The sequence below is a fragment of the Flavobacterium procerum genome, assembly GCF_042431625.1.
GTDB classification, from domain to species: Bacteria; Bacteroidota; Bacteroidia; order Flavobacteriales; family Flavobacteriaceae; genus Flavobacterium; species Flavobacterium procerum.
Genome location: NZ_JBHLYW010000010.1, coordinates 374655 through 762042 on the forward strand (window position 1 = coordinate 374655; position 387388 = coordinate 762042).

At 33.9% G+C, this 387388-nt stretch carries 351 protein-coding genes and 8 tRNA genes (1 of these 359 running past the window's edge); 191 read left to right on the forward strand and 168 right to left on the reverse strand.

The genetic code is table 11. The features are described from left to right. From ACFFLS_RS15985 to ACFFLS_RS16000, 4 genes are all read left to right on the forward strand, one after another. A protein-coding gene (locus ACFFLS_RS15985) for a GNAT family N-acetyltransferase (protein WP_379684496.1) crosses the window boundary here: on the forward strand, nt 1–345 show its 3' portion. The gene continues 57 nt to the left of window position 1, outside the view; the window shows 345 of its 402 coding nt (coding positions 58–402); its start codon lies beyond the left edge, outside the window; it ends in the stop codon at nt 343–345. After that, a complete protein-coding gene (locus ACFFLS_RS15990) occupies nt 342–692 on the forward strand; it encodes a DUF4260 domain-containing protein (protein ID WP_379684495.1) in 351 nt (116 codons plus the stop codon). Before ACFFLS_RS15985 ends, ACFFLS_RS15990 begins: the two co-directional genes overlap by 4 nt. A 7-nt stretch (nt 693–699) precedes the next feature. Then, a complete protein-coding gene (locus ACFFLS_RS15995) occupies nt 700–1071 on the forward strand; it encodes an MmcQ/YjbR family DNA-binding protein (protein WP_379684494.1) in 372 nt (123 codons plus the stop codon). A 69-nt stretch (nt 1072–1140) separates the two neighbouring features. Then, a complete protein-coding gene (locus ACFFLS_RS16000; protein WP_379684493.1) occupies nt 1141–1860 on the forward strand; it encodes a PH domain-containing protein in 720 nt (239 codons plus the stop codon). 143 nt (nt 1861–2003) lie between these two features. Here ACFFLS_RS16000 and ACFFLS_RS16005 read toward each other — a convergent pair whose 3' ends face one another. After that, nucleotides 2004–3104, reverse strand: coding sequence for a DUF4407 domain-containing protein (locus tag ACFFLS_RS16005; RefSeq protein ID WP_379684492.1), 1101 nt, complete (start codon nt 3102–3104; stop codon nt 2004–2006). A 236-nt stretch (nt 3105–3340) separates the two neighbouring features. Here ACFFLS_RS16005 and ACFFLS_RS16010 point away from each other — a divergent pair, with 236 nt between their 5' ends. Together ACFFLS_RS16010 and ACFFLS_RS16015 are read left to right on the forward strand one after the other, a co-directional pair. Further along, entirely contained in the window at nt 3341–6151 is a 2811-nt protein-coding gene (locus ACFFLS_RS16010) for a TonB-dependent receptor (RefSeq protein WP_379684491.1), read from the forward strand. A gap of 73 nt (nt 6152–6224) precedes the next feature. Beyond that, nucleotides 6225–7283 carry a phytase gene (locus ACFFLS_RS16015; RefSeq protein ID WP_379684490.1) on the forward strand — a complete coding sequence of 353 codons (1059 nt, stop codon included), beginning with the start codon at nt 6225–6227 and terminating at the stop codon, nt 7281–7283. Nucleotides 7284–7407: 124 nt separating this feature from the next. Here ACFFLS_RS16015 and pckA read toward each other — a convergent pair whose 3' ends face one another. Beyond that, nucleotides 7408–9012, reverse strand: a complete 1605-nt coding sequence (gene pckA / locus ACFFLS_RS16020; protein WP_379684489.1) for a phosphoenolpyruvate carboxykinase (ATP) — start codon at nt 9010–9012, stop codon at nt 7408–7410. 302 nt (nt 9013–9314) lie between these two features. After that, a complete protein-coding gene (locus ACFFLS_RS16025; RefSeq protein WP_379684488.1) occupies nt 9315–9701 on the reverse strand; it encodes a DUF423 domain-containing protein in 387 nt (128 codons plus the stop codon). A 185-nt stretch (nt 9702–9886) separates the two neighbouring features. Between ACFFLS_RS16025 and ACFFLS_RS16030 the strand changes: the two genes are divergently transcribed. Further along, complete coding sequence (locus ACFFLS_RS16030; RefSeq protein ID WP_379684487.1) at nt 9887–11251, forward strand: saccharopine dehydrogenase family protein; 1365 nt, start codon at nt 9887–9889, stop codon at nt 11249–11251. A 139-nt stretch (nt 11252–11390) separates the two neighbouring features. Here the strand turns inward: ACFFLS_RS16030 and ACFFLS_RS16035 are convergent, their stop codons facing one another. The 4 genes from ACFFLS_RS16035 to ACFFLS_RS16050 all read right to left on the reverse strand — a co-directional run bounded on the left by ACFFLS_RS16035 (nt 11391) and on the right by ACFFLS_RS16050 (nt 15095). Continuing rightward, nucleotides 11391–12611, reverse strand: coding sequence for a M56 family metallopeptidase (locus tag ACFFLS_RS16035; RefSeq protein ID WP_379684486.1), 1221 nt, complete (start codon nt 12609–12611; stop codon nt 11391–11393). Continuing rightward, nucleotides 12608–12979 carry a BlaI/MecI/CopY family transcriptional regulator gene (locus ACFFLS_RS16040; RefSeq protein WP_379684485.1) on the reverse strand — a complete coding sequence of 124 codons (372 nt, stop codon included), beginning with the start codon at nt 12977–12979 and terminating at the stop codon, nt 12608–12610. The genes ACFFLS_RS16035 and ACFFLS_RS16040 overlap by 4 nt, the downstream gene beginning before the upstream one ends. Nucleotides 12980–12991: 12 nt before the next feature. Further along, nucleotides 12992–13378 (reverse strand): hypothetical protein, encoded by a 387-nt coding sequence (locus ACFFLS_RS16045; RefSeq protein ID WP_379689561.1) that lies wholly within the window; start codon nt 13376–13378, stop codon nt 12992–12994. 328 nt (nt 13379–13706) lie between these two features. Further along, complete coding sequence (locus ACFFLS_RS16050) at nt 13707–15095, reverse strand: dipeptidase (RefSeq protein ID WP_379684483.1); 1389 nt, start codon at nt 15093–15095, stop codon at nt 13707–13709. A gap of 109 nt (nt 15096–15204) precedes the next feature. Here ACFFLS_RS16050 and ACFFLS_RS16055 point away from each other — a divergent pair. After that, nucleotides 15205–15286: transfer RNA gene (locus ACFFLS_RS16055), tRNA-Leu, on the forward strand. Nucleotides 15287–15642: 356 nt separating this feature from the next. On the opposite strand, the gene ACFFLS_RS16060 is transcribed toward ACFFLS_RS16055, so the two are convergent. Beyond that, nucleotides 15643–16872 (reverse strand): hypothetical protein, encoded by a 1230-nt coding sequence (locus ACFFLS_RS16060; RefSeq protein WP_379684482.1) that lies wholly within the window; start codon nt 16870–16872, stop codon nt 15643–15645. A gap of 212 nt (nt 16873–17084) precedes the next feature. Here ACFFLS_RS16060 and ACFFLS_RS16065 point away from each other — a divergent pair, with 212 nt between their 5' ends. Further along, the gene (locus ACFFLS_RS16065; protein WP_379684481.1) at nt 17085–17741 is read left to right on the forward strand and encodes a 3-keto-disaccharide hydrolase; all 657 of its coding nucleotides are present in this window, start codon (nt 17085–17087) and stop codon (nt 17739–17741) included. Between the two features lie 46 nt (nt 17742–17787). Continuing rightward, nucleotides 17788–18543 carry a hypothetical protein gene (locus ACFFLS_RS16070; RefSeq protein WP_379684480.1) on the forward strand — a complete coding sequence of 252 codons (756 nt, stop codon included), beginning with the start codon at nt 17788–17790 and terminating at the stop codon, nt 18541–18543. Nucleotides 18544–18565: 22 nt separating this feature from the next. On the opposite strand, the gene ACFFLS_RS16075 is transcribed toward ACFFLS_RS16070, so the two are convergent. The 5 genes from ACFFLS_RS16075 to ACFFLS_RS16095 all read right to left on the reverse strand — a co-directional run bounded on the left by ACFFLS_RS16075 (nt 18566) and on the right by ACFFLS_RS16095 (nt 22704). Then, a complete protein-coding gene (locus tag ACFFLS_RS16075; RefSeq protein ID WP_135221417.1) occupies nt 18566–18892 on the reverse strand; it encodes an MGMT family protein in 327 nt (108 codons plus the stop codon). A 131-nt stretch (nt 18893–19023) separates the two neighbouring features. Next, nucleotides 19024–19662, reverse strand: a complete 639-nt coding sequence (locus ACFFLS_RS16080) for a LysE family transporter (protein WP_379684479.1) — start codon at nt 19660–19662, stop codon at nt 19024–19026. A gap of 42 nt (nt 19663–19704) precedes the next feature. After that, entirely contained in the window at nt 19705–20382 is a 678-nt protein-coding gene (gene trmB / locus ACFFLS_RS16085; protein ID WP_091490651.1) for a tRNA (guanosine(46)-N7)-methyltransferase TrmB, read from the reverse strand. Nucleotides 20383–20570: 188 nt separating this feature from the next. After that, entirely contained in the window at nt 20571–21953 is a 1383-nt protein-coding gene (locus tag ACFFLS_RS16090; RefSeq protein WP_379684478.1) for an ammonium transporter, read from the reverse strand. 262 nt (nt 21954–22215) lie between these two features. Beyond that, nucleotides 22216–22704, reverse strand: coding sequence for a nuclear transport factor 2 family protein (locus ACFFLS_RS16095; protein WP_379684477.1), 489 nt, complete (start codon nt 22702–22704; stop codon nt 22216–22218). 268 nt (nt 22705–22972) lie between these two features. Here ACFFLS_RS16095 and ACFFLS_RS16100 point away from each other — a divergent pair, with 268 nt between their 5' ends. Beyond that, nucleotides 22973–23635, forward strand: a complete 663-nt coding sequence (locus tag ACFFLS_RS16100) for a hypothetical protein (protein WP_379684476.1) — start codon at nt 22973–22975, stop codon at nt 23633–23635. A 231-nt stretch (nt 23636–23866) separates the two neighbouring features. On the opposite strand, the gene ACFFLS_RS16105 is transcribed toward ACFFLS_RS16100, so the two are convergent. The 7 genes from ACFFLS_RS16105 to ACFFLS_RS16135 form a co-directional block, all read right to left on the reverse strand. Further along, entirely contained in the window at nt 23867–24181 is a 315-nt protein-coding gene (locus ACFFLS_RS16105; protein ID WP_379684475.1) for an HPF/RaiA family ribosome-associated protein, read from the reverse strand. 103 nt (nt 24182–24284) lie between these two features. Further along, a complete protein-coding gene (locus ACFFLS_RS16110; RefSeq protein WP_379684474.1) occupies nt 24285–24731 on the reverse strand; it encodes a very short patch repair endonuclease in 447 nt (148 codons plus the stop codon). A 616-nt stretch (nt 24732–25347) separates the two neighbouring features. Continuing rightward, entirely contained in the window at nt 25348–25566 is a 219-nt protein-coding gene (locus ACFFLS_RS16115) for a hypothetical protein (RefSeq protein ID WP_379684473.1), read from the reverse strand. Next, the gene (locus ACFFLS_RS16120; RefSeq protein ID WP_379684472.1) at nt 25563–26327 is read right to left on the reverse strand and encodes an HNH endonuclease; all 765 of its coding nucleotides are present in this window, start codon (nt 26325–26327) and stop codon (nt 25563–25565) included. The genes ACFFLS_RS16115 and ACFFLS_RS16120 overlap by 4 nt, the downstream gene beginning before the upstream one ends. A gap of 98 nt (nt 26328–26425) precedes the next feature. Next, the gene (locus ACFFLS_RS16125) at nt 26426–27739 is read right to left on the reverse strand and encodes a phospholipase D-like domain-containing protein (protein ID WP_379684471.1); all 1314 of its coding nucleotides are present in this window, start codon (nt 27737–27739) and stop codon (nt 26426–26428) included. Then, a complete protein-coding gene (locus ACFFLS_RS16130) occupies nt 27736–28974 on the reverse strand; it encodes a DNA cytosine methyltransferase (protein WP_379684470.1) in 1239 nt (412 codons plus the stop codon). Before ACFFLS_RS16130 ends, ACFFLS_RS16125 begins: the two co-directional genes overlap by 4 nt. 132 nt (nt 28975–29106) lie before the next feature. Further along, nucleotides 29107–31572 carry an AsmA-like C-terminal region-containing protein gene (locus ACFFLS_RS16135; protein ID WP_379684469.1) on the reverse strand — a complete coding sequence of 822 codons (2466 nt, stop codon included), beginning with the start codon at nt 31570–31572 and terminating at the stop codon, nt 29107–29109. A gap of 241 nt (nt 31573–31813) precedes the next feature. Between ACFFLS_RS16135 and trxA the strand changes: the two genes are divergently transcribed. Further along, complete coding sequence (trxA, locus tag ACFFLS_RS16140; RefSeq protein ID WP_068844792.1) at nt 31814–32131, forward strand: thioredoxin; 318 nt, start codon at nt 31814–31816, stop codon at nt 32129–32131. Between the two features lie 129 nt (nt 32132–32260). Here trxA and ACFFLS_RS16145 read toward each other — a convergent pair whose 3' ends face one another. Next, nucleotides 32261–34342 carry an ATP-binding protein gene (locus ACFFLS_RS16145; protein ID WP_379684468.1) on the reverse strand — a complete coding sequence of 694 codons (2082 nt, stop codon included), beginning with the start codon at nt 34340–34342 and terminating at the stop codon, nt 32261–32263. Further along, nucleotides 34343–35047, reverse strand: coding sequence for a LytR/AlgR family response regulator transcription factor (locus ACFFLS_RS16150; protein ID WP_379684467.1), 705 nt, complete (start codon nt 35045–35047; stop codon nt 34343–34345). 195 nt (nt 35048–35242) lie between these two features. Between ACFFLS_RS16150 and ACFFLS_RS16155 the strand changes: the two genes are divergently transcribed. The 11 genes from ACFFLS_RS16155 to ACFFLS_RS16205 all read left to right on the forward strand — a co-directional run bounded on the left by ACFFLS_RS16155 (nt 35243) and on the right by ACFFLS_RS16205 (nt 48042). Continuing rightward, nucleotides 35243–35788: a hypothetical protein gene (locus tag ACFFLS_RS16155; RefSeq protein WP_379684466.1), complete on the forward strand. Its 546-nt coding sequence runs from the start codon at nt 35243–35245 to the stop codon at nt 35786–35788. A gap of 35 nt (nt 35789–35823) precedes the next feature. Beyond that, entirely contained in the window at nt 35824–36408 is a 585-nt protein-coding gene (locus ACFFLS_RS16160; RefSeq protein ID WP_379684465.1) for a hypothetical protein, read from the forward strand. 431 nt (nt 36409–36839) lie between these two features. Further along, on the forward strand, nt 36840–39395 hold the full coding sequence (locus ACFFLS_RS16165; RefSeq protein ID WP_379684464.1) for a M1 family aminopeptidase: 2556 nt from the start codon (nt 36840–36842) through the stop codon (nt 39393–39395). A gap of 5 nt (nt 39396–39400) precedes the next feature. Continuing rightward, on the forward strand, nt 39401–40327 hold the full coding sequence (locus tag ACFFLS_RS16170; RefSeq protein ID WP_379684463.1) for a DUF58 domain-containing protein: 927 nt from the start codon (nt 39401–39403) through the stop codon (nt 40325–40327). A gap of 86 nt (nt 40328–40413) precedes the next feature. Continuing rightward, a tRNA-Asp gene (locus ACFFLS_RS16175) sits at nt 40414–40487 on the forward strand. An 893-nt stretch (nt 40488–41380) separates the two neighbouring features. Continuing rightward, nucleotides 41381–41454 (forward strand) — tRNA-Asp (locus ACFFLS_RS16180). A gap of 264 nt (nt 41455–41718) precedes the next feature. Next, nucleotides 41719–42543 (forward strand): helix-turn-helix domain-containing protein, encoded by an 825-nt coding sequence (locus tag ACFFLS_RS16185; protein ID WP_379684462.1) that lies wholly within the window; start codon nt 41719–41721, stop codon nt 42541–42543. A 440-nt stretch (nt 42544–42983) separates the two neighbouring features. Beyond that, nucleotides 42984–44342 (forward strand): TolC family protein, encoded by a 1359-nt coding sequence (locus ACFFLS_RS16190; RefSeq protein WP_379684461.1) that lies wholly within the window; start codon nt 42984–42986, stop codon nt 44340–44342. 66 nt (nt 44343–44408) lie between these two features. After that, nucleotides 44409–45461 carry an HlyD family secretion protein gene (locus ACFFLS_RS16195; protein WP_379684460.1) on the forward strand — a complete coding sequence of 351 codons (1053 nt, stop codon included), beginning with the start codon at nt 44409–44411 and terminating at the stop codon, nt 45459–45461. A gap of 1 nt (nt 45462) precedes the next feature. Continuing rightward, on the forward strand, nt 45463–47046 hold the full coding sequence (locus ACFFLS_RS16200) for an MFS transporter (RefSeq protein WP_379684459.1): 1584 nt from the start codon (nt 45463–45465) through the stop codon (nt 47044–47046). Between the two features lie 330 nt (nt 47047–47376). Next, nucleotides 47377–48042, forward strand: a complete 666-nt coding sequence (locus ACFFLS_RS16205; protein ID WP_379684458.1) for an HAD family hydrolase — start codon at nt 47377–47379, stop codon at nt 48040–48042. Between the two features lie 68 nt (nt 48043–48110). On the opposite strand, the gene ACFFLS_RS16210 is transcribed toward ACFFLS_RS16205, so the two are convergent. Both ACFFLS_RS16210 and ACFFLS_RS16215 read right to left on the reverse strand, forming a co-directional pair. Then, nucleotides 48111–49436: a sensor histidine kinase gene (locus ACFFLS_RS16210; protein WP_379684457.1), complete on the reverse strand. Its 1326-nt coding sequence runs from the start codon at nt 49434–49436 to the stop codon at nt 48111–48113. A 128-nt stretch (nt 49437–49564) separates the two neighbouring features. Then, the gene (locus ACFFLS_RS16215) at nt 49565–50917 is read right to left on the reverse strand and encodes a sigma-54-dependent transcriptional regulator (protein ID WP_379684456.1); all 1353 of its coding nucleotides are present in this window, start codon (nt 50915–50917) and stop codon (nt 49565–49567) included. A 160-nt stretch (nt 50918–51077) separates the two neighbouring features. On the opposite strand from ACFFLS_RS16215, the gene ACFFLS_RS16220 reads away from it, so the two are divergent. From ACFFLS_RS16220 to ACFFLS_RS16230, 3 genes are all read left to right on the forward strand, one after another. Further along, a complete protein-coding gene (locus tag ACFFLS_RS16220; protein WP_379684455.1) occupies nt 51078–52322 on the forward strand; it encodes an efflux RND transporter periplasmic adaptor subunit in 1245 nt (414 codons plus the stop codon). A 151-nt stretch (nt 52323–52473) separates the two neighbouring features. Beyond that, on the forward strand, nt 52474–53181 hold the full coding sequence (locus ACFFLS_RS16225) for an ABC transporter ATP-binding protein (protein ID WP_379684454.1): 708 nt from the start codon (nt 52474–52476) through the stop codon (nt 53179–53181). A gap of 127 nt (nt 53182–53308) precedes the next feature. Further along, nucleotides 53309–55741 carry an ABC transporter permease gene (locus ACFFLS_RS16230; RefSeq protein ID WP_379684453.1) on the forward strand — a complete coding sequence of 811 codons (2433 nt, stop codon included), beginning with the start codon at nt 53309–53311 and terminating at the stop codon, nt 55739–55741. A 65-nt stretch (nt 55742–55806) separates the two neighbouring features. Here ACFFLS_RS16230 and ACFFLS_RS16235 read toward each other — a convergent pair whose 3' ends face one another. Continuing rightward, the gene (locus tag ACFFLS_RS16235; protein ID WP_379684452.1) at nt 55807–57402 is read right to left on the reverse strand and encodes a L,D-transpeptidase family protein; all 1596 of its coding nucleotides are present in this window, start codon (nt 57400–57402) and stop codon (nt 55807–55809) included. A 378-nt stretch (nt 57403–57780) separates the two neighbouring features. Between ACFFLS_RS16235 and ACFFLS_RS16240 the strand changes: the two genes are divergently transcribed. From ACFFLS_RS16240 to ACFFLS_RS16255, 4 genes are all read left to right on the forward strand, one after another. Continuing rightward, nucleotides 57781–58908 (forward strand): Mrp/NBP35 family ATP-binding protein, encoded by a 1128-nt coding sequence (locus tag ACFFLS_RS16240; protein ID WP_379684451.1) that lies wholly within the window; start codon nt 57781–57783, stop codon nt 58906–58908. 82 nt (nt 58909–58990) lie between these two features. Beyond that, nucleotides 58991–59230, forward strand: coding sequence for a NifU family protein (locus ACFFLS_RS16245; protein WP_379684450.1), 240 nt, complete (start codon nt 58991–58993; stop codon nt 59228–59230). A gap of 210 nt (nt 59231–59440) precedes the next feature. Beyond that, nucleotides 59441–59917, forward strand: a complete 477-nt coding sequence (locus ACFFLS_RS16250) for a hypothetical protein (RefSeq protein ID WP_379684449.1) — start codon at nt 59441–59443, stop codon at nt 59915–59917. A 57-nt stretch (nt 59918–59974) separates the two neighbouring features. Further along, nucleotides 59975–60292: a 2Fe-2S iron-sulfur cluster-binding protein gene (locus ACFFLS_RS16255; RefSeq protein WP_379684448.1), complete on the forward strand. Its 318-nt coding sequence runs from the start codon at nt 59975–59977 to the stop codon at nt 60290–60292. Between the two features lie 202 nt (nt 60293–60494). On the opposite strand, the gene ACFFLS_RS16260 is transcribed toward ACFFLS_RS16255, so the two are convergent. From ACFFLS_RS16260 to ACFFLS_RS16280, 5 genes are all read right to left on the reverse strand, one after another. Continuing rightward, nucleotides 60495–61175 carry an XAC2610-related protein gene (locus tag ACFFLS_RS16260; RefSeq protein ID WP_379684447.1) on the reverse strand — a complete coding sequence of 227 codons (681 nt, stop codon included), beginning with the start codon at nt 61173–61175 and terminating at the stop codon, nt 60495–60497. A 96-nt stretch (nt 61176–61271) separates the two neighbouring features. Next, entirely contained in the window at nt 61272–62132 is an 861-nt protein-coding gene (locus tag ACFFLS_RS16265; RefSeq protein WP_379684446.1) for a DUF4240 domain-containing protein, read from the reverse strand. Between the two features lie 171 nt (nt 62133–62303). Then, a complete protein-coding gene (locus ACFFLS_RS16270; protein ID WP_379684445.1) occupies nt 62304–63293 on the reverse strand; it encodes an aspartate-semialdehyde dehydrogenase in 990 nt (329 codons plus the stop codon). A 174-nt stretch (nt 63294–63467) separates the two neighbouring features. Then, nucleotides 63468–63848 carry a large conductance mechanosensitive channel protein MscL gene (gene mscL / locus ACFFLS_RS16275; RefSeq protein ID WP_379684444.1) on the reverse strand — a complete coding sequence of 127 codons (381 nt, stop codon included), beginning with the start codon at nt 63846–63848 and terminating at the stop codon, nt 63468–63470. Between the two features lie 200 nt (nt 63849–64048). Beyond that, nucleotides 64049–66517: a bifunctional UDP-N-acetylmuramoyl-tripeptide:D-alanyl-D-alanine ligase/alanine racemase gene (locus ACFFLS_RS16280; RefSeq protein WP_379684443.1), complete on the reverse strand. Its 2469-nt coding sequence runs from the start codon at nt 66515–66517 to the stop codon at nt 64049–64051. Between the two features lie 133 nt (nt 66518–66650). Here ACFFLS_RS16280 and ACFFLS_RS16285 point away from each other — a divergent pair, with 133 nt between their 5' ends. After that, nucleotides 66651–67256, forward strand: coding sequence for a hypothetical protein (locus tag ACFFLS_RS16285; RefSeq protein ID WP_379684442.1), 606 nt, complete (start codon nt 66651–66653; stop codon nt 67254–67256). Here ACFFLS_RS16285 and ACFFLS_RS16290 read toward each other — a convergent pair. Continuing rightward, nucleotides 67251–67955, reverse strand: a complete 705-nt coding sequence (locus ACFFLS_RS16290) for a porin family protein (RefSeq protein WP_379684441.1) — start codon at nt 67953–67955, stop codon at nt 67251–67253. The genes ACFFLS_RS16285 and ACFFLS_RS16290 overlap by 6 nt on opposite strands. A gap of 219 nt (nt 67956–68174) precedes the next feature. Between ACFFLS_RS16290 and ACFFLS_RS16295 the strand changes: the two genes are divergently transcribed. From ACFFLS_RS16295 to ACFFLS_RS16310, 4 genes are all read left to right on the forward strand, one after another. Then, on the forward strand, nt 68175–68525 hold the full coding sequence (locus tag ACFFLS_RS16295; protein WP_379689536.1) for a hypothetical protein: 351 nt from the start codon (nt 68175–68177) through the stop codon (nt 68523–68525). A 148-nt stretch (nt 68526–68673) separates the two neighbouring features. After that, the gene (locus tag ACFFLS_RS16300) at nt 68674–70881 is read left to right on the forward strand and encodes a TonB-dependent receptor (protein WP_379684440.1); all 2208 of its coding nucleotides are present in this window, start codon (nt 68674–68676) and stop codon (nt 70879–70881) included. A 242-nt stretch (nt 70882–71123) separates the two neighbouring features. Next, nucleotides 71124–73232: a prolyl oligopeptidase family serine peptidase gene (locus ACFFLS_RS16305; protein ID WP_379684439.1), complete on the forward strand. Its 2109-nt coding sequence runs from the start codon at nt 71124–71126 to the stop codon at nt 73230–73232. Between the two features lie 242 nt (nt 73233–73474). Beyond that, complete coding sequence (locus ACFFLS_RS16310; RefSeq protein WP_379684438.1) at nt 73475–74467, forward strand: Gfo/Idh/MocA family protein; 993 nt, start codon at nt 73475–73477, stop codon at nt 74465–74467. 153 nt (nt 74468–74620) lie between these two features. Here ACFFLS_RS16310 and ACFFLS_RS16315 read toward each other — a convergent pair whose 3' ends face one another. Both ACFFLS_RS16315 and dnaE read right to left on the reverse strand, forming a co-directional pair. Further along, nucleotides 74621–75526, reverse strand: coding sequence for an outer membrane beta-barrel protein (locus tag ACFFLS_RS16315; RefSeq protein WP_379684437.1), 906 nt, complete (start codon nt 75524–75526; stop codon nt 74621–74623). Nucleotides 75527–75703: 177 nt separating this feature from the next. Next, the gene (gene dnaE, locus ACFFLS_RS16320; RefSeq protein ID WP_379684436.1) at nt 75704–80239 is read right to left on the reverse strand and encodes a DNA polymerase III subunit alpha; all 4536 of its coding nucleotides are present in this window, start codon (nt 80237–80239) and stop codon (nt 75704–75706) included. Between the two features lie 665 nt (nt 80240–80904). On the opposite strand from dnaE, the gene leuC reads away from it, so the two are divergent. The 10 genes from leuC (at nt 80905) to ACFFLS_RS16370 (ending at nt 89424) form a co-directional block, all read left to right on the forward strand. Next, the gene (gene leuC / locus ACFFLS_RS16325) at nt 80905–82299 is read left to right on the forward strand and encodes a 3-isopropylmalate dehydratase large subunit (protein ID WP_379684435.1); all 1395 of its coding nucleotides are present in this window, start codon (nt 80905–80907) and stop codon (nt 82297–82299) included. A 163-nt stretch (nt 82300–82462) separates the two neighbouring features. After that, nucleotides 82463–83059: a 3-isopropylmalate dehydratase small subunit gene (gene leuD, locus ACFFLS_RS16330; protein WP_232677551.1), complete on the forward strand. Its 597-nt coding sequence runs from the start codon at nt 82463–82465 to the stop codon at nt 83057–83059. 118 nt (nt 83060–83177) lie between these two features. After that, on the forward strand, nt 83178–84023 hold the full coding sequence (locus ACFFLS_RS16335) for a hypothetical protein (protein ID WP_379689539.1): 846 nt from the start codon (nt 83178–83180) through the stop codon (nt 84021–84023). A 96-nt stretch (nt 84024–84119) separates the two neighbouring features. Then, entirely contained in the window at nt 84120–85640 is a 1521-nt protein-coding gene (locus ACFFLS_RS16340) for a hydroxymethylglutaryl-CoA lyase-like TIM-barrel protein (protein ID WP_379684433.1), read from the forward strand. Between the two features lie 116 nt (nt 85641–85756). Further along, nucleotides 85757–86812, forward strand: coding sequence for a 3-isopropylmalate dehydrogenase (gene leuB, locus ACFFLS_RS16345; protein WP_379684432.1), 1056 nt, complete (start codon nt 85757–85759; stop codon nt 86810–86812). A gap of 178 nt (nt 86813–86990) precedes the next feature. After that, entirely contained in the window at nt 86991–87542 is a 552-nt protein-coding gene (locus ACFFLS_RS16350; RefSeq protein WP_379684431.1) for a 30S ribosomal protein S16, read from the forward strand. A gap of 15 nt (nt 87543–87557) precedes the next feature. Continuing rightward, nucleotides 87558–88082 (forward strand): ribosome maturation factor RimM, encoded by a 525-nt coding sequence (gene rimM / locus ACFFLS_RS16355; RefSeq protein WP_379684430.1) that lies wholly within the window; start codon nt 87558–87560, stop codon nt 88080–88082. Nucleotides 88083–88227: 145 nt separating this feature from the next. After that, nucleotides 88228–88407: a four helix bundle protein gene (locus tag ACFFLS_RS16360; RefSeq protein WP_379684429.1), complete on the forward strand. Its 180-nt coding sequence runs from the start codon at nt 88228–88230 to the stop codon at nt 88405–88407. Nucleotides 88408–88413: 6 nt separating this feature from the next. Beyond that, a complete protein-coding gene (locus tag ACFFLS_RS16365; RefSeq protein ID WP_379684428.1) occupies nt 88414–88587 on the forward strand; it encodes a four helix bundle protein in 174 nt (57 codons plus the stop codon). A gap of 129 nt (nt 88588–88716) precedes the next feature. Beyond that, entirely contained in the window at nt 88717–89424 is a 708-nt protein-coding gene (locus tag ACFFLS_RS16370; RefSeq protein WP_379684427.1) for a tRNA1(Val) (adenine(37)-N6)-methyltransferase, read from the forward strand. A gap of 143 nt (nt 89425–89567) precedes the next feature. On the opposite strand, the gene ACFFLS_RS16375 is transcribed toward ACFFLS_RS16370, so the two are convergent. The 3 genes from ACFFLS_RS16375 to ACFFLS_RS16385 form a co-directional block, all read right to left on the reverse strand. Then, nucleotides 89568–90857: an HlyD family secretion protein gene (locus ACFFLS_RS16375; protein ID WP_379684426.1), complete on the reverse strand. Its 1290-nt coding sequence runs from the start codon at nt 90855–90857 to the stop codon at nt 89568–89570. A gap of 3 nt (nt 90858–90860) precedes the next feature. After that, nucleotides 90861–93053, reverse strand: a complete 2193-nt coding sequence (locus tag ACFFLS_RS16380) for a peptidase domain-containing ABC transporter (protein ID WP_379684425.1) — start codon at nt 93051–93053, stop codon at nt 90861–90863. A gap of 576 nt (nt 93054–93629) precedes the next feature. After that, nucleotides 93630–95189: a vitamin K epoxide reductase family protein gene (locus ACFFLS_RS16385; RefSeq protein ID WP_379684424.1), complete on the reverse strand. Its 1560-nt coding sequence runs from the start codon at nt 95187–95189 to the stop codon at nt 93630–93632. Between the two features lie 261 nt (nt 95190–95450). On the opposite strand from ACFFLS_RS16385, the gene ACFFLS_RS16390 reads away from it, so the two are divergent. From ACFFLS_RS16390 to ACFFLS_RS16400, 3 genes are all read left to right on the forward strand, one after another. After that, a complete protein-coding gene (locus ACFFLS_RS16390; RefSeq protein WP_379684423.1) occupies nt 95451–95591 on the forward strand; it encodes an rSAM-modified peptide in 141 nt (46 codons plus the stop codon). An 84-nt stretch (nt 95592–95675) separates the two neighbouring features. Further along, nucleotides 95676–95813, forward strand: coding sequence for an rSAM-modified peptide (locus tag ACFFLS_RS16395; RefSeq protein ID WP_379684422.1), 138 nt, complete (start codon nt 95676–95678; stop codon nt 95811–95813). A gap of 50 nt (nt 95814–95863) precedes the next feature. Further along, nucleotides 95864–95998 carry an rSAM-modified peptide gene (locus ACFFLS_RS16400; protein WP_379684421.1) on the forward strand — a complete coding sequence of 45 codons (135 nt, stop codon included), beginning with the start codon at nt 95864–95866 and terminating at the stop codon, nt 95996–95998. A gap of 15 nt (nt 95999–96013) precedes the next feature. Here the strand turns inward: ACFFLS_RS16400 and ACFFLS_RS16405 are convergent, their stop codons facing one another. After that, a complete protein-coding gene (locus ACFFLS_RS16405; RefSeq protein ID WP_379684420.1) occupies nt 96014–97768 on the reverse strand; it encodes a helix-turn-helix domain-containing protein in 1755 nt (584 codons plus the stop codon). A 165-nt stretch (nt 97769–97933) separates the two neighbouring features. Between ACFFLS_RS16405 and ACFFLS_RS16410 the strand changes: the two genes are divergently transcribed. The 3 genes from ACFFLS_RS16410 to ACFFLS_RS16420 all read left to right on the forward strand — a co-directional run bounded on the left by ACFFLS_RS16410 (nt 97934) and on the right by ACFFLS_RS16420 (nt 100806). Continuing rightward, complete coding sequence (locus tag ACFFLS_RS16410; protein ID WP_379684419.1) at nt 97934–99112, forward strand: acyl-CoA dehydrogenase family protein; 1179 nt, start codon at nt 97934–97936, stop codon at nt 99110–99112. Nucleotides 99113–99203: 91 nt separating this feature from the next. Then, nucleotides 99204–99986 carry a DUF3050 domain-containing protein gene (locus ACFFLS_RS16415; RefSeq protein WP_379684418.1) on the forward strand — a complete coding sequence of 261 codons (783 nt, stop codon included), beginning with the start codon at nt 99204–99206 and terminating at the stop codon, nt 99984–99986. A gap of 64 nt (nt 99987–100050) precedes the next feature. Further along, entirely contained in the window at nt 100051–100806 is a 756-nt protein-coding gene (locus ACFFLS_RS16420; RefSeq protein ID WP_379684417.1) for an SGNH/GDSL hydrolase family protein, read from the forward strand. A 135-nt stretch (nt 100807–100941) separates the two neighbouring features. On the opposite strand, the gene ACFFLS_RS16425 is transcribed toward ACFFLS_RS16420, so the two are convergent. The 12 genes from ACFFLS_RS16425 to ACFFLS_RS16480 form a co-directional block, all read right to left on the reverse strand. Beyond that, entirely contained in the window at nt 100942–101463 is a 522-nt protein-coding gene (locus ACFFLS_RS16425; protein WP_379684416.1) for a DUF6438 domain-containing protein, read from the reverse strand. Nucleotides 101464–101507: 44 nt separating this feature from the next. Next, nucleotides 101508–102527: a hypothetical protein gene (locus ACFFLS_RS16430; RefSeq protein WP_379684415.1), complete on the reverse strand. Its 1020-nt coding sequence runs from the start codon at nt 102525–102527 to the stop codon at nt 101508–101510. After that, a complete protein-coding gene (locus ACFFLS_RS16435) occupies nt 102505–104133 on the reverse strand; it encodes an NAD(P)/FAD-dependent oxidoreductase (RefSeq protein WP_379684414.1) in 1629 nt (542 codons plus the stop codon). Before ACFFLS_RS16435 ends, ACFFLS_RS16430 begins: the two co-directional genes overlap by 23 nt. Further along, nucleotides 104108–105628 (reverse strand): polyamine aminopropyltransferase, encoded by a 1521-nt coding sequence (locus tag ACFFLS_RS16440; RefSeq protein WP_379689541.1) that lies wholly within the window; start codon nt 105626–105628, stop codon nt 104108–104110. Before ACFFLS_RS16440 ends, ACFFLS_RS16435 begins: the two co-directional genes overlap by 26 nt. After that, the gene (locus tag ACFFLS_RS16445; protein WP_223707051.1) at nt 105621–105836 is read right to left on the reverse strand and encodes a DUF350 domain-containing protein; all 216 of its coding nucleotides are present in this window, start codon (nt 105834–105836) and stop codon (nt 105621–105623) included. The genes ACFFLS_RS16440 and ACFFLS_RS16445 overlap by 8 nt, the downstream gene beginning before the upstream one ends. Before the next feature lie 14 nt (nt 105837–105850). Further along, nucleotides 105851–106042, reverse strand: a complete 192-nt coding sequence (locus ACFFLS_RS16450) for a hypothetical protein (protein WP_379684412.1) — start codon at nt 106040–106042, stop codon at nt 105851–105853. 16 nt (nt 106043–106058) lie between these two features. Then, nucleotides 106059–107282: a DUF4178 domain-containing protein gene (locus ACFFLS_RS16455; protein ID WP_379684411.1), complete on the reverse strand. Its 1224-nt coding sequence runs from the start codon at nt 107280–107282 to the stop codon at nt 106059–106061. Between the two features lie 2 nt (nt 107283–107284). After that, nucleotides 107285–107647, reverse strand: coding sequence for an S-adenosylmethionine decarboxylase family protein (locus tag ACFFLS_RS16460; RefSeq protein ID WP_379684410.1), 363 nt, complete (start codon nt 107645–107647; stop codon nt 107285–107287). A gap of 283 nt (nt 107648–107930) precedes the next feature. Next, nucleotides 107931–108770 carry a rhomboid family intramembrane serine protease gene (locus tag ACFFLS_RS16465; RefSeq protein ID WP_379684409.1) on the reverse strand — a complete coding sequence of 280 codons (840 nt, stop codon included), beginning with the start codon at nt 108768–108770 and terminating at the stop codon, nt 107931–107933. 251 nt (nt 108771–109021) lie between these two features. After that, nucleotides 109022–110815, reverse strand: a complete 1794-nt coding sequence (locus tag ACFFLS_RS16470) for a TIGR04141 family sporadically distributed protein (RefSeq protein WP_379684408.1) — start codon at nt 110813–110815, stop codon at nt 109022–109024. A gap of 451 nt (nt 110816–111266) precedes the next feature. Then, nucleotides 111267–111353: transfer RNA gene (locus ACFFLS_RS16475), tRNA-Ser, on the reverse strand. Nucleotides 111354–111412: 59 nt separating this feature from the next. Then, entirely contained in the window at nt 111413–112282 is an 870-nt protein-coding gene (locus tag ACFFLS_RS16480; RefSeq protein WP_379684407.1) for a LysR substrate-binding domain-containing protein, read from the reverse strand. Nucleotides 112283–112373: 91 nt separating this feature from the next. Here ACFFLS_RS16480 and ACFFLS_RS16485 point away from each other — a divergent pair, with 91 nt between their 5' ends. Beyond that, nucleotides 112374–113618 carry an MFS transporter gene (locus ACFFLS_RS16485; RefSeq protein ID WP_379684406.1) on the forward strand — a complete coding sequence of 415 codons (1245 nt, stop codon included), beginning with the start codon at nt 112374–112376 and terminating at the stop codon, nt 113616–113618. Between the two features lie 176 nt (nt 113619–113794). Here the strand turns inward: ACFFLS_RS16485 and ACFFLS_RS16490 are convergent, their stop codons facing one another. From ACFFLS_RS16490 to ACFFLS_RS16515, 6 genes are all read right to left on the reverse strand, one after another. Next, a complete protein-coding gene (locus ACFFLS_RS16490; RefSeq protein WP_379684405.1) occupies nt 113795–114823 on the reverse strand; it encodes an asparaginase in 1029 nt (342 codons plus the stop codon). Beyond that, nucleotides 114813–115949, reverse strand: coding sequence for a 1-acyl-sn-glycerol-3-phosphate acyltransferase (locus ACFFLS_RS16495; protein WP_379684404.1), 1137 nt, complete (start codon nt 115947–115949; stop codon nt 114813–114815). Before ACFFLS_RS16495 ends, ACFFLS_RS16490 begins: the two co-directional genes overlap by 11 nt. A gap of 64 nt (nt 115950–116013) precedes the next feature. Continuing rightward, a complete protein-coding gene (locus ACFFLS_RS16500; RefSeq protein ID WP_379686348.1) occupies nt 116014–116784 on the reverse strand; it encodes a TatD family hydrolase in 771 nt (256 codons plus the stop codon). A 221-nt stretch (nt 116785–117005) separates the two neighbouring features. Further along, a complete protein-coding gene (locus ACFFLS_RS16505) occupies nt 117006–118652 on the reverse strand; it encodes a S41 family peptidase (RefSeq protein ID WP_379684403.1) in 1647 nt (548 codons plus the stop codon). Nucleotides 118653–118876: 224 nt separating this feature from the next. Continuing rightward, nucleotides 118877–119602 (reverse strand): CDC27 family protein, encoded by a 726-nt coding sequence (locus ACFFLS_RS16510; protein ID WP_379684402.1) that lies wholly within the window; start codon nt 119600–119602, stop codon nt 118877–118879. A gap of 2 nt (nt 119603–119604) precedes the next feature. After that, nucleotides 119605–120189, reverse strand: a complete 585-nt coding sequence (locus tag ACFFLS_RS16515; protein WP_379684401.1) for an RNA polymerase sigma factor — start codon at nt 120187–120189, stop codon at nt 119605–119607. A 129-nt stretch (nt 120190–120318) separates the two neighbouring features. Here ACFFLS_RS16515 and ACFFLS_RS16520 point away from each other — a divergent pair, with 129 nt between their 5' ends. The 5 genes from ACFFLS_RS16520 (at nt 120319) to ACFFLS_RS16540 (ending at nt 127294) form a co-directional block, all read left to right on the forward strand. After that, nucleotides 120319–120618, forward strand: coding sequence for a hypothetical protein (locus ACFFLS_RS16520; protein ID WP_379684400.1), 300 nt, complete (start codon nt 120319–120321; stop codon nt 120616–120618). Nucleotides 120619–121050: 432 nt separating this feature from the next. After that, complete coding sequence (locus ACFFLS_RS16525) at nt 121051–122022, forward strand: hypothetical protein (protein ID WP_379684399.1); 972 nt, start codon at nt 121051–121053, stop codon at nt 122020–122022. 112 nt (nt 122023–122134) lie between these two features. Further along, on the forward strand, nt 122135–124087 hold the full coding sequence (locus ACFFLS_RS16530; protein WP_379684398.1) for a DUF7849 domain-containing protein: 1953 nt from the start codon (nt 122135–122137) through the stop codon (nt 124085–124087). A 173-nt stretch (nt 124088–124260) separates the two neighbouring features. After that, complete coding sequence (locus ACFFLS_RS16535; protein ID WP_379684397.1) at nt 124261–126912, forward strand: CHAT domain-containing protein; 2652 nt, start codon at nt 124261–124263, stop codon at nt 126910–126912. Continuing rightward, on the forward strand, nt 126857–127294 hold the full coding sequence (locus ACFFLS_RS16540; protein ID WP_379684396.1) for a retropepsin-like aspartic protease: 438 nt from the start codon (nt 126857–126859) through the stop codon (nt 127292–127294). Before ACFFLS_RS16535 ends, ACFFLS_RS16540 begins: the two co-directional genes overlap by 56 nt. 119 nt (nt 127295–127413) lie before the next feature. Here ACFFLS_RS16540 and ACFFLS_RS16545 read toward each other — a convergent pair whose 3' ends face one another. The 6 genes from ACFFLS_RS16545 to ACFFLS_RS16570 form a co-directional block, all read right to left on the reverse strand. Beyond that, nucleotides 127414–128664, reverse strand: coding sequence for a TCR/Tet family MFS transporter (locus ACFFLS_RS16545; RefSeq protein ID WP_379684395.1), 1251 nt, complete (start codon nt 128662–128664; stop codon nt 127414–127416). 432 nt (nt 128665–129096) lie between these two features. Beyond that, the gene (locus ACFFLS_RS16550) at nt 129097–132273 is read right to left on the reverse strand and encodes an efflux RND transporter permease subunit (RefSeq protein ID WP_379684394.1); all 3177 of its coding nucleotides are present in this window, start codon (nt 132271–132273) and stop codon (nt 129097–129099) included. A 130-nt stretch (nt 132274–132403) separates the two neighbouring features. Then, nucleotides 132404–133471: an efflux RND transporter periplasmic adaptor subunit gene (locus ACFFLS_RS16555; RefSeq protein WP_379684393.1), complete on the reverse strand. Its 1068-nt coding sequence runs from the start codon at nt 133469–133471 to the stop codon at nt 132404–132406. Nucleotides 133472–133480: 9 nt separating this feature from the next. Then, nucleotides 133481–134812 carry a TolC family protein gene (locus ACFFLS_RS16560; protein WP_379684392.1) on the reverse strand — a complete coding sequence of 444 codons (1332 nt, stop codon included), beginning with the start codon at nt 134810–134812 and terminating at the stop codon, nt 133481–133483. A gap of 83 nt (nt 134813–134895) precedes the next feature. After that, nucleotides 134896–135495: a TetR/AcrR family transcriptional regulator gene (locus tag ACFFLS_RS16565; RefSeq protein ID WP_379686347.1), complete on the reverse strand. Its 600-nt coding sequence runs from the start codon at nt 135493–135495 to the stop codon at nt 134896–134898. Between the two features lie 105 nt (nt 135496–135600). Then, nucleotides 135601–136122, reverse strand: a complete 522-nt coding sequence (locus ACFFLS_RS16570; RefSeq protein WP_379684391.1) for a YceI family protein — start codon at nt 136120–136122, stop codon at nt 135601–135603. Between the two features lie 269 nt (nt 136123–136391). On the opposite strand from ACFFLS_RS16570, the gene ACFFLS_RS16575 reads away from it, so the two are divergent. Then, nucleotides 136392–137366 (forward strand): polyprenyl synthetase family protein, encoded by a 975-nt coding sequence (locus ACFFLS_RS16575; protein ID WP_379686345.1) that lies wholly within the window; start codon nt 136392–136394, stop codon nt 137364–137366. A 43-nt stretch (nt 137367–137409) separates the two neighbouring features. Further along, a complete protein-coding gene (locus ACFFLS_RS16580; protein WP_379684390.1) occupies nt 137410–137763 on the forward strand; it encodes a hypothetical protein in 354 nt (117 codons plus the stop codon). Between the two features lie 166 nt (nt 137764–137929). On the opposite strand, the gene ACFFLS_RS16585 is transcribed toward ACFFLS_RS16580, so the two are convergent. Together ACFFLS_RS16585 and ACFFLS_RS16590 are read right to left on the reverse strand one after the other, a co-directional pair. After that, nucleotides 137930–138514 carry a hypothetical protein gene (locus tag ACFFLS_RS16585; RefSeq protein ID WP_379684389.1) on the reverse strand — a complete coding sequence of 195 codons (585 nt, stop codon included), beginning with the start codon at nt 138512–138514 and terminating at the stop codon, nt 137930–137932. A 63-nt stretch (nt 138515–138577) separates the two neighbouring features. Then, complete coding sequence (locus tag ACFFLS_RS16590; protein WP_379684388.1) at nt 138578–139129, reverse strand: hypothetical protein; 552 nt, start codon at nt 139127–139129, stop codon at nt 138578–138580. A gap of 116 nt (nt 139130–139245) precedes the next feature. On the opposite strand from ACFFLS_RS16590, the gene ACFFLS_RS16595 reads away from it, so the two are divergent. From ACFFLS_RS16595 to ACFFLS_RS16620, 6 genes are all read left to right on the forward strand, one after another. Next, a complete protein-coding gene (locus ACFFLS_RS16595) occupies nt 139246–142020 on the forward strand; it encodes a 2-oxoglutarate dehydrogenase E1 component (protein WP_379684387.1) in 2775 nt (924 codons plus the stop codon). Between the two features lie 82 nt (nt 142021–142102). Next, complete coding sequence (odhB, locus tag ACFFLS_RS16600) at nt 142103–143347, forward strand: 2-oxoglutarate dehydrogenase complex dihydrolipoyllysine-residue succinyltransferase (protein ID WP_379684386.1); 1245 nt, start codon at nt 142103–142105, stop codon at nt 143345–143347. 188 nt (nt 143348–143535) lie between these two features. Then, nucleotides 143536–146019 (forward strand): TonB-dependent siderophore receptor, encoded by a 2484-nt coding sequence (locus ACFFLS_RS16605; protein ID WP_379684385.1) that lies wholly within the window; start codon nt 143536–143538, stop codon nt 146017–146019. Nucleotides 146020–146082: 63 nt separating this feature from the next. After that, on the forward strand, nt 146083–146415 hold the full coding sequence (locus tag ACFFLS_RS16610; RefSeq protein WP_379684384.1) for a hypothetical protein: 333 nt from the start codon (nt 146083–146085) through the stop codon (nt 146413–146415). Nucleotides 146416–146419: 4 nt separating this feature from the next. After that, entirely contained in the window at nt 146420–146722 is a 303-nt protein-coding gene (locus ACFFLS_RS16615; protein ID WP_379684383.1) for a hypothetical protein, read from the forward strand. Nucleotides 146723–146725: 3 nt separating this feature from the next. After that, the gene (locus ACFFLS_RS16620; RefSeq protein WP_379684382.1) at nt 146726–148282 is read left to right on the forward strand and encodes a PepSY-associated TM helix domain-containing protein; all 1557 of its coding nucleotides are present in this window, start codon (nt 146726–146728) and stop codon (nt 148280–148282) included. 132 nt (nt 148283–148414) lie between these two features. On the opposite strand, the gene ACFFLS_RS16625 is transcribed toward ACFFLS_RS16620, so the two are convergent. Next, nucleotides 148415–148762, reverse strand: a complete 348-nt coding sequence (locus tag ACFFLS_RS16625) for a toxin-antitoxin system YwqK family antitoxin (RefSeq protein ID WP_379684381.1) — start codon at nt 148760–148762, stop codon at nt 148415–148417. Nucleotides 148763–148973: 211 nt separating this feature from the next. After that, nucleotides 148974–149969: a TlpA family protein disulfide reductase gene (locus ACFFLS_RS16630; protein WP_379684380.1), complete on the reverse strand. Its 996-nt coding sequence runs from the start codon at nt 149967–149969 to the stop codon at nt 148974–148976. A 159-nt stretch (nt 149970–150128) separates the two neighbouring features. On the opposite strand from ACFFLS_RS16630, the gene aspS reads away from it, so the two are divergent. The 18 genes from aspS to ACFFLS_RS16720 all read left to right on the forward strand — a co-directional run bounded on the left by aspS (nt 150129) and on the right by ACFFLS_RS16720 (nt 170035). Further along, complete coding sequence (aspS, locus tag ACFFLS_RS16635; RefSeq protein WP_379684379.1) at nt 150129–151880, forward strand: aspartate--tRNA ligase; 1752 nt, start codon at nt 150129–150131, stop codon at nt 151878–151880. Between the two features lie 345 nt (nt 151881–152225). Further along, the gene (locus ACFFLS_RS16640; protein ID WP_007137066.1) at nt 152226–152420 is read left to right on the forward strand and encodes a cold-shock protein; all 195 of its coding nucleotides are present in this window, start codon (nt 152226–152228) and stop codon (nt 152418–152420) included. Between the two features lie 241 nt (nt 152421–152661). Next, a complete protein-coding gene (locus ACFFLS_RS16645) occupies nt 152662–153027 on the forward strand; it encodes an NADH-quinone oxidoreductase subunit A (RefSeq protein WP_056207419.1) in 366 nt (121 codons plus the stop codon). A 159-nt stretch (nt 153028–153186) separates the two neighbouring features. After that, entirely contained in the window at nt 153187–153735 is a 549-nt protein-coding gene (locus tag ACFFLS_RS16650; RefSeq protein WP_379684378.1) for an NADH-quinone oxidoreductase subunit B, read from the forward strand. Nucleotide 153736: 1 nt separating this feature from the next. Further along, a complete protein-coding gene (locus ACFFLS_RS16655) occupies nt 153737–154258 on the forward strand; it encodes an NADH-quinone oxidoreductase subunit C (RefSeq protein WP_379684377.1) in 522 nt (173 codons plus the stop codon). A 21-nt stretch (nt 154259–154279) separates the two neighbouring features. Beyond that, nucleotides 154280–155518: an NADH-quinone oxidoreductase subunit D gene (locus ACFFLS_RS16660; RefSeq protein ID WP_379684376.1), complete on the forward strand. Its 1239-nt coding sequence runs from the start codon at nt 154280–154282 to the stop codon at nt 155516–155518. Between the two features lie 140 nt (nt 155519–155658). Next, nucleotides 155659–156189, forward strand: coding sequence for a complex I 24 kDa subunit family protein (locus tag ACFFLS_RS16665; RefSeq protein ID WP_073408170.1), 531 nt, complete (start codon nt 155659–155661; stop codon nt 156187–156189). A 1-nt stretch (nt 156190) separates the two neighbouring features. Beyond that, nucleotides 156191–157561, forward strand: coding sequence for an NADH-quinone oxidoreductase subunit NuoF (gene nuoF / locus ACFFLS_RS16670; protein WP_379684375.1), 1371 nt, complete (start codon nt 156191–156193; stop codon nt 157559–157561). Nucleotides 157562–157731: 170 nt separating this feature from the next. Continuing rightward, nucleotides 157732–158760, forward strand: coding sequence for an NADH-quinone oxidoreductase subunit G (locus tag ACFFLS_RS16675; protein ID WP_289664360.1), 1029 nt, complete (start codon nt 157732–157734; stop codon nt 158758–158760). A gap of 6 nt (nt 158761–158766) precedes the next feature. After that, nucleotides 158767–159819, forward strand: a complete 1053-nt coding sequence (nuoH, locus tag ACFFLS_RS16680; RefSeq protein ID WP_379684374.1) for an NADH-quinone oxidoreductase subunit NuoH — start codon at nt 158767–158769, stop codon at nt 159817–159819. 157 nt (nt 159820–159976) lie between these two features. Beyond that, nucleotides 159977–160522 carry a NuoI/complex I 23 kDa subunit family protein gene (locus tag ACFFLS_RS16685; protein ID WP_379684373.1) on the forward strand — a complete coding sequence of 182 codons (546 nt, stop codon included), beginning with the start codon at nt 159977–159979 and terminating at the stop codon, nt 160520–160522. After that, nucleotides 160523–161062, forward strand: a complete 540-nt coding sequence (locus ACFFLS_RS16690) for an NADH-quinone oxidoreductase subunit J family protein (protein ID WP_379684372.1) — start codon at nt 160523–160525, stop codon at nt 161060–161062. Then, a complete protein-coding gene (nuoK, locus tag ACFFLS_RS16695) occupies nt 161062–161382 on the forward strand; it encodes an NADH-quinone oxidoreductase subunit NuoK (protein WP_017494599.1) in 321 nt (106 codons plus the stop codon). Before ACFFLS_RS16690 ends, nuoK begins: the two co-directional genes overlap by 1 nt. Before the next feature lie 6 nt (nt 161383–161388). Further along, a complete protein-coding gene (gene nuoL, locus ACFFLS_RS16700) occupies nt 161389–163278 on the forward strand; it encodes an NADH-quinone oxidoreductase subunit L (RefSeq protein WP_379684371.1) in 1890 nt (629 codons plus the stop codon). 10 nt (nt 163279–163288) lie between these two features. Beyond that, nucleotides 163289–164728 carry a complex I subunit 4 family protein gene (locus ACFFLS_RS16705; protein WP_379684370.1) on the forward strand — a complete coding sequence of 480 codons (1440 nt, stop codon included), beginning with the start codon at nt 163289–163291 and terminating at the stop codon, nt 164726–164728. 63 nt (nt 164729–164791) lie between these two features. Next, nucleotides 164792–166183 carry an NADH-quinone oxidoreductase subunit N gene (locus ACFFLS_RS16710; RefSeq protein WP_379684369.1) on the forward strand — a complete coding sequence of 464 codons (1392 nt, stop codon included), beginning with the start codon at nt 164792–164794 and terminating at the stop codon, nt 166181–166183. Between the two features lie 162 nt (nt 166184–166345). Then, nucleotides 166346–167116 (forward strand): Bax inhibitor-1/YccA family protein, encoded by a 771-nt coding sequence (locus tag ACFFLS_RS16715; RefSeq protein ID WP_379684368.1) that lies wholly within the window; start codon nt 166346–166348, stop codon nt 167114–167116. Nucleotides 167117–167545: 429 nt separating this feature from the next. Further along, nucleotides 167546–170035 carry a pectate lyase family protein gene (locus ACFFLS_RS16720; protein WP_379684367.1) on the forward strand — a complete coding sequence of 830 codons (2490 nt, stop codon included), beginning with the start codon at nt 167546–167548 and terminating at the stop codon, nt 170033–170035. 42 nt (nt 170036–170077) lie between these two features. Here the strand turns inward: ACFFLS_RS16720 and ACFFLS_RS16725 are convergent, their stop codons facing one another. The 8 genes from ACFFLS_RS16725 to amaB all read right to left on the reverse strand — a co-directional run bounded on the left by ACFFLS_RS16725 (nt 170078) and on the right by amaB (nt 176707). Next, nucleotides 170078–170485, reverse strand: a complete 408-nt coding sequence (locus tag ACFFLS_RS16725) for a hypothetical protein (RefSeq protein ID WP_379684366.1) — start codon at nt 170483–170485, stop codon at nt 170078–170080. Next, nucleotides 170469–171032: a LemA family protein gene (locus ACFFLS_RS16730; protein ID WP_379684365.1), complete on the reverse strand. Its 564-nt coding sequence runs from the start codon at nt 171030–171032 to the stop codon at nt 170469–170471. Before ACFFLS_RS16730 ends, ACFFLS_RS16725 begins: the two co-directional genes overlap by 17 nt. Nucleotides 171033–171038: 6 nt before the next feature. Further along, a complete protein-coding gene (locus ACFFLS_RS16735; protein ID WP_379684364.1) occupies nt 171039–172082 on the reverse strand; it encodes a hypothetical protein in 1044 nt (347 codons plus the stop codon). A gap of 17 nt (nt 172083–172099) precedes the next feature. Continuing rightward, nucleotides 172100–172912 carry a hypothetical protein gene (locus ACFFLS_RS16740; RefSeq protein WP_379684363.1) on the reverse strand — a complete coding sequence of 271 codons (813 nt, stop codon included), beginning with the start codon at nt 172910–172912 and terminating at the stop codon, nt 172100–172102. Between the two features lie 16 nt (nt 172913–172928). Further along, the gene (locus ACFFLS_RS16745) at nt 172929–173975 is read right to left on the reverse strand and encodes a DUF2931 family protein (RefSeq protein WP_379684362.1); all 1047 of its coding nucleotides are present in this window, start codon (nt 173973–173975) and stop codon (nt 172929–172931) included. 7 nt (nt 173976–173982) lie between these two features. Continuing rightward, nucleotides 173983–174258, reverse strand: coding sequence for a hypothetical protein (locus ACFFLS_RS16750; protein WP_379684361.1), 276 nt, complete (start codon nt 174256–174258; stop codon nt 173983–173985). 40 nt (nt 174259–174298) lie between these two features. Beyond that, nucleotides 174299–175045: a hypothetical protein gene (locus tag ACFFLS_RS16755; protein ID WP_379684360.1), complete on the reverse strand. Its 747-nt coding sequence runs from the start codon at nt 175043–175045 to the stop codon at nt 174299–174301. Nucleotides 175046–175153: 108 nt separating this feature from the next. Then, on the reverse strand, nt 175154–176707 hold the full coding sequence (gene amaB, locus ACFFLS_RS16760) for an L-piperidine-6-carboxylate dehydrogenase (protein ID WP_379684359.1): 1554 nt from the start codon (nt 176705–176707) through the stop codon (nt 175154–175156). A 182-nt stretch (nt 176708–176889) separates the two neighbouring features. Here amaB and ACFFLS_RS16765 point away from each other — a divergent pair, with 182 nt between their 5' ends. Then, the gene (locus ACFFLS_RS16765) at nt 176890–177846 is read left to right on the forward strand and encodes an MBL fold metallo-hydrolase (protein ID WP_379684358.1); all 957 of its coding nucleotides are present in this window, start codon (nt 176890–176892) and stop codon (nt 177844–177846) included. Between the two features lie 114 nt (nt 177847–177960). On the opposite strand, the gene ACFFLS_RS16770 is transcribed toward ACFFLS_RS16765, so the two are convergent. Together ACFFLS_RS16770 and ACFFLS_RS16775 are read right to left on the reverse strand one after the other, a co-directional pair. Continuing rightward, a complete protein-coding gene (locus tag ACFFLS_RS16770; RefSeq protein WP_379684357.1) occupies nt 177961–178500 on the reverse strand; it encodes a 3-hydroxyanthranilate 3,4-dioxygenase in 540 nt (179 codons plus the stop codon). Nucleotides 178501–178617: 117 nt separating this feature from the next. Then, a complete protein-coding gene (locus ACFFLS_RS16775; RefSeq protein ID WP_379684356.1) occupies nt 178618–179718 on the reverse strand; it encodes an endonuclease/exonuclease/phosphatase family protein in 1101 nt (366 codons plus the stop codon). A gap of 226 nt (nt 179719–179944) precedes the next feature. On the opposite strand from ACFFLS_RS16775, the gene ACFFLS_RS16780 reads away from it, so the two are divergent. The 3 genes from ACFFLS_RS16780 (at nt 179945) to ACFFLS_RS16790 (ending at nt 182146) form a co-directional block, all read left to right on the forward strand. Beyond that, nucleotides 179945–180844, forward strand: coding sequence for a S66 peptidase family protein (locus ACFFLS_RS16780; protein WP_379686344.1), 900 nt, complete (start codon nt 179945–179947; stop codon nt 180842–180844). Nucleotides 180845–180996: 152 nt separating this feature from the next. After that, complete coding sequence (locus ACFFLS_RS16785; RefSeq protein WP_379684355.1) at nt 180997–181368, forward strand: YraN family protein; 372 nt, start codon at nt 180997–180999, stop codon at nt 181366–181368. A gap of 121 nt (nt 181369–181489) precedes the next feature. Next, complete coding sequence (locus tag ACFFLS_RS16790) at nt 181490–182146, forward strand: hypothetical protein (protein WP_008466087.1); 657 nt, start codon at nt 181490–181492, stop codon at nt 182144–182146. A gap of 527 nt (nt 182147–182673) precedes the next feature. Here ACFFLS_RS16790 and ACFFLS_RS16795 read toward each other — a convergent pair. The 3 genes from ACFFLS_RS16795 to ACFFLS_RS16805 form a co-directional block, all read right to left on the reverse strand. Next, on the reverse strand, nt 182674–183228 hold the full coding sequence (locus tag ACFFLS_RS16795) for a DUF5683 domain-containing protein (protein WP_379684354.1): 555 nt from the start codon (nt 183226–183228) through the stop codon (nt 182674–182676). A gap of 173 nt (nt 183229–183401) precedes the next feature. After that, complete coding sequence (mfd, locus tag ACFFLS_RS16800; protein ID WP_379684353.1) at nt 183402–186767, reverse strand: transcription-repair coupling factor; 3366 nt, start codon at nt 186765–186767, stop codon at nt 183402–183404. Further along, nucleotides 186760–187368: a hypothetical protein gene (locus ACFFLS_RS16805; protein ID WP_379684352.1), complete on the reverse strand. Its 609-nt coding sequence runs from the start codon at nt 187366–187368 to the stop codon at nt 186760–186762. Before ACFFLS_RS16805 ends, mfd begins: the two co-directional genes overlap by 8 nt. A 295-nt stretch (nt 187369–187663) precedes the next feature. Between ACFFLS_RS16805 and ACFFLS_RS16810 the strand changes: the two genes are divergently transcribed. After that, a complete protein-coding gene (locus ACFFLS_RS16810; protein WP_379684351.1) occupies nt 187664–188602 on the forward strand; it encodes an L-threonine 3-dehydrogenase in 939 nt (312 codons plus the stop codon). A gap of 419 nt (nt 188603–189021) precedes the next feature. Here ACFFLS_RS16810 and ACFFLS_RS16815 read toward each other — a convergent pair whose 3' ends face one another. The 3 genes from ACFFLS_RS16815 to ACFFLS_RS16825 form a co-directional block, all read right to left on the reverse strand. Next, complete coding sequence (locus ACFFLS_RS16815; RefSeq protein WP_379684350.1) at nt 189022–190902, reverse strand: M1 family metallopeptidase; 1881 nt, start codon at nt 190900–190902, stop codon at nt 189022–189024. 63 nt (nt 190903–190965) lie between these two features. After that, nucleotides 190966–192588 (reverse strand): S8 family peptidase, encoded by a 1623-nt coding sequence (locus tag ACFFLS_RS16820; protein ID WP_379684349.1) that lies wholly within the window; start codon nt 192586–192588, stop codon nt 190966–190968. A 135-nt stretch (nt 192589–192723) separates the two neighbouring features. After that, the gene (locus tag ACFFLS_RS16825; protein ID WP_379684348.1) at nt 192724–193581 is read right to left on the reverse strand and encodes an MBL fold metallo-hydrolase; all 858 of its coding nucleotides are present in this window, start codon (nt 193579–193581) and stop codon (nt 192724–192726) included. A gap of 319 nt (nt 193582–193900) precedes the next feature. Here ACFFLS_RS16825 and ACFFLS_RS16830 point away from each other — a divergent pair, with 319 nt between their 5' ends. From ACFFLS_RS16830 to sufD, 5 genes are all read left to right on the forward strand, one after another. Further along, nucleotides 193901–194230 (forward strand): HesB/IscA family protein, encoded by a 330-nt coding sequence (locus ACFFLS_RS16830; RefSeq protein WP_012023267.1) that lies wholly within the window; start codon nt 193901–193903, stop codon nt 194228–194230. An 87-nt stretch (nt 194231–194317) separates the two neighbouring features. Further along, the gene (gene sufB, locus ACFFLS_RS16835; protein ID WP_379684347.1) at nt 194318–195766 is read left to right on the forward strand and encodes a Fe-S cluster assembly protein SufB; all 1449 of its coding nucleotides are present in this window, start codon (nt 194318–194320) and stop codon (nt 195764–195766) included. 7 nt (nt 195767–195773) lie between these two features. Then, on the forward strand, nt 195774–196262 hold the full coding sequence (locus ACFFLS_RS16840) for a flavodoxin family protein (protein ID WP_379684346.1): 489 nt from the start codon (nt 195774–195776) through the stop codon (nt 196260–196262). An 11-nt stretch (nt 196263–196273) separates the two neighbouring features. Further along, nucleotides 196274–197020, forward strand: coding sequence for a Fe-S cluster assembly ATPase SufC (gene sufC, locus ACFFLS_RS16845; protein WP_057121683.1), 747 nt, complete (start codon nt 196274–196276; stop codon nt 197018–197020). 66 nt (nt 197021–197086) lie between these two features. Continuing rightward, on the forward strand, nt 197087–198403 hold the full coding sequence (gene sufD, locus ACFFLS_RS16850; RefSeq protein WP_379684345.1) for a Fe-S cluster assembly protein SufD: 1317 nt from the start codon (nt 197087–197089) through the stop codon (nt 198401–198403). Between the two features lie 290 nt (nt 198404–198693). Here the strand turns inward: sufD and ACFFLS_RS16855 are convergent, their stop codons facing one another. Then, complete coding sequence (locus tag ACFFLS_RS16855; RefSeq protein WP_379684344.1) at nt 198694–200043, reverse strand: serine hydrolase domain-containing protein; 1350 nt, start codon at nt 200041–200043, stop codon at nt 198694–198696. A 219-nt stretch (nt 200044–200262) separates the two neighbouring features. Here ACFFLS_RS16855 and ACFFLS_RS16860 point away from each other — a divergent pair, with 219 nt between their 5' ends. The 7 genes from ACFFLS_RS16860 to ACFFLS_RS16890 all read left to right on the forward strand — a co-directional run bounded on the left by ACFFLS_RS16860 (nt 200263) and on the right by ACFFLS_RS16890 (nt 204988). Further along, nucleotides 200263–201477, forward strand: a complete 1215-nt coding sequence (locus tag ACFFLS_RS16860) for an aminotransferase class V-fold PLP-dependent enzyme (RefSeq protein WP_379684343.1) — start codon at nt 200263–200265, stop codon at nt 201475–201477. A 10-nt stretch (nt 201478–201487) separates the two neighbouring features. Beyond that, the gene (locus tag ACFFLS_RS16865) at nt 201488–201913 is read left to right on the forward strand and encodes a hypothetical protein (protein WP_379684342.1); all 426 of its coding nucleotides are present in this window, start codon (nt 201488–201490) and stop codon (nt 201911–201913) included. 2 nt (nt 201914–201915) lie between these two features. Continuing rightward, nucleotides 201916–202341 carry a SufE family protein gene (locus tag ACFFLS_RS16870; RefSeq protein ID WP_379684341.1) on the forward strand — a complete coding sequence of 142 codons (426 nt, stop codon included), beginning with the start codon at nt 201916–201918 and terminating at the stop codon, nt 202339–202341. A 181-nt stretch (nt 202342–202522) separates the two neighbouring features. Then, nucleotides 202523–202933 (forward strand): GxxExxY protein, encoded by a 411-nt coding sequence (locus ACFFLS_RS16875; RefSeq protein WP_379684340.1) that lies wholly within the window; start codon nt 202523–202525, stop codon nt 202931–202933. An 85-nt stretch (nt 202934–203018) separates the two neighbouring features. Further along, entirely contained in the window at nt 203019–203342 is a 324-nt protein-coding gene (locus tag ACFFLS_RS16880; protein ID WP_017494560.1) for an SUF system Fe-S cluster assembly protein, read from the forward strand. Between the two features lie 107 nt (nt 203343–203449). Next, a complete protein-coding gene (locus ACFFLS_RS16885; protein WP_379684339.1) occupies nt 203450–203959 on the forward strand; it encodes a DUF2480 family protein in 510 nt (169 codons plus the stop codon). A gap of 78 nt (nt 203960–204037) precedes the next feature. Further along, nucleotides 204038–204988, forward strand: a complete 951-nt coding sequence (locus ACFFLS_RS16890; protein WP_379684338.1) for a DUF3078 domain-containing protein — start codon at nt 204038–204040, stop codon at nt 204986–204988. A 259-nt stretch (nt 204989–205247) separates the two neighbouring features. Here ACFFLS_RS16890 and hflX read toward each other — a convergent pair whose 3' ends face one another. From hflX to ACFFLS_RS16950, 12 genes are all read right to left on the reverse strand, one after another. Then, entirely contained in the window at nt 205248–206477 is a 1230-nt protein-coding gene (hflX, locus tag ACFFLS_RS16895) for a GTPase HflX (RefSeq protein ID WP_379684337.1), read from the reverse strand. Between the two features lie 161 nt (nt 206478–206638). After that, complete coding sequence (locus tag ACFFLS_RS16900) at nt 206639–207499, reverse strand: hypothetical protein (protein ID WP_379684336.1); 861 nt, start codon at nt 207497–207499, stop codon at nt 206639–206641. A 183-nt stretch (nt 207500–207682) separates the two neighbouring features. Further along, the gene (locus ACFFLS_RS16905) at nt 207683–209611 is read right to left on the reverse strand and encodes a WG repeat-containing protein (RefSeq protein WP_379684335.1); all 1929 of its coding nucleotides are present in this window, start codon (nt 209609–209611) and stop codon (nt 207683–207685) included. 99 nt (nt 209612–209710) lie between these two features. After that, nucleotides 209711–210781: a TFIIB-type zinc ribbon-containing protein gene (locus ACFFLS_RS16910; RefSeq protein WP_379684334.1), complete on the reverse strand. Its 1071-nt coding sequence runs from the start codon at nt 210779–210781 to the stop codon at nt 209711–209713. Between the two features lie 6 nt (nt 210782–210787). Next, complete coding sequence (locus tag ACFFLS_RS16915; protein ID WP_379684333.1) at nt 210788–211876, reverse strand: SPFH domain-containing protein; 1089 nt, start codon at nt 211874–211876, stop codon at nt 210788–210790. 69 nt (nt 211877–211945) lie between these two features. Further along, nucleotides 211946–213295, reverse strand: coding sequence for a DUF5689 domain-containing protein (locus ACFFLS_RS16920; protein WP_379684332.1), 1350 nt, complete (start codon nt 213293–213295; stop codon nt 211946–211948). A 16-nt stretch (nt 213296–213311) separates the two neighbouring features. After that, on the reverse strand, nt 213312–216131 hold the full coding sequence (locus tag ACFFLS_RS16925) for a carboxypeptidase-like regulatory domain-containing protein (RefSeq protein ID WP_379684331.1): 2820 nt from the start codon (nt 216129–216131) through the stop codon (nt 213312–213314). A 198-nt stretch (nt 216132–216329) separates the two neighbouring features. After that, the gene (locus tag ACFFLS_RS16930; protein ID WP_379684330.1) at nt 216330–217550 is read right to left on the reverse strand and encodes an MFS transporter; all 1221 of its coding nucleotides are present in this window, start codon (nt 217548–217550) and stop codon (nt 216330–216332) included. Between the two features lie 493 nt (nt 217551–218043). Beyond that, nucleotides 218044–219087, reverse strand: coding sequence for a Gfo/Idh/MocA family oxidoreductase (locus ACFFLS_RS16935; protein WP_379684329.1), 1044 nt, complete (start codon nt 219085–219087; stop codon nt 218044–218046). Nucleotides 219088–219251: 164 nt separating this feature from the next. After that, nucleotides 219252–220322 carry an NADPH dehydrogenase NamA gene (gene namA / locus ACFFLS_RS16940; RefSeq protein WP_379684328.1) on the reverse strand — a complete coding sequence of 357 codons (1071 nt, stop codon included), beginning with the start codon at nt 220320–220322 and terminating at the stop codon, nt 219252–219254. A gap of 114 nt (nt 220323–220436) precedes the next feature. Further along, nucleotides 220437–221093 (reverse strand): ATP-binding cassette domain-containing protein, encoded by a 657-nt coding sequence (locus ACFFLS_RS16945; protein ID WP_379684327.1) that lies wholly within the window; start codon nt 221091–221093, stop codon nt 220437–220439. Then, nucleotides 221087–221776, reverse strand: a complete 690-nt coding sequence (locus ACFFLS_RS16950) for a hypothetical protein (RefSeq protein ID WP_379684325.1) — start codon at nt 221774–221776, stop codon at nt 221087–221089. Before ACFFLS_RS16950 ends, ACFFLS_RS16945 begins: the two co-directional genes overlap by 7 nt. A 466-nt stretch (nt 221777–222242) precedes the next feature. Between ACFFLS_RS16950 and rseP the strand changes: the two genes are divergently transcribed. From rseP to ACFFLS_RS16970, 4 genes are all read left to right on the forward strand, one after another. Further along, the gene (gene rseP / locus ACFFLS_RS16955; RefSeq protein WP_379684324.1) at nt 222243–223583 is read left to right on the forward strand and encodes an RIP metalloprotease RseP; all 1341 of its coding nucleotides are present in this window, start codon (nt 222243–222245) and stop codon (nt 223581–223583) included. 86 nt (nt 223584–223669) lie between these two features. Further along, nucleotides 223670–223743: transfer RNA gene (locus ACFFLS_RS16960), tRNA-Asn, on the forward strand. A 38-nt stretch (nt 223744–223781) separates the two neighbouring features. Continuing rightward, a tRNA-Asn gene (locus tag ACFFLS_RS16965) sits at nt 223782–223855 on the forward strand. Nucleotides 223856–224012: 157 nt separating this feature from the next. Then, entirely contained in the window at nt 224013–224312 is a 300-nt protein-coding gene (locus ACFFLS_RS16970; protein WP_379684323.1) for a GIY-YIG nuclease family protein, read from the forward strand. 106 nt (nt 224313–224418) lie between these two features. Here the strand turns inward: ACFFLS_RS16970 and ACFFLS_RS16975 are convergent, their stop codons facing one another. After that, on the reverse strand, nt 224419–224814 hold the full coding sequence (locus tag ACFFLS_RS16975) for a hypothetical protein (RefSeq protein WP_379684322.1): 396 nt from the start codon (nt 224812–224814) through the stop codon (nt 224419–224421). Next, nucleotides 224798–225385, reverse strand: coding sequence for an RNA polymerase sigma factor (locus ACFFLS_RS16980; protein ID WP_379684321.1), 588 nt, complete (start codon nt 225383–225385; stop codon nt 224798–224800). The genes ACFFLS_RS16975 and ACFFLS_RS16980 overlap by 17 nt, the downstream gene beginning before the upstream one ends. A 292-nt stretch (nt 225386–225677) precedes the next feature. Here ACFFLS_RS16980 and ACFFLS_RS16985 point away from each other — a divergent pair, with 292 nt between their 5' ends. After that, nucleotides 225678–226025, forward strand: a complete 348-nt coding sequence (locus tag ACFFLS_RS16985) for a DUF6249 domain-containing protein (RefSeq protein WP_379684320.1) — start codon at nt 225678–225680, stop codon at nt 226023–226025. 60 nt (nt 226026–226085) lie between these two features. Here the strand turns inward: ACFFLS_RS16985 and rnhA are convergent, their stop codons facing one another. Beyond that, nucleotides 226086–226562, reverse strand: coding sequence for a ribonuclease HI (rnhA, locus tag ACFFLS_RS16990; protein ID WP_379684319.1), 477 nt, complete (start codon nt 226560–226562; stop codon nt 226086–226088). A gap of 62 nt (nt 226563–226624) precedes the next feature. Continuing rightward, the gene (purN, locus tag ACFFLS_RS16995; protein ID WP_379684317.1) at nt 226625–227188 is read right to left on the reverse strand and encodes a phosphoribosylglycinamide formyltransferase; all 564 of its coding nucleotides are present in this window, start codon (nt 227186–227188) and stop codon (nt 226625–226627) included. 175 nt (nt 227189–227363) lie between these two features. On the opposite strand from purN, the gene ACFFLS_RS17000 reads away from it, so the two are divergent. From ACFFLS_RS17000 to ACFFLS_RS17070, 15 genes are all read left to right on the forward strand, one after another. Continuing rightward, the gene (locus ACFFLS_RS17000; RefSeq protein ID WP_007137004.1) at nt 227364–227600 is read left to right on the forward strand and encodes an acyl carrier protein; all 237 of its coding nucleotides are present in this window, start codon (nt 227364–227366) and stop codon (nt 227598–227600) included. Nucleotides 227601–227841: 241 nt separating this feature from the next. Next, nucleotides 227842–229095 (forward strand): beta-ketoacyl-ACP synthase II, encoded by a 1254-nt coding sequence (fabF, locus tag ACFFLS_RS17005; RefSeq protein ID WP_379689544.1) that lies wholly within the window; start codon nt 227842–227844, stop codon nt 229093–229095. A 9-nt stretch (nt 229096–229104) separates the two neighbouring features. Beyond that, entirely contained in the window at nt 229105–229845 is a 741-nt protein-coding gene (gene rnc, locus ACFFLS_RS17010; protein WP_135223201.1) for a ribonuclease III, read from the forward strand. A 125-nt stretch (nt 229846–229970) separates the two neighbouring features. After that, nucleotides 229971–230459 carry an IPExxxVDY family protein gene (locus ACFFLS_RS17015; RefSeq protein ID WP_379684315.1) on the forward strand — a complete coding sequence of 163 codons (489 nt, stop codon included), beginning with the start codon at nt 229971–229973 and terminating at the stop codon, nt 230457–230459. Nucleotides 230460–230464: 5 nt separating this feature from the next. Then, on the forward strand, nt 230465–231898 hold the full coding sequence (gene pyk / locus ACFFLS_RS17020) for a pyruvate kinase (protein ID WP_379684314.1): 1434 nt from the start codon (nt 230465–230467) through the stop codon (nt 231896–231898). 520 nt (nt 231899–232418) lie between these two features. Then, the gene (locus ACFFLS_RS17025) at nt 232419–234101 is read left to right on the forward strand and encodes an arylsulfatase (protein ID WP_379684313.1); all 1683 of its coding nucleotides are present in this window, start codon (nt 232419–232421) and stop codon (nt 234099–234101) included. A gap of 62 nt (nt 234102–234163) precedes the next feature. Next, the gene (locus tag ACFFLS_RS17030) at nt 234164–235174 is read left to right on the forward strand and encodes an HAD family hydrolase (RefSeq protein ID WP_379684311.1); all 1011 of its coding nucleotides are present in this window, start codon (nt 234164–234166) and stop codon (nt 235172–235174) included. 83 nt (nt 235175–235257) lie between these two features. Beyond that, nucleotides 235258–236067 (forward strand): hypothetical protein, encoded by an 810-nt coding sequence (locus tag ACFFLS_RS17035; protein WP_379684310.1) that lies wholly within the window; start codon nt 235258–235260, stop codon nt 236065–236067. A gap of 11 nt (nt 236068–236078) precedes the next feature. After that, nucleotides 236079–237479: a DUF2252 domain-containing protein gene (locus ACFFLS_RS17040; protein ID WP_379684309.1), complete on the forward strand. Its 1401-nt coding sequence runs from the start codon at nt 236079–236081 to the stop codon at nt 237477–237479. 27 nt (nt 237480–237506) lie between these two features. Then, nucleotides 237507–238247: a DUF2092 domain-containing protein gene (locus ACFFLS_RS17045; RefSeq protein ID WP_379684308.1), complete on the forward strand. Its 741-nt coding sequence runs from the start codon at nt 237507–237509 to the stop codon at nt 238245–238247. Nucleotides 238248–238267: 20 nt separating this feature from the next. Continuing rightward, nucleotides 238268–239011, forward strand: coding sequence for a DUF6515 family protein (locus tag ACFFLS_RS17050; protein WP_379684307.1), 744 nt, complete (start codon nt 238268–238270; stop codon nt 239009–239011). Between the two features lie 217 nt (nt 239012–239228). After that, entirely contained in the window at nt 239229–239807 is a 579-nt protein-coding gene (locus tag ACFFLS_RS17055) for a DUF4136 domain-containing protein (RefSeq protein WP_379684306.1), read from the forward strand. 124 nt (nt 239808–239931) lie between these two features. Beyond that, entirely contained in the window at nt 239932–241110 is a 1179-nt protein-coding gene (locus ACFFLS_RS17060) for a helix-turn-helix domain-containing protein (protein WP_379684305.1), read from the forward strand. 45 nt (nt 241111–241155) lie between these two features. Next, nucleotides 241156–242121 carry a SphA family protein gene (locus tag ACFFLS_RS17065; RefSeq protein ID WP_379684304.1) on the forward strand — a complete coding sequence of 322 codons (966 nt, stop codon included), beginning with the start codon at nt 241156–241158 and terminating at the stop codon, nt 242119–242121. A 60-nt stretch (nt 242122–242181) separates the two neighbouring features. Then, entirely contained in the window at nt 242182–243339 is a 1158-nt protein-coding gene (locus ACFFLS_RS17070) for a BamA/TamA family outer membrane protein (protein ID WP_379684303.1), read from the forward strand. A 92-nt stretch (nt 243340–243431) separates the two neighbouring features. Here ACFFLS_RS17070 and ACFFLS_RS17075 read toward each other — a convergent pair whose 3' ends face one another. Together ACFFLS_RS17075 and ACFFLS_RS17080 are read right to left on the reverse strand one after the other, a co-directional pair. Next, nucleotides 243432–244295: a CPBP family intramembrane glutamic endopeptidase gene (locus ACFFLS_RS17075; RefSeq protein WP_379684301.1), complete on the reverse strand. Its 864-nt coding sequence runs from the start codon at nt 244293–244295 to the stop codon at nt 243432–243434. Between the two features lie 78 nt (nt 244296–244373). After that, entirely contained in the window at nt 244374–245171 is a 798-nt protein-coding gene (locus ACFFLS_RS17080) for an AraC family transcriptional regulator (protein ID WP_379684300.1), read from the reverse strand. Nucleotides 245172–245418: 247 nt separating this feature from the next. Here ACFFLS_RS17080 and ACFFLS_RS17085 point away from each other — a divergent pair, with 247 nt between their 5' ends. The 4 genes from ACFFLS_RS17085 to ACFFLS_RS17100 all read left to right on the forward strand — a co-directional run bounded on the left by ACFFLS_RS17085 (nt 245419) and on the right by ACFFLS_RS17100 (nt 250607). Then, nucleotides 245419–246615, forward strand: a complete 1197-nt coding sequence (locus ACFFLS_RS17085) for a C1 family peptidase (protein ID WP_379684299.1) — start codon at nt 245419–245421, stop codon at nt 246613–246615. A gap of 195 nt (nt 246616–246810) precedes the next feature. Then, entirely contained in the window at nt 246811–247491 is a 681-nt protein-coding gene (locus ACFFLS_RS17090; protein ID WP_379684298.1) for a tetratricopeptide repeat protein, read from the forward strand. 212 nt (nt 247492–247703) lie between these two features. Further along, nucleotides 247704–248627 (forward strand): PfkB family carbohydrate kinase, encoded by a 924-nt coding sequence (locus ACFFLS_RS17095; protein ID WP_253786672.1) that lies wholly within the window; start codon nt 247704–247706, stop codon nt 248625–248627. Nucleotides 248628–248708: 81 nt separating this feature from the next. Then, the gene (locus ACFFLS_RS17100) at nt 248709–250607 is read left to right on the forward strand and encodes an amidophosphoribosyltransferase (protein WP_379684297.1); all 1899 of its coding nucleotides are present in this window, start codon (nt 248709–248711) and stop codon (nt 250605–250607) included. A 470-nt stretch (nt 250608–251077) separates the two neighbouring features. Here ACFFLS_RS17100 and ACFFLS_RS17105 read toward each other — a convergent pair whose 3' ends face one another. The 4 genes from ACFFLS_RS17105 to ACFFLS_RS17120 form a co-directional block, all read right to left on the reverse strand. Beyond that, nucleotides 251078–251689, reverse strand: coding sequence for a superoxide dismutase (locus tag ACFFLS_RS17105; protein WP_095930681.1), 612 nt, complete (start codon nt 251687–251689; stop codon nt 251078–251080). A 140-nt stretch (nt 251690–251829) separates the two neighbouring features. Continuing rightward, nucleotides 251830–252507, reverse strand: coding sequence for an aminoacyl-tRNA hydrolase (gene pth, locus ACFFLS_RS17110; protein WP_379684296.1), 678 nt, complete (start codon nt 252505–252507; stop codon nt 251830–251832). Between the two features lie 1153 nt (nt 252508–253660). Further along, nucleotides 253661–254272 carry a 50S ribosomal protein L25/general stress protein Ctc gene (locus tag ACFFLS_RS17115; protein WP_379684295.1) on the reverse strand — a complete coding sequence of 204 codons (612 nt, stop codon included), beginning with the start codon at nt 254270–254272 and terminating at the stop codon, nt 253661–253663. Between the two features lie 70 nt (nt 254273–254342). Next, entirely contained in the window at nt 254343–255284 is a 942-nt protein-coding gene (locus ACFFLS_RS17120) for a ribose-phosphate pyrophosphokinase (RefSeq protein WP_008465976.1), read from the reverse strand. Nucleotides 255285–255502: 218 nt separating this feature from the next. On the opposite strand from ACFFLS_RS17120, the gene ACFFLS_RS17125 reads away from it, so the two are divergent. The 4 genes from ACFFLS_RS17125 (at nt 255503) to ACFFLS_RS17140 (ending at nt 257144) form a co-directional block, all read left to right on the forward strand. Continuing rightward, nucleotides 255503–255582 (forward strand) — tRNA-Leu (locus ACFFLS_RS17125). Between the two features lie 153 nt (nt 255583–255735). Continuing rightward, on the forward strand, nt 255736–256062 hold the full coding sequence (locus ACFFLS_RS17130) for an ArsR/SmtB family transcription factor (protein ID WP_379684294.1): 327 nt from the start codon (nt 255736–255738) through the stop codon (nt 256060–256062). A 57-nt stretch (nt 256063–256119) separates the two neighbouring features. Continuing rightward, nucleotides 256120–256593: a DUF6428 family protein gene (locus ACFFLS_RS17135; protein ID WP_379684293.1), complete on the forward strand. Its 474-nt coding sequence runs from the start codon at nt 256120–256122 to the stop codon at nt 256591–256593. 131 nt (nt 256594–256724) lie between these two features. Further along, nucleotides 256725–257144 carry an arsenate reductase ArsC gene (locus ACFFLS_RS17140; RefSeq protein ID WP_379684292.1) on the forward strand — a complete coding sequence of 140 codons (420 nt, stop codon included), beginning with the start codon at nt 256725–256727 and terminating at the stop codon, nt 257142–257144. Between the two features lie 45 nt (nt 257145–257189). On the opposite strand, the gene ACFFLS_RS17145 is transcribed toward ACFFLS_RS17140, so the two are convergent. The 8 genes from ACFFLS_RS17145 to ACFFLS_RS17180 all read right to left on the reverse strand — a co-directional run bounded on the left by ACFFLS_RS17145 (nt 257190) and on the right by ACFFLS_RS17180 (nt 267827). Further along, nucleotides 257190–257654, reverse strand: a complete 465-nt coding sequence (locus tag ACFFLS_RS17145; RefSeq protein WP_379684291.1) for an OsmC family protein — start codon at nt 257652–257654, stop codon at nt 257190–257192. Nucleotides 257655–257692: 38 nt separating this feature from the next. Further along, on the reverse strand, nt 257693–258328 hold the full coding sequence (locus ACFFLS_RS17150) for a hypothetical protein (RefSeq protein ID WP_379684290.1): 636 nt from the start codon (nt 258326–258328) through the stop codon (nt 257693–257695). Nucleotides 258329–258456: 128 nt separating this feature from the next. Beyond that, nucleotides 258457–259641, reverse strand: coding sequence for an aldose epimerase family protein (locus ACFFLS_RS17155; RefSeq protein ID WP_379684289.1), 1185 nt, complete (start codon nt 259639–259641; stop codon nt 258457–258459). A 252-nt stretch (nt 259642–259893) separates the two neighbouring features. Next, nucleotides 259894–261402, reverse strand: coding sequence for an L-arabinose isomerase (gene araA, locus ACFFLS_RS17160; RefSeq protein WP_379684288.1), 1509 nt, complete (start codon nt 261400–261402; stop codon nt 259894–259896). Nucleotides 261403–261563: 161 nt separating this feature from the next. After that, nucleotides 261564–262265, reverse strand: a complete 702-nt coding sequence (locus ACFFLS_RS17165) for an L-ribulose-5-phosphate 4-epimerase (RefSeq protein ID WP_012023205.1) — start codon at nt 262263–262265, stop codon at nt 261564–261566. Next, on the reverse strand, nt 262249–263940 hold the full coding sequence (locus ACFFLS_RS17170) for a ribulokinase (RefSeq protein ID WP_379684287.1): 1692 nt from the start codon (nt 263938–263940) through the stop codon (nt 262249–262251). Before ACFFLS_RS17170 ends, ACFFLS_RS17165 begins: the two co-directional genes overlap by 17 nt. Nucleotides 263941–264287: 347 nt before the next feature. Then, nucleotides 264288–266273 (reverse strand): glycoside hydrolase family 127 protein, encoded by a 1986-nt coding sequence (locus tag ACFFLS_RS17175; RefSeq protein WP_379684286.1) that lies wholly within the window; start codon nt 266271–266273, stop codon nt 264288–264290. 9 nt (nt 266274–266282) lie between these two features. After that, on the reverse strand, nt 266283–267827 hold the full coding sequence (locus ACFFLS_RS17180) for an alpha-N-arabinofuranosidase (RefSeq protein ID WP_379684285.1): 1545 nt from the start codon (nt 267825–267827) through the stop codon (nt 266283–266285). A 151-nt stretch (nt 267828–267978) separates the two neighbouring features. Between ACFFLS_RS17180 and ACFFLS_RS17185 the strand changes: the two genes are divergently transcribed. Both ACFFLS_RS17185 and ACFFLS_RS17190 read left to right on the forward strand, forming a co-directional pair. Beyond that, nucleotides 267979–268170: a hypothetical protein gene (locus tag ACFFLS_RS17185; protein ID WP_379684284.1), complete on the forward strand. Its 192-nt coding sequence runs from the start codon at nt 267979–267981 to the stop codon at nt 268168–268170. A 195-nt stretch (nt 268171–268365) separates the two neighbouring features. Next, nucleotides 268366–269055 (forward strand): NUDIX hydrolase, encoded by a 690-nt coding sequence (locus ACFFLS_RS17190; protein ID WP_179000824.1) that lies wholly within the window; start codon nt 268366–268368, stop codon nt 269053–269055. 81 nt (nt 269056–269136) lie between these two features. Here the strand turns inward: ACFFLS_RS17190 and ACFFLS_RS17195 are convergent, their stop codons facing one another. After that, nucleotides 269137–270135, reverse strand: coding sequence for a GntR family transcriptional regulator (locus ACFFLS_RS17195; RefSeq protein ID WP_379684283.1), 999 nt, complete (start codon nt 270133–270135; stop codon nt 269137–269139). A 102-nt stretch (nt 270136–270237) separates the two neighbouring features. Between ACFFLS_RS17195 and ACFFLS_RS17200 the strand changes: the two genes are divergently transcribed. The 5 genes from ACFFLS_RS17200 (at nt 270238) to ACFFLS_RS17220 (ending at nt 276794) form a co-directional block, all read left to right on the forward strand. Further along, the gene (locus tag ACFFLS_RS17200) at nt 270238–271290 is read left to right on the forward strand and encodes an aldose epimerase family protein (protein ID WP_379684282.1); all 1053 of its coding nucleotides are present in this window, start codon (nt 270238–270240) and stop codon (nt 271288–271290) included. 238 nt (nt 271291–271528) lie between these two features. Continuing rightward, nucleotides 271529–272689, forward strand: a complete 1161-nt coding sequence (galK, locus tag ACFFLS_RS17205) for a galactokinase (RefSeq protein WP_379684281.1) — start codon at nt 271529–271531, stop codon at nt 272687–272689. Nucleotides 272690–272705: 16 nt separating this feature from the next. After that, complete coding sequence (locus tag ACFFLS_RS17210; protein WP_379684280.1) at nt 272706–273767, forward strand: UDP-glucose--hexose-1-phosphate uridylyltransferase; 1062 nt, start codon at nt 272706–272708, stop codon at nt 273765–273767. Between the two features lie 260 nt (nt 273768–274027). After that, entirely contained in the window at nt 274028–275713 is a 1686-nt protein-coding gene (locus ACFFLS_RS17215) for a sodium/sugar symporter (protein WP_379684279.1), read from the forward strand. Nucleotides 275714–276014: 301 nt separating this feature from the next. Next, nucleotides 276015–276794, forward strand: coding sequence for an L-fucose dehydrogenase (locus ACFFLS_RS17220; RefSeq protein WP_057115557.1), 780 nt, complete (start codon nt 276015–276017; stop codon nt 276792–276794). A 238-nt stretch (nt 276795–277032) separates the two neighbouring features. On the opposite strand, the gene ACFFLS_RS17225 is transcribed toward ACFFLS_RS17220, so the two are convergent. Continuing rightward, the gene (locus tag ACFFLS_RS17225; RefSeq protein WP_379684278.1) at nt 277033–277923 is read right to left on the reverse strand and encodes an AraC family transcriptional regulator; all 891 of its coding nucleotides are present in this window, start codon (nt 277921–277923) and stop codon (nt 277033–277035) included. A gap of 172 nt (nt 277924–278095) precedes the next feature. Between ACFFLS_RS17225 and ACFFLS_RS17230 the strand changes: the two genes are divergently transcribed. The 5 genes from ACFFLS_RS17230 (at nt 278096) to ACFFLS_RS17250 (ending at nt 282900) form a co-directional block, all read left to right on the forward strand. Continuing rightward, the gene (locus tag ACFFLS_RS17230; protein ID WP_379684277.1) at nt 278096–279751 is read left to right on the forward strand and encodes a UxaA family hydrolase; all 1656 of its coding nucleotides are present in this window, start codon (nt 278096–278098) and stop codon (nt 279749–279751) included. 40 nt (nt 279752–279791) lie between these two features. Further along, the gene (locus tag ACFFLS_RS17235; RefSeq protein WP_379684276.1) at nt 279792–280556 is read left to right on the forward strand and encodes an SDR family NAD(P)-dependent oxidoreductase; all 765 of its coding nucleotides are present in this window, start codon (nt 279792–279794) and stop codon (nt 280554–280556) included. Nucleotides 280557–280909: 353 nt separating this feature from the next. Then, on the forward strand, nt 280910–281764 hold the full coding sequence (locus tag ACFFLS_RS17240) for a fumarylacetoacetate hydrolase family protein (RefSeq protein ID WP_379689547.1): 855 nt from the start codon (nt 280910–280912) through the stop codon (nt 281762–281764). A 10-nt stretch (nt 281765–281774) separates the two neighbouring features. Next, nucleotides 281775–282110 carry an L-rhamnose mutarotase gene (locus tag ACFFLS_RS17245; protein ID WP_379684274.1) on the forward strand — a complete coding sequence of 112 codons (336 nt, stop codon included), beginning with the start codon at nt 281775–281777 and terminating at the stop codon, nt 282108–282110. Between the two features lie 184 nt (nt 282111–282294). Further along, nucleotides 282295–282900, forward strand: coding sequence for a hypothetical protein (locus tag ACFFLS_RS17250; RefSeq protein WP_379684273.1), 606 nt, complete (start codon nt 282295–282297; stop codon nt 282898–282900). Nucleotides 282901–282947: 47 nt separating this feature from the next. Here the strand turns inward: ACFFLS_RS17250 and ACFFLS_RS17255 are convergent, their stop codons facing one another. Continuing rightward, a complete protein-coding gene (locus ACFFLS_RS17255; RefSeq protein WP_379684272.1) occupies nt 282948–284198 on the reverse strand; it encodes an NAD(P)/FAD-dependent oxidoreductase in 1251 nt (416 codons plus the stop codon). A 102-nt stretch (nt 284199–284300) separates the two neighbouring features. Here ACFFLS_RS17255 and flxA point away from each other — a divergent pair, with 102 nt between their 5' ends. From flxA to dusB, 34 genes are all read left to right on the forward strand, one after another. Next, on the forward strand, nt 284301–285821 hold the full coding sequence (gene flxA, locus ACFFLS_RS17260) for a flexirubin biosynthesis tyrosine ammonia-lyase FlxA (RefSeq protein ID WP_379684271.1): 1521 nt from the start codon (nt 284301–284303) through the stop codon (nt 285819–285821). 68 nt (nt 285822–285889) lie between these two features. Next, a complete protein-coding gene (locus ACFFLS_RS17265; RefSeq protein ID WP_379684269.1) occupies nt 285890–287104 on the forward strand; it encodes a WG repeat-containing protein in 1215 nt (404 codons plus the stop codon). Nucleotides 287105–287186: 82 nt separating this feature from the next. Further along, the gene (gene flxB, locus ACFFLS_RS17270; protein ID WP_379684268.1) at nt 287187–287918 is read left to right on the forward strand and encodes a flexirubin biosynthesis SDR family reductase FlxB; all 732 of its coding nucleotides are present in this window, start codon (nt 287187–287189) and stop codon (nt 287916–287918) included. 164 nt (nt 287919–288082) lie between these two features. Then, entirely contained in the window at nt 288083–289318 is a 1236-nt protein-coding gene (locus tag ACFFLS_RS17275) for a beta-ketoacyl-[acyl-carrier-protein] synthase family protein (RefSeq protein ID WP_379684267.1), read from the forward strand. Then, nucleotides 289311–289565, forward strand: coding sequence for an acyl carrier protein (locus tag ACFFLS_RS17280; protein WP_379684266.1), 255 nt, complete (start codon nt 289311–289313; stop codon nt 289563–289565). The genes ACFFLS_RS17275 and ACFFLS_RS17280 overlap by 8 nt, the downstream gene beginning before the upstream one ends. Then, nucleotides 289565–290446: a lysophospholipid acyltransferase family protein gene (locus ACFFLS_RS17285; RefSeq protein WP_379684265.1), complete on the forward strand. Its 882-nt coding sequence runs from the start codon at nt 289565–289567 to the stop codon at nt 290444–290446. The genes ACFFLS_RS17280 and ACFFLS_RS17285 overlap by 1 nt, the downstream gene beginning before the upstream one ends. A gap of 217 nt (nt 290447–290663) precedes the next feature. After that, nucleotides 290664–291566, forward strand: coding sequence for an NADPH-dependent FMN reductase family protein (locus ACFFLS_RS17290; protein ID WP_379684264.1), 903 nt, complete (start codon nt 290664–290666; stop codon nt 291564–291566). 17 nt (nt 291567–291583) lie between these two features. Continuing rightward, nucleotides 291584–292717, forward strand: a complete 1134-nt coding sequence (gene darB / locus ACFFLS_RS17295) for a dialkylresorcinol biosynthesis protein DarB (RefSeq protein ID WP_379684263.1) — start codon at nt 291584–291586, stop codon at nt 292715–292717. Nucleotide 292718: 1 nt separating this feature from the next. Next, a complete protein-coding gene (locus ACFFLS_RS17300; RefSeq protein ID WP_379684262.1) occupies nt 292719–293150 on the forward strand; it encodes a hotdog family protein in 432 nt (143 codons plus the stop codon). Between the two features lie 10 nt (nt 293151–293160). Next, on the forward strand, nt 293161–293625 hold the full coding sequence (locus tag ACFFLS_RS17305; protein ID WP_379684261.1) for a hotdog family protein: 465 nt from the start codon (nt 293161–293163) through the stop codon (nt 293623–293625). Nucleotides 293626–293788: 163 nt separating this feature from the next. After that, complete coding sequence (DarG, locus tag ACFFLS_RS17310) at nt 293789–294193, forward strand: flexirubin biosynthesis protein DarG (RefSeq protein WP_379684260.1); 405 nt, start codon at nt 293789–293791, stop codon at nt 294191–294193. Then, the gene (gene darH, locus ACFFLS_RS17315; protein WP_379684259.1) at nt 294193–295191 is read left to right on the forward strand and encodes a BtrH-related acyltransferase DarH; all 999 of its coding nucleotides are present in this window, start codon (nt 294193–294195) and stop codon (nt 295189–295191) included. Before DarG ends, darH begins: the two co-directional genes overlap by 1 nt. A 61-nt stretch (nt 295192–295252) precedes the next feature. Continuing rightward, the gene (locus ACFFLS_RS17320; RefSeq protein WP_379684258.1) at nt 295253–295951 is read left to right on the forward strand and encodes an ABC transporter ATP-binding protein; all 699 of its coding nucleotides are present in this window, start codon (nt 295253–295255) and stop codon (nt 295949–295951) included. After that, nucleotides 295941–297224: an ABC transporter permease gene (locus ACFFLS_RS17325; RefSeq protein WP_379684257.1), complete on the forward strand. Its 1284-nt coding sequence runs from the start codon at nt 295941–295943 to the stop codon at nt 297222–297224. Before ACFFLS_RS17320 ends, ACFFLS_RS17325 begins: the two co-directional genes overlap by 11 nt. Then, a complete protein-coding gene (locus tag ACFFLS_RS17330) occupies nt 297199–297648 on the forward strand; it encodes an acyl-CoA thioesterase (protein ID WP_379684256.1) in 450 nt (149 codons plus the stop codon). Before ACFFLS_RS17325 ends, ACFFLS_RS17330 begins: the two co-directional genes overlap by 26 nt. Nucleotides 297649–297694: 46 nt before the next feature. Continuing rightward, the gene (locus ACFFLS_RS17335) at nt 297695–298261 is read left to right on the forward strand and encodes a hypothetical protein (RefSeq protein WP_379684255.1); all 567 of its coding nucleotides are present in this window, start codon (nt 297695–297697) and stop codon (nt 298259–298261) included. 63 nt (nt 298262–298324) lie between these two features. Continuing rightward, a complete protein-coding gene (locus ACFFLS_RS17340; protein WP_379684254.1) occupies nt 298325–299464 on the forward strand; it encodes a beta-ketoacyl synthase N-terminal-like domain-containing protein in 1140 nt (379 codons plus the stop codon). Nucleotides 299465–299561: 97 nt separating this feature from the next. Next, nucleotides 299562–300179 carry a 3-oxoacyl-ACP synthase gene (locus ACFFLS_RS17345; RefSeq protein WP_379684253.1) on the forward strand — a complete coding sequence of 206 codons (618 nt, stop codon included), beginning with the start codon at nt 299562–299564 and terminating at the stop codon, nt 300177–300179. A gap of 2 nt (nt 300180–300181) precedes the next feature. Then, the gene (locus tag ACFFLS_RS17350; RefSeq protein ID WP_379684252.1) at nt 300182–300439 is read left to right on the forward strand and encodes a phosphopantetheine-binding protein; all 258 of its coding nucleotides are present in this window, start codon (nt 300182–300184) and stop codon (nt 300437–300439) included. An 82-nt stretch (nt 300440–300521) separates the two neighbouring features. Continuing rightward, complete coding sequence (locus ACFFLS_RS17355) at nt 300522–301718, forward strand: beta-ketoacyl-[acyl-carrier-protein] synthase family protein (protein WP_379684251.1); 1197 nt, start codon at nt 300522–300524, stop codon at nt 301716–301718. Beyond that, complete coding sequence (locus ACFFLS_RS17360; protein WP_379684250.1) at nt 301718–302791, forward strand: beta-ketoacyl synthase N-terminal-like domain-containing protein; 1074 nt, start codon at nt 301718–301720, stop codon at nt 302789–302791. Before ACFFLS_RS17355 ends, ACFFLS_RS17360 begins: the two co-directional genes overlap by 1 nt. Then, nucleotides 302778–303554: a polysaccharide deacetylase family protein gene (locus tag ACFFLS_RS17365; protein ID WP_379684249.1), complete on the forward strand. Its 777-nt coding sequence runs from the start codon at nt 302778–302780 to the stop codon at nt 303552–303554. Before ACFFLS_RS17360 ends, ACFFLS_RS17365 begins: the two co-directional genes overlap by 14 nt. Further along, the gene (gene lolA2, locus ACFFLS_RS17370; protein ID WP_379684248.1) at nt 303544–304173 is read left to right on the forward strand and encodes a flexirubin biosynthesis/transport protein LolA2; all 630 of its coding nucleotides are present in this window, start codon (nt 303544–303546) and stop codon (nt 304171–304173) included. Before ACFFLS_RS17365 ends, lolA2 begins: the two co-directional genes overlap by 11 nt. Continuing rightward, a complete protein-coding gene (gene lolB2 / locus ACFFLS_RS17375; protein ID WP_379684247.1) occupies nt 304139–304774 on the forward strand; it encodes a flexirubin biosynthesis protein LolB2 in 636 nt (211 codons plus the stop codon). Before lolA2 ends, lolB2 begins: the two co-directional genes overlap by 35 nt. Nucleotides 304775–304810: 36 nt before the next feature. Next, nucleotides 304811–305410: a porin family protein gene (locus ACFFLS_RS17380; RefSeq protein WP_379684246.1), complete on the forward strand. Its 600-nt coding sequence runs from the start codon at nt 304811–304813 to the stop codon at nt 305408–305410. Nucleotides 305411–305414: 4 nt separating this feature from the next. Further along, nucleotides 305415–306026, forward strand: a complete 612-nt coding sequence (locus ACFFLS_RS17385; RefSeq protein ID WP_379684245.1) for an outer membrane beta-barrel protein — start codon at nt 305415–305417, stop codon at nt 306024–306026. Nucleotides 306027–306036: 10 nt separating this feature from the next. Then, the gene (locus ACFFLS_RS17390; RefSeq protein ID WP_379684244.1) at nt 306037–306408 is read left to right on the forward strand and encodes an ApeI family dehydratase; all 372 of its coding nucleotides are present in this window, start codon (nt 306037–306039) and stop codon (nt 306406–306408) included. A gap of 2 nt (nt 306409–306410) precedes the next feature. Continuing rightward, a complete protein-coding gene (locus ACFFLS_RS17395; protein WP_379684243.1) occupies nt 306411–306896 on the forward strand; it encodes a hypothetical protein in 486 nt (161 codons plus the stop codon). A gap of 19 nt (nt 306897–306915) precedes the next feature. Then, nucleotides 306916–308094, forward strand: coding sequence for a DUF2062 domain-containing protein (locus ACFFLS_RS17400; protein ID WP_379684242.1), 1179 nt, complete (start codon nt 306916–306918; stop codon nt 308092–308094). 97 nt (nt 308095–308191) lie between these two features. Then, on the forward strand, nt 308192–311872 hold the full coding sequence (locus ACFFLS_RS17405; protein ID WP_379684241.1) for a 1-acyl-sn-glycerol-3-phosphate acyltransferase: 3681 nt from the start codon (nt 308192–308194) through the stop codon (nt 311870–311872). Then, nucleotides 311872–313389 (forward strand): phytoene desaturase family protein, encoded by a 1518-nt coding sequence (locus tag ACFFLS_RS17410; protein ID WP_379684240.1) that lies wholly within the window; start codon nt 311872–311874, stop codon nt 313387–313389. The genes ACFFLS_RS17405 and ACFFLS_RS17410 overlap by 1 nt, the downstream gene beginning before the upstream one ends. A 6-nt stretch (nt 313390–313395) precedes the next feature. Then, the gene (locus ACFFLS_RS17415; protein ID WP_379684239.1) at nt 313396–315060 is read left to right on the forward strand and encodes a C45 family autoproteolytic acyltransferase/hydrolase; all 1665 of its coding nucleotides are present in this window, start codon (nt 313396–313398) and stop codon (nt 315058–315060) included. Then, the gene (gene flxY / locus ACFFLS_RS17420) at nt 315057–316346 is read left to right on the forward strand and encodes a flexirubin biosynthesis putative acyl-CoA ligase FlxY (protein ID WP_379684238.1); all 1290 of its coding nucleotides are present in this window, start codon (nt 315057–315059) and stop codon (nt 316344–316346) included. Before ACFFLS_RS17415 ends, flxY begins: the two co-directional genes overlap by 4 nt. Nucleotides 316347–316495: 149 nt before the next feature. Then, nucleotides 316496–317488, forward strand: a complete 993-nt coding sequence (gene dusB, locus ACFFLS_RS17425; protein WP_379684237.1) for a tRNA dihydrouridine synthase DusB — start codon at nt 316496–316498, stop codon at nt 317486–317488. Between the two features lie 43 nt (nt 317489–317531). On the opposite strand, the gene ACFFLS_RS17430 is transcribed toward dusB, so the two are convergent. The 5 genes from ACFFLS_RS17430 to rbfA form a co-directional block, all read right to left on the reverse strand. Next, on the reverse strand, nt 317532–317810 hold the full coding sequence (locus ACFFLS_RS17430) for a Txe/YoeB family addiction module toxin (RefSeq protein WP_379684236.1): 279 nt from the start codon (nt 317808–317810) through the stop codon (nt 317532–317534). Between the two features lie 8 nt (nt 317811–317818). Continuing rightward, nucleotides 317819–318076, reverse strand: coding sequence for a type II toxin-antitoxin system Phd/YefM family antitoxin (locus ACFFLS_RS17435; protein WP_379684235.1), 258 nt, complete (start codon nt 318074–318076; stop codon nt 317819–317821). Between the two features lie 119 nt (nt 318077–318195). Further along, nucleotides 318196–319623 carry an MATE family efflux transporter gene (locus tag ACFFLS_RS17440; RefSeq protein WP_379684234.1) on the reverse strand — a complete coding sequence of 476 codons (1428 nt, stop codon included), beginning with the start codon at nt 319621–319623 and terminating at the stop codon, nt 318196–318198. A gap of 173 nt (nt 319624–319796) precedes the next feature. Further along, nucleotides 319797–320996 (reverse strand): ABC transporter permease, encoded by a 1200-nt coding sequence (locus ACFFLS_RS17445; RefSeq protein WP_379684232.1) that lies wholly within the window; start codon nt 320994–320996, stop codon nt 319797–319799. A gap of 1 nt (nt 320997) precedes the next feature. Beyond that, on the reverse strand, nt 320998–321390 hold the full coding sequence (gene rbfA / locus ACFFLS_RS17450) for a 30S ribosome-binding factor RbfA (RefSeq protein ID WP_379684231.1): 393 nt from the start codon (nt 321388–321390) through the stop codon (nt 320998–321000). A 191-nt stretch (nt 321391–321581) separates the two neighbouring features. Here rbfA and ACFFLS_RS17455 point away from each other — a divergent pair, with 191 nt between their 5' ends. Continuing rightward, nucleotides 321582–322001, forward strand: a complete 420-nt coding sequence (locus ACFFLS_RS17455; protein WP_379684230.1) for a CBS domain-containing protein — start codon at nt 321582–321584, stop codon at nt 321999–322001. Between the two features lie 35 nt (nt 322002–322036). Here ACFFLS_RS17455 and ACFFLS_RS17460 read toward each other — a convergent pair whose 3' ends face one another. From ACFFLS_RS17460 to ACFFLS_RS17580, 25 genes are all read right to left on the reverse strand, one after another. Beyond that, nucleotides 322037–323290 carry a murein hydrolase activator EnvC family protein gene (locus ACFFLS_RS17460; protein WP_379684229.1) on the reverse strand — a complete coding sequence of 418 codons (1254 nt, stop codon included), beginning with the start codon at nt 323288–323290 and terminating at the stop codon, nt 322037–322039. A gap of 23 nt (nt 323291–323313) precedes the next feature. Further along, nucleotides 323314–324093 carry a lipoprotein insertase outer membrane protein LolB1 gene (gene lolB1 / locus ACFFLS_RS17465; protein ID WP_379684228.1) on the reverse strand — a complete coding sequence of 260 codons (780 nt, stop codon included), beginning with the start codon at nt 324091–324093 and terminating at the stop codon, nt 323314–323316. A 16-nt stretch (nt 324094–324109) separates the two neighbouring features. After that, nucleotides 324110–325459 (reverse strand): tetratricopeptide repeat protein, encoded by a 1350-nt coding sequence (locus ACFFLS_RS17470; protein ID WP_379686343.1) that lies wholly within the window; start codon nt 325457–325459, stop codon nt 324110–324112. A 49-nt stretch (nt 325460–325508) separates the two neighbouring features. Beyond that, nucleotides 325509–326525 carry a sugar nucleotidyltransferase gene (locus ACFFLS_RS17475; protein WP_379684227.1) on the reverse strand — a complete coding sequence of 339 codons (1017 nt, stop codon included), beginning with the start codon at nt 326523–326525 and terminating at the stop codon, nt 325509–325511. Nucleotides 326526–326616: 91 nt separating this feature from the next. Then, entirely contained in the window at nt 326617–327051 is a 435-nt protein-coding gene (gene dut, locus ACFFLS_RS17480) for a dUTP diphosphatase (protein ID WP_379684226.1), read from the reverse strand. 27 nt (nt 327052–327078) lie between these two features. Then, entirely contained in the window at nt 327079–328539 is a 1461-nt protein-coding gene (locus ACFFLS_RS17485) for a lipopolysaccharide biosynthesis protein (protein WP_379684225.1), read from the reverse strand. 92 nt (nt 328540–328631) lie between these two features. Next, a complete protein-coding gene (locus tag ACFFLS_RS17490; protein ID WP_379684224.1) occupies nt 328632–329078 on the reverse strand; it encodes a GNAT family N-acetyltransferase in 447 nt (148 codons plus the stop codon). A gap of 696 nt (nt 329079–329774) precedes the next feature. After that, nucleotides 329775–331280, reverse strand: coding sequence for an AAA family ATPase (locus ACFFLS_RS17495; protein WP_379684223.1), 1506 nt, complete (start codon nt 331278–331280; stop codon nt 329775–329777). 11 nt (nt 331281–331291) lie between these two features. Continuing rightward, complete coding sequence (locus tag ACFFLS_RS17500; RefSeq protein ID WP_379684222.1) at nt 331292–332122, reverse strand: ATP-binding cassette domain-containing protein; 831 nt, start codon at nt 332120–332122, stop codon at nt 331292–331294. 2 nt (nt 332123–332124) lie between these two features. After that, nucleotides 332125–332895 (reverse strand): ABC transporter permease, encoded by a 771-nt coding sequence (locus tag ACFFLS_RS17505; protein ID WP_379684221.1) that lies wholly within the window; start codon nt 332893–332895, stop codon nt 332125–332127. Between the two features lie 198 nt (nt 332896–333093). Beyond that, nucleotides 333094–334908 (reverse strand): OmpA family protein, encoded by a 1815-nt coding sequence (locus ACFFLS_RS17510; protein ID WP_379684220.1) that lies wholly within the window; start codon nt 334906–334908, stop codon nt 333094–333096. Nucleotides 334909–334936: 28 nt separating this feature from the next. After that, nucleotides 334937–336058 carry a hypothetical protein gene (locus ACFFLS_RS17515; protein ID WP_379684219.1) on the reverse strand — a complete coding sequence of 374 codons (1122 nt, stop codon included), beginning with the start codon at nt 336056–336058 and terminating at the stop codon, nt 334937–334939. A 3-nt stretch (nt 336059–336061) separates the two neighbouring features. Next, a complete protein-coding gene (locus tag ACFFLS_RS17520; protein WP_379684218.1) occupies nt 336062–336730 on the reverse strand; it encodes a hypothetical protein in 669 nt (222 codons plus the stop codon). A 379-nt stretch (nt 336731–337109) separates the two neighbouring features. After that, nucleotides 337110–337970: an ATP synthase F1 subunit gamma gene (gene atpG / locus ACFFLS_RS17525; RefSeq protein ID WP_379684217.1), complete on the reverse strand. Its 861-nt coding sequence runs from the start codon at nt 337968–337970 to the stop codon at nt 337110–337112. A gap of 89 nt (nt 337971–338059) precedes the next feature. Further along, entirely contained in the window at nt 338060–339637 is a 1578-nt protein-coding gene (gene atpA, locus ACFFLS_RS17530; RefSeq protein WP_379684216.1) for a F0F1 ATP synthase subunit alpha, read from the reverse strand. Nucleotides 339638–339665: 28 nt separating this feature from the next. Continuing rightward, nucleotides 339666–341198, reverse strand: coding sequence for a hypothetical protein (locus ACFFLS_RS17535; RefSeq protein WP_379684215.1), 1533 nt, complete (start codon nt 341196–341198; stop codon nt 339666–339668). Nucleotides 341199–341206: 8 nt separating this feature from the next. After that, on the reverse strand, nt 341207–341743 hold the full coding sequence (atpH, locus tag ACFFLS_RS17540; RefSeq protein WP_379684214.1) for an ATP synthase F1 subunit delta: 537 nt from the start codon (nt 341741–341743) through the stop codon (nt 341207–341209). 4 nt (nt 341744–341747) lie between these two features. Further along, nucleotides 341748–342248 carry a F0F1 ATP synthase subunit B gene (locus ACFFLS_RS17545; RefSeq protein WP_379684213.1) on the reverse strand — a complete coding sequence of 167 codons (501 nt, stop codon included), beginning with the start codon at nt 342246–342248 and terminating at the stop codon, nt 341748–341750. Between the two features lie 87 nt (nt 342249–342335). Beyond that, nucleotides 342336–342533: an ATP synthase F0 subunit C gene (gene atpE / locus ACFFLS_RS17550; RefSeq protein ID WP_008465835.1), complete on the reverse strand. Its 198-nt coding sequence runs from the start codon at nt 342531–342533 to the stop codon at nt 342336–342338. A gap of 33 nt (nt 342534–342566) precedes the next feature. Further along, entirely contained in the window at nt 342567–343754 is a 1188-nt protein-coding gene (atpB, locus tag ACFFLS_RS17555) for a F0F1 ATP synthase subunit A (protein WP_379684212.1), read from the reverse strand. A gap of 567 nt (nt 343755–344321) precedes the next feature. Continuing rightward, nucleotides 344322–344546 (reverse strand): AtpZ/AtpI family protein, encoded by a 225-nt coding sequence (locus ACFFLS_RS17560; protein WP_379684211.1) that lies wholly within the window; start codon nt 344544–344546, stop codon nt 344322–344324. Further along, entirely contained in the window at nt 344527–344925 is a 399-nt protein-coding gene (locus tag ACFFLS_RS17565; protein ID WP_379684210.1) for a bactofilin family protein, read from the reverse strand. Before ACFFLS_RS17565 ends, ACFFLS_RS17560 begins: the two co-directional genes overlap by 20 nt. A 5-nt stretch (nt 344926–344930) precedes the next feature. Next, nucleotides 344931–347546 (reverse strand): type IX secretion system periplasmic lipoprotein PorW/SprE, encoded by a 2616-nt coding sequence (gene porW, locus ACFFLS_RS17570; RefSeq protein WP_379684209.1) that lies wholly within the window; start codon nt 347544–347546, stop codon nt 344931–344933. A gap of 88 nt (nt 347547–347634) precedes the next feature. Next, the gene (locus ACFFLS_RS17575; protein ID WP_379689550.1) at nt 347635–348330 is read right to left on the reverse strand and encodes an ABC transporter ATP-binding protein; all 696 of its coding nucleotides are present in this window, start codon (nt 348328–348330) and stop codon (nt 347635–347637) included. A 69-nt stretch (nt 348331–348399) separates the two neighbouring features. Further along, nucleotides 348400–349869 carry a DUF5687 family protein gene (locus ACFFLS_RS17580; protein WP_379689553.1) on the reverse strand — a complete coding sequence of 490 codons (1470 nt, stop codon included), beginning with the start codon at nt 349867–349869 and terminating at the stop codon, nt 348400–348402. Between the two features lie 125 nt (nt 349870–349994). On the opposite strand from ACFFLS_RS17580, the gene ACFFLS_RS17585 reads away from it, so the two are divergent. The 3 genes from ACFFLS_RS17585 (at nt 349995) to ACFFLS_RS17595 (ending at nt 352054) form a co-directional block, all read left to right on the forward strand. Further along, nucleotides 349995–351047 carry a 2Fe-2S iron-sulfur cluster-binding protein gene (locus ACFFLS_RS17585; protein ID WP_379684208.1) on the forward strand — a complete coding sequence of 351 codons (1053 nt, stop codon included), beginning with the start codon at nt 349995–349997 and terminating at the stop codon, nt 351045–351047. A gap of 122 nt (nt 351048–351169) precedes the next feature. After that, a complete protein-coding gene (locus tag ACFFLS_RS17590) occupies nt 351170–351478 on the forward strand; it encodes a hypothetical protein (protein WP_379684207.1) in 309 nt (102 codons plus the stop codon). A gap of 141 nt (nt 351479–351619) precedes the next feature. After that, nucleotides 351620–352054: a hypothetical protein gene (locus ACFFLS_RS17595; protein WP_379684206.1), complete on the forward strand. Its 435-nt coding sequence runs from the start codon at nt 351620–351622 to the stop codon at nt 352052–352054. A gap of 41 nt (nt 352055–352095) precedes the next feature. Here the strand turns inward: ACFFLS_RS17595 and ACFFLS_RS17600 are convergent, their stop codons facing one another. Then, complete coding sequence (locus tag ACFFLS_RS17600; protein ID WP_379684205.1) at nt 352096–353106, reverse strand: glycosyltransferase family 9 protein; 1011 nt, start codon at nt 353104–353106, stop codon at nt 352096–352098. A 316-nt stretch (nt 353107–353422) separates the two neighbouring features. After that, complete coding sequence (locus tag ACFFLS_RS17605; protein ID WP_379684204.1) at nt 353423–354028, reverse strand: DUF4254 domain-containing protein; 606 nt, start codon at nt 354026–354028, stop codon at nt 353423–353425. A gap of 111 nt (nt 354029–354139) precedes the next feature. On the opposite strand from ACFFLS_RS17605, the gene upp reads away from it, so the two are divergent. Then, nucleotides 354140–354793 carry a uracil phosphoribosyltransferase gene (upp, locus tag ACFFLS_RS17610; protein WP_379684203.1) on the forward strand — a complete coding sequence of 218 codons (654 nt, stop codon included), beginning with the start codon at nt 354140–354142 and terminating at the stop codon, nt 354791–354793. On the opposite strand, the gene ACFFLS_RS17615 is transcribed toward upp, so the two are convergent. Continuing rightward, nucleotides 354788–355717, reverse strand: a complete 930-nt coding sequence (locus tag ACFFLS_RS17615; protein WP_379684202.1) for a DUF6427 family protein — start codon at nt 355715–355717, stop codon at nt 354788–354790. The two genes, upp and ACFFLS_RS17615, sit on opposite strands and share 6 nt — an antisense overlap. Nucleotides 355718–355859: 142 nt before the next feature. Between ACFFLS_RS17615 and ACFFLS_RS17620 the strand changes: the two genes are divergently transcribed. Next, the gene (locus ACFFLS_RS17620; RefSeq protein WP_025571310.1) at nt 355860–356090 is read left to right on the forward strand and encodes a DUF6341 family protein; all 231 of its coding nucleotides are present in this window, start codon (nt 355860–355862) and stop codon (nt 356088–356090) included. Nucleotides 356091–356131: 41 nt separating this feature from the next. Here the strand turns inward: ACFFLS_RS17620 and purD are convergent, their stop codons facing one another. Continuing rightward, complete coding sequence (gene purD / locus ACFFLS_RS17625) at nt 356132–357406, reverse strand: phosphoribosylamine--glycine ligase (RefSeq protein WP_379684201.1); 1275 nt, start codon at nt 357404–357406, stop codon at nt 356132–356134. Nucleotides 357407–357540: 134 nt separating this feature from the next. On the opposite strand from purD, the gene ACFFLS_RS17630 reads away from it, so the two are divergent. Then, nucleotides 357541–358851 (forward strand): phenylacetate--CoA ligase family protein, encoded by a 1311-nt coding sequence (locus tag ACFFLS_RS17630; RefSeq protein WP_379684200.1) that lies wholly within the window; start codon nt 357541–357543, stop codon nt 358849–358851. Nucleotides 358852–358891: 40 nt separating this feature from the next. After that, on the forward strand, nt 358892–359422 hold the full coding sequence (locus ACFFLS_RS17635) for an ORF6N domain-containing protein (RefSeq protein ID WP_379684199.1): 531 nt from the start codon (nt 358892–358894) through the stop codon (nt 359420–359422). Between the two features lie 125 nt (nt 359423–359547). Here ACFFLS_RS17635 and ACFFLS_RS17640 read toward each other — a convergent pair whose 3' ends face one another. From ACFFLS_RS17640 to ACFFLS_RS17655, 4 genes are all read right to left on the reverse strand, one after another. After that, nucleotides 359548–360351: a glycosyltransferase family 2 protein gene (locus tag ACFFLS_RS17640; RefSeq protein ID WP_379684198.1), complete on the reverse strand. Its 804-nt coding sequence runs from the start codon at nt 360349–360351 to the stop codon at nt 359548–359550. A 24-nt stretch (nt 360352–360375) separates the two neighbouring features. Next, nucleotides 360376–361359: a UDP-glucuronic acid decarboxylase family protein gene (locus ACFFLS_RS17645; RefSeq protein WP_379684197.1), complete on the reverse strand. Its 984-nt coding sequence runs from the start codon at nt 361357–361359 to the stop codon at nt 360376–360378. Nucleotides 361360–361421: 62 nt separating this feature from the next. Further along, nucleotides 361422–362546, reverse strand: coding sequence for a glycosyltransferase (locus tag ACFFLS_RS17650; RefSeq protein ID WP_379684196.1), 1125 nt, complete (start codon nt 362544–362546; stop codon nt 361422–361424). Between the two features lie 2 nt (nt 362547–362548). After that, nucleotides 362549–363559: a glycosyltransferase gene (locus ACFFLS_RS17655; protein ID WP_379689555.1), complete on the reverse strand. Its 1011-nt coding sequence runs from the start codon at nt 363557–363559 to the stop codon at nt 362549–362551. A gap of 114 nt (nt 363560–363673) precedes the next feature. Here ACFFLS_RS17655 and ACFFLS_RS17660 point away from each other — a divergent pair, with 114 nt between their 5' ends. Together ACFFLS_RS17660 and ACFFLS_RS17665 are read left to right on the forward strand one after the other, a co-directional pair. Further along, nucleotides 363674–364912 (forward strand): oligosaccharide flippase family protein, encoded by a 1239-nt coding sequence (locus ACFFLS_RS17660; protein ID WP_379684193.1) that lies wholly within the window; start codon nt 363674–363676, stop codon nt 364910–364912. A gap of 1 nt (nt 364913) precedes the next feature. Beyond that, nucleotides 364914–366122: an O-antigen ligase family protein gene (locus tag ACFFLS_RS17665; protein ID WP_379684192.1), complete on the forward strand. Its 1209-nt coding sequence runs from the start codon at nt 364914–364916 to the stop codon at nt 366120–366122. On the opposite strand, the gene ACFFLS_RS17670 is transcribed toward ACFFLS_RS17665, so the two are convergent. From ACFFLS_RS17670 to ACFFLS_RS17705, 8 genes are all read right to left on the reverse strand, one after another. Next, the gene (locus ACFFLS_RS17670; protein ID WP_379689557.1) at nt 366048–367253 is read right to left on the reverse strand and encodes an O-antigen ligase family protein; all 1206 of its coding nucleotides are present in this window, start codon (nt 367251–367253) and stop codon (nt 366048–366050) included. The genes ACFFLS_RS17665 and ACFFLS_RS17670 overlap by 75 nt on opposite strands. A gap of 32 nt (nt 367254–367285) precedes the next feature. Then, a complete protein-coding gene (locus tag ACFFLS_RS17675) occupies nt 367286–367801 on the reverse strand; it encodes a hypothetical protein (protein ID WP_379684190.1) in 516 nt (171 codons plus the stop codon). Between the two features lie 16 nt (nt 367802–367817). Continuing rightward, nucleotides 367818–368813: a hypothetical protein gene (locus tag ACFFLS_RS17680; protein WP_379684189.1), complete on the reverse strand. Its 996-nt coding sequence runs from the start codon at nt 368811–368813 to the stop codon at nt 367818–367820. Then, complete coding sequence (locus ACFFLS_RS17685; RefSeq protein ID WP_379684188.1) at nt 368814–370502, reverse strand: DUF6909 family protein; 1689 nt, start codon at nt 370500–370502, stop codon at nt 368814–368816. Nucleotides 370503–370567: 65 nt separating this feature from the next. After that, a complete protein-coding gene (locus ACFFLS_RS17690) occupies nt 370568–370864 on the reverse strand; it encodes a type II toxin-antitoxin system RelE/ParE family toxin (protein WP_379684187.1) in 297 nt (98 codons plus the stop codon). Further along, the gene (locus ACFFLS_RS17695) at nt 370854–371108 is read right to left on the reverse strand and encodes a type II toxin-antitoxin system ParD family antitoxin (RefSeq protein ID WP_379684186.1); all 255 of its coding nucleotides are present in this window, start codon (nt 371106–371108) and stop codon (nt 370854–370856) included. The genes ACFFLS_RS17690 and ACFFLS_RS17695 overlap by 11 nt, the downstream gene beginning before the upstream one ends. Nucleotides 371109–371207: 99 nt before the next feature. Further along, on the reverse strand, nt 371208–372692 hold the full coding sequence (locus tag ACFFLS_RS17700; RefSeq protein WP_379684185.1) for a GH3 auxin-responsive promoter family protein: 1485 nt from the start codon (nt 372690–372692) through the stop codon (nt 371208–371210). 11 nt (nt 372693–372703) lie between these two features. Next, nucleotides 372704–373147, reverse strand: coding sequence for a peptidase (locus tag ACFFLS_RS17705; RefSeq protein ID WP_379689558.1), 444 nt, complete (start codon nt 373145–373147; stop codon nt 372704–372706). A 271-nt stretch (nt 373148–373418) separates the two neighbouring features. On the opposite strand from ACFFLS_RS17705, the gene ACFFLS_RS17710 reads away from it, so the two are divergent. Next, on the forward strand, nt 373419–373592 hold the full coding sequence (locus ACFFLS_RS17710; protein WP_379684183.1) for a Sec-independent protein translocase subunit TatA/TatB: 174 nt from the start codon (nt 373419–373421) through the stop codon (nt 373590–373592). Between the two features lie 214 nt (nt 373593–373806). Further along, a complete protein-coding gene (locus tag ACFFLS_RS17715; protein WP_379684182.1) occupies nt 373807–375210 on the forward strand; it encodes a glycosyl hydrolase family 8 in 1404 nt (467 codons plus the stop codon). A gap of 78 nt (nt 375211–375288) precedes the next feature. Here the strand turns inward: ACFFLS_RS17715 and ACFFLS_RS17720 are convergent, their stop codons facing one another. Beyond that, nucleotides 375289–377412 (reverse strand): Tex family protein, encoded by a 2124-nt coding sequence (locus tag ACFFLS_RS17720; RefSeq protein ID WP_379684181.1) that lies wholly within the window; start codon nt 377410–377412, stop codon nt 375289–375291. A 117-nt stretch (nt 377413–377529) separates the two neighbouring features. Between ACFFLS_RS17720 and ACFFLS_RS17725 the strand changes: the two genes are divergently transcribed. Further along, nucleotides 377530–377799, forward strand: coding sequence for a DUF1294 domain-containing protein (locus ACFFLS_RS17725; protein WP_379684180.1), 270 nt, complete (start codon nt 377530–377532; stop codon nt 377797–377799). Nucleotides 377800–377944: 145 nt separating this feature from the next. On the opposite strand, the gene rpiB is transcribed toward ACFFLS_RS17725, so the two are convergent. Both rpiB and ACFFLS_RS17735 read right to left on the reverse strand, forming a co-directional pair. Then, nucleotides 377945–378376 (reverse strand): ribose 5-phosphate isomerase B, encoded by a 432-nt coding sequence (gene rpiB / locus ACFFLS_RS17730; protein ID WP_073415144.1) that lies wholly within the window; start codon nt 378374–378376, stop codon nt 377945–377947. A gap of 790 nt (nt 378377–379166) precedes the next feature. Further along, on the reverse strand, nt 379167–379400 hold the full coding sequence (locus ACFFLS_RS17735; RefSeq protein ID WP_379684179.1) for a DUF2007 domain-containing protein: 234 nt from the start codon (nt 379398–379400) through the stop codon (nt 379167–379169). A gap of 108 nt (nt 379401–379508) precedes the next feature. Between ACFFLS_RS17735 and rnr the strand changes: the two genes are divergently transcribed. Genes rnr through ACFFLS_RS17750 form a run of 3 tightly spaced genes read left to right on the forward strand, consistent with a single transcriptional unit; the run spans nt 379509 to nt 383078 of the window. Next, entirely contained in the window at nt 379509–381692 is a 2184-nt protein-coding gene (gene rnr, locus ACFFLS_RS17740) for a ribonuclease R (RefSeq protein WP_379684178.1), read from the forward strand. A gap of 25 nt (nt 381693–381717) precedes the next feature. After that, nucleotides 381718–382386 (forward strand): head GIN domain-containing protein, encoded by a 669-nt coding sequence (locus ACFFLS_RS17745; protein ID WP_379684177.1) that lies wholly within the window; start codon nt 381718–381720, stop codon nt 382384–382386. 14 nt (nt 382387–382400) lie between these two features. After that, nucleotides 382401–383078 carry a LysE family translocator gene (locus ACFFLS_RS17750; RefSeq protein ID WP_379684176.1) on the forward strand — a complete coding sequence of 226 codons (678 nt, stop codon included), beginning with the start codon at nt 382401–382403 and terminating at the stop codon, nt 383076–383078. Nucleotides 383079–383433: 355 nt separating this feature from the next. On the opposite strand, the gene ACFFLS_RS17755 is transcribed toward ACFFLS_RS17750, so the two are convergent. The 4 genes from ACFFLS_RS17755 to ACFFLS_RS17770 form a co-directional block, all read right to left on the reverse strand. Beyond that, nucleotides 383434–383504: transfer RNA gene (locus ACFFLS_RS17755), tRNA-Cys, on the reverse strand. 94 nt (nt 383505–383598) lie between these two features. Further along, entirely contained in the window at nt 383599–383958 is a 360-nt protein-coding gene (gene folB, locus ACFFLS_RS17760) for a dihydroneopterin aldolase (protein ID WP_379684175.1), read from the reverse strand. Between the two features lie 2 nt (nt 383959–383960). Continuing rightward, nucleotides 383961–384257: a hypothetical protein gene (locus ACFFLS_RS17765; protein WP_379684174.1), complete on the reverse strand. Its 297-nt coding sequence runs from the start codon at nt 384255–384257 to the stop codon at nt 383961–383963. Then, on the reverse strand, nt 384257–384478 hold the full coding sequence (locus ACFFLS_RS17770; RefSeq protein ID WP_379684173.1) for a hypothetical protein: 222 nt from the start codon (nt 384476–384478) through the stop codon (nt 384257–384259). The genes ACFFLS_RS17765 and ACFFLS_RS17770 overlap by 1 nt, the downstream gene beginning before the upstream one ends. Nucleotides 384479–384619: 141 nt before the next feature. On the opposite strand from ACFFLS_RS17770, the gene ACFFLS_RS17775 reads away from it, so the two are divergent. After that, the gene (locus tag ACFFLS_RS17775) at nt 384620–386737 is read left to right on the forward strand and encodes a glutamine--tRNA ligase/YqeY domain fusion protein (protein ID WP_379684172.1); all 2118 of its coding nucleotides are present in this window, start codon (nt 384620–384622) and stop codon (nt 386735–386737) included. The last annotated feature ends 651 nt before the right edge of the window (nt 386738–387388 follow it).

The following is a 387388-nucleotide window of genomic DNA, read 5'->3' on the forward strand; positions in this document are numbered from 1 at the left end:
CTAAAAGATATTTATTGGGCTGCGGGGCGAACTATAGAAGAAGTTCAAAAAACAATTGATGCTTCTTTTTGTTTTGGAATTTACTTGGACGATAAACAAATTGGTTTTGCCAGAGTAATAACTGATTATGTCGTTTTTGCTTATTTAATGGATGTTTTTATTACAGAAGAACACCGCGGAAAAGGTTATTCATCAATTTTGATTGAAGCAATGATGAAGGAACCACAATTGCAAGAAGTCAAAATCTGGCGATTGGCAACAAGCGACGCTCATTTTCTATATGAAAAATTCGGATTTACAAAACTGAATCATCCCGAAAAGATGATGGAAAAAATAATCAAATGAAAACAGTCTTAAAACTCGAAGAAGCCGCGTTGTTTGTTCTCGGAATCTTTTTATTTAACCGTTTAAATTATGAATGGTGGTGGTTTTTGGCTTTACTCCTTGCTCCCGATTTATCTATGATTGGCTATGCTTTCGGAAACAAAGCTGGAGCATTTCTTTACAATTCATTTCATCATAAAGGAATTGCGCTTTTAATTTATGCTGCTGGATGTTATTTAAGTATTGAACCATTGCAATTAGCAGGAATTATTTTATTTTCACACTCTGCAATGGATCGTATTTTTGGGTATGGCCTGAAATATGAAAAAGGCTTTAAATACACGCATTTAGGTGAAATTGGTAAATAAATAATTTATGAATTTAGAAACGTTTTACGAATATTGTCTTTCAAAAAAAGGAGTAAGCGAGCATTTTCCTTTTGATGAAGATACCTTGGTTTTTAAAGTAGGCGGCAAAATGTTTGCTTTATCTTCTTTATCGCAATGGGAAAAAAACGAGCAATCAGTAAATTTAAAATGCGACCCAGACCGCGCACAAGAACTCAGAGCAGAATATGACGAAATAAAACCCGGATTTCACATGAGCAAAGTGCATTGGAATACTGTAGCATTGAATGGAAATTTACCAATGAAATTCGTTAAAGAATTGATAGATCATTCGTACGAATTAGTGTTCAAAAGTTTAACGAAGAAAATTCAAAACGAAATTATTGAATTAGAAAATTAGGCATTACATTTGTAACGTCAGTAAAAAACTCAGCGACATAACAGCTTAGTAACTTAGCACCTAAAAAAAATGAAAGAACAATTTAAAAAATTTCTGAACGAAGAACAAGACCCAAAAGCGATTGAAAAAATCACTTCTAAACTTACAGATTTATTGATGAAAGGTGAAGAAGTTGGTTATATCGCAGTACAAAAAAAACCAGCAATTACTGTTTTCCCTGACAGTATTGTAGTAACAAACAAACGTATTATTATCTGTGAACCAAAAAACTTAGGTCTTTCAATGGATTTTACAGATTATACTTGGGATGTTATTGCAAGTACTTTTGTAAAAGAAAACATTTTAGGTTCAGAATTTTCATTTGCTACCAAAACAGATTTAGCGGTTACTATCGATTATATTCCGAAAATTCAAGCTAGAAAAATTTATACTTACGCTAAAGAGCAATTGGATTTATTGAAAAATCCAGTTATTAACGTTGCCCCAACTCCAGAAACTGTTGAACCAGTTTTTGAAGAAGAAGAGGAAGAAGAGGACGAAATTGAAGAAGTAGAAACAGAAGAAGTAACCAGTTTTGCTGAAATTTTACCAGCAGCACCAGCTGTTACAGAAACTTTTGAACCGCTTCCTACTCAGCCAACGCAGCCAACTGGAGAACGCAGATTAAGTGATTTATCTAAAGAAGAACTTTTTGATAAATTACAGAATTATAAAAAACTTCTTGATAATGGATTGATCATGCAAGGAGAATACGATTCTTATAAAAAAGAAATATTAAGCTACATGTAATTTATTTAAGTACAAAGTTTCAAAGTACAGAGCACAAAGTTTTTACCTGCTTTATCTAAATAAAAAAAGCCCGAAATAGAAAATTCTATTTCGGGCTTTCCATTTATAACTTTGCGCTTAGAAACTTTGCACTTTGTACTTATTTACAAAGTCGCTTTCTGTTTTTCTACAAATTTATGCGATTGCAGTTCCAGTAGTTCTATTGCATTTTTACGCTGAAGATCAAATAGTCCTCTGTCTTCGGCAATATCAGCATATACTCTATCGTGCATTTCGGCGCTGGTTTTTACTAATAATTCTCTTTGGTATTTATTTTGTTCCAAAGTCGCTTTCATTGCGGTTTCGGCTTCTTCTTGTTTGAAATCGAATTCTCCTTTTGGCGCTAAGAGTTTTGCAATAATTGGAGAGGTTTCAATAGCCAAAAACAGTAACATAATAAAGAATGACGGCAACCAAGGCAGTTTGTTCAACGCATTGATGCGAGCCATTAACCCGTCGAATCCTTGTATAATTGGCTGTGTCTGCGAAACTTTTTTGTCTAAATCGGCTTGAAGCTGTGAACCGGCTTTTTCTTTTTCAGCAATTTTAGCTTCGTTTGTCTTTTTTAGCGTTTCATATTCTTTAAGAGCAGCGTCGTGTTTTTCGCGTTTTTCTTTATAAACAGGGCCTTTTCCAAGTTTTTTTGTTCCGGTGGTTCCTTCGGCTTCGGTGATATAAGTAGAATACAACGCGTTTACTTCTTTCTCTTTTGTTGCAATATCAGCTTTCAAGGCAGCAATCTCTGCTTTATTTTTATCTAAATCCGATTTGAAATAATTGCCAACCTGTTTTTTGTTGGCGAATTCCATTTCGTTTTTCTCTTTCAATAAAACAGTATTGATTTCTTTTTCGAAAATTTTAATCTCCAAAGGTTTCGAAATTACAATTGCAATAATAATAGCCAATACGATACGTGGAGTCGCCTGCAGGAATTCATCCATAAAACGATCTCTTTTTTTAATGGTAGAAACGATAAATCGATCTAGATTAAAGATGAGTAAACTCCATACAAATCCAAATATCAAAGCGGGATAAATAGAATCGAAAACAGTAAATAGTGCATAAGCACTCGCCAGAAAGGCCATAATTGCTGTAAAGAATACGGTGGCTCCGATACCTACATATTTGGTTTGTTCGCCATCTGTACAGTCTTTCAAGATGCCTCGGTCGGCTCCTGAACATAGAATAAAAAATTGTTTTAACATGATTGATGATTTTTGATTTGATGATACGGCAAATTTAACGCCAAATTTTTAATTCCTAACAAATTATTTTTTTCTTTTCAATTGTAAATCAATTATTTGATACGTTCGATGTTATTTAAAGATTAATAAATTTCAAAGACAGCTGTCCAATCATAACACTATGTTAATTTTTTTTCAAGGCTTTAGTAATACAGGGGTCTTAGTTTCGCAAACGAAAATCAAACTAAACACACACAATGAAAAAATTCTTTTTATTAACAGCATTCTTTTTACTAGCCTTTACGGGTTTTGCTCAGAAAGCGATTATATCTGGAAAGGTATTTGATGCTGATGACAAACTACCTCTACCTGGAGCAATGATTCAAATTGTTGGCGAAAAAAAATATACCGTTTCTGATTACAACGGACGTTTTGAACTCCTTAATATTACTGAGGGAACTTACAAACTTGAAGTAAAATATATTGGTTATACAGCCTTGGTTCAAGAAATAACAGTAGAACAAGGAAAAAACAACGTAATCGATTTTGCTCTTAAAGCTTCTGAAAATGAATTGAAAGAAGTTATTGTCGGAGACATCTTAAAAGGTCAGGCAAAAGCGCTGAATCAGCAGAAAAATAATAAAAACATCGGAAACGTAATCTCGTCTGATCAAATGGGTCGTTTTCCTGATGCTAACGTAGGTGACGCTTTAAAACGTGTTCCTGGTATCACAATGCAGAATGACCAAGGTGAAGCTCGTAATATCATTATTAGAGGTTTGGCTCCGTCTTTGAACTCTGTTACTTTAAATGGTGACCGTATTCCATCTGCTGAAGGAGACAACAGAAACGTACAAATGGACTTAATTCCATCTGATATGATTTCTACAATCGAAGTAAATAAAACCCTTACATCAGACATGGATGCTGATGCGATTGGAGGTTCAGTAAACTTAATTACAAGAGCAACTCCAAACGGAGAAAGAATTTCTGCAACTCTTGCTGGAGGATATCTACCAATTCGTGACAAAGCTTCTTACACAGCTGGATTCGTTTATGGTAACCGTTTTGCTAATGATAAATTAGGAATAGTTTTCAGTGGATCTTACAACAATGTTGATTACGGATCTGACAACATCGAAAACGAATGGGTAAAAGATGATTTTGGAAATGAATATTTACAGGCATCTGAAATAAGAAAATATGAAGTACAGCGTATTCGCCGTAGTACTTCATTGGCTTTGGACTATAAATTTAATGAAAACAACACAATCTTTGCCAATGCAATCTACAATTGGAGAGATGATAGAGAAAACCGTTTCAGAACAACTATCGACGATATTGAACCTCTTTATAACGGTGAAGAAATCATTGGTTTTGAAGGTCGTGTAAAACGCCAGACAAAAGGTGGTGTTGATAACAGCAGAAATAAAAACAGAAGATTAGAAGACCAAAGAGTACAGAATTATTCGCTTCGTGGAGAACATTTGATTAATTCAACTTTAGACTTAGACTGGTCGGCTAACTATGCAAAAGCTAGAGAATACCGTCCGGGTGAGCGTTATATCGAATACCGCCAGAAAGGTCTGGATGTATTTGAAAACTTAACAGACACAAGATTTCCTTTAGTTACAACAGCTGGAGAGGCTCTTGATCAATTTGAATTTGATTCGGTTACTGAAAACACAGACGAAACAAGCGAAAGCGAATTTGGTGCAAAAGTAAATATCCGTTTCCCGTTTTCTGTAATCGCAGGTGAAAAAGGAAGATTGAGAACAGGTCTTAGACTTCGCTTGAAAGAAAAAGAAAGAAACAACAATTTCTATTCTTATGAATCTATCAATGGCGGAATGGATTTATTATCTGACGTTCCAACCTCTTATTTTGATGGAAAGGATTTTAATCCAGGAAGCAAATATGTACCGGGAACATTCGCTTCTGCTGCTTACTTAGGCGGTTTAGATTTAAACAATCCTGCTTTATTTGACAAAGAAACAGATCCAGCAGAATATTTAGCTGTAAACTACAACGCTAAAGAAAGAATTACTGCTGCTTATGTAAGATGGGATCAGGATTTTAATGATAAACTTTCTATGGTTTTAGGTTTCCGTGTTGAAAATACACACATTGATTATACAGGAAATCGTGTCTTAGATGAAGAAGAATTAGAAAGCAGAATCAATAATACAAACTCTTATACTAACTTATTGCCAAGTATTTCATTCCAATATAACGCAACAAAAGATTTAGTATTAAGAGCGGCTGCAACAACGGCTCTGGCAAGACCAAACTATTATGCACTAGCTCCTTATGTAAACAACATTGCTGCTGATAAAGAAATTACAGCTGGAAATCCAGGTCTTAAAGCTACCTATGCATACAACTATGATTTCATGGCAGAGAACTATTTCAAATCTGTTGGTTTGATTTCTGGAGGTGTTTTCTACAAAAGATTAAATGATTTCATTTACAACTACAGCGACAATCAATATACTGATGCTAAATTTGCTGCAGATTTCCCAAGTCAATCAAACCCAATTCCAGCTGGAGAAAACTGGTCATTTTTACAATCAAGAAACGGAGACAATGTTAATGTTTACGGATTTGAGGTTGCTTTACAACGTCAGTTAGATTTCTTACCTGGTAAATTCTTAAAAGGTTTTGGTATCTATTTGAACTATACTTACACGAAATCTAAAGCAAGTGGAATTGCTGATGAGGACGGAAACGAAAGAAAAAACATCAGCCTTCCTGGTACTGCACCACACATGTTTAACGGATCGTTATCTTGGGAAAACAAACGTTTCTCTGCAAGAATCTCTACAAACTTTACATCTGATTACTTAGATGAATTAGGTTCTGAGTCTTATAAAGATAGTTACTATGACAAGCAGTTTTTCTTAGATGCAAATGCTTCTTATAAAATTACACCAAAATTGCGCTTTTTTGCTGAAGCTAATAACATAACAAACCAACCGTTACGCTACTACCAGGGAGTTGCTGCACATACAAAACAAGCTGAATATTACCAGCCTCGCTACAATTTCGGATTGAAATTAGACTTGTAATCTACAACTTTTAAAATTCTTAAATTAGACAGAGTTTCGCGCTCTGTCTAATTGCATTAAAATATATAACATAATGAAAAATAAATCTTTAGTCGCTCTTTTACTTTTAGCTATTTCATTTACAGCTTGTAAAGACGATAAATTAGCTCCAATTCAGCCAAATGCCGTTAAACCGACAACCGTTACAGAAGCATTGCCACATGATACAGACGATCCTGCTATCTGGATTCACCCGACCGACGCTACCAAAAGTATCATTGTAGGAACAGATAAAGACACAGACGGCGGTTTGTATGCTTTTGATTTGAATGGAAAAATCCTTAAAAAATCAATTCCGTTAAAACGTCCAAACAATGTGGATATCGCTTACGGATTGATTATTGACGGAAAAAAAGTAGATGTTGCCGTTACTACAGAACGCGAAGAAAACAAAATCAGAATCTTCAGCTTGCCAGATTTAGAACCGATTGATAACGGAGGAATTCCGGTTTTTGAAGGAGAAACACAACGTGATCCAATGGGAGTTGCTTTGTACACTCGCCCAAGCGACGGAAAGATTTTTGCCATTGTAGGTAGAAAAACAGGTCCGTCAGGAACTTATTTATGGCAGTATGAACTTTCTGGAAATGGTAAATTCACTGCTGCGAAAGTGGTTCGCAAATTCGGAAACTACAGCGGTAAAAAAGAAATCGAAGCAATTGCAGTTGATAACGAAATGGGAACTGTTTATTACTGTGACGAACAAGTTGGAATCAGAAAATACAAAGCCGATCCAGCTTTAAACGATAATAAAGAATTGGCTTTCTTTGGTCAAAAAGATTTCAAGGCAGATCACGAAGGAATTGCGATATACAAAAAAACAGATTCTACAGGATATATCTTAGTATCCAATCAGCAAGCAAATTCTTTTATGGTTTATCCAAGAGAAGGTGCAAATGGAAATCCGAACAGTTATCCTTTATTGGCTGAAGTTCCTACTTCTACAATCGAATGTGACGGCGCCGATGTTACCAATGTAAATTTAGGACCAAAATACAAAAACGGACTTTTTGTAGCCATGAGCAACGGAATGACTTTCCATTATTACACTTGGGATTTGATCCAAAAACGTATTGACGAAGCTAAAAAATAATGTTTATTTAAGGTTTTCAGTCGCGGTTCAGTGTTCAGTGTTTATTTTTATTACTGCGATTGGAAACCAAACAAAAAAAGCTGTTCGTAATGAACAGCTTTTTTATTTGAATCAATAATTCCTTTTATTCTGTAATCGGTGCGCCAGCCAAAATTTCGGCATTGGCAAACTCTTCAAATTTGGCAAAATTAGCTTTGAATTTCTGTGCTAATTCTAATGCTTTTTTATCGTATAAATCTTTATCTTCCCAAGTATTTCTTGGATTTAGAATTTCTTCTGGAACGTTCGGGCAAGATTGTGGTTTTGCCAATCCGAATACTTTGTGATCGACATACTCTACGTTGTCTAATTCTCCTTTTAATGCAGCAGTAATCATCGCACGAGTGTATTTCAGTTTCATACGGCTTCCGATTCCGTAAGGACCACCAGTCCATCCTGTGTTGATCAACCAAACTTTTACACCAGCATCTTTCATCTTTTTGCTCAACATTTCAGCATAACGCGTTGGGTGCAAAGGCATAAATGGCGCTCCAAAACAAGCAGAGAAATTTGGCTGAGGCTCAGTTACACCAGCTTCTGTTCCGGCAACTTTAGCAGTATATCCCGAAATAAAGTGGTAAGCCGCTTGACCTGGAGTCAATCTCGAGATTGGAGGCAGAATTCCGAAAGAATCAGCTGTTAAGAAAAATATATTTTTAGGATTGTGACCAACCAAACCTGGCTGTACATTATCGATATGTGTAATTGGGTAACTTACACGTGTATTTTGTGTGATAGAAACATCGTCGAAATCTACTTCGTTTGTTCCTGCTTTGAAAACCACATTTTCTAAAAGCGCTCCTTTTTTGATTGCTCTAAAAATGTCTGGTTCGTTTTCTTCAGTTAAATTAATAACTTTTGCATAGCAGCCTCCCTCAAAGTTGAAAACTGTATTTTCGTTTGTCCATCCGTGTTCATCGTCACCGATTAATTTACGTTCTGGATCAGCAGATAAAGTTGTTTTTCCAGTTCCAGACAATCCAAAGAAAATGGCAGTATCACCAGCTTCTCCAACATTGGCGCTACAGTGCATTGGAAGTGTATTTTTGAAAACTGGCAGAATAAAATTTAATGCAGAGAAAATTCCTTTCTTCATTTCACCTGTATAACCTGTTCCTCCAATTAAAGCAATCTTTCTTGTAAAATCTAAAATAGCAAAATTAGACTGACGTGTTCCGTCTACAGCAGGGTCTGCCATAAAACTTGGTGCACATACTACTGTCCATTCTGGAGTAAAATTAGCCAATTCTGATTCTTCAGGACGAAGAAACATATTGTAACAGAATAAATTTGACCATGCCGTTTCAGTAACTACACGAACATTTAATCTGTAATTAGCATCTGAACAAACATAAGAATCTCTTACGAAAACTTCTTTATTAGATAAAAAAGCGGTAACCTTATTGTATAATTTTTCAAATGCTTCTGGTTCAAAAGGAATATTTACATTTCCCCACCAAACCTGATTTTTTGTGATGTCGTCTTTTACAATAAAACGATCCTGCGGAGAACGGCCTGTAAATTCGCCTGTATTAATTGCCAATGCTCCAGTAGAATTCTCAACACCTTGCCCTGACTGCAAAGTAATCGCATGCAATTCATCTGCAGACAATTGATAGCGAACTTTTGCATTTTCAATTCCTAATTCTTTTAACGAAATCGATTGCGCGAAAACTGTGTTAGTGTCCATAAATTTAAGTTGTGTGTGAATGTTTTATTTAGATAGCAAAATTACAGATTTAATCTTTATCCCATTCAAATAATCAAAATTCACTTTTATTTATATCAAAAAAGAGAAATTTTAAGTAAAAAAATGCAAAAACAAAAAAATAACTGCTCCTAAATTCTTTTCTGATAAGCTGTTTCTGGAATTTGTTATATTATTCTTCAATTAAATTGAAAAACACAAAAAATTCACATAAATAAGCTTATATGTTATTTATGAGACAAAATTAAAAATTAATTTTCAGATAGAATTTTTTATTCGGGATTTTATGATTTTCTCTTCAAAATCGTAAAGAATAACAGCGCCCAAGCAATAATTAACAAGAATCCGCCCAGAGGTGTTGCGAATACGATAATTTTAGAATCGAATACGGTAAGGTCTTTTGTAGATAATAAATAGATTGAACCGCTGAAAAGGATTACACCGGCAACAACTAAATTGTAAATGGCTTTTACTGTTTTTTCGGCAAGCTCTTTTCGTGTAGACAAAAATAAAAGAAACAAAGCATGATACATTTGGTAACGAACACCAACTTCAAAAGTATTTAACTGATCAACCGTGAGGTATTTTTTTAATAAATGTGCTCCAAAAGCTCCTAAAATAATAGCCACCATTCCGATAAAAGCTCCAGTTAAAACAATTCTTCTTTTCATGATTTGCATACTTTTAATTTAAGGCAAAAATACTTCAAACCAAACAAAATTCCGCGTTACTTTCGAGATTATTTAGAACAAAATCAAATTATTTTTTTTAAGTTTCAAAAAATTAATTCAATTTTATTTAAATTCAATTGTTATATTTATAACATTCAAATATATTTGTGTTAAATATTTAAAACATGAGAAACGTTTTAATAATTGGAGCAGGCAGATCTGCATCGTCCTTAATCCGATATTTGTTAGTAAAATCCGAAGAAGAAAACCTGCATATTACTGTAGCCGACCTTTCTTTGGAATTAGCTGGACAAAAAATAGGCAATCATCCCAATGCAGAAGCTCTTGCTTTGGATATTTTTAATGACGAAGAAAGAAAAGCCGCCGTTTCAAAAGCATCAATTGTTATTTCGATGCTTCCAGCGCATCTTCATATCGAAATTGCGAAAGACTGCCTTCAATTCAAAAAACACCTTGTAACTGCCTCCTATATTAGTGATGCCATGCAAGATTTAGATGAAGAAGCCAAACAAAAGAATCTGATTTTTATGAATGAAATCGGCCTCGATCCCGGAATTGATCATATGAGCGCCATGAAAGTGATTGATGAAATCAGGGAAAAAGGCGGCAAAATGCTTCTTTTTGAATCTTTTTGCGGTGGTTTGGTTGCTCCCGAATCTGACAACAATCTGTGGAATTACAAATTTACTTGGGCGCCGAGAAATGTGGTTTTGGCTGGACAAGGAGGCGCAGCCAAATTTATTCAGGAAGGCACTTATAAATACATTCCGTACAGCGCTTTGTTTCGAAGAACTGAATTTCTTGAAGTCGAAGGGTACGGAAAATTTGAAGCCTATTCTAATCGTGATTCGCTTAAATACCGTTCGGTTTATGGCTTAGATGCTATTTTGACCTTATATAGAGGCACAATCCGAAGAGTTGGCTTTTCGAGAGCTTGGAACATGTTTGTGCAGCTCGGAATGACAGACGACAGCTACATCATGGAAGATTCTGAAAACATGAGCTACAGACAATTTACCAATTCGTTCCTTCCGTACCATCCAACTGACTCTGTAGAAATTAAAACGCGTCTGATTTTAAAAATCGATCAGGACGATATTATGTGGGACAAACTTCTGGAACTCGATTTATTCAACCCAAACAAAAAAGTAAATCTTCCAAATGCTACTCCTGCCCAGATTCTGCAGAAGATTTTATCTGATAGCTGGAGTCTAGAACCAAATGACAAAGACATGATTGTGATGTATCACAAATTTGGTTATGAAATAAATGGCAACAAAGCCCAGATTGACTCTAAAATGGTGTGTATAGGCGATGACCAGACTTATACCGCGATGGCAAAAACAGTTGGCCTTCCGGTTGCGATTGCCACTTTACTGATATTAAACGGAAAAATCACCGCACCAGGAGTACAGCTTCCGACCAAAAAAGAAGTTTACGAACCTATATTAAAGGAATTAGAAGAATACGGCGTCATTTTCAACGAGCAGGCCGTGCCTTATTTTGGATACAATCCAGACTTGTTTTAGTCTGGATCACATTTTTTTATTTTTAGAATTTTTTTTTTTAGTTTTTTAATTTTATCCGCTTCTCTGAGCAAGAAGCGGATTTTTTATTTTTAGAGACAAAGTTCCAAATATTCAAGGGGACAGAGAAAGAACTTTCGTTTTAATTTTGAAGCGTAATCGGCAAATTGTACATCACTCTTACCGGTTTCCCCTTTTCTGTAGCCGGAATCCATTTTGGAGAAAGCTTTAAGACCCTCATTGCTTCATCTCCTAAACCATATCCTAGATCTTTTACAACATTAAATTCAGATAAACTTCCGTCTGTTTCAACCATAAAATTCATCTCTATTTTTCCCTTTATTTTATTCTTTGAAGCCTCTGCCGGTATTTTAAAATTTTCACCTACAAACTTATAAAACTCTTCAATTCCTCCCGGAAATTGGGGTTCATTTACGCTAACCGTATCATAATTAACAGCAAAGCCATTGGGCATTTTTGGCATAGCTTTTTCTCCCTGAGCCATAGTTTTTGTGGAAAACACAAAAAACAACAAAGCTTGCATAACGCCTACTGTAAATACTTTTAAAACAATTCTAACCGGAGATTCTTTTTTTGTCATCATTATTAAACGTTTTTTAGTTATTTGGTAATTGATATTGCTTGCCAAGGCAATTGTATTTTTTCTTGAAACAAAATCCAGTAGTAGATTTTGATAATCCTTAACCGAATGAAATTGTTTGTTTACTGCTTCGTCTGCGAGAAATTCATGATTAAGTCTGATGGCTTTTTTATAGAACAAAATCAATGGATTAAACCAAAATATGATTCCTAAAATTTCAATTAGCAATATATCTAGTGTATGTTTCTGGCTTAAATGCGCCTTCTCATGCACTATTAATTCTGAAGGTATTTTTCCCATCTCAAATTCTGCTTTATTAACAAAAATCGCATTCCAAAACGAATGAGGCAGAATAGATTCTTCTATTAAGATTACTTTTACGCCATCTACTAAACGGATTTCCTTATTTCTTAATCTTTTGAAAAAGGAAAGCAGGTTTAAGACAAAATGAAAAACCAGAACTATAGAAACAACAACATAAAGACCTATCAAACAAGACAGTAAATGATGTTTTATGAAATTTTCATTCAAAGAAATTTGGCTAGCTCTAATCACCATTCCGTCTAATTGAATTGTGCTTAACTTTGTTTCAAAGGCAGTTTTGAACGAAAACAATTGCAGTGGAATTACAAAACTAAAAATCAAACTTCCGAGAAGGTACGCGCGATTAAAACGAAATATTTTTTCGTTTTCTAGCAGCAATTTGTATACCGCAAAAAACACAAAAAGCAACAATCCTGATTTGAAAAGATAGGTTATCATTTTTTCTTTTTTTGAATTTCTGAATCGATTATTTTTTTAAGATCTTCCAATTCCGAAGCTGACAAATTGGTTTCTGTAGTAAAAAATGAAGCAAACTGAGATGCCGAATTATTAAAAAAATTGCTGATTAATCCTTTTACGTGTTTAGAAAAATAATCTGTTTTCTTCACTAATGGATAATATTCTCTTGAATTTCCGAATTCGTTGTAAGCCACAAATTTCTTGTCAATCATTCGTTTTAACAAAGTGGCAACTGTAGTTGTTGCTGGCTTTGGCTTTGGATAAGCTTCGAGCAAATCTTTCATGAAGGCTTTTTCAAGCTTCCATAAATGCTCCATTAATTGTTCTTCTGCCTTTGATAGTTGCATATCGTAATTTTTTTATTCAACATTTTGTTCCGAAATCAATTCGCCTTTATTGTAATTTTTGATGCTTTTTAATTTTCCTTTAGCGGAGTAAAATTTCCATTGTCCAAAATAAAACCAATGCGATTCGGTCTCGTTTACTTCCAATTTTGTTTTTCCTTTCGATTCTAATTTTCCGTTTTCGTAATAGCTTTTTACAATACAGATTCCGTTTTTGTATTTCTCTGTTTTGTAGATTTTCCCATTAATGCACGATTTCCATTTTTTTACTGGAATATCATTTTTATAATATTCATACGATTTATAATCTGTTCCGTCTTGTGAATACACATCAATCCAAACACCTTCTTTTTTCTTATCAATTTTTTGATTGATGGGTTTGCTTTTACAACTCAAAAGCATTGAACCGCAAAACAATAGTAAAAAAAGGTTTTTCAAGCTCATATATCTCTACAACTATAGATTGTACTCTACAAATATAGAGATAAGTTTTAAACTTGCAAGAAAAAAGTTTCTTTTTTTAGGCACAAAGGTTCAGAGAGGCAAAGTGACAGAAGTCTTTTGTCATGAATGTCAACTGAAACTCAAATACTGAAAACAAAAAAATCCGCTCATTTCTGAACGGATTTTGTATTGAAGTCAACTTTTGAACTTAAAAATGAACTTAGTGCCTCTGCGTGTTTGCGAGCAAAAGAAACTTAGTGTCTTAGCGCCTTCGCAGCAAAAAAGCTTATTTACTTAATTCAACAAAATACTTGTAAAACAACGGAATAGTTTCAATACCTTTCAAGTAATTGAAAATTCCGAAATGTTCGTTTGGCGAGTGAATCGCATCGCTATCCAAACCAAATCCCATCAAAATCGTTTTGCTTTTTAATTCTTTTTCAAACAAAGCCACAATCGGAATACTTCCTCCCGAACGAACCGGAATTGCAGGAACTCCAAACGTTTCGGTATAGGCTTTGTTTGCTGCCTGATATCCGATGCTGTCAATTGGTGTTACATAACCTTGTCCGCCGTGATGAGGCGTTACTTTTACTGTAACTCCAGCTGGAGCAATGCTTGTAAAATGCTTTGTGAAAAGCGCTGTAATCTCTTCCCAATCTTGATTTGGAACCAAACGCATTGAGATTTTAGCAAAAGCTTTACTTGCAATAACCGTTTTAGCACCTTCGCCAGTGTAACCACCCCAGATTCCGTTTACGTCTAATGTTGGACGAATTGAGTTTCTTTCGTTAGTTACATAACCTTTTTCACCGTAAACATCAGCGATATTTAGAGCGTTTTTATATTTTTCTAAGCTAAAAGGCGCTTTTGCCATTTCGGCTCTTTCTTCTGCAGATAATTCCTGAACTTTATCATAGAATCCTGGAATCGTAATATGATTGTCTTCGTCATGAAGAGAAGCAATCATTTTGGCAAGAATATTAATTGGATTCGCCACAGCTCCACCGTACAATCCCGAATGCAAATCGCGGTTTGGCCCAGTAACTTCTACTTCAACATAACTCAAACCTCTTAAACCAGTCGTAATAGACGGTTGTTGGTTAGAAATCATTCCTGTATCTGAAATCAAGATTACATCATTTTTTAGTTTTTCCTGATTGCGTTCTACGAACCAAGCCAAACTTGCAGAACCTACTTCTTCTTCTCCTTCGATCATGAATTTTACATTGCACGGAAGCTCGTTATTGCGCACCATGTATTCCAATGCTTTTACGTGCATGAACATCTGACCCTTGTCATCGCAGGCTCCACGTGCAAAAATCGCTCCTTCTGGATGAATTTCTGTTGTTTTGATTACGGGCTCAAATGGCGGCGAAGTCCATAATTCTAATGGATCTGGCGGTTGTACGTCGTAGTGTCCGTAGACTAAAACCGTTGGAAGATTTGGATCGATTATTTTTTCTCCGTATATAATTGGATACCCCGGAGTGTCGCAGATTTCGACTAAATCGCAGCCTGCTTGTGATAAACTTTCTTTAACGGCCTCTGCTGTGTCAATAACATCTTGAGAATATGCAGTGTCGGCACTAACCGACGGAATTTTTAATAATTCGATCAATTCGTTGATAAACCGATCTTTATGTTGTTGAACGTAGGACTTAATATTTTCCATTTAAATTATTTTTATAGAAAACCAAATGTACAAAAAAGAGAATTAAAAAAAATTTTGAAAAAAGGCTTTGATTATTCAAAAGTATGCTTATCTTTGCACCCACAATTGAGCGGATATGGTGAAATTGGTAGACATGCCAGACTTAGGATCTGGTGCCGCAAGGCGTGTAGGTTCGAGTCCTATTATCCGCACTAAAAAAGCTTCTGAATAGATTTTCAGAAGCTTTTTTGTTTTTGGTGCATAATCTAAATTGATCTAAAACCATATTACAAATATCTTTTTTATATGAAGCATAAAATCTTGAACATGTGTACAAGTAAAAATATTATAAATTTCCAGACCTAATCTGACCAACCTTAATATCTCTTTGTATTTATAACCTTTTTCATTTAAACATTTTAATCCTAAAATGATTTTATTTCGCCACTGCTTTTTCGAATAGCTTATAATCTGTTGCATTTTCATTTGTAATATATTTAAAATTTCATCACAAATATTCCAACAGTTTAATTTCCGATTTGTGGCAATTTTTTCCGATTAATCGGAATTATTTAAAAAATTTATTCTTAATATTATAATATCGAGTTGGCCTCATTCCTCTGTCATATTTTTTTGAAAAACTTTCTTTATCTAAAAACTTTTGATAACAATTTTCATTTATATATTTATTATTAAACAACCATTCCATAAATTCTTTATGCATTACTCTTTTACTAATTAAATTTTCACTTTTCATTTTTTGAAAAATAAACGAGTAATCTTGATAATTATCTGTTATTTCTTTTGTGAAATCATCAAACAAGTTAAATGCCTTATTATCATTTCCATTAAAAATATTAGGATGACGATTCTTTTCTTCAATTGAATTCACTGTACTTTCTGGTATAACTCCACTTAACTTTATAAACTCTAATAGTTGCACGCAAAAATTCACAAGCGTTTCATTTTTGCAGTTATAACTGAAATTATTCTGTAAAAATGTTGGGCCTATCTCATTTTTCTCAATTCCAAAAAAACAGAAACTTGCTCTATAATTTATAAAATTATAATATCCAGTACTATCAATGATTTGTTGCCTAGCATCTTTACCTTTGAAAATTTCTTTTCTATTTGGATGATTATATAAATTCTCAATATAGTAATTATAAAGTCCAGCAGATATATTATAAATATTTACTAGTTCATTAAGCAACAACGATTTATTGTTTGAATTTTCTAATCTTGATGTATATTCAACTTTGTAGCTCCCTATTCCAAACAATTCAATATCAGAGAATATAAAAATTTCATTACAAAATCTAGCCAATCCTATTCCGCTTCCTAAATGTATAGTTGCATCCATTTGAGATTTAAAAATTATATCTATAATTTGTAATTCTTTTATAATTTTATCGTAATGAGTCATTATCTTTTCCTTTTTGATTTTAGATTCCTTTTTCAATTTATACTTTTCAAGTAATCCATTTAAACAGTTTTCCAAAAAGGGCTTATAATAAAAAATATGTTCTTTTTGTATATCATCAAAATTTTTGCTTCGAGCATAAGCGTTAACTTTATTTTCTATTGTAATGAGGTTATCACTTATAGTATTGAGAAATTTCTCAAGAAAATAATCTCCTAAACTTACTGTTGTCAAACCTAAACCTTCATCTAAAATATTATACAGGTCTTTGTATATGGTTGTAGTCCATTTTAAATCAGGATAAAAAAAACTGACATAATTAGAATAAGCTCTTTTTTGATTCTCAAATTCTGTGTTTTCCATATCAAATGGCATAAATATTTATTTGTTAGAATAATTTTACTAAACCGTCATAATTTAGGAATTTTTATAACGTGATTTCATTAATCAAAACTTTATATGTAAATAAAAATCTGAGCCTATCAAAAAAAACTTTACCTTCCATTTTTTATATTCACTATATCGTTATTTTTACTTTCCAATAAGCCTTCAATCAAATTAATCAGCTTTGTTTTAAACTTATCGCTATGTTTCAAAAATCAACTTTTGTTATTGTTTTTCTTTTTATTTTAAGTTCTTGTGCTGTTCAGCAAAAAAGCTTAGAAACAAACGACTGGTATGCGTTTACGAAAACAAACACAGCGCAACAAGAACCATCGAAAGTATATGAGTTTACAGACGGAATGATTCGAATGCATGGCGAAGAAGCCGGTTGCCTCATGACCAAAAAAAGCTATAAAAACTTCGAGCTTTCCTTAGAATACAGATGGAATTTGGAAGAGAAATACAAAATGAAAGGCACGAAAAACAGTGGCGTAATGTACAATATTCCGCTCGATGCATCGGATAAAATCTGGCCGAAAGGAATTCAGTTTCAAATCAAAGAAAACACTACAGGCGATTTTATCTTTTTGGATCAGGTTACAGCAAAAGTAAACGACAAATGGATTGAAGCTGGAGCAAGTGTCACTTCTCCTAAGTTTTTGGCAAACGAAAATCCGTATGGCGAATGGAATTCTATCGTTATCAAATCTTACAACGGAAAAATTACGCAATACTTAAACGGAAAATTGGTAAACGAATGCACGGAAGCTTCCTCTACAGAAGGCAAAATTTCCCTAAATTACGAACGCTCGCCTATTGATTTTAAAAACATCCGAATCAAAAATATTTCGCAAAACTAAAACCACAAACGCTGTAAAATTTTAAACCACAATTCTTGGAATATTGATGAAAAAATACTTTTCTACTTTTTTTTACAGCTTCTCGAAACCTGTATTGTTTTGGATTGTTTCTATTTTTCTTATGCTTCTTTCCAGCAACTTTAATAATCCGCTTGTTATAAATATTTGTTTTTGGATATTCTGCGTGGGCTTATTAGGTTTACTAATAGGCGCTTTTTTCCAATTATCGCAACGAAAATGGCTCAAGGCCTTTATAAGTCTTTTTTTATTCGGCCTCTCGATTTTTTTATTGATTGTCATCGCCATAGTCGGAACTTTTATTGCAGATGAAAGACCTGATACATGGGCCAAAAACTTAACAATTCCGAAAAACATTCAAATTGACAATCCAGTTGATTTGAACTTTGGCTCAAATTTTGAATCTCAAAGGCCTGACAGCATCACAAATAGGGTTGTAACTAAAACAGAGTTTCAGCTTTACAATTCTTTTCAGCGTGGAATTTATGAATATGATTTTTGGATTGGTAAAATCGAAAGCGGCACTATCTATCTAAAAGCTTATGAAATAACGCATAATGAAGCACTTTCTGCCAATGACTTATCCAGAACAAGCTCTATTCAAATCTACAACTCATCCGACAGCATAAAAAAATTCAGTACGAAAGACGATTTTACGATTTATGAAGGTGATTGGGGAGATCCGTACGCAGCACGATTCGAAGTGTGGTTCAAACCGGATAATGGAAAACCGGAACGAAAATTATTTTCTAAAAACTATAAAATTGAAGGATGGATGCGATAGCATTATTGATTAATCAATAAAGTTAGATTTCAACTTCAGGTTTCCAAAAATGTTTTTCAAAATCAACAATCTGATTGTTAACCACTTTAATTCCTTCGTTTTCTAGAAGCTGTTGCATCAGATTAGTTCCGTCAAAATGGTGTTTTCCCGTCAGCAATCCTTTTTGGTTTACTACTCTGTGCGCCGGAACATCATCCATATTATGAGAAGCATTCATGGCCCAGCCTACCATTCTTGCAGAACGTGCAGTTCCTAATGCTTTTGCAATAGCGCCATAAGAAGTTACTTTTCCGTACGGAATTTGTCTTGCCACAGCGTATACTCTTTCGAAAAAATTCTCTTCAGCCATAATTTGTTTTTTTTGCCACCGATTTAAAGGATTAAATTGATTTCTCCGCTAAATCAGTAAAATCTGCTTGAAAAATATTTAACACAAAGTAAAAAAATCATTTTAATCTGTGAAATCTGTGGCTTATAAAATTATCCGAAATAGTAATTCAGAATATTAAAAAGGGTTGCAAGAGCAATAATGCCAGTAATACTTCCGATAATGGTGTTCATGTTTCGCATGAGATAATCGGTTTTCTTTTCGATTCTTCCAAAGAAAGCAATATAACTGTACAAAGCCGCAAAAGAACCTAAAACAGACCCTAAAACAAAAGTAAAAATGATGTTGTTTTCAAAAACAAATAAATGATACGATGCCAGAGTAACACTTACCACAACATAATACGGAATCGGAAAGAAGTTTAGTCCAGAAAGCAACATCCCGAGAAAAAAACGGCTTTTTTTGCTGCTTTTCTTAATCTTTGATTTCTTTTTGGTCTTGGGTTCTTTTGCAATAAAAAGAAAATAAATCGTTAGGATTGAGAAAATAACAAACCCAACTTCTCTTAAAAGCGTTACCACATCTGGACGATTGTCAATAACTCTTGCAAATAGAACTGCTACATAAACCTGAAAAAATATAACTAAAACAGCCCCAACAGCAAACCATAAGGCATTTTTTTTACCCTCTTTGAGGTTTATTTTGGCCGCCGTCATGTTGATTAATCCAGGTGGAATAATCCCGATTGCCGCGGCGATAAAACCAGAAAGAAAAGGGGTAAATAAGGCCATTCAGTTGCGTTGTAAGTTGTAAATTCTATTTCAAAAATTAAATTAATCTTTAATTTTGAAACGAATATACGTAATTGCCTTGTTAATTTCTAAATATTGTTTTTCATAAAAAGTCTGAATCGAAGTTACTACTTCAGGACTGCCCTCATTTTTATACACGTTATGGTTTGCATACAATACTTCGTGGCCTTCTCCATGCAGTAATCCAAGCGTATATCCATGCATAAATTCACTGTCGGTTTTTAAGTTTACGACACCGTCTTTTTTGAGAATCTTTTTGTATAACTTCAAGAATTCAGAATTGGTCATTCTGTGTTTTGTTCTTTTGTATTTGATTTGCGGATCTGGGAAAGTAATCCAGATTTCGTCTACTTCGCCTTCGGCAAAAATATGATTGATCAATTCGATTTGAGTACGAACAAAAGCTACATTATGAAGACCGTTTTCTACAGCAGTTTTAGCACCACGCCAAAAACGAGCACCTTTAATATCTATTCCGATAAAATTTTTGTCTGGATATTTTTCTGCCAATCCAACAGAATATTCTCCCTTACCACATCCTAATTCTAAAACTAATGGATTATCATTTTTAAAGAAATCAGAATTCCATTTTCCTTTTAAAGGCATTAAATCGCCTACCACTTCTTCTCTGGTTGGCTGAAAAACGTTTTGAAATGTTTCGTTTTCTCTGAATCTTTTTAGTTTGTTTTTACTTCCCACTTTACAAAAATTTTGGGCAAAATTAAGGAATATAAACGAATGAAAATAGCGGAATTACGTTTTAAAGTTTTTCGCCACGAATTACACGAATTTTCACTAATTGTTTTTCCAATATCAGCTTTGCTGCTATTGAATATTTAAGATAGAAATTAGTGAAAATTCGTGTAATTCGTCGCGAAAAAAATATCTTAACCGTAATGTGGTTCTGTAATTGATTTTAATTTCGGATCCAGCGTTTCATCGTGCTGCGATAAATCTAATCCTATATGTTCTGATTCTTCTGAAACTCGAAGCGGAATAATAAAGTTTGTTACTTTGAATAAGAAATAAGCTCCGAAGAAAGTGAAAACAGAAACTAAAACCAATGCCATCATATGATGTCCGAAAACGCTCCATCCTCCGTGCAACAAACTTGCATTTTCGCCGTGAGCAAAAATAGCAGTTAGAATCATTCCCATAATTCCACCCACACCGTGGCAGGCAAAAACATCAAGAGTATCGTCAAATTTCTTAGAAAAACGACAGTTTACAGCCGAATTTGAAACCAAAGCCGTTATAAATCCGAAGAACATACTTTCTGGAACCGATATAAACCCAGCCGCCGGCGTAATCGCAACCAGACCAACTACAGCACCTATACAAGCGCCTAGAGCAGAAACTTTTCTTCCGTTCATTCGGTCAAAGAAAATCCAAGTTAACATCGCTGCTGCTGATGAAGTTGTTGTAGTAGCAAAAGCCATCGCCGCAGTTCCGTTGGCAGCAAGAGCAGATCCGGCATTAAAACCGAACCAGCCAAACCAAAGCATCCCTGTTCCTAACAACACAAACGGAATATTCGTCGGAATATGCTGGCTGTTTTTTCTTTTTCCTAAAACAATAACGCCAGCCAAGGCCGCAAAACCAGAACTCATGTGTACTACGGTTCCTCCTGCAAAATCTTTTACTCCAAAATAACTTCCTAAAACTCCTGTCGGATACCAAACTGCGTGGCATAAAGGAGCATAAATAAATATGGTAAATAAACTGATGAAGACCAAATAAGAGATAAAACGTACTCTTTCTGCAAAAGAACCGGTAATAATTGCCGGGCAGATTATGGCAAATTTCATCTGAAACAAAGCAAAAAGCATAAACGGAATTGTATTTGCCAATTGTTTATGAGGCAAAACGCCAACATAATCCATAAATGCAAAAGTAGTAGGGTTTCCGAAAAAGCTGTAAAAATGATCGCCCGAACCGAAACCGACAGGCTCTCCAAAAGCAAGACTAAATGCAACAACAACCCATAAAAGCGTAACAACTCCCAAACAGATAAAACTTTGAAGCATTGTTGAGATTACATTTTTTTTACCCACCATTCCGCCGTAAAAGAAAGATAATCCGGGAGTCATAATTAAAACAAGACAACTGGAAGTAAGCATCCAGGCAACATCGGCAGGAACAATATTCTCTGTTGTTCCAAATTCTGATAGAACATAACTATTTTCTGTTATTGTTGGCCAAAATGCACCTACTGTACAAACGACACTAATCATAATAAAGGAAATAATCCAGCGTTTTTCTATTTTCATTTTTAAAATACTTTGTTTAACCCTATTTTTTTTGGGGTCAAAGTTAAAAAAAAATAAATATTCTTGTTTTGAAGGCTGTTAATTTAGAGGTCCAGCTTTTATTTTGGTTGATTTTTCAAAAGTGAAGCGCTTTTTTTGAAGGTTTCCTATTTTGGACTTCAAAAAAAGCACTGTTTTTGTCGAATATATTAAAATTATTTTAGCAGTTGAATACCTAAAGCACTAGAAAAGTTATGATTATAAGAATAAAACCGAAAAATGTTTATTTTTTCTGAAGCTTCGAAATCAAAACGTCTTCAATCGGCGATTTTATTTTGGTTACAGCATCAACCTCATCATTCGGAATAGTCATTGATAAAACATAATGCTGGATTTTCCATTCTTTACCCACTTTAACCAAAACTCCAGAACCTCGACAGATTTTCATTTGTGTATTCAGTAACTCATCAAACCAAGCAATTTTTCCTGATTTGTCAAAAAAGATATGACGTTCTAAGGCAGTAAAATTCCAAGTTGTTCCTTTGTCAAAATAAGGTTTTGCCCAAACAGAGAATTCTTTTTTGGTCCAATTTTCAGTAGCATCCGTACCAATGTAGATTGCATCATCGGCTAAAACATTAAAGTAAGCATCAAATTTTACATCGCCTGCCGCTTTGTGCCAAGCATCTAAAGTTTTGTTGATTTGGTCTTTGTCGGTTTGAGCGTTTGCAAAAGAAACGGTCAATAAAAGAAATAAGATTGTTTTTTTCATGAGAGATTTTATTTGAGTTTAAAGATACTATTTTTTTGAAACCTTATAATTATCGAAATAAACTGAGCTTTATAGGTGATTTTGTTTCACGCAGATTTTACAGATTTGAGCAAATTAAATTACAAAATCTGTGTAATCTGCTTTAATCATTTAAAATCTGCGTGAAACTAAACAACTTCAATTTTAAGCTTAAATTATCTTATATTGCTTATAGGGTTTAATCCCGAAAAAACAAGTATATTTGAGTGCTTCAAAAAATACCACAATTATGAATTCAAAAACCCTTATAAGCTCTTTTGTTGTTTCTTCTTTATTGTTTATTTCCTGCAAAAAGGAATTAGAACCTCAAGAAACTACAGCCAATTCTGAATTGGTCAGACTTGGTTTAGCAAAAGACACTTCAAAAACGCAAACTCCTGCAGCTACTGTTCAAACGCAAACGAACAACCCTAATACGGTTTTGAGTGATACGAAAGGAATAAATCCTGCACACGGACAGCCAGGGCATAGATGTGATATTGCTGTTGGAGCGCCATTGAATTCTGCACCACAGCAAGGACAAGTTGTTGCTGCGCCACAAGGACAGACCGTTCAGGTAAACCCGTCTCAGACGCAAGTGGTAACAACAACGACGCCAGTTAAAACCGCAAAAGGCATGAATCCACCACACGGACAGCCTGGACATAGATGTGATATTCCAGTTGGTGCACCTTTAAATTCTCCGGCTACTAAAACCACTGCAACAACCAATACCACACAAAACGGAACAGTGACGCAAAACTTTACCGTTACTCCTCCTGCTTCAAATCCGGTTCCGGCTTTGTTGAGCACAGAAGGACAAAGCACCGTTGCAGAAGGCATGAATCCTGCACACGGACAACCAGGACACCGATGCGATATTGCAGTCGGAGCACCGTTGCCAAAATCTTAAATGAAAGTGACAAAGTGACAAAGGCTCCAAGAAAAACTTAGAATCTTTGTCACTTTTCAACTTATATTAATAGCTTTTGTTTTTTCAGAAGTGGTCGTCAACTATTTTTTGGCTTTAGCTAAAATACTGTTGCCAAAATCGTAACTGAAAGTTACATACTAATAAAAACAACAAAGTGACAAAGACTCCAAAAAAACTTAGAATCTTTGTCACTTTGTAACTTATAATTAATTAATGTTCTTTTATTTTTTCAAAAGTAGTAGTCAACACTTTTTTAACCTTTGCCAAAGCACCGCTAAATGCTTTTTCAAGAGTTTCGGCATGTTCTGTAACTGTGATTGGCTGTAATTTTACCGGACGAACTTCGATTACGCATTTTTTGTCATGCAAGCTGAATTTTTCTCCATTTTCGTCTCCAAAATGAATTTCTACGCGAGTAATTTTATCTTGAAAACGTTCTAAGCTTTTCTCTGTTTCTGCAGAAAAATAACTTTCTAATCTTGCACTTCCTTCAATGTTTTTGTCGGTGTTGATTTGTACTTTCATAACGCATACTATTTAATGATTCATTCTCAAACTTATTTATTTTAAAGAAAAAAGACAAGTGAGTTAAGGAAATATTATGAAAAAAAATTGCTTCGTTTTTTTGTTATTCCCATGAAGGGGGAATTTTCGACAATTGCTCGGTCCTAAGATTAATCGCATTTAGGATTTCCATTACGCAAGAACCTAGATTTTTCTTGACATCGTTGCTCCAAAATCGTAAAACTTTCCAATTATGAGCTTCTAAATAGGCATTGACTTCGATATCTCGCTGCATATTTCGCTCGATTTTTCTTATCCAGTATTCCGAATTGGTTTTCGGTTTCTTGCTGGTTTTCCAATCTTTTCCGTGGAAGAATTCCCCATCGACAAAAATGGCGATTTTAAGATTACTAAAGGTCAAATCTGGAGAGCCAAAAACCTTTTTGTTGTTTTTCCGATATCGCAATCCAATATGCCATAGCGCTTTTGCCAAACGAACTTCGTCTTTGGTATTTTTGCCACGAATCATGCTCATGACTTTGGATCGTTGCTCGGGAGTAAAACAGTCCATGGAAATTTAATTACTAAAGTTTTGAAATTTAATAATTAGTGGTATTTAATAGGTTACAGATTGTTTGGGTAAAGTTATATTATTATATTGGTTGTTTTGTTGAAAATTGGGTTTAAATGATATCTTTTCGAAAGAACCTAATTAAGGTAGACTGAATTCTTAACAATTCAATTCATTTCAAAAGCGATTAGACAAGTAAATTATATCCAGCTTTAAACTTAATGCGAGATTCAGAAAGACTAAAAAAATATCAATCTAGAGGATAATTTTTATTGGTTGAATCGATTGGCGGAGATATTGAATTCTTATTTGGAGGTTGAATGATATAGTGAGAAAAGCCAATATAGAGTTAGTAGCTTTTTTTTGTTATTCATTATCAATAACTTTCTGAGGACAAAATGATATTGAAATAGTTTTCAAAAGCTGTGCATAATAATTCTTTATAAACTTCTAATAATTCATTTCTAGTATTCCAGTCTTTGATATATTTCCATCATTTTCCGAAATTTCTTTCCCATTAAGCTTTTTTGTTAAATGTCACTAAGTAAAACACTATTATTATGATAATAGTTTTGGTAATATTTCTCAATAAATGACCAGTAATCGAATTTATCTTCTACCTTTTATTGTTATTCTCTTCAAATTCTTGTAGTATTTCAAATTCTGACCAACCAACAACTTCAGCCATTCCTTTGTAAAACGCATCTCTTTCTGCCTGAGTTTCAAAAACGTATTTCTTTAAATTAATTACTTTTTCGAAATCATCAAAAGATTGATTGTTATGATATTTTATTATCTGCTCCTTGCCAAAAATTATTTCTGTTATAAATTTCATTGTCTAAAAATTGTTGTTTGATGAAAATCTAAATATTCTTTAGAAGGAAGGAATCTATCTGGCAAAATGATTGATTTATTGTGATACTTTAAAAAGAAATCTTCTACGACATCTTCAAATTTATATTCGTTGAAGTACTGTGAAACTTTTATTTTATATTCTGGTGTAATAGTTATAAAACCTCTATCAAAAGCTTTGTCATGAATTGAATTTATACAAACTCCATTATGAGGGTTTAATCTAATTTTTTCATCTTTTGCCCACGGAATTATGTGGCTTGCCACAAGAAAATCAGGAATTGATAATCCAGTAATACAACATTTTGAGTTATATGATGAAAGAATTGTTGAACGAAAAAAACTCTGATTCACTCTTGCCTTAATACTCGCGTCCCTTTCTTTGCCCAAAGGCAAGTTATCGAGATTGATTTTTGATGTTTTTTCAATAGGTTCATTTGCAAAATTAGAAATGAGTAATTCGCTTTCGTAACCGATATTTTCCCAATTATCACTGAATTCATTCCAAATGATTTTATCTAGTTTGCTTGCGTTTGCTAACCCAACTATTCCTTTTGCTTTAAGTTCTAAATCGAAACTTCCAAAGTTTCCAATTTTCATTTTTACAGAATTAGGACTTCTTCCAATTATTTTTGAAATTCTAATAACATCTGGATGATTGGAGCTGACCTTGTTAAATGGTATTTTGCAATAAAGATTTAGCACAACTATTGTTTGTTCTCTTGTCCAATTTTCTACTGCCATAAAAAGTTTTTTTGAGATTTACACAAATGATAACAAATATCATTTATTCGTTAATAAAAATGATTAATCTCCTTATCTTGATTTAAATAAAGTTGCTTCTAAACAATAAAGTTGTCTTCATCAATTGGAATAGGTTCGTCTTTCATAAACAATTCGAAAGATCCAATAGGAGCAAAATCTATATTAATTAAATTATAATCATCCTTTCTTCGCCATAAACGAACAGAGTCTGTCCCTTTTTTTTCAAGCCATTCACGTGTAACAGGCTGTCTTTCGTTTAGTCCTAAGACATCTACAAGCAACCATTGTCCTAATGCAGATTGCCCATATCTTTTACCATTTTCTTCTTTTAAAGTATTGCTTCCTGATTGTAAACCTTTCATATTGTCTTGGGTAACTAAAGCTGGAATTGTTTTTCCATTTGGAAGTTTTAATAAAAAGCGAACTTCTGGTCTTTCATCAGAAGTTCCCTTATAATTACCTTTAATTTTTTCAAATTCAAATATGTTAGAAGTAAAAAAATCAGGGTGCTTTTTGTGAAATTCTCGAGGGATTGGAACATAAATTTCATTTAAAGGTCTTGGAGTATTACTTCCTTTACTTTTTGGTGCTGCATTCCATGCATTCAGTCCAGATTTTTCTTCTACTTCTTTAGACTGATAAGAATATAGGGGCAGGTAAACTTCGATTATATCTGGCTCTGCAACTTTTGTTGTTTCAATAAGTTCGAAGTATGCTTTCAGTAAAAATGAAAAAGGATCCTCAATAATCCTTACATCAAATTTGTTTAGTGTTAAAGTATTGTATTTGTCAGAATCAAATTTCTGCCATATTTGAGAATCAGCAAATGTATATCTATAATCCTTGTTACCATCTGACCAAGATAATGCAGATGTTGTTGCACTAAAATCTTTAAGTTTATTTAAATCAATTAATGGATATGCACATTCATTTATTGTAAAGATGCCTTGATCACGAGTTATATAATGATAAATGTTTTTGTCTTCCGATAACCCTAAACGTTCATAATCACTTTTCATTCTTTGATTTTTAATCTCAGAAATTTTATAAGCTAATGAATGCAAATCATTACGATACGTATTAATATCATTTTGATAACGCTTCAGCTGCATTACCTTCTGAAAAGACGGTTTGCTGCCCATCCAGGTTTTTAGTCCAATTCCTATTCGGTCATTACCAAATACAGAAAGTACATCATGTGGAGTATTACCAATATCAACGTTTTGACTGTTGAAAATTTTTGTAAAAACGGTTTCTTGAAACTTAGAATCAAGATAAGGGATTAAATCTCCTTGTTTTTGACGAAATAAATTAGACAATGCTCCATAAACCTGTAAAAACTTTATGTATTCATCTCTTTGCTCAACAGAAAATCGCTCCCAAACATTCATTCTAATAAGACATTTAAAATTTCTTGGCTTATTCTTTCAATTAATGTAGTCGTAACAGAATTCCCTGCTTGCATATATAATTTACTGTTAGCAATATTGGGTAAAATGTACTTATCCATCGGATATCCTTGAAAAGCAAAACACTCTTTTGGAGTTAACTTCCTAATACCATAATCATCTAGAATTAAAGGCACATTATGTCCACCCGTTCCCATATTTGCTGTTAAAGTTGGACAAACTTGATTTTTGTTTTCTCTAACATAAACTCTTCTCCACTGATATATTGTATCTTTTGAAGTTATTGTTTTTTCTAATTCAGGATAGTATTGATGGTCTTTTTTATAATAAAGATTATCTGCTTGCTTTCCTTTTTCTAAAACGTCATGGATTGTTTTAGTCAAAGGAATAGGTTCAGGAAATTTAAAATCTCCATGATTTGGCACTTGATTTTTGTCAAAAGCAACAATAAAAATACGTTCTCTGTTTTGCGGAACATTTGCATGTGTAGAAGAATTCAATACTTTAGTGTATGCTTTATAACCTAGTTTTTCTTCTAAAGTCTCTAAAATCACTTTAAAAGTGTTTCCTTTATCGTGTGAAACTAGATTTTTTACATTTTCAAGAAAAACCACTTTAGGTCTTTTTGCTTCAATAATTTTTTCTACATCGAAGAACAATGTTCCTCTTGTATCTTGAAATCCTTTTCTATTTCCAGCAATAGAAAAAGCTTGACAAGGAAATCCTGCACATAAAATCTGAAAATCATTAGGAATGTAATTTTTGGTAACTTCTTTAGTAATATCTCCAAATGGAACTTGTCCAAAATTAGAGCGATATGTTTTCTGTGAATCTATATTCCATTCACTTGTATAAACACATTTTCCTCCTAAATTCTGCAATGCAATTCTAAATCCTCCAATTCCCGCAAAGAGATCTACGAATTTAAAAGTGTAGTTTTGAGGGGTAGGAAATGGAACATTTTCTACCTCAAAAAGTAATTGTTGTAATGCCGAATCAGAAACTATATTTAAATTCCCTTCTTCGTTTTTATATTCAACTATTTGTTTTAGGTATTGAGCAGCTTCTTCTTTAAAATGATCTTTAACGCCATTGTGATAGTTATGTAAATAATGCGTTACAACAGCTTTTCTATTATCATCGTCTTCCTCTATAAAGCGAGTTTTAAATTTTTTATCGTCAAATTCCTCAATTTTGATCGTTTCTTCGCCCTTCATTTTTCACTAAAATTAAAGGTGCAATTTATGAATAATAATTCGGAATTGTTAATTATATTTTTGAACAAACGTCTGATTAAGTTTGTCAAATTTCATTTAATTTCGTTTTGTTAAATTGTAAATAGAGACTCTCTACTTCCCCCTCTTCCCCCACTTAATCTTAATCTTCCCATTATCATCAACAGCCAGTAAATGCAGAACAATCCCACGGTCGCGAACGGCGTCACGTTCGGCTTGGGTGGCGAGTTGGGAATCGTTTTTAGAATTTCGAAGCGGAATGGTAAGCGCCAGATTGGTGCCTCTTCCAAAAGAGTAGATTCCTTCAACGTCGAAGTTTAAAACATTGGAACTGATGGTCAATTTATTGATGTCGACTTGTTCGCCTCTTAAATTGACATCGCCCGATAAATCGCTGAAATTAATATTCTCCACATCTCGAAACGGAAATGCAAATTTGCCCACTTTTACAATCGGTCCAAAATTGAGCAAAGCGCCCTGATTGACATCAAAACTTAATCTTCCGCGCATTGAGTTGACGATTAAATCGCCTTTAGCGCTCATAAAACCTGTTACGTTGGCATTGCTGCTGAGTCGGCCCCGAATGTTTTTAGGATTAAAAGAAGTGATTCCGAAATTATGGAACGATTTTAAAAAACTTGCCATATCAACACGATAAATCTGAGCAGTTGAACTAAAAACGTAATATTTCCCGTTTGGCTCTATGGCGCCATTAAACGCAATATTTCCACCAGAAGTCTGTACAGTTCCGTTTTTGAGCAAAAGCTTAGAATCGAGCATTTGCAAAGTTGCTTTTGTATTAGTCGCAGTCAGTGCTCCATACGTTATTTTGTCTGCTTTTAGATTGATTATTGCAGTGCATTTTTCTATTACCGATTTTAGCTGATTCGAAAAATTGACATTCTTTTTTGCCGTTTTTTTCTGGGCTGTTTTTGTTGCCTGATTGTTTTTCAAAATGCCTAAAAACTGTTTGACATCAATACTCGGACAATAAATATTCCAGTTTACGACCATTTTTTCGGGAGCGTCGTAATAGAGATTTAGAAAATTATCAATTCTTCCGTCAATGCGAATGCTATTTTTTTTGTGTTTATAAGCTATTTTTTTGATGTAAAGCGCCTGTTCTGTAAACGAAAGTTTTACATCGGTTTTTTCGGCGCGAATGTTTTTCGGCAGATACTCAAAAGTTGCTTTGTCAATATCAACATTGCCAATTACACGGGGTTTATGAATGTACAAATCAACAATATCAAACTGAAATCTCAAATTGGTTTTGGCGTGACCGCTTTCAAAATGAAGGATTTTATCATTCGCCATTCCGTTGAGTTTCGAAACATCAAAATCGGCATTTACAATTCCGGTCGCAATAGGTTTTTCGAGATTATTAATAACAGCCTGCGGAATCGTAAGTGGAATACTTTCATAATCGCCTTTAAAATGCGTCAGGATTATGGCCGAATTAGAATCGTTAAATCCTTTTTCTGGTTTGAAATTGTTGGTAAAAATCCCTTTAAAATTACAATTGGTAAACAATCCGTCGGGAATGCTGAGTTCGTTGTTTTTAATAAGAGCCTGAACCACAATTTTTGGATCGCCTTCAACATTTAAATCGCCTTTAATGTCGCAATTGACCGCAATCGCTTTTTTTAGATTGAATTGATTGAGCTTCGAACTGATATTTGCAGACAATAAATTAGAGGCATTCCTCCATAAAATATTCGTCTGAATGTTGATTCCGAAAAGTGAATTTCCTTTTCCGATATTAAAAAAAGCAACAATATCAAAAACATCCGAACCAATCTTTAGGTTTTTGGTCTTAATATCAATGTTTTCTTTTTCATCATTATAAGAAATATCAAAATGTCCCTCAAGCTCTTTTTCTTTAGCAAAACTTCCGTGTACGGTATTAAAAGCGAGACTGTTGATTTTGGTTTTCAAAAACAAATCGGTTTTCCAGTTATCGTCTTCGTAATCAATTTTCGATTTTAAATCTGTTGCTGCAAAATCAAATAATTTATGTCCGAGTTGGTTATCAATGGTGACATGAACATTTTCGAGAACAACCTCATCTATAGTAGTTTCTCTTTTCTCCTGATCGGAAGTCTTTTTCTTTTTAGGTTTAAAAATATCAGTATTTGAGTACCCGTTTGAAGCTTTATAGATATAGACGTCAGCATTGCTGATAATGATTTTATGAATGCTGATTTCGTTCTGCATCAGACTCCAAATATTTAATCGCGCCTCAATTTCATTAGCTTTTAATAAAGTATGTTTATGAGAAACCCATTGATTGTCTTTGAGCTGAACGTCTTTTAAGGCTAAAGTAAAATTCGGAAAACCCGTTAAAAACTTATAATGAAAATCGGTTACATGAAATTGCCCTTTAATATTTTCGTTGATTTTATGATTGACCTTGGCAATAATTTCAGTTTTGTTCTGATTGAAATAAATCGACAGGCCACCACAAGCCAATAAAAGCAAACCGAAAAGAATTAGAATAAAAATCCCAATGCGTTTAGCATATTTCTTAAATCGTTCGGATCGGAAAATGTTTTGTATTTGAAGTAGAGTTTCCTTCATAATGTGGATTTTCAGGATGATTAAAGGTAATGATAAAAAACGGTTTTCTTTTACAAGACATTAAGGCTTGTAAATAAAGCACATGTGAATAGTATAATTATTGACGATGCATTTATAATCAAAACTAATTTCTAGATGGTGCAGGATTTGTTTTTAATTTTTAACTTTGTACCTCAGTTCTGAAAGTTTTTAAAAGTCTCTCTGAGATAAGAACTGAGGATAACTTTAAAGAAAAATAATTATGGCATTAGCAATAACAGATGCTACTTTTGACGAAGTAGTTTTAAAATCAGATAAACCAGTAATGGTAGATTTTTGGGCAGCATGGTGCGGTCCTTGTAGAATGGTTGGTCCAATCATTGACCAATTAAGCGAAGAATATGCAGGAAAAGTTGTTGTTGGTAAAGTAGATGTAGATGCTAACCAAGAATTTGCTGCAAAATATGGTGTGCGTAACATACCAACCGTTTTGGTATTTCATAACGGTGAAGTAGTAGGAAAACAAGTAGGAGTTGCTCCGAAACAAACCTACGCTGACAGCTTAGACGCTTTGTTGTAATCCTCAGATTGCATTGATATAAAGAAGGTTTGACGAAAGTCAGACCTTTTTTATTGTTTTTTTGCCACAGATTATAAGGATTAAAAGTTTTTTTTTATCTGTGAGAATCCTTTAATCTGTGGCAAAAAATTATCCGTTAAAAATAATAGTAAAAGTAGCTCCTGCATTTGGCTGGGAACAGACTTCAATTTTGCAATTAATGGCCGATGCTAAATCCCGAATTAAATGTAATCCTAAACCAGATTTGATTCCGATAACTTCTGATTCGTCGTACAAAGCTTTGAATTTTTCGAGCGTTCCTCCTGGGCCGTTATCAGTTATCGAAAGATACGGCTGATTTTCTATATGGCCCGCTTTCCAGATTATTTTCGGCTTTTCTGTTTTATCAAGCGCTTTTATGGCGTTTCCGGTAAGGTTTCTAATGATGGTTTTTAGATAATTTTCATCTGTATTCAAAACAATATTTTCTGGATTTTCGAATGAAATAAAAATGTTTTCAATGCTAGAGAAATGCTTTTGTGTTTCTTCAAAAATCGTATCGACAGGAATCTCTATAAAATGAGGTTTGAAATTTTCCATCTGTCCCTTGCTCCAAAGCAGCATGTCTTCCATAGCATCCAACAAATTTTCGGCTCCGGTTGTAATTTTTGTCTGCATTCTGTGTTTTGTTTCTTCATCCATTAATTCAGGATTTTCCTTTTGAAGATGCAGAAAATGTATTAAATTCGAAATCGGACTTCGCAAATCATGATTTAAAATACTAAAAAATCGAGCTTTGATTTTATTCGCCTCATCCAATTCTTGATTCAACACTTGAAGCTTTAAATTGGTTTTCTTTCTATTTTGATTCTGTTTAAAAAGCAATAATCCGATAACGGCAATTAGTGTAATTCCTGAAATGAGAAAAACACGTTGCCGTTTGGCTTCTGTAATCTGAATATTTTTAATGGTATTTTCATTCGAAAGATTTTGAATTTTCTGTTGTTTGGTTTTATTCTGATAAGAAGCTTCTGCATTGGCAATACTCTGTTTAGCCGATTCCTGCATCATTTCATCATTGGCTTTGCTGTAAATTTCGTTGTAATGATAGGCTTCTTGCCAAAGTCCGAGCGCCGCATAACTTTGAGACAGTTTTTTATTGATATTTACATACGATTCTTTATCATAATGCAAAGCATTTTTTGAAGCCTTTTTAAGTGTTTCTATTGCTTTTTTGTATTCTCTTTTCTCATACAAAATCCTTCCCATAACAGCATTGGCTTCCATGATAATATCTTCATCTGTAGATTTTTGTCCAAACAAAACTGCTTTTTTAGCATAGTTAAAAGCCGTATTGATCTGGCCTTCATTGGCATAATATTCAGACATGCTTCTGTTGGCAAAACTCAGATTGAGAAATAAGGAATCTTTTTTGGAAGGATAGGTATAAATTAAGTTGTAGTATTTCTGAATACTGTCATTTTGTTTTAACGGAACAAAACATTGCAAATAATAATTACAAGTAAAAGCACTGATGTAAGGCGAAGTTTTGATGTAAGGCTGCGCATAATTCAGATATTCGATGGCTTTATTATACTGCTTCATTTTGGTGTAAGCCGCAGCAATCTGACTATACGAAACACCGATAACTTCATCATTGGCAATACTTTTATCCAGCAGCTTTTTATAATTAATTGCTTTTACCTGATAACTGATAAAGGTTTCATATGCTGCATTATCAAGGTAATATTCTCCCAAACTTCCGTAAAGAACTGATTTTGTATAATTGCTTTTTGTAGTATCAACAACCTTTTTGATGTAATTGATTAGATTTTCTCTTTTTCGTGTCTCATTTAAAGCATAATACCCATAATTGAGACGCATTAAAGCCGAGGTTTCATTTTTAAGATGATGCGCTCTTTGAGCATACTGCAGAGCCAGTTCGTAATTAACAACTGCATCCTTATTTTGATTGTTATTAAATTCGAATCCTTTGCCTTTTAAAAAATAAAATTTAGAAGTGTAAGCATTATGATGACGCGCAAGTTCAATTCCTTTTTGCGCAACGATAACCAGTTTAGGATAATTTTCTGCATTATCAATTTCATTAGCATATTTCAGCCAAGCTTTTAGTTTTTCATTATTAGATTTAAGTCCCACCAAATTGGGTTCTTGCTGCCCAAAAACAGAAAGTGTAATAAGGAACAAAAACAAAAATCGGATTTGCTTCATTTAAATCAGGTTTAGGTTTTCCTTATAACTTCTGCCAACCGGAATAGACACGTTATTGTTTAAAATGATTTCAGTCGAATTCATTTTCTGAATAAACTGTTTCTGCACTGCAAAACTCCTGTGAATACGAATAAAAGACTGAAAATGATCTTCTTTCAATAAATTTCCGATGCTCGATAAAACACAATGCCTTTTTTTGTTTGTAATGATTAAAGTATAATCTTTTAAAGCTTCAAGATATAAAATTTCGTACAGTTTTACTTTTGTTTGTTCGTGTCCTTCTTTGATATAAATCGTGTCACCGCCAATACTGGCTTCAAACAGAGAAGCTTTGAGTTTTATTTCCATAAACTCCTCAATGCGATTTATAGTCTGCGTAAAACGATCTAGTTTTAATGGTTTTACTATAAAATCCAAGGTTTCAATCTGGAAACTCTCCACTGCATGTTCGGGATGTGCAGTTATAAACACACAAACTGGAATCTCTAGTGCCTGTTTTCTAAAATCAATTCCGTTTAAGCCCGGCATATCAATATCCAAAAATAAAATATCGATTTTTTCTTTCTCTAAAAAAGGAAGTGCGTCTTCGGCATCTTCAAAAACACCAATTATATCCAGAATTGGAAACTTTTTAGCAAAAGACAATACGGTTAGCCGGTCAATTTCATCATCATCAATAATAATACAACTGTATTTTTTCATCATTCGAACTTAAAATTATGTCGTCTGTCTATTTAAAATGTTGTTTGTCTATTGGCTGTTTTTGCCGTGATTTTATTGGTGCAAATTTGTCTTGTAATTGTTTCAGAAGCTGAAAAACAAGCTTTTGAACTTTACAAAAATAAGGTTATTGAATTAAATAAGAATCATTTGACTAATTTTTTAAAGACTAAAATTATTATGAAAACTTTTAAAACCATTTTTACAATTTTATTAATCGCCGTAACTATAATTTCATGCAGCGGAGACGACGGAACGGACGGTTCAAACGGAATAGACGGTGCACAAGGAGAAACCGGAACAGCAAATGTAATTTACAGCGCCTGGATTAGTGCTCCGGCAGGAACACCAGAAACCATAGACGGAACTTCAGGTTTGTCAACCTCTATCGCGGCACCGCAGCTTACAGCAGATATTATGGCAAAAGGAACCGTTTTGGCTTATATGTCTTTTGGATCAGGAACCAATATTTATACACTTCCTTATACTTCAACAGCTGGAGGGTCAACTAATACCATTACAGCAATTGCAAGCCTTAAATCAATCAAATTTTTCAGATTTAAACATGCTAATGACGGTACAACTGTGGCGCTTCCGAGTACTCTAAACTGGCGATATATCTTAATTCCGGGTGGCACTCAGGCAGCAACATCAAAAACAGCACAATTGGATTATTCTAAAATGAGCTACGAAGAAGTTTGTGCACGTTTTAACATTCAGCCTTAATTATTTATCAATCAAAACACTTAAAATATAGTATTATGAAAACTTTCAAAACCATTTTTGCAATTTTAATAACCGCTGCGCTGGCAGTATCCTGCAGCAGTGACGACGACAAAGACAATACTCCAACCTTTAAGACAGAAAATCCTTTGGCGGTTTATTATACTCAGACCGGTTTTTCTACGGTAAGCAATTTTATAAATTCGGGAGATTATGAATTCGGACTCGTATTTACGCCTAACGTAAAAGGAAAAATCAAAGCGATTACCTTAAAACTACCTGCAACAAACGCAAATGTACGTGTCACAATCTGGGACTTCGCAAATAAAGCAGTATTGCGCACTGAAACTTTAAATGTTGCTACAGCAGATGTTCAGGTTAGTAAAGAAATCAGCGAATTAGCTTTAGAAAAAGATAAAAAATACGTGATTACCATGAATTCTAACGACTGGTACAAAAAGAACAAAGCCGATAACAGCAATGCCGTTTATCCTATTGTTGCCGGAAATATTACGATCAACGAATACAGATGGTTAAGCGGTACGGCGCAAACTTTCCCTACGACTGTTGCAACGAGTTATAATGCAGGAGATTTAAGTTTTGATTTTCAGCAGACAGAATAGTTGTTTTTTAGATAGCTTGAATTAGTAAGTTTGAAAAGGTTTGGCAATTGCCAAGCCTTTTTTTGTTTGTTTCTTGCCACAGATTCCACAGATTAAAAGGATTTATTAATCTGTGAAAATCCTTTAATCTGTGGCAAACATTTTTATTTTTCTTAAAAAATGAAAATTCTTAATAGCCTTTTTTGTTTGTTTTTTACCACAGATTCCCCAGATTAAAAGGATTTATTAATCTGTGAAAATCATTTAATCTGTGGCAACCATTTTTTATTGTTACGAATCTTATAATTCTTAAAAAATGAAAATCCTTAACAGCCTTTTTTGTTTATTTCTTGCCACAGATTCCTCAGATTAAAAGGATTTTTTTAATCTGTGGAAATCCTTTAATGTGTGGCAAACATTTTTTATTTTTACGAATCTTATATTCTTAAAAAATGAAAATTTTCTACAGCCTTTTTGCTTCTATTATGATGATTACGATTGGATTTTCCCAATCAAAAACAGAAGAAGTTTACATCTTAGACAAAGGCGTTTCTCAATATTTGGCTTTTTATCGTAAACAAGAAATTTCAAATGTAAGTTATGGACTTTCATTTCAGATTCCCAGTAAAAAAAATGAAGATATAAATGCCAATTTAATTTTGGATTTGAGCATCAATTCAGATTATGTTTATCTTGACTTCAAAGAGAAAACAGAAAACCTAAAAACATTGATTGTCAATGGCAAAAAGGCTTCTATAAAGCATGAGAATGGACATATTATTATTGGACCAAACTTGATTAAAGGAAAAAATACAATCGAGATTTCATTCATCGCAGGAAACTTATCTTTAAACAGAAACGATGATTTTCTGTACACTTTATTAGTTCCAGACCGCGCGAGCACTTTATTTCCTTGTTTTGATCAGCCGGATTTAAAAGCGACTTATAAACTGAGTCTTTCTGTCCCGAAAGATTGGTCTGTTTTGGCTGGAGCCGATGTAAAAGAGAAAACTGAAAAAGGCGATTTTACAAACTACACTTTTGGAGAATCCGATAAAATGAGTACTTATTTGTTTTCGTTTGTTGCGGGAAAATTCAAAAGCGTAACACAAAAGCCAGGTTTGGAAATGACGATGTTATATCGCGAAAATAATCCTGAAAAAATAAAAACAAGTACCGATACTATTTTCAATCTTCACCAACAATCTTTAGATTTTTTAGAAAAATATACCAATTATAAATTCCCGTTTCAGAAACTGGATTTTGCTTCAATTCCCGTTTTTCAATATGGCGGAATGGAACATGTTGGTGCGATTCAGTACCGTGAATCAAGTCTGTTTTTGGATAACAGTGCAACCGACAGCGAGAAATTAAATAGAGCAAAATTAATCGCACACGAAACCTCGCATATGTGGTTTGGCGATTTGGTAACGATGAAATGGTTTGACGATGTTTGGATGAAAGAGGTTTTTGCCAACTTCATGGCAGATAAAATCATGAATCCAATTTTCCCGAAAGTCAATCATAATCTGCAGTTTTTTACAGCGCATTATCCTAGCGCTTACGCGGAAGACCGCTCTTTGGGAACGCATCCGATAAGACAGTATTTGGCTAATTTGAAAGATGCTGGCTCGCTTTACGGTGCTATGATTTACAACAAAGCCCCGATTATGATGCGTCAGTTGGAAGCTTCGATGGGAGCAGCCGCTTTTCAGAAAGGAATTCAAAAATACATTGCAAAATATGCTAATGACAATGCTGATTGGAATAATCTCGTAGAAATTCTAGATGCCGAAACGCCTTTGGATATGAAGAAATGGAGCGAAGTCTGGGTAAACCGATACGGGAGAGCTATTTTTACAGGTAAGATTGAATATGATACCCAAAACCGAATCAATAAATTTTACATTTTTCAAGAAGCAGAAAGCAAATCAGACAATATCTGGCCTCAGATTTTTCAAATTGGTTTGGTTTATGCCGATACCGTAAAGGTTTTGAATGTTAATATTAAGGACAGAGATTTTGTTGTAAAAGAAGCAACCGGACTTGAAAAGCCACTTACGGTTATTTACAATTATAACGGTTTTGGATACGGTGTTTTTCCGCTTGACGGGAATAATTTAAATTATATTGCTTCTTTAAAGGATGAAATGGCAAGAGCTTCTGCTTACAGCAATCTTTATGAAAATACACTGATCGGAAACATTTCTGTCGAAAAATCTTTTGATTGTTTTATGAAAGGAATTGAATCTGAGCAGAATGAATTGGTTTTGCGAATTGCATCAAATAGCCTGAATACAATTTATTGGAGATTTTTGACCGAAAAACAACAGCATAAATATCAAAAACAGCTTGAAGATGTTTTGAACGAACGTTTGCAAGCCAATTTATCACCTAACATCAAAAAGACATTATTCGGATTATTCAGCTCAATTGCTTATTCTGATTCGGCTAGAGCCAAATTATATCAAATTTGGAATAAAGAAGTCGTGATTCCTGGATTGAAATTAAACGAAGACGATTTTACCAATATGGCAATGAATCTGGCGATTTTTAAACATGAAAAAGCCGATGAAATTTTAGAGAAAACAAAAACTACAATCACAAATCCAGATAAAAAGAAACGTTTTGAATTTTTGCTTCCATCGCTTTCAAAAGACGAATCGGTGCGAAATAAATTTATAGAATCACTAAAAGACGACGCCAATCGTGAGAAAGAATCTTGGGTTTCTGTGGGATTGTCTAATGTAAATCATCCGCTTCGTCAGGAAAGTGCGAAGAAATATATTAGATTTTCACTAGATTTGGTGGAAGAAATTCAGCGTACGGGAGATATTTTCTTTCCAAAAGATTGGCTAGATAACACCGTTGGAAGATATTCGTCTAAATATGCTTTTGATGAAGTGCAGCGATTCTTAAAAGAAAACCCTAATTTTAGCGGGATACTAAAACGTAAATTGCTCATGGCGACAGATTTGCTTTATAAAGCACAAAATATTAAAAAATAAACCGAATGAAAATTGAATCGGAAATAGAGAAAGTCTCCAGTTTTCAGCATCTAGAAATGCTGGCGAACCAGGTTGTAGAAGGTTTTATATCTGGAATGCACAAGAGTCCGTTTCATGGATTTTCGGCCGAATTTGCCGAGCATAAAGTCTATAATGCAGGCGAAAGCACCAAACATATCGACTGGAAATTATTCGCCAAAACCGACCGTTTATATACAAAACGTTTTGAAGAAGAAACCAATATGCGATGCCACATTATTGTGGATAATTCGTCTTCAATGCATTATCCTGAACTTAAATCAAATCAGCCTTTTTATGAAAAGAAGATTGGTTTTGCAGTCTTGGCTTCGGCAGTTTTGATGAATATTCTAAAGAAGCAACGTGATGCTGTTGGTTTGAGTGTTTTCTCTGATCATTACGAATATTATGCTCCAGAAAAAGGAAGCGACCGCCACCACAGAATGCTGTTGAACAAACTGGAACAATTATTAGAACAGCCAAAAACAAAGAAAACAACAGACACTATTACGTATCTGCATCAGATTGCTGAAAAAATGCACCGTCGTTCGATGATTATTTTGTTTACAGATATGTTTCAGACCGCAGATGATGAAAAACTTTTTAACGCCTTACAACATTTGAAACACAACAAACACAAAGTAGTTTTATTTCATGTAATTGACAGTAAAACAGAACTTGAGTTTGAGTTTGACAATACTCCAAGAAAATTTATCGATTTAGAATCGGGAGAAGAAGTTTCTATTTTTGCCGATAATGTAAAGGCAGAATATGAAAAAAGAGCAGAATCTTACTTTAAAGAACTGTCTTTGACCTGCGCCAAAAACCAAATTAAGTATGTTCAGGTAAATGTGGGAGACAATTTCGAAAAAATATTGACTACTTATTTAGTTGAAAAACAAAACTTTGGATAATATTTTAAATAAAAATCAAATATTTTTTATAAAAACACTTGCAGAAACGAAATTCTGTTATATCTTTGCAACCGCAATAACGCAGAGGTTTGGTAGTTCAGTTGGTTAGAATACATGCCTGTCACGCATGGGGTCGCGGGTTCGAGTCCCGTCCAGACCGCAATATTGGGAAAAGCCTTTCTTAACAGAAAGGCTTTTTTGCCCAAATACGGTATCTAAGATTAGTTGTGTTGTTTTGCTGAGAATTTGTAACTCTCAGCTCGGTTTAGTAGTTAGACCAATGAAAAGCTTTCCACTTTGTGGATGGCTTTTTTGATTTAAGACCTTTTGTAAAAGGTAATTCGGATCAATACAGTTTTTTTGGAAATTCTGATTTTTCATATAAAGTTTGTCATTTCGAGGGACGAGAAATCTTCGCAAGTAACTCCACAGAGATTTTCTATCATATATTAAAATATAGCCCGTGGTTTCAACCACGGGAACACAATGTGTATAAATACGTTTCCCGGGGTTGAAACCACGGGCTATGTTTAAAAACGGGATAAAAAGGGATCAATACAATAAAAATTCCATTTTTTTCACCGCTAAGAGCAAAGATTTAGGCAAAGTTCGCAAAGCTTAGAATTGATTAAGCTCTGCGATTTTTTTTCGTAATTCTGATTTCTACATAAAGTTTGTCATTTCGAGGGACGAGAAATCTTCGCAAGTAACTCCACAGAGATTTTCTATCATATATTAAATATAGCCCGTGGTTGAAACCATGGGAACACAATGTGTATAAATACGTTTCCCGTGGTTGAAACCACGGGCTATGTTTAAAAACGAGATAAATAATGCTACATGAAAAACCTTTGTAAAAGTTTCAATCTTTGCATTCTTTGCGTAAATCTTAGCGCTCTTTGCGGTTAAAAGAAAGAAACTTCTTCTTTTTTGCTTTTAAGGCCAGTTTTTAAAATATTGGATTTTAGTCAATTAAAAATTTATGAAATTTTATTCGTAAAAACGCTTGCAGAAATGAAATTCTGTTGTATTTTTGCACCCACAATAACGCAGGGTTTGGTAGTTCAGTTGGTTAGAATACATGCCTGTCACGCATGGGGTCGCGGGTTCGAGTCCCGTCCAGACCGCCTAAGTTTGTAGAAAGCTTCTCTTCATGAGAAGCTTTTTTGTTTTTATACACTTTGTGGGTTTGAGCGTAAAGATTTAAGCAAAGTTCGCAAAGGCTTATTTTGGGCCAAGATTCGTAAAAGTTCGCAAAGTTTTATCGTATAGCTTTGTGTTTATAAGCGTAATCTTTGGAGAAAATCCTTGCGTGCTTTGTGGTTAATTTTTTTAGATTTCATTTTTGGAATTTAAAAATTTGGAATTTATTTCTTCCCTATCTTTATATCATGGAACAAGGCACATTCAAAGTAGACAAGTATTATCTCAATAAGGTAGATGCTGATAAAAAAAGCATTTACTGTCATCATGATATAATGGGCGAATTGTTTGTTCCTGTTCACAAACACGAAAAAGCACAAATGCTGTACGCAGAAGGCGATGTGGTTTTTGTCACTACTGAAACGAAATCGTACTTTCTGCCCGCAAGACATTTCATCTGGATTCCGGCCGGTTTAGAACATAGTATCGAACCAAAATCTGAACACGTGATGATGCGAAATCTTTATTTTCCGGTTGAAAAAGATGAAGGTGATTTCTACAAAAGCGAAGGCATTTATCCTGTCAATAATTTGCTGCTCCAAATGATGCTTTTTACCAATCAGTGGAATGGAGATTTGAAAAAAGACTCTCCAAATTTCGTGATTGCAAAAGCCATAAAAGCGATTCTTCCGCAGATATGCACTAACAATCTCCCTCTAGAATTACCTCAACCCAAAGACAAACGTCTAAGCAAAATCCTGCGTTATATCGAAAATAATCTCGGAGAAACAATTCTCTTTGCCGATGTGGCACATGAATTTGGTTTCAGCGAACGCTCTTTGTATCGCTTATTTCAAAAAGATCTTAAGATGTCTTTTATTCAATATTATACCATTCGAAGAATCCTCAAAGCAATCGAACTTTTATTAGAAAGAAAACTTTCAGTAAAAGAGGTAGCTCTAGAAGTAGGTTATAATAGCGTTCCGACTTTCAGCAATACTTTTTTTAAGATTTTAGGCCAAAGGCCTTCTGATTACTTAAACGGAGAGGAAATTTTGGAGCGTGGCAAATAGTTTTTTATTTCACGCAGATTTAAGCTGATTTCACAGATTTTCTTATTATACAACTAAAATTTTCTCTCGCAGATTTAAAAGGATTTTAGCTGATTTTGCAGATATTTTGTAATTTATCTGCGAGAGAAAAAAATCAGCATATTCCGTTAGAATCCTTTTAAATCTGCGAGACAAAAAAAATCAGCGTATTCTGCTAGAATCCTTTTAAATCTGCTCAATCTGCGAGAGAAAAAAAGAAATCTGTGCCTATCAGCTAAAATCCCTTTAAATCTGCGTGAAATAATTTCAATTTCAACTATTTGTTTATCAGTATTTTGATATAACGTTTTCGAAAAACAGAATTTTAACGTTTGTCCGAAATGAATACGTTATTGACTTTTTAGAATCATCCGCCAAGGAAAAAATGAAAGAACTTTGCAGCATAAATTATTTAAATATTCATGTTCCTTACAAAAACAAATTCTAACGAAGATTGTTTTCCCAGAAGCTTATTGATTTTACTAATTACATTAGTATTCAATAGTTTACATGCTCAGGAAGTCCATACAGTTTCTTTACAAGAAGCGATGAAACTGGCGAAGGAAAACAATAAAAAAGTCCTTAAATCGCAACTAGAAATCACGCTTGCTGAGCAAAACATCAAAGAAAGAAAAGAACTCAGGTTGCCGGATGTATCCCTAAACGGAATGTACTCCAGAATTACCAACATTACAGAATTTAAAGGAAGTGGTTTCTTAAAAGACAAAGAAGTTACGCATGCAATTCCTGAAATCTATGAGGTAAATTCTACTTTTAAAATGCCAATTTACGTTGGAAACAAGATTAGCAACGCCATTAAAATTGCGAATCAGGAAAACGAAATAGCGAAAATAAAATCGGAAAAAACAGAAAATGATATTGAACTGGAAGTTGTTGCCAACTATCTGGCGATTTACAAAATGATGGAACTTCAAAAGATATTTGAGGAAAACATCAAAGAAGAAAAAAGCCGATTAAAAGAAGTGCAATCGCTTCAAAAACACGGAACGGTAACCAAAAACGAGGTTATACGCGCCGAATTACAGCTCTCGGATCGTGAACTAAATGCGCTCACAAACTCCAAAAACATTAAAATAGCGCTTCACGATCTGAAGACTTTAATTCAGCTTCCGGAAAACGAAGAAATTGCAATCGACACGACTGCCAATTTGGACGAAATGAATGGCTTAGATCCGTATGATTTTTATTTAAGCAAAGCAATGCAGAACGAAGAAATGCGAATTGCAAGCCAGGAATTAAACATCAGCAAAACCGAACTGCAATTGGTAAAAGGAAATTATCTGCCGAGTGTGAACTTCTTCGGTAATTATGGTTTTTATTATCCGAACTACAAATTTTTTCCTCCAAATCCGTATTTGTACACTTTAGGTCAGATTGGAATTGAGGCTCGTTTTGATATTTCGGCTTTGTATAAAAACAAGACGAAAGTGGCAAAAGCGAATACAAAAATTGATTTGCAGGAAATGCAGACCGAAATCATAAAAGATGAAATTCAGGATGAGCTGTTTAAAGAACATACACAGTATCAGGAAATCCTTGAAAAGTTTGTCGTTGTTGACAAAGCTTTGGATTTAGCTGAAGAAAACTACAGAATCGTAAAACTGAAATATTTGAACCAATTGGTTTTAATTACCGAAATGGTTGATGCTGACAACGCTTTGCTTCAGGCAAAATACAACAAAATCTCTACCCGATTAGATGCTGTTTTAAAACATTACGAAATGATGCATACGGCGGGTATGATGCCTAATGAGATTTAGATTAGAGCATAGAAAATAGAATATAGAGAATAGACTAAAAAAATAGACAGAAAAGATATAAAGTTTATGGTTAAGATAAAAAATGAAACTAGCAGCAATAAAACGTTTCATATACTAATAACAATTATTGCATGCACGCTGGTTATAAGTGGCGTTATTTTGGGAATTTGGTTTTATGCGTTTAACCGAAATCACGAAGAAACCAATGACGCTCAAGTCGAGCAATACGTAACACCAATTATGTCGAGAATTACAGGTTACGTTCAGGATGTTCGTTTTGAAGAAAACCAGTTTGTACATAAAGGCGATACTTTGGTGGTCATTGACAACAGAGAATATAAATCGAAACTGAATGTGGCTTTAGCCGATGTTCAAAACGCGCAACAAAACAGTATTGTTGCAGAGAAAAATGCTATCAATACAGCAAGTGCGACGGCAATTAACGAATCGCAATTAGAAGCTGCAAAAGCCAATCTTTGGAAAACGAAATTAGAATACGAAAGATACAAAGCTTTAGTTAAAGAAGAAGCGGCAACTTCTCAGCAATTAGAAAAAGTGAAGGCAGACTACGAATCGGCTCAAGCGCATTTTCAGGAAATGAAAAACAGAATTCATTCTGCAGCTTTAAGCACTTCTGTTGCTCAGGCAAATGTTCCGACAACACAGACGAATATTGCTTCGAAACAAGCTGTTGCAGATAATGCAGCATTGTTTCTTTCGTATACCATTATTACAGCGCCTTACGACGGCTGGGTCGGAAAAAGAACTTTACAGCCTGGACAAATGGTAAAAGAAGGGCAATCGCTGCTTTCTATCGTAAGTAAAGAAAAATGGATTACAGCCAATTTTAAAGAAACACAATTGCAATATTTAACCGTTGGGCAGGATGTTGAAATTAAAGCTGACGCTGTAAACGACAAAGTCTTTGTAGGAACAATTGCTTCGTTATCGCCTGCGAGTGGTGCAAGATTCTCGTTGCTTCCTCCAGACAATGCAACAGGAAACTTCGTAAAAATTGAGCAAAGAATTCCAGTTAGAATTCAGTTAAAAGACAACAACAAACAAACCGATTTTTTAAGAGCGGGAATGAACATTACGGTTGTCGCTGCACACAAATAAAATGGAAGATAAAAGTATATTTAAATCATGGGTTCCAAAATGGGCAATCATTACAATTTTGTTCGTTTGCCTTTTGCATTCCATGATTTTACTGGGAGTTTATACCTCAAACGTAACGTATGCGGCGAGTTTTCTCGATATTGAACCCGAAGATTTGCAGTTTGCGATGTGCGTAACGTACGGAACACTGCTGGCAACCATTTTAATAGAAGGCCGATTTTCGAGTTTTTTTCCTGCCAAAAATTACCTGATGGCGGTTTATTCCTTAATCGGGATTACAATTGTTTCATCAGCTTATATTACCAATTTTTCGGTCTTTTTATTGATGAGAGTTGCCGAAGGAATCCTGATGGCGCTTCCTGTAATTACAATCAGGCAATTGCTTATTGAACAGTTCAATACTAAAAATGCCATTATTATTGGGTTTTCATTTTATTACGGCGCGTTGTTGTTGTCAACGCCGTTTATTATGAATATTGCCGTGTGGTTTCTCGATCATTACGACTGGAAATACATGTTGTATGTTTCGGGCGGACTTCAGGTTTTAAACGTCTTTTTAATCTTAGTTACTTTCAAAGGGCACCGAATTACAAAGAAGATTCCGTTGTATCAAATCGATTGGATGAGTTATTTTTTGGTTTTGATTTCGATTCTTTGCGGTGCCTACTTTTTTGTTTATGCAGAAAAAAAATATTGGCTCGAATCGTCTGAAATGGTTTTGATATTGATGATTTCGCTCATCACAGGCGGATTATTCATCTTCAAAGAACGTTTGGTAAAAAGACCAAGTTTTGATTTTGAGGTGATAAAATACGCCAATCTACGAATCGGATTTTTATTGTTTTTCCTTTTTTATATCAGCAGAGCAACGCTGAGTCTTTGCCACTCGGCGATGTTTTCTATCTGGAATTGGGATCCATCGCGTGTGGCGGGCGTACAATACATAAACGGATTAGGAAACGTAATAGGACTCATTTTAGCCGCTTTTTTCATGATGAAATCCGTTTCGACCAAAATCATTTTTATGATTGGTTTTACGCTGATTGCAATATTTCATTTCTGGTTTACATTTCTTTTTGTTCCCGATGTAGCATTGAGCGACATCGTGATTCCCTATATTTTGCAAGGAATCGGTGTGGGGTTTTTATTTGTTCCGCTCATCTTATTTACCACTTCATCGGTTCCAGCAAATATGGCAGTTTCTGCTGGAATTGTAGGTGTTTCGGGGCGTTTTTGGGGAAGTACGATTGGCTTTTGCGTCATGCAAAATGCAATGGTTTTCTTAAATAAAAAACACTTTTTAAAACTAAGTCAATTCGTAACCGGCGAAAATCTAGAATCACAGCAAACTATTGCAAGTACAACGCAAAGTTTTATTGCCAAAGGTTACTCTACAGATAATGCCAATGTTCTGGCAATCAAAAAGCTTTTCGGTACAATCGCTAAACAATCGACTCTTTTGGCCGATATGGAAATCTACACCATTGTAGGTTATAGTTTAGTGATTTTGATTATTCTAATTGCTTGTAATCAGCATTTGAGACAGACCATTACTTTGGTTAAAACTAAAATTTGGATAGGCTAAATTTTGTTTCAAGTTTCAGGTTTCAAGTTTTTGCAAATCTTTGTCAATTAGTCTCGCAAAGTCGCAAAGACGCAAAGTTTTTCTCGCATTTTTGTCATTTCGACGAAGGAGAAATCTCCGTGAGAAGCTCTACAAAGATTAGCTTTTCTTTACGGAGTTACTTGCGGAGATTTCTCCTTCGTCGAAATGACAAACTGTGCGTTCAATGCAATCTTAAAACAAAACTTTGCGCCTCTGCGCCTTTGCGAGATTAAAAAAACTCTGCAAGAAACCTCCTTACAACTCTGTGGAAAAACTTATCTTGCAACCGTAAAAAAACAAATAAAATCTATGAGCCAGCAATGTGTAATTTTTGATATGGATGGCGTGATTTGTCACACTAATCCGCATCATGTAATCGCTTTTGAAGAATTTTTCAATAAATATAAAATTCCGTACACCAATCAAGAATTTGAAGAACATATGTACGGAAAACACAATAGTTATATCATGACACATTTCTTCAAACGTACGATTGAAGGAGAAGAATTGCTGAAATTGGAAGACGAAAAAGAAGGAATGTTTCGTGAAATTTATAAAGACAAAGTAGAAACGATTCCGCATTATATGCAATTTTTAGAGGAACTAAAATCCCGCGGCTTTAAAACCGCCGTTGCGACTTCGGCTCCGCGTGCCAATCTGGATTTGATTGCCAATTTCTTGAAATTAGACCAAAAAATGGATTCGATGATGTCAAGCGAGGACGTTACATTTCATAAACCAAATCCAGAAGTTTATTTAAAATCGGCAGAACGCGTCGGAGTTTCTCCATCTGATTGTGTCGTTTTCGAAGATTCTTTTTCTGGCGTTACTGCAGGACTAAATGCAGGAATGAAAGTCGTTGGCGTTTTAAGCACGCACACCAAAGAACAATTGCCTCCTTGTGATTTTTATATTAATGATTACAGCGAAGTGAATGTAGATAAGATAATTGAGATATTAAATTCCAACAAATAAACTCCAAATTTCAAACTATACAAGAAATCTTTGTCAAAGTTTCAGAACTTTGATAAAGATTATATTCATTAAATGAGACAAATTACAAAATCGGTTTTTTCGGCATCGGTTTGGTAACTTAGATAACCGCCATGCGCTTCGATGATATTTTTAGAAAGCGTAAGGCCAATTCCTGCACCATCTTTTCTGGTGGTGAAAAACGGAAGGAAAACTTTGTCCCGAATTTCTGGGTCAACTCCTCTTCCATTATCAGAAATTACAATAAAAAAACGATTGTTTTCGGTATAACTTGAAAGAATCAATTTCTTTTCTGCTTTTTCTTTTAAAGCATGAATACTATTGGTAATCAAATTAATAACTACCTGTTCCATTTGGTTTTTATCAATCAAAATAGAACGGGAACTATTAATTTCATTAATCAATTCGATGTTTTCAGCTTTCAAAATCGGAGTCATGATTCGAAGGCAATCTTCAAACAAAACATTAATCGGAGTCATCTGTTTGTTTGGTGATGGCAACATCGCGAGCTTTCTATAATTCTCAACAAATACTTGCAAATGATCGCTTCTGTTTATAATGGTAGAAATACTACTCTTAATATCTTCAAAATCATCATTTTCTAATTTGTCCTGATCGACAATGTGAAGCAGATTCTGCGAAAGCGCTCGAATTGGAGTTAGAGAGTTCATCAATTCATGCGAAATAATTTTCATTAAATTAATCCAGGCTTCTTTTTCTTTTTTCTCGATTACACGTTGAATACTGTCCAATAAAATGATAAAATATTCTTTATTGTAAGTCTGTGTAAGCGAAGTCTGAAGCATAAAAGTCTGCAAATCTTGATCTTCGATTTTGATAGAAATAGCGGTTTTAAATTCGCCGAAACCTACCTTTTCAATTTCACTACAAAGTCCCGGAAGATAGTTTTTCAGGTATTTCCAATGACTTACTTTTGGTACTTTAAATAATTTAGAGAAACAGTCATTCATTATAAAAATAGACCAAGTATCATTTTCCTTTTCAAGAATCAAAGCTGCGGTATCGATGCTATTCAAAATCGAACGATAAATCAGTTCTTTTGAAGTCTGTTCCTGTCTCTGCATTTTTAAGGCATCATACAACTCATATAAACTACGGAAATTATCTTTTTTATATTCCTCTGGAAAATTGGCAGAAAAATCATTATTCAGAATAGAATTGATTGTTTTGTCATAAAACAAAAGCTGGTTTTTGACAAAAAAATACATTTCAAATAAAAAAATCAGAATAAAGATCCCTATTAAAAGTGCATTGAAACGAAAGCCTTTGTATAACAACAAAGCACTGCACAAAAAAAGAGCCATGACAAACAAAACTCTCACAAATAGCGCGTTAAAAAACTTCCAATTTTTCATTTATTTTATCTTATTTTTTTGCCACAGATTAAAGGATTAATATGATTTTTAACGCTGTACAATTTGATTTAACAGAAAGAAAAAAATCTTTTTAATCCTTTTTAATCCTTTTTAATCTGTGGCTAAACTCAATTCTTCAAATCGTATTTCTCAATTCTTCTGTACAAAGCCGCACGTGACAAACCTAGTTCTTCAGCAGTTCTGCTGATATTGCCATTGTGTTTGAATAAAGCTTTTTCTATAGCCAGTTTCTCCATTTCAGACAAAGGGTTTTCATCATTTTCGTGAATTTCTTCAAAATCCAAAATATCAAGATTGCTAACAGAAATGATATTGTTTTCTGCTAAAATCAAAGCCCTTTCAATTTTGTTTTCCATTTCACGAACATTTCCTTTCCACGGATATCGCTCTAGATATGGTCCTGCGTTTTTTTCAAATTGAAAATCATTCTGATTGTATTTTTCTGCAATCTGTTCAAGAATAAAATTTGCCATCGGAATTATATCGTCTTTTCTTTCTCTTAAAGACGGCAGATTTATTTCCATTGTATTGATTCTGTACAGTAAATCTTCTCGAAAAGTTTTGTTTTTCACTTCCGTTTTAATGTCGCTGTTGGTTGCCGCAATAACGCGTACATTAAGCGGTCTCGGTTTGCTTTCGCCTAGACGCACTACAGTTTTTGTCTGCAATACATGGAGTAATTTGGCTTGTAGATGAAGCGGAATATTCCCAATCTCATCCAAAAAAATAGTTCCGTTTTGTGCGGTTTCAAATCTTCCGGCTGTATCGGTTTTGGCATCGGTAAAAGCGCCTTTTGCATATCCAAAAAGCTCGCTTTCAAACAAATTATCGCTTAAAGAGCCTAAATCAACATGTACGAAAGGCTGATTTTTTCGTTCAGAATGCTGATGAATGTGCGCCGCAAAAACATACTTTCCGGTTCCGTTTTCGCCTAAAATCAAAACATTTGCGTCTGTTCTGGCAACTTTTTCTGCGATAGAATATGCTTGTTTTATTTTGGCCGAAGTGCCGATAAAATATTGTTTTTCTACTTGTTCTGCCTTTACTACTGCTGTCTTTTTATTGTTTTTTCTACTTTCTATGATAGCTTTATCTATTATTTCTAGCAGTTTTTCATTGTTCCAAGGTTTCAGAACATAATCAAAAGCGCCTATTTTTATGCCTTCAACGGCGGTTTCAATTTTGCCGAAAGCCGTCATCAAAATTACAATTGTATTGGGCGAAAGTGTTTTTATTTCTTTCAACCAATGAATTCCTTCGCGTCCGTCTTCAAAACCAATTCTATAATTCATATCAAGCAAAACCACATTAATTTCATTTTCATTCAAAAGAGAAATGATTTTTTTGGGACTGTTAGTCGTAAAAATAGTCTCGAAATGCTTTTTAAGAATCATTTTTGCTGAAAAAAGAATTTCTTCCTGATCGTCGACAATTAATATTTGAGCTTGTTTTTTTCGCATGTTGTCTGTTTTGTGTTCGTTTTTGAACGGTCAACTGTTCATTATCGAACACTGTTGTTTAAGGTCGTTTTTTCAAGACTCTTTAAAATCAATACTTTATAAATAATAAATTTTATGGCACAGTATTTACCTATTGATTATCAGTAAATTATTAAAGAAAATGGACAAGTTAATTCCTCGTAAAAATAAAAAATTTAGATATCTCACAATAGCAATTGCTGTATTTTTAGTTTTTGCAGTTATCGTATTTTTTGCTTTTAATACTAAAAGAACCCTGAATGTAAAAGCCGATGAATTGGTAATTCAGAAAGCAGAAAAAGATTTTTTTGAGGACTTTGTTGTTTTTCAAGCAAAAGTAGAACCGCTCAATGTGATGCTGGTAAACGTAACCGAAGGAGGTTCTGTAAAAGAGATTTTTGTAGAAAATGGCGCAATGGTAACCAAAGGACAATCACTCGCACGTTTGTACAACCCAAATACCGAACTGAATTATTTAACGCAGGAAACAGCTATTATAGAACAGATCAACAATCTTAATACTGGAAAATTAAACATCAGAAATCAGGAATTGAACCTGACAAAAGATATGGTTTTAATCGAACACGATTATAACGACGCCAAAAGATTGTACGACATGAATTCGAAATTGTTTGATAAAGATGTGATTTCAAAAAACGATTGGAATACGTTTAGAGAAAGTCTTCGTTTTCAGGAAGAACGCAAAAAAACGATCCAACAAAGCATTCAAAAAGAAAAACAAAGCAATCAGGTTCAGATTTCACAAATCAACCGTTCGATTCAGACTATGGAAAAAAGTCTTGAAATTCTTAGAAACAACAAAAAAAACTTCTTGATTACAGCTCCAGAAACGGGAAGGCTAACCTCTTTTGAACCTGTTTTAGGAAAGACTTTTCAGGCTGGAGCAAGCATAGGAAAAATTGATTCGAATAAAGGATACAAACTTACGGCAGAAGTTGACGAGTTTTATCTTGAAAAAATTAGAGAAGGCTTAAAAGGTCAGGTAGAATTTAAAGGAAAAAATCTTGAAGTTTTGGTGACCAAGGTAATTCCCGAAGTAAAAGGAGGCCGTTTTACAGTCGAATTAGCATTTATTTCTAAAGACAACATAATCTTGCAAGACGGTTTAAGCTTTGGAGTAAAATTGATTTTATCGGAGAAAAATAAAACGCTGGTCATTCCGAAAGGAAGTTTCAACCAAGAAACGGCTGGCAAATGGATTTTTGTAGTAAAGGGAAGCAAAGCCGAAAAAAGAAACATCAAATTAGGACGAGAAAATCCTTCTTATTACGAAGTTTTGGAAGGCTTAAAAGAAGGTGAATCGGTCATTACTTCTTCTTACTCCGATTATAAAGATATTGAAGAGCTTTCGCTAAATAAGGAATAGTTTTATGTTTCAGGTTTCAAGTTTCAGGTTTCAGGTTAACACGACGAAAAAAACATGAAACTAGAAACCTGAAACAAAAAAGACCAAAATCATCGTTTCAATCATCAATCAAAAAACGTAATTAATAACCATTCAAAACCTTAAAAAAATTATGATCACAATTCAGAATTTAACCAAAGTTTTTAGAACAGAAGAAATAGAAACTGCTGCTTTGAGCGGTATCAACTTAGAAATTAAAAAAGGTGATTTTCTAACCATCATGGGACCTTCAGGATGCGGAAAATCGACTTTACTGAACATCATCGGTCTTCTTGACAGCGCAACAGACGGTAGTTATAAATTATTAGACCAAGAAATGACCGGTCTTAAAGAAAAAGGAAGAGCGAAAGTGAGAAAAGAAAACATTGGTTTTATTTTTCAGAATTTCAACCTCATCGACGAACTTTCCGTTTATGACAATATTGAACTTCCATTGCTCTATAACAACGTAAAAGCTTCTGATAGAAAACAAAAAATTGAGGCAATTGCTGAGAAATTAAACATCTCTCACCGATTGAAACATTTTCCGCAACAGCTTTCAGGAGGACAGCAGCAAAGAGTTGCCGTTGCAAGGGCTTTGGTTAATGATCCTAAAATCATCCTTGCCGATGAGCCTACTGGAAATTTGGACAGTAAAAATGGTAATGAAGTAATGGAACTTTTAACCGATTTACATGCCAAAGGCGCTACAATCCTGATGGTTACCCACTCTGACTATGATGCTTCTTTTTCGCAGAGAACGATTCATATGAAAGACGGAATTATATTTTCTGAAAAATTAAATCAACGAAATGTTGATGTTTTTATGGACGCTAAATAAATAAAAGATGATTAAGATTATTATAGCCGCATTGGTAATTGTAGTTGAATTTGTTTTCAAAATACTTACGATTATCTAAAACCTTAACGGTTTAAAACAGCCAAAACAACTATAAAAATTATAAAAAATGATTTTCAACTGGTTTAAAATATTTATATACCATTTAAGACAAAGCAAACTGTTTTCGTTTTTAAATGTTTTAGGATTAAGCATCGGAATTTCGGGTGTGATATTCGCGATTTTGTATTGGAATAACGAACATTCTTATGATCAATGGAATCCTAATAAGGAAAACGTTTATCAGGTATTGAACAAAATTGGAGCTACGGGCGACATCTGGGCAACAAGTTCGATTCCGTTTGGGGAAACCTGTAAAGCCACAATTCCGGAAATTGATAAGATTTGCTTTATTTACAATTGGTACGATCAAGGAATTATAAAATATCAGGGGCAAAAACTATTGAATAAAAAACTGGTATTCACAGACGAAGACTTTTTTGATTTCTTTCCTTTTACAATCATAAAAGGTAAAAAAAACGAAATATTAAAAGAAAAAAACAGTGTAGCGATTTCTGAAGATCAGGCAAAAATACTTTTCAAGAATGAAGATCCAATCGGAAAATCTATTACAATGAGCAGCAATACCTATATTGTAAAAGGGGTTTTCCAAATTACAAGCCCTTCGTCTATCGAACCTAATTATGTATTTAGCGGTATAAAACGCGAAAGCGACAAAAACAACTGGGGAAATTTTAATTACGGATTACTGATTAAGACTAAAAATGGTGCCGATGCTGCTTTGGTCAGAAAAAAAATGCAGCATGTAAATTATGTCAACCGAACACTGAAAGATGCCAAAGAAAACGGCCAGACGCCAGAACAATACATAAAAGAAAATGGAGAAATTCTCGTAATACTGGATCAGTTAAAAACGGCTCGCTTAAATGGAACCAAAAGCTCAGGAGGATCAAATTTTCCTGAAGGAAGCGGTAATCTAAAACTACTTTACATTATGGGCGGACTGTCTGTTCTGATTTTGGTTTTATCGCTCGTAAACTACATCAATCTGGCAACAGCATCGGCAATAAAACGTGCAAAAGAAGTTGGAGTGCGCAAAATTGTTGGAGCTTCAAAAAACCAGATTATCACTCAGTTTATTTTTGAAACAGCCATAATTGTTACGCTTGCCATTATTTTTGCTTTGGCAATTGTAGAGCTTTCATTGCCGCATTACAATACTTTTCTGCGAAAAACTTTAACCCTGAATGGCAGTGAATTTTACCTCCAGCTTTTTTTAATTTTTGGATTAGTAATCATTTTTGCCGGGATATTTCCTGCCATTTACATCTCAAATTTTGAAACTTTAAAAGTTTTAAAAGGTAATTTTTCTAGAAGTAAAAGCGGTATTTGGATTCGAAATTCGATGCTTATTTTTCAATTCGGAGTTGCGGCATTTTTTATCATCGGAGCTTTAATTGTAAATTCTCAAATTAATTATATGATGGATAAAGATCTTGGTTTTAGCGGTGACCAAGTAATTTCGATTCCGTTTAACACTAAGCGATTAACAAGAACCGACAACTATCTGACTACCAAACAAGAAATCAGCAAAATTCCTGGTGTTATCGATGTGAGTACATTTGCAGGAACTTTTGGAGGAAGCACTAATTCTAGCTCGGGATTTACGTACAATGGCGTTTTTGTACAACCAAGAAATGTTGAAATGGATTTTAACTTCTTGAAAATGATGAATATCAAAATCGCTGAAGGCCGTGATCTTTCTCCTGAATATGCCTCAGACACCATCAGTAATATGTTGATGAATGAAACCTTGGTAAAAACTCTAAATTTGAAAAATCCCATTAACACCATTGTGACTTCTGGATGGAGCAAAGGCGAGGGAACCGAAAATTTAAAATTCAGAATCGTTGGTGTCGTAAAGGATTTTCACATTACCGGACTACAAAGCAAAGTTCCTCCAATGGTTTTTATCAACCTCAAAACTTTAAAATGGAATAACTTTAACTATGTGTATTTAAAGGTATCTCCAAAAAATTTAACAGAAACACTGGAAAATTTGAAAAAATATTGGGAGAAAAACGTTAATTCCGAATATCCTTTTGAATATGAATTCATTAACAAAACTTTTGCTAAAACTTATGAAGAACAAATCAAGCAAAAAAACCTTTTTTTCATTCTAAATATGGTCGTAATTGTAATTGCTGTGTTCGGATTATTCGCTTTGGCATCATTTTCGATGGAGAGAAGACTGAAAGAAATTGCCATCAGAAAAACATTAGGTGCAGAAACCAATATTCTTTTGAAAGAATTATCTAAACAATATGTTCTTTTCTGTTTAATGGGATTTGCAATCGGAATTGTCCCTGCCTATATTTTATTGCAAAAATGGCTTGAAGATTTCGCTTTCAGGATTGGAATTTCTCCTCTCCCGTTTGGTACCGCATTGATTTCTCTTTTGTGTTTAACATTAATAATTGTTTTAACAAAAGCGTATCAGGTAACCAAAATAGATGTACTGAAGTATTTAAAATACGAATAAGCTTGTAGACCATTTTTTTTAAAAACCCGATAGAAAATTTTTAGGATTTTATCGGGTTTCTTTTTTTATTTCATCGTAACAGAATCACTATAAAGCAACTTGTCTAAGTTTTCGTCTCGGTCGTAAACATCTGGAAAGAAATTTACTTCTCCGTTTTCTTGAACCCATGCGGTAAAGTAACCAATATAAACCGGAATCTTATTTTTAAGCATACAGGTTGTTTCTTTTTCGCCGCTCATCGCCTTATCGATTTTATCAACAGGCCAGTCCGGATCGTCTTTTAGAATTGCCAACGCCAGCGATTTGGCTTCTTTTACATTGATGCATCCATGGCTGAAAGTTCGTTTTTCAAATTCAAACAAACTCTTTGCGGGCGTATCATGCATGTAAATGTCATTTGGATTTGGAAACATAAATTTTACCAATCCCAACGAATTTTTAGGTCCCGGTTTCTGCCTCACTTTCCCTCCATTCCATTCCATATTATGCTCGGCAAGATAGTTTTTATCGTTGGCTATCTGTAGTTTCAATTCGTTTTGAATAATACTGTTCGGAACATACCAATACGGACTAAAAACAATACGATCCATTGTGCCGCTGAAAATTACAGTTTCGCTCAAACGGTTTCCCACAAAAATATCCGAAACCAACTCGTATTTTCCGTCTTTCACATAAAACAAACGAAACGATGGAATATTGACCATTACATATTCGTTTGCTCTTGCCAGTTTGGTCGGAATCCATCTGCATCGCTCCATATTCAGCACAATCGTTCTGATTCTTTTGCTGATTGGTTCATTAAGCTGATTGATATGATCTCTAGTAATGGCATAGTTCAATTTTAAATTGTATCTTTTCTTATAATTCAAAACGCCAGCCATCAACTCCTCATCATAAACATCACTTTGAGAATCTTTTTTAAGATCGCCCACCACAAACAAACGCTGTCTGATTTGTTTTATAGCAATCGCTGTATCGTCTGGTCGTAAATCCTTAAAATTGGCGCTGTCAATTGTAATCTTGTGCCAGAGATTGTCTTGTTCAATTTTTCTGTATTTCTTTAAAGCATCCTGAAGTTTATAATATTGACTAAAAAGTAGATAATCGTCTTCATTAAGCCTATTATTGTCTACGATTAATGAATCGAGAATTCTGGAATATGAAATGGTTTTGGCCGGAAGATACCATCCCATTTTCTTCAAAGTCGCCGAATCTACGCCCGAATATACATTACTCGCATAAAAAACGTACATGCTTGTCAGCAGTAATTCTGTGTCTATCTGTGGCGGTACAATGTTGTCGCTTTCGTTAAAAGCTTCATCGATAACTTCTTTGTAGGGCATCTTATTGTCAATACCCTGATCTTTCAGCACATTTACTTTTTGGTATAATAAAGCCCCAAATTCGCTTATGCTTTTATCATCATACCAAATCGATTTGTATTGTTTCGCTTTATAAATATCTTCGACATCTTTTTGGTATTTTTTGAGTTTCGGATATTTTTTAAAGAATGAATTAATAGACGCAGCATCAATGGTTACAACAGCATAACGTGAATTTTCTGTAAAACGGCTGCTTTTTATTTTGTCTGGAATTGACTTAAATGAAAATGCAAAAAAGCTGATGGCAACAATAATTGATGATAAAGTAAAATTTCGCATATTTTTAAAATTTAAGTTGCAGAAAATAACTTTTTAAAAAATATCGAAAACCCAAAAAAAGATTTCAAAAATAAGTTTTCACATATTTTTACAATTGATAATCATTGATTTAGGACAATCAAAGATAATCAAGATTTGTGAGAATTTAACGATGTAATTATAAATTTTACATCAATTGGCAGAAGATTTAAAAAAAAGAATTGTTTAAACCATTTAAGGAATTTCTTAAGAATCATTTTGAGTAATCTCAATATCAAGAAATACAATTCAAAAGGGCACAAATCCGAACTTAATCTGTTATCTTTGCACTCTGAAATCAGTTTAAATTAAGATTATTCTGAAAATTGATCTCTAACGATACAAAATAAGCTCATTACAATGAAATTAGATAGAAAAGAAATTCTTAAAGCTCTGGAAACAATTACCATAGCAGGAGAAGGAAAAAATATGGTTGAAAGCGGTGCTGTAACCAACGTTATAACATTTGGAGACGAAGCTGTGGTAGATTTAGTACTTCATACACCAGCAATGCATATTAAAAAAAGAGCCGAAGATGATATTAAGAAAACCATTCACGAATTAGTATCGCCAGACGCAAAAGTAAAAGTAAACATTAAAGTAGAAGCTCCTGAGAAACCTGAAATTAAAGGACGCGCTATTCCCGGAATTAAAAATATTATTGCTGTTGCTTCTGGAAAAGGAGGAGTAGGAAAATCTACTGTAACAGCGAACCTTGCCGTTACACTTGCCAAAATGGGCTTTAAAGTTGGTGTTTTGGATGCCGATATTTATGGACCATCTATGCCGATTATGTTTGATGTTGAAAATGAAAAACCAATTTCGACAGTCGTTGACGGCAAATCTAAAATGAAACCAATTGAAAGCTACGAAATCAAAATGCTTTCTATCGGATTTTTTACAGCTCCAAGCCAAGCCGTAATCTGGAGAGGGCCTATGGCTGCAAAAGCATTAAACCAAATGATTTTTGATGCAGACTGGGGAGAATTAGACTTTATGCTTCTTGATTTACCTCCAGGAACAGGAGATATTCACTTATCTATCATGCAGTCGTTGCCAATCACAGGAGCAGTCGTAGTAAGTACACCGCAAGCTGTAGCTTTAGCAGATGCTAAAAAAGGAGTGGCAATGTTTATGCAGGATAATATAAATGTTCCGGTTTTAGGAATCGTAGAAAACATGGCGTATTTTACACCAGAAGAACTACCTGAAAACAAATATTATATTTTTGGACAAGAAGGAGCAAAAAACCTTGCAGAAGACTTAAATGTTCCTTTCTTAGGAGAAGTTCCGATTGTTCAGTCTATTCGCGAAGCAGGTGATTACGGACGTCCAGCAGCATTGCAAACAGCTTCTCCAATAGAAAAAGTATTTGAAGAAATTACTCGAAATGTTGTTCAGGAAACAGTAAACAGAAACGAAAGCTTACCAGCAACTGAAGCAATTAAAATTACAACAATGGCTGGTTGCTCAGCAGTAAAAAAATAATTAGATAATTGAGGAATGTGTCAATTAGATAGTTTTAAAAAAAAATCTAATTGACACATTTTCAAATTGACACATTAATATTATGACAACAGAAGAATTAACAAGCAACGTATTATTAGCACTTGACGAAATCAGACCGTTTTTAAAATCAGACGGCGGTGACATTACACTGATTTCTATCGAGGATGATAAACATGTAAAAGTTCGTCTTGAAGGAGCTTGCATTAGCTGCAGCGTAAATCAGATGACATTAAAAGCAGGTGTTGAAACGACTATAAAAAAATACGCTCCTCAAATTGAGACTGTCGTAAACATTATGTAATAAATACAGCAGCGATTATATTTTTATTGTTTGAAGAGAAAAACAATCACGGTGCAAAATCAAAAGTTTGCCAAATATCAAAAATAGCAAGCGATTTGACCGTTTTTTTTAACAAATAATAAAAAATAACAGAAATAATTGAGATTTTGAGTTTAGTCGGTTTTACAATTTTAAAGTAAATTTGCCGCTATAACCCTAAATCTTATTTTTATGAAAAAATTTTACACGCTGCTTTTATCAATCTTTATGGTCTCTGTGGGTTCTGCACAGATAAAAACCTTTGTTGCTGATAAAGCCTGGGTAAATGAAGCCGAAGAATGGTCTGACTTTCAATATGCGGGAAAGATTGTTTTTTCATTCAATCCTAATGATGAGGCAGGAAGTGTAAGGATTGGTAATTATGATTTTTTGTATGATTTTGTAGAAGGCAGAGGCAAACTTGCCAAAGCATCTTATAGTTCTGCTGCCTTTTCTCATCCAAAAAAGATTGCTTCCAACACTGACAAACAAGGCATTTTAAACTCTACCTACGAGGGAACCTTGATTTTTCAGGCAGGAACAGATTATTATTCTGTAATTGCAGTCGTAACCATTCTTGAAAAAGATGATAATGTACTTGGAGTGCAAATGCGCCTTAAAGAGAATAAAAGAAAAGAATTTGCGTTTAGCACAAAACCAAATAGTTAATAAATAAGGATTTTTTCACGTTATTAAGTCCTCTCAATTAAAATTCCACCAATTAAAATGGATGTATTAATAAAGATTAAAGATCGAGAAGGAGTTGTACATGAGTTACAGGCTCCGACTGATATGGCAATGAATATAATGGAGTTATGCAAAGCATACGAACTTCCTGTTGAAGGAACTTGTGGCGGAATGGCAATGTGCGCATCCTGCCAGTGTTATGTTTTAAATGACGTTGTTCTTCCTGAAATGGGAGACGAAGAAGAAGCCATGCTTTCGGAAGCATTTTATGTGAAATCTAATAGCCGTTTGGGCTGCCAGATTCCAATTACCGAAGACTTAGAAGGTCTAGAGCTGGAATTAGCACCTGAATACTAAAATAAAAAAATCCAACATTTAAAAAATTCCAAATTCCAATACTCTAGTAGTTCTTGGAATTTGGAATTTTTCAATTATTCTCTATACCACTTGGGTCGAAAGGCTCAAATTCTCTTTCTGAAAATGCTTCTGTTAAGGTTCCAGACGTACACAACCAAGTAATTGTTTCTTCAAAAAATTCCTTCATGGCGTATCTCAAATTTCATTCTTTATAATACTCACTAATTTTATAATTTTTAGTTTTAATCTGCCACTTATTCTTTATAAAATTCCTTGTAGTCACTTTTACAAAATCACCATTCATTGCGTCTTCTTCAAGCTCGAAAACTTTGCGAAGACCTTTATTTGCAACGACCGCATATTCGGTGGTCATGTGCCAACAGCATCCGGATTTAGAATATGCAGTTAATCTTTTCCTTTTATGATCTGTTGTAAACATACCAAGATTGTCAGTTGTCAAATTGGTTAATTGATTACTCAAGACAAATTTCTTCTTTGTAGAATTATAAACATATACATCATAAGATGGCCCTCCATATCCGCTTTTATTTCCATTTCTTATCGCCAAATCTTCTGTTCCGTCAAAATTAAAATCATCAAAAATCAAAGGGCTTTGTTCACCATAAAGTTCCACTACATTTACAGTTGGCTTTTGTTTTTTATCTAGAAAAAAATACAAATCTGCTGATGTCAACATTTGGAAAAAACGATTTGACTTTTTATCTATTAGCTTTATAGTTGCTTTTCCTTCACAATTTCCAGCACTGCAATTAGCTACAGAAATCTCAACAGAATATTTTTTTGATCCATCCTTGACTACAAATTTATTCTGTGCTGCACAAATTCCTGAAATTAGCAATAGTATATATTTTATATTTTTCATTTTAATTTTAGGTTGCTATGATTCTTTGTTGTAAAAGCTAATATGCCAATCCTTGTGCTATTCCCGTAATTTGAATTCACCAGAAATCAACTTATTCTATTTTTTTCTTAATTCACACATTTCCTTAACCAGCTTTGGATACATTTCCTGCAAATCTTTACCCCCTTTAGGCTCACGATTCATCTCTCGTTCCATACTATCATAATGAATTTTGGGGTTTAATTCATAAACCGCATCTCTGATTTCCGACTCGTCTTCATTTTCATGATTTTCAGCATATGCTATATCTGCAACATACAATAATCCTTCTGCCCAGCAATCTCCAATGTTAAAACTATACTTCCCACTTACAAATGACTGAATATCTGATGTTATATCTTCAAAAAATTCTTTTCCTTTTAACAAAAGCCAACAACGGAAATAAATAAAACCATCATCTGAGAGATAATCGTCAAAAACATAAATACCGTTTTCTTCTTTAAAATCACATTCAAGAATAATCGAAAGTTCTGCAATTTCAGCAGTATACAAAATACTTAATTTTTCCTGAAGTGTTTTCTCAAATAATACAAGTCTATCTTTTCCAAATTTAGACAGATAGTTGGTTAAGTTTTCTATATGTTCATCAACATCATATTCGCTCCAATGAGATTTTTTCTGTTTGTTCGATTTATCAATCGCTTCCCAAAAATAGAAATCTGCTTTTTCGGTTTCTGAAAGTTCTTTTTTACGAGGAATATCTTCATTTTCCTGAATTTCCTGATATCCCTTTTTAGTTTTTTGAGCAATTAATTTTTCTGATTCTTTCTTACATTCTTCCTCACTTTCAAATTCTTTAATGGTCTCACGACCATTAGTTCCTATTTTACCAAAAGTTATCTTTTGAATTTTCCCATTATATTCTATATCCCAAAACTTATCCGACAACTCTTCTTGATAAATAAATTTCCGTTTCATATTTTCTGATTGAATTCTTAAGTAAATATACTTTTATAATCCCTTTTAAAAACTACTCAAAAAGCCTTATGATTGTTAAAATAAGACAAATAATAAAATTCAAAAAAGCCGTAACTACTTTTCGCAATTACGGCCATTTTCTTTATAACAATTTTATTTAATCTCTAAAGATTATACCAAACCTGCTTGAATTAAATACTCAGCGATTTGAATTGTGTTTGTTGCTGCACCTTTTCTTAAGTTATCGGCAACAATCCAAAGGTTTAAGGTATTTGGTTGGCTTTCGTCGCGGCGGATTCTTCCAACAAAAACATCATTTTTACCTTCTGCGTACAATGGCATTGGGTATGTAAATGCATCTAAATTATCTTGTACAGTTACACCATCAGTATTGTGTAAAATTTCGCGAACTTCATTTACATCAAAATCATTTGTAAACTCAACATTTACAGCCTCACTGTGTCCGCCTACAACTGGTACACGAACTGCAGTAGCAGTAACTCTGATAGTATTATCAGCAAGGATTTTTTGAGTTTCGCGAACCAATTTCATTTCTTCTTTAGTGTATCCGTTTTCTTCAAAACTATCGCAATGTGGAATCGCATTTCTATGGATTGGATATTTGTAAGCCATATCACCTTGAACTCCTGCGTATTCGTTTTCAAGCTGTTTTACAGCTTTTACACCAGTTCCTGTGATAGACTGATACGTAGAAACGATGATTCTTTTAATATTGTATTTTTTGTGCAAAGGAGCCAAAGCCATTACCATCTGAATAGTAGAACAATTTGGATTTGCAATAATTTTATCTTCTCTTGTCAATACATCTGCATTGATTTCTGGAACCACTAATTTTTTGGTCGGGTCCATTCTCCATGCCGATGAATTGTCAATTACTGTAGTTCCTGCAGCCGCAAATTTTGGCGCCCATTCTAATGAAGTATCTCCGCCAGCAGAGAAAACAGCGATATCTGCTTTCATATCAACTGCGGTTTGCAAACCAACTACTTTATATTTTTGTCCTTTATATTCAATTTCTTTTCCTACTGATCTTTCTGATGCAACTGGAATTAATTCTGTAACCGGAAAATTTCTTTCCGCTAAAACTTTAAGCATTACTTCGCCCACCATTCCGGTAGCTCCTACAACCGCTATTCTCATTTTTATATTTTTAAATAATCAATAATCTAATTTCACTCCGCAAAAATAAGTATAATAAAAGTTACCGCAAGGCTGTTCACAAAAATTAACAAAATGTTACAAAACAAACAATTTGTAAAAAAACCGCCTCTGTAAAGGCGGTTAAATTAGACTTAGTGTAGCGGTATTGTATTTTTATTTATTTTTTAATAAATCTCTAATCTGAGTAAGCAGTTCTTCTTGTGTTGGCCCAGCTGGTGCGGCTGGTGCTGGCGCTTCTTTCTTTTTAAGATTATTTATTCCTTTAATAATAATGAATAAAACAAAAGCTACAATTAAGAAGTTAATCACAGCTGAAATAAATACTCCGTATTTAACTCCGCCAAAAGCTACTAATTGTTCAATAGTCGATAAATGAGCCGCCTCTAATGCCGGTTTTAAGATCAATGGTGTAATTACATCATCAATTAACGAGCCCACTATTTTATTAAACGCTGCTCCGATGATTACACCGACAGCAAGATCAATAACATTGCCTTTCGTTGCAAATTCCTTAAATTCTGAAAAAAATCCCATATCTGATTTGTTTAGTTTTTAATAAATGAAGTATCGAAAATACGCATTTTTCTTTAAAAACCCTCATTTGGGTCGCTTTTGAACCATATAAGTCAGATAAGTTCATTTTAGTTGAAACGCATTTCTTTATTTGCTTAACTATACATTTCAATCACGCAAAGCTTACAATTTCTTATATCACTTATATGGTTCAAAAAATACTATCTAAAAAACACCCTTTTCACACGTTGTGAAATGCTAGTCATAATTTCATATGGAATCGTTCTTAAAACTTCTGCCATCTCAATTACAGTAGGGCTTTCGCCGAAAATCACTACAGAATCTCCTTCCTTGCAATCGATATGAGTTACATCGGCCATGAGCATATCCATGCACACGCTGCCAACGATAAATGCTTTCTGGTTCTTAATGGTAACAAAACCAGCTTGATTTCCCCATAATCTCGAAATTCCGTCAGCGTAACCAATCGGGATTGTCGCAATCTTAGTTTCTTTCTGAGCCATAAACCTTCGTCCGTAACCCACACTATCGCCTGCTGGAATTGTACGTACCTGCGAGATAATCGATTTTAAGGTTCCTACATTTTCTAAATATTTTTGTTCTGCAGAATCGTTCGAAACGCCGTACAAACCTATTCCCAAACGTACCATATTGTATTGTGCATTAGGAAAATTACTGATTCCAGAGGTGTTTAAAATATGTCGAATCGGATTTATATTCAATTCTGACATTAATTTTAATGATAATTCTTCAAACAAACTGATTTGTTGATTTACAAAATCAAAATAATTCGAATCATCGCTTGTCGCTAAATGGGATAAAATACTCTGTACACGAACGGTTGAATTTCCTTTTAAGGTCTGAATTAATTCGTCGATTGTATTGTTTTCAAAACCTAGACGATGCATTCCTGTATCAAGTTTTATATGAATTGGATAATCTTTCAAATTCTTTTCTCTCGCAATTTTCAGAAAAGCATTTAATCCTTTTATACTGTAAATTTCAGGTTCTAAATTATATTGAATGATTGACGGAAAACTGGTCGATTCGGGATTTAAAACCATAATAGGAAGTTTTATGCCTCCGTTTTTTAGCGAAATTCCTTCATCGGCGAAAGCCACACCCAAATAATCGACCTTGTGATGTTCGAGCAATTTTGCAATTTCCAAACCGCCGTTTCCGTAACCAAAAGCCTTTACCATAACCATCATTTTTACATTCTGGCCTAGTTTTGATTTAAAGTAATTGAAATTATGACTTATCGCATCGAGATTAATCTCCAGAACTGTTTCGTGTGTCTTTTCTTCGAGCAACGAAACAATTTCTTCAAATTGAAAAGACCTTGCTCCTTTAATCAAAATGGTTTCGTTATTAAAATCAAATCTTTCGATTTCATGAATAAAATCGGCTGTATTTTGAAACACTGTGCTGTTGGCAAATTTATCTTTGAAAGAAGAAATCGTTGGTCCGATACCAATGACACGATGTATCTTATTGTCAGAAATCAGCTGGGCAACTTTTGAATACAGCTCTTCGTTAGAGAAACCACTTTGAAAAATATCCGACAGAATAACGGTTTTTGAAGCATTCTTTTTCTGACTTTCCAGAAAATCAAGAGCAATTTTCAGAGACTGAAAATCGGAACTGTAACTGTCGTCGATAATACTGCACCCATTGATTCCGTTTTTAACTTCAAGCCTCATTTTTACTGGATACAACATTTTTATACGATTTTGAATTAACGCAAAATCATATTCAAAGTACAGCAAAACTAATAAGCACGAAATGGCATTTTCTATGGAAGCAGAATCACTAAATGGAATTTCTAAACTGAAAACTTCACCTTTATACTGATATTTTATTAGAGTCGAATCATTTTTGGCTTCTTTTTCGACAATAAAAACATCTGCAGAATCATTGGTAAAACTCCATGAGAATAAAGTTCTGCCGTCTAAAAAATATTGAGAACAAAATTCAGAAAGGCATTCGTCTACTAAATCATTATTCTGATAAATTATTACAGACGAATCTTTAAAAAGAAGCAGTTTTTCGTTGATTTTTTGTTTGAGGTTTTCAAATCCTTCATCATGTGCAGAGCCAATGCTCGTCAAAACTCCTATGTTAGGTTTGATGATTCTCTCCAGATTCACCATTTCGTTAACCGTTGAAATTCCAGCTTCGAAAATACCTAAGTTGTGCATTTCGTTTATTGCAATAACCGAAAGAGGCACACCTACCTGAGAATTGTAACTTTTGGGACTTCTGATGATGTTGTAATCGGGACTTAGTAAAAAATTAAGCCATTCTTTAACAATCGTTTTTCCGTTGCTTCCTGTTAAACCGATTATCGGAAAATGAAAACCGGCACGATAATAAGCTGCAAAATTCTGAAGTGCAGAAAGCGAATTTTTTACCAAGAGAAAATTAGCTTTTCCAGTTACATTTTCAGGAATCTGCTCCACAACAAAATTCTGAACTCCTTTTTCTATAAGTTCGGCAATATAAAGATGTGCGTCATGATTAACTCCTGATAAAGCAAAAAACAAAGTCTGCGATCCGTTTTGCAGCGATCGGCTATCAATTGAAATATGATCAATGAAGATATCGGCAGGAGAACCGATCCATTCGGCATTTAAAACCGATACGAGGCTTTTTAGATTTATGCTCATTTAGAAAATTCTTTTTGTCAAAATTAAAACATTAGAAACAGAAAAGAGTTGTGATTTTCTTAAAAAATAAGGAGTTTAGACTAACTTATTTTTATTTCTTATATATTTGTTTACTCCTCTAAATTTGAATGTTTTGAAAAAAATACTGCCCTTTTTCTCGTATCTCCTACATCCGATTTTTATATCTACTTATGCCGCTTTGTTTTATCTTTTTTACAAAGGCGACTTGTTTTCTATACAGGAAAAATACTTTGTATTGGTGCAGATTTTAATCATAACGGCAATTGTTCCAGTTTTATTCTTTTTGCTGTTGCGCTCAACCGGACATGTAAAATCGGTTATGTTGCCAGAGGTTACAGAACGTAGGATTCCGTTAATCTTACAGTGTTTTTTGTACATTCTTCTCGTTAAAAGAAGCATCGTAATACTTCGTTATCCCGAATTGCATTTCTTTTTTTTGGGAGCACTTTTCAGTTCTATCTGTGCAGTGATATGTTCTTTGTTCAAAATAAAAGCAAGTCTGCATATGCTCGCAATAAGCAGTTTTACCGTTTTTGTTATCGGACTCAATATTCATCTGCAACTGCATAATCCGTATTGGCCTGCACTGCTTATTTTATTAACGGGAATCACGGCTTCTTCTAGACTTGAAATGAAAGCACATTCTGTAAAAGAATTACTTATAGGACTGCTGATCGGAATAATGCCACAACTTTTGTTTCTTCCTTTGTGGTTATAAAATGTAGAAAATAAGCCCTGCATTTAATGTTTTTAGATTCAGTTTCTCTCCCGAAACGGTTTCTGTAGATTTAAACAACGGACTTAGACCATAATAAACATATAAGTTCCATGTATTATAACCTGCAGAAATATATGGCCCATACTGAAACTTATTGATAGCCGCATTATTATTAATTCTGTATGTTTTTTCTCCATCGTCTAATATAGAACTATTTGAGAACACATAACTCAGTTTTATCCCTGTATAAATACGCCAAAACTTATAACTTTCATAAGTTGAATTACGCCATCTAAATTCTATCGGAAGCTCAACAGAATATTGTTTGTAACGGTTTGAAACAAACTGCCCATAATCATTTACTCCATATAACGGAACACCAGAAGGATCTTGCGAAATAGTAAGATTCTGGAAATAGTTTTGATAACTTAATCCCAGACCTGCAGCAATAGCTTTTGTTCTTCTTTTATTGATTGGCATATCTCTAAGAAAACCACCCGAAAGTCCTAAAGAAAACTTGTTTTGTTTAAAATGATCAGGAATATCCGTAAACATATTGTACGTAATAGAGAAATAAAATTGATCTTCTCTATAGAGCGAATCTATTTTCACCACAGGTTTTACTTCTGGCTTGGCCACTTCCTGTGCCGCAGAAGTAAAAAACAGACCTAAAAATAAACAGCTTAAAAAGAATCGCATATCGTGTTTTGGTTTAAAGAGTTTTTTAATAAACGTTTTTTGAACTTGGTTTATTTTATATACAAATATAATATAATGCTGCATTTAGAGAAGATTACAGCTTAATTATTCTGTTTTAGGAGTCATTATACTTTTTTATTGTCTTTTTTTCAAAGATTTATCCTCTCATTAAAAAAAATATTCTCTTATTTTATTTTAATCTTTATACCTTTGCTCTGCATGAAAAGAAAGCAGCTCATATTAAGTTTTGGCTCTGCTGTAATGATATTGTTCTCAATATTATTTCAGTCGATACATAGTTATGAGCACATTGCAAAACAGCTTACTGAAAAAAAATGCCATCATAGTTATAAAGATCCAAATGGTGAAATAACGCATAACCATGACAGTAATGATGTTTGTTATGTGTGCAATTTTGCTTTTGGTAGTTATATTCTCCCTGAAAAATTTTCTTTTGAATTTACATCTTTTGCAAAAGAAATCCCTTATTTCTTTGCATTACAGGAAAATGTAATTTCATTTCACCTAAATTTCTGCCTACTTCGAGGGCCGCCTCCATCTATAGTATAAAATTTCGATTGAATCGAAAAAATCATTTTACTTAAATCTAAAAACTAAAAAATGACGATTTTATTTGTTTTGAAACTTTCAAAACAAACAGATTTCGGTATCATTCTGTTTTTTAGGTTAATCATTTTAACTATAGCATCATTTTCAAATGAAAAAATTCATATTAGCCCTAATTTTAGGGTTCTCGGGCATTCTATCTGCTCAAAATTCGGTTTCAGGTACTGTAACTGATAATCAAAATAATCCATTACCGGGAGTTTCTGTTTATGCCTCTGAATTGCATAAAGGAACCACAACAGACGCAAACGGAAAATACGAACTCAACAATCTGCCAAACGGAAATCTTCGTCTTTCTTTCTCATATGTAGGTTATGCTACTCAAAATAAAACCGTTGTCAAATTAGTAAAACAAAATACAGTTGATGTAGTTCTTGAAGAATCTATTTTAGAAATGGACGAAGTCGTAGTTTCTACTCCATTCAATAAATTACAATCACAGAACGTAATGAAAATTGAGCACGAAAGCATCAAAACATTACAGCAAAAAGGAACCTCAACTCTAATTGAAGGTCTGGCTACCATTCCTGGAGTTTCACAAATTTCAACCGGAACTTCTATCGGAAAACCAGTGATTCGAGGATTGAGCGGAAATCGTGTTTTAGTATATTCTCAAGGTGTTCGTATCGAAAATCAGCAGTTTGGAGACGAACATGGTTTAGGTTTAAATGATGCCGGAATCGAAAGTGTCGAAGTGATCAAAGGACCAGCTTCTTTATTATATGGTTCTGATGCTTTGGGAGGAGTTTTATATTTTAATCCTGAAAAATTTGCTGATGCAGGCGATTTCAAAGCCAATTTTAGCCAAAAATATTTTACCAATACACAAGGAAGCAATTCTTCTATCGGATTAAAAACTTCTACAGATAACTGGAAATTCTTAGCTCGTGGAAGCTACAATACGCATTCAGACTACAAAATTGCAGATGGCGACCGTGTAACGAATTCACGTTACAATGAAACCGATTTTAAAACCGGAATCGGATACAGCAACTCTCGTTTTTCAAGTGTTTTAAGATACAATTACAATAAACTGGATATTGGAATTCCAGAAGATGGAATTGCGGAACAATCTTCAAGCAAAGACACTCAATTTCCTAGACAAGGAATTTTCAATCATTTGTTGAGTTTGAATAATGTTATCTTTTTTGAAAACTCAAAACTGGATGTTGATTTAGGATATATTTCTAATGACAGAAGCGAATTTGAAGACAGCAACGAAGCTTCGCTTCATATGAAACTGAATACTTTTAACTACAATGCAAAATATCATTTCCCTAAATTCGGAAAAATCGAAACCATTGTAGGTGTTCAGGGAATGCATCAAACCAATAAAAACTCTGGTGAAGAATATTTGATTCCAGATGCTACAACCAATGATTTTGGCGTTTTTGGAACTGCAAATTACGAATGGGACAACAGTGTTTTACAAGCTGGATTACGTTTTGATAACAGAAACGTTTCTTCAATTGCACACGGAACTGAAGGCGAAGAAGGATATTTTCAGGCTTTAGATCGTTCTTTTGACAGTTTTAATGCTTCATTAGGTTATAAAACAAAATTAGCTGAACCATTGACACTTCGTTTAAATGTTGCTACAGGATTTAGAGCGCCGAACTTAGCCGAATTGACTTCAAATGGTGTTCACGAAGGAACAAATCGTTATGAAATTGGGAATGCAAATCTTAAAACAGAGCAAAACGTTCAAACCGATTTGAATTTAGAATATAAAAATTCTCATTTTGAGTTTTTCGTTAACGGATTTTACAATCATGTAAACAATTACATTTACACTTCGCCAACAGGAGAAGTTCTAGACGATAATAATGTTTTTGCTTATGTACAGGATAATGCAAAATTGTATGGAGGCGAAGTTGGACTACATTTTCATCCGCATCCTTTAGATTGGTTGCATTTTGAAACCAGTTTTGAAACCGTTACAGGTAAAAAAGACAATGACGATTATTTACCTTTAATTCCTGCCAACAATTGGAATAATACGCTTAGAACCGAATTTAATATCAAAGATTGGTTAAGCGAAGGTTTTGCTTCTTTGAATGTTTCTTCAACATTTGACCAGAAAAATGTAAGCGGTTTCGAAACTGCTTCTAAAGGATATACTTTGGTAAATTTAGGTTTTGGAGGAACAGTAAAACTAGGGAAAACGGCTTTCGACATTAACCTAAATGGAAACAATTTATTCGACAAAAAATATATCGCGCACCTTTCGAGATTGAAAACAGATGGTATTCCGAATATTGGAAGAAATATCGTTTTGGGAGTTAATTTTAATTTATAATCTTTATTTAACCGCAAAGCACGCTAAGCATTACGCAAGGTACACTAAGTAATGCTTAAAAAAATCTCGCAAAGACGCGAAGTCGCAAAGAAATTTTAAAACTTTGCGCCTCTGCGGCTTTGCGAGATTAATTTTACGTGCTTTGCGTATCCCGATAGCTATCGGGATTGCGTACTTTGCGGTTAATAACACAGTAATCTCACAAAAAGTACTATTTTTGCTACAACAGATAAAAACTAACTATGAAAAAAACATTTCTATTAATGGCAATTACAACTGCAGGAATTTCATTAGCGCAAAATAAGATTCAATATCCGCAAACTAAAAAAGGAGAAACTGTTGATGTTTATTTTGACACAAAAGTAAACGATCCTTATCGTTGGTTAGAAGATGACAAATCAGAAGAAACTGGTGCTTGGGTCAAAGCAGAAAACGAAGTAACATATGGTTACCTTGATAAAATTCCGTTTCGTGATGCACTTAAAAAACGCATGGAACAATTGTGGAATTATGAAAAAATAAGTGCTCCTTTTAAAGAAGGAAATTTTACTTATTATTTTAAAAATAACGGACTTCAAAATCAATCTGTTGTTTATAGAAAAGACCAAAATGGAAAAGAAGAGATTTTCTTAGACCCAAATACATTCTCTAAAGATGGAACCACTTCTCTCGGAGGACTTGATTTCTCTAAAGACGGAAGCAAAGCTGCTTATTCGATTTCTGAAGGCGGAAGCGACTGGAGAAAAGTGATTATTATTGATGCTTTGTCTAAAAAAGTTTTAGAAGACGCTTTGGTTGATGTAAAATTCAGTGGCGTATCATGGCTTGGAAATGAAGGTTTTTATTATTCAAGTTACGACAAACCTAAAGGAAGCGAATTGTCTGCCAAAACAGATCAGCATAAATTGTATTTCCACAAATTGGGAACTTCTCAAAAAGACGACAAAGTAATTTTTGGTGCCGATCAAAAAAGACGATATGTAGGTGGTTATGTTACCGAAGACAACAAATATCTGGTTATCAGCGCGGCCAATTCTACTTATGGAAACGAATTGTACATTAAGGATTTAAGCAAAGCAAACAGCCCGATTGTAACTATAGTAGACAACTATAATTCAGACAACAATATCATTGAAAACGAAGGAAGCAAGCTTTTCATCGAAACAGATTTCAATGCACCTAACAAACGTGTAGTTACTGTTGATGCGGCAAATCCGAAACCTGAAAATTGGAAAGATTTCATTAAAGAAACCAAAGATATCTTATCGCCTTCAACTGGTGCAGGATATTTTTTTGCTAATTACACAAAAGACGCTGTCTCATTTGTACAACAGTACGATTATAACGGAAAATTAGTTCGCGAAATCAAACTTCCTGCTGTTGGATCTGCCGGTGGATTTGGTGGTAAAAAAGAAGAAAAGACCTTATACTACAGCTTTACCAATTACACAACACCAGGAACTATTTACTCTTTCGAACCAAAATCTGGAAAATCAGAAATTTATCAAAAACCAAAAGTAGATTTCAAAAGCGAAGATTACGAATCGAAACAAGTATTCTACACTTCAAAAGACGGAACAAAAATTCCGATGATCATTACTTATAAAAAAGGAACTAAATTAGATGGCAAAAACCCAACTATCCTTTACGGTTACGGCGGATTCAATATCAGCTTAACGCCAAGTTTCAGCATTGCCAATGCAGTCTGGATGGAAAACGGAGGTGTTTACGCAGTTGCCAATTTAAGAGGTGGCGGTGAATACGGAAAAAAATGGCATGATGCGGGAACAAAACTTCAAAAACAAAACGTATTTGATGATTTTATCGCTGCTGCAGAATACCTGATTGCTCAAAAATATACTTCATCAGATTATTTAGCTATTCGCGGAGGATCTAATGGAGGATTATTAGTCGGAGCAACAATGACACAACGTCCTGATTTGATGAAAGTAGCTTTACCAGCGGTTGGAGTTATGGATATGCTTCGCTACAATGCTTTTACAGCAGGTGCAGGATGGGCTTTTGACTACGGAACTGCTCAAGATAATAAAGAAATGTTCGAATATTTAAAAGGATATTCGCCAGTTCACAATGTAAAACAAGGAACACATTACCCTGCAACGATGGTAACTACAGGAGATCATGACGATCGTGTGGTTCCAGCTCATAGTTTCAAGTTTGCGTCTGAATTGCAGGAAAAACAAGCAGGAGAAAATCCTGTTTTAATTAGAATCGATGTAAAAGCTGGTCACGGAGCAGGAAAATCTGTTGCCGCTACAATTCAAGAGAATGTAGACATTCAGGCTTTTACGCTTTATAATATGGGTTTTAAAGCTTTGCCTTCGAAATAAAACTTTCAACTTACTTTTTTTAGCCACGAATTCACGAATTTATTTCTGAATATCGTGGCTATCTTTTTTTGTTTCACGCAGATTCCGCAGATTTTGGCAGATCTAAGCTGATTTAATTAATAAAAATCTGTGCAGATCTGCTTAAATTATTTTTAATCTGCGTGAAATAAATTCGTGAATTTGTGGCTAACTTTTTTAAATAAACCATTTACACTAAATTTGAGAAACTTAAAACTTAAACCATGAAAATTATAAAATGGGGAATCATCGGTTGCGGTAATGTAACAGAAGTAAAAAGCGGTCCGGCTTTTCAGAAAGCTGCAAATTCAGCTTTAGTTGCCGTAATGCGAAGAGATGCTGCACTTGCCGAAGATTACGCCAAACGCCACAACGTTCCGAAATGGTATTCGAATGCAATTGATTTAATAAATGATCCAGAAGTTGATGCAGTTTATATCGCTACTCCTCCATCGTCTCATAAAGAATATACTATTTTATGCGCCAAAGCAGGAAAACCTGTTTATGTAGAAAAACCAATGGCTTTGACTTTTGAAGAATGCAACGAAATGATCAGTGTCTGCAAAGAACATAATGTTCCGCTATTTGTTGCTTATTATAGAAGAGCATTGCCTCGTTTTTTAAAAATCAAAGAATTGATTGAAGGAAAACTTGGAACAATCAGACACGTAAACTGCGTTTTATATCATCCTTTTGAAGAGCGTTACGATGACGAAATCAATCTTCCTTGGACAGTGTTGCCACATATTTCAGGAGGCGGAATATTTGTAGATTTGGCTTGTCACACACTAGATTTTCTTGATTTTGTTTTAGGACCCATAAAATCGGTTCGAGGACATGCAACTTCTCAATTAATGGCTTATCCTGCAGAAGATGCCGTTTCGATGTCTTTCTTATTTGAAAATGGAATACACGGTTCTGGTATTTGGAATTTTGCCAGTTTTGAACGTTACGACAATACTGAAATTGTTGGTGATAAAGGTAAAATCTCTTTTTCTACTTTCGGAAACGACCCAATTCATATTCAATATGCAAATGGCGAAAAAGAGAGTATTGCTATAGAAAATCCGTTACATATTCAACAGCCGTTTATAGAAACTGTAATTGCCGAATTATTAGGAAATGAAGATACTTCTCCATCAAAAGGTGTTTCGGGCTCCAGAACTACTTGGGTAATTGATCAAGTTTTGAAGGAGTTTAGAGAAGCTTCTAAATAATATGGATTGCCTCCAGCTAAAGCAGGAGGCAATCCATAGAAAATGATTTAAAATAAAAAAAAGGATATTCTCTCGAATATCCTTTCTTCAAAAAACTATAAAACTTCTATAAAATTATAAGCTGTATTTTAAACCTACGCTTAAACCAATACCTTAAATTCCAACAAAAGAACTTATATCATCAGTAGCTCTTGTATCATCAAAACCTGCCGCATTAGTTACTCTACTGTTAGAACTTGTAGTTAATTGACTTACATAATTAGTATGAATAGCAGAATAAGAAGCATCTTGTCTAAAAGTAGATGGAGTATGTAATTTATCTACTCCATTTTCTGTGAACACAGTAGTTTCTTTGGTTTTTCCATGAACAGTAAAGTTTCTGTATTCAACTTCAGCAAATACAGCAATCTTTTTACCTAGCTTATAAGAAGTTCCGATTGCAGCCATAAAACCAATAGTTGGATTTGGTTTTACAACATCTTCAGAATATGTTTTTGCCACAACTCCTTGTGCTGTGTAATATTCACGGTTGGTTTCGATTGTTAAATCCCCATGAATAGGAACAATAATTCCTACCTTAGTATATGGTTCAAAACCTTTGGTTTCTCCCAAAAACAATACTAAAGATGGCGATAAATCCCATGCTCTAATTTTACCTACAGCATCACCAGTTACAAAAATATTTGCCGGAGAAGTTGCTACTAAACGATTTGTAGTCTCAACCATCAATTTATCAGCACTAGAATAATAGTTAATTCCCATCTCAACTCCTAGGCGTGTAGAAAAACGGTAACCTGCAGTTAATCCAGAACGGAAACCTTCTCCGAAAGAACCGTGATTTGTTTTTCTAGAAATTAATGTAGTTCCATTAGGACCGTAAACATCTGTATTCGGTAATGCGCCATTTACAATTGGAAACTCCGTAGCGGCTGTTTGAATAAAATATGATCCACCCAATTTAAAGTACCAGCTTTCTGGTTTATCTGTATTTTCTGTTGTTTGCGCCACACTCACCATTGAGCAAACAAATAATCCTAATAAAAATAGGTTCTTTTTCATAATTCTGATTTAATTAATTTATACAAACTTAGAATATTAAAAACATTCTTACAATTTGCAAAGTTAGACTAATAACGAAAACGTTGTAATTTCGGGCAATATTACTAAAAAACTATTATGCGTGCATATTTTTAACTAAAAAAAATAACATCTGTTTAAATTTTAACTGTTAATTTTTTAGTTCAATTTAAAATTAATCTGCATTCTTTCTAATTCTAACAACAATTCGGTAGAAATCTTGACTTTTAGGCGTCTGCTTGGCATCGTCAATTTGGTTACTACCTTGATTTCTTCAATCTCATTCACCTCTTGAACCTTATCTGTTTGAAGCGCGGCGTCTTCATTATCATTGTCATCTTCAAAAACAGTTTCGTCTGGCTCAAAATCTGTTGGCGTTTCCACCTCGACCAAACGTTTGACTTTTTCTAATTCCATTATTTCAAAAGAAACCGAATTATCTCCTTTATATTCATTAAACAAATGACTCAGATTATGAATAAACTCTGTTTGGAGGTCTTTAATATTCAGTAATAAAACCAATTTTTTTGCAAACAGTCCTAATACATCTTGCAATTGTTTAGCATCAACAAACTGCATCCTAGGTTCTGATTTTTTACCAGTATCTCTATTAACCCAACCATCTTTTATCAGAATTTTAAAGAAAACGAAATTATTAGGAAGTAAATACCTGTGAAAACTCAGATATTCTTCACCAAAAATCTTAAACTCAAAACTCTCGTCGTAACCTTCTAAATTAAAAGAAGCCCATTCTTTACCATTTTTAGCAACACGCCTTTGCACATTGGAAACAATACCAGCAAAATGTAGATTTTTCCCAACATATTCATTCATACTTTTTAAAGATTCCAAACGAGCATTGCAGAAATATTTCATTTCAAACTTAAAATCATCCAAAGGATGTCCTGAAATATAGATTCCGACAACTTCTTTTTCTTTGGCTAATTTTTCCATTGTGCTCCAATCTTCGCATGGAGGCACAACGGGTTCTGCAATTTGCACTTCACTGGCTTCTCCAAACAAACTTACCTGCGACGAGTTTTCATTTTCCTGAAACTTCGATCCGTAACGCATGGCTTTTTCGTAGAAAGTTATTCCGTCACCATCATCATGGAAATATTGTGCTCTAGTTGTTCCTTCAAAGGAATCAAAACCTCCAGCCAATGCTAAATTCTCAATCGCTTTTTTGTTTGCTGCACGCAAATCAATTCGCTTCGCTAAATCAAAAATCGATTTATATCTTCCGTCTTTTCTATTTTCTACAATCGTTTCAACGGCTCCAGAACCAACTCCTTTTATCGCTCCCATTCCGAAACGAACCGCATAATCATCGTTTACGGTAAATTTATAGTACGATTCGTTTACGTCTGGCCCCAAAACCTGCAATCCCATACGTTTGCATTCTTCCATGAAGAACGAAACCTGTTTAATATCGTTCATGTTATTCGAAAGTACCGCAGCCATATATTCGGCAGGATAATGCGCTTTCAAATAAGCCGTTTGGTACGCAATCCAAGCATAACAAGTCGAGTGCGATTTGTTGAAGGCGTAACTCGCAAAAGCTTCCCAGTCCTTCCAGATTTTCTCTAGAACTTTGGCATCGTGACCTTTTGCTGCGGCTTGTTCAACAAACTTCGGCTTCATTTTATCAAGTACGTCTTTTTGTTTCTTACCCATCGCTTTACGCAAAACGTCGGCCTCACCCTTTGTAAATCCGGCCAAAGACTGAGACAAAAGCATTACCTGCTCTTGGTAAACGGTAATTCCATAGGTTTCAGATAAATATTCCGCACAAGCATCTAAATCGTATTTGATTTCTTCATCACCATTTTTTCTTCGAACGAAAGATGGAATATACTCCAAAGGTCCCGGACGATACAATGCATTCATCGCAATTAAATCTCCAAAAACCGTTGGCTTCAGATCTTTCATGTATTTCTGCATTCCAGGCGACTCATATTGGAAGATTCCAACCGTTTCTCCTCTTTGGAAAAGCGCATACGTTTCCTCATCGTCAATTGGAAAAGTATCAGGATCCAGATCAATATTAGTTCTGTATTTTACCAGTTTTACGGTATCTTTTATCAGTGTAAGGGTCTTTAAACCCAAGAAGTCCATTTTAAGCAATCCGGCACTTTCTGCAACCGAGTTATCAAACTGTGTTACATATAAATCCGAATCTTTTGCTGTGGTTACAGGAACATAATTCGTAATATCCGACGGCGTAATGATTACTCCACAGGCGTGAATTCCCGTGTTACGCATTGATCCCTCAAGAATTTTTGCCTGCTGAATGGTTTCTCCTGCCAAATCATCTTTATTGGCAATGGCGATTAACTCTTTTACATTGTCAAATTCATCCGAACGAAGGGCTTTTTTAACCTCATCTTCACTTTCAGAAATAAAACGTGCCAAATTCCATTTGGACGGCATCATTCCCGGAATCAGTTTGGCAATTCTATCGGCTTCAAACAAAGGTAAATCCAATACACGCGCCGTATCACGAATCGCCGATTTGGTCGCCATTTTACCATAAGTGATAATCTGCGCCACCTGTTTTTGACCATATTTATTGATTACATAATCCATTACACGTCCACGACCCTCGTCATCAAAGTCGATATCAATATCGGGCATCGATACACGATCCGGATTTAGGAAACGCTCAAAAAGTAAATCGTATTTAATCGGGTCAATATTCGTGATTCCGAGACAATATGCAACAGCAGAACCCGCTGCAGATCCACGGCCAGGACCTACTGATACGTCCATTTTTCTAGCCTCGGCGATGAAATCCTGTACAATCAAGAAATAACCCGGATATCCTGAATTTGAAATCGTCAACAATTCAAAATCTAAACGTTCCTGAATCGATTCGGTAATTTCACCATATCTTCTTTTGGCGCCTTCCATCGTAAGGTGTCTCAAATATTTATTTTCCCCACGAACACCTCCGTCAGCTTCATCTTCAACAACAACGAATTCTTCTGGAATATCAAATTTCGGAAGTAATACATCTCGATAAAGCGAATATCCTTCCACCTTATCAATAATTTCCTGAATATTGATAATGGCTTCTGGCAAATCAGCAAAAAGCTTTTTCATCTCGTCTTGCGACTTGAAATAGTATTCCTGATTTGGAAGTCCGTAGCGGTAACCACGTCCACGTCCAATTGGTGTTGCCTGCTTTTCACCATCTTTTACACAAAGTAAAATGTCGTGGGCATTGGCATCTTCTTTGTTTAAATAATAGGTATTGTTGGTAGCGATTAATTTTACATCGTGCTTTTTCGAAAACTCAATCAGGGTTTTATTGACACGATTTTCATCTTCCTGATTATGGCGCATTACTTCTAAATAGAAATCTTCACCAAATTGTGCTGCCCACCAAATCAAAGCTTCTTCGGCTTGGTTTTCACCGATATTCAAGATTTTACTCGGAATCTCTCCGTATAAATTCCCGGACAAAACCATGATATCGCCTTTGTATTGTTCTACAATCGCGCGGTCAATTCTCGGAACATAATAAAATCCGTCTGTATAGGCAATCGAAGCCATTTTAGCCAAATTGTGATATCCAGCTTTGTTTTTAGCCATCAAAACGACTTGATACCCATTGTCTTTTTTGCTTTTATCTAAGTGATTTTCACAGATATTAAATTCACAGCCAACAATTGGTTTTACTTCGGTTTCTGTTGGTTCTTCACCAGCTTCAACTAAAGCTTTATTTTTTCCAGAAGCGGCTTTGTTGTGATTCATAACGGCACTCACGAAGTGAAAAGCTCCCATCATGTTTCCAGTATCTGTCATGGCAACAGCTGGCATTTTATTTTTGGCTGCAGCCGAAACAATATTCCCAATTCCGATAGTCGATTGCAGTACCGAAAACTGTGTATGATTGTGTAGATGCGCAAATTTGGCAGCTTTAAACTCTGCTTTATCTTCTTCAGAAACGACATTTTGCGTGTCTTCTCCAGCTAAAGCCTTAAGCTGTTCTCTAATTTTATCAGAAGCCGCTTTTAAGTTAATATGCTTAAGACCAATTAACTTAAATGGTTCTGGATTTCTTTCTTGAAAATCTTTAAAATATTCTTTCGGAACATCCAGTTCTTCTTTGGTAAAAACTTCTCTTCTAACCAATTCAAGAAAACAACGCGTAGTAGCCTCAACGTCGGCAGTTGCGTTGTGCGCTTCCGCGAAAGGTTTATCAAAAAGATAGCTGTGTAATTCGGTCAAAGTTGGCAATTTGAATTTTCCACCACGACCTCCAGGAAGCTGTAATAACGAAGCCGTAACTTCGGTACAAGTATCTAAAACGGGCATTGAACTCATTTGAGACTCCACTCCCATTCTATGGAATTCAGCTCCCATAATGTTAACGTCGAAACCTAAATTCTGTCCAACGATAAATTTCGTTTTGCTTAAAGCAATATTGAATTTCTCCAAAACTTCAGCCAAAGTGATTCCATCGGCTTCAGCCAATTCAGTAGAAATACCGTGAATACGTTCGGCATCATACGGAATATTAAATCCGTCTGGTTTTACTAAATAATCCTGATGCTCTATAAGCGTTCCCATTTCGTCATGCAACTGCCACGCAATCTGAATACAGCGAGGCCAGTTGTCAGAATCGGTAATCGGGGCGTCCCAGCGTTTTGGTAATCCGGTGGTTTCGGTATCGAATATTAAATACATAAAGTCGTAAAAATCAAATTTTTAAAGCTCCAAATTCCAAACCATTCTCATATAACCATTTGATTACATGAAGAATACTAAAGTTATGAATAAAAATCGGAGGAAGTTCAAATTTACGCTTTTTTTGGAGATTGAAAACGGATAATTTCTTAAAAAGGCATTCTTATTTATTCATCAGATTTTCTCTTAAAATTCATAAAATTTCACAAAAATACATCTCTTGGATGTCGTAGTATTTTGACCTTTTATTGAATCTAAATAATACTCAGAAAACTCCTTTGAAAGCTTTAAAAAACCAAAAAACCATCTTTTTTGCAAAGAAACCAAAACTAACAATTATTACTATTTTTATACATTTTGTTAGATTTTTTCAAACAAAACCTTGTATTTTATAGTGATTTAGAGATAAATTTGCAAACTATTAAAACAAAAAACAAACAAGAAAAATTAAAGCCAAAAAAGAAAAAGTAAATCAGTTTCTTAATCATTTTTCTTTCAAATTTTAGTCTGCAAAAGCCGTTTGGCAATTTGTAAATTGGTTTGGGTATCGTATATAATGAAATATCGAAATTGACGCTTTTTTATCTTTTTTTACTTTTGTTTTGCTATTATAATGAACAGGGAATTGCTGTGGTTATAGAAATTACAATTAAAAAAAATAAAAAATGAGTAAGACATTATTTGACAAAGTATGGGATTCACATGTAGTGCGTAAAATTGAAGATGGGCCAGATGTGTTTTTTATTGACCGCCATTTCATTCATGAAGTTACGAGTCCTGTTGCTTTTTTAGGATTAAAATCGAGAGGCGTGAACGTTTTATACCCACAGCGTACTTTTGCAACTGCCGACCACAATACACCAACCATAAACCAACATTTACCAGTTCAGGATCCGCTTTCTGCAAATCAGCTTCAGGCTCTTGAAGATAATGCTAACGAATACGGAATTTCGCACTGGGGATTAGGACACCAAAAAAATGGAATTGTGCACGTAGTTGGTCCTGAAAACGGAATTACTTTGCCAGGTGCTACTATTGTATGTGGAGATTCGCATACGTCTACTCACGGTGCCTTTGGAGCAATTGCTTTTGGTATCGGAACATCTGAGGTTGAAATGGTGCTTTCTACGCAATGTATTATGCAACCTAAACCAAAGAAAATGCGTATTAACGTAAACGGACAATTAAGTAAAGGTGTTGGTCCAAAGGACGTTGCACTTTATATTATTGCACAATTAACTACTTCTGGAGGAACAGGTTATTTTGTTGAATACGCCGGAGATGTTTTTGAAAACATGACTATGGAAGGCCGTATGACCGTTTGTAATTTAAGTATCGAAATGGGTGCTCGTGGAGGAATGATTGCTCCTGACCAAACTACTTTCGATTTCCTTGAAGGAAGACTTTACGCTCCAAAAGGAGAAGCTTGGACAAAAGCGGTTGAATACTGGAAAACGTTAAAAACTGATGCTGATGCTGTGTTTGATGCTGAATTAAACATCAAAGCGGAAGACATTGAACCAATGATTACTTATGGTACAAACCCAGGAATGGGAATTGGTATCACAAAACATATCCCAAGTGCAAATCAAGTTGAAGGCGGCGAAGAAACATATAAAAAATCTTTGGCTTATATGGGCTTCAACGAAGACGACGTAATGATTGGAAAACAAATCGATTACGTTTTCTTAGGAAGCTGTACAAACGGACGTATTGAAGATTTTAGAGCTTTTGCTGAAATTGTAAAAGGAAGAAAAAAAGCAGATAATGTTACGGCTTGGTTAGTTCCGGGTTCTCACGTTGTTGAAGCACAAATTAAAGAAGAAGGAATTTTAGATGTCTTGACAGAAGCTGGTTTCGTATTACGTCAGCCGGGTTGTTCTGCTTGTTTAGCAATGAACGATGATAAAGTTCCTGCCGGAAAATATGCAGTAAGTACTTCAAACAGAAACTTTGAAGGTCGTCAAGGCCCTGGTTCAAGAACGCTTTTAGCAAGTCCAATTATGGCTGCTGCTGCTGCAGTTACAGGAAAACTGACAGATCCGAGGGAATTATTTTAGATTGGAGATTTTAGATTTTAGATTTCTCACTTTGCGTAATCTTCATCTCAATTTCTTCAAACAAAATGAATCAACATTATTTAATACAAAACATTTTTAGGTTCTAAGTTTAGTTTTCAAAAGAAAATCTAAAATCTAAAATCTAAAATCTAAAATTTCAAAAATGGCATACGATAAATTTACTATACTTACCAGCAGTGCAGTGCCACTGCCAATTGAGAACGTTGATACAGATCAAATCATTCCGGCTCGTTTCTTAAAAGCTACAAAACGTGAAGGTTTTGGAGATAACCTTTTTAGAGACTGGAGATACAACGGAGACGATACTCCAAAAGCAGATTTCGTTTTAAACGATTCAACTTATAGCGGAAAAATCCTTGTTGGAGGAAAAAACTTCGGCTCAGGATCTTCTAGAGAACATGCTGCTTGGGCAGTTTATGATTACGGATTCCGCGCTGTAGTTTCTAGTTTTTTTGCAGATATCTTCAAAGGAAACTGTTTGAATATTGGTGTTTTGCCAGTACAAATCAGCCCTGAGTTTTCTGAAACTATTTTCAAAGCTATTGAAGCTGATCCTAAAACAGAATTAGAAATCAATCTTCCAAACCAAACGATTACTTTATTATCAACTGGTCAGCAAGAATCTTTTGCTATCAACGGATACAAAAAGAATAATATGATCAATGGTTTTGACGATATTGATTATTTACAAGATATGAAGGAAGATATTAAGGCTTTTGCTGATAAACTTCCTTACTAAACACAACCAACCCAAACGCAGTTACGCAAGTTTCAACTATAAAGTTGAACTTCGTAACTGCTTTTAATTTAATTCTGAGAAAAGCAGTAAAGGATTCATTTATAATAACTAAAATTAGATGCTCAACAAAATCATAAAAAATTTTATATACATCTTAGTTTTTGGAATTAGTTTTTCCTATTCACAGACAAAAAAAATAAAAAAAGAGATTATAACCGCCTCTAGTATTGAAACAAACAAAATTCTTTATACCGTTTCCATCAATTATAATAAAAATCAAAAAGTAACTAAAAAGGTAGAAACAGGCGTGAATTTTAGTTGGGAAACAACAACTAAAACTTTTTTTTATGACAATAAAAATAATCTAATTAAAGAATGTTTTTATTCGAATAATACAAAAGCCAAACTTGATTTTAAAGATTCGACAAGGTATTTTTATGATAACGGAAAAACAGTAAAAAGAATTAAATACAATCAGGGATTCATAAAAACGCCTGAAATAATGAATTACCATTATAACAAAGATGGTTTATTAGCAAAACAGTTCATAAGCAATAATGAATACTATGTCTATAAATATCCAAAAAATGATACTGTATCCATAGTAACAAAAAACTATGACAATCAAGTTTGTTATGATTTAGTAACGCTTTCGTTAAAAAAGGGCGATACAATTACGCAGCGAATTTTCAACAAATACAGCAGACAATGCGGATTTAATTCTAATTCAAAAAGAGAAAGTATTTATGATGGCGAAGGAAAACTGAAAGTAGAAATTAACGAAATTGGTTATTACTATTACGAAAATGGATTGATTAGCAAAGTTTGCGGCGAAGAAAAAAAATATTGTTATAACTATTTCGAATACAAATTTGACGCAAATAATAATTGGATAGAAAGAAAAGAATTCAAAAATAATTCTCCTGCAATACTATCAAAAAGAGAGCTTGAGTATTATGACTAATTCAAAAACCTTAATTTTTATTAGAAATAAAATGTCTTCGAATAAAAATTAGAAAAAAAAACAACATTACGCTTATTATTAAAAGCAAACAACATAATGGAAAAAAGAAAAATTGAAATAATGGATACGACGCTTCGTGATGGTGAACAAACCTCAGGAGTTTCATTTTCTGCTGCAGAAAAACTAACCATTGCGCAATTGTTGTTGGAGGAATTAAATATTGATAGAATCGAAATTGCTTCTGCACGCGTGAGCGAAGGAGAATTTCAAGCCGTAAAAGGCATCACTTCATGGGCTGAAGAACGCGGCTACATTAACAGAATCGAAGTCCTGACATTTGTAGACGGAGGTGTTTCCATCGACTGGATGAAAAAAGCAGGTGCCAAAGTCCAGAATTTATTGACCAAAGGCTCAATGAATCACTTGACACATCAATTGAAAAAAACGCCAGAACAGCATTTTTCTGAGATTGCTCAAATCATTGCTTTAGCCAAAGAAAATAATATTGAAACCAATGTTTATCTGGAAGACTGGAGCAACGGAATGCGAAATTCTCCAGAATATGTTTTTCAGTTTTTGGATTTCTTAGCTACACAGCCAATTAAAAGAGTTTTGCTTCCTGATACTTTAGGCGTTTTAATTCCGTCTTTGACTTTTGAATTTATATCAAAAATCAGAGCAAAATATCCACAAATTCATTTTGATTTTCATGCTCATAACGATTACGATTTAAGCGTTGCTAATGTTATGGAAGCTATAAAAGCCGGAATCAACGGACTTCACGTAACGGTAAACGGAATGGGAGAACGTGCCGGAAATGCGCCATTAGAAAGTACTGTTGCAGTTATAAACGATTATTTGCCAGAAGTTAGCATTAACATAAAAGAAACCTCTTTATATTCTGTAAGTAAATTGGTTGAAACATTTACCGGATATAGAATTCCAGCCAATAAACCAATTGTTGGCGATAATGTTTTTACACAAACCGCAGGAATTCATGCTGATGGAGATAATAAAAACAATTTATATTTTAATGATTTACTTCCGGAACGCTTTGGAAGAAAACGTAAATATGCTCTTGGAAAAACTTCAGGAAAAGCCAATATCGAAAAAAATCTTCAGGAATTAGGTTTAAAACTAAACAACGAAGATTTGAAATTGGTTACCCAAAGAATTATTGAATTGGGCGACAAAAAAGAAACCGTTACGAAAGAAGATCTTCCATACATTATTTCAGATGTTTTGGATAGTCATACTTACGAAGAAAAAATCACCATCGTATCGTATATGCTGGTTCATTCTAAGGGGATGCGACCATCTACGACTTTATCTTTAAACTTAAACGGAGAAATAATCGAAGAAAATGCACAAGGAGACGGTCAGTTTGATGCTTTTATGAATGCTTTATCCAAAATTTACAAAAGCAAAAAACTTACGCTTCCTAAACTGATTGACTATGCTGTGAGAATCCCCCCAGGAAGTAGTTCTGATGCGTTGTGCGAAACCATTATTACATGGGTAAACAACGGAAAAGAATTCAAAACCCGCGGATTAGATTCTGACCAAACCGTTGCAGCGATTATTGCGACACAAAAAATGCTTAACATTATAACTTAATATAGATACAAAGGTTCAGAGGCACAAAGGGACAAAGGCTAAAAAGCAAAGTTTTCATCCCAACAGCTTTGAACCTTTGTACCTCTGAAACTTAGAACCTTTTAAAAAAATATAGAATGAAATTAAACATAGCCCTTTTAGCCGGAGACGGAATCGGACCAGAAGTAATAAATGAAGCTGTAAAAGTATCTGATGCTATTGCGAAAAAATTTGGACATGAAATCACTTGGAAACCAGCTTTAACTGGAGCAGCTGCGATTGATGCAGTTGGAGAACCTTATCCAGATTCAACACATGAAGTTTGCAAAAATGCTGATGCTGTTCTTTTTGGTGCAATTGGACACCCAAAATACGATAACGATCCTTCTGCACCAGTACGTCCAGAACAAGGTTTATTAAAAATGCGTAAAGCATTAGGTTTGTTTGCAAACGTAAGACCAACTTTTACATTCCCATCTTTATTGGATAAATCGCCGCTAAAAAGGGAAAGAATAGAAGGAACTGATTTAGTTTTCTTAAGAGAACTAACAGGTGGAATTTACTTTGGTGAAAAAGGAAGAAAAGACAACGGAGATACAGCTTACGACAACTGCGTTTATACAAGAGCAGAAGTGCAACGTTTAGCTAAAAAAGGTTTCGAATTAGCAATGACACGTTCTAAAAAACTATGTTGCGTTGATAAAGCTAACGTTTTAGAAACCTCTCGTTTATGGAGAGAAACCGTTCAAGCAATGGAAAAAGACTATCCAGAGGTTGAAGTGAGCTACGAATTTGTTGATGCAGTTGCTATGCGTTTGGTACAGTGGCCGAATTCTTATGATGTATTGATTACTGAAAACTTATTTGGGGATATCTTAACAGATGAAGCTTCTGTAATTTCTGGTTCAATGGGATTAATGCCTTCTGCATCTATGGGAGCTGAAGTATCTTTGTTTGAACCTATTCACGGGTCATATCCACAAGCAACTGGATTAAACATAGCTAACCCAATGGCTACTATTTTATCTGCTGCTATGATGTTCGAAAACTTCGGATTGATGGAAGAAGGAAAAGCAATGAGAGACGCTGTTAACAAAGCTTTAGAAGCTGGAATAGTTACAGAAGATTTAGCCAATGGAGGCAAAGCATACGGCACTAAAGAAGTTGGTGACTGGTTAGCTGCGAATGTATAATTAGTTCATTTTGTTTCAGGTTTCAAGTTTTTGGAACTTGAAACTATGATTAGTTTTTTTATTAAAAACTAATCCATTTGCAATAAATAATTGTTTAGACGAGAAATTCAGAAAAAAATTATATCTTTGCGCCCTTAATTAACAGAGGTCGAGAACCTCAAAATTTAATCACTAGATTATGTCAGTAAAAATTAGATTACAAAGACACGGTAAAAAAGGAAAACCTTTTTACTGGGTAGTAGCTGCAGATGCACGCTCAAAAAGAGATGGTAGATACTTAGAGAAAATCGGTACTTACAATCCAAACACTAACCCAGCAACTGTTGAATTAGACCTTGACAGCGCAGTTAAATGGTTGCACAATGGTGCACAACCAACTGATACTGCAAGAGCTATCCTTTCTTACAAAGGTGCTTTATTGAAACACCACCTAGATGGAGGTATCCGTAAAGGAGCTTTAACTCAAGAACAAGCAGATGCTAAATTAGCAGCTTGGTTAGAGGCTAAAGCTGGAAAAGTTGATGCTAAAAAAGATGGTTTATCTAAAGCACAAGCTGATGCTAAAGCAAAAGCTTTAAAAGCAGAAAAAGAAGTAAACGCTAAACGTGTTGCTGATGCTGCTGCTGCACAAGCTGAAGCTGTTGCCGCTGCACAAGCTGCTGAGGCTACAGAAGAAGTTGCCGAAGAAGCTCCTGCTGCTGAAGAGAATAACGAAACAACTGAAGCATAATTTTACTTAGCGATAATGCGTAAAGAAGAATGTTTTTATTTAGGTAAAATCGCTAAAAAATTTAGTTTCAAAGGTGAAGTTCTGATCTATTTAGACACAGACGAACCTGAGTTATACGAAAATCTGGAATCAGTGTTTGTTGAACACAACAAACACTTGGTTCCTTTTTTTATTGAGACTTCCTCTTTACACAAAAACGACTTTCTTAGAGTTCGTTTTGAAGATGTAAATACCGAAGAAGATGCTGATGCTCTTGTTGGAAATAGCATTTATCTTCCTTTATCTATGTTACCAAAACTTACAGGTAACAAATTCTACTATCACGAAGTTATTGGTTTCGAAATCGAAGACAAACGTATAGGTGTTTTTGGAAAAATTACTTCTATTAATGACTCTTCTGCCCAGCCGCTTTTTGAAGTTTTAAATGGTGAAGTAGAAATTTTAGTTCCGATGATCGATCAATTCCTAGTAAAAATTGATCGTGAAAACAAAAAAGTCATCATGGATCTTCCTGAAGGTCTTATTGAGATGTACCTTTAAGTTAAAATTCCATTTTTTTTTAAATTCCAAATTCCAAGCTAGAAAATTCCAATTCTTGAGAATTTATAATTGAAAACATTTTCATTTTAAAGAAAGAAAAAACTTACTTTTTTTATTTACTTTTCACAAATTGAAAATTAAATCTATGACTAAACCATATAATTTGGAACAAAGAACTTTTCTTTTTGCCAAGCAATGTCAAATCTATATTAAAACACTTCCACTTCCAAAAACTGTTTCCAATATTGAAGATGTGAAGCAACTTATCAGATCTTCGGGATCAGTTGGTGCAAACTACATTGAAGCAAATGAAAAATTAGGATAGAAAGATTTGCTATTCCGATTAAGAATTGCTAGAAAAGAAGCAAAAGAATCAAAATTTTGGCTTCAGTTATTAAACGATCTAAATCCAGATCAAAAAGAACTTTCAGAATCTTTATTACTTGAAATTGAGGAATTACGAAAAATCCTTTCTGTCATAATTACCAAAACTTCTAAGCCTTGAATTAATATTTAATCTTACTTTTACAGTTCTACAAAATTATTCGCTTCAATTGGAATTTGGAATTTTCATCTTGGAATTTCTGCTCTGATTGGAATTTGGAATTTAAAAAAAAATTGGAATTTTATATTTATGTTTAAGTTTAAGCAATTTTCTGTAAAACAAGATAAAACAGCAATGAAAGTTGGCACAGACGGTGTTCTATTGGGCGCTTGGGCTCCTATTCATCATAATCCCTTTACTGTTTTGGATATTGGCGCCGGAACCGGAATTATCGCTTTGATGTTGGCACAGAGAAGTCATGCTGAACAAATTGATGCTCTTGAGATTGATGAAGACGCTTACGAGCAGGCTGTAGAAAATTTTGAAAACTCTCCTTGGGGAGATCGGTTATTTTGCTTTCATGCTGGTTTAGATGAATTCATAGAAGAACCAGAAGACGAATACGACTTGATTGTTTCGAATCCTCCTTTTTATGTCGAAGATTATAAAACCGAAAATGAACAGCGCGATTTAGCACGATTTCAGGATGCTATGCCTTTTGAAGAAATTGTTGAAGCCGCCGATTTATTACTTTCTGAAAATGGAATCTTAGCAATAATCCTTCCTTTTAAAGAAGAAGAGAAATTTATTGCTTTAGCAAAAGAAGCCGAATTATACCCTTTAAAAATTACTCGTGTAAAAGGAACTCCAAAATCAGAAATCAAACGCAGTTTGTTGGCTTTTAGCCGAAATCAAATTTCCGAAATCGAAATTAATGAACTAATTATCGAAATCGACAGACATGTCTATACTCCTGAATACATTGAATTGACTAAAGATTTTTATTTGAAAATGTAAAAAAACAGCTTTGTCAAAGTTAAAAACATTGACAAAGATTCCATTTAGATTATTTTCCATTTTTGACAAAAAAACTCAGGATTAGCAGATATTTTTCATCAAAAAATCAGTCTTTAAGTTAATTAATAGTTTCTAGTCATTTTTTAAACTTGTTCAAATATGCTTTTGAATTGATATAATATTCTTTCGATCAATCGTAAATCTTCAGTAATGATCTCTGCCCTTCCTTTCATTTCCTGCTGAAAAACAATTTGTTTATGATAAGAAGTCTGTAATCCGTTTGGAAGTGCAACATCGAGCAACAAATTGCCGTCTTTATCTGGAATGAGCGAAATGTTCTTTATTTTTCCTTTTAAAACGCCGAACTCACGATCCGGAAAATTCGCCAATCGTATGTTTACAGTTTGCCCTACTTTTATTTTTCCTGAATTCAATGCTGGCGCTTTTACCTTTCCAATATATCCGTTTTTCGCATCCGGAATAATCGAAAAAACATTATCTCCCACATTTATAGTCTGATTTTCGTTCCAAACCTGCAAAAAAGTAACCACACCACTGATAGAAGATTTTAAGGCATAAGCCATTTCCCAGTCTTTGATGACCTTTTTGAGCTGATAAAAAGACTGCGCCGTGTTGCGTCCGAGATTAACTTCCTCTTTAGTGCCGCTTATCTCCGAATTACGGCTCAATTTTGTATTATCTATAAGTGAAGACTTTAATTGAGAAATCGAGGTTAAAAGATTCTTATAGCTCTTTTGCGCTTGCAGGAAACTAAGTTTTTTCGCTTCCATTTCCTGAGCAGAAATGATGCCTTTGTTAAAAAGAGTTTCAAAACGGGCAATTTCATTCTTCTGAAGCTGTAATTCGCTTTCATTGATCAATTTTTGCTGTTGTAAAATATCCAGCCTTTCCTTCAATTGAATTTTTTCCGAGCTCTGGGCTCTGCTTTCTACCTCAAAAGGATGGAGTTCATTATTCAGCTGTTGCGCTTGATAGTCTTTTTGAAACACTGCATAGGCACTTTCAATTTCACCTAACTGTGCATTTTTGAGTTTTAAAAACGGAAAATCTTTTGATGGATTATTGACATTATAATTTTCAACAATGCTTTTTAGCAGAAAAACATCTTTGTAATTTGCCGTGTTTTCAATTATGGCAAGTGCAGTGTTTTTAGAAACGACTGCTTTATTCTTTATCAAAATAGCTTCAATTCGTCCAGATGATTTAGAAACGATTTTCTCTGGCGGAATATTGGTTGTAATGACGATTTCTGTATTTACAACATCGGGAAATTTTATAAACCAGGAAATAAAAAACAGCATTACGATGATTGCAAAAATCAAAACAGTGCCCCATCTGATCATCCAGTGTGGTACTTTGGTGAGAATATCTTGTACTTCCTCGCTTCTTAGTTCGAATGTCTCTTCTGTCATGATTTAATTTCCAAGTTGCAATTGATTTTTAACTAGTTCAAAATAACTTCCTTTCTGCTGTACGAGCGAATTGTGGTTTCCTATTTCGATGATTTTTCCTTTATCCAAAACCACAATCTGATCAGCATTCATAACCGTGCTTAAACGATGCGCAATTACAATTACAGTTTTATCCTTAAAGAAAACATCCAGTTTTTTCATGATCTCATTTTCATTATTGGCATCTAAAGCAGACGTTGCCTCATCGAAGAAAAGTATTTCTGGATTTTTATAAACCGCCCTTGCAATATGCAATCGTTGTTTTTGTCCCGTGCTCATTCCCAATCCTTCCGATCCGATTTTCGTATTGTATCCCAAAGGCAATTCGCTTATATATTCTTTTATATTGGCTACATCTGCTGCATAAACCAGCCTTTTTTTATCAATTTTGTCAACGCCAAAAGCAATATTGTTGGCAATCGTATCATTAAAAATAAAACCCTCCTGCATAACCGCGCCAACATGAGAACGCCAAGCCTTTTGCGAAATATTTTTTAACTGCGAGTTTCCGACTGTAATTTCGCCCTTTTCAGGCTCATAAAACTTAAGAAGCAGTTTCATCAAAGTTGTCTTACCGCTGCCGCTGGTTCCTACAATAGCCGTTATTTTTTTAGCCGGAATAAGCAAATTAAGATTATCCAAAACGGGAATATCAGAGCCTAAATAACGATAAGTCATATTTTTTACTTGAATGTCTGCATCAAAAGGAACATCATTGGTCTGATGCATTTCCTGTTCTGTTTCATCTTCCTTTTCATGAATTTCAGACAATCTTGCCAACGAAATCTTTGCGTCCTGAAGTTCTCTCACAAAATCAATCAATTGGCTTATAGGACCGTTTAAACTTCCAACAATAGAACTAACGGCCAACATCATTCCAAATGTAATGGAACCGTCTATCACTAATTTTGCAGATAAAAATATAATAAAGATATTCTTGAGCTCATTAATGACCGAAGATCCGGTGGTTTGTGTCTGTTCCAAGATCAGCCCTTTTATAGAAACCCTGAAGAGTCTTGCCTGAACATATTCCCACCCCCAACGTTTTTGTTTTTCGGCGTTATGAAGCTTGATTTCCTGCATTCCGTTAATCAACTCCATTACCTTGCTTTGTTCTTGCGAAATCTCTGAAAAACGTTTGTAATCGAGTACTTCTCTGCGTTTTAAGAATAAGAAAATCCATCCGAAATAAAAGAAGCTTCCAATAAAAAATATCAAAAATATCTTTAGATTAAAATACGCTAGAACACCTCCTAAAACAAACATATTTATTATCGAGAAAAAAACGTTTAGAGACGAAGTGGTGAGTATTTTTTCGATTCTTCTATGATCATTGATGCGCTGCATGATATCGCCCGTCATTCGAACATCAAAAAAAGAAATCGGAAGACTCATTAGCTTAATGAAGAAATCTGAGATAAGCGAAATATTAATCCGTGTTGAAAGATGCAGTAAAATCCAACTTCTGATAAGTTCCAGACCTGTTTTTCCCACAAAGAGAAAGAGTTGTGCGAAAAGGATCAAATAAACAAAATACAGATTTTGATTCTGTATTCCAACATCGACAATGCTCTGAGTTAGAAAAGGAGCAATCATCATCAATAAACTGCTCGCCATTAAACCAATCGCAAGCTGTATTAAAAATGATTTGTACCGAAGGACATATTGCGACAGCAGTCTAAAACCAAGTCCTTTATTCTCTTCTCTATCAAATTCGGTTTGAAAAAATTTTGGTGTCGCTTCTAGCAATAAGGCAATTCCTTCTTCTGTGGCATCATCTGCATTGTTTCCAATCCAGAATTTTAGAAAATCTTCTTTATTATATTCAATAAGGCCGAAACCTGGATCTGAAATGTAATAAATGTCTTTTTTTATTTTATAAAGTACAACATAATGATTTTTATTCCAATGCAGAATACACGGCAACGGTGCTTCCTTTAGTCTTTCCAGACTTAATTTTACGCCAAGAGTCCTAAAACCAATTTTTTCGGCGGCATCGCTCAAAAAAAGCAAATTGCTTCCTTCACGGGTCGTTTCGCTCGCGTCTCTTAAATCCTGAATATGAATCGTCCTCCCGTAATGTTTGGCTATAATTTTCAAACAGGTCGGTCCACAATCTTTATGATCTGCCTGTTTGTAATGAGTGAATTTTTTCAATTGTAAATACCGTTTATCAAATAAAATTGTAATGCTAAATGTAGCTGTTTATTTCATAAAAAAATAGAGAGAAAAATAAATTTTTCTCTCTATTAAAAAAGGTTTATGTAATAAAATTATTAGTAATACCAATTTCTCTAGGAGATGGCACTTGATCAGTCCTAACGAAATAAAACTGACCTAGTGACCACTTATCCTGAGAATCCCGACACCAATCATCAATGTTGGGATAAATTGCTTAATGTTCCACGATTAAGCGCCTACGAATTAAAAAAAACATGACTAAATTTTAAAAAGGCTTTATTGTATATTACTTCTAAGTAATTTTCTAAACTAGCAGCATAAGCGGTTTGTTTCGCAAATGCCTGAATATGTATCTAATGGGCAGATACCACCTGCAGGTATCAAAACACAGCCTGCTTCTATCGCATATACCCAACACTCAGGAATGCCTCCCTGAATTTTTTTCTGCTCAGTTTTTGTGATTTTCTGAGCGCTTTCCAGATTCAAAATTTTCTTTAACATAATAATTTAATTTATCGATATCATTTCCTGCGTAGGAATTTCTTATAACGACTAGGCAATCTTTTCTAGAATTGTTTCTTTTTCCTCGATATAATCGTTCAAAAAGTATTTCAATTCATTTAGTTCATATTCGTTCGGAAATAATTTTTCGTTAACAATTTTCACTGGTGTATAGTTAAAATCATTTTTAGAACACCACTCATATTGTTTATTAATTTCCTGATTGATCATCATACTGATGTTTTCAACCTGCCATTTTTTTAACCATCTTTTCAGACTCATTTTTTTAATATGCCAATCCGAAATTGCCTCAACAATTTTTCCTGGTGTAGCTCTGTTTATAGCCAATAACCTTTCTACTACCGCCTTATAAGGATTATCGGCATTTTCAGGATTAATATTGAATAAAACACTTAAAAATATCTTATCCGGAAATTTCAGCACCAAATCAAATGCTTCCTGAAATGTTTTATGACAATGCCCACAACTTGGACTAATAATAACTGTTAACTTGACAACGGCATTTCTATTTCCAAAATTCAAACCTCTTAATTCTTCAATTCCTTTTAAATGCTGTACTTTTTTAGACAAAAAGGTCAAAAGGGAATAATTTCTTTTAAATTTCTTAAGATCTTTTAATGAAGTTTCGTTCTGCAACATACTTTTTATCATTCCTTTTACAGAAGCCCAAATCGGAATCAGTAAAAGCAGAGAGAACAGAAACGGAAAAACAGTAGCAAGACCAAAATCGAGTGTAAATAAGTCTGATGAAAACCAAATAATACTTTGGCTCATAATCAAGAATGAAACCGCAAGACACATTATGCACCATTTCTGAATTTCAAATTTCTGAATCCATACAGACAAAACGATAATCGGAATAGATAAAAGACTCAAAAAACCTACAAATACCGCAGAATTTAATGGCTGTATCAAAATTGCAATTAAGCTAGAACCAAAGAAAAGCAATGGTAAATCTGAAAAACTAACCCAGCTGTTTTCGACATCATCTTTAAAATTGATAACCGATTGACAAGACGAATTAGAACCGCGCTCGCAAAATTTTGATATTACAGTATTTTTTACACCCCATTTTTCCTGAACTATAAAAATGCTGAAAATAAACCCTATCACAGAGGTAATTAAGAACGTAGTGCTGAATAATTCATATTCATTATAGAAAAAAGACAAACCACTTATCAGAAGCAGAGGCAGAAAATATTTCATCCAGCTGTATTCTGCCTTTAGGTTTTCTCTTGCAATCACATTATTTGGTTCAATCGCCACAATCACACCATTCCAATCTAAAAGGAATTTTTCATATGAGGTTTTTAGATTGCTTTTTTTTGAAGTATGAATTCGGACAAAATTTTTAGCCTTTTCAACCAAGACCAATTCATCTTTAAAATAAGCCAAAAAATTCGACGGCAAATCAACTATCTGTTCTTTCGAAACTCTTACTGCAGCATTTTCAACAGACAGCAAATCGAACGAATCTGTAATTGCAAATAAGCTCGGATAATTTGGATGCGAAAGGAACAAATCCTTAAACTCATCTTTTATATCTGAATACTTATTTATCTGAAGAAATTTTTGGACAAGTTTCAACATAACTTTTGACCGTTTTAATTCATAATTACACTGCAAATATTGTTGATTTTATTGAAAAAAAATGTCGGTAAGCACACATTTTATGAATTATACCACATACAATTTATAAATTATACCAGTCATTAACACTCATACAAAACACTGTAAAACAGATACTTAAATCAACTTCCTGTCGCTTCAATGTCCTCAAAAGCCATTTTCGACTAATGGTTTTCCTTTTTCTCTAGTTTTGAATAAACAATAATCCTAATACTTCAAAACATGAAAAAAACAAGTCTGAAATTCGACGATTTTAATACCGAAAAATTATCAAAAAACGAGCAAAAAATTATTAGAGGTGGTGATGGAGATACTGATCTTCCGAACCCAAGTAAAGGTGGTGGCGGTGCCGGAAATGTCTAAAAAATTCGTCTCGATAAAATCTCGCTTATTATCAGATTTTTCTAAAAATCCTATTTGAAAACTTATTCATTAAAATAAAAAATCATGAAAAAAATGGAATCAAACTTCAACGATTTTGAAGCACAAAAAATTACAAAAAACCAACAGAAAACTGTAAGAGGCGGTGATGGAATAGATCCTTCTGACCCAAAAAAAGCAGGAGGCGGAGGCGGAAACGGATAACTAATTAACAAACTCAATTAATAGAAAATTAATCCAAAAAATTAAAAGTTATGAAAACAAACAAATCAAAATTTGAAGAATTCGAAAAAGTACAAATAACTAAAAACCAGCAAAAAGCGATAAGAGGCGGCGACGGAGATGATTCTGATCCAAAAAAAGCAGGTGGTGGTGGTGGAAATGGTTAATTCATTAAATCAATCCTAAATATTATTCGCAAATTGAGCTGGAGATACTCCAGTTCTTTTGCGAAATGATTTGGCAAAAGAAACGGCATTCTTAAAACCAACACTTTCGGCAATAGCCTGGGTTGAATATTTTCTATACAAATGATTTGTAATCATCTGATTGATAACATAATTAATCTTCAATTCGTTGGTGTATTCTCCAAACGATTTGCCAAATCTTTTATTGACAACATAAGACAAATATGTTGTATTTGTTTTAATTTTCTTAGCAGCATATGCCAATGTAAAATCGGCATTTAGGTATTCCAATTTTTCTTCAAGGGCTAGCAGTTTTTCTACTATTTTATTTTCTTTGGCCTCATCAATACTTAAATTGACATTTTCTTTCTTGGCATGAATTTCGTCTTCCAACTCTACATTTTCAACTGGCTGAACAAGAATCTGTTCTTGCTCTTTTTTCTCCAGATTCGCTTTAAACTCTTCAATTAAGGCATTCATTTTTTTATGTGCCTTGTTTTTATCCCGTATGTTTTTGATTAAGAAAAACACAATTCCAACCACCAATACAACATAAAATATTTTTAATGCTTTATTCCAAAAAACATCATATCGATATTTTTCCTGAATGGTTAACATCTCTTCACTCAAATCAGCAACACCCAGTTTGTAATTAACTTCAAGGGTTTGATCTCTAAGATTTCCTTCGTATTTTTCGTAGGAATCAAGATAAATTTTAGAATGTTTGTACGCCAGTTCAGGCTCATTTTTTATATTATAAATCTTTGCCTGAATGTAATTTGACCTAAAATAACTATCGTCTAGTAGCTTGTTTTTCTGCGAAATTGAATCTACCTTCTTGAGAAAGACCAATGCTTTATCGTACTTTTTTGTCGAATAATATAAGTCTCCTAAATTATAGTTAGCGATTTGGTAATAAAACTGATCATTGTTCTGTTTCGCATACAATGCAATATCAAAATAGATTTTTTCAGCATTCTGATAATCGCTTTTCATCAAATACACGTTTCCAAGACTTAGCTTAGAGGTAATCTTGTTATCGATAAATTTTTCTGAATACGTAATCGCTTTTTTATAATAATACTCTGCAGAGTCTAGCAAATAGGCCTTGTCTCGGTTTTTCATATAAAAACCTTCGTACGAATTTCCGAGATTGGTATACAGGTTGCTTTTTGCATTCTGATACTGCTCACTTCCGTAGAGGTTCTGATTTTTATCTAGAAAAATATCATTCTGTTTCAGAATTTTAATCGACAGCTGGTAATTGCCGACACTTTCATTTAAAAGCGCAATATTGCCTTTAAATTTTATTACCTGAATAATATCTCCAATCTTTGTAGATAATTTAATTCCTTCCTGATAATTGGTAAGCGCCTTGCTGTAATTATGCCTTTTCCACTCGGCTAAACCTCTGAAATTAAGCAAATAAGAATGAAGTTCTGTTTTTTCATTAGAATCGGGCATCTTTGCTAAATATTTCATAGCCAATGCATACTTCTGATCCGATTGGGCGATATTTCCTTTTAGTTGATATAAATGAGAAGCTGCTCCGTTTGCGAAGGTCAAGTGCTTATTATCAGTAGAATTCTCCAACTGATTTACGTATTGCAGCCCTTCGTCAAAATTACCATTCATACTAAAACGAATTTTATTCTGCAAGGCTATGTACTCTTGTTCAGTAAATTGCCTTTTATTCTGAGCAAAACAGGTATAGAATAGTAATAAAAATATAAAAGAGATTCTCAGCCTCATTTAGCGTGTTTTTGGTATTCAAAAATAGTTCATATATTATCAATAAACTACAATTAATTTGCCAAAATCCTATTAAATATTATTTTGGGGAGGATAAATATAACAATTTAACTTGTAATTGTTATATTTTTATTACTTAAATTTGTTTTGTTAAAAAACAAAAAGATGAAACCAGATTTATTTCAAGCTCCAGATTACTACAACCTAGACGATTTACTAACAGACGAACACAAATTGGTTCGCGAGTCAGCGCGTGCGTGGGTTAAGAGAGAAGTTTCTCCTATTATAGAAGAATATGCCCAAAAAGCCGAATTTCCAAAACAAATCATAAAAGGTCTTGGAGAAATTGGAGGGTTTGGTCCCTATATTCCTGTAGAATATGGCGGTGCCGGACTAGACCAAATTTCGTACGGACTTATTATGCAGGAAATCGAAAGAGGTGATTCAGGAGTTCGATCCACTTCTTCTGTTCAATCTTCCTTGGTAATGTATCCGATTTGGAAATATGGAAATGAAGAACAACGAATGAAATATCTCCCAAAGCTTGCTACAGGAGAATATATCGGATGTTTTGGTTTAACAGAGCCAGATCACGGTTCTGATCCTGGAAGCATGATTACCAATTTTAAAGACATGGGCGATCATTATCTTTTAAATGGTGCCAAAATGTGGATTTCGAATGCGCCTTTTGCTGATATTGCGATTGTTTGGGCCAAAAATGAAGAAGGAAGAATTCATGGTTTGATTGTAGAAAGAGGAATGGAAGGTTTCTCTACGCCTGAAACTCATAATAAATGGTCGCTTCGTGCCTCTGCAACTGGAGAATTAATTTTTGATAACGTAAAAGTTCCTAAAGAAAACCTTTTACCTAATAAATCGGGTCTTGGCGCGCCACTTGGATGCTTAGATTCTGCTCGTTACGGAATTGCTTGGGGCGCAATTGGAGCTGCAATGGATTGTTACGATACTGCTTTGCGTTACTCTAAAGAGAGAATTCAGTTCGGAAAAGCGATTGGAGGAACACAATTGCAGCAGAAAAAACTGGCAGAAATGATTACCGAAATCACTAAAGCACAATTATTAACTTGGCGTCTAGGCGTTTTAAGAAACGAAGGAAAAGCAACAACTGCTCAAATTTCGATGGCAAAACGCAACAACGTAAACATGGCAATCAACATTGCGCGTGAAGCGAGACAAATGCTCGGAGGCATGGGAATCACTGGCGAATACTCAATTATGCGCCACATGATGAACTTAGAAAGTGTAATTACTTATGAAGGAACTCACGACATACATTTACTCATAACAGGAATGGATGTGACTGGAATTCCAGCATTTAAATAAACACCTACTATTAAAATATACACAAAATCAATGCGAAAAGCTTCTTCTAAATGGAGAAGCTTTTTATCTTTGCACCAAAATTTTTTTAAAAATGAATATCGAAGCGATAAACAAAAGCATCCAACCTCAAAAAGACCAACTTTTAAACCACTCTTTATACAACAAAATCCAAAGTATAGACGATTTGCATAGTTTCCTAGAAACTCACGTTTTTGCCGTTTGGGATTTTATGTCACTTTTAAAAGCTTTACAAGCCAAACTTACTTGTACAACAACACCTTGGTTTGCTACAAAAAATCCACAAACACGATATTTAATTAATGAAATTGTATTGGCAGAAGAAACCGATTTAACTATAGACGGAAGAAGACAAAGCCACTACGAAATGTATCTGGAAGCCATGGAAGACTGTGGCGCCAATACAACAGGAATCTTAAGTTTTTTATCAGAAGTACATTCGCTTCAAAATATATTTGTTGCCATCAAACAAAGCTCAATGCATCCAAATGTGAAAGCTTTCTTAGACTTTACTTTCAGAGTAATCGAAGAAGGAAAACCACACGAAATTGCTGCTGCTTTTACTTTCGGAAGAGAAGATTTGATTCCGAGCATGTTTACCGAAATTCTGAAAAACTTCCAGAAGAATCTTCCGGAAACCAATTTGGCAAAATTACTATACTATTTTGAAAGACATATCGAACTAGATGCCGACGAACACGGTCCAATGGCAATGACGATGATTATAGAATTATGCGAAGACGATGCGCAAAAATGGAAAGAAGTAGAAGAAGTTTCTATTCTTGCTCTAGAAAAACGCATCGGCCTTTGGAATGCCATCGAAGAAGAAATTCTTTTGAAAACCGAAATGGTATAAAAATCCAAAATCATATATTTAACGTAACTATTTGTTTAAAGCGTCCTCAAAATTTAAACAAATTATGAAACCAGATCTTAGACAAATAGTTATCGTTATACTTTCAGGATTTCTTTTGAGCTGTAGTTCAGACGAAACCTCAAATCCCATTACAACTACTCCACCCGTTGTAAATCCGCCAACAACACCAGATCTTCCTATAGCGAGCTCTATAAATTATTTAGCTTTAGGCGACAGTTATACTATTGGTCAAAGCGTCTGCGAAACCTGTCGTTTTCCAGAACAGTTAAGAGCAAGTTTAAACGCAATGTATTCCAGTACCATTTCGCTCAAAATAATCGCTACAACAGGCTGGACAACATCCAATTTACTTTCGGCAATCGAATCTCAACAACCCGAATCCAATTATGATTTGGTAACGCTTCTAATTGGCGTTAACAATCAATATCAGCATAGAAACTTTTCAGTTTACGAAAAAGAATTTCCAGAATTGGTCAACAAAGCAATTATGCTGGCCAAAGGTGACCGAAAAAATGTCGTGGTAGTTTCTATTCCCGATTATGCCTACACGCCATACGGAAAAGCTCTAGCCGGAAATCAGAGCGCCACAATTTCTGCAGAAATAGACAAATACAACTCCTTTGCAGAAAATTACTGCACCAACAATCAAATTACATTTGTAAACATTACAGACATTACGCGCCAAGGGCTCGAAAACTCAGATCTTGTAGCAAACGATGGCTTACATCCTTCTAAACTAGCCTACAGCAGGTTTGTAGACAGAATGATGCCGAAGGTCAAAATCGCTTTGCAGAATTAAATTTTTACATTTTTAGAAGCAGAAAAACCCGTTTTCAAAAGTACGTTTAGTCCCGCTATCCACTATATCTTTTGTTCTGAACCCCAGAACAAAAGGATACCGTTCCTATCGGGGCTAGATTAGATGTTTTCGTTTTCAATTAACCTTTTTAACAGGCATTGGAGGAGGCGGAGCAGGCAAAATCGATTTCAAATCTCCAAAATCTACCTTTTTATTAGTTGGTATAAAATGTAACTTACCCTTGATTTCGCCTAGAGATTTTATAAATCTATCCAATTCTTTTGGAGCTTCTCCAGCGTATAGATATATAGATTTTCTTTTCCCTAGATTCGAAATATTTATAAGATATGTTTGTGCATCTTCAATAACATGATTTGCATAAACCGTATCGAATTTTTCAAAATTTGTTTCCCGAAGTAATTTGTTCAATTCTCCTTTCTCTTCAAGATTAATAACGGCATAAGAATTTTCTACAGGTTCAGGAAATATTCTGTGATAATAAACAGTGTCACTCTTTGTGAATTTTATACAAAAAACAGAATGCAAAGCTTCACTAGCAAAAACAAATTCATCAAAAGGAAATGTATCTATCTTTTCTTTTTTAGTACAAGAAAGAAATAGAAAAAGGACACTGAAAAATATAAACTGTCTTTTCATATTCAAATTTAAAAATATTTCTTCAAACCTTAAAAGAGAAATATTTACTTCTTAGACTTCCAAATAAACCCGTCCAACAAATAATGCGTAAACTGCGGAACGCTCAACAACGGAACCAACAAAATCTGCCAGCTCGAAAAATCAAAACTGCTTATTGTGATATTTTCATTCCAAACAAAAAACTCCCAAAGAAATTCTTCCGAAAAAGCAATCAAAAGCAAAATCCCGATATAAATCAAAAGTCCTTTGTATTGTTTTAAAAAAGACAGACTTCCTAATTCTGATTCCGATTTCCCATCAATTTCTTTAAAATAAACCAAAGCCATGTACGGAATTCCATGCGAAACGACATTCAATAAAGTAAAAATCAAATCGTTGTTAAAATAGACAATTCCAAAATACCAAGACAAAGCAGTTCCTAGAATAATGCTATTTTTCGGAATATTAAAAAACCGATTCTGTATTGATTTTACAGCCGTATAAACGACATACAAAATCAAAATCCCAATATAAATCCAAAACAGGATTTCGAGAATTCTTTGGTTTTCAAACCTAAAAAATTCATTTTCGACAAACCAGTTAAACTTTCGCTTAGACGAAAAAAACCAATACAACATCGGATATACAGTCGAAGCATAAATCACCAAATTATCAATCCAAACTGAAATTTTGGTTTTTGTTTCTTTTCTGGCGTACAATCTCATAAAACCGTACTGCTGTCTGATAAAATGAAAAACAGCCACATAAGCCAGAAACGACCAAAAAACCAAACTTCCGAAAGAGAAAAGAATTATTCCTGTTACGAAACAAAAAAGCGGCAACAGAATCAATCTTCTTTTCTGTTTTTGAAATTCATCTGCAACAAAATAGGTTTTGAATAATGTCGCATAAACATGTGCTACATCAATAAAAACAATCAGGAAAAGCCAAGTGTAAAAAGAATAATGCTCTTCAATCTGAGTAATATAATCCTGAAAAATAAAGATAATCGCCAATACAAAAAATGACGGACCAATTATAAAAGCTAAATCGGTTTTGGGTTTATGAATCCAGGCTTGTTCCATCTACAATTTCGTTTACAACATTAATTCCCTGATGAAAAGCTTCTTCAAAAATCGAAATTCCTGATAAATCAGTGTGCGCAAAATAAATCGAATTCTGAATATTTTGCTTTGCCTGTTTTTTTGATTCTCCAAAAATAAATCCCGGCGCAGGCGAAATCATTCCGTGTCCTAATAAAAACACTTCGATGTCTTCTGTATATTCTTCAATATCCGGATGCGCTACTTTTAAATCGTTCAAAACAAACTGTTTCCAGTATTCTTTATCTTTTTTATACAGCTCTTTTCTGGTTTTCTTTAAATCGGAAGACGAAAAACTATAGTAATACGTAATCACTTTTTTATCCTGAACCTGATTTAAAGTCTGATGCTGATTGTAGATATATCCTAAACCTTTTGCATCATAAATTACATTGTCCCACGAAAGCGGAAAACTAAAATTATCAAATAAATCATTTACGGTGAGCGTTGCCAAAAGCCAAGGCGTATAATGAAAATCTTTGGTAAACGTTTTTCTGTCTTTAATCAGATACTGATTTACAAATTGTGGCGTTGTCATAATAACTTTGTCAGCGGTAATTTCTACAGAAACCTTTTTAGCATCATCAAAAGCTTTGACGATAACTTTGTCGTTTTCAACTTTTACTTCGTAAACCAAATGATTTTTAAGGGTTTTCTCTTCGGTGTATTTTTTAAGATGAGAGGCGAGTCTAGCATTTCCTTCGGGCCATGTCAAAACGCTGTCTTTTTTGTCTGAAGATGCATTCTGCTTTCTTCCCGCAAAATAATGAACTCCCGCCCAAGCCGAAACATATTCGATTCCCAAACCAAAATCATCTTTACAGCAATAATCAATGTAATTAAATAGTGGTTCGGCTTTAAAATTATTTGTTTCAAACCATTCCTTCATTGTAATTTTATCCAGATTTCTGGTCTGAAGGTCTGAAGACGAAAGGTAAAGCGGAATATCGAACAAATACTTCCCATCATTTCCTTTGCTTTCGCGAAAGCTGTCCATCAGTTTAAAAAAACGAGCAAATTCTAAATCCTGAGCAATCGTATTTCCCACTTTTGGAACCACGCCTTCTTGCCAGCTGTTTTTATAAAACAACCGTTCGTCGGGTGCAAATGAAAGCTGAAGTTCATCAAAAACCGGGAAACCCTGAGAATCGTAAGCGGTAATGATTTTTTCTTCTTCCAGAAAACGAAGCAGTTCTTTGTCCTGAAAATTCGGCAATGGCAAATAATGCGCACCAAGCGGATATTTGGAATATTTGTTTTCTCCATTAGAAGAATTTCCCCCCAGATGATTTTCTAATTCTACCATCAAAAAATCTGAAATTCCTTTTTTATGAAATTGGCGTGCAGCACTTAAACCCGAAATTCCGCCACCAACAATCAGATACGGAATTTGGATTTTTTGGGATGGTTCCGGAAAATCTTTAATCCATAAACGATGACCGAGAAGGTGTTTTGTTCCGGATAAACGAATCATCAGCACCGCAATTTTATCAGAACAAAACTGCAGAAACGGAATCAGAAGCAAAGAAGCGCCAACTCCTTTTATAAAATTCCTTCTAGATTTATTGCAGTCTTCCCCACTCTTCATCAAAATAACGTACTAAAATCTGGTTGTCTAAACGATTGATTTCGATTTGGTTTGAAATCATATCATTCGTAAAATAATTAAAACGATCGAACTGATAATTATAAAATCTCAATCCGTCAGCTTTTCTGTTTATGGCATTAAAAGTCGTTCCAAAACCATTTATGGCAATCGTATAACCCCATTCGCCAAACGAAGGCACATAAGCATGATACGCATCTACTTGCGGAAAAACCTGCATTACCGTTTTATTGATGCACCAAAAAGATTTGGGCGCAAAATAAGGCGAAGTGGTTTGTATAACAATCGCTGCATCGGGCTGCAGAATGGTTTTGATGGTTTGATAAAAATTCAGAGAATACAATTTCCCCAAACTGTAATTGGATGGATCAGGAAAGTCGATTATGATGGCATCAAATTTTTCTTTACAGCCTTTTGCCCAAATATAAGCATCCGTATTAATGACTTTTACCTTTGGATTATTGAGCGAATTTTGGTTAAAATCGATCAATACTTTATTGGTTTTAAACAATTTGGTCATTCCTTCGTCTAAGTCGACCAAAGTTATTTTTTGAACTTCCTTGTATTTTAGGATTTCGCGCACGGCGAGACCGTCTCCTCCTCCCAAAACCAAAATATTTCTAGCATTTTTAGCAATCGACATTACCGGATGCACCAGAGCCTCATGATAACGATATTCATCTGCAGAACTAAATTGTAGGTTATTGTTCAAATAAAGCCTGTAATCACTTTTATTATGCGTTAAAACGATACGCTGATAAGGAGTTGAGTTGGTATAAATAATATTTTCTCCGTACAATTTGCCTTCTGAATAAGCCAGAATCGAATCTGAGAAAATAAAAGTCCCAAGCAAAATTATAAAAGACAGAACGGCTTTTGTCTTTAAGAAATAAACATTTTTTAATTCTTTCTCCAATAAAAAACACAAGACAATCGCAATGCTTACGTTAATCATTCCGAAGAAAAGCGAGGTTCCCATTATGCCGAGTTTCGGAACCAAAACCAACGGAAACAAAATAGAAGCCAGCAAAGCCCCGATATAATCAAATGTAAAAACATTTGACACCAAGTCTTTAAACTCAACCCTGTCTTTTAGAATATTCATTAAAATCGGAATTTCAAGCCCGACCAAAAAACCTGTTACAAAGACAAATAAATATAATATCAACTGGAATGAACCAACATTTTCGAACAGCAGAAACAAAACTACCGAACTCAAACCGCCGATGAGTCCGACCAAAATTTCGATTTCTACAAAAGTATTGAGCAGGTTTTTGTGAAAAAACTTTGAAAAAAACGAACCAATACCCATAGAAAACAGGTACACACCGATAATAAACGAAAACTGTTTTACCGAATCGCCCAACAAATAACTGGCCAGCGTTCCTGCAACAAGCTCGTAAATTAAACCACAGGTAGCAATTATAAATACGGCGAAAAGTAAAAGAAATTCAAACCGCAAAAACTTTTTACCCATGAATTGCGGCACTAATAATCATTGAAATTCCAATGATAAATGCTGCCAAGACTATCGCAACAGCAACATTATTTTTTTCTACAACTTCTTTCCAAGTATTTTCTGGAGTCAATTTTTCGATTATAAAATAACCGATTAATAGAATTACAATCCCTAAAAGAGAATAAATAATAGAATTTACTATTGGCTGAGCGTGAATTAATTCCATATTGCTACTGTTTTTTATTTATGATAAAAATGATGACTTGATATTGTTGATCTTCTTGCGCTAGGAGTTGTTCTGTATTTTTCGGTCGTTTCGCAGTCACAGATTCTGTTTCCGGCCAGCGTAAAATACATGTAAATTCCAAAGCAAAATAAGCCTACAAAAAAGGCTGAACGATTATGAGCTATAAAATCAGAAAAATTTTTCATTCCAAATCTTTAATTATTAATCCGAGTAAGAACTGTCTGCCCATCGTCTATTCTCAAAATTCATAGTGAAATAACGGATAATGAAAAAAATAATCCCCATAAAAATAATTACAAACCAAAGGTTTCGGTTAGATGGCTGACTCCATACGGCGCTCACTTGCATTTCTGCATTCGTTTTGTCTTCTGGAGCTTTTGCGGGAGTAATCACAAAATGATATTTGCCTGCCTTTACACCGCAGATATTAAATTTTTCTGATGCGTTTCCTTCTGTCCACGATTCGCCGTCAGTATTTCCGTGATAGTATTCTATATCTTTGCTCGCGTAGATTTCTTCGCTAGTGTCTTCATTAATAAGCGCCATATTTACATTTGCCCAAGAATTGTCTACCCCTGTAGAAACTCTTACTGTCATTGGCGCCGAAGCTCCTTCAAGCACAAAAGAATCGGTTGTAAAATCTTTATTATTGAATTCGCTGAATTTGATTGTTTTCGAAAAAACATTCTTCTCCGCCTGATCTTTGTAAACATACCAATTAACAGTCAGTATCAGCAAAGCAAAAAAACAAAAGATAATTCCTGTATTCCTTACATTAAACTTCGCAGGCTGAATCATATTTACACCAACCTGATACGGCACATAACTCTTTTTAAAAGCCTTTTTAATGACTTCTTTTTTAACATATTCGCCATAAAAAGCCGTTTCAGATCCATTTGCCTTTTCTACAGAAATCATATACGGAGGCCTGATATATTCTACAAGATGCATCTTTTTATGATTTGTCAAATCAAAATCAAAAAAACCTTGAGCATTTATAATCGTAGCGTCCGAATCTTCAAAAATATCATATTGCTTATTCTCGTATTCTAAAACTTCAGGATGACTTTGTACATTAAAAATTTCGTCCATTTGAGACAGCAAAATCCAATGTCCGTCTGAAAGCGAAAGATACAGAAATTCTTTAGCATCATTCTGCAATATAAATTCTGACCAAGAATAATCAGGATGCACATTCTTTCGCAGAATTCCAACTACTCTGTATTCACTTCCTTTCAGAAGGCCTACATCTCCAAGTTGTAGCGCAAAATCATTGTTCTTGGTATTGTACTGTGATTTTTTGTAAAATCTCCCATCTGGGCCAACTGTATATAAAGTCTGACAGCTTGGACAGGCAAAATTTACGACATCAAAACCAACTTCCAACTCGGTTTCGGTCTTACAACTGTAACAAGGAATCTTCATAGTTATCGGTTAATTTCAAAATCTTTTATAATTTTCCCTTCAAAATAAGCAACATATTCGGCCATGACCGCACGAACTTTATGCGAATTATCCTGAAGATAATTGCACAAATAAACATCCAAAGTAAGCTGCTGGTATTCTGGCCAGGTGTGTATGCAAATATGAGATTCTTTGAGGCAGAACGAAATCGTAAAACTGCTGTTTTCAAAATCGTGCACTACTACTCCAACCTTCTCAAGTTCATACTTTTCTAAAATAGAATTGGTAACCGCAACAAAACCACTGCTGTTTGTGAGCTTCGAAATTTCGTCGACATTTAGGGTAACCAGTTTATGCAGACCTGGCGAATAAGGAGGTAAATCCATTAATTATTTTATAAAACACTGTCGCCAAATATATAATAATTTCTTTAATAAAATGATTACAAAATCTATTTTCAGCAATCACGAGCTAAGGCTATAGATTTTATGTTTTTATTTTCAGGCAGCAGTAAATTTCATTTTCAAAAGTGCGTCTAGTCCCGCTATTCGCTGTATCTTTTACGGCGAACCCCGCCATAAAAGGATGCCGCTTCTATCGGGGCTGACTAGAACATTTTGTTTCCAGAATACCGTTACGAGCTGTAAATCGATACTCAACAAAATCCAATCATTTTTTACCCGAAAGTTCTTCGAGCCTTTGTTTTTCCTTTTTAGTCAAACTGCCAATTCCATTTTTTCCAATCTTATCAAGCAATCTGTCTAATTCTTCCTGTTTGTTCTTTTTTTGCTCATTGTATTTATGATCAATCGAATAATATTTTGTTTTTGACTTAAAGAAATAATTATCAATTAAAAGAAAATGAGGTCTAGTAACAATCAAATATATAAAGACAATACAAGGAATAGAAATCACTAAAATCGTAATGTAGTTTTCTTTTAAAGCTGAAGGATAAAGTGCAATTGCCGTCAACATTCCAATCAAAGCGCCTCCAAGATGTGCTTCATGACCGATATTTTCACGTTGAGACTTGATGCCGTAAATTGCATAAGCAACATATAAAATCCCGTAAAGCCATGCCGGAATTGATACTACAAAAAACAGCACAATTCCAATCCCTGGAAATAAGGCAATTGATGCAAAGATAATTCCGCAAACCGCGCCAGACGCACCCACCGCACTGTAATCTCCATGATTTCTGTGAATGAATAGTGCCAGTAAATCTCCTCCGATCATGCTCGCAAAATAAAGTATCAAGAATTGTGGAATTCCTAATTGCGCCTCAACTAGCCCAAAAAAGAAATATAAACTGAGCATATTAAAACATAAATGCTGCCAATCAATATGAAGGAATGATGACGAAATAAGTCTGTAATATTCTTTGTTAATCAGTATTTTATCAACTTTAAACTTGTATTTATCATAAAAGACTTTATCATTAAAACCTTTATACGAAAACAAAAAATTTATGATAATAATTATATAACCGGCAATTGCTGTATGTATCATTGCTTTTTAGTACTTAATGCTTTGTAAAAATGCTCATAAAGCAATCTAAATTTTGAAACTTCAAGGTCAAATATATAAAATCTTTAAAACAAAAAAACCGCAATTTCAATTTATGAAATTGCGGTTTTAAAAGCAGAAAGGAGGGGATTCGAACCCTCGATAGATGTTACAAAAGCCATAATGTGCTCACACAAAATTATCGTTAGAGTAGAAAACTTGAGAGTTGGTTTTACAGAATACGTTAGATTCCTTTATAAATCTGAAACATCAATTAAATTAATATTAAAATTGAATTGTTGCATTTCTTTCACAACTTGAACTAAAGAATATTTTGCAATATTTGATTTACACTTATCAATACGATCTAGTACTTTATAACTTTTATAATGATTGTTTTTGAAAGCCATTACAAAATTAATAGTCAAATCTTTATCCTTAATCTTCTTTATAAAATCCTCAATATCAATTTCCTTTTGAGGATTTCGTTTATTATATTCTTTCAAAGTTTTTTTAAGATAACTAACTCCTTTTGTATTTTTTAGATCATTGGACAATCGTTTTGCTGCAAGAATTACTTGAATGTATAAATCTCTCATTTTAGTATTAAAACCATTCTTCACATGTATAAAATATGCTACATTATCATCAATTGCTAATACATCACAAAGTTCAATATTTTCTTTTATTACCTTATCTAAGACATAATAATTGTCTAAATCATAATAGCTTTTATTATAGCTATCTTCATCATCGCCATCAATCCAACTTGTTAATAATCCTTGCTTTAAAACATACTTAGCATAGTATTCTTTCGCATCTTCATTCATAATGCTTAAAAATTCGTCCTCTAAAACATACCAATGACCATCAATTTTAAAATACTTTTTTGACTCAAAATCCATTTCTGCTGTCACATGGGAAAATAAACTACCATAAGTTACTTCTCTTCTATTAATATACCCTACAATATTTAATGCAATAATATTTTCCTTTATCTTAAACCTATCCACTATACTTTCTAAGCTCTCAAAAATATATTTTGTTGAAGAATAATATAAATCAGATCTATTAAAAATTTCTAAATCTTTTTTTCCTCTGGAAAATTTGAATCGTATTAAAAATTTGTCACATTCATAAAATTTTTCAAGTTTAGAAGGGTGAACAACTTCAATGATATCATTTAATGCTTGTCGAACTCGAGAAGGATCATTATGCAATTGTACATCATCAATAATTAAATTTAATAATTTATCATCTAGCTTTCGTACAATATTTACATCATTAACTTTATTAAATAAAGTAAGTTGTTTAGGGGTCTTTTTTTCATAAATATTATTTAAGTCAATAATCAATTCTTTTAGTTCTTCAAAATCAATTTTGTTTCTTAAATAAAAATAGGCGCCTACTTCCATTATTGCTAAATTTTTATCTAAATCATATTTTTTAAATTCTTTTATTTTCAATTCATCCCTAACTTTTAATTTAATTTTCGTTGGAATATCTGAATATAGGAGAGTTTCAGAAATAGTTTGATTTAAATTAAATGTTTCCTTTTTAGAAGAGATGTTGTTTGCTATACTTCTTACATACAACTCAATTATATTGTCATTAGTTGGATTAGCTATTCTTTGATATATCTCAATCCCGAAAGTTGGATGCAAATATTTTTTAATAACATTAATACCACTACCACTTATTACACAATAAATTTCGGTTTTATACTTTATGAATAATACATATGAAAACTCTACAATGTCAAAATTTTGCTTTTTAGTAAGTTCATCAGGAAGAAAAACTTTTAGATAAAACTTTTCTTTTGGTTGCCTAAAACAGTAGGCTCTGAAATCAAAACCTTCATCTTTTAGAGAAGTAATTTCAGGATTTACTATTGCTATCTCTAAATTTTTAAATTTATGTCTTAATTTCTTTAAATGATTTTCTTGGATTTTTTCAATAATTTCATCGTAAGTTTTATCTCTTAATTCATAAAAGTTTTGGTCAATTTTAAAAATTTTTAAATCAATTTTAAATTTTTCAATATCCATAATATCTTCTTTAAAAACAGATTAACAATAGTACGTTTCAAATCTATCATTATAATAAATATGTATTTACGGATATCCATAACCCATAAAATACATATCAAAACAATAGCCCAATGTATAACCTTAAATGAAATAAACATCAAGTACAAATACCTATTTGAAAATAAAAAAAGAAAATGGAATGAAACAACAAGACATGTTTTTACTATCAGAGGCAGTTGTTAAGTAATCCTTTACAACTGAAAAAAAAACTCAAATAACTGTTTTTTCACAAAAAACGAATGCTTATTATAAAAAATGAACGCGATTACATCTTTTTAATAAAAAACGAACGCTCTTGTTTATTCAATCAGAAATTTTGACATCTTATCAATGTATTACAACCAATGTTCTAACATCAAAATCGAACAAAAGCAAAAAATGCTCCTTTTAGGGGAGCATTTTATTTCAGCAGAAAGGAAGGGATTCGAACCCTCGATACAGTTACCCATATACTAGCTTTCCAGGCTAGCTCCTTAAACCACTCGGACACCTTTCTATTTAGGTCTGCAAAGAACACAAAAAAAATCGAGTTACAAAAGTAAATTTAAAGTTTGTTTAAATGCTTTTCTTGAATTCTTCCATGAAGAGTTTTACCGCTTTTTTCTGATAACCGCCAATGGTTAACATAAACGATTCTCTTTTGGTCGTGATTCCAGTAAGTTGTACTGCCTTGAGCTCATCCCAGCCTTTTAGAGCTTTTTCGGCTACTATGGTTGCCCAATCGCTGTTTTCGACCATTTGCAGCAAGGCGTGAATAGAATGCAATTCAATCGAAATTTTTGGTTTCATGTTGAATTTCTGGAATAATTCTTCTACGAATTCTCTCGAATTCGATCCTTTTCCAGGCAGAATCAACGGAATCTCGTCTAACTTCTTGAAAGCTATTTTTCCTAAATCTGCCAACGGATGATTTTTAGAAACTGCCATAACCATATTCGAAATAAACAAAGGCACTTTCTGAATCGGAGGTTCTATTTCGTGCGACGAAATTACCATTACCACATCGAGCTCGTTGTTAAGCAGTTTCTGTTCGAGAGATTCGGTTGTACCGTATTCCACAACAATTTTTAAATTTTGATATTCTTTCGCAAAAGAGTTGACAACGGGCAAAATTAAAAGTCCAAAAATATAAGTTACACCGATTCGTAGTTCACCGCCAATCATTTCGTTTAAATCTTCAATGGCTTGTTTTCCGTTTTCTACATTTTCTACCACTTTTTTAGCGTGAATTAAAAAAACCGCTCCCGCTTCGGTCAATTGCACTTTTTTTCCGATTCGCTTAAACAAAGGCATTCCGAGTTCGTCTTCGAGTTTTTTTATTTGCTGCGAAAGTCCCGATTGTGTTACGAAACACAATTCTGCCGCTTTGGTAAAGTGCAAAACCTCAGCCGTTTTGATAAAATATTGCAATTGGTAGATTTCCATATTGATAAGTTTTACTACTTATAACAAGTAAAATTATTAATTTTTCTAATGAAATCATAATCCCGACCTTTGTATCAAATAATTTAAGATTATGTTCAAAGCCTTAAAATCTAAAAATTTCAAGTTGTTTTTTTACGGACAATCTGTTTCGGTTATAGGAACCTGGATGCAGAAAACCGCAGTAAGCTGGATGGTTTACAGTATAACAGGTTCGGTATTTCTATTAGGGCTTGCTACTTTTTTAAGTATGATTCCGTCCTTATTTTTAGCACCACTTGCCGGAAGCATCATCGGACGTTACGATCGTCACCGCGCCATGATTGTGCTGCAATCTCTTGCAATGCTTCAAGCCGGAAGTTTAGCCTTGCTTATTTATCTCAAAATCTATAATATCAATTTTATTCTGGCATTAAGTCTTATTCAAGGAATCATCAATGCTTTTGATATGACTTGTCGTCAAACCATGATGATTGATATAGTCGACAAGAAAGAAGATCTTCCAAATGCTGTTGCTTTGAATTCTACAATGAACAATTTTGCCAGAATTGCAGGTCCTGCGTTTGCCGGAATTATTCTGCATCAATATGGAGAAGATATATGTTTTATTGGAAACTTCGTTAGTTACATTCCCGTTTTGATTTCATTACTAATGATGAAAATCACGCCACATAGTAAAGCAGAAAATAAACTGAATATGTTGGACGACCTTATTGAAGGACTGGATTATGTGAAAAACGAAACTGAAATGGCCAGAATGCTCATGATGTTAACCTGCAGCAGTTTGTTTGTTATTTCTTTTAATACCTTAATGCCGGTTTTTGCAAAAGACATTTTTAGCGGAAATGCCGAAACTTTCAGCTGGTTTGAAAGCGCTGCCGGAATTGGTTCTGTTTTATCTGCCGTTTATTTAGCCAATTTAAAATCGGCTGAAAATATGGGAAAATTAATGATTGCTGCTAGTTTGTTACTCGGTTTCAGCATTATTATTCTGGCAGTTTCAAGCAATATTACAATCGCTTTAATTTGTATGACTTTAAGCGGCATCGGAATGATGGGGCAAACTTCGTCTATCAATATTTACATTCAGACACATAGCATTGTTAGTATGCGTTCTAGAAGTATCAGTTATTACATGATGGCTTATCAGGGAATGATTCCTGTGGGAAGTTTAATTATTGGCTATGTTTCACATTCACTTGGTGTGAGAATGACCGTTGCTCTTCAAGGAGTTATTGCCATACTTTCTGTGATTGTTTATGTGTATTACAAAAAACATAAAGCAACTGAAGAAGATTTGGAAACTTGTCCGGTTCCATATCAAAATTCCAAAAATTAAATCCCAAATTCCAATTATACGCGCAATTTTGCCATTTCTCTTTCCTGGAAATGACAAGATTGAGTGTAATAACTTATAAAAAAACAAACTGAACCGTTTAATTTACTAAAAAGAAAAATCCCAAATTCCATACTTTAGTTTTGGAATTTGGGATTTTAAATATTGGAATTTTGAAACTATGAAATCTCTCCTCTCAGAGCAGTTTCAAAAATATCTTTAAACGCCTTTTGCGGAATATTATGTCCTAGCAAATACATTAGTTTTGTAATCGCCGCTTCTGTTGTAATATCTTTTCCAGAAATAACGCCCAAAGACTTTAAAGCCGTACTGGTTTCATATTGTCCCATGTTTACGCTTCCTCCCGAACATTGTGTTACGTTTACAATGTGCATTCCAGATTTGATTGCTTTTTCGATTAAATTTAAAAACCAATCTTCTGTCGGTGCATTTCCGGAACCGTATGTTTCTAAAACAATGCCACGCAAACCTTTTGTTGAAAGAATAGAAGCCAAAACGATTTCGCTCATTCCTGGGAACATTTTAATAATAGCAACATGATTGTCTAGTTTTTTGTGAACAATCAGTTTAGCTTCTTTATTTATTGGGAGAAATAAATGTTTATTCAATTTTAGATGAACGCCGGACTCTACCAATTCTGGATAATTTGGCGCTGTAAAAGCTCTAAAATGTTCTGCATTTACTTTTGAAGTCCTATTTCCTCGGTACAATTTATATTCAAAATAAAGACAGACTTCTGTAATTACAGGTTTTCCGTTTTCCTGAAGCGAAGCAATCTGAATAGCTGTAATGAGGTTTTCTTTGGCATCTGTACGCAAATCTCCAATCGGGAGCTGAGAACCTGTAAATACTACTGGTTTTGCTAAATTCTCCAACATAAAACTCAATGCAGAAGCCGAGTAAGACATCGTATCTGAACCGTGAAGCACTACAAATCCGTCATAAGAATTATAGCTTTCCTCGATAATTGTGGCAATTTTAGTCCACATTTCAGGATTCATATTCGAAGAATCAATCGGATTTTCAAACGAAATTGATTCAATTTCACAATCCAATTGCTTTATTTCGGGAATCTTCTGAATTAATTTAGCAAAATTGAAGGCTTTAAGCGCTCCAGTCTCAAAGTCTTTGCTCATACCGATGGTTCCTCCGGTATAAATCAACAATATTTTAGCTTTAGATGACATCGTGATATTTTAATTTATTGACAACCGGATTGGCATACATCGCCAAAAATCCTTGTCTAGTAACGGGATTATCACTTCCGATACGCATTTCTAAACGACGCTCAAAAAGCGATTTTTCGCTCTCTTTGTATTTATCAGCAAATCGATCAGTTTCGTTTAAAATATCGTAAGCAATAAAATTAGTCGGCCATAACTGGTAATTTTTCAGAATAACATCATCAATAGTTTGTGCTAATGCCAAAACCTGCTTGTTTGCATTATCGTTTTCAGCCATAATCTGATCGATTTCTGTATCTAAAACATCTCCAACAGAAATATGTATTCTTTTCTTAGTTCCCATGATACCACTGATGATATTCATGAAATCTTCGTTTTTATCTTTTACATATACTTCATTGTTAGCTTCTGCCATCAATTGAGGCATTTTCAGCACATCAGTAGGGTCGTATTCGTATGAAATAGAAACCGGAACTACTTTCAGTTTCTTGAAGTATTTCATTAAATCTTCTTCATCAGAAGCCATTCCGATCATTTTTAACACTCCTGGATTGGTTTCGTCATTTCCGTCTTTTGTTCTACCTTCTTTCTGAGCAATCCAAACCGAACGATTTTCACGCATCAGCAACTGCCCCATATATTCAGAAAGCAGTTTAGAACTCTGCAGCATTTCACGAGGCGACAATCCTCTTAAAACCAAAAAGTTTCGGTTTAATTTGGCCAAAGTAGCCAGAAAAGCTTTTTTAACCAGATTGTCTCCAATTGCAGAAGCTGTCATCACCAAACCATGTTCAAACAAACATACATTTAGCAAAGTTGTATCTAAAAGAATATCTCTGTGATTAGAGATAAACAAATAAGAAGTATTTTTTTCAAGTTTATCAAAACCAGAAGTTGTCAAACCTTCTGAACTTTTTTCAAGGACTTTTTTAATGGTGTTATAAATAAAATTGCATTGAAAATCACGAATTGAATGTGTTTTCCTAAGTTGCTCTTTCCAAACCTCATCATCCACATCCGGAAAAGTAAAGTTCATCATGGTTTTCATCATTGGATGATTGACCACAGCATGAAGTGCTTCATTTATTTCGGAATCATAAAACGGTCGAATGGCATCAAATTTCTGCATTATTTATATTGATTTTAAGTGGGCAAAAGAACAAAAAAAAAATTAAAGTTTTGTAAGGCACAGGTTAAATCCCAAAAACGTCTTTTGAATTTTGTGTTGTTATTGCTGCTATTTCATCTTCTGAAACATCATAAATAGCTGCCAGTTTTGCAATTACATTGACTAAATAACTGCTTTCATTTCTTTTTCCTCTATAAGGAATTGGTGCTAAATAAGGCGAATCTGTCTCGAGAACAATGTGTTTTAAATCGATTTGATCTAAAAATTGATCGATTTTTCCATTTTTAAAAGTTACTACACCACCGATTCCTAATTTAATATTATAAGAAATAGCTTTCAAAGCCTGTTCTAAAGTTCCGGAAAAACAATGAAAAATCCCAAACAATTCTTCAGATTTTTCTTCTTCTAGAATTTCAAATATTTCATCGAAAGCTTCACGGCAATGAATTACAATCGGTAATTTGTATTGTTTTGCCAACTGAATCTGTTTCTTAAAAGCAATCTGCTGCGCTGCCAAATGGGTTTTATCCCAATACAAATCGATTCCGATTTCGCCGACTGCGTAGAATTTTCGTTTAGACAATTCTGTTTCCACGTGTTTCAATTCGTCTTCGTAATTCTCTTTCACGTAAGTGGGATGCAAACCCATCATCAGGAAAATATTTTCAGGATAATTTTTCTCTAAGTCATACATCGACTGTGTTGCTGCTGCATCGATTGCAGGAATAAAAAAACGTGTAATTCCGGCATTTATGGCTCTTTGAATCATTTCGTCACGATCCTGATCGAATTCTTCAGAATATAAATGGGTATGAGTATCGGTAATAATTGGCATTGTGTTCAAAGCTGTGATTTTTAAAGTTGTCAAAATTACGACAATATTAAAAGAATAGCAATTCGTGTAGAATGGCACGCGGATGAAGCTGATTCGCTTTGCGAAAACGCGGATGAAACACAGATTTTTTGGTTATTTTCTTAAAAAAACAAGATTTTGTCAAAACTTAAAACTTTGACAAAGGTCTTCACAATCAAATTTGATATGTGGAATTTAAACCATTATTTTCCCGTTTCAATAAAAAGCAAAGCACGATCTAAAACCTCATCTCTTCCTTCCTGAATTCCTTTTATGGTTGGTTTTACTTCGATATCGGGTAGAATTCCGATTCTTTGGGTTTCTCGTCCGTCTGGGTAATAAACTCCAATTCCCGTATATCTTGTATGAAAAGTGGCAAAATCAAGTTCGGTTACATTTCCATCTGCTCCTGCGGTCTGGCTTCCTATAATTGTGGTGTTTCCTGCTGTTTGAAAACACATAGCCGTCCATTCTGACTGACTTATTGAATCTTCATTAAGTAGTACAATAACTTTGCCTTTGTAGTGGTCTTTATTTTCGGAACCACATGTTGAACCTTCTGTCCATGTAAATCTTCCTGGATAGCTGAAATCAGGATGTGTGTAAATAGCAAATTTTTCTTCGTGAGCATTTAAAAAGTTTGCAATATCCTGGTAAGTTCCATTTGGGTAGTTTCTCATATCAAAAACAATAGCCTGAGTATTTTTTAATGCTTCAACCATATCAGGAACATGATTACTTTTTATAATTCCCATATCTACATATCCAATATTATTGGCCAACATTTTGAATTTTTCCTTTTTCTTTTTTGCCCCTTTTTTAAACTCATTTCTATGAGAATCATGATAATCAAACCATCTCATTGATTTTGTAATGTAATTTCCATCTTTTAAAAACTCCACATCTACAGTGTCTGAAAAGCCATTTAAAATTTTTCTTCTTATTTTATTTAAAAGCGTAGGTTCATTCGATGCTGTATATAAATCTCTATATTCTGAAATAAGCGCTTCGATGGTTTTGTTATTCACTTTCGTAATCACATCTCCTATTTTTATATCGTCTGCCTGAGCCAAACTGTCTGCCAGTATTTCGGTAACGACCATTTTATTGTCAATAATTTTACAGTCCGCAGGGAAAAACCTTCTATTTTCTTGAAAAATACTATTCTTATAAACTGCAAATTCAACATGACTGTCGTCTAGCTTTGTTGATACTTTCCGCATTACGCGATAAAAATCATCCTCGTCTTTAATTGCGAGTACTGATGCCATTGATTCCTCTAAAGTTTTATCCCATTTTTGATCCATTATGTATTTATACGGAAAAAAATATTCGACCAAATTCCAATACATAAAAAACCATAAAAGCCTCGTATTCTTGTCCTCGTAGTTTAGTTTAAAATAATTTCCATTTTTTAAAGGATTATATGCTGGTCCGATTTCTTCATCTGTTTGATATCTATTTTCTTCAATAAATTTTAATTTCTTTGAAAGTTTTTTTGAAAACAATTTAGTACTGTTAATCCAGCTTAAATCGAAGTTCTTATCAAAAAACTTTGTTTCTTTTGATACTATAATCGGTGCAATTTCTTTTATTGGGCCAAGTTCATCAATCCAGTTTTCTAGAATTAACGAGAACTCTTCTTTGGTTTGTGCTTTTTCTATTTTAGGCAGTTTTTCCAGAAGCTGATTATCCCAATTTATTTCGCCTCCAGCAACTTTTGGGTGATAATATTTTAAGAAACCCCAAACTTTGCAGGTGGCAGTAAGTTTTTCTGTTTCGGTAATTTTTGCGTAAGAAAAAAGAGTATTTGAAAAGATAAATAGAACAAGTAAGGTAATTTTTTTCATGAAATAACGGTTAGGTTTTTGGTTGTTTTTGGGAAATTTACAATTGTAAATAGAGCCGAATGTAAGAATTAATACTCAAAACTTTTCAATGTTTTCAGCCAAATTTTCAGCAAATAGTATGATTTGTCATGTATAAAAAACACGAACCCATTTTCAAAAAAGCAAAAGCCTTTGTCAAAGTTTTACACTTTGACAAAGGCTTATTTTCAAACCTATTTTTTCAATTAATTCAACTCTTCCATCAGCTGTTCAACCTCATCATAGTTTTCATAATCCTGAGAAATAGTCTGAAGAATTTCTTCGCATTCTTTATATTTTCCTTGTTTCAATTTAGACAAAGCCCTATTCCATTTTGCTTTTTCTTTATAAACAGAATTTCCAGCCTCTAATTCTTTAAAAACATTTTCTGCTTTTACATATCTACCCGTCTGCAATAACGAGATTCCGTAGAAATATTGGATTTCGGGTGAATTGTTTTCTTTTAAAATCGCTTCAAAAAAAGGCACTGCCTTCTCGTATCTTTTGCCGTTAAAATTATCCTCAGCTTGTTTTAAAGTTTGCTCAGAAACACCTCTTTCTGTAAAATAGGCACTTTCGGGATGGTTATAATCTTCAAAATTAGGATAATGTTTATAGTCAAAGAAAAACAACCCGAACATAATGGCTGCAGAAGCCGCGGCTGCAAAATACCACGGTTTCATCGAAACTATTTTTGGCTTCTTTTTCTGGAAATATTTATCTGAAATTCGTGTCAGGTTATCTGCAAAAACTTCTCGTTCTTGTGCAATGCCGAATTTATTTTCCATTTGAAAATGCATTTCTCTGAAAGTTTCCAGTTCGGCTGCCAATTCTGGGTTTTCAGCCAATTGTTTTTCAAAATTGCTTTTTTCATCAACGGTCAGTTCGCCTTGAAGATATTGATCAAATAAGATATAGCGTTCTTCGTTCATGATTACTTGTTTTTTAATGAATTAAAATTTTTCGCTTCCTGAATCCACTGCGTCAACTGGCCTACACATAATGATTTCTTTTTTCGGACATAACCGTAAGTCACATTAAGTTTTGCAGCCACTTCTTCCATCGTTTTTAATGTAAAACTCAGTTTTAAGACTTCCTGACATTTTTCTCCGAGTTTCTGAAACATCGCATCAAAAAGTTGCTGTTTTTCGTCAAATTCTTCTGTTTGAGCTATCAAGTCGTGTGCAGATTCGTTAGTAGATACAACGTGTTCATAAATTGTTACCCCTTTGTTGTCCGATTTTTTCAATTCGTTGAGCCATCTCCTTTTGCACAACAAGAAAAAGTAGGCGTCAAACGGACAAGTAAGCGTCAGTTTATTGGCTTTGGCCTGATTAAAAAGCAAAATCAAGACTTCCTGAATCACATCTTGCGCCTGATCCTTATCGCCCGAGTTATTGGTAATGAACATACATACTTTGGGCGCAAACTTTTTGTATATCATTTCAATAATTACAGAATCATTGGCTGCAAGTCCATCGATATATTTTTGGTCAGGATGAGTTTTATTTTGATCCATAAAAAAGGTTTTAACAGCTAATTTAAAAAAAGAATCTCAAAAAATTTTATAACAAGGGGTAACAAAGCAGCAGTTAATTGTATATAAACGTAGAAAAGTCTTTTAAAAACCATTAAAAAATTAAAAGAAATGGAAACGTATCAATTTGGAAACCCTAAAGTAATGGAACGGTTTTATGAAAGAATCGCCGCTAAAAAACGCAACGGTTTTGTCATTATAGAGTATAGCGAAAAACTGCCGTATGTAGTTTTATCTAAAGAAAAAAAGACTGTAAACCATTTACTGCATTTATTTATGAGCTGTATCACTTTGGGTTTATGGCTTGTAATTTGGATTTTCCTGATCTTAAAATTCTCCCGCAAAAAAGACATTTTACTCGCCGTAGACGAAGACGGAAATCTTTTTGAAGACAAATGTCTTTCTGTTTAAATAAAAAGACCGTCCATTACTCGTACCAACTAGGAATCAATTAAATAATCTGTCTAATCAGACGCGGATTAGACAGATTCGCTATCGCGAAGACGCGGATTAAAACGGATTTTTTCATTAATCAAATTAAAAAAATTAAGTGGTAAATCTGTGTAAATCCGCGTTTTTACGAAGTAAATCTGTTTTATCCGTGTCCTCTATATGCTTAGTCAATTATTCGTTCGTTTAGCAAATTGTCATTTAAAAAAAAAATCAAAAATATAGGGTAACAATTTTTAATGCTAATTGATATAACGGTGTAAAAGCATTTAAAAATATTTTTTGAAAACCAGGGTAACAAAATCAAACCCGAATTGATTTACTAATAAAATTAATAACCAGAATCTGAAAAATACTTGATAACATCAAACCAGATTTATAAAACTAAAAAAGATGAAAACAAATTTTAAAAAAATCGGACTCCTATTATTGGCCATTACAACTTTTGCAAGCTGCGACAACAGCGATGGCGACGATATCAAACTTTCGCCTCCAACAGCAGCAGCTTTTAAAAGCATCAGCGAAAAAGGAGTAAAAAGAAACACACAGAACTTTACCATAACTGCAGGAAATGGTGTTGTGACTTTAACATCTGCAAAAGGAGTAAAATTGCACATCAACGGTGACTGTTTGACCAAAAACGGAAATGCCGTAACGGGTCAAGTAAATATCGAATATATCGAACTTTTTGACAAAGGAAATATGTTGGTAACCAACAAACCAACAATGGGAATTACAGCTGACGGAAAGAAAAACTTATTGATTTCAGGAGGAGAATTCTTCATCAAAGCAACTCAGGGGGGAGTCGAATTACAAACTACATGTCAAATGAATATGATTGTTCCTACTGCTTTGACAGATGGTTATGATAACTTAATGACTTTATGGACTGGAGTTATTGATGAAGATGGAGAATTGGCGTGGAAAGACGCTCGAGGAGCCGATGGAAAAGGCGGTGTGCAAGGAGAAGGAAACAATTATTATGTAACATTCGGAAACTTTGGCTGGACAAACATCGACCGTTTTTATAGCGACCCTAGACCAAAAACAACCATTCTTGTTGATGTTCCTGACGGTTATGACAACGAAAACAGCGCGGTTTACCTTTCTTATGATGGGGAAGGAACAAACGCTCTAGCAAAATTAGATACTTATACGCCTCAAGGATTATTCAGCGAACATTACGGACAAATTCCGATTGGTCTTGCTTGCCACATCATTTTTGTGACAGAAGATAACGGAAACTGGCGTTATGCAATAAAAGGAGTGACTACAACTGCCAATGCCGTTTACACCTTCAATCTATCCGAAACAACAGTCGGTACAGAAGCCCAACTGGTTGCTGCAATCAATGCCATTCAGTAACTTACAAATGCTTTTTTTAAGAAAAAGTGATGATTTGCTCATCACTTTTTTTTACATTTAATCCTGTTTTGAAATTGATACTGATGATTTTAAGACCAAAAACTGTCTAGTTATGAAACCACAACTGTCTATTTTCTTTATTCTATTTTCTATTATATCAATAGGTCAAACCAAAGCAAAAGACACCATAACCCGAAGAGCTTCTATTGGCTTTACGCAAAATGGAAACCGTGTTAGTTTTAAACCCGAAACACCGCCTTTGATTCCGATTGCGGGCGCTCCAAAACCTAGTTATTCTTATTTATGGGAACTCGGCGACGGACATTACAGCAAAGAAGCAGAACCCAAACATGTTTACAAAAACAAAGGAACTTATACCACGAAACTTGCCGTAACAAACAATTACGACAACGGCAAACCTCCGGCAACACGTCCGAAAAAAGTGGCTGTAAACGATATTACCGATACCAATTATAAAGATATTGCTTCGATTGCAGACCAAAACGGTTTTGCGATTATTAAAAACTGCGACCCGATTCCAGAACAAGAAATGGTAGTTGTGGTAAGTTATCAAAATCTCGAAAACTATGTTTCTAGCGGAAAATTGTATCTTTTTTACAACGAAAAAGAATTCAAACACAACAATTTCGAATTAAGTGATTTCAGGACATATGCCGGCGAACGCGAAGTAAAAGAAAATCTTGTCGCAGCTGTAAACGACCTTAACGACTCTAATAATTTTACAGCTTCTGCGGAAGCGAATTTCAAATCAAAAAAATACAAAAACACTACTACAGAAGAAGACTTGGATGCTTCGCTTTTAGAAGCCAACAAAAACTATCATAATGTCTCTATTTTAGAATTTGACGATGCCAATCCCGGAGAAACTCGCAATGTTTTTTATACATTCAAAACCACTCCAGAAATGATTAAAGACACCAGTGCAACAGTTACAATGCGCGGTATTTTTGTTCCGAATCGAAGTTATAAAAACCACAAAATCAAAAAACTGGAAATGGAAATCGTAACTTCTCACGACCCAAACAAAATGGGATCTAACGGAAGATTTATGAATTATAGATTAGTGCGTTTTAAAAGAGTCAATTTTAAAACCCGTTTTCAGAATAATGGTGAAGGTCCGGCGCGAAAAATTCGTTTAGAAACCGATATTCCCGATATGTTTGATAAAAAGACTTTCCAGATTGAAAGTATGTACCCAGAATGTCCCATCTGTCCAAAAGGCGAAGAACCGACTGTGAGCTGTCTCGATACCATTATCAAACAAAAACAAATTATTTTTACGTTTAAGAATATTTATCTTCCTGGAAGCGAACAGAAAAATGTTACTGAAAAAGATTCTACCAAAGGGTTTGTAAAATATTCGATGAAGTTTGGCGAGGATTTTCATAAAGTAAAAACCAAAAGCCGAACGGCCATTATTTTTGACAAAAACGAACCCATAATTACCAACTACGCCACTACTCGCTTTCTGCCTGGAATTTCGATTGGTGCCAAAGCAGGTTATAATTTTTATCCCGATTTAGAAAAATCGACCAGCTATTTTGTGGGTGCGACGCTTTCGCCTTTTAAATCGTATCGTTTTTACTGGCAGGTAGAATGGGAAAATGCTTTTAACCAATACAATAGCGCGACAAACGTTTCAGATCAATTCAACACCAATGCCAACGGAACACGACAGTTAGTCCGCACAACGACTACGACTGAAAACAAAAATATCAATTGGGAAGTTCCTATTTTAATTCGATACAACATCAACAATTATATCGGAATTGGTGCGGGAATTCAAGCAAATATTAATGTTTCTTCAGAACAAAATCAGAGCATAAAAGTTGATACTTACGAAGGCGATAAAGAGAACTTTTTAATCAGTTCGACAACCAGTTCAGATAAAGTAAAAAACAGTTTTACAGATGTAAAAACAGGTCTTTTATTTGATTTAACAGCTGGCTTTGCTAGAATTGGACCAAGCTTAGGAGCTCGTTATGTGATGAACTTTGAACAGAATTTTAATTATTTTCAAGTTTATGGGATATGGAAGTTTTGATTTTTTTCACCGTATAAGTGATGCAAGATAATTTAAGTTTTCTGCCACAGATTAAAAAGATTAGATTGATTTTTCCACTTAATCGAATTGATAAAATAAATTTAATAATAAAATCATGAAGCTATTGTCATTGAACATACCCTACTAAGAAATCATTTTAATCCTTTTAATCTGTGGCTAACAAAAACTTACATCACTTATATGGTTTAATCTTTCTTTTCCTGAGTGTGAATATTTTCGGACAAAGTCAGGAAGATAAAATATATAATGCTATTGATTTTTTTACCGCAAATCCTTCCGCGGAAGCGTTGCAAAATCTCACAAACATAGAACGTGATTTTTGGAAAAACGCACAACCAAAAGCCAAAGACGAATTATTGGCAATTGTGATTCTTAATTGCAATAAAGCCTACTTTGAAAATCAGTTTGGACAAACTTTAAATGCGGTAAAAAGCTATGAAAATGCTTGGAGGATGTATCAGAAATACAAACTTCAGCATTATGATATTGTTGAATTCTGCTTAAAACCCTTAGGGAATTTATATACAGTTTTGGGCGATTACAAAAATGCCGAAAACATTATCAAACAGTATTATTTTATCACCAATGAAGAAAAAAACAAAGACCAGAAAATTGCTGCGATTCTAAATTTATCAAACGTATATCAAAACTCAGGCAGAATTACGGAAGCCATTGATATGCTCGAAAAAACGATTCGTTCAGAAAAAACAACTCCATCTCAAAAAGGTCTTTTACTAAATAATTTAGGGACAAATTACCTTTTAAGATCCATAAACGAAGATTATTCTAATGCCGAAAATGCGTTTTTAAAAGCCGTTCCATTGCTTCAAAAAGACAAGATGCATTCAGAAAACTTATACAATACTTACATCAATTTATATAGAATAAAAACTGCTCTTAATCCAAAAGAAGCGGCGCTATATTTTGCTAAAGCCGAAGCTGTTTTTGAAAAATTACCTCAACAAGAACCCAGAAAAAAGGCAAAATTTTATTTAGAAAAAGCTTTTCTGCTGCTGAAACAAAATAATTTAGATGAAGCACAAGACGAGCTTAAAACGGTTTATAAAACTTTATTACAAAATTATCAAAATCAGAAAGGTATTCTTCCTGATAAAAACACGCTTTATGCCGAAACCGTTTTACTTGATGCTTTAGATTTTCAGGCAGAAATTTTTCTTGTCCAAAACGAACCCAAAAATGCCTTAAAAAGTTATGCGCTTTCTTTTCATATTGAAGAATTATTTCAATCGCTTTTGGTTTATGAAGATTCAAAAATCATCACTCAAATTAGAAATCGAAACCGAACAGAAAAGTGTCTTGAAATTTATAAATCTCTTTTTGAGAGAGAGAAAAAAACAAGCTATATCGAAGCCGCTTTTAAACTTGCTGAACATACTAAATCTGTAGTTCTAAAAGATCATTTAAAAAATTCTGAATCGCTCCCGAGAGAACAAAAACTGATTTTGCAGCAAATGCAGAATTGGAATACGATTATTCTTAAAGAGCAACAAAAAATGGAAATGGCAGATATTTCAAAAATAAACGAAGCCATTAAAAAGCAAAATCAGTTAATGTTGTTGCTTAAATCTGATGAAGAAAAAAACAATACTAAGAACTCAACTCCTCTTAGTTTAGAAAAATTATATGCCAAACTCAAAAAGGATAATGCGGTAATGTATGAGTATTTTTGGGGTTCTAAGACTATTCACCTATTTGTAGTAGAAAATAATCATATTGAGTTGAAATCGATTTGCATTGGCCAAATGTGTGGCGAATCGATAGTATCATTCATCAGTCTTTTTTACAAACCCGAAAGCATTATCAACGATATTGGTCATTATCAAAAAACTGCTTTTTTTGCCCATAGAAATCTTCTTCTGCCAGCAAAATCAGATTCTAAAAATCTCATCATTATTCCGGACGGACTTTTGAATTTATTGCCTTTTGAAGCCTTGATTACAAAAGAATCCAAAACAACAAATTTTGCCAAAATGTATTATTTGTTGAATGATTTCGATATTGCTTACAACAATTCTGCTGAATTGTATTTGAATGCCAATAGTCTTTCAAATGACAAAAAAAATATTTTAGGTGTTTTCCCGATTTTCGAAAAAACAAATTATGCTCTTCGCTTTTCAAAAAATGAATTAAAGTCAATAAAACACAATTTTGATGGACAGTTTTTTGAAAATGAAAATGCTACTTTTCCTAATTTTAAAAACAATACCGCAGGAAAATCTATTATTCACTTAAGTACGCATGCTTCTTCTGGTGATTTTGAAATCCCTGCAAGCATTAAGTTTTACGATCAGGAAATTTTGTTTTCTGAGTTGTACAGCTTAAAACTTAATCCCGATTTGGTTGTTTTAAGCGCTTGTGAAACGGGAATCGGGAAATTGTACAAAGCCGAAGGAGCCATGAGCGTTGCTCGAGGCTTTCAGTTTGCGGGAGCTCAAAATCTGTTGTTTTCGTTATGGAATGTCAACGATTATACAACTTCTGTCTTTATGGATTATTTTTATAAAGAAATCAAACAAAATGCGTCTTTTGTACAGGCAACCTCAAACGCCAAAAGAGCATTTCTAAAAGACGAAAATATTCCGAATGCTAAAAAATCGCCGTATTATTGGAGTGCTTTCGTGTATTACGGAACTTTGGAAACTCCCGAAAAATCTTCCAATTATATCTTTTACATCATTAGCTTTTTGGCTGTAATTGCCTTATTTTTGGGATTCAAGAATAGAAAAAATGGAAAATCTTCACGAAATTCTCAAAATAGAGAAATACAAAAAAATAAAGTTTAAAATTACCAAAACACAGCATCTTCAAATAAAAGCCAAAATCAACGGCATCAACGGAACGTTTATTTTAGATACTGGCGCATCTAATACCTGTGTTGGTTTTGAATGTATTGAACGTTTTGAACTGACGGCTAAAAATTCTAAAACCAAAGCTTCTGGAGCCGGCGCAACCGGAATGAAAACGCAGGTTTCTTCTCAAAACAAATTGGAACTAGGCAAATGGAAAAATAAGGATTTCAGCCTCGTAATTTTCGATCTTTCACATGTAAATGAAGCTCTGGAATCTTTTAAAGCAAAACCAGTTCATGGCATTATCGGTGCCGATGTTTTGCTGGAAGGAAAAGCGATTATCGATTATTTTAATCATTATTTGTATTTGAAATAGAAAATTCCAAATTCCAAATTCCAAATTCCAAAAAAAATAATGCTTTCTCAAAATTGAGAAAGCATTATTTTTTATTTAAACTGCTCTAGCATAGCGAAATAAATTCTAAAAATTCTTCGTTATTCTATTTGTTGTTTATCAATCGTGGTTTTCGGAATGGTATGTTTTTTCAAAGAAAAATAAGCCACGACTGTGCTCAGCAACATTAAAATTCCACCTAAAATAAAAGGTGCTCCAGCAAATTTAAAAGGCGCTTCATCATGAGTAAAAAAGTAAAAAACATTTGCCATCATAGGAGGTCCAATAATAGATGAAGCACTCATTAAACTGGTCAAAGTTCCCTGAATTTCGCCTTGCTCGCTTGGTTTTACCTTGCTCGCAATTACCGATTGCAATGCCGGACCAGTAATTCCGCCAAGGCAATATGGAATTAAGATTACAAAAATCATCCAGCTTTTGGTCGCAAAAGCAAATAATAGCATTCCGATTGTATATAATGCCAAGCCTAGATAAATACTTTTCTCGTTTCCTAATTTTGGGTTGATCCAGCGAATTAAAACCCCTTGTACCAATCCAATCAAAAGACCGATTATGCCTAATGAAATTCCGACCATTCTTTCGTCCCAATTAAATCTGTAGATTGTAAAGAAACTCCAGTTGCTTTGCACGGCGTGTCCGCCTACGTACAAGAGAAAAACTGCCGCAATTAGGCCGATTAATGTTGGGTGTTTTTTAAGTCCTAGAATGGCTCCAATCGGGTTTGCTCTTTTCCATTCAAAAGCCCTGCGGTTTTCTTTCTTCAATGATTCTGGCAAAATAAAAAATCCGTAAAGGAAATTAAGCATACACAAAACCGCCGCTGCATAAAATGGAACACGAGAGCCATATTGTCCTAAAAGTCCACCAATTACGGGTCCGATAATAAATCCTAAACCAAAAGCGGCTCCAATTAAACCAAAATTTTTAGCTCTGTTTTCGGCTGTGCTCACATCTGCAATATATGCAGAAGCCGTCGTAATACTTGCTCCAGTAATTCCGGCAATAATCCTTCCTACAAATAACCACGTAATGGTTGGCGCAAATGCCAATAAAAGATAATCCATTGAAAATCCGAAAAGGGAAATCAGGATGATTGGCCTTCTACCAAATTTATCACTCAGATTTCCAATTACAGGCGCAAAAACAAATTGGGTTATCGCATAGGCAAAAGTTAACCAGCCGCCGATTTTTGCGGCTTCGCTGATGTCTCCGTGAATCAATTCTTCAATTAATTTCGGAATTACAGGAATGATAATTCCCCATCCCGTAATATCAATTAACATGGTTATGAAAATGAAACCAATCGCTGCAGATTTGTTTTTTTGTAGCATAGTTGTTTTTGTAAGGTGATGCAAATAAACAGATTTTTCAATTAACAATAAAAAAATCCCAAACTCAACGGTTAAATTCCAAAGTTCAAAATCCCAAATTCCAATTGAAAATGCTGTTCCTTTTCACGCAGACTAAAAAAGATTTAAGCAGATAAACGAAGATTTTTTCTAATTAAATCTGCTGAAATATTATCTCTTTTGCTCAACATAACCCGTGGTTTCAACCACGGGTACACCATCCATATAATACGTCTCCCGTGGTTGAAACCACGGGCTATATTTTAATGTAATGAATAGAAAATCTGCAAGATCTGCGTGAAACATTTAAAAAAATCTATAAAAAAATCCCAAATTCCATTTTAAAGGAATCTGGGATTTTTCATTTTGAAATTCTAATTCGGATTTTAGAATTTCGATCAAAAATTAAAACTATTAATGCGTGTGTTTCGGGTTAAAACCGTCTTCGCTTAATTCTGTATGCTCATAATCGGCAACCATTTCAGCTTCGTAGTCGATTTTTTCTCCTTTAGAGAATTTTCTAATGATTTTCTCCATAATATCATAGATAACTGGAACCACAATTAACGTTAGGAATAATGAAGAAATCAAACCTCCAATAATTACCCAAGCCAATCCGTTTTTCCATTCAGCTCCAGCTCCAGATGCTAATGCAATCGGGAACATACCGAATACCATCGCAATCGTCGTCATCAAAATCGGACGTAAACGGGCGTGGTTTGCCTGAATTAACGCTCTTCTAATTGATTCTCCAGCTGCTCTTCGTTGATTCGTATAATCGACAAGCATGATTGCATTCTTACACACCAGACCAATCAACATGATTACCCCTAAGATGGTAAAGATGTTCAAGGTATTGTTTGTTAAAGCTAAGGCGAATAAAACTCCAATGAACGAAAGCGGAATTGCAAACAATACGACAAACGGGTGAACGAAACTGTCATATAATCCAACCATTACAAGGTAAACCAAGATAATAGCCGCTAATAATGCAACTCCTAAAGTACCAAATCCTTCTGATTGGTTCTCTTGGTCACCACCCCAGATATAATTAACTCCGGTTGGTTTTTCTAATTTATCTAATTTTTCTTGCCATTTCTGAACAATTGTTCCTGCTGGAACCCCAACGTTCTGCCCTTGTACGGTTACAGAAGCTGTTTTATCTCTACGCTCTAATTTACTTGGCCCAGAACCTTCAGTAATGGTGGCAAATTGGTTTAATTTAATCTGCTGACCTGCATTGTTTATGAAAATCAGGTTACTAACGTCAGTGATATTTTTTCTGTCAAATTCGTTGTATTTGATGTTGATATCATACTCGTATTCTCCAGCTCTAAATTTACCGTCTGTGTTACCGCTATAAGCAGTCTGCATCGTTAAACCAACTGTTTGCAGTGTCAATCCTAAAGCAGCCATTTTATCTCTGTCTACCTGAACGTTGATTTCTGGGTTTCCATCTTCAACGGTTAATTTAATCTCAGTTGTTCCAGGAATCGTACGCAATTCGGCTTCAGCTAATTTTGCAAATTTCATCGCGCTTTCTACGTTCGGACCGGTTACAATCAAACCTAAAGTTGCGTCTTCTGCTGTTCCTAAGATACCTACAGGAACTGTTTTTACCTTAGCACCAACTAATATTTTTTCTAGTTTACGTTTTGTTTTAGCTGCATAAACATTGGCATCATCTGTACGATCTTTTTGCTCGATCATTTTAACGTCAATCTCCGCTTTATAAGCAGTAGCCTGAGCCGCTCCTAGACCTTCACTGGTTTGACCTACAGTAGTAATTTGGCTGAAAACATATTTCTCTCCTTTTAAGAAAGCTTCTGCTTTTTGCGTCATAAAGTTGGTCTGCTCTAATGAAGCATCTTTTGGCATCTCAATTTGTACTAAGAACTCACCACTGTCAGATGATGCGAAGAACTCTCCTCCAATATATCCGCCTCCCATTAACCAGAAGATCGATCCAAAGAACATTACTAATACAACTACAATAGTTTTAATATAATGATCTAAACACCAGTTTAATAAATTTGAAATCCAGTCTGTAAAACGAGTTAAATAGCTTTCAAATCCAAGGATTACTTTTCCAAAAAGGTTTTTTCCTTCAATATGCTCTAATTTTCCAAAACGTGAAGACAACCAAGGAATAATAGTAAATGAAGCCAATAACGAGAACATTGTAGAAATAATTACCGTAACACAGAATTGTGTAATAATGTTCGATACTAATCCTGTACTCATTGCGATTGGCAAGAATACCACCACAATTACTAAAGTAATAGACGTTACAGTTCCACCAATTTCGGCAGTTCCATCGTAAGCTGCACGAATTCGGCTTTTACCCATCTCCATGTGTCGGTAAATGTTCTCCAATACCACAATCGCATCATCCACAAGAATACCAACAACAAGAGACAAACCAAGTAAAGACATTAAGTTAAGCGTATAACCTAACAAATAGATTCCGATAAATGTAGCAATCAAAGAGGCAGGAATCGACACCATTACGATTAATGAGTTTCTAATACTGTGCAAGAAGAACAACATTACAAAAGCTACCAGAATAACCGCAATTAATAAATCGTGTACAACAGAATCTGCTGCTTCAAGCGTAAAGACTGTACTGTCTTTTGCTACTTCTAATTTCAACTCAGCCGATTTGTAATCGCTCTCTAATGTCTTAATTGTCTTAACCAACTGCTCACTTACCGCAACGGCATTCGCATCTGACTGTTTTACAATTTGAAGTACAATGGCACTTTTTTGATCAACACGCGCAATTTTCTCCGCGATTTTTTGTGTATCCTGAACATCAGCAATATCTCCTAAACGAATCTGGATTCCGTTTTGAGAAGAAACTACTAAGTTTCTTAATTCTTCAACATTTTTATATTTACCCGCTAAACGAATTAAGATTTTCTGATTACGAGTTTGAATGTTACCCGTTGGGAAATCTAAGTTTGAACTCAAAATAGTTTGTTGCACTTGGGGAACAGAAAGTCCGTAACCCTGCATTTTTACAGCATCAAGATTAACCTGAATCTCACGTTCTTGACCACCAATAATGTTTACCTGCGCCACCCCTTGTACACGAGATAAAACTGGTGCAATCTTTTTATCAATCAAATCGTAGAAAGCTGCTTCGTCCATTTTACCATTTGCACCAAGTGTCATAATTGGTAAATCACTCAAAGAGAATTTAGTCAATGACGGCGGATCGGCATCGTCTGGAAGATCGCTCAAAATCGCGTTGATTTTACGCTGAGCATCATTCATCGAAATATCAACATTTGCAGTAGAAAGCAATGTGATTGATACTACAGATAAACTCTCATAAGATTTAGAGTCAATTTTCTTGATATTTTCAAGAGACGCAATCGCGTCCTCGATTTTCTTTGTAACAGTATTTTCAACCTCACTTGGAGAAGCACCAGGATATACAGTTGAAACCGTAATTACATTGGTTTCGAATTTTGGGATCAGCTCGTAGCCCAATTGGCTGTAACTGAACAATCCACCTAGAGTCAGAATTGTAAACAATACAATTACCAACGACGGACGTTTTATGGATATTTCGGCTAATTTCATATGTTTTTTTATTAAGTTCTTAGTTTTTTTTAGTTCCTAGTCCTTAGTTATTTAGTTCATAGTTTGGTGCCTAATCAAGACACTAAAAAACTAAGGACTAAGTACTACAGTACTAAACCACTAATTACTTTTATTTAATAATTTCTACTGTATTTCCGTCTTGTAAGTTGATCTGACCTGTAACGATTACAACTTCTCCATCATTCAAACCGCTGATAATCTCAACTTGATCACCTAAAATTCTTCCAGCAACCACTTTTTTCAACTTAGCAGTATTGTTTTCAACCACAAAGATTTCGTTGCTGCTCACACTTCCTACGAATGCATTTCTAGGAACAACTTTTAAGTTTTGTTTTTGGTTATTTGAACCAAAGTTTGCAGTTCCGTACATACCAGCTTTCAAGTCATTGTTCGCATTGTTTGAAATTTCGATTTCAACAGGGAAACTTAAAGATTCATCTGCTTTTGCAGCGATAAACGTAATTTTTCCAGAGAACGTTTTATCAGGATAAACACTAGCTGTAATGTTTACTGTATTTCCTAATTTTAAACTTGCTACTTGAGTTTCGTTTACTGTAACAGTCAATTTTAGTTTAGAAACATTTACGATATCAAATAAAGCTGTCGCTGGCATGCCTGTTAAAATAGATCCTGGTTCAATATATTTTTTGTTGATGTATCCATTAATTGGAGCTTTTACTCTGGTGTCTCCAACATTAATATTTGCTTGTTTCAAATTAGATTCAGCATTTGTCAAAGCTAATTTTGCTTGATCTAGCTGTTGTTTTGTAACTCCACCTGTTTTAAATGCATTTTCATATCTTGTATAATCCGATTTTGCATTTTGAAAAGCTGCCTGAGCTTGTTCTGCACTTACATTAATAACATCACCTCTCATGGTTAATAATGTCTGTCCTACTCTTACATAATCTCCTTCTTTTGCTAAAACACTGATTACTTTTCCAGATTTTTCAGCAGAGAAAGTTAATTCCTGAATGGGTGCAAAGTTTCCGTTAGCTGTAAAACCAAGATTTACATCTTCTGTTTTAACTGTCGCTACTTTTACAGAAACTGCCGCGTTTTTTTCTGCAACTACTGCAGTTTTGGCTTCGTTTTCTGCCTTGTTTTTACTTAAGAGGTAGTTAATCCCGACTAAAGCCACGACTATGATTACGATTGTTATAATTATTTTCTTCATTGTAATTAGTTATTTAATAAGAGATTTTAGTTCGCCTTTTGATTTGATTAGAGATATTTCGGCAATTTTATAATTTAAAACTGCTCTTGTATAATTGTTTTCTGCTTCAAGTGATGCATTTTGCGCATCTAACAAATCTGTTAAAGATGCTAATCCTTGAAGGTAATTATTATTAGTATTACTAAGAATTTCTGCTGCTAAACGCATGTTTTCTTTTTGATTTTCAATAGTCACCAAATTATTATTGATTTGAGTTATTGCATTTCTATAATCTAAATCAAGAGAAAGTTTCGTGTCTTTGATGTCTTCCTGAAGCGATCTGATTTCTACATCAGCCTGTCTTACTTTTGCGCGTGTTCCAAATCCTGTAAAAATAGGTACATGCAAGTTTAAAGCAATAGCTGAGAAATCTGACCAGTAAACTCCTTTTTCTGGTTTGGCAAACCAAGGAAACTCAGGACCTTGTCCAATATAATTGTAACCTGCGCTCAAAGAAAGCGTTGGATAGTAACCTGCCTGAACTGCTTTTTTATTGTAAACTAAAAGTTCTTCCTGTTTTTTCAAAAGCAGATATTCCGTTCTGTTTTCGATATTTGGCTCTTGCGTTAATGCTGCTGGAGCCACTTCAAATTGTTCTTTTGGCAATATGATTTGAGTTTCAATAGGCATTCCCATATAGAATTTCAATGCATTTTCCTGCAACGCAATCTGATTTTTGATTTGCTGACGCTCTGTATCAATATTTGACATTCTCACGACAATACGATCTAAATCAATTTTTTTAGCCAGACCGTTATCAAATTGTCCCTTCACAATATCACGTACTTTTGTTGTATTTACGTAGTTGCTGTCTAACAAAGTCAATCTCTCTTGCTGTACATAAACAGAATAATAGTTGTTTGCTACCCTTTCGATAACCTGCTCTTCTGTCAACTGATCGTTTATTTGATAAAACTCGCGAGTAGATCGTGCTGCTTTTAATCCTGTAAAAACAGACTGATCAAAAATGGCCTGAGTTAAAGAAATTCCTGCAGTAGATGTCCATTTTTGCCCAAATGCAGCCTGAATAGCAGTTCCTGGCGCACCAAAAGCCGCTCCGTCAATAACTGTAGTCTGAATAATTGGATTATGGGTTAAATTTCCGTTTGCAGAAATTTGAGGAAGTGCTCTTGAGCGTACCTCCTGAATTTTGTATTCACTGTTTTCAACCTGAAGCTTCGCCTTTTTAGCCTCTGCTTTATTCTGAAGCGCATAAGTGACTGCGTCTTTCAGGGTTAAAGTCGTCTGCGCACTGGCCGATAAGCCCGTTATACACAAAACTATAAGAAGGATTCTTTTCATAAGTAGTTATTATTTTGTTTTTGAAAATTAAATATATACCGCTCTTTTTCTTGGATTAAGAATAAAGCGATCTGGATTGATGATTAAATGGTAATTCTTTGTAATTGTTTTTCAAGCTCGGCTACTCCTTTTTCTGTAGCCATTGCACGAGTATGGTATTCTAATGCTTCTAATTCTATTTTCTGAGCTTCACTTTCAGAAACTGTATTTTCGTTTATATGAAAAATAAGTGTGTAATAAAACTTAACGTAGGTTTCTACATTCAAATCAGAACGATATAATCCTTCTTGAATTCCTTTTTCTATATTATCTCTGAAACATTTCGTACACTGCTCAATCTCATGCGATAAAATGTTTTGATAGATTTCAGGATAATGTTTTTTTAACTGATAAATCGGAGAAGTGTCTATGTTGTTTTTAAACATATCACGAAACATTTCTCTGATTTCGAAATTCTCATGAATGGCATTATAGTTTTTTGCAACGATGGTGTCCATAATTTCATGAACCTGCTTGTGAACCATTGAGGTGCTTTCTTCGATAAGCACTTCTTTATTGCAGAAATATTTGTAAATCGTTTTTTTTGAAATACACATTTCTCCTGCAATATCATCCATGGTAACGCTTTTAAAACCTAGTTTCAAAAACAATTCACTGGCTTTGGATATTATTTTCTCTTTCATTATTACTCTCATTGCATTACAAATATAGCCAGGAAACTAAAAAACAAAAAATAGTTTCCGTGTTATTTGTAATAATTTTACATTAAATTAATAATCTTGTAAGATTTATATGCTGAATTCAAGATTAGCAATCAGCTTGATATCTTTTCCAAGTGCGTTTCCGTCTTTATGATGAAAAGAACTGTAATCCAGACCAAAATCCTGACGTTTGATATTTCCTTTAATTTCAAAAGCCACTTTCTTCTGTCCGTTATACGTATTTTCACCAATAAATTCAGCATCAAGTTCTACGACTCTTGTGATATCTTTTATGGTTAAATCTCCCTTAAAAAAGTTAATGTTTCTATTTACCTTTTGAAAAGAAGTCGATTTAAAACTTATTATGGGATGCTCGTCTTCTTCAAAAAAATCCTGAAGCTGTAAATAAGCATCAATTGATTGGAAACTTTCATTTTTATTTTGAATATCTAATGAAAATTCGACTGAAGCATCTTCAATCTCATTATCTTCAAAATTCACATAACCATCAAACTTATTGGCAGTCCCACTTACATAAGCAGTTCTAGAACGTCTCATTTCTATTAAAACGTCAGATTGTGTTGAGTCTAAAGTCCATTTTGTTTTCATAAGCACCTAATTTTATTGAGTTTACAAACCGTAAAAACTCTTATGGAAACTTTTGTCGTTTTCTTAGTTTCCATTTTCGAATGCAAATATAGACAGGAAACTGTAAATACCAAAAAAGTTTCCAAGTTTTTTAAAAATAATTTTAACATTTTAAAAATCAACATACTCCGAGATGTTTTTATCATGACAGCACTCTTTTCGTTCTTTTCAATCAAAATATATCATAATTGAATTGTATCTTTGAGGCTCGTAAATCAGAATTTCATTTTATGCACGATATAAGTCAGTACCAGGATTTTTTTATTGAATACCTAAAAAAACAAAACATCCATAAAGAGCCTTACAATCTTTACGAACCAATAGAATATATATTAGGACTTGGAGGCAAACGCATCCGTCCGGTTTTGACACTAATGGCGGCCGAGGTTTTTGATACTGATTATAAAGCTGCGCTACCGGCTGCAATGGCGGTTGAGGTTTTTCATAATTTTTCGCTTGTTCACGACGATATCATGGATGACGCGCCTCTTCGCAGAGGACAGGTTACAGTTCACGAAAAATGGGATTTAAATACCGGAATTCTTTCTGGCGATGCGATGCTTATTTTAGCGTATCAATATTTTGAACAGTACGAACCGAATGTCTTTAGAAATCTTGCCAAATTATTCAGCAAGACAGCTCTTGAAGTTTGTGAAGGACAGCAATGGGATGTTGATTTTGAAAGAAGAAATGATGTTTCTATTCCGGAATATCTTAAAATGATTGAATATAAAACAGCTGTTTTGGTTGCTGCTGCGATGAAAATGGGCGCAATTGTAGCCGAAACTTCTGAAAAAGAAGCCGATTTGATTTACGATTTCGGACTTAATTTAGGAATCGCTTTTCAGCTACAGGATGATTATCTGGATGCCTTTGGAGACCCAGAAACTTTCGGAAAACAGGTTGGAGGAGACATTATCGAAAACAAAAAAACCTATTTATATCTAAAAGCTTTAGAATTTTCGTCTGCAGAAAAAGCATCAGAACTTCAAAAATTATTCAGCTTGCAATTAGAAAATAATTCAGAAAAAATCGAAACTGCTAAAGCTGTTTTTAACGATTCTGGAGCCTCAAAAGCGACTCAAGAAGCGATTGAAATGTACACTTTTAAAGCATTTGAAACGCTAGAAAAAATGAATATAAATTCGGAAAAAAAGAGTGTTTTAAGAACTTTTGGCGAAAACTTAATGGGACGCAAGGTTTAGTGTTCAGTATTCAGTTTCAAGTACTCAGTAAAATCTAAATAGTATGTTTGTTGCACCAGTAAATACCGAATCATTGTTTGCTCAGGCTCAGGCAGAGACATTATATTTAAATCTTATTGAACAGATTAACAAAGATTTTAATCTGGCTAATGAAGGAGTTGATTTTCCAATGAGCATTTCGCCTGACGAATTAAAAATTCAGCTTCACGAAAAAATCTACAGAATGATTCAGTACAAATTTGCCGAATATCTGAATCTGCTTTATATAATTGACGTTCCAGAAAATGAAATCAAACAACTTGATGGTTCTGATTTGGTCATTTTGGCTGAACAAGTTGCCTTTCTAATTCTTAAAAGAGAATGGCAGAAAGTTTGGTTTAGGAATTATTACAAATAAGATTCTAAGATGCTGAGACACTAAGATTCTAAGTTTTTTAGCTATTGTCGTTTTCTTCTTTTGATTGGAAATTATTATAAATAAGACGCCTAGGCGCTAAGATTGTTAGTGTTTTAACTATTCTATAATTTTCTTGACTTCCGATTATAGATTAATACAAGTAGGTTTAATGATGTCTTATTAAAATGCTGTAATTTTCAGGTCTTACGATTTTTTGTAGTTTATCTAACTCAGTCCCAAGACCAAAACCTTCAGTGTCAATTTTGTTTCCAACAAATTGAACGCGGCCGCATTTGAAGCACATCTTAACTATTCCTACTGTTTCTTTTTTCTTTTTAAAAATAAAAATATCGCGGTATTCTGCTGCACAGGCGGCGAAAGTATCTTGCAATGAATCTTTTTCGCTAAACACATTTTCAATCTCTTTCTGCTGTTTAAGTGATAAATTTGATTTTTTGTAGTTGTAATTCAATAGAATTTTTTCGAAATTTTCTTTTGGAATAGTGTCTGGAAAAGTATGAACGAATAAATCCACAAACTCTAATTCTTTTGGAGTATTCTTCTCTTTCATCATAATTTTCATAAAATCTTCCTCCGAAAAATTCAAATAATAATGGTCGATTTCATCCGAATCAAAAAAAGGTCGTAATTCTTTTTTTACAGCCACTGCTTTATTATCAGCATCTGACTTCTTAGAATTGTTACAGCTTAAAGCAACAATTCCAATCATTATAAAAATAAATTTCTTCAAATTTCTACATTTAAAAACTTAGAATCTTAGCATCTCAGTCCCGATAACTATCGGGATAGCAACTTAGAAATAAACCCTCACAAAAGGCATAAATCCAGAACCGTAAAGACTTTTATTAGGATTGTACAAAACATCATATCTTGCACCGATTGTGACGTTTCCTGTTCTATAACCAGCTCCTAAATAAAGCGCTGTATTCCAATAACTGTCAGAAAAAGCAGGTCTGTTAACATTAGCTTCATATCTTGTATCTACTCTAACTTGCTCCAACTCGGCAGATAATTGAACTTCTGGAATCGGATTGACCAGTGTAATCAGACTTCCTCCATAAACATAGGATTCGTAATAGTTTCTGGAATTAAGATACCCAAACTGGAGTCCGACACCAGCGGCTACAATTTCGTTTACATTGTAAATAGCACTCGGCATGATAGAAATATCGGTATAACCAGAACCAAATCCTAAACCAAGTCCGCCTCCAAACTGCACTTTATCCCAAAAATGATTTTTGTTATCAATAACATAATTCTGCTGTGCAGTTGCATAACTAGAAAATAACGCGGTCAAAATCACAAAAAAGATTTTGCAATCGATTGAAAATTGAATTTTATTCATAGTTAACGTTTATTTTAACAAATTTTTACGTAAAAGTACTTAAAAAAAAGATCTAAATAAATGTGATTGTTGTACTTTTGCCATTCTATTTAACAAAAAGTATATTCACTAATATTATGGATAGGTTTTCATTTTTAAATGCAGCGCATACCGAGTTTTTTGCACAATTATACGATCAATATTTAGTAAACCCAGACAGCGTAGAGCCTAGCTGGAGAAGTTTCTTTCAAGGTTTCGACTTTGGAATGACTACTTATAATGACGAAAATCCAGTGCAGACAATCGTTGAGTATGTGACGAGCCCAAACACAGATTACAGTCAGGTTTCAGACAAACTTCAGAAAGAATTCAATGTTCTAAAATTAATTGACGGATACCGTACACGCGGGCATTTGTTTACCAAAACAAACCCTGTTCGCGACCGTAGAACTTCATCTCCGACTTTAGATATTGAAAATTTCGGTTTATCATCTGCTGATCTTCAAACTGTTTTTGACGCTGCGCAGACTATCGGAATGACTCCTTCTTCATTAGAAGCTATCGTAAACCGCCTTAAAGCAATTTACTGCCAGCATATTGGTATAGAATATATGTACATCAGAAACCCTGGTGTTGTAAAATGGATTCAGGATAAATTGGCTGTAAACGTAAATCAGCCTAATTTCTCTACAGACGAAAAGAAAACAATCTTAAATAAATTAAACGAAGCCGTTTCTTTTGAGAACTTCCTTCATACAAAATATGTGGGTCAAAAACGTTTCTCATTAGAAGGTGGAGAATCTATCATTCCGGCTCTTGATGCTTTAATCGAACAAGCTGCTGAAAAAGGTGTTGAACAATTCGTAATGGGAATGGCTCACCGTGGTCGTTTAAACGTTTTGGCAAATATCTTCGGAAAATCTACACAGGATATCTTTGGTGAGTTTGACGGAAAAGATTACGATCAAGAATATTTTGATGGTGACGTAAAATACCACTTAGGTCTTACTGCTGACAGAAAAACAAGATCTGGAAAAAGCATCAACATCAATTTGGCGCCAAACCCTTCTCACTTAGAAACAGTTGGAGCTGTAATTGAAGGTATCACAAGAGCAAAACAAGACAAATATTTTGCTGACGATTTCTCTAAAGTGTTACCAATCGCCGTTCACGGAGATGCTGCAATTGCAGGTCAGGGTATTTTATACGAAATCATTCAGATGGCTCAACTTGACGGTTACAAAACTGGAGGAACTATACACATCGTAATCAATAACCAAGTTGGATTTACAACTAACTATTTAGACGCTCGTTCTTCTACTTATTGTACAGACGTTGCTAAAGTAACTTTATCTCCGGTATTACACGTAAATGCTGATGATGCAGAAGCTGTTGTACATGCTGTATCTTTTGCTCTAGACTACAGAATGCAGTTTGGACGTGACGTATTTATCGATTTATTAGGATACAGAAAATACGGTCATAACGAAGGTGACGAACCTCGTTTTACGCAACCAGTTTTATACAAAATCATTGCTAAACACAAAAACCCAAGAGACATCTACGCAGAGAAATTACTTTCTGAAGGCGTAATTGATGCATCTTATGTTAATGGTTTAGAAAAAGAATACAAATCTGCTCTTGAAGAAAACTTAGAAGCTTCTCGTAAAAAAGATTTGACTATCATTACTCCATTCATGAAAAACGAATGGGAAGGATTTGTTCAGGTAACTGATACACAAATGCTTCAAAAAGTGGATACTACTTTCGCTAAAGAAGGTTTAGATTCTATCATCAACACCATCTCAACTTTACCAGCTGACAAAAAGTTTATTAATAAAATAAGCAAAATTGTTACAGACAGAAAAGTAGGATACGACAACAATACATTAGACTGGGGAACTGCAGAAGCATTAGCTTACGGCTCACTTTTAACAGAAGGATTTGATATTCGTATTTCTGGTCAGGATGTTGAGCGTGGTACTTTCTCTCACCGTCATGCTGTAGTTAAAGTTGAAGATTCTGAAGAAGAAGTAATTCTTTTAGATGCTATCGAAAACAAAAAAGGAAAATTTGGAGTATTCAACTCTCTTTTATCTGAATACGGAGTTTTAGGTTTTGACTACGGATATGCATTAGCAAACCCAAAAGCCTTAACAATCTGGGAAGCACAATTTGGAGATTTCTCTAACGGTGCTCAAATCATGATTGACCAATACATTTCTTGTGGAGAAGATAAATGGAACAACCAAAACGGTATCGTGATGTTATTGCCTCATGGATATGAAGGACAAGGTGCTGAACACTCTTCTGCAAGAATGGAGCGTTACTTACAACTTTGTGCAAGACATAATATGTATGTTGCAGATTGTACAACGCCTGCTAACTTCTTCCACTTATTAAGAAGACAAATGAAAACGAATTTCCGTAAACCGTTGGTAGTTTTCTCTCCAAAAAGTTTACTTCGTGATCCAAGATGCGTATCAACAGTTGAAGAACTAGCAACAGGAAGCTTCCAAGAAACGATTGATGATAATACAGTAGATAAAAAGAAAGTAAAAACTTTGGTTTTCTGTACTGGTAAATTCTACTACGATATTGTGGCAGAAAGAGAAAACAATGGAAGAAATGACGTTGCGGTTGTTCGTATCGAGCAATTATTCCCTTTCCCAATTGAGCAGATTAAAGAAATCATTGCAAAATATCCAAATGCAGATGATTATGTTTGGGCTCAAGAAGAACCTAAAAACATGGGAGCTTACAGTTTTATGTTAATGAACTTCGATTTAGTTAAATGGAGATTAGCTTCATTAAAAGCATATTCTGCTCCAGCATCAGGAAGTTATACACGTGCAAAACGTCGTCATGCAGATGCAATTAGAATGGTATTCGATAAAAATTTATTCAGATAATAAAAAAATTGTTTCAAGTTTAAAGTTTCAGGTTTAACAACATGAAACTTTAAACCATAAAAACCTTAAACAAAGAAATAAGATGATTTTAGAAATGAAAGTCCCATCACCAGGGGAATCAATAAAAGAAGTTGAAATTGCAACTTGGTTAGTAAAAGACGGAGATTATGTAGAAAAAGATCAGGCTATTGCTGAAGTTGATTCAGACAAAGCAACTCTTGAATTGCCTGCTGAAATGAGTGGTGTTATTACACTAAAAGCTGAAGAAGGTGATACAGTAGCTGTAGGCGCTGTAGTTTGTTTAATTGATACAGATGCTGCTAAACCAGCAGGTGGTGCATCAGAAGCTCCAGCGGCAGAGGCACCAAAAGCTGAAGCTCCAAAGGCAGAAGTAAAAGCTGAAGCTCCAAAAGCAGCTCCGGCTCAAGCTCCAGCAGCTACAAGTTATGCAGCTGGAACTCCATCTCCTGCAGCAAGAAAAATATTAGACGAAAAAAATATCGCTCCAGCTACAGTTTCTGGAACTGGAAAAGGAGGAAGAATCACTAAGGATGACGCTGTAAACGCAGTACCTTCAATGGGAACTCCAACTGGCGGAAGCCGTGGAACTGAGCGTACAAAATTATCAATGTTACGTCGTAAAGTAGCAGAGAGACTAGTTTCAGCTAAAAATGAAACAGCTATGCTGACTACTTTCAACGAAGTAAACATGACGCCAATCAACCAAATTCGTAACGAATACAAAGATGCTTTCAAAGCTAAACATGGTGGCCTTGGTTTAGGTTTCATGTCGTTCTTTACAAAAGCAGTTACAAGAGCTTTACAATTATACCCAGATGTTAACTCTATGATGGATGGTGATTACAAAATCGCTTATGATTTTGCTGACATCTCAATCGCAGTTTCTGGACCAAAAGGTTTAATGGTTCCAGTTGTTCGTAATGCTGAATTGTTAACTTTCCGTGGAATTGAAGCTGAAATCAAAAGATTAGCTTTAAGAGCTCGTGACGGTCAAATTACAGTTGACGATATGACTGGAGGAACTTTCACAATCACTAACGGTGGTGTTTTTGGAAGTATGTTATCTACTCCAATCATCAACCCTCCTCAATCAGGAATTTTAGGAATGCACAACATTATCGAGCGTCCGATTGCTGTAAACGGAAAAGTTGAAATTCACCCAATGATGTATGTGGCTCTTTCTTACGATCACAGAATCATCGACGGACGTGAGTCTGTTGGTTTCTTGGTTGCTGTAAAAGAAGCTTTAGAAAATCCAGTAGAATTATTGATGAATGGCGATGCTAAACGTGCTTTAGAATTGTAATTCTCAGAATTATCATTATAAAAGAAACCCTGCTCTTCTCGAGCGGGGTTTCTTTTTTTTATCCAATTTCCTACTAATACAATTTTAATGAAATTTTAAGGTGTTTAATTTGGAATAAATAAAAATAAAGTTTGGTGAATAAGTAATCAAGACTTACATTTGCGCTATTAAAACCAATTCTAAATAAAATGAAATTAAAATTTACAATTTCTTTTTTGAGTCTTTGTCTTGCTTTATTAACTAGCGTGTCTGTTTTAGCTCAAGAAAAAGCAACCATAAAAGGTCAAATTAGCTTAACAAATGGTCAAGCTGCAGATAATGTTTCTATTACATTAAAAGGAACAAAAATTGGAACTACTACAGACGAAAATGGTTTCTACGAGATTAAAAATATTAAGCCAGGTAACTACGTAATTAAAGTTTCTGGAGTTGGATATTCTTCTAAAGAAAAAAGCGTTACGTTAAATAGTGGTGATTCAATTATCGAGGATTTTAAAATTAGTGAAAATTCTCAAGAATTAAACGAAATTGTTGTAAACGGAAACAAAAAAAATCCGCTTGCACGTAAAGAAACACAACAAGTATCAAGACTTCCTTTAAAAAATCTTGAAAATCCACAAGTTTACACAACAATTACAAGTGAATTGTTAAAAGAACAAGTAGTTACAAACATCGATGATGCACTTAGAAATGCACCAGGATTAACACCACTTTGGGCTTCTACAGGACGTGGAGGCGACGGAGCAGGATACTACTCACTAAGAGGATTTGCAGTACAGCCAACCATGATCAACGGATTGCCAGGTTTAACAAATGGAGGTAATGACCCTGCAAACATTGATAAAATTGAAGTTATTAAAGGACCATCTGGAACTTTATTTGGAAGCAGTTTAATCTCTTACGGAGGTTTAATCAACTTAACTACAAAAAAACCTTACGATCATTTTGGCGGAGAGGTTACTTATACAGCAGGAAGCAATGGTTTAAATAGAGTTACTGCAGATGTTAATACTCCAGTAGACGAGGAACATAAAATTAATTTCCGTGTAAATACAGCTTACCACACAGAAAACAGTTTCCAAGATGCAGGATTTAGAAAATCATTCTTCTTTGCTCCTTCATTATCTTACCAAGTAAATGATAAACTTTCGTTTTTCATCAACACAGAATTCATGAAAAACAGACAGACCAATGCCACTATGTTGTTCTTAGACAGAGGTGCTGTATTAAGAGTTCACAATATGGACGAATTAGGTTATGACAATAAACGTTCTTACACTAGCAACGAATTGGCAATCGAAACTCCTTCATACAACTTGCAAGCGCAGATGAACTATAAATTCAATGATAAATGGACTTCTCAAACTGTAGTTTCAAGAGGTTCGTCTTCATCTGAAGGATACTATTCTTATATATATGAAGGTACACAATATGCTCCAGCGGCGATAAATCAAGGAATTGTGTTAGGTCGTTTTATTAATTACCAGAATTCAACAACACTTACAACTGACATTCAACAAAACTTTATTGGAGATTTCAAAATAGGAAACAGCATGAGAAACAGAATCGTTGCTGGCTTAGACTACTTTAATAGAGGCATGATTGACAATAGTTCTAATTATGTATCAAATGGTAATATTTATATTGGTAATCTAGATTTGCAAACCGTAAATGAAAATCTTTATGGAATTACTGATCCAGCTAAATATATTACAAACGGAGATAATGGAAATCTAACGAAAGCTGGAACTGATGCACTTATCGCTAATGCAGGAATCAGTATGAACAGAACTAAACAAGAAGTTTACAGTGCTTATGTTTCTGACGTATTTAACTTCACTCCAGCTTTATCTGCAATGGCAAGTTTACGTGTTGACCGTTTTGTAACTGCAGGAAATGTAGCAACAAAAGCAGATGATTTTAATCAAACGTCTTTTTCTCCTAAATTTGGTTTAGTGTACCAGCCAATTCTTGATAAGGTTTCGATTTTCGCTAACTATATGGATGGTTTTGCTAATTCTGCTCCTGTAACAGAAATTTTAGCTGATGGAACTACACGTCCAAGAACTTTCAGACCAGAACATGCTAACCAATTTGAAATTGGAACAAAATTAAATGTATTTAAAGACAAACTTTACGCTACATTCAGCTACTACGATATTCAGGTAAAAGATCAGGTTTATGTAGTTTACGGAGCAACAACTCAAATTGCTCATCAAGATGGAGCACAAAGAAACAAAGGTTTTGAAGCAGAAATCGTTGCAAATCCTATTAACGGCTTAAACATTATTGCTGGTTACAGCTATGTAGACGCTATCTTAAACGCTGGAGACCCTTCATTTGTTGGAAACAGACCAGAAAGTTCTGGACCAAGAAATTCAGCAAACTTCTGGGCAAGCTATAAATTCCCTGAAGGAGATTTACAAGGTTTTGGTTTAGGTTTTGGAGGAAACTATGCCGACAAAAACGTAATCATGAACAGAAACATTGTAGGTCAGTTTGCGCTTCCATCTTACACAGTTCTAAATTCATCTGTATTCTACGGAACAGAAAAATACACTTTGACTCTTAAACTTGATAACATTGCAAATGTTGATACTTATGACGGATGGTCTACAATTCATCCGAGAAACATGAGAACAGTTGCTGCGAATTTCAGTTACAGATTCTAATTAAAAATACAATCAAAAAAACACCTTTCTAAAACGGAAGGTGTTTTTTAAATTTTCAAGATTATGATTACAATAGCCAGCCTTATCGTTTTTCTAGCTTTTTATACACTTTACTACACCTCCAAAAGAGCCGTTTTGTCGTATGATTTGGGTTTTGAAAAATGGATGAAAGACAATCCGAAGCAAACCAAAAGAGCAGGATTAGCGCTCTTACTTATTGCTTATGCTTTTTGGCTTTACACAAAGTCCTTAGGATGCGGAACTTTGATGTTTTTTATCCAGCTAATGACTATTGGCAGTTTAATCGTTATTTTAGCACCTCTTAAAAAGATAAACCACAAAGTTGTTTATGCTCTTTTTTTGATTGCAGCTTTAATAGAATTATATTACAACTAAATATATGCCAGCCAATCCTAAATATTTAACGCAGTCTGTATGGCAGCGTATTGCCAAAATCACAGCCGCAATATTGGGCGGTTATTTTGTTACTATTACATTCCACCTCGCACTTGCCACATGGTTTAATCGCGCCAACGTATTAATGACAATGGCATTCAGCGGGTTTATTGTTTGGGTAGCGCTTATGGTAATTGCTTTTCTGGCCAAAAGCGCCTGGAAAATATGGGCAATTTATTTACTGCTCTCTCTAGTTTTTTGTCTTTTTATTTATCTTGGTCAAACCTATAATCCAACGGCTCAATAATTTATGAACAACCGTCATTATAATATTTATTTTCATACACACACTGTCAGCGGTATTGTAATCAGTGTGGTCCTTTTTGTAATTTTCTTCGCAGGATCTTTTTCTTTTTTTAGAGATGAAATCATCAATTGGGAAAGAAGTGAATCAGTAGCAGTTACAAGAGAAATTCAGTTAGACTACAACGATGCATTGCAGGATCTTGACAAAAAACACATTTTACACGGCAGAAATATAACAATCTCTAAGCCGAATATAGAAAAACGTGTTGCCGTTTACATGGAAGGAACAAGAGATACTCTTGCTCCAAAGAAACAGAAAGATGGACAGTTTTTTTATTTGGATACTAAAACTTTCAAGTCCTATACTTATGAAGAATCTTATTCTTTAGGAGAACTTTTATATCGTCTGCACTTTTTTGCGCAGATTCCTTATCCTGTTGGTTATTACCTTTCCGGATTTACTGCTTTATTCTTCTTATTTGCAATCATAACCGGAGTTTTACTGCATTGGAATAAAATTGTTTCAAACTTCTACATGTTCCGTCCGAAAGAAAAATTAAAAACTTTATGGACAGATGCCCATACCGCATTAGGAACGATTGGTCTTCCGTTTCAGTTTGTATATGCCGTAACCGGAGCTTTCTTTATGATTAAACTTTTAATTGTTGCTCCAGCCGTAAAGGTTTTGTATGGTGGCGACGAAAGTAAATTGTACAAAGAATTAGAATACAACGATAACGATTATGCATTTGAATACAAAAAACTTGCAAATCCGTTTAGTGTTAATGATTTAGTTGCAAAAGCAAAAAGCAATTGGAAAGATTTTCAGATAACACGCGTCTTTATTCAAAATTATGGCGACGCTAATATGCACGTTACTGTCGAAGGAGAACTACCAAGCCACACAAAATTTAACGGAATTGGTAAAGTCATTTATCGTGTTGCTGACGGAAAAGAGATTGCCAAAAAGAATCCGATAACACAAACTGGTTATTTGGATATCGTTAAAAATGTTTTATACCGAATTCATTTTGGTGATTATGGCGGATATGCCTTAAAAATAATAAGTTTTGTTTTAGGAATAATAAGCTGTTTTGTGATTATTTCTGGAGTAATGATTTGGCTTGTGGCTCGTCAGAAAAACAACATGCCTTTAAAGAAAAGACGTTTCAATGCCGCAGTTGTTCGAATTTATCTTGCAATTTGCCTTAGCATGTATCCAATTACAGCATTGGCATTTATTGGATCTAAAATTTTCTTCCCGCTAAGCAAGTCAAATTTGTTTGAACTCTATTTTGGAGGATGGCTAATTTTGGCCGTATTCTTCATTTTCACTAAGAATGATGCCTTTACAAATAAAGTGTGCCTAATCTCTGGAAGTATTCTAGGATTCCTGATTCCAATTACAAACGGAATCGTAACTGGAAATTGGTTCTGGAATTCTTTCATACATAATGAAATCCAAATTTTCTTTATAGACGTTTTCTGGATTGTTTTAGCTTCAATTACGCTTTATGTAGCTTACAATTTAAAACCTGTAGAACCTTCCAAAGTTGTTTAAAACCTTTTTCAATACAATAGAGCCTGAATTATTTCAGGCTTTTTTTAGTTAATTATTTTAGTTGCTACATTGTTAAAAATAAAAAACCGCCCATAAAAAGGCGGTTTTCAAAAAAACAATAAACGTAATCTCTTAATTTCTGTTAGCAACAGCATTTTTTTGAAGATTCTTAACAGAACTTACTTTGCTGTTTTCATATGCCACTTCACAAAGATTTTTTTCATTATAAAACATCCATTTTCCAGTTTTTAGACCTTCTGTGTACTCACCTTCTACCGTTTTATTTCCCTTTACATCATAAGATACCCAAACACCATCTAATTTTCCATCTTTAAAATAACCTTCCTGCTGTACATTTCCATTTTCATAATAATAGATTGCTTTAACTCTATTTCCAACAGCTTCTAATTCAGGTTTACCTTCTTGCGCAGTCAAAATTCCAGAGAACAATACAGCCGCTAAAATCACACACTTTTTCATATCTTTAGGTATTTAATGTTATCAAATCGTTATCAAATATAGTTAAATGTTTACATTAAAAAAACTTTTGCTTAACAATTTGGTAACATTCAGTAAAAGCTTAACATTGGAAAATTCTCTAAAACAAAAAAACCAGCGCTGAAGCACTGGTTTTACTGGTGTTTTATAAAAAATCTTATTTTACGAAAACGTTTTAAATTTCGTAAATAAATTAGTTCAATAACGCATTTAACTGATTTTCAAGTTTCGGATCAGACGGTCTTGTAGCATCCGGATCCACAATATTTCCTTTTGGATCGATAAGGATAAATCTCGGAATTCCTGTTACGCCATAGTTCACAACAAACTCAGACTCCCAATCTTTATCTGCAAAAAGCTGAATCCCTCCAAGGTTTTTATCGGTTACAAACTTTTTCCATTTTTCGTTATCTTTTAATTTATCAATCGAAATACTTACAAACTCAATGTTTTTTCCATGATACTTTTCTTCCATCTTTTGCAGATATGGAATTTCAGCTCTACATGGTGCGCACCACGTTGCCCAAAGATCGATATAAATATATTTGCCTTTTAAATCTGCCAGTTTGGTTTTACCTCCTTTATGGTTTTCATAATCAAATTCCGGAGAAGGTTTCCCTACTAGCTTACTTGCTTTTGCCGCTCTGTCGTATTCTTCAGCAGCATATTGATGAAAACTTTCAAAACTTTGTTTTAAGGCTGCCTTAAATTCTGGATCAAAATCACCTTTCTCAACAGCTTCGGTATCTTTCTTCAATTTCTCGTCAAGTGCAGTGACAAACGCAGTGGCTTCTTTACTAAAAGCATCTTTTTGAAAATTCTCGTCTTTTAAGGCTTGTTGTGCCAAAAAATTACTTTCGTTTACACCTTTACCTTTATATATAATAGTCTCATCGAATTGTTTCGCATTCATCGTTAGATTTACTTCAGAATTCGGTTTTAAGTATATATTCGAAGATTCTGTACCGTCCGAGAATACATAAAATCCTTTTGGCGTATCAAAAGAAGCCGAAAAAACTCCTTTTTTGTCAATCGGAATTACTTGTTTAAAGCCATTCCTTCCTTGTATTACTAATGTGTCACTGTTTCTATTTTCTATTTTAGCCGTGAACTTAATTGAATTTTTACTTTGACCAATAACATTCAAAGCATTAAAAATTACCAAACCTGCAACAAGAAGTTTCTTCATGGGTATTAATATTTGTTTTTTTAGTGAATCAAAACTAAAGAAATTTAAGCTTCAAAATTTCAGAATTAACAAAATATTTAAAAATTGAAGCATCAAGTTTATCACTTTACTATATTATCTTGAATTTTGTATTTACTTTTGCAGTCTAAAATTGAGATTATGTATAGAAGTCATAATTGCGGCGAATTAAACGCTTCAAATATTAATACCGAAGTTACACTTGCGGGCTGGGTACAAAAGTCACGTGATAAAGGATTTATGAATTGGGTTGACTTACGCGACCGTTATGGAATTACACAGCTTATTTTTGACGAAAGCCGTACAGAAAAAAGCGTTTTTGAATTGGCTAAAACTCTTGGTCGTGAATTTGTTATTCAGGTAAAAGGAACCGTTATCGAACGTGAAGCCAAAAACAAGAATATTCCAACTGGTGAAATCGAAATTTTAGTTTCTGAATTAACGATTTTAAACACTGCTCTCACTCCTCCATTTACTATTGAAGATGAAACTGACGGTGGAGAAGATATCAGAATGAAATATCGTTATTTAGATATCAGAAGAAATCCAGTAAAAAATAGTTTGTTGTTCCGTCACAAAGTAGCAATGGAAGTTCGTAAATATCTATCTGATTTGGATTTTTGTGAAGTTGAAACACCTTATTTAATCAAATCAACTCCGGAAGGAGCGAGAGATTTCGTTGTGCCAAGTCGTATGAACGAAGGTCAGTTTTATGCGTTACCACAATCTCCACAAACTTTCAAACAATTATTGATGGTTGGAGGAATGGATAAATATTTCCAAATTGTGAAATGTTTCCGTGACGAAGATTTACGTGCCGACCGTCAGCCTGAGTTTACTCAGATTGACTGCGAAATGGCATTTGTGGAACAAGAAGACATTTTGAATGTTTTTGAAGGTTTGACAAGACATTTATTAAAAGAAATTAAAGGCATTGAAGTAGAGAAATTCCCAAGAATTACCTACGACTATGCTATGAAAACATACGGAAATGACAAACCAGACATTCGTTTTGGAATGAAGTTTGGAGAATTGAACGAATTTGCGCAACATAAAGAATTCCCTGTATTCAATGCTGCGGAATTGGTTGTCGGAATCGCTGTACCAGGAGCAGGAAATTACACTCGTAAAGAAATTGACGGATTAATTGACTGGGTAAAACGTCCTCAAGTTGGCGCATCTGGAATGGTTTACGTAAAATGCAATGAAGACGGAACTTATAAATCATCTGTAGATAAATTCTACGACAACGATGATTTGGCAAACTGGGCAAAAGCTACCGAAGCAAATCCTGGCGATATGATTTTTGTACTTTCAGGTCCGGCAAATAAAACAAGAGCACAACTTTCTGCACTTCGTATGGAATTAGCAACTCGTTTAGGATTACGTAAATCTGAAGAATTTGCTCCGTTATGGGTTGTAGATTTCCCATTATTGGAATTAGATGAAGAAAGCGGTCGTTATCACGCCATGCATCACCCATTTACTTCTCCAAAACCAGAAGATATGGCTTTATTAGAAACAGAACCAGGAAAAGTTCGTGCAAATGCATATGATATGGTTCTGAACGGAAACGAAATCGGAGGAGGTTCTATTCGTATTCACGATAAAGCAACACAACAATTAATGTTCAAATATCTTGGATTTACTGAAGAAGAAGCAAAAGCGCAATTTGGCTTCTTAATGGATGCTTTCCAGTTTGGGGCACCACCTCACGGAGGATTAGCATTTGGCCTTGACAGATTGGTTGCTATTTTGGGAGGTCAGGAAACCATTAGAGACTTTATCGCTTTCCCTAAAAACAATTCAGGACGTGATGTCATGATTGATGCTCCAGCGGCTATTGATGATGCTCAATTGAAAGAATTACATATTAAAGTTGATTTAGTATAATCAATTTGAAATCAATTTCTTAAAACTGCAGCTTCGTAAACTGCAGTTTTTTTGTACTTAATAGAGCTGTATTCAAAAACGAAAAAAAATAGTACAGAGGCATTTTTGATGAAAAAAATATCGGAATCTTTGTAAAAACGACCTAAAAATAAAGTCAAAAACTTCTTACTTTTTGAAGTATTTTTAATGATTCTCATTTTAACATGAATCATATCAAAATTGCAGCAACAAACCACGTAAAAACACTGTAAATCAATAATTTTTAGAAAAAATTAACATGTATATGTCTTTTGTATGAATTTAAATATTACATTTGTTTCATTATAAATTATTATTACAATTACAATGCGTACAGGTACAGTAAAATTTTTCAATGAGTCTAAAGGTTATGGATTCATTACAGACGAAGAAACAGGAAAAGATATCTTCGTTCACGCTTCAGGAATTAACGCGGAAGAATTACGCGAAGGTGACCGTGTAAGCTATGAAGAAGAAGAAGGAAGAAAAGGGAAAGTTGCTGCTAAAGTAGCAGTAATCTAAGAAAAATATAGCAATTTATTTTTTTTGCCTCTGAATGGTCTAGAAAACGTCCCGAAGTATCGGGACGTTTTTTTTTAGACGATTCTTAAAAAAATATTAAAATAACTCCCTGTTATTTATAATCAATAAAAATTAGATATAAACGCGGTTTCGCAGCCTACTTAAATCCTTTTTTAGCTTGTGTTTTACAGACTTCCAAGTTATCTTTGTGGCTCATTTTTTAAGTATAAAATCGAAGTTTATGCAATCTGATCAATACAGTTACATTCCTATTTTAATGCAGTTTATTCTAGCTGTTGGTTTTGTGGTAGGAACAATCATTATTTCTGGAAAATTAGGACCAAAAAGAACCTCTGAAGTTAAAGACAAAAACTTCGAATGCGGTATCGAATCTGTTGGTAACGCTCGTATTCCATTCTCAGTAAAATATTTCCTAGTTGCCATTTTGTTCGTATTGTTCGACGTAGAGGTTATTTTCCTTTATCCTTGGGCAGTAAACTTCAAAGATTTAGGAATTGAAGGAATGTTAAAAATGATTGTTTTCATGTCTTTACTTTTAGTTGGTTTCTTTTATATCATCAAAAAGAAAGCTCTAGAGTGGGAATAATTTAGAGATTTTAAATTTTAGATTCCTGATTTTAGATTTAAATGATTTAGAATTGAAATTTAAGATTTAATCCTCAATAAAAAATTGATTTAAAAAATTGATTTTACTTTTTATGATTTCAAAAAAATCTAAAATCTAAAATCAGAAATCTAAAATAAAATGAGCGATTCAAATGTAAATATGGTTGCACCGCCAGAAGGACTAAATGGTGAAGGCTTCTTCGCTACAAAACTTAGTGATGTTGTTGGTTTAGCAAGAGCCAACTCATTATGGCCGCTTCCTTTCGCGACTTCATGCTGTGGTATCGAATTTATGGCTACAATGGCATCTCACTACGATTTAGCGCGTTTTGGTTCTGAGCGTGTGAGTTTCTCTCCTCGTCAAGCAGATATGTTATTAGTAATGGGAACTATTTCAAAAAAAATGGCTCCAATTTTAAGACAAGTTTACGAGCAAATGGCAGAGCCTCGCTGGGTAATTGCCGTTGGAGCTTGCGCCTCTTCAGGAGGAGTTTTTGATACGTATTCTGTCCTTCAAGGAATTGACAAAGTAATTCCAGTTGATGTTTACGTTCCAGGTTGCCCTCCAAGACCAGAGCAAATTGTTGATGGAGTAATGAGACTGCAAGACCTGGTAAAAAGCGAATCTGTAAGAAGAAGAAGCTCTCCAGAATACCAAGAATTATTAGCTTCATATAATATCTCATAAGATGGCTTTAGAAAACACCCTGATCCAAGATAAACTTACTGAAACATTCAACAACGATGTTTTCAACTTTCAGCAAGAAAGAGATATTTTTTCTTTAGAAGCTTCAGCTGATAAAATTACACCGTTGATTCTATTCCTTAAAAACGACCCAGAATTAAAATTTCATTTCTTAACTGACTTATGCGGTATCCATTACCCTGACAATGAAAGTGAGCGTCAGTTTGCCGTTGTTTATCACTTACACAACTGGTACGAAAACAAAAGATTGAAAATCAAAGTTTTCTTGAATGGTGAAAAACCAGAAATTAAATCGGTTTCAAATATTTTCCTAAGTTCAAACTGGATGGAAAGAGAAACGTTCGATTTCTACGGAATTGACTTTATTGGACATCCACAATTGAAACGTATTTTAAATATGGACGAAATGGTGTCTCACCCAATGCGAAAAGAGTTCCCAATGGAAGACAGCGGAAGAACCGACAAAGACGACAGATTCTTTGGAAGAACAACAACAAATTGCTAAAAAATAATTCAACATTATAAAATGTCAGAACTATTATTACCACCAGAGCATCGTTATGCTAAAATAATTAAGGAGAGACTAAATGAAGACGGAAGCGAACTTTCTGTATTGAATTTAGGTCCAACTCACCCTGCGACTCACGGTATTTTTCAAAATATCCTTTTAATGGATGGTGAAAGAATTCTTGAGGCTGAGCCAACTATTGGCTACATCCACAGAGCTTTCGAAAAAATTGCCGAAAATCGTCCTTTTTATCAAATTACACCTCTTACAGACCGTATGAACTATTGTTCCTCTCCTATTAATAATATGGGATGGTGGATGACAGTAGAAAAACTATTAGGTATTGAAGTTCCAAAAAGAGCGCAGTATTTAAGAGTTATTGTTATGGAGCTCGCTCGTATTACGGACCACATTATCTGTAACGGAATTTTGGGTGTAGATACTGGTGCGTATACTGGTTTCTTATACGTTTTTCAATTTAGAGAAAAAATCTACGAAATCTACGAAGAAATTTGTGGAGCTCGTTTGACTACAAATATGGGAAGAATCGGTGGTTTTGAAAGAGACTGGTCTCCAGAAGTTTTCAAAAAACTAGATAAATTCCTAGAAGAATTCCCTCCGGTTTGGCAGGAATTCCAAAACTTATTCGAAAGAAACAGAATTTTCCTTGACAGAACTGTAAACGTTGGTGGTATCACTGCAGAAAAAGCAATGGCTTACGGATTTACAGGTCCAAACTTACGTGCTGCAGGAGTTGATTACGACGTACGTGTAGCACAACCCTATTCTTCTTACGAAGATTTCGATTTTATTGTTCCTGTTGGAAAATCGGGAGATACTTACGATCGTTTCTGTGTTCGTAATGCTGAAGTTTGGGAAAGTTTAAGCATCATTCGTCAGGCTTTAGAAAAAATGCCTCCAGGAAACGAATATCATGCTGAAGTTCCAGATTACTACCTTCCTCCAAAAGAAGATGTTTACACTTCTATGGAATCTTTAATATATCACTTTAAAATCGTAATGGGAGAAGTTCCTGTACCAGTTGCAGAAATTTATCACCCAGTAGAAGGAGGAAATGGAGAAATCGGTTTCTATTTAGTAACAGACGGAAGCAGAACTCCATATAGATTACATTTCAGAAGACCATGCTTTATTTACTATCAAGCATTCCCAGAAATGATTAAAGGTGCCATGCTTTCTGACGCAATTATCATCCTTTCAAGTTTGAACGTAATTGCAGGAGAATTAGACGCCTAAAAAGATTGCAGATTTTAGAATGTAGATTTCAGATTGGAAAATCTAAAATCAGAAATCTAAAATTAATAAAGATTGCAGAATATGGATTATGGACAAAGATTGAAAAATCTAAAATCTAAAATCTAAAATCTAAAATAAAAATGGAACGTAAACATTACAAACAAGAAATAAACATGACTGAGGCATTGATAGCTCGTATCAATGAATTGATCAGTCATTATCCTGAGGGCAAACAAAAATCGGCTTTATTGCCTGTTTTGCACGAAGTTCAGGATGCGCATAACAACTGGCTTAGTATTGAATTGCAAGATAAAGTTGCCGAGATTCTTCAGATAAAACCAATCGAGGTTTATGAAGTGGTTACTTTCTATACGATGTTCAACCAGAAGCCAATTGGTAAGTATATGTTTGAGTTCTGCCAGACTTCTTGTTGCTGTTTAAGAGGTGCCGAAGATTTAATGGATTATACTTCTGAAAAACTAGGCATTAAAATGGGCGAAACTACTCCAGACGGAATGTTTACCATTGCTGGTGTAGAATGTTTGGGTGCTTGCGGATATGCTCCGATGATGCAGTTGGGTGATTTCTACAAAGAAAAACTGACAGAAGAAAAAATCGATCAGATTATTGCTGATTGTAAAGACGATAAAATAATATTACACGATAAATAAGATGTCACAAAAAATATTATTAGATAAAATCAATATTCCTGGAATTAAAACCTACGAAGTTTATCGCCAAAATGGTGGTTATGCTTCTGTAGAAAAAGCTTTAAAAACATTAACTCCAGACGAAGTAACTGAGGAAGTAAAAAAATCAGGATTACGTGGTCGTGGTGGCGCGGGTTTCCCTGCCGGAATGAAATGGAGCTTTATTGATAAAAAATCAGGAAAACCAAGACACTTAGTGTGTAACGCCGACGAATCGGAGCCAGGAACATTCAAAGATCGTTTTTTGATGGAATTTATTCCTCACTTATTGATCGAGGGAATGATTACTTCAAGCTACGCTTTGGGAGCTAACCTATCGTATATCTACATTCGTGGAGAATATATGTGGGTTTTCAAAATTTTAGAAAGAGCAATCGCCGAAGCAAAAGCTGCCGGATGGTTAGGAAAAAATATATTAGGAACAGGTTATGATCTAGAACTTCACGTTCACTGTGGAGCTGGAGCTTATATCTGTGGAGAAGAAACAGCACTAATCGAATCATTGGAAGGTAAAAGAGGAAATCCTCGTATAAAACCACCTTTCCCAGCGGTTTCAGGACTTTGGGCAAATCCAACAGTAGTGAACAACGTTGAAACTATAGCAACTGTGCCATGGATTGTAAACAATTCTGGTGACGATTATGCTAAAATTGGAATTGGACGTTCTACAGGAACTAAATTAATTTCTGCTTCTGGACACATCAAAAATCCTGGAGTTTACGAAATTGAATTAGGTTTAAGCGTTGACGAATTCATGAATTCTGATGAATATTTAGGAGGAATGTCTTCAAGCCGTCCATTAAAAGCATTTGTACCTGGAGGTTCTTCTGTGCCAATTTTACCAGCAGAATTGATTTTCAAAACAGCAAATGGCGAAGATCGTTTAATGACTTACGAATCTTTAAGTGATGGTGGTTTTGCAACTGGATCTATGTTAGGTTCTGGAGGATTTATCGTTTACAACGACACTGCTTGTGTGGTTAGAAACACTTGGAACTTTGCTCGTTTTTATCACCACGAATCTTGCGGACAATGTACACCTTGCCGTGAAGGAACTGGATGGTTAGAAAAAATCTTATGGAGAATCGAAAACGGTCAAGGCCGTGAAGAGGATATCGAATTATTGTGGAGCATTCAAAGTAAAATTGAAGGAAACACAATCTGTCCTTTAGGAGACGCAGCTTCTTGGCCAGTAGCCGCAGCAATTCGTCACTTTAGAGATGAATTCGAATATCACGTTCGTTTCCCTGAAAAAATCAAAAATAGAGATCACTTTGTCGCTGAACCTTTTTCACAAGTGAAACATTTAGTTGGCGGTAAAGTAATCGTATAAAAATAAAAGCAGAAAGTTATAAAGTTCATAATGTTAAAAAGGACAGCAATTCTTTTCAATATTCCGACTTTCAACAAAAAAGTTTAAAATAGTTTAAAGTTTCAAGTTTTTTTAGTTTCAAGTGAAAACGTGAAACCTGAAACCTGAAACTAAAAAAACAAAATAAAGAGATGAAAGTAACCATAGACGGTCAAAGTATAGACGTAGAGCCAGGAACAACGATCCTGCAGGCTGCACGTATGATTGGTGGAGATTTGGTACCGCCAGCCATGTGCTATTACTCAAAATTAAAAGGCAGCGGCGGAAAATGCCGTTGTTGTTTAGTTGAAGTTTCTAAAGGTAGTGAAGCTGATCCAAGACCAATGCCAAAACTTATGGCATCTTGTGTAACAGGATGTATGGACGGAATGGAAGTAAACAGTAAATCTTCTGCCAGAGTTACCGAGGCGCGTAAATCTGTTACAGAGTTTTTATTGATCAACCACCCATTAGATTGCCCAATTTGTGATCAGGCAGGAGAATGTGACCTTCAAAATTTAAGTTTTGAGCACGGAAACCCAAAATCACGTTATATTGAAGAAAAAAGAACATTTGAGCCCGAAAATATTGGTCCAAATATTCAACTGCATATGAACCGTTGTATTTTATGCCAAAGATGTGTACAAGTTGCAGATCAATTGACAGACAACAGAGTTCACGGAGTATTAGATCGTGGTGATCACGCTAATATTTCAACTGGAATTTCTAAAGCAATCGACAATGAGTTTTCTGGAAACATGATTGACGTTTGTCCGGTTGGAGCTTTAACAGATAAAACTTTCCGTTTTAAATCAAGAGTTTGGTTTAATAAACCTTATAACGCACACAGAGAATGTACTACTCCAGGATGTTGTGGTAAAACAACTGTTTGGATGTTTGGTGGAGAAATTCAGCGTGTAACTGGTCGTAAAGACGAGTACCATGAAGTAGAAGAATTCATCTGTAACAGCTGTCGTTTTGATCACAAAGATGTTAAAGACTGGGTTATTGAGGGGCCAAGAGAATTTGAAAAAGATTCTGTTATCAACCAAAACAACTACACTCAAAAATTAGAGAAAGTTACAATCGATACTGAAAAGAATATCCTTTTAGGTAGAGATATCGACCGTAAAAAAATTAGTATGGCAGCAATTCCATTAACTGACAAAGATCAAAAATAGTAAGAAATGGAAAGTGCATTTATTATAGAAAAAAGTGTTGTTATTGTTGTCGTATTTGCGGTTACAATGGTTATGGCAATGTATTCTACTTGGGCTGAACGTAAAGTTGCGGCTTTTCTTCAGGATCGTGTTGGACCAAACCGTGCGGGTTGGGGAGGTTTACTGCAGCCACTTGCCGATGGTATGAAATTGTTCTCTAAAGAAGAGTTTGAACCTAATACTCCTAATCGATTTTTATTTTTCGTAGGTCCTGCAATTGCAATGAGTACAGCTTTGATGACTAGTGCTGTAATTCCGTGGGGAGATCGTTTACATCTTTTCGGAAAAGACATTATTCTTCAGGCTACTGATGTCAACATTGCATTGTTATACATTTTTGGAGTTCTTTCTGTTGGAGTTTACGGTATCATGATTGGTGGATGGGCTTCAAACAATAAATTCTCGTTGATGGGAGCAATTCGTGCGGCATCTCAGATGGTTTCTTACGAAGTTGCCATGGGATTATCAATGATTGCTTTATTAATGATGACTGGAACAATGAGTTTGAAAGAAATCTCATTACAACAGCAAGGAATGAACTGGAATGTTTTCTATCAGCCATTATCATTTTTAATTTTCTTAATCTGTTCTTTTGCTGAAACGAATAGAACTCCTTTTGATTTAGCAGAATGTGAAAACGAATTAATTGGAGGTTACCATACAGAATATTCATCCATGAAAATGGGATTCTATTTATTTGCTGAATATGCTAGTATGTTTATTTCTTCTACTATTATTTCTGTTTTATTCTTCGGAGGATACAACTATCCGGGAATGCAATGGATAGTAGAAAATGTTGGTGTAAATACAGCTAACTTATTAGGAATCGCGGTTCTATTTGCTAAGATATGTTTCTTCATATTCTTTTACATGTGGGTTCGCTGGACAATTCCTAGATTTAGATATGATCAATTAATGCATTTAGGCTGGAGAATTTTAATTCCGCTTTCAATCGTTAATATCATGATTACCGGTATTGTAATATTAAGACACGATATTGCAGCTTTCTTAGGATTCTAAGAACCGAATGCCCTAGCCCTGATAGAAGCGGCATCCTTTTGTGGTGGGGTTCACCACAAAAGATACAGCGGATAGCAGGATTAGCTTCACAAATAAAAAACAAAAATAGATTTGAATTTGAATAATCAATTTTGAATCATAAACTATACTAGTAAAAATGTCAATAGAAACTATATCATTATCGGGTAGAAAAAAGGTGGTGTCAAATAAGGACATGACTTTTATTGAACGATTGTATCTTGTGGCGATTGTAAAAGGTTTGGTTATTACCGTAAAACACCTTTTTAGAAAAAAAGTTACGATTCATTATCCTGAACAGGTTCGTGAAATGAGCCCTGTTTATCGTGGTCAGCATATGTTGAAACGAGATGAGCAAGGTCGCGAAAACTGTACAGCTTGTGGATTATGTGCTTTATCTTGCCCAGCAGAAGCAATTACAATGAAAGCTGGTGAACGCAAAGCCGATGAAAAACACTTATACAGAGAAGAGAAATATGCTGAAATCTACGAAATCAACATGCTTCGTTGTATTTTCTGCGGTTTATGTGAGGAAGCTTGTCCTAAAGATGCTATTTACTTAACTGAATCTAAAGTTTTAGTTCCTGCTAACTACAATAGAGAAGATTTTATTTTCGGGAAAGATAAATTAGTAATGCCTTTAGAAATGGCTTTGAAAAACGCTCAACTTAAAAACGCTAACTAAATGATACATATTCCTGATTTTGCAAACGCAACAACTGTTCAAGTTATCTTTTGCTTTTTAGCGTTTATTACAGTTATTACCGCTTTCCTGACTATTTTTAGCAGAAACCCAATTCACTCAGCTATTTACTTAGTGATTTGTTTCTTCTCGATTGCTGGTCATTATTTACTATTAAATTCTCAATTCTTAGCTGTTGTACATATAATAGTCTACTCTGGAGCTATTATGATTTTGTTCTTGTTTACGATTATGTTAATGAACCTGAACGAACAAAAAGATGTACACCGCCCTAGAATCACACGTTTAGGTGCTATTGTTTCTTTCTGCTTAATATTGATTGTTTTGATTGCAATCTTTATCAATTCGAAACCAATTGTGGGTGAATACGATTCAACGGGAGAAGATTTCCAGTCAATTAAAGTTTTAGGTAAAATTTTATTGAACGAATATATGGTTCCGTTTGAATTTGCCTCAATCTTGCTTTTGGTAGCCATGATTGGAACAGTTCTATTGTCTAAAAAAGAAAAATTAAATAAATAATGGGTAATATATTAAATCAAATAGGTATTGAAAACTACATCTTTTTGAGTGTTGTGCTTTTCTGTATTGGTATTTTTGGTGTATTGTACAGACGAAATGCAATTATCGTTTTCATGTCTATCGAAATTATGTTGAATGCGGTAAACCTTTTATTTGTTGCTTTTTCAACTTATCATCAAGATGCACAAGGACAAGTTTTTGTGTTCTTCTCGATGGCAGTTGCTGCAGCTGAAGTTGCGGTAGGATTGGCCATATTGGTTTCTATCTTTAGAAATCTAGGCTCAATTAGTATCGATAATTTAAAAAATTTAAAAGGATAATCAGAAATGGATACCAATTTAGCTTTACTTTTAGTATTAACGCCTTTTTTAGGATTTTTAATCAATGTTTTCTTTGGAAAAAGCTTAGGAAAAACTGTTTCTGGAGCAATCGGAACTATTGCCGTAGCAATTTCTTTTATAGTTACTCTTGTACTTTTTAATCAAATAACTTCAACTGGAAAAGCAATTCAGGTTACTTTATTTGATTGGATTCAAATTAGTGACATCAAAATCAATCTTGGATTTTTATTAGATCAACTATCTGTTCTTTGGTTGCTTTTTGTGACTGGAATCGGGTCTTTGATTCACTTATACTCTATCAGTTACATGCATGATGACGAAAACATGCACAAATTCTTCTCTTATCTGAATTTGTTCGTTTTCTTTATGATTACACTTGTAATTGGAAGCAACTTATTAGTTCTTTTCATCGGATGGGAAGGTGTTGGACTTTGCTCTTACTTATTAATTGGATTCTGGTATAAAAACCAGGATTACAATGATGCCGCAAAAAAAGCTTTTATCATGAACAGAATTGGAGATTTAGGTCTTTTAATCGGAATGTTCATTTTAGGATATACTTTCCACACTTTAGATTACAGCGAATTGAAGGAAATTATTTTGAGCATTAAAATTGATCCGTCAATTTCAATGTCTTTGTCAATTGCTGCTTTGTGTTTATTTATCGGAGCTTGTGGTAAATCTGCTCAAATTCCGTTATACACTTGGCTACCAGATGCGATGGCAGGACCCACTCCAGTTTCTGCATTGATTCACGCAGCTACAATGGTTACTGCAGGTATTTTTATGGTGACTCGATTAAACTTTATTTTCGACAACGCCGCAGACGTTCAAAATGTAATCGCAATTGTTGGTGCCGTAACTTCGTTATTGGCTGCTACAATAGGTTTAGTTCAAAACGATATCAAAAAAGTATTGGCTTATTCTACAGTTTCTCAATTAGGATTAATGTTTTTAGCCTTAGGATGTGGCGCTTATGAAGTAGCTGTTTTTCACGTAATCACTCACGCTTTCTTTAAAGCTTGTTTATTCTTAGGTTCAGGATCTGTTATTCACGGTTTGCATGGCGAACAAGATATGCGCAAAATGGGCGGACTGCGTAAAGCAATGCCAATTACATTCTGGACAATGATGATTTCTTCATTGGCCATTTCAGGAGTTCCATTCTTCTCAGGATTCTTTTCTAAAGACGAAATCTTATTGACCGCTTTCCACCACAGCATTCCATTATACGTTATTGGATCTATTGCTTCTGTCATGACAGCTTTCTATATGTTCCGTTTAATGTTCTTGACTTTTTTCAAAGAATTTAGAGGAACTGAAGAACAAAAACATCATTTACACGAAAGTGGTTCATTAATTACTATTCCGCTTATCATCTTAGCTATTTTAGCAGCTTTTGGCGGATTGATCAGTTTACCTGGACACAGTTGGTTAAATGAATATTTAGCGCCTCTTTTCACAAAAACTGAAGGCGGGGAACACCATTTAGGCGCAACCGAATATACTTTAATGGGAGTTGCCGTTTTAGGTGGATTGGTAGGAATCTTGATTGCTTACATTAAATATTTCAAACAAGACAATGTTCCTGAATCTGATGACAATATTATTGGTTTGTCAAAACTTTTATACGATAAATATTATATCGATGAAATTTTCGAAGCGGCAATTGTAAAGCCGATCAACTTTTTATCTAAATTCTTTAGAGATTATATTGAAACAGGTTTATCTGCCTTTGTTTTCGGTTTTGGAAAAGTTACGGGAGAAATCGCTTTTCAAGGTAAAAAAATACAAACCGGAAGTATCGGATTGTATCTGTTTGTTTTTGTCATAGGACTTTGTGCAATTGTTTCCTATTTATTTTTAGCTCAATAATATTATAACTATGAACGTTTCTACTATATTAATTATACTTTTAATTGGTGCATTTGCCACTTATTTATCTGGTGACAAATTGGCTTCAAAAGTTGCATTGCTTTTTAGCTTGGCAACTCTTGGATGTTCGATTGTATTATTGAATAATTACAATGCTGGCGAAAACATCAGCTTTATTGCTAACTGGATCAACAAACCAAATATTGTTTTTGCCTTAAATGCAGACGGACTTGGGATTGCAATGGTTTTATTGACTCTTGCCTTAACTCCGATTATTATATTTTCTTCTTTTGGAAATGAATATAAAAACGCCAAATCTTTTTATGCCTTAATTTTATTTATGGCATTTGCTATGGCTGGAACTTTCTTGGCTGCAGACGGACTTTTATATTATGTTTTCTGGGAACTTGCTCTTGTTCCAATTTACTTTATTGCGCTTATCTGGGGTAACGGTGATGCCGAAGAACGCAGAAAAGCAGTGGTTAAATTCTTTATTTACACACTTGCTGGTTCTTTGTTTATGTTGACTGCCTTTATCTATCTATATCAAAAAACCGGAAGCTTCTTGCTTGAAAAATTATATGCTGTAGAATTATCTTCTTGCGAGCAGTTATGGATTTTCTTGGCTTTCTTTTTAGCTTATGCAATCAAAATTCCGATTATTCCTTTCCACACATGGCAGGCAAATGTGTACCAGAAAGCGCCAACCGTTGGAACAATGCTTTTGTCTGGTATCATGCTAAAAATGGGATTATACAGTGTAATCCGTTGGCAATTGCCTATTGCACCGCTTGCTGCAAAAGAGTATTTGAATATTTTTATCTCTCTTGGAATTGCAGGTGTAATCTATGGATCGATTGTGGCTTTGAAACAGAAAGATCTAAAAAAACTTTTGGCTTATTCTTCCCTTGCACACGTTGGTTTAATCGCTGCGGGAACTTACACTCTTACTCTTGATGGTTTAAGAGGAGCAGTTCTTCAAATGATTGCTCACGGTTTTGTGGTAGTTGGATTATTCTTTGCTGCAGAAGTAATTTTTAGAAGATTCGAAACTAGAGAAATTTCAGAAATGGGCGGTATTCGTATTCAGTCTCCAAAATTTACATCTATGTTTTTGATTTTAGTTTTGGCGTCGGTGGCGTTGCCAAGTACTTTTAATTTTGTTGGAGAATTTACCGTATTATATAGTTTGTCTCAAATCAATATCTGGTTTGCTGTTTTGGGAGGAACCACAATTATCTTAGGAGCTTACTATATGCTTAAAATGTTTCAGCATGTTATGCTGGGAGAAACAAATTCAAAAGCATTTGCTGATGTGAGTCTTAACGAAGGAATTTCATTTGTCGTAATCATTGCTGTCTTATTGTTCTTCGGATTTTATCCAAAACCAATTACCGATCTGATTACTCCAAGTCTTGAAACTATTTTAAGCGTAATTAATAAGAACTAATATTTTAAACAAAATAAATTAGGAACTCATTATTTTTTGAAATCCTAAATCAAAAAAACAAAAATGAATACATTAATAGCTATAACAGGATTGGGTATTTTTTGCCTATTGTTTGAAATTCTTAATTTAAGAAAAGCCATTATTCCAATTACCATTGCGGGATTGCTTGGTGTTTTGGCTCTTAATTATTGCGAATTTGGAGCAGAACAAAGTTATTACAACAACATGATTACAGTGAGCAAATTCTCTACTGCTTTTTCATCTTTGTTTATCATTATAACCATTTTTCTGGTAGCTTTAAGTCATAATTTTTATCATAATCATCCAACCAAACTTTCAGATTATGTTGCCATAAAAGTATTTCTTTTGGCTGGTGGTGTTGCTATGGTGTCGTTTGGAAACTTGGCTATGTTCTTTTTAGGAATTGAAGTTCTTTCAATTGCTTTGTATGTTTTAGCAGCAAGTGATCGTTTAAACATCAAAAGCAATGAGGCTGGAATGAAATATTTCCTTATGGGTTCTTTTGCCTCGGGAATTATCCTTTTCGGAATCTGTTTGATTTACGGTGCTATGGGAAGTTTTGATATAGCTGAAATTCACGAAAGTGCCTTATCTGCAGAGTTGCCAATCTGGTTTCCAATCGGAATGATTTTAATGGTTGTTGGAATGTTGTTTAAAATTGCGGCTGTTCCTTTTCACTTCTGGGCTCCAGATGTTTATGAAGGTTCTCCAGCTTTGACAACTGCTTTAATGAGCACTCTTGCTAAAATCGTAGCAGTTGCAACATTATTCAAACTAGTTTCTGGTCTAAATTTAATTTCATCTTTAGAAAATCAGGATCTTTTATACACGTTCCAAAATATCGTTGTATTCCTCTCCATTGCTTCTATGACAGTCGGAAATATTATGGCTTTAAGACAGGTAAATGTAAAACGTATGCTTGCATTTTCTGGTATTTCACATGCTGGTTTTATGTTGATGACTTTGCTTACTTCTGAAACCTCTTCAGGTGTTTTATTGTACTACACTGCAGCTTACGCTTTGGCGGGAATTGCAGCATTCAGCGTAATTTTATATGTATGCAGAGATCAAGATAATGAAGATATTACAAACTTCCATGGATTAGGAAAAACAAATCCGCTGTTGGCAGCAGTTCTTACTGCATCTTTATTATCTATGGCCGGTATTCCTATTTTCTCAGGATTTTTTGCAAAACTATTTTTATTCGACCAGACCATCAAAGCCGGATTCATCAGTTTAGTAATTGTTGCGGTAATTAACTCAATAATCAGTGTTGGTTACTATTTCAAATTGATTATTGCAATGTATTCAAAAGAACCAAATGAGCAAAGAACCGGAAAACCATTTCTTATTTACGCTGTAGCAGTAGTTTCTATTGTCTTAAATATTATTTTAGGTTTATTCCCTTCACTGGTTTTAGATTTATTAAATTAATAAAAAAACACATATTTTTAGAAAATCCATCAGAAATTATCTGATGGATTTTTTATTTTTATCAAAATCGGTTTAAGAAAAATTCATGTTAAAAAAACTATCCTATAAACTACACTTGAAAAAAACTCCATATATTTGAGTTCAATTAAAAGTATTAAAACTATGAACTTTAATTCTAACAACCCATTTTTAAGCAACAGACGATTTTCTTCAAATAGTTCTTCACGAACTCAGCAAGTAAATGGACAAGTTATTGATTACAATCAGGAAATGACCATTTCTGGAACAATCAACAAAACAGCAATTTTATTTCTAATTTTATGCGCTTCAGCTATGATTACATGGTGGATGGCATTTAATGATATGAATCCAATGTTTCCAGCAATCGGAGGTGCAATTGTTGCTTTGATACTTGTTGTAATTTCTGCTTTTAAGCCACAGGCTTCAACTTATCTGGCGCCAGGATATGCTTTGTTTGAGGGTTTGTTTATTGGAGGAATCTCGGCTATTTTCGAAATTAGATTTCCAGGACTTGTATTAAATGCTGTTGGAGCAACTTTGGTTACATTTTTGGTTTGTCTTGGATTGTACAAATTCAAAATAGTAAAAGTTACAGAACAATTCAAATCGATAGTTATTGCTGCAACTTTAGCAATTGCAACTTATTATTTGTTTTCGTGGCTTGCTTCGCTAATTTTTAGTTATAATCCTGTTCATCACGGAAATTCGTTAATAAGCGTAGGGATTAGTGTTTTTGTAATTATAATAGCAGCCTTAAACCTATTTTTAGATTTTGATTTAATAGAAAAAGGCGCTCAACAGAGAATGCCAAAATTTATGGAATGGTATGGTGCAATGGGATTGATGATTACATTGGTTTGGTTGTACATTGAATTCTTAAGATTATTATCAAAATTATACAGTAGAGACTAAGTTTTTATTTCTATCATATCGAAAAGCCTTTCTGGGAAATCAGAAAGGCTTTTTTATTTTTATGCTAATGTGTCAATTCGTTAAAAATATTTTTAACTTTTTTCTTACAAAAAATATAATGTAATTTTAATGCAATAAAAAAATCGATGATTTATCAATTATTGCCAGCATTTTTTGCCGAATTATCACTCTCTCAACAAACACAATAGGTTTTTACATTTTACTTTTATGCAATTAATTACAATTAATGCAATTTGTTGCATTTTTAACATATAAAAACATCATTTTTAATCACAAACAAAATTTAAAGCTCAAAAAATTAAATTATTATTAATTTATGATTATTTTTGTGTAATCGATTACAATTAAACCACTTGTATTGAGAGTAAAACCACTTACTAATTATCATTAACCTTAAACCAAACAATTATGAAAAAAAAACTACTTTATCTGGCAGTATTTCTCCTGACTGCACAGTTATGGTCACAATCCATTACTGAAACTTCAGGATGGCTTGAATCTGCTTTTGTAAAATGGCAGCCCGTAAGTAATGCCCAAACCTATAATGTGTATTACACCGGAGGAGGACTTGTCGATCAAAAAATCGACAACGAGCTTATTAGAAATTACGGAACATATTTTCGTGCTGACATTCCAGGATTAAAAGCCGGATCTTATACCGTAAAAATCAAACCCGTTATTTCAGGAGCTGAAGGAACGGGAACGACCAGTAGCTCAGTAACTGTAAAAGCTCACGATAGAGCTGGATTTGCATTTTCAAATTCTCGTGTTCCAGGCGCCTATAATACAGACGGGACACCAAAAAGCAATGCCGTAATTCTTTACATCACGCAACAAACTAAAAACACGGTTTCACTAAATGTGACAGGTGCATCAGCAAATCCTTGTGTTGGCTTACAAACCATTCTTGACGGATATAAAAAAGGAAAAGACACAAGACCTTTAATTATTCGTATGATTGGTCAAATCACTGACTTGTCTTATATGATGAACGGAGATCTTGTGATTGAAAATAACAATAATGCCGCAAGCTACATCACACTGGAGGGAATTGGAAACGATGCAACTGCTGATGGATGGGGAATTAGGGTAAAAAATGCTTCAAATATTGAAATTCGAAACATCGGCATTATGAATGTAGACAGCGGTGAGGGCGATAATATCGGATTGCAACAGGACAATGATTACGTATGGGTTCATAACTGTGATTTCTTTTACGGAAAACCTGGAGGCGATGCAGACCAGATAAAAGGCGATGGAGCTTTAGATTGCAAAAAATCGACTTATGTAACCTTTTCATACAATCACTTTTGGGATAGTGGAAAAAGTAATTTATTAGGTCTAAGCGAAGGAACTACAGAAGGTTTGTACATAACCTATCATCACAATTGGTACGATCACTCAGATTCGCGTCATCCTAGAATCCGTTATTACTCTGCTCATGTTTATAATAATTATTACGATGGCAATTCTAAATATGGAGTAGGATCTACTTTGGGTTCATCTGTATTTGTAGAAGCTAATTTCTTTAGAAATTGCAAATATCCAATGCTAACTTCTATGCAGGGAACAGATGTTTATAATGGAGCTACAGGCACTTTTTCTAGCGAAGACGGCGGTACTATCAAAGCTTTCAATAATACGATGAGCGGACAAACTCGTTTTGTTGGATATAATGCTACAACATATCCTGTAGAATTTGATGCGTATATCGCTTCGACTCGAAATGAAACGATTAGCAATACTATTAAATCAAAAAAAGGAGCGAAAACCTATAACAATTTCGATACAAATTCAAGCGTAATGTATTCGTACACACCTGAAAGTCCTGAAAATGCAAAAACAACGGTTATGCAGTATGCAGGACGTATTTCTGGAGGCGATTTTCAATGGACATTCAACAATGCAGTTGACGATACCTCTGACGGTGTAAATATTGGCCTAAGAGATGCATTAAACGCTTATCAGACGAGCTTAGTTGCTGTACAAGGAGGAACTAATCCACCAGCAGGAAACCAAACTTTAACGTCGACTTCTAATACCAATCAAACCGTTACGAGCGGAACGGCCATTGGAACCATTGTTTTTACTTGGGGAGGAGATGCGACTGATGCCACTGTAACAGGTTTACCAGCTTCTGGATTATCATTTGTAAAAAATACAACCGCAAAAACAATTACAATTTCTGGAACCCCAACTGCTAATGTAACGTATTCAATAGCGACAACTGGAACCGGAACTTCAGCAAATGCATCAGGAACCATAACGGTAACCACCACAGGTACGCCTGCTGGAGATGAGATTCATAACTTTACAACATCTGGAAAAACAAGTGATTTCTACACAATTACAGGAAATCTCTCAACTACAAAAGGGACTGTTACTTACAATGGATTGACCCTAACACAATGTTTAAAAGTCGAATCTTCTACTAGCATTACGTTTACCACAACGCAACCAAGCACGCTAACACTTGTCTTTGTTGAAGCATCGGGAACGATTAAGGTAGATAATGTAGATAAAACTGCTTCAAACGGAATTGTTACCGTGTCTCTTGCCGCTGGATCTCATACTATTACAAAAAAAGACACTTCAAATTTATTCTACATGAGCACGGTTTATAATACTGGAAACTTAAAAACTGCTGATTCAGGCTCATTATTTCAAACTGAAGAAAAAGTGCTTTTACATCCAAATCCCGTTAGCAGCACTTTATACTTAACCGATAACACTCAAAAAGTAGAACATATTGAAATATTCAATTTACTTGGAGTTTTGGTAAAAACTGTTCAAAGAAATACCGAAACAATCGATTTAAGCAACCTACCAACTGGAACTTATATTGCCAAAATTCAAACCAGTACTGGAGTGATTAATCAGAAAATCGTAAAAAAATAATTCGTTATAAAAGAAAGGCTTCCGGATTTGGAAGCCTTTCTTTTATCTATTTCTATTTCTATTTCTAAATGCCTGCTGTTCGCTCATTTTTCCAAACTCCTTAAAAAAGTCTTTTATCGTTTGCAGATTGAATATTACAAACAAAAGCATTCCAAGAAAAATAGCGATCCAACAGTAAACAATTTTTACACCCGAAACATCTGAAGTACCTACATAAAAAATGATTGTTGGAAATATCGCTACCAAGATTGTCAAGCCTAATGTTAACAAAAGTGGATTAATAAAAAAACGACTCACCGCATTTAACCCTATCATCCTAACAATCGAGGCTAAAATTAACAAGCCTAAAATTCCGAAAATTAGTGAGGCAAAACCATAAATGAGCACTTCGTCATTGAGTGCATTAATTTCACCTTCGTAACCAAAAAAAGTATTAAAATTGAATTCCATCGTATTTTTTTTCTTCTGGTGTTACTTCAAATAATGACTGCGTTTTATAGCCTATCATTTTCGCTAAAATAAAATTTGGAAACTCCTCTATTCCAACATTATATAAATTTATACTGTCATTAAAAAATTCTCTTCTATCTGCAATTTTATCTTCCATCTGAGAAACTCTTCTTTGTAATTCAAGGAAATTACTATTGGATGCCAGCGTCGGATAATTTTCTGAAACCGCAAACAAGCTTTTCATTGATTTTGAAAATTCATTCGCATTCTCGATTTTTTCTTCTACTGTTTTAGCATTTAAAAAATCGGTTCTCAATTTGGTTAAATTGGTAAGCATCGCCGTTTCATGTTCCATAAATTTGGAAGCAACTTTCACTAATTCGGGAACTTCGTCTGCTCTTTGCATCAAAATAACATCGATATTTCTAAAAGCCTTTTCATAATTGTTTTTTAAGGCAATCAGTTTATTGTAAATTCTGATAAAAAAATTAAAGAATATAAAAATCAGAATGATTCCGGCAATTAATACAATGGTTTGAACTGTCATAATTTCTTAATTTAAAATAATATAAAGGAGTATCAATGAAATGAAAAATAATGTCGCTAAAAACGAATTCAACAATGGTTTGTACTTATTTCTGAACGAAATACTTCTCGGAATTGCAACACCAAATACATTATCTGAACTTCCTTTCTGAATGGTTGTATTTCCGTTATCCGAAGTTGCATTTCCAATCAAAAGCATATAATCGTTAGGTTGTAAATAGGTTTCGCTATATCTTGTCTTTCCTCCTTCTTGTTTGTCAACGCGGTCAAAATAAAATTCTAGTCCTTCGCCATCAACAATTACGGATCCAGTTTCGTCTTTTATTTTAAACCTACCTGTTTTACATTCTGTAAAAACAGTACTGTAGGTCGTTCTTCCGTCATCATCAGGTTTACTTTCTTTTTCAATTTTGTAAAAATAACCAATACACGGTTTACTGAAATAAGGCGAAATAATAGGTTCGATTTGTTCTAAATCACCTTCAATTTCAACCTGTCCCATCGCAATAGCACTCACTTTTGAAGTTGGCAAAATAGACTGCAAGCGCATAAATTTAGTCTTATTACTCGGAAAGAATATGCTATTGATTACAATTAAACCAGGAATGAGTAAAAAAAGAAGTTTTAGGTTTTCTGTTTGGAAAAGAAAAACAAAAGTTCCAATAATTCCAGCTATAATCAAAAATCCCATTATTTTTTGGACAAATTTAGTTTTCGGAATATTGTGTTTACGATTAAATCTCTCTGTTTTAATTCTTTCTTCCTTACTACTTTTAATACCTGAAGAAATCATTCCAATTATACCAAAGAAAAAAACAGACCCAAATAAAAGAAACAGTACCGGAAGTGGCAATCTGTCATCAATTAAAAAACTGACGCCAATTAGCAAAGGGCATAACGCAAAGAAAAGCCAATTTGGAAATTTCAAATTCAATAAGCCTCCAAAAATAATAGTTAGAAACAAAGCAATTCCCATACTAAAAAGCATCAAAAAAATCAGCATTCCTGCATCAGTCCTATTTTGACCAAAAAACTCTAAAAGTTCATTCATATATTAAAAATTCTTTATTAGAATACAATTTCGATTTCTTTAGAAAGCAATCTTCTAATTCTGTTTTTCTCTTGGTCCGAAATTGGATTATTACTCAAATTAATTCCAACCAGAGATTGTAACTTAGTAATTTCATTCGGAATTTCGCTAATCTCATTATTACTTAACGTAAGGAATTTCAAATTTCTGAACTTTAAAATCTCGTCTGGAAACACCTTTAATTTGGCGCCTGTCAAATCCAATTCGATTACAGATTCGGGCTTTAATTTTGCTTTTTCTAAATTATAAAATGTTGTTTTCTCTTTCTTCTTTTCTTCTTTATTTCGGCTCAAAACACCTATTCCAGACAGAATAAGTACGGCTACAAAAAAGATACATAAAAAAGCAACCCACACAGGGTCTCCTTGTTTTTCTGTTGTAAAAAGCCTCATATAAACATAGTAGACCATTCCAAAAAACAAGACCAAAAACAGTCCTAAGAAAACCAAATAAAGAAAGTATTTTAAAATAGACCAAATGATATTTTTTCCTCTTGTAGTATTTTTTGAAACGGCCAAATAAACAACAAACCCCAAAACCAGAATCCAGAAAACAACAAGTCCGATTTGGGCTATTTCATTTCCATTTTCAATAATTAAAAAACTTATAAAAGTGGGAAACATCAGAACAAACCAAATTAAAAGTGCCGTTAGTCCGAATGAAAAACAGCCTAACTTTTCACCTTTTTTAGAAGTTCTGAGCCATAAATAAGCCAACAGAAAAGATAAAAGCAGCACTCCTATAAATCCGTATCCGAAAGGAGTAAGTCCGGCTAAAAAAATTAAATTCATTGTATTTGTTTTAAATTCATTTGGAAACTTCTACATTATCATTCTTTTGTTCTAAAGGATAAACGCTTATATAAGACGGATTTATTTTTATCACTTTAAGATTATTCTTTAAAGAAATAACAATACTGTCGTTCTTGTTGTTTACAGTTAGTTCTAATAATAATGGTTTTGCTTTTTCAGGCACATACATTTTCCTGAAAGTGTTTAAAATTTCTAATTCATCAAAACTAATTTGAGTTGCAAATCTTCTTGTATCATTTTCCCATGAAAGACGAATACCGCTAGGAATATTTTCAAAAATATAGTTTTTTTTATTTTTACCATCTTCTAAGCTCCAATTATTCTGATTAAATAATTTAACATCTGCCTCTGTCAAATAAAATCCATCAGGTAAATTTAAATCAACATTGTAAGAATGTTTTTCCATTACCAAAGCCACTTTTGCATCAATATCGATTTTGGAATTTGTATTTTTTTCTTCAATGTCATCAAAAACATGCCAAGTTTCATTGACTGTTTTTGCCTGATATTCACTAATTTTTAAATTTTTATCAGCATCTGAAATCCATACCAAAAGTTTTCCTTTCGGTAATATTTCTGCAAAAAAATACAACAAAACTTGGTTTGGGTTTTCGTTTGCAAAATTACTTTTGTATGGATTGGTTGTTTCTCTTAGTTGTTTCGCTTTTTCTAAAATAATGGCGTATGGCAACTTAAAATTTCCATTATAGAATTTTTTCTCTGTGTAAGAAAACCATGTTATAGATAAACTATCTGGATAAAAAGAATTCTCCTTACTTTTTTCAGAAAAATTAATATCATTCCATCCATTATCAATTATACGATTCTTATCAACATCGTAGTTCCAATTGTTTGTATGATGAAAATAGCAAGTGCTTACTTGTACAACATTTCCTTTTTTACTCAAAACTCCACTGCTCCATTCAAATCTTTCATCAGCCTTATAATTGTAGATTTGAATTAGATTTGCAATTAATATAATAAGCAATAGAACCGTTAGCGCCACATTAATCCTATCTTCTCTTTTTGTAAAATATTTCATAAGGAACTTAATGTGAAAATGCTTTCCCAAATTGTGCAACATACCAAAAAAAGCCAATAAGTATTCCTGAAATGATACTGCAAATTATTAATGTAATGCCAAAGAATTTTCGATAGAATGTTTTCTCAGGACTATAAAAATAAATCAAAAACAAGAGAGTCACCATGGTAATAGGCATTGTTAATGTTGTCCAACTCTCTGAATGATCTTCGCCATTCAAAAAATAAAACTGTAATGACAATGCGATTGCTATCAAAAGAAAAAGAGTAATAAATATTTTCATTATATCATTGATTTTATACTACAGAAATTTATTCAATGACTTACCAACCTGCATGCGGGAGCTCTTCTAAAACTTTATCTGGACTGTCTGTAGCAAACAACATTTTGCGTTTTAACTTAAATTTTTTAATTTCATGTGTAATTCGCGCCGTATCCTGCATCATATCAGCTAATTCCATATCTGCAACTCCAGAAATTAAATTATAATCAACCGTTATTTGAGCCCCTGCCCCAGTATTTAAAGTACTAATAGCAACAAGTATCAGTTCGTCATCTACATATTTATACGACGTTTTACGAGCTCCAATAGGACCAATTCCCTGAAGAGTAATATGAAATATTCTATTTTCATCAATTTCGATATTCTCGTAATCATACATTTTAGAACTTCCATCGGTATATTGAGCGTCGATAGCTTTCCATGACGTTTCTTTTAAAATATAAGTTCCATCCTGTTTTTTGATTAGAACCAAAATAGGTCGTGAATCTGTTTTATCATTTTTATTCTGCAAAACAATAACCATATCTTTTAATTCGTCATTATCCAGAAGTCCTTCTGCTTTCAATTGTATCTCATAAATTTCAGGCACAAAATCTTCTGGCTTTCTTCCTGTTTGAGGAAAAACCTGTATTGCGTTATTTTCTGCAACTTCTCTTTCTTGTTCTTCTTTTACAAAAGGATAATCTTTGGGGGTTACAATTTCGTTTTTTGTTTCTGGAATTCTGGTCTTTTCATTTTTACAACTCATTGTAATAATTACTAAGACAATAATTAAGAACTGTTTCATTTAATTGAAGTTTGGGTGCAAACATAAGCAAATTACTACAGATGAAGCAAAAAAAACCGCTTTCTTCAAAATATTGAAAAAAGCGGTTTGCAATTAAATTCGTATGGTTTACAAATCAAATTTAATTCCTTGTGCAAGCGGGAGATTTGTAGTATAATTAATGGTATTCGTTTGGCGTCTCATATAGATTTTCCAAGCATCAGAACCTGATTCGCGCCCTCCGCCGGTTTCTTTTTCTCCACCGAAAGCACCACCAATTTCGGCTCCTGAAGTTCCGATATTTACGTTTGCAATGCCGCAGTCAGAGCCTGTTACAGATAAAAATCTTTCGGCTTCTCTTAAATTATTAGTCATAATTGCTGAAGATAATCCCTGCGCTACTCCATTCTGAATTTCGATTGCATTATCAACTTCTCCAGAATATTTAAGTAAATATAAAACGGGTGCAAAAGTTTCGTGCTGTACAATTTCAAAAGAATTTTCTGCTTCTGCGATTGCTGGTTTCACATAACAGCCGCTTTCGTAACCTTCACCAGAAAGCACTCCTCCTTCAACCAAAATCTTTCCGCCTTCGGCCACTACTTTATTTAACGCATCGGCATACATTTCAACAGCATGAACATCAATCAGCGGTCCAACATGATTGTTTTCGTCAAGCGGATTTCCAATTCGTAATTGTTTGTAAGCAGCAACTAATGCATCTTTTACTTTATCATAAATACTTTCGTGAATAATCAATCTTCTTGTTGATGTACAACGCTGTCCAGCAGTTCCGACTGCTCCAAAAACAGCTCCGATAACGGTCATTTTTATATCAGCATCTGGCGTAACAATAATCGCATTGTTTCCTCCTAATTCTAACAATGATTTCCCTAATCTTCCGGCAACTTTCTGGGCTACAATTTTCCCCATTCTAGTCGAACCCGTTGCAGAAACAAGCGGAATGCGAGTATCGGCTGTCATTAATTCGCCTATTTTATAATCTCCATTTATTAAACAAGAAATTCCCTCTGGCAGATTATTTTCTTTAATAACCTGAGCGATTATATTTTGACATGCGATACCGCATAAAGGTGTTTTTTCTGAAGGTTTCCAAACACATACATCGCCAGAAATCCATGCCAACGCCGTATTCCAAGACCAAACTGCAACTGGGAAATTAAACGCCGAAATGATTCCAACAATTCCAAGAGGATGATATTGCTCATACATTCTATGTCCAGGTCTTTCAGAATGCATCGTTAATCCATGAAGCTGACGTGATAAACCAACAGCAAAATCGCAGATGTCAATCATTTCCTGAACTTCTCCAAAACCTTCCTGCAATGATTTTCCCATTTCATAAGAAACCAATTTACCAAGCGCTTCTTTATTTTGTCTCAATTTTTCTCCAAACTGACGAACAATTTCACCACGTTGCGGCGCTGGAATTAGTCTAAAAGTTTTAAAAGCTTCTGCTGCCGTCTGAATTGCCTTTTCATAATCCTGAGCAGTCGACATTTTTACTGAAGCAATTAATTTTCCGTCAACTGGTGAATAACTTTCTAAAATTTCTCCCGATGAAAAATTATTTATTCCTGTTGATGTTCCTTCATTTATGGTTTTAATGCCCAATTTTTCCAGAGCTTCTTTCATTCCAAATTGCGATGCTATTGTTGTCATTGTAACTTTTTTAGTTAAAATTGTTATATTACAAATGTAAAGATATTGTTTTAGAATTAATTTCAAATTGAAGCTAATCAATAAATAGACGTAAATTTAAGATTATTTAATAGTTTTAGTAGAGACTAAACCTTATTAATTGAATTTATTTGATGAAATTTGCGGTACTTAAAATAAAAAATATGACCTTTTTCAGTCGACTTTTACTTTGCTTTCTTTTAATTTCAACCAATGTATTTTCTCAAAAAGAAAAATCGTCTTTTCAGGTAGTTCCTTTAGGAATAAAAGGCGGAATAGACGAAAAAAATCTATCAGCCTATTTAGTTGCTCCAATTAATACTAACGATTATATCTGTCTCGATGCTGGAACTATAAATGCCGGAATAGAAAAAGCGATTGAAAATAAAGTTTTTAAAGTTTCGACCTCCGATGTTTTAAAGAAATACATAAAAGGATATTTGATTTCTCATGCGCATTTAGACCACGTTTCGGGTTTAATCATTAATTCTCCCGCTGATTCTTCTAAAACAGTTTATGCAACAGGGAAATGCATGGAAATGATGGAAAATCATTATTTTAACGACCAAACCTGGGCAAATTTTGGAGATAAAGGTCCTGGTTTTCCGTTGAAAAAATACCACTTTCAGACTTTAAATGTCGGTGAAGAAACTCCTATTTCAAACACCAAAATGACCGTTAAAGCTTTTCCATTAAGCCATGTCAATCCTTTTGAAAGCACTGCTTTTTTAGTTAAAAACAATGACAATTACGTTTTATATTTAGGCGATACGGGACCCGATTCTGTTGAGAAAAGCGATAAGCTGAAAGCATTATGGACGGCAGTTGCACCTTTAGTTCAAAACAAACAATTGAAAGGGATTTTTATTGAAGTTTCTTTTCCTAACGAACAACCTGACAAATTTCTATTTGGACATTTAACACCTAACTATTTACTAAAAGAACTTCATGTTTTAGAAGAAATGGCAGGAAAAGGTTCACTGAAAAATTTCAAAATTATCATTACACATTTGAAACCTCCTGCAAAAAATATTGCCAAAATTAAAGAACAGTTAAAAAATCAAAATGATTTAGGTTTGAAGATTATTTATCCTGAGCAAGGGAAAAAGTTTGAGTTGTAACTTTTTATTTAGCCACAGATTTCACAGATTAAAAGAATTTTAAAACTATCTGTATATTATAAACCCGACAGGTTTTAAAAACCTGTCGGGTTTGATATCTAAATTAAATTCAATTTATTTCTTAGCCACAAATCTCGGATCAGTTTCCATTACAGTGCCACAGTTATCACACGTTCTTAATTCTTCTGAATTGTAAAAATGCTCAAAATGAGGTAAGAAATCTTTTTCAATATTGTGCAGTTCAAAATATACTTCATAAAGTTTGTGATTGCAATTGTCACAATGCCAAAGCAATCCATCGGTAAAACCTTGTCCTGCACGTTTACGCTCAATTACCAATCCGATAGAACCTGCTGAACGAACAGGAGAATGCGGCACTTTTGCCGGATGCAAGTACATATCGCCTGAGTTTAGTTCCATTTCCTTGCGCTCTCCATCTTCCTGAATTACCACTTTTATACTACCTTCTAATTGGTAAAAAAGTTCTTCAGTTTCGTTATAATGATAATCTTTTCTTGCATTTGGTCCCGCCACAATCATTACGATATAATCCCCAGAATCTACGTAAAGATTTTTATTTCCAACTGGCGGTTTTAATAAATGACGGTTTTCGTCAATCCATTTGGTTAGGTTAAAAGGTTTTGCAATTGCCATTTTTTTTATTCTAAATTGTGAAAAGCTAAGGTAGTGAATTTGTAGAGATGCACTACAGTGCGCCTTTAGGTTTCTAATTCCATTTCAAAAAAAAGTTAGACGCACTGCAGTGCATCTCTACTGTCCAATTTCTTTTATCAAATAAACATAAACAGGAAAATGATCACTGAAACCCGCTTCTGTCAATGTATTTCGCAACGGATACCCTTTATACTGTCCCAAATTCTGAATAAGATAAGGTCTTGTAAAAATCCCCGCTTTCCAAAAATTAAAAGTTGCAAAATCAGATTTTATTAGCGAATCTGTCATGATAATTTGATCAAAAATATTCCAGGAATCCCGAAAAGCAATTGTTCCCAATCCTTTATTCACCATTTCTTCAAACGGATTAAAAACACCAAATTCTGAAACTTCTGACTTCTTCCCTTTTGCTTCTAAGGCCACTTTTATACTATTATTAATTGGCCCGTCATTAAAATCTCCCATGGTCATCACTTTTGCTTGCGGATTTATCTGCTGCAACGAATCTATAATTCTTCGGTTCAACTTTCCTGCGGCTTCTCTAAACAAAGTTGTCGCTTTTTCACCTCCAGATCTCGATGGCCAATGATTAACTATTATATGTATTTCTTCATTTTCTAAAAATCCCGAAACCAAAAGCTGATCCCTTGTAAAGACACGATTGTTGTTTTCTTTTTTAATTTCTAATTCATCGTCTTCAATCTCTGATTGTTGTACTTTCTTTGGAATATTCTTTTTATAAATAATTAATGGAATGTTGGAAAAAGAAGTCGGACGAAAGTACTTTTTCTGATAAAGCAACGCTACATCTATTCCGCGTTTATCGGGCGAATCAAAATGAATAATTCCGAAATCAAATTGCTGTAAATTAGGCTCTTTAATTAAATCTTCTAAAACAGCTCTGTTTTCAACTTCAGCACAGCCTAACAAAATGGGAGCATTAGAGTTTTCTGGTGTTCCGATTTCAGAAATTACTCTTGCAAGATTCTTTAATTTCTGTTCGTATTTTTCTTTTGTCCAATGTTGCGCACCATTTGGAGTCCATTCATCGTCATTTGTAAAAACATCATCATTGGTATCATAAAGATTTTCAAGGTTATAAAATGCGACGGTGTGTATTTTATACTTTTTGGGTTGTGAAAAAATCTGAAATGAACACAGTATAATGATGTAAAAACTAATTTTAAAAAACTTCATAAATTTACTTTTTAAAAAGTTCAATATTAAGCATTTTATTTAATTGTAAGAAAATTCAAATAAATATAACTTCTAAATTTTCTATATTTGTTTTTCATTCAAAATGAAAAAGCAAATAAATTTTATGATAATGAAAAACTCTTTCTTCAAGAAACACTTTACAATTTGTAAACTGGCATTTCTTATTTTTGCTTTACAATCATTCACTTGTCAATCTCAACAGAACATGATAACACCACCTTATTTACAAAAAGGAGATACTGTCGCTCTTTTGGCAACAGCTAGAAAAAACATCGACGACAATCTAAAACCAACTATAGATTTACTTCACAGCTGGGGTCTAGAAGCCGTTGTTGGAAGCACAATCGGCTTAGATTACCACCAATTGGCAGGAACAGACGAACAGAGAGCTGCCGATTTTCAAAAACAGCTCGACAATACTAACATAAAGGCCATCTGGTGCGTAAGAGGCGGTTACGGAACTGTACGAATGTTGGATTTATTAGATTTTACGAAATTCAACCAACATCCAAAATGGATAATCGGTTTTAGCGATGTAACAGTTCTACACAATCACCTAAACACAATGGGATATAAATCGATACATGGCGTAATGCCTGTTACGATTCCGCGTGCCACGCCTGCTGCAATCAGTTCGATGAAATCGAGTTTGTTTGGCGAGCCTCTTACCTACTCGATTCCTGCACATAATATGAATCGATTCGGAAAAGGAACAGGAGAAATAGTCGGTGGTAATCTTTCTATTTTGTACAGTTTATTAGGTTCTCCATCAGCAATTGACTGTCGTGATAAAATATTATTTATCGAAGATTTAGATGAATATTTGTATCACATTGATCGTATGATGATGAACTTGAGACGTAACGGCTGTATCGAAAACCTGAAAGGAATTATTATAGGCGGTATGACCAAAATGAAAGACAACGAAGTTCCGTGGGGCAAAAATGCCTTAGAAATCATCGATGACGTAACCAAAAAATACAACATTCCAGTAATATTCAATTTTCCAGCCGGACATATTCAGGACAATAGGGCTTTGATAATGGGAAATATCGTTACGATGGAAGTTACAGCAACAGGAAGCACATTGACTTTTAAAAAGTAATATTGTACAAATCCGTAATTTAAGGAGCTTAAAATACCACATAAAATCTCGCAAAGACGCGAAGTCGCAAAGTTTATTTAGACCTTTGCGACTTCGCGTCTTTGCGTGCAAAAAACCTCCAGCTTGAAACTTTAAACTCGTAATAAAAAACAATGGCAGAACACAATGAACTAGGAAAATTAGGAGAAGATATGGCCGCTTCTTATCTTGAAGAAAACGAATATGAAATTTTGGAAAGAAACTTCACTTCACAAAAAGCCGAAATAGACATTATCGCAAAAAAAGATAATGTTCTTGCCATCGTGGAAGTAAAAACTAGATCGAGTTTAGATTTTGGCTTGCCACAAGATTTTGTGAATTCAAAAAAGATTCAACAACTGGTAAAAGCAGTAAATGCCTACATAAACGATAGGGAAAAGGATTTTGAAGAAAATTTAGAAATACGTTTTGACATCGTTGCGGTCCACAAAAACGGGGAATCATTTGCTATTGAACATCTTACCGATGCATTTTATCACTTTTAACATAATTTTCTATTGTTATAATTGTAACAAATTGTTTTTTTATTTATATTTGCTGAGATTTATAACATCGTAATGTTAAATTAACCAACCAATTAAGTTACCAAAAAAAAAAAAAAGAATTATGAAAACTGTTTCATCAATCGTAGAAAATTACATCAAAACAAAACCATTTTTATTGAATGCATTATCGCTGGGCATTATCAATCTGACATCGCTTTCTCGAAATATCATGACTGAACTGGAAAGTGAGTTTGGAAAAGAGGTAAAACAAGGTGCCGTTGTAATGTCTTTAAAACGACTAACCGAAGAACTGGATTTTAAACTGAATCATAAAATCAACAAGGTAATTAAGAATATCGGCGAAATTACAGTGCGTTCTGAGCTTACAGATTACACTTTTGCCGCTTCTGAAACGGTTTTAAACAAACAAGCCGATCTAATTTCTGATATTAACGCTCTTTCTGATATTTTTTACACTTCTTCTCGTGGCGTAAACGAAACTAATATTGTGGTAAGCAGCAGTGTAAACCATTTAGTTGAAAAGCATTTTATGCGTGAGAAACTAATCCAAAAATTAGACAATTTAGCTTCTATTACCGTAAAACTACCAAAAGAAAATATTGTGGTTCCTGGAATTTACTATTTCATTTTCCAGCGTTTGGCTTGGGAAGGAATCATTATCAATGAGGTAATTTCAACTTCAAATGAATTTACCATTTTAGTTGGCGAAGATCAAGTAGACGTTGCTTTTAAAGTAATAAAAGATTTGAAAAACTAACAATCCTAAATAATAATTTATAAAATCCTTTTGTCTGTAGATAAAAGGATTTTTTTGTTCCTAATAGCTCTGAGCATTAAAAAATCAATTGCATAAATGGCACTATTTTCAATATTTATGTGATTAACATACTATTTTTTCTCAAATGCGTTAATTTGACACATCCTTATATAAAGCGGTCTTTCGGCCTTTTTTAATTGTTCATACAAAAAACTAACAAAAAATATGAATTAAGTTTTTTTATATGTGATTTGTTGCGAATAATATTTTTATATATTTGCAAAGAAGTATGAGAGATTATATAAATAGTAATCATCTAAAAGTAGATAATCAACATTACGATATATTTCTTGGAATTTTTCTAAGACCTTTTTTTAACTTACGATGAAAATCATCTAACCAAAAACCACTATAATGCAAAAAAATCACTCCGCGGAGTGATTTTTTTTTTATTTAAAAGGATCAAAGCTTTTCGATATACAGCAATAAAATTATCTAGTAACCTAAAGCTTTTTTTATGTTCATATTTAAAACGAATAATTAAGTGCTACGCCGACATCGTTTTTTAAAGTGACGTCGTTACGGGTGATTGTAGGTTTAAAAGCCAGATTTTCATTTACATTAAACTGTGACAATGCAGCATCAATATTTGCATCGATAATATTCAAAACGTAAAAACCAACCATAAAAAGAGCCGATAAATCTCTATTTCGCTGATATCCTTTTTGAATTCTGATTAATCTGTCTTCATCAAATCGAGCAAGGCTTGGCGAATCGCTTATCCTTCCTTCAAGTCTGTTTTTATATTCATCTCTGTATATTTTATAATTCTTCTGATTGTCAACATACAGATAAGTGCTCACACCAATTGCGCCGAAAACAAGGGGAACTTTCCAGTATTTTTTGTTGTAAACCTGTCCTAAACCTGGTAAAACAGCCGAATAAAAAGCAGCTTTGGCCGGACGAAGAGGATCTATTTCTTCTGATTTTAAAGTGTCTTTAGCAATAAGTTCATTTTTTTCTTGGGCATTTACTGAAGTGAAACTGAGTAAGAAAAATAAAAAAATATATCGGTAGTGCATATAAAAAATTTGTTTTTGAAATCGGGGTCAAAGAAAACTCTTAGTTTTCAAGATTTTTCTTAAATAAAAGATAAATAAAACTTAATTTTTAAAGAGTTGTTATTTGCCACGAATTCACGAATTATTCTAAAAATTCGATTTGATAAATTATTCGTGAATTCGTGGCTAAAATTTTACTCCTCAAACAACTCCATCAACTCCAAAGCTCGTTTTATTGACTTCACATTTTCAAAAGTCAATAACAAACGTAATCCGTTTACGGTTTGTTTTTCTTTCATTTTGCAGAGTGAACTTTGTTTTTGAACGAAGTTTAAAACGTTTCTGAATTTCGCAGATTGATAGTAGTCAGATTGTTGGTCTGAAACGAAATAACCAATCATTTTGCCTTGTTTTAAGACCAATTTCTCGATTCCGACTTTCGTGGCAATCCATTTAATTCTGATGCTGTTTAATAAGGCAACAGCTTGTTTTGGCAATGGACCAAAACGGTCAATTAGTTTTTTCTCGAATTCCTGTAAACCAGCTTCGTCTTTTATGGCTCCTAATTCGTTGTATAAAACCAAACGTTCTGAAACATTGTTGATGTATTCATCTGGGAATAATAACTCGAAATCGGCATCGATTTGAATGTCTTTTACGTACTCTTTCGTATCGATGTCATTTTCTTCAGGATATAAATCTTTGAATTCGTTTTCCTTCAACTCCTCAATCGCTTCGTTCATAATTTTTTGGTACGTATCGAAACCTATTTCATTAATGAAACCGCTTTGTTCTCCACCTAATAAATCTCCCGCGCCACGAATTTCTAGATCTTTCATCGCAATGTTGAAACCACTTCCCAATTCGCTGAATTGTTCCAATGCCTGAATACGTTTTCTCGCATCTTCAGTCATCGACGAATACGGTGGGCAAATGAAATAACAGAATGCTTTTTTGTTGCTTCGTCCTACTCGACCGCGCATTTGATGCAAATCTGACAATCCGAAATTATTGGCGTTGTTGATGAAAATCGTGTTGGCATTTGGAACGTCTAATCCGCTTTCGATAATCGTTGTAGCCACCAACACATCAAAATCTCCATTCATAAAACCTAACATCAATTCTTCGAGTTTGGCGCCGTCCATTTGTCCGTGACCAATTCCAACTCTTGCATTTGGAACCAAACGCTGAATCATTCCGGCCACTTCTTTTATATTTTCGATTCGATTATTGATGAAGAAAACCTGTCCGTTTCTTTGAATTTCATACGAAATCGCATCACGAATAATCTCTTCATTAAAACCAACAACATTTGTTTCAATCGGATAACGGTTTGGCGGAGGCGTTGTAATTACTGATAAATCTCGCGCTGCCATTAATGAAAACTGAAGTGTTCTTGGAATTGGCGTCGCCGTTAATGTCAACGTATCAACATTTGCCGCAATCGTTTTGAGTTTGTCTTTTACGTTTACACCGAATTTCTGTTCCTCATCAACAATCAATAAACCTAAATCTTTAAAAACTACATTTTTGTTTACCAATTGATGCGTTCCAATTACAATATCCAGTTTTCCTTCGGCCAAATCTTTTAAGGTCTGCGATTTTTGTTTTGCAGTTCTAAATCGGTTTAAGTAACCAATTGAAACCGGCATATCTTTTAAACGCTCCGAAAAAGTTCTGTAATGCTGATAAGCCAAAATTGTTGTTGGAACCAAAACCGCAACTTGTTTGCTGTTGTCTACAGCTTTAAAAGCAGCACGAATCGCAACTTCCGTTTTCCCGAAACCAACATCGCCACAAACCAATCGATCCATTGGGCGATCGCTTTCCATATCGGCTTTTACTTCGGCCGTCGATTTGGTTTGATCTGGTGTATCTTCGTAAATAAACGAACTTTCTAATTCATTCTGAAGATAACTGTCTGGCGCAAACTGAAAACCTTTTTCTAAACGTCGCTTCGCATACAGCTGAATCAAATTGAATGCAATATGTTTGACGCGCGCTTTGGTTTTCTGTTTTAAAACTTTCCAAGCGTTTGATCCTAGTTTATAGATTTTCGGAGGCGTTCCGTCTTTTCCGTTGTATTTTGAAATTTTATGAAGCGAGTGAATGCTCACATACACAATATCATTATCGGCATAAACCAATTTTATAGCTTCTTGCGTTTTCCCTTCAACCTGAATTTTCTGTAATCCACCAAATTTTCCGATTCCGTGATCAATGTGAGTTACATAATCGCCTACAGAAAGCGCGGTCAGTTCTTTTAAAGTGATATTCTGTTTTTTTGAATATCCGTTTTTGATGTTGAATTTATGATAACGCTCAAAAATCTGATGGTCTGTGTAAGCCGTTATCTGATTTTCTTCGTCAATAAAACCTTGGTATAAAGGAAGTACAATTGTATGATAATGTTTTCTGATATTCTCAGAATTGGCTTCATCTAAACTCTCAAAAATATCATGAAAACGTTTTGCCTGCGTTTCATTCGAACAAAACAGATAATTGACATATCCATTAAAATGATTCTCGCTTAGATTGTTCAGCAATAAGTCAAATTGTTTATTGAATGAAGGCTGAGGCTGAATATGAAATTCGAATTTTTTAGTTGTTTTATAAACGGGTCTTGAAGCCAATTCTACAACTGAAAAATCCAAAGATCTTTTTATAAAGGATGCCTGATTTAAAAACAATTGTTCTGGAGTGGCATGTTTTATTTCTTTTGACAATTTCTCAAAAGCTTCTTGTGCTCTAACAAATTGTTTGTCTAACTGGCTAAAAAGTCCTTCGGTGTTTTGAATAAAAAGAACTGTTTTTTCAGCAATATAATCTAAAAAGCTCTCACGGTTTTCCTGAAAAAGCTTGTTCTCCACATTCGGAATAATCGTGATTTTTTTATGCGTTTCTACAGATAATTGCGTTTCAACATCAAAAGTTCTGATGCTGTCAACCTCGTTTCCGAAAAATTCAATTCTGTATGGATGATCGTTTGAAAAAGAGAAAACATCGACGATTCCTCCACGAACTGAAAACTCTCCAGGTTCTGTAATGAAATCGACTCTTTTGAATTCGTATTCGAATAAAACTTCGTTGATAAAATCAATCGAAATCTTATCATTTAAAGCTACTTTTAAAGTGTTTTTATCGAGTTCTCTTCTAGTAACTACTTTTTCAAAAAGCGCTTCTGGATAGGTAACAATTACAGCCGGTTTTTTTCGAGAATTGATTCGGTTTAAAACCTCTGCACGAAGCAGAACATTTGCATTATCAGTTTCATCTATTTGATAAGGGCGACGGAATGAAGCAGGATAAAACAAAACATCCTGTTCTCCAATCATTTGCTCTAAATCGTTTAGGTAATAAGCCGCTTCTTCTTTGTTGTCTAAAACAATCAAAAAAGGCAGTTCGGTTTTCCTGAAAACAGAACGCAAAATAAAAGAAACAGCAGATCCCAACAATCCGCTGATATTCATTTTTACCTGATTTCCTTCCAGTAAACTTGTGGCAATCTGCTGTGCTTTTGGCAGATTATCGTATGTTGTATATAAGGCGTTTTTACTCAACTTTAGGAATATTTTGATCTAATGGCGGAGCAGAATTCGGAATTGCGCGCGCCGTGTCTAACATTTTTAAAAAATCAGATTCTCCTTGTTCTTTCGGAATCTTGCTTCTTTCGATAATTTTGTCCATTTGCCTTTCTAAAGAAATCAGTTCTTTATTGATTTCTCCAACCAAAAAAACCACTTTATCATCTGGAATTTTATTTAAATGAATAAACAAATCCAGCATTCGGATTTTAGTAATTAAAATTGAAATACGGCTTTTAATATGCGGCTGATTAAATTCAGGCGGTATATTATTGTTTAAAGCCATTGCTTTTCTTGAAATAACTGCCGATTTTTTCTGAAAAGCACCTATTGTTTTTCTAGGTTTATCTCCCAATTCCTGTAGAAATTCTCTCCACTCTTTCCATGAGCTGATTTTTGCTTCAGAAATTTCATTAATAGGATCGTCGATAAAAATCCAGTTTTTATTGATATTATTGAAAATAGCTTCTTTCTTTTTAGCTTCTTTAGCGTTCTCGGCTTTGCGTTTCTCATTTTCATTCTGGCAGGAAATCAACACAAAAAATAAAAGTGCGAAAAGAGATATTTTATGATTCATTTGTAAAACATTAGACTGCAAAGTTACGAAGTAAATTTTACAATTGTAAACTCTGTTTTACTGGAAACGCTACAGATTACAATTGCCTTTTATGCAGATTATAAAGATTATTTTTTCATCTCATAAAAAACAAAAAAACCGTTTTGAAATACAATCGGCGGTTGATAAAGAAAGCACTCTGTCAAGAATTTTGTAAAGAACAAAGTTTTTTATTATTGAATTAATAATTTATGCTTGCAAAAAACAGATGTAATTGCGAAAACGTTATATTTGTGTCTGCAAAAAATAACAAAAAATGAATCCAAAAATATTGATCATTGGCGCCTGCGGTCAGATTGGTACAGAACTGACTCAAAAACTGCGCAAATTATACGGAACCGAAAATGTAATCGCTTCTGATATCCGTAAATTAAATACTGATGTTGTTAATTCAGGTCCGTTTGAAGTGGTCAACGCTTTAGATTTTAACCAGATTGAACATTTGGTAGAAGTACATCAGATTACAGATGTGTATCTAATGGCAGCACTTTTATCGGCTACAGCCGAAAAAAACCCTGCTTTTGCATGGGATTTGAATATGAATTCGCTTTTTCATGTATTGAATTTAGCGAAAGCAAAAAAGATTCAGAAGGTTTTTTGGCCGTCAAGTATTGCCGTTTTTGGTCCGACAACTCCAAAAGAAAACACACCTCAATATACCGTAATGGAACCTTCAACAGTTTACGGAATCAGCAAACAGGCTGGCGAAAGATGGTGCGAATATTATCATAATATTTATGGTGTTGATGTTCGCAGTATTCGCTATCCAGGCTTGATCAGCTGGTCTACTCCTCCGGGTGGCGGAACTACAGATTATGCTGTTGATATTTTCTACAAAGCGATTGCAGATAAAAAATACGAATGCTTTTTATCATCAGAAACCAAAATGCCAATGATGTATATGGATGATGCTATTGATGCAACAATCAACATCATGAAAGCTCCAGCTGAAGAAATTAAAATTCATTCTTCATACAATTTGGCGGCTATGAGTTTTACTCCAACTGAAATTGCTGCTGAAATCAAAAAACATATTCCTGAATTCGAAATTACATATAATCCAGATTTCCGTCAGAAAATCGCAGACAGCTGGCCGGCAAGTATCGATGATGCTGAAGCCAGAGAGGATTGGGGATGGAATCATAAATTTGATTTAGAATCGATGACTAAAGATATGATTGAGCATTTGAGTTAAATTCTTTTCTGCACGATTTAGTATCCATTATAAAATATTGCCTCCAGCTAAAGCTGGAGGTTTTTTATTGTGAAGTTTTTATTGTTTGTCATTTCGACCGAAGGGAGAAATCACACTCGTGAATCCACACAGAGAATCGCCAATCTTTGTCGAGTTTCTAGTGCGATTTCTCCCTTCGGTCGAAATGACAAGAATAGAATCTTTTGAACAGAAACCTAAACTAAATCTCTAAAAGAAGCCAATTGTTTTGTATCTAGCCCCGATCGAGGCGTTATCCTTGCTGGCCCGACGTCGGGCAACAGCGAGATATAGCCGAGAGCGGGAACCATGTATATTAAAATGCCTTTGTGATGCTCCTGAAAATAAAAATGCCGTCTAGAAATTCTAAACGGCATTTTTTTTATTATCAATTTGAAGAATTACTTCACTTCAAAAACATTATTTGCTTGTTTTACATCCGCCATTAAGCCGCTTGGATCGATGGTGATTTTTTTGATTGACGTTTTGTTCTTGTCAATTGTAAAACTATAGTTTTGCTGTGCCCAAGCCCAATCAGCCAAAACGGTTCTTTTTACGTTTGTATTTGGGTTTGGTTTAATGAAATTCATCATTCTTAACGGAATGTAGAATGTTTCAGAAGTTCCGTCTGTATAATCTACTTTTAAGTCGATTGGCATTGGCATTCTTCCGATTCTTTCTAAAGTTACAATTGTTTTTCCAGCATTATCTGCAACTTCTTTTATTCCGTAATCAATCGTATTGGTTGTTTGTGCCCAATCTGTTAAGTACCAATCTAACTCAGCACCTGAAACTCTTTCTGCTGATCTTTTAATATCGTTTGGAGTTGGATGCTTGAATTTGAAATCATTATAATATCTCTTTAATGTTGCATCCAGATTTTCTTTTCCGATTACATATTCTAATTGAGACAAGAACAAACTTCCTTTGATATAAGAAGAAATACTGTATGGACGATTTTCATCGTAACGATCTCCGTGAGTAGTCTGTGGTTGCTCTTTTCCAGAATTTACCAAACTGTAATAAGCAGCATAATTTCCTTTAAACGGATTAACCTCTTTTTTGTCTCCTTTCAATTCATTCAAAGCACTGTCTTCGATGTAAGTTGTAAAACCTTCATCCATCCAAGGATGTTTTGATTCGTTTGAAGCCAAAATATGCTGGAACCAAGAATGTCCTAACTCGTGAGTTGCTGTTCCAAGAATTCCTTCAAGAGTTCCGTTTCCTAACATCAGCGTACACATAGCATACTCCATTCCGCCATCTCCACCTTGAATAAATGAATATTGTTTGTAAGGGTAAGCACCTACTCTTTGGTTGTAATATTCCATTACTTTAACCATCAAAGGCTCTAATTGTTTCCAATTTGCCGTAGTTTTTGGATTGTTTTTATAGAAGAAATGCAAATCGACATCATTTGGTCCTTTTACGATATCATGCGTATATTCTTTATCTGCAGCCCAAGTAAAATCGTGAACATTTGGTGCGATAAAATGCCATGTCAATGTTTTTGCTTTCTTTGGATATGTAACAGTCACTCCTTCTTCTTCGTAACCGTGTCCGATTGAGTTTTTATCTTGAAGATATCCTGAACCTCCAATTGTATATTCTTTATCGATTGTAATTTTTACGTCAAAATTACCCCAAACACCGTGAAATTCTCTCGCAATATACGGATCTGCATGCCATCCTTCGAAGTCAAATTCGGCCAATTTAGGATACCATTGCGACATGGAAAGTTCAACACCTTCTGAGTTATTTCTTCCTGTACGACGAACCTGAACCGGAACTTGTCCATCAAAATCTAGAGTAAAAGTACTTTTTGAATTTGGCAAAATCGGTTTCACCAAAGTAACCTCCAAAATAGTTCCAGAAACTCTCGTTTGAGCCACAGCGCCGTCTTGCTTGAAATTTGTAACTTTTAAAAATCCGATTTCATTTGGTTTTAAAGTCTCAATACGGCTTTGTTTTACTTCTTTTCCATCAGCGTCTTTTACTTTATTAACCATTCTTCCGTCTGGATCTTTTATAAAATGAAGTCTCGCATCCATTTCGCTTCCAGGCTGAAAAGCGTTTAGGTATAAATGATAAAATACTTTTTTTAGCGTATCAGGAGAATTATTTGTATAAACCAATTCTTGCTTTCCTTTATACTGATAGTTTTTAACATCCATCGAAACCTCCATTTTATAATCGGCGTGCTGTTGCCAATATGGGGCATTTTGCGCAAATGTCGAGCTTAAACCTAAACTCAAAAATGAAAGTAAAATAATTTTTCGCATGATTTGTAAATAATAAAAATGGAAGAGCAAATGCCCTTCCATTGGATTAATAGTATATTCTTTTTATTTCTTAGACATTTTTTCTGCCATTAATAAAGCATTGTAAGCATTTACCATCTTCGCTGTTTTTGAAGATTCAGCAGATGAAACTGCAGTCGGATTTTCGCTTTCTCCTAAAACAACTTGAGCAGGAAGTGCTACACCTGAATCCATTAAAATCTTTTTAACTTGAGCAGCTTTTAATTTTGGATAATACGAACGAATTAAAACTGCAACTCCAGCAGCATTTGGAGATGCCATAGAAGTTCCTTGCAAATATTTGTATTTGTTATTTGGAACCGTTGCGTAAATTTCTTCACCAGGAGCAAAAACGTCAACATTTATTTTTCCGAAGTTAGAAAATGGTGCTACTACATTTTTTCCGTATTCTTTATTGATAGCGCCAATTGTAATTACGTTATCCGAAAACTCTTTTACGTTATCTTTAGAATCGTTAGGATAATTGATGTTTTTTGTCTCATCAATATTGTAACCATCGTTTCCTGCAGCATGCACAATTAAAACATCTTTTTTAGCCGCGTATTTAATAGCGTCATAAACCCATTCTTTGTGTGGCGAGAAGCTTTTTCCGAAACTCCCGTTGATTACCTTTGCTCCATTGTCAACCGCATAACGAATTGCCAAAGCAATATCTTTATCATACTCATCTCCATCTGGCACAGCTCTTACGGTCAAAATCTCAACATTGTTTGCTACTCCGTCTCCACCTAGATTATTACCTCTAACTTGAGCAATAATTCCTGCAACGTGTGTTCCGTGAAGTGCTTTTTCTTTATCTGGACCAAAAACAACATTATTTCCGTAACGATTATTTTTAATGTCGTCTGGATTATCGCCTACAACTTTTCTTCCGTCGAATTCTTTATTTAGGTTATAATTCAATTGATCATAAACCTGTTCTCTGTATTCTTCCAAATCAGCTTCTGGATCGAATGTCGGTCCTGCGTTGGTAAAAATCTGAGTCATAATCATCTTACTCTTTGACACTTTGGGATCAGTAGACGTAATCGCACTTAAATCTTCGACTTTATAAGTTGTCTTGTTCAATGCTTTTTTGATAGTCCCATGGACATCTAACAAGAAATCTACTTGCTCCTTGTCTTTTAGAGCTTTATCGTATTTCTCAGTATATTGTGCCAATGCTTCTTTATATTGAGCAGAACCATCATCTCCTTTTTTAACGATACGTGTCATTTCAAGATTTTCGTGTACCGAATTGCCAAGGAAATTCCAACCGTTTACATCATCAATAAAACCGTTCTTATCATCGTCTATACCGTTTCCTGGAATTTCTTTCGGATTCGTCCAAATCATTCCTTTTAAATCTTCATGCTCTATATCGACACCAGAATCTACAATTCCGACAATTACCTTTTGTCCTGTTTTACCTTGAAGTAATTCAGCGTAAGCTTTATCAACACTCATTCCTGGAATTGAATCTTTGATGAGATCCAAATGGCTCCATCTTTTTAGTTCATTTTCTGAAACCGGAGCTTTTTTTACAATTTCTAAAGGAGCTTTTATAAATTCTTTAGATGTAGAAACCTGTGCTTGAACAGTGGCACTGCAGCCTGCTAAAACTAATAAGGCAAAAGCAGATAATTTAAGAGGTTTTATGTGGCTCATGTATGTATATTTTTATAAAAAGTTAAATCAAGGGTCTAAATTATACTTTTTTGTTACAAAAAACTAACCATTAACACTGTGTTATGAAATTATGATGCTTTTTTAAACTTTTTAAAGAAAAATCACAAATCAATTTTAAAGAATTTCCTCGCAGCTAAAAACCTCTTTCAACCTCACTCCTTTTTCAGTATGTTCTACCGTTATAATCTGGTTATGTGCATCGTGTTCCAAAAATAAATAATGATTCTCATCAGCTGCTAAATTCAAAAATTTTGATTTTTCGGGCATCGTCAGCAAAGGCCTTGTATCATACCCCATAACATACGGAAGCGGAATATGTCCTGCTGTTGCTAATAAATCGGCACAAAAAACGATTGTTTTATCTTGATACTTAATATAAGGTATCATTTGTTTTTCGGTGTGACCGTCGACATAATAAATTTCAAAACCAAGTGCAGCCGAAAAACCAAAATCAGAATCAGGTCTTTCAATAAAATGCAACTGTCCGCTTTCTTGCATTGGCAATAAATTTTCAGACAAAAAAGAAGCTTTTTCTCTTGCATTTGGTTGGGTTGCCCATTCCCAATGGCTTTCATTCGTCCAGAATTTTGCATTTTTAAAAGCAGGCTCATATCCTGTTTTGTCGGCATTCCATTGTACACTTCCGCCACAATGATCAAAATGCAAATGCGTCATAAAAACATCGGTAATATCATCGCGATGAAAACCATATTTTGCCAATGATTTATCCAAAGAATGTGAACCCCAAAGCGAATAATATCCGAAAAACTTCTCTGACTGCTTGTCTCCCATTCCGGTATCAATCAAAATCAGACGATTTCCGTCTTCAATTAAAAGACATCTTGCTGCAATATCAATAAGATTATTGGCGTCAGCAGGATTTGTTTTGTTCCAAATTGTTTTGGGCACCACGCCAAACATAGCGCCACCGTCTAATTTAAAATTTCCGGATTCTATTGGGTATAGTTTCATAAGTTCATTTTTAATGCAGAAACAAAGCTAGGAAATCAAATTTCTTTATGCTAAAATCTGTTTAAAAACTTAGAAATAGCAATCTCGAGAAAGCATAAATAGCATAGCTATAATTGAAAGAATAGTTAGACTCATTTTATCAAAATAACTAATATCTATTTTAACATTTGTTATAATAATGTGAACCGTTATGGAAAAAGGTTTTTAAGTCGTATCTTTGCAGACAATTTTGATTTAACATTGAAAACTAGCGTTTTAAATCTGTACTAAATTCATTACAGCCAAAAAATGCCTATTAAAAACAAAACATCTAAGAACAATGATAAAAGTTTCAGATACTGCCAAAAAGAAAATCATCGACTTGATGACTGATGATGGTTTTGACGCCGCAAGCGACTACGTGAGAGTAGGCGTAAAAAGCGGTGGATGCTCTGGTTTGTCTTATGATTTAAAATTTGACAAAACCAAAGGAGAAGACGATAAGATATTCGTAGATAACGATATCCAGATTGCTGTTGAGAAAAAATCATTTCTATATTTAGCCGGAACAATCTTAGAATTCTCTGGCGGATTAAACGGAAAAGGATTTGTTTTCAATAATCCAAATGCAAGCAGAACTTGCGGATGTGGAGAATCATTCTCTCTATAATCAAGAGTTCGAAAACTGTAAAGTCATAAAAACAGAATCGAAGTTCAGATTTTAGACTTTCAAACCTAAAGACAACATTAAAATATAATGAGCAAATACACCGAAGACGATTTAAAAATCGAACTGGAAACTAAAGAATATGAATACGGATTTTATACCAATATAGAATCTGAAACTTTTCCTATTGGCTTAAACGAAGAGATTGTTAGAGCTATTTCTCTTAAAAAAGAAGAACCTGAATGGATGACCGACTGGCGCATCGAGGCTTTTCGTGCTTGGAAAGAAATGATTGAACCAGAATGGGCAAACGTACAATACGAAAAACCAGACTTTCAGGCTATTTCATATTATTCAGCTCCAAAGGCCGTAGACCCTAACAAAACTTTAGACGATGTAGATCCTGAATTATTAGAGATGTACAAAAAGTTAGGAATCTCTGTAGACGAACAGAAAAAGATGAACAATATCGCAATGGATATTGTTGTCGATTCTGTTTCTGTAGCTACAACTTTCAAGAAAACGTTGGCTGAAAAAGGAATTATTTTCTGCCCGATTTCTGAAGCTATCAAAGAACATCCTGAATTGGTGAAAAAATATTTAGGAACTGTTGTACCTCAAAAAGACAACTTCTACGCAGCGTTAAACTCAGCCGTTTTCTCTGACGGAAGTTTCTGTTATATTCCAAAAGGCGTTCGTTGCCCAATGGAACTTTCAACTTATTTCAGAATCAATCAGGCAGGAACCGGACAATTCGAAAGAACTTTGGTTATTGCTGATGCTGGAAGTTACGTTTCATACCTTGAAGGATGTACAGCTCCAAGCCGTGATGAAAACCAATTACACGCTGCTGTGGTTGAATTGATTGCTTTGGATGATGCTGAAATCAAATATTCTACTGTTCAAAACTGGTTCCCTGGAAACAAAGAAGGAAAAGGTGGAGTTTACAACTTTGTAACTAAAAGAGGTTTATGCGAAACTAACGCTAAAATTTCTTGGACACAAGTTGAAACAGGTTCTGCTGTAACTTGGAAATATCCTTCTTGTGTATTAAAAGGAGATAATTCAGTAGGAGAATTTTATTCTATTGCTGTAACCAATAATTACCAACAAGCAGATACTGGAACAAAAATGATCCATTTAGGTAAAAACACTAAATCGACTATTATTTCTAAAGGTATTTCGGCTGGAAAATCGCAAAACAGTTACCGTGGTTTAGTACAGATTTCTCCAAGAGCAGAGAACGCTAGAAACTTTTCTCAGTGTGACTCTTTGTTAATGGGTAATAATTGTGGAGCGCATACTTTCCCATATATCGAAAGTAAAAATCCATCGGCTAAAATCGAGCACGAAGCAACAACAAGTAAAATTGGAGAAGATCAAGTTTTTTATTGCAACCAAAGAGGTATCCCTACTGAAAAAGCGATTGCCTTAATTGTAAACGGTTTCAGTAAAGATGTATTGAACAAACTTCCGATGGAATTTGCAGTTGAAGCGCAAAAATTATTAGAGATTTCTTTAGAAGGTTCTGTAGGGTAATTTGAAGATGGAAAATAAAAAAGTCATCATTTTAGGTTCTTCCAGAAAAAACGGAAACACAACCAAAATTGTGGATGAAATTGCGAAAGAACACAACATTGATGTAATAAATCTAAGTGATTACAATATTTCATATTACGATTACGAAAGCAAAAATATAGACGATGATTTTTTGCCTTTAATTAGAGGAATTATTGAAAAATACGACACCTTAATTTTTGCAACGCCAATTTATTGGTACAATATGAGCGGAATTATGAAGGTCTTTTTCGATAGGATTTCAGATTTAATCCGAATTGAAAAAGAAACCGGACGAAAACTTAGAGGAAAGAAAATTGGAGTGATTACAAATTCACACGATAATGAAATCGAAGATAGTTTTTACATCCCGTTTCAAAAATCAGCCGATTATTTAGGCATGGAATATTTAGGACACGCGCATTTTAATGCCAACATCCTAAACCAACAAACAAAAATAGAATTGACATTTATATAAAATAAAGAACAATGTTATCAATAAAAAACCTTCACGCCGCGATTGGTGATAAAGAAATCCTGAAAGGAATTAATATAGAAGTTAAAGCTGGAGAAGTTCACGCGATCATGGGACCAAACGGTTCTGGAAAAAGTACACTTTCTGCAGTTATTGCAGGAAACGAAAACTATGAAGTTACAGATGGAGAGGTAATTCTTGACGGAGAAGATCTTGCTGATTTAGCTCCAGAAGAAAGAGCACACAAAGGTGTTTTCCTTTCGTTTCAATATCCGGTAGAAATTCCTGGAGTTAGCGTTACTAACTTCATGAAAACAGCTATCAACGAAACTCGTAAAGCAAACGGACAAGAAGAAATGCCGGCTAACGAAATGTTGAAAGTAATTCGTGAGAAATCTGAATTATTGGAAATCGACCGTAAATTTTTATCTCGCTCTTTAAATGAAGGTTTTTCCGGAGGAGAGAAAAAAAGAAACGAAATCTTCCAAATGGCAATGTTAGAGCCAAAATTAGCTATCCTTGACGAAACAGATTCTGGTCTTGATATCGATGCTTTAAGAATTGTTGCAAATGGTGTAAACAAATTAAAAAGCGAGAAAAATGCAATTATCGTTATCACGCACTACCAACGTTTGCTAGATTATATCGTTCCTGATTTCGTTCACGTGCTTTACAACGGAAGAATCGTTAAATCTGGCGGAAAAGAATTGGCTTACGAATTAGAAGAAAAAGGATACGACTGGATCAAAGCAGAGAACTAGTTTGCAGTTACAGTTTACAGTTTGCAAAAACTCATAACTCATAACTCATAACTTACAACTAAAGAAATGGATTTAAAAGAAAAATTAGTATCGTCTTTTATGGCTTTTGAAGAGCGTGTCGATGTACATTCAGATTTACATGACATACGCACAAATGCTTTAAAAAACTTCGAAAATAAAGGTTTCCCAACCAAAAAAGAAGAAGCTTGGAAATATACATCGCTAAATGCCATCTTAAAAAATGACTTTACGGTTTTTCCAAAGCAGGAAAGTGCAATCGAATTCAATCAGGTAAAAAAATACTTTTTACATGAAATTGACACTTATAAATTAGTATTTATCGATGGTGTTTTTAGCTCGCATTTGTCTGCTACAACACACGACGGAATCGATGTTTGTTTGATGTCATCGGCATTAACCAAACCAAAATATAAAATGGTTATTGACACCTACTTCAATCAAATTGCAAGCAAAGATGACAGCTTGACTTCATTGAATACGGCTTTTGCAATGGAAGGTGCTTTCATCAATATTCCGAAGAAAAAAGTAGCGGACAAACCAATTGAGATTATGTATTTCTCAACTGGAAATGAAGCTGCCTTAATGGTTCAGCCAAGAAATTTGGTTATTGTGGGCGAAAATTCACATGTTCAAATTATCGAGCGTCACCAAAGTTTGAATGAAAATCCGGTTTTAACCAATTCGGTTACAGAGATTTTTGCTCAAAAACGTGCGATTGTTGATTATTATAAAATTCAAAACGATAACAACGAAGCAAATCTTGTTGACAATACTTATGTTTCGCAACAGCAAGAAAGTCATGCTTCTGTTCATACTTTCTCATTTGGAGGGAATTTAACTCGTAACAACTTAAACTTTTACCATTTCGGAGAAAGATTGACAAGTACGCTGAACGGAATCTCTATTCTGAATGACAAACAACACGTTGACCATTATACGCTAGTAAACCACGCACAACCAAACTGCGAAAGTTTCCAAGATTATAAAGGAATTTTCTCCGATCGTTCGACTGGAGTTTTCAACGGAAAAGTTTTGGTTGAAAAAGAAGCTCAAAAAACAAATGCTTTCCAAAAAAGCAACAACATTTTATTGAGCGACAAAGCAACAATCAACGCAAAACCTCAATTAGAGATTTTCGCTGATGACGTAAAATGTTCTCACGGATGTACGGTTGGACAGCTTGATGAAACAGCAATGTTCTACATGCAGTCACGCGGAATCCCGAAAAAAGAAGCTAAAGCTTTATTGATGTACGCATTCTCAAATGCCGTTATCGAAAGCATTAAAATACCCGAATTAAAACAAAGAATTACTAAAATCATTGCCATGAAATTGGGCGTGAATTTAGGGTTTAATTTGTAGTCGAGGTTTTACCGCAAAGACACAAAGGTTACGCAAAGTTCGCAAAGGTTTTTTATTAAGCTTTGCGAACTTTGCGCTTTTATACCTTGCTCCCGATAGCTATCGGGATTGCGGTTAAATTTTATCCCTAATTTTTATTATTGACAATATAATCCCTAAGAAAAATAATCCCAATCCAAGCAATAAACAAATTGTATTAAATGGATGACCAATATTGGTAGACCATGCAAATGCATTTAATACAAAACCAATTATTATTATAATAAATGGATGAAATAGCTTCTTCATAATTATTTCTTCACACTATCAATCACCTCTCTCAAAAAACCATTAAAATCAAATCCAGGTTCTTCTTCTCTTACTCCCATTCTCACGATTACCATATCTAATGACGGAATAATCGCCACCATTTGCCCCTGGTAACCACTGCAATAATACATATCACGAGGAACATCAGGGAATTTTCCTCCAGCGTTTAGCCAGAATTGTGCTCCATATTTTCCTTCAGAAGTATTCGTTGGTGTTGATGTATATTTTACCCAACTTTCATCCAAAATTTGTTCGCCGTTCCAGTTTCCTTTTCTTAGATATAACAATCCGAATTTTGACCAATCGCGTGGCGTTGCCCATCCGTAAGACGAACCAACAAAAGTTCCTGACATATCTTGTTCTACAATCATTGAGTTCATTCCGATTTTGTCGATTACAGCACTGTACCAAAAATCTAGATATTCCTGCTGTGTTTTAAACTGACTTCTTAATATCCTGCATAATAAATTGGTCGTTCCAGAAGAGTAATTCCAATGTGTATTGGGTTTAAATTGTGCTGGTTTATCCAACTGTACTTTCCCCATATCTTCGGCTTGAAAAAGCATTTTTGTAGCATCACAAATTGTAGTGTAATTTTCTTCCCACTCTAAACCAGAATTCATGTGAAGCAAATCATTAATTGTAATATTCTTGCGTTCATCATTTTTCCACTCTGCAACTGGAGCAGGTTTGTAAATATCGATTTTCCCTTGTTTAGCCAGAACGCCGAAAGCAGAATTTGTGATGCTTTTAGTCATTGACCAGCCTAAAATTTTATTGTCTTTATTGAATCCCGTATCATATTTTTCGGCAATTAAGTGATCTTTATACAAAACTACAACGGCACGTGTTCTTTTAATTCTTGCTCCTGTTTTGTCAAATGCATTATCTAATGCTTTTTTTAGTTTTGAATAATCAACATTTGAAAACACAGTATCTTTTGGTTCATTATTTCCATATGGAAAAAGAAGCTTGTTTTCAAGTTTTGTTCTCTTTGGAAGCAAATAGGGTTTTGAAGTATCAAAATCATAATTAATCAAAATCGCTCCCAAACCTTCACGGTAAATCGCTTTTCGTTCTTTTAACCCATAAACCGTTGAAGTGGCAAACTTTCCTTTTTCATCAATCGAATTTTTAGCCAAATCAATGAGCTTGATATCATTGTCTGTTTTTTCAATTAAATCCAACGGACGATTATCCATAAAATGTCCTGAAGCAACACTTTTGGCAGCGAAACCAGAAATCAAATCAAGCTTCGGATAATTCGTAAATCCGAAATACAAAAAAGCGAGAACCACTACGAGCAGTAGTACTTTGAGAAATTTTTTCATGATAGGTTAGTATTTTTATTGCAATATAAATAATTTATGTTCACGATATTAGAACTCAAATCACAAATCTGTTTGAGATAATTCAGAAAACAGAATCAATTTTTACCAAATCAGCATTTACGCATCACGACAATGGCGTCATAAAAGGAAATTATAGAATTCCTGTATAAACAAATTTAGTTTTAGTACTTTTGTAGATAGATTTTTTCTAAATAAGACATGCTAGATATTCAAAAAATAAGAGCTGATTTTCCAATACTTTCACAAACTGTAAACGGAAAGCCATTAGTATATTTCGACAACGGAGCGACTTCGCAAAAACCACAAGTTGTGATTGATGCAGAAGTAAAATACTATAACGAGATCAACGCTAACATTCACCGCGGCGTTCACACTTTAAGCCAGTTAGCGACTGATGCTTATGAGATTTCTCGCGGAAAAGTAAAAGAGCATATCAATGCAAAACATGCACACGAAGTACTTTTTACTTCGGGAACAACACACGGAATTAACCTAGTTGCAAACGGTTTTGCTTCAATTCTAAAACCTGGTGATGAAGTTGTGGTTTCTTCTTTGGAACATCATAGTAATATTGTTCCTTGGCAGATGTTATGTGAAAAAACTGGTGCTATTTTGAAAGTAATTCCAATTGATCAAAATGGAGAGCTAATCGTTTCAGAGTTTGATGCTTTACTTTCGGAAAAAACGAAAATTGTTACCGTAAATCATATTTCAAATGCATTGGGTGTAATCAATCCAATCAAATATATTATTGATAAAGCGCATGCTGTTGGTGCTGCAGTTTTAATTGATGGCGCTCAGGCCGTTCCACATTTAAAACCAGATGTTCAAGAATTAGATTGTGATTTTTATGCTTTTTCTGGTCATAAAATGTGTGGTCCAACCGGAACGGGAATTCTTTACGGGAAAGAAGAATGGTTGAACAAACTTCCTCCTTATCAAGGTGGAGGCGAAATGATTAAAGAAGTTACTTTCGAAAAAACAACTTACGCAGATTTACCTCATAAATTTGAAGCCGGAACGCCAAATATCGCTGGCGGAATTGTTTTAGGAACTGCTATTGATTATTTAAACGAGATTGGTTTTGATAAAATTCATGAATATGAAAATGAATTGTTAGAACACGCTACAAAACGCCTTAACGAGATTGAAGGCATCCGAATTTACGGAAACACTAAAAATAAAGCTTCTGTAGTTTCGTTTAATATTGATGGAATCCACCCATATGATATTGGTTCTATTATCGATAAATTAGGAATTGCAGTTAGAACCGGACATCATTGCGCACAACCCATTATGAATTTCTTCTGTATTCCAGGAACGATTCGTGCTTCGTTTTCTTTCTATAATACAAAAGAAGAAATTGATGCCATGGTGGATGCGGTTAAGAAAGCTCAAACCATGTTAAGCTAAAATCTATTTTATGAGAATATTATCTTTATTGCTTTTAACCCTTTTTATTGCAACAGGATGCTGCAGTCAGAAAAAAACAGATATGACTTCAACTCAAATTGAATATTCAGCAATGTCCAGAGGGTATTACAAAAGCATTGTAGTACAAAATAAATCCGTTTCAGTTACCAAAGAACGTAACGGTGAAGCTGTCCAAAGCAAGATTGATGATACAAAATGGAACGAAATAGTTGCAGCATATTCAAAAGTAAATTTAGACAATCTTTCTTCTCTAAAAGCTCCAACTGACAAACGTACATATGATGGTGCAGCAATAGGAAATTTAAAAATAACTAAAGACGGAAAAACATACGAAACACCAGGGTTCGACAACGGTTTTCCACCAAAAGAAATCGAAAAACTAGTAAATTTATTAGTTGATTTTGCTAAAGAATAATTATGACAATAAAAGAAATACAAGACGAAATAATAGACGAATTTTCAATGTTCGACGATTGGATGCAACGTTATGAGTACATTATCGAACTCGGAAAAACGCTTCCGTTAATCAAAGAAGAATACAAAACCGACGATAATTTAATCAAAGGTTGTCAGTCAAAAGTTTGGTTGCAAGGCGAACAGAACGATGACAAAATTGTTTTTACAGCCGACAGTGATGCTATTTTGACGAAAGGAATAATCGCGATTTTAATTCGTGCTTTCTCGAATCAAAAAGCAAAAGACATTCTGGAAGCGGATACTGATTTTATTGATGAAATTGGATTAAAAGAACATTTATCTGCAACGCGTGCCAACGGTTTGGTTTCGATGATTAAAAACATCAAAATGTACGCTTTGGCTTTTGATGCTAAAAACAAAAATTAAGAAATTTTAAACCATATAAGTGATATAAGGAAATTTAAGTGTTGTGCTTAAATTAATTGTATTGATAAGTATAAGAAATATAAGTACCTATTTAAATGAACTTATACAACTTATATGGTGGAAAATAAATAGTGTAGGTTTTATCTTTCTTTTTTATTTCTTATTATTGCTAAAAAAGCAGATGATAACAAAGAAATATTTGACTGATTTAATTTATCAGGTTAACGGAGCGGCAATTGAAGTTCATAAAAGAATTGGAGCAGGACTTTTAGAAAGTATTTATCATCAATGTATGATTAAGGAATTGTCCTTACGAGGAATTAATTTTAAATCTGAATTAGTGATTCCTTTAGAATACAAAGGTTTAGAATTAGAGTCAGATTTAAGATGCGATTTGTTTATTGAGAATTGTTTAGTTCTTGAATTAAAATCAGTCGATCAAATTATACCGATTCATGTTGCAAAATTGATGTCTTATATGAAACTTTTAAAGTCTCCAATAGGTTTAATGATAAACTTTAATGTTACAAATATTTATCACGAAGGCCAAAAAACATACGTCAACGAACTATATCGTTGGCTGGAAGATTAAATTTAAAAATAAAGCATCTATATTTTATTTAAGTGCACAGTTTTAAATGAACTTATATAACTTATATGGTGAAAAAACAAAAACAATGGAACAAGAAATAGACACAAACGAATTAGGAGAATCAATCGTAAAAGTTTTAAAAGGAATTTACGATCCTGAGATTCCTGTAGATATTTACGAACTAGGACTAATCTACGACGTAATGGTAAATACCGATTACGAAGTAAAAATCCTTATGACATTAACTTCTCCAAACTGCCCGGTTGCAGAAAGTCTTCCAAGAGAAGTAGAAGAGAAAGTAAAAACAATCGAAAACATCAAAGATGTAGATGTTGAAATCACTTTCGATCCGCCTTGGAGCAAAGATTTAATGAGCGAAGAAGCGAAGTTAGAATTAGGAATGCTTTAATAATTTGTTTCAGGTTTAAAGTTTCAAGTTGTGCGTAACGTGACTCGAGAGCTTTGCTCGAACAGGCGAAGCAAACCTGAAACTTTAAACTTGAAACCATTTTTCACATGGAAGAAATCATCAATAAAGTAGCCAATAGTGCTTTAGAAGTTTTTGATTTAGAAGATTATTATCCGAAAGGAATGCGTGTGCAGATTGACATTTCGCAGTGGCTTTTGGAGGGATTTTTATTAAAAGAAAAAGACTTTAGAGAACATCTCAAAAATCACGATTGGTCACAATATCAAGATCAATATGTTGCTGTAAACTGCAGCACGGATGCTATTATTCCGGCTTGGGCTTTAATTTTAGTGAGCGTTCATTTGGCACCTTTTGCTAAAAAAGTAGTAAACGGAACTATAGAAGACTTGGATGCCAGTCTATACGAAGAAATCCTAAGCAAAATCGATTATTCTGTTTACAAAAGTAAACCCGTTATCGTAAAAGGCTGTTCTAGAAAACCGGTTCCTATGCGTGCTTACATTTTGGCAACAAACTATTTACAACCATTTGCCCGAAGCATAATGTATGGCGAGGCGTGTTCTGCCGTTCCTTTGTACAAAGAATCTAAGAAATAACCTTCAACTACAGACAATTTATCCCTTACTTTTCCGTTGGTTTTAGTATATTTGATGATACACTTAAATTAAAAAACCATGAGAAAGATAGCATTTTTACTATGCATCGTGGCGAACTTTACTTTTGTTCAGGCACAAAACTCAGAAAAAGAACTCATTCAGAATACCGAAAAAGCGGTCAAAAAAATAAACGATACGATTGAAGGTCAAGGCTGGAAGAGTAAAGGGAATTTTTCTTTATTACTAAATCAGTCCAGTTTTAATAACTGGATTGCCGGTGGTGAAGACAGTTTTTCGGGAACTCTTGGTGTTAATTACGACCTTAATTACAAAAAAGACGATTTAACCTGGGACAATAAGATTTTGGCCTCTTATGGTTTACTACAAACTAAAAATGCCGATTTCGAAAAGAAAACAGATGACCGTTTCGAACTCAATTCGATAGTCGGAAAAAGAGCTTTTGGCCAATGGTATTACTCTTATTTTCTGAACTTTAGAACTCAGTTTACCACAGGTTATATTTACGGTCAGGACGAAAACGGAAAAGAAATCCGAACAGAAAATACAAAGTTTATGTCTCCTGGTTATCTTACAACCGGTCCCGGAATTTACTGGACAAAAGATTCTAACCTAAAAGTAAACTTTGCTCCCTTAACTTCAAAATTTACATTTGTAGACAGTAGATATACATCAGGAATTAATCAAAATACAGGACTTCCTTATGTAGACGGAACTTATTTTGGTGTAGATGCCAACAAAAGCATGCGTTACGAATTAGGTTTTTATGCTTCCGTTTATTACAAACTGGCTATTATGACCAATGTAACCGCAGAAAACACCTTAAACCTCTATTCAAATTATCTTGAAGACCCACAAAACGTAGATATGGATTACTCTTTGAATATCATCATGAAAGTAAACAAATACCTCTCAGCTAATTTCTCATTTCAGGCAATTTACGATGACAACGCTTTCCGAGGATTCCAAACCAGACAAGTATTCGGTCTTGGAGTAAACTTCGGATTCTAATAATCAGGAGCAGTACAAAAGGTATTTTAACAAACATGGTTTCCCGCTCTCGGCTATATCTCGCTGTTGCCCTCTCGGGCCAGCAAGGATAACGCCTCCATCGGGGCTAGATACAAACAATAGGCTTCTTTTAAGAATTTAGAAAAAATAGAAATCTCACACATTAAAGAACCTATTTAGTTTATACAAAATCTTTTCAAATCCTTTAATCTGTGGCATAAAAAAAACGGCTTTTGACAAATCAAAAGCCGTTTCTATTTTATTCTTCTTCCTTTTCAACCGCATCCTTATAATCAGGATACAAAAAGTTGTTATAAGGAAATCTCGTAATATGAATCTGGCGAACCGCCTCATAAACCATTTCTCTAAATTCTTCAAAATTTTGCTTTTGAGTTGCAGAGATAAACAATGTTTTATCGGTTCCTAAATTGCTCATCCAAGTTTGTTTCCACTCCTCTAATGTCCAGTGTTTTCTGGTTCTTTCGGTAATCAAATCGTCTTCGTCGATTGTCAGGTGTTTATAAGCATCGATTTTATTAAAAACCATAATCGTTGGTTTATCGTTGCTCTTTATTTCCTGCAAAATTTTGTTTACAGACTCAATATGATCCTCAAAATCCGGATGCGAAATATCTACGACGTGCAATAACAAATCGGCTTCTCGAACCTCATCAAGCGTACTTTTGAACGAATCTACTAGCTGTGTAGGCAGTTTTCGAATAAATCCAACCGTATCTGAAAGCAAAAACGGAAGGTTTTTAATAACCACTTTTCGAACCGTTGTATCTAAGGTTGCAAACAATTTGTTTTCAACAAAAACATCACTTTTACCAATGGCATTCATCAAAGTCGATTTCCCAACATTGGTATAACCCACAAGAGCTACGCGCACCATGGCTCCGCGATTGCTACGCTGAATTCCCATCTGTTTGTCAATCGTTTTGATTTTTTCTTTCAATAACGAAATTCGGTCACGAACAATACGTCTATCCGTTTCAATCTCTGTCTCTCCAGGTCCACGCATACCGATACCACCTTTTTGACGCTCAAGGTGTGTCCATAAACCAGAAAGTCTTGGTAACAAATATTGGCACTGAGCCAATTCTACCTGAGTTCTTGCATACGAAGTTTCGGCTCTCTGCGCAAAAATATCCAGAATCAAATTGGTTCTGTCCAGAATCTTGCAATCAATAATTCTTGAAATATTTTTTTGTTGCGATGGTGTCAATTCATCATCAAAAATTACAGTCGATATTTTGTTCTCTTTTACAAAAAGATTGATGTCGTCTATTTTTCCCGTTCCGACAAAAGTCTTCGGATTAGGGCGCTCCATTTTCTGCGAAAAGCGTTTTATCACTTCACCTCCTGCGGTAAAAGTCAAAAACTCCAATTCGTCTAAATATTCATTAAGTTTCTCCTCACTTTGGTTCTGAGTTACGATACCTACAATTACCGTTCTCTCAAAATTTATAACTTCTTTTTCTAACATAGTCTTGAATAAGCTGCAAATTTAATCAATTACAGGCTACATTTACTTATACAATTTTGTTTTTAAATTTATATCGCCAATCTCCTTTAATAAAAAAATGGAATTTTGTTAAGTCCGACTCAACAAAAATTCCATTTGAATAATTTAAATATACTGAAAGACTATTCGTAAATGAATGTTTTTTCCGTTTTTACAATTCCGTTTTCTTCAATTTGAGAGCACGAAATAGGGAAATTCAGTTTGTTGTATTTGTATTTTCTGCTTACCGCAACTAAAGCTGTAGATGATGGACTGAAATTCATTTCGTTATTATAAGAAATTGATTCAAAGGCAAATTCTTCTTCGTGATACGAAATCATTGGCACAATCACTTTATAATTATCTCCAAAAAGACTTTGAACGATTAACTGGTCAACAGATTTTTTGTCGTCGTAAGTATATGATTTTGAGATTTTATCACCAACCAATCCTTTATGTCTAGATACATTATCGTTTACATAAACATATTCTAATTTCCCAATAATCGCTTTTGTTCTATCGCGTGAAGTACGTCTTACGATAATTCCGTTTTCAATCAGATATTCAATATCGTCAACTAGATTCTGGTGATTGGTACTCTTTTTTGTAGTTACTTTTACTCTTGCACCTTCATAAACAAAAGAAACCACTTTAGTAATATAGTTTGGACCTTCCTGATACTTTTTTACAAATTTGGTAATGTTATTATCCGCATCGTAAGTATAATTTATTACTTCTTTCCAGTCACTTCCTACTTTATCTTTTACAGTCATGTCTAGAAGACCGTTTTTGTTGTAGTAAAAATGCTGTACAACATCTGAAGTTGTAATAGTCTGAAGTTTACCGTCTTTAAAAACCATTGTTTTATTTACAATTTCGCCGTCTTTAGAGTTTTGGTAATTTGTTTTTACGATATTAATCTGTTTTAATTTTACCGGCGCGTCCTGGCTGTGGATCAAACATGGAAAAACCATCAACAAGATGGCAATAAAGTAGTTTTTCATAAGTTTTTGTATTGATTTGGGACTGCCAAAATACAAAATTCTGTCAGAAATCAACAATTTTAAATTTAAAAAAACAGTAAATTATCTTTATGAATTTAAAAATCAATAACTTAAAAACACAATCTTACTTCTAACTAAAATCTAAATTTACCTTAACATAAGCCGTTACTTTTAGCAAATCATTTATTTACCATATGTTTTTAAAAATTGGCTAAAATCCATTGTTTGTGTCTTCTTATTAATGTCAAAAGTTACTTTTCCATCATACAAATTAAATTCATCAAATATAGGAGGGGCAATTTCATTTCCCTTCTGGTCAATTAATGTATACAAATAACCATATCCTTTACTAGATTTTACACTAACCGTGTAATAGTCGCTTCTTGAAAAGAATGGCCGAATATAATCATATTTGAATGGGGTCAAATACTTTAGATTACTGTCTACTAATGCTTTTTTTCCATCTGCATTTTCTGCCACGAAAAGTAATGGGAAAATGACATCCGCGGCAATAAAATCATCAACTTTATGAAATTTGTGAATTTCCTTTTTTTGAATTTCCTTAAAATTCACATCAAAAAAATCAACCTTTTTGTCATAACCTTTATCAGCAACAATAAAATTTTTATATTTTGTTATCCTAAAATATTCAAAAGGCAAAATAATTTCTGTTCCGTTTTTTACCACCCCTTCTACATCCTCGTTTCCAATTGTTTTGTCAAAAATATCATAACCTGGCTTAATGGTTGACTTGTAGCTTTTAAATGCTGGAAGACCAACCATTTTTTTGTTTGCCACATCTAACCAATGCAATTTTTCTTTTATAGAAAAATACTCATTCCCTGTTTGTCGAATTTCATCATCATAAATGGCTTCAATAATTTTATTACCGTTCTTGTCTGAAATTCCATATTTAAAGCCTTTACCTCTTTCGAATGTGCTGAATACTATGTTCGGGTTTGTATTATCATAGAATTTGTCTTTTTCAGATAATACAATTTGTTTTCTTTCCAGTTTAATAGAATTCGATTTAACATAAATTTCTATTGACAGTACATCATCAGGAAATTCTACAATGGCAGATTCATTCTGAACCCACAAGACTTTTTTGCCTTTCTCTAAAATTTCATCATATATACCACGAGTACCAAGCTCTTTTTGTCTTTTCTTATTTTCTCCCAATTCTATAACAAAATTGTCAAACTCAAGCATTTCATTTTTAGCATCAAACATAGATTGCGTAATCCCTTTCAGATATGATTTTGCTTTATCTTCATTATTTTCGTTTACTATTTTTTGAAAAATATTTTTTAAACTATTTAAATTATCTTTTATAGTCTGATTAATTTCTAGTAGAGAGTTTGAACTGAACGCACTCACATTCATTCGGACGCCTTTTTTATTAAATGCCTGATAGCCAATAATGTTTTTATACAATTCGGTCGGAATTTTTAATTCGACGATATTTTCATTGATTGTATCCCTCTTTACAATAAATCCTTTATACTCTTTTTTTGCACTATGATTTTTTTCGATTGAAAATTTATCAAACGCCAATGGAATTTCTAACGTGATATTTGTTGAGATACTATCTATCTTTTTTAACCCAATCTGATTAAGTCCAATTGCATTGCCATTAAAAAAGACTTTTTCTTCTTTGTATTCAATATTACTTTTTAATTGTTCAAAAATGGAGTCTTTTTCAGAAAGGTCAAGATTACTGCTAAAGGAGAAAGGATTTTTTCCACGGATTAATTTTCCTTCCGAATAGTTTTCCCTAAAATTTTGTTCGAAAGAAACTTGCTTACAATAAGTATTAAATCTTTCTGTTATTTCAGGAACATTATAATTGATTTTAAATTCTGGAACAGATTTTTTTGCCACAATCTTTTGTCCCGATGAAAAATGTGAGGTAAGTTGAAACTCAAAACTGGTTGCTTCTACTAGTTTATTTAAAAATGTAATATCATTTTTAAGTTGTGCTTTTAGTTCTTTTAAGTCTCTTTCTTCTAGCTCTTTTACATACTCGTTTGCTAGTTTTGCGTCCTCAATATTTTGACCGCAAGAAACAATAGCGAAACTGATAAAAAATGTAAAAAACAATTTATTCATTTATCTAAAATTTTAAGTTTATTTCTTTTTAAGTGATACTTTAATATTTTACTTCTCCCCAAAAATCTTCACATCATCAACTACGAAGCACATTTGCGGCTAAAGTATGATAATAATTGTTAACACCAATAAAACAAATACAACTGCCAAGATAATTTTAAAATTACTGTAAGGCCTCTCTCCAATTATTTTTCCTGTTCTTCCGTTTACATAAAAATGATATATATTGTTATTATATCGATATGTACTCACGTAAACCGGCAGTAAAATATGTTTGAATTTAATATCATTAAATCTTGTTTTTAACGAATTTACACGCTGTCGATCACCACCTATTTTTTTGCAAATTTCATTGTTGATTTTAGCATCAATTGTTCCTTTTACATTCTGAAAACCCTCACTTAATTTGACTTTATATTTTTCAGTTACAAAACCTGCCAAATAATTATCATTCATTTTAACTAATGCATCCATATCCCATGGAAATAGCTTGGCTAACGAATTGACATCAATATTACCAGAAGCGGGGCTCAATACATCATCAAACATGACAAAAACAGTTCCTTCTATATCATCCCAATTGGTTTCTATAATTGGTATTTTATTTTTACCTAGTTTGATCGTTGAGACATTAAATACCCCTTTTTCACCTTTATACTCTGAAAAAGCCTCCAAATCAAAAGCCCAGTACGGAACATATACGCCTCGTAAACCTATGGGCGAAAGTGCCGTTTTCTTTAAATTGTCTGGAGCCCACCAGAGATTATCAATCCATCTAGAAAGTACATTGCATACTTTTTGATTATCTAAATTAAAAGGAAGCAGATAACTTGGTTTTATAAACCTTTCATCCTGAATGTCATCTTCTAAAAGCGGACTACTGCAATACGGACAATGTAATGACTTCAAACTTTCATCAACAGATGAAACAGAACCACAGCTTTTACATTGTATTATTTTTTCTGTCTCTAGGTTTTCTAATTCTGATTTTTCGAGATAATCATTAAAATCAAGTTCCTCAATTATTGTCTGTTCCAGCTCAATATCATTTTTTGTATTACAATATTCGCATACTAAACTTATACTTCCCGGTTTATATTTAAGTTTTGCTCCACAATTACTACAATTTAAAGTACTTAACTGTGTCTCTTTTACTTCGACTGAGTTCATTGTCTATTAATTATTTGGCAATGGAGGCGGATTTTGCATGAAAATATTTTGAAGATCAATAACTTCTTCGGCCTTTTTCCACTCTGACATTCCCTGACACCAGACTAAAGTATCTTTTAGAAATTGTCCTGTTTTTAGCATCTCCTCAATTTGATTTTTATTAAACGGTCCAGATTGCTGACCATTCAAAGCAACATAATAAGTTGTCTCTGTTGGCAATGAAGGTGGAGTTCCTTGTTGCGATTGTGTATAATTTTGCGTCATTGCATTACCCATTGCAATTCCAGCTCCCATACCAATACCCGCACCTGCGATACCTGAAGGATTACCTGCTGCCACTTCTATAGCTTTTGCCGTTTTGTATTGCGTTAATTTATTGATGTCAACACTATTTAATCTACTTAATTCAAATATTTCTTTTTTGATTTCATCAGGCATCGATACATTTTCGAGTAAAAATTTCGTGACTTCCATTCCATATACCGAAAAATCATCTTGCATATAACTAAAAATAGCCATTGATAGCTCATTTAAGTTAGAAGCATAACTCTCCACGGGCAAATTAGCTTCGCCAATTGCATCTGAAAAACGTGTAACAATTATACTTTTTAACTGCTCCGTAATATCTTCGGTTGTAAACTGCCCATTTGTACCTACAACTTCTTTTAGAAATTGACCCGAATCTATAATCTTAAACGCATAAGTTCCAAAAGCACGAAGTTCCAGCATACCAAACCGAATATCATTTAATGTTACTGCGTTTTTTGTTCCCCATTTTTGATCTAAAAAATTACGGGTATTTACAAAATAAACCTCTGCTTTAAATGGACTGTTAAATCCATATTTCCATCCTTTTAGTGTGGTTAAAATCGGCAGGTTTTGCGTATTTAAGGTATAAGTTCCGGGACTAAAAATATCCGCAATTACGCCCTCGTTTACAAAAATTGCTTGTTGTCCTTCACGTACAATCAGCTTCGCTTCATTTTTAATTTCATTTTGAAATCGTTCAAATCTTGTTACAATTGTATTGTTACTGTTGTCTATGAACTCAATAATATCTATGAATTCACTTCTGATTTTATCAAATAATCCCATGTTTTATGTTTTATGTTTTATTTTTATCTTAAAATTTCAAAATTCTTTTTAATCTTCATGTATAAAAACTCACTTCTCTCCAAAAATCTTCACATCATCAACCATAAAAGCACCATTTAAAGTCTTGTCTTTTCCAGAGCCGATGTACTTAAATCCGATATGAATGTTTCCTGAATAGGCAGAAAGGTCAATTCCTCCAGAACTCATAAACTCGCGTGAAGGAGTTGAAAGAGACGGAACTTTGGCTTCGAGTTTTGTCCATTTGGCTTTGGTCACACTTGCGCCGTCAAAATTGGTTGAAACATAAACTTCCAATGTATTTAAAGGCGAATCTACTTTTAAATCATGTTGTGCGCTTCTAAAAGATAAAACCGCATTCTTATAACCAGTTAAATTTATTTTTGGAGTAATCAGCCAAGCAACATTTTCGGCAGCCGTTGTGCTTGTGGTATTAAATTCAGCATAACCGTTTCCGGAATACACCATGCTTTTCCATAATTTGGTTGCTTTTTCTACAATATTGCTCCAGCCTGGAAGAGCAAAATTGACATTGTTTTTAACCGACTGAAAATCTTCTGCAAAAAAAGGTGTGTTACGCTTTCCATTCATCTCAATATCATTTTCAGATCGAATCATAAACTGATAATCAGATCCAAATTTTGTTAGAATTCCTCTAACTTTTCCACTTCCTTCAGGTACAAAATGAGTTGCAAATTTTGCATAACTACTCGTTCTCAAAATAATTTGGTTTCCCGTTTTGTCTCTTAAATTCCAATTTGTAGAACCGCCGACATTATTAGATTCTTCAAAATAATGACGCCCCAATGCTGCTTCTGTAAACTCCACATCATTCAGTTCTATTAAAGTGTTTAATTTACTATCATTGAGCGCTTCTTCTATAGAAAATGACTCAACCAATACACTTTCGTCGATTATAGTACACGAAGCATTTAATACATTTTTATATTCATTCTGAGAAATTCTTCCAATTGTCGGATCTCCTGCGTTACTCACATATAAACTGCCAATTCTTAATCCTCCATAATACAAATCTGTAAACTGGTTTTTTAGCTTCACATAAACCTTATTGCCAAGCCTATAATCAATATAAGTATTGGATGCATCAACGGGAACACTGAATCCTATTGATGGGATTTTTTCTGTTGCTTTTGTCTGCAGGTAAATTGTTTTGAAAAAATTCCCCTCTTCATCACTCGAAACTACATAAGCCTCAATTATATCATCATACAAATATTGTTTGGCTGTATTTGCTGAAAGTTCATAGACTTTTTCTACGGTTTTATTTACCGTTAAATCTGGCTGTGTACAGTTTAATTCTGGTACTTCTGTTTCATTAGTACAACTACTGATTACCACTAATGCAATACCAAAAAATATTTTTAAAAATGTGTGTTTCATGACCATAAATTTTGATTTACAAACCAATTGTGAGGTTTAAAAAATAAGTTCGTCCATAACCATAATAATATCTTGGCCCAAAAGAGGGAGTTCCGCTGGAAACATCTTGATTTAAGGCTCTAAAATTGGCATTTCTTGCCTGTTCAAATCCACCGGTTTTATAAATTGTATTCAGGACATTATTGACACTGGCAAAAAGTCCGATATATTTTTTTTGGATGCGCCAGGATTTGCCACCATTAATATTTAATAATGTTATAGGATTAAATCGTTCTTGTTTCAAGAGCTCGTTTCCTCTTTCAGAAGTTGCTTCGGGAAAAGGAAAACCATTTGCGGGATTTATATAGAATTGGGATGTTCTCGAAATAGGCGAAACATCAATATAACTTTCGGTCAAATAATTAACATTGGCACCAATCCACCAAAACTTCGGGTTACGATATTCTACCGCAATAGCACAAGTCTGCTGTGGCATTCCTGGCTGTTTATAATTTTTGAGATAAGCCTGTCCAAAATCAAACGTTTTCTGTTTTCCCTCTATTGCTGCATTTGCATCATTTGTAATCGTTACGTTTGGATTACTACTGTAAATGTAATTTCCAAAAGCGGCGGCTAAAGTGGTTTTTATTGTTGAAGAAAGCTGATATTCAAAACTCAATTCTGCTCCTATATTTTTCTTGTCCAAATGTGTTAAAGTCTGACTTACGAAAGCATCTGTAGCATCATAACCTGCACCATCATCAAAAATTCCTTCAGCATAAAAAAAAGAAGTTTTGGAGCTGTTTTTAATTAAAGTGTAATATGCTGTTGCACGTAATTTTAGTTTTGGAGTACGAAAGACATAATTGGCATCGGCACTGGAAATAGTTTCGCTTTCAATTCCATCAACAACTGAATTGTTTAATCTTGAATTGGAAAAAGTATTGCGAAGCGAAGGTGCTCTTGTCAAATGTGCAGCGTTAAAAAACAACAATTGCTTTCCTGAAATTTTATAAGTGAATCCGCCTTTAAAACCAAAATTTTCAAAATTTACGTTCTCACTTTTTCCTAAAGAAGTCGTTGGATAAAGTCCGTTTTGATACAATCCTTCTCTTTGATAATTTGACATCGAATACGATTGTGCCAAATAAAATTCTGTCTTGTTATAAGTAAACTTAAATTGCGTAAAAACGTCTAAAGTATTGGCTAAGAAATTATAATTATAGCCATAAATATCTCCTTTTTGAACCTTTCTGTCTGGATGGAGCAAATCGGATTGTGATAGATTTCCTTTGTAAAACGGATCAATATCATCAAAATATTCTCCGCCAAGAAGATCCAATAAATACTGAAAATTATGCGATTTTAGTTTTCGAAAAGTGAATCCGCCATCAAATGAAATATTGGAAGAAAGCTGTGAATTTAAGTTTGAATTGATTGCGAAAGTCTTGTTGTCTGTTCGGTCTTCATATAAAACATAATGGCTTTTTGAAGGTTCATAACCGTTAGCTGTCGGTTTTTGATTGGCGAGATACATTGCATTCCAATCAATCTGAGAGTTTTCTAAAAATGTGACTTTACTTTTGGCTGCATTTTCATAATCTGGCGTAAAATCTCCCGAAAATTCGCCATGGTCTTTTGCGTAGAGCGAACTGAAATAACTTGGCATTTTTCTGTAATAAACCGGATCTGGACTATCGGCATTCTGATAATCAATATTGCTGTTTCCAACTTTTCCAAACTGATACATAACCGCAGAATTCAGATTTGTTTTCTCATTAATTTTAAAATAATGATTCAATATAAACAAAGGTTCTTCGACTGTTTTTACTCTCGCATTTCTCTTTTTATTATTCTGAAATCCCCAGTACGAATTATACTTTTCACCCATTAAGTCGGTAACTTCATCTGTATTTGGAGAATTTTTTCCACGAGAATTTGGTGTATAAAATCCTGTGAAATTTAGAGAATGTTTACTGTTTAATTTCTTTTCGACACTAAGAAAAAAGGAATCTGCATCGAAATTGGTTCCTTCAGAATAACCTTCTTCAGCCCATCGTTTTCCTGCCGAAATTACATACGCCCAGCCAGAAGGATTCATTCCAGAAGCCTCTGTTGCAATTCCACGCCAAGTATAAGCTGCATTGCTTCCAGAAAAGGTTAACGAATTTCCTTTTCGATACATAGAAGCTCTTGTTGAAATTTGTTGTGTGCCTAAAATTCCGCCAAAAGTATAACTGGACGCTGTCGTTCCAACTGAAAATTCCTGATTTCGAAGTACATTATTCAGCCCGCCCCAATTGTTCCATTGTGGCCTGCCATCGTAGATTTTATTCATCGTCATGCCGTTAAGCATTGTCGTAGCATTTTCGCTGTCTAAACCACGAACTCTAAATCTGGCTTGTCCCCAATTAAAAGCCGATGCCTGCATGAAAGCATCTCTTGAAGACTGCAATAATCCCGATGTCATTTCAGAAGAACTGTTATCATCTGACAAATCATTGTCTGACAAAGTAATCAGTGCGGCAGGAACTTCATCTGAATAAGTATCTTCTAATTGTAAGATTCCAAGATTGATATTTTGTCCTGAAGTGTACTGTAGTTTTAAAAGGGAGTCTTTGTAACCTTGGCTTCTCAACAAAAGCAATTGTTCCTTTGTTGGAAATATGTGAAGCTCAAATTTTCCTGATTTTGAAGTAAGCTGCATTACGGCCGTGTTCTGTATCGTAACCACAACGTTTTCCAACGGATTTTGCGTTCGGGCATCGATTACAATTCCTGTAACCGTTATTTCCTGCTGTGCTGCAACAAGATTAAAACTCAATAAAATAAGGAAGATTACGTATTTTTTTTCCATCAAAAAATCCAATTTACTTTGAAAATTAGTTTAGGACATCATCCTATATTCAAAAGATAAAATTGGCTTTTGGAAAAAATTTAATGTTAAGCAAGACGCTTATTATTCAAATATAAACAAAATAATTAATCCCAAATAAATTCTTACAAATTTATTTGGGATTTTATAAATTTTAATAAAAATACCTTTCTAGTGAAATTAAACCGTTGTTCTAATTTTAGAAACCATAAAAGCAATTAAAACACCAAAAATTCCGATAAAAGCAAAAGAGAACTGAAGTCCAAAACTTTGTGCGATATGTCCAATTACCGGTGGCCCCATTAAGAAACCAAGGAAACTTACACTCGAAACAATCGTTAAAGCTTCTCCCGGCGGAACTGTTGGATTTTTACCTGCAATACTATAGACAGTAGGAACTATAGTCGCAACTCCTAAACCGACAAACATAAAAGCGATTGTACATGGAATAATATAAGGAAGAAAAACAGCTGTAAAAAGTCCAGCCGAAATCATAACACCGCTAATCTGCATGACACGTTCGCGTCCAAATTTATTGATTAATCCGTCGCCAAGAAATCTTCCGCTGGCCATCATAATCATAAAAGAAGTATAACCTAAAACTACCAAAGGTCCTGGTGCTTTTACAATATCTTTAAAGTAAACACCACTCCAGTCAAACATAACACCTTCGCTGGCCATACTGCAAAATCCAATTACTCCCAGCCAAAGCAAAGCCGAATCTGGTTTTACAAAGAGTTTTTTTCCTTCCTCTTTGGCTTTCTTTTTTTCTTTGGCTCTTACCAAAAATTTGAAATTAAACGCCACCATAATCAAAACTACGATTGCAACAATTATAAAATGATGCAACGGATTTAATTTTAAAGCCAGCATTCCCAATCCAACCAATGCGCCTGTGAATCCTGCAAAACTCCACATTCCGTGAAAGGATGACATGATTGTTTTTTTGAATAAAACTTCGGTATAAACACCTTGTGTGTTTACAGCAATATTGGCAAGATTTCCGAAAATACCAAACAAAAATAGCCCTAATGACAATTGTAAAGATGTAGTTGCCAAACCTAAATTAATAAGACAGAAAACATACATTATAAGAGAGAAAATCAAAATACGATGACTTCCAAACTTGGTTACCATTTTTCCTGAAAAAGGCATAATAGCCAATTGCCCAACCGGAAGCGCAAAAAGTATAGATCCTAAATCACCTTCGGTTAAATGCAAGGCTGTTTTAATATCTGGAATTCTACTCGCCCAAGTTGCAAAACTTAATCCCATTCCGAAATAAAACATCCCAACGGCAAATCGAACTCGGTTTAAATAGGAGGCTTTTGCTTCTCTAAATACTTTCTTGATTTTCCCTTTGGTTTGAAAAAGCGCTAATGGATTAAAGTTTATCAGCATATTGAATTTTTATTGGATATTGTCAAAAATACTAAAAACGCTTGGTAAAGTGCATTGTTACATAAAATCAGCGCAATTTACAACGTTATATGTTTATAAATTTTGACGGTTTGTAATTGAAATCTTCTTATTAAAATTACAATTTTTCGGCTTTAGTAGAATTATAATTTGTTTCATTTTTTAATTTGAAACAAGAAAAGAAGCTGTATCAAAATTAACACAGCTTCTTTTTTATTCAATCAATTGTTCCGTTGGAACATATAATAGGTAGAAAAATATTATTGTTATCATTAATTTTACGTTCCGTAGGAACGTTTGATTTTTGACATCAATTTCTACATTCCGACATATTAAACGTTCCTACGGAACGTAAATCCGATGGGAATTATTTTTTTCTACCGATGAAACATTCCTACGGAATGATAACGTTATCTATAAATATTGCGCTTCTTCGAAGCTTAAAAAAACTGTCATTTTGAGACAGTTCCCTTTTTTATGATATGCTGATTACCTTTTGCTGCGCGTTACTTGCAATTGCAGCTTCTATAATCTGCATTACTTTTACGCCCTCATCTGCGGTAACAGGTTCTGGTTTATGGTTTGCAATAGAATCGTAAACACCGTCAAAAAAACTGAAATAATTACCTTGAAGTGTTGGCACTTTTTCTCTCACAATTTTCCCATCTATTTCGGTATGTAAAAGTCCCTGCAGACTTTCATCTTCTGTACCCCAAGAATCTAAATTCGGTTTTTTACCTACTTTTAAATCGTCTTCCTGAACGTCTCCGCGAGGTTTTAAAAACGATCCTTTTTTTCCGTGAAGTGTATAAGCCGGATTGGCTTCTCTAACAAAAAATCCTGCTTTTATTCTGACTCTGAAATTAGCATAAAACAAGGTCAAATCAATCCAATCGTCTACAACAGAATTTTCTCTTGTTACGCGAATATCTCCAAACACCGATTTTGGACAGCCAAATAAGCTCACTGCCTGATCGATAATATGCGGGCCTAAATCTTTTAGAACTCCTGCGCCATCATTTGCCGTTTCTTTATGCGCTTTTGGACTCAACAACGGATTGTATCTGTCAAAATGAAATTCGGCTTCCACTAAATCTCCCAAAACGCCGTCATCTATAATTTTTTTAACGGTTTTGAAATCACTGTCCCATCTTCTGTTTTGAAAAACGGCTAATTTCACTCCTTTGTCTTTTGCAATTTTTGCCAGTTCTTTTGCTTCCGCAACAGTTGTAGTGAACGCTTTTTCAACAACCGCATGTTTTCCTGCTAAAAGTATTTTTTTTGCATATTCGTAATGTGTTCCAACTGGCGTGTTCACAATTACCAAATCGACATCGTCTGCCAAAAGTTCGTCCAGAGTGGCATAACTTTTTACGTATGGATAATCTTCCTGAATTAATTTTTTACTTCTTTCCCAAGAACCTAATAATTCAAATCCTTTGTGAATATCTAAAAATGGAGCGTGAAAAACTTTCCCCGACATTCCGTATGATAATAATGCTGTTTTTATCTTTTGCATTTCAATATGTTTTTACAGTAAAGTTTCTTTTTTCTAACCATTAAGGTATTAAGATAATTAAGTTTTTTCTTTGTCAAAGAACATTTAGCTCAATAATCTTGAGCCTTAACTTAATTTTCTTAATTTCTTAATGGTAAAAAACAAAAACATTAAATGTTTTATTTTTAAAGTTTAGCTCTTTCGTATTGTTTTGGCCATTCAATATCGCTGCTTAGTTCTTTGGCAAAATCAAAAGGCAGATTTGGGTTTCTTAATGATTCTCTTGCGAATAAAATTAAATCGGCTTGATTGTTTTTTAAAATTTCTTCTGCTTGTCTGGCTTCTGTAATTAATCCGACAGCACCTGTTGCAATTGCAGCTTCTTGCTTTACTTTTTCTGCAAAAGGAACCTGATAACCTGGACCCAATGTTATTTTTTGATGAGAAACCAATCCGCCTGACGAAACATCGATTAAATCTACTCCTTTTTCTTTTAATATTTTAGAAAGCTGAACAGATTCTTCTGGATTCCAACCATTTTCTGCCCAATCGGTTGCTGAAATTCGAACAATTAATGGCAAATCTGAAGGCCATTCTGATTGTACAGCTTCTACAATTTCTAAAGTAAAACGAATTCGGTTTTCAAAACTTCCGCCGTATTCGTCTGTTCTAACATTCGTTAAAGGTGATAAAAATTGGTGTAACAAATAACCGTGTGCCGCATGAATTTCTAAAACCTGATATCCTGCTTCGACCACTCTTATGGTTGCCGATTTAAAATCTGAAATGACTTTTTGAATTCCGTTTTTATCTAAAGCTTCAGGAAGAAAAGGTTCGTTATCATGATACGGAATCGCACTTGGTGCAACCGTCTGCCATCCGCCTTGAGCGAAATCTAATTTTTTATTGCCCAGCCACGGAGCCGAAACACTAGCTTTTCGTCCAGCATGAGCCAATTGAATTCCGGGAATCGAATTTTGAGAAACAATAAATTCGTTAATTTCTTTTAACTTTTCAATATGCTCGTCTTTCCAAATTCCAAGATCCGAAGGAGAAATTCTGGCTTCTGGAGAAACCGCTGTCGCTTCCTGAATAATTAGACCCGCGCCTCCTGTGGCACGGCTTCCTAAATGCACCAAATGCCAATTGTTTGCAAAACCATCTTCGGCAGAATATTGACACATTGGAGAGATTGCAATTCTATTTTTTAAGGTAATATTTTTTATCGTTAAAGGAGAAAATAATTGTGAAGCCATACTTATAACTTTTAATGGTTTTATACTACCTATTAAATAAGGTAATGTTTAAAAAGTAAAGTTACAGTATCTTGTTAAAACGAGATATTTAAATGTTTATTAATTAACAAACATTTAAATCAAATGTTTGTTGCTTTGATGCTTAAAAAGTTTCCCTTCTATTTCTGAAAATTGATTTTTCTGAAATTCATGAACATTTCTATCTTTCAAAAGAAAAATCTTATCGCAGTCTTTGTACAGAATTTCCAATATATGAGAAGAAATAAAAACGACACTCGTCTTAGAAATTTCCCTAATGTAATTCATTAATAAATAATTAGATTCTAAATCAAGTCCATTAAAAGGTTCGTCTAAAATATAAATTGGGAATTCTTTTTGAAAAACAGCATTGAGATAGGTTTTCTTTTTCATCCCAGTAGAAAACTCACGTATTAACTGATTACTAGGAACTTCAAATATTTGATTGTTATTTTTTGTTTTTACATCTAATAGATGAGCATAAAAATCATAAAATTCGTTCGCAGTGAGTTCCCCATAAATTGGAGGCTCAGTTGGAACCCAGCCTGCATTTTGTAAAATTACTTTCTCCTCATTGACAAAACAGTTTCCATTAAAATTCTCTAAACCCAGAATACACTTAAAGAGTGTTGTTTTGCCTTGACCATTTTTACCAATAACACCGTAAATTCCTGGCTGATTAATAACAATATTAATATTTTCTAATATTGATTTGTCTTTATACTTTTTTTGATCAATGGTAATTTTCAGCATGTTTTGAGTATGTTTAAGGTTTTAATCGCTTTTTTATAGATAAATGGTGTTGCTAAAAATGGCACTCCAAATAAAACGAGACTTCCTGTTATAAAAATGACAAAGAAAATCTGTTGTAGCAAACTATTATTGAAATAGATATATTTAAACAATAGATTAATAATTGGCGCAATGAATACAAAAATCAAGAATATCAATTTTTCCCATTGGAATAAAAAACAAATTGTTACCGCAATAGGAAGCACTAAATAAAAGGTATTTATAATTGAATTTTTAAATTGAAACCTCAAATATTTTTCGGCATCGAAAGGATTCTGTTTTATTTCTGCTATTGTTTCTCTTTCAAAAGACGGAACGCAAGCTATAAAAGATAAAGCTATAAAAACCGCATACAAAAGATTTACATTGTCGCTTTTTACTGCCATAAAAATGACGATAATCAATAACGGAAGTATATAAACCAGCTTGTATTTTCTAAAAGAAATATGCCAGTAAATATTAAAGGTATTAAAAGGATATTTAATTATTTTTAGATTGAATTTGGGCAAACTGATTAAAACTATTTTAAACAACATAATTGCCCCAATAAATACAAATTCGCTTTTTACTAAAAGCACCAAATAAAATGGAAAAGAATAAATAAGGTATTCTGTAAATAGGATTAGTTTGTAATTTCTTTTCATTTTTAAAAGCTCCAAATCCGACCTTTGCAAATGATAAACGACTATTTCTAGAAAAAGAAAAGGAACATAATTACGTAATGGTTCAAAATTTAGATAAATCAAAAATGCGCTGACAAAATATAGCAGTATAATAAGAAATACAGCCAAAATATCATCTTTAGCGACTAATTTCCTAAACCGAACAAGAAACAAATAATGTAAAATTGTTTTCAATGTTTTTTCATTTAATGTTTGTTCTAATCTTCAAATAATGAAGTCGAAGTCTGTTAAATCATTTTACAAATGCATCCTTAAGCTATTTGTAACATAATAATCGAATATGTTACTAATAAATAAACATTATTTGATTTATTAAAAGTATGAGCAATTATTAACAAACATTTAAAATCTTAAACATTATCTTGCGGTCTTAAATTAAATTATAAAACGCTACTTTTGTGCGTTAAATACGAACTAAAAATAAAAAATGGATATAGTTATCAAACTCTCTCAATTTCTATTGAGTTTATCTTTACTTATTATTCTTCATGAATTAGGGCATTTTATCCCTGCTAAATTGTTTAAAACTAGAGTCGAAAAATTTTATTTGTTTTTTGATGTTAAATATTCTCTTTTCAAAAAGAAAATCGGAGAAACAGAATACGGTATCGGATGGCTGCCGCTTGGTGGTTATGTGAAAATTTCTGGAATGATTGACGAAAGTATGGACAAGGAACAAATGGCTCTGCCTCCTCAGCCTTGGGAATTTCGTACTAAACCAGCTTGGCAACGTTTGATTATTATGCTTGGTGGTGTTACCGTAAACTTTATTCTAGCTTTTATTATCTATATCGGAATGGCATTTGTTTATGGCGATACTTATATTGCTAATACTGACTTGAAAGATGGTCTTCTGGTTGAAAATCCTGCAATGATTAAGGCTGGTTTTAGAACCGGAGATAAATTAATTTCTATTGATGATAAAAAAGTAGAAAATATTGACGGCGATTTGAACATGAACATTATCATGTCTAAAAAGATTCTTATTGAACGAAATGGAAAACAAATCACCATTACTCCTCCAACAGACTTTGTTGATCAGTTGTCTAAAACTGAAAAAGGGCTTTTGTTGAGAATGCGTATACCTTTTGCAGTTAAAGATATTCCTGCAGAATCGGCAAATAAAGATTTGAAACCGAAAGATATTATGGTGAGCATAAACGGGCAAGAAACTAAATACTACGATCAGGTCATGACAATACTGAAAAACAATAAAGGAAAAACTCTTCCTGCTGTTGTTTTGCGTGATTTGAAACAAACTCCAGTCAACCTAAAAGTTAACAAAAATGGAAAACTGGTTATTGAGACAGGAAGTGTTGATTTGAAAACCTTAGAAAAGCTTGGGTATTACAAAATAAGCACCAAACAATATAGTTTCCTTGAATCGATTCCGGTTGGCCTAGAAAAAGGAAAAAATCAATTGGTAAACTACGGAAAACAGTTAAAAATGATTTTCAATCCGCAAACAAAAGCCTACAAGCAAGTCGGCGGATTTGGTGCCATTTTTGGAATTTTCCCTCCAACTTGGAGTTGGGAAGCTTTCTGGACAATTACAGCTTTATTGTCAATTATGCTTGGTGTTATGAATTTATTGCCAATTCCGGCACTTGATGGTGGACATGTAATGTTTTTACTATATGAAATGATCAGTGGCAAAAAACCAAGCGATAAATTCCTTGAAAACGCCCAAATGATTGGTATTGTACTACTTATAACACTGCTTATATTTGCTAACGGAAACGATATTTATAAGGCAATTACGAAGTAGAAAAAAAAATCAATAAAAAGAGTTAAAATATTTTTGAGAAACTAAAAAAACAATTATATTTGCACTCGCTAAAAAGAACAGCAACTTCCTCCTTAGCTCAGTTGGTTAGAGCATCTGACTGTTAATCAGAGGGTCCTTGGTTCGAGCCCAAGAGGGGGAGCAACTTTTTAGCAAACATATTATTACCTTTTAGGTGATTCCTCCTTAGCTCAGTTGGTTAGAGCATCTGACTGTTAATCAGAGGGTCCTTGGTTCGAGCCCAAGAGGGGGAGCTTAAGAAAATACCACTTATTCAAGTGGTATTTTTTTTTGCGGCATATTGCCTGTTAAAATCAGAACTGCAAAACCCACCATCTGCTCGTTTTTTTATTATGGAATACACAAATACCACTCTACACTAATAAGCGGCATTTTTAATTTTATAATATCATGAGCCATATAATATATATTCTAAATTCTAAAAAACTAAATCGTTATTATATTGGCTACACAACCAATTTAGATTTGGGATTTGAATTTCATAAGAATGCCGCTCCTAACAAATTTACCGCAAATGCAAGCGATTGGACTTTGGTTCTTAATTTCTATTGCGACAACAAAACTCAAGCTCTCTCTATAGAACAACATATCAAAAACATGAAGAGCAAAATATATATTGAAAACCTACTTAAACATCCCGAAATAATAGACAAACTACTCACTAGATACAAATCCGACTGTCAAATCTGAGCCCCGAAAGCTTTCGGGGTTGGTTCGAGCCCAAAGGGGGAGCTTTAAAAAAAAGACTATCATTTTCATGATAGTCTTTTTTTTATACCCTAAAGCCGTTACAATTTTAAATTTGATATTTCTTATCGAAGTAATTCTTAAGCAAGCCGACTTGAATCAAAATCATAATCGGCACCACCAAAATCGAATAAAACACATTTTTAGAGAAATGTATAGTCGAAAACGAATCATAAATCTTATCTACATACTGCTTACCTAGCCCCATATCAGTATCGGTTCCTGAAAACAAAGAAACATACGTCACCAAGCCCAATAGAGCAGCAAACAGAACAAACCAAGCCGATTTCGAGATTAACGGCTTGTAAACTGAAGCCTTTTTCTCTTCCAGAACTAAAATCTCAGACATGAGTTTCGCAGTAAAATCCAATGAAGGCGATTCTGGTTTCTGATCAGCCATAATTTTCTGAATAAGGCTTTCTAAATTTTTATCGGTCTCTTTCATAACATTCAATTATTTCAGGTTGCAACTTCGCTCTCAAAACAACCGCCAGCTTCTGACGGCTTCTAAACAATTTTACTTTGGCATTATTTGCCGAAATATTCATGATTTTGCTAATTTCCTCAAGACTTTGGTCGTCAAAATAAAACAACGTCAGCAGAACGTTTTCATCAGCAGACAGCAAATTTAAACAATTCTGAATGGTTTTCTTTCTTTCATTTTCCTCTAAAAGACTCAAAGCATCATCCATGGTTTTTACCAGATTTGGAGAAAACTCATCGATAGAAATATTAGCGTCTTCTTTTTTATTTTTCTTTAAACGATCCAGACAGGTATTATATGCAATTTTATAAATCCATGTCGAAAACTTTGAATCTCCTTTAAACTTACTCAGCGACTTGTAAACCTTCACAAAAGTATCCTGTGCGGTTTCTTCGGCCTCTTCTCTATTTTTAACCATTTTCAGCGCAAGCGTAAAAATCATATCTTTATAACGATCAACCAGCACGGCAAACGCATTGGTTTCTCCCTGCAAGATTTTATCGATATAATGTTGGTCATTTATTGCACTCATATTACATAGGACGACAGTTTTCTTATTTAGGTTACAAGAATTTTAAAAAATAAATTCCGATTTTTTAAAATTGCTTCGCCTGTTCGCCATCGCTCGAGTCCAAATTCCAATGCTGGATTGGCTAAAGCTTTGATAAAGTTGGAAATGTAGAAAAACGCACTCAAAATTAACTCATAATCAGCAAGTTTTGGAATTTTGATTTTATTTTTTGAGATTTTTTTCCAAAAGCTGTAACCTCGTTTTAAAAACATTCGTCATATAGGCATATCAATCAATTAAAAACATAAAAATCATGGGACCACAAGTTTTAGTACCACTTAGCCTTTTTCTAATGATCTTCGGGATTGTTTACTTAATTTACTCAACAAGAAATAGAGAGCGTTTAGCTCTTATAGAAAAAGGTGTCGATGCCAGCATTTTCTTGAAAGGAAGAAACAATAGCGTTCCAGCCTGGAAAATCTTTGTAGTAAACTTAGCTTTCTTATTAATAGGAAGTGGCGTTGGAATATTTCTGGCATTGTTAATCACCACTTATACATCTTTAGAAGATGATGCGGTTTACCCTTCAATCATTTTCATAATGGCCGGAGTTGGATTATTGGCCGGATTTAGAACTGCAAAAGACTTAGACAAGGAATAACAAAAAAACAAGCGAAGGAATTTGAATAACGTACCAGATTAGCTCTGATACGTTATTTTTTTATTCTTTAGAACCAATGGTTTCATAATAAACATCTACCGAAAGCTTAGGCTGCACAGATGCCATAACAGCAAGCTGGTCGCAGCGTTCGTTCTGCGGATGATTGTTGTGACCTTTGACCCATTTAAAGTTTACTTGGTGTTTTCGATAAGCAATCAAAAATCGTTTCCACAAGTCTGGATTTTTTTTATCCTTATAGCTTTTTTTCTCCCAGCCGAAAACCCATTTTTTTTCAACAGAATCAACAACGTATTTCGAATCCGAAATAACCAAAACTTTCATGTTCGGGTTTTTAAGCTTTTCCAAACCCACAATTACCGCCAGAAGCTCCATTCTATTATTGGTTGTCAAGCGAAAACCTTCGTAAAACTCCTTTTTGTAAGGCGTTCCTACCAACTCCATTACAACGCCGTAACCACCATTTCCCGGATTACCCTTTGCCGCGCCGTCTGTATATATATGTACTTCGTGATCCATTTAATTTTAGATTTCAGATTTTAGACTTCAGATTGATCTAAAATTTATTTTTGAATTTGATTTTATTCTCCTAATAATCTATGAATGATTTCAGGAAAGTGCTTTTGCTCCAATTCATGAATCTTTTCTGCTACCGTTTCAGCCGTATCTTCATCTGTTAATGCGACGTTTGCTTGAAAGACAATAGCGCCTTCGTCATAATTTTCATTTACATAATGAATAGAGATTCCCGTTTCTTTCTCCTTGTTATTCACGACAGCTCTATGAATATGTATTCCATACATTCCTTTGCCACCATAATTAGGTAAAAGCGCAGGATGGATATTAATAATTTTGTGCGGATACTTCTCGATTATATTTTCCGGAAACTTAAGTAAAAAACCAGCCAGCACAATCAAATCCGGGTCGATTTTTTGTATTTTTTGTAAAACATTTCCGTCCAAAAGCTCGGTTTTTGAGAAGATTTGGACTGGAATTTGATGATTTTTCGCTCTGTCGATAACTTTTGCTGAAGCATTATTTGTAAAAATTGAAACAACCTTTGCTATTTCAGTATTCGAAAAATATTTTACAATGTTCTCTGCATTAGTACCTGAACCTGAGGCAAAAACAACAATTTTTTTCATAATCAAATTAATTTTGAGAGTGCAAAAAACGGAATAAAAATCGAAAATAAATAGCTTTGAAAGACCTTTCTTGAAATTAATTTTATAAATTAGTGTCACATTTATAAACTAAATAGTTGTTTTAAAATAAAGTTTTTTATTTTTGCCAACAAATTAAATTCTAAAATTAAAGATTATGTCAGACATTGCATCAAGAGTAAAAGCGATTATCGTAGACAAATTAGGTGTTGACGAAAACGAAGTTGTAACAGAAGCAAGCTTCACTAATGATTTGGGAGCTGACTCATTAGACACTGTTGAGCTTATTATGGAATTCGAAAAAGAATTTGACATTCAAATTCCAGACGATCAAGCAGAAAACATTGCTACTGTTGGTCAAGCTATTTCTTATATCGAGGAAGCAAAAAAATAATAATACCGCACCCGATTTCTAAAAATACCAATTTTTGAAATTCCAAATTCCAGGTTGGAATTTGATTTTTGAAATTTGAAATTTTTAAGGATCGGGTGTTATTATTTTTTTAAAATTTAAATTTCGATTGATTTTCAATCAATAAAAGATATATTTATATTGTAATGCCCATGGCTCTTAAGTAACAATAAAGTTAAGAAAGCATGGGTTTTATTTGTTTAAAGATACAAAACACATATTTATGGCATTAAGGCGAGTTGTTGTAACAGGATTAGGTGCACTTACTCCTATCGGGAATAATATCCAGGAATATTGGGATGCACTTGTGAATGGAGTTAGCGGAGCCGCTCCTATCACATATTATGATACAGAGAAGCATAAAACGAAATTTGCCTGCGAAGTAAAAAACTTCAATATTGAAGATTATATGGATCGTAAGGAATCCCGCAGACTTGATAAATTCGCTCAATATGCAATTGCTGCAAGTGATGAGGCTATTAAAGATGCCGGAATTACAAATGATAATGTAAACAAACAAAGAGTTGGTGTTATCTGGGGAGCAGGAATTGGAGGTTTAGAAACTTTCCAAGAAGAAGTATTATATTATGCAAAAGGAGACGGAACTCCAAAGTTCAATCCTTTCTTTATCCCTAAAATGATTGCCGATATTGCACCAGCGCACATTTCGATGCGTAACGGCTATATGGGTCCAAATTATACTACGGTTTCTGCTTGCGCATCTTCTGCAAATGCATTGATTGACGCTTTCAATTACATTCGTTTAGGTATGTGTGATGTAATTGTATCGGGCGGTTCTGAAGCTGCTGTTACAATTGCAGGTATGGGTGGTTTTAGCTCTATGCACGCTTTATCTACTAGAAACGAAAGCCCAGAAACAGCTTCAAGACCTTTTGATGCAACCAGAGACGGTTTCGTTTTAGGAGAAGGAGCCGGAGCATTAGTTCTTGAAGATTATGAGCATGCAAAAGCTAGAGGCGCTAAAATCTACTGCGAAATTGGCGGTGGAGGTATGTCGTCTGATGCATATCACTTAACCGCACCTCATCCAGAAGGAATTGGTGTAATTGCAGTAATGGAAAACACTTTAAGAGATGCCGGAATGAGCCCTGAGCAAGTTGACCACATCAACACTCACGGTACTTCTACTCCTCTTGGAGACGTTGCAGAACTTAAAGCCATCAGTGCTGTTTTTGGAGAACATGCCAAAACAATCAACATCAACTCTACAAAATCGATGACAGGACACTTACTTGGTGCTGCTGGAGCTATTGAAGCAATTGCTTCTATTTTAGCCATGAAACACGGTATTGTACCTCCAACAATCAACCATAATGTAGTTGACGAAAATATTGATCCATCACTTAATCTGACTTTAAATAAAGCTCAGAAAAGAGAAGTAAATGTTGCAATGAGCAATACTTTTGGTTTTGGCGGACACAACGCCTGCGTTTTGTTTAAAAAAATAGCTGAGTAATTCGTGCGTATGAATTTTATCAAAAAAATATTCTCTAAATCCCGTTCTCTAGAAGACGGGATTTTTTTTGACACTATTCAGAAAATACTTGGTTTTCAGCCCGTTAATACAGATTTCTATAGGAAAGCATTTACACATAGATCTTCTAATAAATTAGACAAAGACGGTCATCCTATTAATTATGAGCGACTTGAGTTTTTAGGAGATGCAATGCTTAGCGCGGTTATTGCTGCACATTTGTTCAATAAAGCACCCAATGGAGACGAGGGCTATTTAACCAAAATGCGTTCTAAAATTGTCAGTAGAGAACACCTTAACGAATTAGGTAAAGACTTAAATTTAGTACAGTTTGTAGAAAGCAAAGTGCCGATTCAGCATTTTGGAGAAAACATTCATGGCAATATATTCGAATCACTTATAGGAGCCATTTATCTGGACAAAGGTTATGTTTTCTGTGAAAGATTTATCCAGAAAAGAGTTATAACTCCATATGTCGATATTGCTAGACTGGAAGGAAAAGTCATTAGTTATAAAAGTTTGGTTATCGAATGGTGTCAGAAAGAAAAAAGAGTTTTTCATTATGACATTTTTGAAGATAACGGTATAGACGGACAACGTTTATTTGGCGTCAAATTAAGCATTGACGACAAAGTAATTGCACGAGCAAGAGCAACTTCAAAAAAGAAGGCAGAGGAGAAAGCATCGCAAAGAGCGTATTTTGCGTTTCAGGAAAAAATAGACAAGAAATAACTACAAAATTAGTGTAGTTTTCTTAACGCTATAACGTTTTCGTTTATAAATTAACAAAAACAACTTCGTCTTCACTATTGATGCTCCGTTAGAAATAGTATATTTACAACTTGATTTTTCATGATATGGCAATTCATAGATTGGATTTAGACGAATTTGACGAAGTTGATTATTATTTAATGGCAATTCACACTTCATTAGAAGATTATCGATTGGCCTATTTTATCAATAAAAACCTTCCTATTAACTTAAGTAAGAGCAAAAACGAGATTCATGCTCAGACTAAGGAAGGCGAAACAAATTTTTCTAGATTTTATTACTATGATGCTGAAAAAGCAGTTTCATGGAATTTAATTCAGAATAAAAATGAAATCATTTCTGTGAGTAAAAATGATTTTCAGAATTTGTTTTCTAATGAGACAAGTGAGGTTTCGACAACAATTCATTTACTTCCTGAATTTAAAAAAGTCGATTTTTTCCTGAAAATAGATAATAGCGAAGAGGCGCTTGATTTTTCAGAAATCCAACAAAAATTAAATGCAATAGAAAGTATCGCAGCAATTTATGCTGTGGATACAGACAAAATAAAATCAAAAAACAATCTAATTTTTTAAACAAAATGCTAAAAAACAAAAAAACCAAAATTGTTGCTACACTTGGCCCCGCTTGTAGTACAAGAGAGATCATAAAAGATATGATCGAAGCAGGTGTTAATGTGTTTAGAATCAATTTTTCGCATGCAGATTACGAAGGAGTAAAAGAGAAAATTAATATTATTAGAAGCTTAAACGAAGAGTTTGGTTACACAACTGCTATTCTTGGAGATTTGCAAGGACCAAAACTTAGAGTTGGTGTAATGGAAGAAGGCACTGTTGTAAATGATGGTGACGAAATCACTTTTACAACTGCCGAGGATATTGTCGGAAATGCAAAAAAAGCATTCATGAAATATCAAAATTTCCCAAATGACGTAAATGTTGGTGAGCGTATCTTGCTTGATGATGGTAAACTGATTTTTGAAATTGTTTCTACTGATAAAAAAACAGAAGTTGTTGCTAAAGTTATTCAAGGTGGTGAATTAAAATCCAAAAAAGGAGTTAACTTACCAAACACTAAAATTTCTTTACCAGCTTTAACTGAAAAAGATATTGCTGATGCAATTTTTGCAATTGAGCAAAAAGTAGACTGGATTGCGCTTTCATTCGTGAAAACTCCACGCGATTTACAAGATTTACAAGAATTAATCGCTAAGCATTCAGAAGTTAAAATTCCAATCATTGCTAAAATTGAAATGCCAGAAGCTCTTGAGAACATGGATAAAATTGTAGCATACTGCGATGGTTTAATGGTTGCTCGTGGAGATCTTGGTGTTGAGCTTCCTGCTCACGAAGTTCCATTGGTTCAAAAAGATTTGATCAGAAGAGCAAAAACTGCTAGAATTCCAGTTATCGTTGCTACACAAATGATGGAGACAATGATTACAAGCTTAACTCCAACAAGAGCAGAAGTTAACGACGTTGCAAACTCAGTAATGGATGGTGCAGATGCTGTAATGCTTTCTGGAGAAACTGCTACAGGAAATTATCCAGTTCAAGTTATCCAAAGAATGGCACAAATTTGTGAAGCTGTTGAGAATTCACCACTTATCCAAGTTCCTCAAAACACTCCACAGATTAAAACAAAACGTTTTGTTACTAAAACAGTTTGTCATCAAGCTGCTTTATTGGCAAACGAAATTAATGCAAAAGCAATCTGTACGCTTACAAACAGCGGCTATACTGCTTTTCAGATTTCGGCTTGGAGACCATCTTCAGCACATATTTTAGTATTTACTTCCAACAAAAGAATTCTAACACAATTGAATTTGTTATGGGGAGTAAAATCTTTCTACTATGATAACGAAGAAAGTACAGACGATACTGTTACAGATGTAAACAAAATCGCTGTTGATAAAGGTTATGCATCAAAAGGTGATTATTTAATCAATCTTGCGGCTATGCCAATAAAAGACAAAGGAATGGTTAACACCATGAGAGTAACCGAAATAGAATAATATTTCTTGAATATTTACAAAAGCCATTTACGAAAGTAAGTGGCTTTTGTGTTTTAAACCACTTTGATTTTACAGACTTTTACATCCAAACAAATTCTCTTCAACCTCTAAAAAATGAATTCCTAGGTTTCATTTTATAAAATTTAGCTAAAAAACCGCATTTCATTACGATAAAGATAAAAGCAATTTTTAGACACTTCTTCAGAACATAAAATTCTAGTACCCTCATTTCAGGCAATTTTGGTCGGTTTCATTTTATAAAATGAAACACGATGTTGCAGATTTTGCATTTATGTTGTTTCATTTTATAAAATGAAACAATGTCACCTCCTATAAACACAATCTCTAATTTATTAATTACCTAATTTTGAGTCAGTTAAAATTTGTTGCGGTTTTTCTACGTACAAAAACAATTTGAAACCTATTAATAATATCCAACAAAATCTACCTAATTATATTTTGTTTTTTATTTGGCTATTACACTCATACATACTAGACTTATTAACCAATTTTTTTTATCATGAAACAAAAGATCAAATTAAAATGCGGATTTAATAATGCGATTATATTACTGGCATTATTATGCTTTAACTGTTTATCAATAAATGCCCAAAGTAAAAAACAGCCAAACATATTAGTCCTTTGGGGCGATGATATTGGAATTACTAATATTAGTGCCTACAGTGATGGATTGATGGGATATACTACTCCAAACATTGATAAACTGGCCAATGAAGGAATGCGTTTTCTTCATTATTATGGAGAACAAAGCTGTACCGCTGGGCGTGCAGCATTCTTAACAGGGCAGCACGGTATTCGTACTGGTCTTACAAAAGTAGGTTTTCCTGGAGCTCCAATGGGAATGAGCCAGTTAGACCCTTCTATTGGAGGCATCCTGAAAAGTCTAGGATATAGTACTGGTCAATTTGGTAAAAACCACCTTGGTGATCGTAACGAAAGTCTCCCAACTGTAAACGGTTTTGATGAATTTTTCGGAAATCTGTATCACTTAAATGCTGAAGAAGAACCAGAATTACCAGATTATCCTAAAGATCCAGAATATGTGAAAAAATTTGGTCCAAGAGGAGTTTTAAGATGTACCGCTACAAATGTGGATGACGCAACAACCGACCCTCGTTTTGGAAGAGTTGGAAAACAAAAAATTGAAGACACCGGAGCCCTTACCAAAAAAAGAATGGAAACAGTAGACGATGAAACCTCAGCAGCAGCAATTGACTTTATTAAAAGACAAAATGCCGCTGGTAAACCATTTTTCTGCTGGTTCAATGCTACACGTATGCACCTTCGTACACACGTAAGAGCAGAACATAGAGGAAGATATACACACGGAGACAGCGAATATATCGATGGAATGATTGAACATGATGAAACAATCGGAAGCATCTTAAAAACTCTTGATGATTTAGGAATTGCAGACAATACAATTGTGGTATATTCTACAGACAATGGTCCACACATGAATACATGGCCTGATGGAGCAATGACCTCTTTCCGATCAGAAAAAAATACAAACTGGGAAGGCGCTTTCCGTGTACCTTGTATTGTACGTTGGCCAGGAAATATTAAACCAGGAACTGTAACTACAGAATTAATGAGTCATAACGATTGGATTCCAACTTTTGCGTCTATTGCTGGTGAACCTAATATTATAAATAAACTTTTAAAAGGATACAGTGCTAACGGCAAAAACTATAAAGTGCATTTAGATGGATTTGATCAAACCGATTTATTAAAAGGAGGAAAAAGCCATAGAGATAAATTTTTCTATTCCGATGATGATGGTTTACTGGTAGGAATGCGTGTTGGAGACTATAAATATGTTTTTGCAGAGCAACGTTTAGCAGGTACTATGGGAGTTTGGGCAGAACCATTTACAGAGCTTCGTTTACAAAAAATCTTCAATCTTTATCAAGATCCTTATGAGCGAGCAGACTTTACCTCTAACACCTATTGGGATTGGCTAATGAATCACGTGGGTTCTGTATATGGTGCAATGAACGATGTATTCGTTTTTGCGGAAACTTTTAAAGAATATCCTCCACGTTCTTTCCCGCCAAGTTTCAATCCAACAACTATTCTTAAACAGACGCTGCAAAGCATTAAAACAGAGCAGTATGTAGAAAAAAATATTTTACCAAAGGTAAAAGAAGAGGAAGCTGCAGCGGCTAAGAAGAAAAAATAGATACTAAATCATCAAAAGATTCAGGTTTGAAGTCTGGATCTTTTGATTAAAATGAAAAGAATATGGTAAGAAAAATATTTTTTTTGCTAATCATTTTATTCCTGTTTGCATCTTGTAAAAAGTCAGAGACTCATATTGCCCCATCTTCAGAAACTAATAAATCAGGAATAACTAGTGACCCATTACCAAGCTGGAACGACGGCGTTCTAAAGAAAGACATCATTGCTTATGTTGAAAAAGTAACTAAAGAGGGAAGTCCTGATTTTATTCCTGTAAATAATAGGATTGCCACTTTTGATAATGACGGAACGCTTTGGGCTGAAAAACCATTGATTCAGGAATTATTTGCTTTTTATCGTGTTAAAAAAATGGTAGAAGCCAATCCAGCTTTAGCTCAAAAACAACCTTTTAAAGCGGTACTGGAAAAAGACAAAAGCTATTTTGAAAAAGGCGGAGATAAAGCACTTATCGAATTGGTAGCGGCAACGCATACGGGAATGTCTGAAGATGAATTCGAAGCTTCGGTAGCCGAATTTTTTAAAGATACTAAAATTCCTGGAAAAGAGACTCCATTGAGAAACATACGTTATCAGCCACAATTGGAATTATTAAAGTATCTGCGTGCCAACGGATTTAAAACTTTCATTGTAACAGGCGGAACTATCGAAGTGGTTCGGGGAATCTCTGAAGATTTTTATGGCATTCCAAAAGAACAAGTGGTGGGAACTTCTTTCAAATACAAATACGATCCAATAAAAAATGTCGTGCAGAGAGAACCTTCTTTAGATCTTTTTAATGACAAAAACACCAAACCTGTAGGCATACAACTTCATATCGGACAACGTCCTGTTTTTGCCTGCGGAAACGAAGGAGGCTCTGGTGATATTGCTATGCTGCAATATTCGCAAGGAAACAAATACCCTTCCTTTCAACTGCTCGTCAATCATAATGACTCTATTAGAGAATATAAATATCAGGAAAAAGATAATGCTTCATTAAATGCCGCCTCCAAAAACAAATGGCATGTAATAAATATGAAAGACGATTGGAAAAAAGTTTTTGCGGGCGAATAATTGAATTAGTAGAATTAAAATGTAACAGCTTTTACTCGCAAGAGCTGTTGCGTTTTAATTTGAAATTCTAAAATTAAACAGTTATGAAAAATCTAAAACTATTTTGTACTGCTATTGTTTTTTTTCTGAGTTTTAATTTGTGTGCACAGGAAGCTGAAAAACCCGGCAACAGCGCACAGGAATTAGCCGATAAATTGGCCAATCCGGTCGCCAGTTTAATAAGTGTACCGATTCAGAATAATATTAATTATGGAATTGGGCCATATAATGGCGTAAAATATACTATTAATATACAGCCCGTTATTCCTTTTAAACTGACTGATAACCTGAATTTAATTACACGTTATATTTTACCCGTTGTAGACCAAAGAAATATTACGGGACTTAATACACACGAATTTGGTTTAAGCGACGCAACAGTAACCGCATTTTTTGCACCAAAAAGCAATAAAATAATCTACGGAATCGGTCCTGCATTTCTAGTCCCAACCGCTACAGAAAAGTTTCTCGGAACAGAAAAATTCGGCGTTGGCCCAAGTTTATTAATCATGCATCAAGGAAAAGGTTTGTCTGTTGGTTTCATCGCCAACCAGATTTGGTCTTTTGCAGGAAATGCTGACAGAGCAGATTTCAATCAGTTCTACACACAAATATTTTTAACGCATAGTTACAAAAGCGGTGCAAGTATAGGTATCTCTTCAGAAATTACTCAAAACTGGCAGGGAAACACAACCCTTATCACAATAAGTCCAAATGTTGGCGCAATTACAAAATTAGGCAGTCAGACCATGCAATTTGCCGTTATGCCTTTAATTCCGATTGTAGGACATTCCAGTATAAGACCAGACTGGGGACTAAGAGCTGTTGTTGCTTTTGTTTTTCCACAAAAATAAAAACTTCGGCCATGAGTGATGAATTTAATGCATCTATAGAAAACTTATTTGATCCTGCTCTATCAAAAGCGACTCGTTTTGCCAAAGGAACCGAAATCAGAAAGACAACCCCTCGTTCTGCTCATCAGCAATGGAATATTCCAGAAAAAAGACGAGATCCGATTGAGATTCTGATTGAGACCAATATTGGACGAATCGAAACATTGCTTCCGATACGCTACCAAAGGATGATGGAATCTCCGTTTGCCTTTTTCAGGGGCGCGGCCGCTATTATGGCAGAAGATTTGGCACATACACCAAACAGCGGTATTCATCTGCAACTTTGCGGTGATTGTCATTTAATGAATTTTGGAGGATTTGCAACTCCCGAACGAAAACTGGTCTTTGATATAAATGATTTTGACGAAACTTACCCAGGACCTTGGGAATGGGATTTAAAAAGACTGTCCACAAGTTTTGCCATTGCTGGAAAATGGAGAAATTTTTCAGACAAACACTGCAAAGAATTTGCCTGGCACACTGCAGACAGCTATAAAAGACATATGTTGGATTACAGTCATTTATCGGCTCTTCAGATTTGGTATGCCGATATTGATCTTTCCGAATTGATTGAAATGGGAGAAGATGAAGAAATTAAAAAATTTCATTTGAAACGAATTAAAAAAGCATCTGAATATACGGCTCATGAAAAAGAATTTGCCAAAATGACGTATCAGCAAGGTCCGCGAGCTCGAATAAAAGACGAACCTCCTTTAATTTATCATCCTACAATACGAGAAGAAGAAGAGGTTTTAAAAGCAGCCGAAAAAGCACATATTCTATATATAGAATCATTATCAGATGACAAGAAAATACTGCTGAGCAGATATAAGCTCCATGACATTGCCATAAAAGTGGTGGGCGTAGGAAGTGTTGGAACCATGTGCGGTATTACACTGCTTATGTCTGCAACTGGCGAACCTATTTTTCTGCAGTTTAAAGAAGCTCGGAAAAGTGTACTAGAAGCAAATCTTAAAAATAAATCAAAATACACGCATCAAGGCGAACGAATTGTAATCGGACAGAAATTAATGCAGTCGGCTTCTGATATGTTTTTAGGATGGACAAGCGACGACCAAAACCGATTTTTCTATATCAGACAGCTACGGGATGCAAAAGTAAAACCGGTGCTAGAGATTATGAAATCTGATAATATGATCGATTATGCAAAATCGTGCGGCTGGGCACTCGCAAGAGCTCATGCACGTTCTGGAGATCCTTCGGTAGTATCAGGATATATCGGAAAAGGAAATGAATTTGCCGATGCGATTGCAAAATTCTCTATGGCGTACGCCGCTCAAAACGAAATCGATTATACTAAAATGCTTGAGGCAATTAAGGAGGGAAGGCTACCGATTGCTCCCGATGTTTAAGCTTTCATTCATTAAACAATTCAAAATATGAGAAGAAAAATACTGTTTTTAATAGGCTTTTTAATGATGAATATGTCCATTAACAGCCAGACACAGCGCATCGATTCTGCTGCTGTTTATATTTTGCATCGTTCTACAGAATCATTACAATACATAAAATCGTGCAGTTTTCACGCTGTGGTCACTTATGATATTTCTAATGAAAGCCTCGGATTGATCAAACATTCTGTAAACGAAAGAGTGATTATTAAATTTCCAGATAAAATGAAAATCACTTCCTCTGGAGATAAAGGGAATAAAAGTTTATGGTACAATGGCAAAACCTTAACTTATTATTCTTTTGACAATAATACCTACAGCACGGCTCCTGCACCAAAATCTGTAATTGAGACAATGGATGAAACCAGTAGAAAATTTGGAATCGAATTTCCTGCCGCCGATTTTTTCTACGAAACTTTTCTGGAAGATCTAAAAGCCGAGCAAGGCAACCTGATTTATTTGGGAAAAACAATTATTAACGACCACGAATGCTTTCATATTGCTGGAACCGACAAAAACAAAAGTTTTCAGTTCTGGATTACCAATGATGATTATTTCCTTCCGGCAAAAATGGTAATTGTTTATACTGCCGACAAAGAGAAACCTCAATACGAAGCCGTTTACAAAGACTGGATTATAAATACTGATTATTCAGATTATATGTTTGAATTTACCGCACCTCCTAAAGCTGTAAAAGTCAAAATGATACCGAGAGAAGACAAAAAATAATCATTATAAATTCTATAATCATGAAATTAGACATCAAAAACATAAAATCATGGATTCTTATAGCATTATTTGTAATGATGCTAATTCCTGAAACTGCGAACTCACAGCGTTTTGGGCATTTTACGCCACATGCCGTTATGCCAAGACCTATGCCAATGCCTCATCCTCCAACGCCGAGACCAAATCCCGCACCAAGACCGATTCCGCCAGGGCCACGTCCTATTCCTCCTGGACCAAGACCAATTCCACCGCATCCTTATCCAAGGCCTTTGCCTCCGCCACCGTTCCATCCATATCCGGTTCCTTATCCGTATATCTACCATCCGTTTGTACCTTATTATTGGGGACCAACATGGTATCCGATTGGATTCTTTTTGACTACTCTTACTACTGCAGCAATTGTAATCTCTGTAGAAGACAGCAAATACAATTATGATGATGGAGTTTATTATACAAAAGAGTCAAACGGCTATAAAGTTGTTCCTGCACCAATAGGAGCCGAAATTCCGGAACTCCCAAAAGGATCTTTGAAAATAAATGTTTCTGGAACAGAATATTACTATTACGGAGGTACTTATTATGTACAAACCGCACCAAAATATAAAGTGGTAACTGCGCCTGTCGGAGCTGTAATAACACACTTACCCGAAGGAGCTGAAGAAAAAACTATAGACGGTCAAAAATATATGATTTATAACAATGTGTATTATCAGCCAATTTCTAAAGACGGACAGGATAGCTATGTTGTTGTTCAGGGAAAATAGTCTTTAAACAGTTAGGTAATTTTACGTAAGAATTTTACACAAAAACACACGTTGATTAAATAAAAAAAGCTATCTTTACCAATCTACAATTATTTGACTAATAATACTTTACAAAGACAACTCAGTCAATAAACGCCTTTTTTCTTACATTCAGGATTTTTACTATTTTAATACATTCGAGTTAGACTAATTTAATTATTAATTTAAATACCACAACATGAATATTAAAAGCATAAATCTTCGTATAATTCCCTTATTATTATTGGGATTGTTTTACAGTTGCTCCCCAACTGTAAAAGTCACAACCGATTATGACCACAGTGCCAACTTCAGCGAATATAAGACTTTTGCTGTCTATGATTTGAGAGCTCAAGAAGGACAAGTTAATCAGCTCAATATCGATCGTGTGACAAGAGCAATCAGAAACGAAATGCTCGCTAAAGGATTTACAGAATCTTCAAATCCGGATTTAAAAGTCAATGCAGTATCTATTCTGAAAAATAAAACATCAGTAAGTGCCAACACCGATTTTTACGGATACGGAGGAATGTATCGTCCTTACGGATATTGGGGCGGTGGCGCTATGATGGGCGGTGCAAATACGACATTTAATACTTATGATTATGTCGACGGCTCATTGGTTATTGATATAGTGTCGACCAAAACCCAAAAATTATTGTGGCAAGGCATCGGAAATGCCGAAATCGACAGTAAACCCGATAATCCCGAAGAGTTCATTAATACCTCTATTAAAAAAATATTAGCCGATTTCCCACCCGGAACAGCTAAAAAATAGTCTGAAACCAATTCAAAAGGCTGCTGTATTTGCCTGCTCTCGTGGGCAAATACATCTTTTTAAAATTTGAAAGCCTCTTCGTACTCTATTTTTAAGAATAAGCTAACAAATCAAACTTAAAAAAATGACCGATATACTTCTCTCTCTTTTCTTTTTTATTGCAACAATTGCAGGCTTTGCTACTGCTTTTATTGTGCTGTTTTCTAAGAAAAATTATTCTAAAAGCTTTTTCTTAGGAATGTTCATGCTGAGTTTGGCTGTAGTAAGTATTTACAATTTTTATCTTTCGGCCGACATCTTTAAAGAATTTCCTGATTTATTTTTAATACCAAAATCTTTTATTTTTTTAGCTGCACCATGTTCCTTTTTATATGTGCGAAATATTTTGTCTGATGGCAGAAATTTTAGAAAATACGATTGGCTGCATTTTTTGCCTTTCGCTATCTACTTATTTTTGATTGTTTTTGTATACGCAGGAAGTTTGACAGATTTTAGAATAGTAGATTTCGTTGCTTCCATTATAAACAATCCATTTTCAATTTTGGCTCTTACTATATGGCTTTTCTATGTCTTTTTTCAAACCATGTTGATTTTAAACTATGATCTGAAAAAATTTAAAGGAAACCAATTTCACAGAACCAAAGTAATCAACTGGATTAGGGTTTATAATCTTAGTATACTCTTTTTGTTTTCTGCACTTTTTGTACATCGTTTTCTCAAAACTATAGACGTATTAGATCTTTCGTGTTATTTCTTAATTTCTTCTGTTCTGTTTTTTACTGTTGGTTGGCTTTATTTTAAACCGCAGATTTTTCATGATAATGATGATGATGAATCTCTCGATTTTGTGAGTGATATCAATTTTATGATTAAAACAAAAGAGACGAAAAACATATTGCCGCTCATAAACGAGTTAACACTAGAGAAAAAAGAAGATTATCTTTTAAAACTTGACCATGTTTTTAATGCTAAAAAACTTTTTCTGAAAAAAGATTTTGTTATTAGAGATCTGTCTGACGAAACTGGAATATCTGTTCATCATCTGTCAAATTTGATAAACTCTGAATTTGGGCTTCATTTTCAGGATTATGTAAATCTGAAAAGAATTGAATATTTCAAAGAAAAAATAAATGACCCTGAATGGAAAGATTTATCCCTAGAAGGAATGGCTTGGGGATCTGGATTTAAATCTCGCACAACTTGTTTCAGAGCTTTTATAAAGCATACAGGCAAATCGCCGTCTGAATATTTTAAAACAATCAGAATACATCCTGAACAGACGAGTGCTTACTATTTTAAATAAGCATCGAATGGAAAACCTTAGTAAATTTTTAAAACATTTGTAAAGGTGAAAACAAAATTTAATCAAGTTGAACAGTTTTTAAAACTGATTTTTAGCATAGCTGCAGTATTGTTTTCCTTATCTGGAACTGCACAGCTTAAAGGGGGGCATATTCTTGGATCTTCCGGTTTAAAATCCGGAAGTCAAGCGCCTGAAAATACCTTAAGCGTTTATATTCCGGGATATATTTACACTGCAAACTGCATGCGGAACGCCGACGGCAATAAAGTCGGAAATCCCGATTTCTCGATGTTTTTGACTGGTATTGGTGCCTCATACATAAGCAATTTTAAAATTTTGGGAGCCAATTACGGTGCGACTTTACTAGTTGCTTTTGCCTCTAATACTATTCAGGGAAATTACATTGATTCTAACAGCCCTTTTGCCTTTACTGATATGCTCCTACAACCTGTACAATTAGGATGGCATAACAAAAAAGCTGATTTTGTATTCAGCTATCAGCTCTATCTTCCTACTGGAAAATACAAATTGGGCGCTAGCGATAATAGCGGTTTGGGAATGTATATAAACGAATTCTCTGGTGGAACAACACTTTATTTTAATGATAAAAAGACGTTTCATTTTTCTGTTTTGGCAGCTTACGAAATCAACAGCAAAAAGAAAGATACTGAAATCAAGACCGGAGATATATTGAGTATTGAAGGCGGAATTGGAAAAACTTTTTATTGTATGAATACCGAAAAGACTGCTCCAAAGGGAATCTTAAATGCAGGGCTGATTTATTACATGCAATACAAAGTAAGTGATGACAAGATTCCTCTAGGAACCACCGTCTTAGAGGGCGAAAAAGACCGTACTGGAGGTTTGGGAGCTGAGCTGAATTATTTTCACATCAAAAGCAGTACTTCTGCCGGTTTTCGATGGGTTTCGGAAGTTGATGCAATAAACAGACTGCAGGGGAATACCTTTTTTATTACGCTAGCTCATGTTTTTAGTTTAAAAAAAGAATAGTTTTTTGAAACTGAGTAAGCATTCTTAAGACTGTTTTGAATAAAATATTTAGACTCTTATATGAAAAAAACGAAACTCCTCTTTCAGAAAATTTCTCTTGTAGTTCTTTTACTGTTTTCATGCATGGTTCACGGACAAAAATACCATATCAGCATAAAAGACTCTTTAGATGGTGCGTTTGATTTAAGCGATTATCTAATTTATGCCCACGGATTTATCGTTGTCCCAACCATTATAACAGAACCAGCTCTCGGCGGATTTGGAGGTGCAATAGTTCCCGTTTTCCTAAAAAAACACGCTCCTGTTGTAGACGAAAACGGTAAAAAACGTTTCATAAATCCAGATATCACGGGTGGTATGGGAATGTACACTTCAAACAAAAGCTGGATGGTAGGCGCTTTTCGCTCTGGAACACTTATTAAATCTAAAATTCTGTATCGTGTTATGGCTGGATATGGCGATATGAATTTGTCATTTTATGCCAACAATCTGCCGAATCAAAACGATCAGGAATTTAAACTCAATTTTAGGTCGACGATATTCTACACACAATGGCTTAAGCAATTTAATAATCCGAAATGGAGTGCAGGTCCGCAGTATCTCTTTTTAAATTCAAAAATAAACCTTCCCGATTTTAATCTTCCGCCACCTTTTGTAGAACCAAAAGACATTAAAAGCACAATAAGCCAATTAGGAGCAGCCATTCAGTTTGACGGGCGAGACAATATTTTTACGCCAGATAAAGGAATACGGCTTCAGTCTGATTTTTTTTGGTCTGATAATATACTCGGAAGCGATTATGATGCGTGGCGGGTCAATTTATCGGCTATTGGTTTTTATCCATTAACTAAAAAATTAATCGGCGGACTAAGAGTAGAAGGCGAACAGGCATTTGGGAATCCGCCTTTTTACTTATTGCCAGGAATAAACTTAAGAGGAATTCCTGCGGCACGATATCAGGGAAAAACAAGTATTGTTACCGAAGCCGAATTAAGATGGGATTTGTACAGAAGATGGAGCCTTATGGGATATGGAGGCTTGGCAAGTGCTTTTAACAACTGGGACAAAGCTTTTTCTAAACCGGTTATATACAGCTATGGAACCGGTTTTAGATATTTGATTGCCCGAAAATTCAAACTCAGAATGGGCGTCGATGTTGCCCGAGGTCCAGAAGACTGGGCTTATTATATTGTTTTTGGAAGTAATTGGTTGAGATAGTTTTTAAATAAAAACCCGAAATGTAACTTTCGGGTTTGACAACAGCGTAATGCAAATATGCTGGTTGATTGATTGATGATTGATTTTTTTGGTTAAAATCTTTTCCAATAAGGTTTAATAAGTTTATTTTCTTTGTGACATAATATCAATACTAAAATCGTCGCTAATGCCAGAAATGCTATTGCCTGAATCGATCCTTCTGGTCCAAAAGCTCCTCCAGTAATAAATTCCGGTCCCTGAATTTGAGCTTCGACTAAACTATTAGTCTTTTCGTTTCCAGATGTAATAGCTCCAAAAATTCCTGATTGTGTAAAATTCCATGCAAAATGCAGTGCAATCGGCATCCATAAATTACGGCTATAAATAAATACCGCTCCCATCAAAAATCCCGCAGTTGTAATGCATATTGATGAAAGTAAAGTTCCGTTAGGATTTGCCAAATGAAAAACACCAAATAAGACTGAGGATATCGTCAAAGCATTGTAACTTCCCAGTTTTTCTTCCAAAACCCTAAAAATAATGCCTCGTACCAGTATTTCTTCGATTATGGCTACGGTAAACATAAGTGCAAACGGAATCAGAATAAATGAAATCGGATTTACAGCTGTAATACTGTAATTACCATTGAGATACATTACCAAAATAGTCAACGATTGTAAAATAAAGCCAATCAGTATTCCAATGATAAGATTTTTAGCAAGACCTTTTGATGCAAATTCTGTTACGGCTCTCTTGTCATATTTTTTAAAGAAGACAATATAACTTAAAATACATGCAGAAGATACAAAAAGCCCTTTGAGAAGATTTCTATAATCTTTGTCCAGTGGTGTTAAAGCCAGTAATTTGACAGCAATCTGTTGTCCAATAATTACAACAGGCATAAAAACCAATAAGGCAAAAATAATTTTGGTTACCGGAGAATTAAATATTTTTTGTTTTGTGGTAAGAGTTTCCATTTAAATTTGGGTTTAAGTATTTATCTGAAGCAAAAGTAAATTGCCTAACCACCAAAAAATAGAATGAAATTTGCCTCTCTATAATTTTTGAAAATGCTTTGGAAGAAACCCCGTTTGATTTTTAAATGTTCGAATAAAATGACTTTGATCTGAAAAACCACAATCTAAAGCAATTTCTGTTAAACTGCTATGCGAAGATTGTATCAGCGAGAGCGAACGATTAATTTTGATACGTCGCATATATTCGCCTAAAGTACAGCCAAAATATTTCGGAAAATGTTTTGATATTGTAATAGGATTCAATTGTAGAACCTGCGATAAATCCTGAAGATTCGGATTTTCGTTCCAGCAATCATTTAATAATTCACTTAAGCTTTTTACCCAATACGGACTTTTTTCAAATCGTTCTAAATGTGTACTTGAGTGCGACAATTGCGAAAACAGCATTCTAATATTATCATTAGTAAAGTGATCAGCGTTTTGCGTTTCCTTAAAGATTTTTAGTATCAAAAACTTGGTTAAAGCGCTATTTTGAACTGATTTTTCGATTAAAGCTTCTGATAAATCAAGTTCTTTAAGTAGATTTTCTTCCATTTCGATATTGATATTGCGAGAAGGAAAAAGTGTATTCTGGTTTAAGTGCAACTCATCACTGTGATAAAACAACAAAGAACCCGGCCCTACAGTTTCGCTAAAATTTTTCCTTTTTTCAGTAGTACCGCCTTTTAAGAAAAGTGTAATATGTGCATTATTATGCGAATGCCATCCTTCATAAACCTTTTGCTGGTATTCAGTTTCTACAACTGCAATTCCCTGCTGTGTATTAAAGCTGTTTTTGGTATTGCCTAAATATTTTTCGTTTTCGAGTTCGTACATTTTCTGTTTCCAGCTTGGCTTTTATCAGAAACGAAAATACTATTAATTCTTATAATTAAAGAATATTGGGTAAAGCCAATTCAGTACAGAATTGTATTTTACGTAATTTGTAAGTTTTGGATGCTTAAGAAAAACATTGTGTAAATATTAACGGAAAAATAATAGTTTTTTTACCTAATATTTAATTGATTTGTAACAAAAATAAAATTAGGGCTACTAATAAGTCAACTATTTAAATCTTTTGATTATGTATAAAATTACAATGAAATCAATTTTCGCAGCATCAGCTTTTTTAGTTGGAGTAAGCAGCAGTTTCGGGCAAGACATTTTAGTAAATTCACTTAAATTAAATGCAAGCGACAAAAGTAAAGAGAACTTTAAATTTACAGAAGTAATCAATTTAGGAACAACATCGGTAAAAACACAAGGTTCTTCTGGAACTTGCTGGAGTTATTCTACAAACTCTTTCTTAGAGTCAGAGATGATTCGTTTAGGAAAACAACCAGTAGAATTATCTCAAATTTATTCTGCAAGAAATGTTTATGTAGATAAAGGAGTCAATTACGTTCGCATGCACGGAGCTATTACTTTGGGCGACGGCGGAGCTTTGCACGACGTAATCAATATGTACAAAAAATACGGAACCGTACCTAGAGAAGTTTATACAGGATTAAACTATGGAACCGATAAAAATAAATTTGCCGAAATGGCCGCTTTAATCGAAGGAGTATTATCTGCAGTGGTTAAAAATCCGAACGGAGAATTAACACCAAACTGGCAGAAAGCCTACGCAGCTGTAATCGATTCTTATTTAGGAAAAGTGCCAGAAAATTTTACTTATAAAGGAAAAAACTACACGCCACAGTCTTTTGCCAAAGAAATGGTAGGAATCAATCCAGATGATTATATCGAAATGTCTTCGTTTACAACTTCTCCTTACTATCAAAAAACAACTATGATGGTACCAGATAACTGGTCATTAGATCAAGTTTACAACGTAAAAGTAAACGATATGACAGATGTTATAGACAATGCTTTGAAAAAAGGATATACTGTAGCTTGGGCAACAGATGTAAGCGAGAAAACTTTCAGCTGGAAAAATGGTGTTGCTTATGTAGCAAACAAAAAATACGACGACATGACTGCAGAAGAAAAAGCAGATCTGTTTAACGGACCAAAAGCAGAACCGGAAATTACTGCAGAAATGCGTCAGGCAGCGTTTGACAATTACACTACAACAGACGATCATGGAATGCATATTATCGGTCTGGCAAAAGATCAAACAGGAAAAGAATATTACATCGTGAAAAATTCTTGGGGGGAAACTAACGATTATAAAGGTTTCTTGTTTGTAACCAAAAACTTCGTAAAGTATAAAACGACAGCTTTATTGGTAAATAAAGGCGGAATTCCTGCTGAAATTGCTAAGAAACTGGGGGTTTAATTTTTTTAAAACCATACAAAAAACAGCGGCGCTTTATTGTGTCGCTGTTTTTTTTTGCTTTTGTTTTTAAAATCATTTAAAAAAAAGCACTTCATCGTTTTTCTTTGCCGTTAATAGCCAAAACAAAAGTGAAACAAATCAAAGTCAGTACCTTTAATATGGCTTTTACTCTTTTAATAATTTTTTATTTGATTGATGATGAAAAACGATACTGTATTTTGGATTCCAATTACGTTGGTTTTTTCTCTAGGTAGCTTTGCCCAACTCATTCCAAATACTACTGCTTTTCCTGCATCAGGAAATACAGTACTATTGACAGACAGTCTTGCCGAAGCAGAAAAACAAGTAATTACAGCTTATTATGTCGAAGAAAGAATCAATAAACTTTTTGGCGGCACCATCACCACTTATGTCGTTTCAAAATTAGAAATGATTTACACCAATGATTTAGGTCCAAATAATACAAGAACCATTATTCCAAAATATGCAAAACCAAAACAAAAGATTATTTCTGACGTTATCGAGGCAAAAGCGCCAAACGCAATTCTGCCAGCCTTTCCAAAAGCTGAAAAAGACATTAAAGTAGCCAGTCCCGAAGCTTCGTCAAAATATATCGAAGTAGATTTAATAAAGACTTACGAACAAGTAGTAGACAAAGGATATCAATCTCCCGAAATGCTCAGAAAGGTAGCCGACAGATTATATTTTGAAGGAAATTTAAAAGTTGCTGCCAAATATTACCAACAACTATTTGACAGCAGTAATACTGAATTAGAATCTATTTATTTTTACAGATATGCGCAATCGCTAAGAGCAAATGGCGAATTTGAAAAAGCAGACAAATTAATGAAACGGTTCAGGAGCGAGAATTTGTAAACTGCAACACCTCGATTTTTAAAAATAATACTTGTTTTTTAAATTCTGAAAAACTATTTTAAACGCTTTGCCGACCGTTCTGTAATTATTTCATTTACAATACTTTTAAACCCGAAATCGATATTGTTTTTTTATGAAAATTTTGAGAACCTAAACCATTGCAATATTGTAACTTATAAAGTATCTTTGCACCCTAATTCGAAATTCATAAAATGAATAAATTATTGATTGTTGGAACAGTTGCTTTCGATGCGATTGAAACCCCTTTCGGAAAAACAGATAAAATCTTAGGCGGTGCTGCAACTTATATTGGTTTATCAGCATCATTTTTCAACCTGCAATCGGCCATTGTTTCTGTAGTTGGCGACGATTTTCCTCAAGAACATTTAGATTTATTGACTTCAAAAAATATCGATATCTCTGGTATCGAAATTGTAAAAGGTGGAAAAACCTTTTTCTGGAGCGGTTTATACCACAACGATCTAAATTCTAGAGACACTTTGGTTACCGAATTGAACGTTTTAGCTGATTTTCAGCCAAAAGTTCCTCAAAACTACAAAGATGCAGATGTTGTAATGCTAGGAAACTTGCATCCATTAGTACAAAGCAGCGTTTTGGATCAGATGGAGAAAAAGCCAAAATTAGTAGTTTTAGATACAATGAATTTCTGGATGGACTGTGCTCTTCCGGAATTACTAGACGTAATCAAACGTGTTGATGTAATTACAATCAATGATGAAGAAGCAAGACAGCTTTCTGGCGAATATTCATTAGTAAAAGCCGCTGCCAAAATCCAAGACATGGGACCAAAATATGTGGTGATCAAAAAAGGAGAACACGGCGCACTTTTATTCCACAATAGAGAAGTATTCTTTGCACCAGCTTTACCATTAGAAGAAGTTTTCGATCCAACTGGAGCTGGAGACACTTTCGCAGGTGGTTTCTCTGGATTTATTGCGCAAAGCGAAAACATTTCTTTTGGAAACATGAAAAATGCAATTATTTACGGTTCAAATCTAGCTTCGTTCTGCGTAGAAAAATTCGGAACAGAAAGGATGGAAACTTTAAGCAAAACCGAAGTAGCGATTCGATTACAGCAGTTTAAATCGTTAACTCAGTTTGACATAGAAATATAATGTCCAAAAGCCTCGATAACACGGGGCTTTTTTATTACGAGAATACACAAACTTACAACAACACACAAAATACAAAAAACAATGAGCGACGCTTTAAAACACGAATGTGGTATAGCCTTAGTCAGACTTCTTAAACCGCTTGAATATTATAAAGAAAAATACGGAACTGCTTTTTACGGAATTCAGAAAATGTACCTGATGATGGAAAAACAGCACAACCGCGGACAAGACGGCGCCGGTTTTGCCAGCATCAAATTGGATGTTGATCCAGGGCAACGTTACATCAGCAGAGTGCGTTCTAACCACTCGCAACCTATTCAAGATGTTTTCAAACAAATCAACGAACGCATCAGCGAAGAACTAAAAGAGCATCCGGAGTTGGGCGATAACATGAAAGAACTAAAAACAAATATTCCGTATGTTGGAGAATTATTTTTAGGTCACGTTCGTTATGGTACTTTTGGAAAAAATAGCATCGAAAGTGTTCACCCATTTTTACGTCAAAGTAACTGGATGCACCGTAACTTGATTTTGGCAGGAAATTTCAACATGACTAATGTTAAAGAACTTTTCGAAAATCTTGTTGAACTTGGTCAACACCCAAAAGAAATGGCGGATACCGTTACGGTAATGGAAAAAATTGGTCACTTCTTAGACAAAGAAGTTATGCAATTATACCAAGACTGCAAAGCTGAAGGATATTCTAAAAGAGATGCTTCTCCTGTAATTGCAGAACGTTTGGATATCACTAAAATTTTAGCTCGTTCGGCTAAAAACTTAGACGGAGGTTATGCTATGGCCGGATTATTAGGTCATGGAGATGCTTTTGTTTTTAGAGATCCTGCCGGAATTCGTCCTGCCTATTTTTATCAAGATGATGAAGTAGTCGTGGTAGCTTCTGAAAGACCTGTTATTCAAACGGTATTTAACGTTCCTTTTGACAGCGTTCAGGAAATCGACCCAGGAAACGCTTTGATTATTAAGAAAAATGGAAAAGTTACAATGAATCAAATCTTGGAACCAACCGTTAAAAAAGCTTGTTCTTTTGAAAGAATTTATTTCTCAAGAGGAAGTGATGCTGAAATCTATCAAGAACGTAAAGACTTAGGAAAATTAATTTTGCCTGCTGTTCTTAAAGCAATTGACAGCGATACAGACAACACTGTTTTCTCTTACATTCCAAACACAGCCGAAACTTCTTTTTATGGCTTAGTTGAAGCTGCTCAGGATTTCTTAAATCAGAGAAAAAACAATTATATTCTAGAAAACAGAAATACACTTACTGCTGATACACTTCAGGAACTTTTAGCTGTAAAAATACGTACAGAGAAAGTTGCCATTAAAGATGCTAAACTTAGAACTTTTATTACTGAAGACAGCAGCCGTGACGATTTAGTGGCTCACGTTTACGATGTAACTTACGGAGTGATCAAACCAGAAGATAATTTAGTGATTATCGACGACAGTATTGTTCGCGGTACGACCTTAAAAATGAGCATCATTAAAATGATGGATCGTTTAAAACCCAAACGTATTGTAATTGTTTCATCTGCACCACAGATTCGCTATCCAGACTGTTATGGAATCGATATGGCAAAACTTGAAGGTCTTGTTGCTTTTAGAGCAGCTCTCGCTTTGCTGAAAGAAAGAAACATGTACCATATTGTTGATGAGGTGTATGTAAAATGTAAAGCGCAAGAAAATTACAAAGACACCGATGTCGTAAATTATGTTACTGCAATTTACGATCAATTTACACAAGAAGAAATTTCAGATAAAATTGCCGAAATGTTAAGTTCTCCAGAAATTAATGCTGAGGTAAAAATTATATTCCAAACTGTAGAAGATTTACATAAAGCGTGTCCTAAAAATTTAGGTGACTGGTATTTCACAGGTGACTATCCTACCCCAGGCGGAAATCGAGTTGTGAACCGTGCTTTTATGAACTTTTATGAAGGAAAAGACGCTCGAGCTTATTAAAAAAGTATTAAAAAAAGGTTAATTTGTGCATTTCATCGGTTTTTTTTGCCGTTCATCCCATTTGTTTGGTGATAATGAATTGCTGTAATACTTTTGAGATACCATAACATTAGTAGGTTAAGTTTATGGTAGATTTGGGGCAAAAAGGGTGGAAGAAATTCCACCTTTTTTATTGGAATAAACTTAAGTATTTCTTTAATAAAGAATTACGGTCATTTCATCGGAAATATTGACCTTTCGTCTAGAAAGTTTTTTTTTAAAATATATCTATCATACATTTACTAAACCATAACATTAGTAGGTTAAGTTTATGGTAGATTTGGGGCAAAAAAGGTGGAAGCAATTCCGCCTTTTTTATTTCTTTTTGTTGAGGAAAGAAAATAGAACATAGAATAAAGACTTCAAAAATGGACATAAAAAAAGACGAACACTGTGTGCTCGTCTTTTTTCTATTTTCTATGCTCTATTTCTTATTTGTCTAAAGCAAATCTTCTAGCAACTTCTGTCCAGTTAATTACACTGAAGAAAGCTTCGATATAATCTGGTCTTCTGTTTTGGTAGTTTAAGTAGTAAGCGTGCTCCCAAACGTCCATTCCTAAGATTGGAGTTCCACCGTTACCAGCAACTTCCGGCATTAACGGATTATCTTGATTTGGAGTACCTACAACTTCTAATTTTCCTCCTTTTTGAACTGTTAACCAAGCCCATCCAGAACCAAACTGTGTAGCACCTGCTTTAGCAAATTTTGCTTTAAACTCTTCAAATGAACCAAAAGAAGCTTCGATTGCTGCTAATAAATCTCCTGTTGGCAATCCTCCTCCGTTTGGAGACATTACAGTCCAGAATAAATTGTGGTTGTAGAAACCTCCACCATTGTTACGAACTGCTGCGTTAGATTTATCTAAGTTGATTAAGATATTCTCAATTGTTTTCCCCTCTAAATCCGTCCCTGCAATTGCTGCATTAAGATTTGTTGTGTATGCATTGTGATGTTTTGTATGGTGGATTTCCATTGTACGAGCATCGATATGTGGTTCTAACGCATCATATGCATATGGTAATTGTGGTAATTCAAAAGCCATGATATTTATATTTTTTATAGTTTATAATAATTTATTTCAAATTTAGACATTTAACTTTGGAATTGAAAATACTATTTCGTTATTATTCAATTTAATTAATTGATAATTTGATTATTTTACGAGTAAATAGCTGTAAATCTTTATTTTCCGTTAAAAGTGGTCATTGTGTTTTCTAAACCGGCTGTCCCGAAAGTTTTTATAATTTCGGCAGAAGTTTCTAAACGTTCCGACAATTTTGCCTCTTCTTCTGCATTCCATTCTCCCAAAACATAATCTACCTGTTGCCCTTTTTTGAATTGGTCGCTGATACCAAATCTATACCTTGTGTAGTTTTGGGTATTTAAAACCAAATTGATGTTTTTAAGTCCGTTATGGCCACCATCGCTTCCTTTTGGTTTGATACGGATTGTTCCAAATGAAAGGTTTAAATCGTCTGTAATGACCAAAATATTCTCTAACGGAATGTTTTCCTTATCCATCCAATATTTTACGGCTTTACCGCTTAAATTCATGTAAGTGTTTGGCTTTAAAAGAAAAAACGTTCTTCCTTTGAATTTATACTCAGCCAAAGCGCCCAATTTTACGGTTTCGAATGAAAGCCCTTCTTTTTTGGCTAAAAAATCCAATACTTTAAATCCGATATTGTGTCGTGTGTTTACGTATTCGGCCCCGATATTTCCTAATCCTACGATTAAATATTTTTTACTCACGCTATTTAAATTGTTTTTTTGGTGTTCGTGAACCTCCGGTTTCACATTGTCTTCTATGTTCTCTTCTTTTTGTGTTGATGAAAACAGTTTTATTATCCATTTTATCATGTGGCAAAAGTAAGATTAATTAGAGAATGTGGCAATTGGATAATTGGATAATTTGAAAATGTGCCAATTAGATAATTGCTTGATGCTTGTGTCTTAACCGCAAAGCACGCGAAGGATTTACGCAAAAGACGCAAAGAAATTAGCACACAGATGACACCGATTTGCTATTGCAAAAACGCAGATTTACACGGATTTCAAATAAAGGTCGTCGAAATAGTTCTCTCGCAGATTTGACAGATTTAGCAAATTTTATCTTAGCATCTCAGAATCTTAAAAAAAGACACTTTCTTGCTAGCCCTGACAGAAGCGGCATCCTTTTTTCTGCTCCTTTAGCAGGAAAAAGATATAGCGGATGGCAGGAATGTCACGTCTTTTGAAAACGAGGAGTTTCTGCTTCTAAAAAAAACAATTAGAGAATTAGAGAATATGACAATTAGATAATTGTTTGATGCTTGCGTCTTAACCGCAAAGCACGCGAAGGATTTACGCAAAAGACGCAAAGAAATTAGCACACGGATGACACCGATTTGCTATTGCAAAAACGCAGATTTACACGGATTTCAAATAAAGGTCGTCGAAATAGTTCTCTCGCAGATTTGACAGATTTAGCAAATTTTATCTTAGCATCTCGGAATCTTAAAAAAAAAGACACTTTCTTGCTAGCCCTGACAGAAGCGGTATCCTTTTTTCTGCTTCTTTAGCAGGAAAAAGATATAACGGATGGCAGGAATGTCACGTCTTTTGAAAACGAGGAGTTTCTGCTTCTAAAAAAAACAATTAGAGAATTAGAGAATATGTCAATTAGATAATTGCTTGATGCTTGTGTCTTAACCGCAAAGCACGCGAAGGATTTACGCAAAGGACGCATAGAAATTAGTACACGGATGACGCCGATTTGCTATTGCAAAAACGCAGGTTTACACGGATTTCAAATAAAGGTCGTCGAAATAGTTCTCTCGCAGATTTGACAGATTTAGCAAATTTTATCTTAGCATCTCATAATTTAGCGACTTAGAACCTTAAAAGCTTCGATTTCGCTCAGCCCCACATTAAGAAAAAAAAACTTAGTATCTAAGCATCTTAGAAACTTAGAATCTTCCAAAAAAAAAGCCCCAATCGTAAGATTGAGGCTTTTTGTATAGTTTGAAAAAAATTATTTTTTCTTTCCTTTTGCAGGAGCTTTTGCAGCTTTTGCAGCCTCTTGAGCAGCTTTCATCGCAGCACGAGAGATTCTTACTTGACAAACAACTGTGTTGTCTGGGTGCATCACTTTGTACTCTGGTTTACCAACTTTAGTAACGTACAATTTGTTACCCATTTCAAGCGGAGTAATGTCAGCCTCAACGAAATCAGGAAGATTTGCCGGTAAAGCTTTAACTTTTAATTTACGTTGGTTTAAACGTAAAACACCTCCCGCAAGAACACCTTTAGATGTACCAACAACTTTTACAGGAACTTCCATTGTGATTTCTTTATCATCAAATAATTGGAAGAAGTCAATGTGTAAAATTTTGTCAGACACTGGGTGAACTTGGATATCTTGCAAAATTGCATTGAATGATTTTCCTTTTCCAAGCTCAATCACAACTGTGTGTGCATTTGGAGTGTAAACCAAGTTTTTGAACGCTGCAGCGTCTGCTGAGAAGTGTACTGCTTGATTTCCTCCGTATAACACGCAAGGAACCGCTCCAGCATTACGTAAGGCTTTAGTTGACACTTTGCCCACGCTTTCTCTTTCTGATCCTTTAATTGTAATCGATTTCATTGTAAAAAAATATAGTTATTAAATAAATATTCTTGCTTTAAAAAATGCTATAAATGCTTTTGAGCAGTTATTACATTATAAATTTCCCACTGATGGAATTGTTGTGGTGAACCATTTGCATAACTTCTGCAAACAAAGGCGCACAGCTTACCACTTTTATTTTCTTTGATTCTCTTTTTAACGGAATAGAATCTGTTACGATTAATTCTGTTAGTTTCGAGTTTTCAATTTTTTCGTATGCACCGCCAGATAAAATAGCGTGCGTACAAATCGCTCTTACGCTTAGTGCTCCTTTTTCGATCATTAGGTCAGCCGCTTTCGCTAAAGTCCCTCCTGTATCGATCATGTCGTCTACTAAGATTACGTTACGCCCTTTTACTTCACCAATTAGCTCCATAGTGTCGATAACGTTGGCCGCTTTTCTTTGTTTGTAACAGATTACTACATCTGATTCTAAAAACTTAGAGTAAGCATATGCTCTTTTTGAACCTCCCATATCTGGAGATGCAATGGTTAGATTTTCTAAATTTAAACTTTCTACATATGGTAAAAAGATGGTAGAGGCAAATAAATGATCTACTGGTTTTTCAAAGAATCCTTGAATCTGGTCTGCATGCAAATCCATTGTCATGATTCTTGTTGCTCCTGCAGCTGTTAATAGGTTTGCTACTAACTTTGCTCCAATCGGCACTCTTGGTTTGTCTTTTCTATCCTGTCTTGCCCAACCAAAATAAGGCATAACTGCTGTAATGTGTCTTGCTGAAGCACGTTTTGCTGCATCAATCATCAACAACAATTCCATCAGGTTATCTGCACTCGGAAAAGTTGAACATACGATGAAAACTCGCAAACCTCTTATTGATTCTTCGTAAGATGGCTGAAATTCTCCATCACTATACGTTGACATCGTTACTTTTCCTAACGGAATCCCGTAATCTTTTGCAATTTTTTCTGCAAGATAAACACTTTGTGAACAAGCAAAAATTTTAGCTTCTGGTTCTAGGTGCGACATTATAATTTGTTGTTTTGTAGTTAGTTGTGTGTGCTTCGTTTTAACGAGGTGCAAATTTATAAAATTAATCGAAGACTGGAAGCAAAAAATTAAGATTTTTTAGTAGAATTTTTAAAATTATTTTTTACATTTGCACCGTGTTAAGGGAATGACGCCATTTATGACATCATTCTATTGCGTTAAAATGATCAAATTTTGATTGTTTTTTCGTCTGCTAAGCCCGGATGGCGGAATTGGTAGACGCGCTGGTCTCAAACACCTGTGGGAAACCGTGCCGGTTCGACTCCGGCTCCGGGTACTTAAAACCTCTTCTTAACGGAAGAGGTTTTTTCATTTATTCACTTCTTCAATAAAAACACTTCTAACTTAATCTACTGTATATCTGTTTTTTGCAAATAAATTTGGCTCATTTATATTTTAATCGTAATATTGCAATATTAAACTAAACAAAATGGGAGCTACAAAAACCGAACATTTTACTGATGCACAAAATCAAATAGCAACAATCGCAAAAGCATTAGGACATCCTGCAAGAATTGCGATAATAGAATACCTACTCAAAGTTAACGAATGTATTTGCGGCGATATTGTCAACGAACTCCCTCTTGCCCAACCTACAGTTTCCCAACATTTGAAAGAACTAAAAAATGCTGGCATTATCAAAGGAAACATTTCAGGAAACGCAATCTGTTATTGCCTTGACGAAAAAACAATCGATATTTTAAGTGCTTATATTTTAAATATCTCAGCTACTATTTCGAAATCAAAATGCTGCTAAGCATTTTTTTTACCATTTATTATCGCAATATTGCATTAAAACAATAAACTATAAAAAATGAAATTATCAGAAATAAAAAAGATTTTACCAACATTAGACAATGTTGAATTTCAACTAGAAAATGGAGCTTTTGTACCTGAACATTTTCATGTAACTGAAGTTGGAAGCATAACAAAACACTTCATCGATTGTGGTGGTGTTATTAGAAATGAAAAAGTTATCAATTTTCAGCTTTGGAATGCTAACGATTTTGAACATCGCTTAAAACCAACTAAATTATTACACATCATTCAACTTTCAGAAGACAAGCTAAATATTGAAGATCTTGAAATCGAAGTAGAATACCAAAGCGACACCATTGGAAAATATGATCTGGCTTTTAATGGAAAGACTTTTATTCTTCAAAACAAATCAACGGCTTGTTTAGCACAAGATTCGTGTGGAATTCCTGCTGAAAAACAAAAGATTAATTTAATTGAACTAAACAATAAAGCTTCTTCATGCTGTACTCCAAATTCTGGGTGTTGCTAATATGAAAGCAAAATTTATTAAATATAAAAAAACAATTATTATTACGACAGCTGTTGCTGTGTTACAGCTCATTTTTGGCTTTGATCCAAAATTCTGCATCATAAACATTATTTGGCTGTTTGTCTAAAACTATGGAAAAGAAAATATTAATACTTTGTACTGGAAATAGCTGCAGAAGTCAAATTGCAGAAGGCTATATGAGATATTTTGCAGGCAATAAAGCTGTAGTTTACAGTGCCGGAGTAGAAACTCATGGAGTCAATCCGAAAGCCATTTCGATAATGAAAGAAGATGGCATAGATATTTCAAATCACACATCCAACAATATTGATGAGTACACCAATATTGACTTTGATTATATAATAACGGTGTGTGACAACGCTAAGGAACGATGTCCGTTTTTTCCAACGAAAGCACTTAAGTTTCACTATAGTTTTCCTGATCCTGCAAAAGCATCTGGAACAGATTTAGAAATAATGGAGCAATTTAGGAATGTAAGGCAATTAATAAAGGAATATTGTAACAATTTTGTTGACGAAAATTTAGTTTAATACCTGCATAAAAAACCTCTTCTTACACGGAAGAGGTCTTTTCATTTATACTACTTCACAACTCGCTTTATGCAAAACCGGAAAATTGCACGAATTAGCGATAAAACACAATTGATTTGCTTTTTTATGAAGTTCTAATGCCAATTGAACTTGATTCGAGTTTACAATTGTAACTTTTGGATACAACCTAACCTCAACAAAACGCCCACTTCCGTCTGGGTTTACTTCTAAAGTTGCTTCTGCATTATCTGAATATTCGAGAACTTCTATTCCATTTTGAGAACAGACATATAAATAAGACATCATATGGCAGGAAACTAAACTACTTAACAATAAATCTTCTGGATTGTATAACGCTGGATCTCCTTTGAAAGCTTTTGCAGCTGATACGTCTAAAACTGGTTTTCCTTCAATTTTAATTTGATGGGTTTTGCTGTAAATTTTTAAAGATGGCTCTTCTTTTTTTGAAGTCCAGTTTAACGTCGCTTTGAATAGGTGTTTGAATGCCATAATTATTTTTTTTACTATGAATATTCCTTTATAAAAAACTACAATTTATCAATAGGCTCTATTTTATCAATAAACCATTTGTCATTTATCTTTTTCAAAGAATATTTATAGTTGATTCCACATATAGGAAGGTAAAATTTAACTTCTGAATTGAATTCATCCTTTTGACTAACATAATACTTGCTTTTATCAATATTTGGAAGATCTTCTTCAAATGCATCTTGAGTAAAAAAGAAACGATCGTAATCAAAACCATATGGCGGGCCGTCATTTTCTGGATGTTCTTTAAAATATTTGTCGCCTTCTATAAATGTTTGTTTTTCGTTTTTCAGAAAATTATCTGTTAAGAAACCGCTTTCTTTGAGCGCGACAATATAATTTTCAACCTCATTAAAATCTACATAATAATTTTGCGGTTCTTCATTTTCTGCTACGTTTCCTCCTCCTGCAATGGTATTAAACTTATATAGCGCATCTAAATTTTTAATATACCATTTCATAAAATTTTTAACCAATTCTATCTGCTCTTTTGCATCGACACCAGAATTAATTTCTTTTTTCTTTATCGAATCACTTTCAATAATAGAGTTGTTTTTTAACTCACTGTTGTCTTTATTTTGACAACTTTGAATGCCCAAAATTAAAATGGATATACAAATAACTATTTTTCTCATAATCACGTTTTTTTTAAACCTTTTGAATTCTGCTTCAAATGTAAAGCAGAATAACTGAAACAAAAAAACCTCGAAAGCATATACTTCCGAGGTTTTTTGAACTAAAATTAATTAACAAAATCTAAAAATTATTTTTGAACTGAAAACTTAAAAGTCGTTTTCGTTTTATAATTTTCTCCCGGGTTTAAAACCGTTGTTGGGAAATTTTTCTGATTTGGAGAATCTGGATAATGCTCTGTTTCCAGACATAATCCTGTTCTGTGTGCAAAAGTTCCTCCGTTTGGCATTGGTAAAGTTCCGTCAAGGAAATTTCCTGAGTAGAACTGAATTCCAGGCTCGTCTGTTGTCATTTCTAAAACTCTTCCGCTTGCTGCGTGGTACACTTTTGCGATAATTGTTTTTCCTTTTTCAGGATTGTTCAGTACCCAGCAGTGGTCGTAACTTTTTCCTTTTTCTAACTGATCATTTTTAGAATTAATGTCTTTTCCAATTAATTTTGGCGTTCTGAAATCGAAAGGCGTACCAGTAACATCTTCTAATTTTCCTGTCGGAATTAGATCTGCATCAACTGGAACTAATTTATCAGCATTTAAAGTCAATTCGTGATCTAGGATTGTTTTAGTAAAATCTCCTGATAAATTGAAATACGAATGCTGTGTTAAGTTTACAACTGTCTTTTTATCTGTCGTCGCTTCATACAAAACTTCTAACTGATTATCATTTGTCAATGTATAAGTCACAAAAACTTTCAAAGTTCCAGGATAACCTTCTTCCATATCTTTACTTACATAAGATAATTTTAAAGAGGCGTTTTCCCCAGATTTAACCTCATCTGCTTTCCAAACAACATTGAAATATCCTTGCGGACCACCATGTAAAGCATTTGGTGCGTTGTTAATTGCTAACTGATAGTCTTTTCCATCTAATGAAAATTTACCTTTCGCAATTCGGTTACCGTATCTTCCGATCAAAGCTCCGAAGAAAGGATTTTCTTTTTCATATTGTGCCAAAGAATTGAATCCGATAACTACATTTTCAGAAACACCTTCTTTATTAGGCACTTTCAAATCTGTAATTCTTCCGCCAAAAGTGATGATGTCAACTTCCATCCCATTTTGGTTTTTCAGTTTATAACTTTCTACTTTTTCGCCTTTGGCAGTAGTTCCATAGTCCGATTTATCGATTGTAACTAAAGCTTTTGCGTCAGTTGCTACTTTTTCTGTATCCGCTTTTTTATCGCTTTTACATTGAACTGAAACTGCAGCCAAACTTAAAAGGCCTATTCCGAAAACACAACGTTTTAATGCATTCATAAATGATATTTTTTTGGTTTGTGAAATGTTAGATGTTAAAAGTTATTCGTTGAACGTAATATTTGGACGCGGACAAAACTGATTCGCTTTCGCGAAGACGCGGATTTACACTGATTTTTTAATTATTTAAATCTGTTTTTATCTGCGCTTTTGCAAAAGCAAATCTGTTTTATCTGCGTTGAAAGTTAAAAGTAACAAAAACTTAGAATCTTAGCAACTTAGTCCCGATAGCTATCGGGATAGTATCTCAGATTACAACCCGTGTTGAAACAAATGATAATAGGCTTCGTTTGCGTTGATTTTATCTTTGAAATCTCTTACAGTAGTTTTTTCATCAATCACTAATAATTCGATTCCAGCGATATCTGCAAAATCTTCCATATATTCTGTTGTTAATGATTGGCTGTAAACCGTGTGATGCGCTCCTCCAGCAAGAATCCAAGCTGTTGCTGCAATATCTAAATTTGGTTTACAATCCCAAAGCACACGTGCTACAGGAAGTTTTGGTAATTCTGCCATTGGTTTAACGGCTTCTACTTCGTTCACGATTAAACGGAAACGAGTTCCCATATCCACCAAAGAAACATTGATTGCATCTCCTGCAGGAGAGTTGAATACCAAACGAGCTGGATCTTCTTTTCCTCCAATACCTAACGGATGCACTTCGCAAGAAGGTTTTCCGTCAGCGATTGATGGACAAATTTCCAACATATGTGAACCTAAAACGTATGATTTTTGAGGTGTGAAATGGTACGTATAATCTTCCATGAAAGAAGTTCCGCCTTCCAAACCAACAGTCATAACTTTTAAAGCCCTTACCATTGCAGCTGTTTTCCAGTCTCCTTCTCCACCAAAACCATAACCATCAGCCATTAATCTTTGTGTTGCAATTCCTGGTAATTGTTTCCAAACACCAAGGTTTTCAAATGTATCTGTAAAAGCACCAAATCCTCCTTCTTCAAGGAAAGCTCTTAAACCTAATTCAATTTTTGCTGCTTCTACTAAAGAACTTCTTTGCGCTCCGCCTTCTTTTAAAGAATCAGTTAAAGTATAAGAAGACTCGTAAACTGCTAATAAATCAGCTAATTGTTTGTCAGTTACTTTTTCGATATGTTTGGTAACATCTGAAGAATCGTATCCGTTTACTGAAACTCCAAAACGAATTTGCGCTTCTACTTTGTCACCTTCTGTAACGGCAACTTCACGCATATTGTCTCCAATACGAGCTACTTTTAGGTTTTGAAGTTCATCCCATCCTAAAACGACTCTTGACCAGATTCCTAATTTTTTCTGAACTCTTTCGTCTTCCCAATGCCCAACAACAACTTTGCGTTTTTTGCGCATTCTTGACATGATGAAGCCGAATTCACGATCTCCGTGTGCCGATTGATTCAAGTTCATGAAATCCATGTCGATAGATCCCCACGGAATTTCAGCATTGTATTGTGTATGTAAATGGCATAATGGTTTTTTAAGGATATTTAATCCGCCAATCCACATTTTTGCTGGAGAGAAAGTATGCATCCAAGCAATAATTCCGATACAGTTTTTGGCTGAGTTTGCCGCCAAACATACATCTAAGATTTGTGAAGGCGATTTTACTACATCTTTGTAAACTACTTTTACCGGAATTGAAGATGAAGCATCTAATCCTTTTGCAATAATCTGTGAATGCTCTGCTACTTTTCTAAGCGTTTCTTCACCATATAATTCTTGGCTTCCTACTACAAACCAAATTTCTTTTTGAGATATATCTACCATTTTTTATTTTGTTTCAAGTTTTCTTTGTTTCAAGTTTCAAGTTGTTGAAATGCCGAAAAACTTATGTTATATTATTATTTTCCGTTTTCCTTGTTTCAAGTTTCAGGTTTCACGTTCCAACAACTTGAAACAAAACAAACCTGAAACCTGAAACAAAACTCCTACTGTCCGTAATACGAATCTTTTCCGTGTTTACGATTGTAATGTTTCTTAATTAAGGAATCTTTTAATCTTGGCGCGTTTGGGTTGATTTGCAAAGTCAAGTAGGCCATTTCTGCCACAACTTCTAAAACTTTACTGTTGTAAACTGCTTTTGCTGCATTTTTTCCCCATGCAAACGGACCGTGATTTCCAATTAGAATCATTTCTACTTCTTCGTATGAAAGATTTTTTTCTTTGAAACAATCCAAAATCTGAATTCCAGTATTGTGTTCATAGTTTCCTTCAATTAAAGAATCTGCCATTGGCGGTGCACATGGAATATCAGCCGTTAAGTGATCTGCATGTGTAGTTCCAAAAATTGGAATATCTAATTGAGATTGTGCCCAAGCCACAGAATAGGTTGCGTGTGTATGAGCAACTCCACCAATATTTGGCCAATGCTTGTATAAATAAGCATGCGTTTTTGTATCCGAAGATGGACGCATCGTTCCTTCAATAACATTATTATCAAAATCGACAATTACGATATCTTCCGGTTTTAAATCTTCGTAAGGAACACCGCTTGGTTTAATGGCAAAAACACCATTTTTGCGGTCCACAGCACTTACATTTCCAAAAGTGTATACCACCAAATTCAATGCATTTAACTGCATATTGGCTTCGTAACACTCTTGTTTTAAATCTTTATAAAGAGAGCTCATGTTGCGATATTTTAAGGTTTGGATCTGCAAAAGAACTTAGTTTTTCGTATCCTAAAAGCAGTTTGTGATACGCTTCAACTTTGTCTGTTTGAGGAAAATATTCACCGTCGAAATCACTTCCGATTTTCTGGCTTGCTTCGATTACGTTTGGATAAATTCCGGCTGCAACGGCTGCGTAAATTGCCGCCCCTAAAGCTGGAGTTTGGTCTGAAGCTGCAATTTTAATTGGCTTGTTTAAAACGTTAGCCAAAGTCTGCATGATAAAAGGAGATTTACGGGCAACTCCACCAATTCCGATTACGCTGTCGATTTTTACACCTTCTTCTTCAAATCGGTCTACAATTTTCTTCGCTCCAAAACAGATTGCGTTTACTAAAGCTTTGAAAATATGTGGCGCTTTTGTTCCTAAAGAAAGATTCGAAATAGCACTTTTTAATTCTTGGTTGGCATCTGGAGTTCTTCTTCCATTAATCCAGTCCAAAGCAATTGGAAGACTTTCTGAAACTGGAATTTTCTCCGCTTCTTTTGTCAATTCTACAATTAATTTATCACTGAATTCTTCTCTTAATTGTTCTTTTTGAGCATCATTCAAAACAGCTGAAGAACCTAATAAATGTTCTGTCGGCCACATCAATAATTCTTTGTACCAAGCCAATAAATCTCCAAAAGCAGATTGTCCCGCTTCAAGTCCAATATAACCTGGAATTACAGATCCATCAACTTGTCCGCAGATACCGCGAACGGTTTTTGTTCCTACTTCATCATAAGAACCAACCAGAATATCACAGGTTGAAGTTCCCATAACACGAACCAAAGTATTTTCTTCAATTTTAGCTCCAACTGCTCCAGAATGTGCGTCAAAAGTTCCAACAGCCACAACTGTATCTGTAGAAAGTCCTAAACGGTCTGCCCATTCTTTGCTTAAATTTCCGGCAACTAAATCTGATGTATAGGTTTCATCATATAAGTTGCCGCGAAGTTGTGCTAAATACGGATGTAATTTTTCTAAGAATTCAACTGGCGGTAATCCTTTCCAGTCTTCATGCCACATCGCTTTGTGTCCAGCTGCGCAACGGCTTCTTTTGAACGTTTTTAAATCTTTATCTTCAATCAACAAATACGTCATTAAATCGCAGTGCTCCATCCAGGTGTGCGCTGCATTTCGAACGGCTTCGTCTTGTCTTGCGATATGAAGAATTTTTGCCCAAAACCATTCAGAAGAGTAAATTCCTCCCACGTATTTTGTAACATCTTCTCCGCCCCAGCTTACTGCCAGTTCATTGATTTCGTTTGCTTCGTTTATCGAAGTATGGTCTTTCCATAAAACCATCATCGCATTTGGGTTTTCTTCAAAACCTTTTGTCAAAGCCAATGGAGTTCCTTCTTTTGTAACTGGCACAGGAGAAGATCCTGTTGTATCGATACAAATTCCTTTTACTAATGAAGGATCAACTTTACTTTCTTTAACTACATTTTGAATTGTAATTTCCAATCCTTCGATATGATCCAAAGGATGCTGACGAAACTGGTTTATAGAGGCGTCACAATATTGCTTGTTTTTCCATCTTTTGTAATGAGAAACATTCGATGCCAACTCCTGTCCATTTTCAGCGTCTATCAGCACCGCGCGAACAGAATCTGTTCCGTAGTCCAATCCTATTACATAATTTTTCATTCTATTTCTTTTTTAAAATATTGACAAATATAGAGATAATTATTTCATAAGTGTACAAAAAACACTTAACTTAAATTTCATAATTCATTTTTGCTATAAATGCATTAAAACAGCATTTTAGCTTTCATTCAAAAAACAAATGTTAACAATACATTTATTATACTGAAATTATTTCAACTTAATCTACAAATCGTTATCAAAACGCACTTTAAAATCTTACCGAATTTTATTTTATTAAAGTTGATTTTTAATTTTTTGCCACAGATTAAAAAGATTTAAATGATTTTTTTTAATCCTTCTAATCTGTGATATCTGTGGCTTTTTTAAAATCTGTTCCTTTGGAACTTTTACTGATTCTTATAATCCAACCAAACTTTCATTTTTCCTACGCCTCGGTTTGACCAAGAATAATATGGAATGGCTTTGAATTTTGAATTTTCAATCACGTTTACGCCCTGCAATAAATTGGCTTCTTTTTTTACTTTGAAAGTGTCTGAAGCCGAAATATTGATTTTATCGAAATTGTTTTTATTGTCAATTTCTTCAATCGCATACACTAGCGGACCGTACTCTAAAGAGACTTTATTTTTATTGGTTTCTACCTTTGAATTGGTTTCTACTTCCTGAACTTCCATTGGAAAATTAAGTGCGATTTTGTCTCCTTTTTTCCAATTTCTTGTAACATTGAAATACCCGTTTTCTGGTTGAATTGCCACTATTTCTCCGTTTATAGTAATTGTTGGTTTTTGAGTTGAAGCTTTTTTATACGTATATAAATCTCCTGGCAAAACTTCATTTCTTGCCCAGCCCGGAACACGCAGTTTAATCGTAAATTGACTTTCTTTTTTAGGATTAACAGAAATGCCTACTTTTCCGTTCCAAGGATAAGAAGTGTGCTGCGAAATTTGTAAATCAATTTTCCCTATTGTGAAAGAAGCATCGTTTGAAGCATATAAATTCACATATAAATCATTCTTTGTTTTGGAATAAATCAATCCCGGAATGGACGGAATAAAACGAATCAGATTGGTTGGACAGCAAGAACAGTCAAACCAGCCTTGTCTTGTACAAGAACCACGATTTGATTTGTAAACCCCATCTGCTTCCAAAGCATTTGGATAGAAAAATTGTTTTCCGTCAAGCGAAATTCCCGAAATTAATCCGTTGTACATCGTTCTTTCGATAACATCAAAATATTTAGAAGCTCCATATAAATTATGCAATCTATGATTCCAATATACATCGCCAATTGCGGCACAAGTTTCGTTATAAGCCGTTAAGTTTGGCAGTTCGTAATTTGCACCAAAAGCTTCTCCATCATGTCTTGAACCTATTCCGCCTGTGATATACATTTTTTTGTTTACCATGTTTTCCCACAGATTGTTTACGGCATTTTCATACGATTTATCTTTTGTCAAAGCCACAATGTCTGTCATTCCTGCATACATATAAACTGCTCTTACGGCATGTCCGACAGCTTCTTTTTGCTCAACTACCGGTATATGGTCTTGCGCATATTCTCCATACAATTTATGATTATTTGGATTTCCGCGATTGTCTAAATAGTATTTTGCCAGTTTCAGATACTCTTCTTTTCCTGTAATTTGATACAACTTCAACAATCCCGTTTCCACGATCTGATGCCCTGGAACGCCTTTGACCTGTCCCGGATTATCTCCAAAAGTGCGAACCAGCATATCAGCCGATTTAATGGCGATTTCAAGAAAATTAGTTTTTCCTGTTGCTTCATAATGTACAATTGCCGCTTCAATCAAATGTCCCGGATTATATAATTCGTGGCTAATCTGCAACGATTCCCAACGTTTTCCTTCGATTACAGGAACCCAAGTTGCAGGCGGTTTTGCTGGATTTATAGTTCTCCAGGTTGTGATATATCCATCTGGTTCCTGACCAATTTTTACAATTGCTATCATCGAATCCAGAACTCTTTCCAGTTTCGGATTTGGCGCACTGATTAAAGTATTTGATGCTCCTTCGATAATCTTATAAACATCGGTATCATCAAAAGGCATATCACCTCTTACTTTTCCTGTTTTTTGTTTTCCTGCAATTAAAAAGTTCTCGAAACGACCTTCTTCATCACATTTTTTGATGGCATATTCGATTGTAATTTCCTGCACTCTTTTGATGATAGGAAGCCAAAACGAATCGGTCAACTTTACATTTTGAATGTTTACGGGCTCAATTTGATAACCTGCTTTTAAAACAGAAGTTTTATCACTTTGTACAGCCTGATTTTTGGTTTCTTTACAGGAAACTAATATCAGAAGCGCCAGACAAATACTTAATAAAGAATAATGGTATTTTTTCATGATGCTACATTATTTTCCTTCTAAAACCAAAACAGAGTAAGGAGGCAATGTTATTTCCAGTTTTCCTTTTTTGTTTTCATAACCTTTAAAAGCAACTGGAATAATTTTATTCGGATTTTCGAATGAGTTATAATCCTGTAGTTTTGAAGACGTAATAATACTTCCCGTAAAGTTTTTTACACCCAAATCTTTTACATCAATTTCAATTTTGTTCTTATTTACTGCATCAACATTGACCAATGAAATATGAACTAATCCTTTTTGATCTTTTGATACAGAAGCTGAAACCGCTGGAATACTTTTTCCGTCAACAGTATATAACGGCGATTTAAAATCAACTGGCAGTAATTTAGCATCTTGATGAACGCTATACATTTTCATTACATGATAAGTTGGCGTTGTAATCATTTTGGCTTTATCGGTCAAAATTACAGCCTGCAGCACATTTACACACTGTGCTAAATTGGCCATACGAACTCGATCTGCGTGATTATTGAAAATATTTAATGTTGCTCCGGCCAAAACTGCATCACGCATAGTATTCTGCTGATATAAAAAACCTGGATTTGTTCCTTTCTGCACTTCGTACCAGCCTCCCCATTCGTCAACAATCATCGCCACTTTTTTCTCTGGATCATATTTGTCCATAATGGCCGCATGTTTGGTTACCAGCTCTTCCATTTTTAAAGCAGACTGCATAGTCTCGAAATATTGTTTTTCGCTGAAATCAACATCAGAACCTTTTTTGTCCCAATTGATTACAGCATAATGATGAACACCTAATCCCCCAAGCATATTTCGTGGAATATTTTTCATTAAAACTTCTGTCCAGTTGTAATCTGAACTATTGGATCCAGAAGCAATTCTTGTAATGCCACCTGTATTACTCCAATCTGACATGAAAGTCGCAAATTTTCGGTATTCATTTGCATAATAGTCCGCAGTCATGTTTCCTCCACAACCCCATGCTTCATTTCCAATTCCCCAATATTTTACTTTCCATGGTTCTGTTCTTCCGTTTTTTCTACGCAAATCACTCATCGGACTTTTACCTCCGAAATTGGTATACTGAACCCAGTCTGCTAATTCCTGAACCGTTCCACTCCCAACGTTTCCAGACAAATAAGGTTCTGCTCCTAACAGTTCACACATATTTAAAAAATCATGTGTTCCAAAACTATTGTCTTCTGTAACGCCTCCCCACCATTGGTTTACAATTGTCGGACGCTGTTCTTTTGGCCCAATTCCGTCTTTCCAGTGATAGGTATCGGCAAAACAACCTCCCGGCCATCTCAAGTTCGGAATTTTTAAATCTTTTAATGCTTGGATAATGTCGTTTCGAACTCCATTTGTATTTGGAATTTTTGAAGTATCTCCAACAAAAAATCCTCCATAGATACAATGTCCTAAATGTTCCGCAAAATGACCGTAGATATTTTTGTTAATCGTTGGTGCCGAAGCATCATTTTTTATTGTAATGGTTACGGGTTCCTTTTGCGCACTTACTGTTTGCAGACACAAGACCGCAAACAGCAGGAGAAATGGTTTTTTCATAGTTTTTTTGGTTTTTTGAAACCTAAAAAAATATGGTGGTTTCATATTTTTAAAGGATTTTGGTTTTTTAGATTAATAAGTGTTTGTTTGACATTTGTAAATTTAAATAAAAAAAAGTCAGGTAAAAAAATTAAATTCCCAAAACAACTGGTTGCAAAAAGCAGATTTATCAATTGAACTTCAAAAAATGGGCAGAAACAAAGGGCTGTTACAAGATTTACAAAAAGTTAAAAAACTTGAAAAACTTACAAAAACCTTGATTTCTCTGGGTTTTGTAACAACAGCTAAAATTTATTTGAATTCTGAGCATGAAATAATAATCCTCAAATCAATTCTCTTTTAAAAATGTTTCTACCTTTGGCTTATAATTTCGATAGAAAATGAGGAAGAATTCGAAAAAAAACGTTCTTTTTTCATTGACTGAAATCAACAATAAAACTTCTTTTTGCAACATTTTTAACATAAGTGTAAAAACAACATTAATAAATTATGAAACGTTTTAAGAAGTTCATATATTTACAATCCAAATTAATTATATATGTTAAACAGCTATAGTTCTGCCGATAAAGTGTTACTGGCAGTAGACTGCATCATTTTTGGATTTGATAATGAAGGTTTGAAAATCCTTTTGATCCAAAGAGATTTTGAGCCCGAAAAAGGTAAATGGTCCTTGATTGGAGGTTTCTTAAAACGCGACGAAGTTTTAGATAGTGCCGCCACCAGAATCTTAAATACCTATACAGGTCTGAATGATATTTATATGGAGCAGTTATATGCTTACAGTGAAATCGACCGTGATCCAGTAGAAAGAACCATTTCGGTTTCTTATTTTGCTTTAATTAATATTGAAAATCACAATGCTGAATTGATTCAAAATTATCATGCAGAATGGTTCCCAATTAACGATGCTCCAAACTTGATTTTTGACCATAACGAAATGGTTCAAAATGCTATTAAGAGACTTCGCTATAAAACGTCTGTAAAACCAATTGGTTTTGAATTGCTTCCAGAGAAATTCACGATGCGTCAGCTTTTAGAATTGTATGAAGCTATTTTGAGCAAAGAATTGGACAAACGAAATTTCATCAGCAAAATTAATTCTCTTGATATTTTAAATAAATTAGAAGAAAAAGACATGCAGTCTTCTCGAAAAGGTTCTTACCTGTATACCTTTAATAAAGAGAAATACGAAGAAAAACTGCAAAATAACTTTGCACTCAATTTATAAGAACTTTATTTATTCGCTTGCAGATTTAGGAGATTTAGCTGATCAATTATCAAAAAAATCTGCTAAATCTATGGGAGAAATTTATAAAGAACTCCTTACTATAAGAGCTGATTTGTTTTCGATCTGCTCTTTGGTTCCTTTCAGCACCATTTCTGCCAAGATTTTTCCCATCAATTCAAAATTGGTAGAAATAGTTGTTATTCCGTTGGCCGCAATTTTTTTCAAAGACGTTTCATTATACGAAATTATACCAAAATCAGAACCAAGTCTTAGATTCTGATTCATTCCATTTTCGATAACCAGCAGCAAATCGCGATCATTTGGTATGACATATAAATCTCCCAATCTTATGGATTTATTGGCAAATTCTGAAATAACTTCATACTCAAAATCGTATTGTCTGCAAAAGTCCTCAAAACCCAATTTCATTCCGGGCGGTTCTCTGTGGCCCGAAAAAATCAAAATCAGTTTTTTGTATTTAGCCAATTTTGATTTTACTTTAAACAGTCCTTCAAAAATATCTTTTTTATGATTTTGGTAAATTGCTGGATACATTTTTAAGTCTGGATTTGTCTGGTCCAGAATAATTACGTCATTTACTGGTAGGGTTTTTATAGCAGCGGCGATATCGATTAAGTTCGTCGGCATAATGATATATTTTGTGTAATTACCGTTGCTGTCGTGCAACAGTTTTTTAAAAACCTGAACATTGAAATGATGAAAGAAAATATCAACCTGAACATTTTTTCCAATATTTTTTAGAAACGAATTATAAATGTCTTCTTTAAAAATATTGAGTTCATCAAAAAGCAGGAAAATCTTCTGAGTTATAGTGATTTCAATGCTTTTAACATAATATCCTTTTCCAGGAATGGCATAAATAATTCCTCTTTTCTTCAATTCATCGTACGCTAAAAGCACTGTATCACGCGACAAAGAAAACGCCAAACAGACTTTATTTACCGAAGGAAGACGGTCTCCTTTGACCAAATTTCCTTCTTCTATCGCTTTTTCTATTGAAAGAATTATCTGCTTATATTTTGGAAGACCAATATTATTTTGGATAGAAATGATGTTCATAAATAAAGTCATTTTGACTATTAATATTAAAAACTGGTAGGTACTGGTATGCAAATATAGAGAATGTTTCTATTTTTGGATTTCATTATTGGTAAAAATTATATGGAAATAAAACACATATCTCATTTAAAAGACACTCATAATTGCAAATTGTTTGGTTTAATGCCTGATAAGGAAGAAATTTATTCATTTGAATTAGTGAATAAAAACGGAATGAAAGTTCAAATCATCAATTATGGTGCAACTGTAACTTCAATCCAGATTCCTTTGAACGGAAAATTAACCGATGTTGTATTAGGGTTTGATAATCTGGAATCGTATTTAGAATCGTATAATTTACCAAGTGCTCCTTATTTTGGAACAACGGTTGGACGTTACGCCGGTCGTATTCATAAAGCCACTTTTAGTCTGAACGATAAAAAATTTCAGCTTGACGGAAACAATAATGGAAATACGCTTCACGGCGGAACGATGGGATTTGGAAGAAAAGCTTGGAGTGTGACCAATGCAAAAACTGACGAAAATTCGTCTATTACTTTTGGGCTTTTGAGCCAACATTTAGACGAAAATTTCCCTGGCGAAATGACGGTTTACTTAACTTATACTTTGACAGAAGAAAACGAATTAAGATTAGAATATAAAGCAACTTCAACAGAAGACACGGTTATTAATTTAACACATCACAGTTATTTTAATCTTGACGGACATGATGGAAATGTTTTAGAACAGCAAATGTTTATCAAATCGGCCAAAATGCTGGAAACAAATTCAGATAATATTCCAACAGGAGATTTTACGGATTTAACTGATCATGATTTTGATTTTAGAGCAACTAAAAACTGTCCGTTTCCTATAGACAATTCTTTTGTAGTCAATTCTGAAACGGAAATCGTTGCACAATTAATCAGTTTAAAAAATAAACTAAGAATGAATGTTTATACCGATCAGCCAAGTGTACATATATATGTAGGCGGAAATTGTTTCGGAAAATTAAAAGGAAAAGAAAACGTCGATTACAATGCACAAAGCGGTATTTGTTTTGAAACACAAAATTTCCCAGATGCGCCAAATCAGGCACATTTCCCAAATGCTGTTTTGAAAAAAGGAGAACAATACACACAGAAAACAGTTTACAAATTTGAAAGTTTAGATTAATATAATAACCGTTGGATGGGATAAAATAAAAATAGTTTCATCCAGCAAGTAAAATCAAATTGAATCTGCTGAAATCTTTTAAAATCTGCGTGAAATACTTTTGCCAAGATTTTTTCACGCAGATTTACACAGATTAAAGCTGATTTAGACAGATTTTTAATTTAAGCTATAAATAGAAAAAATAATTTTACTCAACCCATTAATAAAATTCTAAAACCACAATACAACTAACTATATAATGAATGATATTTTAATACAAAATACTGTTGCTTTTTTTGAGAAATCTTTTGGATCTTCTCCACAGAAAACAGTACTTTCTCCAGGAAGAATCAATATTATCGGAGAACATGTTGACTACAATGACGGTTATGTTTTACCGGCTGCAATTGACAAAGTAATTTGTTTTGCTTTTGAAAAAAACAATACGAAAACTTCTAAAATTATCGCGATTGACCTGAATGAAGAATTTGAAATTGACCTTACTCAAGAAGTGAAATTGAGTGATGTTGTTTGGACAAATTATATTCGAGGTGTCATCAAACAATTGCAAGATAACGGATATTCTTTTGATGGTTTCAACTGTGTTTTCAGCAGTAATATTCCGGTTGGTTCTGGTTTATCTTCTTCTGCCGCCTTAGAGTGTGGGATGATTTTCGGAATCAAATCGCTTTTTGATTTAAAAATCGAGAAAGTAGATATTTCTTTATTAGGACAAAAAGCAGAACACTGGGTTGGAATCAACTGCGGAATCATGGACCAGTTTTCAAGCGTTCACGGACTTGAAAATAAAGTAATCAAACTCGACTGCAACACACTAGATTTTGAATATCATAATGCCGATTTCAAAGATTACTCATTGATTTTATTTGATTCAAACGTAAAACATTCCCTTTTTACTTCAGAATACAATACCCGAAGAATCGAATGCGAGGAAGGTTTAGCGATTATAAAAAATCATTTTCCAGAAATCAAAAGTTTCAGAGATGCTACAGAAGAGCAAGTGGTTAATCTTAAAGATAAAATGAGCGAAAAAGTTTTCAGCAGAGTTCATTTTGTGGTAAAAGAAATCAATCGTGTCGTTAAAGCCTGCGAAGCATTAGACAAAGGAAATATCGAACTTTTGGGCGAACTTCTTTTTGAAACCCACTATGGTCTTTCGCAGGAATATGAAGTAAGTTGCGAAGAGCTGGATATGCTCGTAGATACTGCAAAAGAAGACGATGCAATTGTGGGATCTCGTTTAATGGGAGGTGGTTTTGGTGGCTGTACAATCAATTTAGTGAAAAAAGGTCATGAAAATGTGGTAAAAAGTAAGTTTTCAAATCTTTATTTAAATACATTTGGCATCGAATTAAAATTCTACGATGTAAAAATCGCAAACGGAACAACATTACTTTAATACCACCACAACTACAATGAAAAATTTTGACATTAACGAAGATCCACACAGACGCTTTAATCCATTATTAAATGAATGGGTTTTGGTATCGCCGCATCGAGCCAAACGCCCATGGCAAGGACAAAACGAAACTATTTCTGCAGAAACGCTGCCAAAATACGATCCGACTTGTTATTTATGTCCGGGGAATGTTCGTGCAAACGGATCAAATAATCCTGCATACGACAGCAGTTATGTTTTTGAAAATGATTTTGCTGCCATGAAACAGGACGAAATTATTTTTGAAGAAGATATCAAACATACTTTTTTTAAAGCAAAACCAGAACAGGGAATTTCGAGAGTAGTCTGTTTTTCTCCGAGACACGACCTTACGCTTCCAGAAATGGAACTTAAAGCAATTGAGACCATTATTAAAACCTGGCAGAAAGAATATACCGATCTTGGAAATATCAAATACATCAACCATGTTCAGATTTTCGAAAACAAAGGAAGTGTTATGGGGTGCAGCAACCCGCATCCGCACGGGCAAATCTGGGCACAATCCTCATTGCCGACGCAGGTAGAGAAAACGCAATTGAGCCTGAAGTCTTATTTTGACAAAAACCACACAACACTGCTAGAAGATTATGTAAAAGCAGAATTAAAAGCGGGAACTCGTATCGTTATCGAAAATGATCATTTTGTGGCATTAGTTCCGTTCTGGGCAATCTGGCCTTACGAAACCATGATTGTCAGCAAAAGAGCAGTTAATAAAATTACCAACTTTACAGCAGAAGAGGTTACTGCTTATGCACGAATCTTAAAGCAGTTAACTGTTAAATACGACAATCTTTTCAGCACTTCATTTCCATACTCATCAGGAATTCATCAATCTCCTACAGACGGACTTGAACATCCTGAATGGCATTTCCATATGCATTTTTATCCGCCTCTTCTTCGTTCTGCAACAGTGAAGAAATTTATGGTGGGTTACGAAATGCTTGGCGAATCGCAGCGAGATATTACTCCAGAGAAAAGTGCCGAAATTTTAAGACAGCAACCAGAGATTCATTACAAAGATGCAGTCAATCTTGGTTAAAAAATTATCTTTTTATGAAAAAGAAGCCTTAAAATTTAACAGAATTAACTACTCATAAATGTAAAAAACACATTTGTATGTGATGTATTTATGATTTTTTATTTTACATTTGGCTCTTGTTCCTGTTTTATTAAAAAAATAACACAATTAAAACACATAATGCATTTTTAATAAGGCAAAACAACATAAAAAATTATTTTTAAATCAAAACCTTATAAACAAACAAACACCTATACTAATTTTTTAAAATATTACTAACAATGAACCAAAACCTCGCTTTCGCAGATTATGCGGTTTTTATAATTTATTTTATCGTAGTTTCGGTCTACGGTTATACCGTTTACCGCAAACGTAAACAAGACGAACAAGATGCTAAAGCTTACTTTTTGGCCGAAGGAAATCTAACTTGGTGGGCAATTGGAGCTTCTCTTATTGCTTCAAACATCTCGGCTGAGCAATTTATCGGAATGAGTGGTGAAGGTTTCTTTTTAGGAATCGCCGTAGCGGCATACGAATGGCTTGCAGCTATTGCCCTTATTATTGTAGCGGTATGGTTTATTCCTGTATATCTTAAAAATAAGATTTATACAATGCCTCAGTTCTTAAAAACACGTTACAACGAATCTACTGCTTTGATTATGGCAGTTTTCTGGTTGTTTTTATATGTTTTTGTAAACTTGACTTCGATTCTTTACTTAGGAGCTGTTGCTATTAATGGTCTTGCGGGAGGTGAATATTTACACATTATCATGCTTGGATTAGCTGTTTTTGCCTTGTTTATTTCTCTTGGAGGTATGAAAGTTGTGGCTTATACAGACGTTATACAAGTTGCCGTTTTGATTATTGGAGGTTTGGTAACTTCTTATATTGCATTGACAACTGTTGGTCAGTATTTTGGCGTGGGCGAAAATGCAATTGCAGGTTTCAAAGTATTGATGAAAGAAGCTCCTGAGCATTTCAAAATGATTATTCCAAAACCAACTGCGACTTCTTCACAGTTAGAAATCGATAAATATTTAACTTTCCCTGGATTGTTATCTTATGCTGCAGGTATCTGGATTATCAACTTAAACTATTGGGGATGTAACCAATACATTACGCAAAGAGCACTTGGTGCAGATTTACAAACTGCTCGTACAGGTATTTTATTTGCTGGTTTATTAAAATTATTAATGCCGCTTATCGTAATGCTTCCTGGTATTGCTGCTTACGTTTTATATACAAACGGACATTTGCCTCAATTGGTTGGTGGAAAAGACGGAGCTTACTCTGCTGTATTAACTTTCCTTCCAACTGGACTAAAAGGACTTTCTGTTGCTGCTTTAACTGCGGCAATCGTGGCGTCTTTAGCTGGAAAAGTAAACAGTATTTCTACAATTTATACATTAGATATTCATAAAAAATACATTCAAAAAGATGCTGGCGAAAAACAACAAGTAAACATAGGTCGTCTTGCTGTTTTTGCTGCTATGCTTTTAGCCGTGGTATTTACATGGAACGATATTTTAGGAATCGGTGGTGTTGGTGGATTCACCTACATTCAAAAATACACAGGATTCATTAGCCCTGGAGTTTTTGCTATGTTCTTCCTTGGTATGTTCTGGAAAAGAACAACTGGATCTGCTGCAATCGTGGGTGTAATCTTAGGATTTGTGTTATCTGTTTTATTCAACGAATATGCTCCTGCTTTATTCGGAAACGATACACTTTTATACACAGCGTATCCTAACGGAAAAGGCGGATTTGAAATTCCGTTCCACATCTGTATGGGATTATCATTCTTCTTTACTATGTTGGTAATGATCCTAATGAGTTTCGCTGGTCCAAAAGTAAACCCTAAAGCTTTCGAAACAGAGCCTGGAATGTTTAAAGTAAAACCACAGACAACAGTATTAATCGTTATTACGATGTTAATCATTATAGCGCTTTACGTTAAGTTCTGGTAATAAACCATCAGTTCTAATTCTCTCTTTTTGCAGCTGTTGTTTGTCATGAACAACAGCTGTAAATTTTTTAAAGTATATTCATTGAATAAAAAATATAGCCACAGATTAAAAGGATTAAAAAGATTAAAATTTTTGTGAGAATAAAATGTTGCCACGAATTACACTAATTTATTCTTTATAGTTATTTTAAAATTGGCGTAATTCGTGGCAAAAAAAACACATTGAAGAGAAAAAGAATCATTTTAATCTTTTAATCTGTGGCAAAAAACAATCTGAATTTAAATTATAATATATAAATACCATGCAGTTATCATTAACCCAAAAAATCATTATCGTTACGGGAGGCGCAAAAGGAATCGGATTAGGAATCGTTAAGGTTCTAGCCGAAGAAAATGCAATTCCGTTTATCGTTGGACGTAACGAAAATGACAACATCAAAGCCGTAGAAGAATTAAAAGCCATTGGAAAAGAAGCGCATCAAGTTGCCGCCGATTTAACAAAACCTGAAGACTGCAAAAAAGCCGTTGAAGCCGTAATCGCAAAATTCGGAAGAATCGACGGATTGGTAAACAATGCCGGCGTTAATGACGGTGTTGGATTAGAAAACGGAAACTATGAAGATTTCGCAGCCTCGCTTCACAAAAATTTAGTGCATTATTATTTAATGGCACAACACGCGCTTCCATATTTGAAAGAATCTAAAGGAGCAATTGTTAACATTGGTTCTAAAACTGCCGAAACTGGTCAAGGCGGAACCTCAGCTTATGCCGCTTCCAACGGTGGAAGAAATGCTTTAACAAGAGAATGGGCGGTTGAATTATTAAAATACAGCATTCGTGTAAACGCCGTAATTGTGGCAGAATGTTACACGCCACTTTACGAAACGTGGATTAATACTTTTGAAAACAAAGAAGAAAAACTGGCTGCAATTACCAAAAATATTCCGTTAGAAAACAGAATGACAACAGCAGAAGAAATCGCAAATATGGTGGTTTTCTTATTGTCTGAAAAATCAAGCCATACCACTGGACAGATTATTTATGTGGATGGTGGTTATACACATTTAGATCGTTCTATTTAATTTTTTTAGCCACAGATTTAAAGGATTTTTTAGAGAAATCAGCTAGATCTGCTAAATCTGTGTGAAAAAAATAAACACATAGAAACATAGAATTTTTAATTCATAAAAAGAGTAAAAAACAAATCTAGATTTGAACACATAGAGCTTTGTGAATTTAGATAAATGAAATGCCTTTTTAGACAAAGAAAAACTATGATTCTATGTGTTTAAAAATTAATTCCAAAGAGTAAAAATCCTTTTAATCTTTATAATCTGTGGCAAAACTAACCTTCGCATTATTTTTAAAATCAGTCGGTGTAATTCCTTTTACTTTTTTAAAGAGTTTATTAAAATCCGATGCCGTTTTATAACCGCATTCATAAGCAATCTCAGACATGCTTTTATCCGTTTCTAACAACAATTTGCAGGCATTCGAAATTCTGATTTCGTGCAGATAATCCACAAAATTTTTCTTTGTTTTTACTTTGAACATTCTACAAAAAGATGTTCTTGTCATATTCGCTACAGCGGCAATTTCTTCTAAGGAAATATTCTTTTTATAATTTTTGTTTACATATTGAAAAACTTCGGAAAGACGGTCTACTTTTGAATCCTTCTGCATCAAAGAATAAATTTCATCGTTGATATAAATCGTATCCTGACTTTCTGAAAGAATAGACAAAATCTCAAAAAGTCCAACAATAACTTCGAAGTCTTTTTTAGAAACTAATTTCTCCAGTTTTTTCGCAATCTGTTTATTGGTTTTCCCGAGAATCGAAATTCCTTTTCCTGCCTGAAAAAAGAGTTCGTTGATTTTTTGGGTTTCTTTTAATTCATAAAAAGTCGGTCCGAAAATATCTTTATGAAAATATACAACAATCGAATTGGCTTTTAAATCTTCTATTCCCTGATAATATTTCTCATCATTCAGCCAAACATGTGGAATATCAGAACCTAAAAAAACCATATCTCCAGGCTCAAACGGCATAACCGAATTTCCGATAATTCGCTTACCGTAACTCTCTTTTACATACACCAATTCCAATTCTGGATGCGAATGAAACGGCGCTTGAAAAAACGGTTCAATACGATTGAGCACCGAAACTTTAGTATTGAGATAAGACGCTATTTTAGTTTGTTCCAATTTCATTCTGCAAAGATAATTAAAGATTATATACGGATAATATTAGACTACTAACGAATATGTAAAAAGGCTAATTTTATTTTTCGTTAACTGCCAGAATTCTATAAAAATTTGAAGGATTAAATTGTTATAAAACGAAAGCAGTGACATCAAAAAAAGAAAAAAAACAAACAACACAATGTTAGAGAATACAACAAAAAAACTGGTGGTAAAATTACATCCAGACGATAACGTCTTGGTTGCTTTAACCGACTTGCAAAAAGGAGAAACTATTCTTTTTGAAAACGAAACTTACGTTTTACAAGACCTCATCAAAGCCAAACATAAATTCTACATGCAGGACATGACGCAGGGAGAAGAGGTAAATATGTACGGCGTTTTGGTTGGAAAAGTGCAAAACGATTTGGCAAAAGGAAGTTTAATGACGACCGAAAACCTTAAACATGCTGCAGATCCGTACGCTTACAGAAATGCTTCTTACGAATGGAATGCGCCTGATGTTTCAAAATTCGAAAACAGAACTTTTAAAGGTTACAAAAGAAAAGATGGACGCGTTGGAACGGCAAATTATTGGCTTTTTGTTCCAACTGTTTTTTGTGAAAACAGAAATTTAGATGTCATCAAAGAAGCCTTACACAAACAATTGGGTTATGCGGTAACAGACAAATACAACCAATTTACACACGAATTACTGGAAGGTTATTTGAACGGAAATGACATTAACGATATCAATATTGAATTAAATCCGACTCCAAAAAACAAACGTGTTTTTGAAAATGTGGACGGAATTAAATTCTTAAACCACCAAGGCGGTTGTGGTGGAACTCGTCAAGATGCTTCTACTTTGAGCGCTTTATTGGCTTCTTATGCCAATCATCCAAACGTTGGAGGAATTACGCTTTTGAGTTTAGGATGCCAGCATTTACAAGTTCAGGATTTTGTAAATGATGTAAAAAGACAAAACCCAGATTTCGATAAACCGTTGTTTATTTTTGAACAGCAACAGACAGAAAGCGAAGAAGTTTTGATTACCAATGCCATCAAAAAAACTTTTGAAGGTTTAATCGAAATCAACAAATACGAAAGAAGCGATGCGCCTTTAAGCGATTTATGTATTGGCGTAAAATGTGGCGGAAGCGATGGTTTCAGCGGTGTTTCTGCAAATCCTGCGGTTGGTTATACTTCAGATTTGGTTGTAGCTTTAGGCGGAAAAATTCTTTTGGCTGAATTCCCAGAATTGTGTGGTGCAGAGCAGAATTTAATTGACAGATGTATTACCGAAGATAAAGCTAAAAAATTCATCGATTTAATGGAATCTTATGATGAACTGGCACACAAAGTAGGTTCAGGTTTTCATATGAATCCGTCTCCGGGAAACATCAAAGATGGTTTAATTACAGACGCCATCAAAAGTGCGGGAGCGGCCAAAAAAGGCGGAACATCTCCTGTTGTTGATGTTTTAGATTATACAGAACTAGTTACAAAACCAGGTTTAAGTTTGGTTTGTACGCCAGGAAATGATGTAGAAGCGACAACTGGAAAAGCGGCTTCTGGAGCAACTTTAATTTTGTTTACAACTGGATTGGGAACTCCGACAGGAAACCCAGTTTGTCCTGTAATTAAAGTGGCAACAAACTCTGTTTTGGCAACCAGAATGAAAGATATTATCGATATTGACTGTGGGCCAATTATCAGTGGTGAAAAATCTATTGAAGAAATGGGCGAGGAAATTTTGGAATACTGCATCAAAGCGGCAAGCGGCGAAATTATTCCAAAAGCAGTTCAATTAAACCAAGACGATTTTATTCCGTGGAAACGCGGCGTATCTTTGTAGACGAAGCTAATTAAAAACAACTCATAAAAATTTATATCAAATGTTTTCATTACAAAATAAAAAAGCAATAATCACTGGCGGCGGAAGCGGAATTGGAAGAGCGATTTCGGTTTTATTTGCGAAACAAGGTGCAGAAGTTCACATTTTAGAATTGACTGAAGAAAGCGCAAAAGAAACCGTTGAAGAAATAAAATCAGCTGGCGGAACTGTTTTTGCTCACGCTTGCGACGTTTCAAACCACGAACAGGTAAATTCAACTTTCCAAAAAATCGGAAATATTAATATTCTAGTAAACAACGCTGGAATTGCTCACGTTGGAAAAGTAGACACAACTTCTGAATCTGATTTTGACCGTATCATGAATGTAAACGTAAAAGGAGTTTACAACTGTCTTCATGCTTCAATTCCGGCGCTTAGAAATTCTGGCGGAGGTGTAATTTTGAACTTAGCTTCAATTGCGTGCTGGGTTGGAATTCCAGATCGTTTTGCTTATTCTACAGCAAAAGGAGCAGTTATGGCAATGACTTTATCGGTTGCTAAAGATTATTTGAATGATAAAATTAGATGTAATTCTATTTCTCCTGCGAGAGTTCACACGCCTTTCGTAGACGGATTTATTGCTAAAAATTATCCTGGAAAAGAAGAAGAAATCTTCGAAAAATTATCGCAATCACAGCCAATTGGCCGTATGGGAAAACCAGAAGAAATCGCCACTTTAGCCTTATTTTTATGTAGTGACGAATCATCTTTCATCACCGGTTCAGATTACCCAATTGATGGTGGATTTATCAAATTGAACAACTAAAAAAAAGGAAATAGCCTCGAATTCACGAATTTTTTCAAATCATAATCGTGAAATTTGTGGTTATTTTTATTTAGTACAGATTTCACAGATTTTTAAAATCATTTTAATTCGTGAATTAGTGGCTAAAAAATTTAAACACATAGAAACATAGATTTTTAAGTTCACAAAAGAGTATAAAAAACAAATCTAGATTTGAACACATAGAAACTATGTGAATTTAGACAAATGAAATGCCTTTGTAGACAAAGTAAAACTATGCTTCTATGTGTTTAAAAAAAATAAAGCTAGAGTATTTCTAAAAATTCGTGAATTCGTGGCTAAAAAAAAACACACATTACTAAAAAAATTAAAATATGAAACTTATTAGATTTGGAGAAGAAGGAAAGGAAAAACCAGGAGTTTTACTAAATGAAAAAAGATATGATGTTTCGTCTATCGTAACAGATTACAACGAAGCTTTTTTTGAAAACGACGGTTTAGCGAAATTAGAAGAAGCCTTAAAAAATAACCCATCTTTACCAGAAGTAAGCGATTCAGTACGTTTAGGTTCACCTGTGGCACGTCCTTCAAAAATTATCTGCATCGGATTAAATTACGTAGATCATTGTGAAGAAACTGGCGCTGCAATTCCCGAAGAACCAATTATTTTCTTCAAATCAACAACTTCTTTATGTGGCCCAAATGACAATTTGATTATTCCAAAAAACAGTGAAAAAACAGACTGGGAAGTGGAATTAGCATTTGTTGTAGGTAAAAAAGCAAACTACGTTTCTGAAGAAGATGCACCCAATTATATTGCTGGATATTGTCTTTTGAATGATTACAGCGAAAGAGCATTCCAAATCGAACGAGGCGGACAATGGGCAAAAGGAAAAGGTTCTGATACTTTCGCTCCTCTTGGACCAATTATGGCAACTCCAGACGAAGTTGGCGATGTAAATAACCTAAAAATGTGGCTTACGGTAAACGGAAAAACGTTCCAAAACAGTAATACTTCAAACTTGATTTTTAAAATTCCGTTTTTAGTTCATTATTTAAGCCAATTTATGACATTGCTTCCTGGCGATGTAATCAGTACAGGAACACCTCCGGGAGTTGGATTGGGAATTAAACCAGATCCTATTTACATTAAAGCGGGCGACGTAATCGAATTAGGAATTGAAGGTTTAGGCACAAGTAAACAAACTGCTGTAGCTTACCAAGGATAAATTTTAGATTATGGCAACACAAAAATTCTATCTGGCTTTAGATCTTAAAGATGACGCCAATTTAATTGCAGAATACAAAGAACTGCATGAAAATGTATGGCCAGAAATTAAAAAAAGCATTCAAGATTCTGGAATTGAAGTCCTAGATATTTACTGCACTGGAAATCGATTGTTCATGATCATCGAAGCGGATGCCGATTTTACTTTCGAAAAGAAAGATCAGGCTGATGCTGCAAACAAAAAAGTTCAGGAATGGGAAACTTTAATGTGGAAATTCCAACAAGCTTTACCTTGGGCAAAACCGGGACAAAAATGGATTTTAATGGAAAAAATTTTCCAGCTGTAATTTAAAAAAACAGATGACAGTGTTCTTCAGCACTTTTCTTTTTGATACAAAACGAGAATGTTTAAACGCATTCTCGTTTTTTTTAACGTTAAATTGATAAAGCAAAATTGACAAATAAAAAATTGGCATTACTGTTTTTTTAAATACATTTAACCCATACAAACTAACAATTTAAATCCCAAAAATGAAAAAACTAGTATTAGTATTATTATTGGTTTCTAGTGCTATAAGCGCTCAGGATATGGAAGTAAAATCTGGAAACTTTGATTTCCTTAAAGATCAAAAAGAAATCAATGTTGAATTTGATTATAGTAATTTTACTATGATGAAAGACAAAAAATCGGAAGCACAATATATTGAAGAAAGAACTGCCGATCTAAACGAAAAATCAAAAGGAAATGGCACAATCTGGAGCAAAAAATGGAGCGGCGCAAAAGAATCTATCTGGAATCCTAAATTTTTAGAACTTGTAAATGTTGTTTTAAAAAAAGACAAGAAAGATGTTAGCTTTCAAGAAGGTCTTTCGACTCCTTACACTTTGATTGTAAAAACAGTTTGGCTTTATCCAGGTTGGGACATTGCAATCAGGAAACAAGCTGCAAAAGTTACTACAGTTTTAAAATTTGTTGAAACGGCTAATAAATCTAACGTATTATTAGAAATCACAAGTGATGAAGCTCCTGGAGATCAGTTCGGAAACCAATTTAGCAACGAAACTAGAATTGGTGAAGGATATGCAAAAACAGGTAAATCTCTTGCAAAACTTCTATTGAAAAAAGCATACAAATAAGATTCTATCTTAAATCAAAAATCCCTAGCTTTCGCTAGGGATTTTTTTTATTTCATTTCTTTTTCTTTCTCCATATCAATAACATAAGCCATGTTTTTGATTACGTTGTCGTGTTTCTTTACAAACGAATTTTCTTCGTTCCATACGTAACCTGCTAATACAGCACATATTTTTTCTTTCACCTCTGGATTTTCAGGTTGATGGAAGAATAAAGTCTGAAGGTTTCCTGTGTACCATTCTTTCACGTAAGTGGTAAAAACAGCAATACCGCGTTTCATGTAACCTGTAAATTCGGTTTCCCAATCAACAGCAATTCCTTGCGACTCTTTTAAGTACAATTTTGCAGCCAACATTCCTGATTCTGTTGCAAAAGCTACTCCTGAAGAAAAAACAGGATCTAAAAACTCAGAACTGTTTCCTGTTAAGGCAAAACCGTCTCCGTACATCTTTTTAACCGCTCTTGAATAATTTTCCAATTTAACTGGCTCAAACAAAAATTCTGTTCCTGCAAATCTCTTAATATAGTAATCAGATTTCTGAATAGCATTTTTTAATGCCTCTGCATTATCCTTGTTTTCAGAAAGCGAATTAATAAAATGTGTAGGACCAACAACTCCTAAACTTGTATTTCCGTTAGAGAATGGAATAACCCATAACCATACTTCTGTTTCTAGAATGTCAAAAGAAATCAAGGTTCCTTCCTCGCCTTCTGGTCTGTTAATGTCTTTTACGTGTGTAAAAATAGAAGAATGCGGATCTAACTTAGACGGAGTATCCAAATCAAGAAGTCTTGGCAATACGCGTCCGTATCCGCTTGAGTCGACAATAAACTTGGCATGAATTTCTTTTAGATTGCCGTCTTTGTCTTTTACAACTGTTTTTGAATTTTTTCCTTCAAAAGAAACTTCTAGAACTTCCGTTTCAAATTCAAGGTCAATTCCTTTTTTAACAACTTCCTGCGCCATTGTATTGTCAAAATCAGCACGCGGAACTTGCCAAGTCCAATCCCAGCCTTCACCGAATTTTTTACTGAAATCAAAAACGCAAATTTCTTCACCTCGTATAAAACGGGCTCCAAGCTTTTTTTCGAAGTTCATTGCATCGAGTGCTTCAAACAATTCTGCTTCTGCAAAATGATCCATTACTCTCGGAATCAAACTTTCTCCAACTACTAGTCTCGGAAATTTTGTTTTTTCAACAACTTTAACTTTTACATTGTTTTTGTGAAGGTATGATGCAGACACGCATCCAGATGGTCCAGCACCAATAACTAAAACATCTACAAACTCCTTTGTCATATTAAGAAATATTATCAATTATTAACCTACATTTGCCATCGTCAAAATAACTACATTTATTTTGATAAATAAAATTAAATTAGCACAATCAAAACAGATTTAATGAATACAATTAATGAATACCTAAGTTTAGAAGATTTTGAAGCGATAATCTTTGGAAATCAAAAAGTTACAATCAACAATGTAGTATTAGACCGAGTAAACGAAAGTTTCAATTTCTTAAAAGAATTTTCTGGAAACAAGGTAATTTACGGTGTAAATACTGGATTTGGCCCGATGGCTCAGTACAGAATTAAAGAATCTGATCAGATTCAGCTTCAATATAATTTAATAAGAAGCCATTCTTCTGGAACAGGAAAACCTTTAAATGCAGAATGTGCAAAAGCGGCTATTCTTGCACGATTAAATACGCTTTCATTGGGAAATTCAGGAGTGCATCCTTCTGTTATTCACCTTATGGCAGAATTAATCAACAAAGATATCACACCTTTGATATTTGAGCACGGAGGAGTTGGAGCGAGCGGCGACCTTGTACAGCTATCACATTTGGCTTTAGTCTTAATTGGTGAAGGAGAAGTTTTTTATAAAGGCGAAAGAAGACCAACTCAGGAAGTTTTCGAAATTGAAGGTTTAAAACCAATTCAAGTAGAAATCAGAGAAGGTCTGGCATTGATTAACGGAACTTCTGTAATGACAGGAATTGGAGTTGTAAATACTTTTTATGCTAAAAAATTATTGAACTGGTCAGTAAATGCTTCTTGCGCTATCAACGAATTGGTACAAGCATATGATGATCATTTTTCTGCAGAATTAAATCAGGCCAAACGTCATAAAGGACAGCAGGAAATCGCAGAAAAAATGCGTACGAATCTTTCTGACAGTACTTTAATCAGAAAAAGAGAAGACCATTTGTATTCTGGTGAAAATACCGAAGAAATTTTTAAGGAAAAAGTTCAAGAGTATTACTCACTAAGATGTGTTCCTCAAATTCTTGGACCAGTTTTAGAAACAATCAATAATGTTGCTTCTGTTCTTGAAGGCGAATTCAACTCAGCAAACGACAATCCTATTATAGATGTAAAAAATCAGCATGTTTACCATGGAGGTAATTTCCACGGAGATTATATTTCTCTTGAAATGGATAAGCTGAAGATAGTTATTACCAAATTAACAATGTTGGCAGAACGTCAATTGAATTATTTGTTGAACTCAAAAATCAATGAAATACTTCCTCCTTTTGTTAATCTTGGAACTCTAGGATTTAATTTTGGAATGCAAGGTGTGCAATTTGTGGCTACCTCTACAACTGCTGAAAGCCAAATGTTATCAAACCCTATGTATGTTCACAGTATCCCGAACAACAACGACAATCAGGATATCGTAAGTATGGGAACCAATTCGGCAGTAATTACTTCTAAAGTAATCGAAAACTCATTTGAAGTATTAGCTATCGAATTAATCACAATTGTTCAGGCAATCGATTACCTTGGACAAAAAGATAAGATTTCGTCTGTAACCAAAAAATGGTACGATGATGTTCGTAATATAATTCCAACATTCAAGGAAGATCAGGTAATGTATCCTTTTGTACAAAAAGTGAAAGATTACCTAATTAATAGTTAATTATTACCCTATAAATAATACCACCCGCAGGTTTGCGTTTTTTAGTATTAATATTGAATTTTAAAATCATGAAAAAGCCATTAATTTTTTTGTTACTGTTCTTTATTCAATTTATTAATAGTCAAGAACTGGCATTAGTTAAGAAAAATTCCAAAATTGGATACCTTTCTAAAGATGGGTCTTTTAAAATAGAGCCTCAGTACAAATCAGCCAAAAGTTTTTCTGAAGGCTTGGCTGCCGTTGAAGAAAACGGAAAATGGGGTTTTATCGATGTGAACGGGAAATGGATTATTCCAGCCGATTTTTCTAATGCTAAAGACTTTAACAGCGGTATTGCAGTAGTACAGAAAGATAAAGAATGGGTTTACATTAATACGAAAGGAGAAATCCAGAAAGCACCTGCTACAGAAAAATTATTTGATTTTAATGAAGGTGTCGCTTTTATAAAACAAGGAAACAAAATTGGATTAATCAATTCAAAAATGACTGTTGTCCTTGAGCCTAAGTATGATCAAATCAAATCTTTTGAAAACGGCTTTGCAAGAGTTGAACTCAATAAAAACTGGGGCATTATTAATACAAGCGGAAAAGAAGTGGTTGAACCTGCATATTCTGAAATCGGAAATTATTTTAAAAACACCGCCTGGGCAAGAAAAGACAAAACGTTCGGACTTGTAAATGGGGGCAAATTTATTCCAGTTGATGGTGCTGAAAAAATTTATGATTTTGAAACACAGGATTTGACATACGCAAAAAAGAACGGAAAAATTGGATATATTGACCTTAAAGGAAATTGGGTAATTCTCCCGCTTTATGATAAAGCTAAAGCTTTTTCAAAAAATCTGGCACCGGTTCTGGTAGGAAAAAAATGGGGATACATTAATTTAAAAGGAGATTTTGTTATTGAACCAACCTACAGCGATGCAGAAGTTTTTGGCGCAAATGGCCTTGCTCCGATTAAAGAAAACAATTGGGGATTTATAAACGAAAGCGGAAAATTAGTAATCCCTACGCAATATGGCATTACAACAAATGCTATTATTGCCATGTTTGTACAACAAGACAAAGGTTTTATTAATGGAGTTGCCAGAGTAAAAAATGAAGGCAAATGGGGTTTTCTAAGAGCTGACGGAACTGTTCTTGGCAATCAGTGGTTTGAAAATGCGGAGCTTTTCTCTAAATCAGAAAAAAGTTACGCAAAAGAAACTCCAGCTGAAAAACCAAAAGCAGAAACAAAACCGGCCGCAAAATCGACAAAAACTCCGGCTAAGAAAAAGAGTTAGATAATAATTCCAAAAAATAAAATCGCCGATAGAACAGCAAAAGCGATAAAACATTATTCCCAAAAAAAATAAACTTACATAAATGAAATGTGTATTAGTAACAGGCGGTTCAAGAGGAATTGGAAGTGCAATTTGTAAAAAATTAGCCGTAGAATCCAATTATCATATTCTTATAAATTATCATTCGAATAAAACTGCTGCAGAAGAAACATTACAGGAAATACAAAAACTTGGTGCGACTGGAGAAATCTTAGGTTTTGACGTTGCTGATTTTGATTCTGTACAAAATACTTTAACAAAATGGCAGGAAGCCAATCCAGATGCAATTGTAGAAGCAATTGTAAATAATGCCGGAATTACAAAAGACGGTCTTTTTATGTGGATGACTCCTCAGGATTGGAATGGCGTAATGAATACCAGCGTAAATGGTTTTTTTAACGTAACACAGTTCTTTATTCAAAAAATGCTACGCAATAAATTCGGCCGAATTGTAAACATTGTTTCGGTTTCGGGTGTAAAAGGTACAGCAGGACAAACTAATTATTCTGCAGCAAAAGGCGCAATTGTTGCTGCTACAAAAGCGCTTGCGCAAGAAGTGGCAAAACGCAACATTACTGTAAATGCTGTTGCTCCAGGATTTATTAGAACCGATATGACCAGCGAACTAGACGAAAAAGAATTATTAAGGCTAATTCCGGTAAATCGTTTTGGAGAAGCCGAGGAAGTTGCAGATTTGGTAAGCTTTTTGATTTCTAAAAAATCAGGATATATTACAGGAGAAATTATTAATATTAACGGTGGAATATATTCTTAATTTTTAAACACATACAAACATAGTTTTATATGTAGAAAAATATATTCTTTCACATAGCCGGCTGTATTAATTTAAACAAAACACAAAATCTTTTTTAAGTTTGCAGGTTTCTATGTGCTTAAAGACAATTACAATTATAGATTAAAAAATTACTTTGATAGACGATGAATAGAAGAGTTGTAATTACTGGAATGGGAATTTATTCTTGTATCGGAACTTCTTTAGATGAAGTAAAAGAATCTTTATACCAAGGAAAATCTGGTATTCAGTTTGATTCTGAACGAAAAGAATTTGGTTTTCAATCGGCCTTGACGGGAATAGTTCCGAAAGCTGATTTAAAAAATTTACTGACTCGCAGACAACGCATGAGCATTGGCGAAGAGACCGAATATGCTTATATGGCAACAATCGAAGCTTTGAAAAGCGCCAATATCGACGATGCTTTTTTTGATGAAAGAGAAGTTGGAATTATGTATGGAAACGATAGCGTTTCTAAAGCCGTTATTGAAGCTACTGATATTGTACGCGATAAAAAAGATACTGCCCTAATTGGTTCTGGAGCAATTTTTAAATCGATGAATTCTACGGTAACGATGAATCTTTCGACGATTTTTAAACTTCGAGGCATTAATTTAACCGTAAGTGCGGCTTGTGCGAGCGGCTCTCATTCTATTGGATTGGCTTATTATTTAATCAAAAGCGGTTTTCAGGACATTATAATTACTGGAGGTGCTCAGGAAATTAACAAATATGCCATGAGCAGTTTTGATGGTTTAGGCGTTTTTTCAAATAGAGAAATCGACCCAGAAAAAGCCTCAAGACCTTTTGATTCAGACCGTGACGGACTTATTCCGAGTGGTGGTGGTGCGACTTTAATTCTAGAAAGTTATGAATCTGCTATCGCACGTGGCGCCAATATTATCGCAGAAGTTGTCGGTTATGGATTCTCTTCAAACGGAGGCCATATTTCTACTCCAAATGTAGAAGGACCATCGACAGCCATGAAACGTGCTCTTGATGATGCGCAACTACAAGCTTCAGATATTGAATATATAAATGCTCATGCAACCTCGACACCAGTCGGTGATGCTAACGAAGCAAAAGCAATTTATGAAGTTTTTGGTGAGAAAAACCCTCCAGTAAGTTCGACAAAATCGATGACAGGGCATGAATGTTGGATGGCTGGTGCCAGCGAAATAATCTATTCTATACTGATGATGCAGCACGATTTTATTGCGCCGAACATCAATTTAGAAAATCCTGATGAAGACGCTAAAAAATTAAATTTAGTTAAAACTACGTTAAACAAAAAATTTGACATATTTTTGTCCAATTCTTTCGGGTTCGGAGGAACCAACTCTGCGTTGGTGGTTAAAAAGTTTAAATTGAGCAATGAATAAAGAAGAGATTATAGCAAAAATTAACGGTTTTTTGGTTGATGAATTTGAAGTAGACAATGATGACATTGAACCAAATGCCAATTTAAAGGATACATTAGGATTAGACAGTTTAGATTATGTTGATCTTGTGGTGTCTATCGAAGCTAACTTTGGTGTAAAACTGGTTGAAGCTGATTTTGTCGGGATTGCTACTTTTCAGAATTTCTACGACCTTATCGAAGCTAAACTAAAAGCTAAAGCTGTTTAATGAGTCAATGGGATGGCAAATCTAAAGGTACAGTTTTAGGTTATAAAATATTCGTTTTTTTAATTCAAAAAGCGGGTGTAAAAGCTGCTTATGTCTTACTTTATTTTGTTGCTTCTTATTACTTTTTATTTTTAAGAAAAAGTAATAGAGCTATCTTTTACTATTTTAAAGAAAGACTTCAGTTTTCCTATTTCAAATCCAAAAAAATGGTTTTCAAAAGTTATTACACTTTTGGGCAAACCCTTATTGATAAAATTTCGATTTCGGCAGGAATGCGTAATAAGTTTACTTACGAATTTGACGGAATCGAAACTTTAAAAAAACTGCTTGCCGAAAAAAAAGGTGGTGTCTTAATCAGTGCGCATGTTGGTAATTTTGAAATTGCAGAACACTTTTTTGGCGAAATCGACCTTGATTTCCAAATCAATCTTGTTACTACAGATTTAGAACATTCGGCAATAAAAGATTATCTGGAAACTGTTTCTCAGAAACCTGCTGTTAAGTTTATTATTATAAGAGAAGACTTATCGCATATTTTTGAAATTAATGCCGCACTCGCCAATAACGAGTTAATCTGTTTTACAGGAGACCGTTATTTTGAAGGCACAAAATCACTGACAGAAAATCTGCTGGGTCAAGAAGCCAATTTTCCCGCTGGGCCGTTTTTAATTGCTTCACGATTAAAAGCCCCTGTAGTTTTTGTTTATGTAATGAAAGAAGCAAACTTACACTATCATTTGTATGCAAGAGAAGCTGTTGTAAAACACCGCGACGAAAAAGCACTTTTAAAAGAATACGTAAAAAGCGTAGAAAGCATTTTAGAAAAATATCCGCTGCAATGGTTCAATTATTTCGATTTTTGGAACCAAATCAAGAAATAATGCTCTTTTTTTGAAAGAATTAACTTGTTTAAAAAAAAAATTATTCCCCTTTTGCTGAATTTTTCCCTATAAAATAGAAGAAAAAACTTGTAAAAAGTAATATAAATTGTTAAAAATACGCTTTTAAAAGGGAAAAATGACAATCTGTAAAAGAAGAAAAATCCTTTTAAATAAATTTAACTATTTTTGCGCTTCCACCAAAGCTATGACAACCTAAATGAAAAATGTTCTCGTAATTTATTATTCTCAATCCGGACAATTGGAATCGATTGCACAAAATGTGTCGAAGCCATTTCTGGAGTCTGAAGACATAAAGCTGACCTTTTACGAAATTCAGCTGGAGAAGCCTTTTCCTTTTCCATGGAATAAGGATTCGTTTTTTGATGCCTTTCCGGAATCTTTTTTACAGATTCCGACAGCGCTGAAACCGGTTCCAGATGAAATTTTAAATACAAAATTCGACTTAGTATTGTTTCACTATCAGGTCTGGTATCTTTCGCCTTCCATACCGATAAATTCATTCCTGAAAAGCGACGATGCCAAAAAGATTTTAAACGGAACACCAGTTATCACAATTAGCGGTTCCAGAAACATGTGGATTATGGCTCAGGAAAAAATAAAAGTCCTGTTGAAAGAAGCTAACGCAGATTTGGTTGGAAATATTGCCTTGGTTGACCGCGTCGGAAATTTAATCAGTGTAATAACAATTGTAGAATGGATGTTTTCTGGCGTCAAGAAAAAATATCTCGGAATTTTTCCTTTACCAGGAGTTTCTGAAAAAGATATTAGGGAGTCAGATCAGTTCGGAAAAATTATGGCAGATGCATTTCATAAGAATAATCTAGCCAATTTACAGCCAAAATTGGTTGCCGCAGGAGGAGTAAAGATCAGTTCGTATTTAGTAACTGTTGATAAAACGGCCAATAAAATTTTCAATAAATGGTCAAATATCATTTATAAAAATCAAAAAAACCGAAAAAAGCTTTTAAAAGTATTTAATGTTTATTTATTCCTTGCGATTTGGTTAATCTCACCAATAGTGTATATATTGCACCTGATTACCTACCCACTTAAGTTAACGAAAATAAAAAAGGAAACTCAGTATTATCAAGGAGTTTAGAAGACGAAATTTAAATTATGTTTGACGTATACATTACAAAGGCTGCAAAATATCTGCCGAATGAAGCTGTTTCAAATGATGAAATGGAATCCTATTTAGGTCTAATCAACGACACTGCTTCAAAAGCAAGACGTATTATTTTGCGCAACAACAAAATTACAAGCCGTTATTATGCTGTTGATAAAAATGGGAAAAGCACGCACAATAACGCAGAGTTAACTCGCAACGCTATTGTACAACTTTTTGATGAGGACTTTACGCCTCAGGATTTAGAAGTTCTTTCATGCGGAACTTCAACTCCTGATATCTTCCTTCCATCACATGCTGCTATGGTTCACGGATTATTGCAAAACAAATCGGTTGAGCTTAATTCATCAACAGGTGTTTGCTGTGCAGGAATGAATTCTTTAAAATTCGGTTTCCTTTCTGTGCGTTCTGGTAATTCAGCAAATGCAGTTTGCACAGGGTCAGAAAAAGTTTCTACTTGGCTTATTGCACAAAAGTACAAGACTGAAGTTGAAAACTTGAAAAACTTAGAAGAACAGCCAATTATTGCGTTCAAAAAAGACTTTTTAAGATGGATGCTTTCTGATGGAGCGGGCGCCCTTTTATTGGAAAACAAACCAAAAGGTTCGATTTCTCTAAAAATAGAATGGATGGAAGCTTTTTCGTATGCTTACGAATTAGAAACTTGCATGTATGCAGGAGGTGACAAATTAGAAAACGGCGATATTAAACCTTGGAGCGAATACGAGCCAGAAGAATTATTGACCGAATCGGTTTTTGCTATCAAACAAGATGTTAAATTACTTGATGAATTTATCCTGACAAAAGGTGCAGAAAGCATGAAAGATGCCATGGATAAAAACAACATCAAATCTGAAGATATTAATTATTTTATTCCTCACGTTTCTTCTAACTTCTTTGTAGAAGGTTTGAAAAAAGGACTTGTGGAAAAAGGCATTGGAATGAGTGATGAGAAATGGTTTATGAATCTTTCAAGAGTAGGAAATGTTGGTTCTGCCTCTATTTACCTTGCTTTGGAAGAATTGATGAACTCAGGGAAATTGAAGAAGGGCGAGCACATTCTTTTATCTGTTCCTGAAAGTGGGAGATTCTCATTCGCATATGCTTACTTAACTGTATGCTAAAATGGAAACATTAACTCTTTTAGAAAAAAAGACTGTCGAAGATCTAATACCACAAAAGTTTCCTTTTGTAATGGTAGACACCATGTATACGTATTCTGAAACTTCACTGATTTCAGGATTAACAGTACAAAGTGATAATATTTTCGTAAAAAACGATATTTTTCTGGAAGCAGGTTTAATAGAACATATGGCGCAGTCTGTAGCGCTGCATACCGGATATCAGTTTTCTTTAAAAAATGAAGTTTCCCCAACTGGATATATCGGATCTATTAAAGAAATTGCAATTACAAGACTTCCGGAGCTTAACGATTCGATTCAGTCAGAAGTTACTATTCTACAGGAATTTGCCGGAATTACTTTGGTAAACATCGTTACGACATTAAATAATGAAGAAATAGCCCGCGGACAAATGAAAACCGTTTTGGCCAAATAAAAATAAATTTATGGAAACAACTTCTACCGTTGACATACAAAATTATCTACCTCACCGAGCACCACTGCTTATGGTCGATTTAATTTTGAATATTGATGCCACATCGGTAGAAACGGTTTTTCTAATAAAAGAAGACAATGTTTTTGTAGACAACAATCTTTTTATTGAAGCGGGATTAATTGAAAATACAGCACAAACCTGCTCGGCTATTGTCGGAAAAAAATATTTTCTTGATGAGAACGGAGAAGAAAATGAAAACGTAAATGTAATCGGATTTATCAGTGCTCTAAAAACGGTAAAAATACATGCACTGCCAAAAGTTGGTGATAGCATTTTAACCAAAGCCTCTTTGGTTTCAAAGTTTCCAACAGAAGATTATACTTTATGCACCATGAGCTGCAAAAGCTTTTTGGAAGACCAGATTCTCTTAGAATGCGAAATTAATTTGTTTATTCAAAAGACAATTCCAGCTTAATGAATTTTAAACAAATCGTTTTTTATTAACTAATCGGAATTTTGATTCAGTTTAATTATTTGTAAAGAAAAAGAGAAATTTGGCATTTACAAATCTCAGGTTTTTAATAATTAGTTTATGCGCGGCGGTAGCCTTTATATTTCTGGTAATTTAAATTAGCACTATGGAAAAAGAAAATGTACCACAGGATAAAAGCAATTTAACAAAAAACAATGTAAAGGAGCTTTTGTATGCAACCGATGAAAACGGAGAATATACCACAACCTTAAGTACGGGCTGGGAGCCTAAAACAATTGCGCTTTCAAATTCAATCGACGAAATCAACGAACGCATTGCCGACGCAAAACAACAGGTTTTAGACGGCGAAGCAAGTCCGATTATCTATTTTATGGAACTTAACAAAATGGATTTGAACATTTTGTCAAGTTATGTAGGTTTGTGGAAATGGCGCATAAAAAGACATTTTAAACCAAGTGTCTTTGCTAAACTAAATGATAAAACTTTAAAAAAATACGCTGATACTTTTACGATTTCTGTAGAAGAATTAAAAAACAGCATTACCAAATAATGGAGTTACCTTTTACACATCATCAATCTGCGCACTGCGAAAATGGAGTAGCTTCAAATCTGCTTAAAAGCAACGGACTTAACATCAGCGAACCGATGGTTTTTGGTATTGGTTCAGGTCTTTTTTTCGTATATCTTCCTTTTTTAAAAGTCAATCATGCACCAGCTATTAGTTACAGAACGCTGCCTGGACAGATTTTTAATAAAGTCGCTACACGTTTAAATCTAAAAATAAAAAGACAAAAATTTTCTTCTGAAAGCGCAGCAAATAAAGCTTTAGACGAAAACCTAAAAAATAATATTCTAACAGGATTACAAGTTGGTGTTTACCATTTAAGCTATTTTCCTGATGAATATCGTTTTCATTTCAATGCTCACAATTTAGTTGTTTACGGAAAAACTGAAACGCATTATTTGGTAAGCGATCCAGTAATGGAAACTGTGACTACTTTGACACATGATGAAATGAACAAAGTTCGTTTTGCCAAAGGGGCGTTTGCTCCAAGAGGGCAAATGTATTACCCAATTTACATTCCAGAAAATATCGATTTAAAAAGCGCCATCATTAAAGGAATCAAAAACACCTGTCGCGATATGCTGGCACCATTGCCTCTTATCGGTGTAGGCGGAATTAAATACGTTTCGAAACGTATTAGAAAATGGCCGTCAAAATACGGAACAAAAAAAGCCAATCATTATTTGGCACAAATGGTTCGTATGCAGGAAGAAATCGGTACAGGTGGCGGAGGTTTTCGTTTTATTTATGCCGCATTCCTACAGGAAGCTTCGGTAGTTTTAGGAAACGAAGAACTAAAAGAACTTTCTAAAGAAATGACAAAAATTGGCGACTCATGGCGTGATTTTGCTGTTGAAGCTTCGCGTATTTACAAAAACAGAAGTGTAAAAGAAGATGCCTACAACACTATTGCCGATGAACTTTTGGACATTGCCAACAGAGAAGAAATCTTTTTTAAAAAATTAAAAAAAGCAATCAGCTAAAAATATTTTGCAGCCTATAATACAAATACAATCCCTTTCGAAAAAGTACAAAAATGCAGAAATGTATTCTTTGAACAATGTTTCGCTTGACATAAATGAAGGACAAGTTTTTGGTCTGCTAGGACCAAACGGCGCCGGAAAAACAACTCTGATTTCTATGCTTTGCGGTTTGGTTAAACCGACAGCAGGAAATTTTACTATTGATGGATTAAATTACACCAGCCATTCATCAAAAATTAAAAAAATAATTGGTGTTGTTCCTCAAGAATATGCACTTTATCCGACCTTGACAGCCAGAGAAAATCTTCATTATTTTGGAAGTATGTACGGCTTAAAAGGTTCTGATTTAAAAGATAAAGTAATTGAAGCTCTGGATCGTTTAGGGCTTTTGAAATTTGCAGATAAAGCCGTTGAAACTTTTTCTGGCGGAATGAAACGTCGCGTTAATTTGATTGCGGGAATTCTGCACAATCCGAAAGTTTTATTTTTAGATGAACCAACCGTTGGTGTTGATGTTCATTCTAAAAACGCTATCATGGAGTACCTAAAAATGCTCAACCAAAACGGAACCACAATTATTTACACTTCCCACCATTTGGCAGAAGCAGAAGATTTCTGTACTAATATTGCCATTTTAGACCAAGGCCAGATTTATGCCAAAGGAACTCCAACATCTTTAATTAATGATACAGCAGAAGCTCGAAATCTTGAAGATGTTTTTATTTCATTAACCGGTAAAGCGTTGAGAGATGGTATATAAAATTTGGATGTCGGTTGTAAAAGAGTTTCTTCTTTTAAAGAGAGATTTGGGCGGATTGATTATTCTGTTTGTTATGCCGTTAGTTTTGGTTATTACGGTAACCTTAATTCAGGACAGCACTTTTAAAACAGTAACCGATTCTAAAATTTCTATTTTATTGGTTGATAATGATAAAGGAACTGTTTCTAAAACCGTTTTTGAAAATTTAGAAAAAAGCAATCTCTTTACCGTTGTAACGCAGATTGACGACAAAAATATTACCGAAGATATTGCTAGAGAAAATGTCTACAAAGGCAAATTTCAGCTAGCAATAGTAATTCCGGAAAACTTAAGTTCTGATTTGCAAGCCAAAGTAGACCAAAATGTCGAAAAAATTGTAAGCAGTTTAGGTTTAGCCGACAGCACTGCAACGAAAGAATCGCAGCGAGAAATTAAAGAAAAAGAAGTAAAACTGTATTTTGATCCTGCGGTTCAGATGAGTTTTAAAAATGCTGTCATGAGTTCAATCGACAAAATGATTTCACAAATTGAAACCAAATCGATTTATAGCACTTTTGAAAAACAATTAGGTGAAGGAAGTACCGATTTTGAACAAAAGAGTTTTATTACTTTCAAAGAAATAATTCCAAAAATCAATAATAAAGAAGTACGTCCAAACTCTGTACAGCACAATGTTCCGGCTTGGACGCTTTTTGCGATATTTTTTATCGTAATTCCGTTGTCTATCAATATCGTAAAAGAAAAATCACAAGGGACTTTTGTTCGTTTAAGAACCAATCCGGTTTCTAATCTGGTTGTAATTATAGGAAAAACGATTACATACACCATTATCTGTATGATTCAGTTTTACATGATGGTGGCTGTTGCGGTATTTTTATTTCCGTCCATCGGACTTCCTTCTTTAAACATTGAAGGGCATTTGGTAATGATGAGTATTGTAGCATTATTTTCTGGTTTTGCCGCAATTGGTTACGGAATTTTACTTGGCACTGTTGCGAGTACTCAAGAGCAATCGGCACCATTTGGAGCAACGAGCGTAATCATCCTCGCTGCTATTGGCGGTGTTTGGGTTCCCGTTTTTGCCATGCCAAAAATCATGCAGTACATCGCTAAATCATCGCCTATGAACTGGGCACTTGAAGCTTTTTACGATGTTTTGTTAAGAAGTGTTTCATTTGTCGAAATACTTCCAAAAATAGGACTCCTGTTTTTGTTTTTCATTATCACAACCTACATTGCATTATTCTATGACAAAAAGAAAAGAACAGTATAAAGAAGCCTCTGGACTAACTGTTTCACACGAAATCAGAATTCGTTTTAACGAAACTGATCCACTTGGAATTGTATGGCACGGCAATTATATAACTTATTTTGAAGATGGACGTGAAGCTTTTGGACGCGAGCATGGATTGACTTATTTAGATATTGCTAAAACTGGCTACACAACGCCAATCGTAAAATCGAGCTGCGAACATAAATTATCTTTACGCTACGGAGATGTGGTAACAATCGAAACAACCGTTGTTGATACACCCGCAGCCAAAATGATTTATCGTTTTAAAATCATTGACGAAAAAGGAGAAATTGCCTGCACAGGAGAAACAACTCAGGTTTTTTTAGATAAAGACGGAAATTTAATGCTGACCAATCCTCCATTTTATGAAGAATGGAAACGAAAAGTTGGATTGTTGAAATAATGTTTTTTAGCTACAAATTACACCCATTTTCACAAATTTAAAAAACATGATAGACATAAATATATTATCCAATTTATTGACTTCAGCATTTGTTGTGGGTATTGCAACACATTTTATTCAAAAACGAATTGATAATCGTTTTAATAAAATAGAAGAGTTTCAAAAGACATTAATAACAATAAGAAAAGAACGATATGATACTTTACTAAAAACTTTACAAGAAGTATGGGAAAAGATTATTGAAACTGAATATTATATACGTCATGATATTCCTGAACAGTTTAAAGAAGCTCAAAGAAGTCAACAAACTCATTTATATTTTGATTCAACACCATTAAAAGATGCATTTATTTTTATTGAAAAACGAAGTATTTTATTGCATGAATCGTTAAGCGATGAAACTTCTACTTTTTTTATCAATCATTTTCAAAAGACATTTAATGGGTTTATCACAATTCTAAATAAAATACCAAGTGGGCAAGTAACGCTTGACGAAGTAAATGAATTCATACCAAATTCATTAGGTGAGCAATATAAAAATGACCTGATTACCTTGAAAAAAAAATACGAAGAACAATCTAGAAAAATACTTTATGAAGATAAAGCAATTTAACAATCAATTAAAATATTAGTTTTCAAGAGACACAAATTTATATATTCGAAAAAATAATACTAAATGACAAGAGAAGTATTTATAAATGAAACGAATTGTATCACTCCTATAGGTTTTGATGTCGAATCAAATGTAGAAGCGATTCTTCGTGGCGATTCTGGTATTCAGATTCATAATGACATTTCTTTGATGCCAAATCCGTTTTATGCTTCTATCATTTCTGATGAAAAAATAAACAGTGCTTTTTCAAAAATCAGTGCTGAAACCAAATATTCTCGTTTAGAAAAAATGATGATTCTGGCTTTAGAGCCGATTATCAGAAATTCAGGAGTAGATTTGAACTCAAAAACTGCCTTTTTACTTTCTACCACAAAAGGAAATGTAACAGCTTTAAAAGACAATTCCGAACAAAGTTTCAACAACGCGCATTTGGATGTTTTAGCAAAAAACATTTCCGATTTCTTCGGATTTCAAACACAACCAATCGTGGTTTCAAATGCTTGCGTTTCAGGAATTTTAGCAGTTTCAATAGCCAAAAGAATGATTCAGTCAGGTCTTTACGACAATGTTTTTGTTGCTGCTGGCGACGAAGTTTCAGAATTTGTTTTGTCTGGTTTTAATGCTTTTCAGGCCATGAGCGAATTGCCTTGCAAACCGTATTCTAAAAACAGAACTGGTGTAAGTTTAGGCGAAGCAACGGCGGCTGTTTTAGTTTCGGCGGAAGCCAAAAATGCAAAAATAAAAGTAATCGGTGATAGTTCAATCAACGATGCCAACCATATTTCGGGACCCTCGAGAACGGGTGAAGGTTTGTTTTTAAGTATTCAAAATGCTTTGAAAGAAGCCCAAATTGACGGACAAAAATTAGATTATATTTCAGCACACGGAACCGCAACACCTTTCAATGATGAAATGGAAGCGATTGCTCTAAATCGTCTGGATTTGCAAAATGTTCCAATTAATAGTTTAAAAGGATTTTACGGTCATACTTTAGGCGCTTCAGGATTATTGGAAACGGTAATTGCGATTGAATCTGCCAATCAAAATACACTTTTTGAATCAAAAGGTTTTGATGAAATCGGTGTAACTGAAAATATAAATGTAATTGAGAAAAACGAAGAAAAGAACATTGATTATTTCCTAAAAACAGCTTCTGGATTTGGAGGTTGTAATACGGCTGTGGTTTTTGAGAAAGTGAAGTAAAATACAGATTACACGAATTATCACGAATGAATTTGTGTAATTTTTAAACTTGAAATAATTTGTACTAATTTTTGAAATTCGTGTTTAAATTATAAAAATGACTCAAAATAAAACCTACATACAATCCTATATCAAAATCGAAAACAACGAAATTGTTCTCGACGGAAATTCTGTTTTCAAAATCGAACCAACCGATTTTGGCGATTTCTCAAAACAAGCGTATCGACATTTTGAAATGCAGTATCCAAAATTTTTCAAAATGGATGCTTTGAGCAAATTGGCTTTTCTTGGTTCAGAACTGCTTTTAAGTCCAATAACATCAGAAGAAAAAGAAAATAATATTGCTTTGGTTTTGGCTAATAAATCGTCAAGTTTAGATACCGACGTCAAACATCAGGAGTCTATTTCAGACAAAGAAAACTATTTTCCGAGCCCAGCAGTCTTTGTTTACACACTGCCAAATATCTGTTTAGGAGAAATAAGTATTCGTCATCAGCTGAAAAGTGAAAATTCTTTCTTTATATTTGACACCTTTAATACCGAATTTATGTCGAATTATTCTAGTATTCTGCTGAATACGAATAAAGCAGATACGGTTTTATGCGGATGGGTAGAATTTTTTAATGACAATTATAAAGCGTTTCTTTGCACTCTCGGTACAGAAGAAAAAACAGAATATAAAAACGAAACAATCAATACATTATACAATAAATAATCATGGAAGCATTAAAAGCAGAATTAAAAAACAAAATCATTACTACTTTAAACCTTGAAGATATCGCAGTTGAAGATATTGCAGATAACGATCCATTGTTTGGAGACGGTTTAGGTTTGGACTCGATTGATGCACTTGAATTGATCGTGATTTTAGATAAAGATTACGGAATTAAATTAGTTGATCCGAAAGAAGGAAAATCTATTTTCCAATCTATCGAAACTATGGCTGCTTATATTGAGGCTAATAGAACTAAATAGTTTCCATTCCATCAACTTTGTCAAAGTTTGAAACTTTGACAAAGTTCAAATCTAAAATCTAAAATCATAAATCTAAAATTAGATGAAAGGTGTTGCCATAACCGGAATGGGAATTATTTCTGCGATTGGAAATTCAGTCGAAGAAAATTACATTTCGTTAATCGAAAATAAAATCGGTGTCTCTGAAATTCAAAATATTTCAACCATTCACGCGAATGTTATTAAAGTAGGTGAAATCAAAAAAACCAACGAAGAACTTATCGCTGAATTGCAATTAAATGACAGTAATAATTTTTCTAGAACTGCAATGATTGGTACTTTGGCAGCAAAACAAGCTGTACAAAATGCCGGGATTACCTCTATAAACGAATTCAGAACCGGACTAATATCTGCAACCAGCGTTGGAGGTATGGACATGACTGAAAAACATTATTACGATTATTTCGAAAAACTGGAACTGGTAAAATATATTACCTGCCATGATGGTGGAGATGTTTCAGAAAAAATTGCCGAAGAATTAGGCTTAAAAGGCTTGGTTACTACAATTAGTACCGCTTGTTCTTCTGCCGCAAATTCTATCATGTTGGGTGCGAGATTAATCAAAACTGGAAAACTGGATCGCGTAATTGTAGGAGGTACAGATGCTTTGGCTAAATTTACCATCAACGGATTTAAGACTTTGATGATTTTATCTGACGATTACAACAAACCTTTTGACAATAACAGAAAAGGATTAAATCTTGGTGAAGCTGCAGCTTATCTGGTTTTAGAATCGGATGAAGTGGTGGCAAAACAAAACAAAAAAGTTTTGGCAAGAGTTTCTGGATATGGAAATGCCAACGATGCTTTTCATCAGACCGCTTCTTCAGAAAACGGAGACGGCGCTTTTCTTGCTATGCAAAAAGCTTTTGAAGTTTCGGGTTTAAAACCTTCTCAAATAGATTATATCAACGTACACGGAACGGCCACTCCAAATAATGATTTATCTGAAGGACGTGCCATTAACCGCATTTACGGGGAAGAAAAAGTTCCTGATTTTAGTTCGACAAAACCTTTTACTGGCCATACTTTGGCTGCCGCAGCGGCGATTGAAGCTGTTTACAGTGTTTTGGCGATACAAAATAATGTGGTGTATCCAAATCTAAATTTTGAAACTCAAATGGAAGAATTTGATTTGAAACCACAAACTACCTTAAAAAATACAACTATCGAACACGTTTTATCCAATTCTTTTGGTTTTGGAGGAAATTGCTCAACCCTTATATTTTCAAAAAGCTAATGACAAAAAAAACATATATAAATGGAGTAGGCTGTATTTCAACTCAAAAAACATTTGATACTGTTTTTTTAGAAGAAGCTGTTGTTAATCATGATGAAAATGTATTTGCAATTGTGCCCCCTGCCTATAAAGAATACATTTCGCCTGCCGCAAGCCGACGAATGGCAAAAGGTGTAAAAAATGGTATTGTTGCTTCGGCTCTAGCCATGAAAGATGCCAATCTAGAAATAGTTGACGCTATCATAACCGGAACTGGCTTAGGTTGTATAGAAGATTCTGAAAAATTCCTCAAAGGCATTCTAGACAATAATGAAGAATTCTTAACCCCCACTTCTTTTATTCAATCTACGCACAATACTGTTGGAGCGCAGATTGCTCTTTTACAACAGTGCAAAGGTTATAATTTTACTTACGTAAATGGTGCTGTTTCTTTTGAATCGGCTCTTTTGGATGCTAAAATGCAGATTGAAGAAAACGAAGCAAACTCTATTTTAGTTGGCGGCGTTGACGAAAACGGAGATTATACTACTGCCCTTTTCAAACTAAACGGACGTATTAAACAAGATAATAATGCTCCTTACGATGTTTTAAATTCTGAAACAAGCGGTGCTGTTTATGGTGAAGGCGCTAGTTTTTTTGTTTTAGAAAACGAAAGAAAAGAAAACACATACGCAGAACTTCTAGACGTTTATTTAATCAACACACTGGAAGAAAATGAAGTTGAGTCTGCTATGAAATCTTTCTTAAAATCAAATAATCTTGAAGTTTCAGATGTCGATGCTGTTGTTTTAGGTTTTGACGGAAATATTACTTTCGAAAATTATTATCGAAATCTTGCCGAAAATGCTTTTGCACAGACAACTGTTTTATATTACAAACATTTGAGCGGCGAATTTGATACAGCTTCGGCTTTTGCTTTTTGGATGGCTTCTAAAATTTTGAAAAACCAGGAAATTCCAGAAATCGTAAAAGTAAATTCGGTTACAAAATCTGTTTATAAAACCGTTTTATTATACAATCAGCTGAACGGAAAAAATCATAGTTTTACGCTGCTTCGAAATGATAACGCATAAAAACATATCGATATTTTTTATCTTTATTTTACTGATACTGAATATTCTGAATTTTTATGTAACCGTAAATTTTCTGTGGTTTTTAGGAATCGTTTTAATCTGGATTGGAATAAATGCAGTCGGATCTTCGATAATTTCTTCTAATTATCACGTAAAAGCCTATTGCAATAATCCGTTAGAAATACAAAAAAAAATCGCCATTACTTTTGATGATGGTCCGAGTCTGTATACTTTGGAGGTTTTAGAACTTTTAAAAAAATACAATGCCAAAGCTACTTTTTTCTGCATTGGAAAAAATATTGAAGCGCATCCGGAAATTGTTCAAAAAGTCATAGCCGAAGGACATTTGGTTGGAAATCATTCCTATTCGCATTCTAAATTTTTTGATTTTTACAATGAAAACAAAATAAAGGAAGAACTTGTAAAAACCGATTTGCTGCTTGAGAAATTCACTTCCAGTAAAATAAATTTTTTTCGTCCGCCTTATGGAGTTACGACTCCTTCTATCAGACGGGCTTTGCAAAAAACTGGACATAAGGTTATTGGCTGGAATATTCGTTCGCTTGACGGCGGTACTCAAAATCAGGAATTGATTTTCAAAAGAATAATTAAACGCGTTTCTCCCGGAGGAATTGTACTTTTGCACGATACGGCATCACATTCGGTTTTGGTATTGGAACAATTTTTGCAATTTTTGCAGCAACATAATTATGAAGTGATTTCAATCGAAGAACTTTTGAATCTTAAAGCATATGCGAACTAAAATATTTCTACTTTTATCAATATTTACTATTTTCAATTTAACTGCACAAGAACAAAAAATGACTGTGGCAGAAATTGCACAATTTAAAGAAGACGTAAATGTTGTGGCAAAAAAAATCAAAACCTTGAGTACCGATTTTGTGCAGTACAAACATTTGGATTTTCTGGCTAAAGACATCGAAACTTCTGGAAAAATGGTTTTTAAAGAACCAGCTCTTCTACAATGGCAGTATAAAAAACCTTATAATTACAGCATTACTTTTAAAAACGGAAAAATCCTGATTAATGATGAAGGAAAGAAAAGCGCTGTAGATATTGGAAACAGTAAAATCTTTTCACGAATTAATAAGCTAATCATCGGAAGCGTAAGCGGTAACATGTTTGACGATAAAGAATTTACGATTTCGTATTTTAAACTGAAAGGGCAAAATCTGGCAAAATTTATTCCGAAAGATGCTGCGCTTAAAAAATACATCAAACAGATTGAGCTTACTTTTGATAAAGAAGAAGCAACCGTGGTTCAGGTAAAACTTCTCGAATCATCTGAAGATTATACTCGAATTGTACTTAAAAATAAAGTAGTCAATGCAAAAATCGACGATTCAGTTTTTACTAATTAATTGCTTTCTGGCAATTATTTTAATTTCTTGTGGCTCGGTCACAAAAAATTATACTCCTAAAAAATTAGACAAAACGTCTTATACAGTTCCCTATTTTGCTGACTCGAAAACAGACTATGTCTACAAAGCCAACATCAGCGTTTACGGAAATGAATTGTCGGGAATTTTTATTGCCAAGAAAATAAACGACACCACGCACCGAATTGTTTTTACAACAGAATTCGGCAATAAGTTAATGGATTTTGAAATTTCGGAAACCGATTTTAAAGTCAATTCTATCGTTTCAGAATTAGACAGAAAAATGCTTATCAATACTTTAAAAGAAGATTTTCGTCTGCTTTTAAAAAAGGAATATGAAATTCAGCAACAATTTGAAAATGAATCGGCTGACATTTACAAATCGGCAGATGGAAGTCGCGATAATTATATTTTCTTATCTAAAAAAGACCAAAAATTAGAGAAGATTGTTCATTCATCCAAAACAAAAGAAAAATTTACACTGCTTTTCAATTCAGAAAACAATATTTTTGCTGAGAAAATCGAAATTTTACATCAAAATATCAAGCTTAAAATCGAGCTGAACTATTTTAAATCAGAATAGAATTTAAACTAATCATAAACTTTAAATCAAATCAAAATGAGAAAATTTATTGTAATTGTATTTGTTTTTATCGGTTTTGTAAAATCGCACGCGCAGGTTACCGTGAGCCCAGGGCTTAAGGGAGGTTTAAATATTTCGAGCTTTAGCAATTTTGAATCCAGTGATCCCAAAACTGATTTTTATGCAGGAGGATTAATTGCAATCAGATTTAATAGATATTTTACTTTACAGCCTGAGGTTCTTTATTCCAGACAAGGTGCCGAAGTTCGAGAATACGGTGTGGGAGGATTTGGATATCGCAATTTAAAATACGAATTAAATTATGTGTCGATTGGAGCAGTCGCTAAATATCATTTTGGCGGAAAAGGTTTTCATATATTAGCCGGACCTTCTTTAGACATCAAAACAGATGATAATTTTCCGGATTATGAATACAATCCTGCAAGCGTAGATTTTAGCATAACAGCTGGTGTAGGATATTCACTTCCAAATGGTTTAACCTTTGAAGCCAGATTTAAACAAGGCTTTATAGATATTTATAATTACAACGGATTAGATGACGATTATTACTATGAAGACGTTATTCTAAACAATGTTTTTCAGATTGGAATCAGTTATACATTTAAAGTAAAATAAAACAATGACGAAAAAAAAAATCGCCCTTTTGACATTTGCATTTTTTGCAATCCTAAATGTTGCACAATCACAAGTAACATTTAAACCGGGAGTAAGAGCCGGATTAAGTTTATCTACTATTGGTTTTCACGGAGACTTTAAACCAGATTTTTATGTCGGTGCCTTAGGAGAAATTAATTTAACCAAACGTTATACACTGCAACCTGAAATTAATTACAGCAGACAGGGAGCCAACAACCTGGAGACAACAGAGTATTACTATGACGGAGGAAATTATCTTGGACGAACTGGTTATCGCGATCTTAGTATCGATTATTTATCTGTTGGAATAATCAATAAATTTAATTTTAAAACAGGATTTCAAGTACAATTTGGTCCAACTTTAGATTTTATTGTGAAAAATAATCTTCCTTACTCTGACTCTGATGTCGATTTTGGTTTTATGACTGGTCTTGGTTACAAACTACCATCTGGTATAACAATCGAAGGTCGATTTAAGGCAAATATATTAGACAATTTCGGAAGCTATAACGATGGTTTTTATTTTGAAGAAAACAACTACAGCCCAAGTTTTGCTTTTCAAATAGGAGTTTCTTACGTTTTCGGAAAAAAATAAAAAATAAATTATGGTTTTAAAAGACTTTTACAAAGTACTTTCAGAAGAAAAAACATCGGATACTAAATATAATTTTCGTATATTAGTTAATGCCAAACATGAGGTTTTTAATGGTCATTTTCCAGGAAATCCAATTATGCCGGGCGTTTGCATGATTCAGATTATTAAAGAACTTACAGAGTCAGTAACAAAAAGTTCGCTGTTTATTCAAACACTTACGAATGTAAAATTTATGGCATTAATAAATCCGAATGTAACTCCGGAGCTGGTTCTTGAACTTGATATTACAACCACAGAAGATGATTTGGTAAAGGTGAAAAACACCACATATTTTAACGAAACCATCGCTTTAAAATTAAGCAATGTGTATAAAAAATTATAACTATGAAATTACTAGTATCATTATTTTTATGGATCAGTTTTGCCACTACTCCGGATTTGGCGTCCATCCGAAAAATTTATCCTGACGTTGCAAAGTCAGAAACCAACGCAAAAGAATTTATTGAAAAACTTTCTGCCGTTTCTAACAACGACGAAAAAATTCTTGTAGCCTACAAAGCCGCTTCTATTTTAGTAGATTCTAAATTTGAGAAGAAAATCGGCGAAAAAATCGATCGCTTTAAAGAAGGTGCAAAACTTTTGGAAGCAACAATTAAAAGCGACCCAAGCAATATCGAAATGAGAATGATCAGACTGAGTATTCAGGAAGATGTTCCGGCTATTACTGGTTACAAAAAAAATATTAAAGAAGATAAAAAATTCATCACAACACATTATGCTGCGCATACTGGTGCTTTGAAAGAATATTTAAAAGACTTTGTTTTGCAATCTAAAAGCTTCTCTGAAAAAGAGAAACAGTTTGTGAAGTAAGCCTCAGAAAAAACCCTCAATGAAACCTATTTTATCACAGCAGAATCTGCTCGATTCAACCTCTTTCTGCGTTATTGTTCCGACTTATAACAATCAGAAAACATTGAAAAAAGTGCTGGATTCTATTTTAGATTTCACTTCAAATGTCATTATAGTAAATGACGGTTCGACAGATGAAACTGGTGAAATCCTAAAACAATATTCGCAGCTTACGCAAATTCATCATCCTAAAAATTTAGGAAAAGGAAGAGCGCTTCGAAACGGTTTTAGAAAAGCCCTTGAATTGAATTTCGAATATGCCATCACAATTGACTCTGACGGTCAGCATTTTGCATCGGACATTCTAGGTTTCATTGAGGAAATTCAAACTGCTCCCAATTCACTTTTAATTGGAAGCAGAAATATGACACAAGAAAATGTGCCGAAGAAAAGCAGTTTTGGCAACAAATTTTCTAATTTCTGGTTTAAGTTTGAAACCGGAATTGAACTTCAGGATACACAGTCTGGTTTTAGGTTATATCCGTTGCGACTGCTTCCAAAACAATTTTACACCAATAAATTTGAGTTCGAAATTGAAGTAATTGTACGCGCTGCATGGAAAGGAATTGTGGTAAAAAACATTCCGATCAAAGTTTTGTATGATCCTGCAGAACGTGTTTCTCATTTTCGCCCTTTTAGAGATTTTACCCGAATCAGTATTTTGAATACTGTTTTGGTTACTAATGCTTTATTGTATATCAAACCTCGCGATTTCTTTAGAAGAGCAAAAAAAAAAGGCTTTAAAAAATTCTTTTTAGAAGATGTTTTAGAAAGCAGCGATTCTAATTTTAAAAAATCGGCAGCAATCGCATTGGGAATTTTTATTGGTATTTCTCCTTTTTGGGGTTTTCAAACAGTGCTTCTTTTCGCTTTCGCAGCACTTTTCAGGCTCAATAAAGTCATTGCTTTTCTATTTTCAAATGTGAGTTTTCCTCCTTTTATTCCATTTATAATTTATGGTTCTTTAAAAATGGGAAGCATCTTCATTCCTTCAGACGGGCATCTTTTTCTAGACAGCTCGATGACACTTGACGATATTCAGAAAAATGCTGCTCAATATATCGTCGGAAGTCTTATTTTAGCAACCGTTTCGGCACTATCAGCTGGTCTTATAAGTTATTTGCTTTTGACCGCTTTCAGCAAAAAACGCATTGAATAATATATATTTATTTCTTGCCCAAAATTTCACAAATTAACACAAATCAATTCGTGAAAATTTGTGAAATTCGTGGCGGAAAAATTTTAAATAAAAATCCATGCATCAATATTTTTACGCGATTCATTTATTTGTAAATCGAAGAAAATCTCTTTCGGTATTACTGGCTTTTTTGATGCTTTTGGTTTTCGGATTTTTTGCTTCGAAGCTTAAATTTGAAGAAGACATCACCAAGCTTATTCCAGCAAACGAAAAAGCAGATGTAACGGCAAAAGTTTTAAAACAGCTCAATTTTGCCGATAAAACCACGGTTATTTTTAAGCTCGAAAAAAACGGCTCTGCCGAAGATTTAAAAGAAATGGCTGCTGTTTTTTCAGATAGTGTCTCTACATCTTGCAAATCTTATATCACTGGAATTCAAGGAAAAATAGACGAAGAAAATATTCAAGAAACCATTGATTTTGTCTACAACAATCTACCGCTTTTTCTCGATGATAAAGATTATGCTGCTATCGAAAACAAACTGCAAAAAGACAGTATTGCGGCAACGGTTCAAGGAAATTACAAATCGATTATTTCGCCTTCTGGATTTGTTACCAAAAATTTTATCCTTCAGGATCCGCTTGGAATCTCTTTTATTGCCTTAAAAAAATTACAACAACTAAACATCGGCGACGATTTTACCCTTGAGAATGGTTTTGTAATGACCAAAGACAAAAAGAAATTATTGCTTTTTCTGACTTCTGATATTTCATCTAGCGAAACTGAAAAAAACAGCATATTTGCTGAAAAACTGCAATCGATTCAGAAAAATTTAAATACGCAGTTTAAAGGAAAAACATCTGTAACCTATTTTGGTTCTGCCTTAATTGCAGCTGCCAACGCAAAACAGATTAAAAGCGACATCGTGCTGACAACCTCAATCGCGATGTTTACCTTAATGCTGATTCTGATTTTGTTTTACAGAAAAATTCTGATTCCGTTAATCATTTTTCTTCCAACAGTCTTTGGAGGCTTATTTGCCGTTGCCTTTTTGTATTTCGTCAGAGAGCAGATTTCGGCAATTTCACTCGGAATCGGATCTATCTTACTAGGAATCACAATCGATTATTCTATTCATATACTAACGCATTACAAACATAATAGCGACGTAAAAACGTTGTACAAAGACATTACGATGCCCGTTATTATGAGCAGTTCTACAACGGCTGTTGCTTTCTTATGTCTACTTTTTGTAAAATCGGATGCACTGAATGATCTCGGAATTTTTGCTGCTGTTATTGTTATGGCTTCAGCAGTATTCTCTCTTTTGATTGTACCGCATTTGTACAAACCGAAAGAAAATCAAACAGAACACAAGAAAAATGTCATCGATAAAATGGCTCATTTTTCTTTTCACAATAATAAATTCTTAATCGGGTTCTGCGTTATTATTACGATTATCTGCTTTTTTACTTACAACGATGTTGGCTTTAATAACGACTTATCACAACTTAATTTTGTTCCGAAAGAAATTAAATCGGCCGAAAAACAACTGGAAGAAAGCACCAGTTTAACATCAAAAACCATTTATCTGGCTTCGTACGGAAAAAGCCTCGAAGAAGCTTTACATCATAACAGCCATCTTTTTGCAGATTTATCAAACGAAAAAAACAATAATAAAATATTGAATTTCAGTTCTGTTGGCGGCATTATGATTTCTCAGGACGCGCAACAGCAAAAAATTGAAAAATGGAATTCGTTCTGGAACATTCAAAAAAAACAATTCCTAAAATCAGAATTAATTTCCGAAGGTTCTAAACTCGGATTTAAGCCCACAACGTACTCTCAATTTTTTGATCATTTAGATTTTGATTTCAAGCCCGTTTTAGCCGACGAATATTTAAAAATTCAGGCGTTACAGTTGAAAGAATTTGTAACTGAAAAAAATGGTTTTTATACGATCTCAACTTTAGTAAAAGTATCTCCGGAACAGCGAGATGCTTTTGTAAAATCGGCTTCGGCCAAAGAAAACCTGATTGCGATTGACCGTCAGCAGATGAATGAAACGTTTTTCAGCACTTTGAAAACCGATTTTAATTCATTAGTCAATTATTCGTTTGTGGCTGTAATCCTAATTTTGTTTTTCTTTTTTAGAAGAATCGAATTGGTAATTATAAGCTGTATTCCGATTGCGTTAACCGGAATTGTCACCGCAGGAATTATGGGCATTTTTGGCATTCAGATGAATATATTCAGTATGATTGTCTGCACACTGATTTTTGGTCACGGAGTTGATTTTAGTATTTTCATGACCAGTGCTTTACAAAAAGAATATACCAACGGAAAAAATGAAATTGCTGTTTACAGAACTTCGATTATTCTGGCAGTAATTACGACTATTTTAGGAATCGGCGCAATGATTTTTGCCAAACATCCCGCACTGACTTCTATTTCGTCAGTTTCATTAATCGGGGTTTTTGCAGCTTTGATCATCACGTTCATTTTTTATCCGATTTTGTTCAAATTATTTTTGTCGAATCGCCCTAAAAATGGAAATCCGCCATTTAAATTACGAACTTTTATTCATGGAGTGATTTCGTTTACTTATTATGGATTGGGTGGCATCTTAATGTCGATTTTCAGTGTGACTTTGTTGCCAATTATTCCGCTTAAAGCGAAAACAAAAATGAAGGGATTCCGTTATTTTGTTTCAAAATTGATGAAATCGGTATTATATACGAATCCTTTTATCCGTAAAAGAATTGTCAATAATTACCATGAAACTTTCAAAAAACCAGCGGTAATAATCGCAAATCATTCATCGTTTGTAGACATTCTTGCCATGGGAAGTCTGAGTCCTAAAATTATTTTTCTGGTAAGCGACTGGGTTTACAACTCTCCTATTTTTGGCGGTCTTGTTAGAAAAGCAGGTTTTTATCCTGTTTCTGAAGGTATCGAAGGCGGTGTTGAGCATCTGCGTAAAAAAGTAGAAGAAGGTTATTCGTTAATGGTTTTCCCAGAAGGAACTCGTTCTGAAAGCAATGTTATAAAACGATTCCATAAAGGAGCTTTTTTCCTAGCACAAGAATTCAATCTTGACATTATTCCGGTTGTCATTCATGGCGCTTCAGAAGCAATTCCGAAGGGCGATTTTGTAATTCACAAAAGCTGGCTTACTGTTACAATTTTAGAAAGAATAAGACCTGAGGATCTTTCGTTCGGAAAAAATTATACAGAAAGAACCAAACAGATCAGTACGTTTTTTAAAGCAGAATACCGAAAAATCCGTCAGGAACTTGAAGGTCCTGAATATTTCAAAAAAATGCTTGTCAATAGTTACGATTATAAAGAAATCGAAATTGGAAACGAAGTAAAAAAAGATGTAAAACAAAATCTTGAAACGTATTATAATTTAAATAAATACATTGATCCAAAAGCAAAAATCCTGCATTTAGGAAATGATTACGGACAATTGGATGTTTTGCTTTCTTTACAGGAACCGCAGCGAAAAATAGTTTCTTTTATTAATGATGAAGAAAAAACACTGGTTGCCAAAACGAATTATTTCCTTAAAAAGAGAAAAATAGAATATCTCGATCAATTAGAATCAGCATCTGAAAATCTATATGATATTCTTTTGGTTTCTGATGAAAGTCTTAAAAATGAAATCGAAAAAGTTATTCAAAATATTTCTAGAATAATCCTAATTAATTGTTCCGGCTTGAAAAATCAGTTGGTTGATTCTGATTTTGAAATAGTTTCTGAAGAAAGTAATATAATCGTTTTGACTAAAAAATAATGAAACAACAATACGACGTAGTGATTATTGGCAGTGGTTTAGGCGGCTTGGTTTCGTCTATCATTTTGGCTAAAGAAGGCTACAGCGTTTGTGTACTCGAAAAAAACAATCAATACGGCGGAAATCTACAAACTTTTGTTCGCGACAAAACGATTTTCGATACCGGAATTCATTATATCGGCGGGTTAGAAAAAGGACAGAATCTTTACAAATATTTCAAATATCTCGGCATCATCGAGCAACTGAATCTTAAAAAACTAGATGAAGATCGTTTCGATATGATTTCTTTTGAAAACGATCAAAACGAATATCCACATGCGCAGGGTTATGAAAATTTTGTAAAACAGCTAACGGCGTTTTTCCCGGACGAAAAAGAGAATCTAAACAACTATTGCAAAAAGTTACAAGAAACCTGTGATGCTTTTCCGCTTTATAATTTAAACTGGGAAGGAAAATACGATACCGAAATTCTGGAACAAAACGCAAAGGAAATAATTGATTCTTGTAGTGAAAATGAAAAACTGAAAGCCGTTTTGGCCGGTTCAAATTTTTTGTACGCTGGAATTCCTGACAAATCGCCTTTTTACGTTCATGCCCTTTCGGTCAACTCATATATTCAAAGTTCTTGGCGATGCATCAATGGAGGAAGCCAGATTACTAAACAGCTTTTAAAACAGCTCAAAAAATACGGCGGAGAATTTTATAAATACAAAGAAGTCATTCGGTTGAATGTAGAAGACAACAAAGTCGTTTCGGTTGATTTAAAAGACGGAACTCAAGTTTCTGGTTCGCTTTTCATTTCAAACATCGAACCTAAAACAACTTTGAAAATGGCTGGTCAGGAAAATTTCAGAAAAGCTTTTTTTAATCGCATTCAAGATCTTGAAGATGTAATTTCTGCTTTTAGTTTATACATCGTTTTTAAACCAGAAAGCTTCAAATATATCAATCATAATTTTTATCATTTCAAGAATAGTTCTGATGTTTGGACGGCTCAGGAATATGATGAAAATTCTTGGCCAAAAAGTTATATGGCTTCGATGAATGCTTCTAAAAGAGAAGAAATCTGGGCAGAAGGCATGACTTTTTTAGCTTACATGAAATACAAAGATGTCGAACCTTGGGCCGATACTTTTAATACAACTTCTGAAGAAAGCGACCGTGGCGAAAGTTATGAGGAATTTAAAAACCGAAAAGCCACCAAATTTTTGAACGAAATCGAAATCAAATTTCCTGGAATCAGAGAATGCATAAAATCAATACATACTTCTACTCCATTGTCGTATCGCGATTATATTGGCGGACATAACGGAAATATGTATGGATATGTTAAAGATTCTAATAATCCGATGAAAACCATGATTCCGGTAAAAACAAAACTCGAAAATCTGTATCTTACCGGCCAAAGTACCAATATGCATGGCGTTTTAGGTGTTACGATTGGAGCCGTAAATACCTGTTCTGAAATAGTTGGAAAAGAATATCTGGTAAACAAAATCAATAAAGAATCTGAATAAACGATTATGATAAAACGAATTTTGCATTGTGTTTTGATTGGTTTTTTAGGACTAATAGTTTCCTGTGGCACCTCAAAATCTAAAAATCACAAACCAGATCTCAGCGCTTATAATGCTGCAAAACCTGCTGTCAAAAAAATATCAGATAGTGTTTTTGTTTCTGGAAATAATTCATTCTTAAAAAACAAACAAGGACTTTGGGAACTTTACGCGGAAGGAGATCCTCTCGAAATTGGTTTAAATACAGGAGCGTTGACCGATTCGCTTCTTAACAAACAACAACATATTTTTTTTTCAAAAATAACCGATTTTGTACAGTCAGAATTCCAGCAAAAAATTCTACGCAAATTTTTAACTTGGTACAATCGAAAATTATATTTAAATGTTCCTAACGAATTTCAGGCAGAAATTTATGGCGTTTCAGAATATAGCTCAGCCGATTTTGATAATATTGCGCCCCGTTTTCAACGCAGTTTGTACCTCCACGGCGCGCATGATATCGGTCACGCATTGCAGGATTTGGCATTGGTGGGGTGTTCGTCTTTTGCAGTTTGGAATGAAAAAACCGAAGACGGCAGTTTAATCCTCGGACGAAATTTTGATTTTTATGTGAATGATGAATTCGCAGAAAATAAAATCATCGCTTTTATAAATCCAAAACAAGGTCATAAATTTATGATGGTCACTTGGCCCGGAATGATCGGTGTAGTTTCTGGAATGAACGAAGAAGGACTTACGGTTACAATCAATGCTTCGAAATCTAAAATTCCGTTGATTGCCAAAACACCGATTTCGATTCTGACACGCGAAATTTTACAACACGCCAAAAATATAGATGAAGCTATTGCCATTGCAAAAAAACGAAAAGTTTTTGTTTCTGAATCTATTATGGTTGGAAGCGCTCTTGATAACAAAGCGATTCTGATTGAAGTTGCTCCAGATAAAATGGATGTTTACGAGGTTCCAAATACCGATCAATTAATTTGTTCGAATCATTTTCAGGGAGAAGCTTTTGCAGCTGATAAACGAAATCAGGAGCAAAAAGTAAATAGTCATTCTGAATACCGATTTGAAAGAATGCAGGAACTTTTAGCAGAAAATAAAAAAGTAAATCCTGAAATCGCCTCGGAAATTCTTAGAAATAAAAATGGTTTAAAAAATATCGAATTGGGTTATGGTTCTGAAAAAGCATTGAATCAATTAATGGCGCATCATGGAATTATTTTTAAACCAAAAGAAAAATTAGTATGGATTTCGGCAAATCCGTATCAATTGGGCGAATTTGTGTGTTATGATTTGAATTCTGTTTTTAATAACAGAAAAAAAGAAATCAAATCTTTTCAAATCGAAAATCTGAATATTGCCAAAGATCCTTTCTTGGAAACTGCTGCTTTTCAGAATTATAAAAAATTTAGAGTTGAAGATCGCAAAATAGATTCGTTTCTGGATAAGGAAGAAACGATTTCTCCTGAGTTTCTTGAGAATTATCAATCATTAAACCCTGATTATTGGGTTGTGTATTATAAAGCAGGGTTGTATTTTTACCAAAAAAAAGAATACAAGCAGGCGCAGCTTAATTTTGAAAAAGCGTTGACCAAAGAAATCACCACTTTGCCTGAAAAAGAACAAATTGAAAAATATTTAAAAAAGATCAAAAGAAAATTAAAATGATTCCAGCAATAGAAAAAGATTCTTTAGAAGAAATTAAAATTTTTCAGGAAAAAAAATTAGCCGAACTTTTAGCTTATATCAGTACAAATTCTCCTTTTTATAAAAGGCTTTTTGCAGGTCAGAATATTGATGTTACGAAAGTAAAAACAATAGAAGATTTACAATTTTTACCTGTTACTACCAAAGAAGATATACAACGATATAATGATGATTTTATGTGTGTTCCGCAACATAAAATTATCGATTATGCTTCAACATCTGGAACTTTAGGAGATCCTGTTACATTCGGTTTAACTGATTCTGATTTAGATCGACTGGCTTATAATGAAGCTATTTCATTTGCTTGCGCGGGAATTGCAGAAGGCGATGTGGTGCAATTAATGACCACAATTGACAGAAAATTTATGGCTGGTTTAGCTTATTTTCTGGGTCTTCGTAAACTGAAAGTCGGTGTTATTCGCGTTGGCGCGGGAATCCCAGAAATGCAGTGGGACTCGATTTTAAAATACAATCCAAGCTATTTAATTACGGTTCCTTCTTTTCTTTTGAAATTAATTGAATACGCAGAAATGCACGGAATCGATTATAACAATTCGAGCATAAAAGGTGCAATCTGCATTGGAGAATCTTTGAGAGAACAAGATTTTTCAATGAATATTCTGTCGAAAAAAATTACGGATAAATGGAACATCAAGCTATTTTCAACTTATGCTTCTACCGAAATGAGCACTGCTTTTACAGAATGTGAACACGGAAAAGGCGGTCATCATCATCCGGAATTAATCATTGTTGAAGTTCTAGACGAAAATAATATACCTGTTAAAAATGGAGAAACCGGCGAGCTGACCATTACCACTTTAGGAATTGAGGCGATGCCTTTGCTTCGTTTTAAAACTGGAGATATTGTTCAGTTTCATAACGAGCCTTGTGCTTGCGGCAGAAACACTTTGCGTGTCGGCCCGGTTCTTGGACGTAAAAAACAAATGATCAAATACAAAGGAACAACTCTTTATCCGCCTGCGATGAATGATGTTTTGAGCAGTTTTGATACCATTGAAAATCACCTTATCGAAATTTCAACTAACGATTTAGGAACAGATGAAATTCTGATTAAGATTGTTGCAAAAAACCAATCGCCAGAATTCTTACAAGAAATTAAAGATCACTTTAGAGCCAAACTGAGAGTAACTCCAAAAATAGAATTCGCTTCAAAAGAAATCGTAAATCCCTTGGTTTTTAATCCAATGAGCAGAAAACCAATTCGATTTTTCGACTATAGATCTTAGTATTAGGTACAAAGAGGCAAAGGTTCAAAGGGACAAAGGCTATGTAATAGCTTGATAAAAAACCTTTGAACCTTTGTCTCTTTGAACCTTTGAACCTCAATTTGGTACAAATTGAACTAAATGTTGTAATTTTGCAAAAAATTATGAAGATGGTCAAGATTGGCAACATAGAATTACCCGAATTTCCTTTATTACTCGCACCGATGGAAGACGTCAGTGATCCGCCGTTTCGCAGATTATGCAAAACGCACGGTGCCGACATGATGTATTCTGAATTTATTTCATCGGAAGGATTGATTCGTGACGCTATAAAAAGCCGTATGAAGCTGGATATTTTTGATTACGAACGTCCTGTTGGAATTCAGATTTTTGGTGGTGATGAAGAAGCGATGGAAATGTCGTCTAAAATAGTTTCTACGGTGAAACCAGACTTAGTGGATATTAATTTTGGATGTCCAGTAAAAAAAGTGGTTTGTCGTGGTGCCGGAGCCGGAGTTTTAAAAGATGTTGATTTGATGGTTCGTCTAACCAAAGCGGTTATCAAAGGCACTGATTTGCCTGTTACAGTAAAAACACGTTTGGGTTGGGATGAAAATTCTATCAATATTGATGAAGTTGCTGAAAGACTTCAGGATATTGGTGTTCAAGCTTTGACAATTCACGCCAGAACTCGTGCGCAAATGTATAAGGGACATTCTGACTGGTCGCATATTGCACGTGTAAAAAATAACCCAAGAATTACAATGCCTATTTTCGGAAACGGCGATATCGACAGTCCTGAAAAAGCATTACAATATAAAAATGAATACGGAATTGACGGAATCATGATTGGTCGTGCGGCGATTGGATATCCGTGGATTTTTAACGAAATAAAGCACTATTTCAAAACAGGAGAACACTTGCCAGCTCCAACGGTTATTGACCGTGTAGAAGCAGCCAGAAATCATCTAAAATGGTCTATGGAATGGAAAGGCGAACGTTTGGGAATTGTAGAAATGCGCCGTCATTATACCAACTATTTCAAGGGAATTCATTCCTTCAAAGAATTCAAACAAAAATTAGTTACAACCGATGCGCCTGAAGATTTATTTGCTATTATGAAAGAAATTGAACAGGTTTACGCTGGATATGAATTTGTTTAAAAATATAAAAAAAGACCTTCACAATATTGTTGAAGGTCTTTTTTTATTTATCATCATAGTGAAATCGACATTGTAATATAATACACTTTTGATCCGTTCCTTTTGTTCCTGATACTTTATAAACTAATCGATGCTCTCCATTAATTCTTCTAGACCAGAAACTTTTTAAGTCATGTCGCAAAGGTTCTGGTTTCCCAATTCCTTTAAAAGGATTTTGTCTAGCTGATTTAATTAATTCTTTTATTTTTAATACCGTGTCTGTATCATTTTCAATCCAATATTCAAAATCTTCCCATCCATTTTCAGTAAAACAAATATCCATATCAAACTTTATAATTCGTCAATATTATAAGATATCATCTTTCCATTCTCCAGTTGTTCCATAGATTCCGAAAGGCGTTTTCTATTAGCTTTTGTAGATAACAAATGCTGTGTTTCTAATATTGAATTATATTCTTTTATTGAAATTATTACTACTGCATCTTCTTCAGAATTTCTAGGAACTACAATTATTTCTGATGATTCTGCTACTTCATCAAAATAATTTTTAATATTTTTCCTTAGTGTTGATATTGAGATTGCCTTCATAATTTAGCACTTTAAATTGTACGTTCAAATGTACAATATTTTGTTTTTCAAAACTTCTTTTATAAAATATTTAACTTTAATAAAATGGCGTCAAATATTTGACGCCATTTTTAGTTTCATTAGACCTGAATCCTTTTCCATTTTCCTCTTTTATAGAAAAAGATTCCTGCCAAAGTAATCGCAGTTTCGGCAACCGGAATGGCGATAAAAACTCCTGTTGGCCCCATATTAAAATGTTTCGCTAACACATATGCCATCGGAATCTGAAATAGCCAAAATCCACAGAAATTGATTCCGGTTGGTGTCCAGGTATCTCCTGCTCCATTAAAAGTATTAATCAAAACCATTCCAATTCCGTAGAAAATAAATCCGATGCTCATTATTTGTAAAGCTTCTACCGCAATCCTGATATCTATTTTATCATCTATAAAAAACGAAATAATAGGATTAGCAAAACCTAATGTAATAACCATAATCGACGCCATGAAAATTACATTGTACCGTGCCGTTGTATAAACCGATTTTTCGGCGCGTTCAACTTGATTTGCTCCTAAGTTCTGTCCAACCAAAGTCGCTGCTGCATTGCTTAATCCCCAAGCCGGAAGAATAAAAAACATCATAACTCTAAGGGCAGTTTGATAACCCGCAGAACCATGGTCGCCTCCCGTTGTCGCTACTAATTGAGCTAAGAAAATCCAACTGCAAGAAGCAATTACAAATTGTAAGATTCCCGGAGCTGCGATTTTTACTAATGCTTTTATTTGTGGAAAATCTGGAGCGAAATAAGATATTTTGATTTTCAAAACTCCATTTCCAAAGAACAAATGATACACTTGATATAAAACACCAATACTTCTTCCGATACTTGTTGCCAAAGCGGCACCGATTAGTCCGAAAGCGGGAATTGATCCGAAACCATTAATTAAAATCGGACATAGAATGATATTGCAGATATTGGCAATCCAAAGACTTTTCATTGCAATTGCCGCATTTCCTGCGCCACGGAAAATTCCATTAATCAAGAACAAAAGCATAATGCACAAACTGGAACCAATCATAATTTGTGTAAATCGGTAACCATGTTCGGCTGATTCTAATGAAGAACCCATTAAAATCAGAATATCTTTTGCGTAAATAATTCCGAAAATGCTCATAATGCTATTTACTGCAAATGCAATAATAATAGCCTGCATTCCCGCTTTTGCCGCAGCGATGGAATCCTTTTCTCCTATTCTTCTGGCTACAACTGCTGTCGCCGCCATGCTCATTCCGATAGCGAGCGAATAAATTACAGTCAAGACCGATTCGGTTAAACCGACAGTCTGAATGGCAAAACTGCTTTCTTCTAAATGCCCAACGAAATACAAATCGACTAATGCAAAAACCGATTCCATCATCATTTCTAAAACCATTGGAATGGCCAATAGAATTACAGCTTTTTTGATGCTTCCAGAAGTATAATCAAATGATTCGTCTCCTTTTAAGGCTTGTTTTAAAGTGGTGAAAATTTTAGAAAAAAAACTTTTCTTTATAGTTGTTTCTGTCATGATATATTTAGGATAAATAATATAATGGTCCAGATATATTTTTCAATCTGAACTAAAAAAGTAAACGTAAGTATCCTAATTATTCTTAAAAATAAAATAGGATTAGACAGAAACAATCATATGCTGTAGATTTTTAAGGAAGTAAATATAAGTAATATTTTTTAGTACAAATATTAATCTAACAGCTTTTTGGTGACTCTGCTGCTTGCAATTAGGGACGCCACAAATCCAAGAGAGACTATGGTTATCATTACTATAGCTACATTTTCAAGAGTAAAAACTACTGGATAGGCCAAGGTCGCTGTCAGCATTATCAACTCATATTTTTGTTGCAGGAGTACTAGAATAATTCCTAGAGCAAGACCTATCAAACCTCCAAAAATGCTTAATAAAGTTCCTTGTAAAATAAATATTCTTCTTAAACTGCTTAATTCTATTCCTAGATTGAAGAGCGTTTTCAGGTTTCCTTTTTTCTCGAGAATCATCATAATTAATGCTCCGACCAAATTAAAAAGGGCTACAATAATTACCAATGTAAAAATTAGGTAGACTACAATGTTCTCCGTGTTCAGCATTTTATACAAAGATTCATTGAGTTGTGCACGATTCCTGAGTGTAATTTTATTGGCAAAAATCTTTTTAAGTTTCGAATTAATTACTACTTCATCCGCGTCTTCATTCAGTTTAAATTCAATTCCTGAAATCTGATTCGGCTTGTACATCAATAATTCTTGTGTAAGTCCCAAATCGGCAAATACGTATTTTGAATCCAATTCTTCACTTATCGAATAAATTCCAACCGGCATAACATCGGTTTTATTGAATGCTTCCTCAGGATTTTCAATGGCCCCTTTTCCTGGTTTTGGAGCAAAAACCTGTAATGGATTTTCAAAATCAAGAATTCCCATCGAAAAATTCTGCGCCATACTGTAACCGATTACAACCTGGAAACTATCTGACTTAAGCCACAGTCCATTAAAGAGTTTTTTTCTGACATTATTTACTATCGGATAATTGCTGTCTACGCCTTTTAGGTAGGTTACCTGTTGTTTGTCTTTGAATAAAAACAAAACACGTTCTTCTATAATTTTGGTGTAAGAAGCGATTCCGTCAATTTGCTTTATTTCTTTTTCCTGCTCGGGAGTAATATAAAACGATTTTCCATAGGTGCTTACGGCTTTCAAATCGGGATCAATTTCATTTGTAAATGAAAGACTGAAGACTTTTAAACCGCTAAAAACAGATAAAACCACAAACAAAGCCATTGTACCAACAATGATTCCCAAGCTGGCAATAAGATTGATAATATTGATAGCATTGCTTTTGCTGAGGCTAAAAATATAACGTTTGGCTATGTATAGTGGAAAATTCAATTTAAGACTTTCTTCTTTTTTCTAAAAGGTCACGATTTTCTATTGGGTTTTCTTTTCCAGCAAGTGCATTGTCAATTTTCTCGATATAATCTAAAGAGTCATCAATAAAAAAGACCAAGTTTGGAACCCTGCGCAACTGCAGACGCACACGCTGTGCCAAATCGTGTTTTATCAAATTGGTATTAGTCCTTATTGCTTCTAATGTTTCTTTTGCTTTTTCCTGTGGAAAAATACTCAAATATACCGTTGCCACAGACAAATCTGTAGTTACACTGACTTTGGATACCGAAATGACCAAATTTGTAATTCCGTTTTTTCGAATTTCACCCTGCAAAATATCAACCAGATCTTTCTGGATGACGCCACCTATTTTTTTCTGTCTATTTGTTTCCATACTGCAAAAATAATACTTTTAAATTCAATAGATGCATTTTCAAATCAACTAAAATCGAATTTACAATATACTATTCCGAAACCTTTTTCAAAATAATTTTATACTTCACTATTTGTTATAAGGTGATAAAAATCATATTAAATATCCGAATTATTTTACAATTTTGAGTAGAAATTAAAAAAGTATCTATTATGAAAAAGAGAGAACCACTTAGTCACATCATGACTAAAACTGTTGTGACTGTAAATCAAAATGACGATTTGAAAAAAGTAGTAGAAAAGCTGAAAGCCAATTCCATTCGCCATATTCCTGTTGTAAACGGAAAAGATGTAGTCGGAATCATCAGTCGTACAGATGTAAACCGTCTGACTTTTGGGGCTTTGTTTGATGGACAGGACGGAGCTGACGAAGCCATACTTCAAATGTTGACCATTCCTCAGGTTATGACTTCAAAACCTAAAACAGTTTCTCCGGATTTAATCATCAGAGATTTAGCTGAGATTTTTGTTAAAGAAGAATTTCATGCCCTGCCTGTAGTGGAAAATGGCACCTTAAAAGGAATTGTAACCACAACCGATGTTCTCAAGTATTTTTTAGAACAATACGATTAACATAAAAAAAGGAGCAAATTTGCTCCTTTTATTTTTTATCTGCTTTGCAACCAGCCTTCCGGATTATTGTTAGAAGTATTCTGAAGAATCAAAAATTTAATAATCGTTTTTCCTGTGTCACCACTTGTTCGTACTTTTCCGATACTTTGCTTGATATTTACTTTATCTCCCTGACTAACCGATACAGAGCTTAAATTTTGATAAACCGTGAAAAAATCTCCGTGCTGAATTACAACTGCTTTGTTTACAGGGGACAATACAATCACTTTTGAAACTTCTCCCTCAAAAACTGCACGAGCATTTGCTCCTTCTTCTGTTGTAATCTCCACTCCAGAATTATGAACTGTCAGAGAAGGATGCAACGGATGGGGCTGATCTCCATAACCTAATGAAATAAATCCTTTTTCTACAGGCCACGGTAGTCTTCCTCTATTTGCTTTAAAATCTGCTGCCAAAATTTTGTCTTCTGGAGTCAAAGCAATTTTAGAAGATGAAACCGGTGCTTTTGTTTCGTTCGAACCAGGATTTGCTTTTGCTCTTTCTGCAGCTGCTTTTCTATTGGCTTCGGCAATTGCTTCACGAATTAAGCGATCAATTTGTTTGTCGATTCTTTTTGATTCACTTTGTTTGGAACGAATATCTGCTGCAATTTTATTTTTATCTTTTTTAAGCTCATTAACCAATTTTTGCTGTTCCTTTTTTTCAACCTCAAGCGTCACTTTCTCTTTTTGGTTTTCAACAATAATTTTCTTTTTAACCTGCCTTTGTCCATCTAATTTGGCATTAAAGTCAAGCAATTGTGTGGTTTTTGACTGTATTTCTAAACCTTGGTTTTTTCTGTAATTCGTATATTGTTTTAAATACTGTGCTCTTTTATAAGCCTGAAGAAAACTTTCAGAAGACAAAATAAACATGGCACGGCTTTGCTCTGATCGACTTTTATATGATTTTAGAATCATTTCGGCATAATCTTCTTTTAAAACTTTAAGTTCTTTTTTAAGCTTATTTACCTGAACCTGATTAATATACATATCATTACTAAGCAGCCTTTCTTGTTTTGCAGTAGTATTGATTAATTTTTCTTTAAGCTTAATTTTATTCGCTTGAATCAAATATTCGTTTACGGCAGATTTTTCTCTCTTTCGAACAGACTGCAGCATTTTTTCATTATCTCTGATTTCCTGCTGAATCTGAGCTTTTCGCTGTTCCAGTTTTTCTTGCTGCGAATCCTGCGCCCATACTAATGTAGTGGCACAAATTAAAACTAGGCTTAGGAGAAATTTTGGCATGTTTATTTTACTTTATTGCAAATTTAATTAATTATAACTTTTTTATAACCGTTCGGAACACTGTACGGAAAAGAAAGTTGTTCATTAAATGAAATATTAGTGTAATTCAAATTAATATTCGTTTTGCCTTTTGGCTGTAACGCATTGATTTCGATTGCAGTCGGAATGGTTCCTTGATCAAAAACCTTGTTGTCCGAATATGAAATTTGCAATGTCCTATTTTCTGAAGGCTGTGAAATTTCTTCTTTTTGAATCAAATATTTTTCGGCATCTAGGTAAAATGATTTTTTCAGCTTATTGTCTTTTTCTTCTTCCAAACGAAAAAGATTTTCTACAATTGTCTGCGTATATTTACCTTTTCTCAAATCATCAAAAGCTTCACCTAGCAACAGATTCTGTACTTTATTATAATCCAACTCAGTACCAAGCCATTTGCTTAAACTAGAAAAATCACCTTCATAATAGGTACCGTTTATTTTTTCGTAATAACTTACTGCCGAAGGCGTAATCAATGCTTTTGCCATTGTAATTCCTAAAAAACGAACACTTATCAGAATCTGTTTGTCTCTTTCGATACGAATTTCTGCAGTTACATTCTGGCTTTGTTTTTCGTCAACATATTTGGCACTGGCTTTTATGTATAATGTAGAAAAATTTAATTTGTTCTCGTAATGCTTTTCTATAACCTTTTTGTCTTCTTTTGATGCGACCGTTTCGGTTGGGCTGTTCTGAACTGCGGTCATTTTCGATTTACAAGAAATTAATGAAATCGAAATGAATGCTATCGCTATATATTTTTTCATTTGAATGTCTCCTTTTTTACTTTTTTTTCTTTAATAATTCATTTGCTCTCAAAAAGTATTCCTCTTTTTTCTTAGCATCTCCTAATCCATTATAAGCTTCTCCTAACTGAATATTAAAATTTGCTTCAAGCGCGGCATCATCAACTACATAATCAAGTCCCATTTCTAAAACAGTTTTTGCATTTTTAAACTGTTTTATCTGATTGTTTCCCAAACCTGCATAATAATAAAATTGAGGCTGGCTCGGATAAACTTCAATCATCAACATTGCTCTTTTTGCCATAGGATCAAACTGTTTGGTTTGTGCGTAAGCTTCGAGCAGGAGTAGATTGGTCTCACGGTCGGTATCAGAATTCGATTTTAAATCTTTTTCATAATACTTAATGGCATTCTCAAATTGTCCTTTGCTGTGATAAAATTTACCTATTTCTTTTGCAACGTCAACATTTTGATCATTGTCAAAATAAGAAATTGCTTTTTCTAAATCTGTGGCGTACTGCGGGTTTTTATTCACATAAATTAAAAACTCATTGAGTGTACGATGTTTTATTTTTGAATCGATTTTGGAACTTGCCAAAATTACATTCATAGATTTTATGGCTTTATCTGCCTGATTGGCATCAAGATATGTTTTGAACAAACTAACTTGTCCCCATTCTGAATTCGGAATTTCTTTTGCTAATTGTTTGGCAACTTCTAGCGCTTTATCTCCTTCGTTGTTTTTTGAATACAGAAAAATAAGATTGACGTAATTTGATTCTTCTTTCGGATCTTTTTTAATTTGTGCAATCAGGTTATCAATTTCGGCGTTTTTATATTTTCCCTGTGATAAAATCTTTTGTTTATAAATTTCACGATCTGATGATTTTCCGTATTTATCATTCATTTCGTTAATTGCAACAAGTGCCTTATCGAACTGATTGGTAATCATGTACAGCGAAATCAAATCGTCTTTATATTCTTCATCAAAAACAATTATTTTCTGAATAGTCTCAATAGCCAACGGATAATTTTTGGTTTCAAAACTTACATCATAAATTCCGAGCCAAAACCATTTGTTTTTAGGATCAAGCTGCGTCGCTTTCTCAAAAGCATTTTGTGCATTTTGAAATTCTTTGAGCGCTAGATAATTTTTTCCCAATTCAAAATAAGCGACTGCATCATTGGGTTTTAGCTTAATGCATTTTTCCAATGATACAATGGCCTTATCATAATTTTCAATTCCTTTTTGTTTTAGTGATTCATAAAATGAGTCTTGATATTCATCAGTTGCCATAGCAATATCTTCGGGTTCTGTTTGTGCATAAACCGAAAACGAACTGCCAAAAACAGCCAAAAATAAAAGAGCTAAAACTTTGTTTTTCATCATTTTATAAATTGCATTTTATACAAACGGAACTTACTTAAATTTTATTTTATTCTAAAACTGAATAATCTCCAATACTCACGCTGGTAAATTTACCATCATAACTTACATGATTTCCAATCATTGCGTTATCTAAGTTAGCATTTTTAATTTGAGAATGAGTCTGAATTAAGCTATTTTTAATAGTGCTGTCTGTAATATGGCATCCTTTTCCAACAGAAACGTTTGGTCCTATTGTTGCATTTTTAATCACAACATTTTCTCCTATATAACAAGGCGGAACAATTGTTGCGTTTTCTAATTTCACATCATAATCAACCAAATGTTCACCGTCATTATGCAGAAAACCTAACATTCTAGTGTTCGTTTCTACAGTAACGTCTTTGTTTCCGCAATCCATCCATTCGTCTACGCTTCCGGTTTTGAAAACTTTTCCGTTGGCCATCATGGCTTTAATTCCATCATTGATTTGATATTCTCCACCATTCTGAATATTATTATCCAAAACACTTTGAAGTTCATTTCTCAAAACTCCAACTTCTTTAAAGTAATAAATTCCGATAACTGCCAAGTCGCTTACAAACTCTTTAGGTTTTTCTACCAATTCAATAATTTCATTATTCGGATTCAGTTTTACAACACCAAAAGCTTCTGGCTGATCAACTTGTTTTACCCAGATTACAGCATCTGCCTCAGGATCTAATTCAAAATCTGCTCTAATCAAAGTATCTGCATAAGCAATTACGGCTGGCCCAGAAAGAGATTCTTTAGCGCACATAATAGCATGTCCCGTTCCTAAAGGTTGGTCCTGACGATAGATTGACGCTTTTGCTCCTAATCCTTTTGCTAAATCTTCAAGGCTTTTTACTACATCATCTCCAAAAAAAGCTTCATCACCTAAAATAAATGCAACTTCTTCTATTGGCTCTTTCAATATTTTTGCAATATCTTCAACCAAACGGTGTACGATTGATTTACCTGCAACTGGAATTAATGGTTTAGGAACAGTTAAAGTATGCGGCCTAAGTCTTGATCCACGGCCGGCCATTGGCACAATTATTTTCATTTTCTGTTTGATTTTATGCGAAGATTTCAATTAAAATCTTCATTGGGTTTGGTCATTCTTTTTTTATTGAAACGGAAAACCGTATCTGAACTTATTTTACGCCGGTGCTTCCAAAGCCACCTTCTCCTCTAGAGGTTTCAGAAAGCGTTTCTACTTCCATCCATTCAGCTCTTTCGTGTTTGGCAATAATCAGCTGGGCAATTCTTTCGCCGTTTTCTATTACGAAATCATCATTAGATAAATTTACTAAAATTACGCCGATTTCTCCTCTGTAATCTGCATCTACAGTTCCTGGCGAATTTAAAACAGTAACTCCTTTTTTAGCTGCGAGTCCGCTTCTTGGTCTTACCTGCGCTTCATAACCAATTGGCAATTCGATAAAAAGTCCTGTTTTTACAATGGTTCTTTCTAAAGGTTTTAACGTAATTGGTTCTAAAATATTGGCACGCAAATCCATTCCTGCTGAGGCAATAGTTTCATAATTTGGTAAATCGTGTTGTGATTTATTGATAATTTGTATTTTCATTTTTAAGTATAAAATTTTAAATCTTTCTTATTTTTTCTTCATTATTCCTTTTATGGTTTCTTTTTCAAAATGGTAAACCATATACATAAAAGCTAAAAGAAGCGGAATTCCAACATAATATTTTTCTCTAAATCCGTAAAACGAAATAACTGAAAATAATATAGAAACACCTAAATAAGCTCCAATTTTGTTCATATCATAAGGAATTGGATAGTATTTATTTCCTAAAATATAAGAAATCAGCATCATACTTCCATAAGCAGAAATAGTAGCAATTGCAGAACCATAATAACTGTATTTTGGAATTAAAATATAATTTAAAACCAAAGTAACGATTGCTCCAACAATAGAAATATAAGCTCCAATTTTTGTTTTATCTGTCAATTTATACCAAACCGAAAGATTGTTGTAAATGCCTAAAAAGAAATTAGCCAAAATAATTAACGGAACCACTTTCATCGCTTCCCAATAAGATTTATTATCGAGTAGTAAATATTTTAAAATATCAGCAAATACAATAACTCCCAACAAAATTAGAGAACCAAGAATTACAAAATATTTAGTGATTACTGCATAAGTCTGTGGTGCATTTTCATTTTTCGCGTGACTGAAAAAGAACGGTTCAATACCTAATCTGAAAGCTGTTGCAAAAAGCACCATAAACAATCCTAATTTATAACAAGCAGAATAAGCTCCTACTTCAGATTTTGCAAGATTTTCAGGAAGCAAATATCCAAGAAGAATTTTATCGAAATGTTCATTTACAGCAAATGCAAGTCCTGCCACTAAAATCGGAAGTCCGTATTTCATCATTTTTCTCCAAAGCACTGGATCGAATTTTCGTCCAAGCGAAAGATAATTTGGAGAAAGAACCACAAAAGTAGCCAAGCTTGCCAACAGATTTGCAATAAAAATATAGGCAATCTGGAAATTCTCAACATATAAATTATCCCAAACAGAATTTGGATGCGCTGCCGCCAGATTTGGCAAATACAACAAGAAAAAGATGTTAAGCAATAAATTAATTACCACATTCCCAATCTTAATCGCCGCGTAAACCATAGGCCTTTGATTGGCTCTTAATTTTGAAAACGGAATTAAAACCAATGCATCTAAAACTAAAATCCAAACCGTGTAAGTAATATATTGCACGTCTACTTCGGCCCAATTTGCCAAAGTGTTTCTGAAAATTAAAGCGGCAAACAAAAATAAGATTGAAGACCAAAAAATAGAGATTGTCGAAGTTGCTATTACATTTTTCTTGTCCTCTTCGGCGCTATAAAATCTAAAAAAAGCCGTTTCCATTCCGTACGAGAGTACAACATTGAAAAAAACCATCCAGGACAAAACTATCGATACTTCTCCATATTCAGCTGTCGGCAAAATTCCTGTATATAGTCTAACCAGCAAGAAACTAAGCATTCTCGGTAAAACGGTTGCCAGTCCATAAATTGCGGTCTGCTTAAATAGATTTTTATATAATCCCAAAATAATTAGTAATAAAGTTCGGAAAACAAAAATAACCAATTCTTTTGTTTATTAATGCTTTTGGCGGGTCAATAAAAAAGTTAATTCTAATTTTAGTTCGTTAATTTATTTTCATCCAAAACTTTCACAAAATGAAAACCTTTTGGGCCATATCCTTGATTGTAATAAAAACGATGAGCAGCAAAATTTCCAGTAAAAGCATCCAAAACAATACTGCTGCATCCTAGATCATGTGCTTTTTGGTCTATATAGTCGGTAAGCATTTTTCCTATTCCTTTTGATCTATGTTCTGGATTTACTACAAAGTTGTCAATTTCAAGATATTTTCCCGTCCATAATTTAGTCGCAGACCAACAGCCAGTAATCCCCAGACAGACTTCGTTTTCAAAAACCCCAATCTGAATATAATTATTTGGGACCATGTCGTTTAGAAATGCTTCATATTTTTCTAAAGTTATATTCGGATACAGAAAACGTATGGTATTTATCTGTTCCAGCATTTCTGGAATCGTGGTTAGCTCTTTTAAGTGGAGTTTCATTGTAATAAAATAAACTCAAAAATAATTAAAAAAACGGACAGAAACAGGAACTTTTAAAAGAACAAAAACCTTATTTTGTTATTTTCTTGACTTTTAGAAGTAATAATTATAAAAAGATTGTTTGCATAAAACATTAGGGAGAATAAAAAATTAAAAACGAACACAATAATTTTAATAAATTGGCGTTTTTTATAATAATATTGCAATTGAAATTAAATTCGCTTTATAGAAAAACTACAGTTGTAATTTCAAGAAAATGAATGCAGTAGCATCAAAACATCCTCATTTTTACATAAAACATGTGAATAATATAAAACTGACATGGAAATTATGTAAGATTTTTTTCTTAAACCTTTCTTAAATTTGTAACATAGGGATTGAGGATAGCTAAAATGTAACCCTTAAAAAAACTAAGCATCGGGACTAATAAAGCTAGTTTGTTCCCATAAAAGACAAAGCAAAGGGATTGATTCTGCTGTAATGTAACCCTTAGAAAAAACAGAGCCGTGGGACTAATAAAGCTAGTTTGTTCCCAAGAAAGACAAAGCACGCAGAGTTATCTGTCAATTTTTATAAAATGGTAGTGATTCTCAATTTTTGAACAAAATCGAGAATCACCATTTTATAAAAAATTCTAAAAAAAGAAAAAACTTCCAATAAAAGAAAAGCCAGCGTTCGCTGGCTTTTCTTTTATTATTAGGATTCAAAATTATATTCGATTTCATTTAATTCTGGAATATCATCATCCGTTAACATTTTTAACGTATCGTTGCTTAACTCTTTTAAAGTTATAATTCTATTGGCTTGATTTTGAACGCATTTTTCGAATATGTTTCGAGCTAATCTTGCATTTCCAAAACTTTCGGTTTTATTTCTATATAATAATTCAAAAGTATCTGTTAGTTTTTCTTTAGCTTCATCAGAAATTGTAAAATCTGATTTTAAACAAAATGATTCGAAAATTGCATACAACTGATCAGATGTAAAATCTTTAAAATAAAAATATCTATTAAAACGGGATCGCAATCCAGGATTCGATTCTATAAAAATTTTCATTGGTTCTGTATATCCTGCCACAACAACTGCCAGATTTTTGCGGTTGTCTTCCATTCTTTTCAGCAAAATATTTACCGCTTCAGATCCGTAATCGCTACCTAGTGTATTTTGTGTCAAGGCATAAGCCTCGTCTATAAATAACACACCACCAAGACTCGATTCTACAGCATTATTTACTTTTGTTGCCGTTTGTCCAACATAACCAGCAACCAAACCTTCTCTGTCTGTTTCAAATATTTGCCCTTTTGAGAGAAAATCCAAATGTTTAAAAATTCTGCTTAAAAGTCTGGCTACTGAAGTTTTTCCTGTTCCGGGCGGGCCAAGAAAAACGGTATGAAGCGTAATTTCTACATTCTTCAGTCCTTGTTCTGAACGCTTTTTCTGAATTTCCAGTAAATTGATAAGCTCCAAAACATCTTTTTTTACTTCGGCCAAACCAACTAGTTCATTCAATTCTTTCAGAACTTTTTCAAGCGTATCACCTTCTGGAAGATTTTCTATTTCTTTTTTATTCTTGTTATAATCATTCAAATCTAAACCCAAATAGTTGCTAAAAGACTCCATGTTTTCAAATTTCTTATCGAATGAAAAGTTTATGAAGTTTTGATATCTTAATAAAATTTCTTCTAATTTATTGTTCTTTCTTTCCGCTAAAACTTCTGGTAATAAATACCTGTTTTCTACAGCGTTTGAAGTAAGTATCTTATTCTCTTTTTTTATTTTGCTAAGATGATTTTTAAAACTTTCTGTAAAAACCAACTGGTTAAGTTCGTTTACAGAATTTTCGTCGGCAAAATATTTGTTGCGCAAGGCATCATAATAATAGGCTAAAACAAACACTTGCTTTTCGGTTTTCTTTCCTTGTTCTTTTTCGTAAAGTTCAATAATATCCGAAAGAAAAAAATGTTCTGTCTTTAACAATCCTCCTCTGGAAAAAGAAGGATTTACGTTTTGGTTTATCTTTTGAATAAAATCTGCATCCTGATTTAGTTGGTTGCAAATCTCCAAAATCTGTTTTGTTTCTTTTTGCAAATCCATAATAAATGAAGCCGTAAAAACGGCTTCAGTATCATTTGTATTTAGCTCTAAATATTTTTTTAAAGACAAAAATGAGTCTTCTATAATCGACATCGGATTTTTTTTCATTGCCTGTTATTTTAAGAAATCATCATTTGATGAATAATTTCTTTTGATAATTTTAAATGATCTTCGCCATATTCTTTCCAGGCCAAGCCCATTTCTCTGAGGTCATATTTGGCTACAATTGTTCCATACGATTGCTGTACGCCGTTTACGGTTGGATATCCTATAACATAAATTACCTGTGCTAATTCCAGCGCTAGGTCAATATCATGTGTAGAAAAAATAACGGTATTGAATTCAGAAGAGTTTCCGAGTAGTTCAAATGCTTTTTTTACTTCTTCTATGTTTCCAACGTCAAGACCTGAAAAAGGTTCGTCTAAAACAATAAACTGATCAGATGAAAATAACTGCTCAATTATTGCCGTCCTTTGTCTTTGTCCGCCGGAAAGTTCATTCGGATATTTATCGGCGCAATTCATTAATCCCCACTCGTTTAAATATTGATTAATCTTTTTTTCTTTGTCAGAACTTGAAAGATTCGTTTTTCTCAAAGAGAATTTAAGCGCTTCCCGAACCGTTTTATGTCGAAACAAAGTATATTTTTGATCTACAAAACCTATATCGCCTTCGTGTATTGTTTTGGCAGTATTGGGAGTTGGGTTTTCAAAATCTTTAATTAAAATTTTTCCTGAACTCGGAGAAACTAATCCTGTAAGCGCTTTAAAAAAAGTAGATTTTCCACGACCAGATCTTCCTAAAAATGCCAGAACTTGGCCCGTGCAATCGCTTTCCTCCCGCACTACATCTTTTTCTGTAATATTTATATCTTTAATAATAATGTTATCATCGTATGCAACGCTCAGATTTTCTACATATAAAAGCGTCTCTTTAAATTCATATTTCATACTTATATTTTTGAATATCTAAATAGTGCTTTTCTCAAAAAGTTGATTCCGGAATCTAATCCCAAACCAATTAATAAAATTATAATTTGGAGAGCAATGATACGCCCTGTATTCATAAATTTATCAGAGTTTTTAATTAAAAACCCTAAACCTCCAGAAGCTACAACAATAGATTCAACAGTAACCAACATCATCCATGTTATAGCCAAATTTTGTCTGATTACATCAATTACATAATCTAATCTTCCTAAAATAATAACCTGCCAAAGCACTTCCCATCGTGTACATTTGAGCATTTTAGCATGATCAAATTCTTCCTGCGGGATATCTTTAACTACCGCAATTAATGAGGTTGTCAGGAAAGTAGTCAGGAAAATAACTAATATCCAAACCTGCATCATACGAGCTTCGTGAATGACCATTGTAATATAAAATGAAAGACCGGTAAAAGGCAGAAACCTAAATTTGGTAATAAATTCAGATACTGGTTTTAATAACGGTATTGGCCATAAATAAGCAAATAATAATGAGATTATTGTGGCTAAAAAAATAGAAACAAAACACAGTTTTAAAGAATTAAAAACATGTACAACCAAACCTTCTTTATACAATTCTGTAAAACCTGTTAATACTTGACTTGGGGAAGGGAAAAGATGTTTTTCTCCGGATGTTCCTATAAACCAAATCGCAATTAAAAGAACCAGCCAAACTGTTACGATAATGGTTCTACTGCTTTTTGACAATTTTTCAAAGGGAATAAAATATTTTATCATAATTATAGAAGAAGGCCATCGTTAAGTAAACGTCTCAAAATAATATCCCTGATTTTTTAAAATTAAACTTAATTTTCTTTTACCATTAAGCTATTAAGAAATTTAAGCCAAGCTTTATGAACTTAATCTCTTAATGGTAAAATAAATAAGGGAACTTATTTTGACAGAATTACTAAGACAGCCTTCTATATTTAATTTTTATTTTAAGAAAGTAATAACAACTCTTCTGTTTAATGCTTTTCCAGAAGCAGAATTATTGTCGGCAACCGGGTCGCTTTGACCTTTTCCGTCAACCATTTGAAAACGGCTTGCCGGAATTCCTTTTTGTTTTAAATAATTCACAACTGCTTCAGCTCTGCTTTTTGACAATGCTAAATTGGCATCAGGATTTCCAACATTATCTGTATGTCCCACAACTGTAAGTTTTGTGTTTTCTGCCTGAACCAAAAGATTATAAATTCTTTCAACTTCTTTACTTGATGAACTTGAAATTTCAGCACTTCCTGTATTAAAGTTAATTTTCCATTCTCCCGAAGCAACAACCTCAGTCGCTTTGTTACTATAATCTGCTTTATCCGCAGAAGTCGATTCAATATCATTAATGTTTTTAAGGAAGAATAAATTTACTGCTTCATCATACGAAACCGGAGTTCCTACATTTTCATTAAATCCAAACGGATTTAATTCTGTCAAATATCCCGAAACCTGATTGTAAACCGATTTATATCTGTTCACTCCATCAGATAAACCAAAATATTGCATTGCATCCGCATAATTAAAAACCTTAGAACCACCCATATTATAGGTTAATCCGTTTTTAGTTTCTTGCTGACCTTTAAACATTTTATACCAATAGTCCGGAGTTTCAATTTGGTAGGTGTCTGCAACTGCTTGCGAAGCTCTTACTTTCCAGTCTTCATAATTTTTCATTTGGTTTGAAGCCGTAAGTGCCGATTTTAAAATATTCGAAACAATTTCCGGATTTTTTTCTGCCCATTCTTTTACTCCAATAACTACCGTTGGCATTTGGTTATTAAACTCTTTTGTAGAAACAATATCTACAAATCCTGAAAGTCTGTCAAAAACAGTTTTGTCACCAGGAGTCCAGGTAGCACATCCGTCAATTTTTCTATTTACAGATTTTCCGGTCAATTTACCATTTGCAACTTCTTTCAAAGTTACAGTCCAGCCTGTTGTTTGAGATTTAATCAATTCTTCCGCAGATTTGATATAGTCATCATTTTCAGACGGATAAATATTTACCGCTTCGGCATCATAAGTCGTTGGGTCTGGATTTACTTTTAATCCGTTTGCAAAACAATAGTTTACTGTTGTAACCCAGTCACCATCACCAAGAACAGCCGAAATTACAGACCCTTTCATAGATTTTGGATCCGATTTCCAGTTTGGAGGCCCAATCAGTTTATCTTCTCCATTACTCATTCCCACAACACCTAAAACCTGTACATGGTATTTATTTTTTCCATACTTTTCGTTTAGAGACTTTTGCATAGAGCTGATGTAAAACGGCGCACCATCTCCCATCATCATAATAGCAAAAGCACTTTTATTTGAAGATGGATATGCTTGTCCTTTATCAAATTCTTCAATAAATTTCATTTGCATATTACGCAATTCCGAAAGCCAGTCTTGACGAATAATTTCAAGATTAACTCCATTTTTTTCCATCAAAGAACCTTTAGTTGTTTTTGGACCACCATTAGAAACAATAATTCCAGATTGAGCATTCCATGCATAAGCCGCAATTCTTACCAATGGCTTATTAGCAACTTCTGTAGAAACTTCTTTAGACGGAAGAGCAATTTTTTCTGCATTCATTACATTATTAACGTCCTGTTGGTTAAGGTCAATACCGCTTAACTGTTTTGATACAGCGGTTTTTAACCCCGGAGATAAATAATAAATTCCCCCTAAAACAACTCCAATTGCTACAATAACAATCAGTAATTCTGAAAATGTAGTTAACTTTTGTGTTCTTAAAATTTTTCCCATTATATATTTGAATTTTATTTATTCGTAATTAAAAAATATCGCCAAAACCGCCGCTTGACAATTTATCTTCCTTGGTCATTTTATAATTTGGTCCGGAATATTTTGTAGAATCCGGAATGGTATTATTTCCAGTTTTGATTTCATCTGCCAATGAATCTAATCTTGAATAGAGCTCGTCATTATCAACAGAATATTTAGAAGTCAAGGCATCTATGTCAATTAAATTTTCAGAAGTCTTTGCAATATCCAGAGCAATTGTCGAAGTCACAACTTCTAAGGCATATTCCAATTCCCAATCCTTAGTAAACATCATAGCGCTTTTTGCACTTTCTGTTGCTTCTCTGGCATTTTTCGCAAATTCATATTCTTTTTGAAGCATTTTAACCGTGGCATCAAAATCTGCAATTTTGATATCGATTGCTGTTCCTGCCAAAGTCAATTTTCTATCCATTTTTCCAAGAACGTTTGCTCTCACACCGTATTTTTGAATAAAGCTTTTGCTTTGTTCATATTGCGTTGAAATTCTTTGGGATTCGCTTAGTTTTTTAGCCAACTCGCTTTGCAAAGCCACATATTCATCTGTGTCTTTAGCTGATAATCCATTTAATTTTACCATCTCATCCATTGCAGATTTCAACTTTTCCGACTGACGCTGTAAACTCAAAACATCATCCTGAAACGATTTTGCCTCTTTTTCAGATTTGTTGGCTTCAATCTCCATGTCGTTTTTCAAGCCTTTTAACTTGGCCTTTGTATTTTTAAAAACTTCACGGTTTTTGATCATTTTTTGCTTTTGCTCCTCAAGTTCACCAAAAGGATCACTCTGGATCAAAGCTCTATGAATTTTTCTGGTAGCAAAACGTAATGCTTTGTTGATAACCGGCGCCATCATGACTAAGAAAACCAAAAAAACACCCGTTGCTGATAAAGCGATAGCCTGCCCCAGCATGGTAAATAATGGCGGAATAATATAGGTCCATACCAAATAACCTCCCATACCTAGCAAACCAATTGCTAAAGCAAGATATAATCCTTTTTCTCCTTTTTTAAGATCTTCGGTTTTTAGAGCAATTTCGCCCTTCGACTCGTCAAAATGTTTTAATATTGGTAATGATAAAAGTGTACTTTTTTCCTGTTCGTACTTATCCATGTTTTATAAATATTGATTGATTCCTGTAACTACAGTATTTATTGATGATAAAATTTTCTGTCTCGCTAAATCATTAGCTTCAATTTTTAACTGAATTTCTAAAAGTTGCTCCTCGTTGTCTGGATCCATTTTTTGGAGTTCCAATTTTTTTGAGTCGAGATCCTTCTGTAATTCCATAATTTTAGCTTCCAATTCGGTAACACTTTTAGAAAGATTATATTTCTCTTGTGTAATTGAATTGTCTAATTCTTTCTTTTTTGATACCCCAGCCGCATTGTACTTTTCATAAACTTTCTCAATTTCAGTAGTATAAAAAGCGGCTTTATCCAGAAGAAATTCTTTTGTTAAATCTGAGTTTATAGATTTTCCCATTGTAAAAGCCATTTGGTAGCTTTGTGCGTTCGAACTTCCAACCGCAAGAACAGACTTATACATTTCGAAGAAATCAAAGCCAGCTATGTTTAAAGAAGCAAACCCTTTTTCATAAACATCGAGAACCTCATTAAAAAAAGGATTTGTGGAATTTGAATTGTACCTTTCTTCTGTATGCTCTGGAAACTGATTGTTTGCGTTTAATGAAGTTTCTGATTTTCTTACAATTTCAGATTCATTATTACTGCTCTTTTCTTCATTTATAAAGAGCTTTTTCCAATTAAAATTTTCATTTGCCATTACAAATTATTTATATTTCATCACAACAATTGTCTATTGTCTAAATGAATTAGTAAATGGCAAAAATATAGTTTTAATTCATATTATAAAGTTTTTCTTTCAAAATTAAAATTAATTTAAAATTTATACTACAAATAATAGCAGTAGAGCAAAACAAATAGAGATACAAATAATTATTTTTTAAAATGAATAATTCAAAATTTAAATCCTTGTCTCTCTAAAAATACTACAAAAAACATATATGATTTTGCAGGTAAATAGTCGAAAAACAGGTTTTAATATTCTTACAAAAAAAGCACTGATTCTTCAAATCAGTGCTTTTTGAAAAACAAAAAAGCCAGCAAATTGCTGGCCTTTTCTTTTATATATTCTAGATAAATTATCCGTTTAAAGCTTCTGCTCCACCAACAATTTCTAAAATTTCGCTTGTAATAGAAGCTTGACGCGCTTTATTATAAGTCAATTTCAATTGGTTTCTTAATTCAGTTGCGTTATCAGTTGCTTTGTGCATAGCGGTCATACGTGCTCCATGCTCAGAAGCAAATGAATCACGAATACCTTTGTACAATTGCGTCTTTAATGATTTTGGAATCAAAGTCAATACAATTTCTTCTTTTGATGGCTCATAAATATAATCAGCTCCAGAAACTGCTTTGTCGGAATTAATTGGTGCCAAAGGCAAAAACTGCTCAGTTTGAACAACTTGAGTCGCCGCATTTTTAAATTGATTGTAAACTAATTCAATTCTATCGTATTCTCCAGATAAGAATTTCTCAGTTAAATTATCAGCGATTCCAGCAACGTTCTCAAAAGTTAAATGATCAAAAATTGCATTATGATGACCGTGAACTTTATGCGTTTTACTTAATACATCGTTCCCTTTTTTTCCGATAGCAAAAACATCAACTTGTTTTCCGGCATAAAAAGCGGTACGATTTTTAATTTCTTTAATAACATTAGAATTAAAAGCACCACACAAACCTCTGTTAGAAGTAATTGCAACAAGCAATACTTTTTTAACTTCACGTTGTGTTGTGTACGCACCTCCAACTTCACCTTCAAGTGAAGCAGAAAGATTTTGTAATAATTCTGTTAATTTTTCGGCATAAGGGCGCATTGCTGTGATTGCATCTTGTGCTTTCTTCAGCTTTGCAGCAGAAACCATTTTCATAGCCGATGTAATCTGCATCGTCGATGAAACGGAAGTAATTCTATTACGGATTTCTTTTAAGTTTGCCATCTATTAATTAGAAAATGTGACAATTTGAAAATTAGATAATTAGAATAATGCTGAGCATTTACTAATTATCTAATTTACTAATTATCTTATTAGTTATATTTTGCTGAGATTTCTTTTGCTGCTTTTTCGATAACATCTGTAATAGCGTCATCTAATTTACCAGCTTTCAACGCGTTAAGCGTATCTTTATGTTTACTGTTTAAGTAAGCCAAGAAATCAGCTTCAAATTCTTTTACTTTTTCTACAGGAACGTTTCTTAGTAAGTTTTTAGAACCAGCGTAGATAATTGCTACTTGGTTTTCAACTGTATAAGGATCATTTAAACCTTGTTTCAAGATTTCAACGTTTCTTCTTCCTTTTTCGATTACGTTTAAAGTAACTGAATCAAGATCAGAACCAAATTTAGCGAAAGCTTCTAATTCACGGAATTGAGCTTGGTCTAATTTTAAAGTTCCTGAAACTTTTTTCATTGATTTAATCTGAGCATTACCTCCAACACGAGATACAGAGATACCTACGTTAATTGCAGGACGAACTCCAGAGTTGAACAAATCTCCATCAAGGAAAATCTGACCATCTGTAATCGAAATTACGTTTGTTGGGATATATGCAGAAACGTCACCAGCCTGAGTTTCGATAATTGGCAATGCAGTCAATGAACCACCACCTTTTACGATAGATTTGATAGACTCTGGTAAATCGTTCATGTTTTTAGCAATTCCATCATCAGCAATTACTTTACAAGCACGCTCTAATAAACGAGAGTGTAAGTAGAAAACGTCTCCAGGATAAGCCTCACGTCCCGGTGGTCTTCTTAATAAAAGAGAAACCTCACGGTAAGCAACTGCTTGTTTAGATAAATCGTCATAAACGATAAGAGCCGGACGACCAGAATCTCTAAAGTACTCCCCAATTGCAGCACCAGCGAATGGAGCATAAACTTGCATTGGAGCTGGATCAGAAGCATTAGCAGCAACGATAACTGTATAAGCCATTGCTCCTTTTTCTTCTAACATTTTAGCAATACCTGCTACAGTTGAAGCTTTTTGTCCAATTGCAACATATATACAGAATACAGGTTTTCCTGCATCGTAAAATTCCTTTTGATTTAAGATAGTATCAATACAAACTGTAGATTTACCAGTTTGACGGTCACCAATTACAAGCTCACGCTGTCCACGACCTACAGGAATCATAGCATCAACAGCTTTTACTCCCGTTTGTAATGGTTCAGTTACCGGCTGACGAAATACAACACCAGGTGCTTTTCTTTCTAAAGGCATCTCATATAAGTCACCACCAATTGGTCCTTTTCCATCAATTGGAAAACCAAGAGTGTTTACGACACGACCTACCATTTGTTCACCTACTTTAAGAGAAGCAATACGCTGAGTTCTTTTTGCTGTAGATCCTTCCTTAATTCCAGTTGAAGGCCCTAAAAGTACAACCCCAACATTATCCTCTTCAAGATTCAATACGATACCTTCCATACCGTTATCAAATTCTACCAACTCTCCATATTGTACATTAGACAGCCCGTAAACACGAGCAATACCATCTCCAACTTGAAGTACTGTTCCTACTTCTTCTAGCGTAGCACCAGATTCAAAACCTTCTACTTGCTTTCTTAATATTGCTGAAATTTCAGCAGGTTTGATTTCCGCCATAATTATTATTTTTACCTACTTTTACTTTTTATTTAAAATTAGAATATAAATCAGTTAGATTTTTTAAGCCCTCCAAATTGCTAAAGTCAATTTTTTCTAAATCGCTACTAGCAATCGAATCTCCTACATATTCTTTTAACTTATTTAAGAATTTATCTTCCTTACCTTTTTTAACTAAAATCTGGAAACCTTTTTCTTGAGTTGGGATTTTAATCACATATGTTTTTGAAGGCAAATCTTCGTAAATACTCATTTTATCTGTATACTGTACTTCTTTGAAAAATTTCCAAGATGCAGAAGCTAAAGACGCGCCAGCCAAAGCCCCTAAATCAAGAGATGAATTATCTCTTGGAGCAGTACTTTCAAGTTTTACTAAAAGCGCTCTAAATTTTGTTTCTGTATTATCATCATTCAAGATACTAAACAACACATTTTCTTTTGCTTTGTAATTGTATGTTCTTAAATTACCTTTTTCATTCTTTGCTACAACTTTTACAGCTTTACCATCACCAGCAGAGTCAAGATCAACCATTCCGTTGCTTGATTTTGGGCCAACTTTTTCAAAATCAATTGAAAGTTGTCCTTCTAATTTTTCTCCTTTTTGGTCAATTGCATAACCTTTTTTGTCATAAATATTTGAAGAATTTAATTTAGCTTCTTCCAATTTTGTAGCTGAGTCCGCTTTTTTAGCATCCAAAAGAACTTCTGCTTCGCTCAGTGTCATGTATTTTTGACCGTTCAAATAAGATTTGTCAACCAATTCTTTAACCAATCTTTCTGTTTCTGCAGTTGTGCTTCTAGTTGTGTACACTACTGAAGGTGTATAAGTAAAAGTCTTTCCTGATTGTGTCAAGGCTACTACTAATTTTCCTCCTCTGTCTACAGCTTTTACTAACACCCTTCCGCTTAAAGACGAAATCTCAATATTTAAAACAGGATACGGAGAAGAATTTTGTACCATAGCAACATTATATTTTGCTACTACTTTAGACATAAACTCTTTACGTTCTGCATCATTATATTTTGATGTAAATGCATCTTCAGGAACTTCTCCAGAAAAAACTAGTTTTTCAGTAGAATGAATCTGATAGTTAAGTGTTGCTAATTCTTTTTCGTCTGCTTTTCCTGCATCTTTAAGTTTATCCATTTCACCACTAATGCTCGGACGATCTTCAGAGAAAAATGCATCTAAATTATCGATTCCATTTGCTGTAAAAAGATTATACTTTTTTGCCAGAAGTTCTGCTACTGCTTTCTTATAATTTAAAGTGAAAGACATTAGCTCAAAATTTACTTCCGATTTTCTTGATCCATCCAAAGTGGTAACAACAAGCCAGCTTTTAGAATTTTGAGCATCAATTTTATAAGTTTTCAAATTGGCGATAATACCAACGGAAGGATTACTTAACGATGTGTAAGTAAATTGTGTACCGGTTTTATCTTTCTCAACTTTTGCAATTGCAGTTCCGTCCAATAAAATTTGATCTTTATCTTCTTTGATCTTTTGACCAAATGAAAATAATGAAATACAGAAAACAAATAAAACTATAAAGTTTTTCATATATAAATTTAGTTTTGGGTTAATTCTCTTTTTAAAACTTGTAGCCTGTTTGCAACAGAAGCATTATACTGCTTGTCTCCAATTCTTAAAATGAATCCCCCAATAATCGCAGGATCTACTATATTTTCAATAATAATTTTTTTATCTGATAATGTTGCAACTTTAGCTAAAACTTTAGCTTCTAATGTAGCATCCATAGGAATTGATGTAGTCACTTTTGCTATCTCAACACCATTTATTTCATCAAATAATTTATTGTATTCTAATGCAATTGCACCTAGAATCTCAAATCTTTTGTTTTCAAATAATAAACGAAATAATCCTTTTGTTACATTATTTACGTTTGCGAAAACTTCTAAAAGAGCACTTTCTTTAACTTCAACAATAGTTGTTGGGTTTTGAATAAATGTACTCAGTTCTGTATTATTCTCAATTGCATCTGCAATTGATTTCATATCGTTATTGACAGCTTCGGCAACACCTTTAGAGTTTGCTAAGTCCAGAATTGCTTTTGCATAACGAATTGCTGCTCTTGTACTTGCCATAATCTTAGTTTAACTTTACGTCATCTAACATTTTCTCAACTAATTTAGTTTGAGATTCTTTGTTAGATAATTCTTCTTTCAATAATTTTTCAGCGATGCTTAATGATAAAGTTGAAACCTGAGATTTCAATTCTGCCATAGCCGCGTTCTTTTCACTTTCGATAGCAGCTTTAGCTTGTTCAATCATTTTTTGACCAGCTTCTTGTGCTTCGATTTTAGAATCAGTAATCATTTTCTCTTTCATTTCGCGAGCTTCTTTCAACATCGCGTCACGTTCTGCACGAGCTTCATTCAAAATTCTTTGATTGTCAGCTTGCAGGTTTTCCATTTCTCTCTTTGCATTTTCAGCAGAAAGCAATGCATTTTTAATACCTTCTTCTCTTGCAGTAATAGACTCCATAATTGGTTTCCAAGCAAATTTCACTAAAAGCAAAATCAATATTACCAAGATTAAAGCTTGCCAGAAGAATAATCCGAATGAAAAATCGTTAAATAACTTATCCATTTTATAACTATATTAAATATTTAATTTCTTTTTTAAAAGTAACAACATCTTTAACCAACCGTTAAAGATGCTGTTATTTCTCCTTTATTATTTTCCTAAGATTAAAGCAGCGAATGCTAAACCTTCTAATAAAGCCGCGATAATAATCATCGCAGTTTGGATTTTACCAGCAGCTTCTGGCTGACGAGCAATAGCGTCCATAGCAGATCCACCGATTTTACCTAAACCTAAACCTGCACCGATTACTACTAAACCAGCACCTACTAAAGTTGGAATTGTTCCCATAAGTATTTATATATATAAAATTAAACTTCTAAATTAAATAATTGCATTTTCTTCTTTATGATGTTCATGATCGTGATCATCATGATGATGATCTTGAACTGCCATACCAATAAACAATGATGATAACATTGTAAAGATAAACGCCTGTAAAAATGCAACTAAAACTTCAATAACAGATATAAACAATGTCAACCCTAATGAGATTGGCAAATCTGCTGCTAAATTTTTACCAACAAAAATCATTGCAATCAAACTCATAATAACTACGTGACCTGCAGTTATATTTGCGTACAAACGAATTAATAATGCAAATGGTTTTGTTAATGTTCCTAATACCTCAATTGGAGCTAAGATAATTTTCATTGGAACTGGTACTCCTGGCATCCAAAAAATATGCCCCCAGTAATCTTTGTTAGCGCTGAATTGTGTAATCAAGAAAGTAAATACTGCTAAACAAACCGTAATAGCGATATTTCCTGTAACATTAATTCCAAGTGGAGTCATACCTAATAAGTTTAACAACCAAACAAAGAAAAATACAGTTAATAAATAACCCATATATTTACGGTATTTTGTCTCTCCAATATTAGGAACTGCAATTTCGTCTCTGATGAAAATAATAAGTGGTTCTAAAACTCTACCAAATCCAGTTGGGATTGGACCTTTTTTGTATGATTTTGCTAAACCAGTAAACATTAAAAACAATAACACTGCAACAAAAAGCATTGAAACCACATTTTTTGTAATAGAAAAATCTAATGGTTTTTCATTTGATGGGTGACCATGTTCATCAAAATTGATTGTTCCGGCTGCATCTGTTTTGTAGATTTTACCGTGAACTAATTTGTAGTAGCTACCATCAACTTCTGCAACTTCTTCTCCATGGTGTAATTTTGAAGAAGAGAAAACTTTTAAACCTCCATCAATTAATATAACTGGTAATGGAAAACCATAGTGTTTATTTTCTTTTTCATCTGAAAAGAAAACAAAGTCATGAGAATCTTGTAAGTGGTGATCAATAAAAGCATCCACTTTTGCTTTTGGGTCAAGAGCAGCGTGCTCGTCTTCACCATGCTTTTCATGTGAAATTACTTTCTCTTCATGAACAGTCTCATTTTGTACATGCGTTGAGTCAATCTCTGAGTTTGCAAAACTCATAATAGGAAGAGAAGCTACAAAAGCTGCAAGAATAAATCTGAGTGGTTTGTTTGAAATCACCATATCTGTGGAAAATCTTATTTTTTACGTTTCTAAAATTTGGTGCAAAGGTACATTTTTTATTAATATTCAAAAGGATATGAAAAATTATTTTTGAACCTTGTTTTAAAGAATTGTTATTTTAACGCTTTTCATTTAATAATCGGACAGTTAAAAGCGTTTCAAATAACAAAAAGAGCATAAATGTTATAAAAAAACTAATTTTTTCAACATCTGTTCCAACAGATTGTTTTTTTAAAACTGGCTGCAGAATTAAATATCCTAATAACATTTGTGTAAAAGTTGCAAATAAAAAAACCATTCCTACGATTTCAAAATTCTTTTTTTTAACTATTAATAATATCAGATATAAGGAAGCTGATATTCCAAAAAAAATTGAATAAAGAAATTCGAGACTGTAATGAAAATTCTGGATGTTAATTTCAAACATAAAGAAAATTGCTTTATGAAGTAAGTAAGCAATTAAAGTGAAGCAGAATAGTCGAAAAAAGGGTTTGTAATTTTTTAAAAGCATTTGAGATAAATTTTATGCAAAGATGCAACTTTTATCTAAGGCATTTAAGTATATGATTACTTCGTTTTATTTATATCGTTAACCTGACGAATAACGTTATATAGAGCAACTCCCACTCCTAACATTACGAAGATTGTGTTGTAATATATCTTGGGGCTTGGATGATTTTCATCAAGCCAAGTCCCAAAATAAGAAAAAAGAAAAATTATTACCCCCATTTGGAAAGGAATATTTATAAGGGCAAACCATTTTCTTCTATTATTATTCGGCTCCTTTTCCATCTTCTAACATTATAACCTGATTAGCATGTTCCAACATTGTACAGGTTGCTGTAAAATCGGCTCCGGGTTCTATCGAAAGTTTTCCGACTAAAACCTCGCCGTGAATTTTTGCGGTTGCTTTTATGTTTAGAATTTCTAACACTTTTATTTTTCCGTGAAATTCACCTTCTATGTCTGCATTGTTACAGATAATTTCTCCTTTTATAGATCCCATTACACCAATCACAAGTTTTCCTTGCGAGGTAAAGTTTCCTATTAGTTCACCGTCTAGTCTAAAGTCGGCTTTTGAGACAATGTCTCCAACAATTGATGTTCCTTCTACAATTCTGTTTGTTTTTCCTAATTGTTCAGTTCCGTTTTTTTTTACTTTTTCAAACATGGCTATTATGGGGTTTTCGGCGTCAAATATGCATCTAAATTTTTCTTGATCTGAACTATTTTGTAATTCTCACTTGATATAATAATTGCCGGATGAGCAATTTTATATTTATCATCGTCTCTTAAAACTCCGGCAACATCTCTGGCATAAGCTTCAGATTTTAAGCCGTGAATAGCGACAAAGCTTTCTGTTTTATTGTATTTATCAAAGGAAGTCGTCAATCGTTCAAAATTTTCCACTAATAAAAATACTTTAATCGCTTCTTCTATTTTTTTAAGTGTCTTCAAATCGTTGTTTGGTATCGCATATACAATTTTCCAGTTTCTTGCGTCGGTTGTTGTAAAAGCAAGTTTCTCTAAAACTGGAACTTGTTTTTCGAGAATCTCTCTAGCGCTTTTTCCTTCTTCGCTGTTCGGATAATTATCTGCAACGTTTTCAAGTCCTTTTTTATAAGCTTCTAAACCATAAACTTTTCCTAAAGTATTGGCTTTAAGAAGTTCATACTTCGACACAATATCATCTCCTGAATATTGGTTGATGAGATTGTCAATATTAGCCAAGACTTCATCAAAATGTTCTTCTTCAAAAAGTTTGTACCATTTTTTATATTCATGATCCGGACTTGAATCAGAATCGTCTGTTCCTGTTTTATTTAAAATTTGCGCATATCTCGAATTCGGATATGTTGACGTTATTCTGGATTTGATTTCGGCGGCTTTTGACGGATCTGTAATTTCATAAATCTTATACAAATTGTACATCGCCGGAAGCACTAACTTTTCTTCTGGATTATTTTGCAGCAATTGCTCAAGTTTGTCGCTGGCAAGTTTATATTCTTTAAACTTCTCCTTATATATAAGTCCTAACTGATAATAGGCAAAATTGCGTTCCTTTCCGATGCTGTCCATAACTGGCACTGAAGTCGGAAGCTGATTTTCATAAAATGCCGTCGTATATTTTTCTGGCACAATAGTATCGTTTACTGTATTTGAAATATCTGCACTACTAATGGTGTCATTCATTGCAGCATCATTTGCAGACCTTAAAGCTGCCAATCGCCAGTTACCACCAACGGTTCTGTTTCCCCACATTTTTTTAAACTGAAGTTTTCCGTAGGCAACCGTAGTTGGATTATAGAAATAAAATGTGCTTACAGCATCGTTCCCGCTTGGTGGCATAATGCTTGGTCCGCCCATATCGGGAGCTTTTCCTAAAGACTGCGGATTGACCGCTCCATTACCTGGATCTGCCTGAGAATTCCGATCAATATTCGCTAGTTTCTCTTTTTCTTTTTCTTCTAGAAGACGTTTGGCTTCATCTTTCTTTTTCAGCTCAGCAATATAATTTTCAAAGTAAGTTTTTCTTTCTGCAACTGGCAGATTGTAGACTTTTATAATACTGTCATTACGTTTGGCAATGGCTTCATACTTGATTACATTATCCAGATTTTTTCTGTTTTTTTCTATAAAAGCATATTCCCTTGTTTTCGGGTCCAATTTTACGAGCGTGCTGTCATAATATTTTGCTGCCATCGTATAATCGGTGTTTTTAAAATACATGTTTCCGATATTTCGATAAGCAGAAGCCATCAGATAAGGATCTTTAGATTTTCTTCTTAACGACTTATTGTAAAATTCCAGTGCACTTTCTTTATTTTTTCTTTTATCGTAAAACACTCCCATTTCATAAAAGAGCACATCATAATAAGGACGATTTTCTCGATCTTTCGTCAACTTGTTATATATTTTTAAGAAAATAGTATCATTGCCGTTTTCATAATCAAACAATTGCGCTTTTTTGGCATACGCATGCATCATGTATTTACGATCTGCTTTTCGGTTCAGATCAATAACACCGTCGTAGAAATATATGGCACTGTCTCGCTTTTCATGCTCCTGATACATCTGTCCGAGAATAAATCGGTATCTGGCACGCTCTTCATTTTTTCTAGTAAACTGTTCCGCAACACGAAGTCTGGCGACAGCACTATCCTTTTCTTCAAGATTTAAAAAAGCCTCTGCCAGCAGTGCATTTGCGTCAGCAAAAGTCTGTTTATTTAAATCAGCCTTTTTTAATAAGAGCTTGATGTTTTTTACAACAAGTGCGTCATTTCCTAAACGCATATTGGTTTTTTCGCGCCAGATTTTTGCGGTGTAAATATTACTGCTGTTCGGATATTTATAAAGAATATAATTGAATGCTTCGATGGCAGGAATAAAACGCTGATCGTAATATCTTGCTTGCCCGAGCATCAGATAAGCTTCGTCTATCTGGTAGTTTCGCTCTCTTCCTCCAATATTCATGGAGTGTTTCTGAATCGCTTTTGTAGCTTTAGTTTCTGCTAATTCAAAATCAGGGTTTTTAGCTTTTTCTTCTCCTCCAAAATTTTCATCAAACTGCATTTTTTCAATAGGCAGTACTTTCCAAAAATTATCGTGATCATCCGCCTGAATCGATTTCAATCCTTTTTCAAGACCAATACCGCCATTATACAAAATGTTATATTTTGTGCTTAAGGCATGCGAATTCCTATTCACAAAAGTATTATTCTTGGTAGAACATGCTATCAAAAAGAATAAAAAAGCAAAAACAAAACTATATTTAAGAATATTCTTTTTCAATAGAGAAGGAATTTTAAAACCATTAACTTCTAAAAAGTAATTTTAGTATATTGCTTGTAAAAATAAACTTTTTTTGAAATATAGAATGTTAAACTGCAAAAAACGATTCGAGTTCCTGCAAGGTTTCTGTAGAAGTCTGAATGTCTTTTACCACCTCTCCTTTATGAAGCGCAACAATTCGGTCACAAACCTCCACGGTATGCTGTAAATCGTGGCTTGAGACCAAAACGGTAACATTTGGATCATCTGCCAGTTCTTTAATAATTTTTTTTAAACGGCTTACCGTTGTTGGATCCAAATTTGCAAAAGGCTCATCTAAAATTACAACTTCAGGATTTCCGATAAGTGTCGCAATTATGCCTACTTTTTTTTGGTTTCCTTTAGATAAATCTCTCAGGTATTTTTTATTCTTTAAAATTTCTCCGTTAAAAAATTCTTCGTGTTTAGCCAACAGCGCATCGATATCTGCTTTGTTCTGATTTCGAAGATCACCAATAAAATAGAAGTATTCTTCTGGAGTTAAATAACTGATTAAGAAACTTTCATCTAAAAATGAACCTGTAAAAGATTTCCATTTTTCGCTCATATTTACCTGAATGTTTTGGTTAAGAATTTTTCCGCTTGACGGCTGAATCAAATCCAGCAACAAACTGAAAAAAGTGGTTTTTCCAGCACCGTTATTTCCAACCAAACCAAAGCTCTGACCTTTAGGAATTTCAAGATTTTGAATGTTTAAAACTGTAGTTTCGTTATATTTTTTTGAAAGTTGATTAACTTGTATCATGATAATTTTAGATTTTAGATTGTTGATTTTAGATTAATTATCAAATTGACTCTTTTTCTAATTATCTAATTAACTCTTTTGTTTGTAAGCACTTATCGTACTGTACTTTTCTATTTTATATCTTTTTTCGATTAATGAAAACACTTTGTCTTTAAAGATGAACCCTAAAACTCCAGCTCCAGAGACAAGTCCTAGGGCTATCATTTTATTTCCGTAATAAAATCCGACAGCGTAAAGTCCTAAAGGCAACAGAATTTTTGGTAAAGTAAGCAACATCGCACTGACATTGAAGGCTTTTTTATCACCAAAAGCACCGCCCGCAGAACTTAAATCGATTGGCGTTTTTGTAAAAGCACCGCCCAAAAGGACCAAGTGAGAATTGACTCCAATATTATAAATGGCACCAACGACAATAGTGAGATAGACTTCCCATCCAAAAAAAAGATAAAATGAAGCCAAGATTGTTGAAACAAAAGTTGCAATTACAATAAGCCACCATTTTGAAGTGATGTAACCTCGATAAGGAATATTCTGTGTCATCATGAGCTGATAATACGAACTGTCCCAGCTCGGTACAAACTGCCCAAAGACAAATAAAAAACCTCCCGAAACGAATATTCCAGCAAAAATGTGCATCACAGGTTTATCATAAGCTTCTATACCTCCTGAAAAAAACAATAGTCCGTAAAACAAAAAGATAAAACTTAGAAAAATAGTGGTTTTAGATCTTTTGTTTCTTTTGATTAATCTGATATCGTTTTTAAGAAATGTACCAACAGTACCAAACTGATTGAGCCAAGAAAGGTTTTCTGTCGAGGCGACATCATGTTTCACTGCAAGTCCTGCATCTAGATATAAATTATTTTTGAAATACTTAAAGGTGAAAAAATATAAACTAGCTAATACCAAAATCGGAATTAAAAATAATCCGTCCACATCATAAAGGCTTTGAAAAAACGGACTTGTGATTGTTGTGATATCAAAAAATTTATAATATTGGGCTCCAGCAAGAGTAAGAATCAGTACAATAAATACAGCAAACAGTTTATCGATATTACTCAAAATAATATTCAAAAAATTATTGATGTAAATAAAAGCCATTACGCCCAAGTGCCAGAAAATTATCTCAATTACATCGTAACCATTTAAAATGAGTACAACAGAAAATGGAACAAAAAAAAGCGCATGAACCCAGTTAAAAAAAGATAAAATTGTTTTTCCTAAAGAAAAATGAACAATGGTGTTTTTCTGAAACGTAAGCACCAATAAGGGTTTAATATTTAAAACCGGAATTGCCTGCAGTAATAATCTAATTACCAGATCAAACAGAAAATAATAAATTAAAAATCTGTTAATGGTTTGCAGCGGTTCTAAATTCATTTTTTGAAGCACATAAAATGCCCCTACTCCCATGCCGATAAAAAGCAGTGAAAAATAAATCATTAAAAACCCAATTAAAATCTTAATTGCGACATTGGTGCCAAATGAAGCAGATCTAATAAAGGCTTTCCATTCGAGATAAATAAATTTTGAAATCATGGTTATTTGATTTTGTTTTTCAGTAAGTGACCAAATGTAAGAAAACGTTACAAAAAAAGTTAAAAAAAATAATTTCGTGCCTGTCGTTTAATAGTGGTTTGCTACTTTTGCAAAAAAATTCGATCATGCCATCATTCTTAAAACTTATAATTAAAGAGGTAAAACGCGAAACTCCAGATGCTGTTTCTGTTCTTTTTAATGTTCCCGAAGAACTAAAACCTGACTATAAATTTATAGCTGGACAATACATAAATTTAAAATTAACTCTTGATAATCAAGAAATTCGTCGTGCTTATTCGATTTGCTCTTCACCAGACAGCGGTGAATTGAGAATTGCCGTAAAAGCTGTAAAAAATGGTTTGTTTTCGCAATTTGCTAATACAAAACTAAAAGCAGGAGATGTCTTAGAAGTTGGCCAACCAGAAGGAAAATTTACTTTTGAACCCGATGCCGAAAGACAGAAAAATTATGCCGCTTTTGTGGCAGGAAGTGGAATTACGCCCGTTCTTTCTATTTTAAAATCTGTTTTAAAAAATGAACCAAAAAGCTCATTTGTATTGGTTTACGGAAACAGAACTCCCGAACAAACCATCTTTCATCAGGAATTACACGATTTACAGTTGCAATATGTAGGAAGACTTTTTGTACATTACATTTACAGCCAAGCAAAAGTAGAAGACGCTTTGTTTGGAAGAATCGAAAAATCAACGGTAAATTTCGTTTTGAATAACAAACACAAAGAACTTGAATTCGATAAGTTCTACCTGTGCGGTCCAGAAGAAATGATCAATACGGTTTCGAATGTTCTGAAGGAAAAAAACGTAAAAGAATCTGCTATCAAATTTGAACTTTTTACAGCTTCTTCACAAGAAAATGAAATTAAAGGCTCGCAAGAAGGACATACAAAAATAACGGTTTTAGTTGACGATGAAGAGACTACGTTTGAAATGTCTAAAAAACAGACTATTCTAGATGCTGCTCTAAAACAGGGAGTTGACGCTCCTTACTCTTGCCAAGGCGGTATTTGTAGCAGCTGTTTAGGACGTGTTACAACAGGAAGTGCCGAAATGACGAAAAACTCTATTTTAACAGACAGCGAAATTGCCGAAGGTTTAATTTTAACTTGTCAGGCACATCCAACATCTGATACGATATATGTAGATTACGACGATGTATAATCTATAAAAATTCAAAAAAATATAAATTCCAAATTCCAAACTTACAATTGGAATTTGGAATTTTTTTATTTGCATATTTGTCAAAGTTTGGAATTTGGAATTTTTAAAATTGGAATTTATAAATGAAATCAATTCGAGAAATATTTAGAAATAATCAATCCCTTTTGGAAGAACCAGAAGTTATGCAACTTGTCGATTATTGTTCAGAATTGCAGGATGAAATTGTGGAACTCAAATTTCAAAAAACAGATAATAAAGAACTTGCCATGCTCGACATGATCAAAGAGGTCATAAAAGGATGTGATGCCATAGAAAAGGAACAAATGGAACATGAGCGTTATGGCTATGATGCGCCTAATTATCAGGAAACAATCGCAAATCTAAAAAGTTATATTTACCGTCGTTGCCAAGATGAAAAGATTTGGTTGTAATTGAAATAAAATCAATATTTTATCGAAATATTGCCAAATTTTCATTAAATTAGAGGTGCAATTATGGTAATCTCAATCTCACTAGTTTGAGAATTTGTAGAGCTCAATCAAAATTTGTCAAACATTTAAACATTAAATATCATGACAGCTCACGTACAACACTTTCATTTATATCTATTTATTATGCTGGTTGTAACTGCTTCGCTATGCATTTTGGCAGTTATTATAAAAATGAAAAACAGAAAAGGTCCCAAGTTGCTCGAAAGAGAAAAATACAATTCAACTATGACCGAAAAAATGGTAGAAGTAAAAAAGACAGATTCGAATATTTTTAATATCTGGCCTTATGTAAGTAAATTAAAATCTGCTAAAGTTTTATCTAAAAAAATTAAAGATAACGACCTAATTTATAAAATCTACAGAGATTCATCAGAAAAATTCGAACATATTTTATTGTCGACCGAAGACAAAAATAACTTTGTGACAATTATAGTAAACAAAAAAAGAAGAAAAACAATAGGATATTCTTTCCTCGATTCTAATGAACAATACGATTTAAGTAAAAATATTGCCTAACGATTAAAAAAAACTTCTCCATAAAGAGAAGTTTTTGATTTTTATGAAAGTTGCTCTACAACTTTGTCAATAACCTGCTGTGGCAGAATCGTTCTCATAGCATCCTCATAACCTTCAACAATTTTATTTCCGTAAACAGAAGTTGGCAATTTTGGATATTGATTTCTATCAGATGTTAATGCATTTTCTAAACTTTGGTTAAACGGTAAAAATCCCGCATACGGATGTGTCGCGCCCCAAAGCGTTACCACTTTCACTCCAAGCATTGCTGCGATATGAGCATTTCCAGAATCCATAGAAAGCATGACATCTAGATTACTGATCAATTGTAATTCCTGTTGAAACTTGATTTTGCCCGCCATATTGATTACATTTTCAAAAGGCTGTGCAAGAGAATCCAATATTTCTATTTCTTTTTTTCCTCCACCAAAAAGCAAAATTTTATAGGTTGAAATTTCGGCCAATTTTGCAATTACTTCTTGCATTAAATCCAAAGGATAAACTTTAGAATCGTATTGTGCAAAAGGTGCAATTCCGATTATTTTTTGATTCTGATTTCCGATAATTTCCATAATTTCAGAACTTAAAACTGCTTTTTCAGGAAATACTGGATTGGATAAATCTAACGGAAAGCCAAGTGCTGAAAACACTTTTGCATGTCTTTCGAACATCGTTTCCAATTGCTTGAAAATCTTGTTTTCAACTCTCGTCAATTCTTTTTTTCCTTCACGTCCTTTATCAACAGTTGCTCTTTTTTTTCCGCTTAAAGCGAAAAGCAAACTCACAACCTTCGACCTTAAAACGTTATGAAGATCTGCAAAAGCATCGATTTTCAGTTTCTTTAGATCTCTGAATAATCGCAAAAGTCCTGGAAATCCTTTGTGTCTTTCTTTTTCATCAAAAGCGAAAAACTCGAGATTCGGAATTCCGTCAAAAAAAGGTTTGAAAAATGGACGAGAAACAACGGTTAATTTCACCATTGGATACTGTTTTACAAAAGCGCGTAAAACAGGAACCGTCATGGCGACATCTCCCATTGCGGATAGTCTCATGATGGCTATATGTTTGATTTTTGAAGACAAATTTGTTGTTTTAAAAATTAAATAGTAGCAAAATATTGTAAAATGTGATGTTTTATTGGTCTTTTCATTTTAAGTAAGTTGCTATACATAAACTATTTAAAATATATCAACTCCAATTTTTTCTGGTTCTTTACTTTATAGCCCAGATTGTAATGAAAATCCCGGAGCAAAAAAAAATAAAGTTTCTTGTTTAAAAAAAGCGACCAACGGAAGCTCTTTTTTGAACAATACAAACTCTATTTTTTTGCGAGGAATTGAAATGGAAAGCTGGAAATAGCTTCAAAAATTATTTCTTATTTTGGTATAAAACAGGGTTCAAATCATCGTCATTGTACATTTTCATTTGTTTGTACACTTTCATGAATTTATCTCCGTTTTCGATATCTGTCAATAATTCTTCGATTGCTGTAGATAAATCGGTCCTTTGTTCTAAAAGGATATTTAGTTTTTCTTGACATTTATCTCTGTGCTCTTGAGAAGCCTCTGCACGATTTGCTTCTTCGTGCATATGATAAATTTTTAAAGCCAAAATAGATAATCTGTCGAATGCCCAAGCCGGACTTTCAGAATTGATTTTTGCTCCATCTTTTGCTTTTACATCGCTGTATTTCTGCAAAAAGTAACTATCGATATATTCAACCATATCCGTTCTTTCCTGATTAGAAGCATCGATTCTTCTTTTCAAAGTTAATGCTGCAACCGGATCGATCTGCGGATCACGGATAATATCTTCAAAATGCCATTGAACAGTATCAATCCAGTTTTTTAGATATAATAAGTGTTCAAATTTATCTTTTGGATATGGATTATTTATTGGCTGGTCAACATTATCAAATTGATGATAATCTTTTATACTTTGTTCGAAAACAGAATATGCTAATTTTGAAAACATGTTTTTATTTTTTTAGATATACAAAGATACTTTTTATACTTTTATGCTGCGAAAAAAAGCAATTATTTTTCGTTTTCTTATCTTTATTCGTTAATAAATTAAAAAATCATCATGAAAATTCATTATATCTCTGAAAACAATAGTGTTTTAAATCATTTTCTAGGACAAATTAGAAATGTAAATGTGCAGAATGACAGCATGCGTTTTAGAAGAAATATTGAACGCATTGGTGAAATTATGGCATATGAATTAAGCAAAATTCTGCCTTATAAAAATGTTGAAATCGAGACTCCGCTAGGAATAAAAAGGACAACAGAAATCGATACCGATTTGGTTTTATGTCCGATTCTAAGAGCAGGATTGCCACTGCATAATGGTTTTTTAAATTATTTTGATCATGCCGAAAACAGTTTTGTTTCGGCCTGCAGACATCATCCAAACGGCGATGACGAATTTGAAATTTTAGTTGAATATCAGGCTATTTCAAACCTAAACAATAAAACCGTTCTGCTTCTTGATCCGATGCTTGCAACCGGACAATCTATAGTAGCTGTTCACCAAAAATTAATTGAAAATGCAACTCCTACAGAATTTCATATTGTAGTCGTAATTGCTGCTCCAGAAGGAATTGCCCATTTAGAAAAAAATCTTCCTGAGAATTGTCATCTATGGGTTGCTTCTTTAGACGAAAAACTAAATGAAAAAAACTACATTGTTCCTGGTCTTGGCGATGCGGGCGATCTTGCTTACGGAAGCAAGTTATAACTGCGAGAAAAATGTAAATAAACTACAGGCAATCAGTACATAAAATGCAATTTCATTATTCAGTTTCTGCTGCATATACTCAACATGACTTGTTGCCATAATTGTTAACGGCGCAATACTAAATAATAATAAATCATTGCTTTTGTTTGGTGAAATAATATAAACGAAGGCTGCTATAAAAAAATACGCTACAATTTTCTTGAATGAAGAATGTACAATCTGTGGTCTGTTTGATAATGTCATTAACATTGAAGTCACAAAAAACAAGGCAATCGCCGTATAAATTGAAAGTGCTCCGTTTTCGTAATTGTTTTTGAAATAATCAATTCTAAAATCGACCAAAGCTCTTTCTTGAAAGAAATCTACAACATCAAAATTAAAAATCAAAGAAGTCATGTAGAATAAAATAGCTACTGCCAACAGAGAAATAAAAGGTAAAACCCAGTTTCTATAATCTCTAGAAACGTGAAAAATAATCGAAATATATACCAATACCAAGAAGAGAATACTCCAAAATTGAAATAAAGCGGCTACGAAAATCCAAAATGAGGCGTCAAATATTTTTTCTTTTGAAGCTTTTAGAGATTGTAGTGAAACTAATCTTCGAAGTGCCAACAAAATAAAAAAGTTCGCATAGATAACATTCGAATTGTTAAATAGGGTTGGAAAAAATAAAAGAAATAATAAGTAAAAAAATATCGCGTAACCATTGTCTTTACTGAGTCCGTTCTTTTTTACGATGAAATTAATCATAAAAAAAGAAGCCAAAATAAAGCATAACAAACTCACTTTTTGGAAAGCCAAAAAATAAGAAGAAACCCAAGACGGGTCTTTAATTTGGAACATAAAAAAGAAAACCAGTATTAAAATTACAACCAATGAATAATTTAATGGTGTAGATTTTTTAAAAACACTTGTTATCATAAGGATATTTTATACTTTTGTGATTGTAAAGATACTACTTGTTTAAAATGAAAAACCGAACAAGTCGAAAAAAGATTCTATAAATCGAATTTTATCTTCAAAGCATTACACAACAATAAATAACATATAATTTAAAAGAATTATGACAGCTTTTTTCGAAGGAATTCAATACTTATTCGTTAACATCTTGTTTGCTCCTCTTGACTTTTTACGTCGTTTGGAATTGATTACATGGTTTGGTGCAAACACTATTAACTGGATTTTCATGATTATCTGCTCTGCAGCAATCGTATATTGGATTAAACAATTACGCATTTTTGATGATGCCGGAACAGAAAACCAAGATACAACAGCTCATTCATTTTTAAAATAAAAAACCAAACCCTTACTTAAAAGGGTTGGTCAATTTATCTTTTAAATTAGATCGAAGCCGATATCTTTTCTAAAATACATCTTATCAAAGCTTAGTTTATCTATGTTTTGATAAGATTTTTTTATGGCCTCCTGGAAATTATCTCCATAAGATGTTACAGCAATTACACGCCCTCCATTAGTAACGACATTTTCGCCATCTAATTTTGTTCCCGCGTGAAAAACTATAGAATCTTCAATATTTTCTAAACCAGAAATCACTTTTCCTTTTTCGAAATCTTCAGGATATCCACCAGAAACAACCATTACAGTTGTTGCGCTTCTTGAATCAACTTCTAAATTAAAATCTCCTAATTTCTGATCTGCAACAGACAAAAACAATTCAACCAAATCAGATTTTAATCTCGGAACTACAACTTCTGTTTCAGGATCTCCCATTCTAACGTTATACTCAATAACAATTGGTTCTCCTTTTACATTGATTAAACCAATAAATACAAATCCTTTGTATTCTATTCCGTCTTTCTGGAAACCTTCGATTGTTGGTTTTACGATACGCGTTTCAATTTTTTCCATCAAAACTGCATCCACGTAAGGAACTGGAGAAACTGCTCCCATTCCACCTGTGTTTAAACCTGTATCGCCTTCTCCAATACGTTTGTAATCTTTTGCTGTTGGAAGAATTTTATAGTTTTTTCCGTCAGTTAAAACAAAACAGCTTAATTCGATTCCGTCCAAAAATTCTTCGATAACCACTTTTGAACTTGCTGCTCCAAATTTTGCATGAACTAGCATGTTTCGTAATTCGGTTTTCGCTTCTTCAAGATCCTGAACAATCAAAACACCTTTTCCTGCCGCTAACCCGTCAGCCTTTAAAACGAAAGGAGGTTGTAACGTTTCCAAAAATTTGCATCCTTCTTCAACTGTTTCGGCAGTAAAACTGTCATAAGCTGCTGTCGGGATATTGTGTTTCATCAAGAATTCTTTTGCAAATTCTTTACTTCCTTCTAATTGAGCACCTAATTTAGATGGTCCAATAACCGGAATATTTTTTAAACTTTCGTCGTTTTTAAAATAATCGTAAATACCTTTTACCAACGGATCTTCAGGTCCTACGACTACTAAACTTATATTTTCTTTAAGTACTAAAGCTTTTACGGCTTCAAAATCTGTCGCAGCTATTGCTACGTTTTCAGCGATTGCAGCAGTTCCTGCATTTCCTGGTACTACAAAAAGTTTTTCGCAAAGCGGACTCTGAGTCATTTTCCATGCAAATGCATGCTCTCTTCCGCCCGATCCCAATAGTAAAATTGTCATGGTGTTGTTGTATTTAGTTGTGGTGCAAAAATACTTGCTTTTGCACGTAAAAAATAATTAAATCTTCAAAAAGTTGTTGGTTCTATACTGTTAGTAATTCCTAAACGCTATTTTTGACGAAAATTATTCTGAAAATGATTCGCCTATTCGATCTTTCCCTTCAATTAAATGGTTTTCCGATAAAGAAAGCCAAAGCCGAATTGGATAAAATTGTTCGTTTTTCAGAAGAAGAATTTACTTCATTTCTTGAAAACAAAAAGAAAGAAATCGTTGATTTTCATCTTAAAAAAAATCCCTTTTACGCAGAATTAGCTGGAAAAGCAACAGCCGAAGATTGGGAAAATCTTCCAATTTTAAATAAACAAAATCTTCAAAAACCGCTTGAAGAAAGACTTTCAAAAGGTTATTTTAAAAAAAACGTTTACCTCAACAAAACCTCTGGATCGAGCGGAACACCCTTTGTTTTTGCGAAAGATAAATATTCTCATGCTTTGACTTGGGCATCCAATATTATGCGATTTGGCTGGTTCGGAATTGATTTTAATCATTCGTATCAAGCGCGTTTTTATGGAATTCCAATGGATTTTATTGGATACAAAAAGGAACGTTTCAAGGATTTCCTGACACATCGTTTTCGCTTTCCAGTTTTTGATTTATCTGATGAAATTCTTGAAAAGTTTCTGCAGAAATTCAAAACCAAAAAGTTTGATTACATCAATGGTTATACAAGTTCTATCGTATTATTTGCTAAATATTTAGAACAGAAAAATATTGTTTTAAATGAAACTTGCCCAACACTAAAAGCTTGTTTTGTTACTTCTGAAATGCTTTTTGAAACGGATAAAAAGCTGTTGGAAAAACAATTCGGAATTCCAATTATCAGCGAATATGGCGCATCTGAACTGGATTTGATTGCTTTTGAAAATCCTGAAGGAGAATGGCAGGTAAATGCTGAAACGCTGTTTGTGGAAATTTTGGATGAAAATAATAATCATGTTCCACATGGAACGGAAGGTAAAATTGTAATTACTTCTTTATTCAACAAAGCAAATCCTTTCATCAGATATGAAATTGGCGACATTGGAATTCTCGATGAAAAAAGTACGCCACAAAAACCAATTCTGAAAAAACTCGTTGGACGAACTAATGATGTCGCTATTTTGCCAAGTGGTAAAAAATCACCCGGTTTGACCTTTTATTATGTTACCAAAAGCATAATTGAAGACGACGGAAACGTAAAAGAATTTATCATCAAACAAACGAAAATTGATACTTTCGAAATTGAATATATAGCTGAAAGTGAATTGGTTTCAGAACAAATTCAAAAAATACAAGAAGCCATAGATTTGTATTTGGAACCCAATTTAAACTTCACTTTTACCCGAAAAATAGTTTTAGAAAGAACCAATCGTGGAAAACTAAAACAGTTTAAATCTTATTTATAATATAAATAAAATCTTACATTTGTTTTTTAACTAATAACTTATGGACGATAACTCTTTACTTTCTGAAGAAACAATTTCTAATAAAATATATTTTATTCGTGGCCAAAAAGTGATGTTGGATAGTGATCTGGCTTCTCTTTATGATGTCGAAACAAAACGATTAAATGAACAAGTAAAAAGAAATTTATCAAGGTTTCCTGAGGATTTTATGTTTCAACTAACTGAAAATGAATATAATTCTTCAAGGTCGCAAATTGCGACCTTGAAGAATGGAAGAGGTTCAAACTTAAAATATCTGCCTTATGCCTTTACCGAACATGGAATTTTAATGCTTTCAAGTATCTTAAAAAGCGACAAAGCCATTCAAACCAATATTCAAATTATGAGAATTTTCACGAAAGTGAGACAAATGCTTTTGGATACAACTGAAATTAAAGTTGATATTCTTCAGATTCAGAAGAAGTTAGAGAATCATGATAAAAATATTGAATTGGTATTTTCTTATTTGGACGAGTTGACAGATAAGAAAGAAAGTTACGGTGAAAGAGTGAAAATTGGCTATAAAAAATGATTTCTGTCACAAATTGTGACCTCAAGTTTGAATTTAAATTTTATTACAGGACATAAAAAAATTGGAGGTCGCAAATTGTGACCTCCAATTTTAATCGATATTCTTTAAGGTCGTAAATTGCGACCTTAAAACTTGAGTCCACAATTTTCGACATCAGGTTGAGTCTTAAATCGTATGTATTTGGGTTTAATAATCAACTGAGTATATAAAAACCTCATCATTAACAAGACAGAAAAAATAAAGTTATATCCATGAAAATCTCGATAAACACCAAAATTGTGTTTTATTAATTTGAATTTTGATGATGAAATTGAATCTTTTCGAATTCTGTAAAACGCTAAAGATTCTGGAATGACTTCTGCAGTTTTTAATTGTTTTAAAATCGTCAGCCATATTCTCCAGTCTTGTCTTTTTTCTGAAGATTCTAACTTGATTTTTCCAAAGTATTCTGCGTCGTAAATTGCAGTGAGATTTCCAACATAATTACAAAAAAACAACTGTTTGTAGGTTAACGGTTTTGGAGCATCAACTCTTCGGTTTAAAATATTTCCTTCTTCATCGATACAATTGTAATAGCTGAAAGTAAAAGGTAGATTATTCGTTTTTAAAAACTGAAGCTGTTTTTCCAATTTAGTCGGAAACCATAAATCATCAGAATCCAGATAAGCAATATATTTTCCAGAAGCTTTTTCTAAAGCTACATTTCTGGCAAAACCATTCCCTGAATTTTTGTCTAGTTTGAATAGTTTTATTCTAGAGTCTTTTTGAGCAAATTCTTCTATAACAGAAACCGTATCGTCTGTAGAACCATCATCAACCAAAATCATTTCCCAGTTTTCATAAGTCTGATTTTCAACTGATTCTATAGTTTCTCTAATGAACTTTTCAGTATTATATGTTGGTGTCAGAATAGATACTAAATCGTTCATTAGATTTATTTCTTCTTTTTTTGATTATTTAATGTAACTCGAAAAATCTTTGTGTTCTTCTTTTGCAAGTTCTTCGGGAGATAATGATTTAAAATACTCATACGTAATTTTCATTCCTTCGGCACGGTTAACTTTGGCTTCCCAGCCTAATAATTCTTTTGCTTTTGTCGTATCAGGCTGACGCTGCAATGGATCGTTTATTGGCAATGGATGATAAACCACTTTCTGGTTTGTTCCTGTCAGTTTTATAATTTCTTCTGCAAAATCTTTGATGGTGATTTCGTCAGGATTTCCGATGTTTACCGGATAAACATAATCTGAATGCAATAATCTGTAAATCCCTTCAACCTGATCATCTACATAACAGAAAGAACGCGTCTGCATTCCATCTCCAAAAATCGTTAAATCTTCTCCGCGCAAAGCCTGACCTATAAAAGCTGGAATTACACGTCCGTCGTTTAATCGCATTCTTGGTCCGTAAGTATTAAAAATACGAACAATTCTGGTTTCTACGCCGTGAAAAGTATGGTATGCCATGGTAATCGATTCCTGAAAACGTTTTGCTTCATCATAAACGCCACGTGGGCCAATTGTATTTACGTTTCCGTAGTATTCTTCAGTTTGCGGATGAATCAATGGATCTCCATAAACTTCAGATGTTGAAGCAATTAAAATTCTGGCTTTTTTAACTCTTGCTAATCCTAACAAATTATGTGTCCCTAAAGATCCTACTTTCAAAGTCTGAATTGGAATTTTTAAATAATCTATCGGACTTGCCGGTGAAGCAAAATGTAAAATATAATCTAAATCACCAGGAACATGCACAAACTTGGTAATATCGTGATGATAAAACTCAAAGTTTTCTAATTTGAATAAATGCTCGATATTTTTAAGATCTCCTGTAATCAGATTATCCATTCCGATAACGAAATATCCTTCTTTGATGAATCTGTCACATAAATGTGATCCCAAAAATCCTGCTGCTCCAGTAATAAGTATTCTTTTCATGGTAGTTATTTGTTCAACGCAAATGTAACTGATTTGAAAATTATTTTTAAACTATCTATTATTTATCTTATGCGTAAAGATTTTAAATGCTCTTTAAATTTTTCTTCCACAAACTCTTTGATTTCTTTTTCAAATCGTTGCTTTGAAAACAAGACAGCATGTTCCCTAATCTTACTCGGATCAAAATCTCTGGTTTCAAAATCAAGTATTGCTTCTTTTATTTTTTCTGCAGTTTGTTCTTTAAAGAAAACACCTGTTTTGTTTTCTATAACCGTTTCGAGCGTTCCGCCTTTAGCAAGTGCAATAACAGGAGTTCCGCAGGCTTGGGCTTCGACAGGAATGATTCCGAAATCTTCTTCTGCCGCAAAAACAAAAGCTTTTGCTTTCTGCATCAGGTTTTTGAGTTTTTCATTGTCAACAAAACCGACAAACTCAATGTTGCTTTTGGCGCCTTTCTGAAGTTTTTCTGATTCGGGACCTTCACCCGCAACAACTAATTTTTTATCTGGTAATTCGTTAAAAGCTTCAATAATCAATTGAATTTTTTTATAGGAAACCATTCGCGAAGCCGTAAAATAATAATCTTCTTTTACATCTTCCAAACTAAAGAAATCCACATCGACCGGCGGATAAATTACGGTTGCTTCTTTATTGTATGTTTTTTTAATTCTTTTGGCAATATGATTGGAGTTGGCAATAAAAAAATCTACGTTTTCTGAATTAGACAAATCCCATTTTTTGATTTTGTTTAAAACTGATTTTGCATAAAAACCTTTTAATCCTTTATCTAGTCCGGCATCTTTTAAATATTGTTCTTTCAAATCCCAAGCATAACGCATTGGCGAATGGCAGTAACAAATATGAAGTTGGTTTTTATTAGTACGGATTCCTTTGGCAACAGCCGATGAAGAACTGATAATCAAATCGTAATCTCTCAAATCAAATTGTTCGATTGCAATGGGAAATAGCTGCAAAAACTTACGGTGGTTTTTTTTGACGGTTGGCAATTTTTGAATGAAACTGGTTTTTGCTTTTTTACCGTTTAAAATAAAATTTCGATCTTCTTCATTCAAAAAATCAATTAATGCAAAATGGTCAAAATCATTCCAAATTGTGTTTATAGAATGAATCACTTTTTCGGCTCCTCCATTTACATAATACCAATCGCTAATTAGGGCTTTTTTCATTGTTATTGCATTAATTTTCTTGTAAGATAATAAACGTAATAGGCTTTTTTGCCAAAAATCATGTTTATAAAATATAAAGTTTTCGGAATCCAATGCTCGAACAAATCTAGTTTTTTTAATTCAAATTTGAGTTCTTTTAAAGTTTCTTTAGAAACTCCAACATTCATTTCAAAAACGTGGAAGGACTGTCTTATCATTAATTCTTGTCGCAATTCTTCTCGAATTTCAATATTGTATAAATTACCAACGTCTTTTCCAATGTCTAAAACCCCTTTCCACATTGAGGCTCTTCCCTTTGCTGAATAAGATCCGGGAATATGTAAATTTCCATCTTTATCAGAATTCCCAAACAAAGGCGGATTTCCTGCTCGTCCTCCTACTGAAGGATTTGCTAAATACCCAATTCCAGTTGTACAGAAAGCATTTGCAGCAAGGTAGATTTGGTAAAACAATGTTCCGTCGTATTTATCTGTAGCTAGTTTTTTTGCCCATTTTTTATTGATAACTAATCCTCCAACAAAACCACACATTCTGAAAATTAATTTTGGTGAATCATTTTTTCCGATAATAACTTCATTTGGCAAAATTCTGGAAATACCAAGTGGTTTATTTATGTCTTTTTCAAATCGAATAAACGGTCTTGAAATCATTGCAATTGATTCATTTTTTTTACAAAAATCGTCAATTTCGTTTAAACCATTTTTTAAAAATAAATCATCATTTCCAATTAATATCACCCATTTACAAAATGCTAAATCAATTAGTTTTCGAATATTAGCATCGTAGCCTAAATTTTTCTCATTTTCTACATAAGAAACAATTACATTATTTGTATTAAAAATAACCTGATACTTTTCTGCAATAGCACGTATTTCATTTCTTTCTTTAGAAAAATCTTCACAAATTATAATTTCGTTTGGCAGCATCTCCATTTCATAAATAGATTTTAATAAATCTTCAAATTCGTTTGGTCTGCCGTAAGCGGGAATTGCTATACTGTATCCTTGTGTCATTTTTGTATTAAAAAAACTTACTTTTTCTGATTTTATCAAAAATATAATTTTAATTTGTATTTGCTTGAAATAAAAAATCAACTTTCCGTTTAAAATTTAACAACAAACTATATAGTGCTTAAAAACATATCATTGAGCTTTGGAATAAATTTTATCAATTTATTGTTTCCATTGTTATTAATTCCATTTTATATAAAAACATTTGGAATTGATACTTACGGTTTAATTGCAGTATCTCTAGCATTTATCAATATTGTTTCTGTTTTATTTGATTATTCTTGGTATGCATTTGCGCCAATAGAAATTCAGAAAGTAAAAAATGACATAAACTTAATCAACCAATATATTTCGAAAATCATTAATTGCAAGATTGCTATATTTCTTCCATCTGTTCTTTTATTGCTTGCTTATATTTTATGCTCTGAAATAAAATACAATCTGATTTTTTCATTTTCATTGTTGGTATTTCTGTTTTCAAGATCTCAAAACAACCTGTGTTTCTTTATCGGATTGGATAAAGTTTTTCCTTATTTTATTATCAATTCTGTTGTAAAAATTGTCTGTATTGCACTGATTTTTTTAACTCTTGTAGAAAAAGAAGATTATCAGTTTGTTTTTTACTATCTGGGAATATCAGATATTCTCATTTTCATTTTCTCCACTTTATTTTTAATTAAAAAGTGTGATTTTAAATATAATTTGACTGCAATATCTGAAGTTTACAAAGAACTTGTTTTTGGTCATAAATTGTTTTTAACCAACGTTACGATTTGTGCACTTATGAATTCAAGCACAATAATTCTAAGCATATTTTTTGACCATACTGTCGTGGGAATTTATAATGTTGCCGAAAAAATTATAATGCTTTGCAAACAATCAATTAGTGTATTATTTCAAGGAGTTTATTTTAAGGCTTGTGAAATTGGAATCTCAAAAATTAAGAAACTTAATCATTTACTGAAATCTGTTTTTTGGTTCTATTTTTTAATGTATGGTTTTGGAGGAGTTTTATTAATCGTTTTTCCAAATTTAATCATTAGTATTTTAAGTTCTGAATTTACCTCAAATTCTTCTATCTATCTTATTTACCTTGCTCCAATTCCGCTTATTAGTGCACTCAATCAGTCTGCTTACATGTCATTGTTACTTCATCATAAAAAAAGCACCTACTTTAATGCCCATCTTTATGGGCTGATTATTAATATCATACTATCGTTTGTCTTATGTCATTTTATGAAAGTCTATGGTATTGTGGTTTCTTTAATTTTAACCGAAATATTTATAACTGCTTACCTGAATTTTGCTATAATTAAAAGTGACGAATTAAATTTTTTCAAGAATAAAATTGACTAAAATGAATTTTTCTAAAAAGCTTATTAAGCCGATATTCTATTTGTTTGTATTTTCTTCTCTTATTTATTTTGTAGAAGCTTTTCAATCTATCATGATGATGGTAACAGCTTTATTATTAATAAGTTTTGCTAAATATGAAGACTTTAAGGTTTCCAAAAAAAATGCTCCGTTTTTATTTTCTTTTGTCATTTTAGCTTTTTATTATACTCTTTTTTTTAGTTCCAAAAGTTTCAAACTTATTGCCGAAAGTTTGCTTTTATTTGTTATTCCTCTCTTAAGTATTTATTTATATCAGGCCAAATCATTTTCAAAAGACTTAAAAAAAATACAATTTGCCTACAGCATTTCTTTGAGTTTATTGTGTTTATTTTTTTTAGCCTTTTATATTTATGATATCCCAAATCATCATTTTGACTGGTATTTAGCTCGTTACAATTTAGAATTTTATAATAAAATACATGGAACTTATATCTGTTTGTGGATAGCAATTGCCATTTTATTTTTAGCAGATTTAACCTCATCTTTTAAACAGTTTCCTATTTCTAAAAAGGTGCTGTTTTTTATAATGTTTATTCTTCTTTTTTCTGGATTAATCATTTATAATTCCCGAAATATTGTTGTTGGACTTATTATTATTTCAGGTGTTCGATTTTTATTATTAAAAAAGCAGAACAAAACAATTTCAAAAAAAGTGCTTTTCTTAGTATTATTTGCCGTTTTAGCTGTCGTTTTATTATCCAAACGATATATAGAAGATATTCAATTCCTATTTGAAAATTCGTTTAAAAATTCGACACGATACGCCGCTTGGTCCTGCAGTTCCAGATTAATTTATGATTCCAATTTCATGGGAATGGATTTTAATCTGATTCAGGAAAAATTAAATGAATGTTATGTTCCTTTTCATAGTTTGGAACTAACAAAATTTAAAATAAACTCGCACAATCAATATCTTGATTTTTTATTAAAAGGCGGAGTTTTTATGCTTTTGGCTTTTATTTCGACCTTATTTGTAAAAATAAAATACGCTGTTAAAAACCAGAATTACTTGTATTTATCTATAACCATTTTATTTGCAGTTTCTTTTATAACAGAAAACATTCTGGTAAGACAATATGGAATATACAGTTATTTTCTATGTGATATTTTGCTTCTCGGTTCTATTCTTGGAAATAAAAATCATACTAGAAACGAAATAGAAAAATACTAATGTTGGTATGTAAAGCATACAGCCATCACTGCAACAAACAAACAAATAAATCATGCAACTAACTAAATAAAGATAATTATTGTTTCGGGTTGAAATAGCAATATAAACAGGCATAAAAAAAGAAAGACAGAACAATATTATTCCAACAAAACCAAGTTGTTTGAAAATTGACAGATACACAATTTCTTCAATAAACTTGAAGGTTTGGCTTCCAAAAAAACTTAAACCGCTCAATTGTCTAATTTGCTCAATTCTTCCTCCTAATTTTGAATCTAAAATGAATCCTGACAATGATCCGTATTGAAAATACCTGTTCATGAAGAATGTCCCGATAACAACCAAAATTAATCCCAACAAAGCATAAATTTTAATCAGTCTGAAAATGCTGTCTTTGTAAATAAGTACAAAATAAAACAACAACCCAAGCCATACGGTTCTTGATAAAGTAAGTATCAATGCCAAAATTACGATGATTAGTTTTATCTTGGAAGTATTTTTTTGATGGAAAATTGGAAACATCATTAAAATACAAACCCCAAAAATATTTCCATTGTTATAAGTAGAAATCAGCTTATAAAGTGAACCTCTCATATTGTACTTCCCTTCTAGTGTTCCCAAATCACCAGCATTTACAGTAACATAAGGAATTTCAATATAATGTCCTGTAACTTGTTTAAAAACAAACAATAAAATGCCATATAAGGAAACCAAAAATACGGCCTGAACTATCTTCTCTTCTATATAAAAAGACTTTATTTTCTTTAAAAATGGACTTAAAAACAGATAAAAAAGTAAAGGTAAAAATGCAAAACTGACGTAGAATGCCACCAGATTTCCTAAAGAACCCGAATATCCTCTAAAAATGAGATTTAAAGAAAAATACAGCACAAATGGCAAAGTAGCCAAATAACAAATAAAGTGTTTTGACTTGACTAAAAAAGTCCTTTTATCCAGCAATATCAATATCAAAAGTAAAAAAAGAAAACCCAAATAAAGATATCCCCAAGTAAAAGGGATTCCAGCGATTTTGAAACCTCCTTTGGGCAGATATACTAAAAATAACAGTCCAATAAAAAAAAGATACTCTCTAATTTTTTCGTTATTCAAAATAAGTTTAAAATTAAAACGCATCTTTTTTTATTTATCTTTTTACTTGTAAGTATCTAGTATTTAAGTCTTTGTAATTCATCCTTTAACTCGTTATTACCCATCAAAAAGGGATCATATTGATTATTAACCTGAAGTAATTTGTAACCGAAGTAATTTGGATCCCAGGTAACAAATTCATTACCATAAAAATATTTTTTGTACGCTTCAAAATCTCCATCAATTACTTTCGAATTATGTCTGATAGTAATATTTTTGATAGTAATATTTTGTTGAGTAGGATTGTAACCTAAATCTACCCGAATATTTTCAGGAAAAACCTTATCAGGAAAATTGATTACAATTTTTTGCATTTCGTTTGATGCATAAACGGGTCTAAAAATTGAATTTTCGTCTTTCCATTCTCCACCTTCCGGTAAATAAAAAATCTGTAGTTTATCATTCTTTGCAAAAACAGCTTCAATAGTAACAGTAAAAACATCTTTTTTTCTTACTACGCTTTCTTCTTTTTTTCCACAAGATGATATTAGTAAAGCAATTAGAACAAAGATTGAAATGATTTTTAATTTCATTTATTTTAAAATTATATTATTTGTTTTTTTCGTTTTCTAACAGTAAAAGCTGCTTTCTGTAAAATGCTTTAAATGAATTTACGAATACAAAAAGCAAAATAAATAAAACTGGAAGATAGAACCTCAACTTACTATTGATTGAATTTTTACTTTTTAAATTGATTGTACTACTAATTTCTTTGATTGTTTTTTCGTAATTGATCAATTTAAGTCTGTTTCTACCTTGTTCTTCTATTAGAGCTTGTTTGGTTTTTATAAGTTCATTCAACTGCGTATTTTCATTATAATATATCAGTTTATCATTCTTTTGAGCTCCTTTTGTTACACTAGAAAAATTACTTAATACTATATTAATCTGTTTTATGATAGAATCATTTTGGATAATATTAGTCTGTAAATTTTTTAATTCAATTTTTTGAATAGTATTGAAATATTCTGAATTATTTAAAAAACTTAAAATTGGTACAGTAAAATCTTTATCTTCTCCAACTCTACTTGTTGTAAATGAAATAGTATGGTATCTGTAATTTTTACTGGTTAAGGTATCAACCAAAATTTTATTGATATCACCGTTTTCAGCCATAAGTTCTAATAATTGAAAATTACGCTCTTTGTTATCTACAAACTTATATGCTTCAACGATTGGTTTGATTTGGATTTTTTTAATGAGTTTTGGATTTTTAACTCCAACAACATTTTTTAGAAAAACGGTATCGCTCGAAATTACTTTTGATTGCAATAGGTCAATTTTAGAATATAAATAATCTACACTCTCAAAATTTGGTTCTACAATAATTTGATTGCTATAAGATTTTCTTGTTGAGTCTAAATAGCAGCCAAGTCCAAAGCCAATTACAACCAAAGTCAGGACAATAATCCAGTTTCGAACAAAAAACCGGATGCCGTTAAAAATTGAAGCATTCACTCTTCCAAAAAAGTTATTAATTTTTTTTGAAATCATTACTAAATCAACTTCTTGATCTTCTATATTTTGAGGCGATTTTGTACTCATTTATACAGCTGGTTTTATATTGAAAATCTGCTCTAGAATTTTAATCGTAATCAAATAAGTAGGTTTTACGCCGGTAGTTCCTAGTCCGCCTGAAGCCAGTGTACTTCCGGTTTCCAGAGGATTATCAGAAGCATAATACGCGTAACGGACTTTGATATCATGTGGCACGCTTTTTCTGATTTTAGATGCCGACTGTATTGCTTTCTGATAATAAGATCCTTCCATTTCGAGACCAATTACGCCCCAAGTCGATTCGTGAAAGAATTTTAGTAAATCCCTGTTTTGCAACGAAGTTCCTAAAACCGTAACCATAGCTCCTTCAAAAACGGCAATATCATTTCCTTCAAACATGGCTCCTGTTAATTCATTTTCGAAGAAATAATTATCAGCTGTCCCTTCGTTTATATGTGCCGACGGAATCATGATATCTCCTTTTCCGCCTTCGAGGATTCCGGCTTTACCCATAATCGAAACCGATTTTACATTAAGTAAAGTGTCTTTTTTGTAAGGTTTCAAAAGCTCGTCAATAGTTTCGTAAGCTTGCTCCCCAAAAGCATAATCCATTACAATGATAACTGGCTTTTCTTCGTCGATATTTGCATACGGAAATGCCGTTTTTGACCAATTAATTTTTGCCGTATCAAAAATCTGCACATCAATATTGGTACCTGAACAATCTGGCAGCGAAATCATTCCGTTTTTCAAAGCAAGTTCTTCTACTATACTTCTAGTTTCTTTTGCTCCCGATTTACTTAATTCTTCGTAAATAAAGAAATCTGATTTGTCTTTGAATTTTGTTTTTAACAAAGGTGTTGCAAAAATCGAATTCATTACACTGTGCATATTCGCACTGATAACGTGAATTGGTCTTTTTAAAAGGTTATTCTCTTTTAAGACTTCTTTGATATTGGTTGCCCAAATTTCACCATGAATGTGATGTCCCAATCTTTCTCTAAGAACTGGACTAAAAGTAATTGTGCGTTTATTATTCTCAATTACTTCTTCAATCGCCAATTTTCCGAGCCAGTAAATGACATGTAGGAAACGATCTGGAGCATTTTCGGATCCGAAAGCGTCATAGATATCCAATACTTCCTCAAAAGTTCGGGCCAAAATATTGGCAACATGCGAAATGGCTTTTTCTTTCTCAATCTGCGAAAGCTTTTTAGGCTGCATAATAGCCTGTTCCAATTTCTGCCAATCTCTAGAAACTTCGCCGCCATCGTCTAATAAAACCCTGTTTTTGATTTTATGCGATTCTATAAAAATAAAAGTCAAATGTGTCAGGATATCGTAAATGTCAGAACGACCACGTGTAATTTCAACATTCATTTGTTCTTCATCGATTCTGTAGCAGTTTCTTCTTCTTTTTGGTGGAACAATTGGCTGAAAATGCGATTTAGAATAACCTTCATCTGAAGTCAGATTGATAAAACGGCATTGTTCGATTCCAATCGGAAGACGTTCTATAACGTACAAAAGTCCGTTAAGTTCTACCTTTTCTTCCGCGATATTACCATAAATTTCTGGGCGTAAAGCCAATAACGATTCGCGAAGGCTGTCACCCGAAACTCCCATTGGTTTATAAAAACCGCGGTTGAACAAATGACGCATTGTAATGTACATTTTTTCAATAGCCGCAGACGATTCCTGCGCTCTTGATCTTGATATATGTTTGGTTTCTTTCATGTATTTTTTATTTTAAAATCTTCTTTTAGGAAAATTTTATCAAAAGATAATTCTTTTATAATCTATTATTTAAGATGATTTTCAATGTCCATTATTTGATGCAAAACTCTAATAATTTCTATTTCGTTTTGTTTGATGTTTATTTTATAAAATATTAAATGTGACTTTACTTTAGTCCTAAAATAACCTTTTCTAATATGACTAAAATCTTTTCCTGAATTAGGTTTTAAACATAAGTATTCTATTTCATCCAATATCAACTTTAAGTATCTGTCCGCTTGTTCGGCAGACCAAGTATCAAAAGTATAAAGCCAAATTTTTTCTAAATCATAAGATGCTTCTATACTAATCTTATAATTCATTTTTAATATGCTTTTCGTGAAGATTTTTTATAAAAGATTCACGATCAAAATCTTTTACAAATCCTGATTTTTCTCCTTTTTTTAATTCTTTTACTAGTTCCTCACTTTTGGTTTGTTCTTCTTCAAACATTCTCAATGCAGCTCGAATGACTTCACTTGCAGATGTAAATCGACCTGTTTTTACTTGTGAATTAATAAAATTATCAAAATAATCTCCTAACAATATTGATGTATTCTTTGCCATGATTATTTATTTTTTATCAAATATACCAATTCTTGGTATTTTTTCAATAAAAACACTTTTAATTTAAAGTTTATTTAATATCAACTTGTTAGATAATTTTTATCTCAAATTATCCGCAATTTTCCTGTCATTGGACAATCTCGGAATCTTATTCTGTCCTCCCAATTTTCCTTGAGATTTCATATATTCCTGAAATCCATTTTTGGATACTTTGGTAACAACCACTTTTCTTAAAACATTTCCTGTAATCAAATCATCGTAGTAAATGTTTTGCTTTCTCATCGAATTGTCCAGCGCTTCCGCGAAAGCGTCTGCATTTTCTGGTTCCTGTTCAAATTCTACAAACCATTCGTGATACGGAAGTCCGCTAGTGGGCGTAATTTGTGGTGCAACAGTAAATTCACTGATAACAATATTGGTTCCGGCTGTAGCTTCTTTTATTGCGTTTTCAACCTCATTGGCAATTACGTGTTCGCCAAAAGCAGAAATATAATGTTTAATTCTCCCCGAAACGATTACACGATACGGAGACAAAGAAGTAAACTGAACCGTATCGCCAATATTGTAACGCCAAAGCCCAGCATTGGTAGAAATAATCAGAACATAGTTTACGCCGATTTCAACTTCTCCAATTGTAAGCGCTTTTGGGTTTTCTGTAAAAAACTCATCCGCTTTAATAAATTCATAGAAAATTCCGGAATTCAAAAGCAAAAGCATTCCTTTTTCTTTTTGCGAATCCTGATAAGCAAAAAAACCTTCAGAAGCAGGAAACAGCTCAATACTGTCTACTTTTCTTCCAATAATATTTTCAAATTTTGCTCGGTAAGGCTCGTAATTAACACCTCCGTAAATGAACAAATTAAAGTTTTTGAATATTTCGCCAATCTTCTTTCCGCCGCTTTTTTGTTCCAAACGCTCAAAATACATCTGAACCCAAGACGGAATTCCAGAAATAACAGACATATCCTCTACTATAGTTTCATCTACAATAGCGTCTACCTTGGTTTCCCAGTCGTCGATACAATTCGTTTCCCACGAAGGCATTCTGTTTCTTTGCAAATATTTTGGAACAAAATGCGCAACAATTCCAGACAGACGTCCAAATTTGATTCCGTATTTTTCAGTCAAAATTGGACTTCCTTGCAGGAAAATCATTTTTCCGTCAACAAATTTACTGTTTCCAGTTTCGTAAATATAATGCAGAATCGCATTTCGCGCCGCCTCAATGTGTGCAGGCATAGATTCTTTGGTTAGCGGAATGAATTTTGCTCCCGAGGTTGTACCAGAAGTTTTTGCAAAATAAATAGGTTTTCCTTTCCAGAGTATATGCTCCTCCCCTTTTACAACTTTCTCTATATAAGGTTTCAGATCTTCATAATCCCGAACCGGAACGTGTTTCTGAAAGTCTTCTATATTTTTGATATTTTCAAAATAATGGTCTTTTCCAAACTCGGTCTGCTTTGCATTTCTAATTAAATTATTAAAAACTTTTTGCTGGGTCTCTACCGGTTTTTTTGCCCATTTTTGAGTCTGACGATATATTTTGCCGGCAAATATTTTGGCCGCTACAGATTTAATTGACATTCTTTATGGTATTATTTTTTGTCAGTCTTCTTTTTATTTTTGTTTTTTTCTTTGATTTCCTGCTCTGTTTTGGCTACTTCTTCACGAAGCTTAATTTCTACATCAGTCGCTTTCATGTTAAGACCATCGGGAACTTCTGTATTTTCTGCAAGAATAGAGTCTTTATCAAATTTTGCGTAATCAAGTTCTCCTTTCAAAACTTTTTGGATTCCTCTTATATAGGCTTCATTTTGTTTTAATGCTGTTTCCAACGAATCTGATTTGATTGCCAGTTTTGTTGCATTTCTTTTCAATTCGGTCGAAGAATAACCTGGAATAAATTCGCGTAAAGGAGTAAAAGCAATAATAAAAGTTGTAACAGATATGAGAAAAATTCCTCCGAGTGTAAAAGTCACAAAGACATTCATTAGGTTGAGTTTAAACGAAAAAATCTCTTCAAACGTGTTTTCATTCAAAATTACCAATCGGTTTTTTGTAAATAATTTTTTTCTGAAAGTGCCTTTTTTTTTTTCTTCATAACTCTAGTATACGAGCAAATATAGTAATTAATCGGATTGAAGCAGGCGTGAGAATTTTAGTAATATAATAAATTTTTTAATTTTATAAAATATTTAACGCTGTAAAAAACAAATATTTTGAACCAAAAATACATTTAGTTCGTATATTTCTATATACCTTTGCGGAATAATTCAGAAAACAATTTGCTTCGGCACAAAATATACAACCATGGGAAGATTAGGTCTTACAGAAATCCTTGTTATAGTAGCTATTGTAATTTTACTTTTTGGAGGTAAAAAAATTCCAGAACTTATGAAAGGTTTGGGAAGCGGTATTAAAGAATTTAAAAACGCTGCAAAAGACGATCAGCCTACTGTGAAAAAAGAAGAAGAAACGAAATAGTAACTTTTCAACTTATCAAAATCCCGAATTACAGATTAATTATCTGTAATTCGGGATTTTTTTTATACCAAATACTGATTTAAAGCATGGAAATATATTCATAAAAGACTAGAAATCTAAAAATTATTTAGCGGTTAAGAAATGTAAATTATACTATTCTATTTTTATTTAAGGAAAATAATCTTACTTTTAGGCGCCCTAAATTTTAAAAATTATGAAAAACCTGCTTTTAGCTATGGCATTTTTGTGTATCACAGAAAGCCAGTCGCAAACACAGCCATTTCCCGCCAATAAGGTTTATGGAAACGGACTCATGGCATCGGCCAGAAACAGCCAAGATGCCCAAACAAGTTACGACACTTGGAAAATGAATTTTGTTGAAGCCTGTTCTAACGGAAGATTCAGAGTAAAATTTGATAATTCTTGGGAAACAGTTTCTGAAGGTATTGCCTACGGAATGCTGCTTTCTGCTTACAAAGGCGACAAAACGCTTTTTGATGGTCTTTGGCTTTACTATAAAGACAATGTAAACGGAAACGGTGTAATGAACTGGAAAATCAATGGCTGTTCTGGAACTGCTGGCCACAACGGTGCAACCGATGCCGAACTAGATGCCGCTATAGCTCTTATTGTTGCCGATTATCAATGGGCAAGTACAGGAACCATTAATTATAAAAATAATGCTAAAACTCTGATTGCGGCAATCAAAAATTACGAAGTCGAAGCAAATACCTATGTACTAAAACCCGGAGATCAATTTGGCGGAAGCTCAATTACTAATCCTTCCTACTTTTCGCCTGCTTATTACAGAGCATTCGGCGCTTATACCAACGACAGCGCATTTTGGAATCAGGTTGCAGCCAAAGCTTACACTGTTATCAACAATAATCTCACTGTAAACAATGCGGCAGGCGGTCTTGTTTCTGACTGGTGCGAAGCTTCTGGAGCGCATTCTTCTGATCCTCAAGCGGGACAATATGCTAATGGTGGTAGAAATTATCAGTATGATGCAGCCAGAACTCCTTGGAGAATCGCTATCGATTATCTTTGGTACGGCACAACAGAAGCAAAAACCTATTCAAAAAAAACATCTGACTTTGTACGTGTAAATCTGGGCGGTTCTGCCAATATCAAAGATGGTTATAGCCAAAACGGCTCTGTAACTGGTCAATGGCACAATGCTACTTTTGTGGGTGCGTTTGCCTGCGCGGCTATGGGAGGCGAAAATCAAACACATCTTGATGCTTCTTATAATGATCTAAAAAACCTAAACGAGCCAAACAGCTATTTTAACCACACCTTAAAAACATTATACACCTTTCTGTTAACAGGTAATTTCTATTTGCCATTAAATGCCACTCTGTCTAATGATACTTTTGATATTGAAAAATCTACTGTTACGCTTTTTCCAAATCCGAGCGCTGATAGAATCACGATTAACGCACCTCAGCGATCAACTATTTCAGTGATTTCACCTTCAGGAAGTGTAATCCTCCAGCAAAAATCAACTTCTGAAACAACAGAAATAAATCTGGAGAATCAAGCATCAGGAGTTTACTTTGTAAAAATATCAAACGATGAATTTAAAAGTATTACCAAAAAAGTGATTTTGAATTGATACTAAAAATAGAAACTCCCAAATTACTGTTGTAATTTGGGAGTTTTTTTATTATTCCATTTTTGGAATTTGGATTTTCTATAATATCATCGTCAACTGAATTCTCTTTCTATCTTCATCAACCTCAGTCACTTTCACATCAACATGCTGGTGTAATTTTACCACTTCGTTTACATCACTCACAAATCCGGCTTTTAACTGTGAAATGTGAACCAATCCACTTTCTTTGATTCCGATATCAACAAAACAGCCGAAGTTCGTGATGTTATTAACAATTCCTGGTAAAATCATTCCCGTTTTCAAATCTTTAATCGATTTTACATTCGCATCGAACTCAAAAACCTTCGCCGACTTTCTTGGATCCAATCCTGGTTTTTCAAGCTCTTTAATGATGTCTTTCAGCGTTAATAAACCAATTTCTGGTGTTACATACTTTTCAGGCTTAATAAGCGCTGTTTTTTCTTTATTTGCAATTAAGTCATTCAAAGAAATATTCAAATCTTTCGCCATCTTTTCAACAACTGGATAAGCCTCCGGATGCACTGCCGAATTATCCAGCGGATTTTTAGCATTTGTGATTCTAATAAACGCCGCTCCTTGCTGATAGGCTTTATCTCCTAAACGAGGCACTTTTTTCAGTTGTTTCCTATCTTCAAAAGGTCCGTTTTCAGAACGGTATTGTACGATGTTTTCGGCCAGCTTCTCCCCGATTCCACTCACATAACTCAACAAATGTTTACTTGCTGTGTTGATATTGATTCCAACCGAGTTTACGCAGCGAATTACCGTATTATCTAATTCTTCTTTTAATTTTGTCTGGTCAACATCGTGCTGGTATTGTCCCACTCCAATTGCTTTTGGGTCGATTTTTACCAATTCGGCCAAAGGATCTGAAAGTCGTCGCCCGATAGAAACTGAGCCACGAACCGTTACATCGTAGTTTGGAAATTCTTCTCTAGCAATTTTTGAAGCCGAATAAACCGAAGCTCCAGCCTCAGAAACAATAAAAACCTGAATTGGTTTGTCAAACGCGATTTTTTTGATGAAAAATTCTGTTTCTCTTGAAGCCGTTCCGTTACCAATCGAAATCGCATCAATTTGATACGCATTTACCATAGAACGGATTTTCTTGATTGCCATTGATTCTTCATTTTGAGGCGCGTGCGGATAAATCGTTTCGTTGTATAATAAATCACCTTTTTCGTCTAAACAAACTACTTTACAGCCACTTCTAAATCCTGGGTCGATTGCTAAAATTCGTTTTTCGCCTAATGGCGGCGCTAATAATAACTGACCTAGATTATTAGCAAAAACCTGAATCGAGTTAGCATCGGCTTTTGCTTTTGCTTCTTGTAAAGTCTCATTTCCAATCGCCGGATTCAACAAACGTTTATAACTATCTTCAATCGCAAGCTGTAAATGAGCTGTTGTATTATTTTGTTTTTTAATGATGATTTCGTCAATAACATCGTAGGCATCGTCGATATCAACATCTATTTTCATTTTTATAAAACCTTCATTTTCTGCACGAAGCATCGCTAATAAACGGTGTGCTGGCGCTTTTGTCAACGGCTCTTCCCAATCAAAATACTGATCGAATTTTTTTGCTCCTTCTTCTTCGGCTTTCTTTTTTACCACTTTTGTAGCAATCGTCGCTTTTCGCTGATACAATCTACGAAGCTGTTTACGAACATAAATATTTTCGTTGATCCATTCGGCTACAATGTCTCTTGCGCCCTGAATTGCTGCTTCTTCATTGATAACATTTTCATTGATGTATTGCGTCGAAATAAAATCGATATCGGCATCACTTTCAGATATAATCAGTTTTGCTAAAGGTTCCAGACCAAATTCGCGCGCCACGTCGGCTTTTGTTTTTTTCTTCTTTTTATATGGAAGGTAAAAATCTTCAATCTCTTGTAAATCAAAACTATCTTCGATTTTTTTCTTCAATTCTGGCGTAAGTGCTTTTTGCTCCTCGATCGATTTTAAAACTGCATCTTTACGTTTTATCAACGTATCGTAATCTTTTTGCAATTTTGCAATCTGCTCAATAACAGTTTCATCAAGATTTCCGGTTGCATCTTTTCGGTAACGCGAAATAAATGGAATTGTACAATCTTCTTCTAATAATTTTACTGTGTTTTGAATACTAACTGCGGGCGCCTGAACAGACTTGGCAATGAATTGAATATTAGTCATACTTTTAATGAAATAAATTCTTATTTTTAAAATGATACATTTTACTTGTTAAAAAAAACGAAGTACATTGATCAATAATTTTGCTAAAATAATATCTTTGTTTTTAATTTTTAGCTCATGAAAGTTTTATTACTCTATTTTTTATTTGTAAATAGCATTACATTTCTCCTTACTGGTTATGATAAATTTCAAGCTAGAAGACACAACTCACGCATACCAGAAAGCGCTTTATTTATTCTAGCTTTTATAGGCGGATCTATTGGTTTGTTAATCGGAATGTTTTTCTTTAGACATAAAACGAGCAAAACTACATTTATTATGAAATTCCTGTACATAATTTTGGTCCAAGCTGTATTGATTTACTTAAAATTGACTCACAATATATAGATATTAACATTGTTGATAACCTCAATTTCATAAATATAAAAAACTGATTATAAAGTACTTAAAATAAAAAACCGGATGAATATAAAAATCCGCCCGGTGTGTTTTTATGTTATTGGTGCGAAGCACCGAATTTTTTTTTGACTTTTTACGAACAAGCAATCTTATTCACTCTGTTTTGGTGTCTTCCACCTTCAAAAGCTGTATTCAGGAATGTTTCAACAATTTCGACCGCTTGCGGAATCGATGTAAAACGCGCTGGAATACTCACAATATTCGCATCATTGTGCAAACGTGTTAAATAAGCGATTTCTTTAGTCCAACATAAGCCAGCTCTCACTTTCGGGTGTTTGTTAACAGTCATTGCAATTCCGTTCCCGCTGCCACAGATTACGATTCCAAAATCGGCTTTTCCTTCAGATACATCATTTGCAACCGGGTGTCCAAAATCAGGATAATCTACAGAAGCATCTGTATCTGTTCCGTAATTTGTTACTTCATAACCTTTTGCTTCAAGCATAGCAACAATTGCTTTTTTATATTCAGGGCCAGCATGGTCGTTTCCTATCGAAATTTTCATTTTATATACTTATTAAGTTGTGTTATGCAAATTTACTTAATAAATAGATGTTCGCTACGAATTACACTAATTTTCACAAATTTTTTTCTTTTTAAATACTATATAAACATTCCAATATAAATTAGTGTTCACTCGTTCAATTCGTAACAAAAAAACAATAATTACAACTATCTTACTTTCAAAAGCTTATAGGTTATTAACAATTTTAATAACTCTGTAAGTATCTCAAAATCAATGAATAAAAATCAAAATATTTGTTAAAATTTTAAGGTGTTAATACGACTTTGTAATCACTTGATATTCAGTTAACTTTAAATTAACAGAAAATGTTAATAAGTTCGAAAAGAAAATTAGAAGTTTTTTTTGGTTGTTTCGAAAAAATACCTAATCCAAAAGTGAAATTAAATATGCAAGAAAAGTTTCGTGAATTTTTGGAAAAGTTATCAATATCAAAAATACCATTTTCAACAGAAATCAACATATCAACTTATCTACAAAATCAATTCAATTTTGGTTGTCAACCGTTGTTAATTAAAATAGAAAAAGTCTTATAAATTAATCATTTAACTAAAAATAACTATGTTGATAACTCAGAATAAATAAGTAAAACGAGATTTCAATGACTCAAAAAAAAAAATTATTCGACATATTAACAAGCTATAATAACCATAAATTTTTTTTAAATTTTTAAAAATCTTTTTTGTTGTATTTAATATATGTTGAAAACTAAAAAAGTTGAAAAGGAAAAAAAAATTTTTTGAATTGAATTTTACTTTGTTTTGAATTTGTTTCAGACAATTTTGAGAGGACTGTTGAGATTGTCCAGAATTGCCTGAACTTGTTCGAAATCGTTGGGATGAACTTTGAGTTTGATGCCACCCAGCGCAGTTGTGTAGAGTGGAACGACCGAAAGCGTGATTTCGTTTTCGAAAAAATGCGGAATTTCTTCCTGTTCGAGTAAATGGCGTAGAACAACAGTTTCGTGCGGATAATTGAATATAGCGATTGTTTTAAAGCTTTCCATTTTAGGTCTTTTAGTAAAGATAAGAAGTAATATTTTGAATAAATCTATTTGCCGCAATCTATTATCTGATATCTTATTTGTAATTTTAAACTTTATAAGAAAAGATATATGAGTAAGAAAATTAGAAAGCCGATAAAAAATGATAAGGATTTCTCAGGAAAAATACTAAAAATTTTATCGCAGAGTGCTAATAAAACATTTAATTACAAACAGATAGCAGCAAAGTTAGAACTTGACGATACGAAAAGCAGAAACCAGATTATAAAAGATTTGAAAATCTTGGCTTCTCAGAAAAAAATCATTGAAACAGAACCTGGAAAATATTTAGTTAAGGCTGTAAGTCAGGATTATTACGAAGGAACAATAGATATGACGAGCAGAAAAACGGCTTATTTTATTTGTGATGAATTTGAAGAAGACGTTTTTATTCCGACCAATAATTTGAATCGTGCTTTAGATAAAGACAAAGTTAAAGTTTACGTTTACAACAGAAGAAAAGGAAAAAGACCTGAAGGTGAAGTAATTGAAGTTTTAGAAAGAGACAAAACCGAGTTTGTTGGAGTAATTGATATTCAGGCCAATTTTGCTTTTGTTTCTACTGCCAATCCGAAAATGTACACGGATATTTTTATTCCGAAAGATAAATTGGGAGAAGCAGAAAATGGTGACGTTGTTTTGGTTAAGATTGAAGACTGGCCAAAAAGAGCCGACAGTCCGTTTGGATCTGTAATTCGAGTTCTCGGAAAACCTGGAGAACACAATACTGAGATTCATGCCATTTTAGCAGAATATGGATTGCCATCTGAATTTCCGGTAGAAGTAGAGGTTTTTGCACAAAAGCTGGATACTTCGATTCAGGAATCTGAGATAGCAAAGCGTCGTGATATGCGTGATACACTTACGTTTACGATAGATCCAAAAGATGCAAAAGATTTTGATGATGCATTGTCTTTCAAAAAGTTAGAAAATGGAAACTTCGAAATCGGAATTCATATTGCTGATGTTTCGTATTATTTAGAAGAAGGAACGATTCTAGATGATGAAGCGTATCAAAGAGCCACTTCGGTTTATTTGGTCGATAGAGTAGTGCCAATGCTTCCTGAAGTTCTGTCTAATTTTGCTTGTTCGCTTCGTCCGAATGAGGAGAAATATACATTTTCTGCTGTATTTGAAGTTTCGCCTACAGCTCAGGTAATCAATCAATGGTTTGGAAGAACAGTGATTTATTCTGATCAGCGTTTCGCTTACGAAGAAGCACAGCATATTATCGAAACAAAAGGAGATAACACGATTCCGGTTGATATTTCTATCACTGGAGCATCGTATGTCGTGGCAGACGAAATTGTTGAAGCTACTTTAAAACTGGATGAACTCGCTAAGATTTTAAGAAAGAAAAGAATGCAGAATGGAGCAATTTCTTTTGATAAAGTTGAAGTTAAATTTAATCTGGATGCCGAAGGAGAACCTGAAGGCGTTTATTTTAAAATTGCAAAAGATGCCAATCATTTGATTGAAGAATTTATGCTTCTTGCTAATAGGAAAGTGGCTGAATATATTGGAAAACAAAAGAAAACTTTTGTGTATCGTATTCATGATGAACCTAATGAAGACAAATTAATCGCCATGCAAACTGTTATTTCTAAGTTTGGTTATAAACTAGATTTTAGAAGTAAAGGAGATATCGCCAAATCATTGAATTCTTTGATGGAAGAAGTAAATGGTAAAAAAGAGCAGAATCTTATTGACACTTTGGCAATTAGAAGTATGAGCAAGGCTAAATATTCTACAGATAACATTGGACATTATGGTTTAGCTTTTGATTATTACAGCCATTTTACTTCGCCAATTCGTAGATATCCAGACGTTATGGTACATCGTTTGTTGCAATATTATCTGGACGGAGGCAAATCTGTAGATGAAGAGGCTTACGAAACTAAATCGCTGCATTGTTCTAATATGGAAAACTTAGCAACAAATGCTGAGCGTGACAGTATCAAGTACATGCAGGTTAAATACATGCAGGATCATCAGGATGAAGAGTTTCTTGGCGTTATTTCTGGTGTTACCGAATGGGGGATTTATGTTGAAATCGTTTCTAACAAATGTGAAGGAATGGTAAGAATCCGAGAAATAAAAGATGATTATTACACTTTCGATGAAAAGCAATATGCCTTGGTTGGTGCGACATCGGGAAGTATTTTACAATTAGGAGATGAAATTTACGTTAAAGTAAAAAATGCCGATTTAGTTAAAAAACAATTAGATTTTCATTTTTTACGAAGAGCTAAATAGTTTATTAAATTTAAAAAGAAAAAGTATGAAAAAATTAATCATAGGGGCAGCGTTATTGCTAGCACAATTGTCTATTGGACAAGTTACAAAGGAGTTAGGAGACTTTGACTCTGTTAAGGTATTTGATAAACTAAGTGTAAAACTGGTGCAGTCTTCTGAAAATAAGATTGTAATAAAAGGAGCTAGAGAAGCTGAAGTAGAAGTTGTTAATAAAAAAGGTTTATTAAAATTAAGAATGCCTTTTCCTAAACTTTTATCTGGTAATGATTTGGATATCACTGTTTATTACAAACATATTGAGCTGATAGATGTTAATGAAGGAGCTGAAGTTACAAGCAAAGAAACCATTAAAGCGACTTCTTTTAAAGTTAGCGCACAAGAAGGAGGAAAAATTAACGTAGATTTGGAAGTTGATAAACTAAATGTGAGTTCTGTATCGGGAGGAGAAATTACATTAACTGGTAAAGCAGATAATGTTGATGCAGGTTTAGGAGCAGGAGGATATCTTCTAGCAAGTAAATTGGCTACTTCTCAGACCAAAGTAAGCGTTTCTGCGGGCGGAAAAGCTGATGTTAATGCTTCGACCATTGTAGAAGCAAAAGTTAACGCAGGAGGCTCTATTTACATTTATGGAAAACCGAAACAAATTAATGAGAAAAAAGTTTTTGGCGGTAAGATTGAACAGGTAAAATAAATAATAATTTTTAAATGATAAACGATATTCTGGCTGGACTGCCATGGGGACTTTTCTTGAGCTTTATGGTTGGTCCAGTATTTTTTATATTATTAGAAACCAGTATTACAAAAGGATTCAGAGCTGCGATAGTTTTTGATTTTGGCGTAGTTCTAGGTGATGTTTTTTTTATAGCAATCGCATACTTAGGAAGTTACAGACTTATCCAGAGCTTAAAAGATAAACCTGCATTATTTATTTTTGGAGGTATCATCATGCTGGCATATGGAATTATTTCTTTTGTAAGATTGAGAAAAGAAGAAAAAATAAATGATGAAGAAATAGATCGTGATATCATTAAAAGAAACTACGGAAGCTTATTTATAAAAGGCTTTTTACTCAACGTTATCAATATTGGAGTTCTTGGCTTCTGGTTGGCAGTTATTATTTCTGTCGGACCAAAATTAGAAATGCAGAATACTAGAATGTTTACATTTTTTACTTCTGTAATTATAACTTATTTGTTAATTGACTGTATTAAAATACTATTGGCCAAACAATTAAAGTCAAGAATGACTCCGGTTAATATCCTAAAAATAAAAAAAGTAATTAGTGTTGTTTTGATGGTTTTTGGAATTGCCTTAATGGTTCAAGGATGGTTTCCAAAAGAAAAAGAAATGGTTAAAAATGCTTTTGAGAAGATTGAAAAGTAGTTTGTTAATAACTCAAAAATATAAATTTAAACCTCTGAATTTCAGAGGTTTTTTTGTGTTTATAAGTATTGGTTTTAGAACTTTTAAAGAAGTTTTTTAGGTCTAGTTTGTCATTTCGAGGAACGAGAAATCACACTAGAAACTCCGTACAGTATGTTGCTAATCTTTATAGAATATCGAGTGTGATTTACCCTTCGTCGAAATGACAAGATTGTGGAAAAATTTGACCATAAAAAACTCCAAATTTTCTTGAAGGTTTTGAGGTATCGTGCGGATTCGAACTGATATATTTTTACTTAATTTTTACTAAAAATTAAACATAAAAAAAACCTCTAAATTGCTTTAGAGGTTTTTGAGGCATCGTCCGGATTCGAACCGGAGTAGGAGCTTTTGCAGAGCCCAGCCTAGCCGCTCGGCCACGACGCCATTACTTGAACGGTTGGCAAAAGTAACTAAAATCTTTAAATTTCAAAAGTTTCAAAGTAACTATTTTAAAAATTTACGATTTTAATTTTGAATACTACTTTCTAATTTCCGTCATTTTTATAGTAACTGACTCAACATCACCACCAATAGGCGGATTTATTTTAGAAACCCAAACTGTTGTTTTTTCTACTGTTTCTATCTCTTCGAGCACTCGAATATTGATTCTTTTGGCAACATGTTCCAATAAATGCGAACGAATTGCCATTTCTTCTGTCACAATTTTATTCAAATGAACATAGTCAACAGTATCTAAAAGATGATCTGTTTCTGCCGATTTCTGTAAATTTGTTTTAATTTTTAGATCTACCGTGTAATCAGATCCTATTTTTCCTTCTTCAATTAAACATCCGTGGTAAGAAAAAGTACGGATATTTTTCAGTTTAATAACTCCCATTTTTATAATTTTATTCTTGTAGTGTTTGGATTTTGGTAATTGGATGTTACTGCATATACTGTAACTATTTTGTTAATTTCATCAACTGTAAAATGAATAGTATATGGGAATTTTTTCAAAGGTAAGGTTCTAATTATATTATACTTTTCTTCAAAAAATGGAAATGTATTTAAAGTATCTACATACTTTTGATATTCATTAAAAAATTTTGTTCCTAAACCATCAGAAAGAGATTCATAATATTCAGCAATTTCATCTACTTCTAATTCAGCTCTTAAAAGAATATTTATTTCGAACATTACTTCTTATTCCATTTAGCATTGAGTCTTTTTTTAGATTCTTCCCAACTTATAAAATCCTCTGGCTTAGCATTCTTCATACGATCTAAAACCATTTCTTGTTGCCATAATGGAATTTCATTCTCAACATTTTCATCTATAGAAACGTCTGGAACATGTTTAAAAAAACTAATAAAAGTTTCGTAGAAATCGTCTGGAATTGTAACAGTTAATTGTCTCATAATTCTGAATATTTAAACAAAAATAGGAATAAAATTAATTTGAGTTTCAGGTTTAACATTTCATGTTTTGTGCGACTTAGATAACTTTAAACCTGAAACCTGAAACCTTTTTTTTATCTTTGCTAAAATTACTATAAAATAATGGCATCAGAAGAGAAATCACTCAATTTTATTGAACAAATCATAGAGGAAGACGTAAAATCAGGTCTTTCAAATACTAAACTTCGCTTTCGTTTTCCACCAGAACCAAATGGTTATTTGCACATCGGACACGCAAGTTCTATTGCGCTAAATTTTGGTTTAGGAATTGATTATCAATCTCCTGTGAATTTACGTTTTGATGATACAAATCCTGAAAAAGAAGAACAGGAATTTGTTGATGCTATTAAAAAAGATGTAGAATGGCTAGGCTACAAATGGGCAGAAGAATGTTATGCATCAGATTATTTCCAACAATTATACGATTGGGCAGTTTTATTAATTAAGAAAGATAAAGCGTATGTTGATAGTCAGACTTCTGAAGAAATGGCGATCCAAAAAGGAACTCCAACAACTCCAGGAACTGACAGTCCGTACAGAAATCGTTCTGTTGAAGAAAACTTAGATTTATTCGAAAGAATGAAAAACGGTGAATTTGAGGCTGGTACACATATTCTTCGTGCCAAAATTGATATGAAATCAACCAATATGTTGATGCGTGATCCAATTATGTACAGAATTTTACACAAACATCATCACAGAACTGGAGATACCTGGAAAATATATCCAATGTACGATTGGGCACATGGACAAAGTGATTATTTAGAGCAGATTTCGCACTCATTTTGTACACTGGAATTCTTGCCTCACCGTGAATTATACGATTGGTTTTTAGATCAGATTTTTGATGATAATAAGTTGCGTCCAAAGCAAAGAGAATTTGCTAGACGTAACCTATCACATACTGTTGTTAGTAAAAGAAAATTACAGCAACTAGTTAAGGAAAAGCATGTTAACGGTTGGGACGATCCAAGAATGTCAACCATTTCTGGATTAAGAAGACGTGGTTATACAGCTGTTTCTTTACGTAATTTTGCGAACACAATTGGTATTGCAAAACGCGATAATTTGATCAATGTATCGGTTTTGGAATTCTGTATTCGTGAAGATTTGAACAAAATTGCACCTCGTGTAATGGCTGTTTTGGATCCTGTAAAACTGGTAATTACCAATTATCCAGAAGGAAAAGAAGAATGGTTAGAAGCTGAAAACAATCAGGAAGATGAGAGTGCTGGTTTTAGAAAAGTACCTTTTTCACGTGAATTGTACATTGAAAGAGAAGACTTTTTAGAAGAAGCTCCAGCTAAATTTTTCCGTTTGACTTTAGGAAAAGAAGTTCGTCTGAAAAATGCTTATATTATTAAAGGTGAATCAGTTGTAAAAGATTCTGAAGGAAATATTACTGTAATTCATGTAACGTATGATACCGATTCTTTAAGTGGAAGTGGGACAGAAGCAAGTCAAAGAAAAGTATCTGGAACATTGCATTGGGTTTCGATTCAACATGCTTTAGAAGCAGAAGTTCGTTTGTACGATCGTTTGTTTACAGATGAAGCTCCAGACAGTTATAAAGAGAAAAATTTCTTAGATTTTGTGAATCCAAATTCATTAGAAATTGTAACTGGATATGTTGAACCAAGTTTAGCAACAGTTCAAAATGAAGATAAATTCCAGTTTCAACGTTTAGGTTATTTTACTGTTGATAAAGATTCAACTGCTTCAAAGTTAGTATTTAACAAGACTGTTGGATTGAAAGATGCTTGGGAAGAAAAGGGTAAAAAAGAAGAAAACAGCATCAATAATTCTTTAAAAGAAATCAACAAATATTTTAAAGTTGAGACTAAACCAGAAAGAATTGCAATTGAAAGTGCAATAGGGGAGAACATCAAAAATATCTCTAGTTTCTCTTTATTACAGAATTCATTAAAGAAAAATATCAACAATAATAAGGCTTCACTGTTGTTTTCTCAGTTTATTTTGAAATATTCAAACTGGAAATCAACAGATTTTGAAGAAGAAGATATTAAGAAATTATATTCAATGTCTTTAAAAAGTGAGTCTACGTATGTGAGATCAAAAGCACTTTTGAATTTGAGAGATATTGAAAGTGAAAGTTTGAGAAATCAATATGATGACGAAATTTTGAAATTATATTCAAATTCACCAAAAAATGCTTCTGAAAGAGAAATTGAAATTCTTTCTGAAATGGTAAAGAAGTAATATCAACTAAATTTATGAAAAGCGCTTTTATAAGCGCTTTTTTATTATTATATAGATTTACTATTAAAAAATGAAATTTAATAATTTTTATAGATTAAAAATAACTTTCATAAATTAATTTTAATAGAAAATATAAACTTGTTGGATAACTTATTCATTTTTTGAATTTAAGTTTATTAAAAGGCTTTATTTTAATTTTTTACTTTTTGAATCGCGATTTACCTCTAAAAATTTTATAAAATAGTTTTTATTGATGTTAATTTATTTTTTAAATTAATTATATTTATTATTTATAAAATCTATTATATTTATATTTTTAATTAATTTTATATATTAAAAGTAACCTCTATAAATTGTTTTTAAGATAAATTAAAAAATAGTCGAGTAGAGAAGACCTTTTTTTGTTTTTCATTTCTTAAAACTCTTTATTTCAATTTTTTGTTTTTTTGACTTCGATTTTCTTTCAAAAAAAAGTAAATAAAGTTTTTTCTTATATTTTATTATTTTGCCTTCAATTTTTTAATTATAAATTACGGCTATTATTTTCATCAAAATTTAGTTTTTAACTATCATTTATAAAAATGACTATAAAATTAAAAGTTATAGTTTTTTGTTATTTTATGTATTTTGTCTTCAATTTTATAATTATAA

Coding starts and splice junctions, on each gene's coding strand:
- ACFFLS_RS16465 (WP_379684409.1), bottom strand. CDS start 108,770: ATGATACATACAGCAATTGCCGGTTATATAATTATTATCATAAATTTT.
- ACFFLS_RS16000 (WP_379684493.1), top strand. CDS start 1,141: ATGAAAGAACAATTTAAAAAATTTCTGAACGAAGAACAAGACCCAAAA.
- ACFFLS_RS16575 (WP_379686345.1), top strand. CDS start 136,392: ATGCACGATATAAGTCAGTACCAGGATTTTTTTATTGAATACCTAAAA.
- ACFFLS_RS16755 (WP_379684360.1), bottom strand. CDS start 175,045: ATGAAACAGTTCTTAATTATTGTCTTAGTAATTATTACAATGAGTTGT.
- ACFFLS_RS16595 (WP_379684387.1), top strand. CDS start 139,246: ATGGATAGGTTTTCATTTTTAAATGCAGCGCATACCGAGTTTTTTGCA.
- ACFFLS_RS16950 (WP_379684325.1), bottom strand. CDS start 221,776: ATGAAAAGAAATTACAAACTAATCCTATTTACAGAATACCTTATTTAT.
- ACFFLS_RS17140 (WP_379684292.1), top strand. CDS start 256,725: ATGGAAAAGAAAATATTAATACTTTGTACTGGAAATAGCTGCAGAAGT.
- ACFFLS_RS17655 (WP_379689555.1), bottom strand. CDS start 363,559: ATGACACAAGGATACAGTATAGCAATTCCCGCTTACGGCAGACCAAAC.
- ACFFLS_RS17505 (WP_379684221.1), bottom strand. CDS start 332,895: ATGATAAAATATTTTATTCCCTTTGAAAAATTGTCAAAAAGCAGTAGA.
- ACFFLS_RS16580 (WP_379684390.1), top strand. CDS start 137,410: ATGTTTGTTGCACCAGTAAATACCGAATCATTGTTTGCTCAGGCTCAG.
- ACFFLS_RS17600 (WP_379684205.1), bottom strand. CDS start 353,106: ATGAGACTATCCGCAATGGGAGATGTCGCCATGACGGTTCCTGTTTTA.
- ACFFLS_RS17565 (WP_379684210.1), bottom strand. CDS start 344,925: ATGTTTGAAAAAGTAAAAAAAAACGGAACTGAACAATTAGGAAAAACA.
- ACFFLS_RS16195 (WP_379684460.1), top strand. CDS start 44,409: ATGGTTAAGATAAAAAATGAAACTAGCAGCAATAAAACGTTTCATATA.
- ACFFLS_RS17045 (WP_379684308.1), top strand. CDS start 237,507: ATGAGAAGAAAAATACTGTTTTTAATAGGCTTTTTAATGATGAATATG.
- ACFFLS_RS17630 (WP_379684200.1), top strand. CDS start 357,541: ATGATTCGCCTATTCGATCTTTCCCTTCAATTAAATGGTTTTCCGATA.
- nuoL (WP_379684371.1), top strand. CDS start 161,389: ATGGATACCAATTTAGCTTTACTTTTAGTATTAACGCCTTTTTTAGGA.
- rnc (WP_135223201.1), top strand. CDS start 229,105: ATGAATTTTATCAAAAAAATATTCTCTAAATCCCGTTCTCTAGAAGAC.
- ACFFLS_RS17050 (WP_379684307.1), top strand. CDS start 238,268: ATGAAATTAGACATCAAAAACATAAAATCATGGATTCTTATAGCATTA.
- ACFFLS_RS17100 (WP_379684297.1), top strand. CDS start 248,709: ATGAGCGACGCTTTAAAACACGAATGTGGTATAGCCTTAGTCAGACTT.
- ACFFLS_RS15995 (WP_379684494.1), top strand. CDS start 700: ATGAATTTAGAAACGTTTTACGAATATTGTCTTTCAAAAAAAGGAGTA.
- folB (WP_379684175.1), bottom strand. CDS start 383,958: ATGGGAGTTATTAAACTGAAAAATATCCGTACTTTTTCTTACCACGGA.
- ACFFLS_RS17725 (WP_379684180.1), top strand. CDS start 377,530: ATGAAAGTTTTATTACTCTATTTTTTATTTGTAAATAGCATTACATTT.
- ACFFLS_RS16200 (WP_379684459.1), top strand. CDS start 45,463: ATGGAAGATAAAAGTATATTTAAATCATGGGTTCCAAAATGGGCAATC.
- ACFFLS_RS16165 (WP_379684464.1), top strand. CDS start 36,840: ATGAAAATTTTCTACAGCCTTTTTGCTTCTATTATGATGATTACGATT.
- leuC (WP_379684435.1), top strand. CDS start 80,905: ATGAGTAAGACATTATTTGACAAAGTATGGGATTCACATGTAGTGCGT.
- flxY (WP_379684238.1), top strand. CDS start 315,057: ATGATTCCAGCAATAGAAAAAGATTCTTTAGAAGAAATTAAAATTTTT.
- ACFFLS_RS16545 (WP_379684395.1), bottom strand. CDS start 128,664: ATGCTACAAAAAAACAAATCTGCAGCGATTGGTTTCATTTTCATAACC.
- ACFFLS_RS16815 (WP_379684350.1), bottom strand. CDS start 190,902: ATGCGAAAAATTATTTTACTTTCATTTTTGAGTTTAGGTTTAAGCTCG.
- ACFFLS_RS16145 (WP_379684468.1), bottom strand. CDS start 34,342: ATGAAGCAAATCCGATTTTTGTTTTTGTTCCTTATTACACTTTCTGTT.
- ACFFLS_RS17070 (WP_379684303.1), top strand. CDS start 242,182: ATGAAAAAAACGAAACTCCTCTTTCAGAAAATTTCTCTTGTAGTTCTT.
- ACFFLS_RS16910 (WP_379684334.1), bottom strand. CDS start 210,781: ATGAACTCAGTCGAAGTAAAAGAGACACAGTTAAGTACTTTAAATTGT.
- ACFFLS_RS17585 (WP_379684208.1), top strand. CDS start 349,995: ATGCCATCATTCTTAAAACTTATAATTAAAGAGGTAAAACGCGAAACT.
- atpA (WP_379684216.1), bottom strand. CDS start 339,637: ATGGCGGAAATCAAACCTGCTGAAATTTCAGCAATATTAAGAAAGCAA.
- ACFFLS_RS16505 (WP_379684403.1), bottom strand. CDS start 118,652: ATGAAAAAAATTACCTTACTTGTTCTATTTATCTTTTCAAATACTCTT.
- ACFFLS_RS16820 (WP_379684349.1), bottom strand. CDS start 192,588: ATGAGCCACATAAAACCTCTTAAATTATCTGCTTTTGCCTTATTAGTT.
- nuoF (WP_379684375.1), top strand. CDS start 156,191: ATGTCACAAAAAATATTATTAGATAAAATCAATATTCCTGGAATTAAA.
- ACFFLS_RS17355 (WP_379684251.1), top strand. CDS start 300,522: ATGAAAGGTGTTGCCATAACCGGAATGGGAATTATTTCTGCGATTGGA.
- ACFFLS_RS16215 (WP_379684456.1), bottom strand. CDS start 50,917: ATGCGAAAAAAACAAGCTCAAATATTAATTGTCGACGATCAGGAAGAA.
- ACFFLS_RS17365 (WP_379684249.1), top strand. CDS start 302,778: ATGATAACGCATAAAAACATATCGATATTTTTTATCTTTATTTTACTG.
- ACFFLS_RS17035 (WP_379684310.1), top strand. CDS start 235,258: ATGAAAAATCTAAAACTATTTTGTACTGCTATTGTTTTTTTTCTGAGT.
- purN (WP_379684317.1), bottom strand. CDS start 227,188: ATGAAAAAAATTGTTGTTTTTGCCTCAGGTTCAGGTACTAATGCAGAG.
- ACFFLS_RS17650 (WP_379684196.1), bottom strand. CDS start 362,546: ATGAAAAAAGCCCTAATTAGCGATTGGTATTATGTAAATGGAGGAGCC.
- ACFFLS_RS16440 (WP_379689541.1), bottom strand. CDS start 105,628: ATGGGTAAAAAGTTTTTGCGGTTTGAATTTCTTTTACTTTTCGCCGTA.
- upp (WP_379684203.1), top strand. CDS start 354,140: ATGAAAATTCATTATATCTCTGAAAACAATAGTGTTTTAAATCATTTT.
- ACFFLS_RS17080 (WP_379684300.1), bottom strand. CDS start 245,171: ATGTACGAACTCGAAAACGAAAAATATTTAGGCAATACCAAAAACAGC.
- ACFFLS_RS17595 (WP_379684206.1), top strand. CDS start 351,620: ATGACAGCTCACGTACAACACTTTCATTTATATCTATTTATTATGCTG.
- ACFFLS_RS17715 (WP_379684182.1), top strand. CDS start 373,807: ATGAAAAACCTGCTTTTAGCTATGGCATTTTTGTGTATCACAGAAAGC.
- ACFFLS_RS16400 (WP_379684421.1), top strand. CDS start 95,864: ATGAAAACAAACAAATCAAAATTTGAAGAATTCGAAAAAGTACAAATA.
- ACFFLS_RS17195 (WP_379684283.1), bottom strand. CDS start 270,135: ATGAACATCATTTCTATCCAAAATAATATTGGTCTTCCAAAATATAAG.
- ACFFLS_RS16190 (WP_379684461.1), top strand. CDS start 42,984: ATGTTCCTTACAAAAACAAATTCTAACGAAGATTGTTTTCCCAGAAGC.
- ACFFLS_RS17475 (WP_379684227.1), bottom strand. CDS start 326,525: ATGAAAATAATTGTGCCAATGGCCGGCCGTGGATCAAGACTTAGGCCG.
- amaB (WP_379684359.1), bottom strand. CDS start 176,707: ATGACAACAATAGCATCGCAATTTGGAATGAAAGAAGCTCTGGAAAAA.
- ACFFLS_RS17115 (WP_379684295.1), bottom strand. CDS start 254,272: ATGAAATCGATTACAATTAAAGGATCAGAAAGAGAAAGCGTGGGCAAA.
- ACFFLS_RS16810 (WP_379684351.1), top strand. CDS start 187,664: ATGAATCCAAAAATATTGATCATTGGCGCCTGCGGTCAGATTGGTACA.
- ACFFLS_RS17280 (WP_379684266.1), top strand. CDS start 289,311: ATGAATAAAGAAGAGATTATAGCAAAAATTAACGGTTTTTTGGTTGAT.
- ACFFLS_RS16395 (WP_379684422.1), top strand. CDS start 95,676: ATGAAAAAAATGGAATCAAACTTCAACGATTTTGAAGCACAAAAAATT.
- ACFFLS_RS17345 (WP_379684253.1), top strand. CDS start 299,562: ATGACTCAAAATAAAACCTACATACAATCCTATATCAAAATCGAAAAC.
- nuoH (WP_379684374.1), top strand. CDS start 158,767: ATGGAAAGTGCATTTATTATAGAAAAAAGTGTTGTTATTGTTGTCGTA.
- ACFFLS_RS16765 (WP_379684358.1), top strand. CDS start 176,890: ATGACCTTTTTCAGTCGACTTTTACTTTGCTTTCTTTTAATTTCAACC.
- ACFFLS_RS16880 (WP_017494560.1), top strand. CDS start 203,019: ATGGAACAAGAAATAGACACAAACGAATTAGGAGAATCAATCGTAAAA.
- ACFFLS_RS16590 (WP_379684388.1), bottom strand. CDS start 139,129: ATGAATAAAATTCAATTTTCAATCGATTGCAAAATCTTTTTTGTGATT.
- flxB (WP_379684268.1), top strand. CDS start 287,187: ATGAAATGTGTATTAGTAACAGGCGGTTCAAGAGGAATTGGAAGTGCA.
- ACFFLS_RS17120 (WP_008465976.1), bottom strand. CDS start 255,284: ATGTCGCACCTAGAACCAGAAGCTAAAATTTTTGCTTGTTCACAAAGT.
- ACFFLS_RS16775 (WP_379684356.1), bottom strand. CDS start 179,718: ATGAAGTTTTTTAAAATTAGTTTTTACATCATTATACTGTGTTCATTT.
- ACFFLS_RS16480 (WP_379684407.1), bottom strand. CDS start 112,282: ATGGAAATCTACCAATTGCAATATTTTATCAAAACGGCTGAGGTTTTG.
- ACFFLS_RS16530 (WP_379684398.1), top strand. CDS start 122,135: ATGAAACCACAACTGTCTATTTTCTTTATTCTATTTTCTATTATATCA.
- ACFFLS_RS16690 (WP_379684372.1), top strand. CDS start 160,523: ATGATACATATTCCTGATTTTGCAAACGCAACAACTGTTCAAGTTATC.
- ACFFLS_RS16125 (WP_379684471.1), bottom strand. CDS start 27,739: ATGAATGTTTGGGAGCGATTTTCTGTTGAGCAAAGAGATGAATACATA.
- ACFFLS_RS16385 (WP_379684424.1), bottom strand. CDS start 95,189: ATGTTGAAACTTGTCCAAAAATTTCTTCAGATAAATAAGTATTCAGAT.
- ACFFLS_RS17560 (WP_379684211.1), bottom strand. CDS start 344,546: ATGGAAAAGGAGCCGAATAATAATAGAAGAAAATGGTTTGCCCTTATA.
- ACFFLS_RS17405 (WP_379684241.1), top strand. CDS start 308,192: ATGCATCAATATTTTTACGCGATTCATTTATTTGTAAATCGAAGAAAA.
- ACFFLS_RS16445 (WP_223707051.1), bottom strand. CDS start 105,836: ATGGAATTAATTCACGCTCAGCCAATAGTAAATTCTATTATTTATTCT.
- ACFFLS_RS16075 (WP_135221417.1), bottom strand. CDS start 18,892: ATGGCTGAAGAGAATTTTTTCGAAAGAGTATACGCTGTGGCAAGACAA.
- ACFFLS_RS17685 (WP_379684188.1), bottom strand. CDS start 370,502: ATGAAAGAAACCAAACATATATCAAGATCAAGAGCGCAGGAATCGTCT.
- trxA (WP_068844792.1), top strand. CDS start 31,814: ATGGCATTAGCAATAACAGATGCTACTTTTGACGAAGTAGTTTTAAAA.
- ACFFLS_RS16970 (WP_379684323.1), top strand. CDS start 224,013: ATGAGCCATATAATATATATTCTAAATTCTAAAAAACTAAATCGTTAT.
- ACFFLS_RS16915 (WP_379684333.1), bottom strand. CDS start 211,876: ATGGGATTATTTGATAAAATCAGAAGTGAATTCATAGATATTATTGAG.
- ACFFLS_RS16730 (WP_379684365.1), bottom strand. CDS start 171,032: ATGACAGTTCAAACCATTGTATTAATTGCCGGAATCATTCTGATTTTT.
- dusB (WP_379684237.1), top strand. CDS start 316,496: ATGGTCAAGATTGGCAACATAGAATTACCCGAATTTCCTTTATTACTC.
- ACFFLS_RS17350 (WP_379684252.1), top strand. CDS start 300,182: ATGGAAGCATTAAAAGCAGAATTAAAAAACAAAATCATTACTACTTTA.
- darH (WP_379684259.1), top strand. CDS start 294,193: ATGGAGTTACCTTTTACACATCATCAATCTGCGCACTGCGAAAATGGA.
- ACFFLS_RS16935 (WP_379684329.1), bottom strand. CDS start 219,087: ATGCAAAAGATAAAAACAGCATTATTATCATACGGAATGTCGGGGAAA.
- ACFFLS_RS16040 (WP_379684485.1), bottom strand. CDS start 12,979: ATGCAACTATCAAAGGCAGAAGAACAATTAATGGAGCATTTATGGAAG.
- ACFFLS_RS16065 (WP_379684481.1), top strand. CDS start 17,085: ATGTTTCAAAAATCAACTTTTGTTATTGTTTTTCTTTTTATTTTAAGT.
- ACFFLS_RS16665 (WP_073408170.1), top strand. CDS start 155,659: ATGGAACGTAAACATTACAAACAAGAAATAAACATGACTGAGGCATTG.
- ACFFLS_RS16570 (WP_379684391.1), bottom strand. CDS start 136,122: ATGAAAACAAAATGGACTTTAGACTCAACACAATCTGACGTTTTAATA.
- ACFFLS_RS16030 (WP_379684487.1), top strand. CDS start 9,887: ATGAGAAACGTTTTAATAATTGGAGCAGGCAGATCTGCATCGTCCTTA.
- ACFFLS_RS16640 (WP_007137066.1), top strand. CDS start 152,226: ATGCGTACAGGTACAGTAAAATTTTTCAATGAGTCTAAAGGTTATGGA.
- ACFFLS_RS16625 (WP_379684381.1), bottom strand. CDS start 148,762: ATGAAAAAGTGTGTGATTTTAGCGGCTGTATTGTTCTCTGGAATTTTG.
- ACFFLS_RS16885 (WP_379684339.1), top strand. CDS start 203,450: ATGGAAGAAATCATCAATAAAGTAGCCAATAGTGCTTTAGAAGTTTTT.
- ACFFLS_RS17330 (WP_379684256.1), top strand. CDS start 297,199: ATGACAAAAAGAAAAGAACAGTATAAAGAAGCCTCTGGACTAACTGTT.
- ACFFLS_RS16825 (WP_379684348.1), bottom strand. CDS start 193,581: ATGAAACTATACCCAATAGAATCCGGAAATTTTAAATTAGACGGTGGC.
- ACFFLS_RS16565 (WP_379686347.1), bottom strand. CDS start 135,495: ATGAAAGAGAAAATAATATCCAAAGCCAGTGAATTGTTTTTGAAACTA.
- ACFFLS_RS17665 (WP_379684192.1), top strand. CDS start 364,914: ATGAATTTTTCTAAAAAGCTTATTAAGCCGATATTCTATTTGTTTGTA.
- ACFFLS_RS16155 (WP_379684466.1), top strand. CDS start 35,243: ATGAAAACTTTTAAAACCATTTTTACAATTTTATTAATCGCCGTAACT.
- ACFFLS_RS17745 (WP_379684177.1), top strand. CDS start 381,718: ATGAAAAAATTAATCATAGGGGCAGCGTTATTGCTAGCACAATTGTCT.
- ACFFLS_RS16360 (WP_379684429.1), top strand. CDS start 88,228: ATGACTAAACCATATAATTTGGAACAAAGAACTTTTCTTTTTGCCAAG.
- ACFFLS_RS16490 (WP_379684405.1), bottom strand. CDS start 114,823: ATGTCATCTAAAGCTAAAATATTGTTGATTTATACCGGAGGAACCATC.
- ACFFLS_RS16985 (WP_379684320.1), top strand. CDS start 225,678: ATGGGACCACAAGTTTTAGTACCACTTAGCCTTTTTCTAATGATCTTC.
- ACFFLS_RS16335 (WP_379689539.1), top strand. CDS start 83,178: ATGCTCAACAAAATCATAAAAAATTTTATATACATCTTAGTTTTTGGA.
- rnhA (WP_379684319.1), bottom strand. CDS start 226,562: ATGGATCACGAAGTACATATATATACAGACGGCGCGGCAAAGGGTAAT.
- ACFFLS_RS17575 (WP_379689550.1), bottom strand. CDS start 348,330: ATGATACAAGTTAATCAACTTTCAAAAAAATATAACGAAACTACAGTT.
- ACFFLS_RS17165 (WP_012023205.1), bottom strand. CDS start 262,265: ATGAGCTCTCTTTATAAAGATTTAAAACAAGAGTGTTACGAAGCCAAT.
- ACFFLS_RS16735 (WP_379684364.1), bottom strand. CDS start 172,082: ATGAATGAACTTTTAGAGTTTTTTGGTCAAAATAGGACTGATGCAGGA.
- ACFFLS_RS17690 (WP_379684187.1), bottom strand. CDS start 370,864: ATGAATTATAAGATTAGTATAGAAGCATCTTATGATTTAGAAAAAATT.
- ACFFLS_RS17245 (WP_379684274.1), top strand. CDS start 281,775: ATGGCAACACAAAAATTCTATCTGGCTTTAGATCTTAAAGATGACGCC.
- ACFFLS_RS16150 (WP_379684467.1), bottom strand. CDS start 35,047: ATGATGAAAAAATACAGTTGTATTATTATTGATGATGATGAAATTGAC.
- ACFFLS_RS17645 (WP_379684197.1), bottom strand. CDS start 361,359: ATGAAAAGAATACTTATTACTGGAGCAGCAGGATTTTTGGGATCACAT.
- sufB (WP_379684347.1), top strand. CDS start 194,318: ATGAGCAAATACACCGAAGACGATTTAAAAATCGAACTGGAAACTAAA.
- ACFFLS_RS16115 (WP_379684473.1), bottom strand. CDS start 25,566: ATGAAATTTATAACAGAAATAATTTTTGGCAAGGAGCAGATAATAAAA.
- ACFFLS_RS17025 (WP_379684313.1), top strand. CDS start 232,419: ATGAAACAAAAGATCAAATTAAAATGCGGATTTAATAATGCGATTATA.
- ACFFLS_RS16710 (WP_379684369.1), top strand. CDS start 164,792: ATGAATACATTAATAGCTATAACAGGATTGGGTATTTTTTGCCTATTG.
- ACFFLS_RS16660 (WP_379684376.1), top strand. CDS start 154,280: ATGTCAGAACTATTATTACCACCAGAGCATCGTTATGCTAAAATAATT.
- ACFFLS_RS16250 (WP_379684449.1), top strand. CDS start 59,441: ATGAAAAAATTTTACACGCTGCTTTTATCAATCTTTATGGTCTCTGTG.
- ACFFLS_RS17490 (WP_379684224.1), bottom strand. CDS start 329,078: ATGAAACTCCACTTAAAAGAGCTAACCACGATTCCAGAAATGCTGGAA.
- ACFFLS_RS17455 (WP_379684230.1), top strand. CDS start 321,582: ATGAAAAAGAGAGAACCACTTAGTCACATCATGACTAAAACTGTTGTG.
- ACFFLS_RS16875 (WP_379684340.1), top strand. CDS start 202,523: ATGATAACAAAGAAATATTTGACTGATTTAATTTATCAGGTTAACGGA.
- ACFFLS_RS17340 (WP_379684254.1), top strand. CDS start 298,325: ATGACAAGAGAAGTATTTATAAATGAAACGAATTGTATCACTCCTATA.
- ACFFLS_RS16865 (WP_379684342.1), top strand. CDS start 201,488: ATGAGAATATTATCTTTATTGCTTTTAACCCTTTTTATTGCAACAGGA.
- rseP (WP_379684324.1), top strand. CDS start 222,243: ATGGATATAGTTATCAAACTCTCTCAATTTCTATTGAGTTTATCTTTA.
- ACFFLS_RS16245 (WP_379684450.1), top strand. CDS start 58,991: ATGACAACAGAAGAATTAACAAGCAACGTATTATTAGCACTTGACGAA.
- ACFFLS_RS16270 (WP_379684445.1), bottom strand. CDS start 63,293: ATGAGAATAGCGGTTGTAGGAGCTACCGGAATGGTGGGCGAAGTAATG.
- ACFFLS_RS16855 (WP_379684344.1), bottom strand. CDS start 200,043: ATGAAAAAATTTCTCAAAGTACTACTGCTCGTAGTGGTTCTCGCTTTT.
- ACFFLS_RS16750 (WP_379684361.1), bottom strand. CDS start 174,258: ATGAAAATATTTATTACTCTTTTTCTTTTGATAGCAATCGCATTGTCA.
- ACFFLS_RS16260 (WP_379684447.1), bottom strand. CDS start 61,175: ATGAAAAATATAAAATATATACTATTGCTAATTTCAGGAATTTGTGCA.
- ACFFLS_RS16780 (WP_379686344.1), top strand. CDS start 179,945: ATGATAACACCACCTTATTTACAAAAAGGAGATACTGTCGCTCTTTTG.
- ACFFLS_RS17130 (WP_379684294.1), top strand. CDS start 255,736: ATGGGAGCTACAAAAACCGAACATTTTACTGATGCACAAAATCAAATA.
- ACFFLS_RS16290 (WP_379684441.1), bottom strand. CDS start 67,955: ATGCGATTCTTTTTAAGCTGTTTATTTTTAGGTCTGTTTTTTACTTCT.
- ACFFLS_RS17415 (WP_379684239.1), top strand. CDS start 313,396: ATGATAAAACGAATTTTGCATTGTGTTTTGATTGGTTTTTTAGGACTA.
- ACFFLS_RS17670 (WP_379689557.1), bottom strand. CDS start 367,253: ATGCGTTTTAATTTTAAACTTATTTTGAATAACGAAAAAATTAGAGAG.
- ACFFLS_RS16120 (WP_379684472.1), bottom strand. CDS start 26,327: ATGGCAGTAGAAAATTGGACAAGAGAACAAACAATAGTTGTGCTAAAT.
- leuB (WP_379684432.1), top strand. CDS start 85,757: ATGAAATTAAACATAGCCCTTTTAGCCGGAGACGGAATCGGACCAGAA.
- ACFFLS_RS16185 (WP_379684462.1), top strand. CDS start 41,719: ATGGAACAAGGCACATTCAAAGTAGACAAGTATTATCTCAATAAGGTA.
- aspS (WP_379684379.1), top strand. CDS start 150,129: ATGTATAGAAGTCATAATTGCGGCGAATTAAACGCTTCAAATATTAAT.
- ACFFLS_RS17750 (WP_379684176.1), top strand. CDS start 382,401: ATGATAAACGATATTCTGGCTGGACTGCCATGGGGACTTTTCTTGAGC.
- ACFFLS_RS17580 (WP_379689553.1), bottom strand. CDS start 349,869: ATGATTTCAAAATTTATTTATCTCGAATGGAAAGCCTTTATTAGATCT.
- ACFFLS_RS16090 (WP_379684478.1), bottom strand. CDS start 21,953: ATGAAAATAGAAAAACGCTGGATTATTTCCTTTATTATGATTAGTGTC.
- dnaE (WP_379684436.1), bottom strand. CDS start 80,239: ATGTATTTAATATTCGATACCGAAACCACCGGATTACCAAAACGCTGG.
- ACFFLS_RS16265 (WP_379684446.1), bottom strand. CDS start 62,132: ATGAAACGGAAATTTATTTATCAAGAAGAGTTGTCGGATAAGTTTTGG.
- ACFFLS_RS17710 (WP_379684183.1), top strand. CDS start 373,419: ATGGGAAGATTAGGTCTTACAGAAATCCTTGTTATAGTAGCTATTGTA.
- ACFFLS_RS17230 (WP_379684277.1), top strand. CDS start 278,096: ATGTTAGAGAATACAACAAAAAAACTGGTGGTAAAATTACATCCAGAC.
- ACFFLS_RS16890 (WP_379684338.1), top strand. CDS start 204,038: ATGAGAAAGATAGCATTTTTACTATGCATCGTGGCGAACTTTACTTTT.
- atpG (WP_379684217.1), bottom strand. CDS start 337,970: ATGGCAAACTTAAAAGAAATCCGTAATAGAATTACTTCCGTTTCATCG.
- namA (WP_379684328.1), bottom strand. CDS start 220,322: ATGGCTTCACAATTATTTTCTCCTTTAACGATAAAAAATATTACCTTA.
- ACFFLS_RS16035 (WP_379684486.1), bottom strand. CDS start 12,611: ATGATAACCTATCTTTTCAAATCAGGATTGTTGCTTTTTGTGTTTTTT.
- ACFFLS_RS16550 (WP_379684394.1), bottom strand. CDS start 132,273: ATGAAATTAGCCGAAATATCCATAAAACGTCCGTCGTTGGTAATTGTA.
- ACFFLS_RS17385 (WP_379684245.1), top strand. CDS start 305,415: ATGACGAAAAAAAAAATCGCCCTTTTGACATTTGCATTTTTTGCAATC.
- ACFFLS_RS17635 (WP_379684199.1), top strand. CDS start 358,892: ATGGACGATAACTCTTTACTTTCTGAAGAAACAATTTCTAATAAAATA.
- ACFFLS_RS17545 (WP_379684213.1), bottom strand. CDS start 342,248: ATGGATAAGTTATTTAACGATTTTTCATTCGGATTATTCTTCTGGCAA.
- ACFFLS_RS16920 (WP_379684332.1), bottom strand. CDS start 213,295: ATGAAACACACATTTTTAAAAATATTTTTTGGTATTGCATTAGTGGTA.
- mscL (WP_379684444.1), bottom strand. CDS start 63,848: ATGGGATTTTTTTCAGAATTTAAGGAATTTGCAACGAAAGGCAATGTT.
- ACFFLS_RS16460 (WP_379684410.1), bottom strand. CDS start 107,647: ATGGATTTACCTCCTTATTCGCCAGGTCTGCATAAACTGGTTACCCTA.
- atpH (WP_379684214.1), bottom strand. CDS start 341,743: ATGGCAAGTACAAGAGCAGCAATTCGTTATGCAAAAGCAATTCTGGAC.
- ACFFLS_RS17220 (WP_057115557.1), top strand. CDS start 276,015: ATGCAGTTATCATTAACCCAAAAAATCATTATCGTTACGGGAGGCGCA.
- ACFFLS_RS17590 (WP_379684207.1), top strand. CDS start 351,170: ATGAAATCAATTCGAGAAATATTTAGAAATAATCAATCCCTTTTGGAA.
- ACFFLS_RS16455 (WP_379684411.1), bottom strand. CDS start 107,282: ATGAAGATTCCTTGTTACAGTTGTAAGACCGAAACCGAGTTGGAAGTT.
- ACFFLS_RS16675 (WP_289664360.1), top strand. CDS start 157,732: ATGAAAGTAACCATAGACGGTCAAAGTATAGACGTAGAGCCAGGAACA.
- ACFFLS_RS17300 (WP_379684262.1), top strand. CDS start 292,719: ATGGAAACATTAACTCTTTTAGAAAAAAAGACTGTCGAAGATCTAATA.
- ACFFLS_RS16980 (WP_379684321.1), bottom strand. CDS start 225,385: ATGAGTGCAATAAATGACCAACATTATATCGATAAAATCTTGCAGGGA.
- ACFFLS_RS16945 (WP_379684327.1), bottom strand. CDS start 221,093: ATGCTGAAAATTACCATTGATCAAAAAAAGTATAAAGACAAATCAATA.
- lolB1 (WP_379684228.1), bottom strand. CDS start 324,093: ATGAAAAAATATATAGCGATAGCATTCATTTCGATTTCATTAATTTCT.
- ACFFLS_RS16135 (WP_379684469.1), bottom strand. CDS start 31,572: ATGAAGGAAACTCTACTTCAAATACAAAACATTTTCCGATCCGAACGA.
- fabF (WP_379689544.1), top strand. CDS start 227,842: ATGGCATTAAGGCGAGTTGTTGTAACAGGATTAGGTGCACTTACTCCT.
- ACFFLS_RS16435 (WP_379684414.1), bottom strand. CDS start 104,133: ATGAAGAGTGGGGAAGACTGCAATAAATCTAGAAGGAATTTTATAAAA.
- ACFFLS_RS16130 (WP_379684470.1), bottom strand. CDS start 28,974: ATGAAGGGCGAAGAAACGATCAAAATTGAGGAATTTGACGATAAAAAA.
- ACFFLS_RS17675 (WP_379684190.1), bottom strand. CDS start 367,801: ATGAAATTAAAAATCATTTCAATCTTTGTTCTAATTGCTTTACTAATA.
- odhB (WP_379684386.1), top strand. CDS start 142,103: ATGATTTTAGAAATGAAAGTCCCATCACCAGGGGAATCAATAAAAGAA.
- ACFFLS_RS16450 (WP_379684412.1), bottom strand. CDS start 106,042: ATGAAAAATTTTTCTGATTTTATAGCTCATAATCGTTCAGCCTTTTTT.
- ACFFLS_RS16390 (WP_379684423.1), top strand. CDS start 95,451: ATGAAAAAAACAAGTCTGAAATTCGACGATTTTAATACCGAAAAATTA.
- ACFFLS_RS16410 (WP_379684419.1), top strand. CDS start 97,934: ATGAAACCAGATTTATTTCAAGCTCCAGATTACTACAACCTAGACGAT.
- ACFFLS_RS17170 (WP_379684287.1), bottom strand. CDS start 263,940: ATGAAAAATTATGTAATAGGATTGGACTACGGAACAGATTCTGTTCGC.
- ACFFLS_RS16840 (WP_379684346.1), top strand. CDS start 195,774: ATGGAAAATAAAAAAGTCATCATTTTAGGTTCTTCCAGAAAAAACGGA.
- ACFFLS_RS16110 (WP_379684474.1), bottom strand. CDS start 24,731: ATGGACTGTTTTACTCCCGAGCAACGATCCAAAGTCATGAGCATGATT.
- ACFFLS_RS16025 (WP_379684488.1), bottom strand. CDS start 9,701: ATGAAAAGAAGAATTGTTTTAACTGGAGCTTTTATCGGAATGGTGGCT.
- ACFFLS_RS15990 (WP_379684495.1), top strand. CDS start 342: ATGAAAACAGTCTTAAAACTCGAAGAAGCCGCGTTGTTTGTTCTCGGA.
- ACFFLS_RS17085 (WP_379684299.1), top strand. CDS start 245,419: ATGTATAAAATTACAATGAAATCAATTTTCGCAGCATCAGCTTTTTTA.
- ACFFLS_RS17615 (WP_379684202.1), bottom strand. CDS start 355,717: ATGATAACAAGTGTTTTTAAAAAATCTACACCATTAAATTATTCATTG.
- ACFFLS_RS16310 (WP_379684438.1), top strand. CDS start 73,475: ATGAAAATTATAAAATGGGGAATCATCGGTTGCGGTAATGTAACAGAA.
- ACFFLS_RS17700 (WP_379684185.1), bottom strand. CDS start 372,692: ATGTCAATTAAATCTGTAGCGGCCAAAATATTTGCCGGCAAAATATAT.
- ACFFLS_RS16070 (WP_379684480.1), top strand. CDS start 17,788: ATGAAAAAATACTTTTCTACTTTTTTTTACAGCTTCTCGAAACCTGTA.
- ACFFLS_RS16860 (WP_379684343.1), top strand. CDS start 200,263: ATGCTAGATATTCAAAAAATAAGAGCTGATTTTCCAATACTTTCACAA.
- ACFFLS_RS16430 (WP_379684415.1), bottom strand. CDS start 102,527: ATGGAACAAGCCTGGATTCATAAACCCAAAACCGATTTAGCTTTTATA.
- lolB2 (WP_379684247.1), top strand. CDS start 304,139: ATGCAAAAATCGACGATTCAGTTTTTACTAATTAATTGCTTTCTGGCA.
- ACFFLS_RS16540 (WP_379684396.1), top strand. CDS start 126,857: ATGGAAAATCTTCACGAAATTCTCAAAATAGAGAAATACAAAAAAATA.
- galK (WP_379684281.1), top strand. CDS start 271,529: ATGAATGATATTTTAATACAAAATACTGTTGCTTTTTTTGAGAAATCT.
- ACFFLS_RS16425 (WP_379684416.1), bottom strand. CDS start 101,463: ATGAAAAGACAGTTTATATTTTTCAGTGTCCTTTTTCTATTTCTTTCT.
- ACFFLS_RS16095 (WP_379684477.1), bottom strand. CDS start 22,704: ATGAAAAAAACAATCTTATTTCTTTTATTGACCGTTTCTTTTGCAAAC.
- ACFFLS_RS17775 (WP_379684172.1), top strand. CDS start 384,620: ATGGCATCAGAAGAGAAATCACTCAATTTTATTGAACAAATCATAGAG.
- ACFFLS_RS16235 (WP_379684452.1), bottom strand. CDS start 57,402: ATGCGAAATTTTACTTTATCATCAATTATTGTTGCCATCAGCTTTTTT.
- ACFFLS_RS17535 (WP_379684215.1), bottom strand. CDS start 341,198: ATGAAAAACTTTATAGTTTTATTTGTTTTCTGTATTTCATTATTTTCA.
- ACFFLS_RS17095 (WP_253786672.1), top strand. CDS start 247,704: ATGAATAAATTATTGATTGTTGGAACAGTTGCTTTCGATGCGATTGAA.
- ACFFLS_RS16300 (WP_379684440.1), top strand. CDS start 68,674: ATGAAAAAATTCATATTAGCCCTAATTTTAGGGTTCTCGGGCATTCTA.
- ACFFLS_RS16280 (WP_379684443.1), bottom strand. CDS start 66,517: ATGAGCATAAATCTAAAAAGCCTCGTATCGGTTTTAAATGCCGAATGG.
- ACFFLS_RS16080 (WP_379684479.1), bottom strand. CDS start 19,662: ATGGCCTTATTTACCCCTTTTCTTTCTGGTTTTATCGCCGCGGCAATC.
- ACFFLS_RS16315 (WP_379684437.1), bottom strand. CDS start 75,526: ATGAAAAAGAACCTATTTTTATTAGGATTATTTGTTTGCTCAATGGTG.
- ACFFLS_RS17145 (WP_379684291.1), bottom strand. CDS start 257,654: ATGGCATTCAAACACCTATTCAAAGCGACGTTAAACTGGACTTCAAAA.
- ACFFLS_RS16500 (WP_379686348.1), bottom strand. CDS start 116,784: ATGCCAATTATTACCGATACTCATACCCATTTATATTCTGAAGAATTC.
- ACFFLS_RS17640 (WP_379684198.1), bottom strand. CDS start 360,351: ATGAACGATTTAGTATCTATTCTGACACCAACATATAATACTGAAAAG.
- ACFFLS_RS16975 (WP_379684322.1), bottom strand. CDS start 224,814: ATGAAAGAGACCGATAAAAATTTAGAAAGCCTTATTCAGAAAATTATG.
- sufD (WP_379684345.1), top strand. CDS start 197,087: ATGGATTTAAAAGAAAAATTAGTATCGTCTTTTATGGCTTTTGAAGAG.
- ACFFLS_RS16930 (WP_379684330.1), bottom strand. CDS start 217,550: ATGCTGATAAACTTTAATCCATTAGCGCTTTTTCAAACCAAAGGGAAA.
- ACFFLS_RS17215 (WP_379684279.1), top strand. CDS start 274,028: ATGAACCAAAACCTCGCTTTCGCAGATTATGCGGTTTTTATAATTTAT.
- ACFFLS_RS17435 (WP_379684235.1), bottom strand. CDS start 318,076: ATGAAGGCAATCTCAATATCAACACTAAGGAAAAATATTAAAAATTAT.
- ACFFLS_RS17320 (WP_379684258.1), top strand. CDS start 295,253: ATGTATTCTTTGAACAATGTTTCGCTTGACATAAATGAAGGACAAGTT.
- ACFFLS_RS17460 (WP_379684229.1), bottom strand. CDS start 323,290: ATGCCAAAATTTCTCCTAAGCCTAGTTTTAATTTGTGCCACTACATTA.
- ACFFLS_RS17175 (WP_379684286.1), bottom strand. CDS start 266,273: ATGAAAAAATACCATTATTCTTTATTAAGTATTTGTCTGGCGCTTCTG.
- ACFFLS_RS17060 (WP_379684305.1), top strand. CDS start 239,932: ATGACCGATATACTTCTCTCTCTTTTCTTTTTTATTGCAACAATTGCA.
- ACFFLS_RS16370 (WP_379684427.1), top strand. CDS start 88,717: ATGTTTAAGTTTAAGCAATTTTCTGTAAAACAAGATAAAACAGCAATG.
- ACFFLS_RS16375 (WP_379684426.1), bottom strand. CDS start 90,857: ATGACAGAAGAGACATTCGAACTAAGAAGCGAGGAAGTACAAGATATT.
- ACFFLS_RS16900 (WP_379684336.1), bottom strand. CDS start 207,499: ATGAAAAACTACTTTATTGCCATCTTGTTGATGGTTTTTCCATGTTTG.
- ACFFLS_RS17470 (WP_379686343.1), bottom strand. CDS start 325,459: ATGAAAAACAAAGTTTTAGCTCTTTTATTTTTGGCTGTTTTTGGCAGT.
- araA (WP_379684288.1), bottom strand. CDS start 261,402: ATGGTAGATATATCTCAAAAAGAAATTTGGTTTGTAGTAGGAAGCCAA.
- ACFFLS_RS17290 (WP_379684264.1), top strand. CDS start 290,664: ATGAAAAATGTTCTCGTAATTTATTATTCTCAATCCGGACAATTGGAA.
- ACFFLS_RS16170 (WP_379684463.1), top strand. CDS start 39,401: ATGAAAATTGAATCGGAAATAGAGAAAGTCTCCAGTTTTCAGCATCTA.
- ACFFLS_RS17515 (WP_379684219.1), bottom strand. CDS start 336,058: ATGGATAAGTACGAACAGGAAAAAAGTACACTTTTATCATTACCAATA.
- ACFFLS_RS17500 (WP_379684222.1), bottom strand. CDS start 332,122: ATGAAATATGAATTTAAAGAGACGCTTTTATATGTAGAAAATCTGAGC.
- lolA2 (WP_379684248.1), top strand. CDS start 303,544: ATGCGAACTAAAATATTTCTACTTTTATCAATATTTACTATTTTCAAT.
- ACFFLS_RS17285 (WP_379684265.1), top strand. CDS start 289,565: ATGAGTCAATGGGATGGCAAATCTAAAGGTACAGTTTTAGGTTATAAA.
- ACFFLS_RS17030 (WP_379684311.1), top strand. CDS start 234,164: ATGGTAAGAAAAATATTTTTTTTGCTAATCATTTTATTCCTGTTTGCA.
- ACFFLS_RS17695 (WP_379684186.1), bottom strand. CDS start 371,108: ATGGCAAAGAATACATCAATATTGTTAGGAGATTATTTTGATAATTTT.
- ACFFLS_RS17240 (WP_379689547.1), top strand. CDS start 280,910: ATGAAACTTATTAGATTTGGAGAAGAAGGAAAGGAAAAACCAGGAGTT.
- ACFFLS_RS17605 (WP_379684204.1), bottom strand. CDS start 354,028: ATGTTTTCAAAATTAGCATATTCTGTTTTCGAACAAAGTATAAAAGAT.
- ACFFLS_RS16010 (WP_379684491.1), top strand. CDS start 3,341: ATGAAAAAATTCTTTTTATTAACAGCATTCTTTTTACTAGCCTTTACG.
- ACFFLS_RS16205 (WP_379684458.1), top strand. CDS start 47,377: ATGAGCCAGCAATGTGTAATTTTTGATATGGATGGCGTGATTTGTCAC.
- ACFFLS_RS16225 (WP_379684454.1), top strand. CDS start 52,474: ATGATCACAATTCAGAATTTAACCAAAGTTTTTAGAACAGAAGAAATA.
- ACFFLS_RS16510 (WP_379684402.1), bottom strand. CDS start 119,602: ATGAACGAAGAACGCTATATCTTATTTGATCAATATCTTCAAGGCGAA.
- ACFFLS_RS16420 (WP_379684417.1), top strand. CDS start 100,051: ATGAAACCAGATCTTAGACAAATAGTTATCGTTATACTTTCAGGATTT.
- ACFFLS_RS16605 (WP_379684385.1), top strand. CDS start 143,536: ATGAAATTAAAATTTACAATTTCTTTTTTGAGTCTTTGTCTTGCTTTA.
- pckA (WP_379684489.1), bottom strand. CDS start 9,012: ATGGACACTAACACAGTTTTCGCGCAATCGATTTCGTTAAAAGAATTA.
- ACFFLS_RS16715 (WP_379684368.1), top strand. CDS start 166,346: ATGAACTTTAATTCTAACAACCCATTTTTAAGCAACAGACGATTTTCT.
- rnr (WP_379684178.1), top strand. CDS start 379,509: ATGAGTAAGAAAATTAGAAAGCCGATAAAAAATGATAAGGATTTCTCA.
- ACFFLS_RS17520 (WP_379684218.1), bottom strand. CDS start 336,730: ATGGCAAATGAAAATTTTAATTGGAAAAAGCTCTTTATAAATGAAGAA.
- ACFFLS_RS17090 (WP_379684298.1), top strand. CDS start 246,811: ATGATGAAAAACGATACTGTATTTTGGATTCCAATTACGTTGGTTTTT.
- nuoK (WP_017494599.1), top strand. CDS start 161,062: ATGGGTAATATATTAAATCAAATAGGTATTGAAAACTACATCTTTTTG.
- DarG (WP_379684260.1), top strand. CDS start 293,789: ATGGAAAAAGAAAATGTACCACAGGATAAAAGCAATTTAACAAAAAAC.
- ACFFLS_RS16555 (WP_379684393.1), bottom strand. CDS start 133,471: ATGAAGAAAATAATTATAACAATCGTAATCATAGTCGTGGCTTTAGTC.
- ACFFLS_RS17360 (WP_379684250.1), top strand. CDS start 301,718: ATGACAAAAAAAACATATATAAATGGAGTAGGCTGTATTTCAACTCAA.
- ACFFLS_RS16060 (WP_379684482.1), bottom strand. CDS start 16,872: ATGCCATTTGATATGGAAAACACAGAATTTGAGAATCAAAAAAGAGCT.
- ACFFLS_RS17410 (WP_379684240.1), top strand. CDS start 311,872: ATGAAACAACAATACGACGTAGTGATTATTGGCAGTGGTTTAGGCGGC.
- ACFFLS_RS16925 (WP_379684331.1), bottom strand. CDS start 216,131: ATGGAAAAAAAATACGTAATCTTCCTTATTTTATTGAGTTTTAATCTT.
- ACFFLS_RS17495 (WP_379684223.1), bottom strand. CDS start 331,280: ATGAAAAAAAATCCGATGTCGATTATAGAAGACTCATTTTTGTCTTTA.
- ACFFLS_RS16560 (WP_379684392.1), bottom strand. CDS start 134,812: ATGAAAAGAATCCTTCTTATAGTTTTGTGTATAACGGGCTTATCGGCC.
- ACFFLS_RS16790 (WP_008466087.1), top strand. CDS start 181,490: ATGAAAACTGTTTCATCAATCGTAGAAAATTACATCAAAACAAAACCA.
- ACFFLS_RS16615 (WP_379684383.1), top strand. CDS start 146,420: ATGCCAGCCAATCCTAAATATTTAACGCAGTCTGTATGGCAGCGTATT.
- ACFFLS_RS17680 (WP_379684189.1), bottom strand. CDS start 368,813: ATGAGTACAAAATCGCCTCAAAATATAGAAGATCAAGAAGTTGATTTA.
- rpiB (WP_073415144.1), bottom strand. CDS start 378,376: ATGAAAATTTCGATAGGAAACGACCATGCTGGCCCTGAATATAAAAAA.
- ACFFLS_RS16630 (WP_379684380.1), bottom strand. CDS start 149,969: ATGAAGAAACTTCTTGTTGCAGGTTTGGTAATTTTTAATGCTTTGAAT.
- ACFFLS_RS16230 (WP_379684453.1), top strand. CDS start 53,309: ATGATTTTCAACTGGTTTAAAATATTTATATACCATTTAAGACAAAGC.
- ACFFLS_RS17190 (WP_179000824.1), top strand. CDS start 268,366: ATGTTAAACAGCTATAGTTCTGCCGATAAAGTGTTACTGGCAGTAGAC.
- ACFFLS_RS16720 (WP_379684367.1), top strand. CDS start 167,546: ATGAAAAAAAAACTACTTTATCTGGCAGTATTTCTCCTGACTGCACAG.
- rbfA (WP_379684231.1), bottom strand. CDS start 321,390: ATGGAAACAAATAGACAGAAAAAAATAGGTGGCGTCATCCAGAAAGAT.
- ACFFLS_RS16495 (WP_379684404.1), bottom strand. CDS start 115,949: ATGCAGAAATTTGATGCCATTCGACCGTTTTATGATTCCGAAATAAAT.
- ACFFLS_RS17210 (WP_379684280.1), top strand. CDS start 272,706: ATGAAAAATTTTGACATTAACGAAGATCCACACAGACGCTTTAATCCA.
- ACFFLS_RS17335 (WP_379684255.1), top strand. CDS start 297,695: ATGATAGACATAAATATATTATCCAATTTATTGACTTCAGCATTTGTT.
- ACFFLS_RS17250 (WP_379684273.1), top strand. CDS start 282,295: ATGAAAAAACTAGTATTAGTATTATTATTGGTTTCTAGTGCTATAAGC.
- ACFFLS_RS17620 (WP_025571310.1), top strand. CDS start 355,860: ATGACAGCTTTTTTCGAAGGAATTCAATACTTATTCGTTAACATCTTG.
- ACFFLS_RS16045 (WP_379689561.1), bottom strand. CDS start 13,378: ATGCTTTTGAGTTGTAAAAGCAAACCCATCAATCAAAAAATTGATAAG.
- ACFFLS_RS16745 (WP_379684362.1), bottom strand. CDS start 173,975: ATGAAATATTTTACAAAAAGAGAAGATAGGATTAATGTGGCGCTAACG.
- ACFFLS_RS16705 (WP_379684370.1), top strand. CDS start 163,289: ATGAACGTTTCTACTATATTAATTATACTTTTAATTGGTGCATTTGCC.
- ACFFLS_RS17735 (WP_379684179.1), bottom strand. CDS start 379,400: ATGGAAAGCTTTAAAACAATCGCTATATTCAATTATCCGCACGAAACT.
- ACFFLS_RS16610 (WP_379684384.1), top strand. CDS start 146,083: ATGATTACAATAGCCAGCCTTATCGTTTTTCTAGCTTTTTATACACTT.
- ACFFLS_RS17235 (WP_379684276.1), top strand. CDS start 279,792: ATGTTTTCATTACAAAATAAAAAAGCAATAATCACTGGCGGCGGAAGC.
- ACFFLS_RS16240 (WP_379684451.1), top strand. CDS start 57,781: ATGAAATTAGATAGAAAAGAAATTCTTAAAGCTCTGGAAACAATTACC.
- ACFFLS_RS16210 (WP_379684457.1), bottom strand. CDS start 49,436: ATGAAAAATTGGAAGTTTTTTAACGCGCTATTTGTGAGAGTTTTGTTT.
- ACFFLS_RS16105 (WP_379684475.1), bottom strand. CDS start 24,181: ATGAAAGTACAAATCAACACCGACAAAAACATTGAAGGAAGTGCAAGA.
- ACFFLS_RS17720 (WP_379684181.1), bottom strand. CDS start 377,412: ATGACTAATATTCAATTCATTGCCAAGTCTGTTCAGGCGCCCGCAGTT.
- ACFFLS_RS16160 (WP_379684465.1), top strand. CDS start 35,824: ATGAAAACTTTCAAAACCATTTTTGCAATTTTAATAACCGCTGCGCTG.
- pyk (WP_379684314.1), top strand. CDS start 230,465: ATGCTAAAAAACAAAAAAACCAAAATTGTTGCTACACTTGGCCCCGCT.
- ACFFLS_RS17430 (WP_379684236.1), bottom strand. CDS start 317,810: ATGGATATTTGTTTTACTGAAAATGGATGGGAAGATTTTGAATATTGG.
- ACFFLS_RS16295 (WP_379689536.1), top strand. CDS start 68,175: ATGAAAAGAAAGCAGCTCATATTAAGTTTTGGCTCTGCTGTAATGATA.
- ACFFLS_RS16645 (WP_056207419.1), top strand. CDS start 152,662: ATGCAATCTGATCAATACAGTTACATTCCTATTTTAATGCAGTTTATT.
- ACFFLS_RS16655 (WP_379684377.1), top strand. CDS start 153,737: ATGGCTTTAGAAAACACCCTGATCCAAGATAAACTTACTGAAACATTC.
- ACFFLS_RS17155 (WP_379684289.1), bottom strand. CDS start 259,641: ATGAATGCATTAAAACGTTGTGTTTTCGGAATAGGCCTTTTAAGTTTG.
- ACFFLS_RS16620 (WP_379684382.1), top strand. CDS start 146,726: ATGAACAACCGTCATTATAATATTTATTTTCATACACACACTGTCAGC.
- ACFFLS_RS17075 (WP_379684301.1), bottom strand. CDS start 244,295: ATGGAAACTCTTACCACAAAACAAAAAATATTTAATTCTCCGGTAACC.
- ACFFLS_RS17770 (WP_379684173.1), bottom strand. CDS start 384,478: ATGAGACAATTAACTGTTACAATTCCAGACGATTTCTACGAAACTTTT.
- ACFFLS_RS17180 (WP_379684285.1), bottom strand. CDS start 267,827: ATGAAAAAACCATTTCTCCTGCTGTTTGCGGTCTTGTGTCTGCAAACA.
- ACFFLS_RS16805 (WP_379684352.1), bottom strand. CDS start 187,368: ATGAATCATAAAATATCTCTTTTCGCACTTTTATTTTTTGTGTTGATT.
- atpE (WP_008465835.1), bottom strand. CDS start 342,533: ATGGGAACAATTCCAACTTTAGTAGGTGCTGGTTTAGTAGTAATCGGT.
- ACFFLS_RS17510 (WP_379684220.1), bottom strand. CDS start 334,908: ATGGGAAAAATTTTAAGAACACAAAAGTTAACTACATTTTCAGAATTA.
- ACFFLS_RS16650 (WP_379684378.1), top strand. CDS start 153,187: ATGAGCGATTCAAATGTAAATATGGTTGCACCGCCAGAAGGACTAAAT.
- darB (WP_379684263.1), top strand. CDS start 291,584: ATGTTTGACGTATACATTACAAAGGCTGCAAAATATCTGCCGAATGAA.
- ACFFLS_RS17105 (WP_095930681.1), bottom strand. CDS start 251,689: ATGGCTTTTGAATTACCACAATTACCATATGCATATGATGCGTTAGAA.
- ACFFLS_RS16740 (WP_379684363.1), bottom strand. CDS start 172,912: ATGAATTTAATTTTTTTAGCCGGACTTACTCCTTTCGGATACGGATTT.
- ACFFLS_RS17150 (WP_379684290.1), bottom strand. CDS start 258,328: ATGAGAAAAATAGTTATTTGTATATCCATTTTAATTTTGGGCATTCAA.
- ACFFLS_RS17015 (WP_379684315.1), top strand. CDS start 229,971: ATGGCAATTCATAGATTGGATTTAGACGAATTTGACGAAGTTGATTAT.
- ACFFLS_RS16415 (WP_379684418.1), top strand. CDS start 99,204: ATGAATATCGAAGCGATAAACAAAAGCATCCAACCTCAAAAAGACCAA.
- ACFFLS_RS16005 (WP_379684492.1), bottom strand. CDS start 3,104: ATGTTAAAACAATTTTTTATTCTATGTTCAGGAGCCGACCGAGGCATC.
- ACFFLS_RS16830 (WP_012023267.1), top strand. CDS start 193,901: ATGATAAAAGTTTCAGATACTGCCAAAAAGAAAATCATCGACTTGATG.
- ACFFLS_RS16405 (WP_379684420.1), bottom strand. CDS start 97,768: ATGAGGCTGAGAATCTCTTTTATATTTTTATTACTATTCTATACCTGT.
- ACFFLS_RS17325 (WP_379684257.1), top strand. CDS start 295,941: ATGGTATATAAAATTTGGATGTCGGTTGTAAAAGAGTTTCTTCTTTTA.
- ACFFLS_RS16305 (WP_379684439.1), top strand. CDS start 71,124: ATGAAAAAAACATTTCTATTAATGGCAATTACAACTGCAGGAATTTCA.
- flxA (WP_379684271.1), top strand. CDS start 284,301: ATGAATACAATTAATGAATACCTAAGTTTAGAAGATTTTGAAGCGATA.
- ACFFLS_RS16525 (WP_379684399.1), top strand. CDS start 121,051: ATGAAAACAAATTTTAAAAAAATCGGACTCCTATTATTGGCCATTACA.
- ACFFLS_RS17305 (WP_379684261.1), top strand. CDS start 293,161: ATGGAAACAACTTCTACCGTTGACATACAAAATTATCTACCTCACCGA.
- ACFFLS_RS17390 (WP_379684244.1), top strand. CDS start 306,037: ATGGTTTTAAAAGACTTTTACAAAGTACTTTCAGAAGAAAAAACATCG.
- sufC (WP_057121683.1), top strand. CDS start 196,274: ATGTTATCAATAAAAAACCTTCACGCCGCGATTGGTGATAAAGAAATC.
- ACFFLS_RS16050 (WP_379684483.1), bottom strand. CDS start 15,095: ATGGAAAATATTAAGTCCTACGTTCAACAACATAAAGATCGGTTTATC.
- ACFFLS_RS16340 (WP_379684433.1), top strand. CDS start 84,120: ATGGAAAAAAGAAAAATTGAAATAATGGATACGACGCTTCGTGATGGT.
- ACFFLS_RS16520 (WP_379684400.1), top strand. CDS start 120,319: ATGGAAACGTATCAATTTGGAAACCCTAAAGTAATGGAACGGTTTTAT.
- ACFFLS_RS16685 (WP_379684373.1), top strand. CDS start 159,977: ATGTCAATAGAAACTATATCATTATCGGGTAGAAAAAAGGTGGTGTCA.
- ACFFLS_RS16015 (WP_379684490.1), top strand. CDS start 6,225: ATGAAAAATAAATCTTTAGTCGCTCTTTTACTTTTAGCTATTTCATTT.
- ACFFLS_RS16785 (WP_379684355.1), top strand. CDS start 180,997: ATGGCAGAACACAATGAACTAGGAAAATTAGGAGAAGATATGGCCGCT.
- purD (WP_379684201.1), bottom strand. CDS start 357,406: ATGACAATTTTACTATTGGGATCGGGCGGAAGAGAGCATGCATTTGCA.
- ACFFLS_RS16515 (WP_379684401.1), bottom strand. CDS start 120,189: ATGGATCAAAATAAAACTCATCCTGACCAAAAATATATCGATGGACTT.
- ACFFLS_RS17000 (WP_007137004.1), top strand. CDS start 227,364: ATGTCAGACATTGCATCAAGAGTAAAAGCGATTATCGTAGACAAATTA.
- dut (WP_379684226.1), bottom strand. CDS start 327,051: ATGAAAATACAAATTATCAATAAATCACAACACGATTTACCAAATTAT.
- ACFFLS_RS17275 (WP_379684267.1), top strand. CDS start 288,083: ATGAATAGAAGAGTTGTAATTACTGGAATGGGAATTTATTCTTGTATC.
- atpB (WP_379684212.1), bottom strand. CDS start 343,754: ATGGTGATTTCAAACAAACCACTCAGATTTATTCTTGCAGCTTTTGTA.
- ACFFLS_RS17225 (WP_379684278.1), bottom strand. CDS start 277,923: ATGAAATTGGAACAAACTAAAATAGCGTCTTATCTCAATACTAAAGTT.
- ACFFLS_RS17255 (WP_379684272.1), bottom strand. CDS start 284,198: ATGACAAAGGAGTTTGTAGATGTTTTAGTTATTGGTGCTGGACCATCT.
- ACFFLS_RS16100 (WP_379684476.1), top strand. CDS start 22,973: ATGAATTCAAAAACCCTTATAAGCTCTTTTGTTGTTTCTTCTTTATTG.
- ACFFLS_RS16220 (WP_379684455.1), top strand. CDS start 51,078: ATGGACAAGTTAATTCCTCGTAAAAATAAAAAATTTAGATATCTCACA.
- ACFFLS_RS16470 (WP_379684408.1), bottom strand. CDS start 110,815: ATGGATATTGAAAAATTTAAAATTGATTTAAAAATTTTTAAAATTGAC.
- ACFFLS_RS17135 (WP_379684293.1), top strand. CDS start 256,120: ATGAAATTATCAGAAATAAAAAAGATTTTACCAACATTAGACAATGTT.
- ACFFLS_RS17040 (WP_379684309.1), top strand. CDS start 236,079: ATGAGTGATGAATTTAATGCATCTATAGAAAACTTATTTGATCCTGCT.
- ACFFLS_RS16795 (WP_379684354.1), bottom strand. CDS start 183,228: ATGCACTACCGATATATTTTTTTATTTTTCTTACTCAGTTTCACTTCA.
- rimM (WP_379684430.1), top strand. CDS start 87,558: ATGCGTAAAGAAGAATGTTTTTATTTAGGTAAAATCGCTAAAAAATTT.
- hflX (WP_379684337.1), bottom strand. CDS start 206,477: ATGTTAGAAAAAGAAGTTATAAATTTTGAGAGAACGGTAATTGTAGGT.
- ACFFLS_RS16485 (WP_379684406.1), top strand. CDS start 112,374: ATGTTCAAAGCCTTAAAATCTAAAAATTTCAAGTTGTTTTTTTACGGA.
- ACFFLS_RS17055 (WP_379684306.1), top strand. CDS start 239,229: ATGAATATTAAAAGCATAAATCTTCGTATAATTCCCTTATTATTATTG.
- ACFFLS_RS17200 (WP_379684282.1), top strand. CDS start 270,238: ATGGAAATAAAACACATATCTCATTTAAAAGACACTCATAATTGCAAA.
- ACFFLS_RS16350 (WP_379684431.1), top strand. CDS start 86,991: ATGTCAGTAAAAATTAGATTACAAAGACACGGTAAAAAAGGAAAACCT.
- ACFFLS_RS17395 (WP_379684243.1), top strand. CDS start 306,411: ATGAAATTACTAGTATCATTATTTTTATGGATCAGTTTTGCCACTACT.
- ACFFLS_RS17440 (WP_379684234.1), bottom strand. CDS start 319,623: ATGACAGAAACAACTATAAAGAAAAGTTTTTTTTCTAAAATTTTCACC.
- ACFFLS_RS16870 (WP_379684341.1), top strand. CDS start 201,916: ATGACAATAAAAGAAATACAAGACGAAATAATAGACGAATTTTCAATG.
- ACFFLS_RS16770 (WP_379684357.1), bottom strand. CDS start 178,500: ATGGCAATTGCAAAACCTTTTAACCTAACCAAATGGATTGACGAAAAC.
- ACFFLS_RS17765 (WP_379684174.1), bottom strand. CDS start 384,257: ATGTTCGAAATAAATATTCTTTTAAGAGCTGAATTAGAAGTAGATGAA.
- ACFFLS_RS16725 (WP_379684366.1), bottom strand. CDS start 170,485: ATGGAATTCAATTTTAATACTTTTTTTGGTTACGAAGGTGAAATTAAT.
- ACFFLS_RS17265 (WP_379684269.1), top strand. CDS start 285,890: ATGAAAAAGCCATTAATTTTTTTGTTACTGTTCTTTATTCAATTTATT.
- ACFFLS_RS17400 (WP_379684242.1), top strand. CDS start 306,916: ATGAAACCTATTTTATCACAGCAGAATCTGCTCGATTCAACCTCTTTC.
- ACFFLS_RS16905 (WP_379684335.1), bottom strand. CDS start 209,611: ATGAATAAATTGTTTTTTACATTTTTTATCAGTTTCGCTATTGTTTCT.
- ACFFLS_RS17380 (WP_379684246.1), top strand. CDS start 304,811: ATGAGAAAATTTATTGTAATTGTATTTGTTTTTATCGGTTTTGTAAAA.
- ACFFLS_RS16255 (WP_379684448.1), top strand. CDS start 59,975: ATGGATGTATTAATAAAGATTAAAGATCGAGAAGGAGTTGTACATGAG.
- pth (WP_379684296.1), bottom strand. CDS start 252,507: ATGATAAAATGGATAATAAAACTGTTTTCATCAACACAAAAAGAAGAG.
- leuD (WP_232677551.1), top strand. CDS start 82,463: ATGGCATACGATAAATTTACTATACTTACCAGCAGTGCAGTGCCACTG.